Source organism: Serratia sp. KH_031, assembly GCF_057839655.1.
Window position 1 is genome coordinate 1,557,131 of sequence record NZ_CM174496.1, and the last position, 461,373, is coordinate 2,018,503.

A 461,373-nucleotide genomic window follows, 5' to 3' on the forward strand; every position below is an offset into this window, starting at 1 on the left:
GCGTTTTGCCGTAAACCTGTCGCCTTCTTCATTGTGTCGACCCACGCTGATCCGTGACGTGCGTAATCTATTGGAACAGTACAATATCGAGCCTTATCAGTTGGTGTTGGAAGTGACCGAATCGCATTTGATGCAGGACAGTGCTTACGCCGACACGACGTTGCAAGAACTGCGTGAGTTGGGCTGTCGGATTGCCATTGATGATTTTGGTACTGGCTATGCCAGTTACGACCGTCTGAAAGGACTGAAAGTGGATACGCTGAAAATAGACGGCAGCTTTGTGCGTGAAATGCTGACCAATCAGATCGACCACCAGATTATTGCTTCGATCTGCAAAGTGGCATTGATGAAGCGTCTGACCATCGTGGCGGAATACGTCGAGAGCAAAGAGCAATATGAAGCGTTAAAAGGATTGGGCGTGGATTATATGCAAGGTTATTTCATTGGCGAACCAGTGCCGTTGGAAGCGTTATTGCCAGCGTAAGAGGCGGATAATTTGTGCTGGTGGGTAGGTAATCTGGTGCTTCTAGCACAGCCCCAAAGATTACAGGTATAATCTCACAAATTATTCAACGGATTCAGAAACGAAGATGACAAAACTCACCTTACAAGAGCAGATGCTAAAAGCGGGATTAGTGACCAGCAAAAAAATGGCCAAGGTCCAAAGAACAGCTAAAAAATCACGAGTTCAAGCTCGTGAGGCCAGAGAGGCGGTGGAAGAAAATAAAAAAGCACAACTTGAGCGTGATAAACAGCTAAGCGAGCAACAAAAACAAGCGGCTTTATCTAAAGAATATAAAGCTCAGGTGAAGCAACTCATTGAAATGAATAGAATCGAAATTTCAAAAGGCGATATTGATTTTAACTTCACAGACAATAATTTAATTAAAAAAATAGCTGTGGATAAGCTGACTCAAGCTCAGCTGATTAGTGGCCGCCTCGCCATTGCTCGTTTGGTTGTTGATAACAGTGGTGAGAGTCAATATGCCATCATTCCCGCGAGCGTAGCTGATAAAATTGCGCAGCGAGATGCGAACAGTATTGTGCTAAATAGTGCGCTTAGTCAGGAAGAGCAAGATGAAGACGATCCATATGCTGACTTTAAAGTGCCCGATGATTTGATGTGGTAATTCACGTTTTCAGAACGGGCTGGCATGATGGGCTTTGATCTGTTCTTCGCCAATAGGGTGAACAAAATGCAGTTCACTGGCGTGTAGCATCAACCGTTGAGTCCGTTCGGTACCTGGCAGCAGACGGCCACCATACAGGTCACAGCCCAAAATCGGGTGGCCTAACTGCTGACAGTGAATGCGGAGTTGATGAGTACGCCCGGTTTCCGGGGTTAGTTGCACCCGCGTCAATGGCAGTAACGTCCCGCCTTCCAACTCATGATCAAAGCGCTCGACGACCTGATAGCCGGAGCGAGCGGGTTTGCCGTGGATGGCGCAAATCGACATCAGCGGGAACAGCGCCGGGTCTTTGGCTATTGCTGCGTCTATCACTCCCTCGTTGTCGTCCAGATGCCCGCAGAGCAGTGCGCTGTACACTTTGGTCACTGTGCGCTGGCTGAACTGTTGGCAGAGCGCGGCATTGATAGCCTTATTGCGGGCAATCACCATCAGCCCGGAAGTCCCGAAATCTAGGCGGTGAACTAGAGTGCAGCCGGGAAATATCTGTACCAGCCGATGATGCACCGAATCCAGATTTTGCGGATTTTTCCCCGACAGGCTGAGCAGCCCAGCGGGTTTATTGATAAGCGCCAAGTGATCGTCCTGATAGAGAATTTCTATCTGGTCATGGCATGGCGGGGCAATAAAAGTATCGATTATCTTAGGCATCAAGCTAGCCGGATGAAGAGTGGGAACGGATGATAACGCATTTTCAGCTATCAGGCGTTGTTGGTTATGAATGCAGTGAGGTGTTCGTTACTTGCGCATAGATGTCAGATGCCATCCAACGGCAGGTTAGTGCCAGGAGCAGACGTTACTAAGAGATTGTACAAGCTGCTCTCGTAGTGGCATTGCTTTCTTCTGTTAGCAGCTAAGCACTCCCTGTATCGGGGACACATTTCCGAAACAATCAGTAAAGTGTGTTTTTCAATCGCTCCGGCAAGGCCTCGTCGTAAGCCAAACCATCAATTTCTGACTGTGAAATCATACTCAGGATACTACCGGTGCTGGGAAGGGCCTTCCTCTCAATTTGTGTGGCAGGATCCCAGAGTTTTGAGCGAATGATTGCTCTACTACACTGGAAAAAAACGCTTTCCACTGAAATGCGCAACACCGTTTTGGGGGATTGATTATTGATTGCGAATTTATCAAGCAAAGCCGGGTCTTTACGTATTTCAGCTGTCCCACTTATACGCAAAGTTTCGCCAATGCCGGGAATTAAAAAGAGAAGCGCAACCCGGTTGTCATTTAAAATATTGCGCAGACTATCAATGCGGTTATTACCCCTGCGGTCGGGTAAAAGTAGAGTTTTAACGTCCTCAATGTGAATGAAGCCTGCAGGATCACCTCTTGGCGATACATCCAGGCCATCCGGTCCCGATGTCGCAAGCGCCACAAATGTTGATGCCTCAATAAAGGGGCGGTAGGCAGGATGAATATGGTCCGTCACCTTCGTTAAAGAAGGTTTTGCTACTGCACCGTAAAGTTGCTCAAGCTCATGACTATTAGTAATTAGCGTGTTTTCATCAACCATCTCATTCACCTCCATTGAGTTCAAAACGGAATGCATGCTGATATTTTATAGCAGATGCTTTTTATTTGTTCATTTTTATGGCTAACCAGCATTTATTTTCCATGAGTAACGTCTGCTCTTCGCTCATAGCAGACGTCGCTATTAGCGCAGTGTTTTAATCATTAGAGGGCAGATCAACCTTTACCGCCCCAAACCAGTGCCATGCCTTCGCTTTTCGGGCGAACGTTTTTAAAACCGAATTTTTCATATAGCTCGGGAACGTCGGCTACGAGGGTAATATAGGTGCCTGTTGACACATGTTGTTCAAACCAGAGCATCAAATTCTGCATGATCTTTCGTCCCAGACCGTTTCCCTGATGTTCCGGGTCAACTGCGATATCAACAATCTCAAAGTTCAGGGCTCCATCGCCAATAATGCGTCCCATCCCGACAATATGCCCAAAACACTCAATGTGCACCCCGTAACAACTTCCGGGAAGTGCACGTTTCGCAGCGTCAAGAGGACGAGGCGTTAAGCTAGCGATTACGCGTAAACGACAAAAATTTTCTGCAGGTGGAACCGTGTCAACAAAAACGTATTTTGATTGCATTTTTTAATTCCGGTACAGGGGATAATTTATGAATGTTAACAACACGCTAACATAATTAAGACCTGAATAAAGCCTGCTGGTCGGTTTAAATGCAAAATTTAACGATTTATCTGATGAGCTAATCAGTGCGTAAGCTATCGTTAGCCAGATTGCAGTGTTTAGACTCTAATCCGCATTAGACAAATTATTAGCACTCTGACTGCATATAAATCTTTATCACCTTAATAAACAAATCGTGTTAGCTTGTTAAGCATTACAATCATAATAATTTATTGATACGAATGCCCCGAGAGTTAACGGAGGAATACAGCATGCAGAGTTTATTTTCGCTAACAGCAGGTGCTTGCGTGCGTTGGCATGATTTGCCGGGACAGGGTATCCCCATTGTATTTATTCATGGGCTTGGGTGCGCCTCTTCTTATGAATATCCACGAATTGTGGCTGATCCGGCATTTGGGGGGAGACGTGCCATACTAATTGATCTTCCCGGATATGGTTTTAGTGATAAACCTCGTGAGTATGATTACAGCATTGCTCATCAGGCAGAGGTTGTTATCGAAGTGATCAACTCATTAAAACTCCCCAATTGCCATCTCTATGGTCACAGCATGGGTGGAAGTATTGCGATTGAAGTGGCGGAACGATTATGTGAGCGAATAGGTAAACTTGTGGTTTCAGAGCCTAACTTTCATGCGGGTGGCGGTGTATACAGTCGCCTTCTGGTGGAAAAACCTGAAGCTGAATTTATCTCGAAAGTATACGACCATATACTGGCAAACCACACATCCCCCTGGAAGGGTTCGGCTCAAAATGCTGCTCCTTGGGCAATGTGGCGGGGAGCCAAAAGCCTGATTGATGGAACCTCACCGTCATGGATGGAGATCTTCCTCAGTCTATCATGTTCATGCACATTGATTTTTGGTGAGCAATCATTACCGGACAGAGACTTTCAGTATGTCAGCCATAAGGACATTGCTGTAGCAACAGTGCCGCAAGCTGGACATTCTATGTCATGGGAAAATCCGTCAGCACTGGCCGTTGTGTTACACAAAGAATTTAGTCAGGAGTGTCCCAAGTAACTCAATAATCCCCCCACAGTGAATCGCTACAGGTTTAAAGAAATCTACGAATCATTTATGGATTAACCCTGTTCGAGTAAACAGATGCAATGAGCGTCCGTTCTTCACTCCCAGTTGCCTTTCAACCTTTGCTTATGCATAGTCAATTTTTTTGTAAAGGGTTTGCGCGCAAAGAAGAGTGCCATAAGAAATATGTATTAGACAACGATATTACCGTTTGGTTATATATTATTAATATATAACCAGTTATCTGGAAAACGTCATGTTCACTATCAAAATCGACGATCTCTCCCATCCAGCAGTGCAAGCGTTAGTGGCCTACCATATTTCCGGCATGCTGGAACAGTCTCCCCCCGAAAGCAGCCATGCTCTGGGTGTCCAAAAACTGCGTGACCCGGCAGTGATATTTTGGTCAGCATGGGAGGGGGAACAACTCGCGGGAATTGGCGCGCTGAAAATGCTGGATGATGAACATGGTGAGCTGAAATCAATGCGTACTGCGCCAGATTTTTTACGCCGTGGGGTGGCGAATCAGTTTTTACAGCATATTTTGCAGGTTGCACATGTCAAAGGCTTGCAGCGTCTGAGTTTAGAAACGGGGACACAGCCAGGATTTGCTGCCTGCCATCAACTTTATACCAAGTACGGTTTCGTTGACTGCGAGCCGTTTGCTGATTATCAGTCTGATCCCAATAGTCGTTTTATGACGTTAGTTTTATGCCAGAAAGGTAAACTGTCATGACTAATGCAGAGAGAACACGGCCATATTACTTCCAAAAAGAATGTCTGTTCCTCACCCTTAACCGACAATCAAATTTAACCACAACGACCACCAACCCAGACAACTAAAAAATCGCCCTCCGCAGATGAGGGCGATTTAGTCACATCAGGCCGAGTGTTGTTGCTCGTTCTGTAAATCTTCTTCTTCAATGATCAGCTTCCAGCCAACCACGTCGTTCCAGTATTCCTGTTCACGCTCGAAATCCAGTTGCACCAAGTTGTTCTGCGCCAGATAACCAGCAGGGAAACGTAGCGTCCAATGATTATCATCGGTGTTTAAACGCAGCGTTTCTGGCGTCGTCGTCGATTGGCGTTGGTTGTTGAGCAGGGTGCTCAAACGCAGCAATTGGATCAGCGGTAGATAATGCTTTTTCTTGAACAGGTTCAGGCGTGGTAACTCTTCTAGCTTGATCGCTTTGCGATGAAAGCGTACCAATGCCGCCAACAACAGTTGCTGTTCCTGATGAAAGCCCGGCAGATTGGTATTTTGCAAAATGTAGGCCGAATGACGATGCATTCCGCTGTGATTGATGCTCAACCCCACCTCGTGCAACATGGCTGACCATTTCAACAGCGCTTCTAGTTGTGGATGAACCAGTTTGGTGTTTTGCGCCATCCATTGGGCGTACAGTAATTCTGTGGTTTCCAGTACGCGCCGAGCCTGTTCACGGTCGATATTGTAGTGATCGGCCAGACTTTTTGCTGTACGGCTACGAATATCCTGATGGCGGAAGCGGCCTTCCATTTCATACAGTACACCTTCACGTAACGCACCGTCGGACAGGCGCAGATCGCGAATCGCTAATGCATCAAAGACGCCGCACAGGATCGCCAAGCCCGGAATAAACACCGCCTGACGGTCTTCCGACAAGCCCGGTAAACTCAGTGCGCTGAAGTTCTTGAACTGCAATACTTGCTCGACCAGCATTTCCAGCCGTTCTAAGGTGATCAGGCCATCTTTTTCGCCCATTTCCACCAGCACTTCGTGTGCGGCTTTAATGGTGCCAGAAGCGCCTAACGCATATTGCCAGCCTTGAATGCGGTATTGCCAAGCCAGTGTTTCCAGCTTTTGTGCGGCTGCTAACCGAGCGCGTTTGAAGTTGGCTTTATTGATTTCGCCACCGGGGAAGAACTGTTGGGCAAAGCTGACGCAACCCATACGGCGACTTTCTGCCAGCAGGGGTTCAAAGTCTTCGCCAATCACCAGTTCGGTCGAGCCGCCACCGATGTCGATCACCAGTTTGCGGCCTTTTTCTGGCTGAGTGTGTTCCACACCCATAAAGATCAAGCGCGCCTCTTCTTGCCCAGCGATGATCTCGATGGGATAGGGGATCACTTCCTCTGCACGTTTCAGAAAGACTTCGGCATTCACCGCTTGACGCAATGTGTGTGTCCCGACGATGGTGACGTTATCTGCCGGGAAGCCTTGCAGGCGTTCGGCAAATAAAGCCAAGCAGGCTAAGCCGCGCTCCATTGCTTCTTCACTAAGTACGTTGTTGCTATCCAATCCATCGGCGAGGTGAACACGTTGTTTTAAACGTCCTAACACCTGCAAAGCGCCATTCACGACGCGGGCAATCACCATATGGAAACTGTTGGAGCCAAGATCGATGGCGGCAATTTCCTGTGGCTTATTGGTTACAGTGTTTTTTAGCGGCATAGTTGCTGGCCTACTGTCCTGGTTGTTCCAGAGCTTTTAAATACTCGTAAATGGCAACCTGCGAACGTACTTTACGGCGATTACCGCGCGGCACGTACTGGTTGCTAAGTTCTTTATCGATAAAACGGGCTTTAACTGTGTCGCTGAACAAGATCTCCAGAATATCCAGAACGCGTTGTTTTAACGCAGGATCTAGCAGCGAAACAGCCACTTCAATTCGGTAATCTATGTTACGGGTCATCCAATCCGCAGAGGAGAGGTAAACCTGTTTGTCACCTTTATTTTCGAAGACGTAAACCCGATCGTGTTCCAAAAAGCGGTCAACGATACTGGTTACTTGGATATTGTCACTGATTCCCGGCTGGTTGGGAACCAGAGAACACATCCCACGCACTAACAGACGGATTTTCACTCCGGCGCTAGAGGCGGCATAAAGCTTATCCACCAATCCGGTATCAACCAGGTTATTGATTTTCAACATGATGCCAGATGGCTCACCGGCCTGAGCATTGGCAATCTCGTTGTCGATTAATTCGTACAGCTTCAGGCGCGAGTTTTGCGGTGAGACCATCAGATTGTCGAAGGTCACCGGTCGGTAAGGATTTTCAATAAAGTTGAATACCCGGCGTACCTCGTTGGTGATGCGCGCATCGGCGGTCAGCAGCGAATAGTCGGTATAAATCCGTGCGGTTTTCTCATTGAAATTCCCGGTACCTATATGAGCATAGCGCACAATTTGATCGCCTTCGCGACGAGATATCAGGAACAGTTTGGCGTGAATTTTCAGCCCCGGCGCCGAGAAGATAACGTGGACTCCCGCCTCGGTCAGACGCTTGGCCCAATGGATATTGGCTTCTTCATCAAAGCGCGCTTGTAACTCCACGACCACGGTCACTTTCTTGCCGTTATGCGCGGCATGGATCATCGACTCGATGATGCGCGAGTCTTTGGCGACGCGGTAAATATTAATTTTTATCGCGAGTACGCTTGGGTCGAATGATGCCTGACGCAGTAACTCCAGCACATGTTCGAAAGTGTGGTACGGGTAGTAGAGCAACACGTCTTGTTCACGGATGGCGTCGAAACCGTTACGAAAATGATCGAACCAAATATGGCGCAGACGTGGCAACGGTTTGTTGACCAGATTAGCCTTGCCAACGTTGGGGAAGCTGATGAAATCTTTGAAGTTATGGTAACGCCCGCCAGCGATGACGGAATCGTAGTTGGAGATACCGAGTTTTTCACGCAGCACTTCAACCATTTCTGCTGGCATATCGCGTTGATAAACAAAGCGTACCGGTTCGGCGGTTAAGCGCTGTTTCAGGCTGGATGACATCAATTCCAGCAGGCTGGATTCCATCTCGGTAACCAGATCGTATTCTGCATCGCGGGTCATCTTCATCGAGTAAGCGTTGAGCGCATCGTAATCGAAGAAGCCTTTGAAGATATCATCCAAGCAATAACGCAGGATGTTATCTAACAAGATCATCGGTTTGCGGCGGCGTGGTGCTTCCGGTGGCAGATTGACGAAACGCGGCACTTTATCGGATGGGATTTCCAATAGCGCGTAATCAATGCGCGTACCGCGGATAATCTCCACCGCCAGATAGGTGTAATCGTCTTTTAAGAACTGCACCAGATTGGTGTCGTGGTTCAACAAGATGGGCGTGATGTGCTGCCGTAGATGTTGCTTAAAGTACTGCCGTAGCCAGATTTGCTGGTTTTCAGACACTTGACGTTCGTTGATCAGAAAGATTTGATTGCGCGCCATTTCTAGCAACAGGTCGTTATACAGGCCATCAAATTCTTGATCGGTTTTCAATACTTTGGCTTGGATGCGCTTTAGCAGATGGCGCGAACCGCCGCCAGAGCCTTGCTCCTCGCTGATTAAGATGCGTCGTTTCAGCTCGGCAAAACGAACTTTATAGAATTCATCCAGATTATTGGAGTAAATGCCCAAAAAACGCATGCGCTCAATCAGGGGATTGCTCTTATCTGCGGCTTCCTGCAATACGCGTTCATTAAAGGATAACCAGCTTAGTTCTTTATCGATGTAGAGCTTTTCCTGACTCATTGCCACTCCGGTTCAATTCGAGATAGTAGAATTCTCCGTTCCAACTGCGATGTCGCGGTTGGATGCTGTCCTAGTGTCCTACGGCATTATTGCGAGAGATTGACAAAAAAGTCCAACATATCTACTGGCTTAGCTAAGGTTAACTTTGTCATGCAAACGTCACAAAACTGACATAAGATGCCCGGTTATCTTTTGGCATAAAAACTGAGTATAGAGCTGGTTACGGTAGATATGACACCAATGACGTTAAATCAACATCCGAGAGATCGCCTGCGCGCGCGTATTGATCGCGTGGTACAGGGTATGGTGACCGCCAGCGGATTGTTGGTGTTGATGACGCTGATGCTGATTTTTGTCTATCTGTTGTTCGCGGTGCTGCCGTTGTTTCAATCGGCCAGCGTGAAGCCGATACAAACGTTGCCAATCAATCCTAGCGCGCCAGCATTGGCTTTGGGCATGGATGTACAACAGCGTATCGGTTATCGCATTGATACGCAGGGTAATGGTCAATTCTACCGTTTGGCGGCTCAAGGGGCGCTGATGGTGCAACAATCGCTACTGCCTCAACCCGCGCTGCTGGCTCAAGCAGTCGGTGAACGTGATCTGTTTGCTTTGACGCAGAGCGATGGCAAGTTTATCGTGACCAAGGCGGATTTGGCCCCGAAAAATGGCTCGGAACCACTATGGTCATTCCCACTTGGGCAACAGCCGATGAGTCTCGATAAGCGGCAGCATCCGCTCGTGTTATTGGCGTTGGCCGAAACTTATAACGGACAATTTCTGCTGGCGGCGGTGACGGACGATCATCGTTTGCTGTTTGGGCGCTACCGTGTTGGTAAAAATCCACAACTAATTGAAATTCCGCTAAAAACTTCCGTGCAACAACTGGTATTAACGCCAGATGGCCGTCAACTGTATCTGTTGAGCGGTAATCAGCTCGCGCGTTATCAAATTGGCGATACCCAACTGCAATTGAGTGAAACTCGTGAATTGGGGCAAGGTGCGCCTTATCAATTAACGGCACTACCCGGCGGTAGTGCGCTAATTGTTAAATCTGCCGATGGTAGTTGGCGCGAATGGTTCGACGTGGAGAAAGATCAACGTTGGCAACTGACGGCGGTGCAACACTTCCAACATCGCAGCACTTCGCAGGAATTGCTGGTGGCGGAGCCTTATCGCCGGGTGTTTGCCTCACTTGCTCCGAACGGCGAATTCGCGTTGTTCTCCAGTATTCAGCCGCAGCCGTTATTAAGTCAGAAACTGACGGGCGGTATTCAACAAATGGCGTTTGCACCACGGGGCGATGGATTGCTGCTAGAGACGGCTCAAGGCTGGCTGCGATATAGCGTAGATAATGCCTACCCGGACGTGACTTGGCGTTCGCTGTGGCAAAAAGTTTGGTATGAGAATTACCCAGAACCGGCCTATGTCTGGCAGTCCACCTCGGGTGAGGACAGCTATCAAGCCAAGTTCAGCCTGATGCCGGTGATTTTTGGCACCTTCAAAGCTGCGGGCTACGCCATGTTGTTTGCTATCCCATTGGCCTTAGCGGGGGCGATTTATACCGCGTACTTTATGTCCTCTGGCTTGCGACGCGTGATCAAACCGGCGATAGAAGTGATGGGCGCATTGCCGACGGTGGTGATTGGCCTCGTTGCGGGTATCTGGTTGGCGCCGATCATTGAACATTATTTATTGGCGGTCATAACGTTGCCCATATTGCTGGCGTTTGCGGTGCTGCTGTGTGGTGGCGTGGTGAGCAAATATTTCCGCCAGCGAGTTTCTCCTGCATGGGATTTACTGATCCTGTTGCCGGTAGTAGTGGTGACAGTATGGTTAGCGTTTGCCGTTGGACCGTGGCTGGAAATGAAACTGTTTGGTGAGCCATTACATTTTTGGTTGGGTGATAGTTTTGATCAACGCAATACGCTGGTGGTGGGCGTCGCGATGGGATTTGCTTTGGTGCCGATTATTTTTTCATTGGCGGAAGATGCACTGTTTAGCGTGCCGGCCACATTGAGCCGCGGTTCGTTGGCGTTGGGTGCGAGCCAGTGGCAAACGGTGATCCGCGTGGTGTTACCTTCCGCTAGTGCCGGTATCTTCTCTGCGTTGATGATTGGTTTTGGCCGGGCGGTAGGGGAGACGATGATCGTCCTGATGGCGACCGGTAACACGCCGGTGATTGATGGCAGTCTGTTCCAAGGGCTGCGCGCTTTGGCTGCTAATATCGCCATTGAAATGCCGGAAGCGGTCGCGGGTAGCAGCCATTATCGTGTGCTGTTCCTCACTGCACTGGTACTGTTTGTATTCACCTTTGTGTTCAATACGCTGGCTGAAGCTATTCGCCTTCGTTTACGTGAGCGCTACACGCAGAATCAGGAGGCGCTATGAGAACTTGGCTCAAAGCAGGCACTCCTTGGGTTTGGTTGACGGCGGCGTCGGTCACGATCAGCCTGTTGGCGCTAATCGGCATCTTACTGTTATTAGCTGGGCAAGGGATGCGCTATTTCTGGCCTAGCCCGGTTTACCAATTTGAGCTGAACCAAAGTGGCGCAGGATCAGTCATGGTCATTGGTGAACTTTACCAACAACAGAGCATTTCGCGCCGCCAGTTGCAAGAATCGGGCGTGATGATGCCTACGGGTGATCAGCAGGAATTCACGCGTTACCTGATTAAGGTCGGTAATCGTGAGAGCGAAGGGCAGGACTTCCGCACTCTACTGGCGAGTGATGTGCGCCAGCGTACCGCCCCGCGTGATTTGTTGGTGCTTGAACGTAACAGCAATGGCACTGCGTATGGCTATTTGGCTGGCATGTTGGAAGACGGTCAGCCGATGACGGGGCGTAATCTGGGGCAATCACTGTTACAGCGTTTACCACAAATTGCCGCGCTTTCTCGGCAGGCTCACGATATTCAATTCCGCGATATGGCGCGTATTAACGAGCAATTTGAGCGGTTACGTCTCCACGAAAAGAGTTTGCAACGCGACCGTCAATTCGATGCACAAGCTCAAGCCGCGATTAAAGCTGAGCGAGTGGAGTTACAGCGCCAGTTCCAGCAGCTTACCACCCAGTTAAGCGGCTTGAATGCCGATCGTCAACGTGACGCCTTAGTGCTGCGTGATATGCACGGTCAATTACGCACCATCCCATTGAGTGAAGTGCGCGACGCTTGGTATCCAAACGCGATGAGCTTCACGCAAAAATGGCGGCATTGGGGCGAACAGGTACATAAATTCCTTACCGACAGTCCACGTGAAGCCAATACTGAGGGGGGCGTGTTCCCGGCGATTTTCGGTACGGTATTGATGGTGATTCTGATGTCGATCGTGGTGATGCCTTTCGGCGTGGTAGCTGCCGTTTATCTCCATGAGTACGCGGGTAATAATTTATTAACCCGTCTGATTCGTATCGCTGTCGTGAATCTGGCTGGTGTGCCTTCCATCGTCTACGGCGTATTCGGGTTAGGTTTTTTTGTCTATATGATAGGCGGCACCTTAGATCAACTGTTCTATTCTGAATCGTTACCGAACCCGACCTTTGGTACGCCGGGCGTACTGTGGGCGGCGTTGACGTTGGCCTTGTTGACTTTACCGGTGGTGATTGTGGCGACGGAAGAAGGGTTGTCTCGTATCCCTGTGGCGTTGCGTCAAGGTTCGTTGGCTTTGGGTGCGAACCGGGCGGAAACCTTATGGCACATTGTGTTGCCGATGGCGGCTCCGGCGATGATCACTGGGCTGATTCTAGCGGTAGCACGAGCTGCGGGGGAAACAGCACCGTTGATGTTGGTTGGGGTGGTGAAATCGATGCCAGTATTGCCTGTTGACGGCATCTTCCCGTATCTGCATTTGGAACGAAAATTTATGCACCTGAGCTTCCAGATTTATGACATGGCCTTCCAAAGCCCGAGTGTGGAGGCGGCTCGTCCGCTGGTGTTCGCCACGGCGTTGCTGTTGGTGGTGATTGTTGTTGGGCTGAATTTGGCAGCGATGGGTATTCGTCATTCCCTCAGGGAAAAATATCGGGTGTGGAGTCAGTAAATGAGTTTGAAAACCCCGGGCAGTTTGCCCCCGCTGGATGTCCAGCACCTTGCTGATGAACATACGATATTGGCAATGCACGAACTAAATCTGTTCTACGGCGAGAAACAGGTTTTGCATGATATTTCATTGCGTATTCCAAAACATCGAGTCACGGCGCTGATTGGGCCCTCCGGCTGTGGGAAATCGACCTTGTTACGTTGCTTCAACCGGATGAACGATTTGGTCGATAATTGTCGTATTACCGGTGAATTGCAGTTGAACGGTGAAACTATCACTGGCTCACAGGTTGATGTCGCGGCGTTGCGGCGGCGGGTGGGAATGGTGTTCCAACGGCCGAACCCGTTTCCAAAATCAGTCTATGAAAACGTGGTGTATGGGCTGAGGCTACAAGGCGTTCGTGACCGCCGTATTCTGGATGAAGCGGTGGAACGTTCGTTACGCGCTGCGGCGCTGTGGCATGAGGTCAAGGATCGGTTACGTGAAAATGCGTTCCGTCTTTCCAGTGGACAACAACAAAGGCTGGTGATTGCGCGTGCGATTGCCATCGAACCAGAAGTTTTGTTACTGGATGAACCGACGTCGGCGTTGGACCCGATTTCTACGCTGACCATTGAAGAGCTGATTTCTGCCTTGAAACAGCGTTACAGTGTAGTTCTGGTGACGCATAACATGCAGCAGGCTGCGCGGGTTTCAGACTACACTGCGTTTATCCACCAGGGAACCCTAGTGGAATATAACGATACTGATGGCATATTCACTTCGCCGAAACAGCGCAGAACCGAGGATTACATCACCGGGCGCTATGGTTAAAACTCGTTAGCCGTTTGGCTTGCTGGTTCTTGGTTTTCAGGGGCGTTGGCAGCCGCTTTTATCACGGTCACTTTCGCTTGTTCTTTGTTGGTTTGGTTGGCTTGCTTGATCAATTGTGACTGACCAACAAAGACGCCACCTTTCTCGATAGAAAACTCATCTGTGAAGATATCACCGCGCATATGGCCTTTAGGCTGGATGGAGATCATCTCGGCGTAGCAGCGTCCTTCTACAGAGCCATTGATCAGAATCTGTTGAGCACGGATTTCACCTTTTACCTGGCCGTTATGTTCGATGCGTACTTGATGGGTAGTTGTGAGGTTACCTTCGATAGTGCCTTCAACGACGATATTGCCATCGCCTACGACTGCACCAGTAAGGTGGGCACCGTTGGAGATAAAGGTATCTTTTTTAACCACGATAGGTTTGATAGCATCCAGATTGATAGCGGTAGGGACTACTGCAGCTAATTTTTCTGCCATTGCTGGCTCAGCTTCTAGCTTTTTCACGGTTTTTTCCGTTTGTTGCTCTGGTTTTTCTTGCTTAGAAGGTTGTTGGTCTGTGTGTTTCTGTTTAGAAAATAGCTTCATTTTGTCCGTCCATTTAATTTTATAAATAATGATACTTGCCGCTAACAAGCTGATAACAGCGATGGTGGTCGGTATCGTGTTAAGCTGAAAGCGAGAAATATGGGTCCCTGTTAGCCAGAGTATTATGAGTAGTACCCATAAACCCCACATATACCAAAGAAAATTGTAGTTGCGCATAGTGAATAGGCTCATTAAATTCCGTTTTCCGCGGCGAAAGACGCTGATTGTTGCGATCGACGTTAATCCGTAACAACTGAGAATTCGGTATCACGAAAGGGATAATACATGACAATAAAAGGCAATTCATTAATCGTCGAGTTTATACCCGTCATACTTGAAGCTGCATCCGTGTTGGCTGCGTTCGTTCACCCGAATCACTTACTTTAGTAAGCTCATCGGGATTTACTCACTTGCCGCCTTGATGCAACTCCAATTATTTAGGGTATAGTTGATTTATTCTAATTATATTTATCCGACAACTATCATTAATTAGTTGTCGGATATTTCTTGATTTTATTTGGAGTTTTTCTTACCTGCAACCGGATGCGTCTTGAATTTTGCTAGGTATTGCGGCTGGAAGATGCACATACGCAGTACGGTACGGTATTCACCGTTAACGAAAAATTCGTCGATCAACTCACCTTCAACCTCGAATCCTAACTTGCTATAGATGTGGATCGCTTTCGGATTTTCTTTATCAACGATCAGATACAGTTTGTACAGATTGAGCACTGAGAAGCCATAATCCATCGCCAATCTGGCAGCGGTGCTGGCATAGCCTTTGCCCTGATGCGTCGGGTCGATGATGATTTGGAACTCTGCGCGACGATGAATATGGTCGATTTCCACCAACTCGACCAGACCGACTTTTGCCCCTTCATGCTCAATGATAAAACGCCGTTCACTCTGGTCGTGAATATGTTTGTCGTATAGATCTGAAAGTTCGACAAAAGCTTCATAAGGTTCTTCGAACCAATAACGCATCACGCTGGCGTTATTATCCATTTGATGAACAAACGCCAAATCGTCTCGTTCCAATGGGCGTAACCTGACATGACTGCTGCTGGACATATTTTTTCCTCAATGTCATGAATATGCGGGAAGTATAACCCTGAGCAATGAATTTCGACGAAAAAAAACGGCGCTAAAATTAGCACCGTCTATTCGTTATTGGGATGGGTAATTAATCCGCCGCGTGTCCTTGCTCTGGCAATCGTTCGTCATCGAGCCAAGCGGCGTTATCACGCATCGCCAATCGGCCTTCAACAAACCAATTCACCACCAGTGGATAAATGCAGTGTTCTTGCGCTTGTACCCGCTCGATGACTTCATCTTCTTCATCACCGGGGAAGATTGGCACTTTGGCTTGTAGGATCACCGGGCCGCCGTCGAGCTGTTCAGTAACGAAGTGCACCGAAGTGCCGTGTTCGCTATCACCGTTGTCGATTGCTTGGCGATGAGTATGTAAACCGGGGTATTTCGGCAGCAAGGACGGGTGGATATTCAGCATCCGCCCAGCGTAACGCTGAACGAAAGCCGCGCTAAGAATGCGCATATAACCGGCCAGTACCACTAGATCGGGATGGTATTGGTCGATGGCATCTGCCAGTGCGGCATCGAATGCTTCGCGATCGGCAAAGGCTTGGGCATCCAACGAATGTGCGTTAATACCGGCTTCTTTGGCGCGTTGCAGGCCATAAGCCTGCGCCTTGTTACTGAATACCGCTACGATTTCAGCGGCAATTCGTCCTTGTTGGCAGGCGTTAATCAATGCCTGGAGATTGCTTCCCTGGCCAGAGACCAACACCACGATCTTTTTCATTACTGGATGACCACTTGTTGTTCGTCTGAAGAAGCCACCAGTTTACCGATCTCCCAGGCTTTTTCACCTGCCGCGTTCAGCAGAGCAATCGCTGCTTCCACTTCGGCTGCTGGCAGGGCAATCACCATACCGACGCCGCAGTTAAAGGTGCGATACATCTCATGACGGCTGACGTTACCTGCCTGTTGTAGCCAGTTAAAGACCGCCGGCCATTGCCAGCTAGATTCGTCGATAACTGCCTGCATACCTTCTGGTAACACGCGTGGGATGTTTTCCCAGAAGCCGCCGCCGGTTAGGTGGGCGATGGCGTGAATGTCGTGTTTCTCAATCAATTCCAAAACGGATTTGACATAGATTTTGGTCGGCGCCAGCAAGTGATCCGCCAGTGATTTACCGTCGAGATCGGTCGTGGTTGGGTCGGTGTTGCTGACTTCAAGAATTTTGCGCACCAACGAGTAGCCGTTAGAGTGCGGGCCAGAAGCGCCTAGCGCGATCAGCACGTCACCGGATTGTACTTTGCTGCCGTCGATGATTTCAGATTTCTCTACGACGCCGACGCAAAAACCGGCCACGTCATAATCTTCGCCGTGATACATCCCTGGCATTTCAGCGGTCTCACCGCCGACTAATGCACAGCCAGATTGTTTACAACCTTCGGCGATGCCGGTGATCACACTGGCGGCGGTATCCACATCCAGTTTGCCGGTAGCGTAGTAATCTAGGAAGAACAGCGGCTCGGCCCCTTGAACGACCAGATCGTTAACACACATCGCGACCAGATCGATACCGATGGTGTCATGACGTTTTAGATCCATCGCCAGACGCAGTTTGGTACCTACGCCGTCGGTGCCAGAAACCAGAATTGGTTCGCGATATTTTTGCGGTAATGCACACAGGGCACCGAAACCGCCCAATCCACCCATTACTTCCGGGCGGCGGGTCTGTTTAACTACACCTTTGATGCGATCTACCAATGCGTTACCAGCATCGATATCGACACCTGCGTCTTTATAGCTGAGAGAGGTTTTGTCGGTCACTGCGCGATCCCCACGACGATTTGCGGTTTGAAAACGGTGCATCCGGTGTTGGTTCCGGAACAAGGCGCGGCAATTCTAACAGCGTAGGCAAACGTTTGCGAGTGACTTGTGAAGCAGCTCCAACTTTTCATCAACTATACTAATGATCAATCTTTTGTTGATCTTGCACAGGCTAATGTTAGTGGCGTAGGCAAGAAAAGGAGTTATAATCCCGCGATTTTTTTGGCCGCCAACCGCCTTAATAGGAGAAAAATAATGAAGATCGTTGAGGTGAAACACCCGCTGGTAAAACATAAACTGGGTCTGATGCGTGAAAATGACATTAGTACCAAACGTTTTCGTGAACTGGCATCTGAAGTGGGTAGTTTGCTGACCTATGAAGCGACCGCTGATCTGGAAACCGAAAAGGTCACTATCGAAGGTTGGTGTGGGCCGGTTGAAGTGGATCAGATCAAAGGGAAAAAGATCACCGTAGTGCCCATTTTACGTGCGGGTCTGGGCATGATGGAAGGGGTGTTGGAGAACGTACCGAGTGCGCGTATCAGCGTGGTCGGTGTGTATCGTGACGAAGAAACCCTTAAGCCAGTGCCTTATTTCCAAAAACTGGTTTCCAATATTGAAGAACGTATGGCGCTGGTGGTTGACCCGATGTTGGCAACCGGTGGCTCGATGATCGCCACTATTGATCTGCTGAAAAAAGCGGGCTGCCACAGTATTAAGGTACTGGTATTGGTTGCTGCGCCAGAAGGTATCGCTGCGCTGGAAAAAGCGCACCCGGATATAGAACTGTATACTGCTTCGATCGACCAGTGTCTGAATGAACATGGGTACATTGTTCCTGGCCTGGGTGATGCGGGTGACAAGATATTTGGTACTAAATAATAATCAGCCGACCAGAGAGTCGGCTTTTTTATGCTCTTCGTCTTTCAAGCTACAGCGTTGTTCTGCTTGGCTGTAGCTTGAAACCCATTGGGTATAACCGCACTACACTGACACCACTAATAATACTATTCAGAGGAAAACACACATGACCCGTCGCGCCATCGGCGTCAGCGAACGCCCGCCGCTCTTGCAAACGATACCGTTGAGTTTCCAACACCTATTTGCCATGTTCGGTGCCACTGTATTGGTACCGATCCTGTTTAAGATCAACCCGGCGACGGTGCTGCTGTTTAATGGTGTTGGTACTCTGTTGTATCTATTTATCTGTAAAGGAAAAATCCCAGCATACTTGGGTTCCAGCTTTGCCTTTATTTCACCGGTCTTGCTGTTGTTACCACTGGGGTATGAAGTGGCGCTCGGTGGTTTCATTATGTGTGGCGTGCTGTTTTGTTTGGTGGCGCTGATTGTGAAAAAAGCGGGCACCGGTTGGTTGGATGTGATGTTCCCACCGGCGGCAATGGGGGCCATTGTTGCGGTTATCGGTCTGGAATTGGCAGGCGTTGCGGCTAATATGGCGGGGTTGTTACCGGCTGATGGTGCATCACCAGATACCACGACGATTACCATTTCGTTGGTGACGTTGGGCGTGACGATTCTTGGCTCAGTGCTATTTCGTGGCTTCTTGGCGATTATCCCGATCCTGATCGGTGTGTTGGTGGGGTATGCGTTGTCGTTCTTCATGGGCGTGGTTGATTTGACGCCGATCCGTGAAGCGCACTGGTTTGCTTTACCCACTTTCTATACTCCACGTTTTGAATGGTTTGCTATCTTTACCATTTTGCCTGCGGCATTAGTGGTGATTGCTGAGCACGTCGGCCATTTGGTGGTGACGGCGAATATTGTCAAAAAGGATCTGATTCGCGATCCCGGTCTGCATCGTTCGATGTTTGCCAACGGTATCTCAACGGTGATCTCCGGCTTCTTCGGCTCAACGCCCAACACCACTTATGGTGAGAACATCGGCGTGATGGCGATTACCAAGGTTTACAGCACTTGGGTGATTGGTGGCGCGGCGATATTGGCCATCTTACTTTCCTGCGTGGGTAAACTGGCAGCGGCGATTCAGGCCGTACCTGTCCCGGTGATGGGCGGTGTTTCCTTGCTGTTGTACGGCGTGATTGGCGCATCAGGTATTCGCGTATTGATTGAATCTAAAGTGGATTACAACAAAGCGCAGAACTTGATTCTGACTTCGGTGATCCTGATTATTGGGGTCAGTGGGGCAAAAGTGCATATCGGCGCGGCTGAATTGAAAGGTATGGCGCTGGCGACGGTGGTGGGTATCGGCTTGAGCTTGCTGTTCAAATTGATCAGCATCTATCGCAAAGAAGAAGAAATCATCGACGTGCCAGAAGAACGTATCGAACAGAAATAACGGCTCGGTAAAAAATAACGATGAGGGGCGGTTCATTACTGATACCGCCCCTTTGATTAATTACTTTTTGACGTTGCGTCGTCCGCCTTATCCTTCGCCTGATCGAGCAATTCATTGCCTTTTTTCTCTGCGTCCTGCTTCACAGCATCCGCTTTGGCTTTGGCCTCATCGGTCATGGCATCGACTTTGTTAGCCGCATCCTCGGTGACGGCATCAGCCTTGTCTTTCAACTGATCGGCCTGTTCTGTGGCAGCCTCTTTCGCTTTGTCTACGCTTGAATCAACTTTCGAGGAATCATCGCAGCCAGCAACCAATAGACCGACAATGGCCGCCAACAGCACTTTATTCCATGGTTTCATCGTTAGTATCCTTCCGCTTATCCCGACGCCGGGACAGGTTTGTGTTGAAATACATCGTTCGCCCATAAAGGCTGTTTTTTAGTGTAGTTCAGAGTTGGTTTTTTTCCGGTAATTGTACGTTATTGCGGCATAAAATCCTGCCAGTTCAACAGTGGCTGCTTTTTGTGTTAGACTTGGCACGTTTTCCTGCCAGCCTTGGTTGAGGTGCTTTTCTGAATACGCCGGCACAGCTTTCACTGCCACTTTATCTTCCCGATGATGAAACTTTTGCCAGTTTTTATCCGGGGGAGAATCCTTCTCTATTAGCCGCGATCCAGTCTGCCATTCGGCAAGAACACGGTAGTTATATCTATTTCTGGTCGCGGGAAGGGGGCGGTCGTAGCCATTTGCTACATGCAGCCTGTGCCGAACTGTCGCAACGGGATGAAGCTGTCGGCTATGTGCCACTGGATAAACGCGCCTATTTCGTCCCGGAAGTGCTGGACGGTATGGAGCAGTTAGCGCTGGTATGCATCGATAATATTGAATGTATTGCCGGTGACGAAGAGTGGGAGATGGCTATCTTCAATCTGTACAACCGCATTCAGGAAACCGGACGCACGCGCCTGTTCATTACCGGCGATCGTCCACCACGCCAGTTGAATCTACGTCTGCCGGATCTGGCTTCTCGTCTCGATTGGGGACAAATCTACAAGCTGCAACCTCTCTCCGATGAAGAGAAACTATCCGCACTGCAACTGCGCGCCAAACTGCGCGGTTTCGAATTGCCGGAAGACGTGGGGCGTTTCCTGCTAAAACGGTTGGATCGTGAAATGCGCACATTGTTTATGACGTTAGATCAGCTTGATCACGCGTCGATCACCGCGCAACGCAAGCTGACTATCCCGTTTGTGAAAGAGATTTTGGGGCTGTAGTTCAGTATTACAAAATCTCTAAAACCTGCTCCGGTGGGCGGCCAATTCGCGCTTTAGTCCCTTTTACTACGATCGGACGTTCGATTAATTTCGGGTTGGCGACCATCGCTGCTAGTAGTTGTTCTTCGCTTAACCCAACATCTGCCAGTTTGAGTTCTTTATATAAATCTTCTTTCTTGCGCATCAGGTCGCGGGCAGAGCTGAAACCCAGCTCTTTCAACAATGTTTTTAATTCGTCGACTGAAGGCGGTGTGTCTAGATACAGCACGATTTGTGGTTCTACGCCTTGTTGCTCCAGCAACGCCAATGTTTCGCGGCTTTTTGAGCAACGTGGGTTGTGGTAAATAGTCACATTCTTCATGAAAACAAACTCCTTCGGGTAAAAATCAACTGCGCTGATATTGGCGGAACCGCTGTTGCAGTTGGCGTAATTGGTCAATGCGGGCGTCATAACGCGCCTGTTTCAAGCTGCCGAGTTTTTCCAGTGAACTGGCATTACTGAGTAAACCGATGGCCTGATCGAGTTGACCTGCCAGAGCTAAACTCTCGGCGCGGGCGGAAAGTTCTTCATCACGTAGCCCTTGAGCGGCGCTGGCCTGTGCCAGTAGATCCCAGCCGTTGGGATCGTCTGGGTGGGCGAAGGTATAGCGATTCAGGATTTTTGATGCCTGAGCCGATTTATTGCCTTCGACATAGGCGTTAGCCAAATTGAGCTGTAACACCGGATTGTTGCTCTGGGCGGCATTCACCGCTTCCAATCGCGCGATGGCCTGCGGCGCCTTTTTCTGGCCGAGGTCAATATCGGTCAGAATATCGAGATACCAGACGTTTTTCGCATCTTTAGCCAATAATGGTTGAATGATATTGCGAGCGTCGTCGTACTTTTTTGCTTCGTAGAACAGCAGCGCTCGCCCGTATTTGGCGGCAACCTGCTGACGAACATTACCTTTGCTATAAGTGTCGAGCAGTTCTTCACTCAAGCCATAACCTTCAGAACTGTACATACCTAAAGAGCGTATCTTGGCGAATAGGTAATCCTGTGATGATTGTACCGGATTAGGTTTCATTTGGTTGGCGCGGTTGCGGGTATCGGAAAGGCGGCTATCTGGCAACGGGTGAGTTAGCAACATTTCCGGTGGTTTAGAGGCATAACGCGACTGATCGGCCAATTTTTGTAAGAAATTAGGCATGGCCTCGGGATCGAACCCCGCGCGTTGTAGCACCTGAATACCGATGCGGTCGGCTTCTTGCTCGTTACTCTGGGTAAAGCTGATGATGCCTTGTTGCGTACCGGCCAGTGTTCCGCTCAGTGCCGCCATCCCCATGGCTGGGTTAGCCATCGCCAGCAGAATGGAACCCAGTGCGCCGACCCAAGTCAGTGGGGCGTTTCGCTGTTGTTCTTCCATGGCTCGAGCCAAGTGACGCTGGGTAACGTGTGAAATTTCGTGCGCTAACACCGAAGCCAATTGGCTTTCGTTATCGGTTTCACGGAACAACGCCGAGTGCAGCACCACATTGCCGCCAAAGAAGGCAAAGGCGTTGATTTCGTCGTTGCGTACCAAGAAGAAATGAAATGGTGTGCGCACGGAATAAGCGCTGGCGACCAGCCTGTTTCCCAACTGATTGATATATTGAGTGAGTAATGGATCGTTAATCAGCGGCGCACTGGCACGAAGTTGGCGAACATAAAAGTCGCCCATTGCCAACTCTTGACCGATGCTGAGCGTGCCACCTGCGGTGGTGCCCATATCAGGGAGTTGATCCTGACTTTCTGCATTCACCGGGGCCACGGCGGTAGCATTGAGCGTGCCGAGCAACAGTACTGCAATCACTGTTTTGGTCAACCGGGTGGTCATAATGAGACTTTCCCTCTATAAAATATCTTAATACCCGTCATACTTGAAGCCGCCTCTGCGTTGGCTGCGTTCACTCCCCCGAATCACTTACTGACGTAAGCTCATCGGAACTCACTCACTTGCCGTCTTGATGCAACTCCAATTATTTAGGATATAAGACGTCAGCATCCCATAAGAGTTCTTCTTCCGTGCAAGACTCTCCAGTACAATCAACGCGAAAGTGCGTCAGCTCACAAAATGGTGCGGCTTTTAGGGCAAAATCAGACTGATCTCATCATAGCCAGACGTAGCCAATAATGAAACTTCTGCCCGTTGATCATCAAGTTATTAATTATGTAAAAAACTATTGGGCACTGCATATGGATTTTAGGAGCACCTGCTAATGCTGGAGATGTTATTACAATGGTATCGCCGCCGTTTTACCGATCCGCAAGCTATTGCGCTGTTGGCGATCCTGATCGGCGGGTTCTGCATACTCTATTTCTTTCATGGCATCCTGACGCCGCTACTGGTGGCGATTGTCTTAGCCTATTTGTTGGAATGGCCAACGGCGCGTTTACAGCGAGTGGGTTGTTCGCGCACCTGGGCGGTGAGTATGGTGCTAATCGTGTTTGCGGGTATCGCTATGCTGTTGGTTTTGGTGGTTGCGCCAATTGCTTGGCAGCAAGGCATTAACCTGATGACTGATTTGCCGACCATGCTCAACCAGTTCTACAACTTTGCCGCCACGCTACCAAAACGTTACCCGGCGCTGGTGGACGCGGGCATCATCGATATGATGGCGGAAAACCTGCGTAACCGTTTGTCTGGTGTGGGTGAGTCGGTGGTAAAACTCTCGGTAGCCTCATTGGTTGGTTTGCTAACGTTAGCGATTTACCTGATTTTGGTCCCGCTGATGGCATTCTTCTTGTTGAAAGACAAAGAGCAAATGCTGAATGCGGTGCGCCGTGTGTTGCCACGTAACCGCGGGTTAGCAGGGCAGGTATGGATTGAGATGAACCAACAAATCACTAACTACATTCGTGGCAAAGTGGTGGAAATGGTGATCGTCGGTGTAGCGACTTATCTGGTATTTTTCATTCTGGATATGCGTTATTCGTTGTTGTTGGCCGTGTTAGTCGGTTTCTCGGTGTTGATCCCTTATATCGGCGCGGTACTGGTTACCATCCCGGTGATAGTGGTCGCGCTGTTCCAATGGGGAATCGGTGCTGATTTCTGGACCTTGATCATTGCCTATCTGGTGGTGCAAGGGTTGGATGGCAACTTACTGGTGCCGATTTTGTTCTCAGAAGCGGTTAATCTGCACCCGTTGGTAATTATTCTGGCGGTGATTATTTTCGGTGGGCTGTGGGGCTTCTGGGGGGTATTCTTTGCTATCCCATTGGCAACGCTCGTGAAAGCAGTTATTCACGCTTGGCCAGATGATATGTTGGTAGAGATTGAAGAAAAGGCTGAGTAAGCCAATAAAACTGGGCGCAGCGGCTGCCGTGCCCAGTGAGAATTATTGTTTCAGGTAATTCAGAACAATATCATGGTGGTTGGTGGTCTTGAAATCATCAAACACCTTTTCCACCTTGCCATTGCCATCAATTAGGAAACTGATGCGGTGGATACCATCATAAGTTTTACCCATGAAGGTCTTTTCACCCCAAACACCAAACTGCTCAGAAACCTGATGATCTTCATCAGACAACAATGTGAAGTTGAGCACTTCTTTCTCTGCAAAACGCGACAACTTCTCGGGTTTATCGGTGCTGATACCTAGCACTTCAACCCCTGCCATTTTCAATTTATCCATATTATCCCGCAGGCCGCAGGCTTGTACGGTACAACCTGGCGTCATGGCTTTAGGATAAAAATAGACCAACACTTTCTGTCCCTGGAAGTCGGCCAAGTTAATTTCTTCACCGTCCTGGTCAAGTAAACTAAATTTCGGCGCTGTTTCACCGGCTTTCAATGGGCTCATCACTTCTCTCCATCTTTCTCGTCATGCTGTGGATAGTTCACAACGCTAATACTGCCTTGTGCATTCAATTCTGTACATAGGCGATGAAAGGCTTGCTCAATATTTGATGAATTGTTATCTCCGGTACTGTGCGCAGTAATCTGGATATACAACTGCGCAGGTTGTTCACCTTCCGCCGGTTGGGTACGTGACACCAATTCGGCAATGTTCATCTGACTGGAATCAAACAACGCGGTAAAACGCTCAATCAAATGGGGTGAATCTTTGACTTCCACCTGAACCCACACTGTCGTGGGCATGGGTGGCCTTTCGTGTGAATTTGTGCGTTTCATCACAATCAATAAATCTAGCTCTGCGCCTTTTTGCGGCAGAGTGGATTCAATCAGGGTAATAGCGTTCCAACTGCCGGAAAGCAGCATGATAAAGGTGAACTCATCACCCAGCATGGCCAGACGGCTATCTTCGATATTGCATCCGCAACTACTGACGTGGCGGGTGATGGTGTTGACGATACCGGGACGATCGGCACCGAGCGCGGTAATCACGAGATAGTGTGCATCTGGCTTTGGCGACATGGGGGTTCCTGAGCGATTAAATAGGGTAGATCAAGGAAAACACAAAAAAAACCGCCTGCCAAGCGCTGACATCGTCGATGTTCGCTTGCTTTTGGATAGGCAGCAAAAGTACCATGAATGACTTGTTTGTAGAGGGGACGGCCAATGTTTACGGGAAGTATAGTTGCGCTGGTTACGCCGATGGACGACAAAGGTAATGTCGATCGCGCGAGCCTAAAAAAATTGATTGATTATCATGTGGCTAGCGGAACTGCGGCTATTGTCGCCGTCGGGACAACCGGTGAGTCAGCCACGCTTGCACACGATGAGCATGTTGATGTGGTTTTACAAACGCTGGAACTGGCGGCGGGTCGCATTCCGGTGATTGCCGGAACCGGTGCCAATGCTACCGCAGAGGCTATCTCCCTAACGAAGCGTTTTGAAAATACCGGTGTAGTAGGGTGTCTGACTGTCACGCCTTACTACAATAGGCCGATGCAGGAAGGGCTTTATCAGCACTTTAAAGCCATTGCTGAATGCACCGAACTGCCGCAGATTCTGTATAACGTGCCATCACGTACCGGTTGCGACATGCTGCCTCCGGTGATTGCGCGTTTAGCCAAAATCAAAAATATTGTGGCAGTAAAGGAAGCGACAGGGAACTTAAGCCGGGTTAGTCAGATCCAAGTGCTGGTTGATGATGAAGATTTCATTCTGCTGAGTGGCGATGACGCCAGCGGTCTGGACTTCATGCAACTGGGTGGTAAGGGCGTTATTTCCGTCACGGCTAACGTGGCAGCACGTGAAATGGCGCAGCTTTGCCAACTGGCGAAAGAAGGCAACTTCGCACAAGCTCGCCGTTTGAACCAACGCTTGATGCCGTTGCATCAGGATTTATTTGTTGAAGCAAACCCGATCCCGGTGAAATGGGCCTGCAAGACATTGGGACTGATGGCGAATGATACGATGCGTCTGCCAATGACGCCGTTGACCGAAGCCTCCCGTCCGGTTGTGGAGCGTGCGCTGAAAAGCGCTGGTTTGCTGTAACTCTTAGGGAAATTTAATGCAAAAGTCGACAGTAGCAAAAGTCGTGGGTATCTCACTGGTGATGGTGTTGGTAGGTTGTACCAGCGATCAGCGCTACAAACGTCAGGTGAGTGGCGATGAGGCTTATCTCGACGCTGCACCGCTAAAATCTCTGAACTCACCAGCGGGTATGATCCTGCCAATTCAGACCGGTAACTATGATGTGCCGTCAACCAAGACGACCGGACTTGTCGGCAAGCAACTGGATATCCGCCCTCCAGTGCAGGCGTTGGCACTGCTGAGCGGTTCTCGCGCTCAGTATTCGGCCGATAGCGGTACGCTGTTGTTGGAAAATAGTCCGCAGAACCAAAACCTGTGGTCACGTGTGGTGAGCACCTTGCAGGCGAAAAACATGGCGATCGCTTCCCGCGATGATGCCAAGCAGAGCCTGACCACTGACTGGGTGAAATGGAACCGTCTGGACGAAGATAACCAGTACGAAGGCCGTTACCAGATTAGCCTGCAACAGCAGGGTTATCAGCAGGCGCTAGTGGTGAAATCCATCGGTCTACAGCAGCAAGGTAAAACCGATCCAGTGACCGATCCTTCTGAAGTCCAGCGTTATAACGGCATGATGATGAACACCATCGTGGAAAACCTGGATAAGCAGAACAATTTGTCTAACAGCCAAGCTGCAGGTCGTACCGGTGCTCTAGACGTACAGAGCAGTGCTGATGATACTGGTTTGCCAATGCTAGTGGTTCGTGCCCCGTACCTAGTGGTGTGGGATCGCTTGCCAACCGCGCTGGAAAAAATCGGTATGAAAGTGGGTGACCGTAATCGTCCATTGGGCACCGTGGCCGTGACCTATAAATCGCTGAGTGGCAGTGATTGGGACGCCTTAGCTGTTAAGGACCCAGAGCTGAAAGATGGCGATTACAAATTGCAGGTCGGCGATCTGAACAACCGTACCAGCATGCAGTTCATTGACTCAAAAGGGAAACCGTTGACCCAGGCGCAGAACGATGCACTGGTCGCCGTATTCCAGGCCGCGTTTAGTAAAACTAGCGCACAATAATTAAAAAAGGGGCTTCGGCTCCTTTTTGTTTTATTCAGACGGTATCGTTTGCGTCGGAGTTTTGGCACAATATAGCGATGCGCGTTGTTAAAGAATTTATGGGTTAATCTTCTCTATATTACTGGAGTCATAAGATGCAAAAGTTAGCTGAGCTGTATCGCGGAAAAGCAAAAACCGTCTACACCACCGAGAACCCGGATCTGCTGGTGTTGGAATTCCGCAATGATACGTCAGCACTGGATGGTCAGCGCATTGAGCAGTTTGATCGCAAGGGGATGGTAAACAACAAATTCAACCATTTCATCATGAGCAAACTGGAAGAAGCTGGCATTCCAACGCAGATGGAACGTCTGTTGTCCGACAACGAAGTGCTGGTGAAAAAACTGGATATGGTGCCGGTCGAGTGTGTTATCCGTAACCGTGCAGCAGGCTCTCTGGTGAAGCGTTTAGGGATTGAAGAAGGTCTGGTGCTGAATCCACCGTTATTCGATCTGTTCCTGAAAAATGATGCCATGCATGACCCGATGGTGAACGAATCCTATTGCGAAACCTTCGGTTGGGTGAACAAAGAGCATCTGGCACGTATGCGTGAGCTGAGCTACCAAGCTAACGACGTGTTGAGCAAATTGTTCGACGATGCCGGTTTGATCTTGGTGGACTTCAAGTTAGAATTCGGTCTGTTCAACGGTGAAGTGGTGCTGGGTGATGAGTTCTCTCCAGACGGTAGCCGCCTGTGGGACAAAAATACCTTGGACAAAATGGACAAAGATCGTTTCCGTCAGAGCTTGGGCGGCCTGATCGAAGCCTATGAAGAAGTGGCGCGTCGTATCGGTGTTAAATTAGACTAATCCCTCGTTTTTCCTATCTTTATATGGGGCATCACTCGGTTGCCCCGTCATAATCTGATTTCCAGATAAATTCTAACGTTACTCTGTCACCTGTCATTCTATAATGGTAAGCAGTGGGCTAATTTCCTACCATTATTAAATAACCTATCTCTGGAGTTTACATATGCGTTGGCAAGGGCGTCGTGAGAGTGACAATGTTGAGGATCGTCGCGGGCAGTCCCCTGGTCCGAATCTGGGCGGTGGCAGAGGATTTCGTCCTCGTGGCAAGGGCGGGATTGTTCTGCTCGTCGTGGTGTTGGTTGCGGGTTACTACGGAGTGGATCTCAGCCCGTTACTGAACGGTGACGGCAGCAGTATCGCACCGCAAACCCAACAACAAAGCAGTACCAGCATTAGCCCGAAAGATGATGAACTAGCGAAATTCACTTCGGTGGTATTGGCTTCTACCGAAGATACTTGGAAGGAGATTTTCCAGCAGACGGGGAAAACTTACCAAGATCCTAAACTGGTGATGTACCGTGGCGCGACGCGTACCGGTTGCGGTACCGGTCAATCAATTATGGGGCCGTTTTATTGCCCGGCGGATCGTACCGTCTATATCGATTTGTCGTTCTATCAGGATATGAAAAACAAGCTGGGTGCGGACGGTGACTTTGCTCAGGCCTATGTGATCGCCCATGAAGTTGGGCACCATGTGCAGAACCTGTTGGGCATCGAGCGTAAAGTGCGTCAGATGCAGCAAGGAGCCAGTCAGGCGGAAGTTAACCGTCTGTCGGTGAAGATGGAGCTACAGGCAGACTGCTTTGCTGGCGTTTGGGGCAAAAATGCCGAGAAACAGCAAATGCTGGAACCGGGCGACTTACAAGAAGCGCTGAATGCCGCTCAAGCCATTGGTGACGATCGTCTGCAACAGCAAGGGCAAGGTCGCGTCGTACCCGACAGCTTTACTCACGGCTCTTCCGAGCAGCGTTATACCTGGTTAAAACGCGGTTATGACAGCGGAGATCCGAATTCCTGCAACACCTTCGCCAGCCGTTAATTTCTCTTCTCGATGCCGGTATTTGTTGACCAAAATAGTTAACTCACCGGCATTTTTAGGTCTGAATAATGATGCTACAGACAATGCAACCGCTGATGCAGCAGCAAGGTATTCGACGCTTATTGGTACTCAGTGGGGAGCCAGAGTGGTGCCGCGCTCAGGCGCAGCAACTGGTTGATACTCTGCCGGGTGATGGATTGTGGGTCAGCAACAACGCGCCGATAGGGGCTCAGTCTGTGGTGAGCAGTAATGTGCGTTCATTATTGGGACAAGAGCGGTTGCATGCGGTATTTGATGCGACGCTAGGGCTGGATGTCGAAGCTTTGGCGGCATTGACGGGAACCTTGCGCGCCGGAAGCTGGTTATTGTTACTGGTGCCGCCTTGGCAAAGTTGGGCGCAGCAGGCGGACAACGATAGCCTGCGCTGGAGCGATTGCTCGCAAGCTATCACAACACCTCATTTTATTACTCATTTACAGCAGCAATTAGTCACTGACCGAGAAGTGACACTTTGGCGACAGGGCGATACGTTAGCGTTGGCAGCGTTACCTGAACGTCCCGTTTGGCAAATCCCTGATGGTACGCCGACCGTAGAACAGCAAACGTTGTTAACGCAGTTGCTGGCTGCTGAAACAGGCGTGTGGGTACTGACTGCTGCACGTGGGCGAGGGAAATCTACCTTAGCGGGGATGTTGGTTGCCAATACTCCGCTTGAATGCTGGCTCACCGGGCCTAGCCGTGCTGCTACCGAAGTGGCTAGCGAATGGGCGCAAAGGAAAGCGCGCTTCTGGGCCCCCGATGCGTTGCTCGCTCATTGTCGTGAACAGGGCACAGATAACGTCGGTTGGTTGCTGGTAGACGAAGCCGCCGCCATCCCGAGTCCCTTACTTCAACAGTTAATGGCTTACTTCCCACGGGTGTTATTAACCACCACGGTGCAGGGTTACGAAGGTACCGGTCGTGGTTTTTTATTAAAGTTTTGTGCAGGTTTACCGCAATGGCAAGATCTGCGCCTGTATCAGCCCATGCGTTGGGCGCAAGACGATCCTCTTGAACGAATCATTGATAACGCTCTGTTGTTTAATGAGGAACCGCTCTGGCAACCAACAGGGCAGGCGCTTAATTTCAGTCAGCAGGAACAAGCGGCGCTTTGTGCCGACCCGCAACGGCTACGGCATTTTTACGCGTTGCTGAGCAGCGCCCATTATCGAACCTCTCCGTTGGATCTTCGGCGTTTGATGGATGCGCCGGGGATGCATTTTAGCGTGGCGAGTGACGATGATGATGTCGTCGGCGCATTGTGGCTGGTGGATGAGGGCGGATTGGATGCCGCATTGGCGCACGAAGTTTGGGCGGGACGTCGGCGGCCGCGCGGTAATCTGGTGGTGCAATCGTTGGCGGCTCATAGCGGCCAGTGGTGGGCACCGACGTTACGATCGCGGCGCATCAGCCGCATTGCCGTTTTGCCGGAACTGCGTCAGCAAGGGATCGCCAGCCAGCTGATTCAACAATATTGCCAACAACTGCAAGAGTTGGATTTTCTCTCGGTCAGTTTTGGCTATACCGAACCGCTGTGGCGTTTTTGGCAGGCTTGTGGCTTTGAGTTGGTACGTATCGGGAGCCAACGAGAAGCCAGTAGTGGTTGCTATGCCGCGATGGCGATTTTGCCGCTGAATGAGCAAGGGGAAGCCCTATGTCATGCGGCGCGTAAGCATCTGGCGCGAGATTGGCGTTGGCTACAGCAGCGTATCGATCTGACGTTGGAAATCCCCGGTGACGATGGCAACCCATTGTTAAATGAAGAGGATTGGCGCGAATTGGCGGGTTTTGCTTTTGCTCACCGTTCGCTAGAGGCCAGTTTAGGGGCATTGCAGCGGCTATTACTGGCCAGCAGTTTGCCGTTAGCGGCGCTGCGTGGGCATTTGCAACAGCAGTGGTCAGTCAGTGAGTGTGTGGCCGAACTGGGTGTGAGTGGTCAAAAAGCGTTATTGCGCCACTGGCGGCAGGAAGCTGCTACCGCACTGGAGCAGCTTAATGCCGATCATTGCCGTTATTGGCGGGAATGGATCTGAAGTTATTTCTTTTTCGGCCAGTCGTCTTCGGCATCCCACTCGGCGTTGTTATCGCGGTGCGGAGGTAATTCTGGCTTGTTAGCCAGGAATTTTTTATGGTCGAGACGGCGTAGTTCTTTGATTCCATTAAGAACGATACCTACCAGTATGATCAGAATGACCCACCAGTAATCAGCTACCCATTGCATGGTTTACACCTTCCCGCTTGGGGTGATAAAACGTGAAAATATTGCGGGTAAATGGTGTTGCAACCATTCAGCACCCGCCACTTCTTGGTCTTGCCAAGCCGCCAATAATAGCGCCGGTGTCAGCAAGTTTTCGGCCTCTTGTGCCAACGGATAGTAACTCAGATGCCAAGGTTCTACTGCTACACCATCACCTTCTTCGGTAAATGGACGATAAAAGCCGAACTCCGTCATGTGCGCCGTTAACCACTGATTCAACGAATAAAAGTAACCGCCTTCTTGGTATTCCCACGGCTCCAGTTGCAGTTTCTGACCTTCTGGCAGTAACGACGGATCGTATACATCCAGATCGCTACCCCAATGGTGACGGCTGGCACCCGGCAGTGCTGACCAGCGTAAAATCGCTTCACAACGATCGGCCGCAGGTAGCGGAATGACGTCAATCGGTTGGCTATCTTTATCTAATACTGGGCGCTCACCGCAGAATTTGCCATTCCAGATAGCCAATTGCCTTTCGAAATCGCGGAAGGTGCTGGCCGGTTGCAGATCAAACCCGGCAGCCTGCGCCGCTTGCTGCATAGCAAGAAACGCAGACACCGCTTGCGGTTGCAGACGGTGTTTGCCGCATAATGGCGCTAAATGATCCGTTGAGCGTCCGGTGAGCATTTCTGGCGTGATCATGCGACCAATTGCTCCATAATGCGCTGGTACATACGGCTCAGCAGTTGTAGGTCACCTGCGTTGACGCATTCGTTTACTTTGTGGATGGTGGCGTTGACCGGCCCCAGTTCGACCACTTGTGCGCCCATTAAGGCAATGAACCGTCCGTCGGAGGTGCCGCCCGTGGTTAATAATTGTGGTGTCAGCTCTGAATAGTGTTCTACCGCATTGACCACAGCATCGACCAAGGCTCCGCGCGGAGTAAGGAACGGTTGACCGGAGAGTCGCCATTCGATGCTGTAATTCAATTGATGACGTTCCAACAACTCTTCGACACGCTGTTTGATCAGGGCGTCAGTCAGTTCGGTGCTGAAACGGAAGTTGAATTGGACATACAACTCGCCAGGGATCACGTTATTGCTGCCGGTGCCAGCCTGAATATTGGCGATCTGCATACTGGTCGGCGGGAAGAATTCGTTACCCTGATCCCATTCAATACTGACCAACTCATTCAGAGCAGGCATTGCGCGATGCACCGGGTTATCCGCCAGATGTGGGTACGCCACATGGCCTTGAATACCATGAATATGCAGGTTGGCGGTGATTGAGCCACGACGACCGTTTTTCACTACATCGCCGACGCGCTCGGTACTGGACGGCTCACCGACCAGACAATAATCCAACCGCTCGTTGCGTGCCATTAGCGCCTCTACCACTTTCACCGTGCCATGTGTGGCGCTGGCTTCTTCGTCGGAAGTGATCAGGAATGCTAAACGCCCTTGATGCGCTGGATTCGCTGCGACAAAACGCTCCGCTGCCACCACCATGGCCGCCAACGAACCTTTCATGTCTGCTGCGCCACGGCCAAACAACATACCGTCTTGGATCGTGGGTTCAAACGGTGGGTTGTGCCAGTGTTTCTCATCGCCGCAAGGTACGACGTCGGTATGACCGGCAAAGGCTAAGGTTTGGCCTTCGCCGCGCCAAGCCCAGAAATTTTGCGTATCGTCAAAATTCATCGGTTCGATAGTAAAACCGATAGCTTTCAAGCGCTCAATCATGATCTCCTGACAGCCTTCATCGTGAGGGCTGAGAGAAGGGCGCTTAATCAACTGTTGAGCTAATTCGATAACGGGGCAGGTCATGCAACTACCTCGGCGATAAATTGTTGGTAACTGTCAACACTGAAGCCTAGCAGAGCGTGGCTGTTGCCGTCGTCTAGCAGTGGGCGTTTAATGATTGCCGGTTGCTCCAACATCAAAGCAATGGCGGCATCGGCGTTATCGCAGGCGTTACGCTGCGTCTCATCCAGTTTACGCCAAGTGGTGCCGCGAGTATTCAGCAGCGGCTGCCAGCCAAGGCGTTCGACAAAACCACGCAACTGCTGTTCATTCAGCCCGTCTGCGCGATAGTCATGAAATTGGTAAGTCACACCCTGTTCTTCCAGCCAGCGGCGTGCTTTTTTAATGGTGTCACAGTTTTTGATACCGTACATGGTCAACGTCATGGGGTTAAAGTCTTCTTGGTAATGATGAAAATCCAGCAGACAGCATGCCGAAAAATGGTGGCGAGCGCCACCCTGAATAAGGTGAAAGTCAGGCGGGAGAGCTAGCGTTTTATGCAGGTTTAACCAATTCGGTCTAAATCCTCTGCGTACTGACGAATAGCGCGTTGGTAGCTACTGATTTCGCGATGTGCGGACGTATCCGCCAACAGGAGCAACAAATCGGCAACCGCCTGTTTGGTATCACCTAAATTGTATAGCGTCATGGTGCGAAACAGGGTGATTTCTTTCGCCTGTGGGAATTCGGCCAAGCCTTGATCGAAGGTCTCTAATGATTGCTGATACAAGCCCAATGCACGGTAGGTGCTGCCTAATCCCAGATAGGCTTCTTGCCGTTGTTCATCTGGTAAGCCGAATTCCAACGCTGAACGATAGCAAGGAATTGCCTGTTGTTCGAACCCTTGTACGTCATATAAACAGGCGAGTTGGTAGTGCAATGATGCGTCATTCGGGGCTTGTTGCAGCAACTGTTGCGCTTGTTCAGTCGCCTCCTGATAGCGCCCTTGTTGTTTGAGTTGTTCGATACTGAGCGTCATATTCATATCCTTGTCAAATGGAAGGTCTTGCACGCTACTACGGAACATTTGAGCCGACAAGACAGTGTTTTGGGGATTTATCCGAAATAGCTGTTTCTTTTGCACTCTACGATGGAATCGTTCCCAACTCACTTCACATGGTTAAAAAACAAGCGTATAATTCATCGCGTCATATTAATGAGGTTGTGAAGTAATTATGGTTGATCGTGAATTAGGGAACTGGAAAGACTTCATCGATGAGATGCTGGCTAGCTGACGGGCACTGCGTTGAAGAATAGGTTGACAAGCAGCATCGGTTCTCTGGTGTTGCTTGCAGATTGCCTGTGTTACCAGTTAATTTTCACCCCCAGATTCCCGCTATATTCTTCAATCTGCTGTCCGTCTAGATTGCTGTTTTGGCTGAGTACCGCATACCATTTCGCCCCGTTATTCAGTGTGGCAACAACACCACCTCCCACATCCAACGTCGTGCTCTCATAGCCTTGGTTTATCGGATTATTTCCCAAAGATACTTGGCCACTGTGCTGAAAGTCGTGCCATAGGTTTACTTTCAAATAAGGCTGTATCACTCCGTAACTGACGACATAATCGCCTGTCAGTCTTCCGCCGACTCTGCCGGTGTAAACCGTTTCGCTACTATAGCGAATGTCAGATACTGCATCTTTGCTGTTATTAGCACTTAGGTGTTGAACAATAAAATGCACCTGCGGTTCAATATTCCAGTGCTCCGTGAGGCGAAAGGGTATACCGGCCTCTACAGAACCACTCAATAAACGACTTGAATAATCTGTATTCATACCCCGCAGCGAATGGGTCGAACCGCTAAGCCAGGTATACATCAATACGGTATCGAGGTAAGCCTCGCTGCGTCCGGTATACGTCCAGTAGCCTCCTAGCGAATTCCCCGTTGTCTTCACATTCCCGGCATTGGCATTGGGAAAGCCCAGCACCGAGCCATTCACATCACCATCAATATCGGTATAGCCATAAAAGAGCCCCAATTGCTGCTTGCCACCATTTTCCATCTGGTGGCTGTAAAAATCCTGTCCAACTTGAACTCCCGTGACATTACCGTCAAATGAAGAGCCGGTGTCGCCAGACCAACTATGCTGGGTATGTATTCCCAGAAAGCGTCCCCAACTGCTTGTCGAGTCTTCGGAAACGGACAATGTCTGGCTTCCCTGACGTTGGTGATAAGTGCCCAGTTGGGCCAGCCCCAGTTCCATCGCTAATGGCGGTAACACACTGTATAGCGGTGTTTCTTGGCGATATAACGGAATGCTGGGGCTACCAGGAGTGACAGTGGGTAATTCAGGGCTACCTGGTGCTGGTTGTGATTGCAGTATCACGGGAACTGACGGTTGGGCTGGTTGTGTGGTGGGAGGAGGGACCAGACTATTACGTAAATACCAGTTATTCTCGCTACCTTCGCTCACACCACCGCGAAACAAAACATATTCATAAGCACCAGCGGCAATACTGCCACCCACCAGAGAGAACGCACGATTTTCCGTGGTACTGCCGTTAATCGCAGAAACAAGCTCAATACCATTACCGGCAGTCAAAGCACCAGTACCGTTAACATTGGATAGATGAATTTGCGTTGTTCCGCTGGCACTACCTCTTGAAATCACCAGCTTATCACTCGGCGATCTCTCGTTATTCAGTTCGGTTTGGAGTTTTAGCAGGCCATTTTGGCCAATATAGTTTCCGGCTATTATGAGTGAATCATGAGTATTATTACCGCCGTTGGTTAAATTGATAACTCCAGCGTTAGTGACGTTGACTGGGCTGGTTGGATTTTGCGCTTGGATCGTCACTGTGCCGCTGTTCCCGGCCAGAAGACTGCTGTTACTAATCTCAAGTGTGCCGGTTTGTGACTGGCTGTCACCCAGTATCAATGAATTTGTCATGTGCAGTTGTGACTGATTAATCAGCCTTACGGCTTCCCATTGTGTCAATCGGCTGGGATCGTCAAAACGTGCATTATTCACTGTGAGATGATCATTTCCTAGGCCACCATTAATGGTAGGAGGGGGCGAGGTGTTGCCTACCGTCAGGTTACTCAACGTTACCTGATCGTCACCTTCACCCATTAGAATCGCACCATGAGTACGGCCTGAACCCTGCCAGAGCAGAGTGTCTTTCCCGCTCCCCATATGGATTTCACCGCCTACCTCCCCACCACTGAGAGCAACAGAATCATTACCATTGTTGGCAATAATATTCCCAGCAATATCACCATTGTTCATAATCAGTTGGTCGTTGCCTGCACCAGTAACAATAGCTTCCGAACCTGAGCCACGGATAGTGCCACTGTTTGTTATGATGGTATCGAAGGTACCTGGAAGATTAATTGCCGTACCATCAAGACCTAACATCGTACCTTGATTATTAATAATGGTAGTGCCGCCATTGTTAAAAATGGCATTTATTCCCTGCACGTTGCCCGTTACATTATTCGTGATTTGTCCATCACCGTTAAGTAATATTCCTGTTGCCGTATTGCTGATAATATTTCCGCTATTATTTACGTTGCCTCCTGCAGCAAAATTAACGCCTTGTCCTCCTACGCTATTTATCACGCCAGTTGCTGAGTTGGTTAGCGTTGTTAGACCCGACATAAATACTCCGGCTCCGCCATTTCCTTGAGTCTGAATAATACCATTGTTGGTTATGGAACCCAACGTTTGGGTGTCACTACCAATGGAATAGATACCATATGCTTCATTACCTTTTTCAGTGATTGTGCCATTGTTAATCACCTGCAAATTGTCACCGTTGACATAAATTCCGTTTGCTGAACGTCCATTGGTGGTTATTTTTGAATTATTGATTAGTTGGTTTTGTTCGCCATAGGAAAATATACCGGAGGCGTTATCTCCGTGAGTTTCTATACTGCCACTATTAATCAAATGATGTTGTGAGCCAATACCTTCAATACCATCCGCTTGAGCGCCTTGGGTGATAATAGTACCGCTGTTATTTAAAATGCTATTAATACCATCAATTTCTAATCCATAACTATTTACACCGATAGTGGTGATTAAGTTTGAATTTAAGGCTTGATGATTATTACCAAATACAGCTATTCCTGAAGAGTTGTCACCTTGTGTCGTAATATTTCCCTGATTGGTGATTAAGTTTGTGTTCGAACCTCTTTCACTAATAATGGCATCTGAGGAATTACTGTTGGTTTTTATTGTCCCTGTGTTTAGAATGCTAGTGTTATTTCCATTGGTATAGATCCCTTCCGAAAGTAATCCAGTCGTGGTTATGATGCCATTGTTAATAATGGTATTAGACGACCCTCGACTGGATATGGCATCAAAAAACAGTTCATCATTAATATCCATAGTGACAGTGCCATTATTTATTACTGTACTATTGCCAGATATCAAAACACCATTTCCACCATTGGTAATAAGAGTTTGTGCATCAGGTTGAATCAGGATGTTCGCTGTGGTTGGTGCGTTAAATTGTATTGGCACAGTATAAGGATTAGGGAGTGTATCGTCACAAACTACGGAGATGTCATGACCTAAACCTGAGTCATAAACACAGGCCGCAGAAACTTGGCCGACACATTCATAGCAAGTAGCTAATACTAAACCTATTTTCCCCACCCCAAGATAATATTGCACGCTTACTCGCATAATCGGTACCTTTAATTTTAACTTGCAATACCCTAGCTTAGGAAAAATGTTGGAAGTTGCATATTTTGTTGATATGCATAATAACTTTGTGGGTATGCTGTAGGTTTGGCGATGATATATTTCAGAAACAACTCATGTTGTCTAGGAAGGATAGTTTATCGAATGGGAATAATCTTGGTTTGATTGTAAAGTGAAGTTGGTTAGTGTTGAAAGCAGCATCGGTTTCCCGACGCTGCTTTTTTCGTTTCTATTGCTCTGACTTTTCTACCTTGATGTGCTGTTTGCCAGGGAACCGGCGTCGCACCAATACGAAGAACAGCGGTACAAAAAATATCGCCAGTACTGTAGCTGATATCATCCCGCCCATTACGCCAGTGCCGACCGCATGTTGGCTGCCGGAACCAGCCCCGGTGCTGATGGTCATCGGTAATACGCCGAAGATAAATGCCAGCGAGGTCATCAGGATCGGGCGTAGGCGCATTCGTGAGGCTTCCAACGTGGCAGCCATCAGATCTTGGCCTTTTTGATTGAGTTCGTTGGCGAATTCAACGATCAAAATGGCGTTTTTGGCCGATAGCCCGATAATCGTCAGTAACCCCACTTGGAAGTAAACGTCATTCTCCAAGCCGCGTAGCCAAGTGGCAGTCACCGCGCCAATCACGCCGAGTGGTACTACCAACATCACCGAGAATGGAATTGACCAGCTCTCATACAACGCGGCCAGACACAGGAATACCACTAACAGCGAGATAGCGTACAGCGCCGGAGCCTGTGAGCCAGAGAGGCGTTCTTGGTAGGACATCGCTGTCCATTCCAGCCCGAAACCGTTGGGTAATTGGCTGACCAATTTTTCCATCTCATTCATCGCCGTACCGCTACTGACGCCGCTTGCTGCTTCGCCGACAATCTCTACTGCTGAGTTACCGTTATAGCGTTCTAGGCGTGGTGAGCCATATTCCCAATGTGAACTGGCAAAGGCCGAGAAGGGCACCATGCCGCCGTTGCTGTTGCGAACGTACCATTTGTAAATGTCCTCCGGCAGCATACGGAACGGCGCACCGGCCTGTACGTAGACTTTTTTCACCCGACCACGATCGAGGAAGTCATTGACGTAGGTTGAACCCCAAGCGGTGGAGAGCGTGTTGTTGATGTCATCAATAGAAACGCCCAGCGCCTGCGCTTTGCGTTGATCGATATCGATCTGCAATTGCGGACTGTCGTCCATACCATTGTGACGTACGCGTGACAGTAACGGATTTTGTCCTGCTAATTGCAACAGTTGGTCGCGGGCTTCCATCAGTTTGGCATGACCCAAACCGGCGTGATCTTCCAGTTCCATGTCGAAACCAGAGGAACTGCCCAAACCGCTGATGGCAGGTGGGCTACTGGCGAACACGCGAGCCTCGTTAATTTTACTGAACGCTTTGGTGGCACGATCAATGATATTGAAAGAGGTCTCACCCGAAGTGCGTTCATCCCAATCTTTCAAACGGATGAACAGGCGTGCAACGTTTTGGCCGTTACCGCCCGGCCCGGCACCGATGGTGGCAAAGGTGGACAGCACATCTTGCGTTTCTTCAGTCATAAAGTAGTGTTCGACTTTTTCCACCACTTTAGACGTTTGTTGCAGGGTTGAACCCGCCGGTAACTGAACCTGCACGGTGAACACGCCGCGGTCTTCTTGCGGCAAGAATGAGGTTGGTAGTTTCAGGAACATCAGCGCCAACCCGCCGAGCAGCAGCAGATAAATCAGCATATAGCGCGCGCTGTGGTGCAATATGCGCGCAACGCCACGCTCATAGCGATGAGCATTACGGTTGAACATCCGGTTAAACCAACCGAAGAAGCCGCGTTTTTCTTCGTGATGCCCTTTAGGGATCGGTTTAAGCAGAGTGGCACACAGCGCTGGGGTCAGGATCATCGCCACCAGAACCGACAGCACCATAGCGGAAACGATGGTGATCGAAAACTGGCGATAAATGGCGCCGGTGGTGCCACCGAAGAAGGCCATCGGGATGAATACTGCCGAAAGCACCAATGCGATACCGACCAATGCGCCCTGTATTTGCCCCATCGATTTACGCGTGGCTTCGCGAGGTGGTAAACCTTCTTCGCTCATCACCCGCTCGACGTTTTCCACTACCACGATGGCATCGTCCACTAATAGTCCGATGGCGAGTACCATCGCGAACATCGTGAGGGTATTAATGCTGTAACCGCAGGCGGAAAGGATGGCAAAGGTGCCGAGTAACACCACTGGCACAGCGATGGTTGGGATCAGTGTGGCGCGGAAGTTTTGCAAGAACAGGTACATCACTAAGAACACCAACAGGATCGCTTCCATCAAGGTTTTTACCACGTCCTTGATCGAGGCCTTCACGAAGGGGGTGGTTTCATAAGCGACTTTGGCTTGTAATCCCGGCGGGAAATATTTGGACAGTTGCTGGATCTTGTCTTTGACCAACTGGTCAGTTTGCAGTTCGTTGGCGCCAGAAGCCAGTTTGATGTTCATCCCGGCGGCTTGCTGACCATTGTAGCGGCTGAGGTAGTTATAGTTCTCACCACCGAGTTCTACGGTGGCGACATCGCCTAACGTGACGAGCGAACCATCTTGATTCACACGCAGAGTGATTTGACGAAACTGCTCTGGCGTTTGTAATTGCGATTGGGCATTGATGGTGGCGTTTAGCGCCTGCTTATCGACTGAGGGTGTACCACCCAATTGACCGACGGCGACCTGCGAGTTTTGCGAGTTAATCGCATTGACCACGTCTTGTGTCGTCAATTGATAACTGTTGAGTTTGTTAGGATCGAGCCAAATTCGCATCGCATATTGAGAGCCGTAAACGTCCATACTGCCGACGCCATTAATACGACTGATCGGATCTTGCAGGTTAGAAACGATGTAATCGGCAATGTCCTGCTTATCCATGCTGCCGTCGGTGGAGACGAAGGCCACCATCATCAACGTAGTGTCACCGCTTTTTGAAACCGTTACCCCCTGATCCTGCACTGCTTGTGGTAAACGTTTCAGCGCCGCTTGCAACTGGTTTTGTACCTGTTGCATAGCCTCATTAGGATCGGTACCTGCTTCAAAAGTCAGCGTCACCGAGGCCGAACCGGTATTGGTACTTTGTGATGACATGTACATCAGGTTATCCAGACCGGTCATGTTCTGTTCGATTATCTGGGTAACGGTATTTTCCAGCGTTTGTGCCGAAGCACCAGGATAGCTGGCACTGATGCGGACGTTCGGTGGCGCGAGGTTCGGGTATTGCTCAACCGGCAAAGAGAAAATCGCCAAAGCACCTGTCAGGCAAAGGATAATTGCCAGCACCCAGGCAAAAATGGGGCGATCAATAAAAAAATTGGCCATGTAGCGCGAACCTCGTTAGGACTTGTTCTATCTTTAAGACGCATCAGATGTGTGTTTTTATCAGGCAATTGCCCGACGCTACAGCACTTTACCCGTGAACCTTGGGTGAAGGGTGGAGAAAAAATGGAGATAGTGTAAATAAGCGTTGGGTTACTCTAAGCTGAAAGTCGCTGTAAACGAATAAAAATTCTTCTGGATCAGGAGCTTTGCATGGAGATTAACCCGGTATTTGCTCGTCGTCTTTACCTGTGTTGGTTGATTAACAACAGTGAACGGCCTAACGTCCCGCGTTTAATGGAATTGACTGGGTGGCCGCGCCGTACCTTGCAAGATGTGTTGAAAGCCTTGCCGGGAATGGGTGTGGAATTACAATTTGTTCAGCAAGGGGTTCGCAACAATGACGGCTTTTACCAGTTGGCGAGTTGGGGACCGTTGAATAAAAGTTGGGTAAATCAGCATCATCAGAGTTTACTGGCAGCGATTGAGTAAACCTTCCCCGGCAGGCCGGGGAAGCGTTATTGGCTCTTATACTCTAGGTACATCACGGTAGCCGCAACGCGGGAGCGTACATCCAATTTACGCAGCATATTGCGGATATGGACTTTGACCGTTTCTTCGGAAATATGCAGTTGTGCCGCAACTTGCTTGTTCGACATACCGCGTGCTACTTCCTGCAAAACGTCCAACTCGCGTTCGGTCAGATCGGCAAAAGGATTATGTTGCTCTGTGCGTGATGACAGATAATCGGCTATCGCTTCACTGAGCACGTTCTTGCCTTCCGCCGCTTCACGGATATAACCCAGTAATAGCTCGGGTTCGCTGTCTTTCAATAAATAACCGTCGGCACCGGCATCGATCAACGCATAAACGTCGCTGCGGGAGTCCGAAACGGTGAGTACGATAATCCGTGCGTCGATGCCATCATCACGCAGTGCCTTCAGCGTATCCAGCCCGGAAAGACCTTTCATATTCAAATCAAGCAGGATCACATCTGGCGTTTGTTGTGCGGCCAGAGTGATAGCTTCATTGCCATTGCTGGCTTCTGCCACGACGTTGAAGATCGGATCTAAACCCAATAATTGCTTGATACCACGACGCATCAGTGGATGATCATCAACGATCATGACTTTGTAATTTTTATTCATTATGACACTTGCTCCCTGTAATGAGTTTAGCCACTCAAACTTGTCGGCCGACTCCTTTAAAATAGCGATATTTACCCACACTGACACATTTTACTGTCAGTATTAGGGTGGAAATGTTAAGTGGATTTCAGTACCACCTTGATTTCCTTGTTTAATGTGCAGTTTGCCTCCCAGTCGTTCCGCCCGTTCACTCATGATGGTTAAACCATAATGACCTTCGGGTTCATCCAGACTGGCAATGCCGCAACCATCGTCGTAGATACTGATGACATTATCCCCATTGGCATCGACATCACACAGGATAGTGATCTGTTGTGCATTGGCGTGCTTGATGGCGTTGAGCACCGCCTCACGCACGATTTGCAGAGCATGAACCTGTTGTTGAGCATTGAGCGCCTGAGAAGAGAGACGACAGTGTAACTGAATCTGGGCGCTGGTTAGAACCTTTAATGGGTCCAACAATTGATGCAGTGCAGCGTTTAGATCGGCTTCTTGAATGCTCAAACGGAACGTCGCCAGTAATTCACGAAGCTGGCGATAGGCATCGGCCAAGGCGCGATCAAAGTCGTCAATGATCTCCTGCGACTGTGCGGAACTGTCCGCCAATGTCCGTTTTAACAAGGTGAGCTGAATACGTAAGAAAGTCAGCGCTTGCGCCAATGAATCGTGTAATTCGCGGGCGATAGTGGCGCGTTCCTCCATCAACAAAAACTGCATGTGCTGCTTTTGTGCGCGGTTGAAATACACACCACGGCTGAGCATATTCGCTACGCTGCTCATTAGGTGCGGATGCGGAGGGAAATCCTGTATCTGCCAGCTTAATTGTCCGTTGGGCTTACCGTCTTGTTCAATATTCAATGTCTGCCAGTCTTGGCTATCCAATGCTGTGCCGCTGCTCAATTGCCATTGGTTGAGGTTATCTTCCACATTTAAACGGATACATTGTAAACCTTCGCTTTGGCGCACGATGTGCAGAACTTTCTCAAACGCCCGTTGATCGATCTGCCCAACGCTGAGTGCCTGCGAGCAGCTATACATCACTTCCAATGTTTTATTGGCTTGCTGCAAACGCTCGGTTTTTTCTTGCACCTTCTGTTCTAGCGATTGGTAGAGCTTGGCCAAATCACCCGACATGGCAGTAAATGTTTGCGACAGTACGCCAAGTTCGTTCGGCAGTGTGACATCTAGCGGAGGGTGATCAAAATCACGCCGTTGCATGCGCTGGCTAGCTTCCACCAGATGTTTGAGCGGCGTCACTACCTGACGGCGCATAAAACGAATGCAAAACAGCACTAGACCAATCACGGCGATATAACCCATCACGCTGATAATGGCGACGATAGCCAATTTTGATTCGGAATAACGTTGTAGTGCCAAAACAAATAAGTCGATTTGGTTGACGTAATTGGCGACGTTATTTTGATAAGCCTGCGTTTCACCTGCTTTAATTTGTTGCTCTAATCCTTGCCAGGTGTGGCGTAGCGCTAGATATTTGTCTTGCACGTCACGCGGTACGTAAAAGCGATCCAGTTTTAACAGTGCCGGAGCTTGTAATGATTGTTGGTAATGGGTGAGGTGTTGTTCCAGATCTTGGCTATGATTACCAAGGTCATACGCCAGCCGATAGCTTTGCATCCGTAATGAACCGGCGATATTGACGGCTTCGGCATCTTTCAGGCTGTCAGCAACGGTTGTGAGTGCTAAACCGGTGGACAATACCGAAAGAATGACTATGCTAAACAGCGCTTTAGCTAGGCTGCTGGTGACTGAACGTTTAACAAGCAATAACAGATCCTTATTTATCTCTGGTGATACGGTTTTTATTCGAAAGTAAATCGGTGTTTTTTGCAACTAAAACACAACGTTATGTAACTTAATATATAGCGATGGTGCGAAAATAGTGACACTTAAGGGTTTTTTGCTCAGTCAGAGATTGATCTGGCGCAAGCTACCCCCGGATTTACCCCTTAAGGGTGATTATATACCCCCATAAATACCCATTATTTTACCCACGCCCTCACCAGGGAAGTCATACTAGAACAACAAAGTACTATTATTTTATTTGCACGCCGTAGCGTGTTTGCAATGTCAAGGATAAACAGCATGGCCGAATTGTCACGCCGCAAGTTGCTCAGTGGACAATGGCGTCAACATTCCGATGCGATCCGTCCCCCTTGGTCGCGCGAAGAATCTCTCTTTATCGCTGGCTGCAGCCGCTGCCAGGCGTGTATTAGCGCCTGCGAAACAGGCGTATTGATCGCTGGTAGCGGTGGATTCCCTGAAATCGATTTCCAAAAAGCAGAATGTACCTTTTGCCAAAGTTGCGTTACGGCTTGTGAATTACCGTTATTTCGCCCGTTGGATGAAACGCCTTGGCAGCAATTGGCAGTTTTCGGTGCTAGTTGTTTGGCAAAGAAAGGCGTTGAGTGCCGTAGCTGTCAGGACAGTTGTGAAACTCAGGCGATCCGTTTTCGTCCTCGTTTAGGTGCGATGGCACAACCAGAATTAATTGCTGCAGCCTGTAACGGTTGTGGTGCCTGTGTTGCAGGCTGCCCAGTGGGGGCTGTCACCCTTTCCCGGAGCGAACACTCTATCCCGGAGCAAAAATAATGAATAACGAATGGCACGTCAGCGGGTTAATGGTTCAGGTTCGCCCTGACAAAATCCCGTTGGTAATTCCGGCATTGCTGGCAATACCTGGGACAGAAATTCCGGCACAGGATGAAAAGCAAGGCAAATTAGCTGTTGTGATGCAGGCAGAACACTCGCGTGAACTGCTGGATAAAATTGAGTCAGTACGCAATCTGGAAGGCGTTCTGGCGGTGTCGCTGGTTTATCACCAGCTGGATGAGCAAGGTGAGGTAATGCCATGAAACTCAGTCGTCGAGACTTCATGAAGGCAAACGCCGCTGTGGCAGCCGCCGCAGCCGCGGGATTGACCATTCCTACTGTGGCGCAAGCCGTGGTAGGAGGGGCAGATGAAATAAAATGGGATAAAGCCCCTTGTCGCTTCTGTGGTACAGGCTGCGGTGTGCTAGTCGGCACTCAGAACGGTCGGATCGTCGCTTCACAAGGCGATCCTGATGCACCGGTCAACCGTGGTTTGAACTGTATCAAAGGCTATTTCCTGCCAAAAATTATGTACGGTAAAGACCGCCTGACCCAGCCTCTGCTGCGGATGAAGAACGGTCAGTACGATAAAGAAGGCGAGTTCACACCTATCAGCTGGGATCAGGCTTTCGACATCATGGAAGCGAAGTTTAAAGCTTCGTTGAAAGAAAAGGGTCCAACCGCCGTCGGGATGTTTGGCTCAGGCCAATGGACGGTGTGGGAAGGTTACGCCGCCGCCAAACTGTTCAAAGCGGGTTTCCGCTCTAACAACATCGACCCGAACGCGCGCCACTGTATGGCTTCCGCGGTAGTCGGTTTCATGCGTACCTTTGGTATGGATGAGCCGATGGGCTGCTACGACGATATCGAGCAAGCCGACGCCTTTGTGTTGTGGGGTTCCAACATGGCGGAGATGCACCCGATCCTGTGGTCGCGCATCACTAACCGTCGTTTGGGCAACGACAAGGTCAACGTTTCGGTGCTGTCGACCTTCGAACATCGCAGCTACGAATTGGCGGATAACGCCATGACCTTCACCCCGCAGAGTGATTTGGCGATCATGAACTACATCGCTAACTACATCATTCAGAATAATGCGGTGGATCAGGAATTCCTTAAGCAGCACGTTAATATTCGTAAAGGCGCAACCGACATCGGTTATGGCCTGCGTCCAACCCATCCGCTGGAAAAAGCCGCTAAGAACCCAGGCAGCGATGCTTCTGAGCCAATGAGCTTTGAAGATTACAAAGCCTTCGTGGCGGAGTACACGCTGGACAAAGCACATGAAATGAGTAATGTGCCGAAAGATCAACTGGAAGCGTTGGCGAAGCTGTATGCCGATCCGAACGTCAAAGTGGTGTCTTACTGGACCATGGGCTTCAACCAGCATACCCGTGGTGTATGGGCGAATAACCTGTGCTACAACCTGCACTTGCTGACCGGTAAGATCTCCAAACCGGGCTGTGGGCCGTTCTCGCTCACTGGCCAGCCTTCTGCCTGTGGTACGGCGCGCGAAGTGGGCACCTTTGCTCACCGTCTGCCAGCCGACATGGTGGTAACTAACGAAAAACACCGTCAGGTAGCCGAACAACACTGGAAACTGCCTGCGGGCACAATCCCAGATAAAGTGGGGCTGCACGCGGTAGCTCAAGACCGTGCGCTGAAAGACGGCAAGCTCAACGCCTACTGGGTGATGTGTAACAACAACATGCAGGCCGGGCCAAATATCAATGAAGATCGTATGCCGGGCTGGCGTGATCCACGTAACTTCGTGGTGGTATCCGATCCTTACCCAACGATAAGCGCATTGGCGGCAGATTTGATCCTGCCTACTGCTATGTGGGTAGAGAAAGAAGGGGCTTACGGCAACGCCGAGCGCCGCACCCAATTCTGGCGTCAGCAGGTGAAAGCGCCGGGCGAGGCGAAATCTGATCTGTGGCAGTTGGTGGAATTCTCTAAACGCTTCAAAGTCGAAGAAGTTTGGCCTGCGGCATTGCTGGAACAAAAACCAGAACTGCGCGGCAAAACGCTGTACGACGTGCTGTATGCCAACGGTCAAGTGAACAAGTTCAAGTTGGAAGAGATCCCAACCGAACAGTTGAATGACGAAGCGCGTGACTTTGGTTACTACATCCAAAAAGGGTTGTTCGAAGAATACGCTGCCTTTGGCCGTGGTCACGGTCACGATTTAGCACCATTCGATGCCTACCATCAGGCGCGTGGCTTGCGCTGGCCGGTGGTTGACGGCAAAGAAACGCTGTGGCGTTACCGTGAAGGCACCGATCCTTACGTCAAGGTCGGGGAATCTGTGCGCTTCTACGGCAAGCCAGACGGTAAAGCGGTTATCTTCGCACTGCCGTTTGAACCAGCAGCAGAAAGCCCTGATCAAGAATACGATTTATGGCTGTCGACCGGTCGTGTACTGGAACACTGGCACACTGGCTCAATGACGCGTCGTGTGCCTGAGCTGCATAAAGCGGTTCCGGAAGCGGTGCTGTTTATCCACCCGTTGGATGCTAAACAACGCGATCTACGCCGTGGCGAAAAGGTAAAAGTAGTATCACGCCGTGGTGAAGTGATCAGTATTGTCGAAACCCGTGGCCGTAACCGCCCACCAAAAGGGCTGGTTTACATGCCGTTCTTCGATGCCGCGCAGTTGGTGAATAATTTGACGCTGGATGCAACCGATCCTCTGTCAAAAGAAACCGACTTCAAGAAGTGTGCGGTGAAACTGGAGAAGGTAAAGGCATAAGGCTAACGGAATGAGCCAGCAACGAGAGAATCAGCAACGAGAGAAAACCCCAGCACGGCGGCGCTTCCTGCGTGATGCAGCTCGCAGTGCCGCAGGCTTGGCAGGGATTGCCGTGCTGCTTGGGTTGCAGCAAAGACAGTCCCAGGCACGTGATGGACTGGCCTTGCGCCCACCGGGCGCGCTAGCGGATAAGGCGTTTGAAGCTGCCTGTATTCGCTGCGGTCAGTGCGTACAGGCTTGTCCGTACCAGACGCTAAAACTGGCAACGTTGCTGTCGCCATTGTCTGCCGGAACGCCGTATTTTGTGGCACGTGATATTCCTTGCGAAATGTGTGAGGACATTCCGTGCGTAGTGGCTTGCCCGAGTGGGGCGCTCGATCCGCAATTGACCGATATCGATCAGGCGCGGATGGGGTTAGCGGTATTGCTCGATCATGAAAACTGCCTGAACTGGCAAGGGTTGCGCTGCGATGTGTGTTATCGCGTTTGCCCACAGATTGACAAAGCGATCACGCTAGAGCTGCAACGGAACGAACGTACCGGCAAACACGCCATGTTCTTGCCCACCGTGCACAGCGATGCTTGCACCGGCTGCGGCAAATGTGAACAGGCTTGTGTTCTGGAACAGGCGGCGATCAAGGTGTTACCGCTCTCGTTAGCACGCGGTCAATTGGGCGAGCACTACCGTTGGGGTTGGCAAGAGAAGCAGAAAGCCGGGCACTCGTTAGTACCGGAAGGTGTGACGATGCCTGTCCGTGGCGTTAAGGGAGGTGAGTGATGGCGAACTCAGTTGCCGAAGCCGGGCGTGATGCGCGTTTGCGTCACGGTTGGTTGCGTAGCCACCGCTTTCTGATTTTGCGTCGTTGCTGTCAGTTGCTGGTTTTATTGATGTTTTTATCCGGGCCGCTATGGGGCGTGTGGATTTTACGGGGTAACTACAGCGCGAGTTTGCTGCTGGAACACGTCCCCCTCACCGATCCGTTGATGTTACTGGAGAGCTTGTTCGCCGGTCACTGGCCGAGTTGGTTGGTGTGGGTCGGGGCCGTAGTGGTGCTGGTTTATGGCTTGATAGGCAACCGGGTGTTTTGTGGCTGGATTTGTCCGTTAAATCCAGTGACCGATCTGGCCGCTTGGATGCGCCGTAAACTGGGCATTCGCCAATCTGCTAGCCTGCCGCGTAGTCTGCGTTATGGCATTTTAGCGGCGATACTGATTGGCAGCGCCGTTAGCGGCACTCTGCTGTGGGAATGGTTAAATCCGGTGGCGTTACTGGGACGTGGTTTGATTCATGGTTCTGGTGAGGGCATCAGCGGTTGGTTACAAGGGTTAGGTGCGGCATTTGGTGCAGGGATCTGGCTGATGGTGGCGCTGTTCTTGTTCGACCTGCTGGTGGTTGAACACGGTTGGTGTGGTCATCTGTGCCCGATGGGGGCGATGTACGGCCTAATCGGTAGCCAAGGCGTGGTGCGTATCAGCGCGGAACAACGTGATAACTGTACACGTTGTATGGATTGTTTCCACGTTTGCCCGGAGCCTCAAATTTTGCGTGAGCCGTTATTGCTGAAGAAAGGAACGCCGCAGGTGGCCAGCGATGCCTGTATCGCCTGTGGACGCTGCATTGATGTGTGTGCAGAGAACGTATTCGAAATTAAGACCAAATTCTATTATTCGGGAGCCAAAAAATGACAAGCAATGTCCTGAAAAAGCAGCTTACCTTATGGGGCGCACTGTTATCGCTGGTGGTTGCCAGCTTCGCGTTTGCCGCTAGCGATGTTGATCTGAGTAAATCACCGGAAGTTTCCGGCACGGCAGAAGGGCAGATCAAAATGCCTAAGCAGCAGGAGCGGATGGCGTTGAATTATGTCAACCAACCCCCGATGATCCCGCACAGCATCGACGGTTATCAGGTCAGTAAGAACACTAACCGCTGTCTGCAATGTCACGGTGTTGAGCATTATCGTACTACGGGTGCGCCGCGTATTAGCCCGACGCACTTTATGGATAGCAATGGCAAGGTGTTGGGTGAAGTTGCTCCGCGCCGTTATTTCTGCCTGCAATGTCACGTACCGCAAACCGATGCGGCACCGATTGTGGGGAACGACTTCCAGCCAATGCAAGGTTTTGGCAAATAAGCCGGGGGATTTATGGCCGAACGTGATAACACCACCGAGAAAAAACCAAGTTTGATCCGCCGTCTGTGGCGTTGGTGGCGCCGGCCAAGCCGTTTGGCGCTGGGTACGCTACTACTGGCTGGTTTTGTTTCCGGTATTATTTTCTGGGGCGGTTTCAACACCGGCATGGAAGCGGCGAACACTGAGCAGTTCTGTATCAGTTGCCACGAAATGCGCGAAAACGTCTATGAAGAATATATGGAGACGGTGCACTACAACAACCGTAGTGGCGTGCGTGCAACCTGTCCGGATTGCCACGTACCGCATGAGTGGGGGCCGAAGATGCTACGTAAGATCAAGGCCAGTAAAGAGTTGTATGCCAAAGTCTTTGGCATCATCGACACGCCGCAAAAGTTCGATGAGCACCGGTTGGCGATGGCGAATAACGAGTGGGCGCGTATGAAAGCCAATAATTCGCAGGAGTGTCGTAACTGCCACAACTTCGAATACATGGACTTTACCGCACAGAAAACCGTGGCAGCCAAGATGCACGATAAAGCGATTACCGAAGGTAAAACCTGTATCGACTGTCACAAAGGTATTGCTCACAAGCTGCCGGATATGAGAGACGTTCCAAACGGTTTCTAATATACCCGTCGTCTTTCAAGCCGCATCGTTGTCGGCTACGGTCGCTCACCCCAGTCACTTATTTATATAAGCTCCTGGGGATTCACGCCCTTGCCGCCTAGATGCAGGTATAGGTATGGTTTATCATCCGCCCCACCATGCAGCAATGCTGGTGGGGTTTTTTATTTTCAGTCGCGCTATGATGGTGATCCGAACGGTTACGGGAAAGCATGATGTCTGCAAAAATCAGTAATATAAACAAAGAATTGTTATCAGATAACTGGTACGTATTGCATAAATATACTTTTGATCTTCAACGCAAAAATGGTGGCTCTGTCCAGCAAGTGCGCGAAGTGTATGACCGTGGTAACGGTGCGACGGTACTGTTATATAACCGCGATAAAGGTTCCGTGGTGCTGACCAACCAGTTCCGTATGCCGACTTATGTAAACGGCAACGCTAGCGGTATGTTGTTGGAAGCCTGCGCGGGATTGCTGGATGGTGATGCTCCAGCAGAATGCGTTCGCCGCGAAGCGGAAGAAGAAACCGGTTTTCAAATCGATCATGTGCAAAAGGCGTTTGAAGCTTATATGTCACCGGGTAGCGTGACGGAAATTGTTCATTGCTTTATCGCTGAGTACCATGAAGAACAACGCAAAAATGCCGGTGGTGGCATTGAAGACGAAGATATTGAAGTGGTGGAGTTGCCGTTTAAAGAAGCGTTAGCGATGGTTGCCGATGGCAGGATTAAAGACGGTAAGACCATCATGTTGCTGCAGTATCTGCAAATTCAAAGAATTATGGCGTAAACTTTTCTACTGATTAGCATTAAGACTTCACCGGGGCTCCGGCGAAGTCTTCCAACATCAGGGGATTACAGTTCGGCCGCCAGCATATCTTCCAATTTCTGTTGGTCGACAGCAAACAGGCGAATACCTTCAGCCAGTTTTTCCACTGCCATCGCATCCTGATTATGCTCCCAACGGAATTCGGCTTCGCTTAACGGGGAAGGTTGATACAACCCTTCTATTGACGGCGCTAGCTTACGTTCGATTGGCTGATTGTTCTGTTTCAGCTGCTCTAGCAAATTAGGGGCGATAGTCAGACGATCGCAACCCGCCAGCGCTAGGATCTGCTCGGTGCGACGGAAGCTGGCACCCATAATGACGGTCTGATAGCGGTGTTGTTTATAGTATTCATAAATGGCGCGTACGGATTTCACCCCCGGATCTTGCTCGGCATCGTAGGTCGCAACAGGTTGTTTGGCTTGGTACCAGTCATAAATACGCCCGACGAAAGGCGAGATCAGGTAGACCCCAGCTTCGGCGCAGGCTCGAGCCTGCGCGAAGGAGAACAGCAGCGTCAGGTTAGTGTTGATACCTTCTCTTTCCAGCTCTTCGGCGGCTTTGATCCCTTCCCAAGTCGCAGCCAGTTTGATCAAAATTCGTGATTTATCAATACCTGCGCGTTGATATAAGCCGATTAGCTTGCGGGCTTTCGCTACACACATACCGCGATCGAATGACAGACGAGCATCAACCTCCGTAGAAATACGCCCCGGCACGCTTTTCAAGATTTCCAGACCGATGTTAACTGCCAGTTTGTCGCTAGCGTTAATCAATTGCGTTTCTTTGCTGCCGCCTTGTTGACGGGCGAAATCCAGTGCTTCGGTAATCAGTGTACGGTATTGCGGCAGAGCTGCGGCTTTCAGGATGAGTGAAGGGTTGGTAGTGGCATCTTCCGGCTCAAATTGGCGGATAGATTCGATGTCACCGCTGTCGGCGACCACGACGGTAAGTTGTTTGAGTGCGTCTAGTTGATTCATCTTATAGGCTCCATGACTAATGTCTGTGTAGGGAAATCTTTCAGGGCTAACACCATGCGACATAATGCCAATCATTAAAAGATGCTTTTTCTGATTGTTATGATGGAAAATAACAATGAATCCCGAACCTTCTGCGTTCACCCAATAAAAAAGGGTTCAGCAATAGGCTGAACCCAGTGTGTTTCCCTACCGACTTAGTTGCTCAAGTTTACGTCAATCGCCTGATAGAAGGCGTTAACGGTATCTGCCACATCCCACACAGCCAAGATCACGTGCGACCCGAGGCGATCTGCCGGTATGGTGCACTGGTGGGTCACCTGTTTAGCCGGAATAGCGCCAGCATCGTCGTATTGACAGAACGGAGTCAGTTCAAACGACGCACGGCTCAGAGGCTGCGAAGCATCCCAATCTGGCTTGGTGATGAAGTAACGCCAGCTGGTGGTTTTATGCTGAGCCGTCAGCGTCCAAGTGAAGGAGTTTGGCCCGGTCTTCAGATTGATCTTGCTCCAACGAGTTGGGGTTTGCTGATCCAGCTCGAAGAAGGTGGATTTATTGGCGCTGGCGATGTGTCCATCCGGTGGACCACTCTGCGGAAAGCCTTTTGGGCCTTCGACACTTTGCGGTTCATATTGCACGCTGCCACATTGGGTATTGAGTTGCAGTTTGCACTGATAAGTACGGCTAGCCGGAGTTTCAACATAGCCATGAGCGTTAGCCTGCTGTGAAGCACCGAACATAGCTGCGCTTAGTAGGCCAAGAGTCATCAGGGTACGAGAGGTCTTGTTCATAAATACTCCTGTTAAAAAATAATATGTGAGTTGAGCTTATTGACACCAATCGTCGGATAAGTCCGATAATAAAAAGGAATTTCGATTGGCTTGTATTTATTTTTATCATTTGCAGAGCTTGGTAGATCAGAATGTTTTATGGGCTATTAACTGAAATTATTATAATGAGCACTGTTCATTTATGAGCTGAATTTGTTTTGAAACTGATGTCTAATCACCGATTGTCATGATGAATTTTGTTTAAAGTATTGATGAATAGTCTTGCAAATGACGTTCTAGCTTGTGAGGTATATTGCTTGTGGTTCTAAATAGTTTTGTCCGACTTGTTCGACTTTCGTGTGCCAACACATTGGGAAATTTAGTGTCACTTTTTCTTATTTATGTCAAAGAGGAATTCGTATGACTAGATTATCCCTGGATGCGATTAAAATAATCAGCACCATCAAAAGTACTGGCTCTTTTTCTATGGCTGCCGAGGCGTTACATAAAACACCTTCTGCAATTTCTTATCGAGTATCAAATATAGAAAGTAAGCTGTGTGTGAAACTTTTTCATCGTAATGGTCCGATGATTACCCTGACAGATGAAGGCGAGTTTTTATTACAAGAAGGAAGTTGGATATTAAATGCCGTGCAGGACTTAGAAAGTCGAGTGAGAAACATCCCGAAACTTGATCATAATATACGCGTAGTGGTGGATAAACTCTTTCCGCTAGAAACAATTACCCAAGATATTCGTGACTATATAAATCACAGTCCGAATGCCAACATTTCTGTGCAACGTGAAGCGCTGAATGGTACTTGGGATGCATTAAAAAACAATCGGGCGGATTTGATTATCGCCATAGGGCAGATTCCCGACAATGTGCAGGCTAAAACTCTGATGCTGGGTAAACTGAATTTTGTGCTTTGCGTTTCGCCATCACACCCATTCGCTGCACAGAAAAAACCGGTGAGCAAAAGCCAGCGTCTCAATGACATTGTGGTGGTGATTGACGACAGCAGTCACGATCTACCAAAACGTAATAGCGGCACGATGCCGTTGCAGCGTCAACTGGTGGTCTGCGATGTTGAAAGCAAATTAGCGTTGTTGAAGCGCGGTATTGGGCATGGTTTCTTGCCGCCCTCATTGATTGAGAAAGAGCTGGCTCGTGGTGAGCTGGTGACCGTACCGGTGGAAATGCAAAAGGGTGATGAAATGATCTGGCTGGCATGGCATCCGGCTAGCAAGGGGACGGGTTTCAACTGGTGGCATGAACGCTTAACGCGCAAGAGCGATGTATTCAGTCTGATGGGAAGAGAATTGGTGCGGGATAATGGGTATCCTTGGACTGCTGGCTAAAATAATTAACCGCGAAGGAATGCAGATATTAAACGTTTAAATCAATAAAAACCCCGTCGCTTTTTGGCTTCGGGGTTTTTTAATGACTATCAATTATTGATTAGGCCACGCGACCGACTCGCAGCCAGGCGGTGTCTGAACCTGGAATCGAAGTCACAGACCCCCATTTAGCTTGCCAGACGTAACCTTGATACGCGGCCAAATCACCTTGGTTATACACGCTGCCAGCGGCATAGGCCGGTGCGGTCATGATTGGTAGATTGCCGGGGCCAACACCGCTATAACGGATGCCGGTACCCATATCGAGTTGGCTGTCGTCGTAATCGGTGGCGTTGAAGTAGCGATCCAATGAAGCCAGCAGATCGCCATTGCGGTTATCTTGCCCCAGATGCCAGAACATCACGCCACCCAGTTGATTTTGTTTGATGTACTTGGCTTTGTATTTAAAGCTCTCTACATCATCGTAGGTGACAAACAGACTGTTAGCGGCATGGTACAGATAAGGCGTTTTAGTCTTATCATTCCACAGGCGTTGATAGCCGTAGTTACCCAGTAACATTTGCTCTAATTGGCGGTATGACGCGATGCGAGGGTCTTTGTCTCGCACACATTCTTCACAACCAATCAGCCAGTAATCGGTGCTTGGATACGGATCTTCCCCAGCCGTACTGTGCGAGCTGTATTGACCGTTGTTGGTGGCGCTAACGCCTTTGAAAGCACGACCGTAGAACGGTACGCCCATGACGATTTTTTCGCTTGGTACGCCACCTAACAGCAGGTGTTGTTGGATGGCGGCATCCACCGTTAAGCTGAATGGGCTAGGGAAAGCACGTGTTAACTCTTCCCAGCTCCAACCCAGATTCGCTTCACGCAGGGCGTTGTAGAACGTTGGCCCAGCGCTATCGCCAAACAAGGCGGCTTGATGATTGGTTATCTTCTCCCAAGGGCCGGCCAGATCGTAGGTCATGAGGTTGATGTAATCGAGCGATGCGACGATTTGCGGCAACTTGCCATAGTAACGTGACAGGAAGAAGGCGCCGCCAGCACCGGCGATAGTCAGTTGGTAGGGTAACGCTTGACGGCTATCGGTTTGGGTTTGCTGATCCAGCAGGGCACGGATGGCCTGCAACGCCAAGACAAAGTTGTCGACTTCTGCAACCTGCGGGTATTCCCAGTCAATATCCACGCCGTCGAAACCGTAATCCTTCATTATTCTCACGCAGGACGCGGCAAATTTTGCCCGTGACTCTGGGGTTTTCACCGCGTTAACGTAGTTGGCGTGGGAGACGCCGAGATCGTTGGAATAATACCAACCACCAATTGAAAACATGATGCGTAGGTTTGGGTTATGCGCTTTCAACGCCGTCAAGCGGTTGACCACATCGTGTGCTTTAGCGTCATTGGTGGCCGGATCCCAAGCGCATTCCAGATTACTGTTGATGTCGAGGAATGAGAAGTTGATATGCGTCAGTTGCTTGGCTTTCTCCGGCGTAATATTGGATACCGGGAAAGGCACAATAGAAGTATCTGACTCGGTGTAATTATTAATCTGCTGGGTTGGGATGAAATAGTAACCAATAACGGCTTTACGTGCGGACATAGACTTTCTCCAATGTAAAATAAGTGATTTAAGATTGAGAGGGAATCTCTCGCCGTTATTAATGCCGATAAATTTATATAAATAACAGTTAAAATAAATCACAGTCATGATGAATTTTTTAAATGGTTTTCATATTTACTCATGTTGGGAACTATGAGGTTGTATTTATACCGATAATGAGTGAATTTGATAATAGCTGGTGTGTTTATTCATTTGCTTTGTTATAGCATCTTTAACTAGATTTAAACCACTCACCGATGACCAACCCGCCATAACTGGCGCTTATTAAAACAAACCAGGAGAAGAGCTATGTCCAGCTTAGAGCCAGACGCTGTTGGCTTAATCATTCAGCGTGCGTGTGAATATATCCAACCGGCAATGAATGCCATTTTGGCTGGGTTGATGGCGTTATTAAATGGCGCTTATCGAAATGTAGGGATTCGTCGGCGTTTATTAAATGCGGGAATATGTGCGCTCTTGGCATGGACGGTACGCGATGCATTGGCATTAATGGGGTGGGAATTAAAGTGGGCGAATATCGCCAGCGTATTGATTGGTTTTCTGGGAGCAGATTATCTCAGTGCACTGATTAAAAAATTCATCAATAAAAAAACGGGGTTTGAAAATGATAAATGAAACCGCAGAAATGCAATTCACTGCGCGCAGTGAAGAAAAACTTGCCGGGGTTCATCCTGATTTAGTGCGTGTGATGCGTTTAGCTCTGAATTATTCGCTGGTGCCATTTTCGATCACTGAAGGCGTGCGCAGTATGGCACGTCAACGCGATATGGTACGCGAAGGGAAAAGCCAAACACTGAAGAGCCGTCATTTGACGGGTCATGCGGTCGACGTAGTGGCAATGCCAGCTGGCGTGGTGTCTTGGGAATGGGATTACTACGCACAAATTGCCGTTGCGGTGCGGCAAGCGGCGCGTGAATGTGCGGTCAACGTCGAATGGGGTGGGGAATGGAAAACGTTGAAAGATGGGCCACATTTCCAACTCTCCCATAAGGATTACCCAGCATGAGTTGGTTGCAAAAACTGACGCAAGGCGGATTGTTGCTGCTGTTACTGGTAGCAATCTGCCTCGGTGCGTATAGCTCACTGTTGTCGCAGCGTTTGGATGCTGCGCAACAACGGGAGGTGGAACAACAAAAAACCTTGACGCAACAAGCCGGCTTGATTTCGACGTTACAAACTCAGGACGCGCAAAACCGTGTTTTGATGGCGTCGCAGCAGCAACAGGAACAACAACTGCGTCAACAGAGTGATAGCTATCAGAGGAAATACCGCAATGCGATTAAAAATGATGCCTGTGCTGGGCAGTCTATGCCTAGCGATGTTGTTGAGCTCTTGCGCCCAGCCATCCGTAGCGCCGCAACAAGTGATCTTGTTGCCCCCTGAGTCGGTGTTTACGCCTTGTGATCAACCGGTATTGCAAGGGGATACTTGGGGGGATGCGGTGAGTTATACGTTAGCGCTACAGAGTTCGTTACAAATCTGCGCGGGGAGAGTTTCAACCCTGAATCAATGGCGTGATTCTTTGCCTGCTCAATGACTTTATGTTACTTGTTTTTAACCTTTTAGCCGAATTTCTATCAAGGTTATGGCGCGCTTCAAAGTTTGTGATGATTCTCTCACTATACTGGTCTAGCCTAAAAGTTTCTCGAGCCTTACCTCAGCATAAAAGCAAAAAAACAAGGAACCCATAATGGACGAACAACTCAAACAGAGTGCTCTTGATTTCCACCAGTATCCTGTTCCAGGAAAGATTCAGGTATCACCGACCAAACCGCTCGCCACGCAACGTGACCTAGCCTTGGCATATTCGCCGGGTGTGGCGGCACCTTGCTTGGAGATTGCGGCCGATCCGCTCGCTGCCTACAAGTATACCGCGCGGGGTAACTTGGTTGCGGTTATCTCCAACGGCACGGCCGTGCTGGGTTTGGGGAACATCGGTGCGCTGGCGGGTAAGCCGGTGATGGAAGGTAAGGGCGTCCTGTTTAAGAAATTTTCCGGCATTGATGTGTTCGACATCGAAGTGGACGAGCTGGACCCAGACAAACTGATTGACGTTATTGCTGCGTTGGAGCCGACTTTCGGTGGCATCAACCTAGAAGATATTAAAGCGCCGGAGTGTTTCTACATTGAGCAGAAACTGCGCGAACGCATGAAGATCCCAGTGTTCCATGATGATCAGCATGGGACGGCGATCATTACTACTGCGGCAGTGCTGAATGGTCTGCGCGTAGTGAAGAAAAATATTTCTGATGTGCGACTGGTGGTCTCCGGCGCGGGAGCCGCGTCGATCGCCTGTCTTAACCTGTTGGTGGCACTTGGGTTGTTGCGCCAAAACATCACCGTTTGTGACTCTAAAGGAGTTATCTACAAAGGTCGCGACGCCAAGATGGATCAAACCAAGGCTAATTATGCGATTGAGGACAACGGTACGCGGACTTTGGGGGATGTTATCCCCGGTGCGGATATTTTCCTTGGCTGTTCTGGCCCCGGCGTATTGACGCAAGACATGGTGAAAACCATGGCGAAAGATCCGCTGATCATGGCGTTGGCTAACCCGGAACCCGAGATTTTACCGCCATTGGCGAAGGCTGTACGTCCTGATGCCATTATCTGCACTGGTCGTTCTGACTATCCAAACCAAGTTAACAACGTGCTGTGCTTCCCGTTCATCTTCCGTGGTGCGTTGGACGTGGGCGCGACCACTATTAACGAAGAAATGAAGCTGGCCTGCGTTCATGCCATTGCCGATCTGGCATTGGCAGAGCAGAGCGACGTCGTGGCTTCGGCCTATGGCGATCAGGATCTGTCATTCGGCCCGGAATACATTATCCCGAAACCATTTGACCCTCGTTTGATCGTCAAAATTGCGCCAGCCGTAGCTAAAGCCGCAATGGATTCTGGCGTCGCCACGCGACCTATCGAAGACTTTGACGCTTACGTCGAGAAACTGACCGAGTTCGTCTATAAAACCAACCTGTTCATGAAGCCGATCTTCTCGCAAGCCAAAACTGAAATGAAGCGCGTAGTGATGGCGGAAGGGGAAGAAGAGCGCGTATTGCACGCCACGCAGGAGCTGGTTTCCCAAGGACTGGCTTATCCGATCTTGATCGGCCGCCCAAGCGTTATCGAAATGCGCCTGAAAAAATTGGGACTGCAATTGACGGCGGGTAAGGACTTCGAACTGGTCAACAATGAATCCGATCCGCGTTTTAATGAATATTGGAGTGAGTATTACCAACTGATGAAGCGCCGTGGCGTTTCGCAGGAGCAGGCTCGCCGTGCGGTGATTGGTAACCCGACGCTCATTGCCGCCATCATGCTGCATCGTGGCGAAGCGGATGCGATGATTTGCGGTACCATTGGCGGTTACCATGAGCATTATGAGGTAGTGGAAGCCGTGTTTGGTTTCCGCGAAGGGACGCATGTCGCTGGGGCAATGAACGCTTTGCTGCTGCCAAGCGGTAACACCTTTATTGCCGATACCTACGTTAATGACGATCCGACGCCGGAACAACTGGCGGAGATCACCCTGATGGCGGCAGAAACTGTGCGTCGCTTTGGTATTGAGCCGAAAGTGGCGCTGTTGTCCCACTCCAGCTTCGGTTCTTCCGATTGTCCAGCGGCACGTAAAATGCGTAAAACGCTGGAGTTGGTGAATCAAATGGCACCGGAACTGGAAATTGACGGTGAAATGCACGGTGATGCCGCGCTGGTAGAAAGTATCCGTCATGATCTGATGCCAGACAGTCCGCTGAAAGGGTCTGCCAACATCCTGATCATGCCAAATATGGAGGCGGCGCGTATCAGTTATAACCTGTTGCGTGTTTCTTCTTCGGAAGGGGTGACCGTTGGACCAGTGCTGATGGGGGTGTCTAAACCGGTACATATCTTGACGCCAATTGCTTCGGTGCGTCGCATCGTCAATATGGTGGCGTTGGCAGTCGTAGAAGCACAAACTCAACCATTATAAGTCTTGATTGATACAACCCCTTGCTGCCCGAGGCACAAGGGGTTTTTTACCTTCTAGGATTTGCGTTTTACCTGCTGTAACCACTTATCCAATTCGTTGGCAAACTGTTGGCGATCGCGTTGATTTAACGTCGCTGGCCCACCGGTCTGAATGCCGCTGGCACGTAAGGTGTCCATAAAGTCGCGCATGTTCAGACGTTCGCGAATGGTATCTGGCGTGTAGCGTTCACCACGTGGGTTGAGTGCCACCGCACCTTTCTCAATCACTTCTGCTGCGAGTGGAATATCGGCGGTGATCACCAGATCGCCACTTTCACAGCGGCGCACGATTTCGTTATCAGCTACGTCAAAACCGGAAGCCACTTGCAGACTGCGAATATATTTGGAGGGGGGAGTGCGTAGAGGTTGATTGGCAACCAGTGTCACCACAATAGCAGTACGCTCGGCAGCACGAAACAGTACTTCTTTGATTACGTTCGGACAGGCGTCGGCATCGACCCAAATCTGCATTGTTTTTTCCTGTTGCTAAAAAGAAGCCACAAGTATACCGCTTATTGGCAGGGAACGACTATCGACACCGAACAAGCCAAAGATCTTTAGGTTGGGGTATTCTACCTGTGTCGCATTGAAAATGTATCTGGCTGATGTTCAAAAAATAGAGTGGTTATCTAAATCCTAATTAATAAGAGGTATTTTTTTTATTTGTCAGGAATGTTCTTAGTGTTGATTTTCTAATTATAGCCTCGGCAATGGCACCAATGATTTTTATGAGAATAAGTATTGTTTTTAATTGGAGCGCTCTCAAATTGAGGTAATTAGCGTTTGGCAAAAAAAGATACCCATTTTTAGACGGTTTTATGACTGATTTGATAAGTAACTTAGTGTTATATAAATAGAATTATTTATTAGTCATCAACAGGGATATTGTGATTTTTGATAGGAATAAACAATCAATATAATAATATCGATCGCTATTGACGATCAATAGATGTGGCGTTAATATGCATGGTATCGAGTAGCTTATTGCGTTTTTTAGCGTCTTACGAGCTATTTAAAATGCTTTCTTTACTTTTTTAACTGTTTTTTTATTTATTTTTTATCGACAGGTAAATTCAATTTATTTATCTGGCTCAAAGCTGAGAGTGTTGAGGGGGTGAAAAACGGAATAATGTTACCGTGATTGTATTATCTATATGACGCAATTAAAGAAAAACTCATAGTATTGTTCAATGCATAATATTGCATGGGTTTTGTTGTTCTTTTTTTTGATGACGACGTAAATCAGTGAATTTAGATTTTTGATGAAAACTCTTAGGGAGTTTCATGCGGCTCAACGCTGCCTGAAAAGCAAAGGATCATGCTGAGATGCCTGTTAACACGGGCTTTTAGTCAAAAATGTTCATTTACGTCGGAATAAATCAGCCGCGCAATATCGATTAACTTTCGCTTGTTAACGCGACAAAACCATTATGAGTCATTTCCCAGGAATGCAACTTTAAACATTTTCAAGAGTGAAAAAATGAATAATCAAAATACGGTAATCATGATTCCGGTAAAACGGACTCTGTTGGCTTGCGCGGTGCTGCTGGCCTTGGAATTGGCACCACAATCAGCCTACGCAGACATTGTCGTCAACTCAGGTGAAACTCGTGATATTTCAGGTCAGACGATAACTTCCAGCACGGCGACTGTTCCGGCTGTTAAGAACGATGACGGAACCCTTACTGGCAGTAACTTTACGATCTCTACCACCGGTGTTGGTAACCATGGCGTTCTCACCGCTGGAGCTAATGGCAAGAGCACTCTGTCTGATTTTAGCATCACGACCACCGGTCAGGATGCCTTGGGTGTTCAGGCTCAGAGTAACACTATCGTCACACTCAGCAATGGAACTATCACCACCAGCGGCAATGGTACTGCCTTCGGTATTGAAGCGATCGGGGGAGGCAGTCAGCTCACCATGACCGGTGGTAGTGTGACGACCAGCGGCAGAAATGCTTATGCTTTATCGGGCCGACTTGATGGTGTCTTGACGGTGCATAACATCACCGCCACCACCGCAGGACGTGGCGCTACTGGTGCGGCGGCGGATCTCGGGGGAAAAATCATCATTGACGGTGGTTCTATTTCTACCTCGGGTCAGAATGCGGCGGGTCTTAGTGCGTCGACCAATGGTGGGGCTGGTGCTACGATTATCAGCAGTGCCAATATCACCACTTCAGGTATAAATTCCGTTGGCGCCCTTGCTGAAGGAAGTACAATCACGCAAAACGGTGGCTCCATCCGGACGACTGAGAGCCGAGCTGACGGTACGAGACTCTGGAATGGTTCAACCATCAATTTGAATGATACTCGTGTTAGCACTACGGGGGTTGATGCTCGTGGTATCGCCAGTTTCAGCGGCGTCAATACTGTGGCAGTGAGCAACACGACGATCTCCAGTGCCAGCGACGCGATCTTTGCTGGTCTAGGTGTTGGTGCAGGAACTACTGCCGGAACACTGAATGTGTCATTCGACAATGGCTCTGTAGTCACTAGCACTAATGGCCGGTTGTTGACTGCCAACTCAGGTAGTACGGTTAATCTCAGTGCGGCAAACGGTTCGACTCTTACGGGTGCCATCGTGACGGATGCGGCGAGCACCTCAAACTTCAATCTGGCTAGTAATTCGGTCTGGAATATCACTGGGCCTTCAAACTTGACCGCGCTGACGATTGATGGCGGTATCTTGCGCTATGGCGCACAGACTAGCCTTGACGTGACCAACGCGATCCAACTGGCTCAGGGTGGTGGCACCATCGACACCAATAGTTTCGATCCTACTTTAGGTTCGAAGCTCGAAGGAACTGGCGGTTTACGCAAGATTGGTCAAGGTACACTGACACTCACTGCAGACAACACCTACAGAGGCGCTACCACAGTTACGGCTGGCACCTTAGCGGCAGGTGGAGCGAATGTGTTCAGTCCGAATTCCAGCTACAACGTACAGTCGGCGGGCTCATTAGATCTGCGTGGATATAATCAAACGATCGCAGGTTTGAACAACGCGGGTACCATCACTATGGGCAGCGTGCCAGGCACGGTGCTGACGGTAAATGGTAATTATACCGGGGATAACGGCCTGCTGATGTTGAATACCACGCTGGCTGCCGATAACTCCGCTACGGATAAACTGGTTGTTACCGGCGATACCGCTGGCAAGACACGTGTTGCGGTCAATAACATCGGCGGTAATGGCGATCAGACCGTAAAAGGCATTGAGGTGGTACAGGTCGGCGGGCAGTCAAACGGTAACTTTACCCTGCAAGGACGTGCGGTAGCTGGGGCTTATGAGTACTTCCTGAACAAAGGGCAGGGAAGTGATGGCAACTGGTACTTGCAATCTCAACTGCCGACTCCAGAACCAAAACCTGAGCCCAAACCTGAGCCAAAACCGACGCCGGGACCAAAGCCTACACCAACTCCAGAGCCGAAACCAACACCGCAACCGCCTTTGAAGAGTGCTCCGATCCTGCGTCCTGAGGCTGGAATTTATACGGCGAACATTGCCGCGGCTAACACCATGTTTATCACCCGACTGCATGATCGCTTGGGCGAGACCAACTATGTGGATGCGCTGAGCGGTGAAGAGAAAGTGACGAGCATGTGGTTGCGTAACATCGGTGGGCACACGCGGTTCCGTGATAGCAGTGGCCAACTAAAAACGCAGAGCAACCGCTATGTGGTGCAATTGGGTGGAGATATAGCCCAGTGGAGTAGCACCGGAACCGATCGTACTCATTTGGGGTTGATGGCAGGGTACGGTAACAGCCAGAGTAATAGCCGTTCATCAGTGACTAATTATGCTGCGAATGGTTCGGTCAATGGTTACAACGTTGGGCTCTACGCCACTTGGCTCGCTAACGAAGCGGATAATACCGGTGCTTATGTAGACTCTTGGCTGCAATATGGCTGGTTCAATAACGATGTGAAAGGTGATGCACTAGCGAGCGAGTCTTATAAATCTCAGGGTATTACCGCTTCATTGGAAACCGGTTATACGTTCAAAACTGGTGAGTTCACGGGAAGTAATGGTAGCCTGAACCAATGGTTTATTCAGCCACAAGCACAAGCTATTTGGATGGGCGTTAAAGCCAAAGATCACGTAGAGGCAAATGGAACTCGTGTGTCTTCTGAAGGGGATGGCAATTTGTTGACTCGTTTGGGTGTCAGAACCTACCTGAAAGGGCATAACAAAATTGATGACGGCAAAGAACGTGAGTTCCAACCTTATCTCGAGGCTAACTGGATCCACAACACCAACAATTTCGGCACTACAATGGATAACGTCACCACCTCTATGGCTGGGGCGAAAAACATTGCTGAACTGAGAGTGGGCGTTGAAGGTCAGATCAACAAGCAACTCAATGTCTGGGGTAATATCGGCACTCAGGTGGGCGATAAAGGTTATAGCGACAGCGCGGCGATGGTTGGCGTTAAATATAACTTCTAATAGTATCGATTAAACAAGGGAGCTTCGGCTCCCTTGTTTATTAGGTTCATACCCAATCACGTACCGGCAAGAAATCGCGATACAGTGCAGCTTCTGGGCTGCCTTCTGCTGGCTGGTAGTTATATTCCCAACGTACCAATGGCGGCATCGACATAAGAATCGACTCGGTGCGTCCGCCAGTTTGTAAGCCAAACAGCGTACCGCGATCCCACACCAGATTGAATTCCACGTAACGGCCACGGCGATATAACTGGAACTGACGCTCGGTTTCCCCCCATGCCAGCATTTTGCGTTTTGCTACGATCGGCAGATAAGCATCTAGGAAACCCTTTCCCACCGCCTGAGTAAAGGCAAAGCAGGTGGCGAAATCCGGGCTGTTCAGATCGTCATAGAACAACCCGCCAATACCGCGTGCTTCGTTACGGTGCTTGATAAAGAAATACTCGTCGCACCATTTTTTGTATTTCGGGTAAACATCATCACCGAAAGGTGCACACAGTTGTTGAGCCGTGCGATGCCAGTGCATGGCATCCTCTTCAAAACCATAATAAGGCGTGAGATCGAAACCGCCACCAAACCACCAAACCGGATCTTCACCGGGCTTTTCGGCAATAAAGAAACGAACATTGGCATGGCTGGTAGGAACGTAAGGATTCAGCGGATGGATGACCAGTGAAACGCCCATCGCCTGGAAACTACGCCCGACTAACTCTGGCCGGTGAGCCGTTGCAGAAGCGGGTAATGATACCCCAGAAACGTGGGAGAAATTCACTCCAGCCTGTTCAAACACCGCGCCGTTGGTCAACACGCGACTGCGACCACCGCCGCCTTCTTCACGTAGCCAACTCTCTTCTTTGAAATGGGCTGCACCATCGGCCTTTGCCAACTCGGTGCAAATACTTTCTTGCAGCGCCATCAGGAAGGATTTTACGTTTGCGATGTCAGGGGTATTCATAGGTCAGGGTATCCAACAAAATGGGAACCCAAGTTTAGCGCGGCCTGCGCTCGTGAGCATCATAATAGCTAAAGAAATTGATGATGCCATCGGCAATGGCGCGGGCTATTTTTTCGCGAAACGCGGTCGTGCCTAACAATTGTTCTTCACTCGGATTGGTAATAAATGAGGTTTCGACTAGAACCGAAGGAATGGAAGGGGATTTCAACACCGCAAATGCGGCTTGTTCGGTGCTGTTGCTGTGCAGATGATGTACCGGTCGAATTTGGCTAAGCACGTGATGCCCCAGCGTCAGACTGTTGTTGATAGTGTCGGTTTGCACCAAATCGAACAACACCTGTTGTAAATAGTTATCCTGCTGTTGGTATTTACCCCCGGCGACTTCGTCGGCTGCGTTCTCGCGTTTGGACAGGTAACGTGCCATCGCGCTGCTGGCACCGCGATTAGACAGTGCAAACACCGATGCGCCGGAAGCCTCCGGGCTAGTAAAACCATCTGCGTGGATCGAAAGAAACAGATCCGCTTGATGCTGGTGGGCGATTTCGACACGTTCAAACAAAGGAATAAATTCGTCATTTTCTCGCGTCAGGCGCACTTCAACATGATCGTGTTGATGTAAAAAACGCCGAACATGATTAGCAATCTCCAGCACCACATGTTTTTCTTCCGAACCTTCATGACCGACCGCGCCTGAATCAATACCGCCGTGACCGGGATCGATCATCACCAATTTTTTGCTCCCAGCCGGTTTGGTTGCTGGCTTACTGTGCGGGTTTTGCAGCAGAGTGGTAGTGGCTGACGCTGTTTGGTTGCCTAATAACGTTAATGCCAGACCAGAAAGCAAAAGTTGACGTCGAGTCGGGGAAGTGGTGAGCGGCTTAAAGTTGAAGAAGGATTTAGTCAGCTTTTTCATTAATATCGCGCTCTTTCAGGAAATCTTATTTTGTGATGTTATAGCGTTTTGATTGTCATTAATCGATCGGATAACTATTACCATTTATTACTTTTGTTACCGCGATTTGTGGCTAAATGGCGGAGAAATATCAGTTTGATATTGCACATATGCATAATCACGCGATAATCAAATAAACATGTTAATTAACAGTGGCCAACATCAATGGAAATTCGCGTATTTCGACAAGACGATTTTGAAGAGGTCATCACGCTATGGGAGCGGTGCGATCTGCTGCGTCCGTGGAACGACCCTGAGATGGATATTGAACGCAAACTGAATCACGACCCGGAGCTGTTCTTGGTCGCGGAAGTCGGCGGTGAAGTCGTGGGTTCAGTGATGGGCGGTTATGATGGACATCGTGGTTCGGCATACTACCTTGGCGTGCATCCAGACTATCGTGGACGTGGTATCGCCAATGCGTTGATTAACCGACTAGAAAAAAAATTAATGGCACGTGGCTGCCCGAAAATCCAGATCATGGTGCGTGAAGACAGTGACGCGGTGATCGAAATGTATGAGAAATTGGGTTACGAGATCCAAGCCGTGACCAACTTGGGTAAGCGTCTGATTGAAGATCAGGAATATTAATTGCGGGCGGTGTAGCCACCGCCCGTATTGTCAAATTACTGCATTTTACGGATTTCTTTCACATCCACTTCCAAACGGTTCCAGTCTTTATCGACTTCACCTTTCAATTGGACTCTATCCTGTGGTGTCACATTCAGACCCTGCCAACGTTTCTGGTCGATCTCTACCGTTACAGTGCCTGTATTGTCGCGGAAAGTGTAGGTATCGTGCCCAACTTGTTGCACGATATTCCCTTGCAACATCACCCAAGCATCGTCACTCATCGAGGTGATTTTATTTACCGTGGTCAGGCTGATGTCAGGACCAGAAAAACCGCCTTGCTGATTGTTGGTCGTCGGTTGTGCTGCGGTTGCGTTTGGGCCAGAGAAGCCACCTTGAGCCAGAACCGGTGCACTGCACAGAGCGATCAGAGCGGCGAAAGCGTATTTTTTCATGGTTGTATTTCCTTATTTGTTAGTCAGTTTGTTTGCTTGATGTGGTGTATTAAAGCACAAAGTTCTTAACTGCTTCTTAAGGCGATACATTGAAATCGTAAGTAACAACTACCATCTATAAGAGCATCATTATTTTGTTAAGGAAGCAGTTTTGTCTGGCTCAGCGAACCATTTTTCCCCTGACGACTACGATCACCACGGCGTATTGCGACTCCCGCTGTGGTTTTGGGGTGTATTAATTCTTCAGGCACGAACCTGGATACTGTTTGTGATGGCCGGAGCCTCACGGCAACAGGGGGAAACCTTACTACAGCTGTTCTACCCTGATACCCAACGGTTTTGGTACGGTATTCTGCTTGGATTACCTGCAGCGTTGGCATTCTTGATAGGCGGCAGGCGTCAGCACTGGCTACGCTTATGGCAGAGCTGGCGCTGGGTGCTTTGTGGCTCGATATTGGCTGCGCTGGGGGGCTCGCTGTATAGCCTGTGGTTACAGGAAAGTAATGAGCCTGCGGTAGACATTATTTTGATCCTACTCGATGCTTTATCGTTCAGTTATTTGTTGTTGAATCAGCGTTTGAAGGCCTGTTTTGCCCCGGTGGAATCATCATTATGATCATATCTTTGCGGCACTTTTCGCATTTTCTACACTCCAACTTCGCAACCGATGGCACAACGTAGACAGTTATGAGAATCTGCTACGCAAAATATGGCAGGTTTTGCCACTAAAGGAGCTTTGAGATGAATATTCGCCCTCTACTGTTAGGGTTGCCGCTGTTATTGACCGGATGTTCTACGATGTCTGGTTTCTCTTGGTCCAGTTTGTCGCCACTCAATTGGTTTGGTGATGATGTTACCGTCAGTAGTAAAGGTGTTGGCGGTATTAACGCGGGCACGCCGATGTCGGATAGCGATATCAGCAAAGGTTTGAATAATGACTACCGCCTACGTGGTGGGATGGCGACCAATAATGGGCAAATTGTCTCTTATTATCAGGCGATGGACGGCAATGAGGTGAAACTGGTGATCACCGGTGAACCTAAAGGGCACGCCCAGCGGGTTGATGTGATGGATAGCAAAATTGCCACCGAATGGGGTAGCAAACTCGGAACGCCATTTGGCGATTTGTACAGTAAAGCCTTTGGCGCCTGTAAGCTTGCGGAGGGAGAAGATGCGGGCAAAGTGGAGTGTGTGGCGAACCAAAGTAAGTATGTTACCTACATTTTTGACGGTAAATGGGCTGGCCCACAAGACATTATTCCACCTGACGATACACTGAAAAGCTGGACCATCAGCAAAATTATCTGGCATGCCAACCCCCAATAATCGTTGCGTTTGGGCAAGGTAATCTGGCAGGGATGGAGTATCATGCCCGCACTATTGTCTGAAATTGCTATGAGGAAGAATCACATGACACAGATTCAGAGCGGCATTTTGTTAGAGCACTGCCGTTTTGCCATCTTTATGGAAGCCACGGTGCAAGGTGAATTTGCGCAGCTGCGCCAAGGCTGCAAACAGTTTTGTCAGAGTCTGGCCGAGTTACAGCAGCAATTTCCAGATGCAAAATTAGGTGCGGTAATCGCCTTTGGTTATGACGTTTGGCACGACCTTTCCAGTGGTCAAGGTGCTAAAGAGCTGAAGCCTTTCACTCCACTGGGCAAAGGACTGGCTCCAGCCACGCAGCGTGACATGCTGATCCATATTCAATCTCTGCGTCATGATGTTAACTTCACGCTCGCTCAAGCAGCGTTGGCGGCATTTGGCAATATCGTCAAAATTGATGAAGAGACCCACGGTTTCCGCTGGGTGGAAGAGCGCGATCTGAGCGGCTTTATCGACGGCACTGAAAATCCGCAGGGCGAGCAGCGCCCTGAAGTGGCGGCCATTGCGAAAGGTGAGGAAGATGAAGGTGGCAGTTATGTGCTGGTACAGCGTTATGAACATAACCTGCGCCAATGGCAACGTTTCACCACCGAACAGCAAGAGCAGATTATCGGCCGTACCAAGCACGACAGCGAAGAGTTGCCATCGGATCAACGCCCAGACACTTCGCACGTCAGCCGTGTTGATCTGAAAGAAAACGGTAAAGGGCTGAAAATTTTGCGCCAAAGCCTGCCGTATGGCACCGCCAGCGGCAAGCATGGCCTGTATTTCATTGCTTATTGCGCCCGTCTGCACAACATCGAACAGCAATTGCTGAGTATGTTCGGCGATCTGGACGGCAAGCGTGACCAACTGTTACGTTTCAGCCGCCCGGTTACCGGTAGCTACTACTTCGCCCCATCTCTGACACGTCTGCTGTCACTGTAAATCTTACGGCGGAGCCATCGTTGTGGTTCCGCTGTTTGTACTGCCATTCAAAGCGAAACTCAATTTATCTCGATAATCAGCAAATACTACTTCATTGTTTACATCTTGTAAACTCCGATATTAGAGATTATCATGTTTACATGATGTGAACAGGAGGGAGGATGCATATTATTTCAAGGGAACCTTTCAATGAAGCTGCAAGGCGATATCCGAATGATGCAGACTCACTGGATGCTGTTTACAAGGTATTGAAAAAAGAGTGCTTTAAAACACCAGAAGGTATAAAACAACTATTTCCTAGCCTTGATCGAATGAAATACAAAGATAAATGGTGGGTTATCGATGTTGGCGGGAATAATTTGAGAGTTATATTTTTTGCCAGCTTTGAAATACAAAAGATTTTTGTAAAGCATATTGTTACTCATGCCGAATACGAAAAACTGATTAAGCAGTATAGAAGGAGTCCTGAATGATTACCGAAACTGTCAAAGAAACCAATATGTTGGTCCGAAAACTGCCCTTGCTAGGCGATAATCCTTCACGTCAGGCCTATCTTGAAGCGTTGGTAGTCGTCGAATATTTATTAGAAATTGACGAAACAAGCCCACTGATCGAGCTCCTTTCAGCCCGAATTTCCGCCTACGAAGACAGTGCGCCTGAATTTACGCAGTTCAATGTTCGTATTGCTGAACTTCCACAGGGCGTGGCTGCACTGCGTGTATTGATGGAACAATATGGACTTAAGCAGGGGGATTTTGAAAACGAAATTGGTAAACGTTCTCTTGTGAGCCAAATTCTCAATGGAAAACGCGCATTGACGATTGGCCATATCACCGCGTTAGCTAAACGTTTCAATGTTTCCCCCGCGGTCTTTATTCCTGAGTGAATTTGGCGCTGAGCCAGCGTTCTGACCACGTTCACTCGCAGCAACACCCCGCATTCCACCTGCCTTATAGCATTTGATGCTTGCACATCACCAAACGGTATATAAAACCGTTACAGCTATGCACCGAGTTATAAATACACTGGACAACATTGGGGCGAAAGCCCAACTGATTGACTCTGGTATTAAGGTGCAGAATGAAACAGACACGGGTTAAAAATTTCATGCTGAAAGGGTGGTTGGCAGCGACGCTGTTAGCCAGCGGTGCGGCTTCGGCGGCTGAATTACTGAATAGCTCTTATGATGTTTCCCGTGAATTGTTTGCAGCGTTGAATCCAGGCTTTGAACAACAGTGGAATCAGCAGCACCCTAACGACAAACTGACCATCAAACAGTCTCACGCTGGCTCATCCAAACAAGCATTAGCGATCCTGCAAGGGTTACGTGCCGACGTCGTGACGTATAACCAAGTTACTGATGTGCAGATCCTGCATGAGCGCGGCAAGTTGATCCCGGCGGATTGGCAGACGCGTTTACCTAACAACAGTTCACCGTTCTATTCCACCATGGCGTTTCTGGTACGCAAGGGGAATCCAAAAGGTATTCATACCTGGAACGATCTAGTGCGTGATGACGTGAAGCTGGTATTCCCGAATCCTAAAACCTCTGGCAATGGCCGTTATACCTATCTGGCCGCCTGGGGCGCAGCGAGCCAAGCCGATGGTAACGATCAGGCCAAAACTCGCGAATTTATGACGCGTTTCCTGAAAAATGTGGAAGTGTTTGACACTGGTGGCCGCGGTGCAACCACTACTTTCGTTGAGCGTGGCTTAGGCGATGTGTTGATCAGTTTCGAATCTGAAGTCAATAACATCCGTAAGCAATATCCGAACGATCAATACGAAGTGATCGTACCGCCAGTGGATATTTTGGCCGAGTTCCCAGTGGCTTGGATCGACAAAAACGTCGAGAAGAATGGCACTGAGCAAGTCGCGAAGGATTATCTGAACTATCTCTACAGTCCAGCGGCTCAGCAGGTGATTACCAGCTTCTACTACCGCGCCTATGACAAACAGGCGATGGCGGCGGCGAAAAGCCAATTCCCGGATACCAAACTATTTCGCGTGGAAGATCAATTTGGTGGTTGGCCGCAGGTGATGAAAACGCATTTCACTACCGGTGGAGAGTTAGACCAACTGTTGGCTGCAGGGCGTAAGTGATGTTGGCCTTAACTAATTTATCGTCCAGCAAACGGGTACTCCCCGGCTTTGGTCTCAGCTTGGGAAGCAGCCTGTTTTACACCTGTTTGATCCTGCTATTGCCACTCAGTGCGCTGGTGATGCAATTGGCGCAAATGAGTCTGGCGCAGTATTGGGAAGTGATCTCCAGCCCACAAGTGGTGGCGGCTTATAAAGTCACTTTGTTGGCTGCAGCGGTGGCGAGCCTGTTTAACGCGTTGTTCGGTATGTTGATGGCGTGGATCTTGACCCGTTACCGTTTCCCCGGTCGTTCACTGCTGGATGGTTTGATTGATTTACCGTTCGCCTTACCGACCGCGGTGGCGGGGTTGACGCTGGCCGGATTGTTTTCCACCACGGGTTGGTATGGGCAATGGTTGGCGCATTTTGACATCAAAGTCACCTTCACTTGGTTGGGCATTGCGGTGGCGATGGCGTTTACCAGCCTGCCGTTTGTGGTGCGAACCGTACAGCCGGTGCTGGAAGAATTAGGGCCGGAATACGAAGAAGCGGCAGAAACATTAGGCGCGACGCGTTGGCAAAGTTTTCGCCGCGTGGTGTTGCCAGAAGTGGCTCCTGCGTTGTTAGCGGGCACAGCAATCTCCTTCACCCGTAGCTTGGGGGAGTTTGGCGCAGTGATTTTTATCGCCGGTAACATCGCTTGGAAAACGGAAGTGACTTCATTAATGATTTTTGTGCGTTTACAAGAGTTCGATTATCCCGCTGCCAGCGCCATTGCTTCAGTGATTCTGGCCGCTTCATTATTGCTGCTGTTTAGCATTAATACCCTGCAAAGCCGCTTTGGCAAACGTATCGGGGGGCACTGATGGCTGATATTTCTGCATTCAACGGCGTAGAGCGCCCTCGGGTGAACTGGGGTAAATGGGCATTGATCGCCATCGGCGTACTGTTCTCGGTATTGCTGTTGGTGATCCCGATGATTTCGATTTTCGCCGAAGCGTTCTCGAAAGGGACAGGCGAAATGTGGCGCAACCTGATCGATGCTGACATGTTGCATGCCATCTGGTTAACGGTGTTGATTGCATTGATCACCGTGCCAGTGAACTTGATTTTTGGCACCTTGCTGGCGTGGTTGGTTACACGTTTTACCTTCCCTGGCCGTCAATTGCTGTTAACGCTGATCGACATCCCTTTCGCCGTCTCACCGGTGGTGGCGGGGCTGATTTATCTGTTGTTGTACGGCAGTAATGGTTTGCTGGGCGGTTGGTTGGATCAGCACGATATTCAGTTGATGTTCTCTTGGCCGGGCATGGTGTTAGTGACGGTGTTTGTCACCTGTCCATTTGTGGTGCGCGAACTAGTGCCGATGATGCTGAGCCAAGGTAGTCAAGAAGATGAAGCCGCGGTATTGCTGGGCGCTTCTGGTTGGCAAATGTTCCGCCGCGTCACCTTGCCCAATATTCGTTGGGCATTACTGTACGGCGTGGTGTTAACCAATGCGCGCGCTATTGGTGAGTTTGGCGCGGTATCCGTGGTTTCAGGTTCGATTCGCGGCGAAACCTACAGTTTGCCGTTACAGGTTGAATTACTGCAACAAGACTACAACACCGTTGGCTCGTTTACCGCGGCCGCGCTGTTGACCCTGATGGCGATCATTACCCTATTTTTAAAGAGTGCGCTGCAATGGCGATTAGAACGCCAGAACATTCGCCTCGAGCGGGAGGAAAATCATGAGCATTGAGATTAAAGGCATCAATAAATTCTTCGGTCGTACCAAGGTATTGAACGACATCTCACTCGATATTTCCTCCGGTGAAATGGTGGCGCTGCTGGGGCCTTCCGGCTCGGGGAAAACCACTTTGCTGCGGATTATCGCCGGGCTGGAAAGCCAAAATGGTGGCCGATTGGGTTTCCACGGCACCGACGTCAGCAATGTTCATGCACGCGACCGCCGTGTTGGTTTCGTGTTCCAGCATTACGCTTTATTCCGCCATATGACGGTATTCGATAACATCGCCTTTGGTCTGACGGTGTTACCACGGCGTGAACGTCCAAATGCGGCGGCGATCAAACAGAAAGTGACCCAATTGTTAGAAATGGTGCAATTGGCGCATTTAGCTAACCGCTATCCGTCGCAGCTTTCCGGTGGTCAGAAACAGCGTGTAGCTCTGGCGCGGGCATTGGCGGTAGAGCCACAAATTCTGCTGCTGGATGAGCCGTTTGGCGCGTTGGATGCGCAAGTGCGTAAAGAGCTGCGCCGCTGGTTGCGTCAACTGCATGAAGAATTGAAATTCACCAGCGTGTTTGTGACTCACGATCAAGAAGAGGCGATGGAAGTCGCTGATCGTATCGTGGTGATGAGTCAGGGGAACATCGAGCAGGTGGGGTCACCGGAAGAAATCATGCGTGATCCTGCTAGTCGTTTCGTGCTGGAGTTTATGGGCGAAGTTAACCGCTTGAACGGTGAAATCCGTGGCTCGCAACTGTTTGTCGGCGCGCACCAGTGGCCGTTATCATTCCAACCCATGCATCAGGGCAGTGTCGATCTGTTCCTACGTCCGTGGGAAATGGAAATTGGTACCGAGAGCAGCGCTCGTTGCCCGTTGCCGGTGCAGGTACTCGAAGTCAGCCCTCGTGGGCATTATTGGCAATTGACCGTACAACCGATTGGTTGGCATCAAGAACCCATCACCGTGGTGTTGCCAGAAAGTAATGCGACGCCAGTGCGTGGTGGGCGATACTATGTTGGCAGCTTAAATGCGCGCTTGTATGCCGGTGATCAATTGCTTCAACCCATTGCATTAGCTAAAAGCGCCTGATAATTTTTAAACCACGTTAAAGGCGACCTTGCGGTTGCCTTTTTATTTTATGGCATATATACAGGCAAAGATCGTGACAACGCTGGAACACTGCATCGGTAATACCCCGTTAGTAAAATTACAACGACTGGCAACAGGGCTGGAAAGCGAGGTATGGGTCAAACTGGAAGGGAATAACCCAGCTGGCTCAGTAAAGGATCGTGCCGCGCTGGCGATGATTCAGCAGGCAGAGCTGCGGGGGGAAATCAAACCAGGTGATATGCTGATCGAAGCCACCAGTGGTAACACGGGTATTGCGCTGGCGATGATTGCGGCGTTGAAAGGTTATCCCTTGAAGTTGCTGATGCCAGAAAACATGAGCCAAGAGCGTCAGGCGGCAATGCGTGCTTACGGTGCCGAACTGATTTTGGTTAGCCGCGAACAAGGGATGGAAGGCGCGCGTGATATGGCATTGGACATGCAGCAACAAGGGCTGGGTAAAGTATTAGATCAGTTCAATAACCAAGATAACCCTTACGCGCATTTCACCACTACTGGACCGGAGATCTGGCAACAGACCTCGGGGCGAATCACTCATTTTGTTTCCAGTATGGGAACAACCGGTACCATCACCGGTGTTGGTGACTATCTGAAACAACAAAACTCGCAAGTGCAGATCATCGGCTTGCAACCGGCGCAAGGGAGCAGTATCCCCGGTATTCGTCGCTGGGCACCAGCTTATTTGCCGGGGATTTTCCGCTCAGAGCTGGTGGATCAAGTTCTGGACATTGAACAAATGGATGCAGAACAGACCATGCGTCAACTAGCACAGCGTGAAGGTATTTTCTGTGGTGTTAGCTCTGGTGGGGCTGTCGCGGGGGCTTTGCGTATTGCCGCCGACAATCCGGGCAGTGTGATCGTCGCCATTATTTGCGACCGTGGCGATCGCTATTTATCTACCGGTGTATTTGGTTAATTTTCTATTCTCCCTATTGAGCGAAATCCCGCTGAGACTTGTTTCAGCGGGATTTTTACGTATGGTGAGATGATATGTAAGGATTGCGTAAAATCGGCTGCATACTGAGGGTAGCGGCGAGAAAATGGCGCAAATCTGGTGAAGAGGCAGAGCATGAAAATTTTATTGGTCGATGACGACAGCGAACTAGGCACCATGTTGAGTGAATATCTGGCTGGTGAGGGATTTGATGCCACCTTGGTATTAACCGGCAAGGCGGGCATCGCGGGAGCGCTGTCCGGTGCGTATACCGCCATGATCCTCGACATCATGCTGCCTGATATGAGCGGAATCGATGTATTGCGTGAGGTGCGTAATAAAAGTCGCCTACCGATTATCATGCTAACGGCGAAGGGCGATAACATCGATCGGGTGATTGGCTTGGAGATGGGAGCCGATGACTACATGCCGAAGCCTTGCTATCCACGTGAGCTGGTGGCGCGTCTGCGGGCAGTCATGCGTCGTTTTGAAGAGTTGCGGCATGAAGAGCCAGTGCATGGCAACATCGATTTTAGTGCGTTAACACTGAATCCTTCGACGCGCAGCAGTGAGTGGCGTGGGCAACCGTTTGATCTCACAGCATCAGAATTTAATTTGCTGGAACTACTGTTGCGAGCGCCTGAGCGTGTGGTGTCGAAAGATGAGCTTTCAGAGAAAGGATTAGGCCGTCCACGTGAGGCTTATGATCGCAGCGTAGATGTGCATATCAGCAATATTCGACAGAAGCTCGCCTCTTTACCGGGGAGTAATCTGAGCATCGAAACCGTCCGTAGCATCGGTTATCGCATCAAATGAGAGTGCCACGCGGTCGGTTATTCTGGAAAATTCTGTTCGGTTTCTGGCTGACATTTATCATCATGACGCAGGCGCTGTGGGCGACGTTCACCTTTTATGGCAATCGCCATGAACCGCCGGAAAATACCTTCGCACGACGTATGGTCAATCTACAAATGACCTCAGCGGCTTCGATGTTGCGCAGTGGTGGCATGCCCGCTTTGAACGTGATGATGGCAGACTGGTCATCGGATGACCGGCGCTTTTTTAGCGTCATCCCTATGGCTATTCCTCCAACCGCGGATACTATCCAATCGTTGAATAACAAAAAACTGCCACGCGATATTGTTGAATGGGTACAAGCGCCCAATCAACAAGGCTATTTGTTGAAATACGATGTCGCAGCAGTACGCGATCAGTATCGACCGGGGAAGCGCCGCTGGCGAATTCTCAACGTTCCTGCACCGTTACTGTGGATTGGCGCGTTAGGCGGTCTATTGTTCAGTACGGTGTTAGCTTGGAACCTGACGCGTCCATTGCGTCAATTGCGTGGTGGGTTGGATCGCGTCGCGCAGGGTGATCTGGCTGTGAGGCTGTTCCCAGCTATGCGGCGCAGGCACGATGAGCTTTCGGATGTCGCGCGGGATTTTGATGCAATGGCGGAGCGCTTAGCAGTATTGGTCAGCGCCCGTGAGCAACTGCTGCATGATGTTTCACACGAACTTCGTTCACCGCTGGCTCGCCTGCAATTGGCGATTGGGCTGGCGCGGCAGAACCCGGATAATGTTGCTAACTCGCTCCAGCGCATTGAACACGAAGCGGAGCGGTTGGATAAGATGATCGGCGAGCTGCTAGCTTTGTCTCGCACGGAAAACGACAAACTTTCCGATGAAGAATATTTCGATCTGTACGGTTTGCTTGAAGCGGTGGTGAATGACGCACGTTACGAAGCACAAATTCCCGGTGTAGAAATCGTTTTGCAGGCCGACGAGGAGTTGGAATACACAGTCAAGGGCAACGCGGAACTGATGCGGCGGGCGCTGGATAATATAGTGCGCAATGCGCTGCGGTTTTCCAGTCACAGGCAACAGGTACTGGTCACGTTGAGTTGTGTGGAACAGTGGCTGCAGATCGTCGTTAGCGATCAAGGTCCGGGTGTTGAAGAAGATAAACTTTCTAGCATTTTTGACCCGTTTGTCCGGGTGAAGTCTGCTATGTCAGGTAAGGGTTATGGATTGGGATTGGCTATCACGCGTAAAGTAGTGCTAGCCCATGGTGGTCAGGTTGAGGCGAAAAATGGTGAGCGGGGTGGGTTAGTCATCACCTTAAAAATACCCCACTGGCAGTGAAGAGAGTACATCAGGCCCTAATTAACAAAAATATGTGCCAGCCCTAAAATACTCAAACTGACTTGGCTACCAGGGTAGACTCCTTCGCGGCTGATGGTTTTGATTTCGACGCGGGTACGGTTGTCAGTCATTTGCAGTGTGAGAGTCGAAACAAAACCTGCAAAATCGACGTGAGTGACGACAGCTTGTCGTTGTCCTGGCTGTGGAGCTAGGTTCAGTTGAATCTGCTCAGGGCGCAGCATAATGCGACTGTGACCATTACGTTGGCGATCGTCTACCTCAATGCGCCCCAGCACGCAATCTGCCCATCCTTGCTCTAAATGGGCAGAAAGTACCAAGGTTTCGCCAAGGAAGGTTGCAGTGGGTTCATCCACCGGACGCAAATAGAGGTCTTGTGGTGCTCCCACCTGTGCTAATTGCCCGTTGCGCATCACCGCGACCTGATCAGCAAATGACAATGCTTCGGCTTGATCGTGAGTGACCAGAATCGATGCAACCTTAGCCTCTGCGAGCAGTTCTGCCACTGCTTTACGCGTGGTGGCGCGTAGCCCGGTATCCAGAGCTGAGAAGGGTTCATCTAACAACATGAGTTTGGGTTGCTGTGATAAGGCTCGCGCCAAGGCGACTCGTTGTTGCTGACCGCCAGAGAGCTGATGTGGCCACAATGCCGCCAAGCGGCGATCCAGCGCGACCATATCCATCAGTTCATCAATACGCTTTTGTTTGGTTTGTTTGCTGCCGTTCAGACCAAAACCGATATTACCTGCCACGGTAAAGTGTGGGAACAGCGCTCCGTCTTGTGGCACAAAGCCAATACCGCGCTGATGAGCGGGCACCCAATGTGTGCCATTTGCCAGTGTTTGCCCTTGCAAAACCACCTGACCACTGTCTGGGACTTCAAAACCCGCAATAATACGCAGTAAGGTGGTTTTACCCGAGCCAGAAGGGCCAACAATGGCCGTGCGACTCCCGGTGGCTACACACAAGTCAACGCCTTGAAGTACGTCGATGCCGTTGTAAGACTTACCGATAGCGTGAAGTTCAAGCGTACTCATAAACCTGCCGTGCGTTTAGATTGTGAATAGAGAAGCCAAGTGAGTGGCAACGATAATACCACCATGATCAGGGCATAAGGTGCGGCCGCAACGTAGTCTATTTCGCTGGTCAGTGCCCAAAAACCGGTTGCTAATGTGCGGGTGCCATTAGGTGCGAGTAGTAAAGTGGCGGTCAGTTCATTGCTGATTGCCAAAAACACGAGTGCGGCACCCGCAGCAGCACCCGGAGCGGCTAGTCGCAAAGTGGTGCTCCACAACGCTTGTGCGGGTGAGCGACCTAAGCTGCGAGCGACGTTTTCCAGTTCAACTGGAGCCTGAGCGATACCTGCACGTAAGTTGATTAATGCCCGTGGCATAAACATCAATAAATAGGCCAGTAGCAGGGTGATCTCAGTTTGATAGATAGGCCGGAAGGCATGAATAGTAATAGTAACTAATGCCAGAGCGACGACGATACCGGGTAGAGAACTGGTCACATAGTTACAGCCTTCTAGGACACGATACAGACGAGCAGGGTAACGTACCGAAAGCCACGCCATTGGAATTGCGCACAAAGTGATAATGAGTGCGCCACTGGCCGCCAAGGCTAAAGTCTGTTGTAGCGCCGGTAACAATTCATCGTTGCTCCAAGCTTCTGAACCACCGAGGAATAACCAACGGGTGAGAGTAATAAAGGGGACGCCCAATGCTAACGCGGTGAGTGCCAACGGTAACAGTAAACTCAATAGGGTAAGTGTTGGTGATAGGCGATAAGGCGTTTGATTGCGAGCGCTGCCAGAACCCACTCGTGCATAGCGCGCTTTACCTCGGCTGATGGCTTCGAGGATCAGTAATACCAGACAACACAATACCAATACACCCGCCAGCATGTTGGCTGCCGGACCGTTAAAGGTCGATTGGAACTGATCGAATATGGCTGTGGTGAAAGTATCGAAACGGATCATGGCATATAGGCCATATTCCGCCAACAGATGCAGGGCAATTAATAAAGATCCCCCCCAAACTGCCAATTTTAGCTGTGGAAGCACTACACGAAAAAACACCACCAAAGGCTTACTGCCGAGTGACGTGGCGACGTCTTCAATCGCCGGGTCCAGTCGCCGTAATACCGCGGCTGTAGGCAAATAGATAAAGGGAAAATAGGCGAGCACTGAGATAAATACACCTGCCGCCAGCCCATGCATTGATGGCACTAAACTAATCCACGCATAGCTTTGTACAAAGGCAGGCACGGCGAGTGGTGCTGTCGCTAATATTGACCAAAGGCGTCGTCCCGGCAAGGTGGTTCGCTCGGTTAGCCAAGCCAATGTGATTCCCAAAAGGGCGCAGATCGGTAACGTGAAGATCACCAGTAGCGTGGTGTTTAGCAGTAATTCGCCCACTCGTGGGCGGAATATCAGCGTCTTGATCGTCGGCCAGCCGGTTTCAAAGGCGATGCTGACGACAAAACCTAGTGGCATCAATGCCAATAAGGAAAATGCAACGGCTATGGCCACGATCCACAATCCCGGCTTTTGCCGGGATTGATGGTGTGCCGTTAATGCAGGGGGTTTTGCACTAATCATCGACATAAAGGGATTACAGTAGGCCAACTTCAGTCATCAATTCGACCACTTTTTTGCTGTTTAATTGCCCAGCATCGACCTTCGGTGCATCCAGATCTTTCAATGGCACCAGTTGAGGATTAGAGGCAGCACCGACACCGACGGCATATTCGAACGCGGTATTGGTGCGCAGGATTTCTTGGCCTTTTTTACCGGTGATCCACTTCACGAACTCTTGTGCTTGCTGCGGATGTTTGCTGGAAGCCAAAACGCCACCACCAGAGGTGCTGACGAATGCACCTGGATCTTGATGTTTGAAATAGTACAGTTTGACGTTTTTGCTGTTTTCGCCAGTTTTGGCTTTATCAACAAACGGGTAGTAATGATAGATCACCCCGCTGTCGATCTGCCCGGCGTTAACCGCTTTCATCACTGTGCTGTTGCCTTTGTAGGCGGTGAAGTTGGTTTTCATCGCTTTCAACCAATCTCGCGTGGCTTGTTCGCCTTTCAGTGCCAATAACGCGCTGACAATGGCTTGGAAGTCGGCACCGGAAGGGGAGGCTGCCCAGCGGCCTTTCCATTCGGGTTTAGCGAGATCCAGCAGCGATTTTGGCAACTGTGCTTCGCTCAGTTTCGCTGGGTTATAGACGAATACCGTGGAGCGTGCAGCAATGCCTACCCAGCGGCCGTGTTCTGGACGGTATTGCGGTTTTACTTGCGCCAGGGTCGTGGTATCAAGCGGGGCGAACAATTTGGCGTTATCGACTAATACCATGGCCGGGGAGTTTTCTGTCAGGAACACATCGGCGGGTGAAGCACTACCTTCCTGCACCAGTTGGTTGCCTAATTCGCTGTCGCCGCCATTACGCAAAGTGACTTTAATACCCGTGTCTTTAGTGAAGCCGTCAACCCAGGATTTCACCAGATTTTCGTGCTGAGCGTTATAAATCACAATGCTTTGGTCATCGGCGGCTTGAGTTGAAAATGCCAACATCAATGATGAAGCCAGTAGGGCAACCGATCCGAGAGAGGAAAAACGCAACGCCATAGTCGTATCCTTTTTAAAGGTCTAATAGTAACCACGTGTGTGCCTGGTCAATGCCAGTTGCCATGATTGTACTTAAGAATACTAACAATGATAGTGAAAACGATTCGTATTAAAATATTTCACTGATTAGCTGCGTAAGCATCAACAGTAAGAAAAAATTTAATATCAGATTCTAACTTCAAGTGAGGGGATGACAGGAACCATTGAAATGAAATAAAAAAGAAGCCTGCTCATGTTGAGAGCAGACTTCTCTATTAACGGGCAAGTATTATGCCGTTCTATGCTTACTTCTTGATTCGGATGATCGGAGTTTCACCAACGGTGACGCTGCCAGACAGTTTGATCAGTTCTTTGATCTCGTCCATGTTGGAGATAACAACCGGAGTCAGTGTAGACTTGGCCTTCTCTTCCAACAGAGCCAGGTTGAACTCGATAACCACATCGCCTTTCTTGACGCGTTGACCTTCTTCAGCGATGCGTTTGAAGCCTTCGCCTTTCAGTTCAACAGTATCGATACCGAAGTGGACAAACAGCTCAATGCCGCTGTCGGATTCGATAGAGAAAGCATGGTTGGTTTCGAAAATTTTACCAATAGTGCCGTCAACTGGAGCAACCATTTTGTTGCCAGCAGGTTTGATAGCAATACCATCACCAACGATCTTTTCTGCAAACACTACGTCCGGTACATCTTCGATATTGACGATTTCGCCAGAAAGTGGAGCGACGATCTCGATAGTGCCCGTGTCTTTCTTGTCATCAGAAACCAGAGATTTCAGTTTATCGAACAAACCCATGATCTTCTCCTAAGCATTAAATTGGGCGGCGTTTTCCAGTGTCGTGGAAGTTTAGCAGAGAGTCTTCTCTTCGATGAACTTATTCACACAGTTCATCAGATCTTGTGCCGTTGGCTGTGCCAAGGCTTGTGCTGCTAACGCCTTCACATCTTCGAAATTCGTATTACGAATAATTTTCTTGATGCGTGGGATGGAAATCGCGCTCATGCTAAACTCATCCAAACCCATGCCCAATAACAACAGTGTAGCACGCTCATCGCCAGCCAGTTCGCCGCACATACCGGTCCACTTACCTTCCGCGTGAGATGCATCAATGACCTGTTTGATCAGGCCAAGCACTGATGGGGACATCGGGTTATAGAGATGAGAAATCAGCTCGTTGCCGCGATCTACCGCCAGAGTATACTGGGTTAGATCGTTTGTCCCAATACTAAAGAAGTCGACTTCTTTTGCCAGGTGGTGAGCGATGACTGCCGCAGCCGGTGTTTCCACCATCACGCCCACTTCAATTGTTTCGTCGAATGCTTTGCCCTCTGCGCGTAGTTGCGCTTTCAGCGTTTCTAATTCGCCTTTCAGATCGCGTACTTCTTCAACCGAAATAATCATCGGGAACATGATGCGCAATTTACCGAAAGCAGAGGCTCGTAGGATAGCGCGCAACTGAGCGTGCAAAATTTCACGACGATCCATAGCGATACGGATAGCACGCCAGCCGAGGAATGGGTTCTCTTCTTTCGGCAGGTTCATGTATGGCAGATCTTTGTCACCGCCAATGTCCATGGTACGAACGATGACGGCTTGAGAGCCCACGGCTTCTGCAACGGCTTTATACGCTGAGAATTGCTCGTCTTCGGTTGGCAGTGAATCACGATCCATGAACAGGAATTCGGTACGGTACAGGCCGACACCTTCAGCGCCATTGCGCTCTGCACCTGCGACGTCGCGCACGGTACCGATGTTGGCACAAACTTCAACCTGATGACCGTCCAGCGTAATCGCGGGCAGATCTTTCAGCTTAGCCAGTTCGTCTTTCTCGGTGACGTATTGCTTCTGAGCGGCTTTCAGCTGTTCGATTACTTCGGTAGTCGGGTTAACGTAAATTTTGTTGTTAACTGCGTCTAGAATCAGGTAATCGTCGTTTTTCACCTGTTTGGTGACGTCGGAAGTACCAACGATGGCAGGCAGTTCCAGAGAACGTGCCATGATCGAGGTGTGAGAAGTACGGCCACCCAGATCGGTAATAAAGCCCAGCACTTTGTCTAGGTTCAATTGTGCAGTTTCGGACGGGGTCAGATCAGTCGCCACCAAGATAACTTCGTTCTTGATGGAGCTTAGATCGACAATCGCCAGACCGAGGATGTTTTGCAGCAGACGTTTACCGATGTCACGTACGTCAGCCGCACGTTCTTTCAGGTACTCGTCGTCTAATTCTTCCAGTGCTTTCGCCTGGCCTTCGATCACGGTGTAAGCCGCGGCGTCCGCGGATGCCAGATCGTCTTTGATTAGGGCTATGATTTCCTGCTCAAGCTCTTCGTCTTCCAGCAACATGATGTGGCCTTCGAAGATTTCGGCCTTCTCTTCGCCGAAGGTTTCACCAGCTTTGGTCTTGATGGCTTCCAACTGCTCGGATGCCTTGGCTCGGCCAGCGAGGAAACGTGAGACTTCTTGCTCCACAAGGTCTGCAGAGATCTTTTTCCGGTTGATGATAATTTCATCTTCTTTCAGTAAAAGAGCCTTACCAAAAGCGATACCCGGTGATACTAAAATGCCTGAAATCATAACCCTACCTTACTCTTGACTGGTGTTAACTAAAAAGACGGGCTGGATTACTCAAGCTCTGCCATCAGTTTTACCAAGTGCTCAACGGCTTTCTGCTCGTCTTCACCTTCAGCTGAAATAGTTACTACTGTACCTTGGGTTAACCCCAGAGTTTGCAGCTTGAACAGGCTTTTAGCGCTGGCGCTTTTGCCGTTAGAGGTTACGGTAATGTCAGACGCGAAGCCTTTAGCTTCTTTAACGAACTGAGCGGCAGGGCGAGTATGCAGGCCATTAGGTGCGGTAATAGTAACTTCTTGCTGGAACATTGATGTTTCCCCAACTTATTGGATTAATGTTGTGGAGCTAAAGTTTAGCTTAACGGCGAGACTTTAGCTTGTCTGCGTAGCGCCTGACTATGGTACAGAGGCGAACTTCGGTGCAACAGGAAACGACGCTTTAGGCAGTCCAGATCAAAAAAATCGGATTTTTGGCGTCGTTTCAATCAGCTCCCCATTATGCCGTGCTTTGTATCTGAGCGACAAACGAGTAAATCGATTCAGCTCAAACTAAAACGCGGATGGGGAATAATTTCGCGCATCAAAATAATTGTCCGGTTAAATACTAAAGCTAGCGCGCAAAAGCAATCTTTCACTGCTGTAAACTTTGATCCAGTCCACAAAAAAAGCACCTCGAGAGGTGCTTTTTTAGCTTTTCGTGCACTGAGAAATTACTGCTGCAATTCTTGTTCTGTGAACAGGTCTGCAAACAGCGCAGTGCTGAGATAACGCTCACCGGAGGACGGCAGAATAACCACAATCGTCTTGTCCGTAAAGTCAGGCTGTTCTGAAATTTTGACGGCGGCGGCAACGGCGGCACCGGAGGAAATCCCTGCTAGAATGCCTTCTTCTTCCATCAAACGACGCGCCATACTGATGGCTTCATCGTTAGTTATTTGCTCTACTCGGTCGATTAGCTCCAGATCTAGATTGCCCGGAATGAAGCCCGCGCCGATGCCTTGGATTTTGTGTGGACCCGGTTTGATCTCTTGGCCAGCCAGCGCCTGAGTGATTACCGGTGAATCCGTAGGCTCTACGGCGACGGCGGTGATCTTTTTACCTTTAGTATTTTTGATGTAGCGGCTGACACCTGTCAGCGTACCACCAGTCCCCACACCAGCGATAAACACGTCGACTGCACCATCGGTATCTTCCCAAATCTCAGGGCCGGTGGTTTTTTCGTGAATGGCTGGGTTAGCTGGGTTACTAAACTGCTGCAGTAAAAGGTATTTATTAGGATTGCTGGCGACAATTTCTTCGGCTTTAGCAATCGCACCTTTCATGCCTTTGGCGCCTTCGGTCAGAACCAGATTGGCACCCAACGCTTTGAGTAGTTTACGGCGTTCGATACTCATGGTTTCTGGCATGGTCAGCGTGAGTTTGTAACCGCGAGAAGCGGCGACAAAGGCCAGTGCGATACCGGTATTACCGCTAGTCGGTTCAACCAATTCGATGCCTTGTTTGAGAACGCCACGTTTTTCTGCGTCCCAAATCATACTGGCACCTATGCGGCATTTAACGCTGAAGCTTGGATTGCGAGATTCAACCTTGGCGAGGATCTTTCCATTGCCGATACGGTTCAGACGAACCAGCGGCGTATGGCCGATTGTTAATGAGTTGTCTTCATAAATTTTGCTCATGGTCCGTCCTTTAACTCTATGAATAATGTAGGGAACGTTGGAAGCATACGCGAACCACCCTAGCAGGGAAGTAAGGAATTGGTATATAGATATGTGATTAGGAAATAAGTTGAGATTTGGAAGTGAGACTGTTTTTTATCTAATTTCAATTGGTTATATTAATCACAGATTTCTTTTGCAAAACTATTCAGCAAAACTGTTGAATTCTTGACCTTTATTTACACGGCAATAACAACCAAATCTTTGTCTCGGTTATCACTCATTAACGACCTACCTACCCACTGATGAATCAACGTATTGAAACGAAAAATGTGCAAAAAGCAATTAATGCGATAACGCCTAGCGTGGCGAGAACAACTAACGTGATAATCATGGTTTTTCTAATCATCGAGTAACCTCCGGTAAATGACTTTATTGGGTGGCAAGTCAGTATTGTCGTCGACAGTTAAATTTTGGTTAAACAAAGAGCGATTTTTTGAACCTGCCAGATTTGCTGGGGTTGAAGAGCCATGCTAGATCGTATTGACAGCGGCTCTGCCCGGAATGATAAATGGCTCGGTAATGCGTAGGGTGCATGTATGCACCCTCTAAAAAATGTATTAATGGCGCACAAATTGTGGACGATAACGGTCTACCCACATCGCTGTAGCGCCGCAAACTGCTACTGGCAAAATCACCAAGTTAAGAATGGGGATCATGGTAAACAGACTGACCAGTGCACCAAATTGCATGTTAGAGGCTTTGTGCTGACGTAGCGCACTGCGCATATCGGCAAAACTGACCTTATGGTTATCAAACGGATAATCGCAATATTGGATAGCTAACATCCAAGCGCTAAACAGGAACCATAGTACCGGTGCGACCGTTTGACCAATGCCTGGAATAAAATACAACACCAATAACAGTAATGCGCGCGGTAGGTAATAGGCCAGTTTACGCCATTCGCGCGCCATGATGCGTGGCACGTCTTTCATCATGCCAAGTACACCAGAATCGGGGAGCGGTTTACCGGTCAGGTTGTTTTCCAACTGTTCGGCCAATAAGCCACAAAACGGGGCGGCGATAATGTTAGTGATGGTACTAAACAGATAACCGGCAACTAACAGCACGGAAATGACCGTCAGTGGCCACAATAAATAGCTCAACCACTGCAACCAGTTAGGTACGTGATCCATCATACTTTGGATCCATTCCCCCAAGTGGCTAAACAGCCACCAGAAACCCGAACCCATTAACACCACGTTAACCAACAGCGGCAGCACGACATAGCGTTTAATTCCCGGGCGGGAAATCAAGCGCCATCCTTCGGCGAAATAATGCACACCGCTGGCAGATTTGGTAGGAGACTGCGAATAGGACATATCTTAAGTTATCTCTTTGTCTGAACAGGCATCCCTATCATATCGGGATGATTTTCCACTGGCTAGCGGGAGATTGACCGAAAAATCAGCAAAAAAATGCAGAATAATCATCTTTATTGGCATAAAGTTCAGCACAGACTTGCACTTGTGTGCTTGGGCAAATAGAGTTAAGAGTGAATGTTTGCCGCGGTGGCAATGTATTGGAACAACAGAGATAGCAATGATGCAGGATTTGCGTCTGATATTAATCGTTGTTGGCGCGATCGCCATAATAGCGTTGTTATTGCATGGTCTTTGGACTAGTCGCAAGGAACGCTCATCACTTTTTCGCGATCGCCCAGCCAAACGTTCGAAACAGGAACGTGAACCAACCCCGATCGACGATCTCGAAGAAGGCGTGGGGGAAGTGCGTGTGCGCACGGCTCATCCACAAGACGAGCCGTCATTTGGCCATTTTGATGCCGCCCGCGAAGAACCCTCGGTCGCGCCGAAAGCAGCCCCTGTGGCTGAACCGGCACCTAGGGTCGTTCAACCGGCTGCTCATCAACCGCCACCTTTGTCTCAAAGGCCGGACTATGATGACATCTTGTTGGATAATTATACGCAGGATAGAGACAAAGCGCAGGATGAAGACAGAACGCCAAGCGAAGGCGACGAGCCGCAGCAACTTGCGCCACGTCGTGAGCCGCGCGTTGATGACTTGCCACCTGCACTGGAACCTATGTTCCATGCCGAGCCCGCTCAGTCAGAAGTTAAGAAGGTAGAACCGGAGCCTCAGTCTGCTTCAGTACCGCCAACTCAACCGGCAAAACTGAAAGAAACCGTATTGGTTCTGCATGTTGCTGCGCATCAAGGTGGCACCATTGGTGGTGAAGTCTTACTGCAAAGCGTGCTGCAAGCAGGTTTCCAGTTTGGTGAAATGGGTATCTTCCATCGCCATATCAGCCCAGCAGGTAGCGGCCCAGTGCTGTTTAGCTTGGCGAATATGGTTAAACCAGGATCGTTTGATCCTGAGATGATGTCTGATTTCTCTACGCCGGGTGTTTCTATGTTTATGATGGTGCCGTCTTATGGCGACGCTAATCAGAACTTCAAACTGATGCTGCAATCGGCACAGCGCATTGCTGATGATGTGGGTGGTGTGGTGTTGGACGACGAACGCCGCATGATGACCCCGCAAAAGCTGGAAGCCTACAAAGGGCGTATCCGGGAAGTGTTGGAAAACAGTCCACCTGTTAAAAACAATGCTTAACGGTTGCTACGCGCACTGAACAATCCGTAATCCCAAAGCCCCCGCCTGTCGGGGGTTTTGTTATCTATCTTTGATGGTGAGCCATGGCCTCGATAACCCAAAAAATCAATCAACTACGAACCTCACTGCGCCATCATGAATACCAGTACCATGTACTGGACGCACCGGAAATTCCTGATGCGGAATACGATCGCCTGATGGGTGAACTGCGTGAACTTGAAGCTGCTAATCCAGAGTTGATCACCGCTGATTCACCGACTCAACGCGTTGGTGCCACGCCGCTGGCGGCTTTCGATCAAGTTCGTCACGAAGTGCCGATGCTGTCGCTGGATAACGCATTCGATGAAGAAAGTTTTCTGGCGTTCTACAAACGAGTGCAAGATCGCCTGAAAAGTGCTGAAGCACTGACTTTTTGTTGTGAGTTGAAGCTCGATGGTTTAGCGGTCAGCTTGCTGTATGAAAATGGCGAACTGGTTCGTGCGGCAACGCGTGGCGATGGCACTACCGGTGAAAACATTACCTCTAACGTGCGTACTATTCGCGCTATTCCACTGCGTTTAAGCGGCGATAATATCCCGCGTCGTGTGGAGGTGCGGGGTGAAGTCTTTATGCCGCAGGCCGGTTTTGAGGCGATGAACGAAGAAGCTCGCCGTAAGGATGGCAAAGTGTTTGCCAACCCGCGTAACGCGGCGGCGGGTTCTATTCGTCAGTTAGACTCGCGAATTGCTGCGGCACGTCCGTTAACCTTTTTCTGCTACGGCGTGGGTTTGTTGGAAGGTGGCGAATTGCCTCGTAGTCACTTACAACGTTTACTGCAATTTAAAGCTTGGGGTTTGCCGGTGAGTGAGCGAGTTAAACTCTGCACGGGCAGCGATGGCGTGTTGGCGTTTTACCGCCAGGTTGAACAGGACCGCCCACATCTTGGTTTTGATATTGATGGTGTGGTGGTGAAGATTGACGATATCTTTCTGCAAGAACAACTGGGTTTTGTGGCACGAGCACCACGTTGGGCAACCGCATTTAAATTCCCCGCACAGGAGCAGATCACCGTGGTGCGTGACGTGGAGTTCCAGGTGGGGCGCACTGGTGCCATTACCCCGGTGGCACGACTGGAGCCAGTGCTGGTGGCCGGTGTGACCGTCAGCAATGCCACGTTGCATAATGCTGATGAGATTGAGCGCCTTGGTTTGCGTATCGGCGATACGGTGATAGTGCGTCGCGCTGGTGATGTCATTCCACAAGTGGTTGGCGTGATTGAAGATAGTCGTCCGGCAGACGCACGAGAAATTGTTTTCCCAGACCACTGTCCGGTATGCGGTTCTGCCGTTGAACCTGATGGTGATTCGGTTGCACGTCGTTGTACCGGTGGCTTGTTCTGTGGCGCACAGCGTAAAGAGGCGTTGAAGCATTTTGTTTCCCGTCGCGCGCTGGATGTCGACGGTATGGGGGACAAGATCATCGAGCAGTTGGTTGATAAAGAATATGTGAAAAACCCGGCGGACCTGTTCCGTTTGTCCGCCGGTATCCTGACCGGTTTGGATCGTATGGGGCCGAAATCGGCACAGAATTTGGTCAATGCGCTGGCCGCAGCGAAACAAACGACCTTTGCCCGTTTCCTGTATGCATTGGGGATTCGCGAAGTAGGGGAAGCCACGGCGGCTAACCTAGCCGCGCACTTCGGTTCGTTGGAAAAGCTGAAAGAAGCGGATATTGAAGCGTTGAAACTGGTGCCAGACGTCGGTGAAGTGGTGGCAAAACATGTGCTGCATTTCTTAGAAGAAGAGCACAACCAGCAAGTCATTGACGAATTAGTCAGCCCAGAGGTCGGGATTCATTGGCCAGCGCCGATTGTAGTCGTGGCGGAAGAGATCGACAGCCCATTCGCCGGTAAAACCGTGGTATTGACCGGTTCCCTGAGTCAACTTTCTCGCGATGAAGCGAAGGATCGGTTGACGGCGCTGGGCGCGAAAGTCAGTGGTAGCGTCTCGAAGAAAACCGATTTAGTGATCGCCGGTGAAGCGGCGGGCTCGAAATTGGTGAAGGCGCAGGAATTGGGTATTGAAGTGATTGACGAAGCGGAAATGATCCGCCTGTTAGGTAACTGATGGAAAAAGAAAATCTGATTGAAATCGCCAATACCGTGATGCCATTCGGCAAGTATCAGGGGCGGGTGTTGATCGACTTGCCTGAGGAATATTTGCTGTGGTTTGCCCGTAAGGGCGAATTTCCTAAGGGCAAACTCGGCGAACTGATGGAAATGACGTTGGCGTTGAAAATTGATGGGCTTGACGGATTGGTCAAGCCCTTGAAACGTAGTTAAAACTGGGTACTAAAATTAAGACAACGGGCTCGGCGATGCTGAGCCCATTTTGTTTGCTTCATATGCGGCTTTTGCCTGCTGTTTTTTCTGATATCTCTTTGCTAACACGGAGCTGGTAATCAACTGCACCTGATGAAAGATTATTAACGGCAACAAATAATACCCACGATCGCTGCCGCCAGCGGCAGACGCGATTTGGCAAATCGTGCAGCAGCAGGCGATGTTATTGCGACAAAGGTGTGATAAACGGCAGGTTTTTTGATTGTTTAATGAGTGCATACCCGTGATCATTGAAGCTGCTTGATTTCGCATTCCGGGTTAATTGACCACTAAGGAAGAACAATGATTTTACTATACCCCATGTCTGAAACCGACTTTTTGGGATTTATAGATTATTTCGTTAAGGATTATGCAGTCGAAATTGCTACCAATTATCGTTTACCTCACGAGGGGGCATTAGCCCAGGCAAAGAGTGAAATTGCCATTAACTTGCCTGAGGGAGAGAAGACTGAGGGACATTCCTTAAAATGCATCGTGAATAAAGAAAATGGTATAGAACACCATATTGGTTATCTTTGGTATCGGGCAGATGTTGGTAACAAATCTGCGTTTATTTATGATTTTTACCTCCTGCCAGCCTTTCGGAACAAGGGGTTGGGGAGTCGCACTATGAAAAGTCTGGAAATCCTTCTTGTCGCAGAAGGCATCCGGCAGATCAAGTTACGGGTAGCGGCTGAAAACACACAGGCTAAAAAGATCTATGAGAAAAATGGTTACGAGCTCACTGGTTATAATATGAATAAATTCATTTAAATCACGATGACTCTATCCTGCATATAGAGGTTTTAAATATACACATCTACCGTATTATCTTCCGTCGGGCGGTTGATGCCATCACCGCTATTGGCGACGAGATTAACCATTTGTTCGGATTTATTTTTCTCCATTTCTTCTTGTTGCATCCGCGCAATCGCTGCTTGTAATGCCTGAACCTGGTTCGTGAGGATCTGCACCTGCTTTTGGATCTCTTCCGGGCTGGCGTCGGAGCTCTTCAGGTCATCTATTTTCTGGAATAAATCGTTGAGCTGTTGATAAAGCGTTTTTAACTGGGGAGATGCGCCGGCAGGTGCCTTTACCTTTTCCGCTTTACCGCCAGAGCTATTTTCGGTGGTTTTACTTTCACTGGTTTCCGGTTTCACTGGCGCGGCCATCTTGATGGTATCGCCGCCATCGCTGACACTACTGCGGATACTGGTGGTCGGGAGGGTGTTTTTGACGGGCACGATCATGGTTATTGCTGTGGACATGGTGCTTTCCTATTCGGTCGCTATTCCCAGATTATCGGCCATTGCCTGATAAACTTTAACCCGCCGCTATTCGCAAATTAGGCCAGTGCTGTAACCAATTTTTGTCCCTAACTCTTTGTTCAAAAGTAGATAACTTGCCATTTTTATTATTGAACGTGATGGTGTCATTAAATAAGGAATCGCAACTAAAAGGGGCAATCAGCGTAATGCTGTCATCATCATCCAAGCATGCGCCGATGGCGGTTTCGATTTCCGGCCAAAAGCTCATCGCATCTTCGCTATCTTGGTAAGGCTGGCTTTGGTTACGTAAATGCATCCGAGCCTGATTTTTTACCGACCAAGGTTGAGGTAGCCACTGACGCAACTGGGCTTCTAACTGGCGATCGTATTCAGCCGCGGTATTCAGGGGATCAAAGTGGATGAGATCGATATCGTTGAGCGGTGTCGCGGGGAAGTGGTGCCGATGATCCCAAACCAAATTACGGACAAACCCGGCTGCGAGGCACCAGTCATTTAAACCAAGACGTCGTGCCGCATGTAGCGCAGCCATACGTTGGGCATCTTGTTTTAACCAGTCGATGATTTGTTGTGGATACATATTAACTCCAATGGTGTAGGGATGAGCCACCGCATTGGACATGGGGAGCGACTCCGCTCCCCAAATGTTATCAGAACTGAGTATTTACACTCATATAATAAGTCCGACCCGGTTCGTTGTAGGTATAAGCTCCTGCGCCATACATATACGAGTTGGTTACGGCATTGCCGGTGGTCTGCGCGTTACCAGCGCGGAACTGGCGTTTGTCGAACAGGTTATCGATACCTGCTGTGAGGCTGATATATTTCGAGAATTCATAAGTTCCGCTCAGACCAAAGATGGAATAAGGGCTGACCTCATTTTTCTCACTACCGGTGGTGGGTTCACCCTTGTAGTTGTATTTCTTCGGTTTCTGACGGCCATACCACGTCATGGTGGCCTGAGTTGAGAGCTCCTGCGTTGCCTGCCAGCTCAACGTTGAGTTGATAGTGAACTCAGGGATCACCGACAAATAATCACCGGTGGTTTTGTTTTCATTCTCAATCATATAGGTCGCATTGTTATTCAGCGCGATGGTTTCGCTAACTGGAATATTCAATGTTCCTTCCAAACCTTGAACGACGGCTTTTGGCACGTTTTCCCAACGGTAGATATCGGTCTTTCCGGTGGAAGTGGTGCCAACTGGGGCATAACCCGCCTCAATCTTGTTTTTGTAATCGTTACGGAAGTAGGTGATCCCGGCCAACCATCCTTCGTTGTGGAATTCCAGACCGATCTCTTTGTTGATGCTATTTTCGGCTTTCAGGGAGTCGTTACCGATCAGATAGCAACCTCCGCTGCTGGCGGCACAGCCTTGTCCACGGCTATACAGAATGTAGTTTTCGTTGCTCTGGAACAGGTTCGGTGCTTTGTAGGCTCGCGCGATACCCATTTTCAGCGTGAAGTATTCACCTAGCTCCTGCGACAGGTTCAGTGACGGGCTCCAGTTATTGCCAGCTTTGGAGTGCAGATCGTAACGCAACCCAGGCGTTAGGATAGTGGTGTCGGTCAGCTCCATGTTGTCTTCAGCAAATAGCGAGAAAATATTGGCTGAGGAATAAGGACTGCGATTGGTGCTGTCGATGCCTGGAATGCTGCCTCCAGACATGGCCTGAGTATTGGACGACGGATCTTTCATTTTTTGCTGGTTCCATTCGGTACCCAGCGTGGCGGTTTGCGGAACCACAACATCGAATGGAATGCTAACTTCGCTGTGCGCCAAGAAATCATCCAGACGAATCGTGTTGTAGCCGTTATCCGAGAAAATCCCTTCGGTGCCACCGGCTAACCCTTCGTTTAGACGGGTGTTGCGGGTGCGTTCATATTGCAGGTAGTTGGTGGTGCTGATGCCGTTGTCCCAAGCTCCGCGGTGGGTCATGCCGTAGGTTTCACGGTAGATACGGTTAGTCTCTTCGCCGTACATGCTTTTCACTAACGGGTTGGTGTTGGTGTTTTGCGTATCACCCGCGTACAGGTTGCCCTGACGGCCGTAGGAGTATTCGAATTCCAACGATTGCAGGTGTGCAAAGTCCCAATGCAGCATGGCATTGATATCTTTGTCGATCACCCCTTCACGACCTGCGGGAATGGTATCGGCATAGCTGCCGGTACGCTCGGACTGATGGCCGTCATTGAGGTATTGGGAATCGGCCTGTGTTTTGCTGTAGCCGCCAAACAGGCGGAAACTCAGAGTATCGCTTAGTGGTCCGGTCAGGCTGAAATCGGTACGTTTGGTGGAGCCTTCTTCTTTATGCTGTGGCACGTTGAAGTAAGCGTTCAATGTACCGTGCAATTCTTGAGTCGCTTTCTTGGTGATGATATTCACCACGCCGCCCGCCGCGCCGTTACCGTAGCGCGCCGCTGCTGGCCCACGAATGACTTCGATACGTTCAATCATATCCGGTGGTACCCAAGCGGTATCGCCACGGGTATCACGTTCACCACGCCAGCCTTGACGCACAGAATTACGGCTGGAGGCGGGTTTTCCATCGATTAAGATCAACGTGTTCTCTGGCCCCATGCCGCGAATATCAATCTGACGGTTGTTACCACGCTGTCCGCTGGTGGAGTTACCGGTCAGGTTCACGCCGGGCATGGTGCGAATCAGTTCATTGATATCGCGTGCCGGAGGGCGCTTTTTGATTTCATCGGCGGTAATGGTGGAAACACCGGGGGCTTGCAGGTTTTGCTTGGCTGCCGTCACCAGAATGGTGTCTTCCTCGGTGGTTTTGTTTTCTGTTTCAGTGGGCTGTGCGTAGATGACGGGAGAAAATGCAGACGCGCCTAATCCTAACCCGATAGCTGTGGCTAAAGAATAACGAGATAACTTCCGATTCATTTGAAATATCCTACCTTGCTGCCGCTCCCACTGAAGGGGAAGGGCGGTTGTAGTTTTTTGTATGGAAAGTTGTGGTGCGGTCGAATAAGGCTGGCAGCACCCTAAATGTCAGCATCCGTCCCTGTTGAAGAATACCGGCTCTATTTACGAGCCTTTACACGGTATTGCAAATGAAAATAATTATCAATAGTATTCGATTTAGCATTTATGGGTAAAAGTTAGGGCGACAGAGGAATTGGCGTTTTGAACACTGAACAGCAGTCCGAAAGTGATCGATTATTGGTAAGTCAACATGTTGGAAGTTCTGGCTGGTGGCTGAAGATTGCCCAACGAGGTACGCCGTTGGTAGAACCGGTGGATGGGGAAAATTGGAAAGTCACATTTTTCTGGCGCGATCCGCAAGGGTGCGAATTGACCTCTGCCTATCAACGAGTTTGGGTTCACATTAACTGTTTGACCGACCACCATCAGCCCAATCCGCCACAAAGTCTGCAACGACTGAAAGGCACGGATGTGTGGTATTGGCAGACGGAATTGAAAGCCGATTGGCGCGGTAGTTACTGCTTCATCCCTTGTTTGGACGATCGTCCTTTAACGACTTCAGATAGTAGTGATGCGCATAGCCATATGCACGCGGTGCGCCATTGGTGGCACCAGATTTTTGCCAGCGCGACTCATGATCTGCTCAATCCTTATCGTTCGTGGCCGGATAGCGGGGGTAATTTCCTCTCAGGCTTACATATGCCACAGGCACCGCAGCAAACGGCTTGGCAGGATTTTGATCGCTATGCTGTTGCCAGCGGGCGTTGCACACCAGCCCCCCCGGCCAAGTTACAGCGACATCTCTGGCACAGCTCGCGTTTGGGTAACAGCCGTCATGTTTGGGTATATACCACTGGCGATACCGATCCGGCAGAACGTCCGTTGGCGGTCTTATTAGATGGCCAATTTTGGGCGCAGCAGATGCCGGTGTGGGAGCCGCTAATGCAACTGACGCGTGAAGGTAAATTACCTGAAGCGACCTATCTGCTGATCGATATCATCGACCAAAAACACCGAGCGCAGGAACTGCCTTGTAACGACGATTTCTGGCTGGCGGTACAGGAGGAACTGTTACCCCAGTTGGCGGCTTGGGCACTGTACAGCAGCAATGCGAAAAACACCGTGGTCGCCGGACAAAGCTTTGGCGGTCTTTCTGCGTTGTTCGCTGGGTTGAACTGGCCGCAACGCTTTGGTGCGGTAATCAGCCAATCGGGATCTTTCTGGTGGCCGCGCCGCGATCTGCTACAACACACAGTCTGGCCTGAAGATGCTTGCTGGCTGATTAAACAGGTCGAGCAACAGCGCTTTGGTCATCAAGGTAATAGCCAAAGAAAACTGAAAATTTTTATGGAAGCCGGTAACCACGAAAAGTTGGTTCATCGCGTCAGCGATCAAATGGCGGAGTTATTGCACACCGCTGGGCACGAGGTGGATTACCGAGTGGTCGAGGGCGGTCATGATGCTTTGTGTTGGCGCGGTGGTTTGATCGACGGCTTACAAGCGCACTGGGCGTCACTGATTTCCCCCACTTTTCACGCACAAGGAGCCCTTTGTGGAAACCCTGAATCCGTTTGATGATGCCAATCAGATTTGCCTGATCCTGCAAAACGATCAACTACAATACAGCCTGTGGCCGCAATTTAGCGCGATTCCGACCGGTTGGTTGGCGGTATTCGGTCCCGCGGAACGAACGGCTTGTAACGATTGGTTAGAAACTCATTGGCAGGATATGCGCCCTGCATCACAACGTCAGACGCAGGAGTAACGAGGTGTCAGAATCTTCTCTTTTAGCCACTGAAATTCAGGCCGGGCTGGCGTTACCGCTGGTCGCAGCACAACCTGGTATTTGGGTCGCAGACCATATTTCCCCTTACGCTAATGCTTATGCGGTTTCTCATTACATCGAGTTGAATGGCCAATTGGATAAAGACGCTTTGCTGCAAGCCATTACTCAGGGTTTGGCAGAGGTCGATACGCTACAACTGCATTTTGAAGAACGTGATGGCGTCGCGGTACAAATACCAGAACGTAATATGGCAATTTTGCCGGTTGAATGGGTGGATTTGCGCGATTCAGCCGATGCTGAAATTGCCGCCAAAGCTTTGATGCAACTGGATATGTCTGGCGATCTGCGCGTCAGCAGTGGCAAGCCGCTCTATCGTCATATCTTGATGCGCTTGACGGAAAATCGCTGGTTCTGGTATCAGCGTTATCATCATTTGCTGGTGGATGGCTTTAGTTTTACCGCTATCGCCCGCCGTATTGCCAATATCTATACTCGCCTGCGTCAACATGAACTGCCGGAGCCCACGCCGTTTACACCGTTCAGTGAGGTGGTAGCGGAGTATCAACTTTATCAGCAGTCGGCGACCTGCCAACGCGACGCGGCTTTCTGGTTAGAGAAAGCCAAACAATTACCGCCAGCTGCCACTTTGTGTCCGCAACCACTGGCCGGGCAATCGCCTTCGACCCATGTGTTTCGTTTATCACAACGGTGCGATCGCGCCAGTTTTGATCCGTTAGTTGAAGTTGGTAAACAGCAACAACTCAGCGCTGCGGATATGGCGATCGCGCTAGTTGCACTGTGGGTTGCACGTTTGAGCGGTCAAGCTAGCTTTAGCGCTGGTTTTATTTTTATGCGCCGCAGCGGCTCGGAGGCACTGTGCGCTACTGGCCCGGTGATCAACGTCTTACCGGTAGAAATGCATCTCGACCCACAAGCAACGCTTTGCGATGCGGCAGTGAAAATCAGCCGTGAACTGAAAACGGTGCGTCGCCATCAGCGTTACGAAGCGGAGCAAATTCAGCGTGATTTAGGCCGTATTGGTGATGCTCAGCCGCTGTATGGTACCGTGTTTAACTTCAAGATGTTTGATTTCCAACTGGATTTTGATGGTGTTGAAGGTATTACCCATGAATTGGCTTCCGGACCCGTTCGCGATCTGGAAATCGCGCTGTATATCGATCAGGACGGCACGTTAAAGGTCGATTTGTTGGCGAATGCTGAACGTTATCAATATCAGGAGTTAGCCGCGCATTTGCAGCGTTTACCGCTGTTATTGCGTCAGTTCGCAGCACAACCTCAATTAGCGATTGGTGAGGCTGATTTGCTGACCGAACAAGACCATCAACTGCTTACTCAGATTAACAACACCGATTGGCCAGTACCGGAAAACACGCTCTGTGCATTGTTGGCCGAGCAGGCACAGAAAACGCCAAACGCGCCAGCCTTAGCGGATCAACATTACCAATTTACCTATCGTGAAACCCGCGAGCAGGTGATGGCGTTGGCGAGCCGTTTGGTTGAACAGGGCGTACAGCCGGGAGATATCGTCGCCGTGGCGTTGCCACGTTCGGTGTTCCTGTCGCTGGCGTTGATGGCAATTGTTGAGGCGGGTGCGGCTTATTTGCCATTGGACACTGGTTACCCGGATGAACGCCTGCGAATGATGCTGGAAGATGCGGCTCCACGGTTGATTATTACCGAGCCATCTCAGCAACAACGCTTTGATGGACAAAGCGAAATTCTCCTGTATGACGCGCCGTTAGACACTCGAGCATCTGCGACGGTGATTGTCGCGCCAACGCCACATCATCCGGCCTATATCATTTTCACCTCCGGTTCTACCGGGCGGCCAAAGGGCGTATTGGTAGGGCATCAGGCGATCGTCAATCGATTGTTATGGATGCAGCATCAGTATCCGTTAGGCGCTGACGATGTGGTATTGCAGAAAACGCCATGTAGTTTTGATGTGTCAGTTTGGGAGTTCTTCTGGCCGTTGATGGTTGGCGCGCAATTGGTGATGGCTCCACCGGAAGCACATCGTGATCCTCAACAGTTACAGCAATTGATTGCACAGCATCGCGTAACGACCATGCACTTTGTGCCTTCGATGCTGGCGGCGTTTGTCAGTGCGTTGGATAGCAGACAAGCGGTGGCACACTGCGCTTCGTTGCGGCAGGTGTTCTGTAGCGGTGAGGCGTTACCGGCGGAGTTGTGTCGTCAGTGGCAAAGCCGTACGGCGGTACCGCTGCATAACTTATATGGCCCGACCGAGGCGGCGGTAGATGTCACTTGGCATCCGGCATTTGGTGAAGCATTGGCGGCCGTTAGCGGTGCCAATGTGCCGATCGGTTTACCGGTGTGGAATACCGGGTTACGTATTCTCGATGCTAGCTTGCATCCGGTACCACCGGGCGTGGCAGGAGATCTGTATTTGACCGGTGTGCAACTGGCGCATGGCTATTTGGGGCGGCCAGAACTGACAGCTAGCCGCTTCGTTGCCGATCCTTATGGCAACGGTGGGCGAATGTATCGCACTGGCGACGTGGCACGTTGGTTGCCGGATGGAGCAGTTGAATATTTAGGACGCAGCGACGATCAGCTAAAAATTCGTGGTCAGCGGATCGAACTGAGTGAGATCGATCATGCATTGTTGTCATTACCAGGTGTTCAACAAGCAGTGACACATGCATTAGTGTTGACCGGGACGCCGGTAGACGCTGGCGGTGATGCGCGTCAGTTGGTGGGATATCTGGTCGCTCAGGTCGGCGTGAGTTTAGATCTAAATGGACTGCGGACAGCATTGGCCGATCGTTTACCTCCCCATATGGTGCCTGTCGCGCTGGTGGAAATGGAGGTGTTGCCATTGAGTGCTAACGGCAAGCTGGATCGTAAAGCGTTACAGCAGCCTGTCACGGCTTCCAATCAGGTTGGGCGTGAGCCAAATACGGGACTGGAAGCGGCTATCGCGGTGGTATTCGCTCGTTTGTTACAGCGCGAGCAGGTGTTTGCCGATGATGATTTCTTTGCGCTTGGCGGGCATTCGCTGTTGGCTATGCGCTTGGCGGCAGAGTTACGACGCGATCTCGACAAGCCCGTGTCGGTCGGGCAGATCATGGTCGCTTCCCGAGTGGAACAATTGGCGCAATTGTTAGCGGAGGAGCGCACGCAGGAAGAGGCCGACCAGAGCGGTTTCGACAGTATTTTACCGCTGCGAACTTTACCTTTGCGAGCTTTACCTTTGCGAACGACAGACGGCCCAACGTTGTTCTGCTTGCATCCAGCCTCCGGTTTCTCTTGGCAGTTCAGCGTGTTGTCCCGTTATATCGATCAGCATTGGTCGTTGTTGGGTATTCAGTCACCGCGTCCTAATGGGCCATTGGCATTGAGCGATGATATGGATCAGGTTTGCGATGCTCATCTGGAAAAGGTGTTGCAAGTACAACCACACGGCCCTTATCACTTTATTGGTTACTCGCTCGGTGGCACTTTGGCGCAAGGTATCGCTGCTCGTTTACAGGCGCGTGGTGAAGAAGTCGCGTTCCTCGGTTTGCTGGATACCTATCCGCCAGAAACTCAAAATTGGGACGTCATGCTGGACGATAATGTGCTGCAAGAAGTGCAACGTGAGCGCGAACAGTTCCTGGCGGTCTCGGAGAACACGCTCGATCCGGCGATGTTCGATAATATCGAAGGCAACTATGCTGACTCAGTCCGTTTACTTACCAAAACCCACACCGCTCGTTTCAACGGACAGGCAACGCTGTTTGTGGCTCGTAGGACGTTACAGGAAGGAATGGACGTGCAGAAAACCTGGGCGAACTACGTAGATGTACTGCAGGTGCACGAACTGGATTGCGCGCATGTGGATATTGTTTCCCCTGCGTCATTTAAGGTTCTGGGGCCACTACTGAATCGGATTTTACGGGCGCTTTAATTAGGATTATGCAGGGGGGAGACCGTTCCCCCTGATATCTACTCGTCACGGTTTATCTGCTAGAACAGAATTGACGGACTGGTTTTGGTGTAACCAGTTGGCTGTGCTCGTGCAACGATAATTAATCAACATCAGTATTTGCTCATAATCATTACCTAGATTGCGTGAAAAAATAGGTTCGTGATGGGCAATTCTGTTTCTGAGTTTTCTCACTCGTTCTAACGATTGGTTAAGCATAGTACGGTTATCTTTTGTCTCTAACCCTGTGTTGAGGTTAGGCAAAATGCGATGAAGATGCCTATCCCAAATGCGGTGATCATGACGCCCTGTAAACATCATCTGCCAAAAAACGAAATTCAATTCGGGAATAACTTTTTCTGTTCCAGAGGCATTTCGCCGGGAATTGATGAGGTCTTTGCGCGGACTGTAACCTTTAGAAGGATCTGGTAAGCTGCGTTCGAATGCTATTGACCATGGCCATCGGTAGCCATAAATGGCTTCCAAAGCGTCAGAAACTGCATTCCTGACGACGACTTCACAGATATGCAATGGTGGAAGTAACGCGCCAGAGATGGTTGCGTTCCAGGTATATAGTTCAAGAGCTGCGGGATCATTATCACTTGTCATTGTTACTGCGGTTTCAAATGTCGCCATCCTTGCCGGTGACAGTGCTGCCCGTATCGCGTCTATGATGTTTTTACTGTAAGTTGACATCCTTGCCTCCACAATTTATAGTATCCAGTGTGTGCCTTGGGTCTTGTTGGTGAAAGCCTCCCCCCGAGGACGAATGAAAGTATTACAAAAAACCCGCATAAAGCGGGTTTTTTGTTGTCTGAAAATTGTGTTTATCGGCCCAACGGCACAACCAGCGGGGTGTGCGATACCGGATCGTCAATAATCATACACTTCAAGCCATACACTTCTTCGATCAACTCTGGCGTAACTATCTCTTTTGGCGCTCCTTCGGCGACCACTTTGCCATCGCGCATGGCGATCAGATGGGTTGCGTAGCGGCAGGCGTGATTCAGTTCGTGCAATACCACCACTAAGGTATGACCATGCTCACGGTTCAAGTGGCGCAGCAATTCCAGCAAATCGATCTGATGAGTGATATCCAGCCAAGTAGTCGGCTCATCTAACAGTAATAGCGGAGTTTGTTGCGCCAACACCATCGCAATCCACACGCGTTGACGCTGCCCACCGGACAGCGTATCCACGGCTTGTTCCGCCAGCTCGACCACGCCAGTGGCGCGCATGGCTTTCTCAACTGCGTGTTGATCCTTTTCGCTCCAACGGCTGAATAGGCTTTGATGTGGGTAGCGACCACGAGCAACCAGATCAAACACCGTGATATCGCCGGGGGCGATGGAGCTTTGTGGTAATAACCCCAATTGGCGAGCGACGTCTTTGGTGGCGTATTCGTTAATTTGTTTACCGTTCAGCCAGACGGCACCGCTCTGGGGTTGCAGCAAGCGGCTGAGGGTGCGTAATAAGGTGGATTTACCACAGGCGTTAGGGCCGATAATGACCGTCAGTTCGCCAGACGGAATCTCTACCGAAAGCTCACGGGCAACGATTTTCTTGTCGTAACCTAAGGTCAGTTTTTCAGCCCGTAGCGGGGGAGATTGCAGGGTTTCAGCACTCATTTTCTTCGTGACTCGCGGATTAACAGCCAAATCAGATAAATCCCGCCCAGACTGACGGTCAATACTCCTACCGGCAGTTGGTAAGGCATAAACAGGCGCTGGGCAGCGACGTCAGCGGCCAGCAATAGTAAAGCGCCAGTCAGCGCGGTTAGCAGTAGGACGTTTTTATTGGCGCACAAGCGGCGTGCAATCTGCGGGGCAACCAGTGCGATAAAGGAAATTGGGCCTGCGACTGCGGTGGCGGCAGCGGTTAACACCACAGAGATCAGCAACAGTAAGACTCGTGAGCGTTCAACAGTAACGCCTAAGGCACAGGCGGTGTCATCGCCCATTTCTAACAAACGCATCCGCCGTGTGAATAGTGTTAGTAGCAAACAACAAAGGATAATCACCGTTAGCGCTGGCAAGCTTTTCGCCCAACTGATGCCATTAAGCGAACCCGCGCTCCATAACCCGGCGGTCATGGCGGACTCCAGCGATGCGGTGATGATCAACCAAGTATTGGCTCCGACCAGCAGGGCGCGCACCGCGATGCCAACAATAATCAAGCGGAATGCTTCGACGCCGTTACGCCAAGCCAAAAGATAAATCAGCGCAGCGGTCAACAGGCCACCGGCTAGCGCGCCAGAAGTTATACCGAGAATGCTGCTGTTAAACAGCACGATCGCCACCAAAACGCCGCTATATGCGCCGGTATTGAAGCCGATCACGTCTGGGCTGCCGAGTGGGTTGTGCAATAATGATTGGAAAATCGCCCCGCTGATTGCGAGCGCCGCACCTAGCACTAGCGCCATGGTGACGCGTGGTAAGCGCCACTGGCTGACGATAACGACCCAATTGGCAGGGCCTTCACCGCACAGGGCATCGATCACCTGCATCGCGCTGAGCGACAAAGTGCCGGAACCTAGTGCATAAATCGCCAGCGACAGACAGGCAACCAGCAAGGCGAGTGCAGTCCACGCCGGACGAGAGAGGGCGAGTGGACGTTTAGCCGTCATCAGACGAACGGCGAGCATCGACATTATCTTCCCCGCCGTGACATATGGCGTTGGCGAACCAATGTAATCAATACCGGCGCGCCGATCAGCGCGGTAACGATAGAAACGCGTAACTCTCCCGGAACCAGAAAACGACCGACCAGATCGGCCGTTAGCAATAGAATGGGAGTCAGCACCAGAGTCCACGGCAACATCCAGTGCAGTTCAGATCCGGCGAAACGGCGAGCGATATGCGGCATCATCAAACCGACAAAAGCAATGGGGCCGACGGCGGCGGTGGCACCACCACACAGTAATGTGATCGCCAATAATCCGAGTAATTGGGTACGCACGATGCCAGTTCCCAATGCGGTTGCCAGCTCGGAGCCCATACTCAGGCTATTCAGCGCTTTGCTCATCCATAGTGTGATCAGCGTGCCTAATAAAATCGGCAGAGCGACAGTGCGCACAACGGCCATATTTTGGATATCCAAAGTGCCTGCCTGCCAAAAGCGCAGTTGATCAAACACCAACGGATTGAGCAGGGCGATGCCGGTCGTCATACCTTCGAGCACCGCCGCTAGCGCCACGCCGGCTAATGTCAGACGAATGGGATTCAGGCTGCTACCACCCAGCGCGCCGATCATGGCGACCAATAAGGCGGCAACCAAAGCACCGGAGAAGGCAAACCATAAGTAATGGCTGATATCGGCAGCGCCAAAGAAGGTAATTCCTAATACCACCGCAAAACCCGCGCCGGCATTGACGCCGAGAATACCGGGATCGGCCAGTGGGTTACGGGTGAGGGTTTGCATCAATACGCCAGCGAGCCCCAACGCGATTCCTGCGAGAACACCGACCAGCGTGCGGGGGAGGCGGGCGTTGGTGACGATCACGCAATCGGCAGTTTGACATTGGCTGTTAAGCGCTTGGATTACGGTATCGAATGGGATGGATTGAGCACCAAATGACAGACTGAATGCCATCACCAAAAGTAATAACAATAAAGCGATAAACAACCCGAACAGACGGCGGGAGGTGCCGGCATTCATGCGTTTTTGTTGCGAAGGTAATGTGATTGAGCCATTGCGTGTCAGCCGGAACATATCAGCCTATTAATATATTATTGAATATAAACGATAGTCATTATCATTATTGATTGTGTTTTCTATGTTAGCATGAGTCCCTTCGCGATTGTAGTTAATCCTTTTTCCTATTGTGGTGATGAAGTAATGAGTAAGCCCTCGATTTTACTGGACTTTGGTCTGCTCAAGACCAATAGCGCGTTCCGGGCGGTATTCTGCGCACGTTTTATTTCTATTTTGGCATTGGGGTTGATGGCCATTGCCGTGCCAGTGCAAATTCAGGCCTTAACCGGTTCGACGTTGTTGGTTGGCCTATCGGTGACGTTAGCCGGTAGTGGGATGTTTGCCGGTTTGTTGATGGGCGGTGTATTGGCCGATCGATATGAGCGTCGGCGTTTGATTTTGTTTGCGCGTTCTACTTGTGGCATCGGTTTTGTCGGCATGTGTTTGAATGCACTGCTACCTGCACCTTCGTTGACCGTGGTCTATCTGTTAGCTGTGTGGGATGGTTTCTTCGGCGCAGTCGGTGTGACGGCGTTGTTGGCGGCAACCCCGGCGTTGGTTGGGCGCGAGAACATTGTCCAAGCGGGGGCGATCAGTATGTTGACGGTACGCTTCGGTTCTATTTTGTCGCCAGCGGTAGGTGGGGTGGTGATCGCTAATGCGGGCGTGGCGTGGAACTACGGGCTGGCAGCATTGGGGACATTACTGACGCTGATCCCTCTATTACGTTTACCTCAACTGATGCCACCGCCGCAGCCGCGTGAGCATCCTTTGAAAGCGCTTATCGGTGGATTCACTTTCTTGTTCCAAAACAAGGTGATCGGCATGGTGGCGTTGATCGGGGCTTTACTGACGATGGCGAGTGCGGTGCGGGTGTTATATCCGGCGATGTCCAGTGCCTGGCAGGTTAGTGCTGCTCAACTGGGCTTTATGTATTCGGCAGTACCGCTAGGTGCGGCATTAGGGGCGTTTACCAGTGGCCGAGTGGCGCACGTAGCGCGTCCCGGTTGGGTGATGTTATTGACCGCGATTGCTGCATTTGTCGCGATCGGTCTGTTCGGATTGATGCCGTGGTTTAGCGTGGCACTGCTGTGTTTAGTGTTGTTTGGCTACCTGAGTGCGGTGAACTCTTTGCTGCAATATGGTCTGATTCAGAACCTGACACCGGATGCTTTCCTCGGACGTATCAATGGATTATGGACGGCGCAGAACGTGGTCGGCGATGCTATCGGCGCGTTGCTATTGGGGGCGATGGGGGCGTTTATGCTACCGGCGATGTCTTCGACCAGTTTTGGATTCGGTGCAGCAATGCTGGGCGTGTTGCTGGCTTGCCTGATGACGGGATTGCGAAAGGTCAGTTTGAGCGAGCCGGAGCAATCATCCCAGCCCGCCAAACCGGCTACTGAGCAGTAAACTGTTGTTCCAACAGCGTCAGCAAGTTGCTGGCGCTGTAATAATCCAGACGGAAAGTATCATTACCTAATGGATAAACTTGCTGATTTTGCACCGCAGGTAAATGTGCCAACAGCGGATTTTTCATCAAACGTTGCTTATCGCTTTCGTCATTGGCGAACAGTAACAGCGTTTGCCCACCTAAACCTGCCGCCAGATTCTCCCCGCTTAACTGAATGATATCTTTGCGAACGCCCATACTTTGGCTGTTGCCCAATCTTGCGGGTAAAGGAGCAAGCGTAAAGCCAAGCTGTTGCAGCATTTGGCCCTGTGAAGATTCGGCGCTCCATAAGTTGGCGGATTTGCCATCCGCGCGGAATACCAGTGGGGAGATGGGTTGTGGCGGCAATTTAATTTGTTGCTTCAGCGTCTGTTCCCGAGCGGCAAAATCAGCCACGAGCTTGCTGGCCTGCGCCTCGTGCCCGGTAGCGGCTCCCAACTCCTGCGCCAGTTCCTGCCAACTTTTATCGTCATAGTTCACCACCAAGACGGGGGCAATGGTGCTCAGTTGGTCGTATAGCTTAATGGCTGAATCCCCACCGGTAGCGGCAATCACAATCAGGTCAGGCGCTTCACCGGCAATGGCTTCGGCATTTGGTTCACCAATATATAACGGCTTCACATTGCGCTGTACCGCTAGCTCTCCCCATTGACGGAAGAACCCCTGTTTATCAGCCAGCTTGCTATTTGGCGTAGTGGCTCCGCTGGCGATCACCGGGGCGTCGATCGCCAATAACGTCCCGGTTACTGTGACGCTGGTGGAAACGATCCGCGTAGGTTGTTGGGGGAGCGTCAATGTGCCGTGAGTGGTTTTAATGGTACGTGGCCATGTTGCCTCGGTGGCATGAACAAGACCGACAGATAACATTCCGCACAGTGCCAGAGCGAAGAGCAAAGGGGTCTTCATTAAAGAGTTCTCCGTATTAAAATGGTAATTATTATCATTAATTGGTTTGAGACCCTACTTATGATACTGCAAAGATAGGGTTAATAACTGATTACATTTATTGACATAACAAATCACGGCGGGTAATTTACCGCGCATCAATACAAATGATAATCATTATTATATCGGTTGTTGTTATCAAATAAAAGATTGGCAAATGAAAAGGGAGTCCTATGGATGTCGCGATGAATGATGCCGTACAGACACAATCGCAAGATAAGGGGGAAGGACATTCTCCCGGTTCGGGGTTCTTTTTCACCTCGCCTTTTCGCAGCCTAAGCACTCAAGGTTGTTTCGCCAAAATCACCTTACCCGCCTTTGGCGGCGATGATGTTCATGGTGAGTTTCAACAAGCGGTTCAACATGCTTTTGCCGAAGCCAAACTGGCCGGTGTAAAGAATCCTGTGTTGTGCGGCGCTATTCCATTTGATACCCGTCAGCCCTCAGCTTTGTTTATTCCGCAGCAAACGCATTGGTTTGAACGTGGTATTGATGAGCAACAGGAACAAGGTTCTCCGCCAGAAATCAGCCATCAACAAGAACTGCCGGAACAGGGGGAGTTTATGCAGATGGTGAGTGACGCGGTGAAAACCATGGCGAATGGGCCATTGGATAAAGTGGTGCTTTCGCGCTTGTTGGAGATCGAAACCCATCAACCGGTTGATACGCAAGCCTTAATGGCACGTATTATTGCTCAGAATTCACATGTATTTCATTTCCATGTGCCATTGGGGCGAGGAGCTTTGATAGGTGCGAGCCCGGAACTGTTGCTGCGTAAATCCGGCGCCCAATTCTATTCTATCCCGCTGGCCGGTTCTGCAAGGCGCGATGCCGATCCACAACGCGATCACGAGGTTGCCGAACAGCTAATGCGTTCGGGTAAAGATCGTCATGAACATCAGATTGTCACCGATGGAATGCGTGATGTGCTGACGGATCGTTGCCGCTATTTGAATATTCCCACCGTTCCTGAGTTATTGAGCACCACTACGCTATGGCACTTGGCGACGCCGATCGAGGGTGAGGTGGCTTCGCGTGCGGAGACTGCGCTCTCGTTGGCCTGTTTGTTACATCCGACACCCGCGCTGTGCGGCAACCCAACCACGGTCGCTCGCGAACTGATCAAACAGCTTGAACCGTTCGATCGCGGTTTGTTTGGTGGCATTGTCGGTTGGTGCGACGCCGAAGGTAACGGGGAGTGGGTGGTCACCATCCGCTGCGGCACGGTGGAGGGGAATAGGGTTCGTTTGTTTGCCGGTGCGGGCATAGTGCAGGATTCTTCACCAGAATCTGAATGGCACGAAACGGGCACCAAACTTAGCACCATCCTGCGCGCATTTGGTTTGAATCAAGGATAGCGTTTATGAGTATTGCTTTTACCCCTTGGCCGGAGGCATTTGCCCGCTGCTATCGCGAACGTGGTTATTGGATTGATAAACCACTCACCGACATCCTGAGCCGACAAGCAGAAAACGACGCCATTGCGTTGACTGATGCACAGCAAAGCCTGAGTTACCGCCAATTAGATTTACGCTCTGACTGCCTGGCGGCAGCGCTACTGCGTCGCGGTATTCAGCCCGGTGATACCGCTCTGGTGCAATTGGGGAATATCGTTGAATTTTACGTGGTGTTCTTCGCGCTACTGAAGATTGGGGTGGCACCGGTCAACGCCTTATTTAGTCATCAACGTAATGAGCTAAACGCTTATGCGGCGCAGATTAAACCCTCGTTGCTGATTGCCGACCGTCAACATACTCTGTTTGCCAATGATGATTTCCTAACGGATTTTCGTCAGCAACATCCTTCATTACGTTTAGTTGGTCTGCTGAACCAAGAAGCGTCGTTAGCCGCTTGGTTGACCGAGGACTGTGATGGTTTTACCGCTACGCCAAGTGCCGCGGATCAAGTGGCGTTCTTCCAACTTTCGGGTGGCAGTACCGGTACGCCGAAGCTGATCCCTCGAACTCACAATGATTATTACTACAGCATTCGCCGTAGCGTAGAGATTTGCCGTTTCGATCATCAAACCCGCTATTTGTGTGCATTGCCGGTGGCCCATAACTATCCGATGAGTTCACCGGGTGTGCTGGGGGTGTTCTACGCGGCTGGGTTGACGGTGTTCGCCACCGATCCCGATGCGACGCAGTGCTTCCGACTGATAGAACAACATCAGATTAACGTGACGGCGTTGGTGCCTCCAGCGGTCACTCTGTGGTTACAAGCGATTGAAGAGTGGGGCAGTAATGCGCCACTGGCGAGCCTTCAGTTATTGCAGGTCGGTGGTGCCAAACTGGGCGAAGCACTGGCTGCACGTATTCCCGCGGAGATCGGTTGTCAGTTGCAACAGGTCTTCGGCATGGCGGAAGGGTTGGTGAACTACACCCGTTTGGATGATGACGAACAGCATATTCTCACCACACAGGGCTGCCCAATGTCGCCGGACGATGAGCTGTGGGTCGCCGATGATGACGGCAATTCGCTGCCAGTGGGAGAGGTAGGGCGATTGATGACCCGTGGCCCGTACACCTTCCGCGGTTATTACCAAAGCTCAGAACACAACGCCAGCGCCTTTGATGCCGAAGGTTTTTACTGCTCTGGCGATCTGATCAGTCTGACCGAAGAGGGTTACGTCAAAGTAGAAGGGCGGCAAAAAGATCAGATCAATCGAGGTGGCGAGAAGATCGCCGCTGAAGAGATCGAGAATCTGCTATTACGTCACCCGGCAGTGATTAACGCCGCATTGGTTTCCATGCCGGATGCGTTGATGGGTGAAAAAAGTTGCGCCTATGTGATTGCTACGAGTGCGCTAAAAGCGGTGGTGTTACGACGCCACCTGCGTGAGCAAGGCATTGCCGAATTCAAATTGCCCGACCGCTTTATTCAGGTTGCAACCTTGCCGCTGACGGCGGTCGGCAAAGTAGACAAGAAATTACTGCGCCAACAATTGGCACAGGGAGAATAAATCATGGCTATTCCAAAACTGAACGATTACGCGTTGCCTACTCAGGCAGAACTCCCTACCAATAAAGTCAGTTGGACGGTAGAACCGCAACGTGCGGCGTTGTTGATCCACGATATGCAGCAATACTTCCTCAACTTTTGGGGCGAGGAGAGCCCGCTGATTAAGCAAGTGGTGGAGAACATCGCCAATTTGCGTCGTTACTGTAAATCGCAAGGTATTCCGGTGTTTTATACCGCGCAGCCAAATCAGCAAAGTGATGAAGATCGGGCGTTGCTGAACGACATGTGGGGGCCGGGGTTAAATAAACATCCAGAGCAACAGGCTGTTGTGGCCGCATTGGCACCAGAAGAAGATGACACCGTATTGGTGAAGTGGCGTTACAGCGCGTTCCATCGCTCGCCGCTACAGGAAATTTTGCAGGAGTCTGGGCGAGATCAACTGATCATTTGCGGGGTTTATGCTCATATCGGCTGCATGACCACCGCCATCGATGCCTTCATGCGTAACATTCAACCATTTATGGTGGCGGATGGTTTAGCCGATTTCTCTCGTGATGAGCATTTGATGGCGCTGCGTTATACCGCCGGGCGTTGTGGCCGAGTGGTGACAACGGCGGATTTGTTGCCGGGGATTACCAACAAACAAGCGCTGCGCCAGATGATTTTGCCGCTGCTGGACGATGACTGCGAAGACATGGGCGATGACGAAAACCTGATCGATTACGGTCTGGATTCAGTTCGCATCATGGAGTTGGCAACCCGTTGGCGCAAGATCCGTGGTGATATTGATTTCATTGCATTGGCGAAGAACCCGACCATTGATAGTTGGTGGGCGTTGCTGTCTGAAGGGAAGAATTCATGAGCGATTGGGATTTTAGCGACCAACGCGTTTGGGTGACTGGTGCAGGGGCGGGGATCGGCTTGGAAACGGCACGGCGCTTTGTGCTGGCGGGTGCGGTGGTGATTGGTTTCGATCAACATTTTGATTCTGCAACGGATTATCCCTTCCAATGCCAAGTGCTGGATATTGCTGATAGTGATGCGGTCGATCGGGTTTGTGGACGCTTGTTGGCGGATCACGATGAACTGGACGTATTGGTTAACGGCGCAGGAATTCTGCGTATGGGGTTGGCCGATGAAACCAGCAGTGCCGATTGGTTGGCTTGTCTGAACGTTAATGCGGGCGGGGCGTTTAATCTGTTTCGGCATACATTGCCTGTGTTTCGTCGCCAAGAACGGGGTGCGATTGTCAGTATCGCCTCCAATGCGGCGCATGTACCTCGTGTCGGTATGGCAGCGTATTGCGCTTCTAAAGTGGCATTGCGGAGTCTGTGTTTGACGGTGGGGTTGGAAATGGCGCCGTTCGGTGTGCGCTGTAATCTGGTTTCACCCGGCTCGACCAATACGCCGATGCAGCGTGGAATGTGGTTGGATGAAACGGGTGAGCAAAAGACGATTAATGGTTTCCCTGAACAGTTTAAATTGGGCATTCCATTAGGGAAAATCGCTCAGCCGCGTGAAGTGACTGAGATGATTTTGTTCCTAGCGTCGGAGAAAGCGAGCCATATCACGATGCAGGATGTGGTGATTGATGGTGGCGCGACGCTGGGGAGTTAGATTGTTCAGGGTTGGATGATGACGGAGAAAGGTGCTGGCGACAGTGCTTTTTTGTGGGTGTAAGGAAAAATAGGGAAAAAGATGGGTAGATAGTGGAGTGATAGTGCGGAGCTATTCGTGCAGGATTGATTCGGCTTCGCCTCACCCTGCGGGCAACGCTGCGCGTTGTCGTCTCGCTTCGCTCGGCTCGAACCTGAACGCAGGTTCTCATCCCGCACGACATCGTGCAGTATGTGATATTTGAAGTTTGGGTATCGGTGCTGAGGTACTTCTAGAAGTGGTGGGTCGTGCAGGATTCGAACCTGCGACCAATTGATTAAAAGTCAACTGCTCTACCAACTGAGCTAACGACCCACTGATTTGATGTGCTATGAAAATCGATTGAAGTGGTGGGTGATGACGGGCTCGAACCGCCGACCCCCTCCGTGTAAAGGAGATGCTCTACCAACTGAGCTAATCACCCACTTCAGGACTTCCAAGCTGCAATGTTATCGGAGAAAGAGTGGTGGGTGATGACGGGCTCGAACCGCCGACCCCCTCCGTGTAAAGGAGATGCTCTACCAACTGAGCTAATCACCCTCATTTCTCTAACTTCATTGCTCAACAAGATGGTGGGCGATGACGGGCTCGAACCGCCGACCCCCTCCGTGTAAAGGAGATGCTCTACCAACTGAGCTAATCGCCCCGTCTTGTTGGAGTCGCATTATAGGGATAGTTGAAAGTGAGTCAACGATTTTTAAAATGATTTCAATCGTTCGCCGCAATTTTAGTCAGGATGAGAATTTTATCATCAATGACGATGATTGTTTGCCCATTTAACTGCGAAACTGGCCGCAATTATCTGGAAATAACCGCAGGCAATACGGCGTCAGCGTTGAGGAATTAGCGCGTAGTGATACAATGACGCCCACTTTATTTCCATTCCAAGCAAAAGTCGGCACAAGCTGACCAGATTTGCGTAATAAGGCAGTGTTCCAATGAAAATCAAAACCCGTTTTGCACCAAGCCCAACTGGCTACCTGCATGTCGGCGGTGCGCGTACCGCGTTGTATTCCTGGTTGTTCAGCCGTCACGCTGGCGGTGAGTTCGTGTTGCGTATCGAAGATACCGATCTGGAACGCTCAACTCAGGGTGCGATCGACGCCATTATGGATGGCATGAACTGGTTGAATTTGAATTGGGATGAGGGCCCGTATTATCAAACCAAACGTTTCGATCGCTATAACGCGGTGATTAGCGAAATGTTAGAGCAGGGCACCGCTTATCGTTGCTACTGCTCAAAACAGCGTTTGGACGATCTGCGCGATCAACAGAAGGCGAATGGCGAAAAAATGCGTTACGACGGTCATTGCCGTAACAGCCAATGCAGCCACACTGCCGATGAGCCGCACGTGGTGCGTTTTAGTAACCCACAAGAAGGTTCAGTGATCTTCAACGATCAGATTCGTGGACCGATCGAGTTTAGCAACCAAGAACTGGACGATCTGATTATCCGTCGTACCGATGGTTCTCCGACTTATAACTTCTGCGTAGTCATTGATGACTGGGATATGGAAATCACTCACGTTATTCGTGGTGAAGACCATATCAACAACACGCCACGTCAAATCAACATCCTGAAAGCGCTGGGTGCTCCAGTGCCAGAATATGCGCACGTGTCGATGATTCTGGGGGATGACGGTCAAAAACTGTCTAAACGCCATGGTGCAGTTGGTGTGATGCAGTATCGTGATGATGGTTATCTGCCACAGGCATTGCTGAACTATCTGGTGCGTTTGGGGTGGTCTCATGGCGATCAGGAAATTTTCTCTATTGAAGAGATGATTCAGTTCTTTGCGTTGGATGCGGTCAGCAAGTCTGCCAGTGCGTTCAATACCGAGAAGTTGCAATGGTTGAACCATCATTACATCAACCATATGCCAGCAGAAGAAGTGGCGGTGTACTTGGCATGGCACGTTGAACAGCAAGGGATTGAAACCCGCAACGGCCCTGAACTGAAAGATATCGTCAAATTGCTGGGCGAGCGTTGCAAAACCCTGAAAGAAATGGCGGAGTCTTGCCACTACTTCTATCAGGATTTCAGCGAGTTTGATGCCGATGCTGCGAAGAAACACCTGCGTCCGGTTGCGCGCCAGCCGCTGGAAGCAGTTCGTGCCAAATTGGCGGCGATTACTAGCTGGACGCCAGAAAACGTGCACGACGCCATTCAGGGCACCGCAGATGAGCTGAGTGTGGGGATGGGTAAAGTCGGTATGCCATTGCGTGTCGCCGTGACTGGCGCAGGTCAATCGCCGGGTATGGACGTTACCGTGCACGCTATCGGGCAAGCTCGCTCCCTGAAGCGTATCGATCAGGCGCTGGCTTATATTGCTGAGCGTGAAGCGCAAGCATAATAACTGGCCTGAATGAATAAAACCCTGCAGAGTGATTCGTGGGGTTTTTTTATGATCTAACTTCACTGTTATTGTCGGTTTTTTAGTATTAAACACCCTGATCTGACGGCTTTTTCAGCGCTTGATCGAGTTATTCGATTTAGCCGTTGACAGGATTTCCTGGGTTTCATATTATGCGCCCCGTTCACAGCACAAAGTGATTGTGATATGGGGCTATAGCTCAGCTGGGAGAGCGCTTGCATGGCATGCAAGAGGTCGACGGTTCGATCCCGTCTAGCTCCACCAATCTTTATCTCAGAAAGGTTGGTTTTACCGTAACGCCGGTTAATGCGTACCACATTTTGTGGGGCTATAGCTCAGCTGGGAGAGCGCTTGCATGGCATGCAAGAGGTCGACGGTTCGATCCCGTCTAGCTCCACCATCATTTAAGAAGCCGACCTTAGTGTCGGCTTTTTGCTATTCATTTTTCATTAAGCATCCATCTGAACTTATTACGTTAATCATGCTAACCAGCAATTGGACGCTGCACTAACCAGCAATTAGACGCTGGCTTGCGGCAACAAAAAAGGCCGCCGAAGCGACCTTTCATCATGTTTTATAACCGATTAACCCAATACCAGCCCTGCGATAGACGCAGACAAGATGCTGACGAGGGTAGAGCCGTAAACCAGTTTCAGACCGAAGCGTGAAACCACGTTACCTTGATGTTCGTTCAACCCTTTGATAGCACCGGCTACGATACCGATGGAAGAGAAGTTAGCGAAGGACACCAAGAATACGGACAGAATACCCAGGCTACGTGGTGAGAGTTCGGTAGCAATTTTCTGTACTTCCATCATTGCCACGAATTCGTTGGAAACCAGTTTGGTTGCCATGATACTGCCCACCTGCAACGCTTCGTTCTGAGGAATCCCCATAATCCAAGCGAATGGATAGAACACGTAGCCGAGCATTTCTTGGAAGCTCATACCGAATACGGCGCTGAACAGGCCATTCAAGGCGGCGATCAAAGCAATGAAACCAATCAGCATAGCCGCAACGATAATCGCCACTTTAAAGCCAGCCAGAATGTATTCACCCAGCATTTCAAAGAAGCTCTGGCCTTCGTGCAGATTGCCCAGATGCAGTTCTTCTTCTTTACTGGTGTCGTAAGGGTTGACCAGCGACAGCACGATAAAGGTGCTGAACATATTCAGAACCAGGGCTGCCACGACAAACTTGGCATCCAGCATGGTCATGTAAGCACCGACGATCGACATTGAAACGGTCGACATCGCGGTAGCGGCCATGGTGTACATGCGTTTTTCTGACATCTTGCCAAGGGTATCTTTATAGGCAATGAAGTTTTCAGACTGACCGAGGATCAGGGAGCTGATGGCGTTAAACGATTCCAGCTTGCCCATACCGTTCACTTTAGACAGAACGGTACCGATGATTTTGATGATAAACGGCAGTACTTTGATGTATTGCAGAATACCGATCAGCGCAGAAATAAAGACGATTGGGCATAGCACTTTCAAGAAGAAGAATGCCAAGCCTTTGTCACCCATGCCCCCGAATACAAAATCCGTCCCTTGAGCGGCGAATCCGAGCAGTTTGTCGAACAAACCGGCGAACCCTTTTACAAAGCCTAAACCTGCTTCCGAGTTCAGGAAGAAATAGGCCAGTAACACTTCAATAACCAACAACTGAATAACATAGCGAATGCGGATGCTTTTGCGATCGCGGCATACCAATAATGCCAAGACCGCAACCACCACTAACGCTAACGCAAAGTGCGCGATATGGGACATGTTTGCTCCAAATATGAGGCAGGCTGAATTTCGGATGTCATTTTATGTAACGGCTCATTTAAAAACGAGACTTCACGTGCAAATATTGAAATTAATCGTCGGGATCATCCCAAAATGTTGCGTTGGCGCAGAAAAAGCAATTCGTTAATAAGTTTAGTGTTTTTGTGGCATTTTTGTTGTTGGCTGAAGCGATTTCATCGACTATTTATCTTCAACTCAAGTGGTATCGGTGGGATAACGGCGATTTTACCTAGGATTTGTCCGTAAGCCGCTTAGGGGATAACTCTTGCGGTATAACAGAGGAGGGGGGGATAAAAAACGAGCCGACGTTATGTCGGCTCAGGGGGATTAATCGTCGTAGTCATCATCATCATCGTGATCATGATGTTTGTGCTTATGTTTGTATTTCTTGTAGTCATGTTTATCGATTTTGCGGTAGCGACCATCATCGTAATAATAGTAGCGACGCCAGTAGTCGTCATCGCGCCAACGGTAGCCATCCCAGTAATAACCCCGGCGATTACGGTCGCCCAAGTCGCGTCCACGATGTCCTTCCCACCAGTCACGATCGCGCCAGTCGTAACCGTCCCAGTAGTTGCCGCGATCGTCTTGATCGCCAATACGTAATGAAACTCCGGGCATCAGATCGATATTGAGGCTATCAGCCTGAGCCTGCTGTGCGACAGGTATCATGGTGGCTGCTAACACAGCAGCCAGTAGCAGAGGTTTAAACATGCTGTCTCCTTGGCTGATACCGAAGTTCGTTCATCGGTATATAAATCAGCCTTATTGTCTTTATCACTTTCTATAACGAGATGTTATCGGTAGTGACAGCATTTGCCTCTGAGTGCCACTCTTAAAAATAAGCGGGATTGATAATTCAGGATTTATCTGAACGGTAGGAGCGCCGCTAAATTTGCGTTAACGGCGATTTGTAATCGATTACACTAAAATCTTGTCGATCAACGTGAGTTCTTCGGTGCTGAAATCTTGCTTCTCCAGCATACCAACAGCATCGTCAATCTGGCTGGTTTTACTGGCACCGATTAATACTGAGGTGACGCGGTGATTGCGTAGCACCCACGCGAGCGCCATTTGCGACAGTTTTTGCCCGCGCTGCTGTGCCAGTTGATTAAGTTGCCGAATTTTGTCCAATTTGCTTTCGGTGAGTTGATCGGGCTGCAAGAATTGGCTACTGCTGGCAATACGAGAATCTTGAGGAATACCCGCTAGATAACGGTCAGTCAGCAACCCTCCCGCTAGCGGGGAGAACGCAATCGAGCCAACGCCGTTTTCTTCTAATGTATCGAGTAACTCAGGTTCAACCCAACGCTCAAATAGCGAATATTTGGGTTGGTGGATCACACAAGGCGTTCCGAGTTGCTGCAAAATGCGAAATGCTTGCTGTGCTCGCTCTGCTGGATAGTTGGAAAGCCCGATGTACAGTGCTTTACCCTGGCGTACCAATAGATCGAGCGCCGCCATGGTTTCTTCTAACGGCGTCTCTGGATCGGGGCGGTGATGATAGAAAATATCGACATAATCCAAACCCATACGACGCAGGCTTTGATTCAGGCTGGCGACCAGATACTTTTTCGAACCCCAGTCACCATAAGGGCCTGGCCACATGGTGTAACCCGCTTTAGAAGAAACAATCAGTTCATCACGGTAAGGCGTTAAATCGCTTTTTAGGATGCGGCCGAAGTTCTCCTCGGCGGAGCCCGGCGGTGGGCCATAGTTATTGGCCAAATCGAAATGGGTAATCCCTAGATCGAAGGCGCGCAGGATCAGGCTACGTGCATTGTCATACAGCGTGGCATCACCAAAGTTATGCCATAAACCCAGTGAGACGGCGGGAAGTTTTAGGCCACTGCGCCCGCAGCGGCGATATTCCATGCTCTGATAACGGCGACTGTTTGCTTGGTAAGACATATCATTCCTTCGCAGCAAATAAGGGAAAACGAATTTCAGTGTATACGTTTTCACTGATGCTGCCAGTGTGCCGGCTCACGTGGTGACGCCTGACATTATTAGTCTGACTTATTAGTTTCGTCATTTGCTTTCCAACAGTGCACAGATGTAACGCAAGGTTTCCAGCGGGTTTTTAATGATAAAGCTCGAAATTTACCCAACTCCACTAATACTTAATACTAATATTCCTACCTTATGCAGGTAATCATCATGAGCAACAATTATACGGTGGCCGACTACCTCCTTGATCGTTTAGCCCAGATTGGTATCCGGCATTTTTTTGGCGTGCCCGGTGATTACAACCTGCAATTCCTTGATCATGTCATCGCTCATAAGGAGATTGCGTGGGTCGGTTGTGCGAATGAACTGAATGCGGCCTATGCTGCTGATGGTTATGCACGTTGTAAACCTGCCGCGGTGTTATTGACGACCTTTGGCGTCGGCGAATTGAGTGCGATTAACGGTATCGCTGGGAGTTATGCCGAGTATTTACCCGTGATCCATGTGGTAGGAACGCCAGCCCTTCGCGCCCAACAGGCAGGGGAATTGTTGCATCACTCTCTTGGCGATGGCGATTTTAGTCATTTCGCACGCATGGCGGCGGAAGTCACGGCGGCACAAGCCGATTTAACCGCCAGTAATGCAGAGGTTGAAATTGACCGCTTGCTGACGATTGCACTGTCGGAACGTCGCCCGGTGTATTTGCGTTTGCCGAGTGATGTGGCAGAAGCACCCTTGGTATCACGCCCTGCACCGTTGATGTTGCCTCAACCGAGTCTTTCAACCGACGCGTTGCAAGCCTTTCTTGCCGCCGCCAAAGAGAAACTACAAGCCGCACATCGCGTTTCTTTACTGGCTGATTTTCTCGCCGAGCGCTTTGCCGCCGATGATGTGTTGAACCAATGGATGGACGAGGTGAATATTCCTCATTCCACTTTATTGTTGGGTAAAGGTGTGTTGGATGAGGGCCACCCTTATTTCACCGGTACGTATTCCGGCGCAGCGAGTGATTCAAGGGTGAAGCAATGGATTGAAAATACTGATGTGGTGATTACCGTAGGCGTTCGCTACATCGATACGATTACCGCCGGTTTCAGCCAAAATATCCCCAGCGAAAAATGTATTGATATACAACCTATTGAAGCGCGGATCGGGCAGCAAACATTCAGCCCGATCCCAATGCGTGAGGCAGTGAAAGGCTTGCACCAGTTAACCTTATCGTTGGCAAAACAATGGCAACAGTCGGTGGTACAACATCCACCGTTACCGGAAGCTCAGGGTTTCGGATTGGGACAAGCCGTCTTTTGGCAGCAAATGCAGGACTTTTTGCAGCCGGGTGATATCGTCATCGCTGACCAAGGGACGGCCTGTTTTGGCGCCGCCGCTTTAACGTTGCCAAAAGGCTGCCAGTTTATTGTGCAATCATTGTGGGGCTCGATCGGTTATACCCTACCGGCGGCCTTTGGCGCACAAACGGCTGAACCGAATCGGCGTGTATTGCTGCTGATTGGTGATGGCGCAGCGCAACTCACCATGCAGGAACTGGGTTCGATGCTGCGTGATGGTTTGCACCCCATCATTTTCTTGCTAAATAATGAAGGATATACCATCGAACGGGCTATCCACGGTGAGGAACAGCGTTATAACGATATTGCTCAATGGAACTGGGCGTTATTACCGCAGGCGTTGGCTGGTAAGCATCAGGTGAAAACCTTGCGTGCCAGTGAACCCGAAGAGTTGCGACAAGCTTTACAAGACGTGGGGAATAGCTCGCAACTGGCGTTTATTGAAGTGGTATTACCGAAAATGGATTTTCCTGAGCTACTCGGCGCGCTGTCGCGGGCGATTCATTCGCGTAATGCCGCCGCCTGAGTGGTGGCATCTTTCAGTAATTTGTCCAATAACCATTGCCCCGCTGGCCCCGGCGGGGTTAATTTTGACCAAACCGCATCGACAGAAACCAATCTTGGCCAGCCGCGAGGTTGCAGCTCAACCAGCTTATTTTGACCATATTGTTGTACTAACCAGTGTGGCAGTTCCGCCCAACCAAATCCTTGCTCCGCCATTTCTAACAGCATTAGATAACTCGGTGCTGACCAAACCAAACCTTGTGGTTTGAGCTCGCGGCGGCCGGTAAAGGTGTTCAAATAAAGCTGACGATTACTGGCGAGGTGCGCCTGAGTCACTTCCGGCATTTTCGCCAGCGGATGCTCCGCAGCAACAAACAGCCCCATTTCGGTTTTTTCCGGTAAACGTGCTACGGCGATGTCCGGCGGGTAGCTGGGCTGTACCGCTACCATTCCTACATGCGCACGGCCAATTTGCAGTAGATCCAACACATCATGATCTTCTGCAATCATGCATTCCAGCTCAATATCTTGATAACGCTGTTCGAAGTGTTTCATCAGGTTGTCGTGATGGGTGGGTTGGTAAGTATCGGAAAAAACGATGGTCAAACAGGGTTCGACATTGTCAGCCAGTCGGATGCTTAAGGCGTCCAACCGTTCACTGGCGGCAAGGATCTCTTCGACGTGGCCTAGCACTTTCCTGCCAGCAGACGTCAGCACCGGATGGCGTGACTGGCGATCAAACAACACAATCCCCAGGTCGGCTTCCAGATTAGCAATGGCGGTGCTGATGGTGGACTGGCTTTTACGTAATTTACGTGCGGCGGCAGAGAACGAACCCAGTGCCGCGGCTTCAACAAATGCCAACAAGGCTTCAGGCGAGTAACGCATGATGTATCTACTTTATCGATGGGATCTAGTTTTAATCTACGCAAAAAATCGATAATAATCACCTCGCTTTCCCAATAAAAGTGAAAAATTAGGTGATTTATGCAACTGCAAAACAAGTCTTTAGTTGAACGTATCGTCCACGCGGTGGGGTTTGAAGCGATTGCCGTGATGATTTGTGCCCCGGTGGGCGCATGGTTATTGAACCGTTCAATGGTTCAAGTCGGTACTTTGGCCATCGCACTGTCTAGCGTAGCGATGTTGTGGAACATTATTTATAACGCGATCTTTGACCGTCTGTGGCCTGTGAGCCGTGTGGAACGTAACGTCAAAGTGCGTAGTTTGCACGCAGTAGGCTTTGAAGCTGGCTTTATTTTGATCGGCGTACCGGTCGCCGCGTGGATTTTGAACATCGATTTTGTACAGGCCTTTATGTTGGAGCTGGGTTTCTTCCTGTTCTTCTTGCCGTACACCCTAGTTTATAACTGGGCATACGACACTTTGCGTCAACGCTGGTTTGCCACGCGCCTCGCGGTGAAATAAGGTAATGTGTCGAAAACAGAGCAGCCAAGCCGGGAGTATAAAATGAAAGTTTTAGGATTGTTAGGCGGAATGAGTTGGGAGTCGACCATCCCTTATTACCGCATGATCAATGAACAGGTGAAGCAACAACTCGGTGGGCTGCATTCGGCTAAAATTGTGCTGTATAGCGTTGATTTCCAAGAAGTGGAACGCTTGCAGCATCAGGGCGATTGGGACGGTGCTGGGCGTTTATTGGCGGCGGCTGCCGTCTCATTAGGTGCCGCAGGCGCTGAAGCAATCGTCATTTGTACCAATACTATGCATAAAGTGGCCGATGTCGTGGAGCAAGCCTGTGGATTGCCGCTAGTGCATATCGCTGACGCCACCGCGTTGCAAGTAAAGCAACAGCAAATAGCGCGAGTGGGCTTACTGGGTACGCGTTTCACCATGGAGCAGGATTTCTACCGCGGGCGTTTGCAAGATAAGTTCGATATTGAGGTGGTAACGCCAGACGAAGGTGATCGTGAAATTGTTCACCGTATCATCTATCAAGAGCTGTGCTTGGGGAAAATTCTGCCAGAATCACGGGAAGAGTACCGACGCATTATCAGTAAGTTGGAACAGCAGGGCGCGAAGGGCATTATTTTTGGCTGCACCGAGATTGGTCTGCTCGTCGGCGCTGAAGACGCGACGGTACCGGTATTCGATACCACCGCAATCCATGCTCGCGCTGCCGCAGATTATGCGCTGAGTTAATCGTTTCGCTTATTCACCATCATCAATGGTTTGCCAGCCAACACTAGCCAGGCTGGCAACATCACGATGCATAAAACCGGCAGTAAATGCAGTTCGGGCACGACGGCAACGGCCATAAACAGGCTGAGCCAACCATCGCGAGTGACGACCAACACCAAGCCCATAATAGCGCAGGACACGGTGATCGCCGCAGGCACCGCTGGGACGTGCTCATGCAACATTAACCCCAGTGCTACACCAATAAACACTGCCGGGAAAATACGCCCGCCGCGGAAGCCACAAGCGGCGGCAATCACCAGTGCGGCGAGTTTGGTCAGGGTGATCACGGTTAATGAGGTGACGGAGAAGCTATCGCTGGTGGCGAGTTGTTTCATCTCATCCAAACCTTTGAACAAGGTAATGTCACCGCCGATCACACCTAAAATGCCAAGAATAAAACCACCCAGCCCTAGCATGAGCACCGGATTTTTGAGTGAGTGGAACCAGCGATGGACTCGCGGGAAGCACCACAATGCCGCCATGCCCAAAACGATAGCAATCAGTGTCACAATCGAGCCGCTAAATACGTCGGTCAAATGAGTGACGTTATAGGCCTCGAGCTTTAAAGTGAAATCTGGCGTGAAGAATACCTGGGTAGTGACCGCGCCAGCAGCGGCGGCCAGTAGCGGTGCGAACAGGCGATCCCACAACGGCACCTCGTTATCACCGCCTAGGGTTTGTGAGAAGATCAACGCGGCGGCAACCGGTGTGCCGAATAACGCGCCAATAGTGCCGGCGGCGGCCAGAATAATCCAATCCATCTGCGGGACTTTAGGCAACAAACGCGAGCCCAGCGCGACGGCTAGCGCAATATTAATGGCAGTGATTGGGTTTTCTGGCCCGAGACTCACGCCGCCCGCCAGGCCCACCATCAACGCTAACCCCAAACCGGGTACTGCAGAAAGCGGCACTGGCATACCAATCAACGATTCAGTCGCGGGATCGGGACCTGCGTGCCCCGGCATGTAACGGATGATCAAACCGACAGCGATACCGGTTAGCGTCAGGATGCTGAGCGTCCACCAAGGGGATTGGGTGCTAATGTTCAATAGTGCCGGAATATTCACCCACAGAATGTTTTGCATCATACTGGCGATCTTCATCAACAGTATCAAAACCAGGCTGGAGGCGGAGCCAATCACGATGGCAGGCAAAGCAAAAGCCAACATAGTATTAGCGCGCGGATGCAACATGCAGGGATCCCTTGTCAATAAGTACCCTGCAAGGCAGGGGGAAAGAGTCAATTACGGCTTATGCTTTTGGTGTGCCAAGCAACGCTAGTGGCGAATGGATAATTTTGCCAACGCATTGTTCCAGTTCATAGCGTTAAACGCGCGTTTTTTTGCCGCAATTTATTTCTAAATTGCCTGCTGAACCGATTTTTTGTGAGCTAGATCGCTATTGAATGGCTGCATTATGGATGGCGATTGTTGTTTTCACGATGGGATTTTACAGTGTGGGCAGTTTTCTATTATTCGATTTCGCGGAGAAAGTTCTGATGACCTATGCCCTCGTGGGTGATGTTGGCGGCACTAATGCTCGCCTGGCGCTGTGCACTGTTGCAACGGGTGAGTTAACCCAAGCGAAAACCTATTCCGGCTTGGAGTTCGACAGTCTGGAGGCGGTAATTCGCCAATATCTGCAAGAGCATTCTATTCAGGTACTGGATGCTTGTATCGCCATTGCTTGTCCTGTCACGGAGGATTGGGTCGCTATGACCAACCATACTTGGGCATTTTCTATTCAGCAAATGAAGGAAAGTCTGGGGCTGAACCATCTGGAAGTGATTAATGATTTCACGGCGGTTTCGATGGCGATCCCGATGTTGGGTGAAAGCGACGTCATTCAATTTGGCGGCGAAGCAGCACAAAAGGACAAACCGATCGCCGTTTATGGCGCAGGTACCGGATTAGGTGTCGCGCATTTGGTGCACGTCAATCGACGCTGGGTGAGCCTGCCGGGTGAAGGTGGCCATGTGGATTTTGCACCGAACAGTGAAGAAGAAGCGATCATTCTGGAAGTGCTACGTGGTGAAGTGGGCCATGTCTCTGCCGAGCGGGTGTTGTCGGGGCCTGGCTTAGTGAACCTGTATCGAGCGATTGTTAAAGCTGATGAGCGTGTGCCGGAAAAATGGGCACCAAAGGACATTACCGAACGTGCATTGGCGGATAGTTGCATCGATTGCCGTCGGGCGTTGTCGTTGTTCTGCGTGATTATGGGGCGCTTTGGTGGCAACTTGGCACTGAACTTAGGGACTTTCGGCGGCGTATATATTGCGGGTGGCATCGTGCCGCGCTTTATGGAGTTTTTCAAAGCCTCGGGTTTCCGGGCGGCTTTTGAAGATAAAGGGCGTTTTAAAGAATATGTACAGCCGATCCCGGTATTTATGATTACCCATGCCCAACCGGGGTTATTGGGCGCTGGCGCTCACTTACGTCAAACCTTGGGCATGCATATTTAAAACCGTTAAATAGAAAAAGGGACGCAACCGGTAGGCTGCGTCCCTTTTCTTTTCAATCAATTAACTGTGTTTTGCCGTCGCCAATACCAGTGGCTCGTTGCTTTCTTCTTCCTGTTCAGCGGAAGCGGGCGCTTTGATGAACAAGGTAATCAGCAGCGACAACGCAGACAGCACACCCATCACGATGAAGGTGGCGTGGAAACCACCGAAGTAGTTGGCGATGAACGAACCGGCCAGCGCACCCAGACCAAAACCTTGATAGATGATGCCGTAGTTTTTGCTGTGGTTTTTCAGACCGAAGAAGTCACCCACAATCGCTGGGAACACGGTGATGTTACCGCCGAAGCAGAAGGCAACCGCGCCGACACAGATGAAGAACAGCGTATGGCTCAAGGTGAAAACGCTCAGAGCGACAATCGCTAATACAGTCACCAACATGGTGAAGCTGATAACGCGCATCCGGCCGACTTTATCTGACAGCGTACCAAGGATGATACGACCAGCAGTGTTGAAGATAGCGACTGCGGAAACGGTGTTCGCTGCGGTGGCGACATCCATTCCTGCCAGTTGAACGCCCATATCCTTCACAATACCAATCAGATACAAACCACTCATACAGGCAGAGAAGAAGATGGCGAACAGCAGATAAGCTTCTTTGGTTGCCAGCATCTGACGAACGCTGAAGTCATTACTCTGTGAACGTTGCGCGGAGCGGGTGGTGATGGCGGGCTCTCTCAATAACAGTGAACCCAGCACGATCAACGCCATCACAATCACACCCCAGTAGAAGAAGGCGGCAGAGACACCAGCATCTGCGATCAGCGCGGCATTAACGTATTTGAACAACAGGCTACCGCTACCGAAGGCACCGACCGAAATCCCTGAAATCAGCCCTTTGTTGGCTGGGAACCATTTGATCAGGTTGGAAAGGGTAGAGATGTAGGCAATACCAACGGCGAAACCGACCACCACACCGGCCAGCAGATAAATCATATCCAGTGAACTAACGTGGGCGCTAGCAATCAGCCCTAAACCCACCAAAACGCCGGAGAACAGTGTCAGGTTGCGGATACCGAAACGTTCCTGCAATTTACCGGCAAACAGTGTCGCGAAGGCGAGGAAGAAGCTGGTGATGGAGAAAGTGGTGGCAACATCACCCAATCCCCAATGGAATTTATCAACCAAGGGTTGGTTGAATAGGCTCCAGGTATAAATGGTGCCTAAACCCATCTGACAGATAATGGTACCGAGAACGATTAAACTGCGATTTGCCGGTTTGGTGTTCATGGCCGGTCTCCTTCCTGTGCGTCTTGCGAAAATTGATGGGGTGAATCTGAAAGCCCCGTGGTATGGGCTTATTATAGGGTTGCTGCCACTGACGCCGCGCAGATTGGGCATGAGTTGCCGTTCAGGAGGAATGAATTGCCATCACAAAGGCGTGAGTTGCCATTTTTCGCCATAAAACACCGTCAAATGCACCGAGTGGCCTGTGATCTACATCAATAATATCAATCATTTATTGTGAATTTAATGTATGTAATTGTGGCGAAATTGTGAAGGATGCGTCTTGGTAGCGTAAATGCGTACTTTTCCTATAGAGAGGCGATCGGCGGAGAACTATCTTATCTGCGATCGGGACGCTTCGTTCTGTGGGAGTCAAAAAATGAAAAAAACACTGTTGTTGTTGAGTCTGTTGTTGGCGCCGCTATTAGCGTTGCCTCTGGTTAGCCATGCTGGGGTATCTCTTAACGTCAGTGTTCCTGGCGTGTCGTTGCAGATTGGTGACCGCGATTATCGTGGCAACTATTGGGACGGTGATCGTTGGCGGGAACCGCGCTGGTGGCGAGATCGCTACCCACGCGGTTACTACTATAGTCCGCCGCCGCGCGTGTATTATGCGCCGCCACCTCGGGTCGTTTATTACGGGCCACCGCCGGGTAGAGGGCATGGACCTCGGTATTATCGTATGCCGCCACCTCCACCGGGCTACTATTATCAACGTGGGCCACGTTGGTGATCATAAACGCATCAGTTTACGGAATTCTTTAACCTTGCTGCGGCTGACCGGCACTTCAAAATCCAGCTCGCTCAGCCGCAGAATATAGGTGTTGTTGAACCAAGGTACGATTTCGCGGATTTTTGCCAGATTTACGCAATAGGAACGATGGCAGCGGAAAAAATGTTCTTCTGGTAAGCGGCTGTAAAACTCACTGATATTCATCGGCATGACAAATTCTTCACGACGGGTATAAACCCGTGTCACTTTCTCATCGGCGGCAGCATAATAAATGTCGTTGATGTCGGTCACGATAATCCGTTCATCTTTCATCAAGTTAATCGTCTGTTGGCCGCGATTGGCCGGAGTGCTGGGTTCTTGCGCACGGGTTAGACGATGGTGCTGTGCCTCCAGTTTTTGCAGCATGGTGACGATGCGTGCCTCGTGATAAGGCTTGAGAATGTAGTCAAAGGCTTCCACTTCGAACGCTTCTACCGCATGTTCTTTATAAGCGGTGATGAAAATGATGGCCGGGCGGTGGGCAAATTTGCTGATGTTCTGTGCCAACAATACGCCATCCAACGAAGGGATATTGATGTCGAGAAAGATGGCATCAACCTGATGGTTTTGCAGGTATTTCAATACATCCAAACCATCTTCAAAAGTAGCTTCGATCTGGATGTTGCTGTGTTTCTTGATCAGATAAGTCAGCTCTTCCTGAGCGAGGAATTCATCCTCAACAATAATGGCTTTCATGACGATTTCTCGACGCTGTTTTCAGGATGCAATTTGCTACCGTTTTTAGTGACGTAAAAGGCAATTTCGGTACCGGGTTCTAAACGGTGGATATGCAACCCTTCACCGTACAGCAGAGTGACGCGGTGATGCACATTCAGCAAACCGATATTGTGGCCGGGCATCTCGTTGCGCGCGACGCGTTCAATCACTTCCTGACTGATACCGTTTCCGGTGTCTTTGACTGAAATTTTCACCCGATCGCCACGATCTTTCACCGCGATAACCACCACGCCTTTGCCTTTACACGGCTGAATGCCGTGCACGATCGCGTTCTCCACCAATGGCTGAATTAACAGGCTGGGTATGCGCACCGCAATGTCATCATCAATGTCGTAAATTACCGTCAGTTTGACACCAAAGCGCGCCTGTTCAATAGCGATATAATCTTGAATTTGGTGTAATTCTTTGCGGATGTCGATCAACTCATCGTTCAGTTCTAAGTTGTAACGCAGGTAGCGCGATAAGTTGATGATCAACTGACGGGCGGTGTCTGGATTAAGACGAATCGACGACGAAATAGCGTTTAGCGCGTTGAACAAGAAGTGCGGGTTAATCTTGCTTTGCAGTGCACGCATCTCGGCTTTGTCGGCCATTTGGCGCAACTGTTCGATACGCGACACTTCCATTTGCGTCGAGATAATCTGCGATAATCCGACCGCCATCACCTTTAACGTATTGGTGATCTGATGGGCGTGGCAATAGTAAATTTTCAGCGCACCCGTGACTTCTCCCTTTTCCCACAGCGGAACCACCAACTGCGAGTGAATTTGCGGTGCGTTCTGGTTCTCCAAATTATTTTTGATGATGATTTTGCCGTGTTGAATACTCTCAAGAGTCACCCGGCTCAAGCCTTCACGCCCCAATGGGTAGAGTTCGGCACCGACGCCAACATAAGCCAAAACATGGTGGGTATCGGTAATTGCCACCGCATCGGCGTGGATGTCCCGACGGATGATGTCGCAAATGGTAGTCAGCGATGCGCTGTTGATATTACGGAAGTAGGGCAGCGTTTTATGGGCAATATCCAGTGCCAGTTTCGCCTGACGTGCGGCGATCACTTCTTTTTCATTCTCAACACTTTGTACCAGCAACACAATCAGACCGATACATACTGTGCCGAGGATCATCGGCAGTGCGATTTGCGAAACAATCTCTATACCCAATGAGGTGGGTTTCGCCAACAGCACAATGAGTAGCATTGTCAGCGTTTCGCACAACATGCCACCAAGAATACCGACCCGCCAGCGATGCTCTTTCTTTACTTTCAGATTGATATAACCCGCGCTGATACCGGCAATAATACTGGTAATCAAACAAGGGATTGAAGTAATGCCATCAATATCAATTAAGTAGCGGTGAACCCCAGCGATCACCCCGGTGATGATACCCACCCAAGGGCCGAATAGGATGCCACCCGCCATAATGGCAATCACCCGCACGTTAACCAGCGAACCTTCGACGTTGATACCAGAATAGGTACTGAAAAGGGCAAACAGTGAGAAAAGTGCGGTCACTATCCCCAACTCGAGTGGGGTGTGATCTTCTTTTTGCAGCAGTTGGCGGAACAATCGTGTGCGGATCAGAAAAAACAGACACATCAACATCAAGGCGGCGCGATCAAACACCGCTAATAGCATTTCGAACGAAGGGTGCACAGTAGCTCTCGCTGCGGCAAATCAATTTCGGAATTATATCACAGAGATGAATAAGCCGTGGTGGCCGGGCGGCGCACCACGGGAAAGGCGTATTACTTGATACCGAGCTGCTGTTTGCCTAATGGCGTCAGAATATCAACGGTGGCGCGGCCTTCAAAATCGACCTCGAAATCGTCTGGGGCAAAATCAGGTGGCGTGCGGCCATCGAGGAAACTTGGCAACTGACGTTGCAGATAAGCGTCGTTTTTCTCGCAACCCGGAGCGGCGGCGATGTACATCACGTTGCTATCGAACTCGCCGTTATGCTCGTTTTCTACCGCGTGGATCAGGTCGCAGTGCCAGAATACGGTGTCGCCAGCTTCTAAATCTGGAATAGGGGAAATCCCACTTAATAAAAGGGGATGCCATTTTTCCGAGACTGACAAAGCGCGCCCCGGTGCGGCGTCACACAAATCATCATCTGCGACATCATCCTGCAATGCACGCAATAACACGTAGGCCATCGCATTGGCGATAGGTATCAGGTTCAGCGTACCGGCGTTGGTGCGCTGCGGTGTCAGCGCTGTCCAGCCTTGGAAAGTACGGAACATCGAACATACCGCTGGCGACGCGATTTCACGGACTTCGGTACGACCGTCGGCGGCAAAAGGATCGTACTGCTGCCAATTGCCAGAAAACACGTGGCGGTAAACGTAGCGGAAATTCTCATCCAACCAACGTTCGATAGTGCCGCTATCGACGTGTGGTGACAGGCCGAGAGAAGAGGAGTTCGGCGGACGGCGACGAGTTCGGTCGGCATAAGTGGTAACACGAGTCGGATCAAAGTGTTGTTTACCGTTACTTTCCGTTTGCCACAGGCTGTTGAGGAACACCTGCACTGCGTGCATTCGAGCGTCTTGGCGTGCTTCCACTTGCGCTTTTGACCAGTAAATACCGTAAATTTGTGGTTTGCTGGAGGCCAGTTTGCCAAAGTAATTATCTTCGGCCGCGCTCTTTAAGCGTTCGACGAAGTTATTACGCTCCAAATAGTCACCGATCTCTTGATTCCACGCTTCTGCTTTCGCGCGTGGGAATACGCCGCGGATGGCACAAGCACCGCGTTGTTTGATCAACGCTTTTTGTTGTTCGCTGACGCGTTGCTGCAAGATATCTTCGGCATCAAGTTGCGGCACCGGGTTTTGACCGTTAGCCAACTCTTGTTGGATTTGCTCAACCTGCTGGCGGATATTGCCTTCCAATGCCAAAAATACCTCACGATAGTTTGGCAGAGCCTGACGTAATTGCTGTTTGACCGTTTTTATTGCTTTTGGAATATCATCAATGACCAATGAAGCCATGGTGTTCTCCTTGTGCCGCCGACGGCAGCAATGAACTTGTAGGGGGCTGGGTGCCAAGTTGTGATTTTGTTGTGTTAACGTTAATGATTATCTGGATTTAATTGAGGAAAATAAAGGGTTATATTTCATTCGAAACTTCCTCTTTTTCGTTTTTCGGAGGCGATATGCTGAGATTGGAAACTGCACGTTTAACTTTGCACTCCATCACGCCAGATGATTGGCCGTTATTTTTGCTTTTGTATCAAGATTCTGAGGTGATTCGCTACATTGCCGATCCGATGGATGAGGCCGAAATTCGAACTCGTTTCGAAGCGCGTTTAGCGCCTTGGAGCAAACATAGTGAGCATTGGCTATGTTTGGTGATGCGGGAGAAATCCAGTGGTGAGGCTATCGGTGTTACTGGTTTTCGCCCGGAATGGCTGCCATTTCAGCAGGCTGAGGTAGGATTTGGCAGTTTACCCCATGCACAAGGCAAAGGTTATGGTAAGGAGTCGTTGCTGGCGGTGCTGGATTTTGCCTTCAATGCCTGCGGGTTTCACAAGCTGAAGGCAACGGTCACTGAGGGGAATTTCCCTTCGCGTGCGTTATTGGAAAGCTGTGGTTTTCAGTTAGAAGGGACTCTGCGCGATAATTATCGACTGGCAGGAAAGTGGCACCACGATTGGCAACTTGGTCTGTTGGCGGCGGAATACCACGTTATGAGTAGGTAAAACATTTGTTATCAGGGGACTCGACAGCCTGATGGCGCTGCGATATGTTCGATATTCGGTCAACAACGTTGACCAGCGTCGCTCGGATGGTCCGGGCGCTAACGTGACTTCGAGGAATCTATGGCTGATAACAGTCCACGCCGCTTTACGCGCATTGAACGTCTTCCCCCTTACGTATTTAACATCACCGCTGAACTGAAGATGGCTGCCCGCCGTCGCGGTGAGGATATTATTGATTTCAGTATGGGCAACCCAGACGGCCCCACGCCACCGCATATTGTTGAAAAACTCTGCACCGTGGCGCAGCGGGAAGACACCCACGGTTACTCGACATCACGCGGTATTCCACGTTTACGCCGTGCTATCTCTCGCTGGTATGCCGATCGCTATCAGGTGGATATTGATCCCGAAAGCGAAGCCATTGTCACCATCGGTTCAAAAGAAGGTTTGGCACACCTGATGCTAGCGACGCTGGATCACGGTGATACTGTGCTGGTGCCGAATCCTAGCTATCCCATTCATATCTATGGCGCTGTCATTGCCGGCGCGCAGGTGCGTTCGGTACCTTTGGTTGAGGGCGGTGATTTCTTTGGTGAGCTGGAGCGCGCCATTCGTGAAACTATTCCACGACCCAAAATGATGATCTTAGGCTTCCCATCTAACCCGACGGCGCAGTGTGTGGAGCTGGATTTCTTCGAGCGAGTGGTCGCGTTGGCGAAACAGTACAACGTGTTGGTGATCCACGATCTGGCCTATGCCGATATTGTCTATGATGGCTGGAAAGCGCCTTCGATCATGCAGGTGCCGGGAGCAAAAGACATTGCGGTGGAGTTCTTCACGTTGTCGAAAAGCTACAACATGGCGGGTTGGCGTATTGGTTTTATGGTCGGTAATCCAGAACTGGTGAACGCCTTAGCGCGGATTAAGAGCTATCACGATTACGGCACTTTTACCCCGTTACAGGTGGCTGCGATTGCTGCTCTGGAAGGCGATCAACAATGCGTGTTGGATATTGCCGAGCAGTATCGCCAACGGCGTAATGTGTTGGTCAAAGGGCTGCATGAGGCCGGTTGGATGGTCGATAACCCGAAGGCTTCGATGTATGTCTGGGCGAAAATCCCTGAGCCTTACGCCCACTTGGGATCGCTAGAGTTTGCTAAGCGCTTGCTGGCAGAAGCGAAAGTCTGTGTCTCGCCGGGGGTGGGGTTCGGAGATTATGGTGATGATCACGTGCGTTTCGCGCTGATCGAAAACCAAGACCGTATTCGCCAAGCGGTGCGGGGGATTAAGGCGATGTTCAGAGCTGATGGTTTGATCAAACCGAGCAAATAGATTAGAAACAACAAAGGAGCGCACTGCGCTCCTTTATCTCATATCTGGTGAGTTTGCGATTAAGCAACCATCAACATGAAAGTACCTACCCATGCAAACAGCATGAATGACACGCCCATCAAAAAATATTTCACTGAACAACTCCCACTTGGAGTTCCTCGCAAGCAATGATCCCGATTGTTGTGCTGAGTATTTGGTGGAAAACCAATGGATTATGGCTGATTCATTCAAGCAATGAGAATAACGCCGTAGGCCACGATTTCCCGGTCGCCGTGCCTCATCGCCCTTACGGGATAAGTCTGAGCCACGACAGGATCGGCGCTAATGTACTCCCAATTCTGTCATGATTTCAATACTGTGGTTTTGATCACGTTTTTGTGTGTTTTTTAAACGACAGTATTTGTTTTTACTGCTTTTTAATAATCACACAAATCGATGGTTAACTGAACAGCGTCACAACACCGCTGATGGCTAATAGCCAAAATGCGGTGCAGAACAAGGTAACCTCCACACTTTACAGTAACTCCATGATTTTATTTGAGAACCCGTAGGAGTCAGAGTGTTATTGGCCTCTAGGCCTACTCTTCGCGCGGGATGGTAGATAAATTAGTTTTTAACATGAGAGATCTTCTCAACTGAAGTCCGAACTTCATAACCCAATAGATATAGCGCTTGTTCTAAAGCCTCGACCTTGGAGGCATACGCAATATCTAACAAACGATCGAGCTGTGCGCCGTTGAAACCTAGCTTACGTGCTAACTCCGCCTTTGAGGTTTCGTTAGCCAACATGATGTTGTGTAATGCCATTTTCAGCGTAACCAACACGGGTACATGAACTGCCAGCTCATCCGTTTGCAATGCAGAAGGAGCAGGTATTGTCCGGCCTTCTGTCATTTCATTGGTAATAGCTAATAACAGGCTGTCTTGGGCCTCCAGTTCGACATCCTCACGGCTGTAACAAGCCGCTTGCTGTTCAGGAAAATCACGAAAGGTAATCTGCCAAGAGTCGCTGTCATTATCGAAACAGTAACTGGCGGGGTAGTGGCTATGCATTGTTTTTCCTATTGGCTATTTTATTGTAGGTATTCTGCGACTTAGCGGTCTTAACTTGCCTCGCTGAAAGTGCCATTATTTGGATACCCCAGATACTACCCCCAGATTGATGTTTATTTCCATTTAATTCGGTTTACTTCGAATGACGTGGGGCATTGATTTTGAAGGGTTTTTGTTTACGTGGGTTGATGCTGGTTTATGTCGTTGTGGTGTCCCCGACTGGAATCGAACCAGTAACTAGCCCTTAGGAGGGGCTTGTTATATCCGTTTAACTACGGGGACATCGGGGCATTATACCTTTTTTTACTCGCAGAATAAGCGCTTAGCGGTGCGTTTGGTTAATCCCTCACCAATTGCAGTGAATTTTATGATTTGCGGTGTTTGCCGTTGCGCTACAACAACAAAACCTTCATTCCAAATCGGCGCCATTGCTGGCTATCACTTTCTGATACCAATAGAACGATTTCTTACGTGTTCTGGCGAGGGAACCCTTCCCTTGATCATCACGATCCACGTAAACAAAACCATAGCGTTTACTCATTTCACCGGTCGAGGCAGAAACCAGATCGATGCAACCCCAAGAGGTGTAGCCGATGACGGGAATTCCATCATCAATGGCTTCCGCCATTGCTTTGATGTGTTCACGCAAATAGCTGATGCGATATTCGTCGTCGATTTCACCCTGTACGTTGATTTCATCTTTGGCACCGAGTCCGTTTTCCACCAAAAAGAGGGGTTTCTGGTAGCGGTCGTACATCATATTCATGGTGATACGCAGACCTAACGGATCGATTCCCCAACCCCATTCGCTGGCTTGAATATAAGGATTTTTCAGTGATTTAACGACATTCGCTGCACTGCTGTTGCGTTCATTCATCTCCGCAGAGGCACAGCGGGAGGCATAATAGCTAAATGAAACAAAATCGACGGTGTGTTTGAGGATTTCACTGTCACCCGGTTCGATTACCACGCTAATGCCTTTCTCACGGAATAGGCGTTGGGTGTAGGCGGGGTAGGCACCACGTGCCTGTATGTCGATAAAGAACAGGTTTTCACGATCTTTCTCTAGCGCCGCCCATATGTCTTCCGGCTTGCAAGTCTGCGGATAGAAGTTGCCACCAGCCAACATGCAACCCACCTGATTGTTAGGATTGATTTCATGGGCAATTTGGGTTGCCATTGCACTAGCCAGTAGTTCGTGGTGTGCCGCCTGATATTTTATCTGTTCCGGGTTATCGTCTGGTTCAAATACCAATCCCGCACCAGAGAATGGGCTGTGCAATAGAATGTTGATTTCATTGAACGTTAACCAATACTTCACCAATCCATCAAAGGCTTCGAAACAAGTACGTGCATAACGAGTAAAAAACTCCAACATCTTACGATTGCGCCATGAGCCATATTCTTTGACCAGATGCATCGGTACATCAAAGTGACATAACGTGACTAGCGGTTCAATATTGTGTTTTTTGCATTCATTAAACAGGTCGCGATAAAAGGCAATGCCTTCGGCATTTGGTGTGAGTTCGTCACCGTTTGGATAAATACGGCTCCAGGCGATGGAAGTACGAAATACGGTGAACCCCATCTCCGCCATCAGTGCAATATCGTCTTTATAACAGTGATAGAAATCAATGCCTTGATGGCTGGGGTAAAATTCATCTTCGCGTAGTGCAAAACGTTTCTGTTGTCCCAATTTCACCGCCAAACGGTCTTTGCCGTGAGGGATCATATCAACGGTGCTCAAACCCTTTCCCCTTTCGAGATAAGCCCCTTCGGCCTGATTAGCTGCGAGTGCACCACCCCATAAAAAGTCGGCGGGGAAAGTTGATGCTGACATAAGATTCCTCTTCATCATGAGTTTGTTTTTACCATGGGTTGTCCCGGAAGTGCGACGGCAGACTCGTTGTTTTCAGTGGGTTCAACGGGGATGTCCTCGAACCCTAACAGCAACGTTAGGATGAACGACAGTACGACGGCTAGGATCATCACACCAAATACCCAAACGATGGTCATCGGGTTAGTGGGATCAAAAAACTGAACACTGGTGAACAAACCCGGTGATGCCATGGAGTGGCTTGCTAATCCAGCAATACCCGCAACGCCGCCACAGACAAAACCACTGATTAAGGCCGCGATCAGGGGGCGTTTCAAACGTATTGCTACCCCGTATAGCGCGGGCTCGGAGATCCCGGCAACGATCGCGGATGCGGCAGCGGCCAATGCAGTTTGGCGTAACTCAGGGTTTTTAGTGCGCCAAGCGACGGCCAATGATGATCCGCCTAACGAAAGGTTGGCACCAATCTCAGAGGGCATGACCATGCCTTCTTTGCCGGTTTCAGCGATGGTTTGAATGATGGTGGGTGTGAACACACGATGCATGCCGGTCATCACCAGCAATGGCCACAATGCCCCCATGATGGCAACGGAGAGCCAACCTAAGTAACCATGAATGGTGTAGACCAAAGCAGAAATACCATTACCGATCCAAATGCCTAATGGACCAATGAGTACGATGGCGATCGGCGCGGAAATTAGCACAATCAGCATCGGCTTAAGGAAGTTCTTGGTAACCGCAGGGGTGATGCGATCGACCCATTTTTCGATGTACGAGAGTAGCCAAGTCATACATAACGCCGGGATCACGGTGTAAGTGTATTTCACCGCGGTCACGGACATGCCCATAAACTCAACCGACTGCCCTTGAGCCGCTTTGGCCATTAAGTCGATAAAGTTGGGGTGGATCAATACCCCAGCAATGGCAATGGCCAGCGACATATTGGTTTTAAATTTTACTGCGGCAGAAGCGGCTACCATCACTGGCAGGAAGAAGAAGGCACCGTCACCAATAGCGTTGAGGATGATTAGCGTCGAGGAGCCTTTCTCAAATACCCCAGTCATGTTGAGGATCATCGCCAGCAACTTCACCATTGAACCGCCGATAATCGCAGGAATAAGCGGTGACATGGTGCCGATCAAGGCGTCCAAGATCCCGGCGCCGATGCGTTTTAAGGTGATTTTGCCTTTCACCGGTTTTTCGGATGGCGCAGCCAGTCCTTCTGGCAATAGTTTTTGCACCTCGGCGTAGGCCTGAGACACCGTATTACCGATGATTACCTGACATTGTTGATCGTTACGTACCACACCCAAGACGCCACTAATCGCTTTCAAGCTCGTGGTATCAACGAGGTTGTCATCGTTGAGTACGAAGCGTAAGCGCGTCATGCAGTGTGTGACAGCAACAATGTTACCTGCACCGCCGATGGCATCGACTATCGACCTTGATACTGCCGCATAATTTTTTGACATGAGTAACCATTCTCTCGTAATGACATACGCTGATATTGATAGGTAACCGGTTCCACATTAGGTTGGTGGTATATTGTTTTTATTTCAATTGAAATTATTTTATTGTTTTGTTTTTGTGATTCTGATCGCTATGGCGGAGTTGGTTCCTGTGATGGAATGGGATTAACCGATATCGCTACTCTTATTCTTCGGTCGGCTGTGTGTAGAATAGGTGCCATTGACCCATAATCAGGAAATTCCGATGTCGACAATGCTAGAAGTGGCAAGGAAGGTGGGCGTTTCGAAAGCCACGGTTTCACGAGTGCTGTCCGGTAAAGGGTACGTTAGTGAAGCGACCAAAGAGCAGGTGTTTAAGGCAATTGAAGAGGTAGGTTATCGGCCTAATTTACTGGCGCGTAACTTGGCTTCCAGTACATCACAGTGTATTGGTCTGGTCGTCACGAACACTTTATATAACGGTAGTTATTTCAGTGAGATACTGTCACAAGCGGCGAAAAAACTGGAAGGTAATGATCGTCAGCTTATTTTGGTCGACGGTAAACACAGTGCTGAAGAAGAACAACAAGCCATCCAGTTTTTACTCGATTTACGTTGTGACGCCATTATTATCTATCCGCGCTTTTTAAGCGTGGATGCGATAGATCTTATTATTGAGCAACATAAGCAACCTATTATGGTGGTGAACCGGAAATTAAGAAAACATCAAAGCCACTGTATTTTTTGCGATCATAAAGGTTCCAGTTTTAACGCGACAAAGCATCTGATTGAGCGTGGTCATCGTGATATTGCTTTTATTACCGGTTCTATGGATTCGCCTACGGCAATCGAGCGTTTATCGGGTTATAAGGATGCCTTGAGTACACATGATATTGCACTGCGTGATGAGTTGATTGTTCAGGGAAAATGGACGCCAGCGAGCGGAGTAGCTGGTGTTGACAGCTTATTAAATCAAAACGTCTCTTTTAGTGCGATATTAGCGAGTAACGATGACATGGCTATTGGCGCAATAAAAAGACTCAACGAGGTGGGTATTTCAGTTCCTCATCAGGTATCCGTTATTGGTTTTGATAATATTCCTACTGCACCTTATTTAACACCTGCGTTGTCGAGCGTTAAAGATCCCATCAGCGATATGATTAATGAAGTGATCAATCGGTTAATCTCTATGTTAGATGGTGGGTATTTATCGAAAGAAAATATATTTACCTCGGAGCTACTGGTGAGAGACTCTGTGGGCGATGGACCTTTTTTGAATCTGACTCAGTCCAAATAGTCACTTTCGTGGCGGAGCGGGGCGGAAAAATACGACGGTCTATAGTGTGGTTGCGCAGGGGATGGTGTTTTTTTACCTATTATTGATCTTATACGCAATAATACCCCTATCGGAGTAGTTTCTACGCCTGTGTCAGGCTACGTCCCCAATACGGCTTATGCTATGATTCGGTATCCCAAAGAGAAATAGCCGAGTTCCCCTAATGCTGGAAGCCAAAGATCTGAGTTGTGTCCGTGACGAGCGCACCTTGTTTAGTGGGCTGAGCTTTTTGGTCAATCCGGGCGATATTATTCAGGTTGAAGGCCCCAACGGTGCGGGTAAAACCAGTTTGCTGCGTATTCTCGCTGGATTAGCGCAGCCCGACAGCGGCGACGTGTTCTGGCAAGGGAACAATACTTTACGTCATCGCGAGCAATACCATCAGGATCTGTTGTTCCTCGGTCATCACCCCGGCATTAAAACCATGCTGACTCCATTCGAAAATCTGCAATTTTATCAGGCGGTACGCCATGTTTATGACCATGCTTTGATTTGGCAGGTATTGGAGCAGGTAGGATTGGTCGGCTATGAGGATCTTCCGGTCGCTCAACTTTCTGCTGGGCAACAGCGCCGTGTCGCTTTGGCGCGATTATGGCTGAGTGATCACCCGCTGTGGATATTGGATGAACCTTTGACCGCGATTGACAAACAGGGCGTGGCAGAATTGATCGACTTATTTGAACAACATGCACAGCAGGGCGGAATGGTGCTATTGACCACCCATCAGGATCTGGCCAGTGCAACGCGAACCATCGGCAAGATTCGCCTGACGGAAATCGGCATGGAGAGCGCCTGATGTTTTTAGTTTTATTGCGACGTGAGCTAAAAATCGCTTTTCGTAAAAGCGCTGAAATCGTCAATCCGTTGTGGTTTTTCCTGATAGTGATCACATTGTTCCCTTTGGGAATTGGACCTGAACCGCAATTGCTGGCACGGATCGCACCAGGGATTATCTGGGTTGCTGCGTTACTGGCCTCATTACTTGCCCTTGAGCGTTTATTCCGCGACGATTTTCTCGATGGTTCATTGGAACAACTTCTATTATTACCTACGCCATTACCGATGACGGTACTGGGAAAAGTGGCCGCGCATTGGTTGGTGACGGGGTTGCCATTGTTAATTTTATCGCCGCTGGTAGCGATGTTGTTGTCCTTGGACTTCAATACTTGGCTAGCGACAGCGGCGACTTTGCTATTGGGCACGCCCACGTTGAGTTTGATTGGGGCGATTGGCGTCGCGCTGACCGTGGGGTTACGTAAGGGCGGGGTGTTACTCAGCCTTCTGGTGTTACCGCTGTATATTCCGGTATTGATATTTTCGACGGCGGCGATCGACGCAGCATCAATGGGAATGCCGATTGACGGCTATTTGGCTGTCTTGGGAGCGGTGTTAGCGGGAAGTATTACATTAGCTCCATTCGCGACCGCCGCCGCATTACGGGTAAGTGTGCAATAATTAAAGAATAAAAGCGCGGGACAACGCCAATAAGAACGTATCCCTTAGCGTAAATTTTTCACCGCCGATGTTTGGGGCGGCCACCGCATTAATTTTACTGTGAGCAGAGACGACAATGTGGAAATGGTTACATCAGTTTGCCCGACCTGAACGGTTGTATCACGTCTGTGGTCGGTTCGTCCCTTGGCTGGGGTTAGCGGGAGCCGTTTGTCTGCTGCTGGGTTGGGTTTGGGGTTTCGGTTTTGCTCCAAAGGATTATCAGCAGGGCGATAGTTTCCGCATCATGTATATCCATGTACCGGCTGCGATGTGGTCGATGGGCGTGTATGGTTCAATGGCGATTGCCGCGTTCATCGGGCTGGTTTGGCAGATGAAGATGTCCGATACCGTAGTGGCTGCGATGGCTCCGGTTGGTGCAGTATTTACCTTTATCGCCTTGGTCACGGGCTCCGCGTGGGGCAAGCCGATGTGGGGCACCTGGTGGGTTTGGGATGCGCGTCTGACCTCTGAATTGGTGTTGCTGTTCTTATATATGGGCGTGATTGCACTGTATAACGCTTTTGAAGATCGCCGTTTAGCGGGGCGAGCTGCAGGTATTCTGGTATTAGTCGGTGTCGTAAACTTGCCGATTATTCATTTTTCGGTCGAATGGTGGAACACGCTTCACCAGGGCTCCACCAATATGCAACAGAGCATCGCACCCAGTATGCGTACCCCGCTGCGCTTCGCGATCCTCGGCTATCTGTTGTTCTTTATCACTCTGACTTTAATGCGTCTGCGTAACCTGATTTTGAGTCAGGAACGTCAACGCCCGTGGGTGGCCGAATTGGTTAACAAGGAGCGTCAGTCATGAGTATCGCATTCAGCTCCTGGCAGGCATTTTTTGCCATGGGCGGTTACGCCTTTTACGTTTGGCTAGCCGTTGCCGCGACACTTATTCCGTTGCTAGGGTTGGTATTCCATACCTTATGGCAGCGTCGACAACTGTTGGATGAGATTGGCCGTCGTCAGGCGCGCGAGCATCGCATCCAGCAGTCGCAACAAAAAAATACACCGCCAATCAAGCGGGAGAAATCATTGTGAATCCACGTCGTAAAAGCCGTCTCTATCTGGCGATTGTTGTCCTGATCGGCGTCGCATTAACCGCCACTTTGGCGTTATATGCGCTACGCTCCAATATCGATCTGTTCTATACCCCGAGTGAAATCTTGCTGGGTAAAGGTGAAAATCATGAGAAACCGGAAGTGGGGCAACGCCTGCGTATCGGTGGCATGGTGATGCCCGGCTCGGTCAAACGCGATCAAAAAACGCTGAAAGTACACTTCAAGATCTACGATGCGCGCGGCGCCATTGCTGTCACTTATGAAGGGATCTTGCCGGATCTGTTCCGTGAGGGGCAGGGTGTCGTGGCACAAGGTGTGCTGGAAGAAGGCAACGTGGTCAATGCGCGTGAAGTGCTGGCGAAACACGATGAAAAATACACCCCACCAGAAGTGGCTGATGCGATGAAAGAAAATCACCAAGGGCCAGCTTCGGCCTACTCCAGCCCGCAAGACGAGGGCAATAAGTCATGATGCCAGAGATAGGTAATTTCCTGCTGTGCTTGGCACTGGCGGTTTCGGTATTGTTGAGTGTCTATCCGCAATGGGGCGCTGCGCGGCAGGATCAACGCATGATGGCGGTGGCGCGTCCACTGACTTACGGCATGTTCATTGCCATCGCATTATCCTTTTTTTGCTTGGTCTATGCGTTTATCACCAATGATTTTACCGTTGCTTATGTTGCCGGTAACTCGAACAGCCAACTCCCGGTGTATTACCGAATTGCCGCGACTTGGGGAGCGCATGAAGGTTCATTGTTGCTCTGGGTTCTGCTGTTGAGTTGTTGGTCGCTCGCGGTGGCATTGTGTAGTCGCAGTATGCCAGCGGACGCCGTGGCGCGTGTGTTGTCAGTGATGGGGATGATTACCGCCGGGTTCCTGCTGTTTATCATCATGACTTCCAATCCATTTACCCGTACTTTGCCTGATTTCCCTATCGATGGGCGCGATCTCAACCCGTTGTTGCAAGACGTCGGTCTGATTTTCCACCCGCCATTGTTATATATGGGGTATGTCGGTTTCTCCGTCGCTTTTGCTTTCGCGATTGCTTCATTGATGGCTGGTCGACTCGATACCGCGTGGGCGCGTTGGTCACGACCTTGGACTACCGCGGCTTGGGTGTTCCTCACGATGGGTATCGTGCTGGGTTCTGCTTGGGCCTATTACGAATTGGGCTGGGGTGGTTGGTGGTTCTGGGACCCGGTCGAAAACGCCTCCTTTATGCCGTGGTTGGCGGGAACAGCGCTGATCCACTCGTTGGCAGTCACCGAAAAACGCGGGACGTTCAAAGCTTGGACGGTTCTGCTGGCGATCACCGCATTCTCTCTCTGTTTGCTCGGCACCTTCTTGGTGCGCTCCGGCGTGTTGGTTTCGGTGCACTCTTTTGCCTCCGATCCGGCGCGCGGCATGTTTATTCTGGCGTATCTGGTGATTGTCATCGGTGGATCGTTGCTGCTGTATGCGGTGAAAGGTGGGCAAGTACGCAGCCGGGTGCAGCATGAAACCTTCTCACGTGAGACTTTCCTGCTTGGCAACAACGTGCTGCTGATTGCGGCCACGTTGGTGGTGTTGCTAGGGACGTTATTACCGCTGGTGCATAAACAGCTCGGTTTGGGCAGCATTTCTATCGGCGAACCCTTCTTTAATACCATGTTCACCTGGCTGATGGCGCCGTTGGCATTGCTGTTGGGGATTGGGCCGCTGGTGCGCTGGCGTCGTGATGAACCGACCAAATTGTGGCGCCGCTTGGGCGTGGCGCTGGTGGTGACCTTAGCGCTGTCGATCTTATTGCCTTGGTTGATGCAAGACAGTATCGCTGGCATGACCGTTGTTGGGCTGATGATGGCAGTGTGGGTGACGGTATTGACGTTGATGGAGTTGCATGAACGAGCTACTCACCGTCATGGCTTCTGGCGTGGTTTAACGCTGCTTTCTCGTAGTCATTGGGGCATGGTGCTAGGGCATTTGGGCGTGGCGGTCACTGTAGTGGGCATTGCCTTTAGCCAGAACTACAGCGTTGAGCGTGATGTACGCATGAAGGCGGGAGATGTCGTAGAAATTCACGATTATCGTTTCACTTTCCGCGATGTACATGATGTTAAAGGGCCAAACTATACCGGCGGTGTCGGTGTTATCGATGTGACTCGCAATGGCAAACCAGAAGCAACACTGCGCGCGGAAAAACGCTATTACAACGTGTCACGCAGCATGATGACGGAAGCCGCCATTGACGGCGGTCTGACCCGCGATCTGTACGCGGCACTCGGCGAGGAACTGGATGACGGTTCTTGGGCGGTGCGTTTGTATTACAAACCCTTCGTGCGTTGGATTTGGTACGGCGGCGTCTTTATGGCGTTCGGCGGCATTCTGTGTATTCTCGATCCGCGTTATCGCATGAGTAAAAAATTGAAGCGCCAAGGCAAATTGGAGGAACAGGCATGAACCGCAAACTGTTGTTTATCCCATTAGTCCTGTTCCTGTTGCTGGTGGTGGCTTTTCTGGTGCAGTTAACGCGTAACGCCGGTGGGGAAGATCCCACCATGTTGGAATCTGCGTTGATCGGTAAGCCAGTGCCGGTGTTCAAACTGGAATCACTCGATCAACCGGGTAAAACTTTCGATCAAACCGTACTGCGCAACGGCAAACCGATATTGCTTAACGTTTGGGCGACTTGGTGTCCCACCTGTCGTGCTGAGCATCAATATCTCAACACGCTGGCAGCGAAAGGCATCCGCGTGGTCGGTCTAAACTATAAAGACGACCGAGCCAAGGCGGTTGAGTGGTTGAATACGCTAGGTAATCCTTATGCGCTGAGCCTGTATGACGGTGACGGCATGTTGGGATTGGACCTTGGTGTGTATGGCGCGCCAGAGACGTTTTTGATAGACGGGCAGGGCATCATTCGTTATCGCCATGCGGGTGATATGAATGATCGTGTCTGGCAGCAAGAAGTGTTACCGCTATGGCGTAAATACGGGGGGGATGCATGAGACTGATCGCCCTGATGATGGCGGCATTGCTGAGTTTTGCGGCAAGCGCGGCTATTGATACTTATAAATTTAATTCGGTTGAACAGGAGCAGCAGTACCGCGAGCTAACCGAACAACTCCGTTGCCCAAAATGCCAAAACAATAGCATCGCGGATTCTAATGCCATTATCGCCGCTGATATGCGCACCAAGGTGTACGAGCTGATGATGCAAGGGCAGAACAAACAACAGGTTATCGATTACATGGTGGCGCGCTATGGCAATTTCGTCACCTACGAACCTCCAGTGACGCCTGCGACTCTGATCCTCTGGATAGGGCCATTGCTGTTTGTGTTGATAGGTGGTGCGATTGTGATTATGCGAACTCGTCGCCGTACCGTCAGCGATAACGATAAATTCTCCGTACAGGAGCAGCAGCGCTTGGCGGCGCTGTTAGATGAGACTGACAGGAAGAAACCCTAATGGCATTTTGGCTGATAATTATTGTACTTCTGGTGGGTGCTGCGGCATTGCTGGTGATACCGGCGATGCGGCAAGAAAAGGAAAACTCCACCACTAGCCGCGATACGCTGAACAAGACGTTGTATCAAGATCGCTTGAACGAATTGGAACAGGACGAGCAACAAGGGGTAATAGCAGAACGCCCGGAGATGGTGCAAGAACTGCAACAGAACCTGTTGAACGATATTCCAGACCAACATCAAGAAACGGTAAAACCGATCAATCGCTGGGCGTTAGTACCCGGTGTTGCCGTGCTGGTGGTCGTGGCTGTCGGTTTCTACTTCAAAACTGGCGGCTTAGCACAGGTTAATGCTTGGCATCAGGTTGAGGCTCAAATGCCGGAACTGCGCGAGCGTGTTGCTAATGAACAAGCCAAACCATTGAGCATGGAAGAGATTGCTCGTCTGGGTTTGGGGTTGCGCACTTCATTGCAGGAGGACGATCGTAATATCAATGATTGGATGATGCTCGGTCGTGTCGGCATGGCGCTGAATAATGCGACCACTGCGACTCAGGCATTTGCCCACGCCTATCAATTAGACCCGAATAATCTGGAAGTACGTCTCGGTTATGCCGAGGTTTTGACGCGTTCCAGCGATCCAGAGGATAATAAACAAGCAACGCAGATGCTGCGCAAGATGGTTGCCGAAGATCATACCAACCTGCGTGTGTTAAGCCTGTTGGCGTTTAACGCCTTTGAGCAAGGGGACTATCAACAGGCCATCGGTGCTTGGCAAGTGATGCTAAAATTATTACCTGCCGACGATCAACGGGTTGAAGTGCTAAAGCGCAGCATTGAACAAGCAAAAGTACAGGCCGGCGAGGAAACTGTTAAACTTGCTGTGAATGTCTCATTGTCGCCGGAGGCGGCAAAAGCATTACCGCAGCAAGGGACGCTGATAATTTCGGTTACCGATGGTAAAAGCCCGGTGCCGGTTGCTGTAAAACAACTACCTCTGAGTCGTTTCCCGTTGTCATTATCGCTTGATGACAGCAATGCCATGATGCCAGAACGCTTACTTTCGGCGCAGCATCAGGTCAAGGTGCGAGTACGTATCTCACAAGATGGTCTAGCTACGCCTCAGGCGGGCGACTGGTTTGGAGAGAGCGCCGAACAGGATTTCAGCGGTAAAGGGCAAGTTAGCGTTCAGATAGATAAGCAGGTTCCCTGATAATAAAGACTGAACGTGGTTTTCATGGAGAAATATATGAACATTCGCCTGACTGGGCTGGCTTTCACAACGGTATTACTCGTAGGTTGTGCCAGCACTCCGGATAAAGACCCACAAGGGCGCAGCGATCCTCTGGAAGGGTTCAACCGTACGATGTTTGATTTCAACTTCAACGTACTTGACCCTTATGTAGTGCGCCCAGTGGCGGTTGTTTGGCGCGATTATGTGCCGATGCCGGCGCGAAATGGCATCAGTAACTTCTCTTCCAACCTGGAAGAGCCGGCCAGTATGGTCAACGAATTTTTACGTGGCGACCCTTATAAAGGGATGATCCACTTCAACCGTTTCTTCCTGAACACCTTGTTGGGGATGGGCGGATTGATCGACGTTGCAGGTATGGCGAACCCGAAACTGGCGCGTGAAGAGCCGCACCGCTTCGGTAGCACCTTAGGTTACTATGGCGTCGGTTACGGCCCGTATGTGCAATTGCCGGGCTATGGCAGCTTTACCTTGCGTGAAGACGGTGGTGAGTGGGTAGATAAACTCTATCCGGTACTGAGTTATCTGACCTTCTGGATGTCGGCCGGTAAATGGGTACTTGATGGTATTGAAGTGCGAGCTCAACTGCTGGATTCCGATGGTCTGCTGCGTAACTCGTCAGATCCTTATTTGATGATGCGTGAAGCCTACTTCCAACGTCATGATTTCTTGGCCAGCGGCGGTGTGCTGAAAGCTGAAGATAACCCGAACGCTCAGGTTATTCAGGGCGATTTAGACGAGATAGATTCGGCGCAGTAAAGCCCAAAAATGAGTTTATCGAAACCCGCCTTGATGGCGGGTTTCGTTTTTTGCGTAGCGTCTCGCATAACCTTTAACGGTTTATTCTTTAGGACAGTGTTAGGTAGAGGATAGGCGTAGACTGCGTGTGGGTGCTCTGGATCTTTCTGTCTGGGGCGAGAAGTTTGCAGTTTGGTTTCAGGTAGAAAGAGAAAGACCCCGAGTGATATCAATCAACCCGAGGTCTCACCTGACTCCTGAACAGTGTCAGGTTAGTCCTTTACTCGCCGCAAGGCAAGGAGAAGGAGGAAGATGCCGAGCAAATTGGAAGTGATATCCCCTTCATCTTTCAAGCTGCAGGGGTGTTGGCTGCCTTCGTTCACCCCAGTCACTTGGTGGGCCAAGCTCCTGGGGATTCACTCAGTTGCCGCCTACCTGCAACTTGAAATCTATTGGGGATATACCGCATCTATTATCTGAAATATTGAGAGACGTTCTTACCAAAACAAAGCGCCCCCGCCGTTGTTCAAACGACAGGGGCGCTTTCCTTAGAATTACCGCAGTAATTAGAAGGTGTTGCTTTAGAAGGTATAGTTGAAGTTAGCGCCGTACAGCCAGGCTTTACCTTCAGACTCGAAAGTATACGGATTTTCTTTAGGACCTTCATTGATGGTCACGTGTTGGCCGTGCATGTAGGAAACACCCACGTCAACTGACGCATTTTTGTTGAACGCGTAAGTGGTACCTGCGCTTAACCAGAAACGGTCTTGGTCTGGGATAGAGATAGAGCGGTTCTGAGCCGGTACTGGGCTGTCATCAAAGGCAATACCGGTACGGAAGGTCCAGTTCTGATCGTAGTAGTAAGTGGTACCCAGCGCGATGCGGTAGGCATCTTTGAAGCCTTCATGTTTTTCGAATAGCGTCTGACCGTTAGAACCGGTCGCTTTCAGCTCTTGGAACTGGCTCCAACTGGTGTAAGCCAAGCTATAGTGGATCGCCCATTGTGGCGCGACTTTGTTATAGCCAGACACTTCCCACATTTCTGGCAGGTTCAGTGTCAGCGAGCCAGGGATGGTGTTGCCATCGGTGCCCCACGGCAAACCCGTACGGCCTTGCGCTGGGTTCAGACGAGAAGGAATGCTACTCTTATAATCGCCATCGAAATCGATTTTCACTTCTGAACGATAAGTGAAGCCATAACGGTTGTTGTCATCAACTTCATACAAGATACCGGCGTTCCAGCCATAACCCCACTCGTCACCTTTCAGATGCGAGATTTGGGTGTCAGCTGGCATGCCCAGAGCGACGCCTGCTTCACCTGCATAACGCTCCAATTTTGCTTTGGCATAAACGGCATCAAAGCCCAGACCGAAGCTGAAATGTTTATTCAGACGGTACGCGGCGCTTAGGTTCAGGTTTGCCGTGGTCAAATCGGTTTTACCCGCGTAAGGACCTGCTGCGTAGCTGTCGTTAAATTCGGTAGCCAGACCATAGTTACTGGTCAGAGAACCCCCTACAGCCCACTGCTCGTTAATTGGCTGAATGTAGTGCAGGTTTGGCACCCAAGCAACAGGGGCGATATTTTTGGCATCCAAACTCGCACCGCTACGGGATTGACCAGAAATATTAACGTCCGGGTCGATAAAGATCGCACCGGCAGAGAAAGAAGGACGATCGAACATCATCATAGTTGCAGGGTTACGGCTCGCAGATGCGGCGTTATCCGCTACTGCACCTTCACCAGAGAAAGAACGGCCTAAACCAGCAGATGAATACTCATTCAACTGGAATCCTGCGGCAGACGCATTTGAAGAAATAATTGCCACTGCAACCGTGAAGGCTGACTTGGTAAATAGGTTTTTCTGGCTCATGACCAAAACCTCATTATGTGTTTATTATTTAAACTATGTTACACGAAGTAACAAGGAGCGCGGGATTGTAGGGTCCGTTATCACTCAGACAAATCAGACCAGTGGCTGAATTATAGGTCTGACCTGTTAATATGTTGCAAGTTTGTTTTTAAAATATTTCAAATTCGATCTCCGAAAGGAGATCTGCTTAACAAAAAATGGTCAGTGAGTAACGAAATTCTTACTATTACTTAGCAAGGAACGATTTTCATTTGTGATATCCATCACTTAAAACGCTTACAAAAAGTATGGCTAGTGCTGGCGAGGGTAGAGGCGTAAAATAACCAGCAGATTTTTGTGTTTTTGCGCCAGATCACAAATGGCAATTTGGGCGAGTTTAAAACCGCCTGTGAGGAGAAAACGAACATGTCAGATGCAATTAATAAATGTAATGCTCAAGAAACAGCGGCTTGCTGCTGCGTCGATGTCGGTACCATCATGGATAATACCGATTGCACGGCTTCCTACAGCCAAGTATTAGCTAATCAGCAAGATGCAGAGAAAACACTGGCGGTTTTGAGCGAAAAAGCACGTGCCGTGGAGTCTGACCCTTGTGACATCACTAGTAGCATTAAACCCGTTGACGGCGGTGTGCAACTGGATGCCAATTTTACCTTTGCTTGCCAGGCTGAAACTCTGATCTTCCAACTGGGTCTGCGTTAATCCCAGTCTTCACGTGCGCGGGGTGACTCGCGCACGGCGATTTCCTCGACTGTCCCTTCTAGCTCAATTCCCCCTCAAATAAAGTTGCTCCTGCTCGCAGTTTTCGCTTCTGGTTGTTTGCTAAGTGTAAATATTTGGTTAACAATGCCAACATCAGGTCTGACCTCTTGATGACCATTGCGCTGACGTTCTTTCCTTCAGGAGTTTTTATGAGTAAGGCATTGCCGCTGACTACCCGCCAAGGCGACCGTATTGCGATCGTTAATGGCTTACGTACCCCTTTTGCTAAACAGGCAACCGCTTATCACGGTATTCCGGCGGTGGACTTGGGCAAAACAGTGGTGAGTGAGTTACTGGCTCGCAGCGGTATCGATCCTGAACTCATCGATCAACTGGTTTTCGGTCAAGTGGTACAAATGCCGGAAGCGCCAAATATCGCGCGTGAAATCGTGTTAGGGACGGGCATGAGCGTACATACCGATGCCTACAGCGTATCACGCGCCTGTGCCACCAGTTTCCAAGCCGTTGCCAACGTGGCGGAAAGTATTATGGCTGGCAGCGTTAGCATTGGTATTGCCGGTGGGGCGGATTCATCTTCCGTGTTGCCAATTGGCGTCAGCAAGGCGTTGGCGCGTACTCTGGTTGATGTGAATAAAGCTCGCACGCTATCTCAACGCCTTAAATTGTTCAGCAAACTTAAGTTTCGCGATTTACTGCCAGTTCCCCCGGCGGTGGCTGAGTATTCTACCGGTTTACGTATGGGTGATACGGCTGAGCAAATGGCCAAGACCCACGGTATCAGCCGTGAGGAACAAGATGCCTTGGCGCATCGTTCTCACTCTTTGGCGGCCAAAGCTTGGGAGCAGGGGTTATTACAGCAGGAAGTGATGACGGCCTATATTCCTCCCTATAAAACTCCGTTCTCTGATGACAATACTATCCGTAAAGATTCCAGCTTGGCGTCCTACGCTAAATTGAAACCCGCTTTTGATCGCAAGCACGGCACGGTTACTGCTGCTAACAGTACGCCATTGACCGACGGCGCCGCCGCCGTATTGATGATGAGCGAATCTCGCGCCAAAGAATTAGGATTGGAACCTTTAGGTTATCTGCGCAGCTTTGCTTTCTCTGCCATCGACGTATGGGAAGACATGCTGTTGGGGCCGTCTTATGCCACGCCATTAGCGCTGGATCGTGCGGGTATCACTTTAGCTGATCTCGCTTTAATCGATATGCACGAAGCCTTTGCCGCACAAACGTTGGCTAACTTGAAAATGTTTGCTAGCGCTGAGTTTGCCCAACAAAAATTGGGGCGCAGTCAGGCGATCGGTGAAGTGGATATGAATAAATTCAACGTATTGGGTGGTTCGATTGCTTATGGGCATCCGTTTGCGGCTACTGGTGCGCGCATGATCACTCAAATGTTGCATGAATTGAAACGTCGTGGCGGTGGGTTGGGGCTGACAACAGCCTGTGCCGCCGGTGGATTGGGCGCTGCGATGATCTTGGAGGTGGAATAATGAGTTTCGAGAACGCATTACACGAACAACGCGCCAAACCTTCAGCTTTCCAACTGACGCTGCGCCCAGACAATATCGGCGTCATCACCATCGATGTTCCCGGCGAGAAAGTGAATACCTTGAAAGCCGAGTTTGTCGAACAAGTGAATGATGTACTGACCAAAGCGCAGCAACTGACTACGTTAGAAGGATTGGTGATTATTTCCGGTAAGACTGACTCCTTTGTCGCCGGGGCGGACATCACCATGATTGCTGCATGTAAAACGGCGAAAGAAGCAGAGTCACTGGCGCGTAAAGGGCAAAATACCTTGGCGCAAATTGCTGCCTTCCCAGTACCGGTAGTGGCGGCGATCCACGGTGCTTGCTTAGGCGGTGGTTTGGAACTGGCTTTGGCCTGCCACAGCCGTGTCTGTTCGCTGGATGACAAAACGGCTCTGGGTTTGCCAGAAGTTCAGCTCGGCCTGTTGCCCGGTTCCGGCGGTACCCAGCGTTTGCCACGGTTGATTGGTGCCAGTAAAGCATTGGACATGATCCTGACCGGTAAACATATTCGTGCGCGACAGGCATTGCGCATGGGGTTGGTGGACGACGCTGTGCCAAACTCTATCCTGCTGCAAACTGCCATTGAGCGGGTGAAGCAAGGCTGGAAAAGTAAACGTGAATTGCCATGGCAAGAGCGGTTACTCAATGGCCCATTGGGTAAAAACTTGCTGTTTAGCATCGTGCGTAAAAAAACGTTGGAAAAGACTCACGGCAATTACCCGGCGGCTGAGAGAATTATTCAGGTGGTACGCACTGGGTTAGATCAAGGTTCCACCAGTGGTTATGAAGCAGAAGCAAAAGCCTTTGGCGAACTGGCGATGACGCCAGAATCAGCCGCATTGCGCAGCTTGTTTTTTGCCTCGACGGCGCTGAAAAAAGAGCGTGGCGTGAATTCCTATCATAAAGACCATGCGCGACCGCATGATTTACATCGAGTGGGGATTCTGGGCGGTGGTTTAATGGGCGGTGGGATTGCCTGTGTCACCTCTACGCGTGGTGGTTTACCCGTACGTATTAAAGATGTGAATGAGCAGGGCATTAATAACGCGCTGAAATACAGCTGGGATGTTCTCAGCAAGCGAGTGCGTAGTAAAAGAATGCGTCCACAAGAGCGCCAGAAACAGATGTCGTTGGTCTCCGGCTCGACGGATTACACCGGTTTTGAGAACGTCGATATTGTGGTGGAAGCGGTGTTCGAGGACTTGGCACTGAAACAACAGATGGTTGCGGAAATCGAACGATATGCCGCACCACACACGGTGTTTGCTTCCAATACGTCTTCGTTGCCCATCGGTCAAATTGCCGCTAATGCCGCGCGACCAGAACAGGTGATTGGTCTGCATTACTTCAGCCCGGTCGATAAGATGCCTCTGGTCGAGGTGATCCCACATGCGACCACCAGTGAAGAAACCATCATGACGACTGTGGCATTAGCACAGAAGCAAGGCAAAACGGCGATTGTGGTCGCTGACCGCGCGGGTTTCTACGTCAACCGTATTTTAGCGCCGTATATTAATGAAGCTGCACGCTGCCTGCTGGAAGGCGAGCCGATTGAGTCTTTGGATAAAGCACTGGTCGATTTCGGCTTCCCGGTGGGGCCAATGACGCTGTTGGATGAAGTCGGCATCGACGTCGGTACTAAAATCATTCCTATTTTGGTGGCGGAACTTGGGCCACGTTTTGCCGCGCCAGCAGCATTTGATGCGGTGTTGAAAGATGGTCGCAAAGGGCGCAAAAACGGCCGTGGTTTTTATCTCTACCCAACAGGGGGACGTCAGCGTAATAAGAAAAGCGCGGATACCTCAGTCTATAACCTGTTGGGAATTACGCCTAAAGCCCATTTGCAGCATCAGATTATCGTACAGCGGTGCATGATGATGATGTTGAATGAAGCGGCGCGTTGTCTGGATGAAGGCGTGATTCGTAGTGCTCGCGATGGGGATATTGGCGCAGTATTTGGCATTGGCTTCCCGCCATTCCTCGGTGGTCCGTTCCGTTATATGGATCAATTAGGAGCGGAAAAGGTCGTCAAAACACTGCAATTCCTTGAGCAGCAGTACGGTGAACATTTTGAACCTTGTGAATTGCTGCAACGAATGGCTAAGCAGAGCGAACGTTTCTACCCTGCGGTGTAAATTGCACTACAGTTGGATCATACAGGCAATGTGATCGCTATCACTCCTTGTAACAACGGTAATTCCGGAGACTGTACAGGGATATTAGAGCGAGGTAACGTAACTCGTCGGTGGCGAAAACCGCGGCACCGACGAATAACATTTACAATGGAAGATGAAAATTTAACCCCTTGAATTGGTGGTTATGTGAACAGGAATGTCACATTCAGACGCGGTTGATGTAAAAAACAGCGTTTTCTTTACCTGAACTTTCAGGCAGAATGCCCGGTCGCCATAGAAAGACGGCACATTTTTTTGTCAACAACAGCGGTGCAATATGCAAGTTTTGATTATGCGTCACGGCGATGCTGCTCTTGAAGCAGCCAGCGACTCGGTAAGACCTCTTACTGCTTGTGGCCGTGATGAGTCACGTCAGATGGCGACTTGGTTGAACAACAAGTCAGTAAATATTGAACGTGTGCTGGTCAGCCCGTATCTACGCGCAGAGCAGACGTTAGAGACAGTGCGAGAAGTATTACCTCTGCCGGAAGATGAGGAAGTAATGCTAGATCTAACGCCCGGGGGCAACGTCGCCTTGGTGAGTTGTCATTTGCAAGAACTGGCTAAAGAAGGCGTTTCTTCGGTACTGATCGTATCGCACCTGCCGTTAGTGGGCTATCTGGTGGCTGAGTTGTGTCCTGGCGAATGTCCACCCATGTTTGCTACTTCTGCCATTGCTAACGTTGAGCTGGCCTCAGATGACTGCAACGGTAAATTTGAATGGCAAATGAGCCCGTCGAAAGTGATGGCGAAAGCCTGATATCGAGAAACGGTCTAGTAAAAGGGCGATGTTGATCATCGCCCTTTGTCATTTTTACACTTTAGCAATTTCTATTGAGCTAGCTCGATCAGTACTAGTACCGCCGCGCTGCCACCCCATTCTTTAGGGGCCTGATGAAAAGCCAGCACATCCGGGTGTTGTGCCAACCACAGTGGCGTCTGTTGCTTAAGAACGTGTTTGCCGTGGCCATGCATCACACAGGCGCAGTGCACGTGCTCACGTTTACAGGCGGCAATCAACGCCCCTAATTCTTGCTTGGCCTGAAGCTGCGTTAAACCGTGCAGATCCAAAAACAGATCGGGTATATAATCCCCGCGCCGCAACTTTTTCAATTCGTAATGGCTGTAGCCAGGGCGCACGTAACGCGCCGGACCTTCTTCATCCAATAACGGTTGGAACTCATCAGAAAAATAAAAACTGGCATCCACCTGTTCCTGCAATAAACGTTGTGGGGCAACTTGCTTGAATTTACTTTTAGGTTTGGGGTGGACAATCGTATCCTGCCGCAGCTTTTCTGTGCCAGAAATTGACTCCCTGAAAAGCAGCAATTCCTCTTTGCTCAGGGGGTTCTTGTTCTTCATTATTTATCTACCGGATAACATTCATTTCGGTAGTTTACCGTCTCAATGCTTACCGGCGAAGTAAAACGTATCTAGAATGACGCAACAGCTGATTTGTCGCGTGCTTCGTGGCAAACTAAGCGGCTAACTCATGAATCATCGCCGCCTGCCGGAGGGCAAATTGGACAAAATTTTCGTCGAAGAAGCAGTGAACGAACTGCACACCATTCAGGATATGCTGCGCTGGGCGGTAAGCCGCTTTAATGCTGCTAATATCTACTATGGTCACGGAACCGATAACCCGTGGGACGAAGCAGTGCAGTTGGTTTTGCCCAGCCTGTTCCTGCCGTTGGATATTCCAGAGGATATGCGCAGCGCGCGTCTGACTTCTAGCGAGCGTCACCGTATCGTTGAGCGCGTGATCCGCCGCGTGAACGAGCGCGTGCCAGTCGCTTATCTGACTAACAAAGCCTGGTTCTGCGGTATGGAGTTCTATGTCGATGAACGCGTACTGGTGCCGCGTTCGCCGATTGGTGAGTTGATTGCCAACCAATTTGATGGGCTGATTTCACATCCGCCGCGTCATATTCTCGATATGTGTACCGGTAGTGGTTGTATCGCCATTGCTTGCGGTTATGCGTTCCCAGAAGCGGAAGTTGACGCCGTAGACATCTCTACCGATGTACTAGCGGTGACTGAACGTAATATTCAAGCGCATTGCGTTGAACATCAGGTGATCCCGATCCGCTCTGATCTGTTCCGTGACGTTCCGGCGATCCAGTACGATCTTATCGTTACCAACCCGCCGTATGTTGATGCAGAAGATATGTCTGATCTGCCACAAGAGTTCCGTTTTGAACCGGAACTGGGGCTGGCGGCAGGTAGCGATGGCCTGAAACTGGCGCGTCGTATTTTGGCTTGCGCACCTGATTTCCTCAGTGATGACGGCGTACTGATTTGTGAAGTCGGCAACAGCATGGTACATCTGATGGAACAATATCCGGATATTCCGTTCACCTGGCTGGAGTTCGATAACGGCGGTGACGGCGTATTCATGCTGACTAAACAACAGCTAATTGATTGCAAAGCGCATTTCAGTCTCTATCGCAGCTAATTTCTCATTAGGGTCTGCCGTATCAGACCCTAAATTGATCAAGAATAACGGTAAGGAGCCGTGATGGCAGGGAACAGTATTGGGCAGTTTTTCCGCGTCACCACTTTTGGTGAATCTCACGGTGTGGCGCTGGGTTGTATCGTTGATGGCGTGCCGCCGGGCATTCCATTGACCGAAGCAGATTTACAACATGATTTGGATCGCCGCCGTCCGGGGACTTCACGCTACACCACCCAACGTCGCGAACCGGATCAAGTCCGTATTCTGTCTGGCGTGTTCGAAGGTGTGACCACCGGCACTAGCATTGGGTTGATCATCGAAAACACCGACCAGCGCTCGCAGGACTACGGTGCGATAAAAGATCTGTTCCGCCCTGGTCACGCAGATTACACCTACGAGCAGAAATACGGCGTGCGTGATTATCGCGGCGGTGGTCGTTCATCGGCGCGTGAAACCGCAATGCGCGTGGCTGCCGGGGCGATCGCCAAAAAGTATTTGGCGCAAAAATTTGGCGTCACGGTTCGTGGCTATTTGGCACAAATCGGTGACGTAAGCTGTGAACTGAAAGATTGGGATCAGGTCGAGCAAAACCCGTTCTTCTGCCCGGATCCTGACAAATTGGAAGCGCTGGACGAATTGATGCGTGCGCTGAAGAAAGAAGGCGACTCAATCGGTGCCAAAATTAGCGTGATTGCAGAAAATGTACCGGTCGGCTTAGGCGAGCCGGTATTCGATCGTTTGGATGCCGATCTGGCGCACGCCTTGATGAGTATTAACGCCGTGAAAGGCGTAGAAATCGGCGATGGTTTTGCCGTTGTGACTAAACGTGGCAGTGAAAACCGTGACGAAATCACGCCAGAAGGTTTCCAAAGCAACCATGCGGGCGGCATTCTCGGCGGTATCAGCAGCGGTCAGCCGGTGATTGCTCACTTGGCGCTGAAACCGACGTCTAGCATCATGGTGCCGGGGCGCACTATCAATCGGCAGGGTGAAGCGGTCGAAATGGTCACGCGTGGTCGTCACGATCCTTGTGTCGGCATTCGTGCAGTGCCGATCGCCGAAGCGATGATGGCGATTGTATTGATGGATCACCTACTGCGCCAACGGGCACAAAATGGTGATGTGCACTCCGATGTTCCACGCTGGTAACGCAAAATGAAACAATGGATGTTGGGTATTGCGGCTTTGATGGTTTCGAGTTCTGCCTTGGCGTTGACACCTTGGCAGCAAATTAACCATCCTGTGTCCGGAAGCGCGCAGGCGATAGGCGGTTTTTCCAATGGTTGTATTATTGGCGCTCAGCCTCTGTCGCTGAATTCACCAGATTATCAAGTGATGCGCACCGATCAGCGTCGCTATTTTGGTCATCCAGATCTGTTGGCATTTATTAAGCGCCTTGGTATTGAAGCCAATCAGCAACGGTTGGGTACGGTATTGATTGGTGATATGGCGATGCCTGCTGGCGGTCGCTTCAGCAGCGGTCACGCCAGCCACCAATCCGGGTTGGATGTGGATATCTGGTTGCAGTTGCCGCGCCAGCGTTGGAGCTCACAGCAATTGTTGAAGCCACAACCGATCGACCTAGTGACCAATGACGGTAAAACTGTGCGCAGCAGTCAATGGCAACCGCAGATTGAATCGTTGATCAAGACTGCCGCTCAAGATAGCGAAGTGACACGGATCTTCGTCAACCCGGCGATCAAACAGCGTTTGTGCGATGATGCGGGTGCCGATCGTAGTTGGTTGCACAAAGTTCGTCCGTGGTTCGGTCACCGAGCGCATATGCATGTACGTTTGCGTTGCCCGGCGGGAAGTTTGGAGTGTAAAGATCAAGATGCTCCACCGGTCGGTGATGGCTGTGGTGCGGAACTGGCAAGTTGGTTTGAGCCACATCAGCCAAGTTCCAAACCGGGTAAACCGGTGATACCGCCGTTACCTCCAACTTGTCAGGCTTTGCTGGATAATCATTTCGCAGCGGAATAAAAAATGGACTGGTTAGCTTTTAGCCCCGAGTTGCTCGGGGTGCTGTTTGTCGTGGCGCTAGTGGCCGGTTTTATTGATTCGATTGCCGGGGGGGGCGGGTTGCTGACCGTTCCGGCATTGTTGGCGGTGGGAGTGTCTCCGGCGCAAGCATTGGCAACCAATAAACTGCAATCGGTGGGCGGTTCTTTCTCCGCCAGCCTGTATTTTATTCGCCGCCGGGCGGTCAATCTCAACGATCAAAAGCTAACCATTTTCCTGACGCTGATCGGCTCGATTATCGGGGCGATTTTAGTGCAACATATGCGCGCCGATTTGCTGCGCCAGATATTGCCAATATTGGTGATCGGCATTGGTTTATACTTTTTACTAACGCCAAGATTGGGTGAAAACGATCGCCAGCGCCGTTTGAGTGCGTTACCGTTTGGATTGGTCGCTGGTGGCTGTGTCGGTTTCTATGATGGGTTCTTCGGCCCCGGCGCAGGTTCTTTTTACGCTTTGGCTTATGTCACCCTGTGTGGTTTCAATCTGGCCAAATCTACCGCTCATGCCAAAGTCCTGAATTTTACTTCGAACCTCGGTGGTTTGGTGCTGTTTATCATCGGCGGCAAAGTGGTGTGGAGCATCGGTCTGGTGATGTTGGCCGGGCAGGTGATTGGTGCCCGCTTAGGTGCACACATGGTGCTGACCAAAGGGCAAAAATTGATCCGCCCGATGATCGTGATCGTTTCTTTGGTCATGAGTTTGAAGCTGCTGTATGACAACCACGGTACGGAAATACAACAGTGGTTGGCGATGCATTTTTAAGTGCGAAAAAGGCGATGGTGAGTATAATAGCCGCCTTATTATTGTGGTTATTTGAGTTTTTTCTATGTCACTTTCCTCTATGTCAGACAAACACCAGTATCCGCAACTGATTGAAATCTTTAATCAGTGTTTCAGCGATGACTATAATACTCGCTTGGTAAAAGGCGATGATGAGCCGATTTATTTGCCGGCCGATGAAACATTGCCTTACCACCGTATCGTTTTTGCCCACGGCTATTATGCCAGCGGAATGCATGAAATCTCCCATTGGTGCATAGCGGGTGAAGAACGCCGCAAGTTGGTGGATTTTGGCTATTGGTACTGCCCGGACGGGCGCGATGCACAGACGCAAAGTGAATTTGAAAAAGTAGAAATCAATCCGCAAGCGTTAGAGTGGATGTTCTGCGTCGCGGCAGGTTTCCCCTTCAACGTAAGCTGCGACAATCTGAATGGCGATTGTGAACCGGATCGTATTACCTTCCAGCGCAAAGTGCGCAGTCGTGTATTGGAATTGCTGGAACACGGAATACCCACACGACCTGCGCGCTTTATTCAAGCCTTACAATCGTTCTACAATACGCCTTCACTAGCGGCTGAGCATTTTCCTTATCCGGAAGATCTCAACTGAGTTAAATAAAGAGATATTTGATTTTAATGATCGCAGAATTTGAAGAGCGCATCTTAGCGTTGATTGATGACATGGTAGAGCACGCTAGCGATGATGACCTGTTTGCCGGTGGCTACCTGCGCGGTCATTTGACGTTAGCGGTCGCCGAAGTGGAAGCCCATGGTGAGCACACGGCGCAAGCGCTGAAAGCCAGAGTGGAAGAGAGCTTGGCAAAAGCGATTAGTGCGGGTGAGCTGTCACCACCTGATCAAGTCTTGGTCAAAGGCATGTGGCAGAATCTATATCAAACAGCTCTACCAACAACCTAAACGTCAACCCCCGCAGCCATCGCGGGGGTTAAACATTAAACCGCTTTTCCTTTCAGCAATTTCCTTATCCACATCCGATTCGGGTTCAGCGCCGCCAACATGTCTCGATCGCCCGGTAAAGGCTCGCCAAACAGTTGCGCTGCCAGAATTTCTGCCGCCAGCGGTGCCGTACACAAACCGCGTGAACCCAGCGCCCCGATCACAAACAGATTGGGATAAGTTGGCGCTGGTGCAATGGTCTCGTTGTTTCTTTGTTGTCGCTGCAAATCCTGATACTGACTCAAGGTCGCATCATAGTCGGGAATACCGCCGATCACTGGCAGATGATCACGTGCCGCACTGCGCACACCGCAGCGTGCTTGTTGGTCACTGACGTCGACCGTTAACGGCCACTGTTGCTCCGGTAAACAACGCAATAATCGTGCGCGGTTTTCTTGCTGCTCGGTTTCGCGATAATCCGTGGTTGTGTCGCCGCGTTGATAACTGGCACCGATGCAATGCTGTTGATTATGTGGATTAACCGGCGTGAGATAACCGTCATAACACAAAACTTGCTGCAATTGGCTCAACGCTGGCGTGGTTGGAATATGTGAAACCTGGCCGCGCACAGAGTAAACCGGTAGGGTTGAACTCTGCGCTAGTTGTGGCAATTGGTGACCGTTAGCGAGGATCACCGTGGCGTGTTGTCGAACGCCACCCTCGGCGAAGGTCAATTGCCAGCCTTGTTGGTTAGGCTCGAGAGTCTGCAATTTATGCTGATAGTGGCAAACCAACCCTTGCTGTTGTGCCAGTGTGATCGCCGCACGAGTGAGTTCGGCAGGGCATAACCAACCACCTTGCGGATAATTGATACCGCCAAAACCGGTGTCCACGCCACATAATGTACTTAGCGTTTCGCGATCGGCGGCGTGGGCTAGTGCTTCGGGCCACGCGGTCATCAGCATCTTTTCAATCTTACCGGCGCTTTTCTCATCGTAGGCAAGTTGCGCAACACCGCACCATTGATGATCAAACTCAATGCCTTGTCGTGTTAGTGCGTCATACTGACGCCGGGCGAAAGGAAAAGCAGCGGTGAAGAAGTTCTCCAATGCATCGCCGCGTCCGTTCAGCAATGGGTATAAAGCGCCTTGGCGGTTACCGGAAGCCCCTTCGGCGGGTTGTTCGTCGCCACAGTACAGGGTGACTTTCGCACCGCGCAGCAGCAGGGCGAGGGCGGTTAATGCACTGGAGATGCCTCCACCGATCAACGCGATATCCTCTACGTTATCTGCTGCTGGTCGGTAAAGCCAAGGTGCTGGATGGTCAGTCAATGGGGTTTCTGCGGGGAGCACACCGGCAAGCATTTCACGCTTCTGCCCGAATCCCTTGCACTTGGTGACGTTGAAACCGGCTTGTTGCAACCCTCGGCGCACAAAACCAGCGGCGGTGAAGGTGGCGAAACTCCCTTCAGGGCGAGCAAAGCGTGCCATGGCGGCGAATAAATTTTCTGTCCACATGTCCGGGTTTTTCGCCGGAGCGAAGCCATCGAGGAACCAAGCATCGATCTGGTTATTCATACTGGCGTCGAAATGGGGCAATAACTCGTTAACGTCGCCAAACCATAAATCGAGGGTGATACGGCCGTTGTCGAGTAATAAACGGTGGCAACCTGGCAACGGTAGTGGCCATTGTGCACGTAGTTCGTCTGCAAAAGTTGCCAGTTCCGGCCAGCGAGCATGAGCCGCAGCCAGATCGGTCGGTTGCAGCGGGAACTTCTCAAAGCTGATGAAGTGCAAACGTTGCAATGTTGCCGTCGGGTGCTCGGTATGGAAATGGGCAAAGGCCTGCCATAAGGTCAGGAAGTTTAATCCGGTGCCAAAGCCAGTTTCTGCCACAATAAATAGAGGGCGCGAGTGTTCAGTAAAGCGTTGTGGCAGTTGGTTACAGTTAAGAAACACGTGGCGAGTTTCTTCCAACCCGTCCTGATTGGAAAAATAGACGTCATCAAACTGTTTCGAAACAGGTGTACCTTGTTCGTTCCAGGTTAACGTTGCGGGTTGGATCGGGGCATTGCTCACGGTGATGGCTCGTTACTCAAGGGGTGACGGGATTCTAACGGTGTGAGCCCAGTGGCGCAAATTACCGAAGAAAAACGCTGATCGGACTTGTTCGGCTTACAACTGTACGCTAAAGTGCGTGGCGAAATCCCGAATGAAAATTATTGTGGAAGAGGTATTGAATGAAACGTGCAGTGATTACAGGCCTGGGCATTGTCTCCAGTATTGGTAATAACCAACAGGAAGTCTTGGCGAGCCTGCGCGAAGGTCGTTCTGGGATCACTTTCTCCCAGGAGCTGAAAGATTCCGGTATGCGTAGCCACGTATGGGGCAATGTAAAAAACCTAGAAGTTGCAGATAAGATTGATCGTAAAGCTTTGCGTTTTATGAGCGACGCTTCTATTTATGCCTTTATCTCCATGCAGGAAGCCATTGAATCCGCGGGTCTGAAAGAAGATGAATACCAGAACAACCCACGCGTTGGTTTGATCGCAGGTTCAGGCGGTGGTTCACCACGTTTCCAAGTATTTGGTGCTGACGCGATGCGTAGCCCACGTGGCCTGAAAGCCGTAGGTCCTTATGTAGTGACTAAGGCTATGGGTTCCGGTGTTTCTGCTTGCTTGGCGACCCCATTCAAAATCCACGGTGTTAACTACTCTATCAGTTCAGCCTGTGCGACTTCCGCCCACTGTATTGGTAACGCGGTTGAGCAAATCCAATTAGGCAAACAAGACATCGTATTTGCTGGCGGCGGCGAAGAGCTGTGCTGGGAAATGGCCTGTGAGTTCGACGCTATGGGTGCACTGTCTACCAAATATAACGAAACGCCAGAAAAAGCCTCCCGTACTTACGATGCTAACCGCGACGGTTTTGTTATCGCTGGTGGTGGCGGTATGGTGGTGGTTGAGGAACTGGAACACGCGCTGGCTCGCGGTGCACACATCTATGCTGAAATCGTTGGCTACGGTGCGACTTCTGACGGTGCAGACATGGTGGCTCCTTCTGGTGAAGGCGCAGTGCGCTGCATGAAGATGGCGATGCAAGATCTCGGCAATGAGAAAATTGACTACATCAACGTACACGGTACTTCTACCCCAGTCGGTGACGTGAAAGAGTTGGGTGCCATCAAAGAAGTGTTCGGCGACAACTCTCCAGCGATCTCTTCCACCAAAGCAATGACTGGCCACTCTCTGGGTGCTGCTGGTGCACAGGAAGCCATCTATACCTTGCTGATGCTGGAACACGGTTTTATCGCACCAAGCATCAACATCGAAGAACTGGATGAGCAAGCGGTGGGTTTGAACATCGTTACTGAAGCGACTGATCGTAAGCTGGATATCGTGATGTCCAACAGCTTCGGCTTCGGTGGCACCAATGCGACACTGGTGATGCGTAAATTTAAGAAGTAAGCTTTAGACGTAGCATTTATGAAGAGCGGACTCGATGATTATCGGGTCCGTTTTTTTATTTGTGGGGATAATAATTGACTGAAATCAAAGTGTTTTAAGTTAAGCCTTCCGTCTTTGTCAGATGATGTAAATTCTATATCAGCCGCCGTTTTCCACCGCTATACTCGGCATGTTCAATTTCATAGGTTTATTCCATGTCGGCTTCGGCTTCCATCTCATTATTCATGCATCGTCTGCGCTTCGCCAAGAAGCGGGCAGCAGCGTGGCTATTGATGGTGTGTTGGTTATTGCTGAATAGCCAATTGGCGATCGCTAACCATAACTGTGAGTTGCAACTCAGTGCTGAAGCGCCGATGGCACAGCATATGATGCATATGCAACAAAGTGCAGAACCTGCCAAAGTACTGGCTACCGATCCTTTATGCCAAAAGCATTGCGTACCGGATTCGGTACAACAGGATCATGCCAACTTAACTTTGGCGGCACTGCCAGTCAGCACTGAACTCTTGGTGACTGCGCCAGTACAACAAGTTCAATTTTCCAGAGCCACTTGGCAAACCCCTCCAATAGCAGGCCCGCCCGCAGAGATCGCCTTCTGCCGGTTCCGTGAATAGCTAACCCATCGCTTATCTATTGATTCGTGTTGGTTAACTATTTTATGGAGCTATTATCATGCGTAATTTATTTGCTGTTGTTTTCTTCTCTCTGTTTTTCTCTTCTTCTGTTTTCGCTGCCGATATGGCGATGGATCAGCACGGTGCTGAAGCCTCAAGCGAAATTCACAGCCAAGGTGTTATCAAAGCCTGGGGTGAACAGAAAGTCACTATTGCCCATCAAGCCATTCCCGCATTGAGCTGGCCGCCGATGACCATGAATTTCACTCAACCGCAACCGGCGTTAGCGGCTTTGCCGGTCGGAACCCAAGTGGATTTCAGCTTCTTGCCGGTTGATGGCGGCTATCAGCTAATCGCTATCAGCGCCAGCCAGCAATAACGGAGACGCTATGTCTACATTACTCACTCACCCGCTGCGGGTGGGATGGCTGCTGCTCGCCTGTTGGAGTGTGAATACTCAAGCGGCAGAGCTGACGTTGGAGCAATCGCTGGCGGCGGCTGAACGCTATTCGGCGGAGCTTTCTGCTAATCAGCATCAGGTCAATGCACTGCAAAACATGGCTGATTCGGCGATGCAATTGCCTGATCCTAAACTGAAATTCGGTATTGAAAACGTGCCGGTGCAGGGTGGGAATGCCCATCGTTTGACCCGTGAGGGGATGACGATGGGGCGAGTCGGCATCATGCAGGATTACGTTAGCAGCACCAAACGCCAGCGTAAGGCCGATACCCTGAATGCTGAAGCCAGCAAAACCGCGGCTAACAGCGCCACCATTCGTGCTCGTCTACAGCAACAAACCGCACAGGCTTGGCTCGATCTGGCTCTGAGCCAACAAACGTTGCGTGATGCGCAAGCGCTAGTGGCGGAAAGTGAACGTCAGATAGCAGTACAACATGCGGGTGTGGCCAGTGGTGCTTCTCCTGCTAGCGGAGCGATCGACGCGCGTTTGACGGTATTAGCGATGCAGGATCGGGTGAGTGAGGCGCAGCGTGATGTGGCGCTGGCACAGGCGAAGTTGATGCAATTGACGGGGCAGTCAGTGACACAAATTGCTGGCAAACTGCCACGCTTCGAACGTTTGCCTGCCGATCGTCAAGTATTGGAGCAGGCGATTAAACAGCATCCGGAAGTGATACAAGCTAGTCGTGAGGCTGATGTCGCGAAAGCGCGTTCGGCACAGTCTGAAGTAGCCGCCATACCGGATGTCGGCGTTGAAGTGTATTACGGCAAACGCGCTGACGAATACGAAGATATGGCGGGAGTGATGTTTACCGTCGATCTGCCGATGTTCAAATCGCAACGGCAAGACAAGGACTACGAGGCTGATGTGTCTCGTTCTATGGAAGCCAATGACCAACTCACGCTGTTAATCCGCGATCACCAAGCACAGCTCGACACCTTACTTGCCCAATATCAGGCAGCACAGGCGTTGTGGCAGCGGCAGGAGCAACAAGCGATCCCATTGCAGCAGCAGCGGGTGGCATTGCAACTGGCGCAATACCGCAGTGGTAAGAGCGATCTTTCCTCCTTGTTAGAGGCGCGTCGGGCGTTGCTCGACAGCCGCCTCAGCGCCGGTAATGCTGCGCGCAATTTAGCTCAAACCTGGGCGGCGATCCGCTACCTCACTCCGCAGGAGATTAACTAATGAAAATGCGTTTTAGTGTGGCGTTATTGGCTGCGTTGGTTGTCGGTGGCGGAGCGGGATACTGGTTGGCAAGTTCGGGAGAAACGGCACAAGCCGCACCGACGAGCGCACCAGAACGGCAAGTACTGTATTGGTATGATCCGATGGTGCCCAATCAGCGTTTTGATAAACCAGGCAAATCACCGTTTATGGATATGGAGTTAGTGCCACGTTATGCCGATGAAGTTGAGCAAGACGGCGGAGTGACCATCAGCGCGCGACAACAGCAAAATCTGGGGGTAAGGACAGCGGCGGCGCAGATGCGTGAGCTGAATTTGCGATTGGACGCTTATGGCAGTGTCGCGACGGATGAGCGTGGTGTGCAGGTCATCGCCGCTCGCGCTAATGGCTTGGTGGAAAAACTCTACGTGCGTGCGACTCAGCAGCAGGTGAAAAAGGGCGAGGCATTGGCGCAACTGTGGATACCGGACTGGAGTGCGGCACAGCAGGAGTATTTGGCGATCCGCAAGGTGGGTGATAGCGCGTTGACCGCCGCCGCACGTCAGCGGTTGCAACTGTTGTTTATGCCTGAGGCGGTGATCCGTCAGGTTGAGCGTAGCGGAAAACCACAGCCACGAATTACCGTCACCGCACCGGCAAATGGCTTCGTCAATAAACTGGACATTCGCGAAGGCGCGCAGGTCACGGCGACACAGGGGCTGTTCGAACTGGCGAATCTCGATCCGGTATGGATGGTGATCGACTATCCACAATCGCAAGCGGGTCTACTGAAAATCGGCGATGCGGTGCAGGCGAGTTCCGCAAGTTGGCCGGGAGAGCGTTTTGATGGTGAAGTCAGTGAACTGTTACCGAATGTCGATCCGCTCACCCGTACCTTCAAGGCGCGTATCGTACTGAAAAACCCACTGCAGCGCTTGAAGCCGGGCATGTATTTGCAAGTGCAACTGTCGCAAGACGCTAAAGCCAAGCCGGTGCTAGCGGTGCCGCAAGAGGCGCTGATCAGCAATGGCGACCGCAATACTGTACTGCTGGCTGACGGCAATGGCCATTTTACGCCGCAAGAGGTGGTGGCAGGGCTGGCGCAAGATGGTTGGGTTGAGATCAAACAAGGGTTGCAAACGGGGCAACAGATTGTCACTTCCGGTCAGTTCCTGATCGACTCCGAAGCCAGTATGCGTAGCGCCTTGCCGCAGTTGGCAGAGGATAAGAGCGTGAAACAGTATCAGACCGAAGGGGTGATCGAAGCCATCGATGGCGGCACCGTCACTTTGTCGCACGGCCCGGTGCCGGAGCTGAAATGGCCGGCAATGACGATGGATTTCAATTTACCTGCCAGCGGTCTACCTCAGGGATTGTCGGTGGGTAGCAAAGTCATGTTCCACTTTAGCGTTGATGATAAAGGCTCACACATCAGTCAAATTATGCCAATGGCTGCCGATCATGGAGGCCATCAATGATTGCATCCATCATTCGCTGGTCGCTGCGTAATCGGCTACTGGTACTGCTGGCCTCGGTGATGCTGGCTGGTTGGGGGATTTGGGCGGTGCAAAAAGCGCCGTTAGATGCCTTGCCAGATCTCTCTGACGTACAGGTGATTGTCAAAGCCAGTTATCCCGGCAAAGCGCCGCAGGTGATTGAAGATCAGGTGACCTATCCGCTGACCACCACCATGTTAACGGTGCCGGGCGCTAAAACAGTACGTGGTTTCTCAATGTTTGGTGACGCCTATGTTTACGTGCTGTTTGAGGATGGCACGGATCTGTACTGGGCGCGCTCACGGGTGTTGGAATCACTCAGTCAGGTGCAATCGTCGTTGCCACCACAGGTGAAAGTAGCGTTAGGGCCAGATGCGACCGGGGTGGGTTGGGTGTATGAATACGCGCTGGTGGATAAAAGCGGGAAACACAGTTTGGCCGATTTACGCGCCTTACAGGACTGGACGCTGAAATTTGAGCTGAAAACCGTGCCCAACGTGGCGGAAGTGGCGAGCGTCGGTGGCATGGTGCGCCAGTACCAGATCGTGTTGAACCCGGAAAGCTTGCGCGCGCTGAATATCACTCATCAACAAGTGGTGACAGCGATTCAGGACGCCAATCAGGAAGGGGGCGGCGCACTGCTGGAAATGGGCGAAGCCGAATATATGGTGCGAACTTCCGGCTATCTCAAAAAAATCTCTGACTTCAACAAAGTGGTGATCACCGCGCGGGATGGCGTGCCGATCCTGCTATCGCAAGTTGCGACTGTGCGTGAAGGGCCGGAAATACGCCGTGGCATTGCTGAACTGAATGGTGAAGGCGAAGTCGCAGGCGGCATCGTAGTTATGCGCTACGGTGCGAACGCGTTGGAGACCATCAATGCGTTGAAAGTGAAACTGCAACAGATCCAAAAAACGTTGCCGCCGGGCGTCGAGATCGTCCCGGTTTACGATCGCTCGCAACTGATTGAACACGCGATTGATACCTTATCGTACAAACTGCTGGAAGAGTTTGTGGTGGTGGCATTGGTCTGTACGTTGTTCTTGTTCCACTTCCGTTCGGCGCTGGTGGCGATTATTACTTTGCCGCTGGGTATCCTCGGTGCTTTTGTTGTCATGCACTATCAAGGCGTTAATGCCAATATCATGTCGCTGGGCGGGATTGCCATTGCGATTGGCGCGATGGTGGATGCGGCGATCGTAATGATCGAAAACATGCACAAGGTTCTTGAACAATGGCGACAACGTCATCCTGGCCAGCAACCGACATCGAAAGATTATTGGCGTATTTCGGAGCAGGCGGCAGTTGAAGTCGGCCCCGCGCTGTTCTGTAGTTTGTTAGTGATCACGCTGTCATTCATCCCGGTATTTACCTTACAGGCGCAGGAAGGGCGGATGTTCTCGCCGCTGGCTTTCACCAAAACTTACGCTATGGCAGTGGCGGCGGGGTTGGGTATTACTCTGGTGCCGGTACTGATGGGGTACTTCATCCGTGGCCGTATTCCTGATGAACAGGCTAACCCGATTAACCGTTGGCTTATTAAATTGTACCAGCCGGTGTTGGCGGCGGTATTGGCGAGGCCAAAAACCACTCTGGGGATTTCCGCGCTGTTGCTGGTAGTCACCTTGTATCCGCTGAGTCGTTTGGGTAGCGAGTTTATGCCTGCTCTGGATGAGGGGGATTTGCTGTATATGCCATCAACCTTACCGGGGATCTCGGCGCGTGAAGCGGGGCGTTTGTTGCAGTTGACCGACCGTTTGATCAAAACGGTGCCGGAAGTGGATACCGTATTTGGCAAAGCTGGACGTGCAGAAACCGCCACCGATCCCGCTCCGTTGACCATGCTGGAAACCACGATTCGCTTCAAACCGCGTGATCAGTGGCGACCGGGAATGACCATGGACAAATTGATCGCCGAGTTGGATAGTACGGTCAAAGTACCGGGTATCGCCAACGTTTGGGTACCACCGATTCGCAACCGATTGGATATGCTGGCAACCGGCATCAAGAGCCCGGTAGGTATCAAGGTCAATGGTAACAACATGGCCGATATCGAACGGGTGGCTAACCAGATTGAACAAGTGGTGAAAAACGTACCGGGCGTGACCTCGTCGCTGGCTGAACGCATTACCGGTGGGCGCTACGTGGATATTGATATCGATCGCCAACGCGCTGCCCGTTACGGCGTCTCGGTGAAAGAGTTGCAATCGATGGTGGCGACGCTGGTGGGTGGGGAAAATATTGGCGAAACCATTGAAGGGCGCGCCCGTTATCCGATCAACGTGCGTTATCCGCGTGAGATCCGCGACTCGGTGCAGAAACTGCGAGAGTTACCGGTCGTGACCGCTTCCGGTGGGCAGGTGCCGTTGTCTGAGCTGGCCGATATTCGTGTTAGCGAAGGTCCGCCGATGCTGAAAAGTGAGAATGCGCGTCTTTCCAACTGGATTTATGTCGATTTACGCGGTCGGGATTTGAAATCGGCGGTAGAAGAGATGCAGCAGTCGGTCGCGCAGCAGGTCAAACTCCCGGCAGGCGTTTCGCTCAGTTGGTCAGGGCAGTTTGAGTATTTGGAACGAGCCAGCGCTCAATTGAAGATCGTACTGCCAGTCACGTTGCTGATTATTTTCGTGCTGCTATACGTCACTTTCAGCAGCGTGCGCGATGCCGCGCTGATTATGGCGACCTTGCCGTTTGCCTTGATTGGCGGTGTGTGGTTGCTCTATCTGCTGAATTACAATCTGTCGGTGGCGGGTGCGGTGGGCTTTATTGCGCTCGCCGGGGTGGCGGCGGAGTTTGGTGTCATCATGGTGTTGTATCTGAATCAGGCCTTGGCGAAACATCGCATACCGGGAGAACCGTTAACCCAACAGCAATTAATGGATGCCATTAGTGAAGGGGCGGTATTGCGTGTTCGACCGAAAGTGATGACGGTAGCGACCATTATGGCGGGGCTGCTGCCGATAATGTGGGGCGGCGGTGCCGGTTCAGAGGTGATGCAACGTATCGCCGCACCGATGATCGGCGGCATGGTCAGTGCGCCGTTGTTGTCGATGTTGGTGATCCCTGCGGTTTATCTGTTACTGCACAAGAAAGGATAAAAATGTGGGCGCAGCAATGCGCCCAATTTCCCTTACTGCAACAAGAATGCCTTGAATTGCGGTGTCATCACCGCACTGAAACCGTCGTCGGTTTTGGTGATCAAATACACCGCTAGCCCTTTTTCCTCCGCCAGTTTTAGTGCTTTTTCGGTACCTAACACCATCAAACCGGTATCCCATCCATCCGCTTCTAAGGCCGTTGGCGCGATCACCGTGGCAGAAACTAATTTATGGGTAATCGGTTTGCCGGTCACCGGATCGATAACGTGGGAATAGCGTTGGCCGTCTTGCTCAAAGTAATTGCGATAACTGCCCGAAGTGCTGATGCCATAGCCGTGCAAATCGACCAATGCCTGCACCGCGTTTTCACGGTCAGTCGGTTTCTGGATCGCCACGCGCCACGCTTGACCTTGGCCGTTTAATCCACGTGAAGACACCGCGCCGCCGACAGAAACCAAATAGTTGGTAATCCCCTTACGCGCCATCAGTTTCACCAACTGATCGACGCCGTAACCCTCGCCCAATGTCGAGAGATCGACATACAAATCCGGCAGATCTTTTTGCAGCCATTCGCCGCGAGAATCGCTAATCAATTTCAGATGTTGCAGGCCAACATTGTTTTTTGCTGCCTCAATCTGTTGTTGATTGGGAATTTTGACCGCGTGCTTGTCTGGCCCGAAGCCCCACAGATTCACCAAGGGGCCGACGGTGATGTCCATCGCGCCGCCAGTGTCGCGGCCAATACGTTGCGCTGTTAGGATGATGTCGGCCATGCCGCGTGGAATAGGCTGTGGTTCAGCACTCTGAGATTGATTAAAACGCGACAGCACCGAATCCGGGCGATAGGTGGAAATATCATCATTAGCCTGTTCCAACAGCGCGTCGATCTGCTGCTGTAACTGTTGTTTGCTCTCGGCAACGTCACCACTGATTTTGACACTGTAGAACGTGCCCATGGTTTTGCCTTCGATATCGATCTGCTGACGGTTATTAGCGCCATCACAAGCGGTGAGCAGACTCAGTGCCGCACCGAGCAATAACCCTTTGGCGAGAATAGTGGCCATCGGAATACCTTTAACGTAAAGAAAGGCGCTACAAATAGATCAAAGCGAGGCAAATGAAAAGAGGTTATTGACCTGAATGCCTGTTTTTCCAGCGTTAGGTAGGTTGCAGTGCGGTTGACTGCAACCTGTAGAGTTAACGGATGGGTTATTGCTGGGCTGCGCCTTCTTGGAGCATTTTCCGTAGTTCACTGCGTTGTGCTGTGGTCAGCAATTTATTCACATCGAATAAATACTTGGCATTGTAATAACGTGATTCATATTCCAGTTTGCCGACATCGGTCAGTTTTTCATTGACTGCGGCTTCATCCCATTCACCTGATCTAATGACATTAAGAATGGTGCTTTGCTCCATTTGGGTGGTGTCAATATTACCTAATTCAGTATCGAGTTGATCGCGTAGAACTTGAACCTTTTGTTGTTGTTCTTTGGTTAGGTGCAGTTCTTGGGCGAAACTACTCGTTTCTTGAGGTTCTGCCGCATAGGTCAAGGTTGTGGATGTTAAAAATACGGCAGCGAGAAAAGTGAGTTTAGCAATAGGTTTCATGAGTGGCCTTCCGTTATGTGATGAAGGCTGGATTCTATGTGCAGGGTTAATAAAAATGAGTGGAGTAAATTATTGCTAAAGATGTTTTTTTATAAAAATGTAATTTTCTTTGGCTAATTAACCTTAATCTTCAAAGAGTAATATTTATTGCCTATGTAATCTATTTTTTTATATTTTAGCTGATGGCACAAACAAACTGTCACTTATTATTCTGTTGAATAAACTTGGGGGTGACGAATAAATGACACCCCCGTTAATGAATTAAAATATCAGTGCGAGTAAACAACCCACGATGATCAAGAGCACGACCAGCGCTGCCGGTTTGCTCAGCACTTTTTGCAGTGATTCTGGCAACACGGCGATCAGCGGATTGAGTAGCGGTTGGATCTGGCTATCGTCACCGTGGATTGGTGCGATATGACCGGCTTTCTCCAATCGACGGGCAAACAGTTGATTGATGACATCACTCATTTGGGCATGAGTCAGCGGGGCGCTGCTATTGCAGTTGAAGCGCGTTTGACAGTAATCGGTTAACTGTTGCTGTTCTTGTTGATCTGCCGGTTGTTTCAGCTCCGCCAGTAAATTGTTCAGCGTAGGTGCGGTTTGCGGGCTCAGCGCCACTTTAACTTGCAGGAACTGGTGCAGCAGTTGGAATTGCTTGGCGGGTAGGGGATCGTTGGTTTTCACTCCCGCTAAATCAAACAGCGTTTGCCAGATTTTGGCCGGAGACTCACCCGTTGCCGCACTGAGTTTGGTCACCTGATGTTGCAGGCTCTGATGTTCTGCAGGTAGCAGTGGCCGCTCGCTGCTGGCGCTTTGCTGCGGCTGCGGAATGGTTAGCGTGCCAGTTTGCAGCAGGTTCAACACTTGCTGTAACTGCGGTGCGCTCAATTGGCTCAGTACCGTATGACCAAACTTTTGGCGAATAAAATCGCTGACCGCTTGTCGGTTATTACCTTGCGACAGTAATTCGGTGAGCTGTTGTAACAACTGGCGACTCGCATGATTCTGCTGCGCCTGCGCTAAACGCCCTTGCAATAATTGCTCGGCCGGTTGGAAATGGCGCGCTAATAATTCGCTACTGTTAGTCGTGCCTAAATCGTGGCGTAACGTCGCCCAGATTTCTGCTGATTTAGCAGGGCTAAGCGCCATAATTTTGACGATCAGTTTTTCCAACGTGGTGCGTTGGGTTGGGGAGAGCGGTTGATCGTCCGAGGCAGGGGGCTTAGCCGTCGTCGGGGAGTGGTCGAGTGTATTTGGTGTGCCGGGGCCACTCAGAGGTTGCATATCACCAGTCCTTCGCAGTGTAGAAAACAGTCATACCCGGCGAAAAGCGCAGGTGTGGGGCAATTCCACTATGATACCTGTAAATCACGGTCATCAATACTACCCATAGACATTTCTTTACAGGCAAATGATTGCTTATCGTGCATCTGTCGTTAAGATAGGCGCAGATTCAGGTCTGAGGACGTAATGGTTAAACAGCAGCGGATTGCAAAATGGTTTTTATGCTTGGCATGCCTAGTGGTGCTTATTTGCGCTACGCAGCGCATGGCGGGCTTGCATGCGTTGCAACAAGCCATCGGTATACCGGTTGCCAGCCAATCAGTGAGTGATGACGGCGCTGAAGCCTATAATCCAACGCCTTGTGAACTGAGTGCCAAATCACTGCTGGCAGCGCCACCCGTGATGTTCGAAACCGTGCTGTTAAGCCTTGGTTTGTTATTAGCCTTGCTGGCACCCAGCATGGCAGCGCGTTTGCGCATTCCCCCTCCTAGAGTCATTTCACCGACTACCCTTAGGGTACATCTACGATTATGCGTGTTCCGTGAATGAGTTAATCCTCCGTCGTATACGGTGTATTGATTAACTATTTATGGAGTAAAACATGTTGAATATCATCAGGCTGGCTTTTGCTTGCCTGTTACTGCTATGGCTACCTGCATCACAGGCGGCAGATAGCGGCTGGCTGCAAAGCCCCACTAATGATCACGCCCAAGTCAGACTGCGTGCCGACACCTCGGTAAGCGGTGAAACCCGCGTGCTACTCACGGTTGAACTGCAAAAAGGCTGGAAAACTTACTGGCGTTCTCCTGGCGAAGGCGGCATCGCTCCCGCCATTAAATGGCAGGGCGATGTTCCCGCGCCCGTTTGGTACTGGCCAACGCCACAGCGTTTTGATGTCGCGGGCATTTCCACTCAGGGCTATCACGATCGGGTCGATTTGCCGATGGTGATAAAAGGCGCGCAACCTAACTCATTGGCGGGGGTTCTGACACTCTCGACCTGTAGCAATGTCTGCATTTTGACTGACTATCCGTTTAGTCTGGATCTCACCATGCCGAACGATGGGCAGTTTAATCACGACTTTGCCCAAGCGAGGGGGCAAGTGCCGATCGCGAGTGGTCTGGTAGACAGTATCAAAGTGGGCTATCAGCAGGGTGAACTGCAAATCAGTGCTGAACGTGCCGCCGGTTGGCAGCAACCTGAGCTGTTTTTCGACACCATGGAAGACGCCGATCTGGCTAAACCTTCGGTCAAGGTGGTGGGCGAACAGATGCAAGCGCGAGTGCCGGTCAGCGATGGTTGGGGGGACAGTGCACCTGATCTGCGTGGTAAAACGCTGACACTGGTGATCAGTGACGGTGGTGTTGCACAAGAGTTGACCTTGCCGATCGGTTCGCCATTATCGTTACCGACAACGGCGAACTTCTCTCTGTGGCAGGCTGTATTGATGGCGTTAGCCGGTGGTTTGATCCTCAACCTGATGCCGTGCGTATTACCGGTGCTGGGGATGAAACTCGGTTCTATCTTGCAAGTCGAACATCAGGATCGTCGCAGTGTACGGATGCAGTTCCTTGCGTCATCGTTTGGCATCGTCGCGTCGTTTATGGCGTTGGCTTTGCTGATGACGGTATTGCGCTTGGGTAACCATGCGTTGGGTTGGGGCATTCAGTTCCAGAATCCGTGGTTTATCGGCTTTATGGTACTGGTAACGCTGTTGTTCAGCGCTAACCTGTTTGGCCTGTTCCACCTGCAACTTTCTTCTTCATTGAACACCAAATTGGCGACCCACAACGGACATGGTCTGAGCGGACATTTCTGGCAGGGGGCATTCGCTACGCTGCTAGCAACGCCGTGTTCGGCACCGTTCCTTGGCACTGCTGTGGCATTTGCATTGGCGGCACCACTGCCGGTGTTGTGGGGCATGTTTGTCGCATTAGGCATTGGTATGAGCCTACCGTGGCTACTCATCGCCGCTTGGCCAACGCTGGCGCTACGCCTACCAAAACCGGGGCGCTGGATGAACACCATGCGCATGGTGTTGGGCTTACTGATGCTGGCCTCTTCACTGTGGTTGTTGAGCCTGATGAGCAACCATATTGGTGAAACGGCAACGCTGATCGTCGCGGTGGTATTACTGCTTGGGTTATTACTGACCCTCTGGCGGCAACATGGTGCGCGGTTAGCTGGCATCGTCACGGCGAGTGTACTGGTGTGCGGCGGCGTGGTGTTACTCGCCGGTTCGCTCACCGCTAATCTGTGGAAACAACCGTTACACGACAATATCAATTGGCAACCGCTGTCTGAACAAGCCATCACTCAGGCGCTAGCACAGAATAAGCGGGTGTTTGTTGATGTCACCGCCGACTGGTGTGTGACCTGTAAAGCGAATAAATTCAACGTATTGCTGCGCGATGACGTGCAAAAAGCGCTGAGTGCACCAGATGTGGTCGCACTGCGTGGCGATTGGAGCCGTCCATCAACGGAAATCAGCGATTTCCTCAAGCATCGCGGCAGCGTTGCCGTACCTTTCAATCAAATTTATGGCCCCGGCAATCCTGACGGTACGGTGTTATCACCGTTACTGACCCAAGATGCTGTGCTGCAAACCCTATCTCGTGCCAAAGGAACTGAACAATGAAAAAACTACTCGTATTACTGATGTTGATCGCCACTCCTGTTTGGGCGGCTGCGCCATTTACGCCTGAACAAGAAGCTCGAATTCAGCAACTGATCCGCGAAACCTTGGTGGCGAACCCAGACATTTTGGCGCAGGCTGCCGATGCTTGGCAGAAACAGAGTTCAGAGGAACAGCTAGGTCAGGCGCTCAAGCAAAACTACAAAGCCTTGTATGAAGATAAGTACAGCCCACGCATGGGCGCGCAGAAACCTAAACTGACGCTGGTGACGTTCACCGATTACAACTGCCCGTACTGTAAACGTTTCGACCCGATGCTGGAAAAGATCGTCAAACAGTACCCAGACGTTGCGCTGGTGGTGAAACTGTTGCCATTCAAAGGGGAAAGTTCAGTGAGTTCGGCTCGTGTTGCTTTGACCACTTGGCAACAACACCCGGATCAGTTCTGGGCATTGCATCAGCGTCTGATGGCGAAAAAGGGCATGCATGACGCCGCCAGCATTAGCGCCGCACAGCAGAAAACCGGCGTGAAACCGGCAGAACTGACCGAGCAGAGCATGAACTCACTGCGTAGCAATATGGAGCTGGCTGAACAATTTGGTGTGCAGGGGACTCCGGCGACGCTAGTCGGCGATCAAATGCTGCCGGGCGCGGTTTCGTATGAAGAGCTGGAAGCGCTGGTGAAACAACAGTTAGCGAAGGCAAACAATGGCTAAATTGCGACGTTGGGCGCGTGAAGGGATGATCCTGTTGGTGATCGCCATCGGGATCGGCTTTGCGATGGATTTACTACGCGCACCGCAGGAACCTGCCGGGTTCGCTAGTCAGCCGCTAGATACGTTGGATGGTATGCCCGTTTCATTGGGGGAACTGAGTCAGGATAAACCGTTGCTGGTCTATTTCTGGGCCAGTTGGTGCGGCGTGTGTAAATTCACGACACCGAACGTTGCCAAACTGGCTGACAACGGCGGCAACGTGTTGACCGTGGCACTGCGTTCCGGCGACGAGCAACAGGTGAAACAGTGGCTGGCGCGTAAACAAGTGCAATTTCCCGTGGTTAACGACGAAAGTGGTGCACTCTCTGCGCAGTGGCAAATCGACGTGACACCAACGTTTGTGATTATCTCTCAGGGCAAGGTAGTGCAAAGCACCACCGGCTGGACCAGTTATTGGGGGATGAAAGCGCGACTATGGTGGGCTAGCGTTTAGTTCTTGTATAGAAAAAGGGCTGGTTCATATCACTGAACCAGCCCAAACTTACGTGCGACGTTATTTTTATGATCGTTGTTATTCTGCTTTCGCTGCCTCTACCGTATAGCGGCGGTGCTTGCGGAATTTACGTAGAATAGGTGGGACGATCAATACGGCAACCGCCAACACCAACAGGCTTTGTGCAATGCTGCTGCTCCACAGGATGCCGAACTCACCATTGCTGATAGACAGCGCGCGGCGTAAGTTCTGCTCCAGCATCTCTCCCAATACGAAGCCCAGAATCAGCGGCGACATCGGGAAATGCATTTTGCGTAGTATGTAACCAAACACCCCGAGCCCAATCATCAATAGTAGATCGAAGGTGGTGCTGTGTACCGCGTACACGCCGACCGCAGAAATCGCGGCGATGGCAGGAACCAGGAACCACAGCGGAATGGTTAGCATACGGGTGAACAAGCCAATCAGCGGAATGTTCATAATCAGCAGGATGACGTTGGCGATCAGCAGCGCCGCAATCAGTCCCCAAACGATATCCGGCTGCTCGGTGAACATCGCTGGCCCCGGAGTAATGTTGTACAGCGTCAACGCCCCCATCATCACCGCGGTAGTGCCGGAACCCGGAACACCCAGCGTCAACATCGGAATAAACGAACCACAGGCTGAGGCGTTGTTTGCCGCTTCCGGTGCCGCGACCCCGCGAATATCCCCTTTACCGAAGGTTTCACTGTTGCCACTGATTTTCTTCTCGGTCATGTAAGTCAGCGCACTGGCGATGGTCGCCCCTGCACCCGGAAGAATACCGACGAAGAAACCGATCACTGAAGAACGCAGGGTAGGGCCGACGCACTCTGCTGCTTCTTTACGGTTAAACAGCAAGCGCCCGGTTTTACGTACTAACGCTTGTCCGGTGCTAGTACTTTCCAGCATCAGCAGAATTTCGCTGACCGAGAACAAACCAATCACCACCACGATAAACTGAATACCATCAGACAAATTCACACTGCCAAAAGTGAAACGATAGACGCCGGTATTGGCGTCAACACCGATGGTAGCTAACCCTAACCCCATCAAGGCCGCTAGCAGTGATTTCAATGGATTTTGGCTCATCATGCTGCCCAAACAGGCAATAGCGAACACCATCAGCGCAAAGTATTCCGCAGGGCCGAAAGCCAGCGACCAGCGCGCTAATAGAGGAGCGAACAGAATGATACCTCCGATAGCAATCAGTGAACCGGTAAACGAACTGACCGCAGAAATGGACAGCGCAACGCCCGCGCGCCCTTGCTGCGCCATGGGGTAACCATCTAGCGCGGTCATAATCGCCGCCGCATCGCCCGGAACGTTAAGCAAGATTGAGGAGATACGCCCGCCATATTCGCAACCGATATACACCGTTGCCAGTAAGATCAGCGCCGACTCTGCGGGTAACTTCAAAGCAAATGCCAGTGGTAGCAAAATTGCCACACCGTTGATGGGCCCCAAACCCGGCAGCAAACCAACAATCGTACCGACGAAGCAACCGATCAGAGCGATTACCAGGTTCTGTGGAATTAACGCCACCTCGAACCCTTGAGATAAATACATCCAAGTTTCCATCATCGCCCCCGTTAGCTCAGCCAAACGCCGAGTGGCAGTGTGACATCAAGTAAGCGGTCAAAGGCGTAGAACAACGAAACGCCCATCACCGCACCAGAAACCAGCGCTGCAATCACTGTGGCTTCAAACAATAAGGCAATGCAGAAAGTCAGCAGCGCGGTTGCCAGTGGGAAGCCCAACCATTCAAAACCCCAGGCATACAACACCAGTGCGATCACCATCACTAGCAAACGCTGCAGCACCTTGTTATGCGGCCATTCAACCACTTGTGGACGACGCAGCAGCAATAGCAAGGAACAGAGCGCCATCAGACCGAGAATGGCGAGTGGGAAGGGGCGAGGCCCCAAGGGTTCATAGCTGTATTCGCTCTGGATGCCCCAACCGACGAACAAACCGCCGATGCACAGTAGCAACCAGATGCCAGCAAAAATACGATCACTCATGGTATGCCCTCTGGGTTATTTGGCCAGACCGAAGGCTTTCGCCTGCTCGCGATACTGGTTGACCTGATTTTTCACGTAAGCATCCAGTTCTTTACCGGTCATGTTGAATTCAAACAGGCCGCGTAAATCACGTTGCTTCTTGAATTCGTCGGTCTGCATCATCTTGGTGAAGGTTTCTTGCCACCATTGATACTCTTCATCAGTGACTTTCGGCCCAACGTAGAAGCCACGAATAATCGGCCAGACTAGGTTATAACCTTGCTCTTTGGCGGTTGGCACGCTAGCTAACTGTCCCGGTAGACGCTGGTCGGCATATACCGCCAGCACACGGATTTTGTCGCCAGTCAGGTAAGGCACCATTTCACTCAAATCGCCGGATACCGCTTGGATATGGCCGCCGAGCAGTGCGGTAACGGGTTCGCCACCACCTTCAAATGCCACGTAACGCATTTTGTGGGGATCGACACCCACTTCACGTGCCAGCAGTGCGGTTTTCATCCAGTCCTGACTGCCGATGGAAGCACCGGCACCGAACACCACGCTGTTCGGGTCTTTCTTAAAGGCTTCCATCAGATCTTTCAGGGTTTTATACGGTGAGTCGGCACGCACGGCGATCATGCCGTAATCGGTACCCACCGCCGCTAACCAGCGCACATCATCGACGTTATAACGGCCAAACTTGCCTTGTGACAGGTTCAGTAATGAGCCGCCGGAGAAGGCGACCACGGTACCGAACTCGGCTGGGCGCTGCGCGACGATAGCGTTATAGGCCACCGCACCGACGCCACCGGGCATGTAAGTCACGCGCATCGGTTTATCGATAGCTTTGGTTTCTTGAAGTGAAACTTGAATCAACTTACAGGTGAGATCGAAACCACCGCCGGGCTTGGCAGGGGCGATACATTCGGTACGCTTAGGTGCTTCAATGGCAAACGCTTGAGTCACAGCCAACATCAGAGCGGTAGCGGTCAGAGTGCGGGTGATTATTTTTTTCATTACCTTCCCCATCGATATGTTCTTTTGGTTTTAAATAACTCCCGCAAATACGGGGTTGCTGAATTGTTAAATCAGCAACCTTTCATTTACCTTTCAACCGAGGGAAAAGTTTCCGGGATGTGATGTAGGTCGCTGTGAGGGGGGAGGGATTGGGGGGACGGCTCTGTGCCAGTAGCGGATATTGAAATACTATCGCATCTTAACCATCGGGTACCGGTCAGCTTAATAAATAAAAAATATTGACGAGTCAGCTTCGTAGACGTTATGAGTATTTTTATAATTTTCAGCAGTATTCATCACCATGGAGACAGAGATGATTTCGTTCCGCTTAATGCTTGAAAATGAGTACCCTGATTATCTTGAATATTTTTTTGCTGATTACGCAAATGAAATTAGATCAAATTACGGACTTTCCCAGAATGATTCTGTTGCAAGGGCGAAGCAGGAGATAGCTGAAGCACTTCCAGAGGGCATTAATACTCCTGACCATAGGTTACTTTGCCTGATCGCACAGTCAGATAACATCAGTAAGCATGTAGGCTATCTCTGGTACAAACAAAATACTGCCATGCGTACAGTGTTCATCTACGATTTTCACATCTTCAACATCTGTCAGGGCCATGGGTTAGGTAAACAGACCCTCCGCGCTTTTGAGCAGGATCTACTTGAGAAAGGCTTTGAACAGATCAGACTCCGTGTTGCTGGTGATAATGTCCGTGCCCGGCATCTTTATGAGATCAGCGGTTTTGGGGTGACGGGAATCAACATGAGCAAAACTATTACGGACTGAATCCTACATAACTTGGCGAATGTCTCAGGGCGTGAAGCGGACGTTGCTAGCATCCGGATGTATTAATCAACGGGAAGCTGGCTTGCATAGATCTGCATGTGCTTTCTTCACATCATCCCCCCTATCCGACCCGTCTGTCTTGAGGTTAGAGGGGGCTTGAAGGTGCATTAAAAGCGTCCCATAAAACGGTCTGGTATGGCGAGGAAACATTGCGCGCAATATGCTAACTTAATACAATAGCTAGTATTATTTACTTCACCCAAGTGTTATATGAGTCAGATTCATACATTATCAAAGGAAAGTATTCATGTACTTAAAAAGCATTCAGATAGATAATTATGGTGCCATCCTAAAACTTAATATTGAGCTCCCATTTAATGACGATGGTACCCCGAAACCTGTAGTTCTTGTTGGTAAGAATGGTTCGGGTAAAACACTACTTACTTCCAGTATAGTTGACTCACTCATTCAAATTAAACGTTCTGAATTTCATTCAATCACAGAGGCAAAGGATAACTCTTACTATAAGGCTGGCAAAAAAGATTATATAAGAGAAGGCCAATTATTTAGTTTCGTAAGAATAACCTATACCCTCGACGATAATAATCGAATAGTCTATAACGACATAACAAGCCACACCCCTAGTGACACCCAAAAGCTACTTCAGCATTATAATATTAATTTCCACCACGATTTCAATGATAATGGTTTCACAAAATCAATTGAAGGTGAGGCTAAAGGTATATTTTCAAAAAATGCCATACTATACTTCCCAGTAAATAGATATTACAACCCTGCATGGTTAGTCGAACGAACAGACCCTCGAATTGAAACTATAGAATCATATGTAGGCCAAAACACTGACAACTTTATAAAAATAAATGTTATTAACTCCATAGAATCTTGGATTCTGGATGTAATATTAGATTCAGAGTTGTATGAAAAGCAGATCATTCCTGTACAACCTTTCATATTAGCTGGCGGGACGTATCATCCTATTAATGGAACTTTGATGGAGGTAAAGGAAGGGAAAAATACACAAATACAATTGCTAATAAACAAAGTTCTCACCACTATATTAAAATCAAAAATACCTAATTTAGTATCAGCACGATTTGGCATTAGTAGTAAAGAATCAGGCAGGAAAATATCTGTTATTATACGAGAGCAAGGCTCTAATACAGATGTAACAATCTCCCCTACATTTTCTCATATGTCATCTGGTGAGGCGATGCTCGTTGCGTTATTTTGCTCTATAATAAAAAATTTCGATGCCGTATCAAATGCAGAGAAACTAAACCTCACCGAAATAACAGGTCTCGTGATAATTGATGAAATCGATCTGAATCTTCATATAGAATACGCTAAAAAGGCTGTCCCTGAACTTTTAAGTCTTTTTCCTAAAGTTCAATTTATCATTACAAGTCACTCACCGTTCTTCCTGCTTGGAATGAAAGATATCTTCAATTTAAACTATCAAATTATCAGTACGCCTGGTGGTGAGATTATTGATGAATCTGATTTCGAGGAACTACAAACAGCTTATTCCATTTTCATCGAAAGATTCGAGGATATTAGAGAAAATTTAAGTATTTTAGAAAGTGAGATTTATAACTCCACAAGAACATTAGTTGTAACCGAAGGAAAAACTGATTGGAAACATATAAAATCAGCTTTATCACACTTCCAGGATAAAGGCGAGTTTACAGAATTGGACTTTGCTTTTCACGAATATGAAGATGCATCATTTTCAGATGATAAACTTAATAATTTTTTAACAAATGTAGCTCAAGTTTCGAATAATAAAAAAATTATTGGCATTTTTGATCGAGATGAAGGAAATGGTAAGAAATATAGTAAGAATAGAATAAATGAGTTAGGTAACAATGTGTATGCTATAACTATACCTCAACCAGAGCACAGAAACTATCATGATGGCATATGTATTGAATTCATGTATAAAGATAATGATTTATTTAGGCAAAATGAAAATGGCCGTCGCCTTTATATTTCAAGTCAGTTCAACGATAGTGGGAGACTAATTAAAGACATCCAAATTGGGGTTCAAAATCATAATAAAATAAGAGGTAAAAACAATTTAAAAAACGACTGCATAGTCGATTCTGAAGTAATTAATATTTCCGGGGAATCTTTAGCTATGTCCAAAAATGACTTCGCGAACGCAGTTCTAAGACAGGATGATACATTTAAAGATCTTGATTTTTCGGCGTTCAAAGATCTGTTCGAAACATTAATTGAGGTAATTAATAAATAAAAATATTGGCGTGCATTAAATAAATTCACGCCATTTTTAACTCATCAATGTATATGAGGCAAGTCGTAGTACTGATCTGGCAACAGTTTTCCGGACATTTTTTCAAGCAATCAACATCCGCTTCTCGCTCAAAGCTACCTGCTAATCCCTTACTTTTTAAAAACAGTCTTGGAGTGGGATATTTCCCATTTTTACAAGTGGTTCTTATCTGGCTTACCGCTGGTCGGAATAAGACAAAGGGGGTATCAACAGGGTTTGCGGGTAATTACGGGTGAGGTATGTACAACCAAGAACAACGACATGTAGAAGGGGCAATGATACCGTGATGCTCCTGAACCTACCACTATTTCAGGGTTGTGAGGTTTGATATTATCAGGGAACATTGAGTCGAAAACAAACAGGGAGATGTCAGATGATAACAAAAAGCCGGATTGTCGTTGATTTTTCAATGTCAGTGCTTGAGCGCACCGAAGCAGGCAAACTGATAAAAACATATAAGAAAGAGAGCATTAAGCCCTACGAATATATTGGCTTCATCAAGCGAGCTGCAGGTTATATTTTCATTTTTGCGGCGATGTTTACTTTGCTACAGATGATTATGCAGATTATTGATGCCCCACATGATGACAGTCTGATGGCCCGAACCCGGGTGATAAATATCATTCTGCTGGCGCTGTTCGGGCTGTCGCTGGCATTATTTAACATTCAGGACACGCTCTTAATCAAGGCCATGAAAAAAAATGAGGCCGCCGAGCAGACTGATGATGAGATTACTCAGAGAGTGAAGCTTACCCGGTATTTTGTCGAAAATATCACCAACTCAGCTACCGGACGAGTGTACTGGGAACATATCAAAACGAGTTACCGAAAAGGTGGGTTTATATTTATTCACATGCGAAATGATAGCTGTATTGTTATTCCTGATAGGGTTTTTACTTCCGAGAGCGAAGCCGCCTGTGCTGTAAAGTTTATCCATGCGCAGATTGCCCAGAGGAAACAGCAGACCGGGTAAATCCCGGAGAACAGATAAGAGAACAGCGCGTAAGTGGTTTTTGTGATCAGCAGAATATAGAGATAACTACGTGGTTAGCAGGCCACATTATTTGCTCCTCGCTCATAGTAGACATGACGTCTCTTCAATTGGCTGTTGAGTGCCAGCGGACGTAACGAATATTGTTGCATGTTAATTACTGATGGCAGTGCAAAACCACGAAAAGGCACAGTAAAGATTGGTGTGGGGGTATCAATAGAGTTTACAGTTGCTCATTATGGTTTTTGATAAGCAATCAGGGAATAGCAATGGCACGCCGAATTGATCTTCAGGGCATAGCTAACGCTCTCAATGGGAGTTTTGTTAGTCGAAACAACGACTTTAGAGGATACTGGTCTATTGGCCAGTTAAAATCATTCGCTATCGATAGCGGTCTCACTTCAATGAGATTTTCTCTTACCATATCTAAGACCGACACCATCTTTAATCTGCAAAGTTATATTGTGCATTATTACACAGGCATGTTCGAAAACCTGTTGAGAAAACAGCAAGTTCCTGACTCTTGGGTAAGTGATGCTAGCATTACGATCGACTTTAACGCTAATGCTGAAAATGCTCTGTTGTATGAATGCTCAACCTTAGGCGAGCTTTTCCAATCCCGTTGTCAGATAATTGATGATACAGGTCGCGATTACTCCTCAATCATCTATGGTCGGTGCCTGCCACACTCTGTTGTGAAAGAGTTAAGATCGACCCGAAAACCCACTATGTAAATCATCAGATAATCTTCCGCTACTTGCTCATAGCCGTTGTTGATGTGGCTGTGAGTTACTTCGTGCTAGGAGTGGACATTCAGAACATCTAGGGTGCCATTTACTCGGTTTAATCAGATGTACTGCCGAAATACCCAATATCTGGTGCAGTTTCCAGATCATCGGTAGTGTCAGGTTGAGGATCTTGTAAACACGGCTCACTCCACCGATAGCCGCTTACCGACCTTTGGCGGTCACCTAGCTTGATCCATACGAAACTTGATCGCTTCAACCGGAGCAGGTGGTTCAATGGGATAATGTTCAGTCTCGTAGGCTTCAATCAAAAGCACCATCACATCAAAGAAATCACTTTCTGGGGTATTCGGTTCTGGCTGATGATCAAACATCGGAGAAATAACTTTTAACGCAGCACGGTAATCCTGTTCATTATGAATTGGGCGAATTTCCATTAATCACTCCATTTCAATGCTATTAATATCGATTATTTCAGCGGGTATTTTAGTCCTGCAATTGAGATATTTCCCATCGTACTTTTCCCAAATCATCATTGAACCCCAGCGCTAACAACTTGTTATAAATGCGGAATGCCTCGCAAAAACAGGGTGATACCGCTCTTCTTTCGGTGTGGAAACCGTGTCATGCTAGTTGTTATTGATGTGTTAAATATATCTAGCGAAGAAATGGTATTCCTATGCGTTTGTTACTGGTTGAGGATCACCCAGAATTATCCCATTGGCTGCAAAAGGCGCTGACTGGCGTGGGTTTTGCGGTGGATGTGGCGCCGGATGGATTGGCGGCGGATCATCTGTTATTGCATGAAAATTATGCGTTAGTGGTGTTGGATGTGGCGCTGCCGCGTTTGAACGGGCTGGAGTTATTGGCGCGTTTACGTAAGCGTGGGCAGGATTTGCCGGTGTTGTTACTGACCGCCAGAACCGACGTAGCGGATCGGGTCAAAGGTTTGAATTTGGGCGCCGATGACTATCTCACCAAACCCTTTGAGTTGGATGAGCTAGAAGCGCGTATTCGGGCGCTGCTGCGGCGTAGCGTCGGCGTGACCCAACAGGCGTTGCAGTTTGGCGCGCTGACTTATCACGATGAAGGTTATTTCCTGCTGGATGATAAACCACTGCAATTAACGCCGCGTGAGCTGGCGGTATTGACGACGCTGATTCACCGCCGTGGCCGTCCGGTGGCAAAGCAACAACTGTTCGAACAGGTGTTCACTCTATCGGATGAAGCCAACCCGGAAAGCATCGAGTTGTACGTGCATCGGGTGCGTAAAAAATTGCAGGGCAGTAACGTGGCGATCATCACTTTGCGTGGCTTGGGCTATAGCCTGGAGTTAAGTAATGAAGTGGTTTAGCGCACCACGTTCGTTGTCCAACCAATTACTCCTGTTCTTTGGTTTACCGCTGCTGGTACTGGGCTGCATCTCGATTTATACCCATTATTTCAGTGCGATGAGTGCGGCAACGCTGGCTTATGATCGCACGCTGGTGGCGTCGGCACGCACCGTGGCGGAGCGCTTAGTGGTGCGTAATGGTCGCTTGGAGGTGGATGTGCCTTACGTGGTGCTCGACAGTTTTGAGCGCAACATGAACGACCAGCTTTACTACGAAGTGATTTCGCCGCAAGGGCGCAGTATCTCCGGTTATGACGATTTACCGCATATGCCCGCATACATTCCACGCTCCAACTTGTACCCGGCGTTGGTGCATTTTTATGATGCAGAGTACCGTGGCAGACCGATTCGCGTGGCGGCACTGTTTCAGCCAATTAACGAATCCGGTGTAACGGGGATGGCGACCATTTTGGTCGCGGAAACGCTGGCGTCCCGCGAATATTTGGCACGACAGATGTTATTGGCAGCCCTGTTGAGTCAGGGGACGGTGGTGTTGCTCACTTTGGCGCTGGCCTACGTTTTATTGAAGAAGTTATTAAAGCCGCTACGTAAACTTTCCAGCATCATGATGCGTCGCGATCCCGGTGAGTTGACGCCATTACCGATGGTATTACCCTGGTCGGAAATGCAGCCGCTGTTGTTGGCTTTTAACCGCTATATCGAACGATTGCGAGTGATGGTGGCGCGTCAGGAGCGCTTCAGCGCCGATGCTTCACACCAGCTACGCACGCCGCTCACGGTATTGAAAACGCAGGTCGCAGTGGCGCTCGCCAGCGATCGGCCGCAGCAGTGGCGCGAAAGCTTGCTGGCAATGACGACCACACTGGATAACACCGTAGAACTGACCGATCGCTTGCTTTATTTGTCTCGCCTCAAAGCGCATGAACACAGTGCTGACCGCAAATTACAACCGGTCAATTTGGCGCAGGTATTACGCGACGCCTGTTTCTCTCGTCTGCCACAGGCGCGTAGTAAACGAATCGATCTGGGTTATGAAGGGGAATCGGTTTGTTGGGTGGGCGGTGAGGCGCTACTTCTAGCAGAGCTTTGCGCCAATCTGCTGGATAACGCGATGAAATACACCCCGCGGCAAGGGATCGTGACCGCCCGTTTGTTGATAGATGAAGCGCAAGGGCAATGCATACTGGAAATTGAAGACAGTGGGCCGGGTATTGCTCAGGAAGATACTGTACAGGCGCTGCAACCCTTCCGTCGTCTAGATAATGTGGGCTCCCAACCGGGGGCGGGTTTGGGATTAGCCTTGGTTAAAGACATCACGACTTATCACGGAACCCGCCCGGAACTGCTGACTTCAACGGCATTGGGCGGGTTGTTAGTGAGAGTCTGTTTTAAGCTTCTGAGTTAGTTTTTCGGTGTCCCAATGGCGTGCGAAGCCGTTGGGACAACATCACGCCTAACAGCGTTACACCGCCGCCGATCAGGTGATAACTGTGCAACTGTTCGTGTAGGAACAGTACGGCGATAATGGCGGTGAATACCGGGGCCAAATTCATAAAGATTGATGCGGTATTCGCGCCCAATCGCATAACGCCCTGAATCCACAGGAAGGGGGCTAGGATCGACGCTGGGATACCGGCAAACAGTACTAGCGGAATGTTTTGGCTATTCAGACTGACATCCGACGTCATTAAGAAATTGGGCAACAGCAGCAACACACCAAACAAAATCTGCACATACAGCGACTGCCAGTTCGGCAGTGGGATCGCCCAACGCTTGGTCAACACGCCGTAGAGTGCATAAGAAGCCGAAGCGGCGAACATCATGACTTCGCCTTTACCGATGCCATGCTCCAGCAATTGCCCCGGCTGCCCGGTGCTGACCAACCAAATCAAACCACCTAATGACAACAGGCCACCGAGAACGATCCCAACGGTAGGCACTACGCGCAGCAACCAAATGCTGATCACTACGGTTAGCAGTGGAATCAATGAGTTAAGAATCCCCATAAACAACGCGCTGACACTGTGAGCGGCGTAATAGGCTAGGCTTTGATACAACACCATGCCGAGCAACCCGAGGATCAACAGCTTCCACCAGTTAGCGCGTACTGCGGCCCAATGACGGATGACGCCCGGCAGGACAAATGGAGTCAGGACGAGTAACGCCAATAACCAGCGATAAAAAGAGATCGCCGCCGGATCGATAGCGCTGGCAGAGGCTTTACTGACTACGGCATTCATTGACCAAATCAGTACCGCAAGCAGAGGGAAAAGTACGTTCATGATAATTATTCTCAATAAAGCTCAATCTGTCGGCTAGTCTACCTGTGTCTGATTTGTTATATATAGTGATAATCAGACATCATCTCGCTAATTCAAGACAACATTAAATTATGTCAGAAACACGCAACTACCCAACAGCGGGAGTGGATACACCCCGCACGCTGTTTTTTCGCTGTGAAGAAACTAATGCTAATACGGAATATTTGCCGCACAGTCATGCATGGGGGCAAGTGATCTGTGTAAAAAGTGGCGTGATTGCGTTGAATATCGCCGAACAGCGTTTTTTGGCGCCGCCTGAATTTGCCGTTTGGCTGCCACCGGGGGTTGTGCATGCCAGTTATAACCGTAAACCTGCGCTGTTCCGTACCATCAACATTGCACAATCACTGTGTCATGGGATGCCTAAATATGCCTGCTTGCTCAATGTATCGGTCGTGTTCAGTGCCATTGTTGAAGATTGTTTGGCACGTAAGGTTCTTGAACCCAGCACTAAAGTCGATTTGCGCTTGTGTCGAGTGCTTATTGATCAATTAAATCAAGCGCCAGTCCAACAAACTTACTTGCCTACTTCTGCTGATAAATTTTTGGCGCCGATATTACAAGAGCTGGAACGCAATCCTTCAGACAACACTTCTCTGGCGGTGTGGGCCAGCCGCGTCTATACCACCGAGCGCACGCTTTCGCGTCGCTGCCAGCTGGAGTTGGGTATGTCGTTTAGCGAGTGGCGTCAGCGCTTGCGTTTTTTACATTCCATATCGCTGCTGGAAAAAGGCCATACGGTGCAAGAAGTGGCGCTGGAGGTGGGTTATAGCTCTGCTTCTGCCTTTATCGTGATGTTCCAACAAATTTCCGGCACCACGCCGGAACGTTTCCGCCGAGCCTAAGAGCCTACCCATTAGGCTATTTTACTTGCCATTTTGAACCTGGGCAGTGCTCGGAATCCTCACGTACTGCGTGTACGCTCCGGTTCCTCTGCGCTGTCCGTGTTCAAACTGTCTGCGACAATTACGCCTAATGGCTAGGCTCTAGGTTTCTCGGCTATTCAGTGGCAAACTATTTAGCAGTTCAACATCCGAAAAACCTTGGAGTATGAAGTGAAAATCCTGGTTGATGAAAATATGCCCTATGCGGTTGATCTGTTTAGTCGTTTGGGGGAAGTACAAGCGGTGCCGGGGCGTCCGATCCCGCGGGATGCGTTGGCGGGTGCCGATGCGCTGATGGTGCGTTCGGTCACTAAAGTGAACGAAGAGTTGTTGGCTGGCACGCGTATCAATTTCGTGGGCACTGCGACGGCCGGTACCGATCATGTTGATGACGCATGGTTAAAACAGGCCGGTATTGGATTCTCTGCGGCTCCGGGTTGTAACGCGATTGCGGTGGTGGAATACGTTTTCTCTGCGTTGATGTTGTTAGCCGAACGCGATGGTTTCCAACTGCGTGATAAAACCGTGGGTATCGTTGGCGTCGGTAACGTGGGTTCGCGTCTGGACGCTCGCCTGAAAGCGTTGGGTGTACGCACTCTACTGTGCGATCCACCGCGTGCCGATCGCGGTGATGCAGGTGAGTTCTTGCCGTTAGAGAAGCTGGTGGCAGAAGCCGATGTGCTGACTTTCCATACCCCACTGAACAAAACCGGGGCTTACCGTTCACGTCACATGGTGGATACCGAACTGTTAGCCGCATTGCCAGATAATCGCATCCTGATCAATGCCTGCCGTGGCGCGGTGGTTGATAACGCGGCTTTATTGCAAGCGCTGGAAAAAGGCAAACAGCTAAGCACCATATTGGATGTCTGGGAGCCGGAACCCGATCTTTCTGTGCCACTGTTGGACTTGGTGGATATTGGCACCGCACATATCGCCGGTTATACGCTGGAAGGTAAAGCGCGCGGCACTACGCAGGTGTTCGAGGCTTATAGCCAGCACTTGGGCAATCCACAGCACATTGAACTGACTTCACTGCTGCCAGTGCCGGAGTTTAGCCATATCCGTTTCAACGGCGCGGTCGATGAAGGCAAATTAAAACGATTGATGCACTTGGTGTATGATGTGCGCCGCGACGATGCGCCATTGCGTCACGTGGCAGGTCTGCCGGGTGAATTTGATCGCCTGCGTAAGTTCTATCAGGAGCGTCGCGAGTGGTCCTCACTGTGCGTTCAGTGTGACAACAGCGCAAGCGCTGAGTTGTTGCATAAACTGGGCTTTGTGATCGCCTAAGGTTGCGTTAAGCAATTGTCATTAAAGTAAATATCTAGACGGTGGCTTCACCGTCTATCTGTATGAATTTCTCTGGAGAAAACCCCATGTCTGACGGCTGGAATATTGCCCTGCTCGGCGCTACTGGTGCCGTAGGTGAAGCGTTATTGGAATTATTGCAAGAACGCCAGTTCCCGGTGGGCGAACTCTATCCGCTAGCGAGCGAACGTAGCGCCGGTGCTACAGTGCGTTTCAATGGCAAATCGATTTTGGTGCAAAACGTTGAGGAGTTCGACTGGTCACAAGCGCAGTTGGCCTTCTTCGTCGCGGGTAGCGAAGCCGCCGCACGTTATGCGGAAGAAGCGGGCAACATGGGTTGTTTAGTGATCGATACCAGTGGTTTGTTCGCGTTAGAGCCGGACGTGCCGTTGGTGGTGCCGGGTGTGAACCCACAGGTGCTGGCCGATTACCGTAACCGTAATATTATTGCCGTCGCCGACAGCATGGTTAGCCAATTACTGACGGCGATCAAGCCGCTGACTGAACAAGCCGGGCTTTCTCGTTTGCATGTCACGACGTTGATGTCGGTTTCTGCCCGTGGCAAAGCGGCGGTGGATGATTTGGCTGGGCAGAGCGCACGCTTGCTGAACGGTATCCCGGCAGAAGAAGGTTTCTTCTCTAAGCAATTGGCGTTCAACGTGTTGCCACTGTTAGCCGATGAGCAGGGCAGTGTGCGTGAAGAGCGTTTGATTGTCGATCAGGTACGCAAAGTGTTGCAGGACGAAGGTTTACCTATCGCCGTAAGTTGCGTGCAATCACCGGTATTCTATGGTCATGCGCAAGTAGTTCATTTGGAAGCACTGCGTCCATTGGCCGCTGAAGAAGCGCGCGCAGAACTGGAACAAGCCGAAGACATTCAACTGAGCGAAGAAGATGATTATCCGACGCAGGTAACTGAAGCTTCTGGCAGCGATGTATTGAGCATCGGTTGTCTGCGTAATGACTACGGCATCCCTGAAATGCTGCAATTTTGGTCGGTGGCCGATAACGTGCGTTTCGGTGGCGCGTTGATGGCGATCGAAACTGCTGAGCGTTTGGTGCAGGAGCAGATGTACTAATGTCAGTGGTCGAAACGCCAGTGCGTAAAATTGCGCTGGGCATTGAATATGACGGTAGCCGCTATTACGGTTGGCAACGCCAACAGAATGTGACGAGCGTCCAGGAATGTCTGGAAAAAGCCCTGAGTAAAGTGGCCGATACGCCGATCACCGTATTGTGTGCTGGGCGTACCGATGCGGGTGTACACGCTACCGGGCAAGTCGTGCATTTTGAAACCACTGTACAGCGTAAAGATGCTGCTTGGACGATGGGAGTCAATACTCATTTGCCAGCGGATATCGCAGTGCGTTGGGTTACTGACGTGGCCGATGATTTTCATGCGCGTTTTAGCGCGACGGCGCGCCGTTACCGTTACATCATCTTTAATCATCGCTATCGCCCAGCGGTATTACAGCAGGGGGTGACCCACTTTTATCATCCGTTGGATGCCGATCGGATGCATAGTGCGGCGCAGGCAATACTCGGTGAGAATGACTTCACTTCATTCCGCGCGGTGCAGTGCCAGTCCAATACTCCGTGGCGAAATGTAAAGCACGTTAAGGTTACTCGCCACGGTGCTTATATCGTAGTAGATATCAAGGCCAATGCCTTTGTTCATCATATGGTTCGCAACATTGTGGGCAGCCTGATGGAGATTGGTTGTGGTAATCAGGATGAGAGTTGGATGGCAGAACTGCTGGAGCTGAAAGATCGCAATTTAGCGGCGGCGACGGCGCGGGCGGAAGGACTGTATCTGGTGGCGGTTGATTACCCTGAACGCTTTGCTTTACCCCAGCCTTCGATGGGGCCGCTATTCCTCGCCGACGACTAAATTAAATTGAATCTTCGCCGATGGCATGTTGCCGTGGGTAACAAGTGAGAATTTATGGACATCATTAAGTTTGTTATTGATTTTATTCTGCATATTGACGTGCACTTAGCGGCGTTGGTGGCGCAGTACGGTGTTTGGGTTTACGCCATTTTGTTCCTGATCCTGTTTTGTGAAACCGGATTGGTTGTGACGCCGTTCCTGCCAGGCGATTCTTTATTGTTTGTCGCCGGTGCTTTGGCGGCATTGCCCTCTAACGATCTGAACGTTCACACCATGGTGGTACTGATGGTGATTGCCGCGATTATTGGTGATGCGGTGAACTACACCATTGGGCGCTTATTTGGTGAAAAGTTGTTTAGTAACCCAGATTCGAAAATTTTCCGTCGTAGCTATTTGGATAAAACCCATAAGTTTTATGAAAAACACGGCGGTAAAACCATTATTCTGGCGCGATTTGTGCCGATCGTGCGCACCTTTGCGCCGTTCGTTGCTGGTATGGGGCATATGTCCTATCGCCATTTTGCTGCTTATAACGTGATTGGCGCACTGCTTTGGGTGTTGTTGTTTACCTATGCGGGCTATATTTTTGGCAACGTGCCTTTCGTACAGGAAAATCTGAAATTGCTGATTGTCGCGATTATTATTGTGTCGATTTTGCCGGGCGTGATTGAAGTTTGGCGACACAAACGGGCAGCAGCACGCTCACGACACAACAAAAACAGTAAAAACATCTGATAACTCTGTCGGTTCGACCAGTTTTTTATCCACAGCGTCGAGCCGATATGGTTTAATGAGCGACATTTAAGATCCGTTCCTGTAACAACCTTGAAATTGAAGTTGCACAAATAGTGCTTTCAGTAGGTGTGTTTTCAGGGGGATTGAACAGCGGACTGGCGCGTGCCAGGTTCAAACAGAAAGGTCATCGATGAGCTGGATTGAACGAATTCTTAACAAAAGCAATGTAACTCCAACCCGTAAGGCGAGTATTCCTGAAGGGGTTTGGACCAAATGCGATAGCTGCGGCCAGGTTCTCTACCGCGCCGAGCTGGAACGTAACTTGGAAGTGTGCCCTAAGTGTGACCACCATATGCGTATGACTGCGCGTATGCGTCTGCATACCTTATTGGATGAAGGGAGTGAGGTTGAACTGGGCAGCGAACTGGAGCCGAAAGACGTTCTGAAGTTCAAGGATTCCAAAAAGTATAAAGATCGTCTGGTGGCTGCACAGAAAGCGACCGGCGAGAAAGACGCATTGGTTGTGATGAAAGGCACGCTTTATGGTATGCCGATTGTTGCCGTGTCGTTTGAATTTGCCTTTATCGGCGGTTCCATGTCCTCCGTGGTCGGTGCACGTTTTGTGCGTGCGGTTGAGCAGGCGTTGGAAGATAACTGCCCATTGGTTTGCTTCTCTGCCAGTGGTGGCGCACGTATGCAAGAAGCGCTGATGTCGCTGATGCAGATGGCGAAAACCAGTGCTGCATTAGCCAAAATGCAAGAACGCGGTCTGCCGTACATTTCGGTATTGACCGATCCGACCATGGGCGGCGTTTCTGCTAGTTTGGCGATGCTGGGCGATATCAATATCGCTGAGCCAAAAGCGCTGATCGGCTTTGCTGGCCCACGCGTGATCGAGCAGACCGTGCGTGAAAAACTGCCGCCGGGCTTCCAACGCAGTGAGTTCCTGATTGAAAAGGGTGCGATCGATATGATCGTGCGTCGCCCGGAAATGCGTCAGAAGTTGGGTAGCATTCTTTCCAAGCTGACCAACCAGCCACAGCCGTATTTCGACGATGCCGCACCGCTGATTGCCCCAGAAAATCAAAACGGCGCGTAAGTTGCGTTGTAACCCCATGCTGGTATGGGGTGGATACCCTAAATAATTCAAGTTGCATCAAGGCGGCAACTGCGCGAAGCCCCGGGAGCTTGGTAAACCAAGTGACTGGGGTGAGTAAAGGCAGCCAACAAAGAGGCAACTTGAAGTATGAAGGGGATAGAGCATCGCCTTACCGCGGTGGGGTGGTGTCCTGATGGATTATTGAACCCAAGCGATGGGACTCATGCAAAATCACCAAATTCCCCAAGCCACATCGTCATTGAGCTCGTGGCTTTTCTATCTTGAGCGTCTGCATAGCCAGGCGATCGAACTCGGCTTGGAACGCGTCCAACGCGTTGCGGAGCACCTAGATTTACTTACCCCTGCACCCACGGTATTCACCGTTGCTGGTACCAATGGCAAAGGCACGACGTGCCGTACACTGGAAGCTATCTTGATGGCTGCCGGGCTGCGTGTGGGTGTCTACAGTTCGCCGCATCTGGTGCGTTATACCGAACGCGTGCGTATTCAGGGGCAAGAACTGACTGAAGAAGAGCACAGCCGTTCGTTTGCGGCGATTGAGGCCGGCCGTGGCGAAACGTCACTGACCTATTTTGAATTTTGTACGCTGTCGGCGCTGCAATTGTTCAAACAGGCTAAGCTGGACGTGGTGATTCTGGAAGTTGGTCTGGGCGGGCGTTTAGACGCCACTAACATTGTTAATCCTGATGTGGCAGTCGTCACCAGTATTGCACTGGATCATACCGATTGGTTGGGGGATACACGCGAAAGCATTGGCCGGGAGAAGGCAGGGATTTTCCGTGCTGATAAACCGGCTGTGGTTGGCGAACCGGATATGCCCGTGACTATTCAGCAAGTGGCCGAAGAGCTTGGTGCGCAGTTGTATCGTCGTGGCGATGCCTGGACGTTCAGTGAGCAAGGCGAACGCTGGCAGTGGCAGGGCGGTGACACCAAATTGACGGATTTACCGATGCCAAACGTCCCATTAGCGAATGCGGCGACGGCGCTGGCGGCATTGCACTATTCTGCATTGGAAATTGATGAGAAGGCTATCTTCGCGGGGTTGCAGCAAGCGACACTGCCGGGGCGTTTCCAAACCGTGCAGCAGGAGCCGTTGTTGATCCTCGACGTGGCACATAACCCACATGCTGCCGGTTATCTGGCCGGACGCTTGGCAAAGTTACCGCGTAACGGTGGTAAAGTCCGCGCGGTGGTCGGTATGTTGTCGGATAAAGATATTGCCGGAACCTTGGCTTGTTTGAGTGAACAGGTTGACGAATGGTACTGCGCACCGCTTGAAGGTCCGCGTGGTGCTAGCGTTGACTTACTGGCGCAATATTTAACGGAACCGCGGCAGTTTGCCGATGTCGAAACTGCTTGGCGTCAGGCGATGCAGGACGCAGATATTCAGGATATTGTGATCGTCTGTGGATCGTTCCACACCGTTGCCCATGTGATGGCGGCGTTAGACGAGATGCGGGGAGTTTGAGTGGCAAGTAAATTTCAGAACCGATTGGTCGGAACCGTGATTATCGTAGCGCTGGGGGTGATTATCCTGCCAGGGCTGCTGGATGGGAAAAAGAAACATTACGAAGATGATTTTGCGGCGATCCCGCTGGTGCCAAAGCCGGGAGATGCGCAGGAGGTTGATGTCGTTCCTCCGGTGAATCAGGCGTTGCCAGCACATCCGCCGGAAGGCACTGGGGCATTGATGGAGCAGCAAGCGGCTAACGCTGCGGCGACTCAACAAGCGATCAACCAGCCTAGCCAGCCGCCGGTTACGGTCACGCCGCCGCCAATCGAAACCAAACCGGTTGTGACGCCACCAAAACCCGTGGAAGTTAAACCGGTTGAAGTGAAACCGAAACCCGTGACGCCGCCACCGACGCCGCCGAAACCTATCGCCAAACCTCCGGTAGAGGAAAAAGCGCCAGTAGGACAGGCTTACATTGTGCAACTTGGTGCGCTGAAGAATGCGGCTAAGGTGAACGAGATCGTGGCTTCGCTACGACTGTCGGGGCATCGCGCCTTTACCGTGCCATCAACGCCGGTACAAGGGCAGATCACCCGTATCTATGTCGGACCGGATGCGTCGAAGCAAAAGCTGCAATCTTCGCTGTCTGAGTTGAATTCACTCAGCGGGTTGAGCGGGCAAATCAAGCCTTACAGCACGCGTTGATGTTCAAAATACGCTATGTGAATGCGGCGATTGGGAATTTTCCCATCGTCGTTTTTTATTTGTGACGTGGTAGGGAAAACCCCTACGCAAACGTTTTCTTTTTCTGTTAGAATTCGCCGCGAATGAGATAGGTAAGGCGAATTCCTCATTGGAATAGGTCATGGTCTGGATTGATTACGTCATTTTAGCGGTGATTGGATTTTCGGCTCTGGTTAGCTTGATCCGAGGGTTTGTTCGCGAAGCATTGTCACTTGTGACATGGGGATGTGCGTTCTTTGTTGCCAGCCATTTCTACTCTTACCTTGCTGTCTACTTCACGCGTTTTCAAGACGAACTGGTGCGAAACGGTATCGCGATTGCGATTTTGTTTATCGCAACCCTGATTGTCGGGGCTATTGTTAACTATGTGATTAGCTCACTGGTAGAAAAAACCGGGTTGTCGGGAACCGACCGAGTGCTTGGCATTTGTTTTGGTGCCTTGCGCGGAGTGCTGATCGTGGCGGCGATCCTGTTCTTCCTGGATACCTTTACCGGCTTCTCACAAAGTGATGATTGGAAGCAGTCGCAACTGATTCCCCAGTTTAGTTATATCATCAGGTGGTTCTTTGACTACCTACAGAGCACGTCGAGTTTCTTACCGACCTTACCGGGGCGGTAGCGGCTTAGAGGAAAAGACAACATGTGCGGTATTGTCGGTATCGCCGGTTTTATGCCGGTAAACCAGTCGATTTATGATGCGTTGACGGTGCTCCAGCACCGTGGCCAGGATGCCGCTGGCATCGTCACCATTGATGCCCATAACGGGTTCCGTTTACGCAAAGCCAACGGTTTGGTGAGGGATGTCTTTGAAGCCCGCCATATGCAGCGTTTGCAGGGCAATATGGGGATTGGCCATGTGCGTTATCCCACCGCTGGCAGCTCTAGCGTTTCAGAGGCTCAACCTTTTTATGTCAACTCGCCGTTCGGCATCACGTTGGCACATAACGGTAATCTGACCAACGCCCATGAACTGCGTCAGTCGCTGTTTGAGAGCGGCCGTCGCCATATCAATACCACCTCTGACTCCGAAATCTTGTTGAACGTGCTGGCTAGCGAGCTGGATCGCTTCCAACATTATCCGCTGGAATCTGACAACATTTTTACCGCAGTTGCCGCTATGCACCTGCAACTGCGCGGTGCTTACGCTTGCGTGGCGATGATTATCGGTCATGGCTTGCTGGCGTTCCGCGATCCTAACGGTATTCGTCCGCTGGTGATCGGCAAACGCACGCTGGAAGATGGCCGTAACGAGTATATGGTGGCTTCTGAGAGCGTGGCGCTGGATACGTTAGGCTTTGAGTTCCTGCGCGATGTCGCGCCGGGCGAAGCGGTGTATATCACCGATAAAGGTCAACTGTTTACCCGCCAGTGTGCAGAGAACCCGAAAACCAATCCGTGCCTGTTCGAATACGTCTACTTTGCTCGTCCTGACTCCTTTATGGACAAGATTTCGGTCTACAGTGCACGCGTGCGTATGGGGCAGAAGCTGGGCGAAAAAATTGCTCGTGAGTGGGAGGATTTGGACATCGACGTGGTGATCCCGATCCCTGAAACCTCTTGCGATATCGCACTGGAAATCGCCCACATCCTCAACAAGCCGTATCGTCAGGGGTTTGTGAAAAACCGCTACGTCGGTCGTACCTTTATCATGCCGGGGCAGCAGGCGCGTCGTCAGTCAGTACGCCGTAAGCTGAACGCCAATCGTGCGGAATTCCGTGATAAGAACGTGTTGCTGGTGGACGACTCTATCGTGCGTGGTACCACCTCTGAGCAAATCGTTGAGATGGCGCGTGACGCTGGAGCAAAACGCGTTTATCTGGCTTCCGCGGCACCGGAAATCCGTTTCCCGAATGTGTATGGCATTGATATGCCAAGCGCTAACGAACTGATTGCCCACGGCCGTGAAGTGGACGAAATCCGCCAGATCATCGGTGCTGATGGTTTGATCTTCCAAAGCTTGGACGATCTGATCGAAGCAGTACGTGAAGAGAACCCGGATATCGCTCAGTTCGAATGCTCGGTCTTCAACGGTATTTACGTCACCAAAGACGTGAATCAGGAATATCTGGAGTATCTGGAATCTCTGCGTAATGACGATGCCAAGGCATTGCGTGGCCAGACCGAAGCTGAAAATCTAGAAATGCATAACGAAGGTTAAGCCTTCACCAAAAAGAGGCACTGCGGTGTTTACCGTAGTGCATCTTCCTTCCTGACTTGCTAATCCTGCATCATTGCGGCAAAGTCTGCCTGATCTTCTTTTTGCAGGGCAGAGGCCAGTAACATGAAACGACTCATCATCGGTATTTCCGGCGCCAGCGGTGCTATCTACGGCGTGCGCCTGTTGCAGGTATTGCGCGACGTAGAAGAGGTGGAAACCCATTTGGTGATGAGTAATGCCGCTCGCCAAACGTTGGCGTTGGAAACGGCATTTAGCCTGCGAGAAGTGCAAGCCTTGGCGGATGTAGTGCATGATTCGCGCGATATTGCCGCTACTATCTCTTCCGGCTCGTTCAAAACACTGGGGATGGTTATCCTACCTTGCTCGATCAAAACGTTATCCGGCATTGCTAATAGTTATAGCGATGGTTTGCTGACTCGTGCCGCTGACGTGGTATTGAAAGAGCGCCGCCGTTTGGTGCTGTGTGTACGAGAAACACCGCTGCACTTGGGGCACTTGCGTTTAATGACGCAGGCCGCTGAGTTGGGAGCCATCATCATGCCGCCAGTTCCTGCCTTCTATCATCAACCTCAGAGTGTTGATGACATCATTGATCAAACCGTCAACCGAGTGATCGATCAGTTTGATATCGAACTGCCTAACGATCTGTTTACCCGCTGGCAAGGTTCAAATTAACAAATTAATTCTTAAATTGATACATTTGTGCAACAACGCACTGATTTAGGGCGTTAACTGCACCATAATTAATTTGCTTTACTACGTATACCGTTTCAGGGAGTGACTATACCCATTATCTTTCAAGTTGCAGATGCGTTGGCTGCCTTTACTCACCCCAGTCACTTAGTTTTCTAAGCTCCTGGGGATTCGCTCAGTTGCCGCCTTCCTGCAATCTTGAAATCTTTCGGGAATAAATCGGTAGCGCGGCCTAGTTAGGTCGATCAGTTTTGCGGTTATTGTCCCTGAAGGCTGTTTTGTTAAACGCAGAGCCGTTCCCTCTGCGAGACAACAGCAGGTTGGCATGATTACTGCAAATTGATTGGGTGAACAAAGTAATGCCCGTAGTGGCATAAAGAAAATCAATTTGAGGGTAATTTATGAAAAAGCAGTTCTTGGTTCTCCCTTTGATCGTGGCACTGACCGCAGCAAGCAGTGCTTTTGCTGCTATTCCTTCCACCTTGAAAATTGGTACCGATCCAACCTACGCACCGTTTGAATCTAAAAATGCCGAAGGAAAATTGGTCGGTTTTGATATCGATCTGGCTACCGAGCTGTGTAAACGCATAAATACTCAATGTACTTTTGTGGAAAGCGATTTCGATGCGTTGATCCCATCGCTGAAAGCGAAGAAAATCGATGCCATCATCTCTTCACTTTCCATCACTGAAAAACGCCAACAGGAAATTGCCTTTACTGATAAGTTGTTTGCCGCCAATTCCCGTTTGATCGCGCCAAAAGGTTCGAAACTGCTGCCAACGGTGGACTCTCTGAAAGGTAAAAGTGTGGGCGTGCTGCAAGGCACCACACAGGAAGCTTACGCCAATGCCTACTGGCAGCCGAAAGGCATTACCGTAGTGCCTTACCAGAATCAGGATCTGGTGTATGCCGACTTGGCTTCTGGCCGTATTGATGTCGCTTTCCAAGATGAAGTTGCCGCTAGCGAAGGCTTCCTGAAACAGCCTCCGGGTAAAGATTACGCTTTTGCCGGTGAGTCGGTGAAAGACGATAAATTCTTTGGCGTGGGCACCGGTATGGGCTTGCGTAAGACCGATACCGAGCTGAAAGCTGCGTTGGATAAAGCCTTTGCTGAAATGCGCAAAGACGGCACTTACGATAAGTTCGCGAAAAAATACTTCGATTTTGACGTCTACGGCGGTTAATTCCTCCGTATCCCCTTATCGGCGGTTGCCGGTAAGGGGAATCAAATTTAATGACGACAGGATGAAGTAGATGCTGCAAGGCTATTCCCAACTGATATTTGAGGGTGCTTTAGTGACGCTGGAGCTGGCCCTCAGTTCTGTGTTGTTGGCGGTGGTGATTGGCCTGATCGGCGCCGGTGGCAAACTTTCCTCTAACCCTATTATTTCAACGATATTCGGTGCTTACACTACGCTAATCCGTGGTGTGCCGGATCTGGTGTTGATGTTGCTGATTTTCTACGGCCTGCAAATTGCCCTGAATAGCATCACCGAGTCATTGGGATTCTCACAGATTGATATTGATCCACTCAGTGCCGGTATTTTGACACTGGGTTTTATCTATGGGGCCTATTTCACCGAGACTTTCCGTGGCGCTTTTTTGGCGGTTCCTAAAGGGCAGATTGAAGCGGCGACCGCCTACGGCTTTAGCGGCGGACAGATTTTCCGTCGCATCCTGTTCCCGGCGATGATGCGTTTTGCGTTGCCGGGCATCGGCAATAACTGGCAAGTGATCCTCAAGGCGACGGCGTTAGTCTCGATCCTAGGTTTGAACGACGTGGTCAAAGCCACCCAATTGGCGGGGAAAGGGACTTATCAACCTTTCTTGTATGCGATTGTGGCGGGCGCGGTCTATCTGTTCTTTACCACCGTTTCCAACGGCGTGTTGCTGTGGCTTGAACGGCGTTATTCATTAGGCGTCAAGAGGGCCGAACTATGATCGAGATTTTGCAGCAGTATTGGCAATCGCTATTGTGGAGTGACGGTTATCGTTTTACCGGTGTGGCGGTCACGCTGTGGCTGCTGATTTCCTCGGTAGTGATGGGCGGATTATTGGCAATCCCAATGGCGGTCGGGCGGGTGTCTTCCATTGCGTGGATACGTTTCCCGGTGTGGTTGTATACCTACGTGTTCCGTGGCACACCGCTGTATGTGCAATTGTTGGTGTTTTACTCCGGCATGTACAGTTTGGAAATTGTACGTGGTACTGACTTCCTTAATGCCTTTTTCCGCAGCGGATTGAATTGCACCATTTTGGCGCTGACGCTAAATACCTGTGCCTACACCACCGAGATATTTGCCGGTGCGATCCGTGGTGTACCGCACGGTGAGATTGAGGCCGCTAATGCCTATGGCTTTTCACGCTTCAAGATGTATCGCTGCATCATTTTACCTTCTGCGCTGCGCTCGGCCCTGCCTGCTTACAGCAACGAGGTGATCTTAATGCTGCACTCCACCGCGCTGGCGTTTACCGCCACCGTGCCGGATCTGTTGAAAATTGCGCGAGATATCAATGCGGCTACCTATCAGCCGTTCTATGCCTTCGGCATCGCCGCCGTACTGTATTTGGTGATCTCTTATACGTTAATCAGTCTGTTCCGTAAGGCTGAAAAACGTTGGATGGGACACGTTACTCACCGATGAATGACGGGAATAAAACCATGTCTGAACGAAAATTAGCCGTCACTGAACTGCACAAGCGTTATGGCGAGCACGAAGTTTTAAAAGGGGTCTCACTTGAGGCTAAAGCCGGGGATGTGATCAGCATTATTGGTTCTTCGGGATCGGGGAAAAGTACTTTTCTACGTTGCATCAACTTTCTTGAGAAACCGAGTGAAGGCTCGATCAGCCTGAATGACGAAGATATTCGCATGGTGCGTGATAAAGACGGTCAGTTGAAGGTGTTTGATAAAAAGCAGCTTCAGCTACTCCGTACCCGCCTGACTATGGTGTTCCAACACTTCAATCTGTGGAGCCATATGACGGTATTGGAAAACGTAATGGAAGCACCGATTCAAGTACTTGGTTTGAGTAAGGCCGAAGCCCGCGAGCGTGCGGTGCGTTATCTGGATAAAGTCGGCATTGATGAGCGTGCGCGAGGCAAATACCCGGTACACCTCTCTGGCGGTCAACAGCAGCGGGTTTCTATTGCTCGGGCATTGGCGATGGAACCTGAAGTGTTGTTGTTCGATGAACCGACCTCGGCGCTCGATCCTGAGTTAGTCGGTGAAGTGTTACGCATCATGCAAAAGTTGGCGGAAGAGGGCAAAACCATGGTGGTGGTGACGCATGAAATGGAGTTTGCTCGCCATGTCTCCAACCATGTGATCTTCTTGCATCAAGGGTTGATCGAAGAGCAAGGGCCACCGGCTGAGGTGTTTGCCAACCCGAAAAGCACGCGTTTACAGCAGTTCTTGTCGGGGGCGTTGAAGTAAAATAGGTATCGGGCACAGTGCTGAACTGTGCCCGTTCTTCATTGCTGGTTAATCACGTTTTCCAGTGCATCTTCCAGTTCGATATAGCGGAAATTGAATCCCGCCTCTTCCAAGCGCTTAGGCACCGCTCGTTGACCGCCTAACACCAGCACTGCCGCTTCTCCCATCAGCAAACGCATGGCAAAGGCGGGTACACGTAAAAACGCTGGACGATCGACCACGTTAGCCAATGTGGCGGCAAACTGTTCGTTATGTACCGGATAGGGGGCAACCATATTGAATGGCCCACGCAAATGGCCGTTATCTAACAGGAAGATAATGGCGTCCACCATATCATCCAGATGGATCCACGGCAGATATTGACGGCCATCACCGATGGGGCCGCCTAATCCAAAACGGAACGGCGGTAGCATTTTAGCTAATGCACCACCCTGAGTCGCCAATACCACACCGGTTCGCAGCAAGCAGACGCGAGTGGCGCTGTTTTGCACCCGTAGCGCCAGTGACTCCCAGCGTTGGCACAGTTGATGGGTGAATTCGTCGTGCGGGGCTTCGTCTTCGGTCACTACCGCTTGCCCTTGATCGCCGTAATAACCGACGGCCGAACCGGAGATAAATACGCTGGGCGGCTGCTCGCTGGCGTTAATCAAATTAGTCAGTCGTTCGGTCAGATCCCAACGGCTGCGGCACAGTAGGTCTTTTTGTGCTTGGCTCCAGCGCTTATCGGCGATCGGTTCGCCAGCCAGATTGATCACGGCATCAAATTCGTCGAGGGAAGTACTTCCTTGCAATGAAGGCCAGTAGCTAACTTGTTCGCCAAACTGAGCGTGTGCTCGTTGTTCGTTACGCGTTAACACGGTGATTTGGTGGGAAAGGCCGAGCAGTCGCTGCGTTAGACTGCTGCCTATTAATCCTGTGGCGCCAGTAATCAGAATTCGCATGGACTGCCTCCTTGGGGCCCAATCACGACGATAATTAGTCTCGGCGATAACTCATGGTCATAGAGACCGAATCGGCGTAGCGCAGAGCCAGCAATTTATCTATCTCTACTTCAGCATAGGTTACCCACGAATGTTGTTTCACGATTTCGAGCACATCCTGAGTTAATTTTTCCAGCAATGCGAAGCGGTTATCTTCAACATGGCGGATCACTGCTTTGGTAATGGTGCGGTAATTGAGCGCATCAGCGATGTCTTCGCTATTGCGTGCTTTATCGGCTGGGTAGTGGATCACGATGTTGATCAAGACATCTTGGCGATTGTTGATCTCTTCTTCCTTGATACCGATGAAGGTACGCAACCGCAGGTTTTTAATACGAATAATGGCGTCGGGTTGGTTGAATGACATCAGTAGAACTCCAAAGGTCTGATTTATTGCGCCCAAGGATACACGGAAAGTCGATAAAAGATAATTGAGCTACGGCAACTCCCCGGCTGACCGGGGAGGAAAAATTCAAACCTATTCAGCAAGTTTATAAGCTCGCTGGGTTGCCGGGCGATTACTGATACGTTCGAACCAGTTACGTATTGCCGGATAGTCCGCCAGATCGATTCGCTGTCGTGGATGAGAAACCACCCACGGGTAGGTGGCAATATCGGCAATGCTGTAGTTATCACCGCCAAGGTACGGATGCTTTTGCAATTCGGCTTCTAATACGCCGTAGAGACGTTTAGTTTCCAAAGAATAACGCTCAATCGCATAGGGCACGGGTTGGGGGGCGTAATGATTGAAATGATGGTTTTGCCCCAACATCGGTCCAAAACCCGCCACCTGCCAAAACAGCCACTGTAAGGTGGCAGCGCGTTCACGCAGCCCTTTACTGAGTAACTTGCCGGTTTTCTCAGCCAGATACAGTAGAATTTCGCCGGATTCGAACAGGTTAATGGGCGCGCCGCCGTCAACAGGTTGCTGATCGACAATCGCCGGGATTTTATTGTTTGGAGAAATGCTCAAGAACTCGGGTTTGAATTGCTCGCCGTTACTGATGTTTACGCGATGGATACGATAAGGTAAACCAACCTCCTCCAGAAACAGGGTAATTTTGTGTCCATTTGGAGTGGGTGCGTAATACAGGTCAATCATGGTGCCTCCTGCGGTAAGGTCATGCGCAAATTCTATCAACAAGAATACCTACAATAGCAGCTAAGAATAGCAGGCTATGTGAGATTCGTCCGATGCTATCGGTGCCTTGTGATCACAATTTTGTGCTGTACCTTTTAGATCGGTATTGGCCTTGTTGTCTGTATGGGCTGCGATAAAATAGTGGCAAACGCCGATGTGAGGAAAGGTTATGAAATTGATGTTTGCCTCGGACCTGCATGGTTCGCTCGCCGCTACCGAAAGCTTATTGGAGCATTTTGAACAAAACGGCACCGACTGGCTAATTTTATTAGGCGATTTACTCAATCACGGACCACGTAATGCGCTGCCAGAGAAATACCAACCGGCGCAGGTTGCTGAACAATTGAATCGTTATGCCGACAAGATCATTGCCGTTCGTGGCAATTGTGATAGTGAAGTCGATCAGATGCTACTTAGCTTTCCTATTACAGCGCCTTGGCAGCAAGTGCTAGAACAAAAAAGACGATTGTTTTTAACCCACGGTCACCTTTATCATCCCTCCGCGCTACCACCGCTCTCTGCGGGTGATGTGTTGGTTTATGGGCACACGCACCTACCGCAAGCGGAACAACAGGGGAGTATTTACTGCTTCAATCCAGGTTCGGTCAGCATGCCTAAAGGAGGCTTTCCGGCGAGCTTTGGCTTATTGGATGATGGCATTTTGCGCGTGGTCACACTGCATGGCAGCAAGCTGGTTGCAGAGGTGGCGTTAACCAACTAATTTATTACACACACAATAAAGATCATTGTATCTAACTAGTGCGCGGAGCATATCGCGCCAAATAGAAGGTTTTACAGGATGGCAGAACTGGATCAACTCGCAACTACCGAATGGGTGGACATCGTTGACGAGCAAAATGAGGTGATTGCGAAAGCGAGCCGCCAGCAAATGCGCGCTCAAGATCTGCGCCATCGTGCAACCTACATCGTGGTACATGACGGCATGGGTAAAATTCTGGTGCAGCGTCGTACCGATACTAAGGATTTCTGTCCGGGTTATCTGGATGCAACGGCAGGTGGCGTGGTGCAAAGTGGCGAAAATATGCTGGATTCTGCTCGCCGTGAAGCCGAAGAAGAACTGGGCATTGCTGGCGTGCCTTTTGCCGAACAGGGTCTATTTTACTTTGAAGGCGAGAAATGCCGCGTTTGGGGCGGGCTGTTTAGCTGTGTCTCCCATGGCCCGTTTGCTTTGCAGGAAGAAGAAATCACGGAAGTCTGTTGGATGACGCCGGAAGACATTACCACTCGTTGCGACGAGTTCACGCAGGATTCATTGAAGGCGCTGTCACTGTGGTTGACGCGTAACAATGAGCAGGATTATGGTAAGCCGCTGAAAACGGAAAGCGACGACGTTCAGGTTTAATTTTTCATCTGCAATAAAAAATCCCGCAAAAGCTGCGGGATTTTTTATACCTAAACCTGCTGTTTGAACAGCAGGTCTTTACCGTATTACGCTTGAGCGTCAGCCTGTGCAGACTGGATCGCAGTCAGCGCTACGGTGTAGACGATATCGTCTACCAACGCACCACGTGACAGGTCGTTCACTGGCTTGCGCATACCTTGCAGCATCGGCCCAATGGAGACCAGATCCGCCGAGCGCTGTACCGCTTTGTAGGTGGTGTTACCGGTGTTCAAGTCTGGGAAGATGAACACAGTCGCTTTACCTGCAACCGGTGAGTTCGGCGCTTTAGATTGAGCAACGTCGGCCATGATCGCCGCATCGTACTGCAATGGACCATCGATGATCAGGTCTGGGCGTTTTTCTTGTGCCAGACGAGTCGCTTCACGCACTTTCTCTACGTCACTACCTGCGCCGGAGTTACCGGTAGAGTAGGAGATCATCGCTACACGCGGTTCGATACCGAAGGCCGCGGCGGAATCTGCAGATTGGATAGCGATTTCAGACAGTTGCTCGGCGGTTGGATCTGGGTTGATCGCACAGTCACCGTAAACCAGAACCTGGTCAGGCAGCAGCATGAAGAACACAGAAGAAACCAGTGAGCTGCCCGGCGCAGTTTTGATCAACTGCAACGGTGGACGGATGGTGTTGGCTGTGGTGTGAACCGCGCCAGAAACCAGACCGTCGACTTCGCCTTTTTCCAACATCAGGGTGCCTAGCACCACGTTGTCTTCCAATTGCTCACGCGCAACCACTTCGGTCATGCCTTTGCTCTTACGCAGCTCAACCAGACGTGGTACGTAGTCTTCACGTACAGCAATCGGATCAACGATCTCGATGCCTTTGCCCAGTTCAACGCCTTGTGCAGCCGCAACACGCTGGATTTCTTCTGGGTTGCCCAGCAGCACACATTCAGCAATACCACGTTCAGCACAGATAGCCGCTGCTTTCACGGTACGTGGTTCGTCGCCTTCTGGCAGAACGATACGTTTACCTGCTTTACGTGCCAGTTCGGTTAGCTCATAGCGGAACGCTGGTGGTGACAGGCGACGTGAACGCTCGGAAGCCGCAGTCAGAGACTCGATCCACTCGGCGTTGATGTGGCTAGCCACGTAGTTCTGCACTTTCTCGATGCGTTGATGGTCATCTGAAGGCACTTCAAGGTTGAAGCTTTGCAGGCTCAGAGAAGTCTGCCAAGTGTTGGTATCGACCATAAAGACGGGCAGGCCGGTTTCGAACGCGCGTTCGCACAGTTTGCGAATTGGCTCGTCGACAGCATAGCCACCGGTCAGCAGGATGGCACCGATTTCTACGCCGTTCATCGCGGCCAAGCAAGCAGAGACCAATACGTCTGGACGGTCAGCAGACGTCACCAACAGTGAACCCGGACGGAAGTGCTCTAACATGTGTGGGATGCTGCGCGCACAGAAGGTCACGGATTTCACGCGGCGAGTCATGATGTCGCCTTCGTTAATCACGCGAGCGTTCAGGTGACGGCACATGTCGATGGCGCGAGTCGCGATCAGTTCAAAGCTCCACGGCACACAACCTAATACTGGCAGTGGGCTGTTAGCGAACAGTTGAGCAGGATCGATATTCGCGATACTGGCTTTGGTGGAATCGTCGAAGATCTCAGACAGATCTGGACGAGTACGCCCTTGTTCGTCAACCGGCGCATTCAGCTTGTTGATGATAACGCCAGTGATGTTTTTGTTTTTGCTGCCGCCGAAGCTGGTACGAGCCAGTTCGATACGTTCTTTCAACTGCGCTGGAGAATCATTACCCAGAGCCAGTACGAAGACGATTTCAGCGTTCAAGGTTTTAGCTATCTCGTAGTTCAGTGCATTAGCAAACTGGTGCTTACGTGTTGGCACTAAACCTTCAATCAGAACCACTTCCGCATCTTTAGTATTTTCGTGGTAACGCGCCACGATCTCTTCCATCAGCTCGTCTTGTTTGTTAGAGCTTAACAGCCCTTCAACGTAGCTCATGCGCAGCGGTTCGGCTGCTGGGATGGTGGAGTTACTGCGGATAATAGTGGTGGTTTGGTCGAGGTTGTCGCCGCCGCTGCGTGGTTGAGCGATTGGCTTGAATACGCTCAGACGAACGCCTTTTTGCTCCATAGAGCGAATGACACCCAGACTGACGCTGGTCAGGCCGACGCTGGTGCCAGTTGGGATCAACATGATTGTACGTGACACAGAATAGTCCTCTTCACGATTGATATGAGGTTATAGCCAAACACTTGAAGTTGCCGTAGGGCTAAAACGACACCGCCAGCCTAGGCTGACGGTGTTGGGATTAAGCGGTCAGACGAGAGGCGTCTTGCGCGATAACCAGTTCTTCGTTGGTTGGGATCACCAGCGCCAGACGGCTGCCGTCTTTGGTGATGTTGCCGGATTTACCGAAACGAGCGGCCATGTTGCGCTCGTGGTCAATCTCGAAGCCCAGCAGACCCAGTTTGTTCAGCGTCAATTCACGCACCATACCGGCGTTCTCACCGATACCACCGGTGAAGATCACTGCATCCAGACGGCCTTCCATCAGTGCGCTGTAAGCACCAATGTATTTCGCCAGACGGTGGCAGAATACGTCCATTGCGCGCTTAGCATCGGCTTTGGTTTCGTAGTTGTCTTCCACATAACGGCAGTCGCTAGTGACTTCAGTCAGGCCCAACAGACCCGATTCTTTGGTCAGCATCTTGTTGATTTGATCAACGCTCATGCCCATTGCATCATGCAGATGGAAGATGATGGCGGGATCGATGTCACCACTACGGGTACCCATTACCAGGCCTTCCAGCGGAGTCAGACCCATAGAGGTGTCAACGCATTTACCGTTACGCACTGCAGTCACAGAACCACCGTTGCCCAAGTGGCAAGTGATCACGTTCACTTCGTCCACTGGCTTGTTCAGCAGTTTTGCGGCTTCTTGAGTTACATAGAAGTGGCTGGTGCCGTGTGCGCCATAGCGACGAACACCGTGCTCGCTGTACAGTTTGTACGGCAGGGCATACAGATAGGATTCTTCCGGCATGGTCTGGTGGAACGCGGTGTCGAACACAGCAACGTTTTTATCAGCCAAATTAGGGAAAGATTTTAATGCTTCAGCGATACCGATCAGGTGTGCTGGGTTGTGCAGCGGTGCAAATGGTACGGAATCTTTGATACCCTGCAACACTTCGTCGTTGATCACGGCAGAGGCAGTGAACTTCTCGCCACCGTGTACGATACGGTGACCGATAGCGGTCAGCTGTGCGGAAAGTTCAGGTTTTTGTGCCAGAATAGTATTAACGATGTAGTTCAGCGCTTCGCTGTGAGCTGCGCCTGCACCCAATGCAGCTTCTTGTTTGCCGCCATCCATTTTCCACTTGATGCGGGCTTCTGGCAGATGGAAGCACTCGGCCAGACCAGACAGGTGCTCTTCACCGTTGGCGGCATCGATAATTGCGAATTTCAGAGAAGAACTACCGCAGTTAAGGACCAGAACTAGCTTACTCGACATGGAAGTACCTATTAAAGTTCGTGTTGTTAAAAGTTGAACCCAAACACGTGGTGAATAAATCGTCAATCTGACAACAAGCGTAGCGCATAATGCCGCTGACATTTATGATTAACATCATGCGAGTCGCACAAATCACATGATGGTGAAAAAATCGCTGAATTATCGGCGATTTAAAGAATCTTGATTTTTATAGGGCTAAAAGTTGACAAAATTTATGTCATCTTCTACTGGCCATAAAGGCCGGCCTAGGATACCGGGAGCCCACGGCAAACACAAAATAAATTTAAACCTTCAAATTTTTTAGTAGTCTCATTGTAGAGCGATGTTTTTTATTTATACCCTAAATAATTCGAGTTGCGTCGAGGCGGCAACTGAGTGAGGCCCGATGAGCTTACGCCAGTAAGTGATTCGGGTGAGCGAGGGCAGCCAACAAAGAGGCAGCTTGAAGTATGACGGGTATATAGAGGTTGAGGTACGCGATGACAAACAAACCGTCAGGTTCCGTAGGTTGGTTTCAGGTATTCCAACGCGGGCAACACTATATGAAAACCTGGCCAGCCGATAAGCGGTTGGCACCGGTGTTTCCTGAGAATCGCGTTGCGCGTGCTACCCGCTTTGCCGTCCGTTTTATGCCGCCACTGGCGGTGTTTACTCTGACTTGGCAGATTGCGTTGGGTGGCCAGCTTGGCCCGGCAATCGCCACGGCGCTATTTGCCTGTAGTATGCCGATGCAAGGGTTGTGGTGGTTAGGCCGTCGCTCCGTCACACCATTACCGCCGACGCTGCTGCAATGGTTCCACGAGGTACGCAATAAATTGGCCGAAGCCGGTCAGGTAGTCGCGCCGGTTGAGGGTACCCCGACATACCAGTCATTGGCCGACGTGTTAAAGCGTGCGTTCAAGCAGTTGGATAAAACCTTCTTAGATGATCTCTGAGATCAATAATGCGCCGTTAGGTTGGCGGCGTATTATTGATTTGGTCAATAAACCCCGTCCAAATCAAAAAACGATCGAGTTGTGATTCCACGCCATAATTCAGTATGCGATGCTCACGTCAATTTGCAGAACTGAGGACAGTAAAATGGAAATGACCAACGCCCAACGCCTGATCTTGTCGAATCAATACAAGATGATGACCATGCTCGATCCGGACAACGCCGAACGTTATCGTCGTTTACAGACCATTATCGAACGCGGTTTTGGCCTGCAAATGCGCGAACTGGATCGGGATTTTGGTGAGATGAGCGAAGACGTATGCCGCACCATTATCAATGTGATGGAAATGCACCATGCCTTGCAGGTGTCGTATGATTTATTGAAAGATAATCAAGGTGTAGACCCGCGTCGTTTGGCCTTCCTCGGTTTTGATGCCGCGACCGAAGCGCGTTACCTAAGCTATGTGCGCTTTATGGTCAACACTGAAGGCCGCTATACTCATTTTGATTCCGGCAGCCATGGCTTTAATGCCCAAACCAAAATGTGGGAAAAATATCAACGTATGCTGGCGATCTGGCTGTCTTGCCCACGTCAATACCATCTGAGCGCGGTTGAAATTGCGCAAATCATTAATGCCTGATGCAGATAAGAGGTTAGTTGTGGAGTGTAAAGGTTTTCTGTTCGATCTTGATGGCACTTTGGTAGATTCACTGCCGGCAGTAGAACGTTCTTGGATTAATTGGGCCAAACGTCGTGGCGTTGATCCGCAAGCCGTGTTGGATTTTATCCATGGTAAACAGGCTATTACTTCACTACGCCACTTTATGCCGGGTGAAAGTGAAGAGGCGATTCAGCACGAATTCTCACTGTTGGAGCAGGTCGAGGCGGAAGATACCGAGGGCGTGACCGCGTTACCGGGAGCCTTAGCGTTACTAGAGCGATTGAATCAGCTTGAGATACCTTGGGCGATCGTCACTTCTGGCTCGATCCCGGTTGCCAGCGCACGACGCCAAGCCGGTGGTTTGCCGCAGCCTGAAGTGTTTGTCACTGCGGAATTGGTTAAGCGCGGTAAGCCGGAACCCGATGCCTACTTGTTAGGTGCAGAGCGTCTCGGCCTCGCTCCACAAGATTGTGTGGTAGTCGAAGATGCTGGTGCAGGGATTTTGTCTGGCTTGGCGGCGAAGTGTCAGGTGATCGCGGTCAATGCACCGGCTGATGCACCTAAACTGGATCAGGTTGATCTGGTGTTAACCTCGCTGGAACAGATCGTTATCAGCAAATCACCACAAGGTGCGAGTATTAAAGTGCTGAGTTAATCTGCGCTTTCTTCACTCAAATTGATTAGACCCCGCACCGTCGGGGTTTTTTTATGCTATTTTTTCAGCACTTGGAACACGGACGGGAGAGAGCCTTGAATAGTGAACTGCTGTGGGTATTGGTGCTATTGCTGATAGCCATCGTACTGTTTACCACCAATAAACTGCGCATGGACGTCGTGGCGCTATTGGTGATTATCGCGTTTGTGTTGAGTGGCACCTTAACGTTGCAGGAAGCAACTACCGGTTTCAGCGATCCTAACGTTATCTTGATTGCCGCATTATTTGTGATTGGCGAAGGTTTAGTGCGTACCGGCGTGGCTTATCAGGTCGGTGATTGGTTAGTGAAAGTGGCAGGCAGTAGCGAAACCAAAATGTTGGTATTGCTGATGTTTACCGTTGCCGGACTGGGCGCGTTCATGAGCTCGACCGGTGTGGTGGCGATCTTCATCCCGGTGGTATTGAGCGTGGCGGCGCGGATGAAAACCTCGCCCGGTAGGTTGATGATGCCGTTGAGTTTCGCTGGCCTAATCAGCGGCATGATGACGCTGGTTGCCACGCCACCTAATATGGTGGTGAACAGCGAACTGGTGCGTGAAGGCATTCGTGGTTTTGGCTTCTTTGCGGTGACACCGATTGGCGTCATTGTGTTGGTTTTAGGCGTTGGCTATATGTTATTTGCCCGCCATTGGCTGGGGGATAACGACAGTTCGGCCCATAAAGAGAGTTGGAAGCGTCGTACTTTCCGCGATCTGATCCGTGATTATAAGCTGACCGGTCGTGCTCGGCGTTTGGCGATCCGCAGTGATTCACCGCTGATCGGACGCTCACTAGATGAATTGCATTTACGTTCCCGTTACAGTGCCAACGTGGTGGGGATTGAACGTTGGAAGCGTTTTCGACGCCTGATGATCAGCGCAACAGGTAGCACCGAGCTACGCGAGCGTGATGTATTGCTGATTGATATGACTGACAGCGAAGTTGATTTGCGGGAGTTTATCAATGAGCAGCGCTTGGAACCGATGGTGTTACGCGGTGAATACTTCTCCGAGCAATCACGTAACGTCGGAATGGCGGAAGTTTCGTTAATTCCTGATTCGGTCTTGTTAGGTAAGAACGTGCGTGAAACTGCTTTTCGTACTCTTTACGATCTGAACGTGGTGGGTATTCGCCGTAACGGTGAGGTTTTACCGGGTAAACTGGCGGAAGAACCCTTGATGTTAGGTGATATTTTGCTGGTGATTGGCGACTGGAAAGCGATCCGCCAGTTGCAATCGCAAACGCAGAATTTCATTGTGCTCAATCTCCCTGCGGAAGTGGACGAAGTTGCTCCCGCATTGGCTCAAGCACCGCACGCACTGTTTTGTTTGGTGCTGATGGTGGCGATGATGCTGACCGATGAAGTACCTAACCCGATCGCTGCGTTGATCGCTTGCTTGCTGATGGGGAAATTCCGCTGCATCGATATGGCGAGCGCATATCGTTCGATTCATTGGCCAAGTATCATTTTGATTGTCGGTATGATGCCGTTTGCTCAAGCGCTGCAAAAAACCGGCGGGGTCGATTTGATCGTTCGCGGCCTGATGGATGTGGCGGGTGACGCGGGGCCGCGTGTGATGCTGATTTGTCTGTTTGTTTTGTGTGCCACTATCGGGCTGTTTATTTCCAATACTGCAACGGCGGTGTTGATGGCACCGATTGCCATCGCCGCCGCTCGTGAGATGGGCGTTTCGCCGTACCCGTTTGCCATGATTATCTCGATTGCCGCTTCGGCTGCTTTCATGACGCCGGTTTCTTCACCGGTTAATACCTTGGTGTTAGGGCCGGGCAATTACAAATTCGGCGATTTTGTGCGTATAGGTGTACCGTTCACTCTGTTGGTGATGGCTGTTAGCGTGGTTGTCATTCCGTGGATGTATGGATTCTAAACGGGCTCGGTTACCCGAGCCTGGTTTGGTATTAAGGCAGATCGTATTGGCTGATTTCATCTAGCGACAGATTAAAGCTGGGGACGAACACCTCCATGAAATAGTCCATCTCAGGGCTATGACGTAATTGCAGCGTTTTATCCAAGCGCGCTTTTGCCAGTTGGAATTCATTGTTCCCAGCGGAAAGCTCTTCCAAACATTTCAAATAGGCGCACAGGGCATCGGCCTGTTTTACAATCAGTTTTTCATCTTCGCTGTAACAACTTTCATCTAAAATCGTGCGGAAGTCATTACGTAATTCTGCCGGGATCATTTCCAACAATTTTTGCTGGGCGATTTTCTCTATCTTTTTATATTCGTGGGCAATTTGTGGATTGTAGTACTTGATGGGCGTCGGCATATCGCCGGTGATCACTTCACTGACATCATGGTACATCGCCAGCAATGCAACACGTTCGGTATTCAGGTTACCGTTGAATTTGCGGTTTTTAATGACCGCTAAAGCATGGGCGACAAAGGCGACTTGCAGGCTGTGCTCAGAAACGTTTTCAGTGCGTACATTCCGCATCAGCGGCCAACGGTTAATCAGTTTTAAGCGGGATAGATGGGCAAAGAAATGGCTCTGGCTCATGGTGTTCTCTCTACAGCGGCAAGAAGAGGGATATTGTGGGGAGTGTGAACGGGTTATGCAAATCTAGCCGTGCGGTGAGATGAAAAGGGCACCACTGATGGTGATGCCCAGAGAGATTTACTGGTGATAAGTTTCCAAGAAGCGGCCTAGCTTACCGACTGCCATCTCTAGCTCATCAACACGTGGCAAGGTAACGATGCGTACGTGATCCGGATAAGGCCAGTTAAACGCGGTACCTTGTACTAGCAAGACTTTTTCTTGCAGCAGTAAGTCCAGCACCAGTTTCTGGTCATCGCGAATATTGAAACGTTTGGCATCAATACGCGGGAACATATACAGCGCACCTTGCGGTTTCACGCAGGAAACACCAGGAATATCGTTCAGCAGTTCCCAAGTCCGGTTGCGCTGCTCGTACAAGCGACCACCGGGTTGGATAAATTCACTGATGCTTTGATAACCGCCCAGAGCGGTCTGGATGGCGTGTTGCATCGGCACGTTAGCACACAGGCGCATCGAAGCCAGCATTTCCAAACCTTCAATATAGCCTTTGGCGTGCTTCTTCGGCCCGTTGAGTACCATCCAGCCTTGGCGGAAACCGGCTACGCGGTAGGTTTTAGACAGACCGTTAAACGTCACCGTCAACAGATCCGGGGCCAGTGCCGCAATAGAGTGGTGTTCTGCTTCGTCGTACAGAACCTTGTCGTAGATTTCATCGGCGAAGATGATCAGGTCATGTTGACGGGCGATCTCAACGATCTGCTCCAGCAACTCTTTGCTGTATACCGCGCCGGTTGGGTTATTTGGGTTGATGATCACGATACCGCGCGTGCGGGGGGTGATTTTACTGCGGATGTCGTCTAGATCCGGGAACCAACCAGACTCTTCATCGCACATGTAGTGCACCGCTTTGCCGCTGGACAAGGAAACCGCCGCTGTCCACAACGGATAATCCGGCGCAGGAACCAGCATTTCATCACCGATGTTCAACAACGCTTGCATAGATTGCACTATCAGCTCGGAAACCCCATTGCCGATGTAGATATCCTCAACCGTCATGTCACGCATATTGCGCGCCTGATAGTGCTGCATGATCGCTTTACGTGCTGAATAGAGGCCTTTCGAATCACAATAGCCTTGTGCTGTGGGCAAATTGCGGATCACGTCGACAAGGATTTCATCGGGGGCATCAAAACCGAACGGTGCGGGGTTGCCGATGTTCAGTTTGAGAACCTTATTGCCTTCTTCTTCTAGACGTTTTGCTTCTTTGAGCACCGGGCCACGAATGTCATAGCAAACGTTGTCCAGTTTGTTGGATTTCTCAATGAGAGACATAAAAAGTTGAGCCTTCTGCTGGGAGGGGGGTGCTCCTACCATGGCGCACCGCAACCCGTCCAATGTACTCCTGGTGCTGGTGCTTTTGAAGGGTTTTACCCACCTTTGGTGAAAATGATCGGTCAGAAGTGCGATTTCGACGATGAAAAGTCTTCTGTTTCTTATTTGTTAGCTATAAAATCTTATTTTGTTTTATTTTTTGGTTTTTTATGCTTGGCGGGAATTGGCATATCGGTCATTGTGAAGTCATATATGACCAGAGTGGGGAAATGATTGATAAGGAAGGACGTAGCATTAAACCAAGGTGACGATAAAGTCCTGGTAATGCCAGAGTTATCTGATGTCAGGTTTTTGAAAAAATTCGGATTATAATTACATTAGCAATATTTTAGAGTTTGCTGACATTATCGTTGGTTAATAGTTTATAGGACAGGTTAGAATAAGAACTTACTAGTTGAATTTATTAGAGTTGATAAATGTTACACCACATGACATCGGTAAGCTCCTACCTATTTTGTGGTATTAAGTGATGCTGGCAGCTGTGCTGTGCGGGGGACCAATGCGGTATGATTGCAGTGGAAAAGTGACTGCAGGGGGGAGTAAAATTACTGACTTATCTAAAGTTAACACTTTGTACTAATAATACTTAACTAGGTTCTATTAGCTTCGGCGATAGGTTTCATTTTAAAAAGCGATAGAGGTAACGAAATATAAGTAATTTTTTTGCCCTCCACCAATGAGTGGGGTACTGTCATGTCCAGGTAGCGTCCCTTTAGACGATGCCTCAGAAATACACCAGGGTAGTTTGTAAATTAGAAATCATAAAAGTGAAGAAAAACACTATGACCAACGCAAATCGTCCGATACTTAATCTCGACCTCGATCTGCTACGAACTTTTGTTGCTGTTGCTGATTTGAATACGTTTGCGGCGGCTGCTGTCGCTGTGTGCCGTACTCAATCTGCAGTTAGCCAACAAATGCAGCGGTTAGAGCAATTGGTGGGCAAGGAGTTGTTTGCTCGCCATGGGCGCAATAAATTGTTAACCGAACACGGTATTCAGCTTCTCGGTTATGCCAGGAAAATCCTGCGCTTTAACGATGAAGCCTGTACCTCTCTGATGTACAACAATATTCAAGGTGTACTGACTATCGGCGCTTCTGATGATACTGCCGATACCATCTTGCCTTTCCTACTTAACCGAGTGACCACCGTTTATCCAAAATTAGCGATTGATGTGCGGGTAAAACGTAGTCCGTTCATGACTGACATGCTGGAAAGTGGCGAAGTTGATCTGGCGATTACCACCGTAGAAACGGAAGGGCATCCACATATTGTGCTGCGTACTTCTCCTACACTGTGGTACTGCGCAGCGGATTATCGTTATCAAGTCGGTGAGCCGATCCCCTTAGTGGTGATGGACGAACCTAGCCCATTCCGCGCAATGGCGATTAAACATTTGGACGATGCTGGCATCCCTTGGCGTATCGCTTATGTGGCATCGACGCTTTCTGCGGTACGTGCAGCTTGTAAAGCGGGCTTGGGGGTTACCGTGCGGCCAATCGAAATGATGAGCCCAGAACTGCGTGTATTGGGGGCGGCTGAAGGTTTACCTAAGTTGCCAGAGACCCAATATGCACTCTGCAAAGATACTCGGTGTGAAAACGAACTGGCGATGGCAATTTTCAACGCCGTTCAGAGCGGTAACGAGACCTACAGCTTTAGTGGGCCAGTTTCTGCTCTGCAGAACCATAATTTCCACAGCGACGAAGACGAGTAATCTTCCCCGGTAATACATCAGTCAAAACCCTGCTTCGGCAGGGTTTTTTTTGGGCTGTCTGATATAGAAATACAATAGTTATAGGGTTTTCGAAGGGAATTTATTACGGAATTCCCATTTATTTCGTTTTTACCAATGCTATAAGCAAGAATAGCAGGGGGAAAACTGTTTTTGGCGTTTTTTTATCCAGACTTGTCTTGCAGTAAAGGCCTGGAGTTACAAAGGTTATTTTGTTATTTTAGTGCGGTTTATTTTTTGGGCTGAGAATTGACAAAATTGGTTAAAGCACCACACTTTTGTTGAGGATTAATGCTGGAAACGTGTCCTGGATCAAAAAAATACCCCTAGCTAGTGAGTGGAAGAACAGGTAATTCCTGCGAAAATGGTATAGTAAAACTGAAATGTGCACGTTGGTTTATATCTGCCTGTTTCTACACAGCAAATGACTGACTCGATTTAGCCTTTCGTCAGTCGCATCAAATGTTAATAAAATGATGATTGTGTAAACTAACGTGTAGATACTTTTGTCAAAGTTGACAAAAGGTTATAGAAAGGAGTAAAAAGCCCACAGTAAAAACGCTGGCTAACCTGCTGTAATTGCCGTCTTTTTTATGTGGTTATTTATCCTTCCCTTAAATCGATGTGGTGCGCTAACTGCCAGTCACAAGAGCAGTACGTTCGACACCACTTTTGATGAGTAAGCATAGAGTATGTCAACAACCACTGAAGTTATCGCTCATCACTGGGCGTTCGCCGTATTTCTTGTCATGGCAATCGGGCTTTGCGGTTTTATGCTGCTGGGCGCGTTTTTCTTGGGCGGGAGAGCCCGAGCACGCGCCAAAAACACCCCTTATGAATCAGGTATCGACTCGGTCGGTTCGGCGCGGATGCGTCTGTCTGCCAAGTTTTATCTGGTCGCCATGTTCTTCGTTATTTTCGACGTTGAAGCCTTGTATCTGTATGCCTGGTCGGTCTCGATTCGTGAGAGCGGTTGGGTAGGCTTTATCGAAGCTGCCATTTTCATTTTGGTTTTATTGGCCGGTCTGGTCTATCTGGTGCGCGTTGGCGCGTTGGATTGGACACCTACGCGTTCTAAGCGTTTGAGCAAACCAAGCACAATTACCAACAGCAACTGTCAACCACCGCAGTAAGTCACTTGTGGTTAAAAACGAGGCATTAAGATGGACTATACGCTCACCCGCATAGACCCCAACGGTGAGAATGACCGTTACCCCCTGCAAAAACAGGAAACTGTTGCCGATCCTTTAGAGCAACAGGTTCACCGCACGGTTTACATGGGTAAACTCGAGCATGCGTTGCATGACATGGTGAACTGGGGGCGCAAAAACTCTATATGGCCGTATAACTTCGGCCTTTCGTGCTGTTATGTAGAGATGGTGACCTCGTTTACCGCCGTGCATGACGTCGCGCGTTTTGGTGCGGAAGTACTGCGTGCTTCTCCGCGTCAGGCCGATCTGATGGTGGTGGCGGGCACTTGCTTTACCAAGATGGCGCCAGTTATCCAACGTCTGTACGAACAAATGTTGGAACCTAAATGGGTTATTTCTATGGGTTCCTGTGCTAACTCCGGCGGCATGTACGATATTTATTCCGTCGTGCAAGGCGTGGACAAGTTCCTGCCGGTCGACGTGTATATTCCTGGTTGCCCACCGCGCCCGGAAGCTTACATGCAAGCGCTGATGCTGTTGCAAGAATCCATTGGTAAAGAACGTCGTCCGTTGTCATGGGTCGTTGGTGACCAAGGCGTTTATCGCGCCAACATGCAATCGGAAAGAGAACGTAAGCATGCTGAGCGTATTGCAGTGACTAACTTGCGCACGCCAGACGAGATTTAAGACGTTCATTTTTGCGCTATTGGTTAGCACAGCGAAATTCAAAATTGCGGCGATTTGACCCTTTAGTGTGGTGAAAAAAATTATGACAGATTCAACGACGCACGACGCTTTGCCTGTTTGGCACACCCGAGATCACCTAGATGACCCAGTGATCGGCGAACTGCGTAACCGTTTTGGGCCGGAAGCCTTTACTGTTCAGGCCACTCGTACCGGAATGCCCGTGGTATGGGTGAAAGCTGAACAGCTGCTGGAAGTAATGACCTTCCTGAGAAAACAACCGAAGCCATACGTCATGCTGTTTGATTTGCATGGTGTGGATGAGCGTCTGCGTACCCATCGCGACGGCTTACCAGCGGCGGATTTCTCGGTGTTCTACCATCTGATTTCCATCGAGCGTAACCGCGACATCATGCTGAAAGTGGCGCTGTCTGAAAAAGACTTGCACGTGCCCACAGCGACCAAAGTATTCCCGAATGCCAACTGGTATGAGCGTGAAACTTGGGAAATGTTCGGTATTACCTTCGACGGCCACCCGAACCTGACGCGCATCATGATGCCGCAGACTTGGGAAGGCCATCCACTGCGTAAAGACTACCCGGCGCGTGCCACCGAATTCGATCCGTTTGTATTGACCAAACAGAAAGAAGACCTGGAAATGGAGGCGTTAACCTTCAAACCAGAAGACTGGGGCATGAAGCGCGGTACCGAGAACGAGGACTTCATGTTCTTGAACCTCGGCCCGAACCACCCATCTTCGCACGGCGCGTTCCGTATTATTCTGCAATTGGACGGCGAAGAGATCGTCGACTGTGTGCCAGACGTGGGCTATCACCACCGTGGCGCAGAGAAGATGGGCGAGCGTCAGTCTTGGCACAGCTACATCCCGTACACTGACCGTATCGAATACCTCGGCGGTTGCGTTAACGAAATGCCCTACGTATTGGCGGTGGAAAAACTGGCCGGCATCAAGGTGCCAGCACGCGTCGATACCATCCGTGTGATGCTGTCCGAACTGTTCCGTATTAACAGCCACCTGCTGTACATCAGTACCTTCATTCAGGACGTGGGCGCGATGACCCCGGTGTTCTTTGCCTTTACCGATCGTCAAAAAGTTTACGATCTGGTGGAAGCGATTACCGGTTTCCGTATGCACCCGGCTTGGTTCCGCATCGGCGGTGTGGCGCACGACCTGCCGAAAGGCTGGGATCGTCTGTTGCGTGACTTCCTGGATTGGATGCCGAAGCGTCTGGACTCCTACGTGAAAGCAGCGCTGCAAAACAGCGTGCTAAAAGGCCGTTCTGTCGGTGTGGCTTCCTACAACGCGAAAGAAGCGTTGGAGTGGGGCGTGACGGGCGCTGGCTTGCGTGCGACGGGTGTTGAGTTCGACGTGCGTAAATGGCGTCCGTACTCCGGCTACGAAAACTTCGACTTTGAAGTGCCTGTCGGCGACGGTAACAGCGATTGCTATACGCGTGTGATGCTGAAAGTGGAAGAGTTGCGCCAAAGCCTGCGCATCCTCGAACAGTGCTTGAACCACATGCCAGAAGGTCCGTTCAAGGCCGATCACCCGCTGACTACTCCGCCACCGAAAGAGCGCACGTTGCAGCATATTGAAACGCTGATTACCCACTTCCTGCAGGTTTCCTGGGGGCCGGTGATGCCAGCCAATGAATCATTCCAGATGGTTGAAGCAACCAAAGGGATCAACAGCTACTACCTGACCAGCGACGGCAGCACCATGAGCTATCGCACCAGGATTCGTACGCCGAGTTATGCCCACTTGCAGCAGATCCCTGCGGTAATCCGTGGCAGCTTGGTCTCTGACCTGATCGTCTATCTGGGTAGTATCGATTTTGTTATGTCAGATGTGGACCGCTAATTATGCATTCTCAAAAAGACACTCACGGGAATACCGAAGCGCTTGAGCCGATCAATGCAGCCGCCCCACAGGGCGGCGTTGATGCATTTGAGTTGAGCGCAGAAGAACGTGATGCGATCGAGCACGAAAAGCACCATTACGAAGACCCGCGCGCAGCGTCTATCGAAGCACTGAAGATCGTGCAGAAACAGCGTGGTTGGGTACCGGATGGGGCGATTTATGCCATCGCAGAAGTGCTGGGCATCCCAGCCAGCGATGTAGAAGGCGTGGCCACATTCTACAGCCAGATTTTCCGTCAACCTGTTGGCCGCCACGTGATCCGTTATTGTGACAGCGTGGTTTGTCACATCACCGGTTATCAAGGCATTCAGGCTGCTCTTGAGAAGAAACTGGACATCAAACCGGGTCAAACCACCTTTGATGGCCGTTTCACTCTGTTGCCAACCTGCTGTCTGGGTAACTGTGACAAGGGTCCTAACATGATGATCGATGAGGACACCCATTCTCATCTGACACCTGAAAAGGTGGTCGAACTGTTGGAGCGGTATAAATGATTGATATCAAACGTACTGCCGAAATGCACCCGCTGACATGGCGGCTGCGCGATGACAAACAGCCCGTCTGGTTGGATGAATATCGCAGCAAAAACGGTTACGCCGGTGCTGAAAAAGCGCTGAAAGGCATGGCGCCGGACGACATCGTAAACCTGGTTAAAGACGCCGGTCTGAAAGGCCGTGGCGGTGCAGGTTTCTCCACCGGTTTGAAGTGGAGCTTGATGCCGAAAGACGAATCCATGAACATCCGTTACCTGCTGTGTAACGCCGATGAAATGGAGCCTGGCACCTACAAAGACCGTTTGCTGATGGAGCAACTGCCACACCTGTTGGTGGAAGGCATGTTGATCTCCGCTTTCGCACTGAAAGCCTACCGTGGCTACATCTTCCTGCGCGGTGAGTACATCGAAGCAGCGGTTCATTTGCGTAAAGCGATTGAAGAAGCCAAGGCTGCGGGTCTACTGGGTAAAAATATCCTCGGTAGCGGTTTCGATTTCGAGCTGATTGTTCACACTGGCGCGGGTCGCTACATCTGTGGTGAAGAAACGGCGCTTATCAACTCGCTGGAAGGCCGCCGCGCCAACCCGCGCTCCAAGCCGCCATTCCCTGCCTCTTCTGGCGTATGGGGCAAACCGACTTGCGTGAACAACGTAGAAACTCTGTGCAACGTGCCTGCGATTCTGGAACACGGTGTGGATTGGTATCAGGGCATCTCTGCCGGTAAGAGCAAAGACGCCGGTACCAAACTGATGGGCTTCTCTGGCCGGGTGAAAAACCCAGGTCTGTGGGAGTTGCCGTTCGGGACTACCGCACGTGAGATCCTTGAAGACTACGCAGGTGGCATGCGCGATGGCTTGAAATTCAAAGCTTGGCAGCCGGGCGGCGCAGGGACTGACTTCCTCACCGCTGATCATCTCGATCTGCCAATGGATTTCGAAAGCATCGGTAAAGCCGGTAGCCGTTTGGGCACCGCGCTGGCGATGGCTGTCGACCACGAAATCGGCATGGTTTCTCTGGTGCGTAACTTGGAAGAGTTCTTCTCCCGTGAGTCTTGTGGCTGGTGTACACCGTGCCGTGACGGCTTGCCGTGGAGCGTGAAGATCCTGCGTGCACTGGAAAATGGCGAAGGCCAGCCTGGGGATATCGAAACCCTCGAGCAGCTATGCCGTTTCCTTGGCCCGGGCAAAACCTTCTGCGCCCACGCGCCAGGTGCCGTAGAGCCACTGCAAAGCGCAATTAAATATTTCCGTGACGAGTTCGAAGCCGGGATCAAAGTCCAGCAGTTTAGCAATGTTCATGCTGTTGGCGGCATCCAGCCGAATAACTTGTTGAAGCAGCGCTGGTAAGCCAGCACGCGGCGGGGCATTGAGCAACGTCCCGCGACACGGCCAGAATTTTTGATTAACAGCTTGTCGTAAGACAAGCCACTTGGAAGCATGCTGACTATGGCTACGATTCATGTAGACGGCAAAGAATACGACGTAGATGGAGCTGACAACCTGTTGCAGGCTTGTCTCTCTCTCGGCCTCGATATTCCTTACTTTTGCTGGCACCCGGCGCTGGGCAGCGTCGGCGCTTGCCGCCAATGTGCGGTAAAGCAATACCAAAACGCGGAAGATACCCGCGGTCGTTTGGTGATGTCATGTATGACCCCGGCATCCGATGGCACTTTCATTTCCATCGATGACGAAGAAGCCAAACAGTTCCGTGAGAGCGTGGTGGAATGGTTGATGACTAACCACCCACACGACTGTCCGGTATGTGAGGAGGGCGGCAACTGTCACTTGCAAGATATGACAGTCATGACCGGCCACAGCTTCCGTCGTTACCGTTTCACTAAGCGTACTCACCAGAATCAGGAGCTGGGGCCATTCATTTCTCATGAGATGAACCGCTGCATCGCCTGTTATCGCTGTGTGCGTTACTACAAAGACTACGCCGACGGCACCGACTTCGGTGTTTACGGTGCACACGACAACGTTTACTTCGGTCGTCCGGAAAGTGGCACGCTGGAAAGCGAGTTCTCCGGTAACCTGGTAGAAGTGTGCCCGACTGGTGTGTTCACCGATAAAACCCACTCCGAGCGTTATAACCGTAAGTGGGACATGCAATTTGCGCCAAGCATCTGCCAACAGTGCAGCATCGGCTGTAACACCAGCCCGGGCGAGCGCTATGGTGAACTGCGTCGTATCGAAAACCGTTACAACGGCAGCGTGAACCATTACTTCCTGTGTGACCGTGGTCGTTTCGGTTATGGCTACGTCAACCTGAAAGACAGGCCACGTCAGCCACAGCAACGCCGTGGTGACGATTGGATCACCTTGAACGCCGATCAGGCGATGCAAGGCGCTGCAGATATTCTGCGTCAGGCGAAGAAAACCATCGGTATCGGTTCTCCACGCGCTAGCTTGGAAAGCAACTTCGCATTGCGTGAGTTGGTCGGTGCTGAGAACTTCTACACCGGTATCGCTCAGGCGGAGCAAAATCGTCTGCAACTGATGTTGAACGTGCTGAAAAACAGCGGCGTTTACACTCCAGCGCTGCGTGAGATCGAAGATTACGATGCAGTTCTGGTATTGGGCGAAGATTTGACTCAAACCGGCGCGCGTATTGCTCTGTCAGTACGTCAGGCGGTGAAGGGTAAAGCTCGCGCAATGGCTGCAGCACAGCGTGTTGCCGATTGGCAGATCGCAGCGGTGCAGAACATTGGTCAGCACGCCAAACACCCACTATTCATTACCAACGTTGATAACACCAAGCTGGACGATATCGCCGCTTGGAACTATCGCGCCCCGGTAGATGAACAGGCTCGCCTTGGCTTTGCCATTGCTCACGCGTTGGATAATACCGCGCCAGCAGTGAACGACTTGGCTGAAGGTTTGAATAAGAAGATTGACGTGATCGTACAGGCTTTGGCCGGTGCGCAAAAGCCGTTGATTGTCACTGGTAGCAACGCGGGTAGCGAAGCAATCATCGAAGCCGCCGCCAACATCGCTAAAGCGCTGAAAGGCCGCGGTGCCAACGTCGGCATTACCTTTGTTGCAGGAGCCGCCAACAGCATAGGCTTGGCGATGATCGGTGGTGGTTCATTGGATCAAGCGCTGGCGCAGTTGACCAGCGGTGAAGCCGATACTGCCATCGTGATGGAAAACGATCTCTACCGTCACGCTTCGGCTGCGGTGGTCGATGCCGCGTTGAACAAGGCCAGCCATCTGATTGTTGCCGACCATCAACGCACCGCCATCATGGATAAAGCTGACCTGATCCTGTCTGCGGCGAGCTTCGCAGAGAGCGACGGTACGCTGGTGAGCCAAGAAGGCCGCGCACAGCGCTTCTTCCAGGTTTACGATCCGGCTTACTACGATGACGCAGCGAAAAACATTCATAGCGTGATGTTGGAAAGCTGGCGTTGGATGCACTCGCTGCACTCCACCTTCACCAGTCGTCACGTCGATTGGACGCAACTGGATGATGTGATCGCCGCTTGTGTGAACGACTTGCCGCAGTTGAAAGGCATTGTCGAAGCCGCTCCAGATGCTAGCTTCCGCATTCGTGGTCAAAAACTGGCGCGTTCACCGCATCGCTACAGTGGCCGTACCGCGATGCGTGCCGACATTAGCGTGCACGAACCGCGTCAGCCGCAGGATAAAGACACCATGTTCGCCTTCTCAATGGAAGGGAACAACAGTCCGCTGGCCGATCGTCAACAGATCCCATTTGCTTGGGCTCCGGGCTGGAACTCGCCGCAAGCATGGAACAAGTTCCAAGCTGAAGTGGGTGGCAAATTACGCCACGGCGATCCAGGTGTGCGCCTGATCGAAGCGGGGGAGGGGAATCTCGATTACTTCTCAACCATTCCGACCGCGTTCAAAGCCGATGGCTGGCGTGTCGCGCCGTATTACCACTTGTTCGGCAGTGACGAGATGTCACAACGTTCTTCGGTTATCCAACAGCGTATGCCACAGGCCTATGTGATGGTGAACCCGGGCGATGCCGCGCAACTGGGCGTTAACGCAGGTAGCTTGGTTGAGTTCAACTGTGCCGGTCAGACGCTGCGTCTGCCAGTGCGCTTGAGCGAAACCTTGGCGCAAGGTCAGGTCGGTTTACCACTCGGCTTGCCGGGTATTCCGCCGGTATTGGTGGGTGCGACGGTTGAAAATCTGCGGGAGGCAGCACTATGAGCTGGTTTACGCCTGAGGTGATCGACATCTTGATCGCCATTCTGAAAGCGGTAGTGATCCTGCTGGTGGTTGTGACCTGCGGGGCTTTCATGAGCTTCGGCGAACGTCGCCTGCTGGGTCTGTTCCAGAACCGCTACGGGCCAAACCGTGTCGGCTGGGGCGGCTCATTGCAGCTGGTCGCCGATATGATCAAGATGTTCTTCAAAGAGGACTGGGTTCCTAAGTTCTCTGACCGGATCATCTTCACTTTGGCTCCGATCATCGCCTTTACTTCTCTGTTGCTGGCTTTCGCCATCGTCCCGGTCAGTCCGACCTGGTCGGTCGCTGATCTCAATATCGGTATTCTGTTCTTCCTGATGATGGCGGGGCTGGCGGTATACGCCGTGCTGTTCGCCGGTTGGTCGAGCAACAACAAATACTCGCTGTTGGGGGCCATGCGTGCTTCGGCACAAACCCTGAGCTACGAAGTGTTCATCGGCTTGTCGCTGATGGGCGTGGTGGCGCAGGCGGGTTCCTTCAACATGCAGGCGATCGTTGAATCACAGGCTCATGTCTGGAACGTGATCCCGCAGTTCTTTGGCTTCGTGACCTTTGCGATTGCGGGCGTAGCGGTGTGTCACCGTCACCCGTTTGACCAACCGGAAGCGGAACAGGAACTGGCCGATGGTTACCACATTGAATATTCCGGTATGAAATTCGGTCTGTTCTTCGTCGGTGAATATATCGGTATCGTCACCGTTTCTGCTCTGATTGTGACGTTGTTCTTCGGCGGCTGGCAGGGTCCATTCTTGCCACCTTTCATCTGGTTCGCGCTGAAAACCGCGTTCTTCATGATGATGTTCATCCTGATCCGTGCTTCGCTGCCGCGTCCACGTTATGACCAGGTGATGTCCTTCGGTTGGAAAATTTGCCTGCCGTTGACGCTGCTGAACCTGCTGGCAACCGCCGCGGTCATTTTGTACAACGCTCAATAAGGGGTGAATGAACCATGACATTGAAAGAGTTATTGGTTGGTTTCGGCACCCAGGTGCGCAGCATTTGGATGATAGGCTTACACGCCTTCGCCAAGCGCGAAACCCAAATGTATCCGGAAGAGCCGGTTTACTTGCCGCCGCGCTACCGTGGTCGCATTGTGCTAACGCGCGATCCGGACGGTGAAGAGCGTTGCGTCGCCTGTAACCTGTGCGCCGTTGCTTGCCCAGTCGGCTGTATCTCTTTGCAAAAAGCAGAGCAGAAAGACGGTCGCTGGTATCCAGAGTTTTTCCGCATTAATTTCTCACGCTGCATTTTCTGCGGTCTGTGCGAGGAAGCTTGCCCAACCACCGCTATCCAGTTGACGCCGGATTTCGAAATGGGTGAGTTCAAGCGTCAAGATTTGGTGTACGAAAAAGAAGATCTGTTGATCTCGGGGCCGGGTAAATATCCGGAATATAACTTCTACCGGATGGCCGGTATGGCGATTGACGGCAAAGCGAAAGGCGAAGCCGAAAACGAAGCCAAACCGATCGACGTCAAAGGTCTGTTGCCCTAAGGAGCCAGCAAGCATGGAAATTGCCTTTTACTTAGCAGGTTTGATTGCGGTGATCGCGACGATTCGCGTGATCTCGCACACCAACCCTGTACATGCGCTGCTGTATCTGATCGTCTCTTTATTGGCGATCTCGGCAGTCTTTTTCTCACTGGGCGCTTACTTCGCGGCTGCGTTGGAAATCATTGTTTACGCTGGTGCCATCATGGTGCTGTTCGTGTTCGTGGTGATGATGCTGAACCTGGGTTCGGCGGTGCAGCAACAGGAACGCGATTGGCTGAAGCCTTCCGTTTGGATTGGCCCTGGCCTGTTATCACTGGTGCTGTTGGTGGTGTTGGTTATCGCCATTCGCAGCGTGTCCGATCAAGGTATCAGCGGTGAAATGGTGGACGCTAAAGCGGTAGGGATCAGCCTGTTTGGCCCTTACGTATTGGCGGTTGAACTGGCTTCAATGCTGCTGTTGGCAGGTCTGGTTGTTGCCTTCCACATTGGCCGTGAGCACAAGCCGGGCGAAGTGTTGAGCAACGCCGCGACGGGTAGCGATATGGCGAAAAGAAAATCGGAGGAGCAAGCATGATCCCTCTCCAACATGGTCTGATTCTGGCAGCTGTGCTGTTTGTACTTGGCCTGACCGGATTGCTGATCCGTCGTAACCTGCTGTTTATGCTGATCAGCCTGGAAGTGATGATCAACGCTGCGGCGTTGGCGTTTATCGTGGCGGGAAGCTATTGGCAACAACCCGACGGCCAAGTGATGTACATCTTGGCGATCAGTCTGGCGGCTGCCGAAGCCAGTATTGGCTTGGCGCTGTTGCTCCAGCTCTACCGTCGTCGTCATACCCTGAATATTGATACTGTCAGTGAGATGCGCGGATGAACCTATTATATTTAACAATTCTGCTACCGCTGATCGGGTTCCTGCTGTTGGCATTTTCCCGTGGTCGTTGGTCTGAGAACCTTTCAGCCACCGTCGGCGTCGGTTCTATCGGCTTGGCTGCGGTCGTCACCCTTTATGTGGCGATGGATTTCCTCAGCCAGAAAGCCACAGGTGTTCAAGTGTTTGATCAAAACCTGTGGAACTGGATGAGCGTCGGCGATTTCAGCATTCCTGTCACTCTGACGCTGGACGGCCTGTCGCTGACCATGCTGTCTGTAGTGACCGGCGTGGGTTTCTTCATCCACATGTTCGCTTCTTGGTACATGCGCGGTGAAGAAGGCTACTCTCGCTTCTTCGCTTACACCAACCTGTTTATCGCCAGCATGGTGGTTCTGGTACTGGCAGACAACTTACTGCTGATGTACTTGGGTTGGGAAGGGGTAGGGCTGTGCAGCTACCTGTTGATCGGTTTCTACTATAAAGATCCGGCCAACGGCGCAGCGGCGATGAAAGCCTTTATCGTCACCCGCGTGGGTGATGTGCTCCTGGCCTTCGCGTTGTTCATCCTGTACCACGAGTTGGGCACGCTGAACATCCGTGAACTGATGGTGCTGGCACCGCAAAAACTGGCGATTGGTGATACCGCGATCACTTGGGCAACGCTGATGTTGCTGGGTGGCGCAGTGGGTAAATCCGCTCAGTTGCCGTTGCAAACTTGGTTGGCCGATGCGATGGCCGGTCCAACGCCGGTTTCTGCATTGATCCACGCCGCAACCATGGTAACCGCAGGTGTTTACTTGATCGCTCGTACTCACGGCCTGTTCCTGATGGCACCGGAAGTGCTGCATCTGGTCGGCGTTGTCGGTGCTGTGACGTTGCTGTTAGCGGGCTTTGCTGCACTGGTTCAGACTGACATCAAACGCGTACTCGCTTACTCCACCATGAGCCAGATTGGTTACATGTTCTTGGCGCTGGGCGTGCAAGCGTGGGACGCGGCGATCTTCCACCTAATGACGCACGCGTTCTTCAAGGCGTTGCTGTTCCTGTCATCCGGTTCGGTGATTCTGGCCTGCCACCACGAACAAAACATCTTCAAAATGGGTGGCCTGCGTAAGAGCATTCCACTGGTGTACGTTTGCTTCTTGGTCGGTGGCGCGGCGCTGTCAGCTCTGCCGCTAATCACCGCTGGCTTCTTCAGTAAGGACGAAATCCTGGCTGGGGCGATGGCGAATGGCCACATGAACCTGATGATTGCCGGTCTGGTCGGTGCGTTCATGACCTCGATGTACACCTTCCGTATGATTTTCATCGTGTTCCATGGCGAAGAGAAAATCAAAGCGCATGCGGGTAAAGGCATCACTCACCACCTGCCATTGCTGGTGCTGTTGGTACTGTCTACCGCTGTGGGCGCGATGATCGTGCCACCACTGCAAGGCGTATTGCCTGCAACGACTGAACTGGCGCACGGCAGCGTGCTGACATTGGAAATCACCTCTGGGGTGGTTGCGATGGTTGGTATCTTGCTGGCCGCCGCACTGTGGCTGGGCAAACGTAGCCTAGTGACCAGTATCGCTAACAGCGCACCGGGGCGTTTCTTCTCGACTTGGTGGTTCCATGCCTGGGGCTTCGATTGGCTGTATGACAAAGTGTTCGTCAAGCCATACCTGGGCGTTGCGAAGTTGCTGCAACGCGATCCGATGGATCGTCTGATGACTCTGCCTGCCATCCTCTCCCGCTTCGGGAATCGTGGTCTGACACTGAGTGAGAACGGTCAGGTGCGTTGGTATGTCGCGTCTATGGGTATTGGTGCAGTGGTCGTACTGGCTCTGTTGATTTTGGTTTAACAGAATAGTTTAGACGCAATTATCGGGCGTAGCGCCCACATATGAGGCGCTACGTACAACGTTTGAAATTATTCGTATAGGGACACAAAACGCCATGCTATTACCTTGGCTAATTCTTATCCCCTTCATCGGCGGTCTGCTGAGCTGGCAGTGCGAGCGCTTTGGTACCAAGGCACCGCGCTGGATCGCGTTAATCGCGATGGGGCTGACGTTGGCACTTTCTCTGCAACTGTGGATGCAGGGTGGCTATTCGTTATTAACACCTCAGGGCATTCCACAATGGCAAGAAGAGTTCATTCTGCCGTGGATACCACGTTTTGGTATCAGCATTCACTTGGCGCTGGACGGTTTGTCACTGCTGATGGTGGTGTTGACCGGTCTGCTGGGCGTGCTGGCGATCCTCTGTTCATGGCGTGAAATCCAGAAGTATCAAGGATTCTTCCACCTGAACCTGCTGTGGATCTTGGGCGGCGTTATCGGCGTGTTCCTCGCCATCGACATGTTCCTGTTCTTCTTCTTCTGGGAAATGATGTTGGTGCCGATGTACTTCCTGATCGCTCTGTGGGGTCACAAAGCGTCGGATGGTAAAACCCGTATCTCTGCAGCAACCAAATTCTTCATCTATACCCAGGCCAGCGGCTTGGTGATGTTGATTGCGATTTTGGGGCTGGTGTTCGTGCACTTCAACGCCACTGGTGTGTGGACCTTCAATTACGAAGATCTGCTGAAAACACCAATGTCGCACAACGTAGAATACCTGTTGATGCTCGGCTTCTTCATCGCCTTCGCGGTGAAAATGCCAGTGGTGCCATTGCACGGCTGGTTGCCAGATGCACACAGCCAAGCGCCAACCGCGGGTTCTGTTGACTTAGCAGGCATCTTGCTGAAAACCGCCGCCTACGGTCTGTTGCGCTTCAGCTTGCCACTGTTCCCGAACGCGTCTGCTGAGTTCGCACCTATTGCTATGTGGCTGGGTGTGATTGGTATCTTCTACGGTGCTTGGATGGCTTTTGCCCAGACAGACATCAAACGTTTGATCGCCTATACCTCAGTGTCACACATGGGCTTCGTGCTGATTGCCATCTACACCGGTAGCCAGTTGGCTTACCAAGGTGCGGTGATCCAGATGATTGCTCACGGTCTGTCAGCGGCAGGTCTGTTCATTATCTGTGGTCAGGTTTACGAGCGTCTGCATACACGCGATCTGCGTGAGATGGGCGGCCTGTGGGGGCGTATCAAGTTCATTCCAGCGTTGTCGCTGTTCTTCGCGGTAGCAACCTTGGGGATGCCGGGTACCGGTAACTTCGTGGGTGAATTCATGATCCTGTTCGGCAGCTTCCAGGTAGCACCGACGATCACCGTGATCTCGACCTTCGGTCTGGTGTTTGCTTCGGTTTACTCACTGGTGATGGTACAACGCGCTTACTACGGTAAGGCAAAATCAGAGACTCCGTTGCCGGGCATGAGCCTGCGTGAATTGTTCATCATTCTGCTGTTGGTGGTTCTGTTGGTGCTGCTTGGGTTCTTCCCTCAGCCGATTCTGGATACCTCAAGCGCAGCGATGGGCAACGTGCAGCACTGGTTTAGTTCGTCTGTTTCAGCAATTTCAACATCTGATATTTCAACAACAAGGCCGTAATTCGCCATGACAATAACTCCTCAACAACTGATCGCACTGTTACCGCTGTTGATCGTCGGATTGACGGTGGTGGTTGTGATGCTAGGCATTGCGTGGCGACGCGACCACTTTATCAACGCCACATTGACAGTGGTCGGTCTGAACGTTGCTTTGCTTTCGCTGTATTTTGTTGGCCAAGTAGGGCCGATGGATGTCACTCCGCTGCTGCGGGTTGACGGTTACTCGATGTTCTATACCGGGCTGGTGCTGTTAGCGAGTCTGGCAACCTGTACCTTTGCTTATCCTTGGCTGGTCGGTTACCCAGACAACCGCGAAGAGTTCTACCTGCTGGTGCTGATTGCTGCAATGGGTGGCATTCTGCTGGCGAGCGCTAACCATTTGGCGGCGCTGTTCCTCGGTATTGAATTGATCTCGCTGCCACTGTTTGGTCTGGTGGGCTACGCCTATCGCCAGAAGCGTCCGCTGGAAGCGGCTATCAAATACATGCTGCTGTCTGCGGCGGCCTCGTCATTCCTGCTGTTTGGTATGGCGCTGTTGTATGCGGAGTCTGGCTCCCTGTCGCTGGCCGATCTCGGCAAGAGTTTGGGTGACAACATGATGCACGAGCCGCTGGTTCTAGCGGGTATGGGCATGATGATTGTGGGTCTGGGCTTCAAACTGTCGTTGGTGCCGTTCCAACTGTGGACGCCAGACGTTTACCAAGGTGCGCCTGCGCCGGTTTCCACTTTCTTGGCAACCGCGAGCAAAATTGCCATTTTCGCGGTAGTGATGCGTCTGTTCCTGTACGCTCCGGCGGCCAACAGCGAAGCGATCCGCATGGTGCTGTCGATCATCGCAGTCTGCTCGATTCTGTTCGGTAACTTGATGGCGATCAGCCAGACTAACATCAAGCGTCTGTTGGGTTATTCCTCCATCGCGCACTTGGGTTATCTGCTGGTAGCGCTGATTGCCGTGCAATCTCATGAACTGCCGCTGGAAACCGCTGCCATTTATCTGGCCGGTTATCTGTTTAGCAGCTTGGGTGCATTTGGTGTGGTTAGCCTGATGTCTAGCCCGTACCGTGGCCCGGATGCAGATTCACTGTTCTCTTACCGTGGTCTGTTCTGGCACAAGCCCATTCTGTCGGCGGTCATGACGGTGATGATGCTGTCACTGGCTGGTATCCCAATGACCTTGGGCTTTATCGGTAAGTTCTACGTGATTGCGATGGGTGTGAATGCGCACCTGTGGTGGTTGACCGGTGCTGTGGTGCTGGGTAGTGCGATTGGTTTGTACTACTACCTGCGTATGACCGTCAGCCTGTATCTCAGCGCGCCAGAAACTCTGACTCGTGATACGCCAAACAACTGGGCGTTGACTGCGGGTGGTGTGGTCGTACTGATTTCTGCGGCCTTGGTGCTGTTGCTGGGTGTTTATCCACAACCGCTGATCTCGTTGGTGCAGATGGCACAGCCAATGATGTAACCGGTAATCTGGTGAGTCATAAAATAGAAGAAGCCGCGACGGATAACGTTGCGGCTTCTTTTTTTACTGCTCTGGATAATCATTCTGACGCCGCTTTGGCATCTCAAAACAATCTCTTATTCCTTCTCGAGACGTTCTTTACCTTGAGTGATTACCGCTTCAGGTAAAGCACTGTGGCGCTGCAAATCACGATACAGATTCGCCATGTACAGCATGATGACCACTGAGAAGGGTAAACCGCACAGAACAACCGCAGTTTGCATGGCACTGAAACTACCCGCATACAGCAACCCAGCGCACACCAGCGTAGTCACGAATGCCCAAAAAATGCGTAACCAGACCGGAGCGTCATCAGTGCTGTTTCCCCCTTTACTGGATAGATTAGCCACCATTAAGGTTCCCGAATCTACCGGCGTCATAAACAAGACAAAGCTGATAAGAATGGTGAAGCCCGCGACGATTTTAGTGAATGGTAAATACTCAAACAGCTTGAATATGGCCATCGGTGGATCGCTAAGCGCGACTTTCCCTAACAGGGTATCTGAATGCTCAAGTACCAAGCTGATCGCTGTGTTACCAAAAATCGACAGCCACGCGAGGGTGAAGCCCAACGGAATCAACATCACGCCAAAGATCAGTTCGCGAATGGTGCGGCCTTTAGAAATACGGGCGATAAACAGTCCAACAAACGGCGCCCAAGCCACCCACCAAGCCCAGTAAAAAATGGTCCAAGCTCCTTGCCACTGTTTTGCTTTTCCGTACAGGTACATGTCGAAACTTCTGTCGACAATCGAGGTTAAATAATCTCCGGTGTTCTGCAACATACCGTTGATAAGATTAAGTGTCGGCCCGGTCACGAACACAAACAGCAGCAATAAGCACAGGAAACCCACGTTGATGTTTGAAAGCAGCGCGATACCTTTCTCAACGCCCGTCACTGCGGCCAGCGTAGCGACAATCATCATCACCACAATAAGCACCATCAGTACATGGGGAGTTTGAGGAATGTCAAACAGGTAGTGCAATCCTGAGTTCACCAACAAGGCACCGATGCCCAGATTAGTGACCATGGACACGACCGTGACAAGAATCCCAAAACTATCAACCAGATGACCTGTCCAGCCGTGAATGCGCTCACCAAAAATGGGATGTAAAGCAGAGCGGAGCGCAAGCGGCAGACCACGGCAGTAGGCAAAATAAGCCAGTGCCGTCGCAATCAAGGCATAGAGTGCCCAACCATGTAATCCCCAATGCAAGAAGGTGATCGCCATCGCATCGCGTGCCGCTTGTGGCGTACCACCTTGACCTTCTGGAGGTGAAAGGAAGTGATCCAGCGGTTCATAAGCCCCGTAGTAAACCAGCGCGATGCCGATCCCTGCGGAAAACAGCATAGCAATCCAAGAGGGATAGCTGAATTGAGGCGCCTCTCCATCTTGGCCTAAACGGATGTGCCCAAAGCGTGACAGCGCCAGCCAGAACACAAAGACCATACACACCACCATCAGCAGCATGTAGTACCAACCAAACATATCCGCCATCCAGGTTTGAGCGTGGCTCAACCATTGCTGGCTCCCTGTGGGGAACAGCACAACCAGCATCCCCAACAGCAGAATTACAGCAGACGAGCTAAAAAATACGGGGGCATTCAGCCTAATCGGTTCTTCACCGACAGGTTTTGGACTCATCTTAGTCATGTGAACATTTCCATGGTGCAAAAGTTAAAAATCCGTCTTCATGCAAACACGTCATTAACATTTATGAATCACGTGTTTGACATTTTCGCAGCATAAGATAGATTGATTGAACGTTCAATCAATGAATTTAACGCTGCAACTGACTAAGCATTTGGAACCGTAATGAGCCGTAAAGAGATCACTAAACAGCGAAAAGAACAGCTGATCACCGCCGCGTTTGAAACCATTGGAGACGTGGGGTTATCTGGCGTGACGTTGATGCAGGTCGCCAACCAGGCCGGTATGTCTGTCGGGATCGTGAGCCACTACTTTGGTGACAAAGAGGGCTTAATGAATGCCACTATGCGCAAAGTTTTGCGCGATCTTCATAACGCGGTCGCTGCCAAGCGAGCCGTTGCTGAAAACACTGCCCGTGCCCAGCTAATTGCCATCATCGAAGGCAACTTCCATCCCAGCCAAACCAGTGCGCAGTCGATGCGTGCTTGGCTGGATTTTTGGGCCGCCAGCATGCATCAACCGTCGTTACGCCGTTTGCAACGCGTCAACGATCAGCGTCTTTTTTCGAACATTTGCTGTCAGTACCAGCGGCATTTGCCTGTTGAGCAAGCCCGGCGAGCCGCTCGTGGTTTAGCTGCAATGATAGACGGTTTGTGGTTGCGCGGTAGCCTGACTGGTCTTGATTTTAACGTGGAAAAAGCCATTGAAATTGCCCGTGACTATGTTGACAACACTTTGACCGACAACACCTTGATAAATATCCACTAAGCCAACACTACCCAAAATAATTGGAGCGGCATCGAGGCGGCAACTGAGCGAAGCCCTAGGAGCTTGGTCCACCAAGTGACTAGGGTGAGCAAAGGCAGCCAACAAAGATGCAGCTTCAAGTATGACGGGTAAAACAGAAGGAACAGTAATGATGGCTCTATTTCCATTGCAACAACTCTATATCGATGGTCGCCTGACTGACGCCAGCGGCTGCGAAACCTTTGAAACTCTCAACCCAGCTAACGGTGAAGTGCTGGCATCCGTTCAGCGAGCCACCGAAGCCGATGTCGAACGGGCGGTGGTGAGTGCTGAGCGCGGCCAGAAGATTTGGGCTTCGATGACCGGCACTGAACGTTCGCGCATATTACTGCGTGCGGTAGATATTCTGCGTGAGCGCAATGATGAATTGGCTCATCTGGAAACCTTGGATACCGGTAAACCCTTCTCCGAAACCTCGGCGGTGGATATCGTTACCGGCGCCGATGTCTTGGAATACTACGCCGGTTTGGCTGCTGCCATTGAAGGTGAACAATATCCGCTGCGTGACACCTCATTCTTCTATACCCGCCGTGAACCCCTTGGCGTGACTGCGGGTATCGGTGCGTGGAACTACCCCATCCAGATCGCGCTTTGGAAATCAGCTCCTGCGCTGGCGGCCGGAAACGCGATGATCTTCAAACCAAGTGAAGTCACGCCATTAACCGCACTGAAACTTGCGGCTATTTATACCGAGGCTGGCGTGCCAGATGGCGTATTTAACGTGGTGCAAGGCGCGGGTCGTCAAGTGGGGCAATGGCTGACAGAGCACCCTCGCATCGAGAAAATCTCCTTCACCGGCGGTATTGAAACCGGTAAGAAAGTGATGGCTAGCGCTGCGGCATCATCATTGAAAGAGGTCACGATGGAGCTGGGAGGCAAATCTCCGCTGCTGATTCTGGCTGATGCGGATATTGAGCTGGCGGCGGATATTGCCATGATGGCCAACTTCTACAGTTCTGGTCAGGTTTGCACCAACGGTACTCGGGTGTTTGTACATCGTTCGCAAAAAGCGGCGCTGGAACAGGCCTTGGTCACCCGCGTGAAACGCATCCGTATGGGCGCTCCCATGAACGCTGACACCAATTTTGGCCCTCTGACCAGTTTCGCCCACATGGAGAATGTGCTGCGCCATATTGAAAATGGTAAAGCAGAAGGTGCACGTGTGCTTTGTGGTGGCGCACGCGAAACCCGCGGCGAGTTTGCGCAGGGCGCTTACGTCCAGCCGACGATTTTTACTGACTGTGAAGATCACCACAGCATCGTCCAAGAGGAAATCTTTGGCCCAGTGATGAGCATCCTCACTTGGGATGATGAAGAAGAGGCCATTGCTCGCGCCAATAATACCCACTTTGGCCTAGCTGCAGGCGTGGTTACCCAAGATTTGGCGAAAGCGCATCGCACGATTCACCAACTGGAAGCCGGTATTTGCTGGATCAACTGTTGGGGGGAATCTCCAGCCCAGATGCCGGTTGGCGGCTATAAGCAGTCTGGCGTTGGTCGTGAAAACGGCATCAGCACTCTGATGCATTACACCCGCATCAAATCCGTTCAGGTTCAGTTGGATCGCTATAGCTCTATCTTTTAACAAAGGACGTTGAGGTTTATATGAGTACTATCAAGGAATACGACTACATCATTATCGGCGCAGGTTCGGCGGGTAACGTACTGGCGACACGTTTGACTGAAGACCCTAGCGTCACCGTGCTGTTGTTAGAAGCGGGTGGACCGGATTATCGCCAAGATTTCCGTACACAAATGCCTGCGGCGCTGGCTTTTCCTCTACAAGGGCGTCGTTATAACTGGGCTTATGTCACCGAGCCAGAACCGCATATGAATAACCGCCGTATGGAGTGCGGTCGTGGTAAAGGCTTGGGCGGTTCTTCGCTGATCAATGGCATGTGTTACATTCGCGGTAACGCCATGGACTATGACGGCTGGGCGAAGCTGGAAGGGCTGGAAAACTGGAGTTATCTGGATTGTTTGCCTTACTTCAAAATCGCCGAACGTCGTGATATTGGTGGCAACGATTACCACGGTGATTGTGGGCCGGTCAGCGTCACCACGCCAAAGCATGACAATAATGTGCTTTTCCATGCAATGGTAGAGGCTGGGGTGCAGGCGGGCTATCCGCGCACTGACGACCTGAATGGCTATCAGCAAGAAGGCTTTGGTCCGATGGATCGTACCGTTACGCCACATGGGCGTCGTGCTAGTACCGCGCGCGGTTATCTTGATCAGGCTCGTAGCCGTCCTAACCTGACTATCGAAGTACATGCGACTACCGATCGGATCTTGTTTGATAACAAGCGGGCGATCGGTGTGGCATGGCTGCAAAAAGAGGCGAAGCAAGAAGCCCGTGCTCGTCGTGAAGTGTTACTGTGCGGCGGCGCCATTGCGTCACCACAAATCTTGCAACGTTCAGGCGTCGGTCCTGCCGAGTTGCTAAATCGCTTGTCTATCCCTGTGGTTCACGATCTGCCGGGTGTGGGTGCGAATCTTCAAGATCACCTCGAAATGTATCTGCAGTATGAGTGCAAGCAACCAGTGTCTCTTTCACCGGCTCTAAAGCTACACAATCAACCGCTTATTGGTGCGGAATGGCTGGTGAATGGCACAGGAGTCGGAGCCAGTAACCATTTTGAAGCCGGTGGATTTATCCGTACTCATGAGGAATTTGAATGGCCAAATATTCAATATCACTTCCTGCCGGTCGCGGTTAACTACAACGGCTCAAACGCGATCAAAACGCACAGTTTCCAAGCTCACGTGGGTTCAATGCGATCACCGAGCCGTGGACGTATTGAGGTGACTTCCAAGGACCCTCACGATGCTCCAAGAATCCTGTTTAATTACATGTCCCATGAGCAGGACTGGCGAGAATTCCGGGCAGCAATTCGTATTACGCGTGAAATCATGCAACAACGTGCGCTTGATCCTTATCGCGGCAAAGAGATTTCCCCAGGTACCAACTGTCAGACGGATGAGGATCTCGATCGCTTTGTGCGCGAACATGCGGAAACGGCTTATCATCCATCCTGTAGTAATGCGATGGGTTACCACGAGATGGCCGTTGTCGGTAATGATGGCAAGGTGCATGGCGTAGAGAGCTTGCGCGTAGTGGATGCGTCAATTATGCCGCTCATTACCACCGGGAACCTGAACGCACCTACTATCATGATTGCTGAGAAAATTGCCGACATGATTCGTGGCCGCCCACCGTTGGCGCGTAGCAACGCCGATTACTATGTGGCTAACGGGGCTCCTGTACGGAACATAAAATAGTCAGCTGAAAAGCACTTGTTTGTGATGATTAGCGCCTGATGGATAACGTCAGGCGCTTTTTTTGTGATCAGATTCTGAATTTAATGTTTTAACATTTCATGATTACATTGTTGGTGTGATTTTAATCACAAAAAAGGAATGCAATTCGGGTACACTGCGCGCTTTATTTTGTAGCGGAACAATTTATGAGCGTAATTTTTGCCATTGCTGTCACTACTGGGATCCTCTCTGGTATTTGGGGCTGGGTAGCGGTAAGTCTCGGTTTGCTCAGTTGGGCCGGTTTTCTTGGCTGTACGGCGTATTTCGCTTGTCCGCAGGGCGGCCTGAAAGGGTTGCTGATTAGCACACTGACTTGCCTGAGTGGCGTATTTTGGGCGATGGTAATTATCCACGGTAGTGCGCTAGATCCCGCTTGGAATCTGTTGGGATATTTGCTGACTGGCGTAGTGGCTTTCCTGATGTGTATTCAGGCAAAACAACAATGGTTAGGTTTTGTGCCCGGTACGTTTATTGGTGCCTGCGCCACGTTTGCTGGTGGGGGTCATTGGCAGTTGGTGACCATTTCGCTGTTGGTTGGATTGGTATTTGGCTATGCCATGAAGAATAGCGGATTGTGGTTGGCGGCTCGCCGTCAAAAATCGGTAACACCAGTAACGGTCAAACAACCTCGTACCGATCTGTAAATTTTTCTACTCCTCATTAGTTAACAGGCATTATTTTCCCGTCAAACATTATTGACTTGCCGTATAATTCCTTACATTAGATTTGGTTAATGAGGTAGTAGTGAAACGATTTTCGGGCTTGCTGCGACAGTTAGATGTTCAGCTTGGGCAAGATTTGCCCGCTAGTGCCGGTTTTAGGCCATTTTCGTTACCCGTCCCCGAATCTTTGGCGAATGCTCTTTTAGAGTGGTTAGCCGCGCAACCGCAATTTCCCCAGTTGTATTGGCAACATCGTGATGGCCTGGAAGAGGCGGCAATCTGCGGTGCTGTACACCAGTTCGAACAACTCCTTCAGGCTCAAACCTTTGTGCAGCAACACAATAGCGCCCGGATCTGGGGGCTGAATGCGTTTGACGATCGCGCTTGGCTGTTCTTACCGCGTCTGGAGTTGTTTCGCCGACCAGAAGGCACGCAGCTAACCCTGAATCTGTATTCTGATCATTCGTTGCAGGACGATGTGCAGCAAGCAAGAGAATGGCTGCGCACATTGGTTACCGCACAGCCGATCCCCACATTGCAGGTGGCCATCGAATCGATACAACATCAGCCGGAACGTAGCGCATGGAACGATATGTTGCAGCAAGCGCTGACGGCGATCGAACAACAGCAGATGGAAAAAGTGGTGTTAGCGCGTAGCTCGCTGCTGACGCTGAAACGTCCGCTGTTTGCGCCGTCATTGATGGCGGCCAGCCGTCAGGCCAACCGCGATTGCTATCACTTTATGATGCGTTTTACGGCGGATTCGGCGTTTCTAGGTTCCAGCCCGGAGCGGTTATATCGTCGGGAGGGTACAAACTTACTGACCGAAGCCCTCGCGGGCACGGTCGCCAATCATGCTGATAAATCTCAAGCCACAGAGCTCGCCAACTGGTTACTGCATGACAGTAAAAACCAGCATGAAAACTTGCTGGTGGTCGATGATATTTGCCAGCGTTTGCAAGGTGGAGCCAGTGCGGTGGGCGTGTTACCGCCGGAAGTGGTGCGTTTGCGCAAGGTTCAACATCTACGCCGCTGTATTGAAGGCCAGTTGAATAGCCGTGATGATGCCGATTGTCTGCGACGTTTGCAGCCGACGGCGGCGGTGGCTGGATTACCGCGCCAAGCGGCACGCGATTTTATTTTGTCACATGAACCATTCCAACGCGGCTGGTATGCGGGTTCTGTGGGATATCTTTGTGCGCAGCAAGCTGAGTTTTGCGTTGCGTTACGTTCGAGCCAAATTGACGGCAATGTTCTGCAATTGTATGCCGGTGCCGGTATCGTCGCGGGTTCCGATGCGGAACAAGAGTGGCAGGAAATAGAAAATAAGGCCGCCGGGTTACGCACATTGCTTGAGCCATAATATAAGAATATTCGCTTTGCCGGATTGAGGGGCTCAATGCGGCGGTGTAAACTCATTGTGTTTCTAAAGTTTATTTTTTGTTCCAAATCAAATGATTGTCTACTATGAAATCAGTGAATTGATTTCATCGCGTAAAACGCAAGGTGAAGAAGTCTCGCCTTTTTGCGCCAGCGCAAAAGCTGCAACGATAACTACTCATATAATTCAGGGTGATGGCTCTAGTTTTGATACCTCTTTTTGGTAATCACTAGAGAATATTTCTGTTTACAGGCGGGTTCGCGAATTTATGTCGACAAGTGTTTTTAATCGCCGATGGGCGGCGCTGCTGTTGGAAGCGTTGGCACGGCATGGAGTCCGCCACGTCTGTATCGCTCCCGGCTCACGTTCAACGCCGTTGACGTTGGCTGCGGCGGCTAACCGTTCTTTTATTTGTCATACCCATTTTGATGAACGTGGCCTGGGCCATTTAGCGCTGGGTTTGGCAAAAGCGGCGCGTGAACCGGTCGCAGTGATTGTCACATCGGGTACGGCTGCGGCCAATCTGTATCCTGCTTTAATTGAGGCTGGCCTGACTGGTGAACGTTTGGTCTTTTTGACCGCCGACCGTCCGCCAGAATTAATTGACTGTGGTGCTAATCAGGCGATCCGTCAGCAAGGCTTATATGCCAGCCATCCAAGTTTAAACATCGATCTTCCTCGTCCCACGCCGGATATTGCCGCCAGTTGGTTGGTTTCCACCATCGACAGCGCGATGGCGCGTCTGTCGCACGGTGCTTTACATATCAACTGTCCATTTGCCGAACCCTTATATGGCGGTGATGAACAACAGTACGCCGAATGGTCTGAAACCTTGGGTGATTGGTGGCAAGGTTCCCATCCGTGGTTGCGTGAGCAGAACCCACATTCCGTACAAAAACAACCTGATTGGTTCTTCTGGCGACAGAAACGTGGCGTAGTGATTGCTGGGCGTATGAGTGCGGAAGAAGGGCAACAATTGGCGCAGTGGGCAGCTATGTTGGGCTGGCCGCTGATTGGCGATACGCTGTCACAAACCGGTCAACCATTGCCTTGCGCCGATCTTTGGTTGGCACATCCACAGGCCAAATCTCTATTGGCAGACGCTCAATTAGTGATCCAGTTTGGTAGCAGCTTGACCGGTAAACGCCTGTTGCAATGGCAAGAACAATGCGCTCCAGAAGAATACTGGCTGATTGACGATTTGACTGGGCGATTAGACCCAGCTCATCACCGTGGGCGTCGTATTCGTTCCTCGGTAGCGGAATGGCTCGATTTGCACCCGGCACAACCTCGAACCCAATGGGCGGGCGCACTAGAAGATTTGGCGGAAGATGCACAAGAACTCACTGCCGACTATCTGGCTGATCGTTTCGGTGAGGCGCAATTGGCGCATCGCTTACCTGAATTGCTGCCAGAAAATGGTCAGCTATTCTTGGGGAACAGCCTGATTGTGCGTTTGATTGATGCATTAGCCCAGTTGCCTGCGGGTTATCCGGTGTTTAGTAATCGCGGAGCCAGCGGTATTGACGGTTTAACCTCTACCGCTGCCGGGGTGCAACGCGCCACCGCGAAGCCGACATTGGCAGTCGTGGGCGATCTTTCCGCATTGTATGACCTGAATGCCTTGGCATTGTTGCGCCAATGCTCTGCGCCGACGGTACTGATAGTGGTGAACAACAACGGTGGGCAGATCTTCTCGTTGTTACCGACGCCAGAAGACGATCGCCAACGCTTCTACTGTATGCCGCAAGATATTGAATTTAGTCATGCGGCGGCGATGTTCCAGCTTAATTACGCTCGCCCGGAAAACTGGCAACAGCTACAACAGGCGGTTGAACAGGGTTGGCGTCACGCGGGGGCGACGCTGATCGAACTCGTCGTTACGCCAAGCGAAGGGGCAGAAACCCTGCAACACTTAGTACTACAACAATTTACTACACAAAAACAGGCAACCCACTGATGCTGGCTGCGCGCGTATTACAACAGGGCGAAAGCGATCGTCCATGGCTCGTGTGGTTACATGGTCTGCTGGGTAACAACAACGAATGGCGGGTGATTGCATCTCGTTTGCCGCAGTGGCCGTCGTTGGCGATCGATCTACCGGGACACGGCGATTCGGCTCTACAACGTTGTGAGAATTTTGACGATGTCAGCCAACAAATCACCGCTACGTTGCAGCAACACCAAATTGAAAACTACTGGCTGGTGGGCTATTCGCTTGGAGGGCGCATCGCGATGTATCACGCCTGCTATGGTGATACCACGGGTTTACAGGGCGTGATCGTCGAAGGTGGTAATCCTGGCTTGGCGACTGATGAACTGCGCAGCCAGCGACGAGAACACGATGCCGCTTGGGCTACGCGTTTTCGTACCGAACGCGTCAGAAAAGTGTTGGCAGATTGGTATCAACAACCGGTCTTCGCCAACCTGAGCCCGGTACACCGCGAAGCCTTGATCGCCGCTCGTGCTGATAATCACGGCCCGGCGGTCGCGGATATGTTAGAGGCGACCTCGCTTGGGCAGCAACCTTGGTTGGTGCCACAATTACAGCAATTGCCGTTACCACTGCGTGTGTTGTGCGGTGAGAACGACCACAAATTTCAAACGCTGACGCGCGAAGCTGGATTGCCGTTACGTATTGTGCCGCAGGCCGGACACAACGCGCATCTGGCGAATCCACAAGACTTCGCCCTCCAGCTACACCATTTTCTGGTTAACCCTGGTTAAAGGAACCGAACATGCTCTATCCGAATGAAGAACAACTGTACGCAGCCGTTGACTGGCAAGATTGCACTGGTGATTTCGCGGACATTCTGTATCACAAATCCAGCGACGGTATCGCCAAGATCACTATCAACCGTCCACAGGTGCGTAATGCGTTCCGTCCACAGACGGTGAAAGAGATGATTGAAGCGTTGTCGAATGCCCGTTATGACGACGGTATCGGCACTATCATTCTGACCGGTGCGGGTGACAAAGCCTTCTGCTCTGGTGGCGATCAAAAAGTACGCGGTGACTACGGCGGCTATCAGGACGACAGCGGTGTGCATCACCTGAACGTGCTCGATTTCCAACGTCAGATTCGTACCTGCCCGAAACCGGTGGTGGCGATGGTGGCGGGTTATTCCATCGGTGGCGGCCACGTGCTGCATATGATGTGTGACCTGACTATCGCGGCGGATAACGCTATTTTCGGCCAGACCGGGCCTAAAGTCGGTTCATTCGACGGCGGTTGGGGCGCTTCGTACATGGCGCGTATCGTCGGCCAGAAGAAAGCGCGTGAGATCTGGTTCTTGTGCCGTCAGTACGATGCTGCTGCTGCGCTGGATATGGGCTTGGTCAACACCGTAGTTCCGTTGGCGAGTCTGGAAAAAGAAACCGTGCGTTGGTGCCGTGAAATGCTGCAAAACAGCCCGATGGCGCTGCGTTGCCTGAAGGCGGCGCTGAACGCTGATTGCGACGGTCAAGCCGGTCTGCAAGAGTTGGCGGGTAACGCCACCATGCTGTTCTACATGACTGATGAAGGCCAAGAAGGACGTAACGCCTTCGTTGAGAAGCGTCAGCCGGACTTCAGTAAATTCAAGCGTAACCCGTAATGACGGTATCAACCCGTAACGCGGCGATTTATCGCTACAGCCTGCCGATGGAGGCAGGCGTAGTGCTACGCAATCAACGGCTGAAAACTCGCGATGGTTTGTTGATCCACTTGCAACAGAGCGAACGGCAAGGCTGGGGTGAAATCGCGCCACTGCCCGAATTCAGCCAAGAAACCTTGGAACAGGCGCAGCAGGCTACCTTAGTGTGGTTGCAGGCTTGGCAAGCGGGGGAACAACCTGCAGAAAGTGATTTGCCTTCAGTGGCGTTCGGCATCAGTTGTGCTTTGGCGGAACTGAATGAAGAACTGCCGGTTCAAGCTGATTATCGCAAAGCCCCTTTGTGTACTGGCGATCCTGATGAGTTGTTCGAAGTATTGACTGCGTTACCGGGCGAGAAGGTCGCTAAAGTGAAGGTCGGGCTGTATGAAGCGGTGCGTGATGGCATGGTGGTCAACGTGCTGTTGGAAGCTTTGCCAGATCTGAAACTGCGCTTGGACGCCAATCGCAGTTGGACGCGAGCCAAAGCCGATAGTTTCGCTAAATATGTTAACCCAGCATGGCGCGATCGTATCGCATTCCTCGAAGAACCTTGCAAAACCCGTGATGAATCGCGCGATTTCGCGCAGGTGACGGGTATTGCCATCGCCTGGGATGAAAGCGTGCGTGAGGCGGATTTTGTGGTGCAGGTTGAACCGGGCGTCGCGGCAATTATCATTAAACCGACGCTGGTGGGTAGTTTGGCGCGCTGTCAGGATCTTATCGCTCAAGCGCATAACGTGGGTCTGACGGCGGTCATTAGCTCGAGTATCGAATCCAGCTTGGCTTTAGGGCAACTGGCGCGAATGGCTCATTGGTTGACGCCAGATACCGTGCCGGGGTTGGATACGTTGAATTTGATGCAGGCACAATTGCTGCGTCCGTGGCCAGGCAGCGAACTCCCATTGCTGGAGGTTGAGGCATTGGAGTGCGTATGGCGCAGTTAAGCGACTGGCCGTGGCGGCACTGGGCAGCACAGCGTCCACAAGCCACGGCGGTTACGGTTGGGCAACAGGCGATAAGCTGGCAAGAGTTGCAGCGACAGGTTGATACCTTAGCCGCAGATTTTCAGTCTCAGGGCGTTACACCTGGTTGTGGTGTCGCGCTAAGTGGAAAAAATAGCTATCCGTTGTTGTTGTCCTATTTGGCGTTATTGCAGTGTGGGGCACGGTTGCTGCCACTAAATCCTTCATTACCCACCTCACTCTTGGCAACGTTGTTACCTGAGTTGGACATCGCTTTTGCGTTCAGCCCTGATACCTTACCTCCTTTGCCCGATTCGGTACTGCCACTCACGCCGCCACAAATGGTGGGGCACTATCTGCAAAGGGTGCAGTGGGATGAACAGCGCTTAGCGACTTTGACGCTGACTTCCGGCTCCAGTGGTTCACCCAAAGCGGCTGCACACAGCTACGCCGGGCATCTCGCCAGCGCGGACGGTGTGTTGCGTTTGATGGATTTCCAATCGCACCACAGTTGGTTGCTTTCTCTACCTTTGTTTCATGTTTCCGGTCAGGGCATCGTTTGGCGCTGGTTGGCGGTAGGCGCGGCGCTGGTAGTTCGTGAGATGAGCCCATTAACCGACGCATTAGCGGGTTGCACTCATGCTTCACTGGTGCCAACACAACTGTGGCGTTTATTATCACAGCCGTTAACGGATCACTCGTTGCAAGCGGTACTGCTCGGTGGTGCGATGATCCCGGTAGAATTGACTGAACAAGCTGAAGCTGCAGGTATTCGTTGTTGGTGTGGTTATGGTTTGACCGAACTGGCTTCCACCGTTTGTGCTAAGCGCGCCGATGCGTTACCGGGCGTCGGGTTGCCGCTAGCCGGACGAGAAATAAAACTGGTTGATGAGGAAGTGTGGCTCCGTGCGCAGAGCTTAGCGCTGGGTTATTGGCGTCATGGTGCTTTGCAACCGCTTACCGACCAACAAGGCTGGTTTCATACTCGCGATCGCGGCGTGATGGAGCAGGGTGAACTGCGTATTCTTGGTCGGTTGGATAACCTATTTTTTAGCGGCGGTGAAGGTATTCAACCCGAAGACGTCGAACGTGTTTTGGCTGCTCATCCGCAAGTTTCGCAAGTCTTTGTGGTGCCGGTTGATGATGCAGAGTTCGGTCAGCGACCAGTGGCGGTGATTGATAGTGAAGTGGACATTTCGCTAGCGGAGTTGCTGCATTGGGCTCAGGGGAGACTGGCTAATTTCCAGCGGCCTGTCGCCTTGTTCAAATTGCCGGAACAACTGAAATCAGGGGGGATCAAAATTTCTCGTCGCCAAGTGCAGGAATGGGTCGCGGCACAACCTCTTCGATAAAAAAACCGCCGGTAACTTGTGTTACTCAAGACCTCGGCGGTTCACCTTATTCTTAACGAATTATTTCAGCTTTTTCAGCGCTTTTTCAACGCCTGAGCCGTAGTCAGGATGCACTTTGGTAAACAGGTCAATCTGACGTTTTTGGATTTTTTCTGGTACATGAATCAGTTCCCCGGCGATACGGGCGAACATGCGTTGATGTTCCTTTTTATCCAACAGCTCAAACAATTTGCGTGGTTGGCTGTAGTAATCCTCATCCTCACGGTGGTTCCAGTGGTCGGCGGCACCTTCTAAACTCAACGGAGGTTCGCTGAAATCAGGTTGCTCTTGGAACAAACCGAAGCTGTTTGGCTCGTAGGTTGCACCATTGCCGCTGTTACCATCAACGCGCATTGCACCGTCGCGATGATAGTTGTGGAACGGGCATTTGGCACCGTTGACTGGGATCTGATGGTGGTTAACACCCAGACGGTAGCGGTGAGCATCGCCGTAGGAGAATAGGCGACCTTGCAGCATCTTATCTGGGGAGAAACTAATCCCAGGGACTACGTTAGCCGGGTTCATCGCCACTTGCTCTACTTCGGCGAAGTAGTTGTCCGGGTTGCGATTCAACTCGAGGATACCCACATCGATCAACGGGTAATCGCCGTGTGGCCAAACTTTGGTTAAGTCGAACGGGTTATAAGGGGTTGTAGACGCTTCATCTTCTGGCATGATCTGAATTTGCAGCAGCCATTTCGGGAAGTTTTTAGCTGCAATAGCGTCGTACAGATCACGTTGTGAGCTTTCACGGTCCTTACCGATCAATGCTTCTGCTTCGTCATCCATTAGGTTTTCAATACCTTGTTGGCAACGGAAGTGGAATTTCACCCAGTAGCGCTCATTTTTGGCATTGATAAAACTGAAAGTGTGGCTGCCGAAACCGTGCATATGGCGATAGGATTTTGGCAGGCCACGATCGCTAAAATCGATAGTTAACTGGTGCAGCGATTCCGGTAATTGCGAGAAGAAATCCCACTTATACACTGGGTTACGCAGGTTGGTGTGCGGATCGCGTTTCACTACGTGGTTGAGATCCGGGAATTTCAGCGGGTCGCGCAGATAGAAGATAGGGGTGTCGTTGCCGACCAAATCCCAGTTACCTTCTTCGGTATAAAACTTCATGGCAAAGCCACGAATATCACGTTCTGCATCGGCGGCACCGCGCTCACCAGCAACGGTAGAGAAGCGGATAAACATTTCCGTTTTTTTACCGACTTCCGAGAAGATTTTTGCGCGGGTGTATTTAGTGATGTCATGGGTCACGGTGAAGGTACCGTAAGCGCCGGAACCTTTGGCGTGCATACGGCGTTCTGGGATCACTTCACGATCGAAATGTGCCAGTTTTTCTAGAAACCAAACGTCCTGTAGCAACATTGGCCCGCGTTTGCCTGCGGTGATCACGTTATTATTGTCAACAACCGGTGCGCCGGCTGCGGTAGTCAATCCTTTCTTGCTCATCACTTGCTCCTTACAGTATTGCAGTTAAGTTAGAAACTCATACTCGGGGTGAATCTGCGTTGCTAAGTATAGTCTGTGGGGAAGATTCCCCCCTGACCTCTATCAATGTCACCACTAGTTGTAGCCTTATTAGCGAAGCTCGGCAAATAGGTGGCGGTTATCACTGCGATAACGGCATGAGCTAAGTATTATTTTTTTACATTTTATTGATAAATTGGGTGATTTTCTTCGCCGGTAACTAAGAATGACATAAGAAAGTTCGGTTACACTCAGCGCGCAGTGTTTGCGGGGTAATGACATCATAGAACCCCGGGGGGTAAAAATGAGAAGGGAATACCAATGAAAAAAACTTTAGTCGCGTGCGCAGCGGGTTTGTTGTTTGTGGCTGGTTCTGCCAATGCGATTAGCATCAATGGCGAAGTCGGTGAGAATTATACTAACTTGGGCTTCGGTGGTAACAACGGTGAACCGGGTTTGGTGTTTGGTGGTAACTGGGCGCAAAGCAGTGACGACGGTGATATTGTTGGCTTGGGGTTAGGGTATAACATACCCATGGGGCCGTTTATCACCACCCTAGGGGCTAAGGCATTGTATCTGTCACCGAAAGACAGTGATGATGGCTACGCCGTAGCGCTGGGTGGTGGGCTCCAATTGCCAATGGGTAAATACTTTGTACTGTCAGGTGACTATTATTATTCACCGGATTCTCTCTCCAGTGGCGTCAGTAATTATACTGAGGCGAATGCGGGGATTACTTGGAAGATTATCCCATTAGTTTCAGTGACTGCTGGCTATCGTTATATCGAGATGGCAGGTGACGATGGTCATCGTGATAACGTACTGGCTGATGGCGCTTACCTGGGCGCGAGTCTGAATTTTTAATTCAACCCTATTATAGAAAAAAGGCGTGAATCTATCCGATTCGCGCCTTTTGCTTTTATTAACCTACCGCAGGCAAGAAGCCGCTGGCGATGCCTAATTGGATTGCAATGACGGCCACGCCACAAACGAATACCAATGCTAATGCCGGAGTGCCGCCCCAGACGCGGTAATTTGAGTTGTGTTTTTTACGTGTTTTCCATACCAGCAGTGAAGGAAGCAGCAACGCCAGTACCGATAGCGCGATAGCGGCAAAGCCTAACGCCAGCACGAAACCACGTGGGTAGAACAAGGCGAAAGCCAACGGTGGCAGGAAGGTAATTGCACCGGTTTGCAGACGGCCACGCACACCATCTTGGCGTTTGAACAGATCGGCTAGGAAGTCGAACAACCCCAGCGATACACCAAGGAACGAAGTTGCTAAAGCCAAATCGGCAAACAAGTGTACCGCCAATTCGACATGCGGTGAGGCAACCACATCGCGAACTGCTTGTAGCAAACCATTCAATCCCGCTTGCTGCGCTAGAATACCGACGAAGGTATTCGAGCTGATGCTGCCCAAAGTGGCTAATTGCCAGAAGATATAGGCCACTAACGGAATGGCGCTGCCGATGATAAACACCCAACGCAACTTGCGTACATTACCGCCCATATAGTTGACGATGCTTGGCACACTGCCGTGGAAACCAAAGGACGTGAAGATGACCGGGATCGCCGAGAGAGCTAAACCTTGCTCTAACGGTAGAGTCATCAGGTTAGTCTGTTGAATATGCGGCATCATCAAGCCGAGCATCACGATCAAAAAGATCACTTTGGCACTGAACAGAATACGGTTGAACAGATCAACGGAGTGAGTGCCGATACAGACGATACCGCCAGCCACTAAGGTGAAGAGCAGGACGCCAAGCGTGGTGGAGAATTCGCTAGCGGTCCACTGACTGATACTGACGGCCAGCAATTCACCTGCACCACTGATGTAAGCCGCTGTCAGGGCATACATGAGAAACATCATGCTGAAACTGGTTAGCCATTGGCCGCCGTTGCCGAGGTAACGTTTTGCCAAGGTTCCCAAGCCGGTATCAGCCTGTTCATGTTGGTAAACCTCAACCAATAATAATGCGGTGTAGCACATTAACAGCCATAGGCCGATTAATAGCGCCAGAGTAACTCCAAAACCGACGCCCGCCGCTGCCAGCGGCATCGCCAACATCCCTGCGCCAATAGTGGTGCCAGCGACGATAAAAATACTGCCAAGAGTACGATTCTTCACCATTTCATCTGCCTGAGTATTATTTTTCGAGATTATCAGTAACCCATTTTACGTGCGGCAGAATAGTAGAATGCCCAAATCGTGTCAAACTGGCGTTACGAGTGGTGTAACTAATAGTTTACGAATTTTAAGTGGTAGGAAAAATGCGGTGTGTGGTGATTATTCTTTAGCAGTGAACGGAAAGTCATTTACAGTGGAACGATATAAAAAGCAGGGGAAATAATGATGCTAAGAGTCGAAATGCTCAGCACCGGTGATGAAGTGCTACATGGACAAATTGTCGATACGAATGCGGCTTGGTTGGCGGATTACCTCTTCCAGCAAGGTTTACCGATGAGTGGCCGTGAAACGGTGGGGGATAATCTGTCATCGTTGGTAGGAACGTTACGTGAGCGTAGTCATATCGCCGATGTGTTGATTGTTAACGGTGGATTGGGGCCAACCAGTGACGATCTTAGCGCATTGGCAGTGGCAACGGCGGCGGGTGTTGAATTGATTGAGCTACCGGAGTGGATCGCCCGTATGGAGAGCTACTTCGCCGAACGTGGTCGCCCAATGGCAGACTCTAACCGTAAACAGGCGCAGATCCCCTCTAATGCAGAAATGCTGGATAACCGTGTCGGTACTGCCTGTGGCTTTGCTCTGCAACTGAACAAATGCCTGATGTTTTTCACGCCTGGCGTTCCCTCCGAGTTTAAAGTGATGGTAGAGGAACAGATCGTTCCACGGTTACGTCAACGTTTTACCTTACCGGAGCCGCCACTTTGCTTACGGCTGACGACCTTTGGCACTTCAGAAAGCGATTTAGCCGCCCAGTTGGACAGCATGGAACTGCCTGCCGATGTTGCATTAGGTTATCGTTCTTCCAGTCCAATTATCGAATTAAAGCTGACCGGCCCAGAATCACAGCGTGCAGCGATGGAACTGGCTTGGCAGCGGGTACGCCAAGTTGCTGGTGATAATACGATTTTCGAAGGCACAGTCGGTTTACCGGCTTTACTTTCTCAGCGGCTGCAACAACAAGGGTTAAAACTGGCGCTCAGTGAACAATTCACCGCCGGGCTAATTAACCTGCAATTGCAAAGCGAAAGTGCGCCATTAGCGGGCGGAGAACTGTTGCCAGCACATTGTGTGGAAACGTTGGAAACCGCGTTGGCTCGAGCTCAATCCCTAGCACAATTGGCAGGCTCTCAACTGGCTATTGCGGTCAGTGCATTAGAGAACGAACAAATTAGCGTTGCATTACACACGCCACAAGGTGGTATTGGTCAAACGGTGCGTTACCGAGCTTCTCGCCATAATCTGCGTTTACGCCAAGAGTCGGTGGCGATGTTGGCATTAGATATGCTGCGTCGCTGGCTCGATGGCAGTCCGGTGTGCGGTAAGCATAGCTGGTTGGATGTGGTGGAAGTGGTTGAGTAGGGAATGTTTGATGGCAGTGATATACCCGTCATACTTGAAGCTGCCTCTGCGTTGGCTGCGCTCACTCACCCGAATCACTTACTGGAGTAAGCTCCTGGGGACTCTCTCATTTGCCGCCTAGCTGCAACTCGAAATCCATTGGATATACATGGAGCTGTCTGCAGTTGGAAATGAATTAGAGAATGTTAATAGTCGAATTATAGAGTAGGTTCAAAGCTCCAACTCAATATCCGCCACTGGCATACAGCAGCAGGGCAAGATCTCACCGGGATTGACGAATGCCAGCGGTTGTTGGCGGTAGCACACTTCACCTTTCAGCAGTTTCAAGCGGCAGGCACCGCAATAGCCGGAGCGGCATTGGTATTCCACTTGTACATCATGAAGTTCGAGCACGTCGAGCAGGCAGTTTTCACTGGTGAGGCAGGTAAGCTGCGTACCGGTGGTACGCAGCGTCACGGTGGGCTTGGTCACGCTTACAGCTCGAAGTCACTCAGATCGTCAGCGTGCATCTCTGAATCGATCTGGCCGACAAGATAAGAGCTGACTTCAACTTCTTGTGGAGCAACCTGTACGTTATCGGAAACTAACCAAGCATTGATCCATGGGATCGGGTTGGAGCGGGTTTCAAACGGCAAGCCCAAGCCGACAGCCTGCATACGGATGTTAGTGATGTATTCCACATATTGGCACAGGATGTCTTTGTTCAGGCCAATCATCGAGCCGTCACGGAACAGGTATTCTGCCCATTCTTTTTCCTGCTGCGCAGCCAGTACGAACAGGTCGTAGCATTCTTGTTGGCACTCGACGGCGATTTCAGCCATTTCCGGATCGTCAGCACCAGAGCGCATCAGGTTCAGCATATGCTGAGTGCCTGTCAGGTGTAATGCTTCATCGCGGGCAATCAGTTTGATGATTTTGGCGTTACCTTCCATCAATTCACGTTCAGCGAAGGCGAATGAGCAGGCGAAACTGACGTAGAAACGGATCGCTTCCAGTGCATTGACGCTCATCAGGCACAGATATAACTGTTTCTTCAGTGCATGCAAATTAACGGTCACTGTTTTGCCATTGACCTGATGTGTACCTTCACCCAGCAGATGATAGTAGCTGGTCATTTCGATTAAATCGTCGTAGTAGCCGGAAATGTCTTTCGCGCGCTTCTTGATCTCTTCATTGGTGACAATGTCATCAAACACAATCGCTGGATCGTTAACGATATTACGAATAATGTGAGTGTAAGAACGCGAGTGGATAGTTTCCGAGAATGACCAAGTCTCAATCCAGGTTTCTAACTCAGGGATTGAAATCAACGGCAGCAGAGCTACGTTCGGGCTGCGGCCTTGAATTGAATCCAGCAGTGTTTGGTATTTCAGGTTGCTGATGAAAATGTGCTTTTCATGATCCGGCAGCGCCTGATAATCGATACGATCGCGTGAAACGTCGACTTCTTCCGGGCGCCAGAAGAAGGACAGTTGTTTTTCGATCAGCTTTTCGAAGATTTCATGTTTTTGTTGATCAAAACGCGCCACGTTGACGGGTTGACCGAAAAACATGGGTTCAAGAAGTTGGTTGTTTTTGTTTTGGGAAAATGTGCTGTAAGCCATGAGCTTGTACCCTTTGATACGGCATATCAGCGAGCCGGAGATCTCCGGCTCGCAGCGTTAAAACGATTAAATCTTGCAGGCGCCGCCTTCGCAGTCGTCATCGCCACCCTGTGCAGGTTGCAAATCTTCCTGTATGTCTTCAGCACCATCGCGGGTGTTTTGGTAGTACAGTGTTTTGACGCCAAATTTGTAGGTGGTGAGCAAGTCTTTCAACAATTGCTTCATCGGCACCTTGCCGCCAGGGAAACGGGTTGGATCGTAATTGGTATTGGCAGAAATCGACTGATCGATAAACTTCTGCATCAGACCGACCAACTGTAAGTAACCATCGTTGTTTGGCAGTTCCCACAGCAGTTCGTAAGCATCTTTCAGGCGCTCATACTCTGGCACCACTTGGCGCAGAATGCCGTCTTTCGACGCCTTAATACTGATATGGCCGCGTGGCGGCTCGATACCGTTGGTGGCGTTGGAGATCTGAGAAGAAGTCTCTGACGGCATCAGCGCAGAGAGTGTTGAGTTGCGCAGACCGGTTTCTTTGATCTCGTTACGCAGTGTTTCCCAATCATAATGCAATGGTTCGCTGCAGACGGCATCCAAGTCTTTCTTATAGGTGTCGATCGGCAAGATGCCTTTTGCATAGGTGGTTTCGTTGAACCATGGGCAAGCGCCTTGCTCCTGAGCCAAACGGTTAGAGGCTTTCAGCAGGTAATACTGAATCGCTTCGAAGGTTCTGTGCGTCAGGTTGTTAGCGCTGCCGTCTGAATAGCGCACGCCATTTTTCGCCAAATAGTACGCGAAGTTGATGACGCCAATGCCCAAGGTACGGCGACCCATCGCGCCACGGTGTGCGGCTTTGATTGGGTAATCTTGGTAATCCAGCAGAGCATCAAGTGCGCGTACTGCCAGTGTTGCCAGCTCTTCCAGATCGTCCAGACTGTTGATAGCACCCAAGTTGAAGGCCGACAGCGTACAAAGCGCGATCTCGCCATTCTCGTCGTTTACATCATCCAGCGGTTTGGTTGGCAGAGCGATTTCCAAACACAGGTTGGATTGGCGAACCGGTGCAACTAGCGGATCGAATGGGCTGTGGGTGTTGCAGTGGTCAACGTTCTGAATGTAGATACGGCCGGTAGAAGCACGTTCTTGCATCATCAAGGAGAACAGCTCAACCGCTTTCACGCGTTGCTGACGAATGCTGCTGTCTTGCTCATATTGAGTATACAGACGCTCGAACTCGTCCTGATCGGCGAAGAACGCGTCGTATAGCCCAGGTACGTCAGACGGGCTGAACAGGGTGATGTCGCCGCCTTTGATCAAACGCTGGTACATCAGGCGGTTAATTTGCACGCCGTAGTCCATGTGACGAACGCGGTTGCCTTCAACGCCACGGTTGTTTTTCAGAACCAACAGACTTTCCACTTCCAGATGCCACATTGGGTAGAACAGCGTAGCTGCACCACCGCGCACACCGCCTTGTGAGCAGGATTTCACTGCGGTCTGGAAGTGTTTGTAGAACGGAATACAGCCGGTGTGGAAAGCTTCGCCGCCACGGATCGGGCTACCCAGTGCACGGATGCGGCCGGCGTTAATACCGATACCTGCACGTTGAGAAACGTATTTCACAATCGCGCTAGAAGTGGCGTTGATGGAGTCCAAGCTATCGCCACACTCGATCAGCACACAAGAGCTGAACTGACGGGTTGGGGTACGCACACCGGCCATGATTGGCGTCGGCAATGAAATCTTGAAGGTAGAAATCGCGTCGTAGAAACGTTTGATGTAATCCAGACGAGTTGCACGCGGATAGTTGGAGAACAGGCAAGCCGCCACCAAAATATACAAGAACTGGGCGCTTTCGTAGATCTCGCCGCTGACACGGTTCTGTACCAGATATTTTCCTTCCAACTGCTTAACCGCAGCGTAGGAGAAATTCATGTCCCGCCAGTGATCGATAAAGGAGTCCATCTGCTCGAACTCTTCAACACTGTAGTCTTCCAGCAGATGCTTATCGTATTTGCCCATTTCCACCATACGGGACACATGCGCGAACAGCTTTGGCGGTTCGAACTGGTCGTAGGCTTTTTTACGCAGGTGGAAAATCGCCAAGCGCGCAGCCAGATATTGATAATCAGGCGCATCGCGTGAGATCAAATCAGCAGCCGCTTTGATAATGGTTTCATGAATATCAGCAGTCTTGATGCCATCATAAAACTGGATATGGGAACGCAATTCTACTTGCGAAACCGAGACGTTGTTTAAGCCTTCTGCGGCCCAGTCGATGACTCGGTGGATTTTGTCGAGATCGATGCGTTCTTTACGACCATCGCGTTTAGTTACAAGTAGACCTTGGTTCATATGATTTTTACCTGTCCGTGTGGTTCCCCTAAGCAGAAGTGTAGTCGCTCCGCTCAGTATGTAAACACTATATATAGGGGGTGTCTGTGGATGGGGTAACAAGATAGTGGCAATGTAGGCCGTTTGCAAGTGAACAAAAGGCGACGAAATTGTGGATAACTTGGGGGTGAAATTTGGCAGTAGGTTGTGAACCAGCGTCGCGACTGGCGTGAAGAGATTGTCAATAAGCAGGATCAGAATTTCCTTAAATCCAGAAAAACATGACTGTTTGCCGCTTTATTAAACGTTAGAAAAAAACGTCATATTGATAGCCATCAAAGTACTAAAAATTTATAACCCGGGAACTCTCTGAGTTGGCACGATTTTTCACTCAATCACTACGAATGTGAGTTCACGCACTCCCTTTATTGGTAGTAGCCAGTACCATCGACGGCTGTTTTTATTCATCAAGGAATACGATATGAAAAAGCCGATTGCGCTATTGCTACTGGCGACGCTTTGTAGCGCGGGAGCTTATGCCGATACCAAAGTGCTGACACCAGAAAAAGGCGGAACGCCAAACAAGGTACTGAAACAAGGGCCAGAGTTAACGGTAGCGAGCTATAACATGGCTGCTGGGCGTGTCTCGGATTTGACGCAGGTCGCCAAAGCCATCAAGAGCTTGAATGCCGATTTGGTGGCGTTGAACGAAGTCGATATGAAAACCGAGCGCAGCGGCAAAACCGATCAGGTGAGCGAACTGGCTAAATTGACCGGGATGCACGGGGCATTTGGCAAGGCAATTGACTTTGAAGGTGGGCAATACGGTGTGGCGGTACTTTCACGTTACCCGATCGAAAAACAGCAGGTGTTCTTGTTGCCATCGGGTGATGGGGAACAACGGGTACTATTAGTCACTCAAGTGCGTAAACCGGGATTGGAAGAGCCAATCTTGTTTATGACCACCCATTTGGACTGGCAGGAAAACCCGTCAATCCGTCAGCAACAGATTCGCGAGATTGCTAATGTGACCATCGGCAATACCGATTCACAGTTTAGTGAAATTGCTTCGCGCATCAAGATTTTGGCGGGTGACTTTAACGACGTTAACGGCAGCGTGGTGCTGAATGAATTACAGCGCTATTGGAATCCGGTTGGCAAGGAAGGGATGGATATGCGTTCTTGGCCCGCGGCTAACCCGGCTTTGGATCTCGACCATATCTTTACTTTCAAAGGACAACGTTGGGCGGTGGAGTCGTTAGAGGTACCAAACCAGAAGGCCGAATGGCGTAGTGTAGATTGGCCTGCGACCAGCGATCACGTGCCGGTAGTGGCAAAACTGAAATTGATTGAGCAGTAAGAAAGTCACGGGGGATCATGTCATCCCCCGAGAAATCGACGTTAACCTTCGTGCTGAGTATGAACCATGTAGTTCACATCCACATTAGGGCCAAGTTTGAAATGGTCGAGGATCGGATTGTAATGCAGGCCGATCATATGTCTCTCGCGCAGTGGCGTGGTGTCTACCCAGCTAATCAGTTCAGAAGGGCGGATAAACTTTTTATGATCGTGCGTCCCTTGCGGAACCATCTTTAGGATATATTCTGCGCCAACGACGGCCATTAACCAAGCTTTGGTATTGCGGTTGATGGTTGAGAAGAAAACATGTCCGCCGGGTTTAACCAACTGAGCACAGGCGCGCACCACGGAGGCTGGATCTGGCACGTGCTCCAGCATTTCCATACAGGTCACGACGTCATATTGCTGCGAGTGAGCGTGCGCATGGCTTTCTACCGTTTCCTGCACGTAAGTCACGTTGATGCCGCTTTCCAGCGCATGTAAACGAGCCACTTGCAGGGGCTCTCCACCCATATCCAGCCCGGTGACCAGTGCCCCTTCACGCGCCATGCTTTCTGCCAGAATACCGCCGCCGCAACCGACGTCTAACACCGTCTTGCCAAAGACGCCGTCAGCGCGTTGCATGATGTAATTCAGGCGCAATGGGTTGATGCGGTGCAGAGGTTTGAATTCGCCTTCCAAATCCCACCAACGCGAGGCGACGGCTTCGAACTTGGCGATTTCCTGATGATCAACGTTTTGCCCGTGGTGGGATGATTCTGCATTCATGGCGGTCAGTAGCTCCTGGTTCTTTTGGCGCGGATTATACATGGAGTACGCTGGTTGATGCATTTTTTGGGCATAAGTTCTGTTAAAGATGTGCGGTAATTTTCCTGTAAAGCCAGCTTTGTGATATAGTTTTACACCTTTGGCGCGATGCCAGGGCAGATAAACCATTCAGTATGAGGGATAGCAGCTCCATGAGCGACCTTGCCAGAGAAATCACACCGGTAAACATCGAAGAAGAGTTGAAAAACTCGTATCTGGATTATGCGATGTCCGTCATTGTCGGACGTGCACTACCAGATGTTCGTGATGGACTGAAGCCGGTGCACCGCCGCGTACTGTACGCGATGAATGTACTGGGTAACGACTGGAATAAACCCTATAAAAAATCCGCCCGTGTCGTCGGGGACGTCATCGGTAAATATCACCCACACGGTGACAGTGCGGTTTACGACACCATCGTGCGTATGGCTCAGCCGTTCTCACTACGCTACATGCTGGTAGACGGTCAGGGTAACTTCGGCTCCGTTGATGGCGACTCCGCCGCAGCGATGCGTTACACCGAAGTGCGCATGTCTAAAATTGCTCACGAGTTGCTGGCGGATCTAGAAAAAGAAACCGTCGATTTCGTACCTAACTACGATGGCACCGAGCAGATCCCTGCGGTTATGCCAACTAAGATCCCGAACCTGTTAGTTAACGGTTCATCGGGGATCGCCGTCGGTATGGCAACCAACATCCCGCCACACAACCTGTCTGAAGTCATCAGCGGCTGTTTGGCTTATATCGAAGATGAAAACATCAGCATTGAAGGGCTGATGGAACACATCCCGGGGCCAGACTTCCCCACTGCGGCGATCATCAATGGTCGTCGTGGTATTGAAGAAGCTTACCGTACCGGTCGCGGCAAGGTTTACCTGCGCGCCCGTGCTGAAGTGGAAGCCGATGCCAAAACTGGCCGTGAGACGATCATCGTCCACGAGATCCCGTATCAGGTGAACAAAGCTCGCCTGATCGAAAAAATCGCCGAATTGGTGAAAGAGAAACGTGTTGAGGGCATCAGCGCGCTGCGTGACGAGTCTGATAAAGACGGTATGCGCATCGTGATTGAAGTCAAGCGTGACGCGGTGGGGGAAGTGGTACTGAATAATCTGTACTCACTAACCCAACTGCAAGTGACGTTCGGTATCAACATGGTGGCTCTGCATCAGGGGCAGCCAAAACTGCTGAACCTGAAAGACATTCTGAAAGCCTTTGTGCGTCACCGTCGTGAAGTGGTGACGCGCCGTACCATTTTCGAACTGCGTAAAGCGCGTGACCGTGCCCATATCTTGGAAGCACTGGCGATTGCATTGGCGAACATCGATCCGATTATCGAATTGATCCGTCGTGCGCCAACGCCAGCAGAAGCGAAAACGGCCTTGGTGGCTCGTCCGTGGGAGCTGGGTAACGTTGCGGCGATGCTGGAACGTGCCGGTGATAACGCCGCGCGTCCTGAGTGGTTGGAGCCAGAGTTTGGTATCCGTGACGGTCAATACTATCTGACCGAGCAACAAGCTCAGGCGATTCTGGATCTGCGTTTGCAGAAACTGACTGGCTTGGAGCACGAGAAGCTGCTGGACGAATATAAAGAATTGCTGACCGCGATTGCGGCGCTGATCTTTATTCTGGAAAACCCAGAGCGTCTGATGGAAGTGATCCGTGAGGAGCTGGAAGCGGTTCGCGATCAGTTTGGTGACGAGCGTCGTACCGAAATCACTGCCAACTCGTCAGATATCAATATCGAAGACCTGATCAACCAAGAAGACGTTGTCGTTACGTTGTCGCACCAAGGCTATGTGAAGTATCAGCCATTGAGTGATTACGAAGCTCAGCGTCGTGGTGGTAAAGGTAAGTCTGCCGCACGTATTAAAGAAGAAGACTTTATCGACCGTCTGTTGGTGGCTAACACCCATGACACGATCCTGTGCTTCTCTAGCCGTGGTCGTCTGTACTGGATGAAGGTTTACCAGTTGCCAGAAGCCAGCCGTGGTGCACGTGGTCGTCCGATCGTCAACTTGTTGCCACTGGAAGCTAATGAGCGTATTACCGCCATTCTGCCAGTGCGTGAGTACGAAGAAGGCCGTCACGTATTTATGGCTACCGCCAGCGGTACCGTGAAGAAAACTGCATTGACCGAGTTCAGCCGTCCGCGCAGCGCCGGTATCATCGCTGTTAACCTCAATGAGGGTGACGAGCTGATTGGTGTTGACCTGACCGATGGTTCGAATGAAATCATGTTGTTCTCTGCCAACGGTAAAGTAGTGCGCTTCTCTGAAGAAAAAGTGCGTTCCATGGGCCGCACCGCGACCGGTGTGCGCGGAATCAGGTTGCAGGATGAGGATCGCGTTGTTTCCCTGATTGTTCCTATGGGTGAAGGCGAAATCCTGACTGTGACGCAAAACGGTTACGGCAAACGTACCGCTGCGGCTGAATACCCGACTAAATCTCGTGGCACCCAAGGGGTTATCTCCATCAAGGTGAGCGAGCGTAATGGTCTGGTGGTTGGTGCGGTGCAGGTAGAAACGACCGATCAGATCATGATGATCACCGATGCTGGGACGCTGGTGCGTACTCGCGTATCGGAAGTCAGCGTGGTTGGGCGTAATACCCAAGGTGTTACGTTGATCCGTACTGCTGAAGATGAAAACGTCGTCGGTCTGCAACGTGTTGCCGAACCGGTCGAAGACGAAGAGCTGGACAGCATCGAAGCAGGCGAGGTTGCAGAAGAAGATTCTGCGCCGCTGGATGAAGATGATGACAGCGAGATCGCGGATGACGACAACGTTTAAGTTGTCATAACCGTGTACAAAAGGGTCTGGCTCAGCGCTAGGCCCTTTTTTCTTTATATGATTTAATAACTGCCAACCCGCCATGCTGATACGGTAGCCGATTGAAATACTTAGCCTCTTTTCGTACCACATTAAAAATTTCTCGCTACCTGTTCCGAGTGTTGGCGATTATGTTGTGGTCGTTAGGTGCCTTGCTCACCACGTTTTACATCTTGAATATCCTGCATGAGAAAGAGTCTGAGATTCGGCAGGAATATAACCTGAACTTCGATCAGGCGCAGGGCTATATCCGTCACTCGGCTGATATTGTCCGTGATATCAAATATATGGCTGAAAACCGTATGAACGGTTCGGTCAATAATTTGGATATGCTGAGTAGCGTATTTACTGGCAAAGTCAGCCAGCCTGATTTTGTTCCTTTGTACCCTGAATCAGACTGCTCCTTGAACACCTATCGCACCTCGCTCGATTCATTGAACAATGTGATTCAGTATTGGAAAGATAATTTCGCGGCGGCGTACGATCTCAACCGGGTATTTTTCATCGGCGGCGATAGCTTATGCATGGCTGAATTTGGTAAGAGCAGCGGTGTGGCCGATCGCGATAGCGTGCTGAAATCGTTGCACGAACGTATTTTGAAGTATCGTAATGCCAAGAATCAGGAAAAAGATAACAATCTGTATTGGATCAGCCCTAACCAACAACGCTCAGATGTCGGTTATTTGTATGTCCTGACACCAATTTATATCGGCAATAAACTGGAAGCGTTATTGGGTATTGAGCAAACCATCCGATTAGAAGATTTCATCACGCCGGGCAATTTGCCGATTGGTGTGACCCTGCTGGACGACAACAATGAACCGGTGTTGCGTTTGGCTGATAATGGTCGTTATAGCTCTGAACTGAATGCTTACCCCGCTGAACATGGTTACTTTGGTTACGTTAATAATTACCATAATTTAATTATGAAAAAGGCGTTGCCACCATCGACATTGAGCATCGTTTACTCGTTGCCAGTGAAAAGTGTGGTGGAACGTTATAAGGTGCTGATCCTCAACGCAGCCTTGTTGAATTTGTTGTCTGCCATTGTGCTATTTAGTCTGGCATGGTTGTTTGAGCGCAAAATGTTCCTGCCAGCTGAGGAAAATGCCTTCCGGCTGGAAGAACACGAACAGTTCAACCGTAAGATTGTTGCCTCGGCTCCGGTGGGAATTTGCATCCTGCGTATCAGCGATGGCACCAATATTCTGAGTAACGAGTTAGCGCATAACTACATCAATCTGCTCACTCATGAAGATCGCGATCGTATTACACGCATCATCTGCGAGCAGCAGGTGAACTTTGTTGATGTCATGACCAGCAATAACAATAATTTGCAAATCAGCTTCGTACATTCTCGTTATCGTAATGAGGATGTAGCGATTTGTGTGCTGGTGGATGTTAGCGCGCGCGTGAAGATGGAAGAATCGTTGCAGGAAATGGCCGATGCCGCAGAGCAGGCCAGCCAATCGAAATCGATGTTCCTCGCTACCGTCAGCCATGAACTGCGCACACCGTTGTACGGTATTATCGGCAACTTGGATCTACTGCAAACCAAAGATCTGCCGCAAGGCGTTGATCGTTTGGTGAATGCGATGAACAATTCATCCGGGCTGTTGCTGAAAATCATCAGCGACATTCTCGACTTCTCTAAGATTGAATCTGAGCAGTTGAAGATTGAGCCGCGTGAGTTCTCTTGCTTGGAGGTGATCACGCATATTTCTAGTAATTACCTGCCATTAGTGGTGAAGAAGCGCTTGGGGTTGTACTGCTTTATCGAGCAGAACGTGCCGGAACGACTCTTTGGCGATCCAGTTCGTTTGCAGCAAGTACTCTCTAACTTATTGAATAACGCTATCAAGTTTACCGATACCGGTTGCATTATCTTGCAGGTTTCCGCGCGGGATAATTATCTGGAGTTCAGCGTTCGTGATACCGGTGTGGGGATACCCACTAAGGAAATTCCGCGCCTGTTCGATCCTTTCTTCCAGGTCGGAACGGGAGTACAGCGTCACTTCCAAGGTACCGGTTTAGGATTGGCAATCTGTGAGAAGTTGATCAACCTGATGGATGGTGATATTGCGGTGGAGTCTGAGCCGGGCTTGGGCAGCATGTTCTCGATACGTATCCCGCTGTTCGAAGCACAATATCCGCTGCCGCAGGCCAGTGATACTTGGCAAGGCAAGACTCTGTGGTTGGAGATCCGCAACCAGCGGCTGGAAAACTATTTAATGGAGATTCTGACCGGTTATGGTGCCGCAGTGCTGCGTTACGATGAACAAGACGTTGCCGCCGGGGATATTCTGCTGAGTGATTATCCACTGATGGTCAACTCTCCTCTGTTGGTGCAGATTCAGTTCTCGCTCGAGCATATTGGACCGTCGCAAGAAACTCGACCGGGTTACTGGATGCATAGCACTGCCACGCCACGTGAAATTATTCCGCTGCTCAATCGTCTATTTAATGTTGGCGGAGAACAAGGGAAGAGCTTGGCACCGCTGCCATTGCCAGCCAAAACTCACTCGGTGGATAACGGTGACATTTTACTGTTAGTGGTGGACGATCACCCGATCAACCGGCGTTTGTTGTCCGATCAATTAACCTCGTTAGGGTATCGAGTCGTGACGGCCAATGATGGTGTGGATGCGCTTGGTGTCTTGAATCAGAACGCAGCTGATATTGTGCTGACTGATGTTAACATGCCGAATATGGATGGTTATCGTCTGACGCAGCATCTGCGTCAAATGAGCTTTACTGCTCCGGTGATCGGCGTGACGGCGAATGCGCTGGCAGAAGAGAAGCAGCGTTGTATTGAGGCTGGAATGGATAACTGTCTGTCAAAGCCAGTGACGCTCGATACGCTGGAACAGACGTTGGCGCGTTACAGTCAACAGGTACGGTTGGCGCGTAGTGCGAGTGCCGAGAGCTAAAAAAGAAGGGCACTATTGAGTAGCGCCCTTACTGATGTATAAGTGTTTAGTTAGTCTTTATCTAGATGCGTCATGCTGACTGAAGAAAGGTAGTTGAGCAGGGCGATGTCGTTATCTACACCCAGTTTCATCATCGCCGATTTCTTTTGGCTACTGATGGTTTTGATACTGCGGTTCAGCTTCTTAGCGATTTCGGTTACCAAGAAACCTTCGGCGAACAGACGCAGAACTTCGCTCTCTTTTGGTGACAGACGTTTGTCACCGTAACCACTGGCGCTGATTTTCTCCAGTAATTTGGCGACGCTTTCTGGCGTGAATTTTTTACCTTTTTGCAATGCGGCCAGTGCCTTTGGCAGGTCGGTCGGCGCACCTTGTTTCAGCACGATGCCTTCGATATCCAGATCCAACACTGCGCTTAGGATGGCAGGGTTGTTGTTCATGGTCAGCACGATGATCGACAACTGTGGATAATGACGTTTGATGTATTTGATCAGCGTGATGCCATCACCATATTTGTCACCAGGCATCGACAAATCGGTGATCAGTACATTGGCGTCCAGCTTGGAGAGACTGTTGATCAATGCGGTGGAGTCTTCAAATTCCCCGACGACATTCACCCAATCAATCTGCTCAAGCGATTTTCGGATGCCAAACAGAACGATAGGATGGTCATCAGCAATAATTACATTCAGGTTATTCATGTTGTTGGCTACCTTGCTGCAACAGTCTACTGACGAAGAAATCAATCTGACTGATGTTATTCTCAATCTTTAGCGCATCACCGTCCGCGATGTGCCGTTCTAACGATTCACACAATTGCTTGCCGGGAAGCAGATTCAACATAGCAAACACGCCTTTCAGACGGTGTGCGGTTTGTGACAGCGATTCAAGATCACTATTGCCTGCCTCAGTATACAGTTTTTTGACATCATCTGGTACTGTGTCGATAAATAAGCCATAGTAATCGCTTGATTTCAATTGTTTTTCATAGAGTTGGAAGTCATCCGCGGTCAGTGAATGCGGGCCTTCCTCCTGATCTAATGCGGCCAACTGCTGTTCAATCAGTAGCAAAATGGCGTCGATCATGGCACCACTCAGATTATAGTTTACTCGAATATAACGTTTTTCCAGCTGTTGCCAACCCGATTCATCACTGGTTAACAGTAACGTATAGTCGTCTGCACGCTGTGGATTGTCGGTAAGCAATACATCGTAATCACGATTGATCGCTCTATCTTCAGCAATAATGCAACTGGCACCATAAGCTTGCAGTAAGTGGGTGACGATGCCGCGAACCTCTTCGGAAGTGATGTCTAACAGCGTCGTGACGCCATCGAGCAGTTTATCCTCCTGCACTTCCTCTTCTGGCTGGTGCTCCATCTCCATGGGCACGCGGATGGTATAGCGAGTGCCGATATCGACTTTGCTACGAATATCCAACTGGCCGTTAAGTTTTTTACATAGCTGATTACACAGGAAGAAAGTGAGACCGGAACCATGGTTGAACCGATCGACCAGCGTCTGGCTCAGGAACGGATAATTCAGATTGCTGATCTCCTCATTAGAAATACCTGAACCGGTGTCATTAATCTGGAATATTAGTTGTTCTGGGTGCTCGGCTTCATGTTCCACGACCAAGGTTATCTTGCCGTAAGAGGTGGTAATGATGGCGTAGTGGATCAGCAAAGAGATAACTTTGCGCAATGCGTTGGCATCACCCATGTAATTCTGCGCCACATCCAGATGGTAATGATTGAATAACGTCAGTCCTTTCTGATTGATCATCGGCAAGGCTTCTTGGATCAACTCATCAATCAGCGTCGACGGATTAAAAGGTTGGCGCGAAGGTTGCCAATCATGAGTTTCCAGCCGAGTGAGCAGGGTAATATTGTCTATCAGCCCGAGTACGGAGGACGATTCGACGGCCAATTGGCTCAGCAAACTTTGTTGTTGTTCGGGATCGGTTTGAGTACGCAATTTATCGGCCAGATCGTGCAGTTGGCGGATCGGTTGATTCAGCTCAATACCGAGGTTATGCAACATCAGTTTCCGTGCCTGTACGTTCTTATCATACTCACGTCGCGCCTGTTGCAGACGTTTGTTGACCATCACTTCTTTATCCTGATCGCTCAATAGGAACAGATAAGTTTCTGGGGAGAGTTGGCTGCGGAAAATACGGATTTCATACACTTCGTTATTGACTGTCGCCTGAATAACCCCGTGATGTTGTTCCGCCATATGGGCAATCTTTTGCAAACTGATGTGGGGCAATAGGTGTTCGGCAATCTTGTTGCTGATAATCACTTCACTGTTAGCAAAGTTATACACCAGCAAACCAGAAGGTAGACTGGCAACGATCTCTTGATTCAATGCGCGTGCACTACCTAATTCAACGGCCATGCTTTCGCTTGGGCGAATGTAGCGGTGGCGAATGAAGTAAAGACCGGTCATCGCCAAAATCAGTAACAAGAAATTGACCGCCAACAACCAGAGATTGTTGCGCAGTAAATCAATGGCTAAGTTGATGACTGACAGGCGATAAACCACCTTTAATGGTGCATTAGGGAGTGAGGCACTAAACGTCAGCCAACTCCCTTTTAACGTACTAACGGCGCTGTCAGTTGTTTCTGCTGGCAAGGTGTCGTCATCTAGTCCTGTGTCATCATCGGCCTGCAATTGGAAACTGGAACGTGCCATGTTGAATGGGATGATGTCGTTAATGGGCAGATCAAAAGCAATTACCGTAGCTAGATGTCCTGGCTGATTGAACGTAGTGAGGATCGAAAACGAATAAGCGTTCTGGAAACGTTGTTTGCGTAAATCGGAGAAGCTTTCCCGCTCATCAAGCATATTGGCTTGTTGCAACATTTCTGCACGTCGGTCTTCGGCAGACGTGGTCAGATAGCTTTCTTTGAAACGTGAGGTCAGTTCTTTCAACGGTTGGGTGGTGACCAGACTCAGGCTGTTATCCTGACCGTTGAGGTAATACATCGCGTAATTTTCGTTTTCCGCACCCCAGCGATTATCCAGATAATCGGAGATATTGACGATCATTCCCAGCGTGTTGTTGTCATGGGCACCAAAAATCAGAGCATCGGTTTTCTTATGAGGTTTCTCAACGTAATACAGGTCTGGACGTAAACGGGTTTCTTGCCAGTTGGGATCGGTCATTAATGCTGGCGTATTACCGAAACGATCGTAGATCTGATAGGTAATGTAGCGATAATTATCGATACGTTTTTGCAGCGCGTTGGCAATGGTGTTTAACGCATGCTTTTTTTCTGTCAGATAGGCATTGGTATAGTTGTAGCCATACAGACCGATGGCGCTGACCAGTAACACAATAAATAATAAGAAGAAGCGAGTGATATTGCTGGAGCTAATCGTCAGTGGTTTATTTGACATAGTTAACTATAGATTCCTGAATCAGCGTGTTACAGCTCTAGCGCTGGCGGTGACGACTAACAACAGCACTGCGACGCAGGCAAAGGCCACAGTTAGGCTGGAGAATTGAGCAATAAAGCCGAGCAATGCTGGGCCAGCCAGAATTCCGGCATAACCGACGGTGGTCACGGCAGCAATCGCCAGATTAGCGGGCATATCGCGTTGATTGCCTGCGGCACTGAATAGGATCGGCACCACGTTGGAGGCGCCCAAACCGACCAACATAAAGCCGACCAATGAAACGATAGCGTGATTAAACACAATCGCCAGTGCCAATCCAAGTGCTGCGCATAGGCTCCCCAAGAGTAAAACCTGATAGCGCCCCATCGCGTTGACGATTCTATCGCCGTTGAGTCTACCTAGTGTCATCGTAATAGAGAATAGTGCGTAACCTAATCCGGCTTGACTATGATCAACGTCGCGTAAAGTGGTCAGGAACAACGCACTCCAGTCGAGCATTGAACCTTCAGCCAGAAACATAATAAAGCACAGGATACCGATAAACATTACCCAACCGCGCGGTAAGACGAACATCGGGCCACCTTCATCGGCCCCACTTTCACGGAGTAAATTCTTGCTGGCTAACGCCATCAACAACAAAATAACCAAGACGGTAATGAAGATGGTTTGTAAGGGGGCAAGTCCGAGCCATAACAGAACGCTGACCCCGCCAGCGCCAGCAATACCGCCAATGCTAAAGAAACCGTGAAATCCAGACATCATGGCTCGCCCGCTAGCGCGCTCGACAATCACTGCCTGAATATTCATGGCAACATCTATCATGCCAATAGCGGCGCCGAATAACAGTAATGCTAATGCCATGCCCCCCGTGCTTTCCATTAAGGCTAACAGCGGGAGATCAATGCAGAGTAACAGTCCCGCCAGCAAAATCACCTGACGACAGCCGAATTTACCGGTTAAAAATCCAGTGAGCGGCATAGCGAGCATGGAGCCAGCACCAATGCATAACAGCAAGAGCCCCAATGCGCCGTCGTCAAGGCCGATACGCGTTTTGGCAAAAGGAACCAGAGGTGCCCAAGCCGCCATCGCCAAACCGGCGACAAAAAAGGCTATTCGAGTGGCAATTTGTTGTGGAATACCGGGTTGTTGCTGTTCATTGCACAAAGTGGATGTCATGTGGGTATTAGGGTCGGTTGTGGGATGGCTGCCCGTTAAAGATGATGCACTGTTTTTATCATAATCAGCGAACCTGGTCGAAAGGATTCGCGAGGTTATTGGCTTGGTGGGTGATGATTAAATTTCTACTCTCTATCGATATAGCGGCGTAATTTTTCATTGCTATTATTCTGACTGATTTTTAGGCATATTTCATGCCAGTGTTTCTTATTTTGACAAGAAAAATCTTATTAAAAATAAATTTGCTTAAGATGTAGCCGATAATAGCGATAAAGATTAGCAATTAGTGCTTAAATTAATTTGGCTAATAATTTATGTAAGTTATTAATTTTTGACGAAAAGTGCGTATTGTGCGTAATTATTGAGTGATTTTTGGAAATAAAAAACCGGCCATTGGCCGGTCAAAGTAGTAAAAAATTATCTTACAGATAATGAAGGTAATAATGAAAATAATGATGATAGCGGGGCTATTATAGCGTCAATGGTGAAAATTATTTTTTGCACAAAGTGCTTATTATCAGAGAGTTTTGTATGGCTAGCTATTTTTTCTTAAAGAAATGTATAACCACATGATTTTGTATCTATAAATGTATTAATTGGCTTTATGTGCCTTATTTTATGTATCGGTAATGTTTTGTGAAAGTTCGCTCACATTTACATTTTGAAACCTTTCATAATTACAATGAAACACTATCGGATACTTGGTATCATTTTCTTTCTGGATTAATATGTCTCTTGTTACCAGAATGGTAATGCACAGTCGCGCTAATAATGCTCTGAAGAGCAGTGGCCATAGCTCGACATAATTAACGAGGATAATAACGATGAAACTTCGAGTACTCTCTCTGATGATCCCTGCTTTACTGGTTGCTGGTACTGCAGGCGCAGCGGAAATCTACAACAAAGACGGTAATAAACTGGATTTGTACGGTAAGATCGACGGTCTTCACTATTTCTCTGATAACAACGGTTCTGATGGTGATCAGTCTTATATGCGTTTTGGCCTGAAAGGCGAAACTCAAATTAGCGATCAACTGACCGGTTATGGCCAGTGGGAATATCAGGTTCAACTGAATGACACCGAAGCAGACAACAATGCATTTACGCGTGTTGGCTTCGCGGGTCTGAAATTCGCTGACTACGGTTCACTGGACTATGGTCGTAACTACGGCGTGCTGTACGACATCGGCGCATGGACCGACGTTCTGCCTGAGTTCGGTGGTGACACCTACGGTGCGGATAACTTCATGTTCCAACGTGCTAACGGTCTGTTGACTTACCGTAACAGCAACTTCTTTGGTCTGGTTGATGGCCTGAACTTTGCCCTGCAATACCAAGGCAAAAACGACAGCGCAACCGAATCTAACAACGGCCGTGAAGTATTGGCACAGAACGGCGACGGCTACGGTATGTCCGTTAGCTACGATCTGGGCTATGGCATCAGCGCCGCTGGTGCGTACTTCTCTTCTGACCGTACCAACGATCAAAACGGTATGGGTCCAAACTATACCAACGTTCTGGGGCGTGGCGACAAGGCTGAAGCTTACAGCGGTGGTCTGAAATATGACGCGAACAACGTCTACTTGGCTACTATGTTCACTCAGTCTTACAATGCTACCCGCTTCGGTAACAGCAGCGGCAGCAACTCTGTATACGGCTACGCTAACAAAGCACAGAACTTCGAAGTGGTTGCACAGTACCAGTTCGACTTCGGCCTGCGTCCTTCAATCGCTTACCTGCAATCTAAAGGTAAGGACATCGAAAACGGTTGGGGCGACCAAGACTTGCTGAAATATGTTGATGTTGGCGCGACTTACTACTTCAACAAAAACATGTCTACCTATGTTGATTACAAAATCAACCTGTTGGACGACAACGACTTCACCAAAGCGTCTGGTATTAACACCGACGACATCGTTGCTGTGGGTCTGGTTTACCAGTTCTAAGCAACAAAGTGCGAGTCATACAGCGCGACCTTCGGGTCGCGTTTTTTTTGCCTGTCATTTGAGCATTTATCGCCAATTTTGCGGCACAGATTGCTAGCTTCGTTGTTAGCTCCCCACCTAAGCTGAATTCAGCTAATCAGGAGGGGCAGGTATGGATTTGAAAATCGAACGAATCGTAGAAACTGTGCTGTATGTCGAAGACATTGAACGTGCTGACGCGTTTTATCAGCAGGTGATGAAATTATCGGTGATGGTCGCGAACGAAGGATTTCGCGCTTACAACGTCGGGGAGCAAAGCGTTTTGTTGCTGTTCTTGCAAGGTGGCTCGCTAAACGGCGCGAACTATCCCGAAGGTTACATCCCTTCGCACGACGGCCGTGGCCCACAGCATATTGGTTTAGCTGTTGCTAAAACGCTGTTACCCGACTGGGAGAAGCATTTGGCAGAACATGGTGTGAAAATCGAAAGTCGTATGTTATGGGGCCGAGGTGGTGAAAGCCTCTATTTTCGCGATCCTGACGGTCATCTACTCGAATTAATCACACCAGGGATTTGGGATAACTACTGAGTTTGTAGTAAAACCTTATGTCATCTAGAATTAGGGAACAACAAACGTACTCAACGAGGGATTGGCTATGATGAAGAAAGGGTTTTTGGCTGTCAGTACGGCAGCGTTGTTTTCCATTGTTGCAGGTTGTACCGCTTATGACAGAGCCGCGAGTTATGTCGATGAACCTGTTGTCAGCTCGGTAAAAGTCGGGATGACAAAGCAACAGGTGCGAGCTATTGCCGGACAACCATCAACCAGTGCGACTTTAGTTTATGCTAAAGGTACCTGTGATACTTATGCGGTAAAACCACGTGATGGCAAAGTGCAGACCTATTTCGTGAGTTATAGCGAAACAGGGCAGGTGATGAACAAGGGATATCAAACTTGTTCAGAGTATGATTCTGCGCCTAAATAATCATCATTTTAGTGACAATAAAAGCACCGTTTTAGCGGTGCTTTTCAGTTTTTGAGCGCTATTGGTTTGAAGTTTAAGCAAATGCACTTTTTACTGCATTTTTTTGCATGAAAACGGTAGACATTTCATAACGGTATCGCTAATATCTGCGCCCATTGGAAGGATGGCCGAGTGGTTTAAGGCAACGGTCTTGAAAACCGTCGAGTGTAACAGCTCCCAGAGTTCGAATCTCTGTCCTTCCGCCAAATTTAGCCGGCTTAGCTCAGTAGGTAGAGCAACTGACTTGTAATCAGTAGGTCACCAGTTCGATTCCGGTAGCCGGCACCAAATAAGAAACCCCAGCAGAGATGTTGGGGTTTTTTTATATCTAGCATATACCGAGTTAGTAGGTCTGTGGGCCGACAGAAGGCGCACAGGCACCATCGGAGGTCGAACACATCTCTTCGTCAGGGCCAGGGTCTTGTGACGGGCTCTGATTCCCCCCACCTCCACCTGAACAGCCAGAGAGTATTAGAATCAACAACGCTGGAATAGTGAGTTTCATTGCCACTCCTTTGTTAAGGTTTACCCTATTGTTATAGCAGTAGATTGCTTTCCTGGGATGGCAATTAATCATAATATTGATTTTCAGACATAAAAAAACCAACCGCAATGGGTTGGTTTTTTTAGAGAATTTTGGTCGGCACGGTGAGATTTGAACTCACGACCCTCGCCACCCCATGACGATGCGCTACCAAGCTGCGCTACGTGCCGATACAATGAAAAATAGTCTACTGATTCCCGATGTTAATGCAAGATCGCAGGGCACTGATTGCTTTTGTTTTAAGCAGTTAGTTGGCGATAAAGCGTTTTACCTCGGTTAGCACCTGTAATAACAACGCAAGTTGCGGTTTCTCGTCTTTGACCTCTTCATTGTTCTTATCATAGGCACGATAAGAACCATTAGCGTCCAGAATAATGGTCTGGGATGGAGTGGTGATCACCAATTGATTGTTGTCACCGGTCGCGATCCAGTTGTTTTTACGCTGTGCTGCGAAGAGATCTTCACCCTGAGAATAATCATTTGCCGCAGTTTTAACGTGCAGTAAACGCTGCATCAGAGTGCGCATCACATCGGTATGGCCAGTGAGCTTACCGATGGTTTGAGCTGGTGTACCCGGCCAATGGATCACTAGCGGGACCTGCAATTGTTGTTGGCTAAAGCGGTTACTCTTACTCGCATTATCAAATTCAACGCCGTGTTCTGCGGTGATAACCACCACAGTTTTATCTAACTCGCCTTTTTCTTTCAATGTGGCAAGTACTTGCGCAATCTGGTTATCCACTTCTTGTGCGCCAACGCGATAACGCTGAGTAAAGTCGTCCGAGCTTAGCTGATCATCGTCAAGCTGCGGTTCGGCACCGCGGTAATTGATGTAGGAGAACCACGGTGCACTGCTGCTCTGCTCGACTAGCCAACGCTGCCATTGCTGCGTTGTTCTAGCATCGCTTTGCAGGGTTGGCGCTGGCAGTGAGAAATCGGACAACAGCGCCTGACGATACAATGCTGAATCAAAACCATCGGCAGAGAACAAACCAAATTGGTAACCCTGAGCACTCAACGCGTTGATTAACGCCGAAGGTTTACGTGCGGCCAGAATGCCATCCAGATAGGCCGGTGAAATACCGTAGAACAGGCCAAACAAGCCGGTGTCGCTACGGTAGCCTGAACTGTAATGATCGCTAAAGCGGACATTCTCTTGCGCGAAGCGGGTGAGGTTAGGCATATCTTGAGCAGAATCTTGTGTGCTTATACCATCCACCACGATCATCAGCAGGTTGTAACCACTGCCTTTATCACTGAAGTTGAGATCGCTCAGCGGATACTCAACCGCGGCAGCCTCTGGGTTGCCTTGTTGAATTAGGCGACGTTCATATTCTTGCTGATCGAGCAGGCCATGTTTTTCGAGGAACTTACGCGCGGTCATTGGATACGACAGGGGTAAGTTGGCGCGCTGCATGGTGATTGGGCGATAGAAATTAGCATCGGCCCAGATGTAAATCAGGTGCGATGCAAAGAATGAAAGAATAAATAGCGCGGCCAGTGGCTTACCAAAACTACGGCGATTCAGGCTGCGTAGTTTCTGCCAGCTCCAAGTAGCAAATAGCATTTCTACTAGGAAAATGATCGGCACGGCGATAAACATGAACTGCCAATCGCGTGCTTGCTCGACCTGATCGGGGTTGGTGATCAGTTGCCACACCACCGGATTGAGGTGCAAGTGGAAACGGGTGAAAACCGCGCTATCAAGCAGCAGTAACGTCAACCCTGTGGTGGCCAAGATGGCGGAAATAAATCGTAGCAGCCGCTGTGACATCACCACAAAGGTGAGCGGGAAGATAATCAGTAAATAAGCGGCAAAGACGATAAAGCTGAAATGCCCTAACAGGCTGACGATGGCATACACCCGCCCCAACAACGAGGCAGGCCAATCGGCGACAAACAAATAACGGCTACCCAGCCCGAGGCTGAGCAAGATATTGAACAAGGCGAACCAGTGCCCCCAGCTAATCATCTGGGAGACTTTTTCACGATAACGCTGACGGTTTGTCACCATAAATAGTTATTAATGTGCTTTGTCTTCACGAACAGAAGCCTGCAAGGCTTCGGCGAACGATCTTGCCAGATTTTGCCGCTGGGCGGGTGAAATGCTGGTGTTGATCAAATTAGTCACCATGTTACCCAAAACCATCAGGGAAAGATCGGTTGGAGTATGGTGTTTTTCAAGAACATTGACCAGCTCAGACAGCAGTTGTTCAACGTGTTCGTCACTGTAACGGGATGATTGTGGCATGAATATTGTGCTCAGAACCTAACAAAGTCACACATCTTACCGTATAGAGAGGTGATTTTGTATCTTCATTCTCTTTCAAGTTGCAGCACCGTGGTTACAGTGTTTGAATACGCGCACGAAAGCACAGGAGGAATTATCATGAGTCTGGATCTTGACCAGATCGCGCTGCACCAATTAGTTAAACGTGACGAGCAAACGTTAGACGTGGTATTACGCGATACTTTGCTACCCGCTAACGCGGCGGTTGAAGAGATGATGGCGGAGCTGCATCGTGTCTACAGCGCTAAAAGCAAGGCGTACGGCCTGTTTAACGAAGAGAGTGAATTGGCGCAAGCGCTGCGTACTTGTCGTAAAGGTGATGAAGACTTTTTAGCGTTCAGCCGAGCCGCTACGGGGCGTCTGCGTGATGAATTGGCGAAATATCCGTTTGCTGAAGGCGGCGTGGTGTTGTTCGGTCAATACCGTTATTTGGCGGTAGAATATTTGCTGATAGCGGTGCTGAACAGTTGCAACAGTATGCGCGTTAACGAGGAACTGGACATCAGCTCCACGCATTATCTGGACATCAATCATGCAGATATCGTGGCGCGTATCGATCTGACTGAGTGGGAAACCAATCCAGAGTCAACGCGTTATCTGACTTTCCTGAAAGGGCGAGTGGGGCGTAAAGTTTCCGACTTCTTTATGGATTTCTTGGCCGCCAGCGAAGGCTTGGATACCAAAGCGCAAAACCGCGGCTTATTGCAGGCGGTAGATGATTACTGTGCTGACGGGCAGTTGGATAAAAATGAGCGTCAAGCCGTGCGTCAGCAAGTGTACAGTTACTGTAATGAGCAGCTACAAGCGGGTGAAGAGATTGAACTGCAAGCTTTGTCGCAAGAAATCGCGCCAGTAGGGGAAAAGGACTTTTTACAATTCTCCAGCGAACAGGGTTATGAGTTAGAAGAGAGCTTCCCGGCTGATCGCGGGACATTGCGTCAACTGACCAAGTTTGCCGGTAGCGGCGGCGGCATCAGCATCAATTTTGATGCCATGCTGTTAGGTGAGCGTATTTTCTGGGATGCGGCAACCGATACGCTGACTATCCGCGGGACTCCGCCAAACCTGCGCGATCAGTTACAGCGTCGCACCGGAAGTGGCAAATAAGTGCCAATAAAAAACGCCGCAATTGCGGCGTTTTCTACTTCGGCGTCCCGAAAATCAACTTTGTAGCGATTAAGCGCGTACGAAGTCGATGTGAGCCAGTTTTGGCTTGAACGGGTGACGCTGAACAGCCTGAACTTTAACTTTGGTTTCTTTACCGTCGATAACCAGAATTACAGCTTCGCTGTAAAACTCAGGCTTGGCTTCCATGTTCTTTACAGAATCATGGTCCAGCTCGATAGCAACAGCAGCTTCTTTACCACCGTAAACGATAGCTGGGAATTTATTTGCTGCACGCAGGCGGCGGCTCGCACCCTTACCCTGGTCTTTACGTACTTCTACATTGATAGTGAACATTGTTTTTTCTCTTAAAAGAAAATTTACCCTGCTACAGGCGACCCAGTAACAGGTTCGTTAAACCTGCTTTGCTTAGGCGAACCTAAGGTAAAGCGGGCGGCATTTTAACGGAAAGACCTTCTCAGGGCAATGAAAACCTACCCGAATCCCTCAGCGTAATTCGTTGGCGCGACGGAAACGTCCCTGATAATCGAACACTTTTTCTCGTATTTGCCAAAACTGTCCACGCTTACGCGCCACGACAAAATCCGGGTGACGTAACAACGCCTGCTGATTCAACACGTCGGCGGCATGTTGCCAACTGAAAGGCACTCCCGGTGCGCGTTGATGAGGGCGTAGGAACAGCATTTCGAACGCTTTACGCTGGGCTGGGGTTTGTAAGCGGAAGCGTTCACTGGTGCTGGTGCCGTCTTCATCATAATAGGTGGCCTTTAGCCATTCGCCTTTGTCATCACGGCCGCTTTGCAGTTCCATGCCACCGCAGCGCAACACGAGTGCATCTTTCAGTTTCAGCGCGGCTTTCAGCATGTCATCGGGATCGACCAACACCTCTTGGCATTGATGACAGCGACGGGCTGCGATGTCATTTTCAGCGCCGCAGTGTGGGCAACTTTTGAAACGGAAGCGGTAATCACATTGTTCACGCTGACCTTCGTCGTCTTCCAACCAGCCCTGACAGCGGCGACCGTAGTGCTCGATAATGTCGCCATTTTCGGTGCATTTCCCCCAAAACAAATTGGCGAAACCACAGGCTGGGCAAAAGACCTGCACCGGTTGGCTGTCGCGATGTGGCTTGCTGGCACCCACCTCGGGCGTGAACAAGTCATGGGGATTACCAGCATAATCGAGGATCAGGCAATCTGCTTTACCTGGCGCTAACCGCAAGCCGCGCCCGACGATTTGCTGATACAGGCTGACGGACTCGGTTGGGCGCAAAATAGCAATGAGATCCACATGTGGCGCATCGAAGCCAGTGGTTAAAACCGCCACGTTCACCAGATAACGTAATTGCTGTTGTTTGAAAGCTTCAATTAACGCATCTCGTTCGACGGCGGGTGTTTCCCCGGTCACCAGCGCCGCTTCTGTCGCGGGCAGCAAGCCGTGGATTTCTCGGGCGTGCTCAACCGTGGCGGCAAAAATCATCACTCCCTTACGGTCTAGCGCATATTCGACGATTTGACTGATGATATGCGGCGTAATACGGTTTTGCTGTTTCAGTTCATGGTTCAGCTCGGCCTCATTGAACAGGCCATTGCTGTTGGCTTGTAGACGGCTGAAATCATATTGCACGATCGGCATATCCAATCGTTCTGGCGGCACCAGATAGCCGTTCTTGATCATATAGCGCAGCGGTAACTCATAAATACAATCGCGGAACAGGCTGCTGCTATCACCACGAGTGATGCCGTGATAATGGAATTGATAAATCCAGCCTTTACCCAAGCGGTAAGGCGTGGCAGTCAAACCTAACAGACGTAGTTGCGGATTGTTGTTTTTCAGATGCTGAATGATTTGCTGATATTGGCTGTCATCGTCGTCGCTGATGCGGTGACATTCATCAATAATCAACAACGAGAACGCCGCATCGAACAAGGGTAGATTACGCGCCACCGACTGTACGCTGCCAAATACCACTTTTCCCGCGCTTTCTTTTTGCTGTAAACCGGCAGCGAAAATATCGGCTTCCAATCCATAAGCACAATACTTGGCGTGGTTCTGCGCCACCAATTCTTTAACGTGCGCCAGAACCAGGACTCGACCACGGGCGCGCTTCGCTAATTCAGCGATCACCAAACTCTTGCCCGCACCGGTTGGCAGGACGATCAATGCCGGTTCTGGATGCTGACGAAAATGCGTGATGGTGGCTTCGACGGCTTCCAATTGATAGGGGCGTAAAGTAAAGGCCATAAATCAACGCTATAAATAAAGGGATTAATATTATGCCAGATAGTGCCAGATGCAGGGAGTATGAGTATACTTCGTAACAATCCCCCGATTTTTCTCTCTGAACCTGCCAGATATGATGGTGGGTATTCCTATTTTGGCAAGACGATCTCTGTGATCTTCACAACGACAGGCAAAACAGACTCAATGCGATTGGACAAGTTTTTATCTCAGCAGTTAGGTATTAGCCGTGCGCTGGTAGCACGTGAACTTCGGGCAAAACGCGTCACCGTAGACGGTGAAGTGGTGAAGAGCGGGGCGCTTAAGCTGACTCCAGAACAGGAGGTGGCGTTTGATGGCAACGTGTTGGCGCAATTGAGTGGTGCGCGTTACTTCATGCTCAATAAGCCGCAGGGTTATGTATGTTCAACCGAAGATCCGGATCATCCCACGGTACTGTATTTCCTCGATGAGCCCGTCGCTTACAAACTGCACGCCGCTGGCCGCTTGGACATTGATACCACTGGGCTGGTGTTGATGACCGATGACGGTCAATGGTCACACCGTATTACCTCTCCGCGTCATCACTGCGAGAAAACTTATCTGGTCACGCTGGAGCATCCGCTGGCGGCGGATACCGCGCAGCAGTTTGCCGAAGGTGTGCAACTGCATAATGAAAAAGACCTGACTAAGCCAGCGCAGCTAGAAAAGATCGAAGACACGCTAGTGCGACTGACCATCAGCGAAGGGCGCTACCATCAGGTAAAACGCATGTTTGCGGCGGTCGGCAATCGAGTGATTGCTTTGCACCGTGAGCGTATTGGCGCCATTGTGATGGATGAGGACTTGGCACCTGGTGAATATCGACCGTTGACCGACGAAGAGATTGCCAGCGTAGGTGCGCCGCATTTACAGGATTAATTTAAGGAATTCCTAAACGTGCAACAAAAACGGACATCCCATCTTGGGCTGATTTTTATCCTTGGCTTGCTTTCCATGTTGATGCCATTGGCAATCGACATGTATTTGCCAAGTATGCCGATCATCGCCGCGCAGTTCAGCGTCGAGCCGGGACGCGTGCAGATGACGCTCAGTGCTTATGTGCTGGGCTTTGCATTGGGGCAACTGTTCTATGGCCCGATGTCCGACAGCATTGGCCGCAAACCGGTGATCTTGTGGGGCACGCTGATCTTCGCTCTGGCGGGCTGGGCTTGTGCGATGGCGCAATCAGTCGACCAACTGATCAACCTGCGTTTCCTACACGGCTTGGCGGCCGCGGCGGCTAGCGTGGTGATTAATGCCTTGATGCGCGATATGTTCACCAAGGATGAATTCTCGCGCATGATGTCGTTCGTGATCTTAGTGATGACGATTGCACCATTACTGGCACCGATGATCGGTGGGGCGTTGCTGTTGTGGTTTAGCTGGCATGCGATCTTCTGGACGATGGGCGCAGCGGCACTGCTAGGCTCGATTCTGGTGGCGTTGTTTATCAAGGAAACTTTGCCCAAAGAGCGGCGACAAAAATTCCATTTGCGCACTACGTTGGGCAACTTTGGCACCTTGTTTCGCCATAAGCGCGTGTTGAGCTACATGTTGGCCAGTGCTTTCTCGTTTGCCGGGATGTTTTCGTTCCTCAGTGCCGGGCCGTTTGTTTACATCGAATTGAACCATGTTTCACCGCAGCATTTTGGTTATTACTTTGCGTTGAATATTGTGTTCTTGTTCCTGATGACCTGGCTCAATAGCCGTAATGTGCGTCGCGTTGGTGCGATCAACATGTTCCGCTTCGGCCTGACGGTACAACTGGTTATGGGCATCTGGTTGGTGATAGTGGGTGTTACCGGGTTGGGCTTCTGGGCGTTAGTGATGGGGGTGGCGGTGTATCTGGGTTGTATCGCCATGATTTCGTCGAACGCAATGGCGGTGATCCTCGACGACTTCCCGCATATGGCCGGTACCGCCTCTTCGTTGGCAGGCACCTTGCGCTTCAGCATTGGTGCGGCTGTTGGAGCGATTTTAGCTCAGGCTCCGGGTACCAGTGCTTGGCCGATGATTTCCTCGATGGGGTTGTGTAGCATCGTCGCTATGTGCCTTTATTGGTACGCCAGTCGTCCCCGCCACGCGGCATAATCTCCCCTTTTCTCGTTTGATGGCAGGTAACTTTTCTTACCTGCCGCCTCACCTTTTTCTTACCTAAAAACAGCCAAATGTTTCTTCAATGTAAAATTATGGCGAATAAAAAGTAATCGCAATGCAATAAAAAAGGTTGAGATTGCTGACGGAAAGGGGTACATATAACGCGAAAATGCGAGCTGAATCGCAAAAAGCGGTGAATTAACACTGCAAGCTGGAATAAAAACAGCGCGAAATCAGCCGAATGCAGGTAAGTGTTGACCGTTTGTAGCGAAATTTACGATTATTTAACATTCGTAAGCGGCAGAGTCGATTTATAACGGCTATAACTTAATTACCTTATTAAATACCTTTCTCAAACTAGGGACTTCACGTGGAGAGTTTTCAACTTTCGGTAGTGCACCGCTTGCCGCAAAGTTATCGTTGGCTATCAGGTTCCATCGGCGTTAAGGTCGAACCTATTCCGTTGAGTGGCATAGACGAAGATAACAACCTGATCGGCTTGAAGTTACTCAGCCATGATGGCAGCGAAGCCTGGCGCGTCATGCAACAACTCAATTTGTCTCTGCAAGAGATCCAGGTCGATTGCTCAGTGGTGGAGTGGGAAGGGGAACCTTGCCTGTTTGTGCACCGCAGCGATGAAAGTGCCACTATGTGCCGTTTGAAAAACGTCGGTGCGGCGATCGCCGAGCCACTGAGCGCTCTGTATCCCTTCTGAATTAATCTGCCAACTGTAATAACTGTTGTGTATACGCGGCGGAAGGTGCATTGAAAATGGTTTGGCAATCACCTTGTTCAACCACTTCCCCTTGGCGCAGTACGATCAACTGGTGGCACAACGAACGTACCACCTGCAAATCGTGGCTGATAAACAGATAGGCCAACTGATGACGTTGCTGAAGTGATTTCAGCAAGGTGAGGATCTGCGCCTGAACGGATTTATCCAGCGACGAAGTCGGCTCATCCAAAATCAACAATTGTGGCTGTAAAATCAATGCCCGTGCAATGGCGATGCGTTGGCGTTGTCCGCCAGAGAACTCTGTTGGGTAGCGATAGCGAAGCTCAGGATCTAACCCGACCTCTTGCAATGCGGCAATCACGCGTTGTTCACGCTGATCTGCGCTTAATTGCCGATGGACTTCCAACCCTTCCTCGATGATTTTCTGTACGTTCAGCCGTGGGTTCAAAGCGGAATAGGGATCTTGAAACACGATCTGAATCTGGCTGCGATAGGGCAGCATTTGTTTCATATTGAACTGATGCAACGGCTGGCCGTTAAACCAAATCGCGCCTTTGGAGGTGAGCAGACGCAACAACGCCAACCCGGTCGTGCTCTTGCCGGAACCGGATTCACCAACCAAACCTACGCTTTCACCGGCCTTCAGTTCGAAACTGAGATCTTTCAGCGCATAATTGTGGGAGGTGGTACGGCGCAACAGGCCGCGTTTGATCGGAAAGCTGACCTGCAAATTCTCAATCTTCAGCAACGGTTTGGCATCGGCGGGTAATGGCAATGGATCGCCGACGTTTTCTGCTGCCAGCAATTTCTGGGTATAAGCGTGTTGCGGTGCACTGAACAGGTTAGCGCGGCTGTTTTGCTCGACGCATAGCCCTTCACGCATCACAGCCACGTTATCCGCCAGACGGCGCACAATATTCAGGTTATGGGTGATAAACAGCATTCCCATGTTCAATTCTTGCTTCAGCTCTTTCAGCAGCACCAGAATTTGCGCCTGAATAGTGACATCCAGCGCGGTAGTGGGCTCATCGGCAATCAGCAGTTTAGGTTGTGTTAGCATCGCCATCGCGATCATCACCCGTTGACGTTCACCGCCAGAGAGTTGATGCGGGTAATCTTTCAGCCGCCCTTTGGCATTGCGAATGCCGACACGATCCAGATACTGAATGATTTCTCCACGTGCCACTTCGCGTCGCATACCGCGGTGTAACGACAGCACTTCTGCCAATTGTTTTTCAATGTTGTGCAATGGATTGAGCGACACCATCGGCTCTTGGAAAATCATCGAGATCTGATTACCGCGCACTTTGCGCAGTTCGGCTTCAGAAGCGTGCAATAGCGAGCTGCCGTTGAATTGAATATCGCCGCTGGGGTAAACCACTGGCGGCGAAGGTAGCAATCGTAGGATTGACAGCGCCGTCACACTTTTACCTGAGCCGGACTCTCCCACTAATGCCAACGTTTCTCCTTGCTCAATCTGCAAAGAAACGCCATTAACCACCTGATTCAGCTTGTCTGCGTGACGAAAAGCAATGCTGAGATCTTGAATTGAGAGCAGAGGAGTTGCTGTCATATTAATGCGCCTTGCTAGGATCGAAGGCGTCGCGCACCGCTTCGCCGATAAAAATTAACAGGGAAAGCAACATGGCCAGAACTAAGAAAGCAGTCATCCCCAGCCACGGTGCTTGCAGGTTGTTCTTGCCTTGCAACAGTAATTCACCGAGCGATGGTGAGCCGATGGGCAACCCAAAACCAAGGAAATCGAGTGACGTCAGCGTGGTGATCGAGCCGCATAAAATAAAGGGTAAGAAGGTCAACGTTGCCACCATCGCATTAGGCAGCATATGGCGGTACATAATCACGCGATCCGGCACGCCCATCGCGCGAGCGGCGCGAATATAGTCATAGTTACGGGTGCGCAGAAACTCGGCGCGAACCACGCCAACCAAACTCATCCAGCCGAATAGAATGGTGATCGCCAGCAACCACCAGAAGTTGGGCTGGATGATGCTGGAAAGCAGAATGATCAAGAATAACGTTGGCATCCCCGACCACACTTCGATAAAGCGTTGCCCCCACAGATCAAACTTACCGCCATAATAGCCTTGTGTGGCGCCGACGCAGATACCAATCACGCTGGAGAACAGTGTCAACGCTAGCCCAAACAGCATCGAAATACGAAAACCATACAACACCCGCGCGAGAACATCGCTACCATTGCTGTCGGTGCCGAGCAGATTATGGCGTGACGGTGGCGATGGGAAAGGGACATCGGTCGTGAAGTTAATGGTGTCATAGCTGAAGCGAATCGGTGCCCAAATTGCCCAGCCGTGTTTTTCGATCTGTTGCTGAACGAAGGGATCTTGGTAATCGGTGGTGGTCGCCAGTTCGCCGCCAAAGGCGGTTTCGCTGTAATTGACCATAAACGGCACCAATAAACGGCCGTCATAACGCACCAGTAAAGGTTTGTCATTGGCAATCAAATTGGAAGCCAAACTTAGAATAAACAGCACCAAGAAAATCCACAGTGACCAATAGCCACGGCGATTATTGCGAAAGCGTGCCCAACGCGCCTGATTAATCGGGCTTAAGCGGCTCATTGGCGTGCCTCGAAATCAATGCGTGGATCGACCAAGGTGTAAGTAATATCGCTGAGGATATTCAACAGCAGGCCAATCAGGGTGAAGATGTACAGCGTGCCGAACATCACCGGATAGTCACGTTGCAGTGTGGCGTCGTAACCCAACAGGCCAAGGCCGTTGAGTGAGAACATCACTTCGATCAATAACGAACCGGTGAAAAACATACTGATAAAGGTGGCGGGGAAGCCCGCGATCACCAGCAACATGGCATTGCGGAATACGTGGCGATAAAGAATTTTCTTTTCGTCCAACCCTTTAGCACGGGCTGTCACCACATATTGTTTACGAATTTCGTCGAGGAATGAGTTTTTGGTCAGCATCGTCAAGGTCGCGAAGCCGCCGATGACCGTCGCCAACACGGGCAGCGTGATATGCCACAGATAATCGGTAATTTTGCTGTACCACGGCAGGGTATCGAAGTTACTGGAAACCAGCCCGCGCAGCGGGAACCAGTCGAGATAACTACCGCCAGCAAATAGCACGATCATCAAAATAGCGAATAGGAAGGCAGGGATAGCGTAACCAATGATAATCAGCGTACTACTCCAAGTATCGAAAGCACTGCCGTTATGAGTCGCTTTGCGGATGCCGAGTGGGATCGACACTAAATAGATAATCAGCGTGCTCCACAACCCAAGGGTGATGGAAACGGGCAAGCTTTGGCCGATGAGCTGCATCACCGATGCGCCGCGGAACAGACTATCGCCGAAATCCAACCGCATGTAATTCCACAACATAGTGAAATAACGCTCATGCAGCGGTTTATCGAAGCCGTAGCGTTTAGTAATTTCGGCGATGACTTCAGGATCTAGCCCGCGTGAGCCGCGATATTGTCCTTCGCCGACATCCCCCACACCTGCTTTGGCCGCCCCCAGACCGTCGCTCACGCCACCACCGCCAAAACCACTGGCTTGCCCGAATTCAATGGCGGCAATCGCCTGATCAACCGGGCCACCGGGCGCTATTTGCACAATAAAGAAGTTGATAGTGATGATCGCCCACAGCGTTGGGATCACCAGCAACAGTCTGCGGATTAGATAAGCTGCCACGGCCGGCTCCTTATTGCTGTTTCGCCGGCAAACGAGCCGCTTTATTGACATCAAACCACCAACTGTCGAAGCCAATGGCATAAGTTGGGCGGATCGTCGGCATCGAGAACTTGTCCCAATAGGCAAAGCGATCGTGGTTAGAGTACCACATAGGTAACATGTACATGTTCCAGGTCAACACCCGATCCAGCGCGTGGCCGAGTGGCAACAATGCTTTTTGATCGCCCTGATTTTTCATGATTTGTTTGATCAGTTCATCCACTGCGGGATCGCTAACGCCCGGTCTGTTATAGCTGGATTTCAGGTAGGCCGAATCCCAGTAAACTTGCAATGCGGAGCTCGGGAAGGGCATAGCCGGATAGACAGTGGGCATCATATCAAAATCGCGTTCGCGCATCCTACGGGTATATTGTGTGATATCGATTTCGTGGATTTTCATATCGATACCCAACCGCTTCAGATTGTGTTGGAACGGTAATACGTATTGGAAGTTGCTGCCGCTGAGCAGCATCAACTCAAAGGTAAATGGCTTACCGGTTTTGCTGTTGACCAGTTGCTGATTTTTCACTTCCCAGCCAGCGGCTTTCAGTAATTGGGTGGCTTTCAGCAGGTTTTGACGATCGTTACCGCTGCCGTTGGAGGTCGGCGGTTGATAGAGGCTGGTAAACACTTCATCGGGAATTTTGCCTTTCAACGGTGCCAGTATCGCCAGCTCGGCGGCATCTGGATAGCCTTTGGCGGCATATTCGGTGTTTTGGAAATAGCTGTTGGTACGTTGATAAACGTTGTAATACAGCGCCTTATTCATCCAGTCGAAATCGAATGCCAGCGTGATGGCCTCGCGCACGCGGCGATCGGCAAACAGGGGTTTTTGGATATTGAAGGCCAACCAGCGAGCATTCTGTGCCGCCTGATTGGTTTCGTCCTGTTTGATGATGTAATTGCGGGCAAAATTGCCGCCTTGATACTGGGTCGCCCAACTTTTTGGCGAGCCTTCGGCACGGAAGTCGTAAGCCCCGGCTTTAAAGGCTTCTAACGCCACTTTGTCATCCAGATAGTAATCGTAGCGAATGGTATCGAAGTTATTACGCCCGCGATTGACCGGCAAATTCGCCGCCCAATAATCACGCACGCGCTGGTAGGTAATATATTGGCCGATGCGATAACTGCTGATTTTATAAGGACCACTGCCGAGTGGTGGGGTACTCAACGGTTCGTTGAATTTGCGGCCTTTCCAGAACTTTTCGGGTAAAACGGGTAAGCCGAACAAGCCCAACATTTTGTCTTTATCGGGTTGTTTGATCTCTATACGTACCGTCAGACGCGAAATGGCTTTTACCGTCACGTCTTTATAAATGATACGAAATTGCGGCGCCCCTTCGGTCATGAACTTATTGAAGGTGAAAGCGACGTCAGCCGCGGTAATTGGGCTGCCATCCTGAAAACGAGCTCGCGGATTGAGGTCGATTTCTACCCAGCGCATATCGACCGGATAACGCGCAGAGTCGGCAATCAGCGGGTAATAGCTCGCGGGTTCGTCGTCTGAGGTAGTAAATAGCGAATCGTACAGCTCACCCGTACGCTCACCGGGTACGCCGCGGGATGCGTAACGGTTGAAGTTATCGTAGGTACCGATCGCCGCCAAACGGATATCTCCGCCTTTCGGCGCTGCCGGATTGACGTAATCGTAATGGGTAAAATCGGTGGAGTACTTTGGCTCGCCGAGCAGGGCAAAGGCGTAGCCTTCATTGATGTTTTCAGCCTGTAGGCCGAAACTCAGTGCTGAGAGTACCAGAGCAGCAAAAACGCGCGTGGACATTTTTACGATAAGCTCCTGCTATATAATGAAAATAATCTCCACCTAGCATAACATCCCAAACCGTTACTTGGAGTAAAGAAGTTTAAATATCAGTTCGGTAATCCCGCTTGGTGGTCAAAAATCGGGTTATGCTGGCAAAACTCAACGAAAGCATCAATACTCAACGGCTTACTGAAATAGTAGCCTTGCATGAAGTTTACGCCATGTTCTTGGAGGAAATTTACCTGCTCGGCGGTTTCAACCCCTTCGGCGACGGTCTGCATTTGCAGCTTTTTGGCTAATGCGATCACGGCATCCAGCACCGGTGTCGTTACCGTATCTTGACCAATGGAATTAACAAAACCCCGATCGATTTTCAGATAATCCAAAGTGAAACGTTGTAGATAAATCAACGCACTATGACCCGTACCAAAATCATCTATGGCCAGTTCGATCCCCTGACGGTGCAACCAATCAAACTCCTTCATGGCATTACTTTCCTCCACCATGCCACGCTCGGTTATCTCAAAGATCAGAGTAAAGTGGTCGGGAACCTGTGACAGTAATTTATCAACGTCTTTATGGAAGGAAGGGGCGTTGAGGTGACTAGGCGCTAGGTTGAGGCCAATTTTGGCTCCCTGCGGCATTACGGTTTCCAGTTGTGGGATATCCGCGATAATCAAACTGAACAGATGACGCGTTAGCAGTACGATCAGCCCAGCACTTTCCGCATAGGGGATAAACAAGTCCGGCGGAATGCGACCTTCTATTGGGTGTTGCCAACGCAGCAATGCCTCAAGCCCGGCGACGGAGCGAGTGGTGGAATGGAACACTGGTTGGTATTCGATAAAGAACTCACCGTTTTTGATCCCTCGCATCAGAGCTCGTTCTGGGCTTTGGCGCAGCAACAGCGTGTAATAACACAAAATACCGATCAACAGCGACAGCACCAAACTACCCAAAATGGTCAAACGGATGTCGTTCGGGGTTAGCTTGTCATTATAAAACAGGATGGTGAGCGGGTATTTGGGGATAGGTAAGCGATCGACGTTTGCGTGTGGGAGTTGATCCAGCATCATTAGGTTCGGACTGAACGTTGCGAGTACCCGGTTACCCATGATAATGGCCAATCCGGGGGCTTGAATATCATGGGAGGTAAACAGTAGGTAAGGGGTTAAATCAATATCCAGAGTGGCTAATACACCGGTGTCTGGGTCGGTTTTGCTCTGTAACCACACCGCGACCGCCGGTTTATCCGGCACCATCGGTGTACCTTGCTGCAATTTCATATCCAGTGGCTGATGCCAGTTAATTTCAGGATAAATATTTTTCATCGACAACATCATTTCGCCAGTAGCGGAAGAGCAATAAGCAAAACCATCTTTGATTAATAAGAAGGTACGCACCCCCCCGGTAAAGGCAGCATTGTAGCTGAGTTCAGCGACCGCAGCCTTACAGGGGTGGTCGGTCAGCGTTATGGTTTTCTGCATGACTTCCTTGAGGCGATCAAGGTAATTGACGGTGAATTGTTGGGTGCGTTCTTCGACCGAGCGCTGATATAACGTGCGCTGGTGGCTGATTAAAAATAAGGTGATAGAGGTAAAAAAGATAAAAAACACCACGGCGGCAATAGCACTTTTAACTAGACTGCGCTGTCTGTGCGAGACTTGGCGGGCAAATGCTCTTTTTAATCCCATAAAGTTGCCCCCAGAGAACAACGTAATATTCTGTTTTTATTATATCGAAGGCACTTAATATATCTCATTCGCGCTGTTTTCGTCATTATTAGTCTGCGTTATAGGATTTTTGATTTATTCGCAATTTAAATATAGGTGATATGAGCCGGGGCTAAAGCTGATGTGAAGTTTTTTTACCATAAAAAACGCCACCCGGAGGTAGCGTTCTGTTGTTCGTGTTCTCGTTGGGTATTCTGGACATCCAAGGATGAAGCTTTACGTTCGGTTCAGAACCCGACGTGCTTCATGATAACGTTTATTCCAGTAGTTATCTGTCAGCTTGGAAATCATGACACCGCTGCTGGTGGATGCATGGACGAATTGATCGTTACCCAGATAAATCCCCACATGTCGTCCGGTAGAACCGGCGCGGAACAGCACCAAATCGCCTGGACGCAGTTTAGTCCGCTGTACTTTCTTGCCGGTATCTTCTTGCTCGTAGGTCGAACGAGGCAAATCCATACCGAACTGTTCGCGGAAAGTACGCTGAACAAACGCTGAGCAGTCGATGCCCCGCTTGGTTTCACCGCCTAAACGGTAACGAACGCCTTTCCAGTCAGCATATTGGTCCATAATCTTTGACTTGATGTCAACGTTACGCACCATGGCTTCGAATTCATCCTGAGACGCTTGCAGTAAAAGACCGTTTTTGTCATTAACTGCACGCGTATCAGTTTGTGCATTATCTAGATTCGAAGTATTCGTTGTACTACATGCAGATAGCAGTGCTGCTACCGCGATTGCAGGGATCGCCCGCAAAATATATCTCAGAAAGGGTTGAGACTTGACCATTGTAATTGTTTTCCCTTGATGTCCTTAACGACCGTAGCCGTTACCCAGAAATACCAAACTGAACGAGAATCACGAGCACCTGTTGAATCGACCATCAGTTACCGCTAAAAATGTGCTATAACGCACGTTTTTAGTTGATTTGACGTTAAATTGAGATAAAGCAGGCACAAACGCATTGAGACTACCGGAACCAAGAAGGGATTGCGAGCCTTTTCTATCTGAGTTTTGTCTGGTTTTGTGATGTAACACAATGTTAATCATCATATTAAAAACAAAGATCGCGAGTTATGTTGGTTTTAAGTTAAATCAATTAACCGTGTTATTGAGAAGTTCGCGGTTCGTGTGAGGGAATAATCAGGAGACGAGAGTCCCCTGCTAGGATGTGGTTAATGGTTATGAGTGGTACTTGCCGGGCAGGTTGCGATTCAACTTATCAATCACTTTGTCGGTCAGTGGAGTCATCAGACACCAACTGGCACCGACTAACACCACCGACAATGAACCCACGGCGATATCGGTAAACCAGTGAGCGCCGATCATTACACGCGGCAAAGAAAACACGATGGTGATCAGCAGGGCGATAGCGAAAGCCGTGACATTGAAGTAGCGCAGCATAAAGCAGGAAAATACCATCAGCATCATGCCATGATCGCCGGGGAAACTGTCTTTGGAGGCGTCTTTAGTCTGGATGCCGGTTAATTCGCTGACACGATTGATATTGTCAAACGTCAGCGTTGGGCTGGAATGTTTCACCGGTAGCAAATGACCTAACTGATTCAATACTATTGCGGTCAACAACATGACGATACCGGTCACGATCAATCTACGACGACCCTGAGCATCTTCTTTCAGGAAAAAATACAGATACAAAGATCCCATCGCGAGCAGTGAGATCACGTCAAATGCGCGGTTGTTGGTGATGGCAACCAAATAGAGGAAGAATGGATCGGTGGCCAAATGGCGATTAAAAAAGAAGAAAATCTCTGAGTCAACCTTAAACCACAAACCGTGTTTCGCCGGCAAGTACCAGGATAGAAACAGTGCAATCCCCAGTAGGTTGCAAAATATGATCAGAGGAAGGTTACGGCGCGTCATGTTAAAACCTGTTGATAATAAATGTGTTAACGGTAAAACGATTAAGCTAAACGAATTTTAAATAAAGTGGTTTGCAAAGCGTTCCAATCGGCATCGGCACTGTGGATCAACTCAATTCGACTATCCAACGGCGCTACCGGGCGTGTTTCGATGCTCAGATCCTGTCCTTGGCGGTTGATCAGTAAACTTCCTTCAGCAATACGCACCACAGCTTTGGCTCGCTCGACTGGGGCGAGGCGGATCCACTCCATCATACCCACGGTATCGAACTGTGTTTCGCCATCAAAAATCCAACCACAACTGGTGAATCCTTGACCTTGATTCAGCGCTCGTCGCCAACGGGCATTTTCAGGCAAACGTAATGCTGCCAGACCCTGCTTTCTATTGTTTGCATGATGATGCTGTGCATCGGGCAACTCGGTGTTATTCATACGGGGTTGATCGAGTAGCAGGTTATCAATGCGGCCGTGTTGACTGATATAGACTGGGCGCTGCTGTGCAAATTGCTGTTGCCACTCTTCCAAAGCTTGCTGGTCGTGCGGCTGCCAGGTGTCACTTTTATTAGCAATAATGATGTCTGCCGCGGCTAGCTGATCGCGAAAGTTTTCATTTTCTCTATATTTAGGTTGGCTTAACTGCCGAGCATCCAGTAAGCAAATCGTGGCTCGCAGATCTATCCATCCCGCGTAAGTGTCTTGGGTCAGTAGCGACAAAATCTGCTTAGGATGCCCTAAACCCGTAGGCTCAATCAGGAGTCGATCGGGCTTCGCCTGCTGTAACAACATATTCAATCCCACCTGCATCGGCAGACCGTTTACGCAACACATGCAGCCACCTGGGATCTCTTTTAGCACTGCGCCGCTGTCTGCCAGTAAGGCACCATCAATACCTATTTCACCAAATTCATTAACCAGTACTGCCCAGCGCTCATTTTCCGGCTTATTGGCTAACAAATGGCGAATAGTAGAGGTTTTACCACTACCAAGGAAACCAGTGATCAGGTTGGTTTTAGTCATGATGTGTTCCTGATGTTAATAAATTCAAATGGTTAATTGTTAAGCATTGCTATTGTTGTGGGTAATCAAAAATACACCACAGTGTGGGATGGTTCACAAATCTAACACGTTAAGATGCCCTTTTCTGGCCTCAAAATCCATCCTGTGGCACAAGAAAATTCCTATATAAAACCACGTATTAGGAGAGGATTCTTCGTGTTAGTAGCTTGTTTTTACTTTGTTAATTGCCTGATTAAGTCGAAAATAAACTCGCTGTCCTTGCGATTATTCTGATGAAAACCTTCTATGTTTAAATTGGCTTAACACAAAGTGAGGTTGCCATGAATATCTCTCGGTTATTTTTGATCGCAGGAATGTTGTTTTCATGGACGGCAGCAAGTCACGCAGGAGCTTCGGATGGGGTGGTACATTTCGTGGGTTCTATCGTAGAAAGTCCTTGTGAAGTCAATATTGCTAATTCTAATGCGAATACGCAATGTTTCCGCAATGGGCAATATCATCAGAGTCAGCAGACGCTGTCACACTTTGACGCTACAAGCAAAGCACTTCCGATGAATTTGGGGACGACTGAAATGAAGTGGGTGGATCGGGAGAAGAAGCTCGCCATTATGACGGTGGTTTATCGTTAAGTCGTTCAACCATGCCGGATAATTTTATCCGGCATGGTTTCCCTAATTTATGCTTTCAACGCTGATACAAATTCTTTTACCGTTTGTCGCGCACCGTGATCGCGCAGAGCCAGATAGGCGCGAGTGACAGCCTCTACAAACTCCTGATTTTCTGGCAATTGTTCTGCGAAAACGTTACGCAGAGCCAACAGCGCTTGTACCCGTTGCTCACTATCCTCGGTGGTGCTGACAACCTGTTGCAACGTCGGTAACAGCGGATCTCGAATATCGATGGACTGACCCGCATCATCAATCCCACCGACGTAGCGCATCCAGCCAGCAACACCCAGTGCTAAACCGGCGTAATTGCTGCCGTGTTGTAGATGCCAGCGGATCGAATCCAGCATCCGCTGTGGCAATTTTTGCGTGCCATCCATCGCTATCTGCCAAGTGCGGTGTTGTAACGCTGGATTGCTGTAACGTTCGATCAATTGATCGGCATAGGCAGCCAGACAGATTCCTTGCACACTAAGCGTCGGCGCCTGTTCTTGTAGCATCAGGTGATGGGCTGCCCGGCGATAATCTTCGTTAGTCATACAATCGTTGATGTGCTGATAACCACCGAGATAACCCAAATAAGCGAGGAAAGAGTGGCTGCCGTTAAGCATCCGTAGTTTCATCTCTTCAAATGGCAGCACATCTTTGACCAATTGTGCCCCAGCCACTTCCCAATCCGGGCGGCCAGCAACAAAATCGTCTTCGACTACCCATTGAATGAACGGTTCACAAGCGATGCCACATTCATCACGCACACCTCCTAAGGCATCAGCAATGTCATCGAGCGTTTCTGGCGTGGCAGCGGGAACGATGCGGTCGACCATGGTGCTTGGGAAGGTGACGTTCTGTTTGATCCAAGTCGCTAACGTTTTATCCCGCGCCTGCGCCAACCCGAGCACCGCATTACGCACCACATGACCGTTTTCTGGAATATTGTCGCAAGACAATACGGTAAACGCCGGTAAGCCACGTTGGTGACGCAAACGCAGAGCTTCAACCAAAATACCCGGTACGGTAGTCGGTAACATTGGATTAGCTAGGTCGGCGAGAATAGCCGGATGTTGCAGATCCAACAGGCCGCTGCTTGGGTTGATGCAGTAACCTTTCTCGGTAATGGTCATGGAAACGATGGCCACTTGAGGTTCAGCCAATTTCTCTAAAATGGTGTTAATACCTTCCAGCTTGCCGTGCGCACTCTCATTGACTGCGCCGATAATAATGGCTTGATTCCCCGTAGCCCCTTTTTCCAGCACGCTATACAGATGATTTTGCTGGCGTAAGGTTTGGAATAGTGATTCGCCGCCAAACAGGCTGATTTCGCAAATGCCCCAGTCGCCGCCTTGACGATTCAATACGCGATCGGTCAGCAATGCCTGATGTGCGCGATGAAAAGCGCCAAAGCCCAGATGAACGATACGACTGCGTAAAGTGCTACGATCATAGCTCGGTTGTAGGACTGCAGCGGGCAGCGGCTGGTTAGCGATAGTTTTCATGCAAAGCTCCGTAACGAATAAAAACAGGTCGGTAGCTTTGAAAGCTATCAGACCAGTTGTTCGAGTGGCATACGACACGGCGTACCACGATCATTCAAGCCATTAATTTGCTGACAGTGTAGGCGGGTTGGTCGCTCATTAAAATTGGTCAGTCCAAAATAAGCGAGAAGCGTGAGTTGGATCAACCAATGATAGATTCTGTTTTGCTTGCGTATAGCAATCAGGTAAGGTTAAAGATGAATGACACCTATCGCAAGTTGGTATAACAAGATTGCTGAAAATATGCGATCTCATCCACCACTGGCGCAAAGTAGACGATTGCAAAGGATAAACCTATGGAACAAACATGGCGTTGGTACGGGCCGAATGATCCGGTCTCACTGGACGATGTGCGTCAGGCGGGGGCAACTGGCGTGGTGACGGCACTGCATCATATCCCTAACGGTGAAGTGTGGCCGGTTGACGAAATCAAAGCTCGACAGGCGCTGTTGGCAGAAAAGGGATTGGTGTGGTCGGTGGTGGAAAGCATCCCGGTACATGAAGATATCAAGACCCACAGCGGCAACTACCCGCGTTATATCGCCAACTACCAGCAATCGATCCGGAACTTGGCGGCCTGTGGTATCGATACTGTGTGCTACAACTTTATGCCGATCCTCGATTGGACGCGTACCGATTTGGCCTACACCTTACCGGATGGTTCTAAAGCGTTACGTTTCGATCAAATTGCTTTTGCTGCGTTTGAGCTGCATATCCTGCAACGTAAAGGTGCAGAGAAAGATTACACCGAAGAAGAACAAACTCAGGCTGCGGCTTATTTCGCAGCGATGAGTGAAGCGGATATTGCTAAGCTGACCGGCAACATTATTGCTGGTTTACCGGGAGCCGAAGAGGGCTACACGCTTGAGCAGTTCCACGCACGTTTAGCGGAATATGACGGCATCAACAAAGAGAAACTGCGCGAAAACATGGCGGTATTCCTGCGTGCCATTGTGCCGGTTGCGGAAGAAGTCAAAGTCCGTCTAGCTGTTCACCCTGACGATCCGCCGCGTCCCATCCTCGGTCTGCCACGCATCGTTTCGACTATTGAAGATATGGCATGGCTGAAGCAGACCGTCGATAGCATCAACAACGGTTTCACCATGTGTACCGGTTCTTACGGTGTTCGCGCTGATAACGATTTGGTGAAGATGATCGAAACCTTCGGCGACCGTATTCATTTCACTCACTTGCGTGCGACTTGCCGTGAAGATAACCCGAAAACCTTCCATGAAGGTGCGCATCTGATGGGCGATGTCGACATGGTTTCGGTCATTGAAGCGATTCTGACCGAAGAACAACGCCGTAAGAAAGCCGGGGATTTACGCCCAATCCCGATGCGCCCGGATCATGGACATCAAATGTTGGATGATTTGCGTAAGAAAACTAACCCAGGTTACTCGGCGATTGGTCGCTTGAAAGGATTGGCAGAACTGCGTGGTGTTGAACTGGCACTGAAACGTCGTTTCTTCCCTGAACTACTGTAAATTAGAACAAAAATTTGGGGCCAAACGGCCCCGAATTTTTTAGTCTGCACGGCCCATATAGCGACGTTCAGCAATATGAATCTGAATCTTATCACCACCGCTTAAATATTCCGGTACTGAAATCACGAGACCAGTTTCCATCGTCGCAGGCTTGTTACGTGCACTAGCCGACGCGCCTTTAATACCTGGAGCTGTTTCCACAATAGTCATGCTGACGGTTTGTGGCAACTCCAGCGCCAAAACCTGACCGTCTAGCGTCAACACTTGCATACCCGGTAAACCCGCTTCAGGGATGAACAGCAGTTCGTCTTCGATCTGTTCTTTCTTGAAGATATACGGGGTGTAATCTTCTTCGTCCATAAAGACGTATTCTTCGCCATCAATATAGGAGAAGGTCACTTTACGGCGCGATAGAGTGATGGTGTCGAGAATGTCGTCACCTTTAAAACGTTCTTCTACTTTCAGCCCGGTGCGGACATCAGAGAAACGCATTTTATAAAGGGTACTAGCACCGCGGGCGCTAGGGCTCTGAACGTCGATGTCTTTCACCAGCAACAATTTGCCGTTGTAGTTGATCGCCATGCCGCGTTTAATTTCGTTAGCTTTTGCCATAAGAAATAACCTGTCAAAGATAAGTTTTAGGAAGTTGCGACAAGTTACTCGCGTCGCTGAGTTCAGGCAAGAACTAGCGCGAAAAATAGGGGATGGCAGCCCGGTTGGACTGCCATTAATGAGCGGATTATTTAAATACCGGCAACAAACCTAACAATGCCATTACATGTGCTACGGCGTTGATCACACCAAATAGAATGATGAACAGGATCATGCCACGCCCACCGGGAGCGCGATAATTTGCCTGCGGGAAGCGACGGCGACTAGCGCGTGCCATCAGGGCTGGAACGATGACCGCCCAAATCGTCGCGGCTAGGCCAGCGAAACCAATGGCATACAAAAAGCCGTTCGGGAACAGCAGGGCAGCCAAAGTCGGTGGGACAAAGGTGATCATGGCGGTTTTACTGCGACCTGTTGCATCGTCACTGAATTTAAAGAAATCGGCGATGTAGTCGAATAACCCGAGTGATACCCCAAGGAACGAACTGGCTAATGCCATATAAGAGAAGGTATTCAGCAATTGCCCGGCAGTTTGGCTGCTGGTGACGGCACCCATCTGCTTCAACAGGCTGCCGATATTGCCGCCTTCGGCAATCACTTGCTTAAAGGCATCGCGCGGAATATTACCTTGAATCACATACTGCCACAGGATGTAAATCGCCAGTGCCAGCAGCGTGCCATACACCAAGCTACGAACCACTGCGCTGCTGTTTTTGTGGTAATACTTCACCAGTCCCGGCACGTTGCCATGATAACCAAATGACGTCAGCAAATAAGGTAACGCCGCAAGGGCATAAGGCAGATAACTGGCCTCGCTATCACCACGGTTGAACAACACCGCAGGTTGTACATGGGTGAACATATCGCCCACTGACATCACGAAGGTGATGACCATACCGCCGATCAAAATAGTGCTAAGACGGTCAACCGCACGGGTAGATAACCAGACGATAAACGCCACCACGATGGCAAACACCAATCCAGAGGTGGTTTGCCCTACACCGACGATATTCTCTAGCGTATGGGCGATGATTGAACCACCGGCAGAGATGTAAGCGTAGGTCAGGATATAGAGCACAAAGGCAATGGATAGGCCGTTAATCGCATTCCAGCTTTTACCCAGCAGATCCTTGACCATGGTGTTGAAACTGGCCCCGGTCGGGTAGTTGAGCGTCGCTTCCAAGATCATCAAGCCGGAAATCAACATACAGGCCCAGGTATAAATCAACAGTGCGACTGAACCGCTGAACCACACACCAGAAGTAACAATAGGGATGGAAAACATGCCAGCACCGACGGCGGTACCTGCAATGATCATCGCGCCGCCGAGAACGGAAGGACGGGAAGGTTTCTGGATGGTGTCCGTGGACATGTTGGCTCCTGATTGCCTGAGTTCTTTTGTACTAGCTTAATGGTACATGTGCGAGTGGTGCATGTAAAGCCGGAAATATGCATGTTTCATGCGTATTAGATAGGGAATAAGACAGTTTCAGCGACGAGGCCGCTAGGGCATGATTGAGTTTTTAAACGGGAGAAAAATTATTCACACGGAAAGAGGGAATCTACTGGTCGCCGCGACCTGCTGCTGATAAGGTCGCGCTTCAAATCCGCCAGCCCACCGGGAGAACTGCTGATGGACTGTCGTACAGATTGTGGCGCTTGCTGCATCGCCCCTTCGATTTCTAGCCCGATCCCGGGGATGCCACAAGGAAAACCCGCGAATACGCGCTGTGTTCAGCTTGCGGATAATTTTCTGTGCAAGATTTTCACCTCACCGCTGCGGCCAAAAGTTTGCGCCAGTTTGCAAGCCAGCCGTGAAATGTGTCATGACCACCGCGATCAGGCGTTGATTTATTTGGTAAAGTTGGAAGTTGATACTGCGCCCTAAATTACACCTCTTTCACCCGCCACATACAAATCACTGACCCGACCACCATCGCTAATGCGGCATAAAACACCGCGTGATAGCTCCAAACTTCAGCGACAACACCCGCCACAGAACCCGCAATAATCCAACCAACGCGATTGGTATTACTGAATAGCGTGGTGGCGGCACCCGCTTGACCGGGCATCAAATCCTGAAAATACAGCATACCAATACCGGCCAAAACACCGATAAACATGGCGTTAAAAATTTGCCAAACAACCAATTGCCAAGAACCGGTAATAAACAGCAAACCGGCATAGAACAACACCCCGGTGATCACCGCGTAGCGCATCAGCAAGCGTTTACCGAAACGTTTGGCGACCATACCGGCAATCAACATGGTGGGGATCTCCAACCCGGCGGCAGTCCCCATCAATATCCCGGCCAATTTTTCTGGTAAATGTAACTCACGTACTACGTAGAGTGGCATGTTGATCAAGTACATACTGTTTGCCGTCCACATCAGGGTACAAGCAATAAACAGCACGAGCGTATCGCGGCGATTTTGGCGTGGAGCTTCCAGTGTACCGCTGGTGGTTTTCTCTTTACGCATGGAAGGCAGCATTTTCCACACCAATACACCGCAAATGATAAATGCCGCTGCGGCGGCGAGATACATGGTTTTAAAACCAAAACCTAATGCCAGTGCGAAAGCGATCGGCGGGCCAATCACCCACGCTAGGGACACTTGAGCACGCAAGATTGAGCTGAACATCACCGCTTCACGACCGGTTCGTTCGGCATGTTCACGCGCCAGAGCGAACATCTGCGGGTTGGCGGTGGAGCCGAAGCTGGTCAACACCACGCCGACGATCAGCAACAAATAGTAATTGCGGTTCCAGGCGAACAGAACACAGCCCAGCGCGCCAAGCATACAGCAAAGGAAAATCAGGGTTTTACGATCGCCCCTTTTATCCGAACGACTGGCAAGAAACTGGCTCACCAGAATCCCGATCACCGCGCTACCGGTAAAGAACAGCCCGACCATTGATGGGCGTGCGTTCACTTCGCTAGAAAGAAACAGGCTCAGGGTAGGGGTTTGCAACGCCCCGGCAATACCGGTGAGAAAAGCTACGATCAAAAATGCCAACGAGGTGAGATCGGGCAAGCGTCGTGTTACCGCAGTTGAAGTTCGCATGAAGAGGTTAATAATTAGCCAGAAAAGGAAGTCGCGCGCATCATACGCCGCTTTGGCTTAATAAAACCCGGTTTTAGTCAAAGGAATGGTAAGAAGATCTTTCTTGAGGGAAATTGGGGCGACGTTACCATCGCCCCGCAGATTATTATGCCCCGGTCGGTACATCATGGGCGGTGTTTTTCAACACTGGGCCCTGATATTTCTCAATTTGTAACTGCGCCATCTGACCACAGTTACCTTGCGCCAAGCTGGATGAACCAATGTCAAAGGTCAGACAGTTGACGTTACCGTTCTTACAAATTGAACCCGGTTGTGACGGATCGGCCGGATCGAACCAAGCCCCTTCACTAATGCGCACTACGCCAGGGCGTACATCTTCGCTGACAATCGCGCCCACCAGAATCTGGCCACGTGCATTAAACGCACGTACCAAATCGCCATTGGTAATGCTGCGTGTTTTGGCATCTTCCGGGTTAAGCATGATCGCTTCACGGTCAGCGATGGCATATTTCTTACGCAGCGGCGTGTTGTCGAGCTGAGAGTGCAGACGGTTGATCGGGTGCGCGGTGTTGAGTGACAACGGATATTCCGCCGCCTCCGGTCCACGATACCATTCATGCGGCGGCATCCAGGTTGGAATGCCTTGGCAGTCACGGTAATCCATCTTGGCGATGGCGTCAGAGTAGATCTCTATCTTGCCTGATGGTGTCCCCAGCGGATTAAGTAGCGGGTTCTCACGATAATCGGCAAAGCGGACCCATTGAGTGTTGGCTTCTGGCACTGGGAAACGCACGTAGTTGTTAGACTCCCAGAACATGTCGAACGGCGGCAGAGCAACGCGAGCGTTACGTGCTTGCAGTTTCATATCGTCATACATGCCTTTCAGCCACTGGGTTTCATCTTTGCCTTCGGTAAAGGCATCTTGTACGCCCAGTTTGGTCGCCATTGCCGCGAAGATATCGAAGTCGTTACGTGCTTCATTCTGTGGCTCTACACATTTGTGCATCGGGAAGACGTACAGTTGTGAATAGTCGCCGCCCATTTCCAGATCGTTACGTTCGTAACTGGTGGTGGCTGGCAACACGATATCGGCGTGTTTGGCCGTCGCCGTCCAATAAGGTTCGTTGACCACCACGACGTCTGGTTTTTGCCAAGCTTTAACCAGATTGTTGGTGTCTTGATGCTGGTGGAAGGTGTTACCGCCTGCCACATACACCATTTTCACCTCTGGGTAAGTGACCTGAGCGCCGTTGAAATTAATGGTTTTGCCTGGATTCGTCAGGCATTCAGCGATACGTGCTACAGGGATCGGCGAAGGTGCACCTTTTGGTGAGTTACCCGCAGAAATACCGGCGATGATACCGCCTTTAGCCGTTGGGCTACCGCCGGAAGAGTAGTGATAGCTAAAGCCGAAGCCGCCACCCGGCAGACCAATCTGACCCGCCATTGCTGCGATGGTGACCAACAACCAATGCTGCTGTTCGCCGTGATGCTGGCGCTGAATGCCCCAACCGCCCATGATCATGGTGCGATTCTTGGCGATATCACGCGCCAAGGTGCGTATTTTTTCCGCGTCCACGCCGCAGATATCGGCGGCCCATTCGGCCGTTTTTGGCGTGCCATCGGTGGTACCCAGCAGATAAGCCTCGAACTTGTCGAAACCGACGGTATAGGTTTTCAGGAAGTCCGGGTTATGCAGCTTTTCTGTCAACAGCGTGTGAGCGATACCGATTAACATCGCGCTGTCGGTATACGGACGTGGGGCGATCCATTCGGCATTAACAAACTTAGCGCTGTCGTTGTGCACCGGATCGATACTGATAACCCGAGTGCCTTTTTTCTTCAGCGCTTCAAAACCGGTCTGACCGTAGTGATCCGGCATGTTCCAACTGTTTTTCAGCGTGATCATCGGGTTACAACCCCACAGGATCACCAGTTGGCTGTTTTCGATCACGTTTGGCCACGCGGTTTGCTGCTCGTAAACTTCCATCGAACCGACCACGTGCGACATGATCACCTGTGCGGCACCGGTAGAATAGTCACCCGCATAGCCGAGGAAACCGCCGGTCAGGTTCATCAAGCGTTGCAATAGGGTGCGGCTGTTATGCAGCATGCCAACGCTTTTCCAACCATAAGAACCGGCATAGATCGACTGCGGGCCATGATCTTTTTGCAAGCGGGTGATTTCGCCAGTGACCAACTCAATGGCTTTGTCCCAACTAACACGAACCCACTCATCACGACCACGCAATTCGTTGTTACGATTGCCAGTGCTACCTTCCAACCAGCCTTTACGCACCATCGGGTACTTGACGCGGTTTTCTGCGTGAACCTGATACGGTGCCATGGTGATCAGTTCATTTGGATAGGGATCGTCTTTTACCGGTTGTACGCCGACCATCTTGCCGTCTTGCACGATGGCTTCGAACGCGCCCCAGTGAGCACCGGTCAGAATGCCTTTTTGTGCCTGACGCAGTACTACAAACTGCGGCAACGCTTGGCTAATGGCTTCGGCCAGCGCTGATTTCGGCCATAGCCCCGCCAGCAGTGGGGTTGCAGCTAGCGCGGTGGCGCCAGTCAAGAAGCGGCGGCGACTCATTTGTAGCGGTTGTTGTGAATATTTGCTCATCTCGCTTCTCCCTTAAAGTTTGGCTGGTGCGGCTGGTGGCATGTCACTGGCGTGTTTCTGCACGTATTGTGTCAGCACGCGCAGTTGTTCTTGCGTCAGCGAGGTGCGTGGAGCCATACCTTTAATCACGCCGATCCATTGGTTGGCGTTGAAGCGATCGAGGGCGGTCAGGCCGTGGCAGCCGGTACAGTTGGCGGACATCATGTCTGCGCTGTAACGCCAGATTTTTTGCTGATCGTCGATCAGTTGTTTACGTGGTAGCCAAACTTGCAAGGAAACCTGATGCCAGACCAAACCGGTTTCGGCATCGGTCATAGTGGTGCCGGTTTTCAGCAATTTACGTGCATCTTCACCCAGCAAGACGCTAAGAATGCGTTTGCCTTGTGCGGCATAGAATACTTCACTGACACCATCTTGTTGCCAACCGGCAACGTCGGCCAACACCTTGTCACCGTCTTGTTTCACCACATGCACTTCGGTGGAAGGCATCAGGTTACCGGCGTTATGGCTGTCATCCTGTTTAAGGAAGAACGGTTCGGTCGCGATGGTATATAGCGTGGTCGCGGTAGGAGAGGTTTCTGCTGCGGCTTTCGCCAGCTCGGCAGCACCAGCCTGCGCCGCGCCGCTCATATCCGGCAGAATGTGTGCAACCCCTTTATGGCAGTCGATACAGGTTTCACCTTGTTTGATGGCAACCGGGTGCTGAACGCGGGCTTCAGCACTTTGAGCGGTGATATCCATGGCATCAAAACTGTGGCAAGAACGGCAGGTGGCTGAGTCGTTTTCTTTCAACGTTTTCCACACCGATTGCGCCATTGCTAGCTTATGCGCTTCGTATTTCTCTGGGGTATTGATCGTCCCGGTCATTTCACCATAGATGTCTTTTACCGCGCGGATCTTGGTCCACAAGTAATCGAGCGGTTCATGGGGAACGTGGCAATCGGCGCATTCGGCGCGGATGCCTTTGGTGTTCTGGAAGTGGACGCTGCCTTGATATTCAGCGAGGGGTTGTTGCATGGTGTGGCAAGAGACGCAGAAGGCGGTATCGCTGGTTTTATGGAATACGGTGGCAGTACCCGCCAGCAGTGCCGCGCCGAGGATAATGCCGATCGCCAAAATCCATAGCCATCCCCACCGGCGCCGCTTTTCAAAGCCAGTTTGATTTTTGCTCATATTGAACCCGTTTATTGTTATGAAATACCAAGGAAAACCTTGCCAAAAAAGTGAGTGACAAAATGACGACACACTTGGACAAGTATAGATACGAATGGTTAATCCGCCTAACTCTATAGGGGTATTTGTAGTGAAAAAGTTTCTGTTTGTTGCAAAAAACAGCGTTATATTTTATTTTATATAACGCTGATTGGAGGAGTTTGAAACGAATGCGATTGTTCTGGGCCAAAAACGGCATTGTAAAAGCGTGCGATTCACTCAGTTAGCGAGAAACCCCTAATATAGGGCAACTTTGGTTTTTCTGTTTCCAATCTGACAGGTCACGGGACGATCCTTACCTTTATATTGGAAAAAGAAACCCTGTTTGTTGATTTGATAGAGTCGTTTACCGTTTTGAAAAAATAAAACTTCTGCCACGGTATCTGACTTTGTTTTGAACTGGCGAGGTTTAGTCGCAACATAAAAAGAATCCTCCCACATTAGGGTGGTAAGGCCATAGCCAGAATAGGTGACGGTCATGGTATCTCTTCCAGGACAGAACAAGTGGAACTCATAAGCAGCATGAACTGAAGCAGAGAACGTCAGAGAAGATAAAATAATATATAAATAGATTCGGTAAAGCATAAATGACTTTTATGTTGTTAGTACAATTTTAAATCCAAAAATAAGGAATAGAATACCTGTGCAACGGCTGCCGATTTTCTTTAATTGTAAATTGCCTTTCAGTTTATCTGCGAGAGGTGTACCACACAGGATCAAAAAGGAGAGATATAGCATGCTTAAAACCTCTAGGATCGAACCCAGCAGCAGGTACGGTGCGAACTCATCGCGGTGATCTAACTCAACAAATTGAACAAAGAAAGAAATATAAAATATGATCATCTTAGGGTTAAAGAAACTGAGGGCAAAGGCTTTAAAAAAGACTTTTTTGCCTGCCAGCGAGGGATTTGCCACTTCCTTTCTTTTTCTTTCAAAGAAGGTTTCATAGATAGCCATGCCACCCAAATAAACCAGATAGGCAGCACCGGCGTATTTAATTGAGGAAAATGCCAGAGGATGTGCGGCTAATAAAGAGGTGACGCCTAGGAACGATAACAATATTAGAATGCTGTCTCCCAAGAAAACACCCATCGCGGCCATATAACCACTTTTCACACCGTGACTAATGCTACTGGTTAATACAAAAATAGAATTAGGACCAGGAACAAGGACAATGGCCAAGGCACCGAGCACATAAACCCATAAATTAATAACACCTATGCTTTCCAGCATAATATAACACCTATATGTAATAAGGCTTGCGGGATATAAGATAGTGAGTATTGAGGTACCCATATACCGCCTTCACAATTTGAGCTGTATGGTATTTTGTTGTAGATGAAAAATCTATATAACACTTACGATTTGAATTAATATTTTGTTTTTGTGGCTTAATGCTAGTTGTTAGTGTCTGTATGTGGTCTATTTTTTAGATTAAAAAACCAAAATAAAGCTATTGGTAGTATTTTATATAAAACTACCTTGGTTGCCGTGTATCAATGGCAACCGTAGCTGAAAACATCGTAGCGGCACACGTACTAACGTGAAGGTAAATAGTTCAACTCCTCCTGCCATAGTTTGATCGCATTGCGACTGGCTTCAAAGTGTGGTTCTGGCAATTCACTGGGTGAGCACCAACGCCATTCTGCACATTTATCGGGCTCTTTCAGCTCTGGTTCTTCGCCGGGATGCTGAATCCACATACAGATTGATACCGTGTGTTTACCTTCTTCGCGCCAAGTAAGTAAGTTATTGCTGACGCCGATAAACTGTGGCGGTGCAATCCTCAATCCGGTTTCTTCCCAGATCTCACGCTGGGCGCATTGTTCAAAGGTTTCGCCAGCTTCTAAATGTCCGCCGGGAATCGACCAATAGGGTGCGTGTTTACCACAGCGTTTACCGAGTAAAATCTCCCCCTGTGGGTTGACAATAATCACGCCCACGCCTGTTAACACCGTCATGCTCATCTCCTTCAGCAAAGCTTCAGCACAGTATGTCATCTCTCGACCTTATCAGGTGATTCTGACGGCAAAGTGTGCGTAAGCTCAAAAATCTACTACGTCAAAATCAACAATACTTGCTTTCGGTGATAGCTACTTCCACACTCCTTGAAACGTTTCAGCGTCATCCGGTTGATGTTTTTCCCGCGATTACGCTCCTTTTTCTCAAAATGGCTGAAACGATTCAATTCAGCAGCGAGGAGAACCATGTTCCAATTATCACAGCAAGATATTCACCTAGGGGCAGCCGCTAGCAGTAAACAGGAGGCCATCCAGCAAGTTGCTGCTGCTCTTACCGCTGCCGGTTGTGTCAGCAACGGCTACGTTGACGGCATGTTGCAGCGTGAGCTGCAAACTTCCACCTATCTGGGTAATGGTATCGCCATTCCACATGGTACCACCGACACCCGTGATTTAGTGCTGAATACCGGTGTGCAGGTGTTCCAGTACCCACAGGGGATTGAGTGGGGTGACGGCCAAACCGCCTACGTGGTGATCGGTATCGCGGCTCGTTCGGATGAGCATCTGACGCTGTTACGCCAATTAACCCATGTTCTGAGTGATGACAGCGTTGCTGACCAACTGGCTAAAACCACGTCAGCAGAAGAGTTGCGCAGCCTCCTGATGGGCGAAAAACAGGTTGCCGAGTTTCAATTTGATGCTTCGCTAATCGCGCTTGATGTTGCCGCTGACAATCTGATGACGCTGCAAGCTTTGAATGCCGGGCGCTTGCAACAGATTGGTGCGGTTAACGCACAATTTGTCAGCGATGTGATTACCCGCAAGCCGCTGAATTTGGGGCAAGGGATCTGGCTGAGTGACAGCACCGAAGGCAACTTGGGTAGCGCGGCGACCATTAGCCGTCCAGCGCAGGCGTTTGATGAAAACGGTGAAAAAGTGGCGCTGTTGTTGACTGTGGCTGTCGCCGACGAGCAACCACTGACGCTGCTGAACTACCTCAGCGACTTGCTGTTAACCAATAAAGCTGAACGCTTGCTGAACGGCGATGCGGTTTCGGTTCTGGCGTTACTGACCAGCGAAGTAGCGCAAGAGAGTTCGGTGCTGACTGCGGAGTATGTCATCCGTAATGAACACGGCTTACACGCCCGTCCGGGCACCGCATTGGTCAATGTGATCAAACAGTTCAGTAGTGAAATTACCGTCACTAACCTGGATGGCAGCGGCAAACCGGCTAACGGTCGCAGTTTGATGAAAGTGGTGGCGCTGGGTGTGAAGAAGGGCCATCACCTGCGCTTTACCGCCAGTGGTGATGATGCTGAAACCGCGCTGAAAGCGATCGGTGATGCCATTAATGAAGGTCTGGGCGAGGGCGCAGCATGAGCAGAAGAGTAGCAACCATCACCTTGAACCCTGCTTACGATTTGGTGGGTTTTTGCCCAGAGATCGAACGGGGTGAAGTGAATCGGGTAAAAACCGCTGGCCTGCACGCTGCCGGTAAAGGCATCAACGTCGCCAAAGTATTGAAAGATTTGGGTATCGATGTCACGGTGGGCGGTTTCTTGGGTAAAGACAACCAAGACGGTTTCCAACTGTTATTCAGTGACTTGGGTATCGCCAACCGTTTCCATGTGGTGCCGGGGCGTACCCGCATCAACGTCAAACTGACGGAAAAAGACGGTGAAGTGACCGACTTCAACTTCTCCGGTTTTGAAGTGACGCCGCAGGATTGGGATAAGTTTGTTACCGATTCTCTCAGTTGGCTAGGCCAGTTCGATATGGTGGCGGTCAGCGGTAGTTTACCTGCGGGTGTTGCGCCGGAAGCTTTCACCGATTGGATGATCCGCCTGCGCTCACAGTGTCCATGCATTATCTTCGACAGCAGCCGTGAAGCGTTGGTCGCGGGGCTGAAAGCGGCGCCGTGGCTGGTGAAACCTAACCGCCGCGAGTTAGAAATTTGGGCCGGTCGTCCATTACCGAAACTGGAAGATGTGGTTGAAGCCGCCCATGCGCTGCGCGATCAGGGCATCGCCCATGTAGTTATTTCACTCGGTGCCGAAGGCGCGTTGTGGGTCAACGCCTCCGGCGCGTGGATCGCCAAACCGCCGACGTGCGAAGTGGTTAGCACCGTGGGCGCTGGCGATTCAATGGTTGGCGGCTTGATCTACGGCCTGCTGATGCGTGAATCCAGTGAACACACTCTGCGTTTGGCGACTGCCGTTGCCGCACTGGCCGTGAGTCAGAGCAACGTCGGCATTACCGATCGTCCCCAGTTGGCCGCGATGATGGCGCGTGTCGATCTGAAACCTTTTAATTGATAGCGGGAGGCAGAATGAAAACGCTTCTGATAATAGACAGTTCGCTCGGGCAGGCGCGTAGCCACTTGGTGAAACGTATGCTAAACGCAGCGGCGGCCAACAATGGCCTGACGCTGGTGGATTCGGCTAATGACGCGGAATTGGTGGTCGTAGCGGGGCAAGCGGCTCCGGTAGACGCGGCATTGGATGGCAAAATGTTGTTTGTTGGTGATGTCGCGCAGGCGGTGCAGGAACCCGAAGCCTTTTTGGTGCAGGCCAAGGCCGTGGCTAAACCTTATCAGGCTCCTGCCGTAGCGGCGGTTCCTGCGCAAGCGAGTGGACCAAAACGCATTGTGGCGATAACCGCTTGCCCAACCGGTGTAGCTCATACTTTTATGGCGGCAGAGGCGATTGAAGCTGAAGCTAAGAAACGTGGTTGGTGGGTGAAAGTAGAAACTCGCGGCTCCGTAGGGGCAGGCAATACCATCACGCCAGAAGAGGTGGCGGCGGCGGATCTGGTGATTGTCGCGGCAGATATTGAAGTCGATCTGGACAAGTTTGCTGGTAAGCCGATGTATCGTACTTCGACCGGTTTAGCCCTGAAGAAGACTGCGCAGGAGCTAGATAAAGCACAGCTCGAAGCTGAAACCTTCCAGCCACAAAAAGGCGGTTCATCCGCGGCTTCTGGTAAGAAAAAAGAGGGCAACGGCCCTTATCGCCATCTGTTGACCGGTGTGTCTTATATGCTGCCGATGGTGGTGGCCGGTGGTCTGTGTATCGCGTTGTCATTCGTGTTCGGTATCAAGGCGTTTGAAGTGAAAGGCACCTTGGCGGCGGCGTTGATGCAAATTGGTGGCGGTTCCGCCTTTGCATTGATGGTGCCGGTATTGGCTGGTTTTATTGCCTTCTCAATTGCTGACCGTCCGGGGTTAACACCGGGTCTGATTGGCGGCATGTTGGCGGTGAGTACTGGAGCGGGTTTCCTCGGCGGGATTATTGCTGGTTTCCTTGCGGGTTACGTGGCGAAAGCCATTAGCAGCAAGTTGCAACTGCCGCAAAGTATGGAAGCATTGAAACCGATCCTGATTATTCCACTGGTGGCGAGCTTAATTACCGGTTTGGTGATGATTTACGTGGTTGGTACGCCGGTTGCGAAAATCATGGCGGGTCTGACCGATTGGTTGCAATCCTTGGGTACTGCGAATGCGGTTCTGCTAGGAGCGATCCTCGGTGCCATGATGTGTACCGATATGGGCGGTCCGGTTAACAAAGCGGCTTATGCTTTCGGCGTTGCGCTGTTGAGTTCTTCGGTCTATGCCCCGATGGCAGCGATTATGGCCGCCGGTATGGTGCCGCCGTTGGCGATGGGCTTGGCGACCATTCTGGCGCGTCGCAAGTTCGAGAAGTCTGAGCAAGAAGGCGGTAAAGCGGCGCTGGTACTGGGCTTGTGCTTCATCTCCGAAGGGGCGATTCCATTCGCCGCGCGTGACCCAATGCGTGTACTGCCATGCTGCATAGCCGGTGGTGCGCTGACTGGTGCGCTGTCGATGGCTTTCGGCGCGAAACTGATGGCTCCACATGGCGGTTTGTTTGTACTGCTGATCCCTGGGGCGATTACGCCAGTGCTGCTGTATCTGGTGGCGATTATTGCCGGTACGTTGCTCGCGGGTGTGTCCTACGCACTGCTGAAACGTGCTGAAGTGTCAGCAACCAACGTGGCATAAAGGTTTATACCAATAAAAAACCGGAGCTGTTATAGGCTCCGGTTTCTCATATATACAATCCCCAGTTTCTCCTACAATATCTCCCCCACAGCCGTAATGACCAGAAAAAACAGAGAGTTCTCTTTTGCTGAAGGCCGCGCTATTTGGTGCCACGTTTAAAATAGACGGAGGGCGTTACGTCAAAGACACGTTTAAAAAGCGCGATAAAAGCACTTACGCTGTTGTAGCCCAGATCAAGCGCTACCGTAGTGACGCTTACCCCTTCCGCCAGCAATTCCAGCGCACGTATTAATCTAGCTCGCTGCCGCCAGTCGGTATAAGTGAACCCAGTCTCCGTCACAAAGCGACGACTCAGCGTCCTTTCGGAAAAACCGATTTTATTTGCCCATTCAGTGATATTGCGTCTGTCGCTGGGATCGTCCAGTAATTGCCGTGCCATATTGACAAGACGTGGATCACGGGGCATCGGTAATCCAAAAGGCTCAACCGGAGCGGCGTGTAGCTGATCTAGAATAACTTGAGCGATACGTAATTGTTGTTCGTCGAGGTCGGTTTCCTTCCAGGTTGATGCACAGATAATGGCTTCCCGCAGAAGCCCGGACGCTTTGACGGCGCACGGTTTTTCAGGCAAACCAACGCAGGCGGTTTCCTCGACATAGCAACTCCAACCGTCGATCGCCCCGTGGGTCCAGCCATAATGCGAGTAATGGGGTGGGATCCAGACCGCGTAGTCAGCCGGTACTATCCAGGCACCTTCATCGGTTCCAACCGTAAAAAGCCCTGAGCGCAGGCCAGATAACTGACCACGAACATGGCTGTGTCTACCTAATGCACGTCGTTCTGGCTGAGTGTCGTAGATGGAAATAATCACCACCTTACTGTTGTTGCCGAATGCTAAATCGATTTCATCCTCTTTCATGGCAGCAATCCGATATCTGTTGACCTATTTAACTTAGCACTGCCATGCATGAATCGATATAGTCATTTTTGAGTTATTTCATAGGAGAAAAGTATGTCCACGCAATCTGTCCCTTTAAACGAAGCCGATCTTGAGCAGCTTTACGCTCCTCCATCCGAGCGTATTCAGAAAGCCGTATTATCTGAACTTATTTCATGTCATGTGGCTTATCTGGAAAAAGCCACCTTCTTTTGTCTGGCTACCGGGAATGAATCTGGTCTTGATGCGTCGCCACGCGGAGGGCCGGCTGGTTTTGTCAAGGTGTTAGATAATAAAACAGTCGCTTTTGCTGACTGGCCGGGTAATAACCGCATTGAATCAATGAGAAATCTCACAAGCAGTGACAAGGTCGGCATGCTCTTTCTTTTTCCGGGGCTGGAAGTTTTCATGAGAATTAATGGCCGCGCCTACGTGACTGATGACGAGGTGCTTTGCACGAAATTTACGCAGGGAGGGAAAGTATCAAAAACCGCGATAATCGTGACAGTTGACGAAGTATTATTTCACTGTGGCAGAGCGATAAATCGGGCGCGTTTGTGGGAACCTGAATCAAAGATTGAACGGAAAAGCCTGCCTACTCCTGGTCAGGTATTGGCCGAAATTACCCGTCAGCAGGCCAGTGTTGCTGAAGCGATAGATGTTCAATATGAACAAAGTGTACGAAATGACCTCTATGGTTAAACCAATAATAAGTATCTCCCGGGTATGCAGGGGGATACTTATTGGTGTCATGGTTAGCGGGAGGATTACTGCTGCGCTTTCAACCAGGCGATCTCTTCCACCCAGATATCCGGGTTAATGGTTTCCAAAATCAGCGGGATGTTATCGAAACGGGCATCGCGCATGATGTAGCTGAATACCGTTTTACCGATATTGCCTTCACCTAAGCTGTGGTGGCGGTCAACGCGGCTGTTGAACTCGCTTTTGGCATCGTTCAGGTGCATGCCACGCAGATATTCGAAACCAACAATATCGCCTAATTGCTGGAAGGTTTTTTCGCACTCGTCTTCAGTCCGCAGATCGTAACCCGCTGCGAAAGCGTGGCAGGTATCGATGCAAACACCGACGCGGCTTTTGTCTTCCACGCCGTCAATGATCGCCGCCAGATGTTCGAATTTGAACCCCAGATTACTGCCTTGACCGGCGGTATTCTCGATCACTGCTGTCACGCCTTGAGTTTGATCGAGCACGATGTTGATAGATTCGGCAATGCGCGCTAGGCATTTATCTTCATCAATCTGCATCAGATGGCTGCCGGGGTGGAAGTTCAGCAACGTCAGCCCGAGTTGTTCGCAGCGCTGCATTTCATCAAGGAAGGCTTCGCGGGATTTTTCCAGCGCTTCGGCCACCGGATGGCCGAGGTTAATCAGATAGCTGTCGTGTGGCAGGATTTGCCCCGGCCCATAGCCATATTGCGCGCAGGCGCTCTTAAATTTATCAATCACATCACCGGGCAGCGGAGCCGCTTTCCATTGGCGTTGATTTTTAGTGAATAGAGCGAATGCGGTCGCCTCTAGTTCGTGTGCGCGTATCACGGCTTGATCTACGCCACCTGAGGCACTGACATGTGCACCGACAAACTTCATTTTCATTCTCCTGTGTTATCAGAACTATTATGGCATCTCTAGACAGGAGTTTGAATGGGCAAAGCCCAGCGAACCGGGCTCAAGGGGGAGGGATTACAGAATGTGCTGAACCAGCAGGTTAATCGCGCCGCCGCCGATAATCAGCCAGACGAACAGCAAGGTTGCTAGCAGGATAGGTTTTACTCCAGCTTGACGTACTGAGCTGATATGGGTGGTTAAACCCAATGCCGCCATGGCCATCGCCAGCATCCAGGTGTCGGCGGTGATCAGGTAATGCACTAACGTAGCGGGTAACAGGTTGAACGAGTTCAGCCCGGCAACCGCGATAAACAGTACGGCAAACCAAGGAATGGTAATCGCCGATTTCTCGGTCTTACTCCCCCCCCTTGCGCGGCTGATAAAGCCGGAAAGCAACAGCAAGAACGGAGCCAGCATCATCACGCGGATCATCTTGGTGATCACTGCCGCGTTTTCCGCATCGGGGCCGATGGCGTGCCCGGCAGCGACCACTTGAGCCACTTCATGCACGGTTGAACCGGTGTAAATCCCAAAGGTTTCTTGGGTGAACGGTAGCCACTGGAAGTGCTGGTTCAAATGGTACAACCACGGGTACGCGAAGATAGCTAACGTACCGAACACCACGACGGTCGCCACCGCGACGGCGACTTTGCTGGAATCTGCTTTCAATACCGGTTCGGTTGCCATCACCGCAGCGGCACCGCAGATGCTACTACCCGCGCCGATCAACATGGCAGTTTGGCTATCAATGCCGAACACTTTTTTACCTAACCAACAGGCTAGCAAGAAAGTGCTGCTGAGGGTCAATACATCGATAAGAATACCGGTCGCGCCGACATCGGCAATTTGCTGAAAGGTCAGGCGAAAACCGTAAAGTATGATCCCTAGGCGCAGCAGGCGTTGTTTGGCGAGCTGAACACCGCTGTGGCAGCTCGGTTGCAGCCATGGGTACAGCGTATTGCCCACCACGATGCCGAATATAATCGCGAGCGTTAAAGCGCCGAGCCCCAGTCCGGCGACCGAAGGGAGATCGCCAGCCCAGACAGCCAAAGCAGTTAATACTCCGGTCAGTAATAAGCCGGGAATTAAACGTGGTATCCCAAACAGTGGGTAGCGGTGCTCTGGGAATGGGTGGGTAGTCTCGTTCGCCATAAATCAATCCTGTTGTCCAATGTTCCTGGCTGTAAGCTTACGGCGCCGTGATTTAATAGTGAAATAGATTGTATTTTTATAATCAATCGAAAAAAGTGTTATAGGCAAATTCTGGTAATGTGTCCCTCCCCGTTATGTGGGGAACAAACGTGTTACTCTTAACAACAAACACGGTTGGCATAGGCGGTGGTTGATTCACTGTCTATGTGTTGCGCTAATTTCGGTGGCTTTTCTGGTTGGCGAATTTCGGTCTATTTCCAGCACGCCACATTTACACTGAGACAGACATGCATATCACACTGCGTCAATTAGAGGTATTTACCGAGGTATTGAAAAGCGGTTCAACCACTCAGGCTTCCGTTGTGTTGGCGTTGTCACAATCCGCGGTCAGTGCCGCTTTGGCCGATTTGGAAGGGCAACTCGGTGTGTTGTTGTTCGATCGCGTAGGTAAACGTTTGGTCATCAATGAGCATGGCCGCTTGTTATACCCAAAAGCGTTGGCTTTGTTGGAGCAGACGAGCGAAATAGAGCAGCTATTCCGACAAGACGGTGGGGCGCTACGCATCGCTGCGAGCAGCACCATTGGCAACTATATGCTGCCTGAAATGATCGCCCGCTATCGTGATGACTTTCCGACTACTCCATTAGAATTAAATGTCGGTAACAGTCAGGACGTGATTAGCGCGGTGGGGGATTTCCGGGTTGATCTGGGGTTGATCGAAGGCCCATGCCATATGCCTGAATTGGTGACACAACCTTGGCAAGAAGATGAGCTGGTGGTGTTCGCTGCGCCAGACAATCCATTGCACCACCAACCGTTAACGTTAGAAAAACTGGCTAACGCTCCTTGGATCTTACGTGAGCGCGGTTCTGGCACGCGTGAAGTGTTAGATCATCTGCTATTAGCACATCTACCGCATTTCAAATTGGTGATGGAGTTGGGGAATTCAGAGGCGATTAAACACGCGGTGCGTCATGGCATTGGTATTAGTTGTTTGTCACGGCGGGTGATTGGTGAACAATTGGAGAGTGGGGCTTTGGTTGAGCTAAAAATCCCGTTGCCGCCGCTGATGCGTACTTTGTATCTCATCCATCATCGGCAAAAGCATATTTCCAATGCTTTGCACCGTTTCCTCAGCTATTGCACATTGCCGGAAGAGCGGTAAAAACCTGCGCTCAGTCACATTAATGGCAGACAATAAGGTTTTTAACGCCGTTGCTAATAATTTCTGCCGAGTTATGAAGCTATCTTATATCAGCGTAATGATGCTAGTTCATCGGCGGCTATTTGTTACAATCCGCCCTTATTTTTTCTTCGGCTAGATATTGATATAGGGTAAGCATGGCTCAGCAGGATATAAAAACATCGGGGCAACCAGCACCCGGATTACGCCGTGAATTGAAAGCACGGCACTTAACCATGATTGCCATCGGCGGTTCCATCGGTACCGGTCTGTTTGTTGCATCAGGTGCAACAGTTTCTCAAGCCGGGCCGGGCGGGGCATTACTGTCTTACGCTTTGATCGGTTTGATGGTGTACTTCTTGATGACCAGCCTCGGCGAACTGGCGGCGTTTATGCCAGTTTCAGGCTCGTTTTCCACCTACGGCGCCAAATATGTAGAAGAAGGCTTCGGCTTCGCGCTGGGTTGGAACTATTGGTACAACTGGGCAGTGACCATCGCGGTCGATCTGGTAGCGGCACAATTGGTGATGAACTATTGGTTCCCAGAAACACCGGGTTGGATCTGGAGTGCCCTGTTCCTTGGCTTGATGTTCTTATTGAACTACATCTCGGTGAAAGGTTTTGGTGAAGCCGAATATTGGTTCTCGCTGATCAAAGTTACCACGGTTATCGTGTTTATCGGCATCGGTATGCTGATGATTTTCGGTATTCTGAAAGGTGGTGAACACGCGGGATGGCAGAACTGGACGATGGGGGATGCGCCATTTGCTGGCGGCTTCTCGGCAATGATAGGCGTGGCGATGATCGTCGGCTTCTCATTCCAGGGCACTGAGTTGATCGGTATTGCTGCCGGTGAATCAGAAAACCCAGGCAAGAATATTCCACGCGCGGTGCGTCAGGTGTTCTGGCGTATTCTGTTGTTCTATATCTTCGCGATTCTGATCATCAGCCTGATCATTCCTTATACCGATCCTAGCCTGCTGCGTAATGATGTGAAAGACATCAGCGTTAGCCCGTTCACTTTGGTATTCCAACATGCGGGTCTGCTGTCTGCGGCGGCGGTAATGAATGCGGTTATCCTAACTGCGGTACTGTCGGCGGGTAACTCTGGTATGTACGCTTCGACCCGAATGCTGTTCACGCTGGCTTCAGAAGGTAAAGCTCCGCGTATTTTCGCTAAACTGTCGAAAGGTGGTGTGCCGCGTAACGCGCTGTATGCGACCACCGTGGTTGCGGGGCTGTGTTTCCTGTCCTCCATGTTCGGTAACCAATCGGTTTATCTGTGGCTGCTGAATACCTCAGGTATGACCGGCTTTATCGCTTGGTTGGGTATCGCTATCAGTCACTATCGTTTCCGTCGTGGCTATGTGATGCAAGGCCGTGATTTGAAGGACTTGCCATACATTTCCGGTTTCTTCCCTGTCGGGCCAATTTTTGCCTTCGTGCTGTGTTTGATCATCACGTTGGGGCAAAACTATCAGGCATTCTTGGAAGACAAAATTGACTGGTATGGCGTGACCGCGACCTACATCGGTATTCCACTGTTCCTGATCATCTGGTTCGGCTACAAGCTGACACGCGGCACTCGCGTGGTGAAATACAGCGAGATGGAGTTCCCGAAGACGGACATCAAGTAAGTCCGATTTGTTGAAATAACAACGCCCTGTCCGTGAAAAGACAGGGCGTTTTGCTATTTAGAACTTAGAAGTTGTAAGTCATGCCCACGGTATAACGACGACCATCTAATGTGGTGTTGTAGTGCTCGTAATCCACGGTCTTATCCAGAATGTTGTACACGCCGCCAGTCACCAGCAAGTTTTTGTTCGCTTGGTAACTCAAACCCGCATCGATAAAGGTGTAAGACGGCGTACCGGTCGACATGGAGGTGCGGCTCAGATATTCCGAGGTTTTACTGCGGAAGTTGAGGCGTGACCACAAACCAACGTCTGCCGTCGCTTGCCAATCCAGCACGGTGTTGAACATATGCTTCGGCATTTGGTTTAGTGGCTGGCCGGAGAAGGTTCCGCTTTTTTGCTCAGATTCGGTGTAGGTGTAGTTAGCGGTCAACTGCCAATCTTTGGTGATTTCCCAACCGGCGGTGGCTTCTACGCCACGCATATTGGCGTCGTCGACGTTAACGCGATCACTGACGAAATCGTAACTGTGGTTGCCGATAGTACAGGCGGGATCGTCCTTATTATTGCAACGACGTACCTCAGTGATTTTATCTTTGAAGTCGGTATTGAACAGGGTGACGCCCATGTTCAGCCCCTGCAGGTTATCCCACATCACGGCGATTTCTTCGCTCAGGCTTTTTTCTGGTTTCAGATCTGGGTTACCGACGATGATGCCGTCCAGCGAGCCGCCGCCGGTCACTTGTCCCCAGCTTGCAGAAGACTGGCGTAGGTCTGGTGAGCGATAACCGGCCGATACGCCGCCTTTCACCGTCCATTGCTCGGTCAGATGCCAAACGCCGTACATCCGTGGCGTCCAGTGGTTGCCGTAGTTTTGATCCTGATCCATACGGATACCGGTGGTCAGGCTGAAATCATTGGTCATTGCCCATTCATCTTCGGCGAACAGCGCCCAACTCCAGCGAGTCAACTTGTTTAAGCCATCGGCGGCTTCTAGCTGGTTGCCATTGTCGCGCAGCTCCTCATAACGATATTGTCCACCGACGCTGAGCATGTGATCGCCCAAACTGAACTGGGTTTGCGTATTGGCGATGGTGTTGTCCATCTTCATTTGGCGACCAGGGTTTTCGTTTTCTTCCCGCTGGATGTAGCTGGTGGTGTTACCGAAATCGTAATAGCCGTTGTGGGTGATGGAGTAGTTAGTGCGCTCGTAGCGGCTTTCGCTCGGTTTATTCGGCGTACATTTACCTTTACTGCAACGTTCTGCCGCCATCGATTCGCCCGGCGTGCTATTACGATCTTGCAATGAACGACCGATTTCGAAATCTAAATCGTTCTGCTCGTTTGGCGTCAGGGTGAATACTGCGGTACCACTTTTCATCTGTTGTTCGTTGAAACCGTTGACGATATGGTCCTCGCCACGACGCGACAGCAAGCCATTAACGCGCAGACCCAACAAACCTTCGATCAATGGCCCGGAAGCATAGGCATTGGTTTGGAACAGATCGCCAGAGTTACGGTTTTCTTGGAAGGTTGCATCACCGTGAATTGAGCCTTTCCACGCTTGAGTGGTTGAGGTTTTACGCGTGATGATGTTGATAACACCACCCATCGCATCAGAACCGTACAGCGAAGACATCGGCCCACGCACCACTTCGATACGCTCGATGGCCTCCATCGGCGGCAACCAACCTTGTTCGATACCGGCGTTATCGCTGTTAGGGCGGGTGCCACGAGTATCAACACGTTTACCGTCAACCAGCATCAGCGTGTATTTGGAGGACATACCACGAATGCTGATATCGCTGCTGCTGGCTCCGCCGGTAACCACTACGCCGGGGACATCTTTCAGCGCATCGGTCACGTCGCGATAGGCTTTATCTTCGATTTGCTGACGTGGGATCACCGAGATCGACGCTGCGGAGTCCTGAATTTTTTGTTGGAAACCGGAGGCGGTAACTACCACGGTATCTGGTGTTTCGGCCATCAGACCTGTGCTGGAGAGTGATGCAAAGATTAGCGCTGTGAGCTTGTTGTAACGTAGCTTTTCCATGTGGCAAAGATTCCCAATGAGGTGAATTATAATTTATTGATTTGAAATTAGAATCCGACATATCGCTGCTGCGAGATCAGCCGTTTCTTAGGTTTTAACGTCAGGGTATTGTAAGGAAATAAATCAACATGTAAATGCAAATGATAATAAATATCATTTGTATAAATGATCAGGAGTTTGCGAAATTAATCAATAGAATCAATGGGGAAATAAATACGCCGGTTTCAGGAAAGAATTAGAGACTTAAGCGTTCGGCAGCGCAGAGGGGTTAGCGGAAGGTCGGCGGCATGTCCGTTGGTTGTCGTGGCATAGTCACGGGCAACATGTTCCGTCATAACACCTCCGCTGGAGGTTAGAAAGTGGTTGGAGTATGCGCGCTGACTATGCGACAGACACGCGTAGAGGTATTGCTAAAACTATGGGGGATGCCGGTGTTGATGGCGTAACTCTGGCCTGCGCTCAGTTCGTAAGTTTGGCCATTGATCGTCAGCATAATTTCACCTTCTAATAAGGTGCCGATCTCTTCTCCCTGATGCTTGATCTTCTCGCCGGTGGTGGTGCCGGGTTGATAGGTTTCCAGCATCATCGCCAGATTGCGCGTGGGGCTGCCGTTATGCACCAGCCTCATGGATACGCCTTGACTACCAATCTCGATCAGGTCATCGGCATCAATCACCACTTTGGGTTGAACTGGTTTTTCCTGCTCGGAAAAAAATTCAGACAGCGATAACCCGTAGACTTTCAACAGCTTTTGCAGCGTACTGATCGCCGGACTGACTTTGTCCTGTTCAATGGTGCTGATGGCGCTGTGGGTTAATCCGGACAGTTCGGCGACTCGGCGCTGCGACAAACCCAATTGCTGACGGATCTGTGACAGGCGCTTACCCGGCGCCAAGCTGACTTCGCTCATAGAGGTATTTCCTTCTGATAGGTACGACAGGCAGAAATGAAACCGTCAAACAGCGGGCTGACAAGTCGTCGCCGCTGTGACCCAAGAGTCCGAACTTGGTGTTCGGACAGTGAGTGTAACCAAAAATCACGGCGTTCGGGCAACAACCGCGTTGGTTACGGGTGGAATTACAGTGGAAGATATAATGCCCATTTTTGCCCCCGCGATCACGGAAGAAATTTTGTCCGACAAAAGGTGAGATTCTGCCTTTCTGGTCAATATTTTATCAATTTAGCAGCGGGCGTTGAATAATCAATCAGAATTGTAACATTTGCAAACCAAATCTGTTAAGGCTATGTTTCATATTATGGATGTTATTTTGAGCGTCAACGTCAGACGCGATCTACAGAGAAGTCAGCCCATGTACTAAATCCAAATCCGCACGAGCACAATGGTGGTGATGTATGCAAACCAATAGCGCAGCAGTCGAAAATTTTGCCCAGCATAATGAAGAAAGGCGAAGTAGCGCGTTCCAACGTGAAGTCATTCATTATTTGGAACGCCACCCCTCCACGCAGTATATCGATATCCTTCTCACTGATTTGAATGGTTCCTTCCGCGGTAAACGCATACCCATTTCTGGCCTGAAAAAACTGGAGAAAGGTTGTTATTTCCCCGCGTCGGTTTTTGCTATGGATATTTTAGGCAATGTGGTGGAAGAGGCGGGATTGGGGCAAGAGTTGGGCGAACCGGATCGCGTTTGTATGCCGGTGCTTGGCTCGCTGACGCCTTCCGCGGCGGATCCGCAACATATCGGTCAGGTATTGCTGACCATGTTGGATGAAGATGGTACTCCCTTTGACGTTGAACCCCGCAATGTTCTGAATCGAGTATGGCAGACATTGCGCCAGCGCGGCATGTTCCCGGTGGTAGCGGTAGAGTTGGAGTTCTATCTCATAGACAGGCAGCGAGACGCAGAAGGTGATTTGCAACCACCATGCGCGCCCGGTACGCAGGAGCGTAATGTGCAAAGTCAGGTGTATTCGCTGGATAACCTGAATCACTTTGCTGAGGTGCTGAGCGACATTGATAGCTTGGCGCAGATGCAAGGGCTACCCGCGGACGGTGCGGTGGCAGAGGCTTCACCCGGTCAGTTTGAAGTCAACCTGAACCATACTGATAACGTGCTGCTGGCGTGCGATCATGCGCTGGCACTGAAACGCTTGGTACGGCAGGTGGCAGAAAATCACCATATGCACGCCACCTTTATGGCGAAACCTTATGAGGAATATGCGGGCAGCGGTATGCATGTGCATATCAGCATGGTGGACAGCAACGGCAAGAACCTATTTTCCGAAGCGGATGGTGAAGATTCTGCGTTGCTGAAGTGCGCGTTGGCCGGAATGATCACCTTAATGCCAGCATCAATGGCGGTGCTGGCACCGAACGTTAATGCGTTTCGTCGCTTCCAGCCGGGGATGTATGTCCCGACGCAGGCTTCGTGGGGGCATAACAACCGCACCGTGGCGCTGCGCATTCCTTGTGGTGATGTAGAAAACCATCGGGTGGAATACCGTGTTGCCGGCGCTGATGCTAACCCGTATCTGGTGACGGCGACCATCTTGGCCGGTATTTTGTATGGTTTGGACAATCAGTTGCCATTACCGGAAGCCGTTACCGGTAATGGGTTAGAGCAAGAAGGGTTGCCATTCCCGATTCGCCAAAGTGATGCATTATATGAATTTGAACACCAACATGAGTTGACTGATTACCTTGGTGAACGTTTCACCCACGTTTATCACGCCTGCAAAATGGATGAACTGACGCAGTTTGAACGTCTGGTCACGGAAACTGAAATTGACTGGATGTTGAAAAATGCCTAGATAGGTGTAAGGTAAAGGTAAATAGATTTAAAGCGATGATACATATTCGTGGAATAATTCACCCAGAAGGGGGAATTTCCGCACAATCGCCGAAAGAATTTACGTATTAGAGTTTCTGGATCTTGTTATCCGGAGGCATTCTGGTGCAAAATAGCGGGAATGCAGATAGCCGACGTTTTAAAGCGTCGGTTATTTTTTTGCATTTTGTTTCATACATGATGAATTTCATACACAAGCGAGGCCGGACATAGAGCCGGATAGATAAATAGGTTCGTGCGCGATCAAACAAAACTTTATGATCGTGACTCATGAGGATTAAGAAAGATGGGGCAACTCTTCACTTTAGCACCGGTCTCCACCGGTTTCCGCTGCGCCCGCAGCGATTATGGGGCAGCCAAGGCAGTCTTGACTCGCTATCCAGCTTCAAATACCCCCTTATCCGAATTTAGTCGTACGTTGCGAAGTCTTCCCGCAACCTTAAGTCTTGGCGTGTCTTTTATCCGCAAGGCAGAGGGGAAGGGGGGGCTGCGTCATGGCCGATAACATCACCAGCGCTATCCCAACGCAACGCGCCCAACTGCGCAAAACACTGACATTAGTTCCGGTAGTGATGATGGGGCTGGCTTATCTCCAGCCAATGACCATCTTCGATACCTTTGGCATCGTATCCGGCCTGACCGATGGTCACGTCGCGACTGCATATGCTTTCGCTCTGCTGGCGGTACTGTTTACTGCTCTGAGCTACGGCAAACTGGTGCGTCGATTCCCGTCGGCCGGTTCTGCTTATACCTATGCACAAAAAGCCATTGGTCCGCACGTTGGCTTTATGGTGGGCTGGTCATCCCTGCTTGATTACCTGTTCATGCCGATGATCAACATCCTGTTGGCGAAAATCTACCTGGAAGCTATCTTCCCGGGTGTGCCTTCGTGGATCTTTGTAGCCGCGCTGGTGGCATTGATGACCGCATTCAACCTGCGTGGTATCAAACTAGTTGCTAACCTGAACTCGATCATCGTCGTCGTACAAGTCGCGATTATGATTGTGTTCCTTGGCCTAGTGATCAACGGGATTTCCCACGGCGAAGGTGCGGGCACGCTGATCAGCAGTCGTCCATTCTGGTCTGATCATGCCAACGTGGTGCCGATGATTACCGGTGCGACAATCTTGTGCTTCTCGTTCCTCGGCTTTGACGGTATCAGCTCACTGTCTGAAGAAACCAAAGACGCAGAACGCGTGATCCCGAAAGCTATCTTCCTGACTGCGCTGATTGGTGGCGTTATCTTTATCGTGGTGTCTTACTTTGTACAACTGTACTTCCCAGACATTTCACGCTTTAAAGATCCCGACGCATCACAGCCTGAAATTATGCTGTACGTAGCAGGTAAATTCTTCCAATCGGTGATTCTGGTGTTCTCGTGCGTGACCGTACTGGCCTCGGGTATGGCGTCACATGCAGGCGTTTCTCGTCTGATGTACGTGATGGGACGTGACGGCGTATTCCCTGAGCGCTTCTTCGGTTATGTGCATCCGAAATGGCGCACTCCGGCACTGAACGTGCTGTTGGTCGGGGTGATCGCGCTGTCTGCGGTATCGTTCGATCTGGTCACGGCGACGGCGTTGATCAACTTCGGTGCGTTGGTGGCCTTCACCTTCGTTAACTTGTCGGTGATTTCACAGTTCTACATCCGTGAGAAGTTGAACCGTGGCTTCAAAAACACCTTCAGCTACCTGATCCTGCCGGTGCTGGGTGCGTTGACCGTCGGTGCGCTGTGGCTGAACTTAGAAAGCAGTTCAATGACGCTGGGCTTAGTTTGGGCAGCGATTGGCCTGCTTTATCTGGCCTTTGTGACTCGCAGCTTCCGCTTGCCAGTCCCACAGGCGAGTGAAGACGTAGCTTAAGCCTTCTCGCAATATCTTGAACGGCATCGTCCAGTGGGCGGTGCCGTTTTTTTTGCTTCAAACTCCTTATTTTCCTTTCTGCTATTTCCTTTCATTTTGTAAGTGATCTACCTCTCCTTTTGTCACTGGTTGCCGAATTTTGTTATTACCCTGCGTCAATGGTCGTCAGTATAGCGACAACTAAAACGGGGGAAGAGCAATGGAAAAGGAACGCATCATTCAGGAATTCGTTCCCGGCAAGCAAATCACGCTGGCACATTTAATTGCGCATCCGGGTGATGATTTAGCGAAAAAGATTGGCGTACCAGGCGCGGAGGCTATCGGCATCATGACGCTCACGCCGGGCGAAACCGCGATGATTGCCGGTGATCTCGCCACCAAAGCAGCTAACGTGCAAATCGGTTTTCTCGATCGTTTTACTGGCGCATTGGTGATTTATGGCTCGGTGGGCGCAGTGGAAGAAGCCTTACAGCAAACGATTAATGGCCTCGGAAACTTACTCAATTACGCCATCTGTTCACTGACTCGCAGTTAATGCGAAAGCTCGGGAGCCGTAGATGAAACGCACGGTATTTGTCGGCGCAGTAGGGGCAGGAAAAACCACCTTATTTAATGCGTTGCAAGGTAATTACACTTTGGCGCGAAAAACCCAGGCGGTGGAATTTAATGATGTCGGGGACGTTGATACGCCGGGCGAGTATTTCAGCCATCCGCGTCTTTATCACGCATTGATTAATACCCTGATGGATGCGGAGTTATTGATTTACGTACAGGCCGCTGACGATCTCCAATGTCGTATTCCCGCCGGGATCTTGGATATTTATCCGCATCTAAAACGCATTGCAGTGATCAGCCATATCGATGCCCCGGATGCACAGATTTCAGTGGTGCGCGAAATATTACAAGCCGCAGGATTTCAAGAGCCGATATTAGAACTCAACAGCTTGGATGCCTGCAGCGTCAAACAACTGGAAGATTATCTAGCCAAACAGGCAGAGCAGGAGAAATTCGCCAATGAAACAATTGATCACCGCCAATGATATTCGCGAGGCTCATGCCAACGGGCAGCAGAGTATTTCCGTCATGCTGGCTAAGTGCATTATCACCCCAGAAGCCAAAAGTATCGCCGAACAACTCGGTATTGAGCTGAGAGAAGGAGCCGTTGCCAGCGCAACGTCAGAAGCGACATTGCCGCGTTCTGAACGGCAACGTATCCGCGAAGAAATTATTGCTCAACTACCCGAAGGGAGTTTCACAGAAAGTTTGGTGGCTCAGTTGATTGACAAGGTGGAACAGGAGCAGAAGGCGCGTACTGGCACACCAACGATGACCCCCGGTTTTCGTGCTGTCACCGGTAAAGGTGGCATCAAAGTGATTGATGGCAGCTCGGTCACTTTTGGCCGTTTTGATGGTGCGGCAGAACCTTGCGTGGGATTAACCGATCTGGTGACGGCGCAAGATGGCAGCAGCATGGCGGCGGGTTTCATGCAGTGGGAGAACGGTTTTTTCCCCTGGACGCTCAACTATGACGAAATCGACATGGTGCTGGAAGGGGAGCTGCACGTACGCCATCAAGGGGAAACGATGATTGGTAAAGCCGGGGATGTGATGTTCATTCCAAAAGGTTCCAGTATCGAATTTGGCACACCGAGCCATGTGCGTTTCCTGTATGTCGCTTGGCCCGCTAACTGGCAAGAGTGCTGAGGCGAATCATGTTACTTGATCGCTGTCGCCGTCAGGCGCAAAACCAGCCACGACGCATCGTCTTCCCAGATGCACTAGATGCACGGGTAATCGAAGCCGCGCATTACCTACAGCATCACGAATTGGCGCATCCAATCTTACTCGCCAATCCCTTTGCCCTACGTCATTTCGCGCTGGCTCACAGCCTGCGGGTTGATGGTCTGATGGTGGTCGATCCGGCCAGTGCGGGGGATTGGCACGCCCTGTTTTGCCAACGGTTGGCGGTGCGTCTTGGCGAGAAAATGCCGGAAGAGGCTGAGGAAAAACTCCGTCACCCGCTGTGGTTTGCCGCAGCGATGGTGGATGCCGGTAAAGCGGATTTATGCATCGCCGGTAATCTCTCGTCTACCGCCGCCGTCTTGCGTGCGGGGCTGAAAGTGATTGGCCTGCAAGCGGGGGTGAAAACGTTGTCGTCGCTGTTTTTGATGTTGCCAGCAGAAGGCGAACAGGTGCTTGGCTTTGCCGATTGTAGCGTGGTGCCACAACCGACGGCGGTGCAATTAGCCGACATCGCCATTAGCAGCGCGGCTACGTGGCAGGCGATTACCGGGCAACCCGCCCGCGTCGCGATGTTGTCGTTCTCGACCGCAGGCAGTGCTCGCCATCCTTGTGTGGCTACCGTTCAGCAGGCGACCGAACTGGTGCGCTGTCGGGAACCGCAACTGTGTGTAGACGGCGAGTTGCAGTTTGACGCCGCCTTTGTACCGCAGGTCGCGAAGCAAAAAGCACCCGATAGTTTGTTAAAAGGTCAAGCGAACGTGATGGTGTTCCCATCACTGGAAGCGGGCAACATCGGTTACAAAATTGCGCAGCGCTTGGGCGGTTATCGCGCTCTTGGGCCGTTGATTCAGGGGCTGAACTCCCCGATGCACGATCTCTCCCGTGGTTGTAGTGCGCGGGAAATTATTGAGTTGGCATTGGTTGCACAAACCCAGTGCCAACCATTAACCACAGGGGTATTAACCCCGATGGCAGTTTAACTAACCGGTCCTACAGGGACCCCAAGTGAGAGGAAATATCATGGAAGCATTAGGATTGATTGAAACCAGGGGTCTGGTTGCACTGATTGAAGCCTCTGATGCGATGGTCAAAGCCGCACGTGTGAAATTGGTTGGCGTGAAGCAAATTGGCGGTGGCTTGGTGACGGCGATGGTTCGTGGTGACGTTGCGGCCTGTAAAGCGGCGACCGATGCGGGTGCCGCCGCCGCTCAACGCCTTGGTGAACTGGTTTCTGTGCATGTCATTCCTCGTCCGCACGGCGATCTGGAAGAGATTTTCCCGATCGGTTTGGGTAGCGGCAAGTTCGACGACTAACGCACTTGTGACGTCATGACCTGACGTCACTCCATTTTTATTCTGATTTTTAATCTGACTTTTAATCTGCCTGGGGGCGGAGCGGGAAGATTTTGCCTGAATTTCATCACGGAGGTGAGCATGAAACTGGCCGTCGTCATTGGACAAATTGTTTGCACCGTACGTCATGACGGGTTGGAGCATGACAAGTTACTGCTGGTGGAAACCATCAACCGTCAGGGGGAACCCAGTGGTGAATGTGCCGTCGCCACCGACAGCATTGGTGCCGGAAATGGCGAGTGGGTGTTGCTGGTGGGTGGAAGCTCTGCCCGCCGAGCACATCATAGTGAAGCTTCACCGGTTGACCTGTGCGTGATCGGCATCGTCGATGAGGTCGTCATGGGTAGCCAGGTGATCTTCCACAAATAACTGAGGGTAGAGCGACATGGATCGGCAACAAATTGAACAAGTGGTGAAGGCAGTGCTGGCGGGAATGGCGGTAGCGCCGTCCCCAGAGCAGTCACCTCAGGCGCAATCCTTGGGCGCCGGGGTGTTTGCTTCGCTGGATGACGCAGTACAGGCGGCTACCGCGGCGCAGCAATCCCTGACGACCGTGGCGCTACGCCAAAAAGTGATTGCAGCGATCCGTCAGGCGGGCGAGCAACATGCACAACCATTGGCGGAAATGGCGGTGGCAGAAACCGGCATGGGACGTGTGGCTGACAAGTACGCCAAGAATGTTTCTCAGGCGCGGGGAACTCCGGGCGTCGAGTGCCTGACACCACAGGTATTGACCGGCGATAACGGTCTGACGTTAATCGAAAATGCGCCTTGGGGCGTGGTGGCTTCGGTCACGCCATCCACCAACCCGGCGGCGACGGTGATCAACAACGCTATCAGCCTGATCGCCGCAGGTAATAGCGTGGTGTTTGCGCCGCATCCAGCGGCAAAAAAGGTTTCTCAACTCACCATCTCTTTATTGAATGAAGCGATCGTCACGGCGGGTGGCCCAGCGAATCTGTTGGTCACGGTAGCTAATCCAGACATCGAAACCGCGCAGCGTTTATTCAAGTATCCGGGCATTGGTCTGCTGGTGGTGACCGGCGGTGAAGCGGTGGTTGAAGCGGCGCGTAAACACACCAACAAACGGTTGATTGCAGCCGGAGCGGGCAACCCGCCAGTGGTGGTGGACGCCAGTGCCGATATCCCACGTGCCGCGCGTTCGATCGTGTATGGCGCTTCATTCGATAACAACATTATCTGTGCCGATGAAAAAGTGTTGATTGTCGTCGCTAGCGTAGCCGATGCGCTGTTGGCGGAAATGCAGCGCCATCACGCCGTTCTGCTCACCGCTCAGCAAGCAGAACAATTGCAGCCAGTGCTGCTGAAAAATATTGATGAGCAGGGTAAAGGTCAGGTCAGCCGTGATTGGGTCGGGCGTGATGCGGCGAAAATTGCCGCGGCGATTGGGCTGAATGTGGATAAGGAAACGCGGCTGCTATTGGTGGAAACCGATGCTCGCCATCCCTTCGCGGTGACTGAAATGATGATGCCGGTACTGCCGGTGATCCGTGTGGCAGATGTCGATCAGGCGATTGCTTTGGCGGTGAAACTGGAAGGGGGTTGCCATCATACGGCGGCGATGCATTCGAGCAACATCGATCATATGAACCGTATGGCGAACGCCATCGACACCAGTATTTTCGTCAAAAACGGTCCTTGCATTGCCGGGTTAGGTTTCGGCGGCGAAGGCTGGACTTCAATGACGATCACCACACCGACCGGCGAAGGCGTGACTTCGGCGCGCACTTTTGTGCGTCTGCGTCGCTGCGTGTTGGTTGACGGTTTTCGCATCGTATAAAGCAGACGGAGGGCTACCATGCACGGTGAAGATATGCAACACGCGTTGTATCAAGCGTTGGACATGATGAACGCCCGCAACGTGCGTGAGTTTGCGGTGCCGCCCTCAACCTTAATGGGACCCGGTGCGGTATCACGCAGCGGTGAGGCGCTACTCGAACGCGGTATTCACCACCCGTTGTTGATGGTGGACGGCATGTTGTATCGCGCTGGCATGACGGAAGTGCTGGAACGCAGTTTGAAACACAACGGCATCGCCTATGAAGTTTGGCAATGTCCTGCGGGGGAGCCAACTGACCACGACGTGGATGCCGCCGTAGAGCAGCTACGCCAATGGCAATGCGATGGCATTGTTGCGCTGGGCGGCGGATCGGTACTGGATGCCGCTAAAGTAGTGGCGGTGTTGGCAACCAACCCACAACGACCACTGGCAGAAGTACAGGCGGGAGCGCGACTTCAGCGTCGGCTACCTTTGGTGGCTATTCCAACCACCGCTGGCACCGGTTCGGAAGCAACTAACGTAGCGGTGATTATCGCGACGCAGCAACACCGCAAACAGGTTTTGGTTCACGCGATGCTGATCCCTGATCTGGCGATTATCGATGCGTGTTTGACGCTCGGGGTTCCACCGCAAATCACCGCCGCTACCGGTATTGATGCCTTAACTCACGCCATTGAAGCCTACGTGGCCAGTAACGGCACGCCGCTCACGCGTGGGTTGGCTTATCGGGCGATCACCACCATTGGGCAGGCATTACCACTGGCGGTGGGGCAAGGGCAGGACATCAAAGCGCGTGAAGCGATGATGCTCGCATCTTATATGGCGGGTATGGCTTTCTCCAATGCGGGTTTGGGTTTGTGTCATGCCACGGCACATCAGATTGGTGCGGCCTACGGCATTCCACACGGTATGGCGAACGCCATCATGCTGCCCGCGGTGATGAACTTTAACCAACTGGTCTGCAAGCAGGCTTACGGTGAAATCGGTCATGCGCTGACGCGTAAAACCTGCGACGCCACGGCGACGATAGCGGCGGTAACCGATTTGATCGGGGAGTTGGAGCTGAGCGGCGGCTTACGCGCTGCAGGTGGTAATGATGCTGATTTTGCTGGTTTTGCGCGGGCGGCGTTAAGTGACATTTGTATTGCCACCAACCCACGCACCGTGACCGAAGCTCAAATTATCGCGCTGTATCAGGATTCCTAATTAACAACATAACGCCTGATAACAGGCGATGAGGAGACAGGGAAATGGGTATTAACGACATTATCATGTACATCATGATGATTTTTATGTTGATCGCCGCCGTTGACCGCATTTTTACCCAGTTTGGCGGCTCTGAATCGATACTGGGAAAAATAGGTTTAGGCAAACTGGGCAAAAGTATCGCCGGTTCAGGTGGTCAGTTTGAAGAAGGTTTTATGGCGATGGGCGCACTGGGGTTGGCGATGGTCGGTATGACCGCGTTGGCACCGGTATTGGCTTACCTGCTGGGGCCAGTGATTATCCCGTTGTATGAAATGCTCGGCGCTAACCCTTCCATGTTTGCCGGCACGCTGCTGGCTTGCGATATGGGTGGCTTCTTCCTCGCCAAAGAGTTAGCCGGTGGCGATGTGGCCGCTTGGATGTATTCCGGTTTGATTCTTGGCTCGATGATGGGGCCAACCTTGGTGTTCTCGATCCCGGTGGCGCTGGGGATTATCGAGCCATCAGATCGTCGCTATCTGGCACTTGGCGTATTGGCGGGGATTGTCACTATTCCGATTGGTTGTATTGCCGGTGGTTTGGTCGCGATGTACTCCGGTGTGGAGGTCAATGGGCAAGTGGTGGAGTTCACCTTGTCGATGATCTTCCTCAATATGATCCCGGTGCTGATCGTCGCGGTTTTAGTTGCGTTAGGGCTGAAGTTTATCCCAGAGAAAATGATCAACGGTTTCCAAATTTTCGCCAAGATCTTGGTGGCGATCATCACCGTTGGGCTGGCTGCCGCAGTCGTGAAGTTTTTAGTCGGTTGGACGTTAATTCCAGGGCTTGACCCGATCTTTATGTCTGAAGGCGATCAGCCGGGGCAGGTGATGCGCGCCATCGAAGTGATAGGCTCTATCTCCTGCGTATTGCTTGGCGCTTATCCGATGGTGTTGTTGCTGACACGTTGGTTTGAAAAACCGCTGATGCGTGTCGGTAATTTACTGAAAATTAATAATATTGCCGCCGGTGGTATGGTGGCGACGCTGGCTAACAACATCCCGATGTACGGCATGATGAAGCAGATGGATGCGCGCGGCAAAGTGATCAACTGTGCCTTTGCGGTTTCTGCTGCCTTTGCTTTGGGCGATCACCTCGGTTTTGCCGCGGCCAACATGGCTCCGATGATTTTCCCGATGATTGTCGGCAAGTTAATCGGTGGGGTTACCGCCATTGGCGTGGCGATGTTGCTGGTACCGAAAGAGCAACCCACCGCTCAGGTTAATGAAGCGGCGGAGGTTCAGCCGTGAAAATCCGCGAACTGCTTAGCGTCGGCATTGATATTGGCACCACTACTACCCAGGTGATCTTCTCGCGCCTGGCGTTAGTGAACCGTGCCGCAATATCACAGGTGCCGCGCTATGAGTTTGTGAAACGCGAAATTATCTGGCAAAGCCCGGTGTTCTTTACCCCGGTCGATCACGGTGGGCATCTGCGTGAGGCCGGGCTGCTGGCGCTGATCCTCCAGCAATATCAAGCGGCGGGTATTGAACCGGCCAGCATCGATTCCGGCGCGATTATTATCACCGGTGAAACGGCCAAAACCACCAACGCGCGACCAGCCGTGATGGCGCTGGCGCAGCAACTCGGTGATTTTGTGGTGGCGACAGCCGGGCCGCATTTGGAATCGGTGATTGCCGGTTACGGCTCCGGCGCGCAAGCCTTGTCGCAACGACAACTCAGCCGAGTGATGAATATCGACATTGGTGGAGGCACCGCCAACTATGTGATCTTCGATGGTGGGCAGACGATCGCTTCGGCTTGTTTGAATGTCGGTGGGCGACTGTTGGAAACTGCCCCAGACGGTCATGTCATCCATATCCATCAACCGGGGCAGTGGATTGCTGACGAGCTGTTTGGCGCGGGCGTCAATGCCAAAAACCTGACTTATACGCAGTTGGAAGCAGTCGCCTCTCGGATGGCACAACTGTTGTATGAAGTGATCAGCGGTGAATTATCGCCGTTGGCGCAACGCCTGTTAATGACAGAACCGCTCCCCGTAGAGCGCCAGCCAGATGTCATCACGTTATCCGGCGGTGTTGGTGAATGTTATCGCCAGCCGCCAGTGCAAGATTTTGATTTCGGCGACATCGGCCCGTTGTTGGCTCGCGCTATCCATCGTCACTCCGGTTTTTCTCAATTGCCTGTGCGCTTACCCGATCAGACCGTGCGCGCCACGGTGATCGGCGCTGGGGCGCACACGCTTTCGCTGTCTGGCAGCACCATCTGGCTAGATGCCGTCGCACTGCCGCTACGCAATATCCCGGTGGTTCATCCGCAAAGTCACGACGATCTTACCCTGCGCTGGCAGCAGGCGCTGACGCAAATGGATCTGGATGCGCAGCAAGATTGTTATGCACTGGCGCTACCCGCCGATTTACCCACCCGTTACGCCAGCGTGCAGCAAGCGATTGGCGCACTGGAAAATTTCACCCAACGCTATCCCAGCCCACATCCGTTATTGGTGGTGGCCAGTCAGGATTTCGGCAAAGCGTTGGGAATGCTACTGCATCCACTGGTGACGCCACGCCCGCTTGCGGTGATCGACGAAGTGATCACGCGCACTGGCGACTATATCGACATTGGTACGCCGTTGTTTGGCGGGGCGGTGGTGCCGGTCACTATTAAATCACTCGCTTTTCCTTCCTGAGGGAACGTCATTATGAAACTAAAAACCACGCTGTTTGGGCAAGTTTATCAATTCAAGGATGTTAAAGAGGTACTGGCGAAAGCTAACGAAATGCGTTCCGGCGATGTGCTGGCCGGTGTTGCGGCACAAAGTTCTCAAGAACGGGTGGCGGCGAAACAGGTACTTTCTGAGATGACGGTCGCGGATATCCGCATGAATCCGGTGATCCCTTATGAAGAGGATTGCGTTACGCGCATTATTCAGGACGACATTAACGAAACTGCTTATCGGCAAATCCAAAATTGGAACATCAGCGAACTGCGTGAATACATTCTCAGTGATGAAACCAGCGTTGATGACATTGCCTTTTTGCGCAAAGGATTGAGCTCCGAAGTGGTGGCTGCGGTAGCGAAAATCTGCTCCAACGCCGATTTGATCTATGGCGGCAAGAAAATGCCGGTGATCAAAAAAGCCAACACTACCATTGGGTTACCTGGTACTTTCAGCGCCCGTCTGCAACCGAACGATACGCGTGATGATGTGCAGAGCATTGCCGCGCAAATTTACGAAGGCTTGGCCTTTGGCGTCGGCGATGCGGTGATTGGTGTAAACCCGGTCACCGACGACGTCGAAAACCTGAGCCGGGTACTCGACACCATTTACGGCGTGATCGACAAATTCTCTATTCCTACGCAAGGCTGCGTGTTGTCGCATGTCACCACGCAAATTGAAGCGATTAGACGTGGCGCGCCGGGTGGCCTGATTTTCCAGAGCATCTGCGGCAGCGAAAAAGGGCTGAAAGAGTTTGGCGTCGAGCTGGAAATGCTGGATGAAGCCCGCGCCGTCGGCCACGAATACAACCGTATTGCGGGCAGCAACTGTCTCTATTTCGAAACCGGTCAGGGTTCTGCTCTGTCTGCCGGGGCGAACTTCGGTGCTGATCAGGTGACGATGGAAGCGCGTAACTACGGGTTAGCGCGTCATTACGATCCGTTCTTGGTAAATACGGTGGTGGGCTTTATCGGGCCGGAATATCTGTACAACGATCGGCAAATTATCCGCGCCGGTCTGGAAGACCACTTCATGGGCAAACTGAGCGGTATCTCAATGGGCTGTGACTGCTGCTACACCAACCACGCCGATGCGGATCAGAACCTGAATGAGAACCTGATGATCCTGCTGGCAAGTGCCGGTTGTAACTACATCATGGGAATGCCGCTGGGTGACGACATCATGCTCAACTACCAGACCACTGCCTTCCACGATACCGCCACCGTGCGTCAATTACTGAACCTGCGGCCATCGCCGGAGTTTGAGGCTTGGCTGGAAACCATGGGGTTAATGGCTAACGGACGTTTGACATCACGGGCGGGTGACCCGTCGCTGTTCTTCTGATTATCGAGGGAAACATCATGGATCAAAAACAGATTGAAGACATTGTGCGCAGCGTGATGGCGAACATGAACCCAGCCGCTACCGCCAAACCGGTAACGCCAGAGTCCGCGCCAGTTGAGGGCGAAAGCTGCGCGTTGGATCTCGGCTCCAACGAGGCCAAACAGTGGATTGGGGTACAAAACCCGCATCGGGCAGAAGTGTTGCAAGAATTGCGTAATAGCACTGTGGCACGTGTTTGTACTGGCCGCGCCGGGCCACGGCCTCGCACGCAAGCACTGTTGCGTTTTCTGGCTGACCATTCTCGCTCTAAAGATACGGTGCTGAAAGAAGTGCCGGCGCAATGGGTGCAGCAGCAAGGGTTGTTGGAGCTGCAATCCGAAATTAGCGACAAAAATCTCTACCTGACCCGGCCGGATTTGGGGCGTCGCCTCAGTGCTGGCGCGATCGAAACGTTGAAAACGCAATGCAAGGCCAATCCAGACGTACAAGTGGTGATCTCCGATGGTCTTTCAACCGATGCGATTACCGTCAACTACTCAGAGATCTTGCCACCGCTGCTGAAAGGGCTGGAACTGGCAGGGATGAATGTCGGCACGCCGTTCTTCGTGCGCTATGGGCGAGTGAAAATCGAGGATCAAATCGGTGAGTTGCTGGGGGCGAAAGTGGTGATCTTGCTGGTCGGTGAGCGCCCAGGGTTAGGCCAGTCGGAAAGCCTCTCCTGTTACGCGGTCTATTCACCGACCATGGCGACGACGGTTGAAGCCGATCGCACCTGTATTTCGAATATTCACCATGGGGGCACGCCGCCGGTTGAAGCTGCCGCGGTGATTGTCGATCTTGCCAAACGAATGCTGGCGCAGAAAGCGTCGGGCATCAACCTCAACCGCTAAAGGGAGCCTGATCATGCCAGCGTTAGATTTTATTAAACCCAATGTGAAAGCGATGCGGGTGATCGCCAACGTCAGCGAAGGTTTTGCCAAAGAACTGAAGCTACCGAAGCATATCCGCAGTTTGGGGCTGATTACCGCAGATTCCGACGATGTGACTTATATCGCCGCCGATGAGGCGACCAAACAGGCGCAGGTGGAGGTGGTTTATGGTCGTTCTCTGTACGCCGGAGCCGCGCATGGTCCATCACCGACTGCCGGTGAAGTGCTGATTATGCTCGGTGGGCCGAACCCGGCCGAGGTTCGGGCTGGGCTAGATGCCATGCTCGCCACCATCGAACAGGGGCCGGCTTTCCAATGGGCAAACAGCGCCGAGGATACGGCGTTTTTAGCGCACGTGGTATCGCGCACCGGTTCCTATCTTTCCTCTACCGCCGGGATCTTGCTGGGCGATCCGCTGGCCTATTTAGTGGCACCGCCGCTGGAAGCCACTTACGGCATTGATGCCGCGCTGAAAGCCGCCGATGTGCAGTTAGTGACCTATGTACCACCACCGTCAGAAACCAACTACTCGGCGGCGTTTATGACCGGCAGTCAGGCGGCCTGCAAAGCCGCTTGTAACGCTTTTAGCGAAGCGGTGCTGGAGATCGCACGCAATCCGATCCAACGGGCTTGATAGGGAGGAATGATGATCAATTCGCTGGGGTTGCTCGAAGTGTACGGCATGGTGGCCAGTATCGACGCTGCTGATGCGATGCTGAAATCTGCCAATGTCCGATTACTGAGTCATGAAGTGTTGAACCCAGGGATGGTCACACTGGTCGTCGAGGGTGACCTCGCTGCTTGTCGTGCTGCTCTGGATGCGGGAGCGGCAGCGGCAGCGCGTACCGGACGGGTCATCAGTCGTAAAGAAATTGGTCGCCCAGAGGTGGATACTGAAAGGTTGGTAAACCGTTTTGGTCGTGCGCCTGTTGTAGTCCCCGATACGGTGAAAACACAACCGGACGAAGAAGCACAGGCATTGCTGACGGCGTTAAGCGCTCATCCTCAAGGCATGACGGCGGGCGAGATCGCCGCGCAGTTCGATTGGTCATTGGAGCTGGCCAAAGAGCGGCTTGATGCCTTGTTGCAGTGTGGTGATTTGCGTAAACGCAATAGCCGCTACCGTTTGAAGAAAGGACAGTCAAATGGCTGAGGTGCTGACGTTAACGCCGGAAGTGATTCGCCAGCGCGTTGCGGATGCCGGAGTGGTTGGTGCGGGCGGCGCGGGTTTTCCAACGCACATCAAGCTGCAAAGCGCAGCGGAGATCTATCTGGTCAATGCCGCCGAGTGCGAGCCGCTGTTGTATGTCGATCAACAACTGGCGCAGCGCCAAGCGGCGGAATTGGTGCGTGGTTTGCAATACGCGATGTACGCCAGCGGGGCGCAGCAAGGCATCATCGCCATTAAAGGAAAATATCAGGGCGCGATTGACGCGTTGACGCCACAACTACCGCCGTCGATACGGCTGCATATTCTGCCGGATGTGTATCCGGCGGGGGATGAAGTGATCACCATCTGGCTGGCTACCGGGCGGCGAGTTCCTCCGGCAGCTTTACCGCTGTCGGTCGGCGTGGTGGTGAGCAATGTGCAAACCCTGATCAACGTGGCGCAAGCGGTCGAACGGCAGACCGCGGTCACACACCGGATATTGACCATCAACGGCGCGGTTAATCAACCGTTGACCGTAAGTTTGCCTGTCGGCACATCGCTGCGAGAGGCGTTGGCGCTAGCAGGTGGCGCTTCGATCGCCAACCCGGCGTTCATTAACGGTGGGCCAATGATGGGACGCCTACAAACCACGCTCGATGCGCCGATTACCAAAGTCACTGGCGGGTTACTGGTGCTGCCCGATAACCATTTGCTGATCGAACGCCGTCGCCGTAGTGAACGCGTGGTATTGAATCAGGCGCGCACCGTGTGCGAACAGTGCGGCTTATGCACCGAACTTTGCCCACGTCATCTTATTGGTCATGAATTGCCGCCGCATTTGATCGTGCGATCCGTCAGTTACGGCCAAATCTCTCAACCTTCGTCGGTAGTGGCGGCATTGACCTGTTCTGAATGCGCACTTTGTGAAGCCTGGTCCTGTCCGGTAGAGATCTCACCGATGCGTATCAATCAGATGCTGAAAAGCCAATTGCGAACTGCTGGGGTGAGTTATCAAGGCGAACTGCGGGCAGAAGATCCGTTAGCGCAACATCGGTTGGTTCCGGTTAAGCGGTTGGTGGCGAAGTTGGATCTCACGGATTGGCTGCATAAAGCGCCATGGCAAGAGACATCGTTTATCCCGCGACAGGTGACGATCCCCTTACGACAACACATCGGTGCCGCTGCGCAACCGATCGTGAAGGTTGGGCAAAGCGTGAGTGCCAGAGAAACGATTGGCGTCATGGCGGTGCAAACCTTAGGTGCGGCAGTTCATGCCAGTATCAACGGCGTTGTCCGCAGTATCGATGCTGATAGCATCATCATTGAGGGAGAATAATCATGCATCACGCAATTGGTTTGGTGGAGTTAACCAGTATCGCCAAGGGGATGCAGGTGACGGATGTGATGCTGAAAAGCGCCACCGTTTCCTTGTTGATGGCGAAAACTATTTGCCCCGGTAAATACGTGGTGATGGTGGGCGGTGATGTGGCAGCGGTGAATCAGGCAATGTCGGTGGGTGAGCAAGCTAGCGGCGCAATGCTGGTGGACAGTTTCTTGCTCAGCAACGTGCATCCTGAGGTGTTGCCCGCCATCAGTGGTGTTACCGAACCGGGGCCGCGGCAAGCGGTCGGGGTGGTGGAGACGTTTAGCGTGGCGGCAGCGATTGAGTCGGCAGATTGTGCGGTTAAAACCGCTTCGGTCACGTTAGTTCGTCTGCATATGGCTTATGGTATCGGCGGGAAATGTTACGCCGTAATGAGTGGCGATGTGGCGGATGTTGAGGCCGCAACGCAAGCCGCGACGCAGAGCGCGGGGGCGAAAGGGGCGTTGGTGTACAGCATGGTAGTACCCAATCCGCATCCTGATTTTTGGCGGCAGTTGATCGGTTAGTCGCTGAAAAGGAGTGCAACATGAGCAGAAAAATTGATCCTGACTTACATCATCTCTATAGCGCAGAATTTACCGATCACGATCGGGTGACGCCGCTAGTAGAAGAAGAAAGTGTGCATCAATGTTTAACCCATGATGTTTATCAACATGCCTGCACCATTACCGCTTGGCAGCAACTCTATGACCAATTGCAGCCTGGGCAGTTTACCGGTGAATTGACGGAGATCCTGCTGGAGGATATTCAGATCTTCCGTGAGTACACCAGCCTTGCCTTACGCCAATCTTGTATGGTGTGGCCGAATGCGTTCTGGTTTGGTATTCCGCTGGATCAACGAGAGAGTGGTTTTATTGGCTCGCAGTTGTTGGGAAGCCCGATGATCGCCGCACGTCCTGGTGGGACTGAGTTCGAACTGAGCACACCGGATGATTACACCATTTTAGGCGTAGTGATCGCCAATGATGTGTTGTTTAAACATCCCCATATTTTCCAACATCCCGAGCGGTTATTTCATCTGCTGCAACATCAATGTGCGCTGAATGTTTCACCGGAGAAGAAAGCGTTATTGCTGAGTTTTATCCAGCAGGCCTTAGCTCAAGGACGTCAAGATCCTGATCGAATGCACAATGCCAATGTGCGTAAGGTGTTGAGCCACAATCTGCTATTTGGCATGAGTGAATTACTGGAGAGCGCCCAGCCGGTGTCGGAAATCACGCAGTCGCATAACGTCAACTATCAGCGGCTGGTTTCTCGCGCCAGAGATTGTGTGCTGAGCCGGATGTCGGAACCGCTGACGGTGTTGGATCTGTGCAATGAGCTCTACGTTAGCCGCCGCACACTGCAAAACGGTTTCCAGGCGGTGCTGGGCATTGGCCCGAATGCGTGGCTGAAAACTCTGCGGTTGAATGCCGTGCGCCGCGAACTGATCAGCCCTTATTCACGTTGGCACACGGTAAAAGATGCGGCAATGCAGTGGGGATTTTGGCATTTAGGTCAGTTTGCTACTGACTATCAGCGGTTGTTTAAAGAGAAGCCCTCCGCAACACTGAGTACGCGGCTGCGGAGTTCTTAATTGTCGTTACCCCACCAACTGTTTGCCGTAATCAAACAGTGCTTTCAGTAGGGCGGTTTTCTCTTGGTCACCTTCGTGCAGGTTATACAACGCTTCTAACTGCAACACGTAGGCTTGCACCCGTTCGGCGTTCAGTGCTTCTTGACGATGCTGCAACCAGCGGCGCTGTTCGCTGTCGTCGAGCGTGCCGGGGTAGTTACGGGCGCGGAAGCGGAACAGCAATTCTTTCATCCGACCATCGCTGAACGCCAAATCCAGCGCGGGTAAGTTTTGCGGTTTAGTCTGTTGAATAATGCGCATCGCGGCTTTGTCGGCATCGCTAAAGAAACCATCATACAGTTTGGCATCCACGTCATTGGCGGCAGTGAAAGGTTCGGCTTCGGCAAACAGCGCCACCACTTTCTCGCGCACTTCAGGATGTTGACGCAGAATTTGCAGATTGTTCAGACAAGCCTGACGATCAATCCCCAAGCGTTCGGCGTTCTCTGGTAATAGTGTTTTGGCTGGAGCCAGCACCGGGCACTTGTTGATGTGCACCAACTTGAGCGGCACCGGCGCTAAACCTGCCTCAGCCAATCGATCGCGACGGGTATACAGACGTTCACGCAGTTGATCGGCGTCTAACTCCAGCAGTGGGGTGATATCACCCGCCAGATCGCACATAATCACCGCGTTTTTGTTGTCCGGGTGCCAAGCTAACGGTGCCACCCAACTGGTGTTGCCACGTGCAGCACCAAACATACCGGAAACGTGCATCAGCGGCGTCATTTCAGCCAAGTCGATCAGCGCATTCAATTTATGCTTATTGCGATGTTGCAGTAGATAATCGAACAGCCGTGGTTGTGCTTGCTTGACCAATTTCGCCATCGCGATGGTGGCATACACGTCAGACATCGCATCATGAGCCTGTTCATGTTCGACGCCGTTGGCGCGGGTTAAATGCTCTAAACGGAAGCTGGGGAAACCGTCTTCATTTTCCGGCCAGTTGATACCTTCTGGGCGCAGCGCGTAGCAGGCACGCATCACATCCAACAAATCCCAGCGTGAGTTGCCGTTTTGCCAGCTATAGGCGTAAGGATCGTAGAAATTGCGATAAAAAATATTGCGGCTAACTTCGTCATCGAAACGGATATTGTTGTAACCGAGAATGCAGGTGCCCGGCACGCTAAACGCTTGGTGGATCTGGTGGCTAAACTCGGCTTCGTTAACGCCTTTTGCCAACGCGTGTTGCGGTGTGATGCCGGTGATCATCACCGCTTCAGGATCGGGCAGGTAATCGTCGGCAGGGGCGCAGTAGATAACCAACGGTTCTTCGATAATGTTGAAATCCATATCGGTACGCACGCCAGCAAACTGCGCCGGGCGATCCAGCGAGGGGTTCTTACCGAAGGTTTCGTAGTCGTGGATGTAAAAAGTGGCCGTTGGCTTGCTGCTCAAAATCGCATCTCGTTAGTCGCGAAGAAATAGGTTTCTATTGTAACCACGTAGGATGAGATGCCAAGCAGAGCTTGAGGTTAGAGTACGAAATGCGAGCCGCTACGCGTTTATTTTATGTTGATTACCAAGAAGAGGATGACCAGAACACGCGCCCTAACACCACCAACTGCTCTTTGCGTTGCGGATAGCTTAGGCGCTCGTCTTGATACTCTTCTCGGTTGAGGGAACGGATAATCACGCTGCCGTCAGGCTGTTCGAGTAACACTTTGACTCGTAGCAAATTTCCGTGGCGGATGGCGTAGGTTTTCCCTTCACGAATACGGGTGTCGTCGGTATTGATGCCGACCACATCGCCATCTTGCAAACGTGGCTCCATGCTAGAACCCGAGATGCGGATAATGCGCGCCGCATTGACCGGTATGCCCATCTTGTGCAAGTAATAACGGCGGAAAATTAACGAGAACTCTTCACGATCGACAATCTCGTAACAGCCATCCCCCGCGGAAAACTCAATATCTAATAGGCTGATTTCGACAAACTCTTCTTTGTCTTGCTCGGTATCTTCCCATACCACTGGTTTCAGGCGCGCAGGTTGAAAGTCCGATTCAGCGGCGACATCGGCAAATGGATGTTCCAAGTGCTTCTCATGGAAAACATCGAACCAACCTTTGGGCAGATCCAATTTAGCTTCAATACGGCGAGCCAGATTATCGCCCAGATTACGTGAGGATTTTTCACCGGTGATCTGGCTTAAGGTTGGCGGGGAGGATTCAACCAAAGTAGCGAATTCATTCTGATTGGTGCCTTGACGGGCATAGGCGGCCATCAAATCACGCAGGTTATTACGCCGAATTTCTTTGGTTTCCATCATCACAGGCTCCCAGCCTTTAGCAAATTAGCGCACTGATTTTAGCATAAGGCTAAATGTAATGTGCAGATGAAAGCGTTAACAACACACAAAGAGATTCGTTGTAGTAATTACTCAGTTAAACTATGGGCATTCAATCAATATTTAGTAGGTGTGTTGTGCGCCTGGATCGAAAAATCTCTGCTTTTGAACTGCTGATTTACCGTAATTACCGCATTGTGCATGGTTTGCGTATTGGTTTGGCGTTCATCCTGACTTTTTTACTGATTCGCTTACTGGAAGTGCCAGAAGGAACCTGGCCACTCATCACTTTAGTGGTGGTAATGGGGCCGATTTCATTTTGGGGCAATGTACTCCAGCGCGCTTTACAGCGCATTGCTGGCACGGTGTTTGGTGCGGCTTCTGGCCTAATCGCACTCTATCTTGAGCTGTATTCGCTGCCGTTAATGTTGGCATGGTGCGGCGTAGTGATGTTCGTTTGCGGTTATTTCACCTTGGGTAAACGGCCTTATATGGCACTACTGATTGGCATTACGCTGGCGGTGGTTTGCGGTGCTGGAGCAGGGGATATGCATACTGCTTTGTGGCGCAGCGGCGATGTGATTTTCGGTTCGGTATTAGCATTGCTGTTTACCAGTATCTATCCTCAACGCGCTTATATGCTGTGGCGGATGCAAATGGCGGACTGTCTGCAATCCGTCGGACAAATTTATAATGCCTATCTTTCGCCGAACGTGATTGAACGGCCTCATTTAGAACCACGCTTAAAGAATTTGTTAACACAAGTCGTCAAACAGCGCGCGTTGATCACCCCTAGCAGCAAAGAAACCCATATCCCGAAAGCGGTGTTTGAGGCGATCCAAACGGTGAGCCGTAATTTGGTGTGTACGTTGGAGCTGCTGGCGGATGCCTATTGGGCATCACGCGAAAGCCACTTTATTATGCTGAATGCCAAAACACTGCGTAGTTCGCAGTTGTTGACCTTACGTTCGATCGAGCTACTGGCCGATCTGGCACGTAATGGCGATCAGGAATTGCCGCAGTTGGTGAGTAGTGAATTGGGGGAGATCTCCAACGAGCTAAAAACGCTGATGCAGGAAGCCAGTGCCAATCCGCACAGTGAAGCGCCGATCTACGGTTACGTATGGTTGAGTATGGAGTTGGCACAACAACTGAAAGAACTGGGCGATTTGCTCAAAGTTTGCACGACTAATGCGCGTTAACCCCTGTTCAGATCATGAAGCAGGCGCTTCAGGTTTTGGTGATGGCGGCAATATGGGTAAGATAAGCCCAATGTCTGTTGTGTCTAGCCACCACAAACCTGTATCTTGGTCACATTGTGGGTGTAAAACCAAAGAATCGAATCTGTGTATTACTAAAGCAAGGGTATGAAGATGGATAATGCAAATAAGCCGAGTTTCCAGGACGTTCTGGAGTTTGTGCGTATGTTTCGTCGTAAAAACAAGCTGCAACGTGAAATCGTCGATAACGAGAAGAAAATCCGCGATAACCAGAAGCGCGTGCTGTTGCTCGACAACTTGAGTGAGTACATCAAACCAGGTATGAGCATTGAAGATATTCAGGCGATCATTGCCAACATGCGTGGCGACTATGAAGATCGTGTTGATGACTACATTATCAAGAACGCCGATCTGTCTAAAGAACGTCGTGAGCTGTCCAAAAAGCTGAAAACCATGGGTGATGTGAAGTAACCCAAACTCAACCCCGACCTGACCGGGGAACAGTGCCTTATCTGAGCCGACATTTGTTCGGCTCTTTTTATTTTTGACGACTGCAAAATAGCAAAAAACCGGTTTAAGTTTCCTTAAATCGGCTTTTTAAATATGGTTCTCTGACTGGAATCGCTTTTGCCAGTAACTAGCCAGCTTTCACTAGCCCCAGATGAGTAGGATTGGGCAAACACAGTCGTTCTTATTAAGTCACCCGTTAGACTGAGGCGCCCCCGTCCACGACCAGATCCTGGCCGACCGTGTAGGCGGCTCCGTCGGAGCACAACCAAAGTACGGCAGAGGCAATTTCGTCCAGGCTTGCGACACGTCTGGACGGATTGGTCGCTGCGACGCGCCCATCGCGTGCCGCTTTGTCTTCACCCGCGCGGTAGGACATTGATGTATCAACAGGGCCAGGGCTGACACTGTTTATACGGATGCCATGGCTAATGGCTTCCAGCGCTGCGGTTCGCGTGAGGACGGTCACTGCTGCTTTGGAGGCGGCATAAGCACTTGTTCCCGGTCGAGTGAGGTGATAACCGACATTCGAGGCAATGTTGATGATGACGCTGTTACCACCTTGACGTTTCATTGCGAGGATTTCATGCTTCAGGCATAGCCAGGTACCGACAGTATTGGTTGTCAGGACTTCCTTGAAGGTATCAAGCTCTGTTTCGTCAATGGTGCCGGCACGAAACATACCTGCGCCGTTGATCGCGATGTCCAGTCGCTTACGGCCAGCAAGCGCTTTATCCAGAAGTGTCCGCACGCTCTCTTCATCAGTGATATCAGCTTCTACCGCCAAATAACTTCCTCCCTTTCGCTCGATCTCTTCGCCGGTTTGCTGAAGTTCGGCGATACGCCGGCCAACCAGTACCACGCGGGCGCCTTCCGCCGCTAAAGCAATGGCAACATGTCGACCGATACCAGAACCGGCTCCAGTGACTAGGGCATTTTTTCCGTTGAGAGAACCTGTGTTCATTTGTACTCCTTTGTCATCATGTTTTTGAAAAATACCGGGTAACAATTTGCCGGTGTGGGTAGGAAAAAATCATCTTGTTGAGTCTCGCTGTCCTGATCTAAATCCGTGCTCTTTGGCAAGCCAGACCACGACAAGAGCGGCCAGCAGTAAGGCCAGCAATATCCATGGAAAAGAAGCAACGCCGTTCATTTCGAGCAATAGTCCGCCAACTAAACCGCCGCCAGTGATAGCCAGGTTCCAGGCCGTCACTACCATCGATTGCGCAACATCAGAATTCTCTCCAGCCGTATCGGCTGAAGCCGTCTGTAACAATGTCGGCGCACCACCAAAAGTCAGCCCCCAAACAGCAACGCTAAGGTAAACCACCATCGGCACCGTGCCGCCGATCTGGAGTACCGCAGCGACGAGAGCAAATGCGCCTAAGCTGCTCATCACCAGTAAGCGTAGCCATCGATTGGCCAACAAGCCCACGAGCCAAATCCCAAGCAACGAGGCGATGCCAAACACCAGCAGTACAACATCCACTCGACTGGAAAGTCCGGCAGATGCCAGGAAGGGCACGATATAGGTGTAGAGAATGTTATGCGCTAGCATCCATGCCAGAATCACAATCAGCACTGGACGCACGCCTGGGGTAGTGAAGACCTCGCGTATTGGCATGCGTTGGTCTGCTTCTTGCCCCGGATAGTCAGGTACCTTGAGCAGTACCCAAAACACCAGCGCTAACGTCAGTCCCGAGATGATCCCGAAGGTGCTGCGCCAACCAACCATCGTTCCAACCGAGGTCCCTAAAGGCATACCCAACGACAGCGCCAAAGGCACTCCTACCATCGCTATCGCCATGGCCTGTCCTTGCAAGGGGGCACTCACCATGCGTCGTGCATATCCAGCCAGCAACCCCCACGCCAGCCCTGCCGCGACACCCGCCAGGAAACGTGCGATTAATGTCAATGGATAGCTGGTTGATAGCGCGGTAATAGTGTTGAAAATGAGAAACCCGATGATCGCCAGCAGCAAAACTGACCGTCTACGCCAGCCCCTGGTTGCGGCAGTCAACGGGATGGCTGTCAGAAGTGAGCCGAGGGAGAAGACGGTCATGAGTTGCCCCCCCATGGCATCTGATACGTGTAGCCCCTCACTTATCTGTGGTAGTAAGCCAGCCGGAAGGATTTCGGTCAGCATAGCCACGAAGCCGGTCATTGCCAGAGCGAGCAAACCCGCACGGGGAAGCGTTTCGGCTGTAGGAGTGCAAACGATGCCCGGCACTGGCGATGAAACCGTTTTATTCATTGTCGATCTCTTATGCACATTTATATCGATTGGTATAAATATAATGATATTCGTCCCGGCTGGTCAATCACTTTTGTATCGGTTAGTATTTAAGTATCCTGTCTTAGAAAGAAACTTCCATGGCAAAAATGGGGCGCCCCCGCAACTTCGATCGAGATGAAGCGATCAATCAAGCCATGCTTCTTTTTTGGGAACACGGCTACGAATCCACCACGCTCACCCTGCTTAAAGAGGGTATGGGGGGAATTTCCGCGCCGAGCTTTTATGCGGCCTTCGGCTCGAAGGAGTTGTTGTTCCAGGAAGTGGTGGGGCGTTATATCGGGATGTATGGGCAGGTTGTTGCCAGCCTTTGGGATGAATCGTTGCCACCGAAAGAGGCCATTGAGCAATCATTGCGGCGTTCGGCAAGGATGCAGACAGACCGCAGCCACCCTCTGGGTTGCCTGCTGGTGCTTTCAGCCAGCACCTGTTCGCCAGAAAATAGACATATCCAGAAAGCGCTGGCTAACGAGCGTTCCAGGTCACGAGTGGGTCTGAACGCTTGTGTGCAGCGCGCCATCACAGCGGGCGAATTGGCTGCTGCAACTGATCCGGCTGTGCTTGGCACGGTGTTCTATACCTTCCTGACCGGGATTTCCATGCAGGCACGAGATGGCGTGCCGCTTTCCCAGCTGAATGCGGCTATCAGCCAGGTTATGCGCGTATGGGATAGCTGCGCGTCGGATGTTTGTGACGCCACACGTTAACCGTTGTCGCTGCTTGAGCTTGTTTGGGTATCCAGAGGTCCTCTCAACTGCGACCATTTTATATTGCCCTTATGCCACTCAAGTGCCACGGTCTTAAAGACCTTTCCGGTGAGCGGTCGGCTTTTCGGCGAGACGTTGTTGGGCGGGGTTGATGTTCTGCGCCAGCAGCTTGCGGATACCATCACGCTGTTGCTGGGCGCCAGACAGGGGTACATCGGGGTAAGCACCTAAACTTAGACGGGATTCTTTTTTGTTTATGTGATATTTGAGATATCAGAGACGTGAACCGCCTGAATTGACCAAAAGGTATAGGCCGTGTGAATCGGAGACTTTAAAGGATTTATCAGAAGGCTTGAGACTGCGGATTTTCGTGTCATTGAGAGATATATGGGGGGCACTCCATTATCGAACCAACTTGATCCCAAATTTCTCCCAATGCAAAGGGAAAACTGAAAACGCATCGGGAATATTTTTCACGATAATTTATTGAATCTTAATTAGATAGGGATTCACAAAGAGGCATGAAAACAAGAAGTTGGCTCCTCTGACTGGACTCGAACCAGTGACATACGGATTAACAGTCCGCCGTTCTACCGACTGAACTACAGAGGAATCGTGTGAACGGGGCGCATAATAACGAGCGTCTGAAGGTTTGTCAAAGCACTAAATGAGTGAAAAGCGCGTTTGCTGCTGGAATGAGCATCTTGCAGGGTTTTTCGGCATATTATCGATAGTGTTGATGGATAAATAGTCACTCATTGAGTGTCATTTTATTTGTTATATCACCTATGGACGAGTGACTCGATTTTATCATTTCATCCAAAGGCTGAATCTTATTTCGCCACGGTTTACAAATGGTGAATAAATTAAATATCAAAGTGGTATCTAATGTATTCAAATATTTCGATGATATTAATCATACTGTCACCATGACAGGGGCATTTTGTGCGGTCTGTTGTTTTTTTATTCTAGTAGGAATGAAGGACGTAAAAATTGATCACTATAGTGGCAGTAGATATCCTGTTTTTTCATCAATATAGTGATCAAGCCAGCTGGTTAAAGCTCGTGATTGTGGTAATCTACTGAAGTATAAGTTATGTATGCCGATTTTGGGGTTTTCTCTGGGGTTCTTCCATGATAATCTAACGAGCCTTTAGGATTACTCTTGCAAATTTAACGTTTTTTGCGGGGGTTGGCAGGTGTAAGACTACTGCTCTATGCTACGTGGAGTTGTACTAATAGCGGCAAATTAATACCGTTCCTTTGTATTCCCGGAGTTTTAAAATCAATGAAAAAAACAATTGCGATAGTCACTCTTTGTCTATTACTGGCAGGTTGTCAAAATGCGGGCAATCGTTCTAAATCTAAAACAGCACCGGCTGAAGCGGCTACTTTACAGGCGAAACAAGAATCGCCTTCTGTTGGCGCAGGTAATGACGCCATCATGTATAGCTGCTTGAAAGAGCTAAATGCGTTACAACAAGTCAACCCGGCACAATATCAGGCTAAAAGTACTGAATTGAACCGTATCGTGACGCAAGCCAAACTGTATATGAAAGTGCGTGAGAGCGTGAGCAGCGATGTTAACGTGATCATGGACTCTGCTTACCAGTTCCGTATCTCCAAAACCTGTAACGATATTCGTACCGACCTGACCAACTCATTGGTTGATCGTGTAGAAAAGAATTAATCCTGCCCAAATGGGAAGGACAGTGTTCAAGGATGGTCCGGGAATACTAAAAGCCGAATGGCGCCCCAAATGAGGGCGCTATTTTTTTATCAGTACTTCAATGATATTGCACATTGATGGTGCAATATGGCGCCATTGAGTCACCAATCTAAAACTTCTCCCTTTTTTCCTTTCGTTCAGTAGTGAGCTCCTTCATTTTTTCCGCTGAGATCGCGCGCAAAATCGCCAAAATAATGTATCAGCCGTCACATTGGCTGGATTTTTGCTTATTTAATTGCGGGGAATGTGAGTGCGCCCTCGCGAAAATTATTTTCCCCGACTACACATAAAGTGACCGCTCGTATCACGCCTCTGGCGTTTCGCTAAAACAGTGCTGAGGAAGAGAATAATGTCATTGAAATTGATTAAAAGTCCGCTCGCTGCTGTGCTTATCGGTTGTTTTGGTTCTGCTTTTTATGCCCAGGCTGATGTTGTTATCGGTGTCGCTGGGCCATTTACTGGGCCTAATGCCACCTATGGGGATCAATATTGGCGCGGCGCTTCACAAGCCGCAGAAGACATTAACGCCGCTGGTGGTATCAACGGGGAAAAAATCAAACTGGTACAGGGCGATGATTCCTGTGAACCCAAACAGGCGGTAGCTGCGGCTAACCGACTGGTAGATCAGGATAAAGTCGCGGCGGTGGTGGGGCATTTCTGTTCATCTTCCACCATGCCAGCTTCCGAAGTGTATGACGAGGCCGGTGTTCTCTCCATCACTCCCGGCTCTACCAACCCACAAATCACAGAGCGTGGTTTCCCAAATATGTTCCGCATGTGTGGGCGTGATGATCAGCAAGGAGTGATTGCCGCTAACTATATGATTGACACGTTGAAAGCGAAAAAAGTCGCGATTATCCATGACAAAGACACTTACGGACAAGGGCTGGCGGATGCCGCCAGAGCCGCGTTGAAAAAACGTGGGGTAGACGATGTGTTGTATGAAGGGCTTTCGCGTGGCGAGAAAGATTTCAACGCGTTAGTCACCAAAATAGCATCGAAAAAACCAGATGTGGTGTACTTCGGCGGCTGTCACCCAGAAGCCGGGCCGTTGGTGCGCCAGATGCGTGAACAAGGCGTACAGGCTAAGTTCTTCTCTGGTGACTGTGTAGTGACTGAGGAGTTAGTCACCGCTGCCGGTGGACCTCAATACACCAATGGCGTGTTGATGACCTTCGGTAACGACCCACGTCAAATTCCTGAAGGTAAAGCGGTGATCGCTAAATTCCGCGCCAGCGGTTTTGAACCTGAAGGTTACACCCTGTATTCCTACGCTTCTATCCAGGCTATCGCCGCAGCGTTCAAGGCGACGAATGGGAAAACGGCAGCGGATAGCCCTAAAGCCAGTGAATGGCTGAAAACTCATGATGTCGACACGGTAATGGGCAAAAAAGCTTGGGATCAAAAAGGTGACTTGAAAGTCTCTGATTACGTGGTTTATCAGTGGGATGACAAAGGTAAATACCAACAATTGACGAAGTAAACATTCAACGGTTCCCCGTCGCTAAGGCGGGGGCCATGCCATGATTTTATTGGGGCGCTCCTGTTGGCGTCCCATCACCGGGTGAGATACAAATTATGGATGTTTTCTTCCTGCAACAACTGGTCAATGGCCTGACGTTGGGCGCGGTATATGGCCTGATCGCTATCGGCTATACCATGGTTTATGGCATTATCGGCATGATTAACTTCGCCCACGGCGAGGTATACATGATCTCCGCTTACCTGTGTGCCATTGGTTTGGCATTGCTTTCTTTCTTCGGTTTGCAGTCATTCCCATTATTGATCCTCGGCACGCTAGTTTTCACCATCGTGGTAACTGGAGTTTATGGCTGGGTTATCGAGCGTATCGCTTACAAACCCTTGCGTAACTCAACCCGTTTGGCTCCGCTGATCTCAGCGATTGGTATGTCATTGATTTTGCAAAATTACGCACAAATCAGCCAAGGGCCGCGCCAACAGGGTATCCCGACCTTGCTGGATGGCGTATTTCGCCTGAATTTTGATGGCGGCGTGATCCAGATTACTTACACTAAGGTGTTTATCTTGGTGGTTTCACTGCTGGGGATGGCGGTGTTGACCTACGTGATCCAACACACCCGTTTAGGGCGTATGTGCCGTGCCACTCAACAAGATCGCAAAATGGCTTCGATATTGGGCATCAATACCGATCGCGTGATCTCTCTGGTATTTGTCATCGGTGCCGCCATGGCTGGGCTGGCGGGTGTGATGATCACCATGAACTACGGCACTTTTGATTTCTACGTCGGGTTTATTATTGGCATCAAAGCCTTTACCGCTGCGGTGTTGGGGGGCATCGGTTCGCTACCGGGAGCAATGTTAGGTGGATTGTTATTGGGTGTTGCCGAAGCGCAATTCGCTGGCATGGTGAACTCGGATTACAAAGACGTGTTTTCATTCGCTTTGCTGGTGGTGATTTTAATCTTTCGCCCTCAAGGTCTACTCGGGCGGCCCATGGTCGCTAAGGTGTGAGGGATAAACTATGTCGCAAACCCAAGTTCACCCAGGGCTGAATATTAAACGCAGCCTGTTGGATGCTGTATTGGCAGGTCTTATCGCGTTAATTGTCTTTGGCCCGATCGTTGGCATTGTGCTGAACGGTTACAGTTTTAATTTCGAACCTTATCGGTTGGTGTGGATTATTGCCATCGTGATGGCAGGACGGCTGCTGTTGAGCTTGTTCTTGCAAACACCGGCTGGGCACCGAATTGCCGCTCGTTTTGAAAGCAATAACGATGGGGTTTATGTTCGCCCCATCGGTGCTAAAACCAGCCTGCGTTGGATTCTCCCTTTGCTGGCAGTCATCGCTTTATTCTTCCCGTTTGTTGCCACTAAATACTTGCTGACGGTAGCGATCCTCGGTTTGATCTACGTGCTGTTAGGGTTAGGGCTAAATATCGTCGTTGGATTGGCCGGGTTGCTCGATCTAGGCTACGTTGCGTTTTACGCTATTGGAGCTTACGGATTGGCGCTGGGCTATCAGTATCTCGGGCTGGGATTCTGGACCATGTTGCCCTTGGGCGCGCTAATGGCCGCGCTGATGGGCGCATTACTGGGCTTTCCGGTACTGCGTATGCACGGTGACTATTTGGCGATCGTTACCTTAGGTTTCGGTGAAATCATTCGTTTGATCCTGAACAACTGGATGGCCGTCACCGGTGGACCTAACGGCGTATCGGTTCCTGCGCCCACCTTGTTTGGGCTGGAGTTCGGGCGGCGGGCCAAAGAGGGCGGTATTCCTTTCCATGAGTTTTTCGGCTTAACCTATAACCCCAACCTGAAATTTATCTTTATCTATGTGGTGTTATGTTTGGTGGTGTTGTTTGTGCTGTATGTCAAACAGCGGCTGACCCGTATGCCGATCGGGCGCGCCTGGGAAGCGCTGCGTGAGGATGAGATTGCCTGTCGTTCACTGGGTTTGAACCACGTTTTGGTGAAACTCTCGGCCTTTATGATGGGAGCCTCCACTGCCGGGATCGCCGGGGTGTTCTTCGCTACCTATCAAGGGTTTGTGAACCCCACTTCATTTACCTTTTTTGAGTCGGCACTGATCTTGGCGATTGTGGTGCTCGGTGGCATGGGGTCCACCATCGGTGTGGTGTTGGCGGCCTTTGTGCTAACGGTGGCACCTGAATTGTTACGCAGCTTTGCCGAATATCGCGTACTGCTGTTTGGCGTGTTGATGGTGGTGATGATGGTGTGGCGGCCGCGTGGGTTAGTGCGTATCAGTCGCAGCAGTTTTGCTCCGCGTAAGGGAGTTGCACCATGAATGATGCCATCTTGCGCGTTGAACATTTGATGATGCGTTTCGGCGGGATTAAAGCGCTGAACGACGTTAACTTGGAAGTGGAACGCGGTTCGATCACCGCGCTGATCGGCCCCAATGGAGCGGGGAAAACCACGGTATTCAATTGCCTGACGGGGTTCTATCGTGCCAGTGGCGGCAGTATTTTGCTGAATACCCAAAAGAAGCCGACCGATGTGATCCGCGTGCTCGGGCAGAAGTTTCGCGCTAGCGATTGGGTTAATCCGGCGCAACTGGGCTCACGTCTCTATTACAAGATGTTCGGCGGCACTCATTTGGTTAACCGTGCCGGATTGGCGCGGACGTTCCAAAATATCCGCCTGTTCCGCGAAATGTCGGTGGTGGAGAACTTGCTGGTGGCGCAGCATATGCAGAGCAACCGTAACCTGATGGCGGGGGTGTTGAATACGCCGGGCTACCGCCTTGCAGAAAGTGATGCCTTAGATCGCGCTTTCTACTGGCTGGAAGTGGTAGAGCTGGTGGATTGCGCCAACCGACTGGCGGGGGAGATGTCTTATGGTCAGCAACGACGGCTAGAGATCGCCCGCGCCATGTGTACAGAGCCGGAATTGCTGTGCCTTGATGAACCCGCTGCTGGCCTGAACCCAGTAGAGACGGCAACGTTAAGCCGCATCATCCGCTTCCTACGCCAACAACACGGCATCACCATATTGCTGATCGAGCATGATATGGGCATGGTGATGGAGATTTCCGACCGAGTGATTGTACTCGACCACGGTGATGTGATCGCCAAAGGCACGCCATATGAAATCCAGCACGATGAGAACGTCATCGCGGCCTATCTGGGCGCAGACGAAGAGGAGTTGGCGGGATGAGTGAAGCGCTATTGGAGTTTCGCGATGTGGATGTGCATTACGGTGCGATCCAAGCTTTGCACGGGGTATCTTTACAGGTCAACAGTGGAGAAACGGTAGCGCTGATCGGTGCTAATGGGGCAGGAAAATCAACCTTGTTGATGTCGATTTTCGGTCAACCCCGTATCAGCGGCGGGCAGATCTTGTTTCATGGCAAAGACATCAGCCAGCGTTCAACACATTATATCGCTAGCAGTGGCATCGCTCAGGCACCGGAGGGACGGCGCATCTTCCCAGACATGAGCGTGGAGGAAAACTTGCTGATGGGCACCATCACCGTCGGTAACGCCCATGTGGAAGAAGATATGCAACGCATGTTCGAACTGTTCCCGCGCTTGAAAGAGCGTCGCAATCAGCGGGCGATGACCATGTCGGGTGGTGAGCAACAGATGCTGGCGATCGCCAGAGCTTTAATGAGCCGCCCAAAGCTACTGCTGCTGGATGAACCGAGTTTGGGATTGGCGCCGTTAATCGTGAAACAGATTTTTGGCATCCTCCGCGAGTTGACCCAAAGCGGCATGACGATCTTTTTGGTGGAGCAAAACGCCAACCATGCATTGAAACTCTCCGATCGCGGCTACGTCATGGTTAACGGCCAAATTCGTCTGACTGGCAGCGGGGCGGAGCTACTGAGTAACCAAGAGGTAAGAAAAGCCTATTTAGGCGGCGGAGAGGTAAAATCATAGAATCAAGCAGATGCTATGTCTGATGTAGAATTTCAGTTTCTTCCAGTGCTATGACCATTACGGTTGATACGTTGCCGCCTGCGGCACATGCGACTGTGACTTCAATGGGTAAAGATAGTGGATTATATGGTGACGATTTCATCACCAATAATGGTAGCGCGGGTCGACTCGTTCAAGGGTATATTAGTGCGCCGTTGCTCGTTGGTGAAGTGGTGCAAGTTTCCTTCGACAATTACTTTTCCCCGGTCTGACGGTCATATTTACGTTGAATTTTTTCAAGGGATTTAAGTTCAGACAAACAAGACCGGTCTTACTATAATGTTCATTAGAATTATATTATTCTTATTGCGATCTCAATATAGAGATTCTTATCAGATCATTCTTTCGATAATCATTTGCCCTTTGCATAGAAGGGCTTTTTTTATCAGATTCCCCGTTGAATGACTTGTGAGATATATCTCGCTTCCCTTCGACCAAGACTGGACTTGTTAATTTTTATTACCTATTTTGTCATTATGTTCGCCTAGCCTGAGGCCGTGGTGATTTTTACCAAGTTAACCTCAGTTTTTAAGCCTTTTGGCTGTCAATTTATCTAGCGTGACAACGTAATGAAACGAATCGTAATCTCTCTATTGGTATTAGGTAGCGTAGTTTATTTCCCTATCACTCATGCCAAGTCAGTCAATCTCTACTCTGAAGCCTATAAAGCGGTTCAACCGGTCGTTCCTGAACTCAGTCAGGTAGTATATTACCGCCCGAAAAACGCCAACCCAACAGCCGGTGCAGCCAATATCTATGTAGATAGTCAACTACATACCAGTCTGTTACCGGGCGGTTTCACCACGTTCTGTGTGAAACCGGGGAAACACACACTGGGTGCGTATATTAGCGATGCTCCCTATTATCGCGGTAAAACTGAAAAATTGTTTGCTGCCGAATTAAAACCAGGAAAAACCTATTTCTTGCGTGTACGGGATGATATGAGTGATTTCACTCCACCCGAGCCAGTACGCCGTAAACTGGGTGAGGAGGAGTTGCAGCAAGCACGTCGTCAGAACCATATTCTTTCCCGCTCCACACAAGTAGAACCTTGTGTCTATGACAAACAGCTCACTCAACCAATGAGCTATTACCTGATTGCCAAAGATGAACTGTTTGATGCAGAACAGTCTGAGTTGGCTGGGCTGAGTAATACTGGCCGTGATGCATTGCGTAATTTGGCCATTGAAATGCGTAATGTTTATCCGCGTCTTAATCAAATACGTATTATTAACCACGATAGCAGCGATGAAATCACCAGTCACATGGTGCGTGACTCATTGATCGAAAACGCTATTCCTGCAGGAATTATCGAGGAAGGGAGTCAGCGTCATAGCGTAGTAACTGATGGTGATTGTCAACGTGAACAAGGTGTTTGTTCAGGAATTGAAATTCAAGTTAAGTAAAAATCTACTTTTTTTGATAATAATAAAAAACAGATCGCGCACATTCGCCTAGAATTTTTTCACTTTGCCGGGTATCGCTGTGTCAGTGGATATCCCGGTCGAGTTCTTTATTAAAATGAGAGTGATAAATGGAATGAAATCCGAATTCGTAGGCGGTTCAGGAATCAGTTTATGGCAAAATAACAGCAGCGAGTATGAGTAAGGTTTTACTTTCAATAGTTTCATCTTTTTCGCCCATTAATTGTCTGGTGTTCTGATTTTGTATCAATCTACAACAGGCTAGAATCACCGTTGATATTCTCTATTAGCCGTGTTCCTCTTTATGATTCACCTGCAAATTATTGTTCCCACCGACCAAGTCGACGCTGTTTTACGGCATCTGACCGAAGATCCACAAACGACCAACCTGATCCATATGAAAGGAGCTGCATTACAGCCAGCAGGGGATGTGATCCACTGCGACGTGGCGCGTGTAGCGGTCGATCCGTTGGTGGTGTGGCTACGCCGCTTAAAGCTGGATGTGAAAGGCTCAGTGCTGGTGGAAAATCAGGAAGCCTGGAGTACCTCGCCGAACCCTGAAGTGAATAACGATTCGCCCGATCGTGTGATTTGGGAAGCGGTGACGCAGACCGCGGTTGAATCGGTGCGTCCTTCTTGGACTTTCTATGTTTTCCTCGGGCTTGCCGTCGCGCTGGCAGCGATTGCGGTTAAGTTAGACTCGGTGATCGTGGTCATTGCCGCGATGGTGGTCAGCCCAGATTTTAGCCCGGTTGCCGGTGCTTGTTTGGGGATTGTCCGCAAAGGCTATCGTTATCTGATCTGGCAAGGACTAAAACTGTTGGTTTCCGGTTTTGCGATTTCGGTGGTTTGCGTTGCATTGGTGGCGCTGATTGGCGCGCATTTTGAGTGGATCACTTTGGGGGATTTACTCAAACCGCGCCCACAGACTGACTTTATCTGGACGCCAGATCGTTGGTCATTTGTGGTCGCGATTCTGGCAGGTTGCGCCGGGATTCTGGCGATGACTTCATCGTATTCCAATGCCTTGATCGGTGTGTTTATCGCTGTCACCACCGTGCCTGCGGCGGGGAACTTGGCGTTTGCGCTGGCGATAGGGGGCAATCTGCTATTGCAAGGTGTGGATATCAGCTCGGTGATTTCCGATACTGGCGATACGTTATTAACCGAGGTTACAGGTTCACTGATGCAATTGGCGTTGAACCTCGCGGGGATGATTGTCGCTGGGGTGATTACTCTACGCTGCGCCTACTGGGTAGAGCAACGCGCGATTCGCCGTATTCGGTATCGTAGAATGGCTAAGCAATCACAAACCTAAAGCTCATCAAATCCCACTTAAGTTTCTGGACTGCACCTTATTAAGTTGAATACCCACTTAATAAGGTGCAGTTTTTTATGAAATATTATCTTTAGTTCCAAGTTTGATGTCATCCGTTATTATTTATCGGATTAAAAGAAGATCCTGCCATTAAATCCTCTCCTCATTATTCACAAATTCTATTTAATTCAGTGAAATTATTGATGTGGTAAATTTGTCCGTTATTTTGAGATTTACATCATAAAACAACAATTATTGTTTTTAATTTGTTGTTTTGTGCCTGCTCGGTGCGTACCGTGTGTAACCGTTACCACAAACTCGATTGCAGGAGTAATACGCCATGAGAGAAACAATGAAAGGATGGTTAGCCAGTATTGGTTTTACTAAGCGAACCTTCATGCATTTTCTGGTTATTATTATGGGTAGTCAGTTTATCTACTCCATAAACTCTTTAAGAACAGTGTTATACGAGCCATTTCAACAAACGCTGCAAATCAGCAATGTGCAGCTTGGCATGTTGTTTAGCTTACTTGGCTTAACCGGGATTTTTGCTTATATCCCCGCAACTTGGTTTACCGACCGTTTTTCGTCACGGAAAATTATTAGCTGTTCGTTACTTTTTATTGGTGCCACGGGCTGGTATATGTCTACTTCGCCGGGTTACGCCATTCTGCTGATTATCTTCTTTTGTTGGGGATTCGCCCAAGATGGCCCTTATTGGGCGTCGGTGCTGAAATCGGTGCGTTGTTCCGCCAGTGAAAAACGCCAAGGAACCGCGTTTAGCTTGATGGAATTGCTGCGAGGTTGCATTGAATTCCTAACCAACGGGTTAGCTATCTTACTGTTTTCTTGGGTGGGTAAAAGCGTGTTGGGTATGCAAATAGCCATGCGGGTCAACGGTACCTGTATGATTATTTTGGCGTTGTTGACCTGGTTCTTGCTGTCAGATGACAATTTCTTGAAGGGAACCACCGCTAGTGAACGCAATAAAGAGGCGTTCACTGGCATAAAAACAGTGCTGAAAATGCCAGAATGTTGGTTGACCGGTATGACTGCCTGCGGCATTTATGCCTGCTTCATCGGTACCCAATGGTTCTTCCCATTCCTGCAAAATGTCTACGCCTTGCCGACGACGCTGGCGGCGATATTTGTGCTATTTAATACTTCTGGCACCCGGCTGATTGCTAGCCCGATTGGTGGCTGGCTGGCGGATAACAAATTTGGCTCCAGTGTTAACTTTATGCGAGTCATGCTGCCGATTATTGTGGTTCTGCTGGGGATCACGCTGGTGATGCCGAAAACCCCTGAGTTGATCTACCCTGGCATGATTATGCTGATTGCTATCTCGATCATGGTTTACATGCTGCGTAGCGTCTATTTTGCGCCGATTGGCGAGATGAACATTCCTAAATCTTACAGTGGTGCAGCACTGTCGTTGGCGGCAATGATTGGTTATTCCCCCACCTTCTGGCTGAACCCGATCAACGGTTGGTTGCTGGATAACTACAGTATGCAAGAGGCATACACGCGTATCTTCATCATTATGATGACCTTTGCGGCGCTAGGGTTTGTAAGCGCGACGATTATGTATCGCCGTATTAAACGCCAGCGCTTGCAGCCTGCTATTGCAGAGTAAGAGAGGTTGGCGATGAATAACAAATTAATCACCTGGCCTTGGTTACTGGCGCCGACTTGTGATGCGATAACCTTGTGCTGGGAATGCGAAAAATTGTTACCGGTTACACTGCATCTTTATGGCGAGAGTGGCGAACATCTTTCTTATATCGTACAGGGGCAAGTGGGGGCGCCTTGGGGGCATCAACAGATAGTCACCGGATTTTATCGTTGTCGGGTGGAAGGGCTTAAACCGGATACCCGCTGGCGATATCATTTAGAGATTGCTGGTGAGTCTTGCGCAGAAGGGCAATTTAAAACGCTGCAACAGGCACCGCAAAGCGTCAAATTTGTCTGGGTATCCGATACCCATGAATTTGCCGTACATGAAGGGTTCAGCGCGGCAGTGCAGCGCCATCAACCGGATTTTATTTTGCATGGCGGGGACTTGTTGATGGGTTCCGCGATGCAAAAAGATCAGTATCAGAACTGGTTTATGCCACAACGTGAAATCTTGGCACAATATCCGGTGCTGTATATCAAAGGTAATCATGATGATGGCGTTTATTTTGATGATTATTTTGCCGTCGGGCAGCAAGCCCTACAGATGGATAATGTCACTGGGCAGGGCTGGCGTTTTGACTATGGTCCACTGCAATTGTTGCATTGCTACAGTAACCCGTGGTCGTTGGCGCTAGCTTGCACGGAACAGCTTGGCGAAGCACCTTCTCAACAGCTAAGCGATACGATTAGTGGCTCTTTAGCCTGGGCTGAAAGCCAGCTTCAGGCAATGCGTCAAACCAACAAATGGTGCTTCGCCACCAGTCATCATCATTATCTGGATGATAATAACCGTAAATATTTGGCTCCTCTGCTGGAGCGCTATCACACCGACATCGTATTAATGGGGCATGTCCACGCTTGGCAACACATGTTGGGGAGCAACGGACATACTTGGTATTTGGCGAGTGGTGCTGCTTGCCAACCGGCTGAAACTCATCAACTGATCTATGCATCCGGCGGTGAATTACCTTTTGGTATGACACCCGAAATGCTGTGTCTGGGTGATAACGATTACAGTGTAGTGACCGTCACTGAGGAGCGTATAGAAATCACTCTCTGGCAGGTGGGCAACACTGAACCGTTGGCAACCTTGTACCGAGAAAAAAATGTCGCTGAACCGCAAGTGACGGCATGGTGTACTGACAGGCAGGAACTGAATTATGGTGAGCCACTACAGTTACAGGCCAGCTTGATTAACACCGCACCTTACCCGCAGCCGCTGATGTTGCCACTAAAAATTAACGGTAAACCAGCACCGCAAACGCAATTCCATTTTACGGAAGATGCCCCCGCTCGTGTGGGGTGGATTATGGCGCAGGAAACGCGCGACGTTTGTGTTCCACTGTTATTAACGACAGCAGGGGTGCATCAGCTAACGCTGGGGAATCAATCCCTCAGTGTGACGGTATTACCATCACCGGCTCGTTTGGCTGTCCACCAGTCGCAAGTTGTCCGTAGCGACGCGCCCAATGATAACCAGATAACCGTGTTTGCTGAGTTGGAAAACGCTGGCAGTATTGATGGCGATTTCGTTTTGACACTTTGCATCGGTCAACAAATTGTCACCAGCCCAATACAACTGAAAGGAGGGGAGCGGTGTGACTTCAAGCAGACGCTGACTTGCACGGGTGTCGGCGAATGTTCTGTCACGCTCAACGGGCAATCGGTGGGGAACATTTATATTCCGTATGGTTTGCAAGTGGTGCCCAAAGTTCGCGACCGTTCTGGTAATGGGCATGATGCTTGGTTGTATGGCAAACCGGTGCTGTGCGAAGGGGATCAAGGGCTGGCGTTACACCTTGATGGTCAGCATGACTATGTCGAAATCCCTGACCATCCGCGTTTACGTATTCAGCAGGGCGTCACGGCGCTGATTGAAGCAAAAGTGAATTCACTTCAAGGGCGTACCCGGTTTGATCATTTCCCACTCATTGGCAAAGGGCCTTCACTGGTTGCTGGGCCAAATTATCAGATGCGGTTGGCTATTCGCGACAGTGGCTGGCTGACCGGCGCAGTGAGTTATAACAGCGACGAACATTATTGGGATGGTGGTTCGGTGAATCTGCACCATTGGTCTCATTATGGTGTTGGCTTTAATAAGCAACAGGGCGGACGGATCTGGCGGGATGGTGAACAGGTCGGGGAAATTGGCGGTATTGACGAACCGGCTGAGATCCGCGATTGGCCGGGTTATCCGCTGCGTATCGGCTACGCCAATATGGGTTACTTGGACGCCCAGCGTAAACGGGCGAAGTACTACTCACTGTTCAGTCTGGATCTGCGTTCACTGCGTTTTTATTTACGCTTACTGTCGACCGAAGAAGTACAAAAATCGCTGACCACGGCTGAAGCCATGCCGGAAATCTGGCTTGATTTTACCCAGCCAGAAGTTTGCGCCAGCTACCACAGCCAGCGATTCGCCGTCACCGAAGCCTTTAAATTGCAGTTGCAGTGCCAGATTGCAGACCAGAGCCAAGTGGTTGCGCAACTGATGTTTTATGACGTTAACGGTAACGCTTGTGAAGTAGTGCAACGAATAACGCTGCACCGCGGTGTTAATAACTTAGAGCAGACATTGCCGCCTTCAGTAGTCACCATGGCGATCCAGTTGGAACTTAATGGCGTCATGGTACCTGGAGAAACGCAGTTACCGTGGGTGGAGCAAATGTCATTATGCTCTAAAGAGAGAACTTGGCTTTGGCATAGTGCGGTGGATTGGCGTACTCAAGGTGAACTGAAAGGTGCGGCTGGTTTTACTGATTATGAGGTCTTACGCGAATTAGTAGATGACAAACGTTGGTGAATACGTTTTCATTTTATACTCGTCATACTTCAAGCTGCATGTGCGTTGGCTTCACCTGCTCACCCTAGTCACTTACTTGAGTAAGCTCCTAGGGATTCTCAGGTTTGCCGCCTGCCTGCAACTCGAATTATTTAGAGTATAGCGTTTTCTCTCCCGTGGAGGTGACCTCTGCGGGAGAGTTTTGTTTGACCGAGGGAGCGTATGAATCAACAACAACGTCACCAATTTATTCTCAACTGCCTAAATGCTCAGAGTGAAGTCTCAGTACAAACTCTTGCCAACCAACTCGACGTGACTCAGGAAACCATTCGCCGTGATTTAACCTTTCTGGAAAATGCGCAACAGCTAAAAAAGATCCACGGTGGGGCGTTGCGGGTTAAAAGTTACGATGAAATTGCTTTTGAAAACCGCCTGCAACAAAACACTGACAATAAAGTGATGATCGCTCGGCAGGCGATAACGCTGCTTTCACCCGGCAATACCTTATTTCTCGATCACGGTAGTACGACCTTAGCGCTGACCGATTTATTCTCACAAGTGAATAATCTAGTGGTATTTACCACCTCCCCACTATTGGCAGAAAATATCTGGGCGCAAAACGCTACCACTGAAATTCACCTCATTGGCGGCCAATACATGGGGAAATGTCGGCAAACTGTGGGCGCTTATGCCATTGAAATGGTGAAGCAGTTCAAAGTGGATTTCGCTTTTGTCGGCTGTGTGGCCATTGACCCCGAAAGCGGATTTCGTAATCAAATCGTGGAAGAGGCTATGTTGGCACGGCAGATGTTACTGGGTGCACGCTATAAAGTGGTACTGGGGGACAGCAGCAAAATTGGTAGTTCCGGACTGGCTAAAATCGCCGGATTTGATGAAGTGGATATGTTGATCACGACGCCTTTTGATCATCCAGAACTCAGCACGGCGTTAGCTCAGTATCCGATTGAATGCCGTGTGGCAACCACCAAAGTGACCACTACTTAGCGAAGTGAGTATGTCGGAAGAGCTTTAAATGTGAATGATAGGATTATGCAGGATATTTTTAGGTTCGTTCCTTCGGTGCGATTCCCTTTGAGTTAATATTACCGTAATGACGTTGGCGTTACAGTGGTGTATGCTTAATACTCAGTAACACATTGAGGATACTATCATGCCAGCCGCTAACAGCATTTCCCTAAAGCGCGAAACATTAAACCTACGCATCAAGCCCGCCGAGCGAGATCTGATCGATCGTGCGGCGAAAGCCAAAGGAAAAAACCGCACGGATTTTGTGCTGGACGCCGCACGTGCCGCTGCTGAAGATGCATTGATTGAGCAACGCATCATTATTGCTAACCCGGAAGCGTATCAGGAATTTCTCACCCGGCTTGATCAGGCTCCTGCACCAAACGCCGCGCTGCGTAAAACCATGCAAACTTCCGCGCCGTGGGAACAGAAAAAATGATCTCTGCCCCTGAGCCTCTTCACGCCGGGCATATTCTTGATTCATTTTGCTGCGGTGTGGATTCTATGGATAACTGGCTGAAACAGCGGGCGATGAAAAACCAGCTCACTAGTGCATCCCGCACGTTCGTTTGCTGTGACGGAAATTCTGCCGTGTTAGCGTATTACTCGCTGGCTTCCAGCGCGGTAACGACAAACACTGCGCCCGGACGTTTTCGCCGCAATATGCCCGACCCCATTCCGGTAGTAGTGCTGGGGCGGCTGGCGGTGGATACATCACTGCATGGTAAGGGCATCGGTCGTGCGCTGGTGCGGGATGCCGGACTGCGGGTGATTCAGGTGGCGGAAACTATCGGCATCCGCGGGATGCTGGTTCATGCGCTTTCTGATGAAGCGCGGGAATTTTATTTGCAGGTAGGGTTTGAGCCTTCGCCGATTGACTCGATGATGCTGATGGTGACGCTAGGGGATTTGGTGGCGGGTTAACCTAACTCTATTCTGGAAAATGTGATTCGAGATAGGGCTCAACCCAACTTATTGAATCAAAAACAGATAGAGATTCGCAAAGAGGCATAAAAACAAGAAAATGGCTCCTCTGACTGGACTCGAACCAGTGACATACGGATTAACAGTCCGCCGTTCTACCGACTGAACTACAGAGGAATCGTGTGAACGGGGCGAATCATAGCGAGCCGCCTTAGGCATGTCAAAGGGGGAATACGCATTCTGTGACTGTTTGCTTATAGAATGCGCAATTCCTTGAGTTTTTTAAGATTTAGCTTTAGGTCGGCAAATCAAACAGCGTGATAAATCCGCTGTGGGCGACCGACTTTGCCGTAAATAATCTCAGCGGTTAACTGCTGATTGGCGGTGCAGTATTCCAGATAACGGCGAGCGGTGGTGCGGCTTAGGCCAATTTGTTGTGCAACGGTTTCAGCGGTGTGACGTGCATCAGGATCGGTAAACAACTCGCGCACCTTAACGAGTGTCAATTCGTCGATGCCAATCGGTAATGCTGCCTGCTGGCCGACACGTGCGTAGGTGTTAAACATTTCGTCGATGCGGCGCTGATTGACGCGGGTGCTGTCTTTTAATGCTTGATGGCGTTGACTAAAGCGTTGCAAGGTTTGGCTCAAGCGGTCATAGGCCAAAGGCTTAATCAGATAATCGAACACACCGTAGCGCAATGCCTCGGCCACGGTGTCCATGTCGCTGGCGGCGGTAATAAACACGATGCCGCCGTTGTAGCCCTTTAGGGTTAGCTCACGTAATAACTCAATACCCTGTCCGTCGGGGAGAAAGTTGTCCAACAGAATCAGATCGGGTTTAAAGCGTTCAGTCATCATCCGTGCCTGCGCCAGATTGCCCGCGAGCCAAATCTGACGGCAACCGCCGTTCTGTTTGATGAACTCCGCATGCATCTCTGCTAGTGGGGTTTCATCTTCAACAATCAGGATATTAAGCCATTCCATGAACGCTCCGAACTCCGAGTAAATAGGTTGGTTAAATGTAGTTTAAATCAGCAGTTAAATAAACCATCCGACAATAATAAAACTGATAAAGATAATTAAGCAAATAAAAACCATTAAATAATTTATTAACTCAAGGTGATTGTGAATTAGGTCAATAATTGGTGATTTTTTTCTGTTTAACATACCTGCACTAAATACTCATTTAGCAGTAGTTGTTATTTCAACTTTATGGTTTAAAAAGGTTTTATTTTGTTGATTTGATGTTTGTATAAATGAGTGAATGAACATAATTTGTTACTTAATAGTTATTCAGAGAGCGTGTCATGTTGGGCGATACCGTATTTAATCGCGTAAAAAGATCAGAACATAAGAATATTTCAGAAATTAGAAATTTCTTGCGCAGCAACGATCTGAATATCGACACCACAGTGGAGATATTTATTACCGTCACTCAGAACGATCAATTGGTCGCCTGCGGCGGCATCGCTGACAATATTATTAAGTGTGTCGCCATTAGCCCACAAATGCGTGGGGAAGGGCTGGCGCTGAAGCTGGCGACCGAATTGGTCAATCTGGCTTACGAGCGCAACCATACTCAACTGTTTATTTACACCAAAGTGCAAAACGAGCAGTTATTCCGCCAATGCGGTTTTTACCCGATCACCAACGTGCCTGGCATTGTGGTGCTGATGGAAAACAGCCCGTGCCGCTTAAAGCGTTACGCGGAGCAGTTAGCGACCCAGCGCCAACCAGGGCAGAAAATTGGCAGTATCGTCATGAACGCCAACCCGTTTACTCGCGGCCACCAATATTTGGTGCGTCAGGCGGCGGCGCAGTGTGATTGGTTGCACTTGTTTTTGGTAAAGGAAAATACCTCACGCTTCCCGTATGAAGATCGTCGCAAACTGGTACTGGCAGGGACGCAAGATATTGCCAATCTCACGGTTCACGAAGGTTCGCAGTACGTTATCTCTCGCGCCACCTTCCCTTGTTATTTCATTAAAGATCAAGGCGTCGCCGACGATTGCTACACCGAGATCGATCTCAAAATCTTCCGTCAATATTTGGCTCCTGCACTGGGCGTTACTCATCGTTTCGTCGGTAACGAGCCGTTTTGCGAAGTGACCGCAAAATACAACCGCGACATGCGCTACTGGTTGGAAACGCCAGAGTTACCCAGCCCGCCAATCGAATTAGTGGAGATTGAGCGCCTGCAATATCAAGGCACGGCAATCTCCGCCTCTTGGGTGCGCAAATTACTTGCTGCTGGGGATTTCCACGCGGCAGCGCCGTTGGTGCCCCAAGACACCCTTTATTACCTGCAAGACCAGCAGGCACAGCGCCGGGCAAAGCCGGTGCAACCCGAATTAGAGTCCGCACAATCAGGTGAATGATGAAAATAGTCCGAGAAGCAATGGCCGGCACGCTGGAATCCAGTGATGTCATGGTGCGCATCGCGCCCGCAGAAGGCCCGGAACATGATCTGCTGATCGCCAGCAGTGTAGAAAAACAGTTCGGCGCGGCTATCCGCCACACCTTGTTGCAGGTTTTACAGCGTTACCAAGTCGAACCCGTTCAAGTGATCGTCGACGACAAAGGTGCACTGGATTGCGTACTACGCGCCCGTTTGGAAGCCGCCTTGATCCGTGCCAGCGAAAGTGGGCAACTGCCTTGGGAGGCGCACGATGAAAACGCTGAATAAGCACCGGATGCGTCGCAGCATGTTGTTTGTTCCCGGCGCTAATGCGGCCATGGTGAGCAATGCCTTTATCTATCAAGCCGATGCTTTGATGTTTGATCTGGAAGACTCGGTGATCCTGCGTGAGAAAGATGCCGCGCGTCGTTTGGTCTATCACGCCTTGCAGCACCCGCTGTATCAAGAAGTGGAAACCATCGTGCGCGTCAATGCGTTGGATTCTGCCTATGGTTTGGCGGATTTGCAGGCGGTAGTACGCGGCGGTGCTGACATCGTTCGTTTGCCGAAAACCGACAGTGCGCAAGACGTGCTGGATATGGAGCGTGAAATCACCGCTATCGAACGAGATTGTGGTCGTCCGGTCGGTAGCACCGGTCTGTTAGCGGCGATCGAATCTGCAGCTGGGATCACCAACGCGGTAGCTATCGCGCATTCCTCGCCACGCTTAATCGGTATTGCTCTTGGTGCTGAAGATTACGTACGCAACCTGCGTACCGAACGTTCGCCAGAAGGAATCGAGCTGTTATTCGCCCGTTGCTCACTGCTACAGGCGGCGCGAGCGGCGGGGATTCAGGCGTTCGATACCGTTTATTCCGATGCCAATAACGAAGCCGGTTTCTTGCAAGAAGCGGCGCTGATCAAACAATTGGGCTTCGACGGTAAGTCTTTGATTAACCCACGTCAGATTGAACTGCTGCATAACCTGTACGCGCCAACCGCCAAAGAAGTCGCTCATGCGCAGCGGGTGGTCGAAGCTGCCGAAGCTGCGGAGCAAGAAGGGCGTGGTGTGGTATCGCTGAACGGCAAAATGGTCGATAGCCCGGTGATTGAACGTGCGCGACTGGTGCTGCAACGTGCGGCGCTGTCCGGTGTGCGTGAAGAAGTAAAACAGAGTGAGGAAGCATGATGAAACGCCAACAACGTCTGATGACCTTAAACGATCATGCCGATTTACGCTGCTATCAGGATATTTCCAAAGCCAATTTGCAGTCACGTAAGCCACGTAGCAACAAACGTTGTGACTCATTACAGGAAGCGATCCGCCGTACTGGTTTGCAAGATGGCATGACTATCTCTTTCCACCACGCTTTTCGTGGTGGCGATCTGACGCTCAACTACGTGATGGAAACGCTGGCAGCGATGGGGTTCCGCAATTTAACGCTGGCCTCTAGCTCACTCAGCGATTGCCATGCGCCGCTAGTCGGCCATATCCGTCACGGCGTGGTGAGTCATATTTACACTTCTGGCCTACGCGGTCCACTGGCCGATGCCATCTCGCGTGGTTTGTTGCAAAAACCGGTGCAAATTCACTCTCACGGTGGACGCGTCAATCTGATCGAGTCCGGCGAATTGAAAATCGATGTTGCTTTCCTTGGCGTACCGTCTTGCGATGAGTTCGGTAATGCCAACGGTTACAGCGGTGAAGCCTGCTGCGGCTCATTGGGTTACGCCCGCGTCGATGCGGAATATGCCGATAAAGTGGTGCTGCTGACCGAAGCGATTGTGCCTTATCCACATAGTCCGGCCAGTTTGGCTCAAGATCGGGTGGATTTGATCGTTGAATTGGATCGCGTGGGTGATGCCGACAAGATCGGCGCTGATGCCACCCGAATGACTTCTAATCCGCGTGAGTTGTTAATCGCTCGTCGCGCTGCTGACGTGATTGTGGGTTCAGGTTATTTCACCGATGGCTTCTCGCTACAAACCGGTACTGGCGGTGCTTCGCTGGCGGTCACGCGCTTCTTGGAAGACAAAATGCGTGCGCGCGATATCAAGGCCAGCTTTGCGCTTGGCGGTATCACTTCCACCATGGTGGATCTGCACGAGAAAGGGCTAATCGGCAAGTTGCTCGATGTACAAAGCTTTGACCGCGCCGCTGCTAGTTCACTGGCACGTAACCCGAACCATATCGAAATCAGTGCTAACCAGTACGCTAATTTCAGTTCGAAAGGGGCGTCAGTTGACCGGTTGGACGTGGTGGTATTGAGCGCCCTAGAAATCGACACTGGCTTTAACGTCAACGTGCTGACCGGTTCTGACGGCGTGATCCGTGGCGCATCGGGCGGACACTGCGACACTGCCGCCGCTGCTCGGCTGGCGATTATCGTCGCGCCACTGGTGCGTGGTCGTATCCCAACGCTGGTGGAAGAGGTTACCACTTGCGTCACGCCGGGTTCGAGTATCGATATTTTGGTTACTGATCATGGTATTGCCGTCAATCCGGCACGACCTGAGCTGGCGCAACGCCTGCGTGATGCGGGGTTGGATGTGGTGAGCATTCAGTCGCTGCGTGAGCGTGCATTGTTGCTGACCGGTGAACCGCAACCGATCGCCTTTACCGACAACGTGGTCGCCGTGGTGCGTTACCGCGATGGCTCGGTGATCGATGTGGTTCATCAGGTCGCGGAGTAACCCTATGCACGCTGTTAACTCTTCATTCGCCGTTACCCCTGAATTGGCTGCCAACCGCGCCGTGAGTCTGCCGGAACTGCTTACCAGCCGTGAATGCCGGCAAGAAAGGCAGCAGGCGTGGTTGGCTCGCCATCACAGCACATTGGTGGTGCTGACGCTGGTGGTTCCCGGAGCGGTGAAAGACAGCGTGCTGACAAGGCGCATTTTCAATCTTGGCTGGCAGGCGCTGCAGCAGATGTGTCACCAGCAAGGTTGGCAAAGCGTAGGATCAGAAGCGTTGGCGTTGCCCACCGGCTGTGAAGGTTATTTGGCGCTGCCGGTGGATGCGCAAACGGCGAAAGATTGTGCGATGCAGTTGGAAGTGCAACGACCGGTCGGCCGCCTGTGGGATATCGACGTGCTGAATACGCAGGGCGAGATTTTGTCTCGGCGTGATATCGGCCTGCCGGAACGTCGCTGCTTGTTGTGCCATCAGTCAGCCAAGATCTGCGCTCGCCAACGCACTCACAGTAGTGAACAACTGCTGCAAGCGATGGAGAAGATGCTGAATGATGCATAACCAACGGGTTAACGCTCCGACTTACGCCTCACAACCGGTGGTCAATGCTTTTGCTCGCGCCGCTTATCGGGCGTTGCTCGTCGAGGTCAATCTAACGCCGAAGCCGGGACTGGTCGATCGCCACAACAACGGTGCCCATCACGATATGCACATCGGGCATTTTTATCGTAGTGCGCGAGCGATTGGCATCTGGCTGCCGCGCTTTATCCAGCAGGGCATGAGCGATGCGGCATTGCCGTTGAGTGGGCAATTGGTGCGCCTGCGTCCGCTCGGTATGGCGTGCGAAAACCATATGTTCCGCGCCACTGACGGCATCAATACCCATAAAGGCAGCGTGTTTTCGCTCGGTCTACTGTGCTGCGCCTTTGGGCGTTTGCATCAACAGCAGCAAAAAATCACACCAAAAACCTTATGTGACACGGTTGCTGCCATGTGTACTGGCTTAGTTGAGCAAGAGTTACGGTGTAACAATTACGGGCAAACCGCTGGGCAACGTTTGTTTGCCGAGCACGGTTTGGGTGGTGCGCGTGCCGAGGCCGAGTCCGGCTTCCGGCTGGTACTCGACGGCGCTTTACCGTTCTATCGCCAACGCCTGCATGCCGGTGAGCAAGTCGCGCTGATGGACAGCCTGTTGTGGCTGATGTCGCATAACGGCGACACCAACGTCGCCTCACGCGGTGGCATTGCCGGTTTGCAATGGTTGCAACAACGAGCACAGCAACTGTTGGCACAGGGCGGAGCCGGAGCCCCGCAAGGGATTACCGAACTGCAACAGTTTGACTGCGAATGTATCGAAAGACACCTCAGCCCCGGCGGTAGCGCCGACCTATTGATAATCACTTGGCTGTTGGCACAACTGCCGGAGCCAAGTGCAGAAGAATAATAACCAAGCCTCCAGGAGATTCATCCATGTCCCAAACGCAAGAAAAGATTTGGAAAGCGATAGCGCCGTTAGCGGTACTCGCGATCCTGCTGTTAATACCGGTGCCAGACGGCATGCCGCCGCAAGCCTGGCACTATTTCGCTATTTTCGTGGCGATGATTGTCGGTATGATCCTAGAGCCAATCCCGGCGACGGCGATCAGCTTTATTGCTGTGACTATCAGCGTGTTAGCCGCACCTTGGGTGCTGTTTGGCACACAAGAAATGGCCGAGCCGACCTTTAAGGCCGGTAAAGAAGCACTGAAATGGGGGCTGGCAGGTTTCTCCAGTACCACCGTTTGGTTGGTGTTTGGTGCCTTCATCTTCGCTTTGGGTTATGAAGCGACCGGGCTGGGGCGTCGTATTGCACTGTTCCTCGTGAAGTTTATGGGGAAACGTACCTTAACGCTGGGCTATGCCGTGGTGATCATCGATATTTTGTTGGCACCGTTCACCCCGTCTAACACCGCGCGTACCGGTGGTACCGTATTCCCAGTAGTAAAAAACCTGCCACCGTTGTTCGATTCTTTCCCTAACGATCCGTCATCGCGCCGTATCGGTGGTTATTTGATGTGGATGATGGTGGTCGGTACCAGTATCAGTTCCTCTATGTTCGTGACCGGTGCGGCACCTAACGTGCTGGGCATCGAATTTGTTGGCAAAATAGCCGGTATTCATATCAGTTGGATGCAGTGGTTCTTGGCATTCCTGCCAGTCGGTTTGTTGTTGTTGATAGTGGCACCGTTGATCTCCTATTACCTGTATAAACCGGGTATTACCCACAGTAACGAAGTTGCTAGCTGGGCGAATACTGCGCTGGGGGAAATGGGGAAACTGAGCCGTAAAGAGTACACCCTGATTGGTTTGGTCCTGCTGAGCCTGTGTCTGTGGGTGTTTGGCGGTAAAATCGTCGATGCGACGGCGGTGTGCTTGCTGGCCGTTTCTCTGATGTTGGCGCTGCACGTGGTTTCGTGGAAAGACATCACCAAATACTCTAGCGCTTGGAACACATTGGTCAATTTGGCGACGCTGGTAGTGATGGCGAGCGGCTTAACCCGCTCCGGCTTCATTGATTGGTTCGCGACCACCATGAGCACCCATCTGGACGGTTTTACACCGGACATGACGGTCATCGTGCTGGTGTTGGTGTTCTACTTCGCTCATTACCTGTTTGCTAGCCTGTCGGCGCACACTGCCACCATGCTGCCGGTCATTCTGGCGGTGGGTAAAGGCTTGCCGGGTGTACCGATGGATCAACTCTCCATGCTGTTGGTGCTGTCGATCGGGATCATGGGTGTGCTGACACCTTACGCGACCGGCCCCGGTGTGATTATTTACGGCTGCGGCTATGTGAAATCGAAAGATTACTGGCGCCTTGGCGGTATCCTCGGCATGGTTTATATCTCTGCGTTGCTGCTGATCGGCTGGCCGATTATGCGTTTGTGGCTCTGATTTAAATCGCAGCAGCTCTGATCGGAGCTGCTGCAACTATCCCCGTGATATTCATCACAATATTTACTGCATAACCTCTCCATGATAGCCGGGCTTATATAAAAGGAGCCTTCGCTAATGAAAAAGAAAACCCTATTACTTTGTTTACCTCTGTTGATGACTAGCGCGGCTTACGCCGAAACCACATCCGGCTATCAGTTGGAACAAGTGTTGGTGATGAGCCGCCACAACCTACGTGCACCGCTGGCGAATAACGGTAGTGTGCTGGCGCAATCCACGCCGAAAGCGTGGCCGCAGTGGGATACCCCCGGTGGTTTGCTGACCACCAAAGGCGGGGTGTTGGAAGTGTATATGGGGCACTATTTCAACGCTTGGCTGAAACAAACCGGTTTGTTGCCAGCAGAAGGTTGTCCGACTAAAGACAGCGTTTATGTCTATGCCAACAGCTTGCAACGCACGGTCGCTACCGCGCAGTTCTTTGCCAGCGGCGCATTCCCCGGTTGTGATATTACCGTCCATCACCAAGAACAGATGGGCACCATGGACCCGACCTTCAACCCGATTATCACTGACAACAGTGAAGCCTTTAATCAACAGGCTCTCGGGGCGATGAACACCGAGCTGGCCTCGTTGAAGCTGGATAAAGCCTATCAACAGTTGGCGAAGATCATCGACTATAAAGATTCCAGCGTCTGTAAAACCGAAAACAAGTGCGATCTAACCAAAGAAGCCAGCAAGATGAGCGCGGTGCCGGGCAAAGAGCCGGGTGTTGCAGGGCCACTGCGTGTCGGCAACTCGTTGGTGGACGCCTTTATGTTGCAGTATTACGAAGGTTTCCCGATGAAAGAGGTGGCCTGGGGCAAAATCAGCACGCCGCAGCAATGGAAACAGTTGGCACAGTTGAAAGACGGCTATCAGGATTCATTGTTCACCTCGCCAGTGGTGGCGCAGAATGTGGCGAAACCGCTACTGACTTACATCAACTCGGCGTTGTTGGGTGAACGTAAACCCGATTCACCAAAACTGACCGTGTTGGTTGGACACGATTCCAACATCGCTTCGCTGCTATCGGCGATGGAGTTCAAATCCTACTCTTTGCCGCATCAATACGAAAAAACGCCAATCGGCGGCAAATTGGTGTTCCAGCGCTGGTTAGATAAAAAAGACAACCGCGAGTTGCTGAAGATTGAATATGTCTATCAATCGACCGAACAACTGCGTAATGCCGATCCATTGACGTTAAAACATCCTCCACAGCGTGTAACGCTGGCGCTGAAAGGTTGCCCAATCGATAAAGAGGGTTTCTGCGCTTGGAGTGATTTTGAAAAAACGATGAAAGGGATATTGCGGTAAACTTGGTTTATAGTGACGTACCCACTGTTGGACTTAAAACCAGCGGTGGGTTAATGAACCTAAATATGAGGACATGCTCATGCGACCATCAATCATTCTGGCTAACAAGCGAAATATTGTACGTGAAACGGTGGGGCGTTTTCCTACGGTTAATCCACGTATTTTTGGTTCTGTGCTGCATGGAACCGATCGGGATGGTAGCGATCTGGATTTATTGGTGGATGCATTGCCGGGCGCAACCTTGTTCGATCTTGGCGGATTACAGGTAGAGCTCGAAATTCTGTTGGGTGTTCAGGTTGATGTGTTGACACCGGCTGATTTACCCGCGAAGTTCCGTGCGCAAGTGTTGGCCGAGGCACAACCAATATGATTGAAAATCGACTCCTTGCTTATCTCGAACATATGACGCAAGCTGCGCAAGATGCGTGTGATTTTACTGATGGCTTATGTCTTGAGGATTTTCAGGAGGATAAGCGTACTCAACAAGCGGTTATCATGAGCCTGATTATCATTGGTGAAGCGACAACAAAACTCATGGATGGTTATGCGGATTTCACGCAACAACATTCTGAAATACCGTGGCGTAGCATGCGCGGAATGCGTAATCGTATTGCTCATGGATATTTCGATATTAACCTAGAGGTTGTTTGGGCAACGTGCAAACTGCGTTACCGGAGTTGTTGGAGCAATTGCGGGTTCTACGTGCAAACATCAATGAATAGTTTCCTTTTATTTTAATCTGTCACAGGCAAACCGTGCTTTCACCTTTCCTCTACGATCTCGAATGGCTCACCCTTGGTGATTTCACTGGGCAAATTGCGCGTTGCCGTTTTTCGCCTACGCATTATCGCGATGAGTTTTTCCAGACTAGTGGCATCGTTTTTCCCGCGAGTTTGACTCCGGCGGTGACCAAGCGGCGGGCGGAATATTTGGCGGGGCGTTATCTGGCGCAGCAGGTATTGGCGCGATACGGGCGGGGTGATTTCATGCTGTTGACGGGGAATAGCCGCGAACCCCTGTGGCCGCAAGATATTGCTGGAGCATTAAGCCATAACGCCAATACCGCGCTTTGTGCCGTGCAGCAGGAAACGGGGTTTGGCGGCGTCGGGCTGGATGTCGAAACTCTGATGTCGGAAAAGCGCGCAGCGGATTTGTGGACGGCAATGGTGAGTGAAGCGGAATATCAGTGGTTGCATCAGCAAGAGCAACCCTTTAACCAGTTGCTGACGTTAGTATTTTCCGCCAAAGAAAGTCTGTTTAAAGCACTGTTCCCACAGGTGCAACGCTATTTTGATTTCCTAGATGCGCAGTTAGTGGCGTTAGACTCGCATTCGCAAACCTTCGAGTTGGAACTGCTCACTTCTTTAACGTCACAATGTCCTGCTGGTCGTCGTTTTACGGGGCACTATTTATACGGAAGTGACGACGTAACAACGATAATTTATTTCTGAATCAGCTAGATATGTTTACGCTGTAATATATGTCTGCTACCTCTTGCCACTAATAACAATATCGCTGATCAACAACTTTCCACAGTCTGCTAGACAAGTCACTGCTGACACTTATAATAAACACTGGTTATGTATACAGGTATTGGTTATGACGATCGATCTGTTTGAAGATGCGCTACCTGAACCTTGGCGTGAAGAGATCGTGCCCGGTGCCGTGGTGTTGCATGGTTTTGTCCGCGATCACGGTGAACCTTTGTTGGCGGCGGTGCAGAGCATTGTGGCGCAGGTGCCGTGGAAGCACTTGGTCACGCCGGGCGGTTTTACGATGTCGGTGGCGATGAGTTGGTGCGGCAATGGCTGGACCAGCGACAGTCGGGGTTATCGCTATTCCACCCGGGATTTGCGCAGTGGAAAAAACTGGCCGCCAATCCCGGATATTTTAATGGCTCTGGCAGATGAAGCCGCGCTACAGGCGGGGTTCGGTCACTTTGTGCCAGATTCTTGCTTGATCAACCGTTACGACCCGGGCAGCAAGTTGTCGTTACATCAGGATAAGGACGAACGTGATTTCAATGCGCCGATTATTTCCGTGTCGTTGGGATTACCGGCGGTATTTCAGTTTGGCGGTATGCAACGTAGCGATCGAGCGCAACGCATTCCGTTAGTGCATGGTGATGTGGTGGTATGGGGCGGCCCATCACGGCTGTGTTATCACGGTATTTTGCCAGTAAAAGAAGGTTATCATTCGTTGGTGGGATCACAGCGCATCAATATCACGCTGCGCAAGGCGCTTTGACTCCCCAACCAAGGCTGGCTAGGGAGTTGCAATTTAACGGAATGGAGGTTCGTTAAAGGTACGCAGTTTACGCGAATGCATGCGATCGCCTTCTGCTCTTAACAAGTCAATGGCGCAAATACCGATCTGTAAGTGTTCGGAAATCGCTCCTTCGTAGAAACGGTTGGCTTGCCCAGGCAGTTTGATTTCACCGTGTAGTGGCTTGTCGGAAACGCACAGCAAAGTGCCATAAGGCACGCGGAAACGATACCCTTGCGCGGCGATGGTGGCGCTCTCCATATCAACCGCGACGGCACGACTGAGGTTAAAACGCAGTGCCGAAGCGGAATAGCGTAACTCCCAGTTGCGATCGTCGGTGGTGACAACTGTACCGGTACGCAAGCGCTGTTTGACCTCTTCACCGGGCATCCCGCTGACCATTTTAGTGGCGTCATACAGGGCGCGTTGAACCTCGGCGATGCTTGGGATCGGAATATCCGGCGGCAGCACTGAATCCAACACGTGATCGTCGCGCAGATAAGCGTGTGCCAGCACGTAATCGCCAATCGACTGGCTCTCACGCAAACCACCGCAGTGCCCAATCATCAACCAAGCATGAGGTCGCAATACGGCAAGGTGGTCACAGATGGTTTTCGCGTTGGATGGCCCGACACCAATATTAATCAGCGTGATGCCCTGACCGGTGCGCGAAACCAGATGGTAGGCAGGCATCTGGTTGTTTTTCCAAGTGAGATCGGAAACCTCTCTTTCCGGATGTGGCGTTTCGGCGGTGATATAAGTGCCGCCCGCGCAGGATAACGCTTCATAAGGGCTGGCCGGATCGGCGATTTGCTCACAGGCCCAACGCACAAACTCATCGACATAACGAGTGTAGTTAGTGAACAACACGAAGGGCTGGAAATGCTCCACCGGTGTGCCGGTATAGTGGCGCAATCTTGCCAAGGAGAAATCGGCACGTAGGGCGTCAAAATGCGATAGCGGGAAGGTGTCTGTGGAGGAGTGGAACAAACCATCGGCAGTTTCATCACCAATTAGTGCCAGCTCGGTAGTTGGGAAATGCAGCGTCAATCCGGCGCTCATGGTGCGATCCAACACCAGACTAGAACCATCAATCACGTAAGGATAGGGGATCTCCTGCTGCGACGGTACCACTTCGATAATGGCACCATATTCACCGACCAGCATCGCCAGTTGATCGGCCAAATAACGGCGGAACAATTGCGGGCGGGTGATGGTGGTGGAGTAACTACCAGGATGGGTAAAGCGACCATAAGCGCGAGTACGTGGTTTACCGGGCAGGTTGCCGTCCCAAGTGACGCGCAACTGCGGGTAGACAAACAATCCGTTATGGCGCGCTGCCGCATCGGGCAATGTGCCTTGCTTGATAAACTTCTCAATGGCTTCGCGCAGCGCCAATACCGAGCTGTCGTATAAGGCTTCGAGTTGATCCAGTGCCTGTTCGGCAGTAAGGCGGGTATTCATAGCTGCTCCTTATCCTTGTGGCTGTTAGTAACAGGCTAGACGAAGATAGGGGAAAAAGCCTAGTGAAATTAGAGATCTAATTGGTAGATAGCAAAAAGCCGGTTTAAGTTTCCTTAAACCGGCTTCTTTAAATATGGCTTCTGTTGTGGTTAACATGATGCGCGATGGGTGCCGGGAGGCGTACCGAGCATAACGTCTAATGCATTCATGGCAGCATCAAGCCCTGTGCGGAGAACCGGTACGGTTGCCTGAACCCGTACCATTGATATTCCTTGAGTCAATTTTGAATTGTGACCATATTACAAATTGGTCACTCGTTGTCAATCAGGGCTCACTGAGCTAAGCTGGAAAAATGACTAAACACATAAATGTACATCCCCCAAGGGGGCCATTGGATCACAACGTCCGCGATCAGGTCGTCGACGCTGCCACAGAGCATTTCGGGCATTTTGGCTATGAGAAAACCACGGTGTCAGAACTGGCTAAATCAATAGGATTTTCAAAATCCTATATCTATAAATTTTTCGATTCGAAGCAGGCGATCGGCGAGGTGATTTGCACCAACCGGCTGGCGATGATCATGGCGATTGTCAATTCAGCGATTGCAGATGCCCCGTCGGCCTCCGAAAAATTGCGGCGTTTATTCCGGGCGCTGACTGAAGCCGGCAGTGATTTGTTTTTTCACGATCGCAAGCTTTACGACATTGCTGCCGTCGCGGCGCGGGATAAGTGGCCCTCGGCAGAGGCTCATGAAGAACGGCTGCGACAACTGATCGAGCAAATCATTGTCGAAGGGCGGCAGACGGGGGAGTTTGAACGGAAAACGCCGCTGGATGAGGCTGCACATGCGATATATCTGGTCATGCGGCCTTACATCAGTCCGGTGCAGTTGCAATATAATCTGGAAACGGCATCGGCAGCTGCGGCGCTCCTGTCCTCACTGATACTGAGAAGTCTGTCACCTTGAGATTTGTGACTATTGACATTATTGGTCACTAGTCTGAGAATGCGGTTACTGTCCTGTTGAATCAATTAAGGGAACCCATGCTCAGGCTTAATCCTGCCACTTTTGCTGTTTGCCTGTTGCCGCTTGCCCTTGTGGCCTGCGGTGACTCTTCCGGTACCGACGATCCCCGTACTCAGTCTCCTCTGGTCAGGTCTGCAACCGTGGTGAGTGCTGTCGATACCTCCCGCGCATTTACCGGCGTTGTTGTCGCCCGGGTCCAAAGCGACCTTGGTTTTAGAGTGCAGGGCAAAATCCTTGAACGTTTGGTCGATACTGGCCAGACCGTTAAACGCGGTCAGCCATTGATGCGCCTGGATCCGGTTGACCTGAGCCTGCAGGCTCAGGCTCAGCAACAGGCCGTCGCGGCGGCACGGGCCCGTGCAAAACAAACGACGGGTGACGAGGCGCGATACCGCGGTCTGGTCACTGCAGGCGCAGTGTCGGCATCGGCCTACGATCAGATAAAGGCCGCCGCCGATACGGCCAAAGCTGAACTCATTGCGGCTCAGGCACAGGCCAATGTGGCGCAAAACGCCACGGGCTACGCCGTGCTGCTGGCCGACGCTGACGGTGTGGTTATGGATACGCTGGCTGAACCCGGTCAGGTTGTCAGTGCCGGTCAGCCAGTGGTCCGGCTGGCCAGATCAGGGCAGAGGGAGGCCATCGTGCAGTTGCCCGAGACGTTACGCCCGGCTGCCGGAAGCGAGGCTGAGGCAAAGTTGTACGGCACCGGTAAGCAGACAGTCCCTGCGAAACTGCGCCTCCTTTCTGATGCGGCGGATCCGGTGACACGCACCTTCGAGGCGAGATATGTCCTTGAGGGGACACTGGCGAATGCTCCGCTGGGATCCACCGTTACGCTCCATATTGCAGACGATAAATTACCGGAGCAGGTGATGCAGGTGCCTTTAGCTGCTATCTATGATCCTGGCAAAGGGCCGGGTGTCTGGGTGATTTCGGGTAACCCCGCCAAAGTGTCATGGCGGTCCGTGCAGGTGCAGGGATTAGGTGACGATGCGGCGAGGGTGACTGGTTCCCTTAAGCCGGGAGAGCTGGTGGTCGCTCTGGGGGCGCATCTGCTGCATGACGGTGAGGCTGTACGCATGGCTGAACAAAGCGACCCCGCGCCGTCGGGAGCCAGCCATGAGTGAGGTGAGATTCAATCTTTCAGCGCTCGCCGTGCGTGAGCGCTCAATCACACTGTTCCTTATTATCCTGATTACCGTGGCCGGTATTCTTTCATTTTTCGAACTGGGGAGGGCTGAAGATCCCCCTTTTACCGTCAAGCAGATGACGATTATTTCTGCCTGGCCGGGAGCCACAGCGCAGGAAATGCAGGATCAGGTGGCTGAACCGCTTGAAAAGCGTATGCAGGAGCTGAAGTGGTATGACCGTAGCGAGACGTACACGCGTCCCGGTCTGGCTTTTACCATGCTGTCCTTGCAGGACAGCACGCCGCCTTCACAGGTGCAGGAAGAATTCTATCAGGCGCGTAAGAAGCTGGGTGATGAGACCAAAAACCTGCCGGCAGGCGTTATCGGGCCAATGGTCAATGATGAATTCGCCGATGTGACCTTTGCGCTCTTTGCGCTGAAGGCGAAAGGAGAGCCGCAGCGACTGCTGGTTCGCGATGCGGAATCTTTGCGTCAGCGAGTTTTGCATGTGCCCGGCGTCAAGAAAGTCAATATCATCGGCGAACAGGCTGAACGCATCTTTGTCTCGTTCTCGCATGACCGGCTGGCCACGCTGGGCATTTCGCCTCAGGATATTTTCTCCGCCCTCAACAGCCAGAATGTACTGACGCCCGCCGGTTCGATTGATACCCAAGGGCCGCAGGTCTTTATCCGCCTTGATGGCGCTTTCGATAAGCTGGAGAAAATCCGCAAAACACCCGTTGTCGTTCAGGGCAGAACCCTGCAGCTTTCTGACGTGGCAAGTGTTGAACGGGGCTATGAAGATCCGGCGACCTTCCTGATCCGCAATCAGGGTGAACCGGCGCTGCTGCTGGGCATCGTTATGCGGGACGGCTGGAACGGCCTGGATTTGGGTAAGGCGCTGGATGCGGAAACGGCCAACATCAATGAGGGTATGCCGCTGGGCATGACGTTGACCAAAGTCACGGATCAGTCAGTCAACATCAGCTCCGCCGTTGATGAGTTCATGATCAAATTCTTTGTCGCGCTGCTGGTGGTGATGGTGGTGTGCTTCGTCAGTATGGGATGGCGCGTGGGCGTTGTCGTTGCGGCGGCGGTACCGCTGACGTTGGCTATTGTCTTCGTGGTGATGGAGGCTTCCGGCAAAAACTTTGATCGTATCACCCTGGGCTCGCTGATCCTTGCGCTCGGGTTGCTGGTCGATGATGCCATCATCGCCATCGAGATGATGGTGGTGAAAATGGAAGAGGGCTACGACCGAATCAAAGCCTCGGCCTATGCCTGGAGCCACACGGCGGCACCGATGCTCGCCGGCACGCTAGTCACCGCCGTCGGTTTTATGCCCAACGGTTTTGCGCAGTCCACCGCCGGTGAATACACCAGCAACATGTTCTGGATTGTCGGTATTGCCCTGATTGCTTCCTGGATCGTAGCGGTGGTGTTTACGCCTTATCTGGGCGTAAAAATGCTGCCGAAAATCAAAACGGTGGAGGGAGGCCATGCGGCCATCTACGACACCCGCCATTACAACCGCTTTCGCCGGGTACTGACCCGCGTTATCGCGCGAAAATGGATAGTGGCCGGCACCGTTATTACCGTCTTTACTGTTGCTATTCTCGGCATGGGGCTGGTGAAAAAACAGTTTTTCCCTACATCCGACCGCCCGGAGGTACTGGTTGAAGTGCAGATGCCTTATGGCACCGCGATTGAGCAGACCAGCGCCACCACGGCGAAAATTGAAGCCTGGCTGAGAAAGCAGAAAGAAGCAAAAATCATTACGTCCTACATCGGGCAAGGGTCGCCGCGTTTTTATCTGGCCATGGCACCCGAGCTTCCCGATCCGTCGTTTGCAAAAATTGTCGTACTGACGGACAGTCAGGAAGCGCGCGAGACACTCAAGTTCAGACTGCGTGAAGCGGTTGCCGGCGGCCTGGCTCCTGAGGCGCGTGTGCGTGTGACACAGCTGGTGTTTGGTCCGTATTCACCTTATCCGGTGGCCTACCGCGTTATAGGGCCGGATCCCACCAGGCTGCGCGAAATTGCAGACAAAGTCGAAAAAGTGATGCAGGCCAGCCCGATGATGAGGACCGTCAACACCGACTGGGGTCCGCGGGTGCCAGCACTGCATTTCACTCTCAATCAGGATCGTCTTCAGGCGGTGGGGCTGACATCAAATGCGGTCGCGCAGCAGCTTCAGTTCCTGCTTTCAGGCGTTCCTATCACCGCAGTGCGTGAAGACATCCGTTCGGTGCAGGTCATGGGGCGCGCGGCGGGGGATATCCGACTCGATCCGGCAAAAATAGCGGGCTTTACCTTAGTAGGGTCTTCCGGCCAGCGCATTCCGCTGTCGCAGATAGGGGAGGTTGAGGTGCAAATGGAAGATCCTGTTCTGCGCCGTCGCGATCGTACGCCGACCATTACCGTGCGGGGAGACATTGCCGAAAATCTGCAACCGCCGGACGTGTCCACGGCAGTTATGAAAGAGCTACAGTCTGTGATTGATACGCTTCCGGCAGGTTACCGCATTGAGCAGGCCGGGCCGATTGAAGAATCCGCGAAAGCGACCAAAGCAATGGCACCGTTGTTCCCTATCATGATCGCCATGACGCTGTTGATTATTATCCTGCAGGTGCGGTCGATGTCGGCGATGGTGATGGTATTCCTCACTGCGCCGCTGGGGCTTATTGGGGTGGTGCCAACGCTGCTTGTGTTTAACCAGCCGTTTGGCATCAATGCTCTGGTAGGACTGATTGCGCTGTCGGGCATCCTGATGCGTAACACCCTGATCTTGATAGGGCAGATCCATCACAACGAACAGGAAGGGCTGGCGCCATTCCATGCGGTGGTGGAGGCAACGGTGCAACGAGCCCGGCCGGTGTTGCTGACGGCGATGGCCGCCATTTTGGCGTTTATCCCACTGACGCACTCGGTGTTTTGGGGAACGCTGGCCTATACCCTGATTGGCGGAACCTTTGGTGGCACTATCATCACGCTGGTGTTCCTGCCTGCCATGTATGCCATCTGGTTCAAGATACGTCCTGTCAATACGCAGCAGAATGAAAAGCCGGCATTAACGTAAGCCTGCCCGGAGTCAATGACTGAAGCGTATTGTTTCCGTTTAGTCTCACCGCAGATCATTGTCACAGGGCGATGGTCTGTGGTTTTCCTGTATCCGTCGCAGTTCTGGCTCGTGCCATTGCGCACGATTTGTTCGAGGGTGAAACACTGACACGTGCACTATCCCTTACCATGATCGCAACGGCTGCCTAGCACATTCAATCTTTATGGTCATCCTGACTGCAAAGGCGTGTGCGGCACACATCCAGAATTTCATCAGCCAGAGCAGAATTATCCGGGCAAGCACGAGATAGCACCAGGGCACCGACAAGATGCGTAATGGTATCTATCAGGTCAGCGCGCGTTTCATTGTCATTTCCCAAAACTGCCAGCTGACGTTCAATCCCGGCCGCAAATGTCATCTTGATTGACTCAGACTGACGGGCTGTATCGGTGCCCAGTGCCGACATCACACAACCTTTTCCCATATCATCGCGATGTTGTCGGGAGAGGTAGTATTGAATAAATTTTTCCCGGCTCACACCTGCCGTGCTTTCTGCGGATCGCGTAAAACCGCAGCTCATTGCCTCCGCCATCAGATCAGCCTTAGAGCCAAAGTGCTTGTAGAACCCTCCGTGGGTTAAACCTGCCGCTGACATCAGTTCCGCGACGCCCACACCATCATAGCCGCGCTCACGAAAAAGTTCTGAGGCCGTTTCAACAATGCGGATTCGGTTTTCCCGAACCTGCTCTTTCGACACTTTCATGTTTTCAATCCTCTCAAAATATAAGGCTAAGTATACATTGATGATGATCATAATCAAAACAATTGACTTTAATGATGATAATCATCATCATTAAGTTGAGACTTCAACCACCATCAAGCCGAGGGAATAAACATGGCGAACCGACAGCTATTTCAACCCTATGATCTTGGGACAATAACGCTTGCCAACCATATCGTGATGGCACCGCTGATGCGTAACCGTGCCGGAGCAGGTCTGGTTCCCGGCGAACTGGCGGCGACCTATTACGCCCAGCGTGCCACCGCAGGATTGCTGATTACCGAAGCCACTCAGATCTCAGAACAGGCGCAGGGCTATCAGGATACGCCAGGGATCTACCCGCCGCTAACTGAGACCAACAAGTAAAGCATCGTTGTCACCGTTATATACACGTCGCACATTGCGAATTCTGTTTACACATTAATAAAGAAGATCAACTAATGACTAAAGCTTCAGTTCTTATTACAGGCGCATCCACGGGTATTGGTGCTGTTTATGCTGAACGGTTCGCCCGCCGGGGCCACGACCTAGTTCTGGTCGCGCGCGACAAAGCAAAGTTAGAGACACTTGCCGATCGTCTGCGAGAGGAAAATGGCATTTCTGTCGATGTTTTGCCTGCTGACCTCACACAAACGAGTGATTTAGCTACGGTCGAAGCTCGCCTGCGTGAAGACACGCAGATTGGCATTCTTATCAATAATGCGGGTATCGCGCAGTCCGGCAGTTTTACAGAGCAGACGCCTGATTCGATAGAAAGCCTTATCGCGCTTAACGTCACCGCCCTGACGAGACTTGCCAGTGCGGTGGCACCACGATTTGTAAAAGCTGGCGAAGGCTCGATCGTCAACATCAGTTCCATCGTCGGACTCGCCCCGGAATTTGCCATGACGGTTTACGGTGCAACCAAAGCCTTTGTCCTTTTCTTGTCTCAGGGAATGAATGTCGAGCTGTCATCTAAGGGCGTTTATATCCAGGCGGTACTTCCTGCCGGCACTTATACGGAAATCTGGGAGCGTGCGGGTATCGATATCAGTAACTCGGCAAAATTCATGGAAGTGGGAGGGTTAGTGGATGCAGCGCTGGTGGGCTTTGATCGCCGTGAACTCGTCACCATCCCGCCTTTACATAATGCAGCCCGCTGGGACACCCTCGATGCTTCGCGTCAGGCTCTGCTTTCAGACATCAAACAAGATGAAGTCGCAGAGCGATATAAAGCAATTTAGTCAATGAGTTGCACTCGGCAGAACGGTCTTTTGGCTGCTATGCAGTATTCTGGTGAACAATGCGGGCTTCGGGGGCGCTCCGGCGGCGGCGGAAGAAAGTTCTATCGAGCTATTCTTCGGGATTGCCTTTCACTCAGCAACAGATCCGCAAGAATGTCACTGACAAATACGGCAAGGTAAACAACAAATGAAGACTAAGACGATGAAAGCGTTTACGTTTAAACGCTATGGTAAATCCCCTGAGCTGGGATTCGATAACATCGATTATCCTACCCCCGATGCTGATGAAATCCTGGTTAAAGTTTACGCTGTGGGTCTGAACCCGATTGATAACATGATCCCAACTGGAATATTTAAGCCTATTTTGCATTTTAAGCTCCCCGCAACATTGGGCAGTGACTTGTCCGGGGTTGTTGTTGCCGTGGGGAGTCGCGTGACGCGTTTTACACCAGGCGACGAAATATTCGCCAGCATATTCGACAGGGGAACGGGATCTCTTGCCGAATTTGCATTGATGCCTGAAAGTGCTGCGGCTATGAAACCCGCAAATCTGGATTTCGTGCAGGCAGCGTCGCTACCGATGGTGAGTCTCACGTCCTGGCAAGCGCTGGTAGAGCGGGCCGGGCTACAGCCGGGTCAGAAGGTTTTCATTCCCGCAGGTTCTGGGGGGATTGGCAGTTTTGCAATCCAGCTGGCGAAGCACCTTGGTGCAAAAGTGGGAACGACAACGAGTTCAGGCAACATCGAGTGGGTGAGTCGTCTTGGCGCAGACTTAGTGGTTGATTATAAGAAACAAGAATTTGAAACGGTGTTGAGCGGCTACGATATTGTTCTCGGCACTGTCAGAGGTGATGCGATTGAAAAATCCACCCAAATCCTCAAGTCGGGTGGAAAGATTGTTTCTCTCACCGGGCCGTTAGATGCCGCGTTCGCACGGGCCCGGGGATTGAACTTCTTACTGCGTTTTGTGTTCGGGCTGATGAGCCGCAAGATTATGCGTCTTACGAAAAAAAAGGGCCTGACCTATTCATTTCTCTTTGTCCGTCCTGATGGCAACCAACTCACCCAAATCGGCAAACTCATAGAAGCGGAAAAACTCAAGCCAGTGATCGACAAGGTATTTCCTTTTGCAGAGGCAAAGGATGCTCTTGCCTATCTTGCTCAAGGACATGCGAAAGGAAAAGTGGCTGTTAAGATGCAGGAGCCATAACAAGTAAAATGTGAATCTGTGTGTCACTCAGGATCTCGATGCCCTAGCAGGTCGATAAAATGGGAACTTTGAGTTTTGTGACGGGCAGGTACCCGATTTTCGGGAAGATATGATTGTTCATGCTGGCAAGCAGACGGGCAGAGTGGTTCTCTGACCAGGTTCGATTGCTTTTATGCCAGTGGTGGTCACTCCATAATCGAACTGAAATGACCCCAAATCAGACCACCAGTATTGCCCGATGCTGAGGGGGAAATGAAAATGTATCGGGAAGATTTTTCGCGCTAACTTATTGAGTCTAAATCACATAAGGATTCGCAAAGAGGCATGAAAACAAGAATATGGCTCCTCTGACTGGACTCGAACCAGTGACATACGGATTAACAGTCCGCCGTTCTACCGACTGAACTACAGAGGAATCGTGTGAACGGGGCGAATAATAGCGAGGTGCGCATGGCTTGTAAAGCAAGAAAATCGCTGTGGATTTTGTTTGCTATAAGATTAGCCAACTTGCTGCTTTTTATCGCTTTTATTGGCTAACTATTTGCGCCTATCTCTACCCATTAACGTCCCCCTAATTGCCTGATTTTGGTGCGCTGCTCTTAGATTGTGCGAAGCTGGATACGAGCGGAAAGCGGCTTTACCATCATTTTTTCTTATTTTTCTGGCAATTACCTTTGATAGATCGAGGGGTAGGGCTGTGGCCTGAATCTTGCTTTCTTAAGTCATCAGTCAATGAGTCTCTGAGGAAGCAAGATGAACATCAGACGTCTTAAGTATTTTGTGAAAATCGTTGATGTCGGCAGTTTAACGCGAGCAGCGGAAGCGTTGCACATCGCCCAACCCGCGCTGAGCCAGCAGGTTGCTACGTTGGAGGGGGAATTGAATCAGCAATTGTTAATCCGTTCTAAGCGTGGCGTGATACCCACCGAGGCGGGTTATATCTTGTATCTTCATGCGCAAACTATTTTGCGTCAGTGTGAGTCGGCGCAGGATGCGGTGAGTCGAGTCGGGCAATTTTCCCGCGTTATGCCAACCGTTGTCGCTGTTGCTCAAGGAGGGTGATAAAACTTTGTGTCACTGCGTCTAGTTGTAAAGCATCGAGATAGCAAAAAGCCGGTTTAAGTTTCCTTAAACCGGCTTTTCTAAATATGGCTCCTCTGACTGGACTCGAACCAGTGACATACGGATTAACAGTCCGCCGTTCTACCGACTGAACTACAGAGGAATCGTGTGAACGGGGCGCATCATATCCAGCAGCCTGTAACCTGTCAACGCTAAATTACCCAATCGAGTTTGACTGCTCAGCATATAGACAAAGTTGACAACGGGTTACTGATTTTCTGCGTGGCTATCGGATTGCCAACGTTGCAAGCGAGCCAAAGTGTCTTGCTTATAGAAACGTTGAAAGTGCTGGTATAACGCAGGGAAACGGTTAGAGAGTAGCTCTGGAGCGCTGAAAAAATACTCCGATAACACGGCAAAACATTCAACAGGGTCGCTGGCGGCGTAGGCATCAATACTGGCCACCTCTTCGCCGACCATATCGATCTCGTCTTGAATATCTTCCATTGCGGCATGGAGGTCGCGTTCCCAATTAACGATGTCGCGCAGTGGTATTGGTGGAACACCGGTAGCGGTGCCGCCATTTCGCATATCTAACTTATGTGCTGCTTCGTGAATGATTAGATTAAAACCTGAGAGATCGAAAGAGTCCTGCACATCTTGCCAGTTTAAAACAATCGGCCCCTGTTCCCAGCTCTGGCCTGATTGTACAACCGGGCCAGAGTGCACCAAGCCAATATCATCTTGCCAATCTTCTTCAACCACAAAGGGTGATGGATATAGCAGAATTTCATTGAAGCCATCCAAACATTCAACGCCCAGTTTCATAACCGGTAAAGCAAACAGTAAAGCAATGCGTGCTTGCATTAGCGATGTGAGTTCTAACCCTTGAAGTGGTACAAGTCGCTTGAGTTGCAAAAATTGACTAGCAACGTGCACTAACTGCTGCTGCTCTTGTTCATCTAGCGGAGAGAGTAGGGGAATAGCTAACGCATCTTGCCATTGAGCAAGCCTTTCCTCTTGAGTTTGATTTGCTTTCCACGGCCATTTAATCATCACATTGCTCGTCGTTTGAACATAGGCTGGGGCATAACATTAAAAATGCCGCAAAGAGCGGCACGATAGCAAGTAGTTCGAGGAGATTGCGTGGAATCGTGGAACAGAACTACCTCGAAAACTACGGAAGAGCCAACCCTTTGGAGTTAAGAAATCTCCACGCCATTATTCAATCACTTAGATACATTCCTTGCAACGATCGCGCTCACACATCTTTCGCTCATTAAATTGCCTCCGGGAAATCTCGGCCTTTATGGGGTTAGTTCATTTACTGCGGGGAGCCGCCAACATTGGAAATGATGCTTTGCCTGTGAGGGCTGTTTCTACGATTTTTTATAACAAATCTGTTTTGTAAAAAGAGCTAATAGAACACCTTATATTGATTAAGTGTAATAGTTAGTCGTAGATATTTGACTTTAATTTACTATTTATAATTATGATGTTTTTATCTGCATCTATAAGTACGAAATATAACTAGATTGCTTTGTGACATAACGCTTACAAGCATTTTTATTCATCGAGTTGTTTTTAATTAACTTTATATAATATGAATGTTAGAGATTAGGTATTGTGTTGACTTTTTTTAAGAAGATACTTAGAGTGACTCTTGTTCGCAGCATTATTACTCTACTAATATATTTTATGGGTATCATTTTCACAATTATTCATTCATTAAATGAATAATTCATAAGGTTACTCCTATTCTGTATGTTTTAACTTCAGTGTTAAATCCTTTTGGTGCTATCATTCTGGTTGTTTATGTGTGGTTTTTATAATTATTTTTTATGATTCTTACTGAGTAAATGTAAAAATATAATAATTCATGGACGTAATATTAAACTAGGGAGTGAGGTTATGTATTTTACAAACATCATGAGAGGTCGGGTTTTCGGTTTTCAAAGTGTTGTTTTTTATTTTAATTTATTGATTTTATTTGTTTTTATATCATCATTGATGATGTCAAACTCTAAGGCTAGCACTAACAGTGATATTTTTATACCTAAAAATAAATATATTCACGAGGAACTTTTTTTAGAGTGGAGTAAAATTAATGTTAATACTCATGGTGATTCATCTGAATTTTTCATAAATGGAAGGTTTAATTTAAAAACACCCACTAAGCACATGAAAAACGACATAAACAGACAAGCCTGCTTAATGAGTGAAGCTATGGCTCTATTGGAACTTAATGCAGACATGTTCCAATTGGCTATAGTTGGGATGCAATGTAATAAACTTACGATGGCATATTACTCTAATAGGAGTGTTACATCCTAAATCGTTAACTGCATAGTTATTGATAGTACATATTAGTATCGATAGTATGTTTTGTTTTTTAATGAAAACTAGCTAAGAAGAAAATACTTAGGGAAACATCCATTTTTAAAAGTAGATGGAATGAGACAGAGAGGGAAAGTAATCAATATGGAACAAGAAAACTCAGGGGCAGCGTTACGTATAGTGCTAATGGATGCTAAACCCATTAATATATTTATATTTGAACATTTGTTGGCTCGCCTTCCATGGCGTATTGATGTTGTTGCTAGCGTGAACTCACGGGCAGAGCTCCAGCGACTGGTGGGTATCGTGTCGTTCGATGCGGTCATCATGGAGCTCAATGGTGTCGATGAAACATCGTTTAATGGCATTACGTTTTTACGCGAAATGCAACAACGGCTACCCAGTTGTCGTTTGATTCTGCTGACTGATTTGCAAGATGTACGAATACTTTCGATGGTCGAATCATTAAATATTGCGGGTATAATTTCGCGTGATGAATCAGTGGCGACGATCATACGTTTTTTGATGCAAGCATTAACGGGGTGGCCAGTTATCAGCCCCTACATCCGGGAATCTATGCAGATAGGTTCAGAAAAAGTGACATCAATTCGAGATCGCTTAACAACTAGCGAGTTTGAAGTGTTGCGTTACTTATTACAGGGTTGGACTCAATCGCAAATAGCTAAGCATCAGGGGCGCAGTCTCAAAACAATTAGCGCACATAAATGCAATGCCATGCGTAAATTAGGTATTAAAAACAATGCCAGTTTATTTACTCTATTACAATCGAATGAGATGATTTCTCATTAACTGGAGTTAGCTAAATAACTCATGGAATTGTAATGCGAGGTAAGGTTAAAAGGCACAGGAAAATTATCATGGATACGATATTCAACGATAACTATACACATACTCTTGATACTATCGTTATGGACTCATGTCAGATGAGTTTAAAAGGACTCTCTCTAATTATTCAGGAGTTCAGCCAGAAGATTAATTTGGATGCGACAGTTAATTCAATAACTGAGCTCACCGAATGGCTCGGTAAGAGACGATCTGCAATGGTGATCATATCACTTTCTGCTCGACAGAAGGATTATTTACCTTGCTTATTGTTCATTCAAGGAATGAAGCAACGTTGGCCAAATGTAAAACTGATAGTTATGACTTCTTTTCTTGAGGATAGAGTTGTCCGTTGCCTTTGTGAGTTTAAAGTTGATGGAGCCATCAGTAAACAAGAAACATTGTCAGTATTCAAACAGGTATTATTACAGGTATTAAATGGTGAGCGTAATTTTAGCCCACAATTAGTGACACGCCTTTCCTGTTGTGAACAAGAAGTCCAGCCATTATTAAGCCCCACAGAATTACGCGTGGTTAATCATATTCTTATTGGGCAAAAAATGGCTTTGATTGCGGATGAGTTACATGTTAGCAGACAAACAGTGAGCAGCCACAAACGCAACGCCATGAGGAAGCTGGGTGTGCGAAATACAGCTGCATTATTTGCTTTGCGTGATATTTTACCTGATCTTGCAAATGGAGAACTTATAGAGGATCAAGGTTTGTGTACGGTTTCTAACTTAGTTGATAAATGCATAGTAATGAACGATCATCTCACTAATATCGAAAGTGATTTTGGAATGGTTTCTTATACTTATGCCTGAGTATGTTGATACTTGGTCAAGTATGTAGATAATACTCACCCATAACTGTTATATATAAATGGAGCTAAATTTTCTAACATTAGTGCTAGTATAAATTACCGTGTGTTGGATGTTTTTGTGACCCAAGTAATCTTGAATTAGTTTAGTATCTACGCCTTTATCAGCCAATGCGTAGCCACAAGCGTGACGAAACATATGTGGATGAACTAATATTTCTATTTCCGCCAGCTCTCCATACTTTCTGGTTAAGCGATGGAAGTGCTGGCGGGATATTTGTCCACCTTGGCGAGATAAAAATAGTGTGTCAGTATCTGCGCCAAGATAGCGTGAGCGCACAGTTAACCAACGTTCCAATAAACTTCTTTCACGACTTTGCAATGGGTGCTGTACGGAAAGCCCATTCTTTAAGCGTGAAATCGTAATTTTATTATTTTCTAATTCTAGATCTTGCATTTTCAGGTTAACCAATTCGCTAACTCTTAATCCATGGACATAGCACATTAATATCATGCAACGATCACGAATTGAATTCTCACCTTTTGGAATTGATTGAAGGATTTTCTCTATTTCTAACGGTTTTAGAAAGTTTCTCTGTGTCATTTTTTAAACCTTATCATTTATGTCATTGGAAATATGCGTGTCATTTGAGTTGTATTGAACAGTTTTATCTCTTTTCACGCAATTCATGAGGCTGATAAGTGTTTTCTAAAAAATAGAAAAACCAGAATTTTCTCAGACTTGTTACTATGTGGCTTCTCTATTTACCTCTGGGTGGTGCATATGAGCAAAGACTTTGATTATAATTTGATTAGGATTTTTGTATCTGTTATTGAACATAAAAGCATGGGACGGGCAGCTGATGCTCTTGATGTGGGTGGGTCTACAGTGAGTTATGCTATTAATAAACTTAGAGATTATTACGGAGATCCACTGTTTGTTCGTGTTAAAAATGGTATTAATCCCACCTCGTTAGCCCTAAATTTGTATACCTTTTTCAAGGCCGCGGAGGAGGATATTTCGGCGGGTTTAAAACTTAAGAATGGCCTGTCTGTCGGGGGGGAGGAGTCTCGCTACCTACGTATTCGAGCCAATACTATAATTGAGTATTGGTTATCACATTATGCGTTGGAACAAGGCGTTATCTCCAGTCAAAGCCCTTTAGAGTTTTTATCTGGTGACTTCAAGCCTGATGAGCGATTGGATAAACTGAGAATGCGTGAGGTAGATATGGATATTGGTCTACCTTTACCCTCGGATCCGGCTATCGTCAGTATTCCACTATTTCAATTAAAATATGCGTTAGTCTATCATGCTGATAATAAAGAAATTCATGAAAATATAACGGTCGAGGAGTGGACGAAACAACAGCGCTTAGGGTGGGTATCGATCGAAGGTGGGGTGTCTGTCACCTCAGGTTTAGAAGAGATCTTTGGCAAGCGCGATTTGAATATGATTTATAAGAGTAATTCGATAATCAATATGTTGCTGTCCATTGCTCATAACACTTCGCTGTCTATGGCTTCACCAACATTTCTCTTACCACCTTTATCGCAGGTCATTCCGATAACATGGTGTGAGCCAAAATTTGCACAAGCGAATCTTCCCTATCTGCATGCCCATTTTCATAAGTCCCTGCGACGAGATCCTGCGATTGAGGAGTTGGTCAGAATTATGCTAGCTACGTAACTCGTTGTAGAGGCATCGTTACAGTCTGGTGCAAGATGTCTGCTACGAACGGCAGACATCTTGTTCGGCTTGGCCTTTTTACTCGACGTTGACCATCCAATTCACACCAAATTTATCCGTCAGCATGCCAAAACCTTTGGCCCAGAAAGTTTTGGCATAAGGCATGGTGACTTCACCTCCAGCCGCTAGTGCATTGAATATGCTCTGTCCTTCTTCTGCGGTATTGGGATTCAGTGACAACGAAAACCCTTTATGTGAGGCTTCAGTACCGTCACTTTGTGGACATCCATCTGAAGCCATAAGAGAACTTTCACCGATTTTCAGGTGAGCATGCATAATTGCTTCTGGCTCAACATCTTGTGGTGCCCCGCCTTGTTTAGCCTCTTCGGGCATATCTTTATAACGCATGACAATTACAATTTCTGCACCTAGTACCTCTTCATAAAAATGGATCGCTTCCTCACAGTTACCGCTAAAGAATAGGTAGGCTTGAACTTGCATAATAGTGACCTCGGTTACGACCTTTAGCTGATAAGCCGTTGGTCAGACGTGTGGCCAATGGTGATAATTGCCATCGGTGATTAATCAGTTTAGTACCATAAATGAACCCTGTCTGGGTGGCGATCACGTCGTGGATATTAGAGTAAAAATAGGATTATTCGGTTATTTGGGGTCGTTCGGTCTCGAATACGTGATATCAAGGTAAATCCTACTAATAGAAATTCGGATAGATGCTGATGTGTAAGCCGCTGATTTTTGTCTATAGTAATAGTGTATAAGCTACGCACGGTTGTGCTGTATCTACTGTGTGTGAAGTCTGTACTAGTCTAAAGGGTATGGCTGGTTAGTCTTGTTCTTGCGTAAGAAACAATCCGTGGGTAGAGGCCGGTGCTGTTGTCGGCTTGGTGATAGAATTTCTTTTAGGCAAAAAGTCATTAGGGAGAGTAAAGATGGGCATCATTTCTTGGATCATTTTTGGTTTAATCGCCGGTATTCTGGCTAAGTGGATCATGCCAGGCAAAGACGGTGGTGGTTTTATTATGACCATCGTATTGGGGGTTGTCGGTGCGGTTGTCGGTGGCTATATCAGTACCTTCTTTGGTATGGGTAAGGTCGATGGTTTCAATCTGGGCAGCTTCGTGGTCGCGGTTGTGGGTGCTTTAATCGTACTTTTTGTCTACCGGAAGATCAGAAGTTAATCAGGTGCTGATCGAGAGGGTCGCTACGGCGGCCCTTTTTCATTCAATTATGGCGATTGGCTGGCAAATACCGGCAATGGCCGAAGGGGAAAGTCATGGGTATATTTGATAGCTTAATTACTCAAGTACTGGGTAATCTACTGGGTCAACATGGCTCGGCTATTATGCAATGGGTTGAACAGCAGGGTGGTATCTCTGCGTTGTTAGCTAAATTCCAAAATGGGCAGTTTAATGATCAGGCAGCATCATGGGTTGGTACGGGAGAGAATCAGGAAATTGACGGTAATAGCGTGCAGCAAGCATTAGGACCTGATGCTATTAGCCAATTGGCCGCAGCATTGGGTGTGGGAAATGATGAAGCTTCTAATACCATTGCGCAATTCTTACCAACGTTAGTTGACCAAGCATCTCCTGGAGGTGAGTTAAAACAGGAAGGTGATATTGATCTAAAAGGTAAGTTCTTCTGATTCAAATATTCCCCGACAAGTCTAGACTGTCGGGGAGATTTCATTACTCGCAAATCAACATAATCTTGCCGATATGAGCACTGGACTCCATCAATGAGTGTGCTTCAGCGGCCTGCGCCAGTGGGAAGGTTTTGAATATTTGTGGTTTGAGCATTCCGCTAGCCAGTAGTGGCCAAACCTGTTGTTCCAAATCGGCCGCAATCTGTGCTTTATCTTCTACACTACGGGCACGCAGAGTTGAGCCTGTATGCGTTAGACGTTTTAGCAATAATGGCATTAGGTTCAGATCCTTTGCGATACCATTCTGCGTACCAATTTGTATAATCCGCCCATCCATTGCCGCTGCCTGATAATTTTTGGCCACATAATTGCCAGCGATTAAATCGACGATCACATCCGCGCCTTTCCCGTCAGTGACTTGCTTGGTACATTCGACAAAATCGTCTGTGCGGTAGTTAATCGAGAAATCTGCACCAAGTGCCAAGCTGGCCTGACGTTTATCTTCGGAACCGACGGTAGTGATCACTTTGGCGCCGAATGCCTTTGCCAGCATAGTCGCGACGGTACCAATGCCGGAAGTTCCCCCGTGGATTAATACGGTTTCACCGGCGCTGAGTTTGCCGCGTTGAAACAGGTTCACCCAAACGGTAAAGAAGGTTTCTGGAAGAGCTGCTGCTTCCAACAAACTAAAACTCGATGGAACTGGCAACACATTACTTTCATGCACCACACAGTATTGTGCGTAGCCGCCACCGGCAACCAATGCACAAATACGATCGCCTATTTGATATTTACTGACCCCGGAACCCATGGCAATAACTTCACCGGCAAATTCCAGACCGGGAATATCAGATGCACCTGGCGGCGGGGCATACTGACCACGGCGCTGCATCACATCAGGACGATTCACCCCAGCAGCCGCAATTTTGACTAGGATCTGGCCTTGGCCAGGTGTGGGGGCTGGACGTTCAATTAGCTGTAAAACATCTGGCTCCCCAGGATGAATGATCTCAATGGCATGCATCATGCTGGGTAGTGTCTGACGGGATTGCATAGTCCTCTCCTTTTCGTGGTCGCTAACTTGCGGTTATTAATCTAACGCAAGAACTGCGGGAGAGGGGGATTATTGTGCTGAGAACTAATGACGACTCAGATGAATAGCGGGTTCAATCGTTCGGTGGAATGTAAAACCCTTTTAAGGAAACGATAAAGTGCTCTTTTCCTTTGGATATTTTGGCACCTTTATCACACCACAAACTGGCTAGTTGGAAAAAGTCATCGCTACCGATGTCATACGCCAGTTCGATCTTTCTTGCTGTCCCAGCGCGTATGAGTGTCTCTGCTTCCTGATGAGTCGAGGCTTTAATTATTGTCATGAGCGAGATCCTAGGGTTAATTCTGAGCGGATAATCGCCAATCATCATATTGATTAATTGTGACATTTTTGTGATTTAAATATGACAAGAGTTCAAATTGTGCGTGGGACGAAAAAAGCGCCTAATAGGGAGGTGATACTTGTCAGTTAAATTTTTTGAAAAGCGCAAGGCGTCATTCAAACCGATTATCAATGCATCAACTTTGAGAGGGATTTTCTATGCATAATAATAAGTTCTCTTTTTTTTGCGCGATCCTGTTTGTATTATGCGTGGCAATGCCGCCCGCTGCCACAGCCGCGGGGAATAAAGCGGCAACAGTTCCAGATACGATTCCCATACACAGCATGCTCGACGTTGCTGCACACGGCTATTTCTATGCAGGGGGCAAGCTCGTGGGCGAAAAAGGTAATGAAGGCATGAAAGGGCAAATGTATGTGGAGGTCTTCAAGCCCAAGAAAATCACCAAGCCGTACCCGTTGGTGCTCTACCATGGCGCCGCGCAAACCGGCACCAATTGGATGACAACTGCCGACGGCGGCAAAGGTTGGGCTCCCTATTTCGTAGAGAAGGGCTATCTCGTTTACGTCGTTGACCAACCAGCTCGCGGGCGCTCGGCCTACCAGCCGGGCATTGATGGCGAGCTACGCATCATGGGTGCCTCGCAGCTTGAAGCGCGTTTCACGGCAAGTGCATACTTTGAGCAGCCAGCTGCCTGGCCGCAAGCGAAAAAGCATACACAATGGCCCGGCAACGAGGCAACTAAAGGCCGCCGTGGAGACCCGGTGTTTGACGCGTTCCTAAAAACACAAGTTCCCTATCTAAGCAGCAATGTGGAAACCGCCAAGTTGGTGCAGGCGGCATCGGCAGCATTGTTGGGCCAGATCGGGCCAGCGATCTTGGTGACGCACTCGCAGTCTGGCGCTTTTGGCTGGCTGATTGCTGACGCCCGTCCCGGATTGGTCAAAGGGATCGTCGCGCTGGAACCCCAAGGACCTCCATTCCGCAATGCGGTATTTGGCGACAGCAAGGCGCGGGCTTGGGGAATTACAGATGTTCCAATCACTTATGCCCCTCCCGTCAGCGATCCATCGGAACTGCAGACCGAAGAAATTGAGCCGATGGAGGCCGGAGAAGTTGCGGGGGTTTTACAAAAAGCACCAGCGCGACAATTGCCAAATCTGAAAGACATTCCCATCCTTATTGTGACTGGCGAAGCGTCTTATCATGACACTTACGATGCGTGGACGTCGAGATTCTTAACGCAGGCGGGTGTAAAGAACACTTATGTCCAGTTGGGTAAGCACGGTATTCACGGCAACGGGCATATGATGATGCTGGAAAAAAACAGCCTAGATATTGCAAGACTTGTCGATAAATGGATGGGCGAGAATATCCGCTGAGTCGGCTTTTCCAGACGAGAATTCAGTATTTGGATAGGATTTTCCGATAGCAAGTACGTTCTATGGCCGCATCTTATTCGCTTTGGCTGAGGTGAAAATGCCGCAAATGGCAGAGCCTTTGTGCTCGTACTTAAATGATAATTTTCAGGTACTGAAACCTGCATCTTGAAGTCACTTGGGTATAGTATGTGAGCAAGTTTCTTTCATAAGACATTGAACTATGTCCCATAAAATGGCCGTATCCGGTTGGCGTCAACGTAGTTATCAAATGCTATTTGATCATCATTCGCGCTCAGGGCGCAGGATGGAGATGTTTTGGATTATTATCGCGGTGCTTAGCGTCGCGTTGTTGTTTATGGAGCCCGGCGGTAGCGCTATATTCAGCCCGGAACGACGGGCTATTTATCTTTTTTTCTGGGCTGAAGTGTGTTTTACCGGCATCTTCACGCTGGAATATCTATTACGGCTATGGTGTACACCAAAAGAGCAACGCTATGCCTTCAGCTTCTTTGGTTTCATTGATCTGCTAACGATACTTCCTCTCTATATCATATGGTTCCTGCCTCATATGACGATAGAGTTCGTCATGCTGCTGCGTATTTTGCGAATTTTACGTATCTTTAGAGTATTGAAACTACTGCGTTATATGAGCGAAATCGGCATGATTTGGCGCAGTCTCAAGCAGGCGCGGCGTAAGTTGGGCGCCTTTTTTGGTTTTGTCACCGTCGTGCTTTGTGTTTTTGGTGGCTTGATGTTTGCTATCGAAGGTGGGCAAAGCGGTTTTACCAGCCTAGGGGCTTCTGTTTATTGGGCGGTAGTCACACTGACGACCGTGGGTTATGGCGACATTGTCCCGCATACCCCACTGGGACGAATGTTGGCCTCTATCTTGATTTTACTCGGCTACTCGATCATTGCTGTGCCAACCGGCATCTTGACTGCGTATATGGGGCAAGAGCTGCAACGTTATCGCCAACGACGCATCTGTGTGCAATGCCAACGTGGCGATCACGAAGAAGAAGCTGCATTCTGCAAATATTGCGGTACTGAACTGCCATCGACAGAAGCCGAAACGATGAAAAATGGTTAATCAGTCGACTAAGTGGGGTTAAAACATGAGCGTTTACCCCTATTTACAACTCCACAGGCTGAAAAGGGTTGCTATTAATACGCTGACATGAGTTAATGCTTCCCGGCCTGTGGTACAGACCTATTTATGCACGACATTTTGAGTAAAGTAGTTCAAATTTAAAGCGTTATCCTTGATAGCTCTTCTCTGACGAATTTCCTTTCTAGTGCCTCCATAAGTAACTGATAACCGGCTATAACATGCCCATGCTGGCTTAAATTTTTTATTGAAGGAAATAGACATGTCTAACATGATCAAAGGTCAAGTGAAGTGGTTCAACGAGTCTAAAGGTTTTGGTTTCATCACTCCTGCAGACGGCAGCAAAGACGTGTTCGTTCACTTCTCTGCTATCCAGGATCAAGGCTTCAAGACCCTGGCTGAAGGCCAGAACGTACAGTTCTCTATCGAGAACGGTGCTAAAGGTCCGTCAGCGGCTAACGTTACCGCTATCTAATTGGCAATTTGCTGATTAACAAAAACCCGCCAAGGCGGGTTTTTTTGTGCCTGTTATCTAGCCAACCTCAACGATACTGTTCTGCTACTCTTTAGAGAGTGACGACTCTAAGGGGGCACAATACGGTGTTTCCCACCTCATTGTGTAATACACTAAAGATAATGATAATTGATGAGGTAAATCATGAAGGTTAACGATCTTGTGACGGTGAAAACGGATGGCGGTCCACGCCGGGAAGGTAAAATCTTGGCAGTTGAGATTTTTAATGAGGGGACGATGTATCTCGTCTCTTTAGCTGATTATCCCGGTGGTGTTTGGTTCTTCAACGAAAACGAAATCGGTAATCACGAGGGGATCTTTGTTGAACCTCGTACCCCAGGCGCTCAATAATTAGTCAGTTAATTAAGCTGTGATTATTGAGTTTCGAATGAAACGGTTATTTTTTATTATGACCACAATAAGCTAAGGTTATTCAGTTTATCATTTGTTTAATAAATTAACCTTTACATCATTATTCTGCATCACTATACTTCAGACAAAATTTCATAGGAGAGAACACATTGGACAGTTGTAGTTATAGCGAAATAAGCAAGGCAAGCTGACCAATCTCCTTTCGATTTGTTGCTTGCCGAACATGGCGGGCAGCACCCTCTCTAAATATCGAGCTGTGCATACCCAAACATTTTTACCCGATGCATTATTGCGTCAGGCGAGTTGTCTTGGATTTTATTATGGTATTTTGCAGCCACAGCCTTTTTCCTCCAGGTATTAATACGCAACTTCGCTGATGTGTTAATCAGCGCAACTTCGCGTGTGCTAAAAAGCACATGAATCAACCTCCTTGTTGTTATTAGGGGAAGATCATGGCTATGACTCCTTTTGTTTTAAATTTATTACTGGCAATGTCCCTTGGCGCTATTATTGGGGCGGAGCGTCAATGGCGGCAACGCATGGCTGGCCTGCGCACTAATGCGTTGGTGGCGACCGGTGCAGCGGTTTTCATCCTTAGCTCAATGCTCACAGAACCCGTCAGTGCAGGGCGTATTGCGGCGCAAATTGTTTCTGGCATCGGTTTTCTTGGTGCGGGCGTGATTATGCGCGAAGGCTTGAATATCCGCGGCCTAAACACTGCCGCCACGTTGTGGTGCTCTGCGGCAATCGGCGTGCTATGTGGTTTAGGGCAGCATTGGAATGCCGTTTTAGCGACGTTGGTTATCCTGTGCGCTAACATCCTTTTGCGTGAGGCGGCTCAACGCATCAATTTACAACCGCAACAGCAGGCGGTTGATCTGGAACAACGCTATCGCATTCAAGTGACCTGTGGCGACCAAGATGAAATATTGGTACGTACCTTGATATTGCAGGCATTAAATGGGGTAGCTTTGCGTCTGCAATCGTTGCGTAGTGCCGATATTGCCATACCGGGACAACTTGAAGTTTGTGCCGAAATCATTACCAACCCAGCAGGTCAGAAATATATCGAAGGTATTGTTTGCCGTATTAGCTTGGAGAGAAGTGTCAGTGCCGTACATTGGCGTGTCGCTTCTGAGTTACCCGTTTAATTCATTTCACCGTATTGGTGATAAGGAGGCGTCATGGATGATCATCCCGGAGGTTTAATTATTTCGCGTTGTTAGTGTGGTGATTGAATGCTGACGACGTTAACTCAATAGATTCCACCTGCGTATATCACCTGTTAATCGGGCAGGGTTTGATCTGCTAAGAGTTTCCCTGTGCGCAAGGTAAAGTAAGAGAATAATATTATGAGCTATATTAACGAGAAAGCACGTCGTCGTAATAAAGACAATGAACAATATATCATTGCGGTTGAGGCACAGAATAGCCTCGATCAAACGTTGGCTAATTTGAATTGTAATCGTGTTGGATTAACTCAAGATGATGCGCAAGAGCGTTTGCAATGTTTTGGTGAAAATCAGGTGGCTCATGAAAAAGCGCCACATGCATTAGTGCAGTTAGTCAGCGCTTTTAAGAACCCATTTATCTTCGTATTGATGGTATTAGCGGCGATCAGTTTCGTCACCGATTATTGGCTGCCACTCCAACGTGGTGATGAAACGGAACTGACTGGAGTGACCATCATTTTGATCATGGTGGCTCTCAGCGGGTTACTGCGCTTTTGGCAAGAATATCGAACCAATAAAGCGGCTGAAGCGTTGAAATCGATGGTACGCACGACGGCCACCGTACTGCGTCGTAGCAATTTCAGCCAGCCGGCGAAAACCATTGAACTACCTATCCGTGAGCTGGTACCGGGTGACATCATACTGCTTTCTGCGGGGGATATGATCCCTGCCGATGTGCGATTGATGAGCTCACGGGATTTGTTTATTAGCCAAGCGATTCTTACCGGTGAAGCGATACCGATTGAGAAATACGATGCGTTAGGGGATGTCAGTCAAAAGTCCAGCGGTCATGAGGCGTGTAGCGAAAGTGAACTGTTGGAATTGTCGAATGTTTGCCTGATGGGGACTAACGTTGCTAGCGGTACCGCGACGGCTGTGGTGGTAGCGACCGGGGGGCAGACCTATTTTGGCTCATTGGCGAAATCTATTGTTGGCAGCCGGGCACAAACGGCATTTGATCGCGGTGTGAACAGCGTCAGTTGGCTGCTGATCCGCTTTATGTTGGTCATGGTGCCGGTAGTATTGCTGATCAACGGTTTTACCAAGGGTGACTGGAGCGAGGCGGCACTGTTTGCCTTGGCGGTGGCGGTCGGTTTGACACCAGAAATGCTGCCGATGATCGTCAGTTCTAATCTGGCCAAAGGTGCCATTGCGATGGCTCGTCGCAAAGTGGTGGTGAAACGCTTAAATGCGATCCAGAACTTTGGTGCCATGGATGTGCTCTGTACGGATAAAACCGGTACTTTGACGCAAGATCGCATCATTCTCGAGCACCATTTGGATGTGAATGGAGCTAAAGATAATGAAGTCTTGCATCTCGCCTGGTTGAACAGTTTCCATCAAAGCGGCATGAAAAATCTGATGGATCAGGCAGTTATTCGTTTTGGCCAAGGGAAACCCGGTATTGATGCGTTGGGGCGCTACAGCAAAATTGATGAACTGCCGTTTGATTTTATTCGCCGCCGTTTATCGATCGTCGTGCAAGATGAAAAACAGCAACAGCTCCTGATCTGTAAAGGTGCAGTGGAAGAGATGTTAGCGATTGCTACCCATGTGCGCGAAGGGCAACAAACGCTGGTGTTGGATGATGATCGTCGTGTCGCACTGATGGCTTTGGCTTGCCAGTATAACGAAGATGGTTTCCGGGTGTTGTTGCTGGCCACGCGGGAGTTGGGCGAGCAAGGTTGTACTCTACCGCTCAGTGAGATTGATGAGCGTGATTTGGTGGTTCAAGGTTTACTGACGTTCCTCGATCCGCCGAAAGAAAGTGCGCAAGAGGCGATTGCGGCTTTACAAGAAAATGGCGTCGCGGTGAAAGTTTTGACCGGTGATAACCCGATTATCACTTGTAAGATTTGTCGTGATGTCGGCTTGGAACCGGGCGAACCGCTTTGTGGGCAACAAATCGAATTGATGGATGACGCGACATTAGCTCGTGAAGTGGAACAGCGGACGGTATTCACTAAACTGACACCGCTGCAAAAATCTCGTGTATTGAAAATGCTTCAATCTAATGGACACACCGTTGGTTTCCTCGGTGATGGTATCAACGATGCTCCGGCGCTACGTGATGCAGACGTGGGGATCTCCGTGGATACCGGCACCGATATTGCCAAAGAGTCAGCCGACATTATTTTGTTGGAAAAGAATTTGATGGTACTGGAAGAAGGGGTGATCAAAGGACGTGAAACCTTCGGGAATATCATCAAATACTTGAACATGACTGCCAGCTCCAACTTCGGTAATGTGTTCTCGGTGTTGGTGGCGAGTGCATTCATTCCGTTCTTACCGATGTTGGCGATTCATCTGCTGATCCAGAACCTGATGTACGATATCTCTCAGCTTTCTCTGCCGTGGGACAAGATGGACAAAGAGTTCCTGCGCAAACCGCGTAAGTGGGATGCTAAGAACATCGGCCGTTTTATGATCTGGATTGGACCGACTTCATCCATCTTCGACATTACGACGTATGCATTGATGTGGTTTGTTTTCGCCGCCAACAGCGTAGAGCACCAAGCGCTATTCCAATCGGGGTGGTTCATCGAGGGATTACTGTCGCAGACGTTAGTCGTCCATATGTTACGTACTCAGAAGATACCGTTTATTCAAAGCACCGCCGCATTGCCTGTATTGCTGACTACTGGCTTGGTGATGGCGCTGGGTATTTATATCCCATTCTCTCCACTTGGAGCTTGGGTGGGGCTACAGCCGTTACCTTGGGAGTATTTCCCATGGTTAGCAGGAACCTTGGTTAGCTACTGCGTAGTGGCACAATTGATGAAAGGATTTTATATCCGCCGCTTTGGCGAGTGGTTGTAAGCAAAGTTACCGCTGGGTGAGATATCCAGCGGTGACAACACTTATTTCACCACATCTATTTCACAACAACCGTTTGATCAACAAACCAAGCATAATGGTCAAAGTGAAGGAGAACAGCGTACCGAGCAGCACATACTCGGTACGCATTTTATCATCGCTTTGTCGCAGATCGCCGAAACGGAAAATGGATTTGGCCGCCAGTAAAAAACCAATTGCGGGTATCTGACCGAGCAACACAAACGTCAGAATCAGTGTTCTTTCCAAATAACCTATTTGCTTGCCGGCTCGTAATAGAGAGTCGTTATCTGCTTTCGCTGTGACTGGCATTTGTGGCAACCAACGAGATAGAAACTGACCAATCAAAATACCCATAGGTAGATAAATCAGCAGGTAAGCAATAATAATCAAACTGAATTGCAGACTGGTAATATGCACCCATAAATAGGTTAGAACCGTATGGGGTGTGGGGATGATAGTCAGCCATAACCCGATGATAACTAAGAAATGGAATCCTTGATCTAACAAGAAACTGGTGGATTGGCTTAACCGGCGCATAAGTGTGACTTTACACAAATCGATGAGGTAATGGCTGATGCCGATGACTAACAACGTTAACAAAATTTGTTGGGGTTTTGCTGCGTTGTGTATTAGACCAAAAACTGCGACGACTCCAGCAGCCAATAATCCATGCAATATCGTGTGTAACAGTAAAAAACGGGATTTGGCGCGATGTAGAACTTTATCCTTCACCCAACTGAGAGGCTGTAAGGGAAAGTCAGCGATTAGATGCATCACCAGCATCCAGGTCAGTAGCGGGATGTAGGTTAAATCCATAACTAAGTCATCCTGTTAATTGCGGTGATAAAACGCATTATTTCTTCATATGCCGCTCGTTTTAACGTAGCAGATACGGTGGAGGTGGCTTTTTGTAATCGTTCAGCGACGTCTAAATTGGTGGTTGAAAACATGCGAGCTTGGACTATTTGAGCCTCAGCTTGTGACAAGCTGCTGATGACATGATCTAACATCGGCAAGAGATCACTGACAATCCTGTTTGTTTTATCGTTGTCATTTTTCAGAGCCAGTCGACAGTTTTTTGGCATGTTATCCAGTGCGTTGCCAGAATTCAGGAATGCGCTTCCATATCCTGCGTCTTTGGCCTGACGCGAACCCAACCCAACAGCAATTCGGGCATCCCTGTGTTTGGAGCTCATTGCTCGCAGCGCAATACGGATGTAAACCGCCACAAACAACCCTTGGTCTGGCTTTGCCACCGCTTGGAAAGCATCTCCGCGAAAGACCTCAAAGTGCTGAACCAGTTTGCTTTGCTGTAATTCTGTCAGTAGGAGATTTAAACGTGCTATGTATTCAGCGGTATCGACTCGTTGAGAGTTGACCAAATCGCCGGTAATTACGCTGATTTGTGCCTTCATTGTCCAGATAACCATTGAGTCAAGAATGAGTTTAAATTCGCATTCAAAGACGAATTTGTCAAATATTCGTATCTAGGTGCGAATTTTGTTGTTATTCGTCTCTGGGGGCGAATTTAATGTAAAGGAAGACCAGAGGGCGGAGACTCACCCACAGTAAAAAACCACCAGTATGACAAAGTGTAGATGTTGTACTTGTAGACAGCGACTTAGAAATTTTTGACGATGACTTCACGAGGTTGTTCGGTGCCGAATTTCAATAAATGGTCAAACGATCTCTCTACTGCTTTTAGCTGCTGCAAAAACTCCAGTGGTGACAGGTCGTGCTGTTTACCGCTCATATAAGCCAATGCGAGTTCTTTTGCCTGATAGCGAGAAAAGTGATACATACGTCCTCCTCCTATAGATAAACGTGTTTTCTAACGTGAGATTGTAGGGGAATGGCACATAATGCACAGTGGCTTAGACAGATAGAATTGATAGCTAAAACCTAACTCCTTTATGCTGTCATCTTCCAAACACGTTCATCAAAAAATATTTATTGGCTACGAGCCGTAAGAGAGTCGTTATGTTATTGGCAGGAGCGATCTTTATTCTGACGATTGTTCTGGTTGTCTGGCAGCCGAAAGGGCTAGGGATCGGGTGGAGTGCGATGTTAGGGGCTGGGCTGGCATTACTCTCGGGTGGTGTTCAGCTTTCAGATATCCCTGTTGTTTGGCAAATAGTCTGGAATGCCACCGCAACATTCATTGCGATCATTATTATCAGTTTGCTGTTGGATGAGTCAGGCTTCTTCGAGTGGGCCGCATTGCATGTCGCACGTTGGGGAAATGGGAAAGGTCGCTGGCTGTTTACCTATATTGTACTGTTGGGGGCAGTGGTATCTGCGTTGTTTGCTAACGACGGTGCGGCTTTGATCTTGACACCTATTGTCATCGCCATGCTGCTGGCTTTGGGATTCAGTGCTGGGTCAACATTGGCATTTGTTATGGCTGCGGGATTTATCGCTGATACGGCGAGTTTGCCATTAATCGTTTCCAATCTGGTTAACATCGTCTCGGCTGATTTCTTCAAACTAGGTTTTAATCAATATGCTGCGGTAATGGTTCCGGTCAATATCGCTGCTGTTATTGCTACCTTGGTGGTGCTACATCTGTTTTTCCGCAAAGATATACCGAAAAATTATGACCTCGCTCTTTTAAAACCACCGCATGAAGCCATTCGTGATTTGGCGACATTCAAAACAGGCTGGGGGGTATTGATTTTATTACTGGTCGGATTTTTTTGGCTGGAACCTCTTGGTGTTCCCGTCAGTTTGGTGGCTGCTGTAGGTGCTTTGATTCTGCTTGCCGTAGCGAAGAAAGGACAGGCCATCAATACCGGTAAAGTACTGCGTGGCGCGCCATGGCAAATCGTGATTTTCTCATTAGGCATGTACCTCGTGGTTTATGGTTTGCGTAATGCAGGCTTGACCGATCTACTGTCTAACGTGCTTGATAACTTAGCTGGACATGGGCTTTGGGTTGCAACCTTGGGCACGGGTTTCCTAACGGCGATCTTGTCATCCATTATGAATAATTTACCGACAGTATTGATCGGTGCTTTATCAATCGATGGCAGCAGTGCCAGCGGTGTAATCAAAGAAGCAATGATTTACGCGAACGTAATTGGCAGTGATCTTGGGCCAAAGCTCACGCCAATTGGTAGTTTGGCAACGTTACTGTGGCTACATGTACTCGGGCAAAAAAAGATTGTCATTAGTTGGGGGTATTACTTCCGAGTTGGGATGGTCATGACGATCCCGGTACTGTTTGTCACGTTAGCTGCACTGGCCTTACGGTTATCCGTTTAATGGAGAGCATAGAGATGAGTAACATAACTATTTATCACAACCCAGCCTGCGGTACCTCTCGCAATACACTTGCATTGATCCGCAATAGTGGGGTGGAACCGACGGTGATCTTGTATCTAGATACTCCGCCAGATCGGACGACTTTGATCAAGTTGATTACAGAGATGGGGATTTCTGTCCGTGCGTTACTGCGCAAAAATGTCGAGCCTTATGAACAATTGGGATTGGCCGAAGAGCATTGGCGAGATGAGCAACTAATTGACGCCATGTTGCAGCACCCTATTTTGATTAATCGGCCGATTGTCGTTACTCCTCTGGGTACCAAGCTGTGTCGCCCGTCTGAGGAGGTGTTAAGCATTCTACCTGATGCACAACAAGGCGCTTTCACTAAAGAAGATGGCGAACAAGTGATTGATGAGCAAGGTTGCCGGATAACAAACCCGTGATCTTACCGGCGAGTCATTGCGATGTGATGGCTCGCCGCCGACAACCTAGGGTCAGAGTGGAACGATCAAAACATCAATACAGCTAGTATTGATAAAGCGTTCGGCAGAACAAGATATTTTATTCATTAAACTACTGCTGTGGTTACCACAGATCACCAAATCAAAAGGATGCTGCTGGCGGGCATAGCGCAATCCATCACCTAACTCACCATGTAAAACCAGTTTGTCCATGTTGGCGTAATTGGCCTTTTGTTCTAGTTCTTGCATGAATAAACGGGCTTCCTCCTCCACTAAGGTGTTCAAATCACCTAGCATTGGGCCAGCAAAGCTGCCATACATTTCCGTGGGTGCAATCACGCTGAGCAGTGTTATTTTCCCGTTATAGGGGCGCACGATGGAGACGGCTTTTTCAACCAGATAGTGGCTATCGGCTGCTACAGCGACAGTAACAAGAACGTTTTGGTATCCCATCCTTCACTCCTGTTTTGTTGTTAATTCGTTCCTTACCTTAAGGATAGAAGGTGGTGAGCAGAATAAGTGCGCTGTTTGTCACGCGATAGGATAAATGTTGGCTTTACCCGACGGCATCATCAGATTGTTTCGATAGGAAATAGTCAGCGGACAGAAAAATCAATGAATGAAATCATCAAAAATTATATTTTGTAACATCCAAAGCATCGCGTTATCTCTGCACTGACATTGCTTTACTTAAAGTCATTTATGCTTTCCACATCCGGATTTACCGGTGCTAATTTAAATAGGATATAAAAATGAACATGAAAAAAACGATAGCAATGGCTATATTTTCTACGACTGTTGGTTTGATGGCACTGCCTTCCTTTGCTGCGGATCTTTCCTCTCTAAATCTGACGACTACGCAGCAACAGCAGGTTGATCAAATTAATCAAAATAGCCAACTTAGCAAGAAAGAGAAACGTCAGGAAATTAAAAAAGTACTGACTCCTACGCAACTACAACAGTTGAAGTCTGAGAAGGCCAATAAATAGTATTTTTACTTATCACCTTATAGTAACGAGTGGTGTTTTCTCGCATTGTTAGTCTAATACCGCAGTGTCTGTTTATCTGAACTGCGGTTTTTTGTTTGTATGGTATAGAGTTTTAATCAAATGGCTATAGTTTTAACATCGAGTTAATGCAATAAATATCAATATCATACTGAACCAAAAGCCGATGCAGGCAAGTAAAATAGTCAAATAAAAGTGCTTGTTAACAAGTGTTTTAAACACAGAGTTCATGATTCCTTCCTGGTCTATCAATCCAAAGTCACTGTGAGTGTCAATCGTGTGTTTTTTAGTAGGGTTATTCTTAATGAATCTATAATACCCTGAAGTTGACTATCAATAAGATTGGTATTACATTAAGCTAGGAATAATCCTAAGTTTATAATTAATGATGATTTTATCTATGGCTTTTGACTAATGTCATAGACTTAGGTAAAACGAGTGAAGGGTATTAATAATTTGCTGCTTTCACCCTTGTACGTAGGAAATTGTCATAGATATGCCACAGGGTTTATAGGGTGATAAGCCAAACTTCAGGATATTATTAGGTGAATAAAATTTTGCACTCAAAAAAAATAACAACAGAAAGAATACGGGTTATTATTGCCGATGATCATCCTATTGTGCTGTATGGGATTAAAAAAGTATTGGAAGCAACCGCCAATATCGATGTGGTTGCCGCTGCCAGTTCGATACCCGAACTCGAGTCACTAATGCAGTCATCAACCTATGATGTATTGATTTGTGATTACTCGTTTGAAGATGATGATAATGCTGATGGTTTGCAACTGACTGCGCGTTTGATAAGGAAATTCCCTGAAACGAAAATTATTATCTTCACCGCACACGACGACGTCTATATTGCCCGACGAGTATTGCAATTGGGCGCGGCTGGTTTTGTCAGTAAAGGTAGCTATGATCTCGCCAACTTTCCCGGCGTAGTTCAGGATGTGGCGGCAGGTAAGCACTATGTTGATCCACGGACTTCACTGAGTCTGATTGAACAAACGTTGAGGCCCGACCAAAACTTACAAGAAACTAGATTGACGCCGCGTGAAGCAGAAATAATACGCATGTTTACCGGTGGTATGACCGTGACCGATATTTCGGTTAAAACCAACCGCAGCCTGAAAACCATCAGTACGCAGAAAAAAAATGCCATGAAGAAACTCGGGGCAAAAAACGATATTGATCTGCTGATCATGATGGGGAAATTGAAAGGGTAAGGGCAAACTCGGTGGATGAAGAAAATAACTTTTACGCGTTATTAAACGGTCAAAAAAACGACAAGGAAGGTGTGGGTAATATTAACCTATCTAAAAAGTATTATCGCCGTATTTTGTATGGCGGCGTCAGCGTATTGTCTATTTCGCTAGTGGCAGTGGTACTTTTGGGCGCTAGCACGCGGGTTGAGCGCTATATCAATGATAAACAGCAGATATTCTCCGCGCAGCGCGATATCGTCAAAGCTGAAGTAGATCGTCGTGAGGCTCGGTTAAAGCAGCAAACCGAAGGCTACGAATTGATGATGTCCTCCATTCGCCGCTTTGATCCGTCCGTGGTGGCATCTTATATGGAGCGACTGAATAAGTATTTTGACGAAATAAACCACAATAACGGCATTCTGGAAACGAGCACGGATATTACCGCTGTGCCTTTTACCTTGCTGGCGACGCCTACTGGGCAGGCAGATAAACATCAATTGGGTATCATGCTAAGAATTATTAGGCAGTTATCTCCCTTGCCTAATGAAGGGCGTTACCATGAGGGCAATATACTCAACCAGTTTATTTATAGTCCAGATGGCAATTTTCTAGCATTAGTACCCTCAGTACCTCCTTCGCAACTCCCTGTGGCCAACGAAGCAGAGTTGAAACAGTTTATCAGTACAAAAATCGCGCCGATTGAATCCAGTTATCAGAGTCATCCACACGACAGCATCGATCACAATAAAATTATCTGGGTGCCGCTACACAAAGATCCGCTGAGCGGGAAAATGATTACTTATTATACCAGTGCTATTTTTCGTGATGATGTGCGATTGGCGGTAGTGGCAGTGCCATTTTCCCAAGATGAGTTTACCGACTTTTTCCAGAGAAATCATCAACATGAAGATGGTTTTTTCATTATATCTAAAAGCCGAAATAGCACCTTTGGGCTCAATGCGCAAAGTGCCAATGAAACTCAGTGGTTGAAAACGCTGCGAGCCTATCCAGAAGTCTTTAGCGAGTCTGGCCGACAGGTGAAGCAGTTTTATCGTGAACATACATTCTTCATCACGCAGAAAATACCGGGCCCTGATTGGATTGCTATTTATGCGTTTGACTGGTGGAGCATTCTAGCGGCCATGCGAACGACACTGACGCTGACGGCGTTATTTACGCTGTTCGTTTTGGCGCTATTGTGGGGGTTCACCTTCTTATTGGATCTGTACCTGTTAAAACCGTTACAGCAACAAGCGCGACGTGTTTTTGACAGTGAGCGTTTCAACCGTACCGTAGTGGCAACAGCACCGGTTGGGCTGATGATCTTTGATGCGCAAAGCGGTGAGCTGGTGACGGAGAATACACTGGCGAATACTATGTTGATGGGCATGGCCGATGGGCGAGAAAAATTAATGCGTGAATGCATTAAAGCCCCGGTAACCCACAGCTCAGCGAGTCACGTCATTTTAGCTAGTGAGCTAGCATTAGAAACTAAGGGACAGTCTCCGCTCTATCTCGCAATTTCCTACACTCATACGCGTTACTTGGCGCGAAATGTCATCTTGCTGAGTCTGACGGATATCAGCCTGCACAAGCAAGGAGAGCAACTGCTGATTCAGGCTAGGGAGGCGGCGGATGCGGCCAATCAGGCCAAATCCACATTCTTGGCCACGATGAGCCATGAGATCCGCACGCCATTGCATGGCGCATTGGGGAACCTAGAATTATTGACACATGAGGTGATGGAGCCCGCACCCCGGGCGCGAATTAAGGTGATTCAGAATGCGTTTGGCTCTTTGTTGACGTTAATTAACGACATACTTGATTTGTCGAAAGTCGAAGCCCAAGAGCTGGTGTTACAGCAAGAAAGTTTCTCGGTATCGCTCTTGCTCGAACAGGCTTTGCAAACCTTTGTGCCGACCATCGCCGCTAAAAATGTCAGCCTATATTGTTTTATTACCCCTGAGTTGAGTCATTACAACCTGTTGGGGGATCAAAATCGTTTACGGCAAATCATCCTGAATTTGTTGAGTAATGCGGTTAAGTTCACTGATAAAGGCCAGATCCGTCTCAGTGCGATGAGACACGATGGACAGCTCAGGATTCAGATAGCGGATACCGGGATGGGGATGTCACAGGAAACGCTGGCATTGATATTCAAACCTTTTGCACAAGCAGAAAACCAATACAGTACACAGGGAACCGGGTTAGGGCTGTCATTGGCTTTGCGTTTGACAGAACTGATGCAGGGGGACATACAGGTAGAAAGCCAAGAAGGGATCGGCAGTATTTTTACCGTCACGTTGCCCTTCATCACGGGTGAGCGACAATTGCCAGTTATCACTGTATCAGCACGGATTAAGTTACTGTGTCAGGAACCCGCATGGCGTGAGTTTTTGCACTCGTTATTAACCGACTGGGGTTACCAGATTGTCGATGCTGCCTTGGAGACGGATATTTTGTTGATAGCGGTGAGTGCTCTGCAGCAAGCACCGGCAAGTGATGATCTCAGTGCCGTTCATCAAGTAGTGATAGCCATGGACGGTCCGTTGTCGCCACAAACAGTGGCGGGGCAAACGGGGGTGACTGCATTTTCACAGGATGCGTTGCGCGATGCATTACGTTGGCCACCAGCGAAACCCGTTCCTTTATCGTTGCCGATTGATGTGGTGATACCAGCATTTGCCAGCCTACGTGTATTGATTGTTGAGGACGACGTGATTGGCCGTGAACTGTTGCGTCAACAATTGCGTTTACTGGGGGCGGGAGTGGTTCACGAAACGATAGATGGGGAACAGGCGCTGAATTTGCTGGAACGCTATGATTACGATCTGATTATTACCGATCAAAATATGCCGGGTATTGGGGGACAAGCACTACTCGATACACTGCGAGAACAAGGTAATAATATTCCGGTGATATTAAGTTCGGCGCAGTTCCCGCCGGAGCCTGAACAATTTACTGCGGTATTGCATAAACCGATTACTTTACAAGAACTTCAGCAGGTTATGGCGCAGTTTGTTCAGCATCAACCGCATCAACCGCATCAACCCGTCGCATCATTGCCGGAGGGGTTACACGATGAACTGTTGGCGATGTTTGTGCCGCTGTGGGCGAAAGATCGATTAGCGATACAGCAGGCTCTCACCCAACAGAACGCTGAACTGTTGAGCAAAAAACTGCATACACTGAAAGGTTCACTGGCTATTTTACAACAACCCCAATTGGCAGAGCATTGCGGTGAGCTGAACCGGCTAATTAACGCGGGCTATCGCGAAAACGAACAACCTATCAAGACCCTTTATGCGCAGCTAGAACAAGGGATTGAACGCTTTTTACAACGAGGAGATTAACGGGTTTCGTTGGGGCGGGTGTTTCAAACAGGAGTTTGAAATGCCACGGTTTGAATAATGTGAGCATCACCCGACCCAACGAACTTATCTGATAGGAACTATTTTTGTTCTTTGACGATCAAATTATTTTGCATGTCATAATAGTACTTTCCGTCTTTGGTTCTCACTTCAATGAGGTACTGCTGGTTCTTTTTTCTGATCCTCAGGACTTCAATATCTGATGGTTTACTCGTTAAATTAGATTCAATGTTTTTCAGGTCAGGTGCAATCGATGACATCACTGGACCTGCATTCTTTTTATCGAGAGAGACTTTATTACCTACAGCAATACTGGCCGAAATAACCAAACAAACAACCGTAATAACAATAACCATCCAAGCAACTTTTCCTCCTTTTCTGTGCATCTCAAGTGCACGTGTATTGTTATTTTTATTATTTACAGCAGAGAGCGCTGTTGTTTGCTTGGTGCTCTGTGGTGGGGGAACATAGATATATCCTTTCCGTGGGATGGTTTGTATACAATCAGGATGTCCAACGGCGGCTAAACTACGCCTGAGTTTATAAATGAGTTGGGTGAGATTGGCATCAACAATAGCTATCGCACGAGCATCCCAGATATTGCTAATTAGATATTCTTTTTCTATTTCGCTATCTGGGCTATCAAGGAAACAAGTGAGTAGTTTTTTTTCCTTTTCACTTATCGCTATTTTTATATCCCCTTTAATTAGCAGGTTACTCATCTCATCAAAGTCCACGTTTTCGCCAATAACTCTCATCTCATCCTACCTTATTGATTTAAATGGCTATTTATTGATCTAATTGCCATGTTGTTTATCTGCAAGTGAACGCTGTCCATCAAAAGATAGTTTTTACAGCAAAAGCTATCTTCAAACAGTAATTAATGGATTATTTGTTATTAATAATCTGGGTTGAATATTAGTAACAGAAAAGAGATTCATCAATAATTATTTGTGTTGGTTATTAACTGGAGGTTGTGATTCCGAAAGTCGATAGTGCAGTGGCTGACAACGTAACAGGTGAATTAAATGCTCCTGATAACGTATCAGTAAATCTGTTTTCGCTAAGGCTTATAAATAGACTGGCGAGTAAACACTAAATAAAAATACAACTGCATTTTATGTAATGAGGAAAGAAGCATGTCTGACAGTAAATTGATTCAAAAAGATACCTATACCGAACAATCTTATACGATGGACGGTTTTGACCCAAAAACCAATGACTCTAAGTATAGCTACACTTCTGGCCGCGTAATGAAACGCGTCTACAACAAATATAATGGTGCCAATAAACCTAAGGTGTTTGGTTATTATACCGACTGGTCGCAATACGATAAACGCGCTTCTGTTGATAAAAATGGTGCAATTGCTGCTGCGGAGCGTGGCCGTGGTATTGACTTAACTCTTTTGGATCCGACTGCATATGACAAAATTATTATCGGCTTTATGGGCATTGTGGGTGACCAGGGCGAAAACAAGGCCAAAATCGAACAAGCGGCGGCCTGGACAGGTAAAACCACCAATGAAATGACCATTATGGATCCATGGGGTGATTGCCAGTCAGCGTTTAACAACGGTTTTACTGCTTGGCAGCCGATGGGCTTTGGCCCAGGTGCGACCTATAACGATGGCACTAGCATTGATACCTTCTATCAGGATCAGGTTCAGGGTGTGTTTGGCGGTCTGCGCGATTTACAGAAAAAAGCGTTGCAGCAGGGACACGAACTGGCTCTGTCTTTCAGCATCGGTGGTTGGACCATGAGCCATGCATTCCATGCACTGGCAAAAAGCGAAAGTGGCATTAAAATCTTCGCCAACAGCATCGTTGATTTTATGGTGCGTTTCCCAATGTTCTCTGAAATCGACATTGACTGGGAATACCCAAATGCTGAAGGCAACGGTAACCCGCATGGCCCTGAAGATGGCGCAAACTACGTTACTTTGATGGGTATCCTGCGTAGCACGCTGGATAGCAATGGCATGAGCCACGTGAAAATCAGTATTGCTTCTTCTGCCGACGTAGAAAAACTGAAGCACTCGAATATCAAAGAGTTAATTGCTGCGGGTATGCACGGCATTAACGTGATGACCTACGACTTCTTCGGTACGCCATGGGCTGAGCGTTTGGCAAACCACACTAACCTGTATAAAACCGAACATTCAGATTTCAGTCTGCAAGATGCGGTGGAATATCTGTTGGAGGAAGGGGTTGATCCTGAAGCCATTAATGTTGGTTATGCCGGTTATTCGCGCAGTGCCAAAGGCGCAGTGATTTCCTCATTCTCTCCATTGGATGGCACCTATAACGGCACCGGCACCACCGTGGGTACTTTCGAATCCGGCTGTGTGGAATGGTACGACGTGATTAATAACTATCTGGATCTGGAAAACCAGAGTGGTCGCAACGGCTACCGGGTTTATACCGATCAGGTCGCTTGTGCTGACTATCTCTATAACCCGGAGCTGAAAGTCTTCCACTCTATTGATACGCCACGCACCGTGCGTGAAAAAGCGCGTTATGTGATCGAAAAAGGGCTGGGTGGCTTGTTTACCTGGACTATCGAACAGGATAACGGCGTGCTGGTTAACGCGGCTCGTGAAGGGATGGACTGTCCTATCGTTAAGCAAGTGGTCGATATGGCACCGTTCTACTTTGAAGGTGAGAACGTGACGCCTAGCGCTGAAGAAGAAAGCGCTGCAGACGTTGAGACCCCGGTAGAGGTTGAGGCTGAGCTTCCAGTCGCGGAAGAAACCGCAGAAGAAACCGGCGTGGTCAACGAAGCTCCGAATGCACACATTACCATCAAGGCGCTAGCAGGTAGCCGCTTGTTACTGTCCAGCATCGGTACTTCTGATCCAGAAGGGGATCCACTGACCTTCAACTGGTTGGCGACAGGTAACATTCAGGTTGTTTCTCCTGCCGCGGCTGAAACCGTCATGGTAATGCCATCGGTGTCGGCAGAAACACTGTGTCAAATCACTCTCACGGTGGATGACGGTCACGGCAACAGCACTCAGGCGTTTTACGCATTGCTGGTGGTACCGGCAGAGGCTAAGGCAGTAACTGAAGACTCCTCGACAGTCATTGACACTGAGACCAACACAGACACCAGCAGCGATACTGACACCGTAGTGGCCAATTATCCGGCGTGGAGCGCGACGAGCAGCTACACCGGCGGCAGCAAAGTTAGCCACAAAGGCAGTGATTATCTGGCGAAATGGTGGGTTGGTGCTGGCACAGAGCCTGGTTTGGCATCGACCACGGGGGCTGCATCCGGTGATGCTATGCCATGGACCAAACTCTAATCTAACGACGTAATACCTTTCACAGGGCCGGGTTCACCTGGCCCTTATTTTCTGCAAAGTAAAATCAATTTATTAATTTAAGGTCATGAAGATGAATGTATTAAGTAAAGCGATGAAAATCTCTGATAAAGGCATTGAATTTATCAAAAAAGAAGAAGGGCTACGTTTAAATGCTTACCTTGATAGCGTAGGTATTTGGACTATTGGTTACGGGCATACAGCGGGGGTTATTGCCGGGAGCTTAATTAGCCGCGAACAAGCCGAAGTATTATTAAGGGAAGATATTCGTAGTTTTGAAACCATGATCAACAACGAGGTTAATGTACCGCTAAATCAGAACCAGTTTGATGCACTGCTGTCTTTTATCTTTAACGTGGGACCGGGTCGTAAAGGTGTTAAAAGTGGATTAATCACTTTAAAGGATGGACGCCCTTCGACCTTGTTGCGCTGTTTGAACAATGGACAGTACCGTGATGCCGCCAATGCCTTTAACTCTTGGGTTTACGCTGGTGGTGTGGTGCTGAAAGGATTGGTTAACCGACGTGAGCGCGAACGGACGTTATTCCTACGCTAATACCGGAGTTTGTTATGTTATATAGCCTGAATGAAGAGAGTATTACGTTCTCACTGATTGCCATCTCAATTATTGGCGGCACAGTTAATTATTGTCTTGACTGTGCCGCCAATAAACTGGAAGGCCGTGGCATGAAGTTTTTCTTTAGCCAGGTGCTGGTTGCCGGGTTTACCGGGTTTTTGAGTGGGCTGTTATGTATTGAGAATACATTATCACCAGTTATGACGTTATTTATATCCGGGGTTTCTGGCACTATAGGAGGCGTATTATTGAGAGAGGTTCAGCAACGCATGTTAAAAATTGTCAAAAATAAATAACCTAAAACACCTATTTATTAAATTAATCCACCATGTGAGTTTCTATTCAAATTAATGAGAGTGAAAATGACAACGTTAAGTCAGTATGAGTATAGTATCGATGTTATTGGGCAAGAGGACAGTAAAACTATCCGAGTTCAACAACGACGTCAGAAACCCCACAGCCGTTTTGAATCAACGGGTTTGTATGCCGATGCGGGTGATATCATTACCTTTTATCTGGAAAGCCAAAATGCGTTCTCGATCAGCGGTATTATCGGTACGCGTTATTTAAATCAGAATGAGCAGTTGTTTACTTTGCCTCCCGGTGAAGTGACTAAAATTACCGCACAGGAAAGCGGAATGATTTATTTCAGCGATCAGGTCGCCGGTAACTTTTCTCGGGTACATATTAATGGTGCTAAAGCGGCGGTCTGTTTTGATATCGACAAAGATTATAACAGCAAGTGGGAAGGTAAGCTTAATGCTAATCCAAACGCGCTGTTTGTCGAATTCAAGGGCCGTAAATCTTTAGTTACCGTTTCGCGCGCCAGCTACTCTCAAGTGACAAACCGCGCAACCCCATTGGCATTTTTGACCTATTTAGACAAGATGGTGAGCTACCAAAATGAAGCTTCAGGGTTGTTCGACGACGTCACCGGTGTGGCGCAGAGCGATCCTCATTATGTTCACTATGTTGAAGCGCCGTATTACACCGGCCCCGGTTATATGGTCGCCATCAATCATGTGATAGGCATTCCGCCGGGTAGTGCGGTCACCGAGCTGTTATCGGCGAGCGGCAGCGCTTCCCGCTGGGGTTTGTGGCATGAGGCAGGCCACCAGATGCAACTGGCTCCGATGACCTTTGATAATATGGTGGAAGTGACGGTAAATATTTATTCACTGTATACCCAGATGCGTATTGGTCATCAGTCGCGGGTACGTAACGAATACGCCACGATATTTGAAAATCACTTCAGCAAATCAGATGCCAAACGTGATTTCCACACGCTGGGTTTGTTCCAGAAACTAACTATGCTGTGGCAGTTACATTTGGCTTTTGGTGAGGCCTTCTTCCCACGTCTACATCACGCCTATCGGTTAAAATCCCCGGAAGTGATGTCATTAACGTCAGAAAATAAAATACAGCTACTGATTAGCACTTGTAGCGCGATAACGCAGCGCAATCTGTTGCCGTTCTTCAATCAATGGGGATTGTATGCTAACGCCAGTACTCAGCAGGCATTGAGTGCTTATGCCGATTTGCAACATCCGATCTGGATGAATACGGATGATGACGTTTTGCTGGAGTATCGTTTACCGGCAATGGTCTCAATGCCCTGTGCCAACATTGATGTAGGTGTATTAACGGTGGATGTTGGTGATACGCTAGAGGACGTCAATAACAATATTTTCACTGGTGTGACTGACTACCGCAATAAGGACAACAGCAGCACTTTACAAAGCAAATCACTGGCGTGGTTGAGTAATGTTCAGGTGCCGGGAACTGGGCAGGTAGGGATTTTGCTGACAGACAGCCAGGGCAATGAGAATCTTTACCCGATAGACGTCACGGCAAGTTATTACGATGCATTGCGTTTCCTGAATTCAGACCGTTATTTCAGCAGCAACATTGTTTTGAAGCACAACACTAAGAAAATATTCTCCTATAGCGACGCCCATTTAGCTAACCAAGGTGTTGAAAGCGAATATTTTGGCGTAGCGTTATACAACAATAACAATGAGCAATTGCTCGATATCTCGGTAAAAGGGACGGATAGCTTCAAGAAGGTCTCTGAGCAACTGAATGGTTGTGAATTTGATTACGGTTATCAACTGGAAATTCGCCTTGAAAGGCCAACCTATATGGCTCGTTATTGTAATGGTGTTTCACGCCCAATCACCACCGGTAATATCAAAACCTTTATTATTACCGAGAAGGGGATGTTGTTACAAAAGGAGATTGGTTGATAAATAAATGGCGACAGTATCGTGAGCGTCAGCTTGGGAGTAATGTCAATGACAGGGAAAGGTCACGATACTGTGGGCTTAATATCGATTTAAGTACCTCCATTCTTATTGGTAGTGCGATTTGCTCTTACTTGGTGATGGGATAATTCCCATATCTTTTGTTTCTGTATATTTCAATTATTCAAAACAAATGTTTAATGGTATTTTGATTTTACTGAATTGATTTGTTGATAGGTAATACTGCATTTAAAAATTCCATATATAGACCAAGTTGGTAGAAGAGGAAAGCACTTATTCTATCGATAAAATAAAAACATTGCTATTGATGCCAGTCCACTTCGGTAGGGCTGCTCTGGTTGTCCTGTAAATAGAAATCTGGTTGCAATAATGCCAGTGGCGGTAGCGTGGGAGAGTTTAAATTAAGTGTGATGTGAAGCTCATATTTAAATAATTAGGATTATTCAACGCTGAATAGGAATTCAACGACATGTAAGTGGTTCCTTTGGGGAATTATTGAACCAAAGTTACCGATGATTATGTTGCTGTAGACGTTAGCCGGTTGAAGTTATAACCGGCATTTTTTTACCCATTAAATTGTTAAAAAGGAACTTTAGATTATGAAGAAAACTCAACTCCTGATCATCACCGCACTGTTGGGCAGCGCTGCAACATCAGCATTGGCTTACGACGGTACTGTCACTTTCAATGGTCAATTGACCGATAGCACCTGTTCTGTCAACGCCACTGATGCAAGCAAAACGGTAACACTGCCGACTGTCGCTACCACGGCGCTGACGGCGGCGGGTCAGACTGCGGGCTTCACTCCGTTCACTATCTCAGTATCGAACTGCCCGGCATCGGTCAGCACCGTTCGTGCTCATTTTGAAAGCAATGCCAATATGGATACCAACACCGGTAACTTGATGCTGACCAACACGGGTGGCGCGAGCAATGTGCAAGTTCAATTGCAGAACTCAGACGGCACCCAGATCGCACTCGGTGGTGATACTGCTGCTTCGGTCGCCGTGGCTGATGGCGTAGCGACCGCTACCGATACTGGTCGTTCGGCGACTCTGGCATACCATGCTGGTTATTACGCCACCGGTGCAACAACTGCCGGTTTGGTGACCACCCTGACGAACTTCACCGTGGCTTACAACTGATAGCCGCTGCTGAATGATTGATATAACGCCTTAGGGTGTTCGAACTCGGCGGGGACACAGCGTGTTGCCGTCGAGCTCTTCCCCCAACCCCACCTGAGTTTGCTGCTATGTTCAAGAAGATTAACCACTGCGTGCTGGCGATCGCCGCTATTGTGGCTGCCGTATCCACGTCCGTACAAGCTGGCGTGGTGGTTTCCGGCACCCGCGTTGTTTATCCCGAAGCTGAGAAAGAAGTCAGCGTTCGTTTGACTAATGCCGGATCGGACCCCGCGTTGGTACAAGCCTGGGTTGATGATGGCCGGGTGAACTCCACACCGAATGACCTTTCCGTGCCTTTCGTACTCACGCCGCCAGTGGCTCGTATCGAGCCTGGTAAAGGGCAAACGTTGCGTTTGATGTTTACCGGAGCCGATCTGCCCAAGGACAGGGAGTCGGTGTTCTGGTTCAACGTGCTTGAGATCCCGCCCAAGCCAGTAGATGCAGATAGCCGCAGCTTGATGCAGTTTGCCTTTCGTACCCGAATCAAGCTGTTTTACCGGCCAACGGGATTGACTGGCAACCCGAGTGAGAACATCAAACAGGTCACTTGGAAGTTGGTACCGGCTACCAATGGCAAGGGCAAAATAGTGCAGGCAAGCAATTCCTCGCCGTACTTTGTTTCTTTCGGTGAACTGTGGGTTGTCGATGGCGGCAAACGTATTTCGCTGGAACCCGGCATGATCCCTCCCAAAGGGGCTACTGATTTCAAACCTGCAAAAGGTGAACTGAACGCCTCAACGAAGGCTTTGGTGGATTACGCCTTGATTAATGATTACGGCGGAATTGGCAAGGGAACCAGTCCATTACAGCAATAACGTTTTGCGCCACGCCCGGCCTTGAGCCAAGGAGGCGGCAAGCCCTTCATTCATCAAATGGGACATCGTTCAGGATGCCCTATCAGGATCACCGTTGTGAGATTTCGATCACGTCACCATCATTCTGCGTCAGCGTTCCGTTCTATCGATCGTTCACGACAATTTAAACCGCATCATGCGCTGTTTGGATTGATTTTCGAGATATCCAGCCCGGAGGTGTACGCGGCGGCGTCTGAACGTACAGCGCTGCAAGAGCCATCAGGGGTTGTGTCACCACCGACGGCTGAACCTAGCGCTAGCGTGGAGCGCATCGAGTTCAACTCTGCCTTCGTAGTGGGAGGGGGAATCGATCTGTCCCGTTATACCGAAGGCAACCCGATTATGCCCGGTCGCTATCGGGTTGATCTGTACGTCAACGGTGATGATCGTGGTAAGGCTGAAATTGAATTCCAGCCAACTAACAACGCTACGCGTGCTAAACCTGTGTTTACGCTCAAAGTTCTCGATCAGCTTGGTGTGGATATTGAGAAGTTGCGTGCACGCTTGAAGCAAACAGGGGAATTGCCCCTGTCCGCTGAACAGTCTTATTCACTAGAAGAGGCGGTGGCTGGCTCCACCACCAATTATGACACCAGCGACCAACGGCTTTACTTAACCATTCCGCAGGTTTTTTTGCGTAAAACCGCTCGCGGTTATGTCGATCCGAGCCGTTGGGATGAAGGTGAGAGCGCGGCTCTGCTGCAATACACACTGAACACCTATTCTTCGCAGAACGTAAAGTCGACATATGGCTCGACGGTCGATAACAGTGTCTATCTTAGCCAAGACGGTGGTTTCAACGTGGCTGGCTGGCGTTTCCGACAGCGTTCCACGTTCAACTGGCGCAATAGCTCTGGCGGCGAATGGGATAACCTCGCCACCTACGTGCAGCATGATCTGCCCATGCTGCGTAGCCAATTCACGCTGGGTGATAGTTACACCACGGGCGATCTCTTCGACTCGTTTAACGTGCGGGGTGTGCAATTAGCCACTGACGATCGGATGTTACCTGAATCGCTGCGTGGCTATGCGCCACAAGTGCGTGGTGTGGCGGAAACCAATGCTAAGGTCACCGTGCGGCAGAATGGCAACGTGATTTACCAGACTACGGTGCCACCTGGGCCATTCGATATCGATGATCTGTATGCCACTGGTTATGGCGGCGATCTGGATGTGACCGTGACGGAGGCCGACGGGCGCGAACATCAGTTCAGTGTGCCGTTCGCTGCCGTTACCCAACTGCTGCGTGCCGGGGTATCACGTTATAACTTTACGGCTGGTCAACTGATCGACGCGTCGATCGGTGATCGTCCATCGGTGGTGCAAGGCACTTTGCAGTACGGCTTGAACGATACTGTCACCGCTTATGGCGGGATGCTATTTTCCAACGGATATGCCTCGGCTTTGCTCGGTGCTGGTGTCAACACGCCGATAGGTGCGGTGGCGTTAGACGTAACGGCGGCTCGTACTGATCTACAGGAGCTGGGCTCCAGTAATGGGCAAAGCTGGCGTGCCAGTTACAGCAAACTCGTGTCCGATTTTGGTACTAACTTAACCGTGGCCGCTTATCGTTATTCAACCGACGGTTTCTACACGCTGCGGGAAGCTAACTATGCGCGTAACACTGGGGTAGATAGTCAGGAATTACTCAATTCTCGCGTGCGGAGCCGGGTACAGGTGAATCTCACCCAACCCCTCGGTGATCTGGGATCGCTCTACGTCTCTGCGAGTTCTCAGGATTATTGGGGCGGTGCGCGTCGTTCCGACGATCAGTATCAGCTTGGCTATAACGGCAGTCTGAAAGGCTGGTCATACAATTTTTACGTGCAACATAGCATTGATATTGACGGGCGCAGCAATAATCAGTTCGGTGTCAGTGTGTCGATCCCGCTTGGGCAGCGTGACCAGCAAAAGCCACTGTTCGACTTCATCAATACCAACCTGACGCAAGGTAGCGGTTCATCTACCGCGACTCAGATAACGGCATCGGGTTCACGCGGTGACAATGCCGAATGGTCGTATGGTGTTGATGCTTCATACACTGGGGCGAGCGGTACATCCAGCACGCAGTCGATTGGCGGCTACACCTCGTATCGCGCCTCCGCTGGCACGGTGGGCAGCACTCTTTCACTGGGCAACTCCACGCGTCAAGCCTCACTCAATGCGAACGGTTCGGTAGTGTTGCACCGGGGCGGCGTCACCTTTGGTCCGCCAGTGGGCGACGCTTTTGCGTTGATCGAGGCAAAAGGGGCAGAGGGTGCCACCGTCATTAATGGTCAAGGTTCGACGATCGACAGCAACGGTTATGCCGTGGTGCCCAATCTGATGCCTTATCGCGTCAATACCGTCGGCATCGATCCCAAGGCCATGTCGGACGATGTTGAGCTGAATGCGACGAGCGAAGAAGTTGTCCCCACCGCGGGTAGCATGTTGAAGGTGAAATTCCTGACCCAGACGGGTCGTCCGCAACTGATCACGTTTAAAGATCAGCAGGGTGAGCCGTTAGCGATGGGCGCTTTGTTGTTCGATAACAATGGCAAAGAGTTGAGTCTCATTGGTCAAGGTGGGATCGCTTTCGTGCGCGGCCTGACAGGGGAAGGGAAGCTCAGGGTCAAATGGGGTGGAGGTAAAAACGAACAGTGCGTCGCGTCGTACTCATTGAAGCCCGAACAGCCGGGTAGCGGTGCGGCGAAAGGCGGTCGTCTTGAACGTATCGAGCTGCGTTGTTTACCAGAGACAGACGCGACCCGCGAGTCTTCCGAGACTCTCCCTCACAACACCACTGAACCATGAGAATCAGTATGAAATTGATGTATTCACGTCTTTTACCGTGGCATTGGCCCTCAGTTATTCGGCTATTGGCGCTTCTCGCGCTGGCCTGTATACCCAGCTTGTCGACGGCAGTAACGGCCACGGCCACCGTTAATGTGACGGCGCGTTATGCAGGGCAGACCTGTTATTTCGACAGCAGTAGCCAGACGATCGATTTTGGCACGGTTAGCGCCATGCTGTTCGACAGCGCAGGTGCCACGGCATCCGGGACAGTGCGGAATTTTTCTGTAAAGGCTTACTGCCAAGAGGTTGGACTCGCCACGATGTATAGCTTCGAAACGACGGCGGATGCTAACGACAGCAAGCTGGTGAGAAACAGTGGTACTGCCACGGGGGTCGGCATTGCGCTCACGTATGTAAACGATGGGAACAGCGTACTGAATAACCCTTCTTTGACGTTGGGCAGCACTAATGGCTGGACGACGATCAATCTGTCGGCAGCATTACGCCGAACCAGTGGGACTTTCCAAGGCGGCACGGTCAGTGCGGCGGTGGTCGTCAAGCTCACTTACCTCTAATCACATTAGCAACTATTTAATTAATAAAAGGAAATTATTATGGTTGGCCTCGCCAAATTGTCATCGCTGATTTTCCGATTTACCGCGCTGCTGGTTGCGGTATTGGGATGGGGTAATACCGCTCATGCAGGCGGCACCGCAACCACCTCGTTGAATTTTACCGGGTCAATTGTTGGGAGTTGTGCCTTTGCTGATACGAGCAAAACGATTGAATTCGGCGACGTTAACGCACTGTTGTTTACTGGTGTCGGTACGGTACCGGACGGCACGGCCAAGGAGTTCACTACCGTCGTCAACTGTCAGGGGGCTGGTAGTCCTTACTATACCCTGAGCGGTACTGCGGACAGCAATGACAGCACCTTGATCCAGAACACCGGCACTGCCACGGGGGTTGGCATCCAATTGAGTACGGGGGGAACTGTTCTACAGCCGAATGACACGCAGCAAATTGCGACAACGCTGTCTGGCAACACCATCACGACGGCGTGGACCGCCCACTTGAAACAGACTATGACGACAATGAGTGCTGGCACGATCAGCGCGACAGCGACGCTTACGCTGAACTTCTCCTGATATTTCCCGCTATTGTGCGGCTACATAATAGGGTCTTTTTCGTGCCTAAATTATTTAAACCACTTATTCGAATTCTGGTTTCTATCGTTGTCTTGGCGGGGTGCTCAGGAACAACTTGGGCTGCCACCACAGGCACGGGTTTGTCATTCAGTGGCAATCTGGTCGCTGGCTGTGCTTACGATGTGGATGCTACTGGCGGTACGCTGAATATTACCGGTTGGCGACCTAATGACTTTAATGGGATTGGTTCCATACTGACCTCCAGAGCGGTGGTTATTCCGGTGACGGTACGTTGCCCTGCAACCAGCTATATGAAGGTCACCGTCATCGGTGTCGCTGACAGTAATGACGCGCAGGCACTCACTAACCAAGGGACGGCAACCGGGCTTGGCGTCATCCTCTATGATGAGGATACCAACTTTACCTTCACACCGAACGATGCCACTGGTGAAACCGTTACGGTACCGGCGAACGGCACGTTTAACCTGAATGCCGCGCTGAAGCAAACGGCCGCTTCCGTTACTCGAGGGACGATTTCCATTGCTGGCTCCATCATCATCATTGCGGTTCCCTGACTGACGCCTATGGGGAATCGCTTCCCCTGAGAAAACACGCTAACACAGGCCATTTATGGAGTAGTACCCATGAACTCAATATTCGTCTTTTTCATACTTAGCGCACTATTAGCATCTTTGCCTGCTGTTGCTGCGGGGGATTTTCATATCGGTGGGGAAAGCGCTCTTGTGACTTGTTCGCTGACGAACGCAGCGCTCACGGTGCCATTACCCACAGTTGACACCAATGTGCTAAGCACTGCTGGTGCCGTGGCGGGTGTCACACCGTTCCAAATATCAATGACCTGTGATGATACGGGGGGCATTGTAGTCTATGCAAATTTCGACGCTACAACGGGTGTGGATACGACAACGGGTAACCTGATCACCACCACAGGCACACAGGCGGCTACCAACGTGCAAATACAGATTCTGAACGCAGACCGAACAGTGGTTAATTTAGCTGATGGTGGGCAAACCACGCAGGATGCCGATCTTTCCTATGCCATTTCATGGACCTACTACGCCCAATATTATGCGACGGGTCAGGCAACCTCGGGCTCAGTCAGCGCCTACACCACTTTTATTATTGAGTTTATGTGAAATGATGCCGAAACCATTATTCATCTTCTCTATGACAAGGCCGGGGCGTTTATTGACCTGCGCTATGGCTCTTGTGTCGGTTTTTGTCAGCACATCAGCCCATGCTGCCGGTAGTGCGGCTGTCACCGTTAATTTCACTGGTTCGTACAAACGCGCTACTTGTACACTGGGCAGTTCGCAACGCACCATTGATCTGGGAGCTTTCAACAATACATCGGGTTTGACCTTAAACGGTAACATGCAGGATGGACCTAAGTCGGCTAACTATATGTTGATCTCTTGTGGTGGTGGTGTGGCTGTTCGCTATGCGGTCAACGGAACAGCGGACCCTGCGTCCCCGAATTTCTTCAAAAATACCTCAGTAAATTCACCTTCATCGGCATTCGTTCTGCTTTGGCGCGACAACACCACCAATAAAGATATGACGCCTAATAGTTGGTCATCGTGGTTAACGCCTGGCACGACGCCCATGACCTATTACGTACAGTTAAAGCGTAAGAACTCGCACATCAACAGCACGTTGTTTGGGTTGGTTAAGTGGGGGGTAGCCCAGGAGATGGTTTCTGGCCTGATCGAAATGAATCTGACAGTCAACCTTGAATATCAGTGAGTTATTACATATGAGTCTGCTTGCTATTTATTATCCGTGGCCTGTGTTAGCCACGCGCAGTATTGCCATATTAACTGCATGGGCGTGTCTGTCGGCTCAGGCTGGCAACAATGTTGCGATGACCTTCACTGGTAGCTATGTCAACTATACTTGCCAGCTCAATAACCAAACCGTGGCGGTGAATTTTGGTGCACTGAATCAGGATTCATTTTCTGGTACACAGGGTCCGACGAAACCTATCCCGATAACCATGAAATGTGTGGATGACATCACGCTCACCTACAGTTTAAGTGGGACCGCCGACCAGACTAACACGCGGGCGTTGAGGAACACCGCCACCAATGGAGCCACTGGCCTCGCGATTATGGTAAGCAATGAGGCGGGACAGGAGTTGGGGGTCAACCGATCGTTTTCAGCTAAGCAATCTGCTCTGAAGGCCACAGTAGTCAAAACGGCAACTACGCCGACCGACGGGCCGATTGCGGCCACCGCGACCATCACCATCGGCTATCCGTAATACCCAGTAATCACCGAGATGCAAATTATGTTTCACTATCCCTCTATGACTTTGTGCAAGCCATCGACTCAGCACTTACTTCTATCTTCCTTGTTAGTTTGTGGAATGAATTTTTTCGTTGCCGGCAATAGTTACGCGGCTTGTCACTGGATTGGCAAACCACAGTATCCAGCTTCACAGCAAGGTCCCGGTACGGCTAAGTTTACTTTCACGCCAGCAATGAATGGCAAGACGATTATTACTTCTAAGAACGATCCCATCGGTAAGGTGTATGCTAAAAGCGATAAGGCCTATGTCATCCATAATGCCGCCGCCACAGATTGCATCGGGACGACTTATTTTCAAAATAATATCGGTGCCAGTACGGCGATGTTGAACGGGAACATCTTCCCGACCAATGTTCCCGGTATTGGTTATCGTATCCAAGCGATAGGGGGGCTTTATTATTGGAATAGCGCGCCTTACCTTGATAATAGCGGTACACACTCCGTTGTCAGCAAAGAGGCGCATATTCCGCTGCAATATGAACTGTTTTTGGAGTTGATCAAGACCGGGCCAGTCTACGGTGGCACGCTTAACAGCGGTAAGATCGCATCATGGCACTGGGGAGCAAACCGATTGGTGGCGATCAACCTGTTATTAAATCCCACTATTAAGATCGCGCCCTCTATGCCGACGTGTAGCAACCCGAGCGCGGTTACGGTGAACTTTGGACAGATCAACCCGTCAACCTTGAATAATGCGGTACGCACGAGTGCTGTCGGTTTGAATTGCCAATCTGGAGTGAGCTACAACCTTGCTATCACTGGCACTGCCGACAGCGCCAACGGTAGCTTGCTGAGAAATACAGGAACGGCGAAAGGGCTGGGTATATTGGTGACAACCGATAGTGGCATCAGCTTGGTACCCAATAGCACCAACAGTTATTGGTTAACCCCGAACAACAGTACCATCAATGTAAAATCGATATTAACCAAGACGGGCAGCCCCGCCGAACCGACCAGCGGTACAATCAGCGCTCTAGCAACGTTGACCGTCAACTATCAGTAAAACGGAAGGGGATAAATACCCCTGTTCCAGATTTAAACGGTGAATATAACAATGAAGCTTAAGATGAGGGGGCTCATTTAAGCTTCATTTTCCAATCACAACCCGGTTCTTATTTATACGTCAAGGTAAAAGTCGCGGTACTGTTGGCCGTGCCAGCGGTGACTGTGCTACCGGTTTGGTAATAACGGGCGGTTAGCGGTATGGAATAAGCACCAGCGCTGGGGCTGGTACCGATACTGAGAATGGAACCTAAGGTAACGGGGCTGTTGTTGTACATTAGTTGCACGCCAAGGCCTGATGCCACGCCGGAGGTACCCGCGGAGGTCAATGCCAATACACCCGCGGTATTACTGCTGTCTGCGGTGCCATCCAACTGTAGTTTCACGGGGGTACCGGTGCTGCAATTGAGTGAAATGGCGTAGGCAGTCGCGGCAGAAGCGCTACCAATACCGGTAAAATCACTTTTCTGAACGTCCCCTAGCGTGACAGGGATAGTGGCGTTATTGACTGTGCAACTGGTGACGTTGACGTTAAAGGTGACGGCGGGCAGCACGATTGAGTTGGAGGTATAAAGAGCGTTGGCACTGGTATACCCCCCATAGGTACCCACTGTTTTAGATGCATTGGTGTAGGTGCCAGCAGTGAGTTTACTGGTGGCAACGAAGATAATTCTCGCATTGGCTCCTAAATCGGCCTTTGTATCTGTTGCTGTCCCTGAGGCAGGGTAAGTCTGTGTCAGAGATGTAGTCAAAGGAACATAGCTTGCTGCTGAGCCATCTATGACACCAATAGCATAACCGATGCCAGTAACTCCAGTTGGAAATACCGGATAAGTCAGACCATCGGCAGTATAAGTAATTCCTGAAGCGGTGCCGGTTCCGATAATTTTACCGTATTGAAGGTTGCCAAAAAGACCAAAAATTGAAGTGCCGCATACCCAAGATTTAGCCGTAGATGATGACCAACTTGATAATGCTGTCCCGGCATTAATACTGTCAACACCCCCGGTAATGGTGATAGCGCCGGGACTAAATGTGATGGTTTCACCGCAAGCCAACGCTTGTTTAATCTGTAAACTGCACAAGGCAAATAAAAACACAGACAAGTATTTTACATTTATTATTTTCATGATGTTGAGTCCTGTTCTCTACATATGTTCGGGAATAAATACGCATTACCGGCACGTAGCCTCAATGCCGTACATCACACCATTGGCCTGCTCAGGCAATTTGAAACTCACCTTGCATTGCTGATCGACGTTCTCGCCCCATTGCGCGAATAATTGCCCCTGCGGTGGAATACCGCTGAGGTAAACCTGACCGCTGTCACCCACAATGCCGGCATTCGGCGTAGCTTGGCTGTCAGCCTGTACCAGTGACACCGTGGCACCGAACGGCAGCGGTTTACCCTGATAATGCAAGGTGAACAATACCCGGCTGCCGACACGGGTGGTAAAGCTAGCCAATACCATCGCCCCTTTGGTAGGGATCACGGTTTGAGTGTTGGTCTCAATGTCTACGTCATCACCCATCGATTGGGTATCCAACGCAATGCGGTTTTTACGGTAAGTGCTGGCGTAAGGCACCACTGCATAGCCACGCCAGTCGGTATAGACACCAGTGTTGTTTTCCACCTTGAGGTTACTGGCACCGGGGGCGCGCACCAGTACCACGGTTTCACCCAACTGTTGGGAAAGTGTGACGCCATAAGGGTGAGCGACAATACCGCCTTGCAGGCCGTAGTTCACTTGACGTGAGCCGTCGCCGTAGTTGTAACCCGCGCTGGCTTCACCGTAGGTGCCTTTGTAGTTGGCGCTGGCGCTGCCGCTATTGCCACCGCCATGGTTGTTGTAGCTCTGTTGAACGTTATAGCTGAGGTTATTATCCGCCAGCGCCGTGCCGCTAATCCCTGCCTGCTGGGCGGTATTGCCGCGTTTATCGCTGTTAATACTGTAACTGGCCCAACTGTTTGGCAGCCATTTGCTTAAGGGGATTTGCAGGTTGAAGGCAAATTGTTGGTCATTAGCATTGTTGCCCGGCGCTTGGGTATAGGCGTAGCTTAGACCATAGCTGATACCGTTTAGGCTCAGGTTATAACCGGTACTGACAGTGCGTTCATAACCGCTTAATCCCCAGTAGTTCTGCTGGTAGGCAGAAATATAAATGCTACCGTATTTTTTTAACGATTGGCTGAGGTTCAACTGAGCCTTGGTGCGTTTGTTATAGTTCAGCCCCCAGTTATCCTCACTGCTTAACCCCATTTCGTTGGCTTCCTGAAAGGTGTAATAGCCCTGAGTGGAGTAGCGATACCCCGCCAGCGTGAAGGTGGTATCGGTGGCGGCAATGTCTTTAGCATATTGAATACGATACGACTGCCCCTGACCGCGAGTGTCATCGCGCAGCGTGGTATTGGCTTGTGTGACGTCGCCGGAGAGTGAACCCCATTCGCCAAAACCATGCCCTAAACCTAGGGTCGCCGCCCAGTAGTTATCGGCACCCAGTACACCTCCATAAACAGTGGTGTCATGAGGTAGGCCATAAATCAGTGTGGTTTGGCCAAAACCCGGTTTTCGACCCTCGCTGAGGGTGGAGCGGTATTTTCCGGCGGTCATGGCATATTTGAGGCGACCTTCACGTTGCATAATCGGCACCGCCGAGAAGGGCTGAACAAAATGCCGTTCGCTGCCATCCGCTTCGCGCACGGTGACATCCAAATCACCGCTGGATGAGGTGGGATACAGATCGCTGATAGCAAATGCACCCGGAGGCACATAAGTTTGGTAAATAACATAACCACTTTGCCGGATGGTGACCTGAGCATTAGACTGAGCAATACCGCGCACTACTGGTGCAAAGCCTTTCAGGCTGTCTGGCAGCATGGTGTCGTCGGAGGCTAGCTGCAATCCACTAAATTGAACGCTGTCGAAGACATCACCTAGCGTGCTGCTTTCCCCTAAGGTTAATTGCCCTTTCAGAGCTTGTACATCGCGCTGCACGTAAGTGTTGATGGTATTCCAGTGTTGCCCACCATGAGTACTATCGGTGTAAGTTGAATAGTTTCTCAGACGCCAAGCACCCAGATTCACTCCGCTACGCAGGTTTAGATAATAGTCGTTTTCCGTGCCGGGCTGTCCATCGCGTTGGGTACTAGAGCCGCTAAAGGTGTAATTCAACAACGCGGCTGGCAAGCCTTGATCCCATAAGGCCGGATCCACGTAGCCGCGCGCTTCGGCATTCAACGCCGCTTGTGGAATGCTAATATCCAGCCGTTGCTGGCTGAAATTAAAATCGCTGCTGGCATCGGGAATGTATTTACCGATATCCGTCACGGTGCCATCGGGAGGGAGTTGAGCCAAGGCAGTAAATGCCTGCTGCTTGATGCCCATATCAACCAGTTGTTGGGCAGTAAACTCAGGGTGCAATTTATTATTGAGCAGCACAAAGGTCAGGTTACGCGTATCAACCCGGTTACCGTTCAGATAAATATCAACGCGATAAACCCCGGGTATCTGCCCACCCACCTCAACAAAACGTGACAGGTCAACCGGCTGTTGCGTCGTATCCTGGATTTCCAGCGCGGCAGGGTTAAAGTAGTCCTCTGCGTACAGCCCCGGGCTGATAAACCCTAGAGCAAGAGTCAGGGCGCTAAAACGAAAGCACCCTGTAAAACGAACGCTGGCTTGTGAATGTTTTTCCATAATAAATCCTCTTCACCCATCAGGTGAAGGGCGAGTCCATCCCGCCCAAGTTAGCTACTAGGTAATATTTTTTTGTTTTCGAATATTTATCGATGAATCAGAGCTTCTGGTTGACTGCTGCGGAAATACCACCGTGATCGTTAATAGTTTGCCAACTGACTGAGGAAGGGGCGGTAGCAGGGATTGTCCAGGATAAACGGCCATGCGGCGCGACCATATCTGGATCTTTAACTTCCACATTACCCAATTTCACGTTGTAGAAAGAGACATAATAAGGTGTTGGGTTATCCACCAATAATTGGTTACCGCTACGGGTAAATGTGAGCTGCTTATAGGCATCCGACGCATTACCTGCCAACCTTGCTGGGCGATAAAACAATTTGATCCGGGTTTTGACCGAAATTAGCAGTTGGTTCTCATCGGTTTTTTTGCTGGCCGGGATAGATTTTATATCCAGCCAGAAAACCGATTCGCGATCTTTAGGTAAGTCATTGCTGGTAGACATAATACGCAGTACGTTCTCTTGCCCACTATCGAGTCGGAATAACGGCGGTGTAATAACGAACGGTGCTTTCTTAGTATCAGCATTAGGTTCTACCCAAGACTGGATTAAATAAGGAGGATCTTTTTCCGGGTTTTTAACTGATAGGGCGGCTTCTTTTTTACTGGCATCATAGACGACACGAGTACCACCAATAATAACGCCTGCTTGGGCAGAGCCTAAAATGCAAAGCAAACTGCTTGCAAGACCAATTTTAACCAATGAATGCATCAGGAAACTCTCCTTTCAGATGATTTTTAATATGTTAATGACAATGAATAACATCACTGTTATTCCCAATATGGGCTGAAAGGTCCGTTTCTTATGCTGTTAAATAAGCGGTGGGCGAAGACCCACCGCTTATTTAATAATGATTAGTTGTAGCTAATGGTAAAGTTGGTTGTTGCGTTCGCGGTACCCGCACCGACCGTTGCAGCGGTGGACATGTATTTGGCTACGTAGGTTACGGTGGCACCGTTAGTCGCAGTATCACCCGCACCGCTGGTTACCAGCGTAATATCTTGTGCCGCAGAGGTCAGAGGGATCAGGGTGTTACCGTCAGCTTCATACAATGCGACACCTAAACCTGTTGCGGTGGCATCGGTATTCAACGCCAGCAAGTTGCTGTTTACGCTATTTGCTGTGCCGTCAAATTTCACCGTCGCGGTGGTAGAAGAGATTGGACAGCCAGCAAATGTAATAGTGAAGCGGGTAGCACCAGTGGCTGAGCCAGCGGCGCTAAACGCGGATTTGTTGACGTTGCCCAAAGCGACAGTTTGTGATGCGGAGTTAGTATCAACAGTACAAGCAGTGTCCAGTACGTTACCCGTAAAATTAATCGTACCGTCAGCGGCTTGTACGGTAGAAATAGAACCTGCGAACAGAGCTAAAGCGATGATTTTTTTGTTCATAATAATTTCCCGACCCTGGTAATTATCATTACGAAGGGTGAATTTTATAAAGGTTTATAAAAATGTTTGATTGCAACCAATCTCCCTGGTTGCTGATTGAAATAATAATACACTCAGTCTTTAAAAATATGACCAAAGCACCTATTTACTAATAGGATAACTCTTATATTAAGTGAGTTTATTGGTTTTTATCTATATCAGTTCTAACTCTAGTGTATCCAATGGTTATATGGTAGTTTGCTCGTATAATGTTAAGTTAGACTGTCTATTGGGGGCGCGCGTGGGTAATTATTTAACGATGGGGGGCGAAAAGCCATTAATTGATATCATCGTTGCAGACAACGAGGTAATAACATTAACTCAGATTCATAAAATAATAAGTTCTATAGGATCAGTGACAACAGTTAACTCACAACAGGCGATGTTTGCCACATTGAGTTCCCAAAAATACGACATTGTTATTTTAGGTTTTGATTTTGAAAGTAATGTTGATGACATTAATATTATCAATGCGATAAAGAAAATAGATAATAAGATAAAAGTGATCAAGATCCTGCATCAAGACGATGTGTTTAACGTTCGTTGTCTATTGAGATTTGGTGTCCAAGGCTTTATCAGGATAGAGGATGTCAGAACCGGGGCTCTGTATGGAAAAGCGAATAGGCTATTTTCACAGGAGTTTTACCTTGATGAGGTTATCTCTGCACTGTTGATTGAGGATGAAATTAGCCCGCTACACCAGAAACTAAGGTCGTGCTTGAGTAAGAAAGAATGCGAAGTGGTTCTTCGGCTCTTCACCGGGGATACGGTGACGGAGATTTCTCAAAAAACCAACCGCAGCGTTAAGACCGTCAGTGGGCAAAAAATCAGCGCCATGAAGAAACTCGATACTAAAAATAATTTCGAGCTGTTCTCGTTACTCTCCACATTTAACCAATGCACTTAAGTGATCGCCTGATGGGTTGACGTTTGATAAGACTGACAGAATCCCTAGGCAGAGTTTTTGATTCTGCCTGCGGCAACATGTCACCCCGCGACGAACAGATTAGAATCCGAGAGTAACCGATAAGAGAATGCTAGAAATATAAATAAGATCTCTGGGGAAATAATGATAAAAATATAAGGAAAAAACACTAAAGCTTTAATTAATCCTGCCGATAAACCATTTTGGCCAGTATCGCCTAAAAAACACCAATAAAAGTACGTCTTCTCCCAACCCTCCCTGAAACATATCGTTACCCCTGTTGACTTGTTCACGATGTAGACAGCTTGTCTTTAACAAAAAATGAGTTATTGGGGATAATTTTCCAGGAAAGTTCTGTAATTTTTAGGCTTATAGAGGTTTATTCATGGCTTATAATCCCGGTGGGTTACTTATTGTTATACATACATTATGGTTTTTTTGTTGGATTAAAATGCTGATATTTGGCTTAGTAATTAGGTTTTTATTCTGTAATTTTGGTTTGGTTATGCTTTTGTTCGAATTGATCTAAAAACGATAATTTTTTGCCTCATATACCTTGTTTTTAAGATGCTTTTTTACTTAAGACTGTTTTATATGCAGTGTTTTGTTCGAAAAATGTGCATAACCATGAATATTTGGCTTAAATATTTTTTATTTTTGTGATTCCCATCACATTGTATTTAAAATTGCCTCTTCATTACATTGTGTGTGCTAATGGTTCGGGGGTAGAGTTGCGTTGTTTTAGGAATAATCTTATTAAATTTGTAAGAATACTTTCATGGTGTTTAAACACTTAAGAAGCAAGAATACTGTGCATCCGTACATATTAATTTATACACGTATCAAATACTAAATGACCATTTTAGTTTCGCGTTAACACAAAGTTTACGGTAGCTGTCATTTAAGAATTCATTTGCCAGCTTCGGGAATAAACCCAGGTCACGGGCGATAAAAATTATCACCCAGCGTATGTTTTTAAACATAGTCTGTCGGGATGGGGAATATGGGTACGTCTGAATTACTTAAGCATATTTATGACATCAACCTGTCATATTTACTTTTAGCACAGCGTCTGATTAATGATGAGAAAGCTTCGGCAATGTTCCGTTTGGGAATTGACGAAACCATGGCTGATACACTCTATCAACTCACGTTACCGCAAATGGTCAAGTTGGCGGAAACCAATCAACTGGTTTGCCACTTCCGTTTTGACGATCACAACACCATTGAGCGTCTGACCAAAGAATCGCGCGTGGACGATCTCCAGCAAATTCACACGGGTATTTTGCTCTCCAGTCATTTACTGCAAGGGCTAGCGGCGAAAGACCATAGTGCGATGAAGAAAAGAGCCTGATGATGGTAGAGAAAAGTATTGTTCAGGAAGCCAAGGATATTCAGCTCGCTATGGAGCTGATTACCTTGGGTGCGCGCTTGCAGATGTTGGAAAGCGAAACGCAGCTCAGTCGTGGGCGTTTGATCAAGCTCTATAAGGAGTTGCGCGGCAGCCCGCCGCCAAAGGGAATGCTGCCATTCTCTACTGACTGGTTTATGACATGGGAGCAAAACATCCATTCGTCGATGTTTTATAACGCCTATCAATTCCTATTGAAATCAGGGCAGTGCACGGGTGTTGAGGCGGTGATCAAAGCTTATCGTCTGTACCTGGAGCAGTGTCCGCATCAACCGGGTGAAGCTCCGTTACTGGCCTTGACTCGTGCTTGGACCTTAGTTCGTTTTGTTGATAGCGACATGTTGCAGCTCTCTGCCTGCAACTGTTGTGGTGGTACGTTTATTACCCATGCACACCAGCCTGTGCACGGTTTTGTTTGCAGTTTATGCCAGCCTCCATCCCGCGCAGTAAAAAGACGTAAACTTTCGCCGCAACTGGCCGATATTATTCCACAACTGCTGGACGAGCAGGTTAAACGCGCGGTCTGAGCCTGATTTTTGGGCTGACTGAGATTAACAACTCGTGAAACGTAGGGCACAGCGACTGACTGTGCCCTCGCTGCCATCGCGCGCTTATCCTTCCTTCTATCCTCTTGTCAATTTAAGGAATGCGTGTGTTAGTCATTTTGGGTTATCTCGTGGTACTTGGCGCGGTATTTGGCGGCTACTTGATTGTTGGTGGTCACCTAGGTGCGCTCTATCAACCGGCAGAGTTTTTGATTATCGGTGGCGCAGGGATTGGGGCATTTATCGTCGGCAATAATGGCAAGGCGATCAAATCCACTCTGCGTGCACTGCCAAAACTGATGCGCCGTTCAAAATACAACAAAGATCTGTATATGGATCTGATGGCGCTGCTGTTCCGCTTACTGGCCAAATCACGTCAACAAGGCATGTTGTCCCTCGAGTTTGATATCGATAATCCACAAGAAAGTGAAATTTTCTCTAATTATCCCCGCATCCTTGCCGATAACACCTTGGTGGAATTTATTACCGACTATTTGCGGTTAATGGTGAGTGGCAATATGAATGCGTTCGAAATCGAAGCGCTGATGGACGAAGAGATCGAGACGTTCGAGCAGGAGAGTGAAGTTCCCGCCGGCAGTTTGGCGATGGTGGGGGATTCGTTGCCTGCTTTCGGTATTGTCGCGGCAGTGATGGGTGTCGTTCACGCGTTGGCATCGGCTGACCGACCAGCCGCGGAGCTGGGCGCCTTGATCGCCAATGCGATGGTGGGCACCTTCCTTGGTATTTTGTTGGCGTATGGTTTTATTTCACCGTTAGCCACGTTGTTGCGCCAGAAAAGCGCAGAAAACGTCAAGATGATGCAGTGCATCAAAGTGACATTGCTGTCGAGCTTGAATGGATATGCGCCACAAATCGCGGTCGAATTTGGTCGCAAAACGTTGTACACCACCGAACGTCCATCCTTCGTTGAACTGGAAGAGCATGTGCGCCGAGTTAAAGCGCCGGCACAACAGCCAACGGAAGAAGAAGCATGAAACGGAACCATCCGGTCATCTTGGTCAGAAAGCGTAAAGCGCATCACGCCGCACACCACGGTGGTTCGTGGAAAATTGCCTATGCCGACTTTATGACTGCCATGATGGCCTTCTTTCTGGTGATGTGGTTATTGGCCATCGCCAGCCCGCAAGAGTTAACGCAGATCGCCGAGTATTTTCGTACCCCACTGAAAGTTGCACTGACGACGGGCAATAAAAGCAGCTCTGAAAGTAGCCCTATTCCCGGCGGTGGCGACGATCCAACCCAGCAAGAAGGGTTAGTGAAAAAGCAGGTGGACTCGGCAGAAAAGCGCGCGGAAGAACTGCGTTTGAATAAGCTGCGCGAGAAACTGGATGAATTGATTGAATCCGACCCACGTCTGAAAGCGTTGCGGCCACATTTGTTGATCAGCATGATGGATGAAGGGTTACGCATTCAGATTATTGATAGCCAGAATCGCCCGATGTTTAAAACCGGCAGCGCGCAAGTCGAAAGTTACATGCGTGATATCTTGCGGGCAATTGCGCCGATCTTGAACGACTTACCCAATAAAATCAGCTTATCAGGCCATACCGATGACATGCCTTATGCCACCGGTGAGCGCTACTACAGTAACTGGGAGCTCTCTGCCGATCGTGCCAATGCTTCACGCCGCGAATTGATCGCGGGTGGGCTGTCCGAAGGCAAAGTGCTGCGTGTGGTTGGCATGGCATCCAGCATGAGCCTGAAACAGCGCAGTGCGGATGATGCGATTAACCGTCGGATTACCGTGTTAGTGCTGAATAAAGAGACTCAACAAAGCATTGAACATGAAAATGCGGAAAGTAACGCCACCGAAATAGGTCAACCAGAGGCATTGAAACAGCTGCCTGTGCAGGCAATAACTCCTCCAACTAACAGCGAGCCACAACCGAGGTGATCCAGTGAGCATGGATATTAGCGCTTTTTATCAGACCTTTTTCGATGAGGCCGACGAGCTGCTGGCCGATATGGAGCAACATCTGTTGGAGCTGGACCCTCTGGCGCCAGATATTGAACCACTGAATGCCATTTTCCGCGCGGCTCACTCAATCAAGGGCGGGGCAGCTACTTTTGGTTTTACCGTATTGCAGGAAACTACCCACCTGCTGGAGAACCTGCTGGATGGTGCAAGGCGCCAGGAAATGAGCCTAAGCACCGAAATTATCAACCTGTTTCTGGAAACCAAAGACATTATGCAGGAGCAATTGGACGCTTATAAAACGTCACAAAAACCTGATGCCGATAGCTTTGAATACATCTGTCAGGCACTGCGGCAGCTCGCTCTGGAAGCACAGCAAGATGCGCCAGTGGCATCCGCACCAGAAGCTGAACTTGCCGTGGCTCCGAAGATGAGTGCGCCAGCGGCGATCGACGGCGGGATGCGAATTTGTTTGAGTGGCCTGAAGCCGAACGAAATCCCGTTAATGCTGGAAGAGCTAGGCAATTTGGGTGAGGTGAAAAACCCACAACAGACTGAAAATAGTCTGGAAGTGACCTTACTGACCTCAGCTAGTGAAGACGATATCAGCGCAGTCTTGTGTTTTGTGTTGGAACCGGAACAGATTCACTTCGCCACCGCCGCCCAACCTGAAGTTCAAGCGGCTGCGGTTCCTGCACCAGTAGAAGTTTTGCCGGTGGCTACATTAGAACCCGTCGCTAAACCGGCTCCGGCGGTAGAAGCACCCAAAGCCCGTGCTAAAGCCAGTGAATCCAGCAGTATCCGCGTGGCGGTAGAAAAAGTGGATCAGTTGATCAATCTGGTTGGTGAATTGGTGATCACCCAATCCATGTTGGCGCAACGTTCCGGCACGCTAGACCCGGTCAATCATGGTGATTTACTCAATAGTATGAGCCAGTTAGAGCGTAACGCGCGCGACTTGCAAGAGTCGGTGATGTCAGTCCGCATGATGCCAATGGAATACGTATTCAGCCGTTTCCCGCGTTTGGTACGTGACCTTGCCAGCAAGTTGGACAAACAGGTCGAGCTGACTCTGCAAGGTAGTTCGACGGAGCTGGATAAGAGCCTGATCGAACGCATTATCGACCCGCTGACTCACTTGGTGCGTAACAGCCTCGATCACGGTATCGAAGATCCCGCCACGCGTGTCGCCGCGGGCAAAGCCGAAGTCGGTAATCTGATCCTGTCGGCAGAACACCAAGGCGGCAATATCTGTATTGAAGTGACCGACGATGGTGCTGGCTTGAACCGTGAAAAAATCCTCGCCAAAGCGTTATCGCAAGGGTTGCCGGTCAGCGACAGCATGAGCGATGAAGACGTAGGTATGCTGATTTTTGCTCCAGGCTTTTCCACCGCAGAACAGGTCACGGACGTCTCTGGTCGCGGCGTCGGTATGGACGTAGTGAAAAGAAATATTCAGGAGATGGGCGGTCACGTTGAAATTCACTCGCAGGCGGGCAAAGGCACATCCATCCGCATCCTGCTGCCGTTGACCTTGGCGATCCTCGATGGCATGTCGGTCAAAGTGAACGACGAAGTGTTTATTTTACCGCTGAACGCGGTGATGGAGTCGTTACAACCGCAAGCAGAGGATTTACATCCGCTGGCTGGTGGTGAGCGCGTACTGCAAGTGCGCGGAGAGTATTTACCGCTGGTTGAGTTGTATCAAGTATTCGATGTGGAAGGGGCTAAAACCGAAGCCACCCAAGGCATCGTGGTGATCCTGCAAAGCGCGGGTCGCCGCTATGCACTGCTGGTTGATCAACTGATCGGTCAACATCAGGTGGTGGTGAAGAATTTGGAAAGCAACTACCGCAAAGTGCCGGGTATCTCTGCTGCCACCATCTTGGGCGATGGTAGCGTAGCGCTGATCGTTGATGTATCGGCATTGCAAACATTGAACCGCGAAAAACGTCTGACGGACGTTGCTGCATAACAATTAACATAAGAGGTGCACATGGCAGGGCTTGCAACCGTCAGCAAATTGGCTGGCGAAACGGTAGGGCAGGAGTTCCTGATTTTTACACTGGGTGAAGAAGAGTACGGCATCGATATTCTTAAAGTGCAGGAGATTCGCGGCTACGATCAAGTCACGCGTATCGCCAACACGCCAGCGTTTATCAAAGGAGTGACTAACTTACGCGGTGTGATTGTGCCGATTCTCGATCTGCGCGTGAAGTTTGCCCAGCAAGATGTTTCGTATGATGAGAACACCGTGGTGATCGTACTGAACTTCGGGCAACGGGTAGTGGGCATTGTGGTGGATGGTGTTTCCGACGTGCTGTCGTTGACCGCCGATCAAATTCGCCCGGCACCGGAGTTTGCCGTCACGCTGGCAACCGAATATCTCACCGGTTTAGGCTCGCTAGGTGAGCGTATGTTGATCTTGGTCGACATTGAAAAACTGCTGAGCAGTGATGAGATGTCGCTGATCGATAACGTCGCGAAAAGCGCCTGAATTTAATCATCTGGGGTATCGAAATCGGTGCCCCTGTGCCGAAAGTCGTACCCACCAAAAATAGTGACCTCGCAGGCTAAAGTTTCCCTTCATAGCGCCGATACCCCCTACAGTCAACATACTCAGAGCCTGTCGACTGGGCTCTCAAGAAGGGAAAAAATGCTTAATCGTATGAAGGTGGTCACCAGCTTATTGTTGGTACTGGTGCTATTTGGTGCCTTGCAATTGGTCTCCGGCGGATTGTTCTTTACCGCACTCAAGACCGACAAAGAAAACTTCACAGTATTACAAACCATCCGCCAGCAACAATCCGAGCTGAACGAAAGTTGGGTTGGCCTGCTGCAAACCCGTAATACTCTAAACCGCGCGGGTATTCGTTACATGATGGATGCCAATAAAATCGGCAGCGGAGCCACCGTGGATGAACTGCTTGCGGTAGCCAAAAGCTCGATCGTTGTTGCCGAACAGCATTACGCCAACTATGAACAAATCCCACAAGATGCCAACCAAGACGCGCAAGCGGCTGAAAAATTAAAGCAAAATTACACCATTTTGCATGGTGCATTGTCCGAACTGATCCAATTATTGGGTAGCGGCAAGATCAATGAGTTTTTCGACCAACCGACGCAAAGTTATCAGGATGGTTTTGAACAGGCCTATAACAGCTATTTGGTTCAGAACGACAAACTGTATTTGAACGCAGTTGCCAACAGTAATGACTCATTCAATTTCGCCCTGTGGACTTTGGGTGTGGTGTTAGCGGTAGTCTTGGCGGTTATCGTCTTGGTATGGCTGGGCATTCATAAAATCCTAGTGCAACCGCTGAATCACATGATCGATCATATTAAACAGATTGCCGCAGGCGATCTGACTCAATCGATCGATGCCGCTGGCCGTAATGAAATGGGGATGTTGGCCGCGAACCTGAAAAACATGCAGGGCGAATTAATCAAAACCGTTAGCGGTGTGCGCCACGGTGCAGACGCTATCTACAGCGGTGCTTCTGAAATCGCCGCCGGGAATAACGATCTCTCTTCTCGTACTGAACAGCAAGCCGCCTCACTGGAAGAAACCGCTGCCAGCATGGAGCAGTTAACCGCCACGGTAAAACAGAATGCTGAAAACGCGCGTCAAGCCAGTCAGTTGGCGTTGAGTGCGTCGGAAACCGCGCAGAAAGGCGGCAAAGTAGTGGCGAACGTGGTGCAAACCATGCACGACATCGCAGGCAGTTCGCAAAAAATTGCTGACATCACCAGTGTGATCGACGGCATTGCTTTCCAAACCAACATTCTGGCGCTGAACGCGGCGGTAGAAGCGGCACGAGCCGGTGAACAAGGCCGTGGTTTTGCGGTGGTTGCCGGTGAAGTGCGTAATCTGGCACAGCGTAGCGCGCAAGCAGCCAAAGAAATCAAAGGATTGATCGAAGACTCCGTCAGCCGTGTCGATATGGGCTCTGTGCTGGTGGAAAGTGCCGGTGAAACCATGGGCGACATCGTTAATGCTGTCACTCGCGTCACCGACATCATGGGTGAGATCGCTTCAGCCTCTGATGAGCAGAGTCGCGGTATCGATCAGGTTGGCCAAGCCGTTTCCGAAATGGATCGCGTGACGCAGCAGAACGCCTCGTTGGTGGAAGAATCTGCTTCTGCGGCCGCGGCTCTGGAAGAACAGGCTAGTCGCCTGACGCAATCCGTCGCCGTATTCCGACTGAAAGCGGAAGGTTTGGGCGAATTTAAATCAACACCAGTCAATAGCAAAATCATTACACCAACCATAAATAAAAAAATGAACGCCAGCGATCTGCAAGATAACTGGGAAACGTTCTGATTGACCTTGAGTAGTCACATCTTCTTGGTGTGACTACTTTTTTTTGTCAACGTTTGGACGTCCGCAAGGAGGTTTACCGTGTTTAACCGAATCCGTATCTCTACCAGTTTGTTTCTGTTGTTGATGACTTTTTGTGTTATGCAGTTAACCACCAGCGGTTTGTCGTATACCGCTTTTCGTTTCGACAATCAAAACCTGAATTTAATCACGCTGGGCAGCCAACAGCGTGATGCGCTAAGCCTCAGTTGGGTTTCTCTATTACAGGCGCGTAATACCTTAAACCGGGCAGGAACTCGCGCGGCATTGAAAGTGCCACAAGAGCAGGTCACTGCGCTGATGGGCAACGCACGTAGCTCACTGCAAAAAGCCGATCTTTATTTCAACCAGTTCTTGGCTGTGCCACGCAATGGTGAACAAGAACAGCAATTGACCGAAACGACTCAGGCGAGCTACCAGCGGTTACGCGCCTCCCTGCGTGAATTAATCACCTTCCTAGAAGCGGGTGATCTGCAAGCGTTTATGGATCAGCCGACGCAAAAAACACAGGATTTGTTCGAAGCCGATTTCGTCCAATATCTGCAACTGGTCAATGACAACATCAATCTGGCGCGGGAATCCAGCCAGCGCTCTTACTCTTATTCCATCTGGTTTGTCGCGGGCGCGGTGCTGATGTTGGTAGCCGTAACCGCTAGCGCCATGTGGTGGTTACGCAACATGCTGGTTGGGCCGCTTAACATTATGCGCAGCCATTTTGATCGCATCGCCGCAGGTGATTTGGCTTCACCGATCCAAGTCTACGGTCGTAATGAAATCAGCCAGCTATTTGGCAGCCTGCAAAAAATGCAGCAATCGTTGATTGGTACCGTCGGCGCGGTTCGCGAAGGAGCCGAATCGATTTTGATCGGCTTGCAGGAAATCTCAGAAGGTAACAGCGATCTCTCTTCTCGCACGGAACAGCAGGCCGCTTCATTGGAAGAAACCGCCGCTAGCATGGAGCAACTGACTGCGACGGTGAAACAAAACGCCGACAACGCGCGGCAGGCATCACTATTGGCACATGAAACTTCGTCTACTGCGGCTAAAGGTGGCGAGTTGGCCGGGGACGTCGTCACCACCATGCACGAAATTGCTAACAGTTCGCAGAAGATTGGTGCGATTACCAGCGTAATCGACGGTATTGCCTTCCAAACTAATATTCTGGCGCTGAATGCGGCGGTTGAAGCGGCACGTGCAGGTGAACAAGGGCGTGGTTTTGCCGTGGTTGCTAGCGAGGTTCGCAATCTGGCGCAGCGTAGTGCTCAAGCAGCTAAAGAAATCAAAGGGTTGATCGATGAATCGGTCGGTCGCGTGAAACAAGGCTCGGTGTTGGTCGAAAACTCCGGTGCCACCATGCAAGACATCGTGCGCTCGGTCACGCGCGTCACCGATATCATGGAAGAAATCGCCTCAGCTTCCGATGAGCAAAGCAAAGGTATTGAACAAGTCTCGCAGGCGGTGACGCAAATGGATCAAGTCACTCAACAAAACGCCGCCTTGGTGGAGGAATCTGCCTCGGCAGCGGCGACTCTGGAAGAACAAGCGATTACGCTGGCCGATGCGGTAGCTGTATTCCGTCTGGCAGACGATAACTTTAGCGCGCCAGATAACAACAATGACGTCGTTTCAACTGTGGGAAAGGAAGCGCCAGCTTGCCAAACATCATAAATAGACTGTTTTTTCTGAGTGGACAGGTATGAAACCAGAACCGTCCACTTTGAACAGGGAACCTGCGTCGTTACTGGCGCAGATGGTACAACGATTGCCGCTGTCGGATACCCATTTTCGGCGCATCAGCCAACTGATTTACCAACGCGCAGGTATCGTCCTGGCAGATCATAAACGTGAGATGGTTTACAACCGTTTGGTACGGCGTTTACGTCTGTTAGGGCTGAACGATTTTGGCAGTTATCTGGCGTTGCTGGAAAGTGATCCCAACAGTGCTGAGTGGCAGGCATTTATCAATGCGTTGACCACCAATCTAACGGCCTTTTTTCGCGAAGCTCATCACTTTCCTGTCTTGGCGGAACATGCCCGCTCACGTCCTCATGGCTATAGCGTATGGAGCACGGCAGCCTCGACCGGTGAAGAACCTTACTCTATCGCAATTACGTTAAGTGATGCGTTGGGGCATAACGCGAGCAGTAGTCAGGTATGGGCGAGCGATATTGATACCCAAGTATTGGCGACTGCTGAAAGTGGTGTTTATCGTCAGGAAGATCTACGCACCCTGACGCAAACTCAGATGCAGCGTTATTTCTTACGCGGCACGGGGCCACACCATGGTTTGGTGCGAGTGCGACCCGAATTAGCTGGGCGAGTGAACTTTCAGACCTTAAATTTACTGGCTCCTGAATGGGCATTGCCGGGGCAATTCGACGCAATTTTTTGCCGCAACGTGATGATCTATTTTGATAAACCGACGCAGGAACGCATCTTGCGCCGATTTGTGCCGTTACTTAAACCGGGTGGCCTGATGTTTGCTGGTCATTCCGAAAACTTCAGCCAGATTAGCCGGGATTTCTACTTGCGTGGGCAGACCGTGTATGGCCTGACCAAGGAGAGGTGATGAGTAAAATCAGAGTGTTATGTGTAGACGACTCGGCCTTGATGCGTCAGTTGATGACCGAGATAGTCAATAGCCACCCCGATATGGAGATGGTTGCCAGCGCGCCGGATCCGTTGGTCGCCCGCGATCTGATCAAAAAATTCAATCCACAGGTGCTGACGTTGGACGTCGAAATGCCGCGTATGGATGGATTGGATTTTCTGGAAAAACTGATGCGCCTGCGGCCAATGCCAGTGGTAATGGTTTCTTCGCTGACCGGCAAAGGCTCCGAAATTACCTTGCGTGCGTTGGAGTTGGGGGCAATAGATTTCGTCACTAAACCACAATTGGGCATTCGCGAAGGCATGTTGGCTTACAGCGAACTGATTGCCGATAAAATCCGCACGGCCGCCAAAGCACGTTTGCCGCAACGTTCTAATGAACCGGCACCGCAAATTCTCAGCCATACGCCATTGCTGAGTAGTGAAAAATTGATTGCTATCGGCGCATCTACTGGCGGAACCGAAGCGATTCGTCAGGTGTTGCAACCGTTGCCAGCCACCAGTCCGGCGCTGTTGATTACACAGCATATGCCACCGGGGTTCACTCGCTCCTTTGCCGAGCGGTTGAACAAACTTTGCCAAATCACGGTGAAAGAGGCAGAGGATGGCGAACGTGTCCTGCCGGGGCATGCTTATATTGCACCGGGGGATCGCCACATGGAACTCACACGTAGCGGTGCCAACTATCAGGTGAAATTACACGATGGCCCGGCGGTTAACCGTCATCGTCCTTCGGTCGATGTGTTATTCCGCTCGGTAGCGCAATTTGCCGGGCGCAACGCGGTGGGCGTCATTCTTACCGGAATGGGCAATGACGGTGCCGTCGGGATGTTGGAAATGCATCGAGCCGGAGCCTACACCTTGGCGCAGAACGAAAATAGCTGCGTGGTATTCGGCATGCCGCGTGAGGCGATCGCCACTGGTGGGGTTAACGAAGTGGTGGAACTGGATCGCATGAGCCAGCGGATGTTAGCGCAAATCGCCGGTGGGCAAGCGTTACGTATTTAAGCATTCAACAGGTTCCATCGTGGGGCTGTTGGGGTAATGGGTTTAATAAGAGCAAGACTTTAGGAGTCACAATGGCGGATAAGAATCTCAGATTTCTGGTGGTAGACGACTTTTCAACTATGCGCCGCATCGTCAGGAATCTATTGAAAGAACTTGGTTTTAACAACGTGGAAGAAGCGGAAGACGGTGCAGATGCGTTGAATAAACTGCGCGCAGGCGGCTTCGACTTTGTCGTTTCTGACTGGAACATGCCAAATATGGATGGTCTGGAACTGTTGCAAACCATCCGTGCCGACGGTGCTTTGGCTGCGATGCCAGTGCTGATGGTGACGGCGGAAGCCAAAAAAGAAAACATCATTGCGGCGGCACAAGCCGGTGCCAGTGGCTATGTCGTCAAACCCTTTACGGCGGCGACGCTGGAAGAAAAGCTCAACAAAATTTTTGAAAAATTGGCTATGTAAGGAGGGGCAATGAGAGATATTCCAATGCCTGCCAGCGATGCTGCCACTGCGGGTGAAATCATCTCCCGCATCGGCCATCTGACCCGTATGTTGCGTGACAGCATGCGTGAGTTGGGGCTGGATCAGGCCATCGCCCAGGCGGCAGAAGCAATACCGGATGCGCGCGATCGTCTTGATTACGTGGTCACTATGACCGCACAAGCCGCAGAGCGTGCGCTCAATTGTGTCGAAGCCGCGCAGCCACGACAGGCGGAGTTGGAGTCACAGGCCAAAGTGCTGAAAGGGCGCTGGGATGAGTGGTTTGCCAACCCGATCGAACTGGATGATGCCCGTGCTCTGGTCACCGATACCCGCCAATATCTGGATCAAGTGCCGGAACATACCGCGTTCACCAATGCCCAGTTATTGGAAATCATGATGGCGCAGGATTTCCAGGATCTGACCGGTCAGGTGATCAAACGCATGATGGACGTGGTGCAGGAGATCGAAAAACAGTTGCTGATGGTCTTAATGGAGAACATCCCAGAACCGGCAGCAAAAGAGAAAAAGCCTAACGACAGCCTGCTTAACGGCCCACAACTCGACCAAAATGGTGTGGGTGTGATCGCCAATCAGGCTCAAGTTGATGATCTGCTCGATAGCCTAGGATTTTGATTGTTCGGGGCGCGGCGTAAGGTCGCGCCTTCTGATGAAACTTGCGTAGCGTTACGCAAAATCGCGAGTATATAGCATTGCTATATACGTGTGAGTGTTTATAATTTAGGCTACCAATACCGAGGAGGTGGCTTATGACATTAGGTTCTGTTTTTATCAACAATCGTACTCAAGCGGTGCGCTTACCTTCAGAAGCGCGCTTCCCAGAAACTGTGTCTAAAGTGACGATACGGATAGTGGGTAAAGAGCGCATTTTGTCGCCGGTAGAAAATACCTGGGATAGCTTTTTTAGTGCGGAAAATCAGGTAAGTGATGACTTTTTGCAAGAAAGAGCTGAACAGTATCAGACAGAGCGAGAAAGTTTCTGATGTTTAGCCATATGCTAGATACCAACATTGTGATTTATGTCATCAAACGTCGACCTATTGAAGTGTTGGATAGATTTAATCAGCATGCGGGGAAAATGGTAATTTCATCAGTGACATACGCTGAGTTGCTGCACGGCGTTGAGAAAAGTGCTCGCCCAGTGGCCAATCTTCGTGCTGTTGAGGACTTTGTTTCTCGTTTGGATATCATAGATTACGGTGCTAAAGCTGCCGCTCATTACGGAAATATTCGAGCCGTATTAGAACAGCAAGGAACGCCTATCGGAGTCAACGATCTGCATATTGCAGGGCATGCGCGCAGTGAAGGATTTGTTCTAGTGACTAATAACCTGCGTGAATTCGAACGAGTTGATGGTTTACGCCTTGAGAATTGGCTGTAAGTAAACGACTCAGAAATATCACCCATCCCCCAAACAACCCCTATTTCCCTTCGTTATTCCCTCAATGAAACCCGCTCACTTTCGGTAGGCTGGGCGCAATTTTATTCCTTTCCGGCACAGGTAACAGGTTCGTGGCTGAAGATAGCGATTTGGAAAAAAGCGAGGCCCCCACACCCCACCGGGTGGAAAAGGCACGTGAAGAAGGCCAGATCCCGCGTTCGCGCGAGCTAACATCGGTACTGATGCTGGTGACGGGGTTGGCGCTGTTATTAATGGCCGGCAGCAATATGGCGCAACAGTTGGCGTTGATGGTGAGCGGAGGATTGAACTTCGATCACGGTATGGTCAACAACGACAAACAAATGTTGCATCAGTTGGGTTCGTTGCTGCGTCAAGCGGTGTGGGCACTGTTACCGATTATGGCCGGATTGGTTTTGGTCGCGCTGGCTTCACCGATGTTGCTGGGCGGTATTTTGTTTAGCAGCAAATCACTGAAGTTTGATCTGAAACGCATGAGCCCGATTTCTGGCTTCAAACGCATATTCTCCAGTCAAGTGCTGGCGGAGTTGTTGAAAGGGATTTTGAAAGCCGGGCTGGTTGGTTGGGTGACGGGGTTGTACCTGTGGCACAACTGGGCGGCGATGCTGCACTTGGTGACGCAACCGCCGCTAGATGCCTTGGAAACGGCGCTAAAACTGGTGATTTATTGCGGTCTGTTTGTAGTGCTCGGTTTGATACCGATGGTGGCGTTCGACGTTTTTTATCAGCTGTGGAGTCATTTCAAAAAGCTGAAGATGACCAAGCAAGACATCCGCGATGAGTTCAAAGAACAAGAGGGCGATCCGCACGTTAAAGGACGTATTCGTCAGCAACAGCGTGCTATTGCCCGTCGCCGTATGATGGCCGATGTGCCGAAGGCTGACGTTATCGTCACTAACCCGACTCATTATGCGGTGGCTTTGCAATACAACGATAAAAAAATGAGTGCGCCCAAGGTGTTGGCGAAAGGCGCTGGCGAAATTGCGCTGCGCATTCGTGAGTTAGGTAACGAACACCGTATCCCCATGTTGGAAGCGCCGCCGTTGGCGCGTGCGCTGTATCGCCATAGTGAGATCGGCCAACATATTCCAACCACCTTATACGCTGCTGTGGCTGAAGTTTTAGCCTGGGTTTACCAACTGCGTCGTTGGCAGCGTGAAGGAGGACTAATCCCGAAAAAACCTCAACGTTTACCGGTGCCGGAAGCACTGGATTTTGCTGGAGAAAGTAACTCTGATGGCTAATTTAGCCGCCTTGCTTCGTTTGCCGGGCAGTTTTAAAGAAACACAGTGGCAGGTGCTGGCTGGCCCGATACTGATTTTGATGATCCTGTCGATGATGGTGTTGCCGTTACCGGCCTTCGTCCTCGATCTACTATTTACCTTCAATATTGCCTTGTCGATCATGGTATTGCTGGTGGCGATGTTTACGCAGCGCACGCTGGAATTTGCCGCCTTCCCAACCATCCTGCTGTTTTCCACCTTGTTGCGTCTGTCACTGAACGTGGCGTCGACGCGTATCATTTTGATGGAAGGGCATACCGGTTCCGCCGCGGCGGGGCGCGTCGTTGAAGCCTTCGGCCACTTCTTGGTCGGCGGTAACTTTGCCATCGGTATTGTGGTGTTCATCATTTTGGTGCTGATCAACTTTATGGTTATCACCAAAGGTGCCGGGCGTATCGCCGAAGTGGGGGCGCGTTTTGTTCTGGATGGTATGCCGGGTAAACAGATGGCGATCGACGCCGATCTCAATGCCGGTTTAATCGGTGAAGAAGAAGCCAAAAAACGCCGCTCCGAAGTGACTCAGGAAGCCGATTTCTACGGCTCGATGGACGGTGCCAGTAAGTTCGTGCGTGGTGATGCCGTGGCGGGCTTGATGATCATGGTGTTGAACGTCGTCGGCGGTTTGATTGTCGGCGTGGTTCAGCATGGTATGGCGCTGGGCTCTGCCGCAGAAACCTACACTTTGCTGACCATTGGTGATGGTCTGGTAGCACAGATCCCGGCCTTGGTGATTTCAACCGCTGCGGGTGTGATTGTCACTCGCGTTGCCACTGACCAAGACGTCGGTGAGCAGATGGTGGGGCAACTGTTCAACAACCCGCGCGTCATGCTGCTCAGTGCCAGCGTTTTAGGGCTGCTGGGCTTGGTGCCGGGGATGCCGAATCTGGTATTCCTGCTGTTTACCGCCGCGCTGTTAGGATTAGCTTGGTGGTTACGCGGCCGTGAACAGCAACCCGCTAAAGCGCAAGAGCCGGTGGTGCAGCAAGATAACCCGCAGGCGGTAGAGGCGAGTTGGTCTGACGTTCAGTTGGAAGATCCATTGGGAATGGAGGTTGGCTATCGTTTGATTCCGATGGTCGATTTTCAGCAAAACGGCGAGCTGCTTGGGCGCATCCGCAGTATTCGCAAAAAATTTGCGCAAGATATGGGCTACTTGCCGCCAGTGGTACATATTCGCGACAACCTCGAATTACCGCCCGCTAGCTACCGTATTTTGATGAAAGGGGTAGAAATCGGCAGTGGCGAAGCGCATCCGGGACGTTGGCTGGCGATTAACCCTGGTAATGCCGCGGGAACCTTGGCTGGGGATAAAACTGTCGATCCGGCTTTCGGGCTGGAAGCGGTATGGATTGATAGCGCATTGCGTGAACAGGCACAGATTCAAGGCTTTACTGTGGTAGAGGCTAGTACAGTAGTCGCAACGCATCTCAATCACTTGATCGGTCAATTCTCCAGTGAGCTGTTTGGTCGACAGGAGACGCAACAATTACTGGATCGTGTGACGCAGGAAATGCCGAAACTGACGGAAGATTTCGTGCCGGGCGTTGTCACACTCACCACGCTGCATAAAGTGCTGCAAAATTTGTTGGCAGAAAAAGTTTCGATCCGCGATATGCGCACCATCGTTGAAACGCTAGCGGAACATGCGCCAACTCAGACCGATCCCTATGAATTAACCTCAGTCGTTCGTGTGGCATTGGGCAGGGCGATTACTCAGCAGTGGTTTCCAGGCCATGGTGAGATTCAGGTTATTGGGTTGGATACTCAGCTTGAGCGTTTGTTATTGCAAGCATTACAGGGCGGTGGTGGTCTAGAGCCGGGATTGGCGGATCGTCTGTTGGATCAGGCAAAACAAGCATTGCAGCGTCAAGAAATGCTCAGTGCACCACCGGTGTTATTGGTGAATCATGCGTTGCGCGCGTTGCTGGCGCGCTTCCTGCACCGTAGCCTGCCGCAGATGGTGGTGTTGTCGAATCTGGAAATCAACGACGATCGCCAAATCCGGATGACGGCGACTATCGGAGCTGCCTAATGTTTAAACGTCTTTTGTGGTTAACTCTTTTGATGCCGCTGGGAGCTCAGGCGGTATCGGGTTCTTGGGTGGCCGATGCCGTAGGCGTCACGTTAAACATGGGTGGGATACGCGGCGAGTCGTTAGCGTTGCAGGCTCCTAGCGCATTACCTGATGCCAATGCACGTATTACGAGTGTCAGTTGGCGTTACCAATTACTGGGGGGCGAGCCAGCGGGGTTGCAGGTTCAACTTTGTACTGTAAACCGTTGCCTGCCGCTGGGCAGCGGCAGTGGTAGCAGCAAGGGTTTGCAAGGGGAAAGAGCCGACAGTGAGTTCCGCTTTATTTATTACGTGCAGTCACGTGGGGCACTTAATCCCCCGCTGCGGGTGATCAGTAATCAGGTGATCGTTAATTATCAGTAACGGTTCAGGCAAGGATCGACAGACCGTTTTTCTCGACCAACGAGAGTAATTTCATCGCTGCAGAGTTAGGAACCGACTCACCACGCTCCCATTTCTGAACGGCTTTTTTACTGACGTTCAAATGAATGGCAAACACGGGCTGGCTAACCTTTTCTCGTTCCCGCAGCGCTTTAATTTCTTGTGGCGTGTAGTTTCTTAGTGGTTTGAAGCACAAGATATCGAAAGATCGCATGGTGACATCATCGACAAATCCGGCCTCATACAGTCCACGAACCTCTTCGTGGATTTCGTTTAACATCTTACTCATAATTGAATTCTCCTTAACTCATTATTTTTAACTACTTGAAATAGCAAGTAATCACGTGCCGTGAGGTAAATATCCGTCATATCCTCTCCCTGTGGAATCTATACCCGCCGAGGGTATATTTCAAGTGTTTTAAAAACGAACACAGAGTGATGAGAAATGCTGGCGAGTGAAATCAGGAAATGGTCGCTATGCGTAGCGTTACGCAAAGAGAATTTAGATATTCAGAAATGTTTAAGAAAAATGCGAGCCGTGTGGCATAAGGGAAGGTGCGCCCACTCACGGGCGCAAAAAATTATACGCCGAATTTGCGGCCGAGAACGGAGTTATTGCGGGATTGACCGTCTGGGCCGTACAACGATTTATCTTGCTTCTTCAGCACGGCCAACGCTTGGGCGTTATATTCAATGTGTTGATTCAACAACATGCCGTTATGTTGGTTCTTCTCACGCAGTACTTGGCCACGTTGTTGAACACGTTGCCAGCGTTCTGCCAGCGCTGAATGTGTCGGATACGGCGCTTGTTGGCGCTGCTGGCGTTCGAGTTCCAACCGTTGTTGTTCCAGATAATTGACCGTTGCTAATAGCTGACTCTTATTATCTGTGACGCGTTGCAGGGCGACACCCGCGGCGGTGCCTGAGCATAGCAATTCTTGTTCTTGCGCTAATACGCTATCCAGCGAATCTAAGGTTTCCAGTAGGTTATCCAACAACAGTGTCAGGCTTTCCATTGCTACCAATCACCTTTCAAATAGCTCTGTGCATCCTGTATTAACGCATCGGCAACTTTGCCAGCATCCATTTTTAATTCGCCGCTGAGGATCGCCTGTTTAATGGTTTCTACACGACCCATATCAATATCTTGCGTACCCGGCTGCATCAAGCGGGCTTGAGCATCACTCAGTTTGACTTGTGTACCGCTGACAGGCGTTTCGGTTTTCAGCGTTTTGCGCGGTTGCAGTGCATTTTCCGCGGGAGTTTCACGCGGTTGTACTGCCGGAACGGGTTGAGTCCGTTGTGTGCGATCGATACTCATGTTCAATCTCCATCAACCGTAGTTTTGGCTACGATACATACAATTTTTTTGCCCTGGTAGGCGCTTAATATTTAGTATCGGCAGGTTTTGCCAAACCTTTACATTTTTATAATGTGACGTGAATGCTGCCGTCATCGCTGGCAATACCGCTGATAATTTGCCCGGAAGTCATTCGCACCCGCACGCTGTCTTCGGCGGCGGCATTGTTCATGGCTTTACCTGAGCCACTGATATTGAAACCGTTTCCTTGCGCCATCACCTGAACCGGCTGCCCGGCTTTGATCACCCAAGCACGACGCAGCATAGCAAAGGTCAACGGTTGACCAGGGCTGATATTGCGTAAACTTACTGCTCCCAAGGCTTTTCCACTGTCCGTCAAGGTTCGCGGGGGGAGCGTATCCAAGCGGCCTTTTTTCAATTTCACATCCGCCGCTGTCAATTTACTGCCAGCGCTGACACTACGTGCAGTCATCAGATAGTGACCGATCACTTGTACCTGAGTCTGGATAAAACGTCGCTCCTGTCCACAACGGGCGGAAACGCTGATATTTCCCCAGCGGCGAGCGTTTTGTGGCAATGAAAGCTGCGGGTATTCGCACTGTGGCCATTGGGTCGCAGGGGAACGCACTAGCACGTTAACTTCCACTGGCAGCCCGGCGAATTGCGATTGGATAAAACTGTCAATTTGCGCCTTCAAGTCGTCGGCCTGCGCGTTCAGGCTGGCTAACAAGCCCATCATCAACAGTATTTTACCCTTCATTTTCGCCTCTACCGATCCTGAGTACCGGGCACCAGTTTACTCGGCCTGCCGTTTACCTAAGCAAATAAATAGCGGCGCATTTTGCCCCTATTCACCCGATAGGCTGGCGATGGGGCGTTTATGCTGTCAGCTCCAAATTCTAACCTCGCGGAGAGAACATGCTCGACAAACTGGACGCGAGTTTGCGTTTTGGTCAAGAGGCGCTGAACTTGCACGCCCAGCGGCAGGAGATTCTGGCTGCCAATATCGCCAACGCAGACACACCGGGTTACCAGGCTCGGGACATCGATTTCGCTAGCCAATTGAACAAGGTGATGGCGCAGGGGCGCACCAGCGGTAGCGGTGTTGCACTGAGTCTGACTTCTGCTCGCCATATTCCGGCGCAGAACATGCAGCCACCTGAACTGGAACTGCTGTATCGCGTTCCCGATCAGCCATCAATGGATGGCAACACGGTGGATATGGATCGTGAACGCACCAACTTCGCGGATAACAGCCTGAAATATCAAACCGATCTGACGCTGCTCAACGGGCAGATCAAAGGAATGATGTCGGTACTGCAAGGAGGATAAAACGCATGTCGTTACTGAGTATTTTTGATATTTCCGGCTCGGCATTGTCTGCGCAATCTCAACGCTTGAACGTCAGTGCCAGCAACATGGCGAACGCCGACAGCGTAACCGGGCCAGACGGGCGGCCGTATCGCGCCAAGCAGGTAGTCTTTCAAGTGGCTGCGCCGCCGGGGCAATCCACTGGCGGCGTACGTGTGGCACAGGTGATTGAAGACTCGGCGCCAGAGCGTTTGGTGTTTCAACCGGGCAATCCATTGGCCGATGCCAAAGGTTATGTGCGGATGCCGAACGTCGACGTGGTGAGTGAAATGGTCAACACCATTTCAGCCTCACGTAGCTATCAAGCCAACGTTGAAGTGCTGAACACCACTAAGTCACTGATGATGAAAACCCTGACATTGGGTCAATAACCGGAGCTTTCCATGGGCATTGCCGCAACCACCAATGAATCACTCGATAACAGCGTCGCTGGCGTTAATAACAAAAACAATAGTGTGGGTGGCAACAGCAGTCAGGATCTGCAAAACAGCTTCCTGACGTTGCTGGTCGCACAGTTGAAGAATCAGGACCCCACCAACCCGCTACAGAACAACGAATTGACCACTCAGTTGGCACAGATCAACACCGTCAGCGGTATCGAAAAACTGAACACCACCTTGGGTTCTATCTCCGGCCAGATCAACAGCAACCAGTCGTTGCAAGCCAGCGCGCTGATCGGTCATGGGGTGATGGTGCCTGGAAAAGAGGTTCTGGTGGGCAGTAAAGAAGGCAAAGTCAGCACCACGCCATTTGGTGTTGAGCTGGAGCGCCCAGCGGATTCGGTGACCGTCACCATCAGCGATTCCACCGGCAAAGTGGTGCGTACCATCGAAGTCGGTGCTGTCAAAGCTGGGGTTAATTCGTATACCTGGGATGGCACGCTGGAAGATGGCACTAACGCGCCGGACGGGGCTTACACCGTGGCGATCAATGCCAAAGCCAATGGCGAACAGTTAGTCGCACAGCCGCTGCGTTTCGCCATGGTCAACGGCGTTACGCGTAATACCGACGGCACCAAGCTGGATCTGGGGCTGGCGGGTTCAGCCACGCTGGATGATGTACGACAAATTCTATAACTAACGGAGACTACCATGGCCTTTTCTCAGGCAGTCAGTGGCTTGAATGCTGCGGCAACCAATCTGGATGTGATCGGTAACAACATCGCTAACTCCGCGACGGCGGGCTTCAAGTCTGGCAGCGTATCCTTCGCCGATATGTTTGCCGGTTCTCAAGTCGGTATGGGCGTAAAAGTGGCGGGGATCACCCAAAACTTCAACGGCGGTACACCTACCAGTACCAACCGTGCGTTGGATGTTGCGATCACCGACAGCGGCTTTTTCCGTATGCAAGATAGCGATGGCGGCATTTTCTATAGCCGTAACGGTCAGTTCCGTTTGGATGAAAACCGTAATTTGGTCAACATGCAAGGCTTGAACCTGACCGGCTATCCAGCTGCGGGTTCACCGCCGACCATTCAACAAGGTGCCGATCCCGTCCCATTGAGCATTCCTGAAGGGATGATCAATGCCAAATCAACAACTTCTGGTTCTATGGCTGCCAGCCTGAAATCGACCCATGATGTGAAGACTGTCGCTTTCGATCCCAGTAAATCAGACACCTATAACTACGTGAACACCATTACCACTTACGATTCATTAGGTAATGCCCACAACATTAACGCCTACTTCGTCAAAACCGCTGATAACAAATGGGATGTGTATACCCAAGATGGCAGCGTGACGGGTGCACCAGCCGCTAAAGCGGGCAGCATGGAATATAGCTCGACCGGGACTTTGCTCAATACCACCAGCACACTCGCGGGTGCACCAGCGAACGGTATGGTGATCCCGATGTCGGCTAAAGATGGTGCTCCGGCGCAAAACTTTACCTTGGATTTCACTGGCAGCATGCAACAGAACGTTGGCAGTGATTCAGTCAGCAAAGTCTCTCAAGACGGCTACGCGGCTGGGGAATATACCGGCTTCCAAATTGACAAAAAAGGTCAGATTTTTGGCGTCTATTCCAACCAGCAGACCCAATTGCTGGGGCAGATTGTGTTGACTAACTTCTCTAACCCAGAAGGGCTGTCTTCGCAGGGCGATAACGTGTGGAAAGAAACCGCTTCTTCCGGTATGCCGCGCGTGGGTACCGCTGGTGGCGGTGGTTTCGGTAATCTGACCAGCGGTGCACTGGAGTCTTCCAACGTCGATCTGAGCCAAGAACTGGTCAACATGATCGTCGCCCAGCGTAACTACCAGTCGAACGCGCAAACCATCAAGACGCAGGATTCGATCCTGCAAACCTTGGTTAGCCTGCGTTAATAGGACTGAGCTATGGATCACGCGATTTATACCGCGATGGGTGCGGCGAAGCAGACGCTGGAACAGCAGTCGATCACCGCCAACAACTTGGCAAATGCCTCTACGCCGGGCTTTCGCGCCCAACTTTCGGCGCTGCGTGCGGTGCCGGTCGATGGCCCGAGCCTGCAAACACGGACTTTGGTCACTGCCTCCACGCCGGGGGCAGATATGAGCCAAGGGGCGTTGAACTTTACTGGTCGCCCGTTGGATGTGGCGTTGCAGCAAGACGGTTTTCTAGCAGTCAGTCAACCCGATGGCAGCGAAGCTTATACCCGCAACGGTAACCTACAAATCTCGCCTAACGGGGTGTTAACGGTGCAAGGCGTATCGGTGATGGGCGATGGTGGGCCGATCGAAGTGCCACCGTCGGCAGAAATCACCATTGCCGCCGACGGAACTATCTCGGCGCTGAATGCGGGCGATCCACCGAACACCATCGCGCAGATTGGCCGCCTGAAACTGGTGAAAGCCGAGACGGCAGAAGTGGTGCGCGGCGATGACGGTTTCTTTCATCTGACTCCAGCGGCGGCGCAACAGCGTGGCAATCAGTTACCCAACGATCCGTTGGTACGCGTGATGCCGGGTGTGATTGAAGGCAGTAACGTCAAGCCGATGGAAACCATGGTCGATATGATTGCCAACGCCCGTCGCTTTGAAATGCAAATGAAGGTCATTCACAGCGTGGATGAAAATGCACAGCGTGCCAACTCATTGTTATCAATGAGCTAAGGAAACGAAATGATCCCCTCTTTATGGATTGCCAAAACCGGTCTGGATGCACAGCAGACCAATATGGACGTGATCGCCAACAACTTGGCCAACGTCAGCACCAATGGATTTAAACGTCAGCGGGCGGTGTTTGAAGATTTGCTGTATCAAACTATTCGTCAGCCGGGGGCGCAGTCTTCCGAGCAAACCACGCTGCCTTCCGGTTTGCAGATTGGTACCGGTGTGCGTCCGGTCGCCACCGAGCGCATCCACAGCCAGGGCAACCTGTCGCAGACCAACAACAGCAAAGACGTGGCGATCAAGGGGCAGGGTTTCTTTCAGGTCATGATGCCTGATGGCAACTTGGCTTATACCCGCGACGGCTCGTTCCAGATCGACCAAAACGGTCAATTGGTTACCGCCAGCGGTTTTCAGGTGCAACCGGCGATCACTATCCCGGCCAACGCACTGAGCATTACCGTTGGGCGTGACGGTATCGTTAGCGTGACTCAGCAGGGGCAGACCGCAGCACAACAGGTGGGGCAACTGACGTTGACCACTTTTATCAATGACAGCGGTTTGGAAAGTATGGGTGAAAACCTGTATCAGGAAACCGAAAGCTCTGGCGCACCCAACGAAAGTACGCCGGGTTTGAACGGTGCGGGCCTGCTGTATCAGGGGTATGTGGAAACCTCCAACGTCAACGTGGCGGAGGAGTTGGTCAACATGATTCAGGTGCAACGCGCCTATGAAATCAACAGCAAAGCGGTATCGACCTCCGATCAAATGCTGCAAAAACTGACCCAACTGTAATTGACTGGGGCGGGCGTGCTCGCCCTCAAACTGAGAAATAAAGGCGATACCCGTGGCGACCCCATTTTTAGCGGCTAACAACGTGCCGCAGCAAGGAAAACGCGCCTTAACAGGGCTGCTGATGTTGGCGCTCGGCGGCTGCGCCTATATTCCGCATAAATCTTTGGTTGACGGCTCGACCACGGCACAACCGGCACCGGCAAGTGCACCGGTGCCAAATGGATCGATTTTCCAAACCGTGCAGCCGATGAATTACGGTTATCAGCCACTGTTTGAGGATAGAAGGCCGCGCAATATCGGCGATACCTTGACCATCGTGTTGCAAGAAAACGTCAGCGCCAGCAAGAGTTCTTCTGCTAATGCCAGCCGTAACGGTGCCAGTAAATTTGGCGTGGCGACGTCACCGCGTTACCTCGACGGTCTGCTCGGCAATGCGCGCGCCGATATGGATATTTCCGGTGACAGCACCTTCGGCGGTAAAGGCGGAGCCAACGCTAACAACACCTTCAGCGGCACCATCACCGTCACGGTCGATCAGGTGCTAGCTAACGGCAACTTACATGTGGTGGGTGAAAAGCAAATTGCTATCAATCAGGGCACGGAATTCATCCGCTTTTCTGGCGTGGTGAATCCGCGCACCATCAGCGGCAATAACTCGGTCACCTCGACCCAGGTGGCGGATGCGCGCATCGAGTATGTCGGTAATGGCTATATCAATGAAGCACAAACTATGGGCTGGTTGCAGCGCTTCTTCCTCAATGTCTCACCGTTCTAAAGGATTGACGATGCTAAAAAAATACCTGTTGGCGCTGATGATTGGCGTACTGAGTCTGCCGGTGGCGGCAGAACGCATCCGCGATCTGGTCACGGTGCAAGGTGTGCGTGATAACGCGCTTATTGGTTACGGACTGGTGGTGGGGCTGGATGGCTCCGGTGACCAAACCATGCAGACGCCGTTCACCACCCAGAGCTTGAGCAACATGCTATCGCAACTGGGGATCACTGTACCGCCCGGCACTAATATGCAATTGAAAAACGTGGCGGCAGTGATGGTAACGGCCAAGTTGCCACCGTTCTCGCGTACCGGGCAGAACATCGACGTGGTGGTTTCTTCCATGGGCAACGCCAAAAGTTTGCGTGGCGGTACCTTGCTGATGACGCCGCTGAAAGGCGTCGATAATCAGGTTTATGCATTGGCACAGGGTAACGTGCTGGTCGGCGGTGCTGGCGCTTCTGCTGGTGGCAGCAGCGTGCAAGTTAACCAATTGAACGGCGGGCGAATCAGTAATGGCGCGGTGATTGAGCGTGAATTACCCAGCACCTTTGGCAAAGGCGGTGAAATCAATCTGCAATTGAACGATGACGATTTCAGCATGGCGCAGCAGATTAGCGATGCGATTAACCGTCAGCGCGGTTACGGTACGGCAACGCCGTTGGATTCTCGCACTGTGCAGGTGTTGGTGCCGCAGGGGAACAGTTCGCAGGTGCGCTTCTTGGCAGAAATCCAGAACATTAACGTTAATGTCGGCACCATCGACGCCAAAGTGATCATCAACTCGCGTACCGGTTCGGTAGTGATGAACCGCGATGTGATGTTGGATTCTTGCGCGGTGGCGCAGGGGAATCTGTCGGTGGTGGTCGACAGGCAAAATACCGTTAGCCAACCGACTACGCCGTTCGGTGGTGGAGAAACGGTGGTGACGCCAAACACCCAGATTTCGGTTCAGCAGCAGGGTGGCTCGTTACAAAAAGTGAATTCTAGTGCCAACCTGAATAACGTCATTCGCGCACTAAACGCACTGGGAGCCACACCGATCGACCTGATGTCGATCTTGCAGGCAATGCAAAGTGCCGGTTGCCTGCGCGCCAAGCTGGAAATTATCTGATGGCGAACTCTCTGTTGGGCATGTCTGGCGCGGCGTATGACGCCCAGGCATTAAACGGACTGAAAGGCGCTGCGGCTGCCGATCCACAGGGTAACCTGAAACAGGTTGCGCAACAGGTGGAAGGGATGTTCGTGCAGATGATGCTGAAAAGTATGCGCGCTGCCTTGCCGCAGGACGGCATTTTGAGCAGCAGCCAGACGCAGTTATATACCTCGTTATACGATCAGCAAATTGCCCAACAGTTATCGCAAAAAGGATTGGGGTTGGCGGACATGATGGTCAAGCAATTGTCAAACGGCAGCCTCAAACCGAGCGAAGCAGCAGGCACTGTGCCGATGGCGTTGGACGGTGAGATCCTGCAAACGCTACCGAATCAGGCGCTGGAACAGATGGTTCGTCGCGCGGTGCCGAAAACACCGGTGCCGTCGGCGGCGATGTCGCTTAACAGCGGCAACTTTGTCGCCAAACTGTCGATTCCTGCGCGTGTTGCCAGCCAGCAAAGTGGCATCCCGCATCAACTGATTGTTGCGCAGGCCGCGTTGGAATCAGGCTGGGGGCAACGTGAAATTCCAACCACCAACGGTTCACCAAGTTACAACCTGTTTGGTATCAAAGCAGGCAGCAGTTGGGATGGCCCAACCACGGAAATCACCACCACCGAGTTTGAACAGGGCGCGGAGAAGAAAATTAAGGCGCGTTTCCGCGTTTACGGTTCTTACGTCGAGGCGATGGCTGATTACGTCAAACTGCTGACCAATAACCCACGCTATGCCGATGTTGCTGCCGCTCGCAGTCCAGAACAGGCCGCCCATGCGCTGCAACAGGCGGGTTACGCCACCGATCCGCACTATGCCAAGAAATTAGTCAATGTGATCCAGCAGATGAAAAACGCGGGCGAGCAGGTGGCAAAAGCCTATACGCATGACCTGAAAGACCTGTTCTAGCCCCAGTTTTTTCCTCAAGTTTCCCCCCAGCTTGTCGATAACCTCATCAGGCTGGGTGGAAAACCCAGCAGAATCATTGAACTCTGTGGGCCAAGGCACCGCAGCATAAGGAACCTCTATGTCCAATAGTTTAATTAATACCGCGATGAGTGGGCTGAATGCGGCGCAAGTGGCCCTCAGTACCGTCAGTAATAATATCTCTAATTACAATGTGACAGGTTATAACCGCCAGACCGCCATTTTGGCGCAGAACGGTGGCATGGGCACGATGAACGGTTTTATCGGCAACGGCGTCACCGTGACCAGCGTTAACCGTGAATATAACCAGTTTATTACCAACCAGTTACGGGGTGCCCAAAGCTCGTTTGGTGCGCAGGGCGCGTACTACGACAAAATGAGCCAGCTCGATAACCTGTTGGCCGATAAATCCAACACGCTGTCGAGCACCATGCAGGACTTCTTCAAAAACCTGCAAAACTTGGTGGGTAACGCCAGTGATGACGCCGCTCGTCAGTCGGTACTGGGGCAGGCTAACGGCTTGGTAAACCAGTTTAATAATGCCGATAAATATCTGCGTGATATGGAAAGTGGCGTTAACCAACAACTGAGCGACAGCGCGCAGCAAATCAACAGCTACAGCCAACAGATTGCCAAATTGAACGACGAAATCACCCGTCTGCGTGGTAGCAGCGGTAGCGAGCCGAATGCATTGCTGGATCAACGTGATCAGCTGGTGAGCAACTTGAACAGCATTGTCGGTGTGCAAGTGACTCAGCAGGATGGCGATGCTTATACCGTTTCTTTCGCCAACGGTTTAACGCTGGTGCAGGGCGGGACGTCTTACCAAGTGGAAGCGGTGCCTTCCAGCCAAGATCCTTCGCGTATGACGTTGGCTTACAACCGTGGCAACGGTGCCAACGAAATCCCAGCAGGGCAAATCACTAGCGGCACGGTCAGTGGTGTATTGAAATTCCGCAGTGAATCGTTGGACAGCGCACGTAACCAATTGGGGCAGGTAGCGCTAGCGATGGCGGACAGTTTCAACCAACAACACCGCGCCGGTTTTGATATCCATGGTGATGCGGGTGAAGACTTCTTCAACTTCAGTGGTGGCCGCGTGGTGGATAACACCCGCAATACCGGCAATGCCGCGCTTTCAGTCTCCTATACCGATACCGGCAAAGTGAAAGCCAATGATTATCGCGTTGAATTTGACGGCACTAACTGGCAAGTCAGCCGCCTGCCGGATGGCGTGCGTGTTAATGCTACCGAGGGTACTGATGCTAACGGCAACAAAACTCTGAGCTTTGATGGGCTGGAAGTGGGTATCAGCGGTAATGCGCAGCGCAACGATAGCTTCACGGTGAAGCCCGTCAGCGACGTAGCCGGTAGCTTGAAAGTTGCCATCAGTGACACCGCCAAAATTGCCGCCGCAGGCAGTGATACTACCGGTAAAGGCGATAACACCAACGCGCAAAAACTGTTGGATTTGCAAACGCAAAAATTGGTGGATGGCAAGGCAACGCTGAGCGGTGCTTATGCCAGCCTAGTGAGCGGCGTCGGTAATGAAACGGCTTCCGCGAAGATCAGCGCCACTTCACAGGGGAATATCGTCAATCAGTTGGCTCGCGAGCAACAGTCTGCTTCAGGCGTGAACCTGGACGAAGAATATGGTGAATTGCTGCGTTTCCAACAGTATTACATGGCGAATGCGCAGGTTATTCAGACTGCTAGCTCAATGTTCGACGCTTTGCTGTCGATCCGTTGATTCACTTTTTAAGGAACTGACCGCATGCGCATGAGTACTAGCATGATGTACCAGCAAAATTTGCTGGGCATTACCGATAACCAATCGTTGTTTATGAAATCTGCCCAGCAGCTTTCTAGCGGTAAACGGGTAATTAATCCGTCTGACGATCCGTTGGCGGCATCGCAGGCAATTATGGTTGCCCAATCGCAATCAGAGAACAGTCAATATGCATTGGCACGCACCTTTGCGCGTCAAAGCGTCTCGATGGAAGAAAACGTACTGGGCGGCGTGACCAGCAGCATTCAGGATATGAAGAAACTGATTGTCGATGCCGGCAACGGCACCTTGAGCGACAACGACCGCGCTTCATTGGCTACCCAGTTGCAAGGGCTGAAAGATCAATTGCTCAACCAAGCGAACAGCACCGACGGCAACGGGCGTTATATGTTTGGCGGTTTCGTTAACGATAAACCGCCGTTTGTTGATAACGGTGGCACAGTTGCTTATCAGGGCGGCAACACCCCAATCACGCAGAAAGTGGATGCCAACCGCACCATGACCGTCGGGCATACCGGCAGCAAGGTATTTATGTCGCTGACCAGTAATCCGAAACCGGAACCGGGTGGCGCACCGTCGGTTTCTAACGTGTTCGAAAGTATCGATATTGCGTTGAATGCCTTGAACACGCCGCTGCAAGGGGCGACGGATGCAGAACGTCAGGCGGTAACGGAGGCTTTGGACAAAGCCAACCGCGGCTTGGATAACTCCTATAATAATGTGTTGAGTGTGCGTGCTGAACTGGGGAACCAGTTACAAGAAATGGAAACCTTGGACACCATCGGCAAAGAGCGTGATATGGCGAATCAAATGCAAATGAGCGCCTTGGTAGATGCCGATGTCACCCAATCTATTTCCAACTACTACATGCAGCAAGCGGCATTACAGGCGTCTTATAAGACCTTCAGCGATATGCAAGGCATGTCGTTGTTCCAAATCAATCGCTAACTCTCGATCTTGCCCCGCTGATGTTAGTGGGGCTTTTAGCAGTCCAATTTCGCTATCCTCCCTTGTCATTTCACATCAGTAAATTCTCATTTAATTCAGTCACACAGCACCAAATCTAATGAATTGGCGAAGACCTGAAAATGACTGAAATACTTTCCTTTCCTTTTAGATAAAGACCTGTCTATTATTGTGGGCATAGCGTTAGCGTCCAGCGGGAATGGAAATAACGTGAATACTTCAAAGCCCTGTTTTTATTGTTCTTTTTTATAGAAGGAAGCTATGAGAAAGTCATTGTTAATATTCATAGGTTTATTATTGAATGGCTGCGCTCAAGCGCCAACCATTTCACTCCTCGGCGCCTTCTTTCCTGCTTGGCTATTTTGCCTGCTTGCCGCATTCATCCTCGTCCTTATCGTACGATGGGGGTTGATAGTGACCCATCACATTGAGCGGGTGGGGCCATTAATGATTTTCTATCCGGCGTTGGCGTCTATTTTTGCCTTCGCATTCTGGCTTTTGCTTTTCCAGCATTAATCCCAAGGATTATCACATGACCCGCCAAGCTACTCGTTCAGGCAAATATACTGCCTTTTTACTGCTATTGGTCGCGATATTGACGGCCGTATTTATTGTCTGGCGTGTTGATACGTCACCCAGTACCGATGATGCCTATGCTTACGCGGATACCATCAGTGTGGCTCCAGAGGTTAGCGGGCGCATTGTCAGTTTTGCCGTTAAGGAAAACCAAGCGGTCAAACAGGGGGATGTGCTGTTTCGTCTTGACCCGCGCCCTTTCCAAGAGACGCTGAACAAGGCGCAGGCGGGGCTGGTGGCGCTGAATAAAGAGATTGAAATTGCTCAACGTTTGGTGGATGCACAGCAATATAACGCCAAAGCCGTGAAGTCCAATGTTGAACATGCCCGGGCAGCTGCTCGGCAGGCTAACGATACTCTGACCCGTATTGCCCCTTTATTGGGGGATGGCTACGTGGCTGCGGAACAAATCGATCAGGCCAAGACCGCCAAACGTATGGCTGAGGCACAACTGGCGAGTGCCCTCGATGCCGCGCAGAGTGCTAATTCTGGGATCACCAGCGTGGACGCGTTGGTGGCGAAACGCGCGGTGATGCAGGCGGATATTGCGCTGGCTGCACTGCAATTGGAGTATGCCACGGTGACCGCTCCCTTTGATGGTCGCGTTGTCGGCCTAGAAACCACGGTAGGGCAGTTTGCCGCCGCTGGGCATCCGTTATTCATGCTGGTCGATACCGGGCACTGGTATGTTGTCGCTAATTTCCGTGAGACCGATCTCCAGCATATTCGCCCAGGCATGAGTGCTCAGGTGTACCTGATGGCGGATACAGGGAAACGCTTTGCCGCCACGGTGGCGTCGATAGGGTATGGCGTACACCCGGACGATGGTGGCACGACCGTTTTTGGTCTGCCACTGATCAAACGTTCGATTAACTGGGTCCATGTGGCACAGCGTTTCCCGGTGCGTTTTCAGGTACAAGATCCCGATCCCGCGCTATTTCGTATCGGGGCCTCTGCAATTGCCCAAGTCACTGGGGATATTCCACCGACCTCCACCCAGCCGTAAGGGAATACTATGGCACATTCGTTATTAGCTGACCGGGAGGGTGGGAGTGGCAGACTGAGCCGCTTCTGGCAATTTTTACGCCTCGAACTAGCTCCTTTCCCAGGGCGACGTGAGGCGATGATCAGAACGGTGGTGTGTGCATTTTTGGTGATGGTGATTTCACTGTCGCTGCAAATTCCCTTCCTCATGTTGTCGTTGATCATGGTGTTTTTCTGCGCTCAGGAAAATAGCACCTATACCCAGTTGGCGGGCTCGCTGATGTTGGTCGGTACGACGCTGGGCACCGTCATATTGCTGGTGCTGTTTAATTACACCTTCGATCTACCGCTGCTGCGTATTTTGGGTGCGGGCCTGATTGTCTTTGCCGGCATGTTCTTTTTGCGCGTCAGCCCATTGGGGTCGATAGGCTATATGCTGAGCGTATCTATGGTGTACGCCCAGACCTTTGTTGAACAATTGCCTTACGGTGAACCCTTATTGCGGCTGGCCTTATGGAGCTGGGTCGCCGGAGGATATGCCACGGTACTGACGATCTTAGTCAACAAATGGCTATTACCTGCCGAGCCACGGCAACTATTGCGTGAAGAAATGGTGCGCCAACTTGATGGGGTACAGGCGAGTCTGGGGGCGATGTTATCTGGCACATCGGCTCCGGCTATTTCTGTTCAAGATATTGAGCGTGGTGTGTTAGCGCTGCGCAAACATCTCAAATTTGCCGAAATGACAGACGCTAGCTACAAGGCGAATCGGGCCCAGTATCTGATGTGCATCAGTACTTTGGATCGATTACACACTGCTGCGGCACAAATGTTAGCGCAAGATGCCGAGACATTGACGCCTGACACCCAAGTTTTTATCCCTTCCTTACAACGCGCCTGCCGACGTTTTCGTCGAGCCATCAACGCAGGGCGTGAGTTCCGCTTGTCGGCTCCTTTGGTGGTGCCGTTAACAGCACCGGCGATCATCCGGGAACTGGGTGATGCTCTTAACGCACAATCTTTGGCCGCGGATACCTTCGACAGCCCGGCGACGGAAGAGAAAACACCGTTGTTGGTTCCGGATGCGCTAACCAATCCGGTCTATCCCTGCTTTGCGCTTAAGGCCGTACTGGCTAGCCTGATTTGTTACACCTTTTACAGTGCGGTGGATTGGGAAGGCATCCACACCTGCATGATTACCTGCATTATTCTGGCGCTTCCTTCGGTGGGGGCAACCTCGCAAAAGGCGCTGCTGCGTGTTGGTGGTTGCTTGGTGGGGAGTTTATTCACCTTGCTGGCGGTGCTGTATGTCATCCCTTATCTGGACGGATTGACAGGATTCCTATTGCTTAGCTTGCCGATTATCGCTGTCGCGGCGTGGGTGGCGGCCGGTTCTGAACGTATCAATTATGCTGGGTTGCAGATTGCCTTTGCCTATGCGCTGGCGATGTTTGGCAGTTCCGGCCCTACGATGGATCTGACCGAGATCCGCGATCGTATTGTGGGGATATTGGTCGGGATTGTCGTTGCGACGGTAGTGTATAGCCTGTTGTGGCCCGAACGTGAAGGGCGAAGCTTGCAAGAGGGACTAACTAAATTGCTCCGCAGCTTGGCGCAACTGGCCACGGTGGGTAGTCAGACCGGGACACCAGAGCAACGTCTGGAAATGTTGGGCAATGTGCGTCTCCAGTGTTTGGTGTCGTTGGCACAAAGCCGTGAAAGACAGACCCGAGTCTCGTTGGAGCCAGAATGGAGCTATACACAAGGCAATCTCTCGCCAGTGACGCAACAGTGGCTGGCACAAGCACAAGCACAGGCTCTGCTGTTTGCCCTCAACCAGTTGCAAACACTGAGAATCATGACGCCAACTGTACCCGAGCCATGGGCGCAGGCCAGTACGGACTTTAGCGAGGCAGTAGCCGCGCTGCTGACGGCTTGGTCGCAGCGGCTGGAGCACCCTTCATCGACAGAGTACGTAGTCGTCAACAGCATCTTGACCTCGGCGACGAAAACACTGTATCTGCTCGGTCAGTCTCATTCAGACGAACCGTTTGTCCGGGAATGGTTGATGGCGGTGCGCGAGATAACAGCACACTTGGTCAAACTGGATATTCACATCGTTGAGCCGGTGCTGGCTGCCAATCCTTCTTCTTTGTCCAACCCACAAGGTCTATTTCATTAATGCCTACCTTACTCCCCTTGAGCTGGCACAGACGCACTGGTCGTTTCTACGGCGAACTGAGCCTGATAATGGTGCTGTTCTTGAGTTCCGGCTGTGCTTGGTTCCAAAAAGATGAACCCG

425 protein-coding genes, 14 tRNA genes, 1 other RNA gene and 6 pseudogenes (2 of these 446 only partly in view) are annotated in these 461,373 nt (G+C 50.3%); 292 read left to right on the forward strand and 154 right to left on the reverse strand.

Translation table 11 applies throughout. The features are described from left to right. Together AC3ISQ_RS06840 and AC3ISQ_RS06845 are read left to right on the forward strand one after the other, a co-directional pair. On the forward strand, window positions 1–484 hold the final stretch of the coding sequence (locus AC3ISQ_RS06840) for an EAL domain-containing protein (protein ID WP_489351732.1). It extends 1,730 nt beyond the left edge of the window; the window shows 484 of its 2,214 coding nt (coding positions 1,731–2,214); the start codon falls outside the window, past its left edge; it ends in the stop codon at window positions 482–484. 106 nt (window positions 485–590) lie between these two features. Next, window positions 591–1,130, forward strand: a complete 540-nt coding sequence (locus tag AC3ISQ_RS06845; RefSeq protein WP_489351734.1) for a DUF2058 domain-containing protein — start codon at window positions 591–593, stop codon at window positions 1,128–1,130. Between the two features lie 9 nt (window positions 1,131–1,139). Here the strand turns inward: AC3ISQ_RS06845 and AC3ISQ_RS06850 are convergent, their stop codons facing one another. From AC3ISQ_RS06850 to AC3ISQ_RS06860, 3 genes are all read right to left on the reverse strand, one after another. Beyond that, a complete protein-coding gene (locus AC3ISQ_RS06850) occupies window positions 1,140–1,838 on the reverse strand; it encodes an RluA family pseudouridine synthase (RefSeq protein WP_489351736.1) in 699 nt (232 codons plus the stop codon). Window positions 1,839–2,079: 241 nt separating this feature from the next. Further along, window positions 2,080–2,703: a pyridoxamine 5'-phosphate oxidase family protein gene (locus AC3ISQ_RS06855; protein ID WP_489351738.1), complete on the reverse strand. Its 624-nt coding sequence runs from the start codon at window positions 2,701–2,703 to the stop codon at window positions 2,080–2,082. 173 nt (window positions 2,704–2,876) lie between these two features. Further along, a complete protein-coding gene (locus AC3ISQ_RS06860; RefSeq protein WP_489351740.1) occupies window positions 2,877–3,293 on the reverse strand; it encodes a GNAT family N-acetyltransferase in 417 nt (138 codons plus the stop codon). A gap of 311 nt (window positions 3,294–3,604) precedes the next feature. Between AC3ISQ_RS06860 and AC3ISQ_RS06865 the strand changes: the two genes are divergently transcribed. Both AC3ISQ_RS06865 and AC3ISQ_RS06870 read left to right on the forward strand, forming a co-directional pair. Next, complete coding sequence (locus AC3ISQ_RS06865) at window positions 3,605–4,372, forward strand: alpha/beta fold hydrolase (protein ID WP_489351742.1); 768 nt, start codon at window positions 3,605–3,607, stop codon at window positions 4,370–4,372. Window positions 4,373–4,634: 262 nt separating this feature from the next. Continuing rightward, complete coding sequence (locus AC3ISQ_RS06870) at window positions 4,635–5,114, forward strand: GNAT family N-acetyltransferase (protein WP_489351744.1); 480 nt, start codon at window positions 4,635–4,637, stop codon at window positions 5,112–5,114. A gap of 144 nt (window positions 5,115–5,258) precedes the next feature. Here AC3ISQ_RS06870 and ppx read toward each other — a convergent pair whose 3' ends face one another. Together ppx and ppk1 are read right to left on the reverse strand one after the other, a co-directional pair. After that, window positions 5,259–6,812, reverse strand: a complete 1,554-nt coding sequence (gene ppx / locus AC3ISQ_RS06875; RefSeq protein WP_489351746.1) for an exopolyphosphatase — start codon at window positions 6,810–6,812, stop codon at window positions 5,259–5,261. 10 nt (window positions 6,813–6,822) lie between these two features. After that, entirely contained in the window at window positions 6,823–8,886 is a 2,064-nt protein-coding gene (gene ppk1 / locus AC3ISQ_RS06880) for a polyphosphate kinase 1 (RefSeq protein ID WP_489351748.1), read from the reverse strand. Window positions 8,887–9,117: 231 nt separating this feature from the next. Here ppk1 and AC3ISQ_RS06885 point away from each other — a divergent pair, with 231 nt between their 5' ends. The 3 genes from AC3ISQ_RS06885 to pstB are packed head-to-tail and all read left to right on the forward strand — an operon-like array spanning window position 9,118 to window position 13,739. Next, window positions 9,118–11,277 (forward strand): ABC transporter permease subunit, encoded by a 2,160-nt coding sequence (locus AC3ISQ_RS06885; protein WP_489351750.1) that lies wholly within the window; start codon window positions 9,118–9,120, stop codon window positions 11,275–11,277. Beyond that, the gene (gene pstA / locus AC3ISQ_RS06890; protein WP_489351752.1) at window positions 11,274–12,926 is read left to right on the forward strand and encodes a phosphate ABC transporter permease PstA; all 1,653 of its coding nucleotides are present in this window, start codon (window positions 11,274–11,276) and stop codon (window positions 12,924–12,926) included. Before AC3ISQ_RS06885 ends, pstA begins: the two co-directional genes overlap by 4 nt. Continuing rightward, window positions 12,927–13,739, forward strand: a complete 813-nt coding sequence (gene pstB, locus AC3ISQ_RS06895) for a phosphate ABC transporter ATP-binding protein PstB (RefSeq protein ID WP_489351754.1) — start codon at window positions 12,927–12,929, stop codon at window positions 13,737–13,739. Here the strand turns inward: pstB and AC3ISQ_RS06900 are convergent. The 4 genes from AC3ISQ_RS06900 to purM all read right to left on the reverse strand — a co-directional run bounded on the left by AC3ISQ_RS06900 (window position 13,736) and on the right by purM (window position 17,188). Continuing rightward, window positions 13,736–14,329, reverse strand: a complete 594-nt coding sequence (locus AC3ISQ_RS06900; protein ID WP_489351756.1) for a bactofilin family protein — start codon at window positions 14,327–14,329, stop codon at window positions 13,736–13,738. The genes pstB and AC3ISQ_RS06900 overlap by 4 nt on opposite strands. Before the next feature lie 513 nt (window positions 14,330–14,842). Beyond that, the gene (gene speG, locus AC3ISQ_RS06905) at window positions 14,843–15,400 is read right to left on the reverse strand and encodes a spermidine N1-acetyltransferase (protein WP_489351758.1); all 558 of its coding nucleotides are present in this window, start codon (window positions 15,398–15,400) and stop codon (window positions 14,843–14,845) included. A gap of 112 nt (window positions 15,401–15,512) precedes the next feature. Next, window positions 15,513–16,151: a phosphoribosylglycinamide formyltransferase gene (gene purN / locus AC3ISQ_RS06910; RefSeq protein ID WP_489351760.1), complete on the reverse strand. Its 639-nt coding sequence runs from the start codon at window positions 16,149–16,151 to the stop codon at window positions 15,513–15,515. After that, the gene (gene purM / locus AC3ISQ_RS06915; RefSeq protein WP_489353161.1) at window positions 16,151–17,188 is read right to left on the reverse strand and encodes a phosphoribosylformylglycinamidine cyclo-ligase; all 1,038 of its coding nucleotides are present in this window, start codon (window positions 17,186–17,188) and stop codon (window positions 16,151–16,153) included. The genes purN and purM overlap by 1 nt, the downstream gene beginning before the upstream one ends. 255 nt (window positions 17,189–17,443) lie before the next feature. Between purM and upp the strand changes: the two genes are divergently transcribed. After that, complete coding sequence (upp, locus tag AC3ISQ_RS06920) at window positions 17,444–18,070, forward strand: uracil phosphoribosyltransferase (protein ID WP_489351762.1); 627 nt, start codon at window positions 17,444–17,446, stop codon at window positions 18,068–18,070. 145 nt (window positions 18,071–18,215) lie between these two features. Beyond that, on the forward strand, window positions 18,216–19,505 hold the full coding sequence (uraA, locus tag AC3ISQ_RS06925; RefSeq protein ID WP_489351764.1) for a uracil permease: 1,290 nt from the start codon (window positions 18,216–18,218) through the stop codon (window positions 19,503–19,505). A 56-nt stretch (window positions 19,506–19,561) separates the two neighbouring features. On the opposite strand, the gene AC3ISQ_RS06930 is transcribed toward uraA, so the two are convergent. After that, window positions 19,562–19,864 carry a hypothetical protein gene (locus AC3ISQ_RS06930; protein ID WP_489351766.1) on the reverse strand — a complete coding sequence of 101 codons (303 nt, stop codon included), beginning with the start codon at window positions 19,862–19,864 and terminating at the stop codon, window positions 19,562–19,564. 78 nt (window positions 19,865–19,942) lie between these two features. Next, window positions 19,943–20,107 carry a hypothetical protein gene (locus AC3ISQ_RS06935; RefSeq protein WP_489351768.1) on the reverse strand — a complete coding sequence of 55 codons (165 nt, stop codon included), beginning with the start codon at window positions 20,105–20,107 and terminating at the stop codon, window positions 19,943–19,945. Here AC3ISQ_RS06935 and hda point away from each other — a divergent pair. Further along, entirely contained in the window at window positions 20,077–20,778 is a 702-nt protein-coding gene (gene hda / locus AC3ISQ_RS06940; RefSeq protein WP_489353163.1) for a DnaA inactivator Hda, read from the forward strand. The two genes, AC3ISQ_RS06935 and hda, sit on opposite strands and share 31 nt — an antisense overlap. 7 nt (window positions 20,779–20,785) lie before the next feature. Here hda and arsC (AC3ISQ_RS06945) read toward each other — a convergent pair whose 3' ends face one another. Then, window positions 20,786–21,139: an arsenate reductase (glutaredoxin) gene (gene arsC, locus AC3ISQ_RS06945; protein ID WP_489351770.1), complete on the reverse strand. Its 354-nt coding sequence runs from the start codon at window positions 21,137–21,139 to the stop codon at window positions 20,786–20,788. Window positions 21,140–21,164: 25 nt separating this feature from the next. Beyond that, entirely contained in the window at window positions 21,165–22,634 is a 1,470-nt protein-coding gene (bepA, locus tag AC3ISQ_RS06950; protein ID WP_489351772.1) for a beta-barrel assembly-enhancing protease, read from the reverse strand. Window positions 22,635–23,016: 382 nt separating this feature from the next. Between bepA and AC3ISQ_RS06955 the strand changes: the two genes are divergently transcribed. Next, the gene (locus AC3ISQ_RS06955) at window positions 23,017–24,093 is read left to right on the forward strand and encodes an AI-2E family transporter (protein ID WP_489351774.1); all 1,077 of its coding nucleotides are present in this window, start codon (window positions 23,017–23,019) and stop codon (window positions 24,091–24,093) included. Window positions 24,094–24,135: 42 nt separating this feature from the next. Here the strand turns inward: AC3ISQ_RS06955 and bcp are convergent, their stop codons facing one another. Beyond that, window positions 24,136–24,600: a thioredoxin-dependent thiol peroxidase gene (gene bcp / locus AC3ISQ_RS06960; protein WP_489351776.1), complete on the reverse strand. Its 465-nt coding sequence runs from the start codon at window positions 24,598–24,600 to the stop codon at window positions 24,136–24,138. Next, a complete protein-coding gene (locus AC3ISQ_RS06965; protein ID WP_489351778.1) occupies window positions 24,600–25,175 on the reverse strand; it encodes a glycine cleavage system transcriptional repressor in 576 nt (191 codons plus the stop codon). Before AC3ISQ_RS06965 ends, bcp begins: the two co-directional genes overlap by 1 nt. Before the next feature lie 144 nt (window positions 25,176–25,319). Between AC3ISQ_RS06965 and dapA the strand changes: the two genes are divergently transcribed. The 5 genes from dapA to AC3ISQ_RS06990 all read left to right on the forward strand — a co-directional run bounded on the left by dapA (window position 25,320) and on the right by AC3ISQ_RS06990 (window position 31,217). Further along, window positions 25,320–26,201, forward strand: coding sequence for a 4-hydroxy-tetrahydrodipicolinate synthase (gene dapA / locus AC3ISQ_RS06970; RefSeq protein ID WP_489351780.1), 882 nt, complete (start codon window positions 25,320–25,322; stop codon window positions 26,199–26,201). Window positions 26,202–26,217: 16 nt separating this feature from the next. Further along, window positions 26,218–27,258, forward strand: coding sequence for an outer membrane protein assembly factor BamC (gene bamC, locus AC3ISQ_RS06975; RefSeq protein ID WP_489351782.1), 1,041 nt, complete (start codon window positions 26,218–26,220; stop codon window positions 27,256–27,258). A 134-nt stretch (window positions 27,259–27,392) separates the two neighbouring features. Continuing rightward, window positions 27,393–28,106, forward strand: a complete 714-nt coding sequence (purC, locus tag AC3ISQ_RS06980; protein ID WP_489351784.1) for a phosphoribosylaminoimidazolesuccinocarboxamide synthase — start codon at window positions 27,393–27,395, stop codon at window positions 28,104–28,106. A 163-nt stretch (window positions 28,107–28,269) separates the two neighbouring features. Continuing rightward, entirely contained in the window at window positions 28,270–29,145 is an 876-nt protein-coding gene (gene ypfJ / locus AC3ISQ_RS06985; RefSeq protein ID WP_489351786.1) for a KPN_02809 family neutral zinc metallopeptidase, read from the forward strand. A gap of 71 nt (window positions 29,146–29,216) precedes the next feature. Further along, the gene (locus tag AC3ISQ_RS06990) at window positions 29,217–31,217 is read left to right on the forward strand and encodes a tRNA(Met) cytidine acetyltransferase TmcA (RefSeq protein WP_489353165.1); all 2,001 of its coding nucleotides are present in this window, start codon (window positions 29,217–29,219) and stop codon (window positions 31,215–31,217) included. A gap of 2 nt (window positions 31,218–31,219) precedes the next feature. Here AC3ISQ_RS06990 and AC3ISQ_RS06995 read toward each other — a convergent pair whose 3' ends face one another. The 5 genes from AC3ISQ_RS06995 to AC3ISQ_RS07015 form a co-directional block, all read right to left on the reverse strand. Next, window positions 31,220–31,405 (reverse strand): YpfN family protein, encoded by a 186-nt coding sequence (locus tag AC3ISQ_RS06995; RefSeq protein WP_489351788.1) that lies wholly within the window; start codon window positions 31,403–31,405, stop codon window positions 31,220–31,222. A gap of 3 nt (window positions 31,406–31,408) precedes the next feature. Next, on the reverse strand, window positions 31,409–32,083 hold the full coding sequence (locus AC3ISQ_RS07000) for a M15 family metallopeptidase (protein WP_489351790.1): 675 nt from the start codon (window positions 32,081–32,083) through the stop codon (window positions 31,409–31,411). Continuing rightward, a complete protein-coding gene (dapE, locus tag AC3ISQ_RS07005; protein ID WP_489351792.1) occupies window positions 32,080–33,207 on the reverse strand; it encodes a succinyl-diaminopimelate desuccinylase in 1,128 nt (375 codons plus the stop codon). Before dapE ends, AC3ISQ_RS07000 begins: the two co-directional genes overlap by 4 nt. Beyond that, the gene (locus AC3ISQ_RS07010; protein ID WP_489351794.1) at window positions 33,204–33,569 is read right to left on the reverse strand and encodes an ArsC family reductase; all 366 of its coding nucleotides are present in this window, start codon (window positions 33,567–33,569) and stop codon (window positions 33,204–33,206) included. Before AC3ISQ_RS07010 ends, dapE begins: the two co-directional genes overlap by 4 nt. A gap of 119 nt (window positions 33,570–33,688) precedes the next feature. Continuing rightward, on the reverse strand, window positions 33,689–34,168 hold the full coding sequence (locus tag AC3ISQ_RS07015) for a tetratricopeptide repeat protein (protein ID WP_489351796.1): 480 nt from the start codon (window positions 34,166–34,168) through the stop codon (window positions 33,689–33,691). Between the two features lie 190 nt (window positions 34,169–34,358). Between AC3ISQ_RS07015 and ypfM the strand changes: the two genes are divergently transcribed. Beyond that, window positions 34,359–34,418, forward strand: a complete 60-nt coding sequence (gene ypfM / locus AC3ISQ_RS07020) for a protein YpfM (RefSeq protein ID WP_489353166.1) — start codon at window positions 34,359–34,361, stop codon at window positions 34,416–34,418. 70 nt (window positions 34,419–34,488) lie between these two features. Here the strand turns inward: ypfM and AC3ISQ_RS07025 are convergent, their stop codons facing one another. Together AC3ISQ_RS07025 and acrD are read right to left on the reverse strand one after the other, a co-directional pair. After that, window positions 34,489–37,818 carry an autotransporter outer membrane beta-barrel domain-containing protein gene (locus tag AC3ISQ_RS07025; RefSeq protein ID WP_489351798.1) on the reverse strand — a complete coding sequence of 1,110 codons (3,330 nt, stop codon included), beginning with the start codon at window positions 37,816–37,818 and terminating at the stop codon, window positions 34,489–34,491. 247 nt (window positions 37,819–38,065) lie between these two features. Continuing rightward, window positions 38,066–41,194: a multidrug efflux RND transporter permease AcrD gene (gene acrD, locus AC3ISQ_RS07030; protein WP_489351800.1), complete on the reverse strand. Its 3,129-nt coding sequence runs from the start codon at window positions 41,192–41,194 to the stop codon at window positions 38,066–38,068. A gap of 210 nt (window positions 41,195–41,404) precedes the next feature. Between acrD and AC3ISQ_RS07035 the strand changes: the two genes are divergently transcribed. Next, window positions 41,405–41,683 carry a winged helix-turn-helix domain-containing protein gene (locus AC3ISQ_RS07035; protein WP_489351802.1) on the forward strand — a complete coding sequence of 93 codons (279 nt, stop codon included), beginning with the start codon at window positions 41,405–41,407 and terminating at the stop codon, window positions 41,681–41,683. 26 nt (window positions 41,684–41,709) lie between these two features. Here AC3ISQ_RS07035 and AC3ISQ_RS07040 read toward each other — a convergent pair whose 3' ends face one another. Together AC3ISQ_RS07040 and narQ are read right to left on the reverse strand one after the other, a co-directional pair. After that, entirely contained in the window at window positions 41,710–42,339 is a 630-nt protein-coding gene (locus tag AC3ISQ_RS07040) for a response regulator (RefSeq protein WP_489351804.1), read from the reverse strand. 102 nt (window positions 42,340–42,441) lie between these two features. Next, a complete protein-coding gene (gene narQ / locus AC3ISQ_RS07045) occupies window positions 42,442–44,124 on the reverse strand; it encodes a nitrate/nitrite two-component system sensor histidine kinase NarQ (protein ID WP_489351806.1) in 1,683 nt (560 codons plus the stop codon). Between the two features lie 318 nt (window positions 44,125–44,442). Between narQ and napF the strand changes: the two genes are divergently transcribed. The 8 genes from napF to nudK all read left to right on the forward strand — a co-directional run bounded on the left by napF (window position 44,443) and on the right by nudK (window position 51,248). Beyond that, entirely contained in the window at window positions 44,443–44,949 is a 507-nt protein-coding gene (gene napF / locus AC3ISQ_RS07050; RefSeq protein ID WP_489351808.1) for a ferredoxin-type protein NapF, read from the forward strand. Further along, on the forward strand, window positions 44,949–45,212 hold the full coding sequence (gene napD, locus AC3ISQ_RS07055) for a chaperone NapD (protein WP_489351810.1): 264 nt from the start codon (window positions 44,949–44,951) through the stop codon (window positions 45,210–45,212). Before napF ends, napD begins: the two co-directional genes overlap by 1 nt. Next, window positions 45,209–47,701, forward strand: coding sequence for a nitrate reductase catalytic subunit NapA (napA, locus tag AC3ISQ_RS07060; RefSeq protein WP_489351812.1), 2,493 nt, complete (start codon window positions 45,209–45,211; stop codon window positions 47,699–47,701). The genes napD and napA overlap by 4 nt, the downstream gene beginning before the upstream one ends. 10 nt (window positions 47,702–47,711) lie before the next feature. Further along, window positions 47,712–48,479, forward strand: coding sequence for a ferredoxin-type protein NapG (gene napG / locus AC3ISQ_RS07065; RefSeq protein ID WP_489351814.1), 768 nt, complete (start codon window positions 47,712–47,714; stop codon window positions 48,477–48,479). Then, on the forward strand, window positions 48,479–49,387 hold the full coding sequence (napH, locus tag AC3ISQ_RS07070; RefSeq protein WP_489351816.1) for a quinol dehydrogenase ferredoxin subunit NapH: 909 nt from the start codon (window positions 48,479–48,481) through the stop codon (window positions 49,385–49,387). The genes napG and napH overlap by 1 nt, the downstream gene beginning before the upstream one ends. Next, entirely contained in the window at window positions 49,384–49,833 is a 450-nt protein-coding gene (gene napB / locus AC3ISQ_RS07075) for a nitrate reductase cytochrome c-type subunit (RefSeq protein WP_489351818.1), read from the forward strand. Before napH ends, napB begins: the two co-directional genes overlap by 4 nt. Window positions 49,834–49,845: 12 nt before the next feature. Further along, window positions 49,846–50,460 (forward strand): cytochrome c-type protein NapC, encoded by a 615-nt coding sequence (napC, locus tag AC3ISQ_RS07080; RefSeq protein ID WP_489351820.1) that lies wholly within the window; start codon window positions 49,846–49,848, stop codon window positions 50,458–50,460. Window positions 50,461–50,672: 212 nt separating this feature from the next. After that, the gene (nudK, locus tag AC3ISQ_RS07085) at window positions 50,673–51,248 is read left to right on the forward strand and encodes a GDP-mannose pyrophosphatase NudK (protein ID WP_489353167.1); all 576 of its coding nucleotides are present in this window, start codon (window positions 50,673–50,675) and stop codon (window positions 51,246–51,248) included. 65 nt (window positions 51,249–51,313) lie between these two features. On the opposite strand, the gene tal is transcribed toward nudK, so the two are convergent. Next, entirely contained in the window at window positions 51,314–52,264 is a 951-nt protein-coding gene (gene tal, locus AC3ISQ_RS07090) for a transaldolase (protein ID WP_489351821.1), read from the reverse strand. Window positions 52,265–52,458: 194 nt separating this feature from the next. After that, window positions 52,459–53,052 carry a chitin-binding protein/chitosanase CBP21 gene (gene cbp21 / locus AC3ISQ_RS07095; RefSeq protein ID WP_489351823.1) on the reverse strand — a complete coding sequence of 198 codons (594 nt, stop codon included), beginning with the start codon at window positions 53,050–53,052 and terminating at the stop codon, window positions 52,459–52,461. 399 nt (window positions 53,053–53,451) lie between these two features. On the opposite strand from cbp21, the gene AC3ISQ_RS07100 reads away from it, so the two are divergent. Then, window positions 53,452–54,393, forward strand: coding sequence for a LysR family transcriptional regulator (locus AC3ISQ_RS07100; protein WP_489351825.1), 942 nt, complete (start codon window positions 53,452–53,454; stop codon window positions 54,391–54,393). Window positions 54,394–54,493: 100 nt separating this feature from the next. Here the strand turns inward: AC3ISQ_RS07100 and chiB are convergent, their stop codons facing one another. Beyond that, window positions 54,494–55,993, reverse strand: coding sequence for a chitinase ChiB (chiB, locus tag AC3ISQ_RS07105; protein WP_489351827.1), 1,500 nt, complete (start codon window positions 55,991–55,993; stop codon window positions 54,494–54,496). Between the two features lie 309 nt (window positions 55,994–56,302). On the opposite strand from chiB, the gene AC3ISQ_RS07110 reads away from it, so the two are divergent. From AC3ISQ_RS07110 to maeB, 5 genes are all read left to right on the forward strand, one after another. Then, complete coding sequence (locus AC3ISQ_RS07110) at window positions 56,303–56,629, forward strand: phage holin, lambda family (RefSeq protein ID WP_489351829.1); 327 nt, start codon at window positions 56,303–56,305, stop codon at window positions 56,627–56,629. 10 nt (window positions 56,630–56,639) lie between these two features. Beyond that, entirely contained in the window at window positions 56,640–57,020 is a 381-nt protein-coding gene (gene chiX / locus AC3ISQ_RS07115; protein ID WP_489353169.1) for an L-Ala D-Glu endopeptidase ChiX, read from the forward strand. Further along, window positions 57,017–57,397 carry a DUF2570 family protein gene (locus AC3ISQ_RS07120; protein ID WP_489351831.1) on the forward strand — a complete coding sequence of 127 codons (381 nt, stop codon included), beginning with the start codon at window positions 57,017–57,019 and terminating at the stop codon, window positions 57,395–57,397. Before chiX ends, AC3ISQ_RS07120 begins: the two co-directional genes overlap by 4 nt. Further along, window positions 57,333–57,551 carry an Rz1-like lysis system protein LysC gene (gene lysC, locus AC3ISQ_RS07125; RefSeq protein ID WP_489351833.1) on the forward strand — a complete coding sequence of 73 codons (219 nt, stop codon included), beginning with the start codon at window positions 57,333–57,335 and terminating at the stop codon, window positions 57,549–57,551. Before AC3ISQ_RS07120 ends, lysC begins: the two co-directional genes overlap by 65 nt. A gap of 153 nt (window positions 57,552–57,704) precedes the next feature. Next, window positions 57,705–59,984, forward strand: a complete 2,280-nt coding sequence (gene maeB / locus AC3ISQ_RS07130; RefSeq protein WP_489351835.1) for an NADP-dependent oxaloacetate-decarboxylating malate dehydrogenase — start codon at window positions 57,705–57,707, stop codon at window positions 59,982–59,984. A gap of 53 nt (window positions 59,985–60,037) precedes the next feature. On the opposite strand, the gene AC3ISQ_RS07135 is transcribed toward maeB, so the two are convergent. Next, window positions 60,038–60,493: a YaiI/YqxD family protein gene (locus tag AC3ISQ_RS07135; RefSeq protein ID WP_489351837.1), complete on the reverse strand. Its 456-nt coding sequence runs from the start codon at window positions 60,491–60,493 to the stop codon at window positions 60,038–60,040. Window positions 60,494–61,502: 1,009 nt separating this feature from the next. Here AC3ISQ_RS07135 and AC3ISQ_RS07140 point away from each other — a divergent pair. Further along, entirely contained in the window at window positions 61,503–64,475 is a 2,973-nt protein-coding gene (locus AC3ISQ_RS07140; protein WP_489351839.1) for an autotransporter outer membrane beta-barrel domain-containing protein, read from the forward strand. A 46-nt stretch (window positions 64,476–64,521) separates the two neighbouring features. Here the strand turns inward: AC3ISQ_RS07140 and hemF are convergent, their stop codons facing one another. Both hemF and amiA read right to left on the reverse strand, forming a co-directional pair. Beyond that, window positions 64,522–65,430 (reverse strand): oxygen-dependent coproporphyrinogen oxidase, encoded by a 909-nt coding sequence (gene hemF / locus AC3ISQ_RS07145; protein WP_489351841.1) that lies wholly within the window; start codon window positions 65,428–65,430, stop codon window positions 64,522–64,524. 34 nt (window positions 65,431–65,464) lie between these two features. Then, window positions 65,465–66,343, reverse strand: a complete 879-nt coding sequence (amiA, locus tag AC3ISQ_RS07150; RefSeq protein ID WP_489351843.1) for an N-acetylmuramoyl-L-alanine amidase AmiA — start codon at window positions 66,341–66,343, stop codon at window positions 65,465–65,467. A gap of 204 nt (window positions 66,344–66,547) precedes the next feature. Between amiA and AC3ISQ_RS07155 the strand changes: the two genes are divergently transcribed. Beyond that, window positions 66,548–66,973 (forward strand): GNAT family acetyltransferase, encoded by a 426-nt coding sequence (locus AC3ISQ_RS07155; RefSeq protein ID WP_489351845.1) that lies wholly within the window; start codon window positions 66,548–66,550, stop codon window positions 66,971–66,973. Window positions 66,974–67,008: 35 nt separating this feature from the next. Here the strand turns inward: AC3ISQ_RS07155 and AC3ISQ_RS07160 are convergent, their stop codons facing one another. Then, complete coding sequence (locus tag AC3ISQ_RS07160) at window positions 67,009–67,407, reverse strand: YgiW/YdeI family stress tolerance OB fold protein (RefSeq protein WP_489351847.1); 399 nt, start codon at window positions 67,405–67,407, stop codon at window positions 67,009–67,011. A 151-nt stretch (window positions 67,408–67,558) separates the two neighbouring features. Between AC3ISQ_RS07160 and AC3ISQ_RS07165 the strand changes: the two genes are divergently transcribed. The 12 genes from AC3ISQ_RS07165 to AC3ISQ_RS07220 all read left to right on the forward strand — a co-directional run bounded on the left by AC3ISQ_RS07165 (window position 67,559) and on the right by AC3ISQ_RS07220 (window position 77,735). Further along, entirely contained in the window at window positions 67,559–68,023 is a 465-nt protein-coding gene (locus tag AC3ISQ_RS07165) for a DUF2919 domain-containing protein (protein ID WP_489351849.1), read from the forward strand. Window positions 68,024–68,148: 125 nt separating this feature from the next. Next, the gene (locus tag AC3ISQ_RS07170; RefSeq protein WP_489351851.1) at window positions 68,149–68,733 is read left to right on the forward strand and encodes an RpoE-regulated lipoprotein; all 585 of its coding nucleotides are present in this window, start codon (window positions 68,149–68,151) and stop codon (window positions 68,731–68,733) included. A gap of 84 nt (window positions 68,734–68,817) precedes the next feature. Beyond that, complete coding sequence (locus AC3ISQ_RS07175; RefSeq protein WP_489351858.1) at window positions 68,818–69,717, forward strand: Dyp-type peroxidase; 900 nt, start codon at window positions 68,818–68,820, stop codon at window positions 69,715–69,717. Between the two features lie 161 nt (window positions 69,718–69,878). Then, on the forward strand, window positions 69,879–70,190 hold the full coding sequence (locus AC3ISQ_RS07180) for a type II toxin-antitoxin system HigB family toxin (protein WP_489351860.1): 312 nt from the start codon (window positions 69,879–69,881) through the stop codon (window positions 70,188–70,190). Continuing rightward, window positions 70,187–70,603 carry a helix-turn-helix domain-containing protein gene (locus tag AC3ISQ_RS07185; RefSeq protein ID WP_489351862.1) on the forward strand — a complete coding sequence of 139 codons (417 nt, stop codon included), beginning with the start codon at window positions 70,187–70,189 and terminating at the stop codon, window positions 70,601–70,603. The genes AC3ISQ_RS07180 and AC3ISQ_RS07185 overlap by 4 nt, the downstream gene beginning before the upstream one ends. Window positions 70,604–70,797: 194 nt before the next feature. Beyond that, on the forward strand, window positions 70,798–71,820 hold the full coding sequence (locus AC3ISQ_RS07190; RefSeq protein WP_489351864.1) for a sulfate ABC transporter substrate-binding protein: 1,023 nt from the start codon (window positions 70,798–70,800) through the stop codon (window positions 71,818–71,820). After that, the gene (gene cysT, locus AC3ISQ_RS07195) at window positions 71,820–72,665 is read left to right on the forward strand and encodes a sulfate/thiosulfate ABC transporter permease CysT (protein ID WP_489351865.1); all 846 of its coding nucleotides are present in this window, start codon (window positions 71,820–71,822) and stop codon (window positions 72,663–72,665) included. Before AC3ISQ_RS07190 ends, cysT begins: the two co-directional genes overlap by 1 nt. Next, window positions 72,665–73,540: a sulfate/thiosulfate ABC transporter permease CysW gene (gene cysW, locus AC3ISQ_RS07200; protein WP_489351867.1), complete on the forward strand. Its 876-nt coding sequence runs from the start codon at window positions 72,665–72,667 to the stop codon at window positions 73,538–73,540. Before cysT ends, cysW begins: the two co-directional genes overlap by 1 nt. Then, complete coding sequence (cysA, locus tag AC3ISQ_RS07205) at window positions 73,530–74,618, forward strand: sulfate/thiosulfate ABC transporter ATP-binding protein CysA (RefSeq protein ID WP_489351869.1); 1,089 nt, start codon at window positions 73,530–73,532, stop codon at window positions 74,616–74,618. The genes cysW and cysA overlap by 11 nt, the downstream gene beginning before the upstream one ends. Window positions 74,619–74,691: 73 nt before the next feature. After that, entirely contained in the window at window positions 74,692–75,573 is an 882-nt protein-coding gene (cysM, locus tag AC3ISQ_RS07210) for a cysteine synthase CysM (RefSeq protein ID WP_489351871.1), read from the forward strand. 153 nt (window positions 75,574–75,726) lie between these two features. Next, entirely contained in the window at window positions 75,727–76,407 is a 681-nt protein-coding gene (locus tag AC3ISQ_RS07215; protein WP_489351873.1) for a response regulator transcription factor, read from the forward strand. Beyond that, complete coding sequence (locus AC3ISQ_RS07220; RefSeq protein WP_489351875.1) at window positions 76,404–77,735, forward strand: ATP-binding protein; 1,332 nt, start codon at window positions 76,404–76,406, stop codon at window positions 77,733–77,735. Before AC3ISQ_RS07215 ends, AC3ISQ_RS07220 begins: the two co-directional genes overlap by 4 nt. 17 nt (window positions 77,736–77,752) lie before the next feature. Here the strand turns inward: AC3ISQ_RS07220 and AC3ISQ_RS07225 are convergent, their stop codons facing one another. From AC3ISQ_RS07225 to cysZ, 8 genes are all read right to left on the reverse strand, one after another. Next, a complete protein-coding gene (locus AC3ISQ_RS07225) occupies window positions 77,753–78,790 on the reverse strand; it encodes an ABC transporter ATP-binding protein (RefSeq protein WP_489351877.1) in 1,038 nt (345 codons plus the stop codon). Further along, the gene (locus tag AC3ISQ_RS07230) at window positions 78,787–80,250 is read right to left on the reverse strand and encodes an ABC transporter permease (protein ID WP_489353170.1); all 1,464 of its coding nucleotides are present in this window, start codon (window positions 80,248–80,250) and stop codon (window positions 78,787–78,789) included. The genes AC3ISQ_RS07225 and AC3ISQ_RS07230 overlap by 4 nt, the downstream gene beginning before the upstream one ends. A 118-nt stretch (window positions 80,251–80,368) precedes the next feature. Next, window positions 80,369–81,382: an iron ABC transporter substrate-binding protein gene (locus tag AC3ISQ_RS07235; protein WP_489351879.1), complete on the reverse strand. Its 1,014-nt coding sequence runs from the start codon at window positions 81,380–81,382 to the stop codon at window positions 80,369–80,371. Window positions 81,383–81,666: 284 nt separating this feature from the next. Beyond that, window positions 81,667–82,176, reverse strand: coding sequence for a PTS glucose transporter subunit IIA (gene crr, locus AC3ISQ_RS07240; protein ID WP_142014508.1), 510 nt, complete (start codon window positions 82,174–82,176; stop codon window positions 81,667–81,669). A gap of 51 nt (window positions 82,177–82,227) precedes the next feature. Next, a complete protein-coding gene (gene ptsI / locus AC3ISQ_RS07245) occupies window positions 82,228–83,955 on the reverse strand; it encodes a phosphoenolpyruvate-protein phosphotransferase PtsI (protein WP_489351881.1) in 1,728 nt (575 codons plus the stop codon). Window positions 83,956–84,002: 47 nt separating this feature from the next. Beyond that, window positions 84,003–84,260, reverse strand: a complete 258-nt coding sequence (gene ptsH / locus AC3ISQ_RS07250) for a phosphocarrier protein Hpr (protein ID WP_033635455.1) — start codon at window positions 84,258–84,260, stop codon at window positions 84,003–84,005. Window positions 84,261–84,661: 401 nt separating this feature from the next. Continuing rightward, complete coding sequence (gene cysK, locus AC3ISQ_RS07255; protein ID WP_489351883.1) at window positions 84,662–85,630, reverse strand: cysteine synthase A; 969 nt, start codon at window positions 85,628–85,630, stop codon at window positions 84,662–84,664. 599 nt (window positions 85,631–86,229) lie between these two features. After that, window positions 86,230–86,991, reverse strand: a complete 762-nt coding sequence (gene cysZ / locus AC3ISQ_RS07260; RefSeq protein ID WP_489351885.1) for a sulfate transporter CysZ — start codon at window positions 86,989–86,991, stop codon at window positions 86,230–86,232. Between the two features lie 220 nt (window positions 86,992–87,211). Between cysZ and zipA the strand changes: the two genes are divergently transcribed. The 3 genes from zipA to AC3ISQ_RS07275 all read left to right on the forward strand — a co-directional run bounded on the left by zipA (window position 87,212) and on the right by AC3ISQ_RS07275 (window position 90,563). Continuing rightward, window positions 87,212–88,243 carry a cell division protein ZipA gene (gene zipA / locus AC3ISQ_RS07265; RefSeq protein ID WP_489351886.1) on the forward strand — a complete coding sequence of 344 codons (1,032 nt, stop codon included), beginning with the start codon at window positions 87,212–87,214 and terminating at the stop codon, window positions 88,241–88,243. 83 nt (window positions 88,244–88,326) lie between these two features. Beyond that, the gene (gene ligA / locus AC3ISQ_RS07270) at window positions 88,327–90,348 is read left to right on the forward strand and encodes an NAD-dependent DNA ligase LigA (RefSeq protein WP_489351888.1); all 2,022 of its coding nucleotides are present in this window, start codon (window positions 88,327–88,329) and stop codon (window positions 90,346–90,348) included. Beyond that, window positions 90,348–90,563, forward strand: a complete 216-nt coding sequence (locus AC3ISQ_RS07275; protein WP_489351890.1) for a DUF3820 family protein — start codon at window positions 90,348–90,350, stop codon at window positions 90,561–90,563. The genes ligA and AC3ISQ_RS07275 overlap by 1 nt, the downstream gene beginning before the upstream one ends. Window positions 90,564–90,578: 15 nt before the next feature. Here the strand turns inward: AC3ISQ_RS07275 and AC3ISQ_RS07280 are convergent. Further along, window positions 90,579–90,728, reverse strand: a pseudogene (locus AC3ISQ_RS07280) (bile acid:sodium symporter); the annotation flags it as partial. 177 nt (window positions 90,729–90,905) lie between these two features. On the opposite strand from AC3ISQ_RS07280, the gene AC3ISQ_RS07285 reads away from it, so the two are divergent. Next, entirely contained in the window at window positions 90,906–91,376 is a 471-nt protein-coding gene (locus tag AC3ISQ_RS07285; RefSeq protein ID WP_489351892.1) for a GNAT family N-acetyltransferase, read from the forward strand. 32 nt (window positions 91,377–91,408) lie between these two features. On the opposite strand, the gene AC3ISQ_RS07290 is transcribed toward AC3ISQ_RS07285, so the two are convergent. The 3 genes from AC3ISQ_RS07290 to AC3ISQ_RS07300 all read right to left on the reverse strand — a co-directional run bounded on the left by AC3ISQ_RS07290 (window position 91,409) and on the right by AC3ISQ_RS07300 (window position 94,785). Then, window positions 91,409–91,870, reverse strand: coding sequence for a FlxA-like family protein (locus tag AC3ISQ_RS07290; protein WP_489351893.1), 462 nt, complete (start codon window positions 91,868–91,870; stop codon window positions 91,409–91,411). A gap of 55 nt (window positions 91,871–91,925) precedes the next feature. Beyond that, window positions 91,926–92,468, reverse strand: a complete 543-nt coding sequence (locus AC3ISQ_RS07295) for a nucleotidyltransferase family protein (RefSeq protein ID WP_489351895.1) — start codon at window positions 92,466–92,468, stop codon at window positions 91,926–91,928. A gap of 70 nt (window positions 92,469–92,538) precedes the next feature. Beyond that, window positions 92,539–94,785 carry a TonB-dependent siderophore receptor gene (locus tag AC3ISQ_RS07300; RefSeq protein WP_489351897.1) on the reverse strand — a complete coding sequence of 749 codons (2,247 nt, stop codon included), beginning with the start codon at window positions 94,783–94,785 and terminating at the stop codon, window positions 92,539–92,541. Between the two features lie 243 nt (window positions 94,786–95,028). Between AC3ISQ_RS07300 and fes the strand changes: the two genes are divergently transcribed. From fes to AC3ISQ_RS07315, 3 genes are read left to right on the forward strand one after another with little or no spacing between them, the layout of a single operon-like run. Beyond that, window positions 95,029–96,402 carry an enterochelin esterase gene (fes, locus tag AC3ISQ_RS07305; RefSeq protein WP_489351899.1) on the forward strand — a complete coding sequence of 458 codons (1,374 nt, stop codon included), beginning with the start codon at window positions 95,029–95,031 and terminating at the stop codon, window positions 96,400–96,402. Then, window positions 96,380–96,592 (forward strand): MbtH family protein, encoded by a 213-nt coding sequence (locus tag AC3ISQ_RS07310; protein WP_489351901.1) that lies wholly within the window; start codon window positions 96,380–96,382, stop codon window positions 96,590–96,592. Before fes ends, AC3ISQ_RS07310 begins: the two co-directional genes overlap by 23 nt. 4 nt (window positions 96,593–96,596) lie before the next feature. Beyond that, a complete protein-coding gene (locus tag AC3ISQ_RS07315) occupies window positions 96,597–100,547 on the forward strand; it encodes an enterobactin synthase subunit F (protein ID WP_489351903.1) in 3,951 nt (1,316 codons plus the stop codon). Window positions 100,548–100,592: 45 nt separating this feature from the next. On the opposite strand, the gene AC3ISQ_RS07320 is transcribed toward AC3ISQ_RS07315, so the two are convergent. The 4 genes from AC3ISQ_RS07320 to fepD all read right to left on the reverse strand — a co-directional run bounded on the left by AC3ISQ_RS07320 (window position 100,593) and on the right by fepD (window position 104,276). Beyond that, window positions 100,593–101,261 (reverse strand): hypothetical protein, encoded by a 669-nt coding sequence (locus AC3ISQ_RS07320; RefSeq protein ID WP_489351905.1) that lies wholly within the window; start codon window positions 101,259–101,261, stop codon window positions 100,593–100,595. Between the two features lie 131 nt (window positions 101,262–101,392). Then, the gene (locus AC3ISQ_RS07325; protein WP_489351907.1) at window positions 101,393–102,193 is read right to left on the reverse strand and encodes an ATP-binding cassette domain-containing protein; all 801 of its coding nucleotides are present in this window, start codon (window positions 102,191–102,193) and stop codon (window positions 101,393–101,395) included. Beyond that, complete coding sequence (gene fepG / locus AC3ISQ_RS07330) at window positions 102,190–103,215, reverse strand: iron-enterobactin ABC transporter permease (RefSeq protein WP_489351909.1); 1,026 nt, start codon at window positions 103,213–103,215, stop codon at window positions 102,190–102,192. The genes AC3ISQ_RS07325 and fepG overlap by 4 nt, the downstream gene beginning before the upstream one ends. Then, a complete protein-coding gene (gene fepD, locus AC3ISQ_RS07335) occupies window positions 103,215–104,276 on the reverse strand; it encodes a Fe(3+)-siderophore ABC transporter permease (protein ID WP_489351911.1) in 1,062 nt (353 codons plus the stop codon). Before fepD ends, fepG begins: the two co-directional genes overlap by 1 nt. A 126-nt stretch (window positions 104,277–104,402) precedes the next feature. Here fepD and entS point away from each other — a divergent pair, with 126 nt between their 5' ends. Beyond that, complete coding sequence (gene entS / locus AC3ISQ_RS07340; protein ID WP_489351913.1) at window positions 104,403–105,671, forward strand: enterobactin transporter EntS; 1,269 nt, start codon at window positions 104,403–104,405, stop codon at window positions 105,669–105,671. On the opposite strand, the gene fepB is transcribed toward entS, so the two are convergent. Continuing rightward, complete coding sequence (gene fepB, locus AC3ISQ_RS07345; protein ID WP_489351915.1) at window positions 105,658–106,617, reverse strand: Fe2+-enterobactin ABC transporter substrate-binding protein; 960 nt, start codon at window positions 106,615–106,617, stop codon at window positions 105,658–105,660. The two genes, entS and fepB, sit on opposite strands and share 14 nt — an antisense overlap. A 212-nt stretch (window positions 106,618–106,829) precedes the next feature. Here fepB and AC3ISQ_RS07350 point away from each other — a divergent pair, with 212 nt between their 5' ends. The 4 genes from AC3ISQ_RS07350 to dhbA are packed head-to-tail and all read left to right on the forward strand — an operon-like array spanning window position 106,830 to window position 111,234. Then, complete coding sequence (locus AC3ISQ_RS07350; protein ID WP_489351917.1) at window positions 106,830–108,014, forward strand: isochorismate synthase; 1,185 nt, start codon at window positions 106,830–106,832, stop codon at window positions 108,012–108,014. Window positions 108,015–108,019: 5 nt separating this feature from the next. Further along, window positions 108,020–109,618, forward strand: a complete 1,599-nt coding sequence (locus AC3ISQ_RS07355; RefSeq protein WP_489351919.1) for a (2,3-dihydroxybenzoyl)adenylate synthase — start codon at window positions 108,020–108,022, stop codon at window positions 109,616–109,618. Window positions 109,619–109,621: 3 nt separating this feature from the next. Continuing rightward, window positions 109,622–110,479: an isochorismatase family protein gene (locus AC3ISQ_RS07360; RefSeq protein ID WP_489351921.1), complete on the forward strand. Its 858-nt coding sequence runs from the start codon at window positions 109,622–109,624 to the stop codon at window positions 110,477–110,479. Further along, window positions 110,476–111,234: a 2,3-dihydro-2,3-dihydroxybenzoate dehydrogenase gene (gene dhbA / locus AC3ISQ_RS07365; protein WP_489351923.1), complete on the forward strand. Its 759-nt coding sequence runs from the start codon at window positions 110,476–110,478 to the stop codon at window positions 111,232–111,234. The genes AC3ISQ_RS07360 and dhbA overlap by 4 nt, the downstream gene beginning before the upstream one ends. Before the next feature lie 108 nt (window positions 111,235–111,342). On the opposite strand, the gene AC3ISQ_RS07370 is transcribed toward dhbA, so the two are convergent. The 5 genes from AC3ISQ_RS07370 to AC3ISQ_RS07390 form a co-directional block, all read right to left on the reverse strand. Beyond that, window positions 111,343–111,466, reverse strand: a non-coding RNA gene (locus AC3ISQ_RS07370) — RtT sRNA. A 46-nt stretch (window positions 111,467–111,512) separates the two neighbouring features. Next, window positions 111,513–111,588 (reverse strand) — tRNA-Lys (locus tag AC3ISQ_RS07375). Between the two features lie 33 nt (window positions 111,589–111,621). After that, a tRNA-Val gene (locus AC3ISQ_RS07380) sits at window positions 111,622–111,697 on the reverse strand. A gap of 40 nt (window positions 111,698–111,737) precedes the next feature. After that, window positions 111,738–111,813: transfer RNA gene (locus AC3ISQ_RS07385), tRNA-Val, on the reverse strand. Between the two features lie 30 nt (window positions 111,814–111,843). Next, window positions 111,844–111,919, reverse strand: a tRNA-Val gene (locus AC3ISQ_RS07390). Between the two features lie 292 nt (window positions 111,920–112,211). Here AC3ISQ_RS07390 and gltX point away from each other — a divergent pair. The 3 genes from gltX (at window position 112,212) to AC3ISQ_RS07405 (ending at window position 114,048) form a co-directional block, all read left to right on the forward strand. Continuing rightward, window positions 112,212–113,627: a glutamate--tRNA ligase gene (gene gltX, locus AC3ISQ_RS07395; protein WP_489351925.1), complete on the forward strand. Its 1,416-nt coding sequence runs from the start codon at window positions 112,212–112,214 to the stop codon at window positions 113,625–113,627. Window positions 113,628–113,836: 209 nt separating this feature from the next. Next, window positions 113,837–113,912: transfer RNA gene (locus AC3ISQ_RS07400), tRNA-Ala, on the forward strand. Window positions 113,913–113,972: 60 nt separating this feature from the next. Next, window positions 113,973–114,048: transfer RNA gene (locus tag AC3ISQ_RS07405), tRNA-Ala, on the forward strand. A 184-nt stretch (window positions 114,049–114,232) separates the two neighbouring features. On the opposite strand, the gene AC3ISQ_RS07410 is transcribed toward AC3ISQ_RS07405, so the two are convergent. From AC3ISQ_RS07410 to mgrA, 3 genes are all read right to left on the reverse strand, one after another. Next, complete coding sequence (locus tag AC3ISQ_RS07410) at window positions 114,233–115,420, reverse strand: NupC/NupG family nucleoside CNT transporter (RefSeq protein WP_489351927.1); 1,188 nt, start codon at window positions 115,418–115,420, stop codon at window positions 114,233–114,235. A 348-nt stretch (window positions 115,421–115,768) separates the two neighbouring features. Beyond that, on the reverse strand, window positions 115,769–116,155 hold the full coding sequence (locus AC3ISQ_RS07415) for a DUF2502 domain-containing protein (protein ID WP_489351929.1): 387 nt from the start codon (window positions 116,153–116,155) through the stop codon (window positions 115,769–115,771). A 207-nt stretch (window positions 116,156–116,362) separates the two neighbouring features. Beyond that, entirely contained in the window at window positions 116,363–117,352 is a 990-nt protein-coding gene (mgrA, locus tag AC3ISQ_RS07420) for an L-glyceraldehyde 3-phosphate reductase (RefSeq protein ID WP_489351931.1), read from the reverse strand. Window positions 117,353–117,601: 249 nt separating this feature from the next. Here mgrA and AC3ISQ_RS07425 point away from each other — a divergent pair, with 249 nt between their 5' ends. Next, window positions 117,602–119,263 carry an alpha-keto acid decarboxylase family protein gene (locus tag AC3ISQ_RS07425; RefSeq protein ID WP_489351933.1) on the forward strand — a complete coding sequence of 554 codons (1,662 nt, stop codon included), beginning with the start codon at window positions 117,602–117,604 and terminating at the stop codon, window positions 119,261–119,263. On the opposite strand, the gene AC3ISQ_RS07430 is transcribed toward AC3ISQ_RS07425, so the two are convergent. Then, a complete protein-coding gene (locus tag AC3ISQ_RS07430; protein ID WP_489351935.1) occupies window positions 119,239–120,129 on the reverse strand; it encodes a LysR family transcriptional regulator in 891 nt (296 codons plus the stop codon). The two genes, AC3ISQ_RS07425 and AC3ISQ_RS07430, sit on opposite strands and share 25 nt — an antisense overlap. Window positions 120,130–120,228: 99 nt before the next feature. Here AC3ISQ_RS07430 and AC3ISQ_RS07435 point away from each other — a divergent pair, with 99 nt between their 5' ends. Then, window positions 120,229–120,669, forward strand: coding sequence for a multidrug/biocide efflux PACE transporter (locus AC3ISQ_RS07435; protein WP_489351937.1), 441 nt, complete (start codon window positions 120,229–120,231; stop codon window positions 120,667–120,669). 42 nt (window positions 120,670–120,711) lie between these two features. Continuing rightward, complete coding sequence (locus AC3ISQ_RS07440) at window positions 120,712–121,404, forward strand: aspartate/glutamate racemase family protein (protein WP_489351939.1); 693 nt, start codon at window positions 120,712–120,714, stop codon at window positions 121,402–121,404. Here AC3ISQ_RS07440 and AC3ISQ_RS07445 read toward each other — a convergent pair. Continuing rightward, entirely contained in the window at window positions 121,401–122,636 is a 1,236-nt protein-coding gene (locus tag AC3ISQ_RS07445; protein WP_489351941.1) for an ion channel protein, read from the reverse strand. The genes AC3ISQ_RS07440 and AC3ISQ_RS07445 overlap by 4 nt on opposite strands. Before the next feature lie 305 nt (window positions 122,637–122,941). On the opposite strand from AC3ISQ_RS07445, the gene glk reads away from it, so the two are divergent. Continuing rightward, a complete protein-coding gene (glk, locus tag AC3ISQ_RS07450; RefSeq protein WP_489351943.1) occupies window positions 122,942–123,904 on the forward strand; it encodes a glucokinase in 963 nt (320 codons plus the stop codon). Between the two features lie 60 nt (window positions 123,905–123,964). Here glk and AC3ISQ_RS07455 read toward each other — a convergent pair whose 3' ends face one another. After that, complete coding sequence (locus AC3ISQ_RS07455) at window positions 123,965–125,191, reverse strand: L-lactate MFS transporter (protein WP_489351945.1); 1,227 nt, start codon at window positions 125,189–125,191, stop codon at window positions 123,965–123,967. 376 nt (window positions 125,192–125,567) lie between these two features. Between AC3ISQ_RS07455 and AC3ISQ_RS07460 the strand changes: the two genes are divergently transcribed. Then, window positions 125,568–125,921: a DUF2502 domain-containing protein gene (locus AC3ISQ_RS07460; RefSeq protein WP_489351947.1), complete on the forward strand. Its 354-nt coding sequence runs from the start codon at window positions 125,568–125,570 to the stop codon at window positions 125,919–125,921. Here the strand turns inward: AC3ISQ_RS07460 and AC3ISQ_RS07465 are convergent, their stop codons facing one another. The 3 genes from AC3ISQ_RS07465 to AC3ISQ_RS07475 all read right to left on the reverse strand — a co-directional run bounded on the left by AC3ISQ_RS07465 (window position 125,922) and on the right by AC3ISQ_RS07475 (window position 129,690). Further along, a complete protein-coding gene (locus AC3ISQ_RS07465) occupies window positions 125,922–126,656 on the reverse strand; it encodes a LytR/AlgR family response regulator transcription factor (RefSeq protein ID WP_489351949.1) in 735 nt (244 codons plus the stop codon). After that, on the reverse strand, window positions 126,653–128,335 hold the full coding sequence (locus AC3ISQ_RS07470; RefSeq protein ID WP_489353172.1) for a LytS/YhcK type 5TM receptor domain-containing protein: 1,683 nt from the start codon (window positions 128,333–128,335) through the stop codon (window positions 126,653–126,655). Before AC3ISQ_RS07470 ends, AC3ISQ_RS07465 begins: the two co-directional genes overlap by 4 nt. A 110-nt stretch (window positions 128,336–128,445) precedes the next feature. Continuing rightward, window positions 128,446–129,690, reverse strand: a complete 1,245-nt coding sequence (locus AC3ISQ_RS07475) for a DUF1479 domain-containing protein (protein ID WP_489351951.1) — start codon at window positions 129,688–129,690, stop codon at window positions 128,446–128,448. Window positions 129,691–129,857: 167 nt separating this feature from the next. Between AC3ISQ_RS07475 and AC3ISQ_RS07480 the strand changes: the two genes are divergently transcribed. Together AC3ISQ_RS07480 and alaC are read left to right on the forward strand one after the other, a co-directional pair. Next, a complete protein-coding gene (locus AC3ISQ_RS07480; protein WP_489353174.1) occupies window positions 129,858–130,400 on the forward strand; it encodes a GNAT family N-acetyltransferase in 543 nt (180 codons plus the stop codon). Window positions 130,401–130,520: 120 nt separating this feature from the next. Next, complete coding sequence (gene alaC, locus AC3ISQ_RS07485) at window positions 130,521–131,732, forward strand: alanine transaminase (protein WP_489351953.1); 1,212 nt, start codon at window positions 130,521–130,523, stop codon at window positions 131,730–131,732. Between the two features lie 59 nt (window positions 131,733–131,791). Here alaC and ypdK read toward each other — a convergent pair whose 3' ends face one another. The 5 genes from ypdK to ascF all read right to left on the reverse strand — a co-directional run bounded on the left by ypdK (window position 131,792) and on the right by ascF (window position 136,094). Continuing rightward, window positions 131,792–131,866, reverse strand: coding sequence for a membrane protein YpdK (gene ypdK / locus AC3ISQ_RS07490; protein ID WP_489353176.1), 75 nt, complete (start codon window positions 131,864–131,866; stop codon window positions 131,792–131,794). A gap of 472 nt (window positions 131,867–132,338) precedes the next feature. After that, on the reverse strand, window positions 132,339–132,785 hold the full coding sequence (locus AC3ISQ_RS07495) for a type II toxin-antitoxin system HicB family antitoxin (RefSeq protein ID WP_489351955.1): 447 nt from the start codon (window positions 132,783–132,785) through the stop codon (window positions 132,339–132,341). A gap of 207 nt (window positions 132,786–132,992) precedes the next feature. Then, window positions 132,993–133,067: transfer RNA gene (locus AC3ISQ_RS07500), tRNA-Arg, on the reverse strand. A 127-nt stretch (window positions 133,068–133,194) separates the two neighbouring features. Beyond that, window positions 133,195–134,625 carry a 6-phospho-beta-glucosidase gene (locus tag AC3ISQ_RS07505; protein ID WP_489351957.1) on the reverse strand — a complete coding sequence of 477 codons (1,431 nt, stop codon included), beginning with the start codon at window positions 134,623–134,625 and terminating at the stop codon, window positions 133,195–133,197. Window positions 134,626–134,639: 14 nt separating this feature from the next. Continuing rightward, complete coding sequence (gene ascF, locus AC3ISQ_RS07510; RefSeq protein WP_489351958.1) at window positions 134,640–136,094, reverse strand: PTS cellobiose/arbutin/salicin transporter subunit IIBC; 1,455 nt, start codon at window positions 136,092–136,094, stop codon at window positions 134,640–134,642. Window positions 136,095–136,335: 241 nt separating this feature from the next. Between ascF and AC3ISQ_RS07515 the strand changes: the two genes are divergently transcribed. From AC3ISQ_RS07515 to mlaA, 11 genes are all read left to right on the forward strand, one after another. After that, on the forward strand, window positions 136,336–137,367 hold the full coding sequence (locus tag AC3ISQ_RS07515; protein WP_489351960.1) for a LacI family DNA-binding transcriptional regulator: 1,032 nt from the start codon (window positions 136,336–136,338) through the stop codon (window positions 137,365–137,367). A 202-nt stretch (window positions 137,368–137,569) separates the two neighbouring features. Continuing rightward, the gene (gene ccmA, locus AC3ISQ_RS07520; protein WP_489351962.1) at window positions 137,570–138,202 is read left to right on the forward strand and encodes a cytochrome c biogenesis heme-transporting ATPase CcmA; all 633 of its coding nucleotides are present in this window, start codon (window positions 137,570–137,572) and stop codon (window positions 138,200–138,202) included. Then, window positions 138,202–138,861, forward strand: coding sequence for a heme exporter protein CcmB (ccmB, locus tag AC3ISQ_RS07525; protein WP_489351963.1), 660 nt, complete (start codon window positions 138,202–138,204; stop codon window positions 138,859–138,861). Before ccmA ends, ccmB begins: the two co-directional genes overlap by 1 nt. Before the next feature lie 115 nt (window positions 138,862–138,976). Continuing rightward, window positions 138,977–139,714 (forward strand): heme ABC transporter permease, encoded by a 738-nt coding sequence (locus AC3ISQ_RS07530; RefSeq protein ID WP_489351965.1) that lies wholly within the window; start codon window positions 138,977–138,979, stop codon window positions 139,712–139,714. Further along, window positions 139,711–139,944 (forward strand): heme exporter protein CcmD, encoded by a 234-nt coding sequence (gene ccmD / locus AC3ISQ_RS07535; protein ID WP_489351967.1) that lies wholly within the window; start codon window positions 139,711–139,713, stop codon window positions 139,942–139,944. Before AC3ISQ_RS07530 ends, ccmD begins: the two co-directional genes overlap by 4 nt. Then, entirely contained in the window at window positions 139,941–140,435 is a 495-nt protein-coding gene (gene ccmE, locus AC3ISQ_RS07540) for a cytochrome c maturation protein CcmE (RefSeq protein ID WP_489351969.1), read from the forward strand. Before ccmD ends, ccmE begins: the two co-directional genes overlap by 4 nt. After that, window positions 140,432–142,402, forward strand: a complete 1,971-nt coding sequence (locus AC3ISQ_RS07545) for a heme lyase CcmF/NrfE family subunit (protein WP_489351971.1) — start codon at window positions 140,432–140,434, stop codon at window positions 142,400–142,402. The genes ccmE and AC3ISQ_RS07545 overlap by 4 nt, the downstream gene beginning before the upstream one ends. Next, complete coding sequence (locus tag AC3ISQ_RS07550) at window positions 142,399–142,950, forward strand: DsbE family thiol:disulfide interchange protein (RefSeq protein ID WP_489351972.1); 552 nt, start codon at window positions 142,399–142,401, stop codon at window positions 142,948–142,950. The genes AC3ISQ_RS07545 and AC3ISQ_RS07550 overlap by 4 nt, the downstream gene beginning before the upstream one ends. Then, complete coding sequence (locus tag AC3ISQ_RS07555) at window positions 142,947–143,411, forward strand: cytochrome c-type biogenesis protein (protein WP_489351974.1); 465 nt, start codon at window positions 142,947–142,949, stop codon at window positions 143,409–143,411. The genes AC3ISQ_RS07550 and AC3ISQ_RS07555 overlap by 4 nt, the downstream gene beginning before the upstream one ends. Continuing rightward, on the forward strand, window positions 143,411–144,622 hold the full coding sequence (gene ccmI / locus AC3ISQ_RS07560) for a c-type cytochrome biogenesis protein CcmI (RefSeq protein ID WP_489351976.1): 1,212 nt from the start codon (window positions 143,411–143,413) through the stop codon (window positions 144,620–144,622). Before AC3ISQ_RS07555 ends, ccmI begins: the two co-directional genes overlap by 1 nt. Window positions 144,623–144,658: 36 nt before the next feature. Then, the gene (gene mlaA / locus AC3ISQ_RS07565; RefSeq protein WP_489351977.1) at window positions 144,659–145,420 is read left to right on the forward strand and encodes a phospholipid-binding lipoprotein MlaA; all 762 of its coding nucleotides are present in this window, start codon (window positions 144,659–144,661) and stop codon (window positions 145,418–145,420) included. Between the two features lie 560 nt (window positions 145,421–145,980). On the opposite strand, the gene fadL is transcribed toward mlaA, so the two are convergent. Further along, the gene (gene fadL, locus AC3ISQ_RS07570) at window positions 145,981–147,270 is read right to left on the reverse strand and encodes a long-chain fatty acid transporter FadL (RefSeq protein WP_489351979.1); all 1,290 of its coding nucleotides are present in this window, start codon (window positions 147,268–147,270) and stop codon (window positions 145,981–145,983) included. A gap of 405 nt (window positions 147,271–147,675) precedes the next feature. Between fadL and AC3ISQ_RS07575 the strand changes: the two genes are divergently transcribed. From AC3ISQ_RS07575 to sixA, 4 genes are all read left to right on the forward strand, one after another. Beyond that, window positions 147,676–147,972 (forward strand): YfcZ/YiiS family protein, encoded by a 297-nt coding sequence (locus tag AC3ISQ_RS07575; RefSeq protein WP_489351980.1) that lies wholly within the window; start codon window positions 147,676–147,678, stop codon window positions 147,970–147,972. 209 nt (window positions 147,973–148,181) lie between these two features. Further along, window positions 148,182–149,492, forward strand: a complete 1,311-nt coding sequence (fadI, locus tag AC3ISQ_RS07580) for an acetyl-CoA C-acyltransferase FadI (protein ID WP_489351982.1) — start codon at window positions 148,182–148,184, stop codon at window positions 149,490–149,492. Beyond that, entirely contained in the window at window positions 149,492–151,669 is a 2,178-nt protein-coding gene (gene fadJ / locus AC3ISQ_RS07585) for a fatty acid oxidation complex subunit alpha FadJ (RefSeq protein ID WP_489351984.1), read from the forward strand. Before fadI ends, fadJ begins: the two co-directional genes overlap by 1 nt. A gap of 316 nt (window positions 151,670–151,985) precedes the next feature. Further along, window positions 151,986–152,468 carry a phosphohistidine phosphatase SixA gene (gene sixA, locus AC3ISQ_RS07590; protein WP_489351986.1) on the forward strand — a complete coding sequence of 161 codons (483 nt, stop codon included), beginning with the start codon at window positions 151,986–151,988 and terminating at the stop codon, window positions 152,466–152,468. Between the two features lie 71 nt (window positions 152,469–152,539). On the opposite strand, the gene smrB is transcribed toward sixA, so the two are convergent. Beyond that, window positions 152,540–153,070 (reverse strand): endonuclease SmrB, encoded by a 531-nt coding sequence (gene smrB / locus AC3ISQ_RS07595; protein ID WP_489351987.1) that lies wholly within the window; start codon window positions 153,068–153,070, stop codon window positions 152,540–152,542. 160 nt (window positions 153,071–153,230) lie between these two features. On the opposite strand from smrB, the gene prmB reads away from it, so the two are divergent. The 6 genes from prmB (at window position 153,231) to AC3ISQ_RS07625 (ending at window position 157,886) form a co-directional block, all read left to right on the forward strand. Then, the gene (gene prmB / locus AC3ISQ_RS07600; protein WP_489353178.1) at window positions 153,231–154,163 is read left to right on the forward strand and encodes a 50S ribosomal protein L3 N(5)-glutamine methyltransferase; all 933 of its coding nucleotides are present in this window, start codon (window positions 153,231–153,233) and stop codon (window positions 154,161–154,163) included. Between the two features lie 63 nt (window positions 154,164–154,226). Next, window positions 154,227–155,312 carry a chorismate synthase gene (aroC, locus tag AC3ISQ_RS07605; protein WP_489351989.1) on the forward strand — a complete coding sequence of 362 codons (1,086 nt, stop codon included), beginning with the start codon at window positions 154,227–154,229 and terminating at the stop codon, window positions 155,310–155,312. Between the two features lie 6 nt (window positions 155,313–155,318). Next, window positions 155,319–156,146 (forward strand): penicillin-insensitive murein endopeptidase, encoded by an 828-nt coding sequence (mepA, locus tag AC3ISQ_RS07610; RefSeq protein ID WP_489351991.1) that lies wholly within the window; start codon window positions 155,319–155,321, stop codon window positions 156,144–156,146. A gap of 3 nt (window positions 156,147–156,149) precedes the next feature. After that, the gene (locus AC3ISQ_RS07615; protein ID WP_489351993.1) at window positions 156,150–156,950 is read left to right on the forward strand and encodes a sulfite exporter TauE/SafE family protein; all 801 of its coding nucleotides are present in this window, start codon (window positions 156,150–156,152) and stop codon (window positions 156,948–156,950) included. Window positions 156,951–157,029: 79 nt separating this feature from the next. Next, entirely contained in the window at window positions 157,030–157,578 is a 549-nt protein-coding gene (locus tag AC3ISQ_RS07620; protein ID WP_489353180.1) for an elongation factor P hydroxylase, read from the forward strand. Window positions 157,579–157,604: 26 nt separating this feature from the next. Further along, a complete protein-coding gene (locus AC3ISQ_RS07625; protein WP_489351995.1) occupies window positions 157,605–157,886 on the forward strand; it encodes a YfcL family protein in 282 nt (93 codons plus the stop codon). A gap of 35 nt (window positions 157,887–157,921) precedes the next feature. On the opposite strand, the gene mnmC is transcribed toward AC3ISQ_RS07625, so the two are convergent. Beyond that, window positions 157,922–159,943: a bifunctional tRNA (5-methylaminomethyl-2-thiouridine)(34)-methyltransferase MnmC2/FAD-dependent 5-carboxymethylaminomethyl-2-thiouridine(34) oxidoreductase MnmC1 gene (mnmC, locus tag AC3ISQ_RS07630; protein WP_489351996.1), complete on the reverse strand. Its 2,022-nt coding sequence runs from the start codon at window positions 159,941–159,943 to the stop codon at window positions 157,922–157,924. Between the two features lie 161 nt (window positions 159,944–160,104). Between mnmC and fabB the strand changes: the two genes are divergently transcribed. The 6 genes from fabB (at window position 160,105) to AC3ISQ_RS07660 (ending at window position 168,164) form a co-directional block, all read left to right on the forward strand. Next, window positions 160,105–161,331 (forward strand): beta-ketoacyl-ACP synthase I, encoded by a 1,227-nt coding sequence (fabB, locus tag AC3ISQ_RS07635; RefSeq protein ID WP_489351998.1) that lies wholly within the window; start codon window positions 160,105–160,107, stop codon window positions 161,329–161,331. A 194-nt stretch (window positions 161,332–161,525) separates the two neighbouring features. After that, the gene (locus tag AC3ISQ_RS07640; protein ID WP_489352000.1) at window positions 161,526–161,945 is read left to right on the forward strand and encodes a hypothetical protein; all 420 of its coding nucleotides are present in this window, start codon (window positions 161,526–161,528) and stop codon (window positions 161,943–161,945) included. 58 nt (window positions 161,946–162,003) lie between these two features. Beyond that, on the forward strand, window positions 162,004–162,324 hold the full coding sequence (locus AC3ISQ_RS07645; RefSeq protein ID WP_489352002.1) for a copper-binding protein: 321 nt from the start codon (window positions 162,004–162,006) through the stop codon (window positions 162,322–162,324). 10 nt (window positions 162,325–162,334) lie between these two features. Further along, the gene (locus tag AC3ISQ_RS07650) at window positions 162,335–163,591 is read left to right on the forward strand and encodes a TolC family protein (protein ID WP_489352003.1); all 1,257 of its coding nucleotides are present in this window, start codon (window positions 162,335–162,337) and stop codon (window positions 163,589–163,591) included. Continuing rightward, the gene (locus AC3ISQ_RS07655) at window positions 163,591–165,048 is read left to right on the forward strand and encodes an efflux RND transporter periplasmic adaptor subunit (RefSeq protein WP_489352005.1); all 1,458 of its coding nucleotides are present in this window, start codon (window positions 163,591–163,593) and stop codon (window positions 165,046–165,048) included. The genes AC3ISQ_RS07650 and AC3ISQ_RS07655 overlap by 1 nt, the downstream gene beginning before the upstream one ends. Next, on the forward strand, window positions 165,045–168,164 hold the full coding sequence (locus AC3ISQ_RS07660) for an efflux RND transporter permease subunit (protein WP_489352007.1): 3,120 nt from the start codon (window positions 165,045–165,047) through the stop codon (window positions 168,162–168,164). Before AC3ISQ_RS07655 ends, AC3ISQ_RS07660 begins: the two co-directional genes overlap by 4 nt. A gap of 32 nt (window positions 168,165–168,196) precedes the next feature. On the opposite strand, the gene apbE is transcribed toward AC3ISQ_RS07660, so the two are convergent. The 3 genes from apbE to flk all read right to left on the reverse strand — a co-directional run bounded on the left by apbE (window position 168,197) and on the right by flk (window position 171,059). Further along, window positions 168,197–169,228 (reverse strand): FAD:protein FMN transferase ApbE, encoded by a 1,032-nt coding sequence (apbE, locus tag AC3ISQ_RS07665; protein WP_489352009.1) that lies wholly within the window; start codon window positions 169,226–169,228, stop codon window positions 168,197–168,199. A 145-nt stretch (window positions 169,229–169,373) separates the two neighbouring features. Continuing rightward, window positions 169,374–169,772 (reverse strand): Spy/CpxP family protein refolding chaperone, encoded by a 399-nt coding sequence (locus tag AC3ISQ_RS07670; protein WP_489352011.1) that lies wholly within the window; start codon window positions 169,770–169,772, stop codon window positions 169,374–169,376. A gap of 261 nt (window positions 169,773–170,033) precedes the next feature. Further along, entirely contained in the window at window positions 170,034–171,059 is a 1,026-nt protein-coding gene (gene flk / locus AC3ISQ_RS07675) for a flagella biosynthesis regulator Flk (RefSeq protein ID WP_489352013.1), read from the reverse strand. Window positions 171,060–171,245: 186 nt separating this feature from the next. Here flk and AC3ISQ_RS07680 point away from each other — a divergent pair, with 186 nt between their 5' ends. The 4 genes from AC3ISQ_RS07680 to AC3ISQ_RS07695 are packed head-to-tail and all read left to right on the forward strand — an operon-like array spanning window position 171,246 to window position 174,903. After that, entirely contained in the window at window positions 171,246–171,608 is a 363-nt protein-coding gene (locus AC3ISQ_RS07680; protein ID WP_489352015.1) for a copper resistance protein, read from the forward strand. Between the two features lie 52 nt (window positions 171,609–171,660). After that, complete coding sequence (locus tag AC3ISQ_RS07685; RefSeq protein ID WP_489352017.1) at window positions 171,661–173,697, forward strand: protein-disulfide reductase DsbD family protein; 2,037 nt, start codon at window positions 171,661–171,663, stop codon at window positions 173,695–173,697. Continuing rightward, on the forward strand, window positions 173,694–174,410 hold the full coding sequence (locus AC3ISQ_RS07690) for a DsbA family protein (protein WP_489352019.1): 717 nt from the start codon (window positions 173,694–173,696) through the stop codon (window positions 174,408–174,410). The genes AC3ISQ_RS07685 and AC3ISQ_RS07690 overlap by 4 nt, the downstream gene beginning before the upstream one ends. Further along, window positions 174,403–174,903 carry a protein disulfide oxidoreductase gene (locus AC3ISQ_RS07695; RefSeq protein ID WP_489352021.1) on the forward strand — a complete coding sequence of 167 codons (501 nt, stop codon included), beginning with the start codon at window positions 174,403–174,405 and terminating at the stop codon, window positions 174,901–174,903. The genes AC3ISQ_RS07690 and AC3ISQ_RS07695 overlap by 8 nt, the downstream gene beginning before the upstream one ends. 78 nt (window positions 174,904–174,981) lie before the next feature. Here AC3ISQ_RS07695 and AC3ISQ_RS07700 read toward each other — a convergent pair whose 3' ends face one another. The 3 genes from AC3ISQ_RS07700 to AC3ISQ_RS07710 are packed head-to-tail and all read right to left on the reverse strand — an operon-like array spanning window position 174,982 to window position 177,941. After that, window positions 174,982–176,502, reverse strand: a complete 1,521-nt coding sequence (locus AC3ISQ_RS07700) for a tripartite tricarboxylate transporter permease (RefSeq protein WP_489353182.1) — start codon at window positions 176,500–176,502, stop codon at window positions 174,982–174,984. An 11-nt stretch (window positions 176,503–176,513) separates the two neighbouring features. Continuing rightward, window positions 176,514–176,945, reverse strand: a complete 432-nt coding sequence (locus tag AC3ISQ_RS07705) for a tripartite tricarboxylate transporter TctB family protein (protein WP_489352023.1) — start codon at window positions 176,943–176,945, stop codon at window positions 176,514–176,516. Between the two features lie 15 nt (window positions 176,946–176,960). Further along, window positions 176,961–177,941, reverse strand: coding sequence for a Bug family tripartite tricarboxylate transporter substrate binding protein (locus AC3ISQ_RS07710; RefSeq protein WP_489352025.1), 981 nt, complete (start codon window positions 177,939–177,941; stop codon window positions 176,961–176,963). A 313-nt stretch (window positions 177,942–178,254) separates the two neighbouring features. Between AC3ISQ_RS07710 and AC3ISQ_RS07715 the strand changes: the two genes are divergently transcribed. The 4 genes from AC3ISQ_RS07715 to AC3ISQ_RS07730 all read left to right on the forward strand — a co-directional run bounded on the left by AC3ISQ_RS07715 (window position 178,255) and on the right by AC3ISQ_RS07730 (window position 182,770). Next, window positions 178,255–178,731, forward strand: coding sequence for a GNAT family N-acetyltransferase (locus AC3ISQ_RS07715; protein WP_489352027.1), 477 nt, complete (start codon window positions 178,255–178,257; stop codon window positions 178,729–178,731). A gap of 307 nt (window positions 178,732–179,038) precedes the next feature. After that, window positions 179,039–181,006 carry an AAA family ATPase gene (locus AC3ISQ_RS07720; protein ID WP_489352029.1) on the forward strand — a complete coding sequence of 656 codons (1,968 nt, stop codon included), beginning with the start codon at window positions 179,039–179,041 and terminating at the stop codon, window positions 181,004–181,006. Between the two features lie 412 nt (window positions 181,007–181,418). Then, window positions 181,419–182,018, forward strand: a complete 600-nt coding sequence (locus AC3ISQ_RS07725; protein ID WP_489352031.1) for a YcxB family protein — start codon at window positions 181,419–181,421, stop codon at window positions 182,016–182,018. Window positions 182,019–182,305: 287 nt separating this feature from the next. Then, on the forward strand, window positions 182,306–182,770 hold the full coding sequence (locus AC3ISQ_RS07730; protein WP_489352033.1) for a hypothetical protein: 465 nt from the start codon (window positions 182,306–182,308) through the stop codon (window positions 182,768–182,770). 27 nt (window positions 182,771–182,797) lie between these two features. Here AC3ISQ_RS07730 and AC3ISQ_RS07735 read toward each other — a convergent pair. Then, window positions 182,798–183,219, reverse strand: a pseudogene (locus AC3ISQ_RS07735) (helix-turn-helix domain-containing protein). 242 nt (window positions 183,220–183,461) lie between these two features. Between AC3ISQ_RS07735 and tctD the strand changes: the two are divergent. Next, entirely contained in the window at window positions 183,462–184,136 is a 675-nt protein-coding gene (tctD, locus tag AC3ISQ_RS07740; protein WP_489352035.1) for a transcriptional regulator TctD, read from the forward strand. After that, the gene (locus AC3ISQ_RS07745) at window positions 184,123–185,541 is read left to right on the forward strand and encodes a sensor histidine kinase (protein ID WP_489352037.1); all 1,419 of its coding nucleotides are present in this window, start codon (window positions 184,123–184,125) and stop codon (window positions 185,539–185,541) included. Before tctD ends, AC3ISQ_RS07745 begins: the two co-directional genes overlap by 14 nt. Here the strand turns inward: AC3ISQ_RS07745 and AC3ISQ_RS07750 are convergent. Then, on the reverse strand, window positions 185,525–186,418 hold the full coding sequence (locus AC3ISQ_RS07750; protein ID WP_489352038.1) for a DMT family transporter: 894 nt from the start codon (window positions 186,416–186,418) through the stop codon (window positions 185,525–185,527). The two genes, AC3ISQ_RS07745 and AC3ISQ_RS07750, sit on opposite strands and share 17 nt — an antisense overlap. Window positions 186,419–186,528: 110 nt before the next feature. Between AC3ISQ_RS07750 and AC3ISQ_RS07755 the strand changes: the two genes are divergently transcribed. From AC3ISQ_RS07755 to hisP, 15 genes are all read left to right on the forward strand, one after another. After that, window positions 186,529–187,302, forward strand: coding sequence for an AraC family transcriptional regulator (locus AC3ISQ_RS07755; protein WP_489352040.1), 774 nt, complete (start codon window positions 186,529–186,531; stop codon window positions 187,300–187,302). Between the two features lie 210 nt (window positions 187,303–187,512). Continuing rightward, window positions 187,513–188,634: a 4-phosphoerythronate dehydrogenase PdxB gene (gene pdxB, locus AC3ISQ_RS07760; protein ID WP_489352042.1), complete on the forward strand. Its 1,122-nt coding sequence runs from the start codon at window positions 187,513–187,515 to the stop codon at window positions 188,632–188,634. 86 nt (window positions 188,635–188,720) lie between these two features. Next, window positions 188,721–189,731, forward strand: a complete 1,011-nt coding sequence (locus AC3ISQ_RS07765; protein WP_489352044.1) for an aspartate-semialdehyde dehydrogenase — start codon at window positions 188,721–188,723, stop codon at window positions 189,729–189,731. Further along, window positions 189,731–190,543, forward strand: a complete 813-nt coding sequence (truA, locus tag AC3ISQ_RS07770) for a tRNA pseudouridine(38-40) synthase TruA (protein ID WP_489352046.1) — start codon at window positions 189,731–189,733, stop codon at window positions 190,541–190,543. The genes AC3ISQ_RS07765 and truA overlap by 1 nt, the downstream gene beginning before the upstream one ends. 54 nt (window positions 190,544–190,597) lie before the next feature. Beyond that, window positions 190,598–191,278, forward strand: coding sequence for a DedA family protein (locus AC3ISQ_RS07775; RefSeq protein WP_489352048.1), 681 nt, complete (start codon window positions 190,598–190,600; stop codon window positions 191,276–191,278). 190 nt (window positions 191,279–191,468) lie between these two features. Next, window positions 191,469–192,377, forward strand: a complete 909-nt coding sequence (gene accD, locus AC3ISQ_RS07780; protein WP_489352050.1) for an acetyl-CoA carboxylase, carboxyltransferase subunit beta — start codon at window positions 191,469–191,471, stop codon at window positions 192,375–192,377. 223 nt (window positions 192,378–192,600) lie between these two features. Further along, window positions 192,601–193,866, forward strand: coding sequence for a bifunctional tetrahydrofolate synthase/dihydrofolate synthase (gene folC / locus AC3ISQ_RS07785; protein ID WP_489352052.1), 1,266 nt, complete (start codon window positions 192,601–192,603; stop codon window positions 193,864–193,866). Further along, on the forward strand, window positions 193,867–194,556 hold the full coding sequence (gene dedD / locus AC3ISQ_RS07790; protein WP_489352054.1) for a cell division protein DedD: 690 nt from the start codon (window positions 193,867–193,869) through the stop codon (window positions 194,554–194,556). 160 nt (window positions 194,557–194,716) lie between these two features. Next, window positions 194,717–195,214, forward strand: coding sequence for a colicin V production protein (gene cvpA / locus AC3ISQ_RS07795; RefSeq protein WP_489352055.1), 498 nt, complete (start codon window positions 194,717–194,719; stop codon window positions 195,212–195,214). 21 nt (window positions 195,215–195,235) lie between these two features. Next, window positions 195,236–196,753: an amidophosphoribosyltransferase gene (purF, locus tag AC3ISQ_RS07800; protein WP_489352057.1), complete on the forward strand. Its 1,518-nt coding sequence runs from the start codon at window positions 195,236–195,238 to the stop codon at window positions 196,751–196,753. Window positions 196,754–196,876: 123 nt separating this feature from the next. Further along, window positions 196,877–197,449 (forward strand): UbiX family flavin prenyltransferase, encoded by a 573-nt coding sequence (locus tag AC3ISQ_RS07805; protein ID WP_489352059.1) that lies wholly within the window; start codon window positions 196,877–196,879, stop codon window positions 197,447–197,449. A gap of 419 nt (window positions 197,450–197,868) precedes the next feature. Continuing rightward, the gene (gene hisJ, locus AC3ISQ_RS07810) at window positions 197,869–198,651 is read left to right on the forward strand and encodes a histidine ABC transporter substrate-binding protein HisJ (RefSeq protein ID WP_489352061.1); all 783 of its coding nucleotides are present in this window, start codon (window positions 197,869–197,871) and stop codon (window positions 198,649–198,651) included. Window positions 198,652–198,721: 70 nt separating this feature from the next. Beyond that, the gene (locus tag AC3ISQ_RS07815) at window positions 198,722–199,408 is read left to right on the forward strand and encodes a histidine ABC transporter permease HisQ (protein ID WP_489352063.1); all 687 of its coding nucleotides are present in this window, start codon (window positions 198,722–198,724) and stop codon (window positions 199,406–199,408) included. Beyond that, complete coding sequence (locus tag AC3ISQ_RS07820) at window positions 199,405–200,112, forward strand: ABC transporter permease (RefSeq protein ID WP_489352065.1); 708 nt, start codon at window positions 199,405–199,407, stop codon at window positions 200,110–200,112. Before AC3ISQ_RS07815 ends, AC3ISQ_RS07820 begins: the two co-directional genes overlap by 4 nt. A gap of 17 nt (window positions 200,113–200,129) precedes the next feature. Then, complete coding sequence (gene hisP, locus AC3ISQ_RS07825) at window positions 200,130–200,903, forward strand: histidine ABC transporter ATP-binding protein HisP (RefSeq protein ID WP_489352066.1); 774 nt, start codon at window positions 200,130–200,132, stop codon at window positions 200,901–200,903. Window positions 200,904–200,941: 38 nt separating this feature from the next. On the opposite strand, the gene AC3ISQ_RS07830 is transcribed toward hisP, so the two are convergent. The 3 genes from AC3ISQ_RS07830 to yfcG all read right to left on the reverse strand — a co-directional run bounded on the left by AC3ISQ_RS07830 (window position 200,942) and on the right by yfcG (window position 202,985). After that, entirely contained in the window at window positions 200,942–201,844 is a 903-nt protein-coding gene (locus AC3ISQ_RS07830) for a TIGR01777 family oxidoreductase (RefSeq protein WP_489352067.1), read from the reverse strand. 34 nt (window positions 201,845–201,878) lie between these two features. After that, a complete protein-coding gene (folX, locus tag AC3ISQ_RS07835) occupies window positions 201,879–202,250 on the reverse strand; it encodes a dihydroneopterin triphosphate 2'-epimerase (RefSeq protein ID WP_489352069.1) in 372 nt (123 codons plus the stop codon). Window positions 202,251–202,361: 111 nt separating this feature from the next. Continuing rightward, window positions 202,362–202,985 carry a GSH-dependent disulfide bond oxidoreductase gene (yfcG, locus tag AC3ISQ_RS07840; RefSeq protein WP_489352071.1) on the reverse strand — a complete coding sequence of 208 codons (624 nt, stop codon included), beginning with the start codon at window positions 202,983–202,985 and terminating at the stop codon, window positions 202,362–202,364. A gap of 208 nt (window positions 202,986–203,193) precedes the next feature. On the opposite strand from yfcG, the gene yfcE reads away from it, so the two are divergent. Both yfcE and yfcD read left to right on the forward strand, forming a co-directional pair. Then, window positions 203,194–203,745 carry a phosphodiesterase gene (gene yfcE, locus AC3ISQ_RS07845; protein WP_489352072.1) on the forward strand — a complete coding sequence of 184 codons (552 nt, stop codon included), beginning with the start codon at window positions 203,194–203,196 and terminating at the stop codon, window positions 203,743–203,745. Between the two features lie 78 nt (window positions 203,746–203,823). Then, window positions 203,824–204,387, forward strand: a complete 564-nt coding sequence (gene yfcD / locus AC3ISQ_RS07850; RefSeq protein WP_489352074.1) for an NUDIX hydrolase YfcD — start codon at window positions 203,824–203,826, stop codon at window positions 204,385–204,387. A gap of 86 nt (window positions 204,388–204,473) precedes the next feature. Here the strand turns inward: yfcD and pta are convergent, their stop codons facing one another. After that, the gene (gene pta / locus AC3ISQ_RS07855; RefSeq protein ID WP_489353183.1) at window positions 204,474–206,609 is read right to left on the reverse strand and encodes a phosphate acetyltransferase; all 2,136 of its coding nucleotides are present in this window, start codon (window positions 206,607–206,609) and stop codon (window positions 204,474–204,476) included. A gap of 115 nt (window positions 206,610–206,724) precedes the next feature. After that, on the reverse strand, window positions 206,725–207,927 hold the full coding sequence (gene ackA, locus AC3ISQ_RS07860; RefSeq protein WP_489352075.1) for an acetate kinase: 1,203 nt from the start codon (window positions 207,925–207,927) through the stop codon (window positions 206,725–206,727). A 479-nt stretch (window positions 207,928–208,406) separates the two neighbouring features. Here ackA and yfbV point away from each other — a divergent pair, with 479 nt between their 5' ends. The 4 genes from yfbV (at window position 208,407) to AC3ISQ_RS07880 (ending at window position 212,106) form a co-directional block, all read left to right on the forward strand. Continuing rightward, a complete protein-coding gene (gene yfbV / locus AC3ISQ_RS07865; RefSeq protein ID WP_489352077.1) occupies window positions 208,407–208,862 on the forward strand; it encodes a terminus macrodomain insulation protein YfbV in 456 nt (151 codons plus the stop codon). Between the two features lie 145 nt (window positions 208,863–209,007). After that, window positions 209,008–209,502, forward strand: coding sequence for a YfbU family protein (locus tag AC3ISQ_RS07870; protein WP_489352079.1), 495 nt, complete (start codon window positions 209,008–209,010; stop codon window positions 209,500–209,502). Window positions 209,503–209,521: 19 nt separating this feature from the next. Further along, window positions 209,522–210,178, forward strand: a complete 657-nt coding sequence (locus AC3ISQ_RS07875) for a sugar phosphatase (RefSeq protein ID WP_489352081.1) — start codon at window positions 209,522–209,524, stop codon at window positions 210,176–210,178. Between the two features lie 95 nt (window positions 210,179–210,273). After that, window positions 210,274–212,106, forward strand: a complete 1,833-nt coding sequence (locus AC3ISQ_RS07880; protein WP_489352083.1) for an SLC13 family permease — start codon at window positions 210,274–210,276, stop codon at window positions 212,104–212,106. 31 nt (window positions 212,107–212,137) lie between these two features. On the opposite strand, the gene yfbR is transcribed toward AC3ISQ_RS07880, so the two are convergent. Further along, window positions 212,138–212,737, reverse strand: a complete 600-nt coding sequence (yfbR, locus tag AC3ISQ_RS07885) for a 5'-deoxynucleotidase (RefSeq protein WP_489352085.1) — start codon at window positions 212,735–212,737, stop codon at window positions 212,138–212,140. Between the two features lie 117 nt (window positions 212,738–212,854). Then, window positions 212,855–214,069 (reverse strand): pyridoxal phosphate-dependent aminotransferase, encoded by a 1,215-nt coding sequence (locus AC3ISQ_RS07890; protein WP_489352086.1) that lies wholly within the window; start codon window positions 214,067–214,069, stop codon window positions 212,855–212,857. 842 nt (window positions 214,070–214,911) lie between these two features. On the opposite strand from AC3ISQ_RS07890, the gene lrhA reads away from it, so the two are divergent. From lrhA to nuoN, 14 genes are all read left to right on the forward strand, one after another. Continuing rightward, the gene (gene lrhA / locus AC3ISQ_RS07895) at window positions 214,912–215,847 is read left to right on the forward strand and encodes a transcriptional regulator LrhA (RefSeq protein ID WP_489352088.1); all 936 of its coding nucleotides are present in this window, start codon (window positions 214,912–214,914) and stop codon (window positions 215,845–215,847) included. Between the two features lie 710 nt (window positions 215,848–216,557). Continuing rightward, complete coding sequence (locus AC3ISQ_RS07900; RefSeq protein WP_489352090.1) at window positions 216,558–216,998, forward strand: NADH-quinone oxidoreductase subunit A; 441 nt, start codon at window positions 216,558–216,560, stop codon at window positions 216,996–216,998. Window positions 216,999–217,028: 30 nt separating this feature from the next. Continuing rightward, complete coding sequence (locus AC3ISQ_RS07905; protein ID WP_489352092.1) at window positions 217,029–217,703, forward strand: NuoB/complex I 20 kDa subunit family protein; 675 nt, start codon at window positions 217,029–217,031, stop codon at window positions 217,701–217,703. Window positions 217,704–217,785: 82 nt separating this feature from the next. Further along, complete coding sequence (nuoC, locus tag AC3ISQ_RS07910; RefSeq protein ID WP_489352094.1) at window positions 217,786–219,582, forward strand: NADH-quinone oxidoreductase subunit C/D; 1,797 nt, start codon at window positions 217,786–217,788, stop codon at window positions 219,580–219,582. Between the two features lie 2 nt (window positions 219,583–219,584). Continuing rightward, window positions 219,585–220,136, forward strand: a complete 552-nt coding sequence (gene nuoE, locus AC3ISQ_RS07915) for an NADH-quinone oxidoreductase subunit NuoE (protein ID WP_489352096.1) — start codon at window positions 219,585–219,587, stop codon at window positions 220,134–220,136. After that, the gene (gene nuoF, locus AC3ISQ_RS07920; RefSeq protein ID WP_489352098.1) at window positions 220,133–221,482 is read left to right on the forward strand and encodes an NADH-quinone oxidoreductase subunit NuoF; all 1,350 of its coding nucleotides are present in this window, start codon (window positions 220,133–220,135) and stop codon (window positions 221,480–221,482) included. The genes nuoE and nuoF overlap by 4 nt, the downstream gene beginning before the upstream one ends. Window positions 221,483–221,581: 99 nt before the next feature. Continuing rightward, window positions 221,582–224,317, forward strand: a complete 2,736-nt coding sequence (gene nuoG / locus AC3ISQ_RS07925) for an NADH-quinone oxidoreductase subunit NuoG (protein WP_489352100.1) — start codon at window positions 221,582–221,584, stop codon at window positions 224,315–224,317. Next, the gene (gene nuoH, locus AC3ISQ_RS07930; protein WP_489352101.1) at window positions 224,314–225,291 is read left to right on the forward strand and encodes an NADH-quinone oxidoreductase subunit NuoH; all 978 of its coding nucleotides are present in this window, start codon (window positions 224,314–224,316) and stop codon (window positions 225,289–225,291) included. Before nuoG ends, nuoH begins: the two co-directional genes overlap by 4 nt. 14 nt (window positions 225,292–225,305) lie before the next feature. Next, window positions 225,306–225,848: an NADH-quinone oxidoreductase subunit NuoI gene (nuoI, locus tag AC3ISQ_RS07935; RefSeq protein ID WP_004947256.1), complete on the forward strand. Its 543-nt coding sequence runs from the start codon at window positions 225,306–225,308 to the stop codon at window positions 225,846–225,848. A gap of 13 nt (window positions 225,849–225,861) precedes the next feature. Beyond that, window positions 225,862–226,422, forward strand: coding sequence for an NADH-quinone oxidoreductase subunit J (gene nuoJ, locus AC3ISQ_RS07940; protein ID WP_489352103.1), 561 nt, complete (start codon window positions 225,862–225,864; stop codon window positions 226,420–226,422). Then, a complete protein-coding gene (nuoK, locus tag AC3ISQ_RS07945; protein ID WP_489352105.1) occupies window positions 226,419–226,721 on the forward strand; it encodes an NADH-quinone oxidoreductase subunit NuoK in 303 nt (100 codons plus the stop codon). The genes nuoJ and nuoK overlap by 4 nt, the downstream gene beginning before the upstream one ends. Continuing rightward, a complete protein-coding gene (gene nuoL / locus AC3ISQ_RS07950; protein ID WP_489352106.1) occupies window positions 226,718–228,565 on the forward strand; it encodes an NADH-quinone oxidoreductase subunit L in 1,848 nt (615 codons plus the stop codon). The genes nuoK and nuoL overlap by 4 nt, the downstream gene beginning before the upstream one ends. 94 nt (window positions 228,566–228,659) lie before the next feature. Further along, window positions 228,660–230,204, forward strand: a complete 1,545-nt coding sequence (gene nuoM / locus AC3ISQ_RS07955; RefSeq protein WP_489352108.1) for an NADH-quinone oxidoreductase subunit M — start codon at window positions 228,660–228,662, stop codon at window positions 230,202–230,204. A 6-nt stretch (window positions 230,205–230,210) separates the two neighbouring features. Then, window positions 230,211–231,668: an NADH-quinone oxidoreductase subunit NuoN gene (gene nuoN, locus AC3ISQ_RS07960; protein WP_489352110.1), complete on the forward strand. Its 1,458-nt coding sequence runs from the start codon at window positions 230,211–230,213 to the stop codon at window positions 231,666–231,668. A 116-nt stretch (window positions 231,669–231,784) separates the two neighbouring features. On the opposite strand, the gene AC3ISQ_RS07965 is transcribed toward nuoN, so the two are convergent. Then, window positions 231,785–233,362, reverse strand: coding sequence for a BCCT family transporter (locus tag AC3ISQ_RS07965; protein ID WP_489352111.1), 1,578 nt, complete (start codon window positions 233,360–233,362; stop codon window positions 231,785–231,787). Window positions 233,363–233,524: 162 nt separating this feature from the next. Between AC3ISQ_RS07965 and betI the strand changes: the two genes are divergently transcribed. The 10 genes from betI to menE all read left to right on the forward strand — a co-directional run bounded on the left by betI (window position 233,525) and on the right by menE (window position 245,479). Continuing rightward, window positions 233,525–234,127, forward strand: a complete 603-nt coding sequence (gene betI / locus AC3ISQ_RS07970; protein ID WP_489352113.1) for a transcriptional regulator BetI — start codon at window positions 233,525–233,527, stop codon at window positions 234,125–234,127. Between the two features lie 151 nt (window positions 234,128–234,278). Continuing rightward, complete coding sequence (gene betB, locus AC3ISQ_RS07975; RefSeq protein WP_489353185.1) at window positions 234,279–235,751, forward strand: betaine-aldehyde dehydrogenase; 1,473 nt, start codon at window positions 234,279–234,281, stop codon at window positions 235,749–235,751. 20 nt (window positions 235,752–235,771) lie between these two features. Then, window positions 235,772–237,448 (forward strand): choline dehydrogenase, encoded by a 1,677-nt coding sequence (betA, locus tag AC3ISQ_RS07980; RefSeq protein ID WP_489352115.1) that lies wholly within the window; start codon window positions 235,772–235,774, stop codon window positions 237,446–237,448. A 185-nt stretch (window positions 237,449–237,633) separates the two neighbouring features. Further along, entirely contained in the window at window positions 237,634–238,131 is a 498-nt protein-coding gene (locus AC3ISQ_RS07985) for a DUF1097 domain-containing protein (RefSeq protein ID WP_489352117.1), read from the forward strand. A gap of 100 nt (window positions 238,132–238,231) precedes the next feature. Continuing rightward, on the forward strand, window positions 238,232–239,512 hold the full coding sequence (menF, locus tag AC3ISQ_RS07990; RefSeq protein ID WP_489352119.1) for an isochorismate synthase MenF: 1,281 nt from the start codon (window positions 238,232–238,234) through the stop codon (window positions 239,510–239,512). Between the two features lie 286 nt (window positions 239,513–239,798). Then, a complete protein-coding gene (gene menD, locus AC3ISQ_RS07995; RefSeq protein ID WP_489352121.1) occupies window positions 239,799–241,490 on the forward strand; it encodes a 2-succinyl-5-enolpyruvyl-6-hydroxy-3-cyclohexene-1-carboxylic-acid synthase in 1,692 nt (563 codons plus the stop codon). Next, entirely contained in the window at window positions 241,490–242,257 is a 768-nt protein-coding gene (menH, locus tag AC3ISQ_RS08000; RefSeq protein ID WP_489352122.1) for a 2-succinyl-6-hydroxy-2,4-cyclohexadiene-1-carboxylate synthase, read from the forward strand. The genes menD and menH overlap by 1 nt, the downstream gene beginning before the upstream one ends. Window positions 242,258–242,268: 11 nt before the next feature. After that, a complete protein-coding gene (gene menB / locus AC3ISQ_RS08005) occupies window positions 242,269–243,126 on the forward strand; it encodes a 1,4-dihydroxy-2-naphthoyl-CoA synthase (protein ID WP_489352124.1) in 858 nt (285 codons plus the stop codon). Continuing rightward, window positions 243,126–244,109 carry an o-succinylbenzoate synthase gene (gene menC, locus AC3ISQ_RS08010; RefSeq protein ID WP_489352126.1) on the forward strand — a complete coding sequence of 328 codons (984 nt, stop codon included), beginning with the start codon at window positions 243,126–243,128 and terminating at the stop codon, window positions 244,107–244,109. The genes menB and menC overlap by 1 nt, the downstream gene beginning before the upstream one ends. After that, on the forward strand, window positions 244,097–245,479 hold the full coding sequence (gene menE, locus AC3ISQ_RS08015) for an o-succinylbenzoate--CoA ligase (protein ID WP_489352128.1): 1,383 nt from the start codon (window positions 244,097–244,099) through the stop codon (window positions 245,477–245,479). The genes menC and menE overlap by 13 nt, the downstream gene beginning before the upstream one ends. A gap of 60 nt (window positions 245,480–245,539) precedes the next feature. Here the strand turns inward: menE and AC3ISQ_RS08020 are convergent, their stop codons facing one another. Then, window positions 245,540–246,979: a catalase gene (locus AC3ISQ_RS08020; RefSeq protein WP_489352130.1), complete on the reverse strand. Its 1,440-nt coding sequence runs from the start codon at window positions 246,977–246,979 to the stop codon at window positions 245,540–245,542. A gap of 339 nt (window positions 246,980–247,318) precedes the next feature. Here AC3ISQ_RS08020 and AC3ISQ_RS08025 point away from each other — a divergent pair, with 339 nt between their 5' ends. Then, the gene (locus AC3ISQ_RS08025) at window positions 247,319–247,861 is read left to right on the forward strand and encodes a YfaZ family outer membrane protein (protein WP_489352131.1); all 543 of its coding nucleotides are present in this window, start codon (window positions 247,319–247,321) and stop codon (window positions 247,859–247,861) included. A 58-nt stretch (window positions 247,862–247,919) separates the two neighbouring features. On the opposite strand, the gene tyrP is transcribed toward AC3ISQ_RS08025, so the two are convergent. Then, window positions 247,920–249,128, reverse strand: a complete 1,209-nt coding sequence (tyrP, locus tag AC3ISQ_RS08030; protein WP_489353187.1) for a tyrosine transporter TyrP — start codon at window positions 249,126–249,128, stop codon at window positions 247,920–247,922. Between the two features lie 225 nt (window positions 249,129–249,353). On the opposite strand from tyrP, the gene AC3ISQ_RS08035 reads away from it, so the two are divergent. Then, window positions 249,354–250,550: a nicotinamide mononucleotide deamidase-related protein YfaY gene (locus tag AC3ISQ_RS08035; RefSeq protein ID WP_489353189.1), complete on the forward strand. Its 1,197-nt coding sequence runs from the start codon at window positions 249,354–249,356 to the stop codon at window positions 250,548–250,550. Between the two features lie 210 nt (window positions 250,551–250,760). Here AC3ISQ_RS08035 and yfaE read toward each other — a convergent pair whose 3' ends face one another. The 3 genes from yfaE to nrdA all read right to left on the reverse strand — a co-directional run bounded on the left by yfaE (window position 250,761) and on the right by nrdA (window position 254,509). After that, window positions 250,761–251,021 carry a class I ribonucleotide reductase maintenance protein YfaE gene (yfaE, locus tag AC3ISQ_RS08040; RefSeq protein WP_489352133.1) on the reverse strand — a complete coding sequence of 87 codons (261 nt, stop codon included), beginning with the start codon at window positions 251,019–251,021 and terminating at the stop codon, window positions 250,761–250,763. Between the two features lie 2 nt (window positions 251,022–251,023). Then, window positions 251,024–252,154: a class Ia ribonucleoside-diphosphate reductase subunit beta gene (nrdB, locus tag AC3ISQ_RS08045; protein ID WP_489352134.1), complete on the reverse strand. Its 1,131-nt coding sequence runs from the start codon at window positions 252,152–252,154 to the stop codon at window positions 251,024–251,026. Between the two features lie 66 nt (window positions 252,155–252,220). Then, on the reverse strand, window positions 252,221–254,509 hold the full coding sequence (nrdA, locus tag AC3ISQ_RS08050; protein ID WP_489352136.1) for a class 1a ribonucleoside-diphosphate reductase subunit alpha: 2,289 nt from the start codon (window positions 254,507–254,509) through the stop codon (window positions 252,221–252,223). A gap of 460 nt (window positions 254,510–254,969) precedes the next feature. Here nrdA and AC3ISQ_RS08055 point away from each other — a divergent pair, with 460 nt between their 5' ends. After that, window positions 254,970–255,848, forward strand: a complete 879-nt coding sequence (locus AC3ISQ_RS08055) for an endonuclease/exonuclease/phosphatase family protein (RefSeq protein ID WP_489352137.1) — start codon at window positions 254,970–254,972, stop codon at window positions 255,846–255,848. 41 nt (window positions 255,849–255,889) lie between these two features. On the opposite strand, the gene ubiG is transcribed toward AC3ISQ_RS08055, so the two are convergent. Beyond that, the gene (gene ubiG / locus AC3ISQ_RS08060; RefSeq protein ID WP_489352139.1) at window positions 255,890–256,615 is read right to left on the reverse strand and encodes a bifunctional 2-polyprenyl-6-hydroxyphenol methylase/3-demethylubiquinol 3-O-methyltransferase UbiG; all 726 of its coding nucleotides are present in this window, start codon (window positions 256,613–256,615) and stop codon (window positions 255,890–255,892) included. Window positions 256,616–256,806: 191 nt separating this feature from the next. Here ubiG and gyrA point away from each other — a divergent pair, with 191 nt between their 5' ends. Then, window positions 256,807–259,443: a DNA topoisomerase (ATP-hydrolyzing) subunit A gene (gyrA, locus tag AC3ISQ_RS08065; protein WP_489352141.1), complete on the forward strand. Its 2,637-nt coding sequence runs from the start codon at window positions 256,807–256,809 to the stop codon at window positions 259,441–259,443. Window positions 259,444–259,544: 101 nt separating this feature from the next. Continuing rightward, on the forward strand, window positions 259,545–262,412 hold the full coding sequence (gene rcsC / locus AC3ISQ_RS08070; RefSeq protein WP_489352143.1) for a two-component system sensor histidine kinase RcsC: 2,868 nt from the start codon (window positions 259,545–259,547) through the stop codon (window positions 262,410–262,412). Window positions 262,413–262,462: 50 nt separating this feature from the next. Here rcsC and rcsB read toward each other — a convergent pair whose 3' ends face one another. From rcsB to AC3ISQ_RS08085, 3 genes are read right to left on the reverse strand one after another with little or no spacing between them, the layout of a single operon-like run. Next, window positions 262,463–263,113: a response regulator transcription factor RcsB gene (rcsB, locus tag AC3ISQ_RS08075; protein WP_489352145.1), complete on the reverse strand. Its 651-nt coding sequence runs from the start codon at window positions 263,111–263,113 to the stop codon at window positions 262,463–262,465. After that, window positions 263,106–265,817, reverse strand: a complete 2,712-nt coding sequence (rcsD, locus tag AC3ISQ_RS08080) for a phosphotransferase RcsD (RefSeq protein WP_489352147.1) — start codon at window positions 265,815–265,817, stop codon at window positions 263,106–263,108. The genes rcsB and rcsD overlap by 8 nt, the downstream gene beginning before the upstream one ends. A 21-nt stretch (window positions 265,818–265,838) precedes the next feature. Continuing rightward, window positions 265,839–266,993, reverse strand: coding sequence for an MFS transporter (locus AC3ISQ_RS08085; protein WP_489352149.1), 1,155 nt, complete (start codon window positions 266,991–266,993; stop codon window positions 265,839–265,841). Between the two features lie 824 nt (window positions 266,994–267,817). Here AC3ISQ_RS08085 and AC3ISQ_RS08090 point away from each other — a divergent pair. The 5 genes from AC3ISQ_RS08090 to AC3ISQ_RS08110 all read left to right on the forward strand — a co-directional run bounded on the left by AC3ISQ_RS08090 (window position 267,818) and on the right by AC3ISQ_RS08110 (window position 270,231). Next, complete coding sequence (locus AC3ISQ_RS08090) at window positions 267,818–268,939, forward strand: porin OmpC (RefSeq protein ID WP_489352151.1); 1,122 nt, start codon at window positions 267,818–267,820, stop codon at window positions 268,937–268,939. A 151-nt stretch (window positions 268,940–269,090) separates the two neighbouring features. Beyond that, window positions 269,091–269,507 (forward strand): VOC family protein, encoded by a 417-nt coding sequence (locus tag AC3ISQ_RS08095; RefSeq protein ID WP_489352153.1) that lies wholly within the window; start codon window positions 269,091–269,093, stop codon window positions 269,505–269,507. Between the two features lie 67 nt (window positions 269,508–269,574). Continuing rightward, window positions 269,575–269,904 carry an osmotically-inducible lipoprotein OsmE gene (osmE, locus tag AC3ISQ_RS08100; protein ID WP_489352155.1) on the forward strand — a complete coding sequence of 110 codons (330 nt, stop codon included), beginning with the start codon at window positions 269,575–269,577 and terminating at the stop codon, window positions 269,902–269,904. Window positions 269,905–270,061: 157 nt separating this feature from the next. Continuing rightward, a tRNA-Ser gene (locus tag AC3ISQ_RS08105) sits at window positions 270,062–270,149 on the forward strand. A 6-nt stretch (window positions 270,150–270,155) separates the two neighbouring features. Next, window positions 270,156–270,231, forward strand: a tRNA-Thr gene (locus AC3ISQ_RS08110). 55 nt (window positions 270,232–270,286) lie between these two features. Here the strand turns inward: AC3ISQ_RS08110 and AC3ISQ_RS08115 are convergent. From AC3ISQ_RS08115 to AC3ISQ_RS08130, 4 genes are all read right to left on the reverse strand, one after another. Next, window positions 270,287–270,448 carry a hypothetical protein gene (locus AC3ISQ_RS08115; RefSeq protein ID WP_489352157.1) on the reverse strand — a complete coding sequence of 54 codons (162 nt, stop codon included), beginning with the start codon at window positions 270,446–270,448 and terminating at the stop codon, window positions 270,287–270,289. 132 nt (window positions 270,449–270,580) lie between these two features. Then, a tRNA-Pro gene (locus AC3ISQ_RS08120) sits at window positions 270,581–270,657 on the reverse strand. A gap of 77 nt (window positions 270,658–270,734) precedes the next feature. After that, window positions 270,735–272,501, reverse strand: coding sequence for an LPS biosynthesis-modulating metalloenzyme YejM (gene yejM, locus AC3ISQ_RS08125; protein WP_489352159.1), 1,767 nt, complete (start codon window positions 272,499–272,501; stop codon window positions 270,735–270,737). A gap of 9 nt (window positions 272,502–272,510) precedes the next feature. Beyond that, on the reverse strand, window positions 272,511–272,738 hold the full coding sequence (locus AC3ISQ_RS08130) for a YejL family protein (RefSeq protein WP_489352161.1): 228 nt from the start codon (window positions 272,736–272,738) through the stop codon (window positions 272,511–272,513). Window positions 272,739–272,876: 138 nt separating this feature from the next. On the opposite strand from AC3ISQ_RS08130, the gene yejK reads away from it, so the two are divergent. Next, window positions 272,877–273,884 carry a nucleoid-associated protein YejK gene (yejK, locus tag AC3ISQ_RS08135; RefSeq protein WP_489352163.1) on the forward strand — a complete coding sequence of 336 codons (1,008 nt, stop codon included), beginning with the start codon at window positions 272,877–272,879 and terminating at the stop codon, window positions 273,882–273,884. 69 nt (window positions 273,885–273,953) lie between these two features. Here yejK and rplY read toward each other — a convergent pair whose 3' ends face one another. Together rplY and radD are read right to left on the reverse strand one after the other, a co-directional pair. Next, window positions 273,954–274,238: a 50S ribosomal protein L25 gene (rplY, locus tag AC3ISQ_RS08140; RefSeq protein WP_489352165.1), complete on the reverse strand. Its 285-nt coding sequence runs from the start codon at window positions 274,236–274,238 to the stop codon at window positions 273,954–273,956. Between the two features lie 150 nt (window positions 274,239–274,388). Further along, the gene (gene radD / locus AC3ISQ_RS08145; protein ID WP_489352167.1) at window positions 274,389–276,146 is read right to left on the reverse strand and encodes a DNA repair helicase RadD; all 1,758 of its coding nucleotides are present in this window, start codon (window positions 276,144–276,146) and stop codon (window positions 274,389–274,391) included. A gap of 183 nt (window positions 276,147–276,329) precedes the next feature. On the opposite strand from radD, the gene rsuA reads away from it, so the two are divergent. The 3 genes from rsuA (at window position 276,330) to AC3ISQ_RS08160 (ending at window position 278,976) form a co-directional block, all read left to right on the forward strand. Continuing rightward, complete coding sequence (gene rsuA / locus AC3ISQ_RS08150; protein WP_489352168.1) at window positions 276,330–277,043, forward strand: 16S rRNA pseudouridine(516) synthase RsuA; 714 nt, start codon at window positions 276,330–276,332, stop codon at window positions 277,041–277,043. A gap of 18 nt (window positions 277,044–277,061) precedes the next feature. Next, window positions 277,062–278,255: a Bcr/CflA family multidrug efflux MFS transporter gene (locus AC3ISQ_RS08155; protein WP_489352170.1), complete on the forward strand. Its 1,194-nt coding sequence runs from the start codon at window positions 277,062–277,064 to the stop codon at window positions 278,253–278,255. Window positions 278,256–278,631: 376 nt separating this feature from the next. After that, complete coding sequence (locus AC3ISQ_RS08160) at window positions 278,632–278,976, forward strand: YejG family protein (protein ID WP_489352172.1); 345 nt, start codon at window positions 278,632–278,634, stop codon at window positions 278,974–278,976. Window position 278,977: 1 nt separating this feature from the next. Here the strand turns inward: AC3ISQ_RS08160 and yejF are convergent, their stop codons facing one another. The 8 genes from yejF to AC3ISQ_RS08200 form a co-directional block, all read right to left on the reverse strand. Next, a complete protein-coding gene (gene yejF / locus AC3ISQ_RS08165) occupies window positions 278,978–280,570 on the reverse strand; it encodes a microcin C ABC transporter ATP-binding protein YejF (RefSeq protein WP_489352174.1) in 1,593 nt (530 codons plus the stop codon). A 1-nt stretch (window position 280,571) separates the two neighbouring features. Beyond that, on the reverse strand, window positions 280,572–281,597 hold the full coding sequence (locus tag AC3ISQ_RS08170; RefSeq protein ID WP_489352176.1) for an ABC transporter permease: 1,026 nt from the start codon (window positions 281,595–281,597) through the stop codon (window positions 280,572–280,574). After that, on the reverse strand, window positions 281,594–282,688 hold the full coding sequence (locus AC3ISQ_RS08175; RefSeq protein ID WP_489352178.1) for a microcin C ABC transporter permease YejB: 1,095 nt from the start codon (window positions 282,686–282,688) through the stop codon (window positions 281,594–281,596). The genes AC3ISQ_RS08170 and AC3ISQ_RS08175 overlap by 4 nt, the downstream gene beginning before the upstream one ends. Before the next feature lie 10 nt (window positions 282,689–282,698). Further along, window positions 282,699–284,507: an extracellular solute-binding protein gene (locus AC3ISQ_RS08180; protein WP_489352180.1), complete on the reverse strand. Its 1,809-nt coding sequence runs from the start codon at window positions 284,505–284,507 to the stop codon at window positions 282,699–282,701. Window positions 284,508–284,596: 89 nt separating this feature from the next. Next, the gene (locus AC3ISQ_RS08185) at window positions 284,597–286,183 is read right to left on the reverse strand and encodes a cyclic di-GMP phosphodiesterase (protein WP_489352181.1); all 1,587 of its coding nucleotides are present in this window, start codon (window positions 286,181–286,183) and stop codon (window positions 284,597–284,599) included. A gap of 255 nt (window positions 286,184–286,438) precedes the next feature. Further along, entirely contained in the window at window positions 286,439–287,014 is a 576-nt protein-coding gene (gene mepS, locus AC3ISQ_RS08190; protein ID WP_489352183.1) for a bifunctional murein DD-endopeptidase/murein LD-carboxypeptidase, read from the reverse strand. A 393-nt stretch (window positions 287,015–287,407) separates the two neighbouring features. Continuing rightward, on the reverse strand, window positions 287,408–288,109 hold the full coding sequence (locus tag AC3ISQ_RS08195) for a phosphatase PAP2 family protein (protein WP_489352185.1): 702 nt from the start codon (window positions 288,107–288,109) through the stop codon (window positions 287,408–287,410). Window positions 288,110–288,150: 41 nt separating this feature from the next. Continuing rightward, window positions 288,151–289,125, reverse strand: a complete 975-nt coding sequence (locus AC3ISQ_RS08200; protein WP_489352187.1) for a CobW family GTP-binding protein — start codon at window positions 289,123–289,125, stop codon at window positions 288,151–288,153. 320 nt (window positions 289,126–289,445) lie between these two features. On the opposite strand from AC3ISQ_RS08200, the gene AC3ISQ_RS08205 reads away from it, so the two are divergent. After that, window positions 289,446–289,754: a type 1 fimbrial protein gene (locus AC3ISQ_RS08205; RefSeq protein WP_489352189.1), complete on the forward strand. Its 309-nt coding sequence runs from the start codon at window positions 289,446–289,448 to the stop codon at window positions 289,752–289,754. Between the two features lie 47 nt (window positions 289,755–289,801). Here the strand turns inward: AC3ISQ_RS08205 and AC3ISQ_RS08210 are convergent, their stop codons facing one another. Next, window positions 289,802–291,283 carry a mannitol dehydrogenase family protein gene (locus AC3ISQ_RS08210; RefSeq protein ID WP_489352191.1) on the reverse strand — a complete coding sequence of 494 codons (1,482 nt, stop codon included), beginning with the start codon at window positions 291,281–291,283 and terminating at the stop codon, window positions 289,802–289,804. A 335-nt stretch (window positions 291,284–291,618) separates the two neighbouring features. Between AC3ISQ_RS08210 and uxuA the strand changes: the two genes are divergently transcribed. After that, entirely contained in the window at window positions 291,619–292,809 is a 1,191-nt protein-coding gene (uxuA, locus tag AC3ISQ_RS08215; RefSeq protein WP_489352193.1) for a mannonate dehydratase, read from the forward strand. A gap of 39 nt (window positions 292,810–292,848) precedes the next feature. On the opposite strand, the gene yeiP is transcribed toward uxuA, so the two are convergent. Beyond that, window positions 292,849–293,421 carry an elongation factor P-like protein YeiP gene (gene yeiP / locus AC3ISQ_RS08220; RefSeq protein ID WP_489352195.1) on the reverse strand — a complete coding sequence of 191 codons (573 nt, stop codon included), beginning with the start codon at window positions 293,419–293,421 and terminating at the stop codon, window positions 292,849–292,851. Window positions 293,422–293,548: 127 nt separating this feature from the next. After that, entirely contained in the window at window positions 293,549–294,793 is a 1,245-nt protein-coding gene (gene mtr / locus AC3ISQ_RS08225; RefSeq protein WP_489352196.1) for a tryptophan permease, read from the reverse strand. 261 nt (window positions 294,794–295,054) lie between these two features. Here mtr and AC3ISQ_RS08230 point away from each other — a divergent pair, with 261 nt between their 5' ends. Further along, window positions 295,055–295,309, forward strand: coding sequence for a YkgJ family cysteine cluster protein (locus AC3ISQ_RS08230; protein WP_489352198.1), 255 nt, complete (start codon window positions 295,055–295,057; stop codon window positions 295,307–295,309). Window position 295,310: 1 nt separating this feature from the next. Here AC3ISQ_RS08230 and AC3ISQ_RS08235 read toward each other — a convergent pair whose 3' ends face one another. The 6 genes from AC3ISQ_RS08235 to AC3ISQ_RS08260 form a co-directional block, all read right to left on the reverse strand. Further along, the gene (locus AC3ISQ_RS08235; RefSeq protein WP_489352200.1) at window positions 295,311–296,486 is read right to left on the reverse strand and encodes a sugar efflux transporter; all 1,176 of its coding nucleotides are present in this window, start codon (window positions 296,484–296,486) and stop codon (window positions 295,311–295,313) included. 145 nt (window positions 296,487–296,631) lie between these two features. Next, window positions 296,632–299,115 (reverse strand): trimethylamine-N-oxide reductase TorA, encoded by a 2,484-nt coding sequence (torA, locus tag AC3ISQ_RS08240; protein ID WP_489352202.1) that lies wholly within the window; start codon window positions 299,113–299,115, stop codon window positions 296,632–296,634. 12 nt (window positions 299,116–299,127) lie between these two features. After that, complete coding sequence (locus tag AC3ISQ_RS08245) at window positions 299,128–300,288, reverse strand: NapC/NirT family cytochrome c (protein WP_489352204.1); 1,161 nt, start codon at window positions 300,286–300,288, stop codon at window positions 299,128–299,130. Between the two features lie 276 nt (window positions 300,289–300,564). Further along, window positions 300,565–300,807, reverse strand: a complete 243-nt coding sequence (locus AC3ISQ_RS08250; protein WP_489352206.1) for a hypothetical protein — start codon at window positions 300,805–300,807, stop codon at window positions 300,565–300,567. Between the two features lie 114 nt (window positions 300,808–300,921). Then, window positions 300,922–301,560: a leucine efflux protein LeuE gene (gene leuE, locus AC3ISQ_RS08255; protein ID WP_489352207.1), complete on the reverse strand. Its 639-nt coding sequence runs from the start codon at window positions 301,558–301,560 to the stop codon at window positions 300,922–300,924. 305 nt (window positions 301,561–301,865) lie between these two features. After that, window positions 301,866–302,288, reverse strand: coding sequence for a nucleotide triphosphate diphosphatase NUDT15 (locus AC3ISQ_RS08260; RefSeq protein WP_489352209.1), 423 nt, complete (start codon window positions 302,286–302,288; stop codon window positions 301,866–301,868). 246 nt (window positions 302,289–302,534) lie between these two features. On the opposite strand from AC3ISQ_RS08260, the gene fruB reads away from it, so the two are divergent. The 3 genes from fruB to fruA are packed head-to-tail and all read left to right on the forward strand — an operon-like array spanning window position 302,535 to window position 306,306. Next, window positions 302,535–303,668: a fused PTS fructose transporter subunit IIA/HPr protein gene (gene fruB / locus AC3ISQ_RS08265; RefSeq protein WP_489352211.1), complete on the forward strand. Its 1,134-nt coding sequence runs from the start codon at window positions 302,535–302,537 to the stop codon at window positions 303,666–303,668. Continuing rightward, window positions 303,665–304,603, forward strand: coding sequence for a 1-phosphofructokinase (fruK, locus tag AC3ISQ_RS08270; protein ID WP_489352213.1), 939 nt, complete (start codon window positions 303,665–303,667; stop codon window positions 304,601–304,603). The genes fruB and fruK overlap by 4 nt, the downstream gene beginning before the upstream one ends. 14 nt (window positions 304,604–304,617) lie before the next feature. Further along, window positions 304,618–306,306, forward strand: coding sequence for a PTS fructose transporter subunit IIBC (gene fruA, locus AC3ISQ_RS08275; RefSeq protein ID WP_489352214.1), 1,689 nt, complete (start codon window positions 304,618–304,620; stop codon window positions 306,304–306,306). A gap of 139 nt (window positions 306,307–306,445) precedes the next feature. On the opposite strand, the gene AC3ISQ_RS08280 is transcribed toward fruA, so the two are convergent. Beyond that, window positions 306,446–307,225 carry an AraC family transcriptional regulator gene (locus AC3ISQ_RS08280; RefSeq protein WP_489352216.1) on the reverse strand — a complete coding sequence of 260 codons (780 nt, stop codon included), beginning with the start codon at window positions 307,223–307,225 and terminating at the stop codon, window positions 306,446–306,448. Between the two features lie 93 nt (window positions 307,226–307,318). On the opposite strand from AC3ISQ_RS08280, the gene AC3ISQ_RS08285 reads away from it, so the two are divergent. Further along, on the forward strand, window positions 307,319–307,945 hold the full coding sequence (locus tag AC3ISQ_RS08285; protein ID WP_489352218.1) for an MSMEG_1061 family FMN-dependent PPOX-type flavoprotein: 627 nt from the start codon (window positions 307,319–307,321) through the stop codon (window positions 307,943–307,945). Window positions 307,946–308,010: 65 nt separating this feature from the next. Here the strand turns inward: AC3ISQ_RS08285 and nfo are convergent, their stop codons facing one another. Next, window positions 308,011–308,850: a deoxyribonuclease IV gene (gene nfo, locus AC3ISQ_RS08290; RefSeq protein WP_489352220.1), complete on the reverse strand. Its 840-nt coding sequence runs from the start codon at window positions 308,848–308,850 to the stop codon at window positions 308,011–308,013. 93 nt (window positions 308,851–308,943) lie between these two features. After that, on the reverse strand, window positions 308,944–310,020 hold the full coding sequence (locus AC3ISQ_RS08295) for a YeiH family putative sulfate export transporter (protein WP_489352222.1): 1,077 nt from the start codon (window positions 310,018–310,020) through the stop codon (window positions 308,944–308,946). A 287-nt stretch (window positions 310,021–310,307) separates the two neighbouring features. Between AC3ISQ_RS08295 and yieE the strand changes: the two genes are divergently transcribed. Both yieE and AC3ISQ_RS08305 read left to right on the forward strand, forming a co-directional pair. Then, window positions 310,308–311,186 (forward strand): DNA-binding transcriptional regulator YeiE, encoded by an 879-nt coding sequence (yieE, locus tag AC3ISQ_RS08300; protein ID WP_489352224.1) that lies wholly within the window; start codon window positions 310,308–310,310, stop codon window positions 311,184–311,186. Between the two features lie 176 nt (window positions 311,187–311,362). Beyond that, a complete protein-coding gene (locus tag AC3ISQ_RS08305) occupies window positions 311,363–312,841 on the forward strand; it encodes an amino acid permease (protein WP_489352226.1) in 1,479 nt (492 codons plus the stop codon). 64 nt (window positions 312,842–312,905) lie between these two features. Here the strand turns inward: AC3ISQ_RS08305 and AC3ISQ_RS08310 are convergent, their stop codons facing one another. Continuing rightward, window positions 312,906–314,891: a ligand-gated channel protein gene (locus AC3ISQ_RS08310; protein ID WP_489352228.1), complete on the reverse strand. Its 1,986-nt coding sequence runs from the start codon at window positions 314,889–314,891 to the stop codon at window positions 312,906–312,908. A 352-nt stretch (window positions 314,892–315,243) separates the two neighbouring features. Continuing rightward, complete coding sequence (gene puuR / locus AC3ISQ_RS08315) at window positions 315,244–315,801, reverse strand: HTH-type transcriptional regulator PuuR (protein WP_489352230.1); 558 nt, start codon at window positions 315,799–315,801, stop codon at window positions 315,244–315,246. A gap of 443 nt (window positions 315,802–316,244) precedes the next feature. Between puuR and AC3ISQ_RS08320 the strand changes: the two genes are divergently transcribed. The 19 genes from AC3ISQ_RS08320 (at window position 316,245) to eutR (ending at window position 334,768) form a co-directional block, all read left to right on the forward strand. Next, on the forward strand, window positions 316,245–317,663 hold the full coding sequence (locus AC3ISQ_RS08320) for a glutamine synthetase family protein (RefSeq protein ID WP_489352232.1): 1,419 nt from the start codon (window positions 316,245–316,247) through the stop codon (window positions 317,661–317,663). 532 nt (window positions 317,664–318,195) lie between these two features. Continuing rightward, complete coding sequence (locus AC3ISQ_RS08325) at window positions 318,196–319,563, forward strand: APC family permease (RefSeq protein ID WP_489352234.1); 1,368 nt, start codon at window positions 318,196–318,198, stop codon at window positions 319,561–319,563. Between the two features lie 199 nt (window positions 319,564–319,762). Beyond that, a complete protein-coding gene (eutS, locus tag AC3ISQ_RS08330) occupies window positions 319,763–320,098 on the forward strand; it encodes an ethanolamine utilization microcompartment protein EutS (protein WP_489352235.1) in 336 nt (111 codons plus the stop codon). A 22-nt stretch (window positions 320,099–320,120) separates the two neighbouring features. Then, window positions 320,121–320,603 (forward strand): EutP/PduV family microcompartment system protein, encoded by a 483-nt coding sequence (eutP, locus tag AC3ISQ_RS08335; RefSeq protein WP_489352237.1) that lies wholly within the window; start codon window positions 320,121–320,123, stop codon window positions 320,601–320,603. Continuing rightward, a complete protein-coding gene (eutQ, locus tag AC3ISQ_RS08340) occupies window positions 320,578–321,267 on the forward strand; it encodes an ethanolamine utilization acetate kinase EutQ (RefSeq protein WP_489352238.1) in 690 nt (229 codons plus the stop codon). Before eutP ends, eutQ begins: the two co-directional genes overlap by 26 nt. 8 nt (window positions 321,268–321,275) lie before the next feature. Beyond that, window positions 321,276–322,286: a phosphate acetyltransferase gene (locus AC3ISQ_RS08345; protein WP_489352240.1), complete on the forward strand. Its 1,011-nt coding sequence runs from the start codon at window positions 321,276–321,278 to the stop codon at window positions 322,284–322,286. A gap of 40 nt (window positions 322,287–322,326) precedes the next feature. Further along, window positions 322,327–322,620: an ethanolamine utilization microcompartment protein EutM gene (eutM, locus tag AC3ISQ_RS08350; RefSeq protein ID WP_489352241.1), complete on the forward strand. Its 294-nt coding sequence runs from the start codon at window positions 322,327–322,329 to the stop codon at window positions 322,618–322,620. Between the two features lie 120 nt (window positions 322,621–322,740). Next, window positions 322,741–323,028, forward strand: coding sequence for an ethanolamine utilization microcompartment protein EutN (gene eutN, locus AC3ISQ_RS08355; RefSeq protein ID WP_489352242.1), 288 nt, complete (start codon window positions 322,741–322,743; stop codon window positions 323,026–323,028). Window positions 323,029–323,044: 16 nt separating this feature from the next. Next, window positions 323,045–324,460, forward strand: a complete 1,416-nt coding sequence (locus tag AC3ISQ_RS08360) for an aldehyde dehydrogenase family protein (protein WP_489352243.1) — start codon at window positions 323,045–323,047, stop codon at window positions 324,458–324,460. An 18-nt stretch (window positions 324,461–324,478) separates the two neighbouring features. Next, window positions 324,479–325,666: an iron-containing alcohol dehydrogenase gene (locus AC3ISQ_RS08365; protein WP_489352245.1), complete on the forward strand. Its 1,188-nt coding sequence runs from the start codon at window positions 324,479–324,481 to the stop codon at window positions 325,664–325,666. Window positions 325,667–325,710: 44 nt separating this feature from the next. After that, window positions 325,711–326,955 (forward strand): ethanolamine utilization protein EutH, encoded by a 1,245-nt coding sequence (gene eutH, locus AC3ISQ_RS08370; protein WP_489352247.1) that lies wholly within the window; start codon window positions 325,711–325,713, stop codon window positions 326,953–326,955. Continuing rightward, entirely contained in the window at window positions 326,952–328,355 is a 1,404-nt protein-coding gene (eutA, locus tag AC3ISQ_RS08375; RefSeq protein WP_489352249.1) for an ethanolamine ammonia-lyase reactivating factor EutA, read from the forward strand. The genes eutH and eutA overlap by 4 nt, the downstream gene beginning before the upstream one ends. Window positions 328,356–328,367: 12 nt before the next feature. Beyond that, the gene (locus AC3ISQ_RS08380; RefSeq protein WP_489352251.1) at window positions 328,368–329,729 is read left to right on the forward strand and encodes an ethanolamine ammonia-lyase subunit EutB; all 1,362 of its coding nucleotides are present in this window, start codon (window positions 328,368–328,370) and stop codon (window positions 329,727–329,729) included. Window positions 329,730–329,746: 17 nt separating this feature from the next. Continuing rightward, the gene (gene eutC, locus AC3ISQ_RS08385; protein WP_489352253.1) at window positions 329,747–330,619 is read left to right on the forward strand and encodes an ethanolamine ammonia-lyase subunit EutC; all 873 of its coding nucleotides are present in this window, start codon (window positions 329,747–329,749) and stop codon (window positions 330,617–330,619) included. 13 nt (window positions 330,620–330,632) lie between these two features. After that, complete coding sequence (gene eutL, locus AC3ISQ_RS08390) at window positions 330,633–331,292, forward strand: ethanolamine utilization microcompartment protein EutL (RefSeq protein WP_489352255.1); 660 nt, start codon at window positions 330,633–330,635, stop codon at window positions 331,290–331,292. A gap of 12 nt (window positions 331,293–331,304) precedes the next feature. Then, window positions 331,305–331,811 (forward strand): ethanolamine utilization microcompartment protein EutK, encoded by a 507-nt coding sequence (eutK, locus tag AC3ISQ_RS08395; RefSeq protein WP_489353190.1) that lies wholly within the window; start codon window positions 331,305–331,307, stop codon window positions 331,809–331,811. Further along, a complete protein-coding gene (locus tag AC3ISQ_RS08400; protein WP_489352257.1) occupies window positions 331,804–333,144 on the forward strand; it encodes a 4Fe-4S dicluster domain-containing protein in 1,341 nt (446 codons plus the stop codon). Before eutK ends, AC3ISQ_RS08400 begins: the two co-directional genes overlap by 8 nt. Before the next feature lie 2 nt (window positions 333,145–333,146). Next, window positions 333,147–333,698: a BMC domain-containing protein gene (locus tag AC3ISQ_RS08405; protein ID WP_489352258.1), complete on the forward strand. Its 552-nt coding sequence runs from the start codon at window positions 333,147–333,149 to the stop codon at window positions 333,696–333,698. 20 nt (window positions 333,699–333,718) lie between these two features. Beyond that, entirely contained in the window at window positions 333,719–334,768 is a 1,050-nt protein-coding gene (eutR, locus tag AC3ISQ_RS08410) for an HTH-type transcriptional regulator EutR (RefSeq protein ID WP_489352260.1), read from the forward strand. Between the two features lie 6 nt (window positions 334,769–334,774). Here the strand turns inward: eutR and sbcB are convergent, their stop codons facing one another. Both sbcB and AC3ISQ_RS08420 read right to left on the reverse strand, forming a co-directional pair. Beyond that, the gene (gene sbcB, locus AC3ISQ_RS08415) at window positions 334,775–336,205 is read right to left on the reverse strand and encodes an exodeoxyribonuclease I (RefSeq protein ID WP_489352262.1); all 1,431 of its coding nucleotides are present in this window, start codon (window positions 336,203–336,205) and stop codon (window positions 334,775–334,777) included. 121 nt (window positions 336,206–336,326) lie between these two features. Next, on the reverse strand, window positions 336,327–337,073 hold the full coding sequence (locus AC3ISQ_RS08420) for a S24 family peptidase (RefSeq protein WP_489353192.1): 747 nt from the start codon (window positions 337,071–337,073) through the stop codon (window positions 336,327–336,329). Between the two features lie 158 nt (window positions 337,074–337,231). Here AC3ISQ_RS08420 and AC3ISQ_RS08425 point away from each other — a divergent pair, with 158 nt between their 5' ends. Both AC3ISQ_RS08425 and tmaR read left to right on the forward strand, forming a co-directional pair. Further along, window positions 337,232–338,296 carry an FUSC family protein gene (locus tag AC3ISQ_RS08425; protein ID WP_489352264.1) on the forward strand — a complete coding sequence of 355 codons (1,065 nt, stop codon included), beginning with the start codon at window positions 337,232–337,234 and terminating at the stop codon, window positions 338,294–338,296. A gap of 171 nt (window positions 338,297–338,467) precedes the next feature. Further along, a complete protein-coding gene (tmaR, locus tag AC3ISQ_RS08430) occupies window positions 338,468–338,785 on the forward strand; it encodes a PTS system regulator TmaR (protein WP_489352266.1) in 318 nt (105 codons plus the stop codon). Window positions 338,786–339,020: 235 nt separating this feature from the next. On the opposite strand, the gene AC3ISQ_RS08435 is transcribed toward tmaR, so the two are convergent. Together AC3ISQ_RS08435 and AC3ISQ_RS08440 are read right to left on the reverse strand one after the other, a co-directional pair. Then, on the reverse strand, window positions 339,021–339,785 hold the full coding sequence (locus AC3ISQ_RS08435; protein ID WP_489352268.1) for an SDR family NAD(P)-dependent oxidoreductase: 765 nt from the start codon (window positions 339,783–339,785) through the stop codon (window positions 339,021–339,023). 69 nt (window positions 339,786–339,854) lie between these two features. After that, a complete protein-coding gene (locus AC3ISQ_RS08440) occupies window positions 339,855–341,075 on the reverse strand; it encodes an MFS transporter (RefSeq protein WP_489352270.1) in 1,221 nt (406 codons plus the stop codon). A 119-nt stretch (window positions 341,076–341,194) separates the two neighbouring features. Between AC3ISQ_RS08440 and AC3ISQ_RS08445 the strand changes: the two genes are divergently transcribed. Continuing rightward, window positions 341,195–341,821 (forward strand): TetR/AcrR family transcriptional regulator, encoded by a 627-nt coding sequence (locus tag AC3ISQ_RS08445; protein ID WP_489352272.1) that lies wholly within the window; start codon window positions 341,195–341,197, stop codon window positions 341,819–341,821. Window positions 341,822–341,868: 47 nt separating this feature from the next. Here the strand turns inward: AC3ISQ_RS08445 and AC3ISQ_RS08450 are convergent. Beyond that, window positions 341,869–342,208, reverse strand: a pseudogene (locus tag AC3ISQ_RS08450) (Arm DNA-binding domain-containing protein); the annotation flags it as partial. 149 nt (window positions 342,209–342,357) lie between these two features. Then, a tRNA-Asn gene (locus AC3ISQ_RS08455) sits at window positions 342,358–342,433 on the reverse strand. A 676-nt stretch (window positions 342,434–343,109) separates the two neighbouring features. Here AC3ISQ_RS08455 and AC3ISQ_RS08460 point away from each other — a divergent pair. The 14 genes from AC3ISQ_RS08460 (at window position 343,110) to AC3ISQ_RS08525 (ending at window position 358,127) form a co-directional block, all read left to right on the forward strand. Further along, window positions 343,110–343,511 carry a hypothetical protein gene (locus AC3ISQ_RS08460; RefSeq protein ID WP_489352273.1) on the forward strand — a complete coding sequence of 134 codons (402 nt, stop codon included), beginning with the start codon at window positions 343,110–343,112 and terminating at the stop codon, window positions 343,509–343,511. Window positions 343,512–343,899: 388 nt separating this feature from the next. Beyond that, a complete protein-coding gene (locus AC3ISQ_RS08465) occupies window positions 343,900–345,033 on the forward strand; it encodes a branched-chain amino acid ABC transporter substrate-binding protein (protein WP_489352275.1) in 1,134 nt (377 codons plus the stop codon). Between the two features lie 95 nt (window positions 345,034–345,128). Then, a complete protein-coding gene (locus AC3ISQ_RS08470) occupies window positions 345,129–346,043 on the forward strand; it encodes an ABC transporter permease subunit (RefSeq protein ID WP_489352277.1) in 915 nt (304 codons plus the stop codon). Between the two features lie 10 nt (window positions 346,044–346,053). Beyond that, window positions 346,054–347,340: a high-affinity branched-chain amino acid ABC transporter permease LivM gene (gene livM, locus AC3ISQ_RS08475; RefSeq protein ID WP_489352279.1), complete on the forward strand. Its 1,287-nt coding sequence runs from the start codon at window positions 346,054–346,056 to the stop codon at window positions 347,338–347,340. Beyond that, window positions 347,337–348,212: an ABC transporter ATP-binding protein gene (locus AC3ISQ_RS08480; protein WP_489352281.1), complete on the forward strand. Its 876-nt coding sequence runs from the start codon at window positions 347,337–347,339 to the stop codon at window positions 348,210–348,212. Before livM ends, AC3ISQ_RS08480 begins: the two co-directional genes overlap by 4 nt. Then, window positions 348,209–348,937, forward strand: a complete 729-nt coding sequence (locus tag AC3ISQ_RS08485) for an ABC transporter ATP-binding protein (protein ID WP_489352283.1) — start codon at window positions 348,209–348,211, stop codon at window positions 348,935–348,937. The genes AC3ISQ_RS08480 and AC3ISQ_RS08485 overlap by 4 nt, the downstream gene beginning before the upstream one ends. 50 nt (window positions 348,938–348,987) lie before the next feature. Beyond that, window positions 348,988–349,188 (forward strand): hypothetical protein, encoded by a 201-nt coding sequence (locus AC3ISQ_RS08490; protein ID WP_489352285.1) that lies wholly within the window; start codon window positions 348,988–348,990, stop codon window positions 349,186–349,188. Window positions 349,189–349,545: 357 nt separating this feature from the next. Beyond that, entirely contained in the window at window positions 349,546–350,382 is an 837-nt protein-coding gene (locus AC3ISQ_RS08495; RefSeq protein ID WP_489352287.1) for a hypothetical protein, read from the forward strand. Between the two features lie 322 nt (window positions 350,383–350,704). After that, window positions 350,705–351,718, forward strand: coding sequence for a DUF389 domain-containing protein (locus tag AC3ISQ_RS08500; protein WP_489352289.1), 1,014 nt, complete (start codon window positions 350,705–350,707; stop codon window positions 351,716–351,718). 340 nt (window positions 351,719–352,058) lie between these two features. Then, window positions 352,059–353,354, forward strand: coding sequence for an MFS transporter (locus AC3ISQ_RS08505; RefSeq protein ID WP_489352291.1), 1,296 nt, complete (start codon window positions 352,059–352,061; stop codon window positions 353,352–353,354). A gap of 12 nt (window positions 353,355–353,366) precedes the next feature. Continuing rightward, window positions 353,367–356,198: a metallophosphoesterase gene (locus tag AC3ISQ_RS08510; RefSeq protein WP_489352293.1), complete on the forward strand. Its 2,832-nt coding sequence runs from the start codon at window positions 353,367–353,369 to the stop codon at window positions 356,196–356,198. 201 nt (window positions 356,199–356,399) lie between these two features. Beyond that, complete coding sequence (locus tag AC3ISQ_RS08515) at window positions 356,400–357,182, forward strand: DeoR/GlpR family DNA-binding transcription regulator (RefSeq protein ID WP_489352295.1); 783 nt, start codon at window positions 356,400–356,402, stop codon at window positions 357,180–357,182. A 166-nt stretch (window positions 357,183–357,348) separates the two neighbouring features. Further along, complete coding sequence (locus tag AC3ISQ_RS08520; RefSeq protein ID WP_489352297.1) at window positions 357,349–357,642, forward strand: type II toxin-antitoxin system TacA family antitoxin; 294 nt, start codon at window positions 357,349–357,351, stop codon at window positions 357,640–357,642. Continuing rightward, complete coding sequence (locus AC3ISQ_RS08525; protein ID WP_489352299.1) at window positions 357,639–358,127, forward strand: GNAT family N-acetyltransferase; 489 nt, start codon at window positions 357,639–357,641, stop codon at window positions 358,125–358,127. The genes AC3ISQ_RS08520 and AC3ISQ_RS08525 overlap by 4 nt, the downstream gene beginning before the upstream one ends. A gap of 101 nt (window positions 358,128–358,228) precedes the next feature. Here the strand turns inward: AC3ISQ_RS08525 and AC3ISQ_RS08530 are convergent. Next, a tRNA-Asn gene (locus tag AC3ISQ_RS08530) sits at window positions 358,229–358,304 on the reverse strand. 131 nt (window positions 358,305–358,435) lie between these two features. Then, entirely contained in the window at window positions 358,436–359,113 is a 678-nt protein-coding gene (gene dpiA / locus AC3ISQ_RS08535; RefSeq protein ID WP_489352301.1) for a two-component response regulator DpiA, read from the reverse strand. Window positions 359,114–359,436: 323 nt separating this feature from the next. Between dpiA and citC the strand changes: the two genes are divergently transcribed. From citC to alkB, 12 genes are all read left to right on the forward strand, one after another. Next, on the forward strand, window positions 359,437–360,507 hold the full coding sequence (citC, locus tag AC3ISQ_RS08540) for a [citrate (pro-3S)-lyase] ligase (protein WP_489352302.1): 1,071 nt from the start codon (window positions 359,437–359,439) through the stop codon (window positions 360,505–360,507). Further along, window positions 360,507–360,815: a citrate lyase acyl carrier protein gene (gene citD / locus AC3ISQ_RS08545; RefSeq protein ID WP_489353194.1), complete on the forward strand. Its 309-nt coding sequence runs from the start codon at window positions 360,507–360,509 to the stop codon at window positions 360,813–360,815. The genes citC and citD overlap by 1 nt, the downstream gene beginning before the upstream one ends. Then, entirely contained in the window at window positions 360,799–361,716 is a 918-nt protein-coding gene (gene citE, locus AC3ISQ_RS08550) for a citrate (pro-3S)-lyase subunit beta (RefSeq protein WP_489352304.1), read from the forward strand. The genes citD and citE overlap by 17 nt, the downstream gene beginning before the upstream one ends. Further along, window positions 361,716–363,221: a citrate lyase subunit alpha gene (gene citF / locus AC3ISQ_RS08555; protein ID WP_489353196.1), complete on the forward strand. Its 1,506-nt coding sequence runs from the start codon at window positions 361,716–361,718 to the stop codon at window positions 363,219–363,221. Before citE ends, citF begins: the two co-directional genes overlap by 1 nt. A gap of 4 nt (window positions 363,222–363,225) precedes the next feature. Beyond that, on the forward strand, window positions 363,226–363,780 hold the full coding sequence (gene citX, locus AC3ISQ_RS08560; protein WP_489352306.1) for a citrate lyase holo-[acyl-carrier protein] synthase: 555 nt from the start codon (window positions 363,226–363,228) through the stop codon (window positions 363,778–363,780). After that, a complete protein-coding gene (gene citG / locus AC3ISQ_RS08565; RefSeq protein ID WP_489352308.1) occupies window positions 363,770–364,663 on the forward strand; it encodes a triphosphoribosyl-dephospho-CoA synthase CitG in 894 nt (297 codons plus the stop codon). The genes citX and citG overlap by 11 nt, the downstream gene beginning before the upstream one ends. A gap of 26 nt (window positions 364,664–364,689) precedes the next feature. Beyond that, complete coding sequence (locus AC3ISQ_RS08570) at window positions 364,690–366,153, forward strand: anion permease (protein WP_489352310.1); 1,464 nt, start codon at window positions 364,690–364,692, stop codon at window positions 366,151–366,153. 117 nt (window positions 366,154–366,270) lie between these two features. Then, entirely contained in the window at window positions 366,271–367,506 is a 1,236-nt protein-coding gene (gene agp / locus AC3ISQ_RS08575) for a bifunctional glucose-1-phosphatase/inositol phosphatase (protein ID WP_489352312.1), read from the forward strand. Window positions 367,507–367,585: 79 nt separating this feature from the next. Continuing rightward, a complete protein-coding gene (locus AC3ISQ_RS08580) occupies window positions 367,586–367,876 on the forward strand; it encodes a nucleotidyltransferase family protein (protein WP_489352314.1) in 291 nt (96 codons plus the stop codon). Beyond that, window positions 367,873–368,244: a HepT-like ribonuclease domain-containing protein gene (locus AC3ISQ_RS08585; RefSeq protein ID WP_489352315.1), complete on the forward strand. Its 372-nt coding sequence runs from the start codon at window positions 367,873–367,875 to the stop codon at window positions 368,242–368,244. The genes AC3ISQ_RS08580 and AC3ISQ_RS08585 overlap by 4 nt, the downstream gene beginning before the upstream one ends. A gap of 17 nt (window positions 368,245–368,261) precedes the next feature. After that, window positions 368,262–368,957: a 4'-phosphopantetheinyl transferase family protein gene (locus tag AC3ISQ_RS08590; RefSeq protein WP_489352317.1), complete on the forward strand. Its 696-nt coding sequence runs from the start codon at window positions 368,262–368,264 to the stop codon at window positions 368,955–368,957. Between the two features lie 148 nt (window positions 368,958–369,105). Further along, window positions 369,106–369,753: a DNA oxidative demethylase AlkB gene (alkB, locus tag AC3ISQ_RS08595; RefSeq protein ID WP_489352319.1), complete on the forward strand. Its 648-nt coding sequence runs from the start codon at window positions 369,106–369,108 to the stop codon at window positions 369,751–369,753. Between the two features lie 33 nt (window positions 369,754–369,786). Here alkB and AC3ISQ_RS08600 read toward each other — a convergent pair whose 3' ends face one another. After that, a complete protein-coding gene (locus tag AC3ISQ_RS08600; RefSeq protein WP_489352321.1) occupies window positions 369,787–371,235 on the reverse strand; it encodes an AMP nucleosidase in 1,449 nt (482 codons plus the stop codon). Window positions 371,236–371,587: 352 nt separating this feature from the next. On the opposite strand from AC3ISQ_RS08600, the gene AC3ISQ_RS08605 reads away from it, so the two are divergent. The 3 genes from AC3ISQ_RS08605 to AC3ISQ_RS08615 all read left to right on the forward strand — a co-directional run bounded on the left by AC3ISQ_RS08605 (window position 371,588) and on the right by AC3ISQ_RS08615 (window position 376,474). Then, complete coding sequence (locus tag AC3ISQ_RS08605) at window positions 371,588–372,202, forward strand: TetR/AcrR family transcriptional regulator (protein WP_489352323.1); 615 nt, start codon at window positions 371,588–371,590, stop codon at window positions 372,200–372,202. A 77-nt stretch (window positions 372,203–372,279) separates the two neighbouring features. After that, a complete protein-coding gene (locus AC3ISQ_RS08610; protein ID WP_489352325.1) occupies window positions 372,280–373,392 on the forward strand; it encodes an efflux RND transporter periplasmic adaptor subunit in 1,113 nt (370 codons plus the stop codon). Further along, window positions 373,385–376,474 (forward strand): efflux RND transporter permease subunit, encoded by a 3,090-nt coding sequence (locus AC3ISQ_RS08615; RefSeq protein ID WP_489352326.1) that lies wholly within the window; start codon window positions 373,385–373,387, stop codon window positions 376,472–376,474. Before AC3ISQ_RS08610 ends, AC3ISQ_RS08615 begins: the two co-directional genes overlap by 8 nt. 196 nt (window positions 376,475–376,670) lie before the next feature. Here the strand turns inward: AC3ISQ_RS08615 and AC3ISQ_RS08620 are convergent, their stop codons facing one another. Beyond that, window positions 376,671–377,219, reverse strand: a complete 549-nt coding sequence (locus AC3ISQ_RS08620) for a TetR/AcrR family transcriptional regulator (RefSeq protein WP_489352328.1) — start codon at window positions 377,217–377,219, stop codon at window positions 376,671–376,673. A gap of 132 nt (window positions 377,220–377,351) precedes the next feature. On the opposite strand from AC3ISQ_RS08620, the pseudogene AC3ISQ_RS08625 reads away from it, so the two are divergent. The 3 genes and pseudogenes from AC3ISQ_RS08625 to AC3ISQ_RS08635 all read left to right on the forward strand — a co-directional run. Next, window positions 377,352–377,576, forward strand: a pseudogene (locus AC3ISQ_RS08625) (oxidoreductase); the annotation flags it as partial. Between the two features lie 101 nt (window positions 377,577–377,677). Further along, on the forward strand, window positions 377,678–378,460 hold the full coding sequence (locus AC3ISQ_RS08630; protein WP_489352330.1) for an SDR family NAD(P)-dependent oxidoreductase: 783 nt from the start codon (window positions 377,678–377,680) through the stop codon (window positions 378,458–378,460). Between the two features lie 187 nt (window positions 378,461–378,647). Continuing rightward, window positions 378,648–379,670 (forward strand): NADP-dependent oxidoreductase, encoded by a 1,023-nt coding sequence (locus tag AC3ISQ_RS08635; RefSeq protein WP_489352332.1) that lies wholly within the window; start codon window positions 378,648–378,650, stop codon window positions 379,668–379,670. Between the two features lie 44 nt (window positions 379,671–379,714). On the opposite strand, the pseudogene AC3ISQ_RS08640 reads toward AC3ISQ_RS08635, so the two are convergent. Beyond that, window positions 379,715–379,848 (reverse strand): annotated as a pseudogene (locus AC3ISQ_RS08640) (phage integrase central domain-containing protein); the annotation flags it as partial. A gap of 161 nt (window positions 379,849–380,009) precedes the next feature. Further along, window positions 380,010–380,085 (reverse strand) — tRNA-Asn (locus tag AC3ISQ_RS08645). Between the two features lie 338 nt (window positions 380,086–380,423). Here AC3ISQ_RS08645 and AC3ISQ_RS08650 point away from each other — a divergent pair. Continuing rightward, window positions 380,424–380,693 (forward strand): annotated as a pseudogene (locus tag AC3ISQ_RS08650) (LysR family transcriptional regulator); the annotation flags it as partial. A gap of 126 nt (window positions 380,694–380,819) precedes the next feature. Here the strand turns inward: AC3ISQ_RS08650 and AC3ISQ_RS08655 are convergent. Together AC3ISQ_RS08655 and mtfA are read right to left on the reverse strand one after the other, a co-directional pair. Beyond that, window positions 380,820–380,895, reverse strand: a tRNA-Asn gene (locus tag AC3ISQ_RS08655). 104 nt (window positions 380,896–380,999) lie between these two features. Then, window positions 381,000–381,788 carry a DgsA anti-repressor MtfA gene (gene mtfA / locus AC3ISQ_RS08660; protein WP_489352334.1) on the reverse strand — a complete coding sequence of 263 codons (789 nt, stop codon included), beginning with the start codon at window positions 381,786–381,788 and terminating at the stop codon, window positions 381,000–381,002. Between the two features lie 855 nt (window positions 381,789–382,643). Here mtfA and AC3ISQ_RS08665 point away from each other — a divergent pair. The 3 genes from AC3ISQ_RS08665 (at window position 382,644) to AC3ISQ_RS08675 (ending at window position 384,736) form a co-directional block, all read left to right on the forward strand. After that, on the forward strand, window positions 382,644–383,066 hold the full coding sequence (locus AC3ISQ_RS08665; RefSeq protein ID WP_489352336.1) for a hypothetical protein: 423 nt from the start codon (window positions 382,644–382,646) through the stop codon (window positions 383,064–383,066). Window positions 383,067–383,213: 147 nt separating this feature from the next. Continuing rightward, entirely contained in the window at window positions 383,214–383,879 is a 666-nt protein-coding gene (locus AC3ISQ_RS08670; protein WP_489352338.1) for a LuxR C-terminal-related transcriptional regulator, read from the forward strand. 68 nt (window positions 383,880–383,947) lie between these two features. After that, window positions 383,948–384,736, forward strand: a complete 789-nt coding sequence (locus tag AC3ISQ_RS08675; protein ID WP_489352340.1) for a LuxR C-terminal-related transcriptional regulator — start codon at window positions 383,948–383,950, stop codon at window positions 384,734–384,736. Between the two features lie 48 nt (window positions 384,737–384,784). On the opposite strand, the gene AC3ISQ_RS08680 is transcribed toward AC3ISQ_RS08675, so the two are convergent. Then, window positions 384,785–385,336 carry a tyrosine-type recombinase/integrase gene (locus AC3ISQ_RS08680; RefSeq protein WP_489352342.1) on the reverse strand — a complete coding sequence of 184 codons (552 nt, stop codon included), beginning with the start codon at window positions 385,334–385,336 and terminating at the stop codon, window positions 384,785–384,787. Between the two features lie 180 nt (window positions 385,337–385,516). Here AC3ISQ_RS08680 and AC3ISQ_RS08685 point away from each other — a divergent pair, with 180 nt between their 5' ends. After that, complete coding sequence (locus AC3ISQ_RS08685; RefSeq protein WP_489352344.1) at window positions 385,517–386,422, forward strand: LysR family transcriptional regulator; 906 nt, start codon at window positions 385,517–385,519, stop codon at window positions 386,420–386,422. A 78-nt stretch (window positions 386,423–386,500) separates the two neighbouring features. Here the strand turns inward: AC3ISQ_RS08685 and yjdN are convergent, their stop codons facing one another. After that, window positions 386,501–386,923, reverse strand: coding sequence for a VOC family metalloprotein YjdN (gene yjdN / locus AC3ISQ_RS08690; RefSeq protein WP_489352346.1), 423 nt, complete (start codon window positions 386,921–386,923; stop codon window positions 386,501–386,503). A gap of 449 nt (window positions 386,924–387,372) precedes the next feature. Here yjdN and AC3ISQ_RS08695 point away from each other — a divergent pair, with 449 nt between their 5' ends. After that, a complete protein-coding gene (locus AC3ISQ_RS08695; protein ID WP_489352348.1) occupies window positions 387,373–387,621 on the forward strand; it encodes a GlsB/YeaQ/YmgE family stress response membrane protein in 249 nt (82 codons plus the stop codon). A gap of 95 nt (window positions 387,622–387,716) precedes the next feature. After that, window positions 387,717–388,088: a YidB family protein gene (locus AC3ISQ_RS08700; RefSeq protein WP_489352350.1), complete on the forward strand. Its 372-nt coding sequence runs from the start codon at window positions 387,717–387,719 to the stop codon at window positions 388,086–388,088. A 43-nt stretch (window positions 388,089–388,131) separates the two neighbouring features. Here the strand turns inward: AC3ISQ_RS08700 and AC3ISQ_RS08705 are convergent, their stop codons facing one another. After that, entirely contained in the window at window positions 388,132–389,142 is a 1,011-nt protein-coding gene (locus AC3ISQ_RS08705) for an NAD(P)H-quinone oxidoreductase (RefSeq protein ID WP_489352352.1), read from the reverse strand. 112 nt (window positions 389,143–389,254) lie between these two features. Continuing rightward, a complete protein-coding gene (locus tag AC3ISQ_RS08710; protein WP_489352354.1) occupies window positions 389,255–389,464 on the reverse strand; it encodes a hypothetical protein in 210 nt (69 codons plus the stop codon). Between the two features lie 218 nt (window positions 389,465–389,682). Between AC3ISQ_RS08710 and AC3ISQ_RS08715 the strand changes: the two genes are divergently transcribed. From AC3ISQ_RS08715 to mgtA, 6 genes are all read left to right on the forward strand, one after another. Beyond that, window positions 389,683–390,864: an alpha/beta hydrolase gene (locus AC3ISQ_RS08715; RefSeq protein WP_489352356.1), complete on the forward strand. Its 1,182-nt coding sequence runs from the start codon at window positions 389,683–389,685 to the stop codon at window positions 390,862–390,864. A gap of 232 nt (window positions 390,865–391,096) precedes the next feature. Next, complete coding sequence (locus AC3ISQ_RS08720; RefSeq protein ID WP_489353197.1) at window positions 391,097–391,954, forward strand: ion transporter; 858 nt, start codon at window positions 391,097–391,099, stop codon at window positions 391,952–391,954. A 280-nt stretch (window positions 391,955–392,234) separates the two neighbouring features. Beyond that, window positions 392,235–392,447, forward strand: a complete 213-nt coding sequence (gene cspE / locus AC3ISQ_RS08725) for a transcription antiterminator/RNA stability regulator CspE (protein WP_004946278.1) — start codon at window positions 392,235–392,237, stop codon at window positions 392,445–392,447. A gap of 183 nt (window positions 392,448–392,630) precedes the next feature. Continuing rightward, a complete protein-coding gene (dsrB, locus tag AC3ISQ_RS08730) occupies window positions 392,631–392,837 on the forward strand; it encodes a protein DsrB (protein ID WP_489352358.1) in 207 nt (68 codons plus the stop codon). Window positions 392,838–393,310: 473 nt separating this feature from the next. Then, entirely contained in the window at window positions 393,311–394,009 is a 699-nt protein-coding gene (locus AC3ISQ_RS08735; protein ID WP_489352360.1) for an MgtC family protein, read from the forward strand. A 201-nt stretch (window positions 394,010–394,210) separates the two neighbouring features. Next, a complete protein-coding gene (gene mgtA, locus AC3ISQ_RS08740; RefSeq protein WP_489352362.1) occupies window positions 394,211–396,910 on the forward strand; it encodes a magnesium-translocating P-type ATPase in 2,700 nt (899 codons plus the stop codon). 60 nt (window positions 396,911–396,970) lie between these two features. Here the strand turns inward: mgtA and AC3ISQ_RS08745 are convergent, their stop codons facing one another. The 3 genes from AC3ISQ_RS08745 to AC3ISQ_RS08755 all read right to left on the reverse strand — a co-directional run bounded on the left by AC3ISQ_RS08745 (window position 396,971) and on the right by AC3ISQ_RS08755 (window position 398,729). Then, entirely contained in the window at window positions 396,971–397,744 is a 774-nt protein-coding gene (locus AC3ISQ_RS08745) for a DUF3307 domain-containing protein (protein ID WP_489352364.1), read from the reverse strand. Between the two features lie 2 nt (window positions 397,745–397,746). Then, complete coding sequence (locus tag AC3ISQ_RS08750; protein WP_489352366.1) at window positions 397,747–398,343, reverse strand: hypothetical protein; 597 nt, start codon at window positions 398,341–398,343, stop codon at window positions 397,747–397,749. Window positions 398,344–398,549: 206 nt separating this feature from the next. Beyond that, window positions 398,550–398,729 carry a hypothetical protein gene (locus AC3ISQ_RS08755; RefSeq protein WP_489352368.1) on the reverse strand — a complete coding sequence of 60 codons (180 nt, stop codon included), beginning with the start codon at window positions 398,727–398,729 and terminating at the stop codon, window positions 398,550–398,552. Window positions 398,730–398,908: 179 nt separating this feature from the next. On the opposite strand from AC3ISQ_RS08755, the gene AC3ISQ_RS08760 reads away from it, so the two are divergent. Both AC3ISQ_RS08760 and arsC (AC3ISQ_RS08765) read left to right on the forward strand, forming a co-directional pair. After that, window positions 398,909–400,192 carry an arsenic transporter gene (locus AC3ISQ_RS08760; RefSeq protein ID WP_489352370.1) on the forward strand — a complete coding sequence of 428 codons (1,284 nt, stop codon included), beginning with the start codon at window positions 398,909–398,911 and terminating at the stop codon, window positions 400,190–400,192. Window positions 400,193–400,206: 14 nt separating this feature from the next. After that, a complete protein-coding gene (arsC, locus tag AC3ISQ_RS08765) occupies window positions 400,207–400,638 on the forward strand; it encodes a glutaredoxin-dependent arsenate reductase (protein WP_489352372.1) in 432 nt (143 codons plus the stop codon). A 51-nt stretch (window positions 400,639–400,689) separates the two neighbouring features. Here the strand turns inward: arsC (AC3ISQ_RS08765) and uspC are convergent, their stop codons facing one another. Then, entirely contained in the window at window positions 400,690–401,109 is a 420-nt protein-coding gene (gene uspC / locus AC3ISQ_RS08770) for a universal stress protein UspC (RefSeq protein WP_489352374.1), read from the reverse strand. Between the two features lie 299 nt (window positions 401,110–401,408). Between uspC and AC3ISQ_RS08775 the strand changes: the two genes are divergently transcribed. From AC3ISQ_RS08775 to AC3ISQ_RS08785, 3 genes are all read left to right on the forward strand, one after another. Next, window positions 401,409–401,645 (forward strand): hypothetical protein, encoded by a 237-nt coding sequence (locus tag AC3ISQ_RS08775; protein ID WP_489352376.1) that lies wholly within the window; start codon window positions 401,409–401,411, stop codon window positions 401,643–401,645. A 563-nt stretch (window positions 401,646–402,208) separates the two neighbouring features. Next, window positions 402,209–402,886 (forward strand): response regulator, encoded by a 678-nt coding sequence (locus AC3ISQ_RS08780; RefSeq protein WP_489352378.1) that lies wholly within the window; start codon window positions 402,209–402,211, stop codon window positions 402,884–402,886. An 11-nt stretch (window positions 402,887–402,897) separates the two neighbouring features. Continuing rightward, window positions 402,898–406,218 carry a hybrid sensor histidine kinase/response regulator gene (locus tag AC3ISQ_RS08785; protein ID WP_489352380.1) on the forward strand — a complete coding sequence of 1,107 codons (3,321 nt, stop codon included), beginning with the start codon at window positions 402,898–402,900 and terminating at the stop codon, window positions 406,216–406,218. 98 nt (window positions 406,219–406,316) lie between these two features. On the opposite strand, the gene AC3ISQ_RS08790 is transcribed toward AC3ISQ_RS08785, so the two are convergent. Then, window positions 406,317–406,994 carry a winged helix-turn-helix domain-containing protein gene (locus tag AC3ISQ_RS08790; RefSeq protein WP_489352382.1) on the reverse strand — a complete coding sequence of 226 codons (678 nt, stop codon included), beginning with the start codon at window positions 406,992–406,994 and terminating at the stop codon, window positions 406,317–406,319. 381 nt (window positions 406,995–407,375) lie between these two features. Here AC3ISQ_RS08790 and AC3ISQ_RS08795 point away from each other — a divergent pair, with 381 nt between their 5' ends. The 14 genes from AC3ISQ_RS08795 to AC3ISQ_RS08860 all read left to right on the forward strand — a co-directional run bounded on the left by AC3ISQ_RS08795 (window position 407,376) and on the right by AC3ISQ_RS08860 (window position 421,695). Beyond that, entirely contained in the window at window positions 407,376–409,541 is a 2,166-nt protein-coding gene (locus tag AC3ISQ_RS08795) for a glycosyl hydrolase family 18 protein (protein WP_489352384.1), read from the forward strand. 91 nt (window positions 409,542–409,632) lie between these two features. Continuing rightward, window positions 409,633–410,115, forward strand: coding sequence for a lysozyme (locus AC3ISQ_RS08800; RefSeq protein ID WP_489352386.1), 483 nt, complete (start codon window positions 409,633–409,635; stop codon window positions 410,113–410,115). Between the two features lie 14 nt (window positions 410,116–410,129). Further along, window positions 410,130–410,432: a phage holin family protein gene (locus tag AC3ISQ_RS08805; protein WP_489352388.1), complete on the forward strand. Its 303-nt coding sequence runs from the start codon at window positions 410,130–410,132 to the stop codon at window positions 410,430–410,432. A 66-nt stretch (window positions 410,433–410,498) separates the two neighbouring features. Then, complete coding sequence (locus AC3ISQ_RS08810; protein WP_489352390.1) at window positions 410,499–412,382, forward strand: M60 family metallopeptidase; 1,884 nt, start codon at window positions 410,499–410,501, stop codon at window positions 412,380–412,382. Between the two features lie 617 nt (window positions 412,383–412,999). Further along, window positions 413,000–413,545, forward strand: a complete 546-nt coding sequence (locus tag AC3ISQ_RS08815; RefSeq protein ID WP_489352392.1) for a fimbrial protein — start codon at window positions 413,000–413,002, stop codon at window positions 413,543–413,545. A 107-nt stretch (window positions 413,546–413,652) separates the two neighbouring features. Next, entirely contained in the window at window positions 413,653–414,399 is a 747-nt protein-coding gene (locus AC3ISQ_RS08820) for a fimbria/pilus periplasmic chaperone (RefSeq protein WP_489352394.1), read from the forward strand. Between the two features lie 96 nt (window positions 414,400–414,495). Continuing rightward, complete coding sequence (locus AC3ISQ_RS08825; RefSeq protein ID WP_489352396.1) at window positions 414,496–417,231, forward strand: fimbria/pilus outer membrane usher protein; 2,736 nt, start codon at window positions 414,496–414,498, stop codon at window positions 417,229–417,231. A gap of 8 nt (window positions 417,232–417,239) precedes the next feature. Continuing rightward, window positions 417,240–417,788 carry a fimbrial protein gene (locus AC3ISQ_RS08830; RefSeq protein WP_489352398.1) on the forward strand — a complete coding sequence of 183 codons (549 nt, stop codon included), beginning with the start codon at window positions 417,240–417,242 and terminating at the stop codon, window positions 417,786–417,788. A 39-nt stretch (window positions 417,789–417,827) separates the two neighbouring features. Beyond that, window positions 417,828–418,361 carry a fimbrial protein gene (locus AC3ISQ_RS08835; RefSeq protein ID WP_489352400.1) on the forward strand — a complete coding sequence of 178 codons (534 nt, stop codon included), beginning with the start codon at window positions 417,828–417,830 and terminating at the stop codon, window positions 418,359–418,361. A gap of 41 nt (window positions 418,362–418,402) precedes the next feature. After that, the gene (locus tag AC3ISQ_RS08840; protein ID WP_489352402.1) at window positions 418,403–418,936 is read left to right on the forward strand and encodes a fimbrial protein; all 534 of its coding nucleotides are present in this window, start codon (window positions 418,403–418,405) and stop codon (window positions 418,934–418,936) included. A 69-nt stretch (window positions 418,937–419,005) separates the two neighbouring features. After that, window positions 419,006–419,518: a fimbrial protein gene (locus AC3ISQ_RS08845; protein ID WP_489352404.1), complete on the forward strand. Its 513-nt coding sequence runs from the start codon at window positions 419,006–419,008 to the stop codon at window positions 419,516–419,518. Window positions 419,519–419,582: 64 nt separating this feature from the next. Further along, window positions 419,583–420,128: a fimbrial protein gene (locus AC3ISQ_RS08850; RefSeq protein ID WP_489352406.1), complete on the forward strand. Its 546-nt coding sequence runs from the start codon at window positions 419,583–419,585 to the stop codon at window positions 420,126–420,128. 10 nt (window positions 420,129–420,138) lie between these two features. Further along, a complete protein-coding gene (locus AC3ISQ_RS08855; protein WP_489352407.1) occupies window positions 420,139–420,645 on the forward strand; it encodes a fimbrial protein in 507 nt (168 codons plus the stop codon). Window positions 420,646–420,750: 105 nt separating this feature from the next. After that, on the forward strand, window positions 420,751–421,695 hold the full coding sequence (locus tag AC3ISQ_RS08860; protein ID WP_489352409.1) for a fimbrial protein: 945 nt from the start codon (window positions 420,751–420,753) through the stop codon (window positions 421,693–421,695). A 109-nt stretch (window positions 421,696–421,804) separates the two neighbouring features. Here AC3ISQ_RS08860 and AC3ISQ_RS08865 read toward each other — a convergent pair whose 3' ends face one another. From AC3ISQ_RS08865 to AC3ISQ_RS08880, 4 genes are all read right to left on the reverse strand, one after another. Then, window positions 421,805–422,824: a fimbrial protein gene (locus tag AC3ISQ_RS08865; protein WP_489352411.1), complete on the reverse strand. Its 1,020-nt coding sequence runs from the start codon at window positions 422,822–422,824 to the stop codon at window positions 421,805–421,807. A 45-nt stretch (window positions 422,825–422,869) separates the two neighbouring features. Next, window positions 422,870–425,392: a fimbria/pilus outer membrane usher protein gene (locus AC3ISQ_RS08870; RefSeq protein WP_489352413.1), complete on the reverse strand. Its 2,523-nt coding sequence runs from the start codon at window positions 425,390–425,392 to the stop codon at window positions 422,870–422,872. Between the two features lie 97 nt (window positions 425,393–425,489). Then, on the reverse strand, window positions 425,490–426,164 hold the full coding sequence (locus AC3ISQ_RS08875; protein ID WP_489352415.1) for a fimbrial biogenesis chaperone: 675 nt from the start codon (window positions 426,162–426,164) through the stop codon (window positions 425,490–425,492). Window positions 426,165–426,307: 143 nt separating this feature from the next. Next, the gene (locus tag AC3ISQ_RS08880; protein ID WP_489352417.1) at window positions 426,308–426,844 is read right to left on the reverse strand and encodes a fimbrial protein; all 537 of its coding nucleotides are present in this window, start codon (window positions 426,842–426,844) and stop codon (window positions 426,308–426,310) included. A 280-nt stretch (window positions 426,845–427,124) separates the two neighbouring features. Between AC3ISQ_RS08880 and AC3ISQ_RS08885 the strand changes: the two genes are divergently transcribed. The 18 genes from AC3ISQ_RS08885 (at window position 427,125) to AC3ISQ_RS08970 (ending at window position 445,317) form a co-directional block, all read left to right on the forward strand. Next, complete coding sequence (locus AC3ISQ_RS08885; protein ID WP_489352419.1) at window positions 427,125–427,790, forward strand: LuxR C-terminal-related transcriptional regulator; 666 nt, start codon at window positions 427,125–427,127, stop codon at window positions 427,788–427,790. Window positions 427,791–428,811: 1,021 nt separating this feature from the next. Next, on the forward strand, window positions 428,812–429,162 hold the full coding sequence (gene flhD / locus AC3ISQ_RS08890; RefSeq protein ID WP_489352421.1) for a flagellar transcriptional regulator FlhD: 351 nt from the start codon (window positions 428,812–428,814) through the stop codon (window positions 429,160–429,162). Next, window positions 429,162–429,746, forward strand: coding sequence for a flagellar transcriptional regulator FlhC (gene flhC, locus AC3ISQ_RS08895; protein WP_489352423.1), 585 nt, complete (start codon window positions 429,162–429,164; stop codon window positions 429,744–429,746). Before flhD ends, flhC begins: the two co-directional genes overlap by 1 nt. A gap of 125 nt (window positions 429,747–429,871) precedes the next feature. Continuing rightward, on the forward strand, window positions 429,872–430,759 hold the full coding sequence (motA, locus tag AC3ISQ_RS08900) for a flagellar motor stator protein MotA (RefSeq protein ID WP_489352424.1): 888 nt from the start codon (window positions 429,872–429,874) through the stop codon (window positions 430,757–430,759). Further along, window positions 430,756–431,679 carry a flagellar motor protein MotB gene (motB, locus tag AC3ISQ_RS08905; protein WP_489352426.1) on the forward strand — a complete coding sequence of 308 codons (924 nt, stop codon included), beginning with the start codon at window positions 430,756–430,758 and terminating at the stop codon, window positions 431,677–431,679. The genes motA and motB overlap by 4 nt, the downstream gene beginning before the upstream one ends. Window positions 431,680–431,683: 4 nt before the next feature. Beyond that, the gene (gene cheA / locus AC3ISQ_RS08910) at window positions 431,684–433,675 is read left to right on the forward strand and encodes a chemotaxis protein CheA (RefSeq protein WP_489352428.1); all 1,992 of its coding nucleotides are present in this window, start codon (window positions 431,684–431,686) and stop codon (window positions 433,673–433,675) included. 21 nt (window positions 433,676–433,696) lie between these two features. After that, window positions 433,697–434,197, forward strand: a complete 501-nt coding sequence (gene cheW, locus AC3ISQ_RS08915; RefSeq protein ID WP_489352430.1) for a chemotaxis protein CheW — start codon at window positions 433,697–433,699, stop codon at window positions 434,195–434,197. Window positions 434,198–434,356: 159 nt separating this feature from the next. Continuing rightward, window positions 434,357–436,024, forward strand: coding sequence for a methyl-accepting chemotaxis protein (gene tsr / locus AC3ISQ_RS08920; protein WP_489352431.1), 1,668 nt, complete (start codon window positions 434,357–434,359; stop codon window positions 436,022–436,024). A 78-nt stretch (window positions 436,025–436,102) separates the two neighbouring features. Continuing rightward, on the forward strand, window positions 436,103–437,728 hold the full coding sequence (locus AC3ISQ_RS08925; RefSeq protein ID WP_489352433.1) for a methyl-accepting chemotaxis protein: 1,626 nt from the start codon (window positions 436,103–436,105) through the stop codon (window positions 437,726–437,728). A gap of 28 nt (window positions 437,729–437,756) precedes the next feature. Continuing rightward, window positions 437,757–438,629: a protein-glutamate O-methyltransferase CheR gene (cheR, locus tag AC3ISQ_RS08930; RefSeq protein ID WP_489352435.1), complete on the forward strand. Its 873-nt coding sequence runs from the start codon at window positions 437,757–437,759 to the stop codon at window positions 438,627–438,629. Then, on the forward strand, window positions 438,629–439,678 hold the full coding sequence (locus AC3ISQ_RS08935) for a protein-glutamate methylesterase/protein-glutamine glutaminase (RefSeq protein ID WP_489352437.1): 1,050 nt from the start codon (window positions 438,629–438,631) through the stop codon (window positions 439,676–439,678). Before cheR ends, AC3ISQ_RS08935 begins: the two co-directional genes overlap by 1 nt. A gap of 71 nt (window positions 439,679–439,749) precedes the next feature. Then, a complete protein-coding gene (cheY, locus tag AC3ISQ_RS08940) occupies window positions 439,750–440,139 on the forward strand; it encodes a chemotaxis response regulator CheY (protein ID WP_489352439.1) in 390 nt (129 codons plus the stop codon). Between the two features lie 9 nt (window positions 440,140–440,148). Continuing rightward, window positions 440,149–440,793, forward strand: coding sequence for a protein phosphatase CheZ (cheZ, locus tag AC3ISQ_RS08945; protein WP_489352441.1), 645 nt, complete (start codon window positions 440,149–440,151; stop codon window positions 440,791–440,793). Window positions 440,794–440,927: 134 nt separating this feature from the next. After that, a complete protein-coding gene (gene vapB / locus AC3ISQ_RS08950; protein WP_489352443.1) occupies window positions 440,928–441,161 on the forward strand; it encodes a type II toxin-antitoxin system VapB family antitoxin in 234 nt (77 codons plus the stop codon). Then, complete coding sequence (gene vapC, locus AC3ISQ_RS08955) at window positions 441,161–441,559, forward strand: type II toxin-antitoxin system tRNA(fMet)-specific endonuclease VapC (RefSeq protein WP_489352444.1); 399 nt, start codon at window positions 441,161–441,163, stop codon at window positions 441,557–441,559. Before vapB ends, vapC begins: the two co-directional genes overlap by 1 nt. A gap of 131 nt (window positions 441,560–441,690) precedes the next feature. Continuing rightward, window positions 441,691–442,842 carry a flagellar biosynthesis protein FlhB gene (gene flhB, locus AC3ISQ_RS08960; protein ID WP_489352446.1) on the forward strand — a complete coding sequence of 384 codons (1,152 nt, stop codon included), beginning with the start codon at window positions 441,691–441,693 and terminating at the stop codon, window positions 442,840–442,842. Then, a complete protein-coding gene (flhA, locus tag AC3ISQ_RS08965; RefSeq protein WP_489352448.1) occupies window positions 442,835–444,913 on the forward strand; it encodes a flagellar biosynthesis protein FlhA in 2,079 nt (692 codons plus the stop codon). Before flhB ends, flhA begins: the two co-directional genes overlap by 8 nt. Continuing rightward, on the forward strand, window positions 444,913–445,317 hold the full coding sequence (locus tag AC3ISQ_RS08970; RefSeq protein ID WP_489352449.1) for a flagellar protein FlhE: 405 nt from the start codon (window positions 444,913–444,915) through the stop codon (window positions 445,315–445,317). Before flhA ends, AC3ISQ_RS08970 begins: the two co-directional genes overlap by 1 nt. A gap of 4 nt (window positions 445,318–445,321) precedes the next feature. Here the strand turns inward: AC3ISQ_RS08970 and AC3ISQ_RS08975 are convergent, their stop codons facing one another. From AC3ISQ_RS08975 to flgA, 4 genes are all read right to left on the reverse strand, one after another. Then, window positions 445,322–445,624, reverse strand: coding sequence for a helix-turn-helix domain-containing protein (locus AC3ISQ_RS08975; protein ID WP_489352451.1), 303 nt, complete (start codon window positions 445,622–445,624; stop codon window positions 445,322–445,324). 292 nt (window positions 445,625–445,916) lie between these two features. Further along, window positions 445,917–446,351, reverse strand: coding sequence for a flagella synthesis protein FlgN (locus AC3ISQ_RS08980; RefSeq protein WP_489352452.1), 435 nt, complete (start codon window positions 446,349–446,351; stop codon window positions 445,917–445,919). Between the two features lie 2 nt (window positions 446,352–446,353). Beyond that, window positions 446,354–446,656: a flagellar biosynthesis anti-sigma factor FlgM gene (flgM, locus tag AC3ISQ_RS08985; RefSeq protein WP_489352454.1), complete on the reverse strand. Its 303-nt coding sequence runs from the start codon at window positions 446,654–446,656 to the stop codon at window positions 446,354–446,356. A 106-nt stretch (window positions 446,657–446,762) separates the two neighbouring features. Next, on the reverse strand, window positions 446,763–447,416 hold the full coding sequence (gene flgA, locus AC3ISQ_RS08990; RefSeq protein WP_489352456.1) for a flagellar basal body P-ring formation chaperone FlgA: 654 nt from the start codon (window positions 447,414–447,416) through the stop codon (window positions 446,763–446,765). Window positions 447,417–447,574: 158 nt separating this feature from the next. Here flgA and flgB point away from each other — a divergent pair, with 158 nt between their 5' ends. The 15 genes from flgB to AC3ISQ_RS09065 form a co-directional block, all read left to right on the forward strand. Then, entirely contained in the window at window positions 447,575–447,988 is a 414-nt protein-coding gene (flgB, locus tag AC3ISQ_RS08995; RefSeq protein WP_489352457.1) for a flagellar basal body rod protein FlgB, read from the forward strand. 5 nt (window positions 447,989–447,993) lie between these two features. Further along, window positions 447,994–448,398 carry a flagellar basal body rod protein FlgC gene (flgC, locus tag AC3ISQ_RS09000; protein ID WP_489352459.1) on the forward strand — a complete coding sequence of 135 codons (405 nt, stop codon included), beginning with the start codon at window positions 447,994–447,996 and terminating at the stop codon, window positions 448,396–448,398. 12 nt (window positions 448,399–448,410) lie between these two features. Continuing rightward, window positions 448,411–449,103: a flagellar hook assembly protein FlgD gene (flgD, locus tag AC3ISQ_RS09005; protein WP_489352461.1), complete on the forward strand. Its 693-nt coding sequence runs from the start codon at window positions 448,411–448,413 to the stop codon at window positions 449,101–449,103. 15 nt (window positions 449,104–449,118) lie between these two features. Beyond that, window positions 449,119–450,348: a flagellar hook protein FlgE gene (gene flgE / locus AC3ISQ_RS09010; RefSeq protein ID WP_489352462.1), complete on the forward strand. Its 1,230-nt coding sequence runs from the start codon at window positions 449,119–449,121 to the stop codon at window positions 450,346–450,348. Between the two features lie 12 nt (window positions 450,349–450,360). Continuing rightward, entirely contained in the window at window positions 450,361–451,116 is a 756-nt protein-coding gene (locus AC3ISQ_RS09015; protein WP_489352464.1) for a flagellar basal body rod protein FlgF, read from the forward strand. A 9-nt stretch (window positions 451,117–451,125) separates the two neighbouring features. Next, on the forward strand, window positions 451,126–451,908 hold the full coding sequence (flgG, locus tag AC3ISQ_RS09020) for a flagellar basal-body rod protein FlgG (protein ID WP_489352466.1): 783 nt from the start codon (window positions 451,126–451,128) through the stop codon (window positions 451,906–451,908). Between the two features lie 121 nt (window positions 451,909–452,029). Next, window positions 452,030–452,683, forward strand: a complete 654-nt coding sequence (gene flgH, locus AC3ISQ_RS09025) for a flagellar basal body L-ring protein FlgH (RefSeq protein ID WP_489353199.1) — start codon at window positions 452,030–452,032, stop codon at window positions 452,681–452,683. Window positions 452,684–452,693: 10 nt separating this feature from the next. Next, window positions 452,694–453,794: a flagellar basal body P-ring protein FlgI gene (locus tag AC3ISQ_RS09030; protein WP_489352467.1), complete on the forward strand. Its 1,101-nt coding sequence runs from the start codon at window positions 452,694–452,696 to the stop codon at window positions 453,792–453,794. After that, window positions 453,794–454,738 carry a flagellar assembly peptidoglycan hydrolase FlgJ gene (gene flgJ / locus AC3ISQ_RS09035; RefSeq protein ID WP_489352468.1) on the forward strand — a complete coding sequence of 315 codons (945 nt, stop codon included), beginning with the start codon at window positions 453,794–453,796 and terminating at the stop codon, window positions 454,736–454,738. The genes AC3ISQ_RS09030 and flgJ overlap by 1 nt, the downstream gene beginning before the upstream one ends. Before the next feature lie 118 nt (window positions 454,739–454,856). Further along, a complete protein-coding gene (gene flgK / locus AC3ISQ_RS09040; protein ID WP_489352470.1) occupies window positions 454,857–456,506 on the forward strand; it encodes a flagellar hook-associated protein FlgK in 1,650 nt (549 codons plus the stop codon). A 24-nt stretch (window positions 456,507–456,530) separates the two neighbouring features. Beyond that, the gene (flgL, locus tag AC3ISQ_RS09045) at window positions 456,531–457,493 is read left to right on the forward strand and encodes a flagellar hook-associated protein FlgL (RefSeq protein WP_489352472.1); all 963 of its coding nucleotides are present in this window, start codon (window positions 456,531–456,533) and stop codon (window positions 457,491–457,493) included. 279 nt (window positions 457,494–457,772) lie between these two features. Then, window positions 457,773–458,027: a YtcA family lipoprotein gene (locus tag AC3ISQ_RS09050; protein ID WP_489352474.1), complete on the forward strand. Its 255-nt coding sequence runs from the start codon at window positions 457,773–457,775 to the stop codon at window positions 458,025–458,027. 16 nt (window positions 458,028–458,043) lie between these two features. After that, window positions 458,044–459,093, forward strand: coding sequence for a multidrug transporter subunit MdtN (gene mdtN / locus AC3ISQ_RS09055; protein WP_489352475.1), 1,050 nt, complete (start codon window positions 458,044–458,046; stop codon window positions 459,091–459,093). Window positions 459,094–459,102: 9 nt separating this feature from the next. Further along, entirely contained in the window at window positions 459,103–461,253 is a 2,151-nt protein-coding gene (locus tag AC3ISQ_RS09060) for an FUSC family protein (protein ID WP_489352477.1), read from the forward strand. Continuing rightward, on the forward strand, window positions 461,253–461,373 hold the 5' portion of the coding sequence (locus AC3ISQ_RS09065; RefSeq protein WP_489352479.1) for an efflux transporter outer membrane subunit. The gene runs 1,430 nt beyond the window's last position; 121 of the gene's 1,551 nt are visible here — the first part of the coding sequence; it begins with the start codon at window positions 461,253–461,255; the stop codon falls past the right edge of the window. The genes AC3ISQ_RS09060 and AC3ISQ_RS09065 overlap by 1 nt, the downstream gene beginning before the upstream one ends.

Excerpts from the sequence above, each read along its gene's own strand:
- cheW (WP_489352430.1), top strand. The coding sequence starts at position 433,697 with ATGGCAGGGCTTGCAACCGTCAGCAAATTGGCTGGCGAAACGGTAGGG.
- AC3ISQ_RS07235 (WP_489351879.1), bottom strand. The coding sequence starts at position 81,382 with ATGGCGTTGCGTTTTTCCTCTCTCGGATCGGTTGCCCTACTGGCTTCA.
- AC3ISQ_RS07730 (WP_489352033.1), top strand. The coding sequence starts at position 182,306 with ATGGCACGCCGAATTGATCTTCAGGGCATAGCTAACGCTCTCAATGGG.
- dapE (WP_489351792.1), bottom strand. The coding sequence starts at position 33,207 with ATGACCTGCCCCGTTATCGAATTAGCTCAACAGTTGATTAAGCGCCCT.
- cvpA (WP_489352055.1), top strand. The coding sequence starts at position 194,717 with ATGGTCTGGATTGATTACGTCATTTTAGCGGTGATTGGATTTTCGGCT.
- flhD (WP_489352421.1), top strand. The coding sequence starts at position 428,812 with ATGGGTACGTCTGAATTACTTAAGCATATTTATGACATCAACCTGTCA.
- mtfA (WP_489352334.1), bottom strand. The coding sequence starts at position 381,788 with ATGATTAAATGGCCGTGGAAAGCAAATCAAACTCAAGAGGAAAGGCTT.
- AC3ISQ_RS07355 (WP_489351919.1), top strand. The coding sequence starts at position 108,020 with ATGAGTATTGCTTTTACCCCTTGGCCGGAGGCATTTGCCCGCTGCTAT.
- citG (WP_489352308.1), top strand. The coding sequence starts at position 363,770 with ATGATGCATAACCAACGGGTTAACGCTCCGACTTACGCCTCACAACCG.
- menH (WP_489352122.1), top strand. The coding sequence starts at position 241,490 with ATGCTGGCTGCGCGCGTATTACAACAGGGCGAAAGCGATCGTCCATGG.
- AC3ISQ_RS08755 (WP_489352368.1), bottom strand. The coding sequence starts at position 398,729 with ATGTATCACTTTTCTCGCTATCAGGCAAAAGAACTCGCATTGGCTTAT.
- AC3ISQ_RS07575 (WP_489351980.1), top strand. The coding sequence starts at position 147,676 with ATGTCAGATGCAATTAATAAATGTAATGCTCAAGAAACAGCGGCTTGC.
- AC3ISQ_RS08685 (WP_489352344.1), top strand. The coding sequence starts at position 385,517 with ATGAGCAAAGACTTTGATTATAATTTGATTAGGATTTTTGTATCTGTT.
- AC3ISQ_RS08580 (WP_489352314.1), top strand. The coding sequence starts at position 367,586 with ATGCGACCATCAATCATTCTGGCTAACAAGCGAAATATTGTACGTGAA.
- AC3ISQ_RS08440 (WP_489352270.1), bottom strand. The coding sequence starts at position 341,075 with ATGAATAAAACGGTTTCATCGCCAGTGCCGGGCATCGTTTGCACTCCT.
- AC3ISQ_RS08515 (WP_489352295.1), top strand. The coding sequence starts at position 356,400 with ATGAATCAACAACAACGTCACCAATTTATTCTCAACTGCCTAAATGCT.
- AC3ISQ_RS07155 (WP_489351845.1), top strand. The coding sequence starts at position 66,548 with ATGGAAATTCGCGTATTTCGACAAGACGATTTTGAAGAGGTCATCACG.
- maeB (WP_489351835.1), top strand. The coding sequence starts at position 57,705 with ATGGACGAACAACTCAAACAGAGTGCTCTTGATTTCCACCAGTATCCT.
- flgE (WP_489352462.1), top strand. The coding sequence starts at position 449,119 with ATGGCCTTTTCTCAGGCAGTCAGTGGCTTGAATGCTGCGGCAACCAAT.
- AC3ISQ_RS07475 (WP_489351951.1), bottom strand. The coding sequence starts at position 129,690 with ATGGCTTCATTGGTCATTGATGATATTCCAAAAGCAATAAAAACGGTC.
- AC3ISQ_RS07190 (WP_489351864.1), top strand. The coding sequence starts at position 70,798 with ATGAAACAGACACGGGTTAAAAATTTCATGCTGAAAGGGTGGTTGGCA.
- cysW (WP_489351867.1), top strand. The coding sequence starts at position 72,665 with ATGGCTGATATTTCTGCATTCAACGGCGTAGAGCGCCCTCGGGTGAAC.
- hisJ (WP_489352061.1), top strand. The coding sequence starts at position 197,869 with ATGAAAAAGCAGTTCTTGGTTCTCCCTTTGATCGTGGCACTGACCGCA.
- ptsH (WP_033635455.1), bottom strand. The coding sequence starts at position 84,260 with ATGTTCCAGCAAGAAGTTACTATTACCGCACCTAATGGCCTGCATACT.
- entS (WP_489351913.1), top strand. The coding sequence starts at position 104,403 with ATGAGTAAGCCCTCGATTTTACTGGACTTTGGTCTGCTCAAGACCAAT.
- vapB (WP_489352443.1), top strand. The coding sequence starts at position 440,928 with ATGACATTAGGTTCTGTTTTTATCAACAATCGTACTCAAGCGGTGCGC.
- AC3ISQ_RS08295 (WP_489352222.1), bottom strand. The coding sequence starts at position 310,020 with ATGGCGAACGAGACTACCCACCCATTCCCAGAGCACCGCTACCCACTG.
- alaC (WP_489351953.1), top strand. The coding sequence starts at position 130,521 with ATGGCTGATAACAGTCCACGCCGCTTTACGCGCATTGAACGTCTTCCC.
- menE (WP_489352128.1), top strand. The coding sequence starts at position 244,097 with ATGGCGCAGTTAAGCGACTGGCCGTGGCGGCACTGGGCAGCACAGCGT.
- tal (WP_489351821.1), bottom strand. The coding sequence starts at position 52,264 with ATGAATCAACTAGACGCACTCAAACAACTTACCGTCGTGGTCGCCGAC.
- betI (WP_489352113.1), top strand. The coding sequence starts at position 233,525 with ATGAGCCGTAAAGAGATCACTAAACAGCGAAAAGAACAGCTGATCACC.
- AC3ISQ_RS07120 (WP_489351831.1), top strand. The coding sequence starts at position 57,017 with ATGAGTTGGTTGCAAAAACTGACGCAAGGCGGATTGTTGCTGCTGTTA.
- AC3ISQ_RS08420 (WP_489353192.1), bottom strand. The coding sequence starts at position 337,073 with ATGGAAACCAAAGAAATTCGGCGTAATAACCTGCGTGATTTGATGGCC.
- AC3ISQ_RS08820 (WP_489352394.1), top strand. The coding sequence starts at position 413,653 with ATGTTCAAGAAGATTAACCACTGCGTGCTGGCGATCGCCGCTATTGTG.
- AC3ISQ_RS08980 (WP_489352452.1), bottom strand. The coding sequence starts at position 446,351 with ATGGAAAGCCTGACACTGTTGTTGGATAACCTACTGGAAACCTTAGAT.
- nuoM (WP_489352108.1), top strand. The coding sequence starts at position 228,660 with ATGCTATTACCTTGGCTAATTCTTATCCCCTTCATCGGCGGTCTGCTG.
- AC3ISQ_RS07700 (WP_489353182.1), bottom strand. The coding sequence starts at position 176,502 with ATGGAAACTTGGATGTATTTATCTCAAGGGTTCGAGGTGGCGTTAATT.
- eutK (WP_489353190.1), top strand. The coding sequence starts at position 331,305 with ATGATCAATTCGCTGGGGTTGCTCGAAGTGTACGGCATGGTGGCCAGT.
- AC3ISQ_RS07905 (WP_489352092.1), top strand. The coding sequence starts at position 217,029 with ATGGACTATACGCTCACCCGCATAGACCCCAACGGTGAGAATGACCGT.
- AC3ISQ_RS08715 (WP_489352356.1), top strand. The coding sequence starts at position 389,683 with ATGCATAATAATAAGTTCTCTTTTTTTTGCGCGATCCTGTTTGTATTA.
- AC3ISQ_RS08805 (WP_489352388.1), top strand. The coding sequence starts at position 410,130 with ATGTTATATAGCCTGAATGAAGAGAGTATTACGTTCTCACTGATTGCC.
- flgK (WP_489352470.1), top strand. The coding sequence starts at position 454,857 with ATGTCCAATAGTTTAATTAATACCGCGATGAGTGGGCTGAATGCGGCG.
- menB (WP_489352124.1), top strand. The coding sequence starts at position 242,269 with ATGCTCTATCCGAATGAAGAACAACTGTACGCAGCCGTTGACTGGCAA.
- napC (WP_489351820.1), top strand. The coding sequence starts at position 49,846 with ATGGCCGAACGTGATAACACCACCGAGAAAAAACCAAGTTTGATCCGC.
- motB (WP_489352426.1), top strand. The coding sequence starts at position 430,756 with ATGAAACGGAACCATCCGGTCATCTTGGTCAGAAAGCGTAAAGCGCAT.
- ascF (WP_489351958.1), bottom strand. The coding sequence starts at position 136,094 with ATGTCAAAAAATTATGCGGCAGTATCAAGGTCGATAGTCGATGCCATC.
- mgtA (WP_489352362.1), top strand. The coding sequence starts at position 394,211 with ATGAGCTATATTAACGAGAAAGCACGTCGTCGTAATAAAGACAATGAA.
- eutP (WP_489352237.1), top strand. The coding sequence starts at position 320,121 with ATGAAACGCACGGTATTTGTCGGCGCAGTAGGGGCAGGAAAAACCACC.
- AC3ISQ_RS07530 (WP_489351965.1), top strand. The coding sequence starts at position 138,977 with ATGTGGAAATGGTTACATCAGTTTGCCCGACCTGAACGGTTGTATCAC.
- smrB (WP_489351987.1), bottom strand. The coding sequence starts at position 153,070 with ATGAAGAACAAGAACCCCCTGAGCAAAGAGGAATTGCTGCTTTTCAGG.
- AC3ISQ_RS06930 (WP_489351766.1), bottom strand. The coding sequence starts at position 19,864 with ATGAAACCATGGAATAAAGTGCTGTTGGCGGCCATTGTCGGTCTATTG.
- crr (WP_142014508.1), bottom strand. The coding sequence starts at position 82,176 with ATGGGTTTGTTCGATAAACTGAAATCTCTGGTTTCTGATGACAAGAAA.
- nuoE (WP_489352096.1), top strand. The coding sequence starts at position 219,585 with ATGCATTCTCAAAAAGACACTCACGGGAATACCGAAGCGCTTGAGCCG.
- AC3ISQ_RS07160 (WP_489351847.1), bottom strand. The coding sequence starts at position 67,407 with ATGAAAAAATACGCTTTCGCCGCTCTGATCGCTCTGTGCAGTGCACCG.
- AC3ISQ_RS07715 (WP_489352027.1), top strand. The coding sequence starts at position 178,255 with ATGATTTCGTTCCGCTTAATGCTTGAAAATGAGTACCCTGATTATCTT.
- AC3ISQ_RS08600 (WP_489352321.1), bottom strand. The coding sequence starts at position 371,235 with ATGAATACCCGCCTTACTGCCGAACAGGCACTGGATCAACTCGAAGCC.
- AC3ISQ_RS07775 (WP_489352048.1), top strand. The coding sequence starts at position 190,598 with ATGGACATCATTAAGTTTGTTATTGATTTTATTCTGCATATTGACGTG.
- AC3ISQ_RS08610 (WP_489352325.1), top strand. The coding sequence starts at position 372,280 with ATGCTCAGGCTTAATCCTGCCACTTTTGCTGTTTGCCTGTTGCCGCTT.
- AC3ISQ_RS08790 (WP_489352382.1), bottom strand. The coding sequence starts at position 406,994 with ATGAGAGTTATTGGCGAAAACGTGGACTTTGATGAGATGAGTAACCTG.
- ccmI (WP_489351976.1), top strand. The coding sequence starts at position 143,411 with ATGGCATTTTGGCTGATAATTATTGTACTTCTGGTGGGTGCTGCGGCA.
- vapC (WP_489352444.1), top strand. The coding sequence starts at position 441,161 with ATGTTTAGCCATATGCTAGATACCAACATTGTGATTTATGTCATCAAA.
- flgA (WP_489352456.1), bottom strand. The coding sequence starts at position 447,416 with ATGAAGGGTAAAATACTGTTGATGATGGGCTTGTTAGCCAGCCTGAAC.
- AC3ISQ_RS07445 (WP_489351941.1), bottom strand. The coding sequence starts at position 122,636 with ATGTTGCATCCGCGCGCTAATACTATGTTGGCTTTTGCTTTGCCTGCC.
- AC3ISQ_RS08700 (WP_489352350.1), top strand. The coding sequence starts at position 387,717 with ATGGGTATATTTGATAGCTTAATTACTCAAGTACTGGGTAATCTACTG.
- eutC (WP_489352253.1), top strand. The coding sequence starts at position 329,747 with ATGGATCAAAAACAGATTGAAGACATTGTGCGCAGCGTGATGGCGAAC.
- AC3ISQ_RS08020 (WP_489352130.1), bottom strand. The coding sequence starts at position 246,979 with ATGAGCAAGAAAGGATTGACTACCGCAGCCGGCGCACCGGTTGTTGAC.
- AC3ISQ_RS06855 (WP_489351738.1), bottom strand. The coding sequence starts at position 2,703 with ATGGTTGATGAAAACACGCTAATTACTAATAGTCATGAGCTTGAGCAA.
- pta (WP_489353183.1), bottom strand. The coding sequence starts at position 206,609 with ATGTTGATCCCAACTGGCACCAGCGTCGGCCTGACCAGCGTCAGTCTG.
- menD (WP_489352121.1), top strand. The coding sequence starts at position 239,799 with ATGTCGACAAGTGTTTTTAATCGCCGATGGGCGGCGCTGCTGTTGGAA.
- AC3ISQ_RS07515 (WP_489351960.1), top strand. The coding sequence starts at position 136,336 with ATGTCGACAATGCTAGAAGTGGCAAGGAAGGTGGGCGTTTCGAAAGCC.
- flgB (WP_489352457.1), top strand. The coding sequence starts at position 447,575 with ATGCTCGACAAACTGGACGCGAGTTTGCGTTTTGGTCAAGAGGCGCTG.
- AC3ISQ_RS07220 (WP_489351875.1), top strand. The coding sequence starts at position 76,404 with ATGAGAGTGCCACGCGGTCGGTTATTCTGGAAAATTCTGTTCGGTTTC.
- AC3ISQ_RS09050 (WP_489352474.1), top strand. The coding sequence starts at position 457,773 with ATGAGAAAGTCATTGTTAATATTCATAGGTTTATTATTGAATGGCTGC.
- uraA (WP_489351764.1), top strand. The coding sequence starts at position 18,216 with ATGACCCGTCGCGCCATCGGCGTCAGCGAACGCCCGCCGCTCTTGCAA.
- AC3ISQ_RS08250 (WP_489352206.1), bottom strand. The coding sequence starts at position 300,807 with ATGACCGTCACCTATTCTGGCTATGGCCTTACCACCCTAATGTGGGAG.
- chiB (WP_489351827.1), bottom strand. The coding sequence starts at position 55,993 with ATGTCCGCACGTAAAGCCGTTATTGGTTACTATTTCATCCCAACCCAG.
- AC3ISQ_RS07680 (WP_489352015.1), top strand. The coding sequence starts at position 171,246 with ATGGTTAAACAGCAGCGGATTGCAAAATGGTTTTTATGCTTGGCATGC.
- AC3ISQ_RS08810 (WP_489352390.1), top strand. The coding sequence starts at position 410,499 with ATGACAACGTTAAGTCAGTATGAGTATAGTATCGATGTTATTGGGCAA.
- AC3ISQ_RS07135 (WP_489351837.1), bottom strand. The coding sequence starts at position 60,493 with ATGCAGATTTGGGTCGATGCCGACGCCTGTCCGAACGTAATCAAAGAA.
- cysK (WP_489351883.1), bottom strand. The coding sequence starts at position 85,630 with ATGAGCAAAATTTATGAAGACAACTCATTAACAATCGGCCATACGCCG.
- napF (WP_489351808.1), top strand. The coding sequence starts at position 44,443 with ATGGCCGAATTGTCACGCCGCAAGTTGCTCAGTGGACAATGGCGTCAA.
- yfcD (WP_489352074.1), top strand. The coding sequence starts at position 203,824 with ATGGCAGAACTGGATCAACTCGCAACTACCGAATGGGTGGACATCGTT.
- AC3ISQ_RS08720 (WP_489353197.1), top strand. The coding sequence starts at position 391,097 with ATGGCCGTATCCGGTTGGCGTCAACGTAGTTATCAAATGCTATTTGAT.
- AC3ISQ_RS07830 (WP_489352067.1), bottom strand. The coding sequence starts at position 201,844 with ATGCGAATTCTGATTACTGGCGCCACAGGATTAATAGGCAGCAGTCTA.
- cysT (WP_489351865.1), top strand. The coding sequence starts at position 71,820 with ATGTTGGCCTTAACTAATTTATCGTCCAGCAAACGGGTACTCCCCGGC.
- eutR (WP_489352260.1), top strand. The coding sequence starts at position 333,719 with ATGAGCAGAAAAATTGATCCTGACTTACATCATCTCTATAGCGCAGAA.
- AC3ISQ_RS06990 (WP_489353165.1), top strand. The coding sequence starts at position 29,217 with ATGCTACAGACAATGCAACCGCTGATGCAGCAGCAAGGTATTCGACGC.
- rplY (WP_489352165.1), bottom strand. The coding sequence starts at position 274,238 with ATGTTCACTATCAATGTAGAAGTACGTAAAGACCAGGGTAAGGGTGCG.
- AC3ISQ_RS09060 (WP_489352477.1), top strand. The coding sequence starts at position 459,103 with ATGGCACATTCGTTATTAGCTGACCGGGAGGGTGGGAGTGGCAGACTG.
- flgG (WP_489352466.1), top strand. The coding sequence starts at position 451,126 with ATGATCCCCTCTTTATGGATTGCCAAAACCGGTCTGGATGCACAGCAG.
- accD (WP_489352050.1), top strand. The coding sequence starts at position 191,469 with ATGAGCTGGATTGAACGAATTCTTAACAAAAGCAATGTAACTCCAACC.
- AC3ISQ_RS09015 (WP_489352464.1), top strand. The coding sequence starts at position 450,361 with ATGGATCACGCGATTTATACCGCGATGGGTGCGGCGAAGCAGACGCTG.
- ccmB (WP_489351963.1), top strand. The coding sequence starts at position 138,202 with ATGTTTTTAGTTTTATTGCGACGTGAGCTAAAAATCGCTTTTCGTAAA.
- AC3ISQ_RS08800 (WP_489352386.1), top strand. The coding sequence starts at position 409,633 with ATGAATGTATTAAGTAAAGCGATGAAAATCTCTGATAAAGGCATTGAA.
- AC3ISQ_RS08025 (WP_489352131.1), top strand. The coding sequence starts at position 247,319 with ATGAAAAAAACTTTAGTCGCGTGCGCAGCGGGTTTGTTGTTTGTGGCT.
- ypfJ (WP_489351786.1), top strand. The coding sequence starts at position 28,270 with ATGCGTTGGCAAGGGCGTCGTGAGAGTGACAATGTTGAGGATCGTCGC.
- AC3ISQ_RS07025 (WP_489351798.1), bottom strand. The coding sequence starts at position 37,818 with ATGCGAGTAAGCGTGCAATATTATCTTGGGGTGGGGAAAATAGGTTTA.
- yieE (WP_489352224.1), top strand. The coding sequence starts at position 310,308 with ATGCATATCACACTGCGTCAATTAGAGGTATTTACCGAGGTATTGAAA.
- yfbV (WP_489352077.1), top strand. The coding sequence starts at position 208,407 with ATGACAAACAAACCGTCAGGTTCCGTAGGTTGGTTTCAGGTATTCCAA.
- glk (WP_489351943.1), top strand. The coding sequence starts at position 122,942 with ATGACCTATGCCCTCGTGGGTGATGTTGGCGGCACTAATGCTCGCCTG.
- nuoF (WP_489352098.1), top strand. The coding sequence starts at position 220,133 with ATGATTGATATCAAACGTACTGCCGAAATGCACCCGCTGACATGGCGG.
- AC3ISQ_RS08605 (WP_489352323.1), top strand. The coding sequence starts at position 371,588 with ATGACTAAACACATAAATGTACATCCCCCAAGGGGGCCATTGGATCAC.
- flgL (WP_489352472.1), top strand. The coding sequence starts at position 456,531 with ATGCGCATGAGTACTAGCATGATGTACCAGCAAAATTTGCTGGGCATT.
- AC3ISQ_RS08680 (WP_489352342.1), bottom strand. The coding sequence starts at position 385,336 with ATGACACAGAGAAACTTTCTAAAACCGTTAGAAATAGAGAAAATCCTT.
- mgrA (WP_489351931.1), bottom strand. The coding sequence starts at position 117,352 with ATGTCTTACCAAGCAAACAGTCGCCGTTATCAGAGCATGGAATATCGC.
- menC (WP_489352126.1), top strand. The coding sequence starts at position 243,126 with ATGACGGTATCAACCCGTAACGCGGCGATTTATCGCTACAGCCTGCCG.
- AC3ISQ_RS07545 (WP_489351971.1), top strand. The coding sequence starts at position 140,432 with ATGATGCCAGAGATAGGTAATTTCCTGCTGTGCTTGGCACTGGCGGTT.
- ackA (WP_489352075.1), bottom strand. The coding sequence starts at position 207,927 with ATGTCGAGTAAGCTAGTTCTGGTCCTTAACTGCGGTAGTTCTTCTCTG.
- AC3ISQ_RS08230 (WP_489352198.1), top strand. The coding sequence starts at position 295,055 with ATGGACTGTCGTACAGATTGTGGCGCTTGCTGCATCGCCCCTTCGATT.
- nuoG (WP_489352100.1), top strand. The coding sequence starts at position 221,582 with ATGGCTACGATTCATGTAGACGGCAAAGAATACGACGTAGATGGAGCT.
- AC3ISQ_RS07900 (WP_489352090.1), top strand. The coding sequence starts at position 216,558 with ATGTCAACAACCACTGAAGTTATCGCTCATCACTGGGCGTTCGCCGTA.
- AC3ISQ_RS08285 (WP_489352218.1), top strand. The coding sequence starts at position 307,319 with ATGTCCACGCAATCTGTCCCTTTAAACGAAGCCGATCTTGAGCAGCTT.
- tmaR (WP_489352266.1), top strand. The coding sequence starts at position 338,468 with ATGGATAATGCAAATAAGCCGAGTTTCCAGGACGTTCTGGAGTTTGTG.
- AC3ISQ_RS06965 (WP_489351778.1), bottom strand. The coding sequence starts at position 25,175 with ATGTCGCCAAAGCCAGATGCACACTATCTCGTGATTACCGCGCTCGGT.
- AC3ISQ_RS08035 (WP_489353189.1), top strand. The coding sequence starts at position 249,354 with ATGCTAAGAGTCGAAATGCTCAGCACCGGTGATGAAGTGCTACATGGA.
- AC3ISQ_RS08880 (WP_489352417.1), bottom strand. The coding sequence starts at position 426,844 with ATGAACAAAAAAATCATCGCTTTAGCTCTGTTCGCAGGTTCTATTTCT.
- nrdB (WP_489352134.1), bottom strand. The coding sequence starts at position 252,154 with ATGGCTTACAGCACATTTTCCCAAAACAAAAACAACCAACTTCTTGAA.
- AC3ISQ_RS08855 (WP_489352407.1), top strand. The coding sequence starts at position 420,139 with ATGAGTCTGCTTGCTATTTATTATCCGTGGCCTGTGTTAGCCACGCGC.
- AC3ISQ_RS07035 (WP_489351802.1), top strand. The coding sequence starts at position 41,405 with ATGGAGATTAACCCGGTATTTGCTCGTCGTCTTTACCTGTGTTGGTTG.
- AC3ISQ_RS06885 (WP_489351750.1), top strand. The coding sequence starts at position 9,118 with ATGACACCAATGACGTTAAATCAACATCCGAGAGATCGCCTGCGCGCG.
- dsrB (WP_489352358.1), top strand. The coding sequence starts at position 392,631 with ATGAAGGTTAACGATCTTGTGACGGTGAAAACGGATGGCGGTCCACGC.
- AC3ISQ_RS07815 (WP_489352063.1), top strand. The coding sequence starts at position 198,722 with ATGCTGCAAGGCTATTCCCAACTGATATTTGAGGGTGCTTTAGTGACG.
- ppk1 (WP_489351748.1), bottom strand. The coding sequence starts at position 8,886 with ATGAGTCAGGAAAAGCTCTACATCGATAAAGAACTAAGCTGGTTATCC.
- bamC (WP_489351782.1), top strand. The coding sequence starts at position 26,218 with ATGCAAAAGTCGACAGTAGCAAAAGTCGTGGGTATCTCACTGGTGATG.
- AC3ISQ_RS08245 (WP_489352204.1), bottom strand. The coding sequence starts at position 300,288 with ATGAGCAAAAATCAAACTGGCTTTGAAAAGCGGCGCCGGTGGGGATGG.
- AC3ISQ_RS08310 (WP_489352228.1), bottom strand. The coding sequence starts at position 314,891 with ATGGAAAAGCTACGTTACAACAAGCTCACAGCGCTAATCTTTGCATCA.
- AC3ISQ_RS08620 (WP_489352328.1), bottom strand. The coding sequence starts at position 377,219 with ATGAAAGTGTCGAAAGAGCAGGTTCGGGAAAACCGAATCCGCATTGTT.
- eutL (WP_489352255.1), top strand. The coding sequence starts at position 330,633 with ATGCCAGCGTTAGATTTTATTAAACCCAATGTGAAAGCGATGCGGGTG.
- AC3ISQ_RS08195 (WP_489352185.1), bottom strand. The coding sequence starts at position 288,109 with ATGACGCGCCGTAACCTTCCTCTGATCATATTTTGCAACCTACTGGGG.
- AC3ISQ_RS08235 (WP_489352200.1), bottom strand. The coding sequence starts at position 296,486 with ATGCGAACTTCAACTGCGGTAACACGACGCTTGCCCGATCTCACCTCG.
- upp (WP_489351762.1), top strand. The coding sequence starts at position 17,444 with ATGAAGATCGTTGAGGTGAAACACCCGCTGGTAAAACATAAACTGGGT.
- AC3ISQ_RS08860 (WP_489352409.1), top strand. The coding sequence starts at position 420,751 with ATGAATTTTTTCGTTGCCGGCAATAGTTACGCGGCTTGTCACTGGATT.
- AC3ISQ_RS08750 (WP_489352366.1), bottom strand. The coding sequence starts at position 398,343 with ATGAAGGCACAAATCAGCGTAATTACCGGCGATTTGGTCAACTCTCAA.
- AC3ISQ_RS08345 (WP_489352240.1), top strand. The coding sequence starts at position 321,276 with ATGTTACTTGATCGCTGTCGCCGTCAGGCGCAAAACCAGCCACGACGC.
- rsuA (WP_489352168.1), top strand. The coding sequence starts at position 276,330 with ATGCGATTGGACAAGTTTTTATCTCAGCAGTTAGGTATTAGCCGTGCG.
- fepG (WP_489351909.1), bottom strand. The coding sequence starts at position 103,215 with ATGTCGATGCTCGCCGTTCGTCTGATGACGGCTAAACGTCCACTCGCC.
- AC3ISQ_RS07615 (WP_489351993.1), top strand. The coding sequence starts at position 156,150 with ATGGACTGGTTAGCTTTTAGCCCCGAGTTGCTCGGGGTGCTGTTTGTC.
- flgC (WP_489352459.1), top strand. The coding sequence starts at position 447,994 with ATGTCGTTACTGAGTATTTTTGATATTTCCGGCTCGGCATTGTCTGCG.
- AC3ISQ_RS06850 (WP_489351736.1), bottom strand. The coding sequence starts at position 1,838 with ATGCCTAAGATAATCGATACTTTTATTGCCCCGCCATGCCATGACCAG.
- AC3ISQ_RS08970 (WP_489352449.1), top strand. The coding sequence starts at position 444,913 with ATGTTTAAACGTCTTTTGTGGTTAACTCTTTTGATGCCGCTGGGAGCT.
- AC3ISQ_RS08760 (WP_489352370.1), top strand. The coding sequence starts at position 398,909 with ATGTTATTGGCAGGAGCGATCTTTATTCTGACGATTGTTCTGGTTGTC.
- AC3ISQ_RS08180 (WP_489352180.1), bottom strand. The coding sequence starts at position 284,507 with ATGTCCACGCGCGTTTTTGCTGCTCTGGTACTCTCAGCACTGAGTTTC.
- zipA (WP_489351886.1), top strand. The coding sequence starts at position 87,212 with ATGATGCAGGATTTGCGTCTGATATTAATCGTTGTTGGCGCGATCGCC.
- radD (WP_489352167.1), bottom strand. The coding sequence starts at position 276,146 with ATGGCCTTTACTTTACGCCCCTATCAATTGGAAGCCGTCGAAGCCACC.
- AC3ISQ_RS07645 (WP_489352002.1), top strand. The coding sequence starts at position 162,004 with ATGCGTAATTTATTTGCTGTTGTTTTCTTCTCTCTGTTTTTCTCTTCT.
- AC3ISQ_RS07705 (WP_489352023.1), bottom strand. The coding sequence starts at position 176,945 with ATGAGTGATCGTATTTTTGCTGGCATCTGGTTGCTACTGTGCATCGGC.
- AC3ISQ_RS08325 (WP_489352234.1), top strand. The coding sequence starts at position 318,196 with ATGGCCGATAACATCACCAGCGCTATCCCAACGCAACGCGCCCAACTG.
- eutM (WP_489352241.1), top strand. The coding sequence starts at position 322,327 with ATGGAAGCATTAGGATTGATTGAAACCAGGGGTCTGGTTGCACTGATT.
- agp (WP_489352312.1), top strand. The coding sequence starts at position 366,271 with ATGAAAAAGAAAACCCTATTACTTTGTTTACCTCTGTTGATGACTAGC.
- AC3ISQ_RS07660 (WP_489352007.1), top strand. The coding sequence starts at position 165,045 with ATGATTGCATCCATCATTCGCTGGTCGCTGCGTAATCGGCTACTGGTA.
- eutH (WP_489352247.1), top strand. The coding sequence starts at position 325,711 with ATGGGTATTAACGACATTATCATGTACATCATGATGATTTTTATGTTG.
- AC3ISQ_RS08460 (WP_489352273.1), top strand. The coding sequence starts at position 343,110 with ATGAAAAAAACAATTGCGATAGTCACTCTTTGTCTATTACTGGCAGGT.
- AC3ISQ_RS08405 (WP_489352258.1), top strand. The coding sequence starts at position 333,147 with ATGCATCACGCAATTGGTTTGGTGGAGTTAACCAGTATCGCCAAGGGG.
- AC3ISQ_RS07415 (WP_489351929.1), bottom strand. The coding sequence starts at position 116,155 with ATGTTTAAACCTCTGCTACTGGCTGCTGTGTTAGCAGCCACCATGATA.
- AC3ISQ_RS08570 (WP_489352310.1), top strand. The coding sequence starts at position 364,690 with ATGTCCCAAACGCAAGAAAAGATTTGGAAAGCGATAGCGCCGTTAGCG.
- napG (WP_489351814.1), top strand. The coding sequence starts at position 47,712 with ATGAGCCAGCAACGAGAGAATCAGCAACGAGAGAAAACCCCAGCACGG.
- AC3ISQ_RS08485 (WP_489352283.1), top strand. The coding sequence starts at position 348,209 with ATGAGTGAAGCGCTATTGGAGTTTCGCGATGTGGATGTGCATTACGGT.
- AC3ISQ_RS08865 (WP_489352411.1), bottom strand. The coding sequence starts at position 422,824 with ATGAAAATAATAAATGTAAAATACTTGTCTGTGTTTTTATTTGCCTTG.
- purC (WP_489351784.1), top strand. The coding sequence starts at position 27,393 with ATGCAAAAGTTAGCTGAGCTGTATCGCGGAAAAGCAAAAACCGTCTAC.
- AC3ISQ_RS08875 (WP_489352415.1), bottom strand. The coding sequence starts at position 426,164 with ATGCATTCATTGGTTAAAATTGGTCTTGCAAGCAGTTTGCTTTGCATT.
- AC3ISQ_RS07505 (WP_489351957.1), bottom strand. The coding sequence starts at position 134,625 with ATGTCAGCATCAACTTTCCCCGCCGACTTTTTATGGGGTGGTGCACTC.
- AC3ISQ_RS07425 (WP_489351933.1), top strand. The coding sequence starts at position 117,602 with ATGAGCAACAATTATACGGTGGCCGACTACCTCCTTGATCGTTTAGCC.
- cspE (WP_004946278.1), top strand. The coding sequence starts at position 392,235 with ATGTCTAACATGATCAAAGGTCAAGTGAAGTGGTTCAACGAGTCTAAA.
- citD (WP_489353194.1), top strand. The coding sequence starts at position 360,507 with ATGAAAATAGTCCGAGAAGCAATGGCCGGCACGCTGGAATCCAGTGAT.
- cysA (WP_489351869.1), top strand. The coding sequence starts at position 73,530 with ATGAGCATTGAGATTAAAGGCATCAATAAATTCTTCGGTCGTACCAAG.
- AC3ISQ_RS08055 (WP_489352137.1), top strand. The coding sequence starts at position 254,970 with ATGAAAAAGCCGATTGCGCTATTGCTACTGGCGACGCTTTGTAGCGCG.
- AC3ISQ_RS08670 (WP_489352338.1), top strand. The coding sequence starts at position 383,214 with ATGGAACAAGAAAACTCAGGGGCAGCGTTACGTATAGTGCTAATGGAT.
- AC3ISQ_RS07110 (WP_489351829.1), top strand. The coding sequence starts at position 56,303 with ATGTCCAGCTTAGAGCCAGACGCTGTTGGCTTAATCATTCAGCGTGCG.
- AC3ISQ_RS07685 (WP_489352017.1), top strand. The coding sequence starts at position 171,661 with ATGTTGAATATCATCAGGCTGGCTTTTGCTTGCCTGTTACTGCTATGG.
- nuoC (WP_489352094.1), top strand. The coding sequence starts at position 217,786 with ATGACAGATTCAACGACGCACGACGCTTTGCCTGTTTGGCACACCCGA.
- AC3ISQ_RS08085 (WP_489352149.1), bottom strand. The coding sequence starts at position 266,993 with ATGACATCCACTTTGTGCAATGAACAGCAACAACCCGGTATTCCACAA.
- AC3ISQ_RS07985 (WP_489352117.1), top strand. The coding sequence starts at position 237,634 with ATGAGCGTAATTTTTGCCATTGCTGTCACTACTGGGATCCTCTCTGGT.
- AC3ISQ_RS07320 (WP_489351905.1), bottom strand. The coding sequence starts at position 101,261 with ATGTCAACTTACAGTAAAAACATCATAGACGCGATACGGGCAGCACTG.
- lysC (WP_489351833.1), top strand. The coding sequence starts at position 57,333 with ATGTTGTTGAGCTCTTGCGCCCAGCCATCCGTAGCGCCGCAACAAGTG.
- flgJ (WP_489352468.1), top strand. The coding sequence starts at position 453,794 with ATGGCGAACTCTCTGTTGGGCATGTCTGGCGCGGCGTATGACGCCCAG.
- hisP (WP_489352066.1), top strand. The coding sequence starts at position 200,130 with ATGTCTGAACGAAAATTAGCCGTCACTGAACTGCACAAGCGTTATGGC.
- AC3ISQ_RS08830 (WP_489352398.1), top strand. The coding sequence starts at position 417,240 with ATGAAATTGATGTATTCACGTCTTTTACCGTGGCATTGGCCCTCAGTT.
- AC3ISQ_RS08480 (WP_489352281.1), top strand. The coding sequence starts at position 347,337 with ATGAATGATGCCATCTTGCGCGTTGAACATTTGATGATGCGTTTCGGC.
- AC3ISQ_RS08975 (WP_489352451.1), bottom strand. The coding sequence starts at position 445,624 with ATGAGTAAGATGTTAAACGAAATCCACGAAGAGGTTCGTGGACTGTAT.
- AC3ISQ_RS08675 (WP_489352340.1), top strand. The coding sequence starts at position 383,948 with ATGGATACGATATTCAACGATAACTATACACATACTCTTGATACTATC.
- acrD (WP_489351800.1), bottom strand. The coding sequence starts at position 41,194 with ATGGCCAATTTTTTTATTGATCGCCCCATTTTTGCCTGGGTGCTGGCA.
- chiX (WP_489353169.1), top strand. The coding sequence starts at position 56,640 with ATGCAATTCACTGCGCGCAGTGAAGAAAAACTTGCCGGGGTTCATCCT.
- nuoK (WP_489352105.1), top strand. The coding sequence starts at position 226,419 with ATGATCCCTCTCCAACATGGTCTGATTCTGGCAGCTGTGCTGTTTGTA.
- fruK (WP_489352213.1), top strand. The coding sequence starts at position 303,665 with ATGAGCAGAAGAGTAGCAACCATCACCTTGAACCCTGCTTACGATTTG.
- AC3ISQ_RS07350 (WP_489351917.1), top strand. The coding sequence starts at position 106,830 with ATGGATGTCGCGATGAATGATGCCGTACAGACACAATCGCAAGATAAG.
- AC3ISQ_RS08260 (WP_489352209.1), bottom strand. The coding sequence starts at position 302,288 with ATGACGGTGTTAACAGGCGTGGGCGTGATTATTGTCAACCCACAGGGG.
- folC (WP_489352052.1), top strand. The coding sequence starts at position 192,601 with ATGCAAAATCACCAAATTCCCCAAGCCACATCGTCATTGAGCTCGTGG.
- eutS (WP_489352235.1), top strand. The coding sequence starts at position 319,763 with ATGGAAAAGGAACGCATCATTCAGGAATTCGTTCCCGGCAAGCAAATC.
- flgD (WP_489352461.1), top strand. The coding sequence starts at position 448,411 with ATGGGCATTGCCGCAACCACCAATGAATCACTCGATAACAGCGTCGCT.
- AC3ISQ_RS08465 (WP_489352275.1), top strand. The coding sequence starts at position 343,900 with ATGTCATTGAAATTGATTAAAAGTCCGCTCGCTGCTGTGCTTATCGGT.
- AC3ISQ_RS07180 (WP_489351860.1), top strand. The coding sequence starts at position 69,879 with ATGCATATTATTTCAAGGGAACCTTTCAATGAAGCTGCAAGGCGATAT.
- AC3ISQ_RS08470 (WP_489352277.1), top strand. The coding sequence starts at position 345,129 with ATGGATGTTTTCTTCCTGCAACAACTGGTCAATGGCCTGACGTTGGGC.
- ubiG (WP_489352139.1), bottom strand. The coding sequence starts at position 256,615 with ATGAATGCAGAATCATCCCACCACGGGCAAAACGTTGATCATCAGGAA.
- fadI (WP_489351982.1), top strand. The coding sequence starts at position 148,182 with ATGAGTAAGGCATTGCCGCTGACTACCCGCCAAGGCGACCGTATTGCG.
- AC3ISQ_RS07290 (WP_489351893.1), bottom strand. The coding sequence starts at position 91,870 with ATGTCCACAGCAATAACCATGATCGTGCCCGTCAAAAACACCCTCCCG.
- betB (WP_489353185.1), top strand. The coding sequence starts at position 234,279 with ATGGCTCTATTTCCATTGCAACAACTCTATATCGATGGTCGCCTGACT.
- AC3ISQ_RS07435 (WP_489351937.1), top strand. The coding sequence starts at position 120,229 with ATGCAACTGCAAAACAAGTCTTTAGTTGAACGTATCGTCCACGCGGTG.
- fepD (WP_489351911.1), bottom strand. The coding sequence starts at position 104,276 with ATGTTCCGGCTGACACGCAATGGCTCAATCACATTACCTTCGCAACAA.
- puuR (WP_489352230.1), bottom strand. The coding sequence starts at position 315,801 with ATGAGCGAAGTCAGCTTGGCGCCGGGTAAGCGCCTGTCACAGATCCGT.
- torA (WP_489352202.1), bottom strand. The coding sequence starts at position 299,115 with ATGAGCAAATATTCACAACAACCGCTACAAATGAGTCGCCGCCGCTTC.
- AC3ISQ_RS08745 (WP_489352364.1), bottom strand. The coding sequence starts at position 397,744 with ATGGATTTAACCTACATCCCGCTACTGACCTGGATGCTGGTGATGCAT.
- AC3ISQ_RS08735 (WP_489352360.1), top strand. The coding sequence starts at position 393,311 with ATGGCTATGACTCCTTTTGTTTTAAATTTATTACTGGCAATGTCCCTT.
- fruA (WP_489352214.1), top strand. The coding sequence starts at position 304,618 with ATGAAAACGCTTCTGATAATAGACAGTTCGCTCGGGCAGGCGCGTAGC.
- citX (WP_489352306.1), top strand. The coding sequence starts at position 363,226 with ATGCACGCTGTTAACTCTTCATTCGCCGTTACCCCTGAATTGGCTGCC.
- AC3ISQ_RS08305 (WP_489352226.1), top strand. The coding sequence starts at position 311,363 with ATGGCTCAGCAGGATATAAAAACATCGGGGCAACCAGCACCCGGATTA.
- nuoH (WP_489352101.1), top strand. The coding sequence starts at position 224,314 with ATGAGCTGGTTTACGCCTGAGGTGATCGACATCTTGATCGCCATTCTG.
- AC3ISQ_RS08115 (WP_489352157.1), bottom strand. The coding sequence starts at position 270,448 with ATGAAACTCACTATTCCAGCGTTGTTGATTCTAATACTCTCTGGCTGT.
- AC3ISQ_RS07215 (WP_489351873.1), top strand. The coding sequence starts at position 75,727 with ATGAAAATTTTATTGGTCGATGACGACAGCGAACTAGGCACCATGTTG.
- nuoI (WP_004947256.1), top strand. The coding sequence starts at position 225,306 with ATGACATTGAAAGAGTTATTGGTTGGTTTCGGCACCCAGGTGCGCAGC.
- mtr (WP_489352196.1), bottom strand. The coding sequence starts at position 294,793 with ATGTCCACGGACACCATCCAGAAACCTTCCCGTCCTTCCGTTCTCGGC.
- AC3ISQ_RS07230 (WP_489353170.1), bottom strand. The coding sequence starts at position 80,250 with ATGCCACTAGGTTTTGTCGTCAGCATCGCCTTTGAAACCGGCTGGCCG.
- AC3ISQ_RS07455 (WP_489351945.1), bottom strand. The coding sequence starts at position 125,191 with ATGAACACCAAACCGGCAAATCGCAGTTTAATCGTTCTCGGTACCATT.
- AC3ISQ_RS08205 (WP_489352189.1), top strand. The coding sequence starts at position 289,446 with ATGAATATCTCTCGGTTATTTTTGATCGCAGGAATGTTGTTTTCATGG.
- AC3ISQ_RS08130 (WP_489352161.1), bottom strand. The coding sequence starts at position 272,738 with ATGCCACAATCATCCCGTTACAGTGACGAACACGTTGAACAACTGCTG.
- AC3ISQ_RS07650 (WP_489352003.1), top strand. The coding sequence starts at position 162,335 with ATGTCTACATTACTCACTCACCCGCTGCGGGTGGGATGGCTGCTGCTC.
- AC3ISQ_RS07225 (WP_489351877.1), bottom strand. The coding sequence starts at position 78,790 with ATGAGTACGCTTGAACTTCACGCTATCGGTAAGTCTTACAACGGCATC.
- AC3ISQ_RS07640 (WP_489352000.1), top strand. The coding sequence starts at position 161,526 with ATGTCGGCTTCGGCTTCCATCTCATTATTCATGCATCGTCTGCGCTTC.
- ptsI (WP_489351881.1), bottom strand. The coding sequence starts at position 83,955 with ATGATTTCAGGCATTTTAGTATCACCGGGTATCGCTTTTGGTAAGGCT.
- yfcG (WP_489352071.1), bottom strand. The coding sequence starts at position 202,985 with ATGATTGACCTGTATTACGCACCCACTCCAAATGGACACAAAATTACC.
- AC3ISQ_RS07300 (WP_489351897.1), bottom strand. The coding sequence starts at position 94,785 with ATGAATCGGAAGTTATCTCGTTATTCTTTAGCCACAGCTATCGGGTTA.
- AC3ISQ_RS07890 (WP_489352086.1), bottom strand. The coding sequence starts at position 214,069 with ATGTCTCTCATTGAGAAATCCAACAAACTGGACAACGTTTGCTATGAC.
- flgH (WP_489353199.1), top strand. The coding sequence starts at position 452,030 with ATGTTGGCGCTCGGCGGCTGCGCCTATATTCCGCATAAATCTTTGGTT.
- ligA (WP_489351888.1), top strand. The coding sequence starts at position 88,327 with ATGGCCTCGATAACCCAAAAAATCAATCAACTACGAACCTCACTGCGC.
- AC3ISQ_RS07015 (WP_489351796.1), bottom strand. The coding sequence starts at position 34,168 with ATGAATATGACGCTCAGTATCGAACAACTCAAACAACAAGGGCGCTAT.
- nuoJ (WP_489352103.1), top strand. The coding sequence starts at position 225,862 with ATGGAAATTGCCTTTTACTTAGCAGGTTTGATTGCGGTGATCGCGACG.
- napD (WP_489351810.1), top strand. The coding sequence starts at position 44,949 with ATGAATAACGAATGGCACGTCAGCGGGTTAATGGTTCAGGTTCGCCCT.
- mlaA (WP_489351977.1), top strand. The coding sequence starts at position 144,659 with ATGAACATTCGCCTGACTGGGCTGGCTTTCACAACGGTATTACTCGTA.
- AC3ISQ_RS07725 (WP_489352031.1), top strand. The coding sequence starts at position 181,419 with ATGATAACAAAAAGCCGGATTGTCGTTGATTTTTCAATGTCAGTGCTT.
- AC3ISQ_RS07465 (WP_489351949.1), bottom strand. The coding sequence starts at position 126,656 with ATGAAAGCCATTATTGTTGAGGATGAATTCCTCGCTCAGGAAGAGCTG.
- AC3ISQ_RS07755 (WP_489352040.1), top strand. The coding sequence starts at position 186,529 with ATGTCAGAAACACGCAACTACCCAACAGCGGGAGTGGATACACCCCGC.
- AC3ISQ_RS07550 (WP_489351972.1), top strand. The coding sequence starts at position 142,399 with ATGAACCGCAAACTGTTGTTTATCCCATTAGTCCTGTTCCTGTTGCTG.
- AC3ISQ_RS07745 (WP_489352037.1), top strand. The coding sequence starts at position 184,123 with ATGAAGTGGTTTAGCGCACCACGTTCGTTGTCCAACCAATTACTCCTG.
- AC3ISQ_RS07010 (WP_489351794.1), bottom strand. The coding sequence starts at position 33,569 with ATGACGTTGACCATGTACGGTATCAAAAACTGTGACACCATTAAAAAA.
- AC3ISQ_RS07185 (WP_489351862.1), top strand. The coding sequence starts at position 70,187 with ATGATTACCGAAACTGTCAAAGAAACCAATATGTTGGTCCGAAAACTG.
- AC3ISQ_RS08365 (WP_489352245.1), top strand. The coding sequence starts at position 324,479 with ATGCACGGTGAAGATATGCAACACGCGTTGTATCAAGCGTTGGACATG.
- betA (WP_489352115.1), top strand. The coding sequence starts at position 235,772 with ATGAGTACTATCAAGGAATACGACTACATCATTATCGGCGCAGGTTCG.
- AC3ISQ_RS07710 (WP_489352025.1), bottom strand. The coding sequence starts at position 177,941 with ATGAAAAAAATAATCACCCGCACTCTGACCGCTACCGCTCTGATGTTG.
- AC3ISQ_RS07295 (WP_489351895.1), bottom strand. The coding sequence starts at position 92,468 with ATGTATCCACAACAAATCATCGACTGGTTAAAACAAGATGCCCAACGT.
- eutQ (WP_489352238.1), top strand. The coding sequence starts at position 320,578 with ATGAAACAATTGATCACCGCCAATGATATTCGCGAGGCTCATGCCAAC.
- AC3ISQ_RS07170 (WP_489351851.1), top strand. The coding sequence starts at position 68,149 with ATGAATATTCGCCCTCTACTGTTAGGGTTGCCGCTGTTATTGACCGGA.
- rcsD (WP_489352147.1), bottom strand. The coding sequence starts at position 265,817 with ATGTCAAATAAACCACTGACGATTAGCTCCAGCAATATCACTCGCTTC.
- gyrA (WP_489352141.1), top strand. The coding sequence starts at position 256,807 with ATGAGCGACCTTGCCAGAGAAATCACACCGGTAAACATCGAAGAAGAG.
- speG (WP_489351758.1), bottom strand. The coding sequence starts at position 15,400 with ATGTCCAGCAGCAGTCATGTCAGGTTACGCCCATTGGAACGAGACGAT.
- alkB (WP_489352319.1), top strand. The coding sequence starts at position 369,106 with ATGACGATCGATCTGTTTGAAGATGCGCTACCTGAACCTTGGCGTGAA.
- AC3ISQ_RS08665 (WP_489352336.1), top strand. The coding sequence starts at position 382,644 with ATGTATTTTACAAACATCATGAGAGGTCGGGTTTTCGGTTTTCAAAGT.
- nrdA (WP_489352136.1), bottom strand. The coding sequence starts at position 254,509 with ATGAACCAAGGTCTACTTGTAACTAAACGCGATGGTCGTAAAGAACGC.
- yfbR (WP_489352085.1), bottom strand. The coding sequence starts at position 212,737 with ATGAGCCAGAGCCATTTCTTTGCCCATCTATCCCGCTTAAAACTGATT.
- dapA (WP_489351780.1), top strand. The coding sequence starts at position 25,320 with ATGTTTACGGGAAGTATAGTTGCGCTGGTTACGCCGATGGACGACAAA.
- AC3ISQ_RS07000 (WP_489351790.1), bottom strand. The coding sequence starts at position 32,083 with ATGATCACGCCAGAAATGCTCACCGGACGCTCAACGGATCATTTAGCG.
- AC3ISQ_RS08435 (WP_489352268.1), bottom strand. The coding sequence starts at position 339,785 with ATGAACACAGGTTCTCTCAACGGAAAAAATGCCCTAGTCACTGGAGCC.
- AC3ISQ_RS08835 (WP_489352400.1), top strand. The coding sequence starts at position 417,828 with ATGGTTGGCCTCGCCAAATTGTCATCGCTGATTTTCCGATTTACCGCG.
- AC3ISQ_RS07670 (WP_489352011.1), bottom strand. The coding sequence starts at position 169,772 with ATGAAACCTATTGCTAAACTCACTTTTCTCGCTGCCGTATTTTTAACA.
- citE (WP_489352304.1), top strand. The coding sequence starts at position 360,799 with ATGAAAACGCTGAATAAGCACCGGATGCGTCGCAGCATGTTGTTTGTT.
- AC3ISQ_RS07805 (WP_489352059.1), top strand. The coding sequence starts at position 196,877 with ATGAAACGACTCATCATCGGTATTTCCGGCGCCAGCGGTGCTATCTAC.
- AC3ISQ_RS07620 (WP_489353180.1), top strand. The coding sequence starts at position 157,030 with ATGTCAGACAAACACCAGTATCCGCAACTGATTGAAATCTTTAATCAG.
- napA (WP_489351812.1), top strand. The coding sequence starts at position 45,209 with ATGAAACTCAGTCGTCGAGACTTCATGAAGGCAAACGCCGCTGTGGCA.
- AC3ISQ_RS06860 (WP_489351740.1), bottom strand. The coding sequence starts at position 3,293 with ATGCAATCAAAATACGTTTTTGTTGACACGGTTCCACCTGCAGAAAAT.
- AC3ISQ_RS08210 (WP_489352191.1), bottom strand. The coding sequence starts at position 291,283 with ATGAAAACTATCGCTAACCAGCCGCTGCCCGCTGCAGTCCTACAACCG.
- AC3ISQ_RS08095 (WP_489352153.1), top strand. The coding sequence starts at position 269,091 with ATGGATTTGAAAATCGAACGAATCGTAGAAACTGTGCTGTATGTCGAA.
- AC3ISQ_RS07100 (WP_489351825.1), top strand. The coding sequence starts at position 53,452 with ATGACTAGATTATCCCTGGATGCGATTAAAATAATCAGCACCATCAAA.
- AC3ISQ_RS08445 (WP_489352272.1), top strand. The coding sequence starts at position 341,195 with ATGGCAAAAATGGGGCGCCCCCGCAACTTCGATCGAGATGAAGCGATC.
- yjdN (WP_489352346.1), bottom strand. The coding sequence starts at position 386,923 with ATGCAAGTTCAAGCCTACCTATTCTTTAGCGGTAACTGTGAGGAAGCG.
- AC3ISQ_RS08170 (WP_489352176.1), bottom strand. The coding sequence starts at position 281,597 with ATGAGCCGCTTAAGCCCGATTAATCAGGCGCGTTGGGCACGCTTTCGC.
- ppx (WP_489351746.1), bottom strand. The coding sequence starts at position 6,812 with ATGCCGCTAAAAAACACTGTAACCAATAAGCCACAGGAAATTGCCGCC.
- flgM (WP_489352454.1), bottom strand. The coding sequence starts at position 446,656 with ATGAGTATCGATCGCACACAACGGACTCAACCCGTTCCGGCAGTACAA.
- cheZ (WP_489352441.1), top strand. The coding sequence starts at position 440,149 with ATGAGAGATATTCCAATGCCTGCCAGCGATGCTGCCACTGCGGGTGAA.
- nuoN (WP_489352110.1), top strand. The coding sequence starts at position 230,211 with ATGACAATAACTCCTCAACAACTGATCGCACTGTTACCGCTGTTGATC.
- arsC (WP_489351770.1), bottom strand. The coding sequence starts at position 21,139 with ATGAAGAATGTGACTATTTACCACAACCCACGTTGCTCAAAAAGCCGC.
- flhA (WP_489352448.1), top strand. The coding sequence starts at position 442,835 with ATGGCTAATTTAGCCGCCTTGCTTCGTTTGCCGGGCAGTTTTAAAGAA.
- nfo (WP_489352220.1), bottom strand. The coding sequence starts at position 308,850 with ATGAAGTTTGTCGGTGCACATGTCAGTGCCTCAGGTGGCGTAGATCAA.
- fabB (WP_489351998.1), top strand. The coding sequence starts at position 160,105 with ATGAAACGTGCAGTGATTACAGGCCTGGGCATTGTCTCCAGTATTGGT.
- apbE (WP_489352009.1), bottom strand. The coding sequence starts at position 169,228 with ATGGCCACTATTCTCGCCAAAGGGTTATTGCTCGGTGCGGCACTGAGT.
- eutN (WP_489352242.1), top strand. The coding sequence starts at position 322,741 with ATGAAACTGGCCGTCGTCATTGGACAAATTGTTTGCACCGTACGTCAT.
- AC3ISQ_RS08320 (WP_489352232.1), top strand. The coding sequence starts at position 316,245 with ATGCAAACCAATAGCGCAGCAGTCGAAAATTTTGCCCAGCATAATGAA.
- mepA (WP_489351991.1), top strand. The coding sequence starts at position 155,319 with ATGAAACAATGGATGTTGGGTATTGCGGCTTTGATGGTTTCGAGTTCT.
- AC3ISQ_RS07820 (WP_489352065.1), top strand. The coding sequence starts at position 199,405 with ATGATCGAGATTTTGCAGCAGTATTGGCAATCGCTATTGTGGAGTGAC.
- AC3ISQ_RS07765 (WP_489352044.1), top strand. The coding sequence starts at position 188,721 with ATGTCTGACGGCTGGAATATTGCCCTGCTCGGCGCTACTGGTGCCGTA.
- AC3ISQ_RS08635 (WP_489352332.1), top strand. The coding sequence starts at position 378,648 with ATGAAGACTAAGACGATGAAAGCGTTTACGTTTAAACGCTATGGTAAA.
- lrhA (WP_489352088.1), top strand. The coding sequence starts at position 214,912 with ATGACCAACGCAAATCGTCCGATACTTAATCTCGACCTCGATCTGCTA.
- leuE (WP_489352207.1), bottom strand. The coding sequence starts at position 301,560 with ATGCTGGAAAGCATAGGTGTTATTAATTTATGGGTTTATGTGCTCGGT.
- AC3ISQ_RS07360 (WP_489351921.1), top strand. The coding sequence starts at position 109,622 with ATGGCTATTCCAAAACTGAACGATTACGCGTTGCCTACTCAGGCAGAA.
- hemF (WP_489351841.1), bottom strand. The coding sequence starts at position 65,430 with ATGAATACCCCTGACATCGCAAACGTAAAATCCTTCCTGATGGCGCTG.
- AC3ISQ_RS06900 (WP_489351756.1), bottom strand. The coding sequence starts at position 14,329 with ATGAAGCTATTTTCTAAACAGAAACACACAGACCAACAACCTTCTAAG.
- flk (WP_489352013.1), bottom strand. The coding sequence starts at position 171,059 with ATGCAACCTCTGAGTGGCCCCGGCACACCAAATACACTCGACCACTCC.
- ccmA (WP_489351962.1), top strand. The coding sequence starts at position 137,570 with ATGCTGGAAGCCAAAGATCTGAGTTGTGTCCGTGACGAGCGCACCTTG.
- AC3ISQ_RS07460 (WP_489351947.1), top strand. The coding sequence starts at position 125,568 with ATGAAAAAAACACTGTTGTTGTTGAGTCTGTTGTTGGCGCCGCTATTA.
- purF (WP_489352057.1), top strand. The coding sequence starts at position 195,236 with ATGTGCGGTATTGTCGGTATCGCCGGTTTTATGCCGGTAAACCAGTCG.
- AC3ISQ_RS08520 (WP_489352297.1), top strand. The coding sequence starts at position 357,349 with ATGCCAGCCGCTAACAGCATTTCCCTAAAGCGCGAAACATTAAACCTA.
- amiA (WP_489351843.1), bottom strand. The coding sequence starts at position 66,343 with ATGAAAAAGCTGACTAAATCCTTCTTCAACTTTAAGCCGCTCACCACT.
- AC3ISQ_RS06865 (WP_489351742.1), top strand. The coding sequence starts at position 3,605 with ATGCAGAGTTTATTTTCGCTAACAGCAGGTGCTTGCGTGCGTTGGCAT.
- arsC (WP_489352372.1), top strand. The coding sequence starts at position 400,207 with ATGAGTAACATAACTATTTATCACAACCCAGCCTGCGGTACCTCTCGC.
- yeiP (WP_489352195.1), bottom strand. The coding sequence starts at position 293,421 with ATGGCAAAAGCTAACGAAATTAAACGCGGCATGGCGATCAACTACAAC.
- AC3ISQ_RS07870 (WP_489352079.1), top strand. The coding sequence starts at position 209,008 with ATGGAAATGACCAACGCCCAACGCCTGATCTTGTCGAATCAATACAAG.
- AC3ISQ_RS08870 (WP_489352413.1), bottom strand. The coding sequence starts at position 425,392 with ATGGAAAAACATTCACAAGCCAGCGTTCGTTTTACAGGGTGCTTTCGT.
- fadJ (WP_489351984.1), top strand. The coding sequence starts at position 149,492 with ATGAGTTTCGAGAACGCATTACACGAACAACGCGCCAAACCTTCAGCT.
- AC3ISQ_RS06955 (WP_489351774.1), top strand. The coding sequence starts at position 23,017 with ATGCTGGAGATGTTATTACAATGGTATCGCCGCCGTTTTACCGATCCG.
- truA (WP_489352046.1), top strand. The coding sequence starts at position 189,731 with ATGTCAGTGGTCGAAACGCCAGTGCGTAAAATTGCGCTGGGCATTGAA.
- AC3ISQ_RS08490 (WP_489352285.1), top strand. The coding sequence starts at position 348,988 with ATGACCATTACGGTTGATACGTTGCCGCCTGCGGCACATGCGACTGTG.
- yejF (WP_489352174.1), bottom strand. The coding sequence starts at position 280,570 with ATGACAGCAACTCCTCTGCTCTCAATTCAAGATCTCAGCATTGCTTTT.
- AC3ISQ_RS08525 (WP_489352299.1), top strand. The coding sequence starts at position 357,639 with ATGATCTCTGCCCCTGAGCCTCTTCACGCCGGGCATATTCTTGATTCA.
- AC3ISQ_RS07720 (WP_489352029.1), top strand. The coding sequence starts at position 179,039 with ATGTACTTAAAAAGCATTCAGATAGATAATTATGGTGCCATCCTAAAA.
- AC3ISQ_RS07750 (WP_489352038.1), bottom strand. The coding sequence starts at position 186,418 with ATGAACGTACTTTTCCCTCTGCTTGCGGTACTGATTTGGTCAATGAAT.
- yejM (WP_489352159.1), bottom strand. The coding sequence starts at position 272,501 with ATGGTGACAAACCGTCAGCGTTATCGTGAAAAAGTCTCCCAGATGATT.
- AC3ISQ_RS08695 (WP_489352348.1), top strand. The coding sequence starts at position 387,373 with ATGGGCATCATTTCTTGGATCATTTTTGGTTTAATCGCCGGTATTCTG.
- rcsB (WP_489352145.1), bottom strand. The coding sequence starts at position 263,113 with ATGAATAACCTGAATGTAATTATTGCTGATGACCATCCTATCGTTCTG.
- dpiA (WP_489352301.1), bottom strand. The coding sequence starts at position 359,113 with ATGGAATGGCTTAATATCCTGATTGTTGAAGATGAAACCCCACTAGCA.
- cheR (WP_489352435.1), top strand. The coding sequence starts at position 437,757 with ATGAAACCAGAACCGTCCACTTTGAACAGGGAACCTGCGTCGTTACTG.
- napB (WP_489351818.1), top strand. The coding sequence starts at position 49,384 with ATGACAAGCAATGTCCTGAAAAAGCAGCTTACCTTATGGGGCGCACTG.
- AC3ISQ_RS07495 (WP_489351955.1), bottom strand. The coding sequence starts at position 132,785 with ATGCATAGCCACTACCCCGCCAGTTACTGTTTCGATAATGACAGCGAC.
- osmE (WP_489352155.1), top strand. The coding sequence starts at position 269,575 with ATGATGAAGAAAGGGTTTTTGGCTGTCAGTACGGCAGCGTTGTTTTCC.
- AC3ISQ_RS07695 (WP_489352021.1), top strand. The coding sequence starts at position 174,403 with ATGGCTAAATTGCGACGTTGGGCGCGTGAAGGGATGATCCTGTTGGTG.
- nudK (WP_489353167.1), top strand. The coding sequence starts at position 50,673 with ATGTCTGCAAAAATCAGTAATATAAACAAAGAATTGTTATCAGATAAC.
- AC3ISQ_RS06870 (WP_489351744.1), top strand. The coding sequence starts at position 4,635 with ATGTTCACTATCAAAATCGACGATCTCTCCCATCCAGCAGTGCAAGCG.
- AC3ISQ_RS08585 (WP_489352315.1), top strand. The coding sequence starts at position 367,873 with ATGATTGAAAATCGACTCCTTGCTTATCTCGAACATATGACGCAAGCT.
- AC3ISQ_RS08280 (WP_489352216.1), bottom strand. The coding sequence starts at position 307,225 with ATGAAAGAGGATGAAATCGATTTAGCATTCGGCAACAACAGTAAGGTG.
- AC3ISQ_RS08090 (WP_489352151.1), top strand. The coding sequence starts at position 267,818 with ATGAAACTTCGAGTACTCTCTCTGATGATCCCTGCTTTACTGGTTGCT.
- AC3ISQ_RS06995 (WP_489351788.1), bottom strand. The coding sequence starts at position 31,405 with ATGCAATGGGTAGCTGATTACTGGTGGGTCATTCTGATCATACTGGTA.
- AC3ISQ_RS08710 (WP_489352354.1), bottom strand. The coding sequence starts at position 389,464 with ATGACAATAATTAAAGCCTCGACTCATCAGGAAGCAGAGACACTCATA.
- fepB (WP_489351915.1), bottom strand. The coding sequence starts at position 106,617 with ATGAAGACCCCTTTGCTCTTCGCTCTGGCACTGTGCGGAATGTTATCT.
- ccmD (WP_489351967.1), top strand. The coding sequence starts at position 139,711 with ATGAGTATCGCATTCAGCTCCTGGCAGGCATTTTTTGCCATGGGCGGT.
- AC3ISQ_RS07690 (WP_489352019.1), top strand. The coding sequence starts at position 173,694 with ATGAAAAAACTACTCGTATTACTGATGTTGATCGCCACTCCTGTTTGG.
- AC3ISQ_RS07965 (WP_489352111.1), bottom strand. The coding sequence starts at position 233,362 with ATGACTAAGATGAGTCCAAAACCTGTCGGTGAAGAACCGATTAGGCTG.
- gltX (WP_489351925.1), top strand. The coding sequence starts at position 112,212 with ATGAAAATCAAAACCCGTTTTGCACCAAGCCCAACTGGCTACCTGCAT.
- AC3ISQ_RS07040 (WP_489351804.1), bottom strand. The coding sequence starts at position 42,339 with ATGAATAAAAATTACAAAGTCATGATCGTTGATGATCATCCACTGATG.
- fruB (WP_489352211.1), top strand. The coding sequence starts at position 302,535 with ATGTTCCAATTATCACAGCAAGATATTCACCTAGGGGCAGCCGCTAGC.
- AC3ISQ_RS08775 (WP_489352376.1), top strand. The coding sequence starts at position 401,409 with ATGAACATGAAAAAAACGATAGCAATGGCTATATTTTCTACGACTGTT.
- pstB (WP_489351754.1), top strand. The coding sequence starts at position 12,927 with ATGAGTTTGAAAACCCCGGGCAGTTTGCCCCCGCTGGATGTCCAGCAC.
- AC3ISQ_RS07625 (WP_489351995.1), top strand. The coding sequence starts at position 157,605 with ATGATCGCAGAATTTGAAGAGCGCATCTTAGCGTTGATTGATGACATG.
- AC3ISQ_RS07285 (WP_489351892.1), top strand. The coding sequence starts at position 90,906 with ATGATTTTACTATACCCCATGTCTGAAACCGACTTTTTGGGATTTATA.
- citF (WP_489353196.1), top strand. The coding sequence starts at position 361,716 with ATGAAACGCCAACAACGTCTGATGACCTTAAACGATCATGCCGATTTA.
- dhbA (WP_489351923.1), top strand. The coding sequence starts at position 110,476 with ATGAGCGATTGGGATTTTAGCGACCAACGCGTTTGGGTGACTGGTGCA.
- AC3ISQ_RS07140 (WP_489351839.1), top strand. The coding sequence starts at position 61,503 with ATGAATAATCAAAATACGGTAATCATGATTCCGGTAAAACGGACTCTG.
- pstA (WP_489351752.1), top strand. The coding sequence starts at position 11,274 with ATGAGAACTTGGCTCAAAGCAGGCACTCCTTGGGTTTGGTTGACGGCG.
- AC3ISQ_RS08185 (WP_489352181.1), bottom strand. The coding sequence starts at position 286,183 with ATGGGATTAAAAAGAGCATTTGCCCGCCAAGTCTCGCACAGACAGCGC.
- yejK (WP_489352163.1), top strand. The coding sequence starts at position 272,877 with ATGAGTCTGGATCTTGACCAGATCGCGCTGCACCAATTAGTTAAACGT.
- AC3ISQ_RS08615 (WP_489352326.1), top strand. The coding sequence starts at position 373,385 with ATGAGTGAGGTGAGATTCAATCTTTCAGCGCTCGCCGTGCGTGAGCGC.
- AC3ISQ_RS08630 (WP_489352330.1), top strand. The coding sequence starts at position 377,678 with ATGACTAAAGCTTCAGTTCTTATTACAGGCGCATCCACGGGTATTGGT.
- AC3ISQ_RS07175 (WP_489351858.1), top strand. The coding sequence starts at position 68,818 with ATGACACAGATTCAGAGCGGCATTTTGTTAGAGCACTGCCGTTTTGCC.
- fadL (WP_489351979.1), bottom strand. The coding sequence starts at position 147,270 with ATGAGCCAGAAAAACCTATTTACCAAGTCAGCCTTCACGGTTGCAGTG.
- tsr (WP_489352431.1), top strand. The coding sequence starts at position 434,357 with ATGCTTAATCGTATGAAGGTGGTCACCAGCTTATTGTTGGTACTGGTG.
- purN (WP_489351760.1), bottom strand. The coding sequence starts at position 16,151 with ATGAAAAAGATCGTGGTGTTGGTCTCTGGCCAGGGAAGCAATCTCCAG.
- AC3ISQ_RS08795 (WP_489352384.1), top strand. The coding sequence starts at position 407,376 with ATGTCTGACAGTAAATTGATTCAAAAAGATACCTATACCGAACAATCT.
- sixA (WP_489351986.1), top strand. The coding sequence starts at position 151,986 with ATGCAAGTTTTGATTATGCGTCACGGCGATGCTGCTCTTGAAGCAGCC.
- AC3ISQ_RS08505 (WP_489352291.1), top strand. The coding sequence starts at position 352,059 with ATGAGAGAAACAATGAAAGGATGGTTAGCCAGTATTGGTTTTACTAAG.
- AC3ISQ_RS07430 (WP_489351935.1), bottom strand. The coding sequence starts at position 120,129 with ATGCGTTACTCGCCTGAAGCCTTGTTGGCATTTGTTGAAGCCGCGGCA.
- uspC (WP_489352374.1), bottom strand. The coding sequence starts at position 401,109 with ATGGGATACCAAAACGTTCTTGTTACTGTCGCTGTAGCAGCCGATAGC.
- bepA (WP_489351772.1), bottom strand. The coding sequence starts at position 22,634 with ATGACCACCCGGTTGACCAAAACAGTGATTGCAGTACTGTTGCTCGGC.
- AC3ISQ_RS08850 (WP_489352406.1), top strand. The coding sequence starts at position 419,583 with ATGGCTCTTGTGTCGGTTTTTGTCAGCACATCAGCCCATGCTGCCGGT.
- cbp21 (WP_489351823.1), bottom strand. The coding sequence starts at position 53,052 with ATGAACAAGACCTCTCGTACCCTGATGACTCTTGGCCTACTAAGCGCA.
- aroC (WP_489351989.1), top strand. The coding sequence starts at position 154,227 with ATGGCAGGGAACAGTATTGGGCAGTTTTTCCGCGTCACCACTTTTGGT.
- AC3ISQ_RS07275 (WP_489351890.1), top strand. The coding sequence starts at position 90,348 with ATGGAAAAAGAAAATCTGATTGAAATCGCCAATACCGTGATGCCATTC.
- AC3ISQ_RS08705 (WP_489352352.1), bottom strand. The coding sequence starts at position 389,142 with ATGCAATCCCGTCAGACACTACCCAGCATGATGCATGCCATTGAGATC.
- yfcE (WP_489352072.1), top strand. The coding sequence starts at position 203,194 with ATGAAATTGATGTTTGCCTCGGACCTGCATGGTTCGCTCGCCGCTACC.
- mepS (WP_489352183.1), bottom strand. The coding sequence starts at position 287,014 with ATGGTCAAGTCTCAACCCTTTCTGAGATATATTTTGCGGGCGATCCCT.
- nuoL (WP_489352106.1), top strand. The coding sequence starts at position 226,718 with ATGAACCTATTATATTTAACAATTCTGCTACCGCTGATCGGGTTCCTG.
- AC3ISQ_RS07440 (WP_489351939.1), top strand. The coding sequence starts at position 120,712 with ATGAAAGTTTTAGGATTGTTAGGCGGAATGAGTTGGGAGTCGACCATC.
- AC3ISQ_RS09030 (WP_489352467.1), top strand. The coding sequence starts at position 452,694 with ATGCTAAAAAAATACCTGTTGGCGCTGATGATTGGCGTACTGAGTCTG.
- AC3ISQ_RS07410 (WP_489351927.1), bottom strand. The coding sequence starts at position 115,420 with ATGTCCCATATCGCGCACTTTGCGTTAGCGTTAGTGGTGGTTGCGGTC.
- cheY (WP_489352439.1), top strand. The coding sequence starts at position 439,750 with ATGGCGGATAAGAATCTCAGATTTCTGGTGGTAGACGACTTTTCAACT.
- AC3ISQ_RS08510 (WP_489352293.1), top strand. The coding sequence starts at position 353,367 with ATGAATAACAAATTAATCACCTGGCCTTGGTTACTGGCGCCGACTTGT.
- AC3ISQ_RS08360 (WP_489352243.1), top strand. The coding sequence starts at position 323,045 with ATGGATCGGCAACAAATTGAACAAGTGGTGAAGGCAGTGCTGGCGGGA.
- AC3ISQ_RS08935 (WP_489352437.1), top strand. The coding sequence starts at position 438,629 with ATGAGTAAAATCAGAGTGTTATGTGTAGACGACTCGGCCTTGATGCGT.
- livM (WP_489352279.1), top strand. The coding sequence starts at position 346,054 with ATGTCGCAAACCCAAGTTCACCCAGGGCTGAATATTAAACGCAGCCTG.
- flhC (WP_489352423.1), top strand. The coding sequence starts at position 429,162 with ATGATGGTAGAGAAAAGTATTGTTCAGGAAGCCAAGGATATTCAGCTC.
- AC3ISQ_RS07555 (WP_489351974.1), top strand. The coding sequence starts at position 142,947 with ATGAGACTGATCGCCCTGATGATGGCGGCATTGCTGAGTTTTGCGGCA.
- AC3ISQ_RS07470 (WP_489353172.1), bottom strand. The coding sequence starts at position 128,335 with ATGCTATTAGCGGTGTTTGATCGCGCCGCCTTGATGTTGATGTGTCTG.
- AC3ISQ_RS07325 (WP_489351907.1), bottom strand. The coding sequence starts at position 102,193 with ATGAGTGCTGAAACCCTGCAATCTCCCCCGCTACGGGCTGAAAAACTG.
- AC3ISQ_RS06845 (WP_489351734.1), top strand. The coding sequence starts at position 591 with ATGACAAAACTCACCTTACAAGAGCAGATGCTAAAAGCGGGATTAGTG.
- AC3ISQ_RS08500 (WP_489352289.1), top strand. The coding sequence starts at position 350,705 with ATGATTCACCTGCAAATTATTGTTCCCACCGACCAAGTCGACGCTGTT.
- AC3ISQ_RS08200 (WP_489352187.1), bottom strand. The coding sequence starts at position 289,125 with ATGACTAAAACCAACCTGATCACTGGTTTCCTTGGTAGTGGTAAAACC.
- AC3ISQ_RS08845 (WP_489352404.1), top strand. The coding sequence starts at position 419,006 with ATGAACTCAATATTCGTCTTTTTCATACTTAGCGCACTATTAGCATCT.
- AC3ISQ_RS08400 (WP_489352257.1), top strand. The coding sequence starts at position 331,804 with ATGGCTGAGGTGCTGACGTTAACGCCGGAAGTGATTCGCCAGCGCGTT.
- napH (WP_489351816.1), top strand. The coding sequence starts at position 48,479 with ATGGCGAACTCAGTTGCCGAAGCCGGGCGTGATGCGCGTTTGCGTCAC.
- tctD (WP_489352035.1), top strand. The coding sequence starts at position 183,462 with ATGCGTTTGTTACTGGTTGAGGATCACCCAGAATTATCCCATTGGCTG.
- AC3ISQ_RS08380 (WP_489352251.1), top strand. The coding sequence starts at position 328,368 with ATGAAACTAAAAACCACGCTGTTTGGGCAAGTTTATCAATTCAAGGAT.
- bcp (WP_489351776.1), bottom strand. The coding sequence starts at position 24,600 with ATGAGCCCATTGAAAGCCGGTGAAACAGCGCCGAAATTTAGTTTACTT.
- citC (WP_489352302.1), top strand. The coding sequence starts at position 359,437 with ATGTTGGGCGATACCGTATTTAATCGCGTAAAAAGATCAGAACATAAG.
- cysZ (WP_489351885.1), bottom strand. The coding sequence starts at position 86,991 with ATGTCCTATTCGCAGTCTCCTACCAAATCTGCCAGCGGTGTGCATTAT.
- AC3ISQ_RS08495 (WP_489352287.1), top strand. The coding sequence starts at position 349,546 with ATGAAACGAATCGTAATCTCTCTATTGGTATTAGGTAGCGTAGTTTAT.
- uxuA (WP_489352193.1), top strand. The coding sequence starts at position 291,619 with ATGGAACAAACATGGCGTTGGTACGGGCCGAATGATCCGGTCTCACTG.
- AC3ISQ_RS08815 (WP_489352392.1), top strand. The coding sequence starts at position 413,000 with ATGAAGAAAACTCAACTCCTGATCATCACCGCACTGTTGGGCAGCGCT.
- mdtN (WP_489352475.1), top strand. The coding sequence starts at position 458,044 with ATGACCCGCCAAGCTACTCGTTCAGGCAAATATACTGCCTTTTTACTG.
- folX (WP_489352069.1), bottom strand. The coding sequence starts at position 202,250 with ATGTCATTCAACCAACCCGACGCCATTATTCGTATTAAAAACCTGCGG.
- AC3ISQ_RS07655 (WP_489352005.1), top strand. The coding sequence starts at position 163,591 with ATGAAAATGCGTTTTAGTGTGGCGTTATTGGCTGCGTTGGTTGTCGGT.